Here is a 461,373-nt window from a genome sequence, read left to right as displayed (position 1 = left end):
GCGGGCACCCGGGTGCCGTCGGAGAACTGCACCTGGATGGCGGCGCGATCGGACTTGTCGGTCGCGGCCATCGAGATCACGTGGTTGTTGGTGACGACATAGCCCGCCCCGTCGATGACGACGCCCGAGCCGGTCGCGCCGTTGTCGCCCACGGTGACCCGGATGGAGACCACCGAGGGCAGCACGGCGTCGGCCACCGCGGCGATCCGGCTGTGCGGCTCTTCGATGCCCGCGGTCTGGTCCAGGGTGACCTTGCGGGAGGTCAGGGTCGACGCGGTCTCGGCGGTGATCCGCCCGACCAGTCCGCCGAGCACGGCGATGCCGAGCGCGAGCACGGCCAGCAGGGCCAGCGCCTTGGGGGCGACCCGGGAGCCGAACAGCACCTCGCGGGCGGTGAGCTTGGGGGCGACGGGCAGGCGCTCGGGTTCGGGCGTCTCGACCGCGGGCGCGCCGAGGCGCGCGGTGGCGGCGGGATCACGCCAGGGATCGACCGGACCGGCGACGACGGTGCGCGGCTCGTCGGATCCCGGTTCGCGCTGTAGCAGCTCGTCGGAGCCCTCGGGGCGGGAGAACGCCTCGGCCAGCACACCGTCCGGCGGGCGCTGGCTGACCAGCTGATCGGCATCGGCGGCCGGACCCGACCGCTGCGGGTCGTGCGGTGCGAACGAGCCGCTCTGGCCGTTCGGGCGACGGAACGCGCGCGCGGTATGACTGTCGATGTGCGGCCGGTACACCGGGCGCGGGCCGAGGTTCGGCGCGCCCGACGGCCGCAGGTTCCCCCGGTCGGCCGCCGAATCCGCGTGTTCGGTCGATCCGGAATTCGTCGATTCGCCTGTCACGCCCGTGACTCTACTTGCGCCGCCAGGTTGTCCACCGGGTCGCGGTGAAGGAATCGGTGATGAATCCGAGAAATGCCTCGTTACGGCGCGGCGGCTCGGCCGTGGTGCCGGGCAGTTCGGCCAGCGGGATCCGGGTCAGGCTGTCGTGCAGGCTGCGCGGCACGGCCACCTCGGCGGCCCGGCGCAGCGCGATGCGCGCCTGCTGCTGGGCGTCGACCTCGGCCGCGCATTCCGGGCACACCGAAAGATGCTGGGCGGCGCGCAGATACGCGTTCATGCGCAGCTCGCCGTCGACGTAGGCTGCGATCGCCTCGCTGGCCAGGTGCTCGGTGGGCTGAAAGCGCGGGGTACGACCTGTACGACCTGAGGCACTGGGGTCCACGCTCATACGGCGTTCATCCTTCCGACCGACATCAACCGAGAAGCCCGGTGACGCCGACAACTGCGTCACCCTGCGTAGGCGTCAGCGGAGTACCGCTGCTCAGTTCCATTATGCGCAAGGTATTCGCGCAGTGCCTGCCGCCCGCGATGGATCCGGCTGCGCACGGTACCCAGCTTCACGCCGAGCGTCGCGCCGATCTCCTCGTAGGACAGGCCCTCGATATCACACAGGACCACGGCGGCACGGAACTCCGGCGCCAGCGAATCCAGTGCTTTCTGCAGGTCGGGATCCAGGCGGGCGTCGTGGTAGGACTGCTCCGGGGTCGGGCCCTCGGCGGGCACCCGGTCGTAGTCCTCGGGCAGCGCCTCCATCCGGATGCGGTTGCGGCGGCGGACCATGTCCAGGAACAGGTTCGTGGTGATGCGGTGCAGCCAGCCCTCGAAGGTGCCCGGCTGGTAGTTCTGCAGCGAGCGGAACACCCGGATGAAGGTCTCCTGGGTGAGGTCCTCGGCGTCCTGCGCGTCGCCGGAGAGGCGATAGGCCAGGCGATACACCCGGTCGGCGTGTTCGCGGACGAGTTCGTCCCAGGAGGGCATGACCGTGCGATCACCGGTCGCGTCGAAGGCGGCGGTGCCGGTGAGTTCGGCGTCGAGCTGCTCGCCCTCGGCGGCGAGGAAATCGGCGGGGAGAGTCTGATCGGTCGGTGTGGCGTGACGCGCCGTGTCTACCATCGGGATGGGACACCTCCTACTCGGGACCGCTGGCACGAAACCACGCCGGTCCGGGTCAGCGAACCTTGCTATCGGAATCAACCAGCAACTGTGTGAGGTTGTTCCCGCGTCTCGTACCCGCCGCGATCGGCTGGCCTTGCGTAGGGCAACTATTTCCTGCCCCGATATGGGTCAGATGTGGAGATCCTGAGGGGGACCTGAGAATCCATACCGATGCCGACCCTAGCCGCGCCGGCCAGGGAAAAACAGCAGTTCCAGCCCCTTCGTGACCTTTCCGCAAACTTGCGGCAATTGTTCGATCGGTACGCGACACTTATGGCGATCGGCGCATTCGCTGAATACACAGACCGGGTCGGTGCCCTAGCCTCATAGCTGTGGCATCGAACGTGGAGCGGAACCTGGCCTATGTGGAGGAGTCCGTCGTCGAGGACGAAGTCCTCCTCGACGCGCGTGAGCGGGCCACCGAGCTGGGCGCCGTTCCGGTGCCCGCCTCCGTCGGCGCCCTGCTGAGCATGTACGCCCAGATGCTGGGTGCCCGCGCGGTCGTCGAGGTGGGCACCGGCGCCGGGATCAGCGGATTGTGGCTGCTCGACGGCATGCGCGAGGACGGCACGCTCACCACGATCGACTCCGAGCCCGAGCATCAGCGCGCGGCCAAGGAGGCCTTCCGCACCGCGGAGATCCCGCCCGCGCGCACCCGGCTGATCAACGGCCGCGCCCTCGACGTCCTACCCCGGCTCGCCGACGGCGCCTACGACCTCGTCTTCGTCGACGCCGCCCCCATGGAACACCCGCACTACGTCGAGCAGGGCGTCCGATTGCTGCGGGAAGGCGGCGCGATCATCCTCCACAACGCGTTGCTCGGCGGTCGCGTGCCCGACCAGTCCCAGCGCGACCCGGCCACCCTGGCGGTCCGCGCGGCGACCAGAGCCATCGCGGAGAACCCCGAGCTCACCAGCGTGCTCATCCCGATCGGTGACGGGCTGCTCTGCGCCTCGCGCTGCTAACCGACCCAGATTCCCTTACCGACGGTGACCACCCCGCCGTTGCTGACCGCGAACCGCTCCCGGTCGCGCTCCAGGTCGACGCCGATGATCTCGCCCTCGCCGACCACCACGTTCTTGTCCAGGATCGCGTGCCGCACGACCGCGCCCTTCCCGATCCGCACCCCCGGCATCAGCACACTGCCCTCGACGGTGGCGCCGTCGTCGATCATCACGTTGGAACTGAGCACCGAATTGCGGACGGTGGCCGCCGACAGGATCGAGCCCGCGCCCACGATCGACTCCTGCGCCAGCCCGCCCCTGGCGAACTTGGCGGGCGGCAGGTTCTCGGCGGCGCCGCGGATCGGCCAGTGCTTGTTGTAGAGGTTGAACACCGGGTGCACCGAGACCAGGTCCATGTGCGCGTCGTAGAAGGCGTCGATGGTGCCGACGTCGCGCCAGTAGCCGCGGTCGCGCTCGGTGGCACCGGGCACCTCGTTGTCGGCGAAGTCGTAGACGGCGGCCTTGCCCGCGGCGACCAGCGCCGGGATGATGTCGCCGCCCATGTCGTGGTCGGAGTCGGAGTTCTCGGCGTCGGCGCGGATCGCGTCGACCAGCACCCGGGTGGTGAACACGTAGTTGCCCATCGACGCGAACGTCACGTTCGGGTCGTCGGGTGTGCCGGGCGGGTGCGCGGGCTTCTCCAGGAACTGGGTGATCCGGCCGGACTCGTCGGAGTCGATGCAGCCGAACGCGCTCGCCTCGCTGCGCGGCACGCGGATGCCCGCGACGGTCACACCGGCGCCGGAGGCGATGTGGCTGGCGACCATCTGCTCCGGGTCCATCCGGTACACGTGGTCGGCGCCGAAGACGACGATGTAATCGGGGTCCTCGTCGTAGATCAGGTTGAGCGACTGCATGATCGCGTCGGCGCTGCCGGTGTACCAGCGCGGCCCGAGCCGCTGCTGGGCGGGCACCGGGGTGATGTACTCGCCGGTGAAACCGGACAGCCGCCAGGTCTGCGAGATATGGCGGTCCAGCGAGTGCGACTTGTACTGGGTGAGCACGCACAGGCGCAGGTAGCCCGCGTTCACGAGGTTGCTCAGGACGAAATCGATCAGCCGGTACGCGCCGCCGAACGGAACCGCCGGCTTGGCCCTGTCTGCGGTGAGCGGAAACAGTCGTTTGCCCTCGCCACCGGCGAGCACGATCCCGAGTACGTGCGGCTGGCTCCTCACCCTGCTCAAAGTACAGGCTGGGCGCCGCAACGGTGGCTCATGTCGACCCGAGGGTCTAATTTGGACCAGTGAGTTATGGCACCGACAGCGACCAGGAGCCGGCGGAACAGCTGCGGGTCGCCATGCTGACCCGGGAATACCCGCCCGAGGTGTACGGCGGTGCGGGAGTTCATGTCACCGAACTCACCGCTCGGCTGCGCGCACTGGCCGAGGTGACCGTGCACTGTATGGGCGCGCCGCGCACCGGCGCCGTCGTGCACCGGCCCGACCCCGAGCTCTACGCCGCCAATGCCGCGCTGCAGATGATGTCGGCGCAGTTGCGGATGGCCGACGCGGTCGGCGCCGTCGACGTGGTCCACTCGCACACCTGGTACGCGGGTCTCGCGGGGCATCTCGCCGGCGCGCTCTACGGCATCCCGCACATCCTCACCGCGCATTCGCTGGAGCCGCGCAGGCCGTGGAAGGCCGAGCAGCTGGGCGGCGGGTACCGGCTCTCGTCGTGGTCGGAACGCAATGCGATGGAGTACGCCGACGCCGTGATCGCGGTGAGTGAGGGCATGCGCCACGACGTGCTCGACGCCTATTCGGCGATCGACCCCGGCCGGGTCCACGTGGTGCACAACGGTATCGACGCGACGGTCTGGCATCCGGGCCCGCCCACCGGGGACGAGACGCCGGTGCTGGAACGGCTCGGGGTGCGTGCCGACCTGCCGATCGTGTCCTTCGTCGGGCGGATCACCCGGCAGAAGGGCGTCGGCCACCTGCTCGCCGCCGCCGCCGACTTCGACCCCGACATCCAGCTGGTCCTGTGCGCGGGCGCGGCCGACACCAGGGAACTCGAACTCGAGATCGCCGCCGCCGTCGACGGATTGCAGCGCGAGCGCGGCACGGTGTTCTGGGTCAAGGAGATGCTGCCGACCGAGCAGGTCCGCCAGATCCTCACGGCCTCCGCGGTGTTCGTCTGTCCTTCGGTCTACGAGCCGCTCGGCATCGTCAACCTGGAGGCCATGGCCTGTGCCACCGCGGTCGTCGCCTCCGATGTGGGTGGCATCCCGGAGGTCGTCGACGACGGGGTCACCGGTCGGCTCGTGCACTACGACGCGGGGGCGACGACGGAGTACGAACACGGCCTCGCCGCCGCCGTCAACGCGGTGGCGGGTGATGCGGCCCTCGCGCGGCGCTACGGGGACGCCGGGCGGGCGCGCGCCATCGCGCAATTCGACTGGGCCCGGATCGCCGAACAGACCGTCGAGGTCTATCGGAGTGTCCTGAAGTAGCCGGCGGTCAGCTTGCCGGGACGTAGGTCGACACCGTGACCGAGGCGGTGACCTCGGTGATGTCGGGCAGCGCCGCGATGCGTGGATCGTCGGCGGGGGCGCCGTGGAAGGCCGACGGGCCCATCCCGATGACATCGGTGACGTCGCGGTGGGTCAGTTTCATCGGGAACTCGACGCGGGTGTGGGCCGTGCGGGTGAACAATCCCGCGAGCGAATCGGCGAGCCGCCGCTCCTTGTCGGGGTCGACGCGGACCATGCCGAGCGGGCCGACGAGCTCGCTCAGATGGTCGGCGGTGGGGGCGACCACCACGAAGCGGCCGCCGGGTGCGAGCACCCGGGCGACCTCGGCGGGGTTGCGCGGCGCGAACACCGACAGCACGCCGGTGAGGGAGTGATCGCGGATCGGGAGACCACGCCAGGCGTCGGCGAGCACCGAGGCCATGCGCGGGTGCGCCCTGGCCGCCCGGCGCGCGGCGGGCTTGGCGACATCGAGCGCGATGCCGAAGAACCTGGGTTCGGCGGTCAGGATCGCGGCGAGGTAGTAGCCGGTGCCCGCGCCCACCTCGAGGATCACCTCGGGTATGGCGTCGCCGGGCTGTGCGGCGGGCGTCGCGAACGCGTGTGTCGCGGCCGCCGCGATGGGGGCGAAGTGCCCCGCGCCCTGGAACGCGGCGCGGGCGTCGAGCATCTCGGCGGTGTCGCCGGTCATCTTCGTCGATGCGCCGGTCAGCAGCCCGACATAGCCCTGCCGGGCGATGTCGAAGCTGTGTCCGGTACCGCAGCGCAGCGCGCGATCGCGCGCGTGCAGTTCGTCGCCGCACTCCGGGCAGGCCAGGAGTGCGGCCACCTCGGTGAGTGCCGTCAGCTGGTGACGCTCTTCAGTTCGTCACCGAGCGCCGCAGCCTCATCCGGTGTGAGTTCGACGACCAGACGCCCGCCACCCTCGAGTGGAACCCGCATGACGATTCCACGACCTTCCTTGGTTGCCTCGAGGGGACCGTCCCCGGTACGGGGCTTCATGGCCGCCATCCTCTGCTCCCTCCAGATCTGCGCGGTCTGTCTGCGCACTGATTCTCGTCTGCCGGTTGTCGCCAACCAGCGGGCTCGCCGGGTGTTCGGCGGGCCACACCGGTCCTATTCTTCCCTATTGCCGTCGCGGGCGGACACCTGAGTACGAAATGTGACTCGCGAGTCGGTTCCGTTCGCGGCCGGGCGCACCCAGCAAACCTCCAGGTGATCGTCCACCATCCCGGTCGCCTGCATGAGGGCATACGCCGTCGTCGGGCCGACGAAACTGAAGCCGCGACGCTTCAATTCCTTTGCCAGAGCAATGGATTCGGGTGTGGTGGCGGGCACCTCCGCGATCGTCGCCGGGCGCGGGCGTGGCGCGGGGGCGAAGGACCACAGCAGCTCGTCCAGACCCACCGGAAGGTCCCGAGCAACCCGCGCGTTGGCGATCACCGCGTCGATCTTGGCGCGATTGCGGACGATGCCGGCGTCGGCCAGCAGCCGCTCGCGGTCCGCGTCGCCGAACTCGGCGACCTTCGCGATCTCGAAGCCGGCGAACGCGGCGCGGAACGCGGGCCGCTTGCGCAGGACGGTGATCCAGGCCAGGCCGGACTGGAACGCCTCGAGGCACAGCCGTTCGAACAGGGCGTCGTCACCGTGCAGGGGCCGGCCCCACTCGGTGTCGTGGTAGTCGCGATACAGCGCGGATCCGGTCGACCAGGGGCAGCGCTCCTGCCCGTCATCGGCGAGCTCGGTCACGAACGATCCTGACTCGCCGTCACCTGCGCCTGCCATTGACGCAGGTGCGCCAGTTCGAGTTCGAGCTCGTCGATCCGCTCGGCCAGCCTGCCCAGCGCCCAGTCGACCTCGCCGGCCTTGTAGCCACGCACCACCTGCTGGAACCGCAAGGCGCGCACATCGGCGCCGGTGACGCCGTGCGCGGGCAGCACGGTGGCCGTCGTGCCCTCGGGCAGCGGCCCGAGTTCCTCGGACCGCCCGAACACCGCGCTCGCCACGAGGAACAACATGGCCGCGACCAGTCCGACGATCAGCACATAGAGCAGCAGCGTCATTTCCGCCTCTACAGGTGGCGAGTTGTATCGATGCCCAAGGACATGCCGGCCAGGCCGCGCTTGCGGACGGCGAGCTTGTCGGCGACCTCGCGCAGGGCCTTGGCGGCCGGGTTGTCCGGGTCGCCGAGGACGATCGGGGTGCCCGCGTCGCCGCCCTCGCGCAGGGCCTGCTCGATCGGGATCTGGCCGAGCAGCGGCACCGTCGAGCCGACCGCGCGCGTCAGCCGATCCGCCACGACCTGGCCACCGCCGGAGCCGTAGAGCTCCATCCGGGAGCCGTCGGGCAGGTCCAGCCAGGACATGTTCTCCACCACGCCGGCGATCCGCTGGCGGGTCTGCAGGGCGATCGCGCCCGCGCGCTCGGCCACCTCGGCGGCGGCGATCTGCGGGGTGGTGACGACCAGGATCTCGGCGCTGGGGATCAGCTGCGCGATGGAGATCGCGACGTCGCCGGTGCCGGGCGGCAGGTCGAGCAGCAGCACGTCCAGGTCGCCCCAGAACACGTCGGCGAGGAACTGCTGCAGCGCGCGGTGCAGCATCGGACCGCGCCACACCACGGGCGTGTTGCCCTGGGTGAACTGCGCGATCGAGATCATCTTCACGTCGTGCGCCATCGGCGGCATGATCATCCGCTCGACCTGGGTCGGGCGGGCGTCGGTGCCGAGCATGCGCGGGATCGAGTGGCCGTAGATATCGGCGTCGAGTACGCCGACCGACAGGCCGCGCTGGGCCAGCGCGACGGCCAGGTTGGCGGTGACACTGGACTTGCCGACTCCGCCCTTGCCGGAGGCGACGGCGTAGACGCGGGTCAGCGAGCCGGGCTGGGCGAACGGGATCACCGGCTCGGCCGAGTCGCCGCGCAGCGACTTGCGCAGCTCGGTGCGCTGCTCGTCGCTCATCACGTCGAGATCCACGGTCACCGCACCGGCGCCGGGCACATCGGCGACGGCCTTGGTCACCCGCTGGACGATCTCGGTCCGCAGCGGGCAGCCCGACGTCGTCAGATACACCTCGACGTGCACGTCACCGCTCTCGGCGATGGCGATGCTCTTGACCATGCCCAACTCGGTGATCGGCTTGCGGATCTCCGGGTCGTCGACCTTCGCGAGCGCGGCCCGCACATCCGCTTCCGTAATCACTGGCATATGCCCGATTTTATGCTCCTGGTAATTCGAGCGCGGTCGGCGGGGCTGATCCCGCTCACAGCCATGTCCTGCGTGGCTTCAGATGCGGGGGAGGTCCGAGGGCTTGGGGGCGAGGCCGCTGGAGTAGGAGGTGGACCAGGCCATGACGTTGGCTACGTAGGCCATGGAGTTGTTGTAGCGCAGGATCGCCTTGGACTGCTGGGAGAGGTCGCGCATGTTGAGGCCGCCGTCGCAGAGGTAGCGGCCCGCGGTGAGGGCCGCGTCGAACAGGTTCTGCGGGTCGGCGACGCCGTCGGCATTGCCGTCGGCGGCGTAGCGGTGCCAGGTCTCGGGGAGGAACTGCATCGGGCCGATGGCGCGGTCGTAGCCGCCGAGGCCGTCGAGTTCGCCGCCGTCGCTGTCGTGGATGACGTTGTTGCCGTACAGGCTGCCGTCCAGGACCGGACCGTAGACGGCCTTGATCGGGTTGCCGTCCGCGTCGGCCTTGCCGTACGCGTGGGTGGACTCGACGCGGCCGATGCCGGCCAGCAGCGACCAGGACATCCCGCAGGTCGGGTTCTCCACGGCCAGCTGCTGTTCGGCGCTCTGGTAGGCGGCGACCGCGATGCCCGGGATGCCGAGCGGGCCCGCGGGGAGGTCGGCGGCCGCGCGATCATCCGGCAGTGCAACGGTTTTCACGACCGGCGCGGCTGAAGGCGACTGGCGCGCCTCCGCGTGGGCGATCTCGGCGATGTCGGCCTGCGGTGCGGCGGCGAGCTCCGGCGCGGCCTCGGCGTCGGAGCCGGGCAGGTCGTGCTCGACAGCTGCGTTGCTGGCGATGGTCGCGTCGGTCGCGGCGGCGGTGACGGCCACGAGTCCGGCGGGGACCAATCCGGTCAGTGCGATGAGCGAGCTACGTCGAACCGTCGTAGCAGGCTGTTTCCGATGACGACCCACTGTGTGGTGCCCTCCTCAACCGTGTTGGATGAGAAGAGATTACCGCACCCGAGACCTTTTTGTTACCCCTCCGTGACCTGTATTTCGGTTTGATCTCTAGGGGGCCGGCGCGGACCGGGCGGCAGCGGGATGACGATGTTGAACGGCAACGTGATCCCCGGCTGCTGGGTCGGCGCCACCGGCGCGGGCTCGACGGGCGCGGGCTCCTCGGTCGGCTCGATGCCCGGCTCCGGCGTCTTCTCCGGCGCGGCGGGCGCCTTCGACTCGGCGGGCGCGGGCTCGACCGTCGTGGCCGGAGTGCACACCGGCGCCTTTGCCTGCTGCTCGGCCGCCTGCTGCTCGGGGCTCACCTGCTCGGGCTGCGCCGGATCCTTCGGCGCCGCAGCGCCGTAGGTCTGCTCGACGGGCTGCGCGGGCTCGAGCGGGTTCGGCATCTGGGCCGGCGCCGGGTCGCTCACGCACACCTCGGGCGCCGGCGCGACCGGGGCGGGGCAGAAGATGCCGCAGGGGATCGGTGGCAGGCCGGGCAGGGTGATCATCACCTGGGTCGGCGTGGTCACCCGCGGCGTGTTCGGCGGCAGCTGGTTGGTCGTCGACGGCGGCGCCGCGGTGACGGGCGCGTCGGTCGAGGCGGCCAGCACATTGGGCGAGACCATCGGCGCGCTGCCCGGCGGCACGATGTCGGGGGAGATGGCGACCGAGCTCGGCGCGCCGCCGGTGCGATAGGCCGCTGACCAGCTGAGCACATTGGCCGCGTAGGACATCGAGTTGTTGTAGCGCAGCACCGCGCGCAGTTCCTGCGACGCGTCGCGCAGGTTCAGCCCGCCCGAGCACAGGTACTTGCCCGCAGCCAGCGCGGCGTCGAAGACGTTGTGCGGGTCGGCGGTGCCGTCGCCGTTGCCGTCGGCGGCGTAGAGCGCCCAGGTGCTCGGCAGGAACTGCATCGGGCCCACGGCCCGCACGAACCCGCCGTCGGCCTCCTTGATGATCTCGTTGCCCGGCAGTGTGCCGTCGAGCGCGGGGCCGAAGATCGGGGTGGTCGAGGTGCCGGCGGCGTCGGTGCGGCCGCTGCTGGCGTGCCCGGATTCGATGCGCCCGATGCCGGCCAGCAGGTTCCAGGTGAGCCCGCAGCCGGACTGGGCGGTCTCGAGCGCCAGCTCCGCGTTGCGGTAGGCGGCGAGCACGATCTCGGGGATGCCGAGCGCGCCGCTGCCGGTGGGCAGCGAGATGCTCTGCAACGGAACCGTTCCGGCGAAGGGCGCCAGGCTGTTCGCGGACGGGCTGAGCGCGCGCAACTTGCGCGGCGCCTCCTGGGCGATCGGCAGCAGCCCCACGATCTCGGACGGATCGGTCTCCGGGGTGTCCTCGGCGGTGCTCGCGGTCGCGGCGAGTAGCGCTTCCGGTGCGGTGGGGGCCGTGCTCGGAGTCGCGGTCTGCACGGCCGACCCGGAGGCGACGAGTCCAGCGACGACGAGGGCCGACATCGTTATCGGAGCAGAGATTCGCACGGCCACACCAACCCTTTACGTCGAAGCAGCGGCACCGCAGAGTCCCCCTCCGGCCCGCCCGGAACAACGTGATCCAGGTTACCTACCGGTCAGGAAGTTGTAGAGCATTTCCGGTTACTCGTCTGAACCACCTGGCGAAACCGGGGCAGGAGAGGGCGTTTGACCGGAGGTTTTCTTGCGTACGGCTTTTCGCTTCTTTTCCGGCTTCGGCGCGCCGCCGGGCACGGTGACCGCGTCGATCCGGTCGAGCACGTCCTTGATCTCCTCGAGCTCGCGGCGCAGGTAGTCGCGGGTGGCGACATCGCCGACGGCCAGCCGCAGCGCGGCCAGCTCGCGGGCCAGGAACTCGGTGTCGGCCTTGGTCTGCGCGGCCCGGCTGCGGTCCTCCTCGAGCGAGACCTTGTCCCGGTTGTCCTGGCGGTTCTGGGCCAGCAGGATCAGCGGCGCCGCGTAGGCGGCCTGGGTGGAGAAGGCCAGATTGAGCAGGATGAACGGGTACGGGTCCCAGCGCAGCGCGACCACGAACACATTGAGCACGATCCAGACGATGACGATGATCGTCTGGATCGCCAGGTACCGCCCGGTCCCGAGGAACCGCGCCACGCGCTCACTGCTGCGCGCGAACGCATCGGAGTCCCAGTCGAGGGTGAACCGCGAGCCGACCGGGGTTTCCAGCCGCTGACGGGCGGGGTTCTTCTCACTCACGCGGTGCCCTTTCGGCATGGGCGAACGGCTGCTCTTCTTCTTCGCGCCAGTCCTCGGGCAGCAGATGATCGAGGACGTCGTCGACGGTCACCGCGCCGAGCAGATGGTTCTCCGCGTCGACCACCGGGCCGCTGACCAGGTTGTAGGTGGCGAAGTACCGGGTCACCGCCGAGAGCGGCAGCTCCGGTGCCAGCGGCATCAGATCGGTGTCGACGATTCCGCCGACCAGGTGCGCCGGTGGCTCCCGCAGCAACTGCTGGATGTGCACGCAGCCGAGGTAGCGGCCGGTGGGCGTGGCCGTCGGCGGGCGCACGACGAAGACCATCGAGGCCAGCGCCGGGGTGAGGTCGGGGTCGCGGACCCGGGCAAGTGCCTCGGCGACGGTGGTCGACGGGCTGAGCACGACCGGTTTGGAGGTCATCAGACCGCCCGCGGTGTCGGGGGAGTGCGCGAGCAACCGGCGGACCGGCTCGGATTCCTCCGGGTCCATCAGGGCCAGCAGGGATTCGGCTTCGCTCTCGGGTAGTTCGCCGAGCAGGTCGGCGGCGTCGTCGGGGTCCATCGCCTCGAGCACGTCGGCCGCGCGGCGCACCTCGAGGTGGCCGAGCAGGTCGACCTGGTCGTCGTCGGGCAGCTCCTGGACGACGTCGGCGAGCCGCTCGTCGTCGAGCGCGATCGCCACCTCGACCCGGCGTTTCTCCGGCAGCTCACGCAACCGGTGCGCGACATCGGCCGCGCGCAGCCCCTCGAACTGTTCGAGCAGGGTCGTGACGTCCTGGCCGGGCCTGCCGACCTCGGCCGGGGTCAGCCCCTCGACCTGGGACCAGTCCACCACGTGCACCGTGCGCCTGCGCCCGATCCGCCGGTGCCCGCGCACCGCGACCCGGCCGATCACCCAATCCCTGGTCCTGGTCTGCTCGATGCCCAGGTCGGCCACGTACACGTCGACACCGTCCAGAGCCGGCAGACCGGGATCGTCGACGCGCACCTGCGAGTCCACGATCTGGGCCAGCGCCAGCATCTCGCCGGGTCGCTGGGCGAAACGCCGCAGGCTGACGGTGCCGGTATTGAGGGTGACGATGCCCGGCTCGATCGCGGTGACGCGCAGCATCGGCACGAAAATCCGCCGCCGGGTGACCAATTCGACGACCAGGCCGTGCACCCGCGGTTGTTGCCGCCCGTGCCGGACGGCCACGACGACGTCGCGGACCCGGCCGATAGACTCCCCGTCCGGACCCAGCACCGTCAGGCCGGCGAGCCGGGCGACGTACACCCTGGTGGTTGCCATGACCCTCAGGCTAGGCGGTCCACAACGGCCGGTCACCACACGCCACGGCCGGTGTGACGAACAAAGGAGGAGGGCCCATGAAGCCCCGCCGATCAGTGCTGGCCGTACCCGGCAGCAATCCGAAGATGATCGCCAAGGCCAAGGGCCTGCCGGTGGACGAGGTCTTCCTCGATCTCGAGGACGCCGTCGCGCCGGGCGCCAAGACCGCGGCCAGGGCGAATATCGTCGCCGCGCTGAACGAACCGGGCTGGGGCGCGCAGCTGCGGGTGATCCGGGTCAACGACTGGTCGACCGAGTGGACCTACGCCGACGTGATCACCGTCGTCGAGGGCGCGGGCGCCGCGATCGACGCGATCCTGCTGCCCAAGGTGACCGACGCGGGCCAGGTGCAGGCACTGGATCTGCTGCTCACCCAGCTGGAGAAGGCGAGCGGGCTCGAGGTCGGCCGGATCGGGATCGAGCCGCAGCTCGAGAACGCCCTCGGCCTGCGCAATATCGACGCGATCGCCACCGCGAGCCCCCGGGTGCAGGCGCTGGTGTTCGGCCCGGCCGATTTCATGGCCAGTATCAATATGCGCACGCTGGTGGTCGGCGAGCAGCCGGTGGGCTACGACGTCGGCGACGCCTACCACCACATCCTGATGACCATCCTGCTCGCGGCTCGCGCACACGGCCTGCAGGCGATCGACGGTCCCTACCTGCAGGTCCGCGATGTCGACGGGTTCCGCCGGGCCGCCGGACGCACCGCCGCGCTCGGTTTCGACGGCAAGTGGGTGCTGCACCCCGATCAGATCGACGCCTGCAACGAGATCTTCAGCCCGCGCCAGGGCGACTACGACCGCGCCGAGCTGATCCTGGAGGCCTACGCCTTCCACACCTCTGCCGCGGGCGGCGCTCGCGGCGCCGTCATGCTGGGTGATGAGATGATCGACGAAGCCAGCGCGAAGATGGCACAGGTCATAGCGGAGAAGGGGCGAGCTGCGGGAATGACGCGCACAACGCGTTTCACTCCGCCACACGCGGTCCAGAACTAGCAGAATGGGACTATGACGAATCCCTTGGGCAACCCGAATCGCGGACGGCAGGCGTTGCCGACGCCGCCGTCGGGCTGGCCGGTCGGCTCGTATCCGACCTACGCCGAGGCACAGCGCGCGGTCGATTACCTGGCCGACGGGCAGTTCCCGGTGCAGGACGTGACCATCGTCGGCGTCGACCTCATGCAGGTCGAGCGGGTGCTGTACCGGCTGACCTGGGGCAAGGTCATCGGCGGCGGCGTGGTCTCGGGCGCGTGGCTCGGCCTGTTCCTCGGTCTGCTGCTGAGCCTGTTCACCACGACCGGCGGTGCCCTCGGCCCGCTGGTCGTCGGCCTGCTCGGCGGCATCGTGTTCGGCGTGATCACCACCTCGATCCCGTACGCGGCCACCAAGGGCCAGCGCGATTTCGCCTCGACCATGCAGCTGGTCGCCGGCCGCTACGACGTCCTGTGCGACCCGAAGACCGCCGAGCGCGCCCGCGACATGCTGGCCCGATTGGCCCTGTGACGCAATGGATGTGGTGGACACGGTCCGCACCGCGGTGCTGGACCACTACGGCGTGGAACGGGACCGGGTCGACTCGGCCTCGGTGACCTTCCTCGGCCTGGAACCGATCGAGATCCTGCGCATCCCCGGCGACGGCGCGGTGCACTACGCGACGCTGGGCGGATCCCGCCATCCGATGGGCGATCCCGCCGATCTGCTGGCCGATCCGGTCCGCGGCCCGCGCGCCGAACTGGTGCTGACCCTGCTGCTGGGCGCGGGTCCGCAGGCCGGCGTCGTCCGCACGCTCGGCGTGCTCGTCGCGACACCCTCGGTGGAAGGCGTTGTCCTCCAGGCGGACGCGCTGCTCGACCTGGGAGAACCGCTGTGGCACAACGCCACCTTCACCGCGGTCCTGCTCGGCGAGAGCGACGTCGCCGAGATCGCCCTGCCCGAACCCGCCGAGCCGGTGCGGTATCTCAGCGTCACCCCGATCACCGCGACCGAGGCCGCCTGGGTCCGCGTCCGCGGCGCTCGAGCCCTGCGCGACGCCTGGGCCGAGGCGGGCATCGACATCCGCGACCCCGCGCGCGGTGCGGTGAACCTCTAGATCCACTTGCTGCGGCGGAAGCTGCGGAACAGCACCGCGCAGACGACGGCCATGATGATCAGCACCACCGGATACGCCCACGGTTGGCGCAGCTCCCACATGTGGTCGAAGTTCATGCCGTAGACACCGGCGATCATGGTGGGCACGGCGGCCATGGCGGCGTAGGCGGCGATCTTGCGCATGTCGGTGTTCTGCTGGACGCTGATCTTGGCCAGCGCCGCATTGACCAGGCCGCTCAGCGATTCGTCGAAGTAGGTGATGTGCTCGGTGACGCTGGTGTGGTGGTCGGCGACGTCGCGCAGGTACCGGCGGATCTCCTTGGGCACCGGAAAATCCTGGCTGTGCACGAGCGCCTGCAGCGGTGGTCCCAACGGCGAAACGGCCCTGCGCAATTCGACCACTTCGCGCTTGAGCTGATAGATCGCCCCGATGCCGATCTTGGAGGCGGGGGTGAACACCGCCTCCTCCATCTCGTCGATATCGGACTCGACCGATTCCGAGACCTCGACATAGGAATCGACGACGTGGTCGGCGACGGCGTGCAGTACCGAATACGGTCCCAGCCGCAGCTGGTGGGGCTTGCCCTCCAGTTCGTGGCGTAATCCGGCCAGCGCGGTGTGCTCGCCGTGGCGCACGGTGATCGCGAAATGCGGTCCGGTGAAGACCATGATGTTGCCGGTCTCGACGATCTCGCTGATCGCGTCGATGTCGTGCTCGACGTAGCTGACGGTGCGCATCACCAGGAACAGCGTGTCGTCGTAGCGCTCCAGCTTGGGACGCTGCCTGCCCTGCACCGCGTCCTCCGCGGCCAGCAGGTGCAGGCCGAAGATCCGGGCGATCTCGGTCATCTGTCCCTCGTCGGGATCGTGCAGCCCGAGCCAGACGAAACCGGTGCCGGACTCGCTCGCCGCCGTCAGTGCCCGCTCCGGGGTGAAGTGGCCGGGCAACCGTTTCCCGTCGACGTAGACGCCGCAGTCGACAATGGCGCGCGCCGTCGGCACGGGAATCCGCGGCCGCGTCGGACCGGACCGGCCCGGCCCACGGAACGACGGCATCTGCGGTAGCGAAGGCACGAGATGGATGCTACGGCCCGCGCTGTCTCGGCGGCGGACCGCGCGCCGGTCGAGACGGCACTGTAAGACTGAGGGTGTGCGCATAGATCTGCATACCCATTCGACGGCCTCCGACGGCACCGACAGCCCGGCCGAGCTGGTGCGGAACGCCGCCGCGGCCGGTCTCGACGTCGTCGCGATCACCGATCACGACACCACCGCCGGCTGGGCCGAGGCCGAGGCGGCCTGCCCGCCGGGGCTGACGCTGGTGCGCGGCATGGAGATGTCGTGCCAGGGGATGGGCGAGAACGGCTGGCCAGTCCCGGTGCATCTGCTGGCGTACCTGTTCGATCCCACCGACGCCGGTTTCGCCGAGGAACGCGAACGCCTGCGCGCCGAGCGGGTGGCCAGGGTCCGCGCGATGGCCGACAAGATGGTCGCCGACGGGCTGCCCATCGATCCCGACGCGGTGCTCGCCGGTGCGGGCCCGGCGGCCGGGCGTCCGCATCTGGCGCGGGCGCTGGTCGAGGCCGGGGTGGTCGAGAGCGTCGACGCCGCGTTCCATGAATTGCTCGCCCCGCACGGCCCGTACTACGCCGAGAAGGCCGATACCCCGCTGACCCGCGCGGTCCAGCTGATCGCGGCCGCTGGCGGGGTCAGCGTGCTTGCCCACGTGCGGGCGCGCAAGCGCGGCCGACTGCTCGCCCTCGACGAGATCAGGGACCTGGCCGCACTCGGCCTCGGTGGCCTCGAGATCGACCACCCGGATCACAGCGACGCCGATCGCGCGGTGCTGACCGATCTCTCGGCCGAACTCGGCCTGCTGCGCACCGGGTCGTCGGACTACCACGGCAGCAACAAGACCATCGAGATCGGCGCCTGCCGGACCGATCCCGAACAGTTCGAGGCGCTGATCGGCAAGGCGAGCGGAGTGCCGGTGATCGCCCCGTGACAGTGGTGCGCGGGTTCAGCAGCCTCGTCGCGGGCGGGGTGGTCGTGCTGCTCTGCGTGGTGATCGGGGCCGCGGTGATGGGCTCGCGCCGGGATTTCCCCGGGCCGGGGGCCGAATCGCTGACCTGGCATGTGCTCGCGGCGCTGGTCGTGGTGGCCGCCCAGCTCTACGCCGATCGGAACCGCGGCCTCGCCGCGTTCACCGCCTCGGCGATCGTGATGATCACGACCGGTGCACTGCTTTGGACACAATGGTGGAGTTGACGAGCGCGTAATGGTTGCGCCCGGGTGAACTGTGCCCGAATATTTCTCATTGTGAGCAACATCGAGACGGATGTTCTGATCCTCGGCGGCGGACCCGCCGGGCTCTGGGCCGCCGTCTCGGCCGCGGCCACGGGTGCCAGGGTCGTTCTGGTCGACAAGAGCCGGTGCGGGTCCAGCGGTCCGACGGTCTACGGCAGCACCATGATCTGGGATGTCGCGCCTGGTCACAGCCGCGCCGACGTCGTCGACACGGCACTGGCCCGCGGCGGCGGCCTCGCTGACGCGGGCTGGCTGCACCGGGTCGTCGACGAGACCCACCGCCGTCTGCAGGTCTGGTCCGGTACCCGGCATCGGGTACCCGACACCGCGGGCGGCGATCCGCCGGTGGTGCACCTGGACGGCGCGAGTTACCTGCGCAGGCTGCGCCGGGGCGCGCTGGAGGCAGGCGTGCGCATTCTCGATCATCATCCGGCGCTGCAACTGCTCGTCGACCCGGCGGGCACGGTGGTCGGCGCCGCTGGCATCCAGCGGCACAACCGGTTCCGGCCGTGGACCGTCCGGGCGGGCGCGGTCGTCGTGGCCACCGGTGGCTGCGCGTTCCTGTCCGGGGGCGCTGGCACCGAGGTGAACACCGGCGAGGGCCTGCTGATGGCGGCCGAAGCGGGCGCCGAGCTGTCCGGGATGGAATTCTCCAGCGCCTACGGCCTGGCACCGGTGCTCGCCAGGGTGCATCCGAATCCGGCCGTCGCCCCCGGCCTCTCGGTGCGCTTCGCCGCGCTGTACGACGAGGCGGGCGCCGAGCTCCCCGGCCGGTACCCGGCGGCGCTGGCCGCGCTCGCCGACGGCGGGCGGGTCTTCGCGGCGCTGCACGAGGTGCCCGACACCGTCCGGCACTGGCTGAGCAGGCACGGCGCGGTCGACGCCGCGGGCCGGGTGCCGGTGCGCGCGGTCCTCGAGGGCACGGTTCTCGGCGCGGGCGGGGTGGCGCTGACCGGACCCGACTGCGCGACCACCGTGCGCGGGCTCTACGTCGCGGGCGCGGTGGCCGGGCGCGAGGTCGTCACGGGCGCGGCGGGCGCGACCGGGGGCCTGAGCGGCGCGTGGGCGCTGGCCTCGGGGACCTGGGCGGGGGAGGGCGCCGCCGCCTTCGCGGTGGCCACCGAACGAGCGACCAGCGCGCGACCGGTCGCGGGCGCCGGTCTCGGACCGCACGCCCACATCGATCCGCGCTCGGTGATCGGGCTGGTGCAGGAGCACACCCTGCCGCTGCGGCGCAGCTACCGGCGCAGCGCGGGTAGCCTGGCCGACAGCATCGCCGAGCTGGACATCATGTGGCCGGGCGCGCAGTTCGAACTGGGCGGCATCGGCGCCGCGCAGATCCGGGCCAGGCAGGCGGCGGCGCTGCTGGCCGTCGCGCGCTGGGCGGGCTACAGCGCGCTGGTGCGCACCGAGAGCCGCGGGATCCACCGCCGCATCGACCACCCGCTGGCGGTGCCGGAGTGGCAGGTGCGCCAGCGCTGTGGTGGGCTGGACGAGGTGTGGGTGCGCCGGGCCGTGGCCGACGATCCACTGGATGGTCAGCTCACCGCGGGTCGACCGGCCGCGGTGTGATTGTTCACCGGATGTTCCCCCTCGACCGCGAGTTTTCTCTAACGCCACGGCAATTCGGCGCGGATACCCTCGATCCATGACGCGCGGCCGGGTGACACACGGATCCGGTTTGGCAACTGGTCGGCCGAGCTGGCAGAATGTTGCGGATTCCCTTCCCTTGCCACCGCCGGGTTCGGGGACCATGGCGACCTTCCGCCCCGCGACGCACCGTCGCGGCCGAGGGTCGACCCGTTTGTCCGACCGGACCACCCGTCCGGCTCCGCTCGGCGGATCAGTGCCGCGCCACGCGACCGGTTTTCTCCGGTGTTCGCCCTGGCTGCGCACCCTATGAGCGTCATGCAATTCCGTAATCCCGATATACCCGGCGGTAACCGTCCCCCGGTTGAGTCCGACTCGAGCAGGAGTGAAATCGTGTCACCTGTGACTGACGCACCGAATGCCACCGCGGCGCCCAAGGCCGATGACGCAGCGAGCCTTGCTGCCATCACCCAAGACGAGATCTTCGCGGGTCACCTCGGTGGCAAGCTGTCGGTCGAGCTCAGCGCCCCGCTCGAGACCCAGCGCGACCTGTCGATCGCCTACACCCCCGGTGTCGCCCAGGTCAGCCGGGCGATCGCGGAGGACGCGGCGCTCACCAAGACCTACACCTGGACCGACCGCCTCGTGGTCGTGGTCAGCGACGGCACCGCCGTGCTCGGCCTCGGCGACATCGGCCCGCGCGCCTCGCTGCCCGTCATGGAGGGCAAGGCCGCGCTGTTCAAGAAGTTCGCCGGCCTGAACTCGATCCCGCTGGTGCTCGACACCACCGATCCGGACGAGATCGTCCAGACCCTGATCCACCTGCGCCCGAGCTTCGGCGCGGTCAACCTCGAGGACATCTCGGCGCCGCGCTGCTTCGAGATCGAGCGTCGGGTCATCGAGGCTCTGGACTGCCCCGTCATGCACGACGACCAGCATGGCACCGCCATCGTGGTGCTGGCCGCCCTCAAGGGCGCGGCCGCGCAGCAGGGCCGCGACATGTCGGCGCTCAAGGTCGTGGTGTCCGGTGCCGGTGCGGCCGGTGTGGCCTGTGCGAACATCCTGCTCGCCGCCGGTATCCCCGACGTGGTCGTGCTCGACTCCAAGGGCATCGTGAGCACCGGTCGTGACGGACTCAACGGGGTGAAGGCCGACCTGGCCGCCCGCAGCAACCCGCGTGGCCTGACCGGCAGCGCCGCCGAGGCCCTCGCCGGTGCCGACGTGTTCCTCGGCCTGTCCGCGGGCACCATCGCCGAGGAGCTCATCGCCTCGATGGCGCCGGAGTCGATCGTGTTCGCCATGTCGAACCCGGACCCGGAGATCCACCCCGAGGTGGCCGCCAAGTACGCCGCCATCGTGGCGACGGGCCGCAGCGACTACCCGAACCAGATCAACAACGTGCTCGCCTTCCCCGGTGTGTTCAAGGGTGCGCTCGATGCCGGTGCCCGCCGGATCACCGAGGGAATGAAGGTCGCTGCGGCCAACGCGATCTTCGGCGTGGTCGCCGACGAGCTGGCCGTCGACCGGATCATCCCCAGCCCGCTGGACCCGCGCGTGGCTCCGGCCGTCGCCGAGGCCGTGGCCGAGGCCGCCCGCGCCGAGGGCGTCGCTTAGTCACCCGGTGATCAGCCGAGAGCGCCCCGTTCCCCGGAACGGGGCGCTCTCGCGTTGTCTGGGATCATCGGGTGATGACCACCCTCTCCGTGCAGCTCCCTGACGAGGTGCACAAACAGCTCGCCGCGGCCGCCGATGCCGATGGACTGTCGATGAACGCGGCCGTCGTGACGGCTGTTCAGGAGTGGCTCCAGTCGCGGGCCCACCGGGTGCAGGAACGCGCACGGATGCAGCAGGTGCTGGCGGCCGACCCGCACTTGCGGGCGCTGCTCGGCGACGACTGAGTCAGCGGTCCCACGGATACGCGGCCTCCGGGAGCCGGCGGTGACCCGCGCTGCTCGGCCGGAACTACTCCGTGACCAACGTCGCGTCGGTGCCGACAACGGTCCCGCGCGCCAGCCGCCCGGTGCCCGGCGCGCTGACCCAGACCGCCGCGGCCAGAATCGCGTCCAGCACCAGCGCCAGCACCGCCACCAGCAGCGCGCCGACCAGGACCAGGTCGTAGCGGTAGAGGCCGATGCCGTCGAAGATGTAGCGGCCGAGCCCGCCCAGGTTGACGTAGGCGGCGATGGTCGCGGTGGCCACCACCTGCAGAGTGGCGGCGCGCAACCCGCCCAGCATCACCGGCAGCGCGTTCGGGATCTCCACCCGGAACAGGATCTGCGGCTCGGTCATCCCCATCGCGCGCGAGGCGTCGACGACATCGGCGGGAACATTCGCGATGCCCGCGTAGGCGCCCGCCAGCAGCGGCGGGATCCCGACGGTGATCAGCGCCAGCAGCGGCGGGATCAGCCCGAGCCCGAGCAGCAGCACCAGGAAGGTGAGCAGACCCAGCGTCGGCAACGCGCGCATGGCATTGGCGAAGCCGACCAGCAGTGCGCTGCCCCGCCGGGTGTGCCCGATGACCAGACCCAGCGGCACCGCGATCACCGCCGACAGCGCGACGGCCAGGAAGCTGTACCAGAGATGTTGCAGCAGACGGGTTTCGATCCCGGCCGGGCCGCCCCAGTTCGCGCCGTCGCTCAGGTAGTGCCAGGCGTCGATGAAGAGATTCACGAGCGCACCCCTTTCCGGTCGACGCGCACGTCGGCGCGGGTCCACGGGGTGGCGATCCGGCCGAGCAGGAACACCAGCCGGTCGAAGATCAGCGCGAGCACGAGCGTGACGATGATGCCCGCCACGATCTGATCCGGATAGTCGCGCTGATAGCCCTGGGTGAACAGCTTGCCGAGCCCGCCCACCCCGATCAGCGCGCCCACCGACACCATCGCGATATTGGTGACCACCACGACGCGCAGCGTCGAGACGAACACCGGCAGCGCCAGCGGCATGTCGACGGTGAGAGTGCGGCGCAGCCGGCCGAACCCGATCGCGTCGGCGGCGTCGATCACCGCGGCGGGCACCGTGTCCAGCGCGGTCGGCACCGCGATCAGCAGCAGCGCCGTGGAGTACACGGTGAGCGCGATGATCACGTTGAGCGGGTCGATGGCCGAGATCCCGACCAGCGGCGGAATGATCACGAACAGCGCCAGCGAGGGGATCGTGTAGGCCAGGCTCGACACCGTCGTGGTGATCTTCCTGGCCCACCCGGCGCCCCGGATCATCGCGCCGACCGGGATCGCGATGACCAGCCCGAGCAGCAGCGGTACCAGCGCGAGCACGAGGTGGGTGCGGGTGATCGCCATGATCTCGGCGAAGTTGTCGATCAGGTATCGCACGTGAGGTCCTGGTCGAAGAACTCCCGGTTCCGTTCCGCGTCCTCGATGCCGCGCTGCTCGGCGAGCTGGGTGAGCACGTCGGTGGCCAGCAGTCCGCCGCGGACGGCGCCGGTGTCGTCGACGGCCACCCCGATGCCCGACGGCGAGGAGATCGCGGCGTCCAGGGCCTGGCGCAGGTCACCATCCGGCGTGAACAGCGAGCCGCCCGCGGACACGCTGTCGGCCAGCGGTCTTCCGGCGCGGACGGCTTCCACCCCGGTGACGTCCACCCAGCCGCCGGGCTTGCCGTCGGCGTCGACCACCAGCGCCCACTCGCCCTGCGCCAGCCGGAGCCCGGCGACCCCGTCGGCCTCGACGGTCCGGATCGGCGTCGGCGCAAGGGCATCGGCGGTGCGGAACGACAGCGCGCGATAGCCGCGATCTCGTCCGACGAACCCGGCGACGAAGTCGGTGGCGGGCCGGGCGAGGACCCGCTCGGGCGCGTCGAACTGCTGCAGCACCCCGCCGCGCCCGAACACCGCGATCTTGTCGCCGAGGGTGATCGCCTCGTCGATGTCGTGGGTGACGAACACGATCGTCTTGTGCAGTTCGGCCTGCAGCCGCTGCATCTCGACCTGCAACTCCGCCCGCACCACCGGGTCGACGGCGCTGAACGGCTCGTCCATCAGCAGCACCGGCGGGTCGGCCGCCAGCGCCCGCGCCACCCCGACCCGCTGCTGCTGACCGCCGGAGAGCTGCGCCGGATACCGGTCGGCCAGACCGCGATCCAGGCCGACCCGGTCGAGGACGTCCAGCGCCGCGGCCCGCGCGGACTTGCGGGAGGCACCGAGCAGCATCGGCACGGTCGCCACATTGTCGATCACCTTGCGATTGGGCAGCAGGCCACCGCTTTGGATCACGTAGCCGATGCCGAGGCGCAGTTTCACCGGATCGACCGTCGCGATATCGCGGCCGTCGATGGTGATACTGCCCGCGCTCGGCGTCACCATCCGGTTGATCATCCGCATCGAGGTCGTCTTGCCGCAGCCGGACGGACCGACGAAAACGGTGAACGAGCCCGATTCGATCCGCAGATTCAGGTCGCGAACCGCCTGTGTTCCGTCCGGATAGGTTTTGTCGATGCCGCGAAATTCGATGTCGGACACGGATTCTCCTAGTGGGCGCCTGCCTAGCCGATCGGGGAGTCGAGTCCCTGCGCGGTGATCCAGGCGAGCGCGGCGGCCTTCGGTTCGATCTTGGCATCGCCGGAAACCGCGGTGTTGAGCGAGATCAGTTCGGTGGTGGTGAGTTTGGCCGACACGGCATCGAGCACGGCCACCGCCTTGTCGGTCTTCTTGGCGGCATTGAACAGCGGCACCACGTTCTGGGCCGCGAAATTGTTCTTCGGATCGGTCAGTACGACCAGGTTGTTCTGCGCGATGGCCGGCGAGGTGGTGAAGATATCGGCCGCGGTGACCTGGCCCTCGACCAGCGCGCGCACCGTCGCCGGACCACCGCCGTCGGCGATCGGCACGAAATTCGCGTCGCTGATGTCGAGTCCGTAGTTCTTTTCCAGACCGGGCAGCCCGCCGGGCCGCTGCGCGAATTCCGCGGGCGCGCCGAATGTCACCTCGGCCGAATGCGGTGCGAGGTCGGCGATGCTCTGCAGGTTCCACCGGTCGGCGGTCGCGCGGGTGACGACCACGGCGTCGGAATCCTGCCCGGGGGCGGGCGTCGCGATGGCCAGGTCGGTGCCCAGCGCCGCGGTCAGTGCCGCGTTCACGTCGGCCTCGGAGGTGGCGGTGGCGTCGGAGTCCAGATACTGCAGCAGGTTGCCGGTGTATTCCGGGATCAGCGAGATCGCGCACTGGCGTAAGGCGGGGATATAGGCCTCGCGGCTGCCGATGTTGAACTTCGTGTCGACTTTGAAACCGTTGATCCGCAGGACCTCGGTGTAGATGTTGGCCACGGTCTCGGACTCGGGGAAATTGGCCGAACCGATGATCAGCGCGTCGCTGGCGCAATCGCCCTTGGCGGCCAGTGGGTCGGAGTTGCCGCAGGCGGCGACGATCATGGCGGCGGCCAGCGCGACTGCGGCTGCCAGCACCCGGCCCGCCCGAACCGCGAGGCGGCGTGCCGGTCGACGTTGTCCGTGCGAAGAGGAGGCGAACGCGGTTTTCACTGGTGTCCTTCCGGCAAAGGCGGGCAGTGCGCTGTGCATGCGACCCGGGGGCCGCAGGTACATTCTGGTAGTTCATACTGCCCGCGTCGCGCCGAATTGCGTGGGTTGACCGCAAATACAGGAAGTTGGTGTCGCCGGATGGTGTCGCGAGCGGTGCGCCGGAAGCTGGCTGCGCTACTGGTCACCACCTGGGCTTTCGCCACTGTTTCGTGTGCGGGCGACGAGCCGCGTGCGGTGGTCGGGGTGGGTGCGGATTCCTCGGCGGAATCAATTGTGCTCGCCGAGATCTATGCCCAGGCGCTGGCCCGCACCGGCACCGCGACCGCCGTCGTACGTGACTCGGCGAACCCGTCGGCCGACCTCGACGCGGGCCGCATCGCGGTCCTGCCCGCCCGCGACGGCGCGCTGCTCGACCGCTGGAACCCGGCCGCCCCGGCCCGCACCCCCGAGGACGTGGTGGCTGCGGTCAACGCGTCGCTCCCGCAGGGCCTGTCGGCCGCCGACGCCGCCGACGGCACCGACCTGCGTTCGCGCCTCCTGGTCACCGAGGAGTTCGCCGCCCGCGACGGCATCCGCGCGCTCGCCGCCCTGACCCCGCGCTGCGCCGACCTCACCGCCGGCTACACCGAACTGCCCGGCTTCACCCGCACCACCCCGTCCCCGGCCACGATCTCCGGCTGCGCCTTCGCCGCGACCACCCACTACCCGGACCCGCAAGCACTCCGAAAAGCCCTGCGGGACGGCGAAATCCAGGTGGGCATCGTCAACGGCCCGCCCGATGATGCGACGTCGGCGGGCCTGATCGTCCTCGACGACCCGAAATACGCCCTGCGCGCCCAGAACATCCTGGCCCTCTACCGCTCCGGCCACTTCGACCGCATCCAGCTGAAGAAACTCAACTACGTAGCGGGCGAACTCACCACCGAGGGCCTGGCCGACCTCGTCCACCAGGTGGAGGCAGGCACCGACCCGGCCGCCGCCGCCCGCACCTGGCTGGACGCCCACGGTCTCTAGATGTCGGCCACGCAGAAGACGCGGGGGATCGGGATGCCGCCGGGGGTGTAGGTGAACGACGAGGTCGCGCCCGCGACGTTCGCGCACTGGGTGGAGCTGGCGGCGACCCTCAGGATGCGGTACTTCGCGTCGCCGCTGCCGCAGTCGGCGATCTCGAGGTTCGGGGTGATCGTGGTCGGGCGCAGGCAGTCACCGGCCTTCGCGTTCTCCAGCGAGCGCGTGGTGTCGACATCCTTGTGCGCCAGGCAGAAGATCAGGTCGGGGCCGAGCTTGGGCATCTTGCTGGTGCCGACCGTTTTCAGCTCCCAGGTGTAGGTCACCTCGGTGCCGGTCACGCTGTCACAGGCGAAGTTCGCCAGCCCGCCTTCCTGGCGATCGAGCACCTTGTACACCGCCGCCGGGTCGGTGCACGGCAGCTTGCGCGCACTGTCCGAGGAGTCGGTGACGCAATCGCCCTGCTGCGCGGCATTGACCGCCTGCGCGGGATCAGCGCCCTTGTCGCCGAGACAGATCTGCGTCGAGTCCTCGTAGTAGGTGTAAGTCACCCCCGCGACGTTCTTGCACGAGTACTCACCGCTCCCGAGCTTCTTCAGCACCACGAAACCCGCCTCGGGCGTGGCGCATCGCTGACGACGAAACCCGTCCCGGAGATTCCGGGACGGGTTTCGATGTGTCCGAGTGGGATCAGGGCACCAGCTGCGGGTTCAGCGTGACCGCGGCCGCGCCGATTCCGGCACCGACGAGGCCGCCGATGCCGGCCGCGGGCAACCCGGCGATGCCCGCTCCGATGGCAGCGCCGACGGCGACACCGAGAGCCGCGCCGACGGCGATGGACGGAGCCGCGATCACGGCCTCCGCGGCCAGGCCCGCGAGGAAGATCGGCACATCGATCACGCAGCCCGTGGTGACACAGCCGACCATCGAGCTGATCAGCACGCCCGCCGCGACGGTGCCGATGCCGATCAGGAATCCCGCGCCCGCACCGATCACACCGCCGACCACGGCACCGGGGACGGCACCGACGATGGCGGCGGGAATACCGGCCGCCGCGGCACCGACGCCGGCGCCGACCAGCGCGCCGGTTCCCACCTTGTCGGGATCGGCGAGCGGCGCGTCGATGGACATGAGCGCCTCGGCCGGCGTCGCGACGGTGCGGAACGACACCGGACGGTCATCGACCCTGATGACATGCTGGTCGTCGACGGTGACGGTGTGACCGTCGATCGTCATCGTCCGATCGTCGACGAACGTGATCGCGTGCCCGTCATAGCTCGTGGTGCGCTCGATGCTCGAGACCACCGGCGCGACCGGAGCCGCCGAAGCGATATCCGCACCGGTCACCGCGATCGCCACCGGCAGTGTCCGTTCCCTCGACAGACCTGGACACACACCTGACCCGCATCCAGCACTGGTCCGTCTCGGCGTTCGGTGGCGATGCGGTCGCCCCGGCCGCCGACATCGATCCGATTGTGGTGCACGGGGAATGGTCGAATCGCCTGCCCGCCGACCTGGTCGCGGTGTTCACCCGGCTCGGTGAGCCGCAGTTGATCCACCTTCCCGCGCACGACCTGTTGACGGCAGGCCGTGCGCGGGAGGTCTGGGCCATGTGGCTCGACATCATCGCCGACCAACGAGCCCGAATTCCGGAGTATGCAGCCGAATACGACCCGGTGGTCTTCTCCGCCGACCCAGCGGGCACGCCGTGCGAACTGTTTCTCCCGTCCTATCTGCCCATTGCCGACCGCGATGGATCGACGTTGTTCGTCGATACTCGCGTCGGCGAACTTTCGGGGTGCGTCGGCGAATACAGCGCCACGGGTGCCGCTGAGCGGGTGCTGTGGAACTCCCTGTCCGAGATGTTCGAAGCTCTCGCTGAAAGTCTCGACAACGGCACGCCGTTCTTGGGCGCGACTCCGCTGCTGCGTGGCGGCGCACTCGTCTGGGAACGCGATCGGAGGGGTGGCTGAATCACCCGGCCAGTGGGTTGCGACGGCGGGTCGGTTCACAGAAGCGGCCGCGCCTCGACCTTGCGATGGCAGGCCTTCGGCCCTTCGGTGACGATCGGCTCGTCACCCCGACAGGCCAGGCTATACGGTGGCGCGGGTGATCAGGGAGCGTACGACGTGCCAGTGGTGGTCGCGGATATGTCCTGCCACGACCCCGAGGTGTTCCGCACGGCTGTAAGGGCGTGATCCGCGTCGGTACGGGATCAGGCCGATGTCCTCGTTGCCGATATGGCGCTCAATCGTGGATTGAGCTGCCCGAAGTCTGCGCAAGAGGGCAGCCTTGGACACTGAGCGGTTTTCCTCGACACTGATCTGATTGGTCTCCCGTAACGACCACTTCGGGGGACTCGGCTTATGCCCCAGCGCCAATGCCTCGATGTTCCTCGCGAAGCTCTCATGCCAGTACACGATGTGGGCCAGCACATCCTTAGCAGACCACTGCGGGTAGACACGCGCCGCATAGTCCACGTGCGGCAGCGAGAACAGCGTGATGAAATCCTCGACCCGCCGACGCTCATCGGCCAGCGGCACGGAGATCTCAACACCCTTGGCGGTGGCATCCTCCACCGGTCGACCGTAGCAGCTGACCAGGTCTGACCGTCCAACGGCGAGGACGACGCAGCAATCCCCACAGTGTGCCGAAGAGGACTCTTGTCAGTTTCTGTTCCGCTCCGTATATTCCTACTGGAATATTTGGTGCGGAACATGGACCTGCGCTCCGGCGCGGGGTGGAGGTGAGGGTTGTGGGGCAGCCTGGTCGGAACGCGATGACACCGTTGGCCATCGCCGTTCTCGCGTTGCTGGATGAGCGGCCCATGCATCCGTACGAGATGTATCAAGTGCTCATCGCCCGGCGGGAAGATCTGCTGGTCAAGGTGCGGCCGGGCTCGCTGTATCACGTGGTGGCCCGGCTGGCGGCCGACGAGCTGGTGCGCGCCGAAGGCACCGAGCGGGAGGGTAATCGGCCCGAACGGACGACCTACCGGATCACCGACACCGGCCGCGACGCGCTGCGTGGGCGGATCACCGATCTCCTGCGCACCCCGGTGCCGGAGTTCCCGATCTTCCGGGTCGCCCTCGCCGAGGCGCACACCCTGCCGAGCGAGCAGGTCGTCGCCCTGCTCGGCGAGCGGGCCGTTCGGCTGGGCGAGGCGCTGGCCGATGTCGACGCCATGATCGGGTGGGCCCGCGCCCACGAGATCCCGCGCCGGTACTGGCTCGTCCTCGAATACATCCAGGCGACGAGCCAGGCGGAACTGACCTGGATCGAGCGGTTCGCCGCCGACCTCGACGGCGGCGCCATCGAGTGGGAGAAATTCGATCCCGACACCGGCGAACGCATCACCCACGACAACGTGACCACCCACGAATGGCCGCCGGGGGATCACCTCGATGCCGCGCCACGACCCAGGTGGGCGGCCGGCGCCGCCCGCGACTGAGATCCCGAGCTCATCTTTCGATAGGAACGAATTCGATGACCACCCAACGTAATCCGTGGCTGGCGCTGTTCGCGCTGGTGGTCGGGTTCTTCATGATCCTGCTGGACATGACGATCGTCGCGGTCGCCAACCCGGCGATCATGAAGGAACTGAGCACCGACATCTCCAATGTCATCTGGGTGACCAGCGCCTACCTGCTCACCTACGCGGTGCCGCTGCTGGTCACCGGCCGCCTCGGGGACAAGTACGGCCCGAAGAACATCTATCTGATCGGCCTGGCGATCTTCACCGGCGCGTCGCTGTGGTGTGGTCTGTCCGGTTCCATCGGCATGCTGATCGCCGCGCGCGCCGCGCAGGGCATCGGCGCCGCGCTGATGACCCCGCAGACGATGGCCGTCATCACCCGAACCTTCCCGCCGGACAAGCGCGGTGCCGCGATGGGTCTGTGGGGCGGCGTCGCCGGGCTCGCGACGCTGGTCGGCCCGATCCTGGGCGGCGTGCTCGTCGACAACCTGGGCTGGGAATGGATCTTCATCGTCAACGTCCCGGTCGGCATCATCGCGTTCGGTCTGGCCGTGTGGCTGGTGCCCGCGCTGCCGACCAGCGACCACCGGTTCGACGTCGTCGGCGTGGTGCTCAGCGGTATCGGCATGACGGCGCTGGTCTTCGGCATCCAGGAGGGCAACACGCAGGACTGGTCGCTGCGGATCTGGCTGCTGATCGGGTTCGGTGTGCTCATGCTGATCGCGTTCGTGATCAACCAGGCCCGCAACCGGGGCGAACCGCTGGTGCCGATGAGCCTGTTCCGCGACCGCAACTTCTCGCTGTCGAACCTGGCCATCGCCGCGATGGGCGCCGCGGTCACCTCGATGATGGTGCCCTCGTACTTCTATCTGCAGGCGGTGCGCGAGATGTCGCCGACCGTCTCGGCGCTGGTGTTCGCGCCGATGGCGATCGTCACCGGATTCGCGGCGCCGTTCGTCGGCAAGTTCTCCGACCGGCTGCCGCCGCGGCTGGTACCGACCATCGGTTTCGTCCTGTTCGCCGGTTCGACGTTCGCCTTCGCCGCGCTGATGACGCCGGACTCGCAGATCATCTGGTTCCTGCTCGCCGCGGCCGTCGCCGGTCTGGCCAACGCCTGCATCTGGGCGCCGCTGGCCTCCACGGCCACGCACAACCTGCCGGTCACCCAGGCCGGTGCGGGCGCCGGTGTCTACAACACCACCCGCCAGGTCGGCTCGGTACTCGGTAGCGCCGCGATCAGCGCGTTGATCGCGGCCCGCCTGACCGCCAACGGACTCGGCGGTGGCGGCCCGGTCGGCGAGGGTACGGCCACCGGCCCGCTCCCGCCGCAGATCCTCGACGAATTCAGCACCTCGCTGGCCCAGTCGATGCTGCTGCCCGCCGCGATACTGATCGTCGGCGTGATCGCCTCGGCCCTGTTCGTCGCCCACGGCGAATCGGGCGCCGCCCCGAAGCCCGAACTGGCGAAGGCCGACGCCGGATCCTGAACCGTTCGGCCGCTGCCCGCCTCGCCCCGCGCGAGACGGGCAGCGCTCGTTTCCCGGCAGGTTCAGCTGCCTCCCGTCGAGTCGGCGGCGAACCGGGGCCGGTCAGCGCACGGTCGGTGGTCATGACCGACTTCTGCGGGCGGCGCGCCGGTGACCAGGGGTGTTGGTGCGCCGCCGCGGTCGGTAGTCTGCCCGGAATGACAGCACGTTCTCTTTCGCGATTCGTGTCTGCAGCACTCATGGCAGCCGCGATTCCGCTGGTATCGCCCATCCACTCCGCGACCGCGGCGTCGTGTTCCGACATCGAGGTGGTGTTCGCCCGCGGCACGGCCGAGCCCGGCGGCGAGCTCGGTCTCACCGGGACGTCCTTCGTCGAAGCGGTGCGCCTGAACTCCGGTGGCCGTTCGGTCGGTGCCTACGGGGTCGACTACCCCGCGAGCAGCGACTTCGCCGACCGGCTCGCCTTCGCGCGCACCGTGGTGCGGGGCATCAACGACGCCCAGCGGCGGGTCGAGTACATCGCCGCCAACTGCCCGGCCACCCGGATCGTCCTCGGCGGATACTCCCAGGGTGCGGCGGTGGCGGGGTTCGCCACCGGCACCGGGGTGCCCGAAGGTGTGCCGGTGGAATACCAGTCGCACCTGCCCGCGCCGCTGGCGCCCGAGGTGGCCGAGCACGTCGCCGCGGTCGCGCTGTTCGGTAAACCGTCGCAGCGGTTCCTGTCCGATGCGGGCGCGCCCGCCGTCGTCGTCGGCGCGCCCTACACCGGCAAGACCATCGACCTGTGTATCGATGCGGACAATATCTGCGACGGTTCCCCACTCGGCCAGCCCAATGCCCTGCACACCCTCTACAGCGTCAATGGAATGACCCTCACCGCAGCACAATTCGCGGCGCAGCGGTTCTGAACGACAGGTAGCGCAGGGCCGGTCGCGAATGCGCGACCGGCCTTGCCGCTGTCGGGCCGGGAAGTGCCGGCCACCGAAGTTCGAGCCGGTCGATCAGGCGACCTGGAGGGTGACAGTCGGGTACCCGGTCGCGCCGTCCGGGACGACGTCCTGCTCGACCGCGGTCTGCGGTGTCCCGGTGTTGTCGATGGCGCGGGCGCGAATGGTGTGCTGACCGGCGGTGGCGTCCCAGTCGTAGACCCACTGACGCCAGGTGTCGATCGAGACCTCGGTCGAGAGCCGGGCGGGCCGCCAGTCGCCGTTGTCGATCTGCACCTCGACGCCGGTGATCCCGCGCTGCTGGGCCCAGGCGACGCCGGCGATCGTGGTGCGGCCCTGCGGAATCCGGCCGCGGCCGCGCGGGGTGTCGATCCGGGTGCCGGTCTTGATCGGGCCCTGCGCCGACCAGCCGCGCCGGGTCCAGTAGGCGGTGGCCTTGTCGAAGCGGGTCACCTCGAGTTCGGTGACCCACTTGGTGGCCGAGACGTAGCCGTAGAGACCGGGCACCACCAGTCGCGCCGGATACCCGTGCTGGGTCGGCAGCGGCGCGCCGTTCATTCCGATCGCCAGCAGCGCGTCGCGGCCGTCGGTGAGCGCGGCCAGCGGACTGCCCGCCGTCCAGCCGTCCTTGCTGTGGGAGAGCACCATGTCGGCGTCGGGGTGGGGGCCCGCCTCGGCGAGCAGTTCGTCGAGGCGGTAGCCGAGCCAGCGGGCGTTGCCGATCAGGTCGCCGTTGACCGGGTTGGACACGCAGGCCAGCGTCACCAGGTGTTCCACCGGGGTCCGGCGCGCGAGATCGTCCCAGGTGAGCAGGATTTCGCGATCCACCATGCCGTGGATGCGCAGCGACCAGTCGGCGGTGGACAACTGGGGAACGATCAGCGCGGTATCGATCCGGTAGAACTCGTCGGCGGGGGTGAGGTACGGCGTGATCCCGGGAACCCGCAGGTCGGCCTCGGCGGGAAGCTCCGGCAGCGGTGTTGCGGGACCGGGCAATTCGACCGTGGCTCGCTCCGCCGACACATCACCGCGCGCCCCACCGAGCAGCCGGCCCGCGAGCCCGGCTCCGAGCGCCATCACCCCGGTCGCGGCGATGCCACCCAGCACCCGCCGCCGCCCGGCGGTCACCGCCGCGCGCGACTCCTCGGCCGCGATCGCGTCCCGACCCGCTGTCGCGCCGCCGCCGACCGCCTTCTCGCCCGCGGTGTCGCCTGGCATCGCGTCGTCGGCGACGGTCGGCTTGCCCGGCGATTCGCCGCCGTGGAGCGTTGTCTCGCCCACGGTGTCGTCTTCGGGCGCCCCGCCGTGGCCACGTCCCGCGGCTGCCGTCGATGTGAGTGGCTCCGGCACGTCATCGATTCGCCGGGTCAGCCCCCGCAACGCGAGAATGCCTGCCGCAGTGCCGATCAGCGCGGGAAGGGCGCCGCCGAACCCGCCGACTCGGCCGGCCCCGATGACCGCCGCGATCAGGCCGAAGACGGCGAACGTGACCGATCCGACCGGCCGGGTGACCCGCCGAGCCAGCCGGCCAGACCGGCGACCACCACCGCCACGATGCCCATGCACACGAACAGCACGGCCTTGTCGTTGCGACCGAAACTCTGGATCGCCCACTCACGGAGGCCGTCCGGCGTGTGGTCGACGACGGTCGCTCCGAGCGCGTACGCGGGCGCGCTGCCCGTGCCGGTGAACACCGCGACCAGCTCGGCCACGCCGAGGACCAGCGCGGCCGCCGCGATTCCGGCCGCTACCCGCAAGAACGCCATATCGGTGAGCCTACGTCGCGTGCGACGAGACCGATCTGTGACGGCGGAACGGCGGCCACCGGCGAGCGAGATCGGCGGCGATCTCGAACAGTGGTCGTCGGTCTGGCCGGGCTGCGCGTCCTGCGGGAAAGGTCGGCGGTCCTCGCCTGAAACGCCGACAGGCCGGCTGCGCGAACGCAACCGGCCTGCCGGACGAGACGGGGACTACGAGTAGATCTTGTCGACCTCGCCCGCGTACTGCTTCATGACGACGGCGCGCTTGAGCGACATCTTCGGGGTGAGCTCGCCACCCTCCTGGGTCCAGTCGACCGGGAGGATGCGGATCTTCTTGATCGCCTCGGCCTTGGAGACCTTCTTGTTGGTCTCGTCGACCGCGGCCTGCACCTCGGCGACCAGCGTCGGGTCCTCGATCAGGCTCTCGATCGCGGTGTCGGCGGCGACGCCGTTGCGCTCCTTCCAGCCCGGCAGTGCCTCCGGGTCGAGGGTGATGAGCGCGCCGATGAAGGGCTGGCCGTCACCGACGACCATGACCTGGCTGATCAGCGGGTGCGCGCGCAGGGAGTCCTCGAGCAGGGCGGGGGAGACGTTCTTGCCGCCCGCGGTGACCAGGATCTCCTTCTTGCGGCCGGTGATGGTGATGAAGCCGTCGGCGTCGATGGCACCCAGGTCGCCGGTCTTGAACCAGCCGTCCTCGAACGCTTCGTCGGTGGCCTCGGCGTTGCCCCAGTAGCCGTTGAACACGACCGAGCCCTTGAGCAGCAGCTCGCCGTCCTCGGCGATCTTGGCCGCGTGGCCCTGGATCGGGCGGCCCACCGAACCGACCCGGATGTGCTGCGGGGTGTTCACGCTGAACGCGGCGGTGGACTCGGTCAGACCGTAGCCCTCGTAGATGGTGACGCCGACGCCACGGAAGAAGTGACCGAGGCGCGCGCCCAGCGGGCCGCCACCGGACACCGCGGCCAGGCACTGGCCACCGAGCGCGGCACGCAGCTTGCCGTAGACCAGCTTGTCGAAGACGAAGTGCTTCAGCTTCAGCACCAGGTCGGGGCTGCCCTTTTCGAGCGCCTCGCTGTAGGCGATGGCGGTCTCGGCGGCGGCGTCGAAGATCTTGCCCTTGCCGCCGTCGTGCGCCTTCTGCTTGGCCGAGTTGTAGACCTTCTCGAACACGCGCGGCACCGAGAGGATGAAGTCCGGCTTGAACTCGCCGAACTGCTCGACCAGCGTCGACCAGTCCGAGCTGTGGCGGATGGTCACCTTGGAATCGAAGGCGATCAGCGCGACCGCGCGGGCGAACACGTGCGCCAGCGGCAGGAACAGCAGGGTCTTCTGGCCCTCGGAGACGAAGGCAGACAGCTCGATGCCACCCGAACGCGACTCCGCGTACAGGTTCGCGTGGGTGAGCTGGACGCCCTTGGGGCGGCCGGTGGTGCCCGAGGTGTAGATCAGGGTGGCCGGGGAGGCCGCGCCGACCTGCTTGCGACGCTCGTGCACGACGGAGTCGTCGAGCTCGGCGCCGCGCTCGGTCAGCGTGTCGACCGCGCCCTTGTCGATCTGCAGGGTCTCGGCGAGGGCGGGCAGCGAGCCGGCCTCGATCTCGTCGATCGTGGCGCGGTGCTTGTCGTTCTCGACGACCAGGATCTTGGTCTCGGAGTCCTGCAGGATCCACTTGGCCTGCTCGGCGGCCGAGCTGTCGTAGATCGCGACGGTGACGCCACCGGCGGCCCAGATCGCGAAGTCCAGCAGCGTCCACTCATAGCGAGTGGCTGCCATGATGGCGACACGGTCGCCCAGCTCGATGCCCGAGGCGATGAGGCCCTTGGCGACGCCGATGACGGCCTGCTCGAACTGCTTCGCCGTGACGTCGTTCCAGCCGCCGCTGCCGTTCGGGACGTTGAACAACACCGTGTTCGGCGCCTCCGCGGCGAAGCGGAAGACGTTGTCGGAATTGTTCGCATCGTCCGGGATGGTGTAGGAAGCCGGAACTTCGAACTCTCGCATCAGTGCCCTTCCAGTGGGTTCTACTCGCCAGTAATCTACGACACGTTCGGTCGGGCCGCGATATCGCCGTCCGAAAATCCTGTCACCAGGACTTATCGTAAATCGTCGATCGAAACTGGCTGAATTGCTTCTCGCAGGAATTCTGCGAGTTCGCTGAGCGCCAGCGCTGCCTCGGTGACCAGCGCGGCCTGCAGTTGCGCGACATGCCAGAGGCCGCGGGTTTCGGTGAAGCGGACGTGCACACCCGCGCCACGCAGGGCTGAGACGAGCTGAGCGCACTGATCGTGCAGGAGTTCGCTCACATCGACCTGCACGTAGGTGGGTGGCAGGCCGATCAGGTTTCCGGTGAGCGGAGCGTAACCCGCGTCGGTCGCGGCGCCGTCGCCGAGGTAGAAGGCGGCGCACGCTTGCGACCACGCCCGGTTGATGACCAGGTCGCGGTCGCGGCTGGGCACCTGGGTCGGGTCGACCCAGGGCGCGATGAGGCCGAGCGCGGCGGGCGTCATCGCGTGCCGTTCGATCAGTCGCTGGGCCAGCGCCAGCGACAGGCCGCCGCCCGCCGAATCACCGGCCAGGCAGATCTGATCGGGCCGGTAGCCGACGTTGGCCACCAGATCGAGGAACGCCGCCTCGGCGTCGTCGAGGCCGGCAGGCAGCGGATGCTCCGGGGCCAGGCGGTAGTCCAGCGAGTAGACCGCGCAGGAGGTCTCCCTGGCCAGCCGCGCGACCAGCGAACGGTGCGTGGCCGGCGAACCGACGACGTACCCGCCGCCGTGCAGGTACAGGATCGCGCCCGCGGCGCGCTCCGGCGGGACCGCCCGGGTACGCGAACCCGGGATGGCGGTCTCGGCGATGACCCGCTCGGCCGGGCGGCCGCCCAGCTGCAGCTGCTGCACGACGGAACCGTCGGGCATCAGCTGCAGCCGGGAGACCACGTCGAGCAGGGTGCGCTGCACGGTGATCGGCAGCCGCGCGTTGAGCGTGACCCGGAAGATCGGGTCGAGCACCGCACGGGCGATCGGCAGCGGAATGGTGAACTCGCGCATGTCAGTGCGGCATGAAGCGGCCGTTGACGACGGCCGAGATCCGGTTGTACCCCGAGGCGAGGAAGCGCACGCTCACGTCGAGCACCTTGGCCTCCCAGCCGATCAGCACGCGCGCGTGGCCCTTGCGCACACCCTCGGTGATGGTCTGCGCGGCCATCTCCGGGCTGTGGATCGCCAGGTACTTGTCGAACAGCGAGGCGGTGTTGGCGCCGTCGATGCCCTCGGCGTAGGTGGCGTTGCGGGCCACCGCGGTCTTGATGCCGCCGGGGTGCACGCAGGTGACCTTGACCGGCGCCTTGGAAATCTTCATCTCCTGGAACAGCGCCTCGGTGAAGCCGCGCACCGCGAACTTGGCCGAGTTGTAGGCCGCCTGGCCGGGCACGGTGACCAGGCCGAACAGCGAGGAGACGTTGATGACGTGGCCGTCGCCGGACTCGATCAGCATCGGCAGGAAGGCCTTGGTGCCGTTGACGACGCCCCAGAAATCGACGTCCATGATGCGTTCGATGTCTTTGAAGTCGGTCTTGACGACGTCACCGTGGTAGGCGATGCCCGCGTTGTTGTAGATCTGGTGCACGACGCCGAAGTGCGCCTTCACCGAGTCGGCGTAGAGCAGGAACGCCTCGCGCTCGGCGACGTTGAGCCGGTCGGCCTTGACCTGCGCGCCCAGTCCCTCGACGATGCGCATGGTCTCGGCCAGGCCCTCGGCGTCGATGTCGGACAGCGCCAGCTTGGCGCCACGGCGAGCCAGGTTCTCGGCGAGCGCGCGGCCGATGCCGGACCCGGCGCCCGTGATCACACAGACCTTGTTCGTGAAGTAAGCATCTTTGCTCACTGTGCTGCCACCACTTTCAGTTCGGTGTCGGAGTCGGTCGAAGAAGTCGTGTCGTAGGCAGCGACATCGAAGTTCTTGGTCAGCCTACGGAACTGGAAGGTGAAATCGGGCCATAGTGTGGTGTTGTTGCCGTGCTTGTCCAGGTACCAGCTGGCGCAGCCGCCGTTCATCCAGACGCTGTCGGCCATCTTCGCCTGCAGTTCGGTGTTGTAGGCGCGCACGGCCTCCGGGCGGACCTCGACGGTGCGCAGGTGCTGGGAGTCGATGGTGGCCAGCGCGTCGGCGACGTAGTTGATCTGCGACTCGATCATGAACACCATCGAGGTGTGGCCGAGGCCGACGTTCGGGCCGAGCAGGAAGAACATGTTCGGGAAGTTCTCGATGGTCGAGCCCTTGTAGCCGCGCTGGCCGACCTCGTCGAACTGCTCGGACAGGGTCTGCCCGGTGCGGCCGGTGATGGTCTCGAAAGCGGGGGAGTCGGTGACGTGGAAGCCGGTGGCCACGATCAGCGCGTCGATCTCGCGCTCGGTGCCGTCCTTGGTGACGATCGAGCCCGCCTTGACCTCGGCGATGCCCTCGGTGATCACCTCGACATTGTCGCGGTCGATCGCCGGATAGTACTCGTTGGAGATCAGCATGCGCTTGCAGCCGATGCGGTAGTTCGGGGTCACCTTGGCCCGCTTGACCGGGTCGCGGACCTCGGCCAGCAGCTTGCCGCGGGAGATCGTCTCGAAGATCTTCATCAGCGCGGGGTACTTGGCCAGGCCGACGACCTGGGTCTCGCGGGCGGCGTAGATGGCCGCGCGGGACAGTCGCTGCACGCCGGGGATGTACTTGAACGCCAGGCGCTCCGGCAGGAAGTACGGGCGGTCCATGCGCGGCAGCAGCCACGGCGCGGTGCGCTGGTAGAGGTCGAGGTGGGCGACCTTGCCCGCGATGGCCGGCACGATCTGGATGGCCGAGGCGCCGGTGCCGATCACCGCGACGCGCTTGCCCGCGAGCTCGACGTCGTGGTCCCAACGGGCCGAGTGGAAGATCTCGCCCTCGAACTCGTTGATGCCCTTGATGTCGGGCAGCGACGGCTCGCACAGGGCGCCGACCGCGGAGACGACGGTGTCGGCGGTGAAGTCGCCCTTGCTGGTGGTGATGTCCCAGCGCGCGGTCTCGGCGTTCCAGCGCATGCCGAGCACGTCGCAGTCGAACAGGTGCTTGTCCAGCACGTTGTTCTGCTCGGCGACCTTACGGATGTAGGCCTGGATCTCGCCCTGCTTGGAGAACGAGCGCGACCAGTCGGGGTTCAGCGCGAACGAGTAGGAGTACAGGTGCGACGGCACGTCGCACGCGGCGCCGGGATAGGTGTTGTCCCGCCAGGTGCCACCGACATCGCTGCCGCGCTCCAGGACGAGGAAATCCTCACGCCCCTGCTGGCGCAGCCGGATGGCCATTCCGAGGCCCGCGAACCCACTGCCGACGATGATCGTCTTGACGTGGCGGGCGGCACGGTCGGCGACAACTTTGTCTGTAACCTTGCGACTCATGTAATGCAGACTACGTTCTTATTGAGCCGGAGTCAACAGCTATTGAACCCGGTTCAGTAGTGGCTAGGATGGTTGACGTGAGTATCAGGACTTCCGGCGAGACCAAGCGTGTCCGGCTCAGCCCCGAGGAGCGGCGGCTGCAGCTGATCACCCTCGGCGCCGAGATGCTGGCCGATCGATCGCTCGAGGACATCTCGGTCGACGACATCGCCAAGCAGGCCGGCATCTCGCGGGGGTTGCTGTTCCACTACTTCGCCTCCAAGCAGGAGTTCCACGAGGCGATCGCCCGGCACGTGAGCGCGGAGTTCTTCGCCGCCGTCACGCCCAACCGCGACCTCTCGCTGTTCGACATGCTGCGCGACTCGATCGAGCGCTTCGTCGACTACGCCACCGAGCACTCCGCGTCCTACCGCTCCGTGCTGCGCGGGCCCGCCAGCGTCGCTCCCGATCTCGTCGACTACGTCAACGAAACCCGCGGCGCCATCGCCGATCTCATCGTCGGCGAGCTCCCGCTGCCACCCGAGGACCCCGATCTCGCGCGCCTGACCCTCGCGATCCGCGGCTGGATCGCCTTCGTCGAGGAAACGATCCTCACCTGGATGACCGAAAAGCCCATCACCCGTGAGCAATTGGTGGATCTGCTGGTCGAATCGCTACCCGCACTTGCCTTGAGCCCCGCCCTCATCGCAGCCCTCCAGAACTGAGTCCGGACTCCCTCGGTGGATCAGTCGGAGTTCTTGGGGCGGGCGCGGAAGTGGGCTCGTTCGCCCTGTTTGCCGAAGAGGCTGAGGAATTCGACGGGGTGGTTGTCGGCGGCGCCGAACCAGTGGGGGATGTGGGTGTCGAATTCGGCGGCTTCGCCGGGGGTGAGGACGATGTCGTTGTCGCCGAGGATCAGGCGCAGGCGGCCGTTGAGGACATAGAGCCATTCGTAGCCCTCGTGGACCTGGGGTTCGTCGGGGCGATTGCGGGCGTTGGGGGCGATGATCATCTTGAAGGCCTGGATGCCGCCCGCGCGTTTGGTGAGCGGGAGCATGGTCATGCCGTGCCGGGTGACCGGGCGCAGGTGGATGCGTGGGTCGCCGGTGGGTGGGGCGTCGACGAGTTCGTCGAGGGTGACGCCGTGGGCCTTGGCCAGGGGGAGCAGGAGTTCGAGGGTGGGTTTGCGGTCGCCCGATTCCAGGCGCGACAGGGTGCTTACCGAGATGCCGGTTTCGGTCGAGAGGTCGGCGAGGGTGGTCCGGCGCTGTTTGCGCAGGTCGCGCAGGCGGGGGCCGACCGAGCCGAGGGTCTGTTCGAGGTCGTCCATGTCTTCCAGTTTGCCACGGCGGCAAATTACTTTGCCAGGTTGCGGGCGCGGACGGCACTGTGGTCGGCGAAGGAGGTCGAGATGACAGAGTTGAACGACACCTACGACGTGGTGGTGATCGGTGGTGGCGCCGCGGGACTGAACGGGGCGCTGATGCTGGCCCGTTCGCGGCGATCCGTCGTCGTGATCGATGCGGGGTCGCCCCGCAACGCACCGGCCGAGGGGGTGCACGGATTGCTGGCGCGGGACGGGATGCCGCCGGCCGAGCTGCTCGAACTCGGGCGTGCCGAGGTGCGGGGGTACGGCGGGCAGGTGGTGTCGGGCGCGGTCGCTTCGGTCGTGCGGGCCGACGGCGCGGATGACGGTGCCGCGCCGGAAGGGTTCCGGGTGATCCTCGACGACGGGCGCACGGTGCTCGCGCGCCGCATCCTCGTCGCCACCGGCCTCGCCGACGAACTCCCCGACGTGCCCGGCCTGCGGGAACAGTGGGGCCACGGCGTTCTGCACTGCCCCTACTGCCACGGCTGGGAGGTGCGGGACCAGCGCATCGCCATCCTCGCGGGCGGACCGATGTCGGTGCACCAGGCGTTGCTGTTCAGCCAGCTGAGCGACGACATCGTCTTCCTGACCCACACCGCCGCCCCGCTGAGCGACGAGGACGCGGAAAAGCTGGCCGCGCGCGACATCCGGATCGTCGACGGCGAGGTCGCCGAAGTGCTGTCCGCCGCGGGCACGCTCACCGGCGTCCGCCTGGCCGACGGCACCGTGCTCGACCGCGACGCCGTCGTCGTCGGCCCGCGCATGAACACCTGCGCCACCTTCCTCGCCGACCTGGGCCTGGTCCCACAACCGCACCCGTCCGGCGCGGGCGACCACATCCCCGCCGACCCCCTCGGCCGCACCGAAGTCCCCGGCCTCTGGATCGCCGGCAATGCCACCGACCCGTCCGCCCAGGTCGGCGCGGCCGCGGCGGCGGGAGCCATGGCCGGTGCGCAGATCAACGCCGAGCTGGTGATGGCGGAAACGGCCACCGCCGTCGCCGAACTCCGCACTCGCACAGCGGGCGCGGCCGTCTGAGGGAATGCCCTCGGCGGGCCGGCGCCGAGGGCACCCGCGCGCCTGTCCGCGCAGGTGGGCGGCCGGAGTATGTCGTGCCATACTGGCCAGGTCAGACGATCGCCGTGCGACGAGCGAGGAACCGATGACCGCGGATCCGATGCCACCGGGGGACAGGGCCCCGTTGGGCTGGCCGGTGCCGCCACCGGGGGGATATTTCGCCGAAGACCTGGATCATCTGAGAGATCTGCCGCCGCATACTCAGCTGATCGACGGGAGTCTGGTCTTTGTGAGTCCGCAGATGCTGTTCCACCTGCTCCTCATCAGATTTCTGGATACCCAGCTCCTTCGGCAGGCACCGGCGGGCTTGGTGGTCATTCGCGAGATGACAGTGACGCTGGGCGATCGACAGCGTCCCGAGCCCGATGTGATGGTCGTGTCCGCGGACGGCATCACGGGTCTCGATCAGACCACCTTCCGTCCGGCCGATGTGGTGCTGGCGATCGAGGTCGTCTCGCCCGACTCGGTGGAGCGGGATCGCCAACGCAAACCACAGCTCTACGCCGAGGCAGGTATCCCGCACTTCTGGCGTGTGGAGAATGTCGACGGCAGGGCGGTCGTCTACACCTACGAACTGGACCCGGCTGCCAGGCGGTACTCGACCGCCGGAATCCACCACGACCGCCTGCGTCTGTCCACGCCGTTCGAGATCGATCTGGATCTCACGCGCGCGACCGACCCGAAGGGCTCCGTCTGAGGTTCTCCGCGCGAAAAGCTGTGGTGGTCAGCGCGCGAGGGCGGCGTCGATCGCCGAGTGCAGCACGGTGCGCGCTCGCTCGGCCGTGATCTGGCCGAGGGTGGCGTGCAGGGCCAGGCCGTCGAGGAGGGCCAGCAGGGTGTCGGCGGCGGTCGTCGGGTCGGGGTTGCCGGGGAGCAGGGTCGCGATGTGGTCGCGGAAGGCGCGGCCGTTGGTGGCCAGGGTTTCGGCGACTTGGGGCCGGACCGAGGCGAAGGCGAGATAGCCGATCAGGGTGCGGGTCTCGGCGGCGGTGCCGGGGTCGGTGGGGAGCAGGGCGGTCAGGATTTGGTGCAGGTCGGGGTCGGGTCCCGCGGTGGCGACGCGGGCGGCGATCCGATCGGCGATGGTGCTTGCGGCGAACTCCATCATGGCGTCCTTGCTGGGGAAATAGTGCTGCACCTGGCCCGGTGAGACGCCTGCTTCGGTGGCGACGTGGCGCAGGCTGATCGCCTCCAGGCCATCACGCGCGAGCAGCCGCATAACGGCGTCACTGATCGTCGCCCGGCGAGAGCTGTGGTCGACCCGTTTCGGCATGAGCCCATCTTTTCACGATGCAGTCGTATTGCTATCAAGGCGTCCCTCTCTTTACAATGCAGTTGTATTGCGAAAGGGGCATCATGGGTTCCGTCATCCGGCTCGGACGCCGATTCGTCCAGCTCGAAGTCGACATCTGGGTGAGCCTCGCGCGGGCTGTCGCGCGCAGGCCCGACCTCGCGGGCGGCACGCCGATTCGCTACGCGGGGGCGATGTCGGCCGTGTTGTGGGCGTTCATCGTGGTGAGCGCGGTGGAGGTCCCGGCCGTGCATCTGATCATCCCGTGGGTGCCGGTGCGGATCGCGGCGTTGGCGCTCGGCGTCTGGGGACTGTTCTGGATGCTCGGCATGCTGGCCGCGCATCACATGTATCCGCACGTCCTCGACGCGGACCGCCTGCGCGTGCGCTACCTGCGCCGCACCGCAATCGATATCCCGCTGCGACTCGTCGGCGCGGTCCGCCGCGATCTCCGCGCCTATGACGGGGCGAAAACCGTGCAGCTCATCGGTTCCGATCTGCTCGCACTCCCGGTCGGCAGCTCGACGAATGTCCGCGTGGAACTCGTGGCGCCACACAGCTTCTCGACTCCGCAGGGTGCGGTCACGGTGCGCGCCATCGGCTTCTGGGCCGACGATCCGGCGGCTGCGGTCGCGGCTATCCGGGCGGCGGCTCCGAGCGAGCGCGCCGGAGCCGCCTGAGCCTGTTCAACCGGGGAGGGGCGCGTCGTCCGGGAAGCGGCGCACCACCTCGATGGGGCCGACGATATTGCGGTTGAACTCGGCGAGATCCTCCGCCGGGATCCAGTATTCGAGGATGTCGCGGCCACCGGCCTGCTGCACCTCGTCGTGCGCATCGTTCCTCCTTGTCGAGGAACGCACGGTAGCCGGGCGGCGGTGTCGCGGCCACCGGTTATTCGGTGGGCGGGGTCGCGAAGGTTTCCAGGCCGGTGACGCGGAGCAGATCCAGGGCGGTCGCGGTCGGGGTGTGTGGGGGAGCCGAGTAGATGATGACGGTCTGGTCGGCGTCGGGGACGTGCATGGCGTCGCAGTCCAGGGTGAGCGTGCCCAGTTGCGGGTGGGCGATGGTCTTGGTGAGGCTGTGCATGACGCTGGATCGGCCCGCCTGCCAGTGCGCCTCGAATTCCGCGCTGCCGGTGCGGAGTTCGGTGAGTAGCCGGGTCAGCTCCGGGTCGTCGGGGTAGGCGGCCTTGACCGCGCGTAGACAGCCAACGCAGGCGGCGGCGTTGCTGTCGGCCTCTTCCGGTGTCATCACCACGCGGCCCATCCCGGTGCCGAGGAAGCGCTGCCACATGATGTTGCGCCGGGCGGGCGGGATCGCGGAGAAGTCGCCGAGCAGGGCCGCCGCCAGGGGATTCCAGGCGAGGACATCGGATTTGGCCGAGAGCACCAGCACCGGCAGGTCCGACAGGCGATCGAGCAACCGCAGCACACTGGGCCGGATGACCATCGGAACCCGGCCCGCCTGCGGCGGTTCGGACCCGGCGAGCCGGTAGACCAGATCGCGGTCGACATCGGCGAGCCGCAGTGCCCTGGTGAGCGCGCCGAGCACCTGATCGGACGGTGTGGGCCCGCGCCCCTGCTCCAGCCGCACGACGTAGTCGACGCTGACGCCGGCCAGGCTCGCCACTTCCTCGCGCCGCAGCCCCGGCACCTGCCTGCGCGATCCGCTCGGCAGGCCCGCGTCGGCGGGGCTCAGCCGGGACCGCGCCATGCGCAGCACCGTCGCCAATTCCGCTCTGTCCACGCCTTCCATGGTGCCGCAGGTCCCGGCGGCCGGGGTGGTACCGCGAGTCCTATGCCCGGCCGGCCCTGGAGAGCGCGCTGCGACGGCGCGAATCTGGAGCCCATGACGACAACGATCGCCCTGGTCACCGGGGCCAACAAGGGACTGGGCCGGGAAACGGTCCGCAGGCTGGCCGACGGCTCGGGCTGGCAGGTATTTCTCGCCGCTCGCGACACCGTGCGGGGCGAGGCGGCAGCGGCCGAACTGACCGCGGCCGGGCTCGACGTCCGGTTCGTCGCGCTGGATGTGACCGCCGACGACTCCGTCGCCGCGGCCGCGGACGCGGTGCGGGCCGCCGCGGGCCGCCTCGACGTGCTGATCAACAACGCGGCGATCGGCGGCCCGCGCACCGCGCCGGGCGAGACGAAGCCCGAGGACCTGCGCGAGGTGTTCGAGACCAATGTCTTCGGCCCGATCCGGGTGACCAACGCGTTCCTGCCGCTGCTGCGCCGGTCCGCCCATCCGCGGATCGTGATGGTCTCCAGCGGCATCGGCTCGATCGCCACCATCACCGACCCGAAATGGGCGGGGCTGCTGCCACCCGCCCTCGGCTATCCGAGTACCAAAGCGGCGCTGAACATGCTCACCGTCATGTACGCGAGCGAACTCGCCGACATGAAGGTCAACGCGGTCGATCCCGGATACACCGCGACGGACCTCAACGGGCACAGTGGTTTCCAGACCGTCACCGAGGGCACCGATGCCATCGTGGCCATGGCGACCCTCGACCGGGACGGCCCGAGCGGCGGTTTCTTCGACCGGACGGGCACCACGTCGTGGTGAGAGCGGGCGCCCTGCTCGCGGCGCTGGTCGCGAGCGTGGGGGTCATCGTGTACCTGAAGACAACGGAGGACGCAGTGGCAGAACGGAATTCACGCACCGGCACGGTGCTGTCGATCGGCCTGCACCCGAGCGCGGTCGACTACTCCCGCTATCCGCGGCTGGACGAAGCCACCCTGACCGCCCGCATCGCGGCGGGCGAGAACGCGTTGCGGGAGGCCGGTTTCGACATCGTCAGCTGTCAGTTGCCCGCCGATCCCGACGCCGCCGAGGCGAAGCTGCGCGAGTGCGCGGCGGGTGGCGAATTCCGGGTGGCGATGATCGGCGCCGGGGTGCGGATGGCGCCCGAACACACCCTGCTGTTCGAGCGCCTGATCAATGTCGCGTCCGAGCTGGCGCCGGGAATCCGGTTCTGCTTCAACACGTCTCCGGAAACGACGATCGACGCGCTGCGGCGCTGGGTGCAGCCGAGCTGAGCCAGTCTACTTGTGGCCCCCGCCGTGGTCGTGGCCGCCGCAGGTGTCGGTCCGGCGGCCGTCCGTGGCGCTCGCCTGACCCGCACCGTGGCCTTCGAGCGCGGCGAACGGACCGCACTGGTGCGGGGCGATCCACACGTGCACCATCGGGTTGCCCGAGCCGGGGTTGATCGAGTTGGGCGGGCAGTTGCCCGCCGCGTCGGTGACACCGGCGACGACGGGGCCGTTGTCGCCGGCCTTCCAGCACAGGTTGTCGTGCACGTGCCACTGCATCAGCGAACCGCCGAAATCGGTCAGCGCCGGGTCGTCGATCTTCTTGCCGTTGGCGATGTACATGGCCGAGACCAGGGTGCGGTTCTGGCCGTCGACCCGGTAGACCAGCGATTCCGGGTGGCCGGCGTCGAGGAAGTTGCCGTCGCGGATGTAGGCGGTGTTGATGTAGTGCTCGTAGCCGGTCGCGGAGTCACCGATCGAGCGGTAGCCCAGCGCGCCGACGGTCGCGACGTCGGCGAAGGCGGGCAGGCCGTCGAGGGTGCTGCGGATCAGGTTGGTGGCGCGCTGCTGCTGGTCGGCGGTCACGCCGGGCACGCCGGACAGGTCGATCGGCTGGGTGGGGTCGAACGGGCGCGGCCAGGCGGTGCCGGTGTCGTGGTCGCCGTGCTCCTCGCCCGCGGCGTGCGGGTGCTCGCCGCCCGTGTCGCCATGACTGTGCACGTGTCCGACGCCGTTGAGCATCGCCACCAGCGCGAGCACGCCCACGGCGCTCGCCGCGATCCCGGATCGCAGTGGCGGCAACGTCGCGGTCGGCCGGAGCAGGCCGACGGCACCGGCGAGCACGGCCAGCGCGCCCAGTGCGGCGCACACGGTGTCGGCCACCTGCGGCGCCTCTGCGGTCAACCCGGTGATCCACGGAATATCGGCGAACCGGGTGAACGCCCACACCGCCGCCGCGAACCCGTTCACCGCCAGCATCGCCGCCACGACCGGCTTGCGCGCACTCAGCAGCACCGCCACGCCGGTCGCGCACTGGATCGCGGCGAGCACCACCATCAGCCGCGCCAAGGTGGCGTGCTCGGTGTGCAGCCCCGCGGCCAGGAAGTGCACCGCACCCGCCCCCACCGACGCGATCCCGCCGAGTAGCAGGTACCCGTTTCGTCCGCTCGCCATCCCAGCTCCTGTCCCTGTCCTTCGCGGCGGACACTACCCGGCCCCCGTGATGCCGCAGTGGCGTACCGATGAGAGAACTCTGTGGGCTGTGTCCGGCTATTCCCAGGGCGGGACTCTCCCGATTGGCCATCGGCGGTGGTTCCGTGCTTAGCTGCACGGTTCCGAACTCCGGAACCGCTTCCACGAGGGGATCTTTCGAATGAGTTTCATGGGTAAGGCCGGCGTTGCCGTAGCGGCGTTGGGTCTTGCGGCCGGGTCGGTGCTCGGCGCGGGTTCGGCCAACGCGGCGGGCGACCTGTTCGGTGCGATCGGGTTCAGCGAGCAGATGTGGGAGAGCTGGAGCTCGTCGAACTGGGACAGTGCGGAGGGCGCCCGCGCCGCGGTGATCGACGGGTGTGTCGCCGCGGGCGGGGAGGACTGCGGTGTCATGACCACCTGGGCCAACGGGTGCGGCGCGCTGGTCTGGAACCAGGAGGGCTGGGTCGCCGCCGCCTCGGGGCCCAACCGCAGCGAGGCCATTCGCAAGGCCATCGACCGGCTGTCCGACGGTGTCCCGATCGCTCGACTGGCCAACTTCGGGTCGGCGGACTTCAGCGGCACCAAGGTCATCGACGTGGTCTGCACGCGTAACGCGGGCTGATCACCGGCCGGCCCCACCCGGCGGCGTTGTCGAATCGAGACCATTACGGTGGGTAACGAACGATGGGCGTGTCGCGAAATCCGTTGCATGAGTCTGAAAAGCACACAAGGTCAACGGGTTTCGGTTCGGGTCGGGGTGGCCGCCGCAGCGGCCGTTGCCGCGCTCGTCGGGTTCAGTGGTCCGGCGGCGGCCCTGCCGTCGGATCAGGTCGTCCAGTTCAACCCGACCCTCGCCAGGATCCCGGGGAACGGCTGCGCGGCCATCATCAATGCCGAGACGGTCCCGCAGCCGCAGGCCGGGCAGCTCGGTGTCCGCGTGAAAATCGTCCAGACCGGGCAGAACTGCGAGGTGTATCGCGTCTCGGTGCGGTGGAAGAACCTCGATACCGGCGTCGCCAACGCCCAGTCCCACAAGGTCGACAGCAACGGCGTCATCGAACACGCTCCTGATGGCGTGATCACCGGCATGGGCATGAGCCCCGGTGTCGGCCGCGTCGAAGCGACCATCGTGGCGACCACCGACACCTATCCCAATCACCATGATCTGGAACAGCTCTCGGGCCAGGCCTGGATCACTCTCAACAGCTAGCCGAAAACGCCGACAGGGGCGGATCCGTACGGATCCGCCCCTGTCGGCGGTGCCGACCTGGTGCGCGGACGCGCCAACGGGCTCGGGCAAGGATTGCGGCCATCGGCAGGTTTCGTCAGGGGATCACGCGCAGGTGGCGGAATTCGGGGATCGCGCGGCTGATGGTGACGAAGTCGGTGTCGTTGTGGACGACGGTCGCGTCGTGGCGCAGCGCGACTGCGGCGATCTGGACGTCGGTGGTTTGGGCGCCGTGGCCCGCCCCGATCTTCCACAAGCCTGTCCTGATCCGTCGCACATTCGCCTCGACGAGGTCGTCGGCGGGCAGAAAGTGGAAGACCGACCCGTAGAGCTCGGTGAGGAAGCCGAGATCGGCTGCGTTGCGGGCGCTGAACCGTGCTTCGTCCATGGTCACTGTCGACGAACACAAGGCACCGATGACCGCGAGCTCGTCGACGGCCTGTTCGATGCCGGCATTCGTTCGGTAGTGCGACATGACCGACTGATCGAGAAGGTATCGCGGGCGAACGGTCGTCGCGCTCACCGCATCGTGCCTCCATATTTCGGTTCCCGCATATTCATAATATCAATGATTCGTAATATTCGAGGTTGCGGATCGGTACGGAGACACACAACGGCCGACGCCGGGTGGATCGTTGCGATCCACCCGGCGTCGGCCGTTGTGCGCGAAGAACTTACGCGGTCGGCTCGAAGGCCTCGGCGATGATCTCGGCCTGTTCCACGGCGTGCACCTTCGACGAACCCGAGGACGGGGCCGACATGGCGCGACGCGAGATGCGGCGCAGCTTGCCCAGGCGCTCGGGGAGCACCTCGGGGAGGTTGAGGCCGAAGAACGGCCACGCGCCCTGGTTGGCGGGCTCCTCCTGGACCCAGGCGATGTCGGTCGCGTTGGGGTACTTGGCCAGTGCCTCGTTGAGGCGGTACGTCGGGATCGGGTACAGCTGCTCGACCCGGACGATGGCCACGTCCTCGCGCTTCTGCTTGGCCTTCTCCGCGGCCAGCTCGTAGTAGAGCTTGCCCGAGGTCAGCAGGATGCGCTTGACCTTGGCGGTGTCGCCGATGCCCTGCTCGTAGGTGGGCTCGTCGAACACCGAGCGGAACTTCGACTCGGTGAAGTCCTTGATGTCGGACACCACGGCCTTGTTGCGCAGCATCGACTTCGGGGTGAAGACGATCAGCGGACGACGGATGCCGTCGAGCGCGTGGCGGCGCAGCAGGTGGAAGTAGTTCGCCGGGGTGGACGGCACCGCGACGGTCATCGAGCCCTCGGCGCACAGCTGCAGGAAGCGCTCGATCCGGCCCGAGGTGTGGTCGGGTCCCTGGCCCTCGTGGCCGTGCGGCAGCAGCAGCACCACGTCGGAGAGCTGGCCCCACTTGGCCTCACCGGAGGAGATGAACTCGTCGATGATCGACTGCGCGCCGTTGACGAAGTCACCGAACTGGGCTTCCCACAGCACCAGGGCGTTCGGGTTGCCCAGCGAGTAGCCGTATTCGAAGCCGACCGCCGCGTACTCGCTCAGCGCCGAGTCGTGCACCGCGAACCAGCCCGGCTTCTCCGAGCCGATGTTGTGCAGCGGGGTGTACTCGTCGGCGGTGATCCGGTCGATGATGACTGAATGGCGCTGGGTGAACGTGCCGCGGCGCGAGTCCTGACCGGTCAGGCGCACGTCGTGGCCCTGGTCGATCAGCGTGCCAAAGGCCAGCAGCTCGGCGAAGGCCCAGTCGACCTTGCCCTCGTAGGCCATCTCGCGACGCTTCTCCAGCACCGGCTTGACGCGCGGGTGCACGTTGAAGCCGTCCGGCGGGGTGTTGAAGGCGTCACCGATGCGCTGCAGGACCGACTTGTCGACCGCGGTCTGCACGGTGGCAGGCACCTTCTGGTCGTCCTCGACGGACTCCGACGGCTCCGGAACGTACTTCTCCAGCTCGCGGACCTCGTTGAACACGCGCTCCAGCTGACCCTGGTAGTCGCGCAGCGCGTCCTCGGCCTCCTTCATGGAGATGTCGCCACGGCCGATCAGCGATTCGGTGTAGGCCTTGCGGACCGAACGCTTGGTGTCGATGACGTCGTACATCTCCGGCTGGGTCATCGAGGGGTCGTCGCCCTCGTTGTGCCCGCGGCGGCGGTAGCAGACGAGGTCGATGACGACGTCCTTGCGGAACTTCTGCCGGAAGTCGACCGCCAGGCGCGCGACCCAGTCGCAAGCCTCCGGGTCGTCACCGTTGACGTGGAAGATCGGCGCGCCGATGAACTTCGCGATGTCGGTGGAGTACTCGGTGGAGCGGCTGTTCTCCGGCGCGGTGGTGAAGCCGATCTGGTTGTTCACCACGATGTGGATGGTGCCGCCGACGCGGTAACCCCGCAGGCCACCCAGGTTCAGCGTCTCGGCGACCACGCCCTGACCGGCGAACGCGGCGTCACCGTGGAGCATCAGCGGCATGACCGAGAAGCCCTCGGGGCCGTCGCCCTTGTTCAGCAGGTCCTGCTTGGCGCGCACCAGACCCTCGAGGACCGGGTCGACCGCCTCCAGGTGCGAGGGGTTGGCGGTGAGCGAGACATCGATCTCGTTGTCGCCGAACATCTGCAGGTACTGGCCCCGCGCGCCGAGGTGGTACTTCACGTCGCCGGAGCCGTGGGTGGCCGCCGGGTTCATGTTGCCCTCGAACTCGGTGAAGATCTTCGAGTACGGCTTGCCGACGATGTTGGCCAGCACGTTGAGGCGGCCACGGTGCGGCATGCCGATGACGACCTCGTCGAGCGCGTGCTCGGCGCACTGGTCGATGGTGGCGTCCATCATCGGGATGACGGCCTCGGCGCCCTCGAGCGAGAAGCGCTTCTGCCCGACGTACTTGGTCTGCAGGAAGGTCTCGAACGCCTCGGCGGCGTTGAGCCGGTTCAGGATGTACTTCTGCTGGGCGACCGTCGGCTTGACGTGCTTCTGCTCGACCCGGTCCTGGATCCACTTGAGCTGCTCGACATCGAGGATGTGGGTGTACTCCACACCGACGTGGCGGCAGTAGGCGTCGCGCAGGATCGACAGCACGTCGCGCAGCTTCATCCGCTCCTGGCCGTGGAAGCCGGCGACGTTGAAGGTGCGGTCGAGATCCCACAGGGTCAGCCCGTGCTCGGTGACATCGAGATCGGGGTGGCTGCGGAACTTGTCCTTGACCAGGCGCAGCGGGTCGGTGTCGGCCATCAGGTGACCGCGGTTGCGGTAGGCCGCGATCATCTCGAGCACGCGGGCGCTCTTGTCGACGCCGCGCTCGCTCATGTCCTTGCGCCAGCGGACCGGCTCGTACGGCACGCCGAGGCCGTGGAAGATCTCGTCGTAGAACTCGTCGGAGATCAGCAGGTTGTGGATGGTGCGCAGGAAGTCGCCGGACTCGGCGCCCTGGATGATGCGGTGGTCGTAGGTCGAGGTCAGCGTCATCAGCTTGCCGACGCCGATATCGGCGATCCGCTCGTCGCTCATGCCCTGGAACTCGGCCGGGTACTCCATCGCGCCCGCACCGATGATCGCGCCCTGGCCCGGCATCAGGCGCGGCACGGAGTGCACGGTACCGATGGTGCCCGGGTTGGTCAGCGAGATGGTGACACCGGCGAAATCGTCGGTGGTGAGCTTGCCTTCGCGAGCGCGGCGGACGACGTCCTCGTAGGCGGTGTGGAACTGGCCGAAGCTCATGTCCTCGGTGCCCTTGATGGCGGCGACGGCCAGCGAGCGGTTGCCGTCCTTGCCGACGAGGTCGATCGCCAGGCCCAGGTTGGTGTGCGCCGGGGTGACCGAGTTCGGCTTGCCGTCGATCTCGGCGAAGTGCCGGTTCAGGTTCGGGAACGACTTGACCGCCTGCACGATCGCGTAGCCGAGCAGGTGGGTGAACGAGATCTTGCCGCCGCGGGTGCGGGCCAGGTGGTTGTTGATCACCAGGCGGTTGTCGATCATCAGCTTGGCCGGGATCGCGCGCACCGAGGTCGCGGTGGGGATCGTCAGCGAGGCCGACATGTTCTTCGCGATCGCCGCGGCCGGGCCGCGCAGCACCTTGGTCTCGTCGGCGACGGCGACAGCCTTGGGCGCGGCGGTGGCCGGTGCGTTCGACACCGGTGCAGGCGTGGTCTGCGGCGCGCGCACGGTCGCGGGAGCGGGCTTGGGGGCGGGTGCCGGAGCCGGCGGGGCAGGCGCCACGGCGGGCTTGGCGGCGGCGGGCGCGGGAGCGGCGGCCGGTGTGGGGGCCGCAGCGGCGGCGGGAGCCGGAGGCTGGCTGTTACCGGATTCGGCGCCGACCTCCGGGGTGTAATCCGCGAGGAACTCGTGCCAACTGGCGTCGACCGAGGAAGGGTCCTGTTTGAACTTCTGATACATCTCGTCGACTAGCCACTGGTTCTGTCCGAACTGGGAAGTTGAGCTGCTCACAGCTGGTGTTCGCCTCATTTCGTTCTTCGCGCTGCGACGTTTGTGACGTGCCCGGCAGGGGTATCAGCGGATGGCTGCCGATGCGCCCTCACCGAGCATATGCCCAGCGGCATACCCGTGTTGCGACTGACCCGATCTCCCCGGCTGCTACCGGTCACGCGCCGACAGTATTCCCTCGGCTTCGGCACCCGCCGCCCAGAGTCGCGCGTAACGTCCGCCCTGGGCCAGCAGTTCCTGCGGCGTGCCGAATTCCACCACCCGGCCCTGCTCGACCACGCCGACGAGGTCGGCCCGCGCCGCGGTGGCCAGCCGGTGCGCGACCACGACGGTGGTCCGGCCGCGGGCCAGCGATCGGCTCGCTACCAGGACCGATTGCTCGGTCTCCGGGTCCAGGGTGGAGGTGGCCTCGTCGAGCAGGAGCAGGTCGGGATCGACCAGTTCGGCCCGCGCGAGCGCGATCAGCTGACGCTGTCCGGCGGATAATCCACGCCCTCTTTCACCGACCGGTTGGTTCATTTTCTGCGGTAATCCGTCGATCATCTTCGCCGCGCCGACGGTGGCCGCCGCGGTGCCGATGTCCACTGCCGTGGCGAAAGGTTGCCCGAATGCAATGTTGCTGGCGACGTCACCGGTGAACAGGTGAGCTTCCTGGGGCACAATTCCCAACCGGCCGCGGTAGTCGGTGAGCACAAATTTACGTAAATCGACGCCGTCGACGCGGATCGAGCCCGCCGCCGGGTCGTCCGGGAGGTCGTAGAGACGGGCCAGCAGCTTCACGATCGTCGATTTGCCCGCGCCGGTCGCGCCGACGAGAGCGAGCGTCGAGCCCGCGGGGACGGTGAAGGAGACGCCGTCGAGGGCGGGGGTGTTGGCGCCGGGATAGCGGAAGCGTACGTCGTCGAAGACGATCTCGCCGTCGAGCCGGTCGACGGTCGCCGCGTCCGGCGGATCGGCCGCGATCGAGGACTCGGTGCGCAGCAGGTCGCCGATCCGGCGCAGGCCGACCCTGGCCTGCTGGTAGCCGTCGAACACCTGCGAAAGCTCCTGGATCGGGCCGAACAGCAGGCCCAGATACAGCACGAAGGCGACGAGCGTGCCGGTCGTGGTCCGGCCCTGCGCGACCGCGGTCGCGCCCAGGTACACCACCGCGGCCAGGGCGAGATCGGCCCAGGCCAGCCCGAACGAGAAGTAGGCGGCGATGGCGCGCTGGGCGCGGATGCGGGCGTCGCGGTAGCGGTGCGAGTACTCGGCGAAGCGGCGCGCGGCACTCGGCTCGTTGCGCGCGGCCTGCACCGCGCGCAGGCCCGCGATGTTCTCCTGGAAATCGGCGTTGACCACGGAGACCCGCTCGCGGGAGACGGTGTAGGCCGAGGAGGACACCCGGCGGAACGCCAGCGTCGCCAGCAGCATCGGCGGCACGGTGGCCAGCACGATCAGGGCCAAGCCCGCGTCGATGAAGACCAGGCCGATGGCCACGCCGACCAGGGTGATCAGCCCGACCAGGCCGGTGGCGACGCCGGTCTGCAGGAACGTCGAGAGCGCGTCGACGTCGGTGGTCATCCTGGTCATGATCCGGCCGGACAGTTCGCGCTCGTAGAAGTCGAGGCCGAGACGCTGCAAGTGCGCGTAGCTGCGCACCCGCAGCCCGAACAGCACGCGTTCGCCGGTGCGCGCGGTGAGCACGGTGACGGCCGCGCCGACGACCAGCCCGGCCAGCACCAGCCCGATCCCGACGACGCCCGCGATCGCGAGCGCGGTGCCGTCGCCCGCGGTGACACCGGTGTCGATGGCGTAGCGGACCAGCGGCGGGAAGGCGACCCCGATCAGCGCGTCGACGGTCAGCAGCAACATCACCGCGCAGACCAGACCGCGCACGGGGCGAAGCAGCGCGCGCAGGCCGAACCCGGGCTGCGGTGCGCGCAGGTCGCCGGGCAGGCCGGGTCGCTCGGTGGCCGGGGGCAGCGCGTCCACCGCGGCGCGTAGTTCGGGCGTCTCGCGCAGGTCGGTCGCCGCCGAGGCCATCGATCGTGGGCGGCCGCCGTCGGGGCGGTTCGTGGTGAACGAGGGTGCGGCGGGCACCGCGGAGCCGGTGGGCGCGGGCAGCCGGATGATCCGGTCGGCCTGGGCCAGGGTGGACTCGCGATGGGCCAGGATCAGCGTCGTCCGGCCACCGGGGTCGGGCAGCCTGCGGAAGATCTCCGCCTCGGTGACCGCGTCGACCGCGGAGGTGGCGTCGTCGAGGACGAGCACGCGCGGCCGGGTGAGCAGGGCCCTGGCCAGGGCGATGCGCTGGCGCTGCCCGCCGGACAGGGTGAGGCCGCGCTCGCCGATGACGGTGTCGTAGCCGTCGGGGAGCTCGGCGACGAACTCGTCAGCGGCGGCGGCCGTCGCCGCGGCCCTGATCTCGGCGTCGGTGGCCCCGGGGCGGCCCAGGGCGATATTGGCGGCGATGGTGTCGGAGAACAGGAACGGATCGTCGAAGACCACGCCGAGGGCGCCGCGTAGTTCGTCGGCGCGCAGGTCGGCCAGGTCGACCCGGGTGCCGTCGGTGCCGACCAGGCTGATCCGGCCCGCGTCGGGCGCGTAGAAGCGGGGCAGCAGCAGCGACAGGGTCGACTTGCCCGATCCGGCCGGACCGATGACGGCGACCGTCTCGCCCGGCCGCACGCTCAGATCGAGGTCCTGGAGCACCGGCTGACCGGCCTCGAATCCGAAACTCACCGCGTCGAATTCGATGCCGAGCGGGCCGGTCGGCAGGGTGATCGGCGTGTCGGGGTCGACCAGCACCGGCGCGGCGTCGATGACCTGGAAGACCCGGTCGACGGCGGCCTTGGTGAGCTGGCCCATGATCACCACCGAGGTGATCGTGCGCGCCGAGGACGTCATGGTGGCCAGGTAGGCGGTGAACGCCAGGAAGGTGCCGACGCCGATCGCGCCGTGCCGGGCCAGCACGCCACCGACGATGATCACCGCGACCAGCCCGGCTTGCGGCAGTGCCGAGACCACGGGCGCGAACCTGGCGTTGATCCTGGCGGCGCGGAGCCGCTCGGCGAACAGGCGGCGGCTGTGGTCCTCGAGCACGTCGACCATCCGGGCTTCCTGCCCGAACCCCTTCACCACCCGCACCCCGGTGACGGTCTGCTCGACGTGTTCGGCGAGGTCGGCGGCGCGCTGCTGGGCCGACCAGGTCGCCGCGTAGAGCCGCGGCCGCAGCCGCAACACGATCACCGCCATGGCGGGCGCGACCAGCAGCGCGGCCAGTGCCAGCGGCGGGCTCAGCCACACCATCACCACCGCCGAGAGCACGAACTGCAGCACCGCCAGGCCCGACCACGGGACCATCGCCAGCAGTCCCTGCACCAGTTGCAGATCGGTGATCGAGCGCGAGACGACCTGGCCGGTGCGGATCGCGTCCTGGCCCGCGCCGTCGAGCCGTTGCAGCGCGGCGAGCAGCGACACCCGCAGGCTGTGCTGCACCTCCAGCGACAGCTTGCCCGCCCACAGTCTGCGCGCGAAGGTGACGACGAACCGGCCGACCGCGAGCAGGGCGAGCAGGGCCGCGGCACTGCCGATGGCCTTCGTGTCGCCCGCGACCGCCGCGTCGACGGCGCGCTTGGTCGCCAGCGGCGCCGCGATCGAGACCACCGCACCGGCCAGTACGGCGGCGGTGATGCCCGCGAGCAGCCGGGGATGGCCCAGGCTCAGGCGCCAGAGTCTGCGGATCCAGCCCGGTTCGGTGGCTGCCACCGGGCCTACAGGTCGCGGGTGCGCAGGTCCCACCAGCCCGCGGCGCCGATCGCGGCGGTCCACAGCAACAGGACGACCAGGGCGGCCGGGGTCGGCGCGAAGACCTCGGTTTCGGCGAACGAGCCCGCGCTGACCCCGGCCACCGTGGCCGAGACCGGCAGCAGGGTGGCGAAGCCACCGGCGCCGAAGCCCTTGACCACCACCCAGATCAGCGGTTCCAGGATGAAGGCCCAGCCCAGCAGCAGCCAGACCGTGCCGCTGACCGTGCGCAGCAGCAGGCCGAGGCCCGCGCCGATCACCGCCCAGCACATGGCGACCAGCAGACCGGCCCCGAGTACCTCGAACAACTGCCAACCGAACGCGAACTTGCCCCGGCCCGCCACCAGCAACGCCAGCAGACTCGCCACTTCGGCGGCCAGCGCCACGGCGAAGGCGAACGCGGCGGTGGTGGCGAACTTCGCGGTGGCCAGGTGGTCGCGGTCGGGTGCGAACAGCGCGGTCAGCGCCATGGTCTGGCGCCGGTACTCACCACCGGTGGCGGCGATGCCGAGCAGGGCCGCCACCACGAACACCGCGCCCAGCCCGAGATACAGGCCGATGGTCGCGGCACCGGTGGCGGGCTGCCCCTTCGGATCGGCGGGCCCGGACATCAGCGCGGTGATCAGCGTGCCGACCAGCGCGAGGGCCACGGGCGCGCCGAGCAGCAGCCGGGTCGGGCGCACGGCGACGACCTTGCGCGCCTCGGATTCGATGCCGGGCAGGAGATCGGCGGGCAGCACTGCGGTCATCGTGGCATCCCATACGAGGTCGGCGCCGGGGCGAACGCGGCGGGATTCGCCTGCGGCGCGGGCACGGTGTGCCGGTGGCCGCGGGGCTTGGTCAGCGAGGCGAGGACCCGGTCGGGGTGGATCGGATCGGCGACGATGCTGCCGATCCGCACCTGCGCGGCCTCGGCGACGGCGCGGATGGTGGCCTCGCTCGCCTCGGCGACGGCCAGCCTGCCGTCGGGCCGCATCACCGCGTCGGTGTAGCCCCGCGCGGCCAGCGCGGTGGCCAGCGCGATCGACGGCGAGGCGGCCACGACCAGCCGGTCGGGATGGCCGCGGCGCAGCTTGGCCGGTGTGCCCTGCCAGACGACCGCGCCCTCGCTCAGCACGACGAGCTGATCGGCCGTCGCCACCACATCGGCCAGCTTGTCGGCGCTGACCAGCACGGTCCCGCCGCGGGCGATGTGGCCGCGCAGCAGCTCGTGCAGCCAGCCGCACTCCCTCGGGTCGGCGCCGGTGAACGGGTCGTCGAGGACCAGCAGCGGGGGATCGGCCAGCAGCGCGGTACCCAGCGCCAGGCGGGTCTGCTGACCCGGCTGCAACTGGGCGACAACGGTATCGGCGACCGTGGCGAGCCCGGTCTCGGCGAGCACCGCGTCGACGCGCCGCCGCGACGCCTTCGCGACCGGCGCGTAGCAGCGCAGATGGTCGTGGACCGTGCGGGCCGGATGCAGTCCGCGCGGGCTCAGCACCGCCCCGACCGCGCCCGGACCGCTGCCGGGCACGTCGATCTCGACGGTGCCCGTGGTCGGCTTCTGCAGTCCGAGCACCATCCGCAGCACCGTCGACTTGCCCGCCCCGGTGGGGCCGACGAGCGCGGTGACCGTACCGGTGGGCACCGCGAAGCCGACGTCGTGCACGGCGCTGACCAGCTCGAACTGCTTGCCGACACCGCGCAGTCGCACAGCGTCGCCGCGGCGCCCGCTCACTGCTTCTTCGCCGTGGCGGCGTCGATGGCAGGCAGCGGATCGGCGTCGATGACCGGGTGCAACGGGGACGGCCAGAACGCGGGCGCCAGCCCGAAAGCCTTGTGCGCGTTGTCGATCGTCATCTTGCCCAGCGCCCGGTTGCCCACGCCACCGATGGCGGCGCCGATGCCGGCGGGCAGGATCTTGCCCGCCATCAGCGCGGCGCGCTTGGTGATGAAGCGCTTGATGAACTGCTGCAGCAGCTTGTTGTTGATCGCGGAGAGGCCGGGGACCTTGGTGGCCAGCGTGCCCGCCCAGTTCTTGGACGACGTGCCGAGCCCCTTCTGCACGATGGCCATGCCCGCGTCGCCGAGGACGACCGCGAGCACCATCGCGCGCCGGGCTTCCTTGTCCTGGGGCTCGATGCCGTGCACATAGGCCTCGGCGAGGGTGAACAGGGCCGAGGCCTCCATGAAGAACGCGGTCTCCGCGCTGATCGCGCCGAGCGCGGCCAGCGTGCCGATCCCGGGGACGGCGGCGGTCGCGCCGACCGCGGCGCCGCTGCCGGTGACGGCGAGCAGGTACTGCTTCTCCAGCCGCTCCACGATCTGGGCGGGGTTCTCGGCCGGATGGCGTTCACGTAGGAATTCGACGTAGCGACGCACGGCGGGCGCCTGCAGTTTCGAACCGGTGTCGAGCACATCGACCACGGCCTTCTCGATCGCTTTGTTGAACACGGCGTCGTCCTCCTCATCGCCTGAGACGAAACGAACTGTAGGGCACCGCGGTCCCCGACAGCTCATCATGCCAACGAGCGCCGACACCCCGCTGGTTCCACGATGTGGGCGCGATCTCCACCCTGGTCCTCGCCCCGGAGCTGGTTCTAGTCTGACCGGATGAGCGCAACGCAGCCGACCCGTCTGATCCGCGACTTCACCGCAGCCGGTGCCGAGATCGCGACGATCACCATCGCCCACCCGCCGCTGAACCTGTTCGACCGCCGGCTCATCGACTCGCTGATCGCCGATATCGCGGCGGTGGGCAAACAGCCGCCGCGCGCGGTGCTGATCCGGGCCGAGGGCAAGGTCGTCTCGGGTGGCGTCGACGTGAACATCTTCGACGGGCTCACCGTCGAGGAGGGCGCCCGGCTGTGGAACGACCTGTTCGCCCAGATCATCCACCCGATCGAGGCCCTGCCGTGCCCGGTGGTCTTCGCCGCGCACGGACTCACCCTCACCGCGGCCTTCGAGATCGCCCTGGCCTGCGACTTCATCCTGGCCGCGCCGAAGGCCAAGTTCGGGCTGGTCGAGACCGTCGTCGGGCTGACGCCGTCGATGGGCGGCCCGCAGCGGCTGGCCGAACGCGCCGGTTCGGGCCGCGCTCGCGAGTTCGTGATGACCGGTGACCTCTACGACGCCGCCACGATGGCCGACTGGGGCGTGGTCAACGCGGTGCACGACGATGTCGAGACCGCCGCGCTGGAGCTCGTCGCCCGCCTGGCCGCTGGCCCGACCCGCGCGCACGCGGCCACCAAGCAGATCATCGAGGCGTGGCGTTCCGGCGGTGTGGCACACGCGGATTCGGTGACGCCGGATATCTCGGGCGAGCTGTTCGCGACCGCCGACCTGCGCGGCGCGGTGCGCAGTTTCCTCGAGATCGGTCCGGGTAAAGCGACCTATCGCGGCGAATGAGCGCGCCGAGTGCCTGACAGCTGTGTGATCCACGTCATATAGTCACAGGTGCGGTGCTGCATCGACGTACGTGGAGGTCCGGATGGGTCAGAGCGAGCACGAACCGGGCGCGACCATCATCGAGTTCCCTGCCAAGGGTGCGGCCGGGCGGCTGACCAGGGGATCGGACGGCATCCTGCGCTACGGCGACCTCAGCCCGGCCCTCACCGAACTGCTCGACCTGCGGGTGCACGCATTCACCGGCCGGGAGGCGGTCGTCGAGGTGGGCGGGCCGCGCCTGACCTACCGCGAGCTGTGGCACAGCGCCTCCAGGATCGCCGGTGGACTACAGGACCGGGGCATCGGCTACGGCGACCGTGTCGCGGTGCACATGCCGACGAGCGCCCGCTGGGTGCAGGCGTTCCTCGGCGCGCTGCTCTCCGGCGCCGTCCCGGTGCTGGTCCCCGATTCGCTGCCCGCCGCGGTGGCCGAACGGGTGATCACCGACAGCAGCGCTGACTTCGTGCTCGGCCCCGACGGCCCGCTGCCCGACAGCGCCGCCTACATCGATGACGGTGCGGCACTGGATGATCCGGCGCTGCTCTGCTACACCGGCACCGCCGCCCGGCGTCCGGTGCCGACCGGCGTCGAGCTGACCAATGAGAACCTGCTCTCGGCGGTGTCCTCGGTGATCGGCGCGCTCGATCTGCCCGCCGAGGGCCTGCGCAACCTGGTGCTGCTGCCGCTGGCGCATGCCAGCGGCTGTGTCGACCAGTTGCTGCCGACCTTCGCCGTCGGCGGCACCGTGGTGCTCGCGCCGGGTGCGCGCAGCCTCGCCGACGTGCTCGACACCGAACGGATCGACACCGTCTCGGGTACCCCGCGCATCTTCGCCGGCTTGCTTCCCGAACTCGCCGCGCGCAAGGCGGGGGCGGGTGTGCGGCGGATCAGCAAGGCCTGTCACCGGTCCGAACGCGCCGCCGCGGCCGCCCCGGCCACGCTGACGGCGGCCCTGCGCGACCTGTTCCCGGCGGCCAGGCAGTGGTCGGTCTGGGGCGCCACGGAGACCAGCGGCATCGGCCTGATGGTCGACGACACCGAACTCGCCGGATCCCAATCCACCCTCGGATTCGCTTTCGGCGGGACGGAATTGGCACTATCCGGTCCGCAGGCGAGCGCGGGCCGCGGCGAATTGCTGTGCCGCGGCCCGAATGTCAGCAGGCGCTACTGGAACGATCCGGATGCCTCGGTCGCCCGGTTCAGCGGAAGCTGGTTCCACACCGGCAATCTGGTGAGCATCGAGGACGACGGTCTGGTCCGCGCGGTGCTGCCGGTGCGGCAGCGCCGGGTCAGTGGCCTGTAGCTCAGCGTCGGCGGCCGGGTAGCTCAGCGCAGCCGGGTGTGCAGCGCCTCGCGCAGCGTGCCGGTCAGTCCGATGGCGCTCAGGTAGCTCTCGGTGTCGCCGTAGGTCTCGTGCACGGTGCGGTCGGCGGTGCGCAGGTATTCCTCGTGGACGCCGAGCAGGTCGACCGACAGAGCCTCGCCGCGGGAGATCTTCGGCTCGAGCAGCCGCCGCAGCGGTTCGACGGCGGCATTGCTGGCCAGGTAGTCGGTGTAGACGTCGTCCTCGGTGACGCCCACCGCACGCAGCAGCGTGGCCACCGCCCAGCCGGTGCGGTCCTTGCCCGCCGCGCAGTGCACCAGCGCCGCGCCGACGCCCTCGGCGACGGAGGTGGCCAGCCGGGTGATCGCGCTGTGCGCTTCCGGCATCACCGGGAACTGCCGGTAGACCTCGATCATGTGCGCGCGCGCCGAGACCGTCGTGGCCTCGTGCGGCGGCGCCTCGCCCATCCGCGAGTCGAATGGGGTGACGTGCAGCCGGACGCCCTCGGGGAGGAGATCGTGGCCGATGTGGTCGATCTCGACCAGGCCGCGCAGATCGTGCACGTCGGTGACGCGCAGTCCGCGCAGGGTGTCGTGCCCTTTCTCGTCGAGACCGCTCAACTGGGCCGAGCGCAGCAGCACGCCGGGCCGGATCGTCGAGCCGTCAGTGGTGCGCAGCCCGCCCACATCGCGGAAATTGAAGGTGCCACTGAGCGCGAACTGATCGGCAGGAGGGGAAAGAGTCACTCGTCCAGGTTATCGACGGTTCCGGCGCGGCCGCGCCGGAGTTCGCGGAACGGACACGCACTGTGTGGTGTCCGTTTCGCCGGGTGCCACTGTGCCGTCGCCCACAGGCGACGGGGACGACCTGCGACGACTGTAGACTCGGGCAGTGCGCGGATGATGGCGTAGGGGCGCCGGATGCGGCGAATGTGAACTATTCAAGCCGTATGGTCGGTTTTACAATAGGTCGCATTCGGATAACAAAACAATCTTTCAGTCTGAAAAGGGTGGCTGAATCAGTTCGTGAATCCAGAAAACCTTCTAAGATCGAGCTCGCTGGATAGATTGATCGGCACCTGGTCGGTCTCTCCACTCGCTCGCATCGCCGCGGGCAGCGAAATTTGTTGCCGAGGAGTTGTCGTTGAGCGCCAGTCGTGAACTAACCGAGACATCGCTCCGGCCCGCCGTCTGTGAGGCCGTGGAGCAAGCCGCCGCGAACTCGGACGCCACCGGCGTTCGGGGCCTGCGCGTGCTGCTGCATGCGGGCATGAGTGCCTACTGGCCGCTGGTGAAGGCCGAGCCCGACCGTCAGATCGCCGCCTACGACGCCGCGCTGCAGACCCTGCGGCAACGATGGTCGTCCACTGGCGAGTCCGTCGGTGATCCCACCGCGACCGCGCTGTTCCGGCAGATGGACGACGAGGCCATCTCCTTCCTCGGTCTGTGCGCCCGGCTCTCGGGTACCCAGTGGCTGGAGCCGCTCGACTCGGTCGCCACCTACATCGTCTCGGTGCTCTACGGCGCGGTGCTGCGCTGGCTCGCCGACGGTAACGACGAGACCACCCTGGTGGTCATCGACGACCTGGTCGGCTGCCTGACGCTCAAGGCCGTCGAAGTCTGATCCCCGCGATACTGGACGACTGACCAAATAGGTGGTTCAGTAGTCGAGTGACCCAGACGACATCGGTGCACCATCTGCACGCGTCGACCGCCGAGCTCGACCCGCCGCTGGCCGCGGTCGACCTCGCCGCACTCGACGCCAACGCCGCCGACCTGGTCCGCCGCGCGAACGGTGTCGCGGTCCGGGTCGCCAGCAAATCGGTGCGCTGCCGCGCCGTGCTCGAACGCGTGCTCGGCGACGGACTCACCGCCCAGGGCGGCTTCGCGGGCATCATGGCCTATTCGCTGCGCGAGGCCGGCTGGCTGGTCCGCCTCGGCGCCCGCGACGTCCTGCTCGGCTACCCGACCGCCGACCGGGCCGCGCTGGCCGAACTCGCCGCGTCCCCCGATCTGCTGGCCGCGATCACCCTGATGATCGACGACGTCGCCCAGCTCGAACTCACCCGCGCCGCGCTCGGCACCGACCTGGTCCATCCCCGGGTCTGCCTCGACGTCGACGCCGCCCTGCGGATCGGCCCGCTGCACCTGGGCACCCGCCGCTCGCCCGTGCGCAGCCCCGATCAGGCCGCCGAGCTGGCCGCCGAGGCGCGCAGGCGCGGGTTCGACGTGGTCGGCGTGATGACCTACGAGGCCCAGATCGCCGGCCTGCCCGACAGCAACCCCGCCGTGCGGGTGGTCAAGCGGTTGTCCGCCGCCGAGATCGGCCGCAGGCGCGCCAGGGTGCTCGACGCGGTGCGCATGGTCACCGGTCCGCTGGAGATCGTGAACAGCGGCGGCACCGGCTCGATCGAGGTCTCGATCAGCGATCCGGAGGTCACCGAGGTGACCGCGGGTTCCGGGCTGTACGTGCCGACCCTGTTCGACCACTACCGCTCGTTCACCCCGCGCCCCGCGCTGTTCTTCGCGACTCCGGTGCTGCGCAAGCCCACCCCGCGCATCGCCACCGTCTTCGCCGGCGGCTACATCGCCTCCGGCCCGGCGGGTCCGAGCCGGGTGCCGCTGCCGGTGTGGCCGGCGGGCCTGAAGCTGCTCGGCGCCGAGGGCGCGGGGGAGGTGCAGACCCCGCTGGCCGGTGGCGCCGAACTCGAGATCGGCGATCGGGTCTGGTTCCGGCACGCCAAGGCGGGCGAACTGTGCGAGCGCTTCGACCGGATCCATCTGGTCGACGAAGCGGGCGCGCGCACCACCGTGCCGACCTATCGCGGCGAAGGTCAGTGCTTCGGCTGATCGGTCAGTAACTCGCGCACCTCGTCGTCGGCGAGCTGGTGGAAATCGCGATAGGCCATCCCGACCCCGCCGAGATCGGCCGGGGTCCACAGGCAGATCAGCTCGTCGCACTCGCGGCGCACCCGCCGCGCGGCCTCGGGCGAGGACACCGGCATCGCGACCACGACCCGATCCGGATGCCCGGCCCTGGCCACCCGGCACGCGGCCACCACGGTCGCACCGGTCGCCATGCCGTCGTCGACGATCACCACCACCCGCCCGGCGAGCGGGACCGGGTCACCGGTGCGCAACTCGCGCTGCCTGCGCGCCAGCTCGATCCGCTCGGCCCGCTCGACCTCGTCGAACGCCTCCTGCGTCACCCCGCTGCGCTCGACGACATCGCGATTGACCACCAGCACGCCGCCCTCGCCGAGCGCGCCCATCGCCAGTTCCGGCTGCCAGGGCAGACCCAGCTTGCGGACCAGCAGGATGTCGAGCTCGCCGCCGATGACCGCGCACACCCCGGCCGCCACCGGGACACCGCCGCGGGGCAGCCCGAGCACCAGTGGGCGCGGGGCCCGCAGGTGCTCCAGGGCTTTGCCGAGGACGCGGCCCGCCGCTGCCCGATCGGGGTAGACCACGTCTTGAACGCTACTCCGCGGCGAGCTCCGGCGATACGCGCTCGGTGATGGCGAACCGGCGCAGCGACAGGCTCGGGTTGGCGGTGCGGACCCGGGCCAGATGCGCCGGATCGATCGAGGCGGTGAGCACGCCGGGCTCATCACCCAGCTCGGCCAGCACCACACCCGCCGGGTCGACGATCATCGACGCGCCCGCCCCGCGCGGCAGGCACTGATCGGCGGCCGCCACGTAGATGGTGTTCTCGATCGCGCGGGCCCGCAGCAACGTGGTCCACTGGTCGACCTTCGCCGGGCCGGGAATCCACTGCGCGGGCAGCAGCAGCACCTGCGCGCCCGCCGCCGCGACACGCCGACAACCCTCCGGGAAACGGAGATCGAAACAGGTCTGCATGCCGAATATCACACCGTCGACGGTGAAGGTGGCGGGCGCGACGAGCGGACCGGCCTCGACGACATCCGATTCCAGATGCCCGAACGCGTCGTAGAGATGGACTTTCCGGTACACCGCGACGCGCGCACCGTCGGGCCCGTGGACGACGAGCGTATTGCTGATCGTGGTCGCCGCCGGCGCCGTCCGCTCGACCACACCGGCGATCAGATACACCCCGAATTCGGCTGCGAGCGCGCTCAGTCCGGTGGTGAACGGGCCGTCGAGCGGCTCGGCGACCGCCACCACCCGCTCGTCCAGCCGGGTCACCGCAAACATCGAGTATTCGGGGGCGAGGACCACCTTCGCGCCCGCCTCGGCGGCCGTGCGGAGGTGCTCGCGCAGGGCCGCGAGATTGGCGGTCGGGTCGGTCTGGGGAGCGAATTGGACGACCGCGATCGGCACCGCGTCCGGTGCCGGTTCCTGATGCGCTGACCCGTTCTGCAGTTGCATAGGTCTCACCGTATTCACCCGGTGGCCGGGACAGCTACCGTCAGGCAGTAAACTGCTGGTCAATGAGTACCAATGAGGTCGACAGCGTTCCTGCCGACGACGACAGGCACGAAGAAGGCCCGACATTCGCCGATCTCGGGATCGATGACCGCGTCCTCGCGGCCATCGCCGACGTGGGCTACGAGTCGCCGTCCCCGATCCAGGCGGCGACGATTCCCCCGCTGCTGTCCGGCGCGGATGTGGTCGGCCTCGCCCAGACCGGCACCGGCAAGACCGCTGCCTTCGCGATCCCGATCCTGATGGGTCTGGACACCGCCCAGAAGAAGCCGAGCGCGCTGGTGCTGGCCCCTACCCGTGAGCTTGCCATTCAGGTCGCCGAGGCCTTCGGCAAGTACTCCGCGCACATTCCCGGTCTGCACGTGCTGCCGATCTACGGTGGGCAGAGCTACGGCGTGCAGCTGTCGGGTCTGCGCCGCGGCGCGCACGTGGTCGTCGGTACGCCCGGCCGCGTGATCGATCACCTGGAGAAGGGCACGCTGGATCTGACCCAGCTGCGCTACCTGGTGCTCGACGAGGCCGACGAGATGCTCAAGATGGGCTTCCAGGAGGACGTGGAGCGCATCCTGCGCGATACGCCCAACGACAAGCAGGTCGCGCTGTTCTCGGCGACCATGCCGGGCGCGATCCGCAAGATCTCCAAGCAGTACCTGAACGAGCCGGTCGAGATCACGGTCAAGTCCAAGACCCAGACCAACACCAACATCACCCAGCGCTACGTGCAGGTGTCGCATCAGCGCAAGCTCGATGCCCTCACCCGCGTTCTCGAGGTCGAGGACTTCGAGGCGATGATCATCTTCGTCCGCACCAAGCAGGCCACCGAGGAGCTGGCCGAGAAGCTGCGCTCGCGTGGTTTCTCCGCCGCGGCGATCAACGGTGACATCGCGCAGAACCAGCGTGAGCGCACCATCGGCCAGCTGAAGTCGGGCGCGCTCGACATCCTGGTCGCCACCGACGTGGCCGCCCGCGGTCTCGACGTGGACCGCATCTCGCACGTCGTGAACTACGACATCCCGCACGACACCGAGTCCTACGTGCACCGCATCGGCCGCACCGGCCGCGCGGGCCGCTCGGGTCAGGCGCTGCTGTTCGTGGCGCCGCGCGAGCGGCATCTGCTCAAGTCGATCGAGCGCGCCACCCGGCATCCGCTGATCGAGATGCAGCTGCCCAGCGTCGACGACGTCAACGCGACCCGCGTCTCCAAGTTCGGCGACATGATCACCGAGAACCTGTCCTCGGACAACGTGGCGCTGTTCCGCAAGCTGATCGAGGACTACGAGGCCGAGCACAACACGCCGCTGGTCGACATCGCGGCCGCGCTGGCCGTCGGCGGCTTCGACGGCGACAACTTCTTCATGGAGCCCGAGCCGGAGCCCGCGCCGCGTCGTGAGCGCGATCGGGACCGGGATCGGGATCGGGAGCGCGCCCCGCGCCGCTTCGACGACGAGGACCGCGCCCCCCGCGGCCCGTCGTTCTCCCGCGAGAGCGGCCAGGAGCTGGCGACCTACCGGATCAGCGTCGGCAAGCGGCACCGCGTGGTGCCGGGCGCGATCGTCGGCGCCATCGCCAACGAGGGTGGGCTGCGCCGCAGCGACTTCGGGCACATCAGCATCCGGCCCGATTACAGCCTCGTCGAGCTGCCCGCCGACCTGCCGCACGAGACGCTGGAAGCCTTGCGCCGCACCAGGATCAGCGGCGTGCTGATCCAGCTGCAGCCCGATCAGGGCCCGCCCGCGCAGCGGCTGGCCTCGCGGGGCCCGCGCCGCGATCGTGACGCGCGTCCGCGGACCGAACGGCGCAAGCCGCGGTTCTGACGCCGGGGGCGCTCGCCGGACCCGGCGAGGTCACACCCGTGGCAACTGCTCGACATGTCCGCGGGTAGCGCCCTGGTCGCCCGCGGCGCTGGTTAAGGTGTTTGCCGTCGGGTGTGCGTGAACACAGGAGGGCCGCGTTTGTTCGTGTCCGGTGATCGGGTGATCGGTGCCGTCGGCGATCTCGTGCGCGCGGCGGGCTGTGAGTTCGCGCTGCTTCGCGCCCTGGACGCGGCCATCGGCAACCTCCCCGGCGTGCCGGACGCCGCTGTCCCCGTCGTGCGCGCCGCCGAGGTGGCGCCGGAGTTGCTGCGGCACTTCGGCGACACCCTGATCCGCATCCCGTCGCCCGAGATCCCCGGCGCCACCCCCGCCGCCCGGATCGCCGCCCTCACCACCGCCGCCGACCACACCGCGGCGGCCCTGCGCGACGGCGCGCCCGCCATCCTCGGCGCGGTCTTCTTCGACGGCCGATTCGCCTGCGGCGCCGAGGTACTGATCCGCGATCCGGACACCGGGCACTACACGCAACACAGCGCCGTCGGGTCCGCATCGGTCGGCGTGCCCGCCGCGCTGCGCTCGGGCCCGGTGCCAGGGGTTGTCGGCGGGACCGGTGATCGAGGTGCCGCCCCGGCGCCGGGGACCGACGACCGTGGTGTGCCGACGGATGCGGGTGAGTTCGAGACCGTGGATTCCGGTGCACCCGAGGTTCTCGAGGCGCCGGTTTCCTTGCCCGCGGCGGACTTCCGGGCGTTGCGGCGTGAGTTGGCCGCCGGGCGTACGCCCTTCGAGCGGGCCACTGCCGCGGTCGGGGCGTCCGAAGCCGAGGGGGTGCGAGAGGCACTGCGGGCGCGGCTCGCGTTCGCGGCCTGCGCCGCCGCACTCGCCGAGGCGGGCGTGCGGGTCGACCCGTCGGCGTATCTGTGGACGGCGGCGGGTGTCCAGCGGACCCGGACCGAGGAGCTCGCGCGCGTGTATCCGGCCCGCCGGGCGCGGGTGGAGCGGATCGTCGAGGAGAAGCTGACCGAACTGCTGCCGGTCCAGTGGGGCGACCCCCGCTACCTCGCGTGCGGACGGTGCGCGACCTGCCGGGTCGCCGCGTCCACCGCCCGGGACCTGTTGCTGGTGGCGGGAATCCGCCCCACCCAGCGCGCCCGGCTCCGCGAGGCGGGCGTCCTGACGATCGACCGCCTCGCCACCACGACGACCCCGGTCACCGGCCTCGCCCCGCGCACCGTGACCGCCCTGCGCCGCCAGGCCGAGATCCAGCTGGAGCGCGAGCACACCGGCGAACCCGCCTTCGCCCTGCGCGACGCCGCCGCCCTCGGCGCCCTACCCGCCCCCAGCCAGGGCGATCTCGCGCTGATCGTCGACGTGGACCAGCACGGCGCCGTCACCACCGTCGAACTGTCCGATGCGATGTCCGTTGTCTACCGCGGCGCGGTGCCTGCCACCGACCTGTCCGAGGCGCGTCGCCGGCCCGGCGAGCGCGCCGACGTGACAGCCGCAGCGCACGACCTCACCGCCACCAACGCGACGCCCGCCGCGGCGGGCGTCGCGCTCGACGAGCTGCTCGACATCATCGGTGAGCACCGTGCGATCGACCCGGATGTGCGCGTGTACCACTACGGTTCGGCCGTGCGGACCGCGCTGCTCGACTGGGCGGGCCGCCACGGTACCGGGGCCGACCTGCTCGACGAGTTACTGGCCGACGGCGCGCTGTTCGATCTCGCGCCCATCGTGCGCACGGCGCTGCTGATCGGCGAACAGTCCTATGACATCGCGGGTCTGGCCGGGTTGTTCCCGGCCGTGGAGGGTCGGGCCACCACCGTGCTTGCCCTGCGGGACTGGCTGCTGGCACGTGCCGACGACGCGGGTATCGAGGTGCCGGGGACCAGGTTCGCCGTCGCGGAGGCCGACATGCCGCCGTCGTTGCGGCCCGGTTCGCTGGAGGCCGCGCTGACCGAGTTCGCCGCCGTGGCCGCGGGCGACGCCGCGCGCGCCGCGGCGCTGACCGCCGCGATTCTCGGCTATCACCGTCGGGAACGTCAGCCGCGCTGGTGGGCCCACATCGACCGGCTCGGCCACCCCGTCGGCGAATGGGCCGACGCGCCCGGCGTGCTCGTGGCGGAGTGGGGCACCGTCGACACCAAATGGCACCGCACACCGCAACTTCCGACGATGCGCCGCTACCTGACGCTCACCGGCAGGCTCGGCACCGGCGCGACCCTCACCCCGGGCACCCAGATGGTCACCATCTACGACGGCGCCGCCGCGGCGGGCATGACCCAGACCCTCGGCCGCCGCGCCACGGCGACGGCCACCGTGCTCGGTTGCGCGGTCGACCCCAACTTCGACGACACCGTCCGGCTCGAGGAGCTGCTGCCCGAAGGCTGCCCGCCCTACGACGACCTGCCCGCCGCGATCGCCCCCGGCCCGCCCGACGGCGAGGCCGAAATCGAAGCGGCACTGGAGCTCACCGCGCAGGACCTGCTCGTCACCCTGCCCGAGGTGCCCGAGAACGCCGTCTACGACCTGCTGCTGCGCCGCGCGCCCCGCCTGCGCGACGGGTTGGATCTGCCGCAGGTGCACGGCGATATCGCCGCCGCCCTGGCGAGCGCGGTGGGCGCGCTGGACGCCTCCTATCTGGCCGTGCACGGCCCGCCCGGCACCGGCAAGACCGGCATTACGGGCCGCGCGATCGAACGGCTCGTCACCCGGCACAAGTGGCGGATCGGCGTGGTCGCGCAGTCGCACGCGGTGATCGAGCGGATCTTCGACGCGGTCGTGGAGGCCGGGCTGCTGCCCGAGCTGGTGGCCAAGAAGGACGTCGCCTCGGTCGGTCCGGAGTGGTCGGCGATCGACGCCGCGCGGTATCCGCGGTTCCTCGACAACGCGGTCAACGGGTGCGTGATCGGTGGCTCCACGGCTGATTTCGTCGACGAGACGCTGATCGCGCCCGGCGCGCTGGACCTGCTGGTGATCGCCGACGCGGGCGCGAGCTCGCTGGCCGATACCGTCGCCGTCGCGGTGAGCGCGCGCAATCTGCTGCTGATCGGTGATCCGGTGCCCGCGCGGGCGCAAGCCGCGCACCCGGAACCGGTGCAGGTCTCGGCGCTGGACTGGCTGTGCGAGGGCGCGGCCACCCTGCCCGCCGAGCGCGGCTACTTCCTCGACCGCACCTGGCGAATGCATCCCGCGGTCTGCGAGCCGGTGTCGGCGAGCTGCTACGACGGCAGGCTGCGGGCCAGCGAGACCATCACCCTGGCCCGGGATCTGGCCGGGATCGCGCCGGGCGTGAGCACCGTGCTCGTCGAACATCGCGGCAGTGCCACCGAATCCGACGCCGAGGCGCGCGAGGTGGTGCGCCGCGTGCGTGCCCTGCTCGGCGAGACCTGGACCTCCGGCGGGCGCGCCCGCAAGCTGCACCCGCACGACGTGTTCGTCGTCGCGCCCTACGCGGCGCAGGTCGCGCGCATCCGAACCCTGTTGGCGCGTGCCAAGATCGAGGATGTGCTCGTCGGCACCCCGGACCGGTTCCGCGGTCGGGAAGCCGCCGTCGTCCTGCTCTCGATGACCACCTCCACGCCCGCCGACGCACCGTTCGGCATGCGAGCGCTGCTGTCGCGCACCGTGATCCACGCGACGCTGTGCCGCGCGATGTGGAAGGCGATCGTCATCCGCTCGCCACTGCTCACGGAATACCTCCCGGACACACCGGAGGAACTGGCCGCCCTCGCCGAATTCCTCCGCCTGGACTGAACCGCCGCACGGCCGGGTCGGCGTCAACCTTCGGCGCGTACCTCGCCGACGCCGTTGATCGCCGACGCCGTCGCTCATCGGCGAGTCCTGAGACGGCCGACCGGCGCGGTCCTAGGCGCTGCGCAGGAGCCGACGCAGCCAGTCGGCGGCGAGTTCCGGTGTGGCGGGGGCGATGTCGACGCGATGGGCGGTGTGCACCAGATAGCGGCCGTCGCCGGTGACATCGATCCAGGACAGCACGCCCGCCGGGGTGAGGTCGTCGCCCGCGGCCACCAGGATCTGCCCGATGCCGTCGCGGGGCCGTTGCAGCAGCCTGCGGACGCGGGCAGCGTCGGACGGTCCGGCGACGGGCGCGGTGACCAGGTCGCGGCTGTCCTCGACGACGCGGGCGGTGAGCGCCGACAGCGCCGGGCCGGTGGCGGTCTTGCCGACGGGCATCCGCGCGAACACCTGGGCGGCGAACCGCCGCGTGCTGCCCACCTGGACGTGGACCGAGCCGCCCCGGTCCTCGGTGCGGCCCGGTTCCTGCACGGCCAGCACGGCCACGTCGTTGGTGACGGCGCCGAGCATGCGGACCGGCGCGCCTGCTCGGCCGCACACCTCGACGCGGATCTCCGGCTCGGCCAGCACCCGCAGCGCCGCCGACAGATCGGCGTCGAGGGTCGTGGCGCACCAGGCGTCGAGGGCGGGCTGGGCGGCGGCGCGTTCGGCGGTGTCGCGGGCCGAGGCGCGCACGGCGAGCGGATACGGGATCCGGTCGCCGTCGGTGCGCGCCCAGGCCAGCGCGAACTGATCCGGCGTGAGGTGCCAGTTCACCCCCGCTCGGTCCACTCACCGAGCACGGCGGGACTGGTCGGCTCCATCTTGCCGATCAGCGCATTCACTTCGTCGGCGGGCTCCAGGTAGGTCGGCTCCTCGTCGAGGAACCGCAGGAACTCGTCGTCGTCCTCCTCGTCGTCCTCCGGTGTCACCGGCGGTCGCGGCCCGCTCGGCGGCCGGGTCGTGTCGGAAGCCACCATGGCGCCGCCCATCAGGCCGCCGATGGCGCCCGCGGTCATGCCCGCCGTCGCGTCGCCGCCCGCCGCGACGGCGTCCTGGCGGCCCTCGGTCGACGCCGAGGAGGTATCGGTGCTCGCGGTGCGGGTGGCCTCGTCGTCCGGGGTGGGGCCGTCCTGCGTTGCCGCGGTGGACGTCTCGTCGTCGGACCGGCCTGCGGTGGCCCTGCGGCGGGTGCGCGGGTCGATCGAGGGCAGGTAGCCGGCCTGTGTCACCGGGACCGCGGAGGCCGGGCCGCCCGCCACGGTGCTCGCGGCACCGACGGTCGCCGGTGCGAGCGGCACGCCCTGGGCACCCGCCGCGGTCGTTGTCGTCGTGGACGACCCGGCGGCGACGGTCTGTGTACCACTGCCCCCGCCTGTGTGCACGAAGGCCGCTGTCGTGCCGTTCCCGGCGCCGGCCGCACCCGCGGAGGTGCCGTCGGCCGAAGCCGGATCGATCGTGGCAGCGGCGGCCGACACGACGGGCACGGCGGCCGACGGCTCACCGGCGGCACCGTTCGGCGCGGCAGCGGGAGCGGAAGCCCCCGGCTCCGTGGTGATCTCGGGGAAGGACGGCACCCCCGACCCGGTCGGCACAAAGGCACCGGCGTAGATCGTCTCCATCGCCCGCACCGCGTCGAGCCGGGCGTTCTCCGCCTGCCGCACGATCGCGGCGTTGTCGGTGGCCTGCTGCGAGTCCAGCAGCGCGGCCGCCGGATCCGGCTGGGCGCCATCGGGTTCGGTGACGGCGGCGCGCACCGACTCGGCGGCATCGCCCGCCTGGCCGAGCCGGACTCCCACCGCGGTCAGCACATCGGCGATCCGCCTGCCCGCCTGCTCGAAGTCGCGCACCGCGTCGATCGCCCGCTGGGCGGCGCTGCCGCGCCAGCCGTCCGCGATGGCGGCGCTGATCTCGCTGTGCGCGTTCTCGACCTCGTCACCGAGCCCGGTCGAGGTGGTCAGGAACAGCTCGCCAGCGGCGGAAAGCGCCGCCGGGTCCAGCTGCCGGACGGCCTGGTGGATCTCGGCGTGCGAGAGGTTGTCGAACACCTCGACGACGACGGCGTAGTCGGGATCGGTGCCGGGCGCGCGGCCGGAGATGCTACGCATGGTCGACCTCCTGCTGCGCGATCGAGGCGGCCAGCGCCTGATCGCTGTCCTGATAGGCCGTACCCGCGGCGCGGAAGACGGCGGCCAGCGCCCGCGCGGTGCTCGCGTAGGCGCGCAACTGGGTGAGCGCGTCGGCCGCTTTGCTCTCGAATCCGGTGCGCAGCGCGGTGCCCGAGGGCAGCCCGCCGAAACCGGGGATCACCTCGGCCCCGCCGAGGACGAGCAGCTGGGCGTCGACCGCGTCGGCCAGGCGCTCGTAGCGCTGGGCGCAGCGTTCCGGCGCACCGTCGGCGACCAGCAGGCCGTCGATCCACAGCCCACCCTCGTCCACGGCCTGGCCGAGTGCCGCCGTATCCGGCAGCCCTGTTCGATTCGGTTGCACCGTTCCCCCTTCGTCGTTCATCGCGCCGTGGTGAGTACCCACTGCGCGATATCGGCCGCCACGCGCTGCTGCACCGGTTCGTGCAACAGGTCGTGTCCCGCGTCGGCGTACTCGCGCAAATCTACCGATCCGTGTCGCGCTGTCCATAGCCGGATTGCATCGATCGGCGCCCGCCGGTCGTCGGCGCCGTGCACGGCCAGCACCGCCAGACGCGGGTCCGGCGCGATCTCGGTGGCCCGGCGCGGGGTGCCGCAGACGACCAGTCCGGCCAGGTCGGCGGGGTGCGCGGCGGCGACGGTGAGCGCCGTGACCGCGCCCAGCGAATGGCCCATCAGCACCGGTGCCGCCACGCCCGCCGCGGTGACCTCGGCGAGCAGCCCACCGGCATCGGCGGCCAGTTCGGCGACGGTGCCCGGCGCGGCCGGATCGCCTTCGCTCAGGCCCTGGCCTGCGGTGTCCAGCGTCCACAGCTCGATCCCGCTGGGGCGCAGCAGATCGGCGAAGCGGTGGTAGTGCCCGCTGTGCTGGCCGGTGCCGGGCAGCAGCACCAGCGTCGCGGCGGCCTGCTGCACCGGCCACCGCCGATAATGCAGTCGGCCGCGGGCGCTGTCGAAGTAGGGCACCGACCGATTATGACGGCTGGACGAATTGTCGTGCGCGACAGGAGCAGCGCGCACCGTTAGACTTTCGCGCGTCGAGCTGGGTCAACAGAGTCGAGGTCTGCCATGTCGTTCCGCCGTTGCGTCGCCCACGTTGTCGTCGGCGCGGCCGTCGTGACCACCGCCTCGCTCGGCGCGGGCACCGCGGGCGCGGCGCCGGTCGCCGAGTGCGGCCGGGCGAGCCAGGACGTCGCGATCCGCTCGAGCGTGCCGCTGCTGGACTGGTCGGAGAACTTCGGACTCGACAGTGCGGGGAACCTGTGGGTCGCCCGGATCTTGCGCGGTGAGGTGCAGCGCTACGACCGCGAGGGCAGACTGACCGCCACTGTCGCGGTGCCGTCGCCCGGCGCGGTGCGGCTCGGCCCCGACGGCTTGCTCTACGTCGTCACCGGGAACTCGCCGCTGTCCGGCGCGGGCGGGATCGTCCGCTTCGATCCCGCGGCCACCGCGCCGGTGCCGACCCCGTTCGCCACCGGCTTCACCCAGCCCAACGGCGCCGCCTTCGACGCCGACGGCAACCTCTACGTCACCGCGGGCAACGGCGTGCACCGGCTGCGCCGCGACGGCAGCGAGGACATGGAGTGGTGGGCCGCGGTGAAGGTCGACGGGCCCAACGGCGTTGTCGTCGCCGGTGATTCGGTCTACGTCACCGCCAACTTCGTCGCCGCGGGCGCTGCGCCGGTCGGCCGGGTCCTGCGGCTGTCGCGCTCGAATCCCGCCGACAGCGTCACGGTCGCCGACCTGACCTCCTTCGGCACCCTGCCCGATTTCGTCGACGACCTGGTCGTCCGTGACGGCGCGCTCTACGTCACCACGCTGGCCGGGCACCTCGTCCGCGTCGACCCCGAGACGGGCGCCACGTGCACCGTCCTCGCGACGCAGCCGCTCACCGCGGTCGTCGCCGACCCCGCCGATGCCACCGCACTGCTGGCCGGTTCCGAGGAAGGGACCGTGCTGCGCATCCGTCCGATCGGCTAGACCGCACCTACACCCGGTAATGCCAAGGCTGACCAGGGTTCGTCGCGCGGAATCAGCCGCCGACGGTGAGCGCGGACGGCGGGTTCTGTGGCGCGGGTGCCGGTGTGGTCCGCGGTGCTTCGGCGGGTGCGGGAGCCGGTGCGGGGGTCTCCGGGGCGGGAGCCTGCGATCGCGGCGCACCCGAGGACGACTCACCCGAGCCGGGACTGGTGGCCTGCGGTTCGGGAGCGGGCGGCGCGGCGGGCGCCTCGGGAGCCTGCACCGGCAGATCCGGGACGACGAACGTGCCGACGGTCGGCGTCATCACGCAGCGCGCGCCCGGGTAGTCGATGGTGCCCCACATCGACGCGATCACGGTGCCCGCGCCGCTGTGCACCGTCTTCGACAGCGACGGCAGCTGGAACTCGGTCAGGTCGTCGAGCGGGACGATGCCGCTCTGGCCGGTGTTCACGTTCACCCAGGCCACGCTGAGACCCGACGCCAGCGCGAAACCGGTGTGCCGCGGGCTGGCGCTGAACCGGATGTCGCCGGGCGCCATGCTGGTCTCGGTGCGCGGGCCGGGGCCCTCGAAGGTGGCGGCGGCGATGATCGTGGTGATCGGGCCGTTGCTGCCGCAGCCGAAGGTCGGCGCCGCGTAGGTGAAGGGGATGAACTGCGCGGAGATGTCGCGCAGCCGGTCCGCGCCGACGATCTCGGTGAAGCTGTCGAGCGCGCCGACGCCGGCCTTCGCGGCGGAGTCCTCGCCGGCGATCTCGGTCAGGTGGCTGATGCCCTCGTCGAGCGGGGTGGGGGTCGCGCTCGCGGTCGATGCCAGCAGGGCCAGCGCGCCGATGCTCGCCGCGGTGACCGCCGCTGCTCTGCCTGCGATGGATCTGCCGTTCACCCGTGACTCCTCGTGGATGCTCGAGGCCGGTTCCCCGGCTCGTCTGGCAACGTACCAGGTCGGCGGCGGGGTCGCCGAGCCACCGGCGGGTGCGGCGCCACGGGGGCTGAGCACGGGCAGGTGTGATGTAGTCGACACTGGCGTTTACTCGGGGGTAGGTTTTTCTCGACGGCTACCAACCACGCTGGGAGACCCGGATGAAGTTAGCCCTTTCCTCTGCAGAGGTCGCCTTCCGCGACGAGCTCCGGCATTTCTACAAGACCGAGATTCCGGTCGAGATCCGAGACCGCGTCAAGTACGGCCACGAGCTGTCCCGCGACGACATCGTCACCGCGAACAAAATCCTCAACGACCACGGCCTCGCCGTGCCCAACTGGCCGGTGGCCTGGGGCGGCAAGGACTGGACGCCGATGCAGCGCCACCTGTGGCTCGACGAGATGCAGCTGGCCTCGGTGCCCGAGCCGCTGACCTTCAACGCCTCGATGGTCGGCCCGGTGATCGCCCACTTCGGGTCCGAGGAACTCAAGCAGCGCTTCCTGCCGCCGACCGCCGCGCTCGACATCTGGTGGTGCCAGGGCTTCTCCGAGCCCGACGCCGGATCCGACCTGGCCTCGCTGCGCACCACCGCGGTCCGCGACGGCGATTCCTACATCGTCAACGGCCAGAAGATCTGGACCACGCTCGGCCAGTACGCCGACTGGATCTTCTGTCTGGTGCGCACCGACCCGAACGCGCCCAAGAAGCAGGCGGGCATCTCCTTCCTGCTCTTCGACGTGCGCTCGCCCGGTGTGACCATGCGCCCGATCAAGCTGATCGACGGCAGCTACGAGGTGAACGAGGTCTTCTTCGAGAACGTCCGGGTGCCCGCCGATCAGCTCGTCGGCGAGGAGAACCAGGGCTGGACCTACGCGAAGTTCCTGCTCGGCAACGAGCGCACCAGCATCACCGGCGTCGGCAAGACCAAGGTCAAGATCGGGCTCGCGAAAGACTACGCGCGCCAGACCAGGACCGGCCACGGCACGCTGCTCGAGGACCCGGTGTTCGCGGCCAGGGTGGCCGAGCTGGAGAACGAGCTGCTCGCCCTGGAACTCACCCAGTTGCGGGTGGTCTCCAATTCCGCCGACGGCAAGCCGAATCCGGCCTCCTCGGTGCTGAAGCTGCGTGGTTCCGAGCTCCAGCAGGCGGCCACCGAACTGCTGCTCGACATCGCCGGCGCCGACGCGCTCCCGGTCGACGCCGACGGCATCGCCTCGCCCGCCTGGGCCCAGCACACCGGCCCCGGCTATCTGAACTACCGCAAGGTCACCATCTACGGAGGCTCGAGCGAGGTCCAGCGCTCGATCGTGTCCTCCACGATCCTCGGATTGTGAGGCGCTGACATGGATCTCGAACTCACCGAAGAACAGACGATGCTGCGCGACACCGTGCGCGAACTGCTGCACCGGTTCTACGACGGCGAAGCGCTGGCCAAGGCGGGCGAGACCGACCCCGGCTGGAACCGCACGGTGTGGAAGCAACTCGCCGACCTGGGCGTGCTCGGCCTGACCATCGACGAGGACGACGGCGGCGTCGGTGCGAGCCCGGTCGAGGCGATGCTGGTGCAGGAGGAGCTCGGTCGCGCGCTCGCCCCGGAACCGGTGCTCGACGCGGTGGTGATCCCGGCCGAGCTGCTGAAGCTGACGGGCAGCGCCGAGCAGCGCGGCCGGCTGCTGCCCGCGCTGGCCGCGGGCGAGAAGCTGCTGGCCTTCGCCCATGCCGAGCCGGGGCAGCGCTGGCCGTCGACCGAGATCACCACGGCCGCCACCGCGCAGGGCGACGGATACACGCTGTCCGGTGTCAAGAACCCGGTGCTGCGCGGCGATGTCGCCGACGAGCTGATCGTCAGCGCCGTGCTGCCCGGCGGCGGCACCGGCCTGTTCCTGGTCGACCCGGCCGGGTCCGGGGTGACCAAGCGCGCTTACCGGACCTTCGACGGCAGGCGCGGCGCCCAGTTCGAGTTCGACGGCGCCGCCGGTGAACTGCTGGGCGACACCGTCGACGCGGCCGAGCAGATCGCGCTGGTGCAGGGGTACGCGCAGGCGGCGCTGTGCGCGGAATCGGTCGGTGCGATGGAGATCGCGCTGACCCTGACCACGGACTACCTCAAGACCCGCAAGCAGTTCGGCGTGACGCTGTCGAAGTTCCAGACGCTGACCCAGCGGGCGGCGGACTGCTACGTCTCCCTCGAACTGGCCCGCAGCATGAGCCTGTTCGCGACGGCGGCGCTGGCCGACGGCGGCAACGATCCGGTGGTGGCCTCACGCGCGCGGCTGCAGGTCGGCAAGTCGGCCGAGCACATCGGGCAGGAGGCGATCCAGATGCACGGCGGCATCGGCGTCACCGCGGAGTATCCGGTGAGCCACTACGTCGCCCGGCTCACCGCGATCGGGCAGACGCTCGGCGGGGCACTGGAACATCGGCGGATTCTGGCCGACCGGGTCGGCAGTTACGACCTGCCGGAGCTGTAGCGCGGCACCGTCGACGGTGCGTGCCCCGGTGGGGTGCGCACCGTCGCTGTGTCAGCTCTCGTCGTCGGTCGTGGTCGGGGCGACCGTGGTCGTCGGCGCTTCGGTGGTGGCCGCCGGCGTCGGGGTGGCGGGGGTGCCGGGCGCGGTGGTGGTGTTGTCGTGGGAGTGCGTCGTCGGGTCGTCCGTCTCGGCGGCTTCCTCGTCGTCGACCGTCGGGCGGATCCTCGGCGGGGTGGTGAGTGTCGGGATCGGCCGGGTGGTGGTGGTGCTGCTCGGCGTGGTCGTGTGATCCTCGGAGGTGGTCGCGGGCGGGCGCGATTCGGTGGTCGCCTCCGACGGCCTGGACTCGGTGGTGGACTCGCCCTCGGCCGGCGGCTCCGACGGCGAGGTCTCGGTGGAGCTGAGGCTGAACGGTTTCCGCGGCGACATGTACGGCGCGATCCGCCAGGTGGGGGAGGGCGGGATCGAGATCCGGGTGGTCGTGGACGTGGTCTCGTCGGCGATCCGGGCGGGCGCGGCGGCCAGATCGGCGTTCAGCGGCGGCGGCGGAACGTAGACATCCTGCTGCCCGACACCGCAGGCGCCGATGATGATCAGTCCGAGCGATACCGCGCCGGCAGCGATCGCCGGACCTACGAGCTTGGTCCTGCTGTCATCCATCGCGTGCACTCCTCGTCGGCTTCGAGTCGCCTCACAGTAGTGCAGGTCCAGGCAAACAGCCTATTTTAAACATTGTTAATTCAGATATCGGATTGATTTCTTCAGCGTGTCGCGGGGACGTGTCGCGCGCGATCGGCGTCGCCGAGTCGTAGCGTGTGTGAGCAAAGTTACGCATGAGACGCCCGGAACGAACTCCGACGCGCGAAGGCTGCGCGAAGCAAGAATCTGATCGGCGTCATCGAGGAGAATCTGATGGGAGCTTACTCGACACCCCGGCTGGAAACCGCGGCGGCGAACAGTGATTCGGCCGCAGTGGCAAACGTTCAGCACGCACTGTCGAACCCGCCCGGCAACCGCGCTCTCGCGGTCGTCGCACGGATCATGGGCTGGTTGTTCTTCGTCGGCGGTCTCGTCGGCGCCGGGCTCGGCATCGCCGGCCTGCATGTGGAGATCACCGTCGCGGGCCTGATCCTGGCCTGCACCGCCAGCCTCATCCTGCTGAAGCTGCGCACCGATCGTGATGCGCGCGAAAAGGACTGAGTAGCAGAAAAATTCAGCTGCGATCCGGCCATCCACGTCCTAACGTCGATGGCGTGCGTATCGACATCACCGGCGACGCCGCCCACTTCCTGGCCGACGCGGAGGCTTTTCTCCGTCTAGACCCCTTGCGGCATACGGTGATCGCCACCGCTGTCGCCAACCACCTCGGCGGCCGGGCCGGTGGTGCGGACACCCGATTCCTGACGGTGCGCGATGACGTGGATCAGGTCGTCGGCGTCGCCACGAGCGCCTTCGGTGGCAGCGTCTACCTGGGCGAGCTACCGCCGCACAGCCTCTCGGCGGTAGCGGATGCCTTCATCGCCGAAGGGCCGGCGCCGACCGGCGTCGAAGGGGTGGCCGCCGAGGCGGAGACCTTCGCCCGGCACTGGTCGACGATCACCGGGGGCGCCTTCGCCGCGCTGTACTCGGCGCGGTTGTTCCGGCTCGGAACCCTGTCCGTGCCCGATGCTCCGGGCAAACCCCGTCTGGCCACCGCGGCCGATCTGCCCGTGTGCCGGGCCTTCCTCGAGGCCTTCTATGCCGAGATCGGTGATCCACCGCGCCTCGACGAGGCGGGCATGCGGCGCCGGGTCGAGTCCGGGCTGTGGTGGTTGTGGGAGTACGACGGTGAACCGGCGGCGTTCGTCGCCAGGCAGACCGAGATCCTCGGCTGGGCCAGGGTCGGGCCCGTCTACACGCCACCGCAACTGCGTGGCAACGGCTTCGCCAGCGCGCTCACCGCGGTCGTCTCCGGCGTCCTCCGGGCCGAGGGCGCCGACGCCTGCCTGTTCACCGATCTCGCCAATCCCACCTCGAACAAGATCTACCAGGCGATCGGCTACGAACCGGTGCGCGACTTCGTCCACTACACGCTGACCGCCGCCTAGGGCTTGCACCGGCCGGGCCATGATCGGGGCGACCGGACAATCCGGTACCCGCCGCCCACCGGCGTCCGGATCGGCTGCGGCTCAGGTCAGCGGCGCGGTCCGCCACCAGTCGAGCATCTGCGCCTCGTCGGCGATGAAGCCACGGCTGTACATGAGCATCGCGGCGCGGGCCGGATCGGCGTCGAAGCGGGTGACCATGCGCGGCGATTTCGGCTGGCTGCCGTGCAGGACGAAGTTCGTGTAGGTGTGCCCGGTGTGCGTCGTGGGGCGGGCGTCGTTGGCGGGCAGCCCCGCGATCGCCTGCTTCGCCTGATCGGCGGAGGGGTAGAGGAAGAACTCGTAGGTCGCCTTGTTGCCCCCGCCGAAGCAGTGCCACATGACCATCCAGTCGCCCATGTCGGCGTCGTCGTTGTCGCGGCTGGCGGTGGACCGGTCGTAGGCGAAACAGCCGGCATTGCCCAGCCCGGAACCCGCGTGCACCAGATTGCTCGCGCTCGTCTGCGGGAGCATGCGCGGGAACTGATTGCTGAGCTGCGCGGCGTTCGCGCCGATGACCTTGCGGTCGCTGGTCGTCGGCGCGGTGCTCGACGGGCGCTGGGTGACGGATGTGGTGGTGTGCGCCAGGGTTTCGGTGGACTCGCTGGGCGGCGCGCTCGACGTGGTGTCGTCCGGACCGCTCAGGGCGTTCACGATCATCCAGATCACCAGCCCGAGCAGGATGATCAGCGCGGCCCAGCCCACCGGAGACGCCTGCCAGCGGGAATCCCGCCGACGGCCGAGATAGTCGTCGGCGACCTTCGATCGAGCGCCCTCGGCACGCGGTGACGCACCGTCACGCGGGCGCTCGGCCGACCCGTTCGATGAGCCGCCGTGTGCGGCTCCGCCCTGCCACGACGACTGCGGCATCCCCGGTGCGGGCGATTGTCGCCCGCTCGCCCACAACGGCTGTTGCGCCCCGGCCCACGACGGCTGGTGGATGCCGGGCGAAGACTGATGCGCGCCAGGCCACGACGGCTGTTGGATGCCGGGTGGCGAAGACTGTTGCGCGCCAGGCCACGACGGCTGCTGAATGCCCGGCGCGGACGGCTGCTGGATGCCCGGCGACGATTGCTGCGTACCCGACCACGACGGATTGCCCACGCCGGGAGCCGAATTCGGCCCGGCCGCACCATTTCCGGCGATCGGAAACCCCGGCGCCGGGGTGAACGGTGAGTTCGGCGGATACATCCTGGTCTGCGCCGAGGTCGGGAACGGTTGTCCCGTCCCCGGATCGCTCAGCGCCCGCCCGGCGGCCGCGGCGAACTCGGCGCACGTGGCGAAGCGCTCGTCCGGCCGTTTGGCCATGCCGCGGGCGATCACCGCGTCCAGCGCCGCGGGCAGTTCGGCGCGCAGCGCGCTCGCCCGGGGCGGCGGCTGTTGCAGGTGGCCCTGGATCACCGTGACCGGGTTGCTCGCCTCGAACGGCGTGGTCCCGGTGAGCAGCCGGAACAGGGTGCAGGCCAGCGAGTACTGGTCGGCGCGGCCGTCGAGGGCGATGCCGGAGAGCTGTTCGGGCGAGGCGAAAGCGAGGGTGGCGGTGAAGGTTCCGGTCTGGGTGAGCTTGGCGGCGTTGTCGTCGTGCAGGCGCGCGATGCCGAAATCGGTGAGATAGACGCGTTCCGTGCCGTCGACCGGTTCGATCAAGATGTTCGCCGGTTTCACGTCACGGTGCAGCACGCTGCGGCTGTGCGCGAAGTCCAGCGCCGCCGCGGTCTCGGCGACGATGCGCACCGCCCGCGCCGGTGCGACCGGGGCGGGCAACGAGGCAGCGTCGGCGCCGTCGATGTAGCGCATCGAGATCCACAGCTGATTGTTCTCGACGCCGCGGTCGTAGACGGTGACGATATTCGGATGCTCGAGCTGCGCGACCAGGTCGGCCTCGCGCTCGAACCTGGCCCGGATCTCGGTGTCGTCGAACAGTTCCCGGTTCAGCAGCTTCATCGCGGTGCGCCGGGGCAGGCGCGGATGCCGCGCCAGATACACCGAGCCCATGCCGCCACGGCCGAGCAGCCGCTCGATGGTGTATCCGGCGAAGACGTCGTTCCCGTCGAGCATCGACATCAGTTGAGCGGGGCCGACCGCCACCAGCGCAGCACCTCGTCGGCCTTGCCGTAGCCGTCGGTGAACATCAGGAACTGCGCACGATCGGGGTCACCGGTGAACTGGGTGATGATCTTGTTCCCGTTGTCGGTGTACTTGTAGTTGGTGTACTGCTTGCCGCCGTTGGTATCCACCGACTTGGTGTTGGTCGGCAGGCCGTCGATCACCGACTGCACCTCGGCGGCCGAGTTGTAGACATAGATCCGGTAGAACGGATCGTCGCCCCCGCTGCCACCGCCGTCGTAGCAACGCCACTGCCAGGCCCAGGAGCCGAAATCCGGGTCACCGTCGTTGGGCGAGGGCGTGTAGCTGGAATCGGTCTCCCAGCAGGAGGCGCCGTTGTAGCCGGTGTCGCCGTCGACACTCGCGGGCACCATCCGGCCGAACTCGGCGCTGATGGCATCGGCGTTCGGGGTGACGTGCTTGCCCGCCGACGCGCTGGTCGTCGTGGTGGAGCCGCCACCCGAATCGTCGCCGCTGACCGCGATACCGATGCCGATCAGCAACGCGAGCACCACGACCACGGCGACCACGATGCCGACGATCAGGCCGGTGTTCGACTTCGACGGCGGTCGCGGCCCCTGCGGGTACTGGGCGAAGTTGTTCGTCGGCGGGCGCGGGGGTGCGGGCGGCGCCGGGTACTGCGGACGGGACTGCTGGGTGTAGGGGCCCGGGTTCTGCGGCGCGGCGCCACCGGTCAGCGGCCCCGGCGACTGGTTGGCCATCGGACCGGCCGTCATGGGACCGGCGGTCATCGGACCGGCCGTCATGGGGCCGCCGGTCATCGGGCCCTGCGTGGCGGTGCCCATCGGTCCGCCGGTCATCCCGCCTTGCCCGGCAAGCGGATACGGCGATCCGGTCTGCGGGATCGCGCCGCCGGTCGTCGGGCGCGGACCACCGGTCACCGGGATCGCGCCGCCCGTGGTCGGGCGCTGGCCGACGATCGGCAGCGCGGGCGCGCTCGGGTTGTTGAGCGCGGTGATCGCGGCGTTCGCGAAATCCGAACAGGAGTCGAAACGGTCGTCGGGCCGCTTGGCCATGGCCTTGGCCAGCACGCTGTCGAGCCCGTAGGGCAGCCCCGGCCGCACACTGCTCAGCGGCGGCGGCGGTTGCTGCAGATGCCCCTGGATGACGGCGGCCGGATTGGTGGCCGCGAACGGACCCGACCCGGTGAACAGCCAGAACAGCGTGCAGGCCAGCGAATACTGGTCGGAGCGATGGTCCAGCGAGGCGCCGGTGAGCTGCTCGGGGGAGGCGTAGGCCAGGGTGGCGGTGAAGGTGCCGGTCTGGGTGAGATGACCGGTGTCGTCGCGCAGCCGGGCGATGCCGAAGTCGGTGAGGTAGACCCGTTCGCCGCGGCCGGCGCCGGAGCGGGCGAGCAGGATGTTGGCCGGTTTCACGTCACGGTGCAGCACACCCATGCCGTGCGCGTAGTCCAGGGCATCGGCGGTCTCCTTGACGATCTGCAGCGCGCGGGCGGGCGGCAGCGTCTGCGGATCCACCGAGGCGGCGTCGATGCCGTCGATGAACTGCATCGAGATCCACAGCTGCTCGTCGTCGAGACCGCGGTCGTAGACGGTGACGATGTTCGGATGATCCAGGCGCGAGACCAGATCCGCCTCCCGTTCGAACCGCGCCCGCACCTCCTGATCGAAGAACATCTCGCGATTGAGCAACTTCAGCGCCGTCATCCGCGGTAGCCGCGGGTGCTTGGCCAGATAGACCGAACCCATGCCACCACGGCCGAGCTGCCGTTCGATGACGTAGCCGGCGAAGACATCTCCGTTGGCCAGCATGTCTGCTCCACTTCCCGCCGTGCGCCGGGACCCACCAGCGCACGCGCGTACAGCAAGAAAGCCGCGGCCGGGTGGCCCGCCACGGGAAAATTCAACGAAACCTTAGCAGTCGGCGACCGCGCGGACGGTGGCCAGCGAAGCGACCGACCAGGATGTGCCCATCACGGTGGTCGCCGTGGTTGTGGCGGCACGATGTAGCCGGGATGGTGACGGCCGCCGGGGAAATCGATGGTGCCCGGCCGCTGGGTGCCGCGCCGCGGCGGAATGGCGGTGCCACCGGTCGTCGGGCGCGTCGCGTGCGGATACGGCTGGGCGGGCGTCGTCGGTGGCGGCGCCTGGGGATACGGCTGGGCGGGCGTCGTCGGCTGCGGTGCCTGCGGATACGGCTGTGGCGGCGTGGCCGGGCGCGAATACGGCTGCGGCGGATACGGTTCGCGAGCCCGCAGCACCACCCCGGTGGCCGGCTGCTGGTGCCGCTGGTGCTGCCACGGGCCGGGGACCGCGAACAGCGCGGCCTTGGCGGCCTGGGCGAACTCCGCGCAGCTGTCGTAGCGCGCCCCCGGCTGCTTCGCGGTGGCCCTGGCCAGCACGGTGTCCAGGGTCGACGGCAGGTCGGGGCGCAGGCTGCGCAGCGGCGGCACGGGCTTGCTCATGTGCGCCTGGATCACCGCGGCCGGGTTGGGGCCGGGGAACGGCACCGATCCGGTCAGCATCCAGAACAGCGTGCAGGCCAGCGAGTATTGGTCGGCGCGATGATCCAGTGGTGCGCCGGCGAGATGCTCCGGCGCCGCGTAGGCCAGCGTGGCGGTGATACTGCCCGACGAGGACAGCGTCGTCTCGCTGTCGCGCACGGCCGCGATCCCGAAGTCGGTGAGCACCACCCGTTCCGGGCGCCCGATGGGCGGCTTGGCGAGCAGGATGTTCGCCGGTTTCACGTCCCGGTGCAGGACGCCGCTCGCGTGCGCGAAATCAAGCGCCGTCGCGGTCTCGGCGGCGATCTGCACCGCGCGACCGGGCGTCAGCACGTTGACGTCGGCGGTCGCCACATCGGTGCCCGCCACGAACTGCATGGAGATCCACAGCTGGTCGTCGTCGTTGCCGCGGTCGTAGACGTTGACGATGTTCGGGTGCTCGAGCTGGGCGACCAGGTCGGCCTCGCGCTCGAAGCGATGACGGATCTCGTCGTCGGCGGACAGGTCGCGGCTGAGCAGCTTGAGCGCGGTGAGCCGGGGCAACCGGGGGTGCCGGGCCAGGTAGACCACGCCCATGCCGCCGTGGCCGAGCACGCGCCGGATCGTGTACCCGGCGAACACGTCGCCTTTGCGCAACACCGCGAAGTCACCCCCTCCAGGGCAGAGCACCCGTCGAAATTCTACCGATGTATCTCCCGACGCCCCCGCTTCGCAACATCCGCCGATGCTGTCGGTGCCGCGGATTAGGGTGGCATCATGCGCATTGGAGCACACGTTCGCGACGAGAGCGATCCGATCGGCTTCGGTGAGAAGCTCGGCGCCGAGGTCATCCAGCTGTTCGTGGTCGATCCGCAGAGCTGGGACAAACCGCAGCCGCATCCCCAGGCCGCCGAGATCCTGGCCAGCCCGATCGACGTCGTCGTGCACTCGTCCTATCAGATCAATGTGGCCAGCCTGAACAACCGGCTGCGGATGCCCTCACGCAACGCGGTGGCCCAGCAGGCGAAGGCCGCCGCCGAGCTGGGCGCGTTCGGCCTGGTCGTGCACGGCGGGCACGTACGCTCCGACGCCGAACTCGACACCGGAATCGACAACTGGCGCAAGCTGTTCGAACGTCAGCAGGACAAGGGCGGCTTCGCGGTGCCCATCCTGATCGAGAACACCGCGGGTGGCAATCACGCGATGGCCAGGCACTTCGACTCGATCGCCCGGCTCTGGGACGCGGTCGGCGACTACGGCGCGGGCTTCTGCCTCGACACCTGTCACGCCTGGGCGGGCGGTGAGGAACTGGTCGGCGTCGTCGAGCGGATCAAGGCCATCACCGGCCGCATCGACCTGGTGCACCTGAACTCCTCGCGCGACGAGTTCGACTCCGGCGCCGACCGCCACGCCAATTTCGCCGACGGCACCATCGACCCGCAGTTGCTGGCCGAGGTCTGCCGGACGGCGGGCGCCCCGGTCATCCTGGAGACCCCGGCCGAAGGCGTCGCCGAGGACCTCGCCTACCTGCGGGAGAACCTGGGCTGACGGTCAACCACCTCCCGCCTGTCGGACACCCGAGGAGAGACCGACTGTCAACAGGCGAGCTCCGACGTCCCGCCAGCGTCGCGGAGAGGTGGGGGAGCTAGAGTCTCGGGGTGGCGGAAAAGTCTATTCGGCCGTTGGACGGAGTGCGCGTCCTGGAACTCGGCAACTATGTGGCCGCTCCCACCGCCGGACGTATTCTGGGCGACTTCGGCGCCGAGGTGATCAAAGTGGAGCGCCCCGGCACGGGCGACGAGTTACGCAATTGGCGGCTCTACGGCGGGGATACCTCCATGCTGTATCGCACGGTCAACCGCAACAAGAAGTCGATCGTGCTCGACCTGCGCACCGAGGCCGGCCGGGCGATCGTGCTCGATCTGCTGCGGCACTGCGACGTGCTGCTGGAGAACTTCCGGCCCGGGATGCTGGAGAAATGGGGCCTCGGGCCCGAGGTGCTCGAGGAGGTGAATCCGAAGCTGGTCATCACCCGCATCTCCGCCTACGGCCAGACCGGCCCGATGGCCGCGCGCCCCGGGTTCGCCGCCGTGGCCGAGGCCGTGGGTGGCCTGCGTGAGCTCGTCGGCGATCCGGATCGCCCGCCGGTGCGGGTGGGGGTGTCGATCGGTGACTCGATCGCGGGCATCTACGCCGCGTTCGGCACTGTGATGGCGCTGTTCCAGCGGGAGCGGGTCACCGGCCCGGTGCCGCAGCGGGAGCGGATCATCGATGTCGCGCTCAACGAGTCGATCCTGTCGGTGATGGAATCGCTGGTTCCCGACCACCTCGCCTACGGCATCAACCGGGAGCGGGTCGGTGGCCGGATGGAGGGCATCGCGCCCAGCAACGCCTACCCGACCAGCGACGGCTACAGCATCATCATCGGCGGCAACGGCGACGCCATCTTCCAGCGCTACATGCAGGTCATCGGGCGCCCCGACCTGGCGGCCGATCCCGAGCTGGCCGACAACGCCGGTCGCTGGCGCAACCGGGAGCGCCTAGACGCCTCGATCGCGGAATGGTCGATCGGGCACACCCGCGACGAGGCACTGAAGATTCTCGACGACGCGGCCATCCCGTGTGGCCCGATCTACACCGCCGCCGACATCGTGGCCGACGAGCAGTACCGCGCACGCAATATGATCCAGTCGTTCCCCGTCGACGTGGGCGAGCCCGAACCCAAGGAAGTGGGGTTCCCCGGCATCGTCCCGGTGATCGGGGGACAGTCGCTGCCGATTCGTAATGTCGGCCCCGACCTCGGTGAACACACCGCCCAGGTGCTCGGCGAGCTGCTCGGGATGACGCAAGACCAGATCGACGCGCTGGAGGCATCGTGAGCAGGCGAGTACACGGCAGACGCCGCCCACCGGTGCGCAGCAAGTGGGAACAGCGCGGCCCCGGCCACGTGCGCCCGACCGTGCACCCGACGCCGGCCAGCGTCGGCGACAAACCGTGCGGCGGGGTCATGTGCGTGCCCGCTCAGGAACCGGAACAGCGGCGATGACCGCGCCGCTGCTGCGTGACGTCACCCTGCGCGACGGATTGCAGCTCACCGGCAAGGTGCTGCCGACCGACCAGAAGATCGACGTCGTCCGGCGGCTGCTGGCCGCGGGCGTGCCCGCGCTGGAGATCGGCTCGATGGCCCGGCCGGACCTGGTGCCGCCGATGGCCAACTCGCTCGAGCTGATCGCCGCGCTCACCCCCGACGAACTGGCGAAATGCTGGGTCTGGGTGGCCACGCCGCGGCACATCGAGAAGGCGGCGGCGGCAGGCGCCCGCAATTTCCAGTACTGCTTCTCGGCGTCGGACGCCCACAACAAGGCCAATATCGGCCGCGACACCGAGGCGTCGGTGGCCGCGATGCCCGAGGCGATCCGGCTGGCGCGCGAGGCGAGCGGCGAGATCCAGCTGTGCCTGGCCACCAGCTTCACCTGCCCGTTCGACGGCCCGGTCGACCCCGAACGGGTGCTCGGCATCGCCCGTGACCCGCGCACCGAGGGTGCCGCCGACATCGTCCTGGCCGACACTCTCGGCCAGGCGCACCCCGGCCAGGTGAGCGCGCTGGTCGCGGCCGTCCGCGACACCACCCCGGCGCGCCGCATCGTCTTCCACGGCCACGACACCTGGGGGATGGGCGTGGCCAACACCCTCGCCGCCGTCGCGGCGGGCGCCACCATGGTCGACGGCGCGCTCGGCGGCCTCGGTGGCTGCCCGTTCGCGCCCGGCGCGAGCGGTAACACCGCCTCCGAGGACATCTTGTTCGCCACCCGTCCCGACTGGTTCACCCCGGACTCGCTGGCGAGCCTGGTCGGCCTCACCGAGGAGCTGCTCGCCGACCTCGGCGAACCCAACCGCTCCCGCACCGCCGAAGGCGCGCGTTCGGCGGCCGCCGCATTCGAGTGGGTCATCCGGTAGGTCTCGGGGGGATCCCGGATGGCGCGGTTCCCGGCGGACAGACAGACTGGACACCATGACTTCGCACGCCATGGGCACCGAGGCCGTCGACGCGGCGGCCGACACCGAGATCGCGGCCGCCGCACAAGACCTGGTCAAGCTGTACGGATCGGGAGACACCCAGGTCAAGGCCCTGGATGGAGTGTCGGCGAACTTCGCCAAAGGTGAGTTCACCGCGATCATGGGCCCCTCCGGCTCGGGCAAGTCCACGCTGATGCACTGCCTGGCCGGGCTCGACAGCGCCAGCGCGGGCGAGGTCCGCATCGGTGACACCGCGCTGACCGGGCTGTCGGACAAGCAGATGACCGCCCTGCGTCGCGACCGCATCGGCTTCGTGTTCCAAGCATTCAACCTGGTGCCCACGCTGACGGCGCTGGAGAACATCACCCTGCCGCTCGATATCGCGGGCCGCAAGGCCGACCAGGAATGGCTCGACACCGTCGTCAAGCGCCTCGGCCTCGGCGACCGTCTCGACCACCGGCCCTCGGAGCTGTCCGGCGGCCAGCAGCAGCGCGTCGCGTGCGCCCGCGCCCTGGTCGGCAAGCCGGAGATCATCTTCGGTGACGAGCCGACCGGCAACCTGGACTCGCACTCCTCCGGTGAGGTGCTGTCGATCCTGCGCGCTTCGGTCGACGAGTTCGGCCAGACCGTCGTCATCGTCACCCACGATCCGCGCGCGGCCGCCTACGCCGATCGCGTCGTGTTCCTCGCCGACGGCCGGATCGTCGACGAACTGCGCGATCCGACGCAGGATTCCATCCTCGACCGGATGAAGGCGCTGGAGTCCAAGTGAGCAATGATCCGATGCGCAAGGTCGCCTTGCGCAATCTCGCCGCGCACAAGGTGCGCCTGGCCCTGACCCTGCTGTCGGTGGTGCTCGGCACCGCCTTCATCTCGGGGTCGTTCGTCTTCACCGACACCCTGCAGCGCACCTTCGACGGCATCTTCGAGGGCCAGGCCCAGGGCGTCGACGTCCGTGTCGGCCCCAAGGACCAGCAGTCGCTCGGCCTGCCGACCAATATCGTGGACGCGCTGGCCAAGACCGAGGGAGTCGCCCGGGTCGCGCCCGCCGTCAACGGCCCGGTGGTGCTGCTCGAACCCGACGGCAAGAAGGCCGTGCAGACCGGTGGCGCACCGAGTTTCGGCCTGTCCTACCTGCCGCCGGACCAGTCGGTCGAGGAACCCAACACCTTCGTCGCCGGCGGACCGCCCACGCAGTCGGGCGAGATCGCGCTCAACACCGGCGGCGCCGAGAAGGCGGGGCTGACGGTCGGCGACAAGACCAAGGTGCTCATCCCGTCCAAGGGCGACCCGTTCGAGGTGACGCTGAGCGGCATCTACGAGATGCCCGGCACCGAGGGCGGCGGTGTGGTCGCGGTGATGTTCACCGAGCCGCAGGGCCGCAAGCTGTTCACCGACGGCTCGCACGTCGCCTACGCCGATATCGCGGCGGCGCCGGGTGTCTCGGCCGATGACCTGCGCGACCAGCTCGCCGCCGGGCTGCCCAACTACAAGGTGCAGAACGCCGACGAGGTCCGCGAGGACATGAAGAAGCAGATCTCCGAGGCGCTCACCTTCATCAACTACTTCCTGCTCGCTTTCGGCGCGATCGCGCTGATCGTCGGCACGTTCATCATCTACAACACCTTCTCGATGATCGTCGCCCAGCGCCTGCGCGAGCTGGCGCTGCTGCGGGCGATCGGCGCGAGTCGTCAGCAGGTGGGTCGCTCGGTGGTCGGTGAGGCCGTCGTGATCGGCCTGATCGGCAGCGTGCTCGGCCTGCTCGCGGGCATCGGGTTGGCCTTCGGCTTGTCGGCGCTGCTCAACGCCTTCGACCTGGGTCTGCCCACCGGGTCGCTGACGGTGCTGCCGCGCACCGCGATCGTGGCGCTGCTGGTCGGCCTCATCGTCACCGTCGCCAGTGCCTACGCCCCGGCCCGGCGGGCCGCGAAGGTGCCGCCGGTGGAGGCGATGCGGTCCGAATTCGCCAGTGCGGGCGACTCGTTGCGGGTCCGCACGGTGGTCGGCGCGGTCATGGCGGTCGTCGGCGGGGTGCTCGTGTACGTCGGCGCCCAGGGCACCGGCAAGGGCTCGGCGGTGACCGTCGGCATCGGCGCGCTCGGCCTGATCCTGGCCGTGCTGCTCGCCGCGCCCGCGCTGTCGCGGCCGATGGTGCTCGTGCTCGGCGTGCTCACCCGCCCGTTCGGCGCGATCGGCCAGATGGCCCGCAACAACGCCGTGCGCAACCCGCGCCGCACCGCCGCCACCGCGTTCGCGCTGACCCTGGGCCTGATGCTGGTCTCGGCGATCGGCATTCTCGGCGCCTCGGCCAAGACCAGTGTCGGCGTGCTGATCGACAAGGGCGTCAAGGCCGAATACGTGCTCGCCGGGCCGCAGATGATCGGTGCGCCGATCGGCGCGGTCGACGCTGTGCGCACCGAGGTGCCCGATATCAGCGATGTCACCGGTATCCGGGTGGTCGCGTTCAAGGTCGGCAAGGAACAGATCGGCGCCACCTCGCCGGACGGCCCGATCGACCCGGTGATGGACATCGACGTGCTCAGCGGCTCCACCACGATCGCCCCGAACGGGCTGCTCGTCGATGAGACCGAAGCCACCGATCGCGGCTGGAAGGTCGGCGACAAGGTCGGCATCACCAGTCTGGACAACAAGCAGATCGAGCTCACCGTCGGCGGAATCTACGCCAACTCGCCGCTGCTCGGCCCGATGGTCGTCGACCCCGGCGTCTACGAACAGCTGATGCCACAGAGCCTGCGCACCAACATCTTCGTGCTGGTGAAGGCGGCGCCCGGCGCCGATCTCGCCGCCATGCGGACGAATCTGGAGAAGGCCACCGAACCGTTCGTCGTGGTGCAGGTGCAGGACCACGAGCAGTTCAAGGGCGCCCAGGGCAAGCAGATCGACACCCTGCTCGCCATCCTCTACGGCCTGCTCGCCCTGGCCGTGGTGATCGCGGTGCTCGGCATCATCAACACCCTGGCCCTGTCGGTGGTGGAACGCCGCCGCGAGATCGGCATGCTCCGCGCCGTCGGCACCCAGCGTGCCCAGGTCCGTCGCACGATCTACCTGGAATCCATGCTGATCGCCATCTTCGGCGCCATCGTCGGCCTCGTCCTCGGCATCGCCCTGGGCGTCGGCTTCCTGCGCACCCTGCGTGACCTGGGCATCGACCAGATCACCATCCCGTGGTCCCAGCTGGTCATCGTCCTGATCGCCTCGGGCATCGTGGGCGTCCTGGCCGCCGTCTGGCCCGGCGTCCGCGCGGCCCGCACACCCCCACTGGCCGCGATCGCGGACCTGTAGATCCCATCGAACGGGCTCGCCGGTGACACTGTCTCCGGCGAGTCCGTTCGCGATCGGTCCGGCGCATGTTCGACGAGGCTCAGCGGTTGCGAGATGCAGTCGCGCCCGGGGACCGAATCATGCTGGGGCCGAAGTTCTCTGACGATACCTCGGGGACCGAATTCGAACAGCGTTGATCTGGTCCGATCGGCGCGATCCGCCTACGCCGGGTATCGGTCGTACCAGTCGTCGGTGGGCTGGCCGTGGGCGTCGCGGGGTGGGGTGAGGCCGAATTCGGTGCAGTAGTCGGTGGCGAGGCGGTCCAGGGCGGCGCGGGCATCGACGGTGTCGGACCAGCGGCGGGGGAGGGCGGCGCGGCCGTAGCGGGCGCCGAGGAGGCTGCCCGCGATCGAGCCGGTGGCGTCGCTGTCACCGGAGTGGTTGACCGACAACAGGAGTCCGGTGCGGACGATCTCGTGGGCGGCACCGCCCCGGAATTCCGCAGCCAGCACGGCGAACACGGCGATGGCCAGAGCCTCGGGACCGATCCAGCCCTGGCCGAGGGATTCGACCTCCTCGGGGGCCGGTCCGCGACCGGCGCGCGCGGTCGCCTCGGCCAGTGCGACAGCGGCATCGACAGCGGCCGAGGTCTCCTCGTGATCGGGGTAGGTCGCCAGTTCGGCTCGGGCGCGCGCGAGCGCTGTCGTGGTGTCGTTTCCCCGGGCGAGCTGGTAGATCAGCGCCGACAGCGTGCCCGCGGGCAGCCAGCCGCTGGGATGGCCGTGCGTCAGTGCGGCCGCGTCACAACCCAATTCGAAGATCGCCCCGGTGGCCGCGCCGGAACGGTCTGCGGCGTAACCGAATCCGCACGGCGCCGCACGCATCACCGCGCCGCTGCCCTTGGAATGGTTGATCGGCTGCTGACGGGTCCCCAGCGGGGCGGTCGGCGCGCGGCGCGCGGCCGCCTGGCGCAGGGCCGTGTACACCGAATTCGCCACGCCGCGTTGCTCGATCAGTTCAGGGTAGGCGCCGAGTGAACTGTGCAGCGTGAAGGGCTGGTCGGGCAGTTCGACGACCTGACCACGCAACCAGACGAGCATGCCCTGCTGCAACAGGCCCATGGTCGCTCCGCCGATGCCCTTGGCCCGGGCCCGCACCGAACCGCGAATCAGCGCCTCCACCGTGAACGCGGTCAGCTGCGTCTCCTCCGAGATGCGCAGGATGTCGGCGTCGGTGAGTCCCGCCTGCCCGTACTGATCCCGGATCTGCCGCAGCGACCTGGTTTCGATCGGCGCGCCGAGCGCGTCACCGATCGCGCCCCCGATCAGACATCCGTGCACCGCGTTCAGCCACCCCGAGCCGGCACTGGCTACAGCGTCGCTGCTCCGGCGCGGGTGTTCGAGCCTGGGCGCCGCCGGGGAAGCCTGGCCGTCACCTCGCTGCCCAGGGGCGCGCTGACCGGACACCGGGGAGCCGGCCGCCGTGTCGGAGTGCCGGTGTGGATGCCGGGTGTCGATCCGTGGCCCGCTGCCCGCGGACGTCAGGCCACGCGCGGTCGGGTCGAGCCGGCGGGACAGGTCCGGTTCCGGGGCTCGACGTGGCTGCTGGGATTCGGTGCGGGCCGGACTCGCGGTGCTGGTCGAGTGCCCGGCGCCGCTGCCACGGAGGTCGTGGCCGGGCCGGGTTTCCGGTGCGCTACCCGTGGTCGGCAGCCCGCCGGTCCGGGGCTGGGCCGGGGTGCTGAGCGGGAGGACTCCGCTCGGCGCGGACGGCGCTCGGCGGCGGATGGCCTCGGCGAAGGCAGCCGCGAACTCGGTGCAGGTGGGGAACCGTCGGGCGGGTTCCTTGGCCATGGCCTTGGCGAGGACGGCGTCGACGGCGGCAGGCAGGGGAGCCGATCGACGAGTGCTGGCCCGCGGGGGAACGGCGGTGAGATGGCCGAGCATGACGGTCGCCGGATTGGGCGCGTCGTACGGGCCGGTGCCGGTGAGCAGCCGGAAGATGGTGCACGCCAAGGAGTACTGGTCGCCGCGGCCGTCCAGCGGTGCGCTGCTGAGTTGTTCGGGGGAGGCGTAGGCGATGGTGGCGGTGAACTGGCCGGTGCGGGTGAGACCGCCGGTGTCGTCGAGGAGTTTCGCGATGCCGAAGTCGGTGAGCAGCACGCGTTCGTCGAAGCCGGCGCCGACGCCCGCGGTCCGGGAGAGCAGGATGTTGGCCGGTTTCACGTCGCGGTGCAGTACGCCCTGGCGGTGCGCGTAGTCCAGCGCGCTCGCGGTCTGGGTGACCACCTGGGCGATCCGCTCGATCCCGAACTGCGGCACCGGGACCGCCGCCGCGTCGACACCGTCGACGAACTGCATGGCGATCCACAGCTGGTCCTCGTCGACGCCGCGGTCGTAGACGGTGATGATGTTCGGGTGATCAAGCTGCGCGACCAGGTCCGCTTCCCGTTCGAACCTGGTCCGGATCTCGAAGTCGGTGAACAGGTCACGGTGCATGAGCTTGAGCGCGGTCAGCCGCGGCAGCCGCCGATCACGGGCCGCGTACACCGCGCCCATCCCACCGCGTCCCAGCTCCCGCTCGATGACGAACCCGGCGAACACCTCTCCGCGCCGCAACATCGCCTCACCCCGTTCACCGAACCCGATCGCTTCGCAGCCTAGCGAAACTCACGGTCCTACACGGCGGGAGCGTGGGTGTCGGCCCAGTGCGTGATGTCGCCCCGGTCGAGGGCGGTCGCCAGCAGATCGGGGAATTTGTCCGGGGTGCAGGCGAAGGCGGGGATGCCGAGCGCGGCCAGCGCGGCGGCATTGTCGTGGTCGTAGGCGGGCGCGCCCTCGTCCGACAGCGCCAGCAGGACCACCACCTGGACGCCCGCCTCCTTCATCGCGTTGCACCGGCGCAGCATCTCCTCGCGCACGCCGCCCTCGTAGAGATCGGAGATGAGCACGAACAGGCTGTCGGTGGGCCGGGTGATCAGCGACTGCGAGTAGGCGATGGCGCGGTTGATATCGGTGCCGCCGCCGAGCTGGGTGCCGAACAGCACGTCGACCGGGTCGCTGAGCTGATCGGTGAGGTCGACGACCTCGGTGTCGAACACCACCAGCGAGGTCTTCAGCGACCGCATCGACGCCAGTACCGCGCCGAAGACCGACGCGTAGACGACACTGGCCGCCATCGAGCCGGATTGGTCGATGGCCAGCACCACGTCGCGCTGGATCGACTGCGCCTTGCGCCCATAGCCGACCAGCCGTTCCGGCACGACGGTGCGATGCTCGGGCAGGTAGTTGGCCAGGTTCTTGCGGATGGTCCGGTCGAAGTCGATGTCGCGCAGTTTCGGGCGGTGGGTGCGGGCCGAGCGATTGATCGCGCCGGTGACCGCGGCGACGGTCTTGGCGGCGATGCGCCGCTCGATCTCGCGCACCACCTTCTCGACCACCATCCGGGCGGTGGCCTTGGTGGTTTCCGGCATCACCCGGTTCAAGCCGAGCAGCGTCCCCACCAGGTGTACATCGGGTTCCACCGATTCCAGCAGTTCCGGTTCGAGCAGCAGCTGGGTGAGATTCAGCCGCTGCACGGCATCGCGCTGCATCACCTCGACCACGGTCGCCGGGAAGTAGGTGCGGATGTCGCCGAGCCAGCGCGCCACGCGCGGCGCCGAACCGCCCAGTCCGCCCGACCTTTTCGTCGATCCACCGGCCTCGCCGGTGTTGTAGAGGGCGCCGAGGGCCTGGTCCATGGCTTGGTCGGGTCCCGAGGACAGGCCGCCGAGCTGTTCCTCCGCGGCCTGCCCGAGGACGAGTCGCCAACGGCGCGAATGGTTGTCGTCGATATCGGTCATGCGGGCTGCTCCTGGTGATCGAGCGGGCAGTGCTGCGGCGACGGGGGCACGGTCATCCGGCGGCCCCGAGGATCGCGGTGGCGGCACGCAGGGCCAGCTGCCCGCGAGCCGGGTCGATCGGGGTCGCGCCGGTGACGGCGGCCGGTGCGGAACCGGTGTCGCGCAGGGCCTGGCCGATGGCGCGGCGCTCGCCGGACTCGAAGGATCCGAAGGTGCGGCGCAGCAGGGGCAGGGTGGCGACGAACTGGTCCTCGGTGAGCTCGCGGAGCCAATCGTCGATGCGGCGCAACAACTCCCGATCGTGGACCAGGAGCAGGCCGCGCCCGCCGAGGAAGCCGTCGATCCAGGCGGCCTTGGCGGCGGGGGTATTGCCGACCGACAGGGCGGCGGCCAGGCGGCGGGCCGAGTCGGCGTCGTCGATGCGTTCGGCGTCGCACAGCAGGCGCACCGCGCGGCCGCTGATCGCGCCGTGCACATCGTCGCGGTCGGCGATGCGCTGCAACGTGGCCAGCCATTCGGCGGTGGTGTGGTCGTCGTCGCGGGTCCTGATCGCGGTGTGCGCGGCATCGATCTGGGCACGCAACGCCGCGGCCGCGTCGGTGTCGAGGCCGGTGACCGCGCCGGGCAGACCGGCGCAGATCCGCACCAGCAGACCGTCGGCGACATGGGCCAGCGCCTTGGTGTCGGTGCCGCGCACATCGCCGTAGCGCAGGGTCCTGGTCAGTCCGGGAAGCGCGCCGAGCAGGTGGGTGACGTCGTGGTCGAGGGCCGCGGCCGCTTCCAGCCGGGTGATCAGGCCGTCGGTGGCGCCGCCCAGATCGGCGAGCAGCGCCATCTCCAGCGCGTCGGCGAGGTCGGCGACGGAGACGCCGTCCCGGCTCGCGGTGTCGAGGATCTTCGCCTCGGCGGCGGTGCGCAGCGTGGTGCCCCAGACCGCGGCCTCGACGATGCGGACCTCGAATTCCGGTTCCCAGCGCAGGGTCCAGGTCTCCCGGAAGGTGCCGGTGTTGCGGACCTCGCCGACCGTCGGGGTGCCCCAGTCGACGCCGAGCAGCCGCAGCCGGTGCAGCAGATGCGAGCGCTCGACATCGCGCTCCTTGCGCAGGTCCAGATCGACCGTGCGGGCCAGGGCTTCCTGCTTGAGCCGCAGGGTCTTGCTCCGCGCTCGCAGATCCGCCGCCAGCGGCACGGTCGGGGTGTCCTCGGGGACGCCGCCGAGGGTTTCGCCGACGACGAGTTCGTCGATCACCAGCCGCAGCATGGTCTCGTCGCCACCGCACATCACCGCGCGCACGGCCTCGGTGACCTCGGACAATCCGGCCAGCGGACGCCCGCGCAGGGCGGCCAGCGTGTCGGCCAGCCGCACCGACTCGATGATGTGCGCGCTCGACACCGGCAGATCGTGCGCCCGCAGCACGCCCGCGACCTTCGTCAGCCATCGCGCCACCGGACGCTCGGTCTCGGTGAACAGGTGGTGGTACCAGCCCGGCGAGGTGACCCCGGCCCCGTACCCAGAGCCCGCCGCCAGCCGCGAATGCGTCCACGGCACCCAGGTCAGCGCGGTCTTGGTCTTCGGCAATCCTCTCAGCAGCCGGGCATCCGGCGCCGCCGGTCCGAGCGGCCCGGTCAACGCGGGTGCGTGCCAGGCGCCGCACACCACCGCCAGTCGCTTCGACCCGTCCTTGAGCGTCTGCCGCATCACCTGCCGCATGTACGCCTCACGCCGCAGGGTGTGCTGATCGACGACCAGCGGTGCGAGCGCGGGATTCTCGGGATCTGCTGCGAGGGGAGCGCCCGATCCAGGTGTGGGCGAGACGCTGTCCGGTGGTTCCGATGCGGCCGAGGGCGCGCCCGCAGGGGACCGCGCGTCATCGGGCTGCGTCGACGGAGTGCGATCGGTTGCGTTTCCCGGCGCATCCGGCAGCCTCGCCTCGCTCGGGTGTTCGCCGTCGCGTGGAAGCGCTGTCTCGGCCGGGAGCGCGGTGTCTCCCGGGCGCGTGGCGGGGTCGGACGCCGGCGTCGCCTGGTCGGAGTCCCTGGCCGGCGCGTGGTGGATCGCGTCTTCGCGCAGAGTGGCCATCGCTTCGGTGATCGCGTCGAAAGCCGCACTGTCCGGCACGGATTCGACGACGGCGTCCCACCAGCGCTCGGCGTCGTCGTAGCCCGCCGCCGTCGCCAGGGCGGCCAGCGGGTCGGTGCGGTCACCGCGGGAGTCGTCCTCGGCGGCCAGGACATTCGCGGCGGGCAGGTCGCAGAAGCGCACCGGTACGGCGTGGTCGACGCCGTAGCGCATGGCCTGCCACTCCGGGGAGAACACCGCGAACGGCCAGAAGGCCGCGCGCGCAGGGGAGTCCGGGACGTAGGCCAGCAGGGCGACCGGCGGATTCATGGTGTCGGCGGCGACGAATCCGACGAGGGGGTCGGCGTCGGCGGGGCCTTCGATGAGGATGGCGTCGGGGCGGAACTCCGCCAGCGCCTGCCGCAGCGATCGGGCTGAGCCCGGGCCGTGGTGGCGGATCCCGAAGACTCGCGTGTGGGCGGCCTCTCCCGCATCGGCCACGTGGCCCGGGCCGGCCGCGGCGAGCACCGGGCCGTGCGTGGCCGGCGCCGCGGTGACTTGCGCGCCCGGCTCGGCTGCCTGGCCGGTCGCATGGTCCGCGGCGCTCGTCGGATCGTGATCCGCGATCGCGCCGTCGGTCTGTCGATTCATCGAAAACCCCATGTGTGCGGTCTGTTCCGTCCTCCCCGTCGGCCCGGCGTCAGTTCGAGATCTCGCGGCAGGCGCGGTAGAAGTCGGCCCAGTCCGGGCGCTCGCGCACCACGGCCTCGAGGTATTCGGTCCAGATCACCGAGTCGGCGACGGGATCCTTGATCACCGAACCGAGGACGGCGCCCGCGATGTCGGAGGCCCGCAGCACGCCGTCACCGAAATGAGCCGACAGGGCGAGCCCGTTGGTGATCACCGAGATGGCCTCGGCCGTGGACAGGGTGCCCGAGGGCGACTTGAGCTTGGTGCGGCCGTCGGCGGTGATCCCGGAGCGCAGTTCCCGGAACACCCGTACCACCCGGCGGACCTCCTCGGCCGCGGCGGGCACGGTCGGCAATTCCAGTGCGGCGCCGAGCTGTTCGACCCGCCTGCTGACGATGGCGACCTCGGAATCCTCGTCGGCGGGCAGCGGCAGCACCACGGTGTTGAAGCGGCGGCGCAGCGCCGAGGACAGATCGTTCACGCCGCGGTCGCGGTCGTTGGCGGTGGCGATCACATTGAAACCCTTGGCCGCCTGCACTTCCGCGCCCAGCTCGGGCACCGGCAGGGTTTTCTCGGACAGGATGGTGATCAGCGCGTCCTGCACATCGGACGGGATGCGGGTGAGCTCTTCGATGCGCGCGATCGCCCCGGTCCGCATGGCCGTCATCACCGGCGAGGCGACCAGCGCGGCGTCGCTGGGCCCCTCGGCCAGCAGCCTGGCGTAGTTCCAGCCGTAGCGGATGGCCTCCTCGGCGGTCCCCGAGGTGCCCTGCACCAGCAGCGTCGACTCGCCGCTGATCGCGGCCGAGAGATGCTCCGACACCCAGGTTTTCGCGGTGCCGGGCACCCCGAGCAGCAGCAGGGCGCGATCGGTGGCCAGGGTCGCGACGGCCACCTCCATCAGCCGCCGCGGCCCGACGTACTTCGGCGTGATGACCGTGCCGTCGTCGAGCGTGCCACCGAGGACATAGGTGACCACCGCCCACGGCGAGAGCCGCCAGGACGGCGGGCGCGGCCGGTCATCGACGCGCGCCAGTGCGGCCATCTCGTCGGCGAAGGCCTGTTCGGCGTGCGGACGCAGCAGGGTGGTTGCCGGTTCGGTGGTGGTCATCGCAGCTCCTCGAGCATGGTCGCGCGGTCGGTGAGATCGTGGGCGAGTCGGTGGAAGGCCTGTTGCCAGGCGGGGTCGTCGGTGCTGTCGGCGAGCGCGGTGACGCGCTCGGCCAGGTCGACGGGCAGATGTATGCCCGCCGCGGTGATCAGGGCGCGGTCGGCGTAGACGCCGGCGTTCGCGTGGGCCTGGCGGGAGGTCGTGCGGGCGCGTTCGCCGAGCAGCCGCACCACGTGGTCGGCGACCGGTCGTGGCCACGGATGGTCGAGGCCGGGCAGGATCGCGTGCAGTTCGGTGAGCTGGTGCGCGTCCAGGTCGAGCACGTGCTCGATCCGGTCGGCGGCGTCGAGCAGGGTGAACAGTTCGCGGCGGCGCAGCACGGCCTGCTCGGTCGGGGAGGCGTGCGCGAACAGCGCACGGGCCCAGGTGGTGTCGCGCTGGGCGAGGGCGGCGTCGACCCAGCCGTCGACGATCGCCTTGGCGTAGCGCGGCGGCAGGGTCAGGGTCAGGGCGGCGGTCGCGGTGGCCGATCCGGTGGCGCCGACGAGCTGATCCCACGCGGTCAGCGGGGTCGCCGCGATCGCCTGGTGCAGGGTCTTGAGCGTCGAGTCCGGGGTGTCCCAGCGCAGGGTGGCCTGGTCGGTGCCGTCGGTGATGCCGTCGCGCCTGGCCTGCGCGTCGACGGCGGCGGGCACCGCGACCTCGACCGTGCCGTCGGCGCCGACGCGCAGCCACGACGACACCAGCGCCGCCATCCGCTGCCCGAGCGCCGAACCGGGCAACCGGGCCAGCAGGCCCGCCGCGGTGCGCCGAACATCGCCGCGTCGATCGTCGAGGGCCCGCTCGAGTAGTGCCTCGTCGTCGAGACTCAGCCCGTCGACGAGGAGCGCGAGCAGCTCGGCTTTGATCGGACCCGACTCCTTGGCCCACGCGGTGCTCAGCACCTCGAGCGCGGCGGCGGGATCGGTGCGGCGCAGCCGCGCCAGCCAGTCTTTGCGCTCGCCGGCCGCGCCGAACAGCCAGACATCTTGTGCGCCAGGTGCTCCGGTGACTTCTTCGGGTGCGGTCGTCTCGATCGCGGCCCGATCCACCGGGAACGAGTCGAGCAGGGCGGACCAGGCCGGGTTCCGCGCCGCCAGCCACCGGCCACGACGACCGGCCAGCCGCAGCAGCGGTCCGCGCAGCTGGCCGTCGGAGGCGGCGGTGAGCGCTTGTACGCACAGCACGTCCGGCAGCCGGAAGTCGAACGGTGCCGCGGCGGTGAACCACTCGGGCAGGAACGCCGACTTGTCGGTCAGCAGGCGGCCGAGGCGGTCGGCGGCCTGCCGGGGCAGCAATAGACGCGGGTCGTCCGGCGCGGGTTCCGGCTTCGGCGCGGCGCCCGGCATCCGGCCGCCGCGCAGGTACAGATCCTGCAGGGCCGCCGCGTCGAGCAACCGGACCGCGGGTTCGCCGGAGCGCTGCGGCACCGCCGCGGTGACGGCCGCATCGAGCCGGACGCCGTCCGCGCTGCGCCGCGCGGTGCCGAGCAGCGCGACCGAAACCAGTTCGGCGAGTTCGGGAGTCGGTGCCGAGTGGGTGGAGAACTCGGTCTCCAGATCGGTGACCTCGCCCGCGCTGAACACCGAGATCGGATCGAACCCGTCGGCGCGCCACTCGCCGGTGACCGTCACCGGATGACCGCCGGCTACCGCGAACAGCCGCCACGGCCGCACCCCGGCGGGCAGCGGCAGCGCGGCGCCCTCGGCGTCGACGAGCTGCCAGCCGTGCTCGTCGAGCACCGGCACCACGTCGGCCAGCACGGCGGGCCAGGCGCGCAGCCACGGATCGTCGCCGAGTGCCGACGCGTAGGCGTCGAGCGCGTCGCCGATGGTGACGCCGCCGATCACTGGCACGGTGGTGAACGGCTCGGGGACGCCGTGGCGGGCGCCCCACTGCACGCGCAGCGGCGCGGCGCCGGGGTAGTAGTGCAGATCGGCGTCGACCTGGTGGCCGGGCGCGGGCACCTCACCGGTGAAATTCGGTGTGCCGAAAGAATGTTCGATCAGGACCGCCCAGCGTCCGCTGCTCCGGCCGCGCAACCAGGTGCGCCGGGTGTGCAGCCGCTCCTCCTCGCTGACCCGCATGCCGAGCACCAGCCAGCGATCACGCACCGCGGGCTCGGCGAGCACCGTCTCGGCCTGCGTCGGATAGCCGACGTGGGTACGGATACCCGCCCGCAGCGGCTCCGGGACGGCGTCGATGGTGCGATGGGCCAGAACCAGCAGATGCAGCCGGGCGTACTCGCGCAGCAGCAGCTCGGGCCAGTGTTCGGTGGTCACCACGGCGGCGGGCAGCCGGCGCAGTGTCGCGGCGATGCCGGGCGCCTGGGCGTCGACCATGCGGGCCGCGATGGCCTCGTAGGCGGCGAACGAACGGTCGGTCTGGGCCAGGCCGGTCCGGATCTGGTCGGTGAGCCACACCTCCAGCTCGGTCAGCCCCGCCGACACCCTGGCCCGGCGTTGCTCGACGGTCGCCTGCGACGGCGTCGAGGCGGCCTTGGCCTTGGGCGGTGCCGCCGCCTTGGCCGCCCGGCCCGCCAGCCACTCCGCCGCGAAATCGGCGGGCGCGTCCTGCGCCGCCACCGCGCCGCCGGACCAGCTCAGCAGCAGCGACAGCGCGTGCTTGCACGGGAACTTGCGGCTCGGGCACGAGCACTTGTACGCGGGCCCGGCCAGATCGACGACCGTCTGATAGGGCTTGGACCCGCTGCCCTGGCACAATCCCCACACCGCGCTCCCCGTGGCGCCGGTCTCGCGCCAGCGACCGGCCAGCTTGCGTGCGGCAGCCAGTGAGCTCGCGTCCGGCGCGAGTGCGCGGACCTGGTCCTCGGTCCACGGCGCCTGTCGGTCGGTCATCGCCTTCCCCCGTTCTCTGTCGCCGAAATATCTACCCCAGGGGACCGACAACTGCCGTTCACGTCGGCGAATCTCCTGGAAAACGCTGCCGCTGTAGCAGATTCACGCTGTTGGACTTGCTGCCTGCGGCAAAGTCTGGCATTCTGACATGTTCGGCTCGCCCGGACCGCCCACGTCGCTCACCGCAGCGTAGCGCGGGTGTGAACACCTCATCGAGCTGCCCGCCGGGGTGGGCGAGGGGTGGACATCGAGCGGCCCGCCGTGGCCGCACGATGGCCATTCCACTCCCGCGGGCAGATTCGCTGGGGCACTGCGCATCCCCTGGGCGAACGCTCCGCGATCAGGTAGCGTTTGCCGAGGAGGATCTCGTGGGCCGGGCAGATCGGCCGCCGCGGTGCGTGCGGCCGCGAAGGGGGATGTCGCAGAAGTGTGCTCGGATCGGATCGCCGAGGTGGTCGCGCGTGAGCTCGCCGCCGACCCCGCCGTGGAGGGGCGGGTCGCCGAGTGCGTGCTGGCAGCCCTCGCCGAGGCCGACGGTGATCGAGCCGCACCCGATTCCGGTGACACCGGGGTATTCCTGCGCTCGATCACCGTGCACGGCTTCCGCGGCATCGGGCCGACGGCCATGCTTCGCTTGAACCCAGGGCCAGGGCTGACGTTGGTCGTCGGGCGCAACGGCAGCGGCAAGTCCAGCTTCGCCGAGGCCGCCGAGTTCGCGTTGACCGGGGGCAACCGGCGCTGGGACGGCCGCTCGACCGCGTGGCGCGAAGGCTGGCGCAACCTGCACGAACCCGACCTCGCCCGGATCGAGGTCGACCTGCTCACGGCGGGCGAGCAGGCCGAGCTCACGGTCGCCACCCACTGGGCGCCCGGCAGCGAGCTCGGCGAGGCGCAGTGGACGGAGCGCCGCGGCACGGACCGCACCGTCGCGATCGACCCGCGCGCCAGGCGCGGCCGGCTCGATCTGTACCGCCCGTTCCTGTCCTACAGCGAACTCGGCGCACTCGTCGACGGCAAGCCGAGCGACCTGTTCGACGCGCTGCACCGCCTGCTCGGCCTCGACGAACTGGCCGCCGCCGCCGAACACATCCGCCTGCGCAAGCTGGAACTCGAACGCGCCGTGAAGGATTCCCGGCAATCGCGCACCGACCTGCTCGCCGAACTCGCCGACGTCGACGACGATCGTGCCCGCCACGTCGCCGACCTGCTGCGCGTCCCCGAGCCCGACCTCGACGCGGTGGCCGCAGCGGTAGCCGGTTCGGTGCTCGGCCCCGAGGGACCCGATGGTCTCCGGGCGATCTTGCGCCTTTCCTTGCCGGACGCGACACAGGTCGCCGCGGCGGTCGATCGCCTCGCCGAGGCCGCTGCCACGCTGTCGCGCTACGCCACCACCGACGCCGAGTCGGACCTACGCGTCCTCGAACTACTCACCCGTGCCCGCGAACACGTCACCGCCGGCGGCACCTGTCCCTGCCCGGTCTGCGGACGCGGCGACCTCGACACCGCTTGGCTCGCCGCCGCCGATGCCGAGATCGACCAGCGCGCCGGACAACTCGCCGCACTGCGCGCGGCCCGCGCGGAGTTCGAGACGGCGGTGGCGGGCGCCCGCTCGCTCACTTCGCGCATGCCCGCCGAGCTCGGCGCCGCGCAACCGACACCGGTGGTCCGTGCGCCCGCGGTCGGCGGTGAGGTCGTCTCGGGCGACGGTGCCGTGCGAGGCGACAGGGCCACGTCTGGCGACCGAGCTGTCGGCGACCGCGCCGTGCCGGGTGGCAGGGCCGAGTCCGGTGACGGCGCGCCGGGTGGGACCGCCGTAGCCGGTAGTGGGGCTGCGCTGGTCGGTGGTGGGACGGCGTCGGGTGACGGGCCGGCGATCGGTGGCGCCAGTCCCCTCAGGCGGCAGTCGTCGGTGGTGCGCGATCTCTGGTCGGTGTGGGCCGAGCTCGGCGAGGCAGACCACGATGACGAGTTCCCGCAGCGTCTGCGGGACACCTATGCCGAGCTCGCCGCCGAACTAGCTGCCCTGCAACGTGATACCCGCGGCGAGCTCGATCGCCTCGATTCCGTGTGGTCCCCACTCGTCCCGCGCATCCTCGCCTGGCTCGACCCCGCCCGCGCGGTCTCCGCCGACGCGGGTGAACTGCGGGTGGTGAAGAAGGCGGCGGACTGGCTCAAGTCGGCGACCGCGACGATTCGCGGCGAACGGATGCGCCCGCTGGAGAGTACCGCGCGCTGGGTGTGGAGCACGCTGCGGCAGCAGAGCAATGTGGAACTCGGCGCGATCCGGTTGCAGGGCAGCACGGGCACGGCCCGGCGGGTCCTGCTGGATGTGACCGTCGACGAGGTGGACGGTGCCGCGCTCGGCGTGATGAGTCAGGGTGAGCTGCACGCGCTCGGGCTGTCGCTGTTCCTGCCGCGAGCGACGATGTCGCACAGCCCGTTCCGCTTCGTGATGATCGACGACCCGGTGCAGGCGATGGACCCGGCGAAGGTCGACGGCCTGGCCAGGGTGCTGGCCGAGGTGGCGACCACCCGGCAGGTGGTGGTGTTCACCCACGACGAGCGCCTCGCCGAGGCGGTGCGCCGCATGCAGCTCGACGCCACCGTGCTCGAGGTGCAGCGCCGGGAACGTTCCGTGGTCGAGGTCAGGGTGACCGGTGACCCGGTGCGCCGCTACCTCGACGACGCCCGCTCGCTGCTGCGCACCCCGCAGCTGCCGCCCGCCATCGCCGACGAGCTCGTCGCCACCTGCTGCCGCTCCGCGATCGAGGCGGCGGGTCTGGCCAAGGCCCGCCAGGAACTGCTCGCCACCGGCCTCGATCACGCCGAAGTGGAACGGCGAGTGCGCAATGCCCACACCACCCGCGCCATGATCACCCTGGCGATCATGGGCCCGCGCGCCCGCGTCGACGACCTCAACAAGCATCTGAGCGCGGTCGGCGGTCGCTGGCTGGTCGGTGTCCTGCGCGACGCCACCGCGGGCGCGCACGTGCCGATCGACCGCCCGATGCGTGAATTGATCAGTGACACCGAACGATTCATCTCCTGGCTGCGCGCGCACGAGCCCGCCGCGGTGCGCTCGTGACCAGCGACATCGGCACTCGGCCGGTCGGCCGTCCCCGCGCTCGGCGTCATGGCGCGTCGGTGGTGCGTCGATGAACCGCCGGAGCAGGCCGCGGCGCCCGAAGTTCACCCCGCGCCCCTCGGTGGCCGAACGGCTGGAGGCCGCCGAGAACCTGCTGTCCGGCGATGTCTCCGATGCCGGCGGGGTGTGGTCGCGGGCGGTCGCGTGGATCCTGCGGCTCGCGCTCGAGCAGGCCGTCGACGAGCTGTGGGCGCAGATCGCGCCCGAACTCATGCGCTGTCCGATGCGGGCCCAGCTGCTGGCCTTGCGGGTGTACGCGGGACCCGAGACGGCCGGGCAGGTCGGCGCAGTGTGGGCGGCGCTGTCCCGGGCGGCCCACCACCTCGACTACGAGATGGCTCCCAGCGTGACCGATCTGCGGCGCTGGCGCGATCAGACCGGCGACCTCGCGCGGACGCTGGAACTGGTCCCGCTCGCGCACCAGCCGTTCGGCTGATCCCGCGTGGCCGCCGCCGGTCGCGACCCGGCAGGATGACCGGCATGGGTGAAGCGAAACCGTGTCCGTGCCGCCGCGGCGAACCGTTCGACGACTGCTGCGGACCGATCCTGGCAGGCACCCGGCCCGCGCCTACCGCCGAGACCCTCATGCGCTCGCGCTACACGGCCTATGTCGTCGGCGACGTCGACTACCTGCTGCGTTCCTGGCATCCGAACACCCGGCCCGCCGAGCTCGAGCTCGACCCGGCCCAGCGGTGGCTGTTCCTGGAGATCGTCGGCACGCAGCGCGGCGGGCCGTTCGACGACAACGGCACCGTCGAGTTCATCGCCCACTACAAGGTGGACGGCGTGCGCGACGCGATGCACGAGAACAGCACCTTCGTCCGGGTCGACGGCGCGTGGGTCTACCTCGACGGCACGTTCCACGCCTGAAATACCACTGGTGGATACTGGCCCCGTGCCCAGGATCGCGATCGAGTACTGCACCCAATGCCGCTGGCTGCTGCGCGCGAGCTGGATGGCCCAGGAGCTGCTGACCACCTTCGCCACCGACCTCGGCGAGGTCGCCCTGGTCCCCGGTCAGGGCGGCATCTTCCGGATCACTCTCGACGGCGAACAGCTGTGGGAACGCAAGGCCGACGGCGGTTTCCCCGACATCGCCGTCCTCAAGCAGCGCGTGCGCGACCGCATCGCCCCCGACCGCGACCTCGGCCACGTCGACCGCCGCGACTGAGCGCTACCTCAGCAGCAGCCCCCGCCACCACAGCATCCGCCACCGGTAGGCCGCGGCGCCGCGACCGGCGCGGGCGCGCTCCCACGGCCGACGGTCCCGAAGGTGGTCAGGAGTTTGACTGTGTCGTCGTGGCCCGCCGGGCACGCGGCCGGATCCGACGCTTGCGCCATCGGCCGGTTCACCTCGAACGTGTCGCCGCAGGAGCGGCACCGGAAGCTGTAGTTCGGCATCGGCACAGTGTAGGCGGGCGATCGCGATCAGCAGGCGCCGAAGGTCAGCGTACTTATAGCTAACCGGCTGGCTGTGCCGGCCGATGCCCGCGCTCGGGTCTCGGGGTAGCGACCGGCATCGGCGGGTAGGGGGTGGGGACGCTGTTGCCGTGGCCGAATCCACATCGTGACCGCCGGGCAGTGCGCTGAAAAGCGGATTCGGTGTGTTTCGCGGAGTAACTGTTACCTGTGGGAATGGTGCGTTGGGACGCTGACCGGGGCGGGCGGACGTACTCTCGTAAGGAGTCACCAGTGCTGCGGCCTGCGGGAGCAAATGCACAGGCACCCGCGGGGTCGCGCCGGCTAGGAGGTGTGCGATGAGCATTCAGTCCGATCTCGACGCCGACGTGCGGACTCACGAGGCCGAACCGCTGGCTCACACGGAGTACGGAACCGTCAGCGGGACCTGGGACGGGCCGATCGCGGTATGGCGCAGCGTCCCGTACGCCGCCGCACCCGCCGGACCGGCCCGCTTCTCGCCGCCGCGGCCGCCGCAATCCTGGGACGGCGTGCGCGATTGCGTCGTGTTCGGTGACATCGCCCCGCAGGCGATGGGGGCGATGGTGCCGGTCGACTCCGATCTGGCCATGGGCGAGGACTGCCTGTGGGTCAATGTCTGGTCACCGCGACCCGAGCCGAGCGACGACGACCCGCGACCGGTGATGGTGTGGCTGCACGGCGGCGCCTACTGCCTCGGCACCGCGGCGCAGACCATCTACGACGGGCGCAAGCTGGCCGAGGCGGGCGACGTGGTCGTCGTGTCGGTGAACTACCGGCTCGGCGTGCTCGGCTTCCTCGATCTGTCCTCGTTTGGCGAGCCGTTCACCCCGAATCTCGGCTTGCACGATCAGCTGGCGGCGCTGGCCTGGGTGCGCGACAACATCGCCGCGTTCGGCGGCGACCCGGGCAATGTCACCGTGTTCGGTGAGTCCTCGGGCGCGGGCTGTGTCACGGCGCTGCTCACCTCGCCGGCGGCGGCGGGGCTGTTCCACAAGGCGATCACCCAGAGTCCGCCCGCCACCACGGTATTCGGGCAGGAGCGCGCGGCCGTCGTCGCGCAGCGCTACCTGGAACTGCTCGAACTCGGTTCCGGCGAGGCGGGTCGGCTGCTGGAGCTGCCGATCGAGCGGCTCGTCGAGATCGGCGCGGTGCTGCTCGACGAGGTGCCGATCAAGGAACCGGGCAGGCTCGCGGCGGCGCCGGTCGTCGACGGTGAGCTGCTGCCCGGCTATCCGATCGACCGTTTTCAGCAGGGGCGTTCACATCGGATACCGCTGCTGATCGGGACCAATCGGGACGAGGCCTCGCTGTTCCGGGTGCTGCGCTCGCCGATCATGCCGGTGACGCCCGACGCGGTGAACGCGATGCTGCGCGATGTCGCGGCCTCGCATCCGGAGATGTCACCCGAGCGGATCGCCGAGATCACCTCGGCCTACCCCGATCTGGCGAAAACCCGTGGGGCGCTGGCCATGTCGACCGACGCGGCGTTCCGGATGCCCGCCGCCTGGGTCGCCGAAGGGCACGCCCGGCACTCGCCGACCTGGATGTACCGCTTCGACTACGCGACCCCGATGCTGAAGGCCGCGCGCGTGGGCGCCGGGCACGCCACCGAGTTGCCGTATGTCTTCGGGAATTTCGGCACGCTCAACCACGATCCGACCTTCTGGCTCGGCGGCCGCAAGGCCTCGGTCGCGGTCTCGGGCCGCATGCAGCGTCGCTGGCTCGCCTTCGTCGAACACGGTGTGCCCGCGGCGCTGGACGGCTCCAAGCACTGGCCCCACTACCGGCCCTCGGCTCGGACCACCCTGCTCATCGACACCATCGACCGCGTCGTCGACAACCCCGACGCCGACCTGCACACCGCCTGGGGCGACCAGGCGGTCGGCTTCAGCTAGCCGCGCTCAGCCGCAGAACCTGCATCACCCCGCGCAACCGGGCGCCACCGGCAGAAAGGCCGCCACCGGACATCCGGCAGCGGCCTCCCAACGATCTGTCAGACGTCGGTGGAGAAGCGGATGCCGCCGTCGGGGATCTCCACGCCCGGCCACACCCTGGCCCCGCGCAGGAGTTCGCAGCGGGCGCCGATGTTGGCGCCGTCGCCGATCACGCCGTCCCGGACCAGGGCGCGCGGACCGATCCGGGCGCCGAAGCCGATGATGGAGCGTTCGACGGTCGCGCCCGCTTCGACGACCGCGCCGTCGAAGATGACCGCGCCGTCCAGACGGGCACCGGCACCGATCTCGGCGCCACGGCCGACCACGGTGCCGCCGATGAGCAGCGCGCCAGGGGCGACACCCGCACCGGGATGCACCAGCGACTCGCCTCGCTGACCCGGCAGCGCGGGCGAGGGGGCGATGCCGCGGACCAGGTCGGCCGAGCCGCGCACGAAGTCCTCCGGGGTGCCCATATCGCGCCAGTAGGAGGCGTCGACGTGGCCCTGCACCCGCGCGCCCTCGGCCAGCAGCGCGGGGAAGACCTCGCGCTCGACCGAGACCGGACGACCGGTCGGGATCTTCTCGATGTACTCGCGGCGGAACACGTAGCAACCCGCGTTGATCTGGTCGGTCGGCGGATCCTGGGTCTTCTCCAGGAACGCGGTGACCCGGCCGTCGGCGTCGGTCGGCACGCAGCCGAAGGCCCGCGGGTCGCTGACCCGGACCAGGTGCAGGGTGACGTCGGCGTTGGTCGACTCGTGGGTGTCGAGGATCGCGCCCAGATCGGTGCCGCCCAGGACGTCGCCGTTGAACACCATCACGTTGTCCGCGCGCAGCTTGGGCAGCACGTTGCGGATACCGCCGCCGGTGCCCAGCGGCTCGGTCTCGGTGACGTACTCGAGCTCGAGCCCCAGGTCGGAGCCGTCACCGAAGTGCTCTTCGAACACCTCGGCCTTGAACGAGGTGCCCAGCACCACGTGGGTGATCCCGGCCTCGGCGATGCGGGCCAGCAGGTGGGTCAGGAACGGCAGCCCGGCCGTCGGCAGCATCGGCTTGGGCGCCGAGAGGGTGAGCGGACGCAGCCGCGTGCCCTGTCCGCCGACGAGGATGACCGCGTCGGTGCCTGAGTTGCCTGCCATCGAGTTTCCCCTGTTCACAGTGGACCGCCGCCTACTCAGGCGCCGGTTCGCGCTTTCTCGCGCAGCGCCGATCGAACCGCAATCCGGCAGCGAACCGCAAGTCCGGCGCGCAGCGCGCCTCGCAACGGCGCCTGCCACCAGTGCGGATGCCGGTCGGCCTGGAAGCGGTAGGCACTCGCGTGGTGGGCGGGCAGCATGAGTTCGGGGTGCTTGCCCGCGGCGTGGCCCTTGGCGTGGGTCACCTCGGCGTCGGGGACGAATACATTGTGCCAGCCCGCCCTGCCCATGCGGTCACCGAAATCCACGTCCTCCATGTACATGAAGTAGCGCGAGTCGAAGCCGTCGATGGTGTCGAACGCGGCCCGGCGCACCAGCAGGCAGGAGCCGGACAGCCAGCCGACCACCCGCTCGGAGATCTCCTCGTTCTCCTGCCGGTACCGCACCGACCAAGGGTTCTTCGGCCAGATCGTGCCCAGGATGGCGTGGCCCGCGCCGTCGGCGAGGCCGGGGACGCGGCGCGCGGACGGGTAGACGCTGCCGTCGGGCTCACGGACCATCGGACCGATGGCGCCGGCGCGCGGCCAGCGCTGGGCGGCCGCGAGCATCTTGTCGATGGAATCGACGCCCCACCGGATGTCCGGGTTGGCCAGGATCACGAACTCGATCGACGGGTCGATCTCGGCGACGGCCCGGTTGATGGCACCGCCGTAGCCGATGTTGCCGCCGGTCCGCAGCAGCCGTACGTGCGAGTTGGCCTCGGCGACGAGCTCGGGCACGCCGTCGGTCGAGCCGTTGTCGGCCAGGATCACCTGCGGCTTCTCGCTGGTGGCGTCGGCCAGGGTGGTGATGAAGTGCTCGAGGTGCTCGCCCGGTGAATAAGTCACCGTGACGACGGCAAGGCCCGCGGGGGCCACGGAATCGGCTGCGTTCACGACTGGGCAGCCTAGTCGGACACGCGCCGGAGTGCGTCGGCTAGTGCGGAACGCCAAGGCCGCAACGGGGTGAGACCCGCCGCGTCCCACGCCGCGGGGGACAGCACCGAATAGGCCGGTCGCGGTGCGGGTCTGGGGAACGCGCTCGAATCACACGGCAGCACCCGCGCCGGATCCGCCCCGACCTCGGTGAAGACGGCGACGGCGAGATCGAACCAGGTGGCGGTGCCGGAGTTGGTGGCGTGCAGCACCCGCGGTGCGTCGGGCCGGGTACTCAACTCGAGCAGCGCGGCCGCGAGATCGGCGGCGCTGGTGGGGGAACCGAGCTGGTCGTCGACCACGGTGACGGTGTCGCGTTCGCGCTCCAGCCTGCGCATGGTCGCGACGAAATCCCCCTCGACACCGGAGTACACCCAGGCGGTGCGCACGACCTGCGCGTCCGGGCTCAGTTCCCGCACGGCCTGCTCGCCCGCCAGCTTCGACCGGCCGTAGACCGTCGCGGGCCCGGTGGGGTCGCCGGGTTCGTAGGGCGTGCGCGCGGTGCCGGGGAAGACGTAGTCGGTGGAGACGTGGATCAGCCGCGCGCCCGCCGCGGCGCAGGCGGCGGCCAGGACGGCGGGTCCGGTGGCATTGGCGGCGAAGGCGGCGTCGCGGTCGGTCTCGGCGGCGTCGACCGCGGTGTAGGCGGCGCAGTTGAGCAACACCGCGCCCGGGCTGAGGACGGCGTCGACGGCCGCGCGATCGGTGATGTCGAGCTCGGCTCTGCCGTAGCCCGAGGACGCGGGCGCGAGCCGCAGGATCTCTCGCCCCAGCAGGCCGCGCGCTCCGGTTACGATCAGCCGGGAGGGGACGGGGAAATCGGGGTTCACGCGGCCAGTCTGGCACGCCGGAACACCTGCGGTTCGGCGCGACTGTGGTAACTGTTGGTTAGCCTGTGATGGCCGGTGTCGGTGGACGAGCCCAGGCATAGGAGATGGCGGGGTTTGCCGGGGGGCGATTCGGAGCCGGGCGCGGAGTTCGTCGAGAGGATCACGAGTGCGAGAGTCGACACGACCACCCACGGTCGCCACGCAGACCGGTGCCGTCGGCCCGGTGAAGGTGATGGTGGCGATCTCGGCGGTGCTGGTGCTCGCCCTCACCGGATTCGCGTGGCGCAGCGTCGACAATCTGATCGCCAATATCGATCGGATCGGCGGCCTCGGACTCGGCGGCGGCCGCGACGGCGCGGTCGACATCCTGCTCGTCGGCGTCGACAGCCGCACCGACGCGCATGGCAACCCGCTGACCTCCGCCGAGCGCGCGATGCTGCACGCCGGCGACGAGGTGGGCACCAACACCGACACCATCGTGCTGGTCCGGGTGCCCAACGACGGCCGCTCCGCCACCGCGATCTCGATCCCGCGCGACTCCTACGTCGACATTCCCGGCCAGGGCAAGGGCAAGATCAACTCCGCCTACGGCTCCACCAAGGAGACCGAACGCGCCGAGCTGCTGGCCGAGGGCCGTTCCGAAGCCGACGCCGAACGCGACTCGACCAAGTCGGGCAGGCAGGCGCTGATCAAGTCGGTGGCCTCGCTCACCGGCATCACCGTCGACCACTACGCCGAGGTCAGCCTGCTCGGCTTCGTGCTGCTCACCGATGCCGTGGGTGGGGTCGAGGTGTGCCTGAACAACGCGGTGGACGAATGGATGTCGGGCGCGGACTTCCCGGCCGGGCAGCAGCGCCTGGACGGTCAGCAGGCGCTGAGCTTCGTGCGCCAGCGGCACGGACTGCCGCGCGGTGACATCGATCGCATCGTGCGTCAGCAGGTGTTCATGGCCCAGCTGGTCGGCCAGCTGCTCAATGCCAAGATCCTGGCGAATCCGGGCAAGCTCGGCGAGATCAGCGAGGCGGTCGGGCGCACGGTGGTCCTCGACGAGGACTGGGACGTGCTGGCCTTCCTGCAGCAGCTCAAGGATCTCTCCGGCGGCAAGGTGGAATTCGAGACCATCCCGGTCGCCGACCTCAACAGCATGACCTCGGCGGGCGAATCGGTGGTCCGGGTCGAGCCGAAGGCGGTGCAGGATTACGTCGCGGGGCTCGTGGGCGAGGAGAAGAAGGGCGGCGAGGACAAGCCGAAGCTCGACCCGTCGACGGTGACCGTCAGCGTGTTCAACGCGGGCGGTAAGGCCGGGCTGGCCGCCAAGGTGTCGTCGGCGTTGACCGGCAAGGGTTTCCGCGAGGGCCTGGTGGGCAATTACTCCGGTGGCAGCGTGAGTTCGAGCCGGGTGCTCGCCGTGGACGCCGAGGATCCGAAGGCCGCGGCGGTGGCCGAGGCACTGGGCGGTCTCACCGTGATCGCGGATCCGTCACTGTCGGCGGATACCGTGAGCGTGGTGCTGGCGAGCGACTACTCTGGTCCGGGCTCGGCCGCGGCAGGCATGTTCGATTTCGACGGAACATCCTCGGCGACCGCGACGCCAGTACCGCCAGCCCCGCCGATCGACGCAGGCCAGAACGGACCGAAATGCGTGAACTGACCCATGCGTGAGCCGAACTCGACCCTCACCGATGCCCTGCTCGACCCGATTCTCGAACGCGACCCGGCCGGTCCGCGCGTCACCTGGTACGACGACGCCACCGGCGCCCGCATCGAGCTGTCGGGCCTGACGCTGGCCAACTGGGCCGCCAAGACCGCCAATCTGCTGCGCGACGAGTTCGCGCTCAGCCCCGGCGCCAGGGTCGCGGTGCTGCTGCCGGCGCACTGGCAGACAGCGGCGGTGCTGCTGGGCTGCTGGTGGGCAGGCACCGAGGTGGTGCTCACCCCCGATCCCGACGCCGACCTCGCGCTGGTCACCCCCGACCGGCTCGACGACGCCGACGGGGTCGACGAGGTGGCGGTGCTGTCACTGGACGCGATGGGCACCCCGGTGCGTGACGTGCCGGTCGGCGTCACCGATTTCGCGTCCGCGGTGCGCGTGCACGGCGACCAGTTCCTGCCGGGCGGATTCCGGGCCGCACTCGACGGACTCTCGGTCGGCGAGGTGCTCGCCGAGGCCAAGAAGTCGGCGGCGCTGCAGGGTATCTCCGCAGGCGACCGGGTGCTGTCGAGCGCGCCGTGGGAGACCGTGACCGAGCTGGTCGACGGCTACCTCGCGGTGCTGTACGCCGGTGCCTCGCTGGTGCAGGTCGTCAACCCCGATCCGGCCGCCGTGGAGCACAAGGCCACCACCGAGCGGGTGACGGTCCGGCGCTGACCCGCGCCGCGTCTCCTACCCAGGTATAGGTCGATCTCCGACTGGAACACGTTCCGCTCGCTGCCCGAAGTCCGTACGGTGGAGTCATCCATTCGGCAGAGCGGCAGGGGTGGCGATGAACGCGCAGTACTGGTTGCGGTGGTCAGCCGAGCACGGAGCGCCACGGGCGGTCCTGCGCTGGCAGGTGCGCAAGGGCGACCCGTTCGCCATCCTGCTCAGCGGACAGCGCGGCCTGCACGACCCCTACCCGCTGATCGACGAACTGCGCGCGCCCGGCGGACTGCTCCGGACCCCGCTGTCCTACGCGGCCTTCGATCACGCCCAGGTCCGGGCCATCCTGCGCGACACCCGATTCGGCGTCCGGCAGGCGCTCGGCGGCGACCTGCCGGGACCGTGGCGCAAGCTGGCCGCGCTGGTCACCGTGCCGCCCAACCCGGTCGAGCCGCCGTCGATGCTGGTCCTCGATCCGCCCGAGCACACCAGGATGCGCAAGCCGGTGGCCTCGGCGTTCACCCCGCGCGCCATCGCCCGGCTGCGGGATCGGGTGGAGGTGGTCACCGCCGAACTGCTCGACGCGATGCCCGCGCACGGGTCGGTCGACCTGATCACCGATTTCGCCGCCAGGGTGCCGATCGCGATCATCGCCGACATGCTCGGCTTCCCCGCCGCCGACCGCGACCTGTTCCTGCGCTGGGGCGACCGGGTGACGCCGCTGCTCGACATCGGTATCTCGTGGCGCACCTACCGGGGCGCGATGGCCGCGATCGAATCGATGGACGACTACCTGGCCGCCCACATCGCCCAGCTGCGCCGCGACCCCGGCGAGGACATCCTCTCGACCCTGGTCCGCTCCGGCGACCTGGACCTGCGCGAACTGCAGGCGGGCGCGAGCCTGCTGATGGGCGCCGGTTTCGAGACCACGGTGAATCTGATCGGCAACGCGATCGCGGCGCTGTCGGCCGATCCCGACCAGCTGGCGCTGGCCCAAGCCGATCCCGACCGCTGGTCCGATGTGGTGGAGGAGACGCTGCGCTTCGACCCGCCGGTGCAGACCACCGCGCGGCAAGCGCTCGAGGACGTCGAGATCGACGGCGTCACGGTGCGAGAGGGGAGCACCGTCATCCTGTCGCTGGCGGGCGCCAACCGTGACCCCGCCGTCTTCGCCGACCCGCACCGCTTCGACATCGACCGACCGAACCTGCGCGAACACGTCGCCTTCAGCAGCGGCATCCACGCCTGCCTCGGCGCCAGCCTGGCCCGGATGGAAGCCGTGCACGCGCTGCGCGCCCTCTACGCCCGCTACCCGAACCTGCGGCTGCGCGGTACGCCGGTGCGGCGAAACCTGTTCACCCTGCACGGTTTCGAGCACATGCCGGTCGACCTGGGTCCGGTCGCGCGTACCCCGGCACCCGACGGTTTGGCCGGCGCCGCACGTCTGTCCTGATTCCGGCGCGGGCCGGGTGACCGCAATGGCAGGTGTTCGGGCCCGCGCCGGCTGTCGACCGCACGAGCGCGGCGGCTCCGCGTGCCGGGGCCCGACCTACGCGCCCGCGCGCCAGCGATAGCGGGTCTTCGGACGGCCCGCGCGGCCGTAATCGGCGCGGCGCTCGGCCAATCCGTCGTCGGCGAGCTTCTCCAGGTAGCGCCAGGCGGTGATGCGCGAAACCCCCACGGCCGCCGCGGCGTCGGTCGCGGTGATGCCCGACTCGGCCGAGCGCACCGCGCGGGAGACCTCCTCGAGGGTGTGCTGCACAACGCCTTTCGGCGCACCGGCGCGCTGGTCGGCGGTGCGCAGGGCGCCGAGAGCACGGTCGATGTCGTACTGCGACAGGGCGGCCTCGCCTGCGGGTAGCGCGGTGTCGAAATCGCGGTAGCGCTCCAGCTTCTCGCGGAACGCGGCGAAGGTGAACGGCTTGAGCAGATACAGCACCACGCCGTGCGCGACGGCATTGCGCACCATGGTCAGCTCGCGGGCCGAGGTGATCGCGATGACGTCCGGGCGCGGTTCGAGACCGTTGAGCGCGGCGGCCACCTCGAGTCCGCTGATGTCGGGCAGGCCGATGTCCATCAGGACCAGATGGAACGGATTGCCGTCGGCGATCGCCTCGGCGGCCAGCGTGAGCGCGTCGCGACCGGAGTGCGCGAGGCCGCCGGTGACGAACCCGTCCAGCCGCTCGAGATAGGCCCGGTGTGCCTGGGCGATCAACGGCTCGTCCTCGACGATCAGGACCCGGATCATTTCTTCTCCCTCAGCGGAATGCGAACGATGACCGCGCTGTGTGGTGCGGCCGTGGTGGTGATGGCACCGCCGTGCCGATCGACGAGGCGGTGCACGAGTGCCAAGCCGAGTCCGGCGTGGTCGGTTTTGGTGGTGTAGCCGCGTTCGGCGGCGCGCGAGAACATCTGCGCCGACATGCCGGGTCCGCTGTCGGCGACCCGGACCACCAGCGCGCCGTCACGGTGACACACCGACACCTCGACCCGCTTGTCGACGGTGCCCGCCGCGGCGTCGATCGCGTTGTCGACCAGGTTGCCGACCAGCGTGACCGCCTCCTGCGCCGAGAGCGGATCGGTGGAGTCCAGCGCGGTGTCCTCGCTGATGGCCAGGCTCACCCCGCGCTCGGCGGCCTGGTCGACCTTGCCGAGCAGCAGCGCGGCCAGCGCCGGGTCGCCGACGGCGGACAGCAGCCGGTCGATCAGGACCTGCGAGAGCTGTAGTTCCGCGGTGGCGAAGGCGACCGCCTCCTCCGGGCGGCCCAGTTCGACCATGGTGACGACGGTGTGCAGCCGGTTGGCCGCCTCGTGCGCCTGCGCCCGCAGCGACTCGGCGAACCCGCGCACCGAGTCGAGCTCGCCGAGCACCGCGCGCAGCTCGGTCTGATCGCGGATGGTCAGCACGGTGCCGATGGGGCGGCCCTCCCAGCTGACCACGTCCTGGTTGACCAGCAGCACCCGATCGGTGGTCACATGCGTCTCGTCGCGCACGACGCCCCAGCGCATCTGCTGCAGCGAGGTCGGCAGGTCGGTGCGGTGCACCGGGCCGTCGGGCAGATCGAGCAGCGTGCGGGCCTGATCATTGACCACCTCGGCGGGCCCCGGCGCGGTCCCGAACACCACCAGGCCCTCGTGGACCGAGTGCAGGACCGCGTCGTGGTGCTCGTAGAGCGCGCGCAACTCGTCGGGGGCCAGGCCGTGGGTCTGGCGGCGCAGCCTGCGGCTGATCAGGAACGACGAGCACGCGGCCAGCAGCAATCCCCCCGCGGACACCCCGAGAATGACCGGGACCTGGGAGGCGACCTGGGTACCGATCTTGGACCGGGTCACCCCGGCCGAGACCAGCGCGACCACCCGGCCGTTGTCGTAGACCGGGGTCACCGCGCGGATCGATGGACCGAGTGAGCCGGTGAAGGTCTCGGTGAGCGTCTGCCCGGCGAGTGCGGCGTCGATCGAGCCGATGAACGGTTTGCCGATCATTTCCGGATTGGTGTGGGTGTAGCGGGTGCGGTCCGGCGCCATCACCACGATGAAGTCCATGCCGGTGTCGGCGCGGATGCGCTCGGTGGTGGGTTGCAGCAGTCCGCTGGGATAGGGCGAGTTCACCGCGGCCAGCGTCGACGGTGCGCGCGCCACGGTCACCGCCACATCGCGGACCTGCAGTTCGGTGGCCACATCGTGGTCGTGGCGGGCGTCGAACACCGCCAGGATTGTCCCGGTCCCGATCATCAGGGCCAGCACCACCAGCTGCCAGACGAAGGCCTGCCCGGCGAGCGACAGCCGCACTCGTCGCATCTTGCCCTCCGACCTCGTCTTGAACGTTATGCACCAAATGTGATGGGGGTCACAGTGGTTCCGGATGATTGTGCGCCATGAGCACAACCGCCGCACCATCGCGGAAACGCGACCATACCCATTGGCTGTACATCGCGGTGATCTTCGCGGTCCTTGCGGGCATCCTGGTCGGCCGGCTGGCGCCGGAATTCGGTCAGTCGCTGGCGCCGCTGGGCACCCTGTTCGTGAACCTGATCAAGATGATGATCGCACCCGTCATCTTCTGCACGATCGTCCTGGGCATCGGATCGGTGCGCGCGGCCGCCACCGTCGGCAAGGTCGGTGGCCTGGCCATCGCCTATTTCCTGGCGATGTCGACGGTCGCGCTGGGGATCGGGCTCGTCGTCGGGAATCTGATCGAGCCGGGCACCGGACTGGGCGCCGGCACCGCGGGCGCGGGCGCCGAGTATGCCGAGCAGGCGCACGGCGCGGGTGGCACCTGGGACTTCATCCAGGCCATCGTGCCGACGACCCTGGTGTCCTCGCTGACCGCGGGCAGCGTGCTGCAGGCGCTGTTCGTCGCGCTGCTGGTCGGGTTCGCGGTGCAGGCGATGGGGGAGGCGGGCGCACCGATCCTGCGCGCGGTCTCGCTCGGCCAGAAGCTCGTGTTCCGGATCCTGTCGATGATCCTGTGGCTGGCCCCGATCGGCGCGTTCGGCGCGATCGCCAATGTGGTGGGGCGGACCGGCTGGTCGGCGGTGGTGCAGCTGGCGACGCTGATGATCGCGTTCTACCTGACCTGCCTGGTGTTCGTCTTCGGCGTGCTCGGGGTGGTGCTGCGGCTGGTCTCGGGGGTATCGATCCTCAAGCTGTGCCGGTACCTGGCGCGCGAGTACCTGCTGATCGTGGCGACCTCGTCCTCGGAGTCGGCGCTGCCGCGACTGGTGGCGAAGATGGAGCACGCGGGCGTGGCGCGCACCACGGTGGGTGTCGTTGTGCCGACCGGATATTCGTTCAACCTCGACGGCACCGCGATCTACCTGACCATGGCCTCGATCTTCATCGCCGACGCGATGGGCGAGCCGCTGAGTCTGGGCGAGCAGATCGGCCTGCTGCTGTTCATGATCATCGCGTCCAAGGGCGCGGCTGGCGTGACCGGCGCGGGCCTGGCTACCCTCGCCGGTGGCCTGCAGAGTCATCGTCCCGAACTGCTCGACGGTGTCGGCCTGATCGTCGGCATCGACCGGTTCATGTCCGAAGCCCGTGCGCTGACGAACTTCTCGGGCAACGCGGTCGCCACCCTGCTGATCGGCACCTGGACCAAGACCGTCGACGCCGACCGCACCCGCCGCGTCCTCGATCGCGAACTGCCCTTCGACGAGGAGACGATGGTCGACGACCACCCGGTCGACGTCCCGGAGCGCGAGCCGAAACCCGTTCCGGTGCGCTGACATACACGAGAGGCCCCGCAGTGTTGCGGGGCCTCTCGACGTGCGCGGGATCAGGCGCGCGCCCACTTCTCCGGGTTCAGGTGGTACTGCACCAGGGCGGTGGCGTGCCCGTGGCCGAGGCCGTGTTCGGTCTTGAGCCAGGTAACCAGGGCGGCGTGCTTGGTCTGTTCGGTCGCGCCGAGGAGGGTGAGCCACTCGTCCACGGTGTGGCCGTACTTGGCCTCGATGGTGGGGAAGTAGGACGCGGGGCCGTGCGGTGCGTTCGCCATGGTGGTTCCTCCTCGGTCGTTGCTCGTTATGGGTGAAGACGAGAGGGCCGCGCGGAATTCATCGCCGGGTGACCGGCGTCACGCCGCGAGCGCGGCGTCGCCATCTTGTCTAGCGTTGCTAGAATTTCGAGCATGAGCACGCAAACTCGCAAGGAACGTGAACGCGCCCAACGTCAGCAGCAGATCATCGACACCGCGCGGGAGCTGGCCGAGGCGGAGGGCTGGGACGCGGTCACCATCCGCAAACTGGCCGAGCGCATCGAGTACAGCCAGCCGGTGCTCTACAGCCACTTCGCGAACAAGGCGGCCATCGTCGGCGCCGTCGCCCTGCAAGGCTGCGTCGAGCTGGCCGAGGAAGTGCGTCTGGCGCGGGAGAGCGCGACGACCCGCACCGAGATGTTCGACAAGGTCGCCCGCGCGTACCTCGACTTCGCCGCCGCCAACCCGGCCCGCTACGACGCGATCTTCGTGCTCACCACCGATCTGAACTTCGGTCTGGACGCGCCGCAGCCGCTGCGTGACGCCTTCGCCGGTCTGGAAGCGATGTTCAGTTCGGGCGCCGAGGGGGACGAACTCGGCGCGCGTACCGAGGTGGCCTGGGCCTGCCTGCACGGCATCGCGACGCTGGAACGCAGCGGCAGGCTGCGTCCGGAACTCCGCGAAAGGCGGATCGCGCTGCTGGTCGAGAGCTGGTCCGCGTTCGCGTAACCGCTGGTCGCGCGCCGGCGGACCGCGGCGGCGGCCCGTCACGGTGACCGACGACTCGTCGGCGGTGGTCGCCGTGCCGCGTAGGTTGGAGAAGACGACGCAGGTCGCCCGCGGCGGCCGAGGGCGAAGGGACGGCGGATGGCTGAGGTCGTAGTAGTCGGGTCGGGGCCGAACGGCTTGGCCGCGGCGGTGATCGCGGCGCGCGCCGGCCTCTCGGTGCGGGTGCTCGAGGCACAGGAGCAGCCGGGCGGCGGGTCACGCACCGCCGAGCTCACCCTGCCGGGATTCCACCACGACGTGTGCGCGGGCGCGCATCCGATGGCGTTGGCCTCGCCCTTCTTTCGCGCGTTCGATCTCCCGGCACACGGCGTCGACCTGCTGACCCCGACCATCTCCTACGCGCATCCGCTCGACGGCGGCATCGCCGGATTGGCCTGGCGCAACCTCGAATCCACGGTCGCCGACCTGGGCCGCGACGGCCCGGCCTGGCGCGAGCTGTTCGGTCCGCTGGTCGAGCACTGGCCCGACGTGGTCGACCTGGCCATGTCGGATCTGCGGCATCCGCCGACCCGGATTCCCACCGCCGTCCGGTTCGGCCTGCGACTGCTCGAGCAGGGATCACCCCTGTGGAACACCCGTTTCCACGCCGAGGTCGCGCCCGCGCTGCTGACCGGCGTCGCGACCCACGCGATCACCCAGCCGCGCGCGCTGCCCGCGGTCGGCGCCGGCCTGCTGCTCGGCACCCTGGCCCACGCGGGCGGCTGGGTGATTCCGCGCGGCGGGAGTCAGGCGATCCCGAACGCGCTGATCGCCGAACTGGAACGGCTCGGCGGCGAGATCGTCACCGGGCATCGGGTCGACGACTTCGCCGAACTGTCGCGGGCGCGCGCCGTCCTGTTCGACACCTCGCCCGCCGAACTCCTGCGCATCGCCGGTGCTCGCCTGCCCGCGCGCTACCGCGACCGCCTCGGCCGATTCCGCTACGGCGGTGCCGCCTGCAAGGTCGACTTCGCGCTGTCGGGCCCGGTGCCGTGGACCGCGCCCGGCTGCGAGCTGGCCACGGCACCCTGCACCTGGTCGGCACCCGCGCCGAGGCGATGCGCGCCGAACGCCGGATCGCCGCGGGCGAATACGCGCAGCGACCGTATGTGCTGGCGATCCAGCCCGGCGTCGTCGACGCGACCCGGGCCCCCGAGGGCAAGCACACCTTCTACACCTACGCCCATGTGCCCAACGGTTCCGACCGCGACATCAGCGAGACGGTGATCGCCCAGGTCGAGCGTTTCGCCCCGGGCTTCCGCGACCTGATCCTCGCGAAACACGTGACGCCGGCGGCCTTCATGCCCGCCCACAACGCCAACTACGTCGGCGGCGACATCTCCGCGGGCGCAATGACCCTGCGCCAGACCGCGTTCCGCCCGCTGGCCCGCTGGAATCCCTACGCCACCCCGATCCCCGGCACCTACCTGTGCTCGTCGTCGACCCCGCCGGGCCCCGGCGTGCACGGCATGCCCGGCCTGCACGCCGCCCGCCATCTGCTGCGCACCCGCTTCGGCATCGTCACCGAACCGCTGGATCTGCTGCGCGGCGCCGCACCCGCGTACCACTGAATCAGGGTGTCGCGCGGACCGATTCGGGCTTGAAGACGTCGGGTTCCAGGTAGACGGTGCAGGCGTTGGGCACGGCGACGCGGATGCGGTGGTCGGCCTCGTCGATGGCCTCGCCGATCTGGCTGATGTCGAGACCGGGTCAGACGGACTGGGTCCGGTACAGATCGGGCTCCAGGTAGATCAGCCGGGCGGTGGGCACTGCGGCCCGCACCCGCATCTCGGCGGCGTCGATGGCCTCGGCGATGCCGGCGATGTCGAGGTCCGGCGCGATCGCGACCTTGGCGGCGACCAGCATCTCCTCCGGACCCAGGTACTCGGACTTGAGGTGGATCACCGAGGTGATCTTCGCGCCGTCGACCAGGTTGGCGCGGATGGCGTCGTCCTGCTCGGGGGTCGCGCCCTCACCGATCAGCAGGCTCTTCATCTCCACGATCAGCACGATGGCGATGATGCCGAGCAGCACGCCGATGGCCAGGGTGCCCATGCCGTCGAAGATCGGGTCGTCGGTGACCATGGTCAGGCCGACCGCGCAGAACGCGATCACCAGACCGATGAGCGCGCCGGTGTCCTCGAGCAGCACCACCGGCAGCTCGGGGCTGCGCGAGTTGCGGATGAACCGCCACCAGCTGGCATCGCCCTTGAGCGGCCTGGACTCGCGGACGGCGGTGAGGAAACTGAAGGTCTCCAAGCCGATCGCGATACCGAGGATGACGATCGCGACGATCGGCTGGCTCAGCTCCTCGGGATGCTGGATCTTGTGGATACCCTCGTAGATCGCGTACACCGAGCCGAGGGTGAACAGCACCAGGGCGACGACGAAGGAATAGAAATAGCGGTTGCGCCCGTATCCGAACTGGTGCAACTCGTCGGCGTCCTTGGCGGCCGCGCGCTGACCGAACAGCAGCAGACCCTGGTTGGCCGTGTCGGCGACCGAGTGCACCGCCTCGGCCATCATCGACGCCGATCCGGTGATCAGCGCGCCGACGAACTTCGACACCGCGATTCCCGCGTTGGCCGTCAACGCGGCGACGATCGCCTTCTTGCCACCACCAGCCGACATACCGGCCCGCCCTTCTCTCCGCTGTACACGCTCGTGCCCGCAACAGCCTAAGGGGAGGGACGTGAAATGTGCGCTTCGGCGTCAGTTCCCGGCGCCGACGCAGGCGCTGAACAACTGCGCGGGCCCGCCGATCGCGCGGGCCTTGATCTCGGTGTCGGCCGCGGAGATCCACGCCGCGCTGCCGCAGGCGACGCTGAGCGTGTGCCCGTCCTGGGCGAGCTCGACGGTGCCCTCGGTGCACAGCACGATGCCGGGACCGGCGTCGGCGAGCACCACCGGTTCGGCGTCGGCGGACAGCTCGAACCGGCACAGCGCGAACTCCGGTGCGGGCGTGCGGTACCGCACGCCGCCGTCGGCACCGAGCTCCGGTTCGATCACCGGCAGGTCGATCGGCTCGAAGTCGAGCACCCGCAACAGTTCCGGCACGTCGACGTGCTTGGGGGTGAGGCCGCCGCGCAACACGTTGTCGGAGTTGGCCATGATCTCCACGCCGACACCACGCAGATAGGCGTGCAGGTTGCCCGCGTCGAGGTAGAGGGCCTGGCCGGGCTCCAGCGTCAACCGGTTCAGCAGCAGCGCGGCCAGCACGCCCGCGTCACCGGGGTAGACCTCGGCCAGTTCCAGCGCGGTGCGCACCTCGGCGGCGAACGCGCGATCACCCTTCGCGGACAGGTAGCGCACGCAGCCCTCGAGCACCGCGGGCAGCAGTGCCGACAGCGCGGCGGCGGGCAGCGTGATCCAGGTGGTGAACAGCGTGCGCAGCCCGGCCGAATCGGGCTGGGCGGCAAGCAGTTCGGCGTAGACGTTGAGACCTGGCACGTTCAGGGCGCGCAGCAGGTCGACGGTGCGGTGCGGATCACGGAAACCGGCCAGTGCCTCGAACCGGCCGAGCGCGACAACGAGTTCCGGCTTGTGGCTGTCGTCGCGATAGTTGCGCAGGGGCGAGTCCAGCGGCACCCCGGTGCGGTTCTCCCGCTCGAAGCCGGTCCGCGCCTGCGCCGAACTCGGGTGGGCCTGCAGCGACAGCGGTTCCTCGGCGGCCAGGATCTTCAGCAGGAACGGCAGCCGGGAACCGAAAGTGTCGGCGACGGCGCCCAGTTCCCGCACCGGGTCGGCGGAGACGACCTCGAGCAACGAGCGGCTGCCACCGGCGGCCTTCACATGGGCCGGGTCGGCGGGATGGGCACCGAACCACAGTTCGGCTTCCGGATGCGCCGACGGCACCGGCCGACCGCACAGCTGAGCGAGCGCGGTGCGCGAGCCCCAGGCGTAGGAACGCAGCGCACCAACGAGTTCCTGCACTAGTAGCGTCCCCCGTCGTGGTATGGGTCCGGGTCGGGCGCGGCCGGGCCGCGCGCACCCGTCAGCCGGAGATAGGCAGCGGCCATGTCCAGACGCAAGGCCAGCACCGCCAGCTGCTCGATCTCGCTGCCGTGTCCGCCCCCTGCGGCGGAAGTGGCGGCGCCGCTGTCCGTGGCCGGGGCCGACCCCGGCTCGGCCAGCTGGGTCTGCAGCACGTCGACGTCGGCGTGTACCAGCTCGGCGTCGACGAGCCCGCCGCCAACGCCGTCGAACACCGCGAGCTTGCGCCGCGCGGCGGCCTGATCGGGATGCACGCTCAGTGCGAGCACCCGCACCCGGTCGACCGGAGCCGGACCGTCGAGTTCCTCGTCGTGGAACAGCGGATCGAATCCCGGTGCGGCACCGCCCACCGCCTCGGCCAGCCGCCCGACGGCGGCGACCGTATCGGCCAGGTCGGCGGCCGCGGCGAGCCTGCCCGCCGACTGCAACAGCACCTCGGCGCCGTGTCCGGCCAGCTCGACCGCCGCGGGGGAGTCGCCCGCCAGGACGACGCCGACCCCGAGCATCCGCGCGGCCAGCGTCTTGGCCGGATTGTGGAAGACCTCGTTGTGTGGGCCGTCGCGCAGCGCCTCGGCGTCGAGCATGTCGGCCAGCTCGGTCAGGTCGGGCGTGGCGGGCACGCTGCGCTGGGCGTCGACCCCGCGCAGCACCGCGATGCCGACGGCGAGGAACCGCAGCAGCCGGTTGTGGTCGAGGACGGGCACCCGCGGTTCGAGCACGGTCGCGCGCCCGGCGGCGACCGCGCGCAGCGGACCCTCGTTGGGCGCGGCGACGATGACCTCGGCGCTGCGGCGCAGCGCACGATCGACGGCATCGATCAGGCGCGGATCGCCCGCGTCGTCACCGGCCACCAGCACCACGTCGAGCGGACCGACCCACGGCGGCAGCGCGGTGACGGGCACGATCGGCAGCCCGGCCCGGTCACCGAGGCCGGCGACCAGCAGGCCAGCGGCGCGGGCCGCCCGGCCCGAACCGGAGACGAGGACCAGGCTGCGCGGACGCAGTCCGGCGAGGCGTTCGGTGAGCGAGGTCTCGGCGACCGCCGCGGCCGTGGCGCGCACCTGCGCGCCGCCCGAAGCCGCCGAACGCAAGGCGCCGCCGGTGTCGGCCGCCTCCAGCGACGCGGCATCATCGAGGTCGAATACGGGGGTTCCAGCGATCATCGCCGATCCCACCTCCCCTCATCGCGCTGTGTCGTCTGCCGGCGAGCCGTCGGCGAATACCAGGTCTGTGATTCCACTATTCCAGTCAGCACCGGTACTGGTTTCATTTTCCCAGTCAGGCGTGAACGATGCTCAGGATCTCGGTGTCGAACAGAGCCGTTTGCCTCGTCCGCCGCCGTGCTCCCAACGTGTGTTCCCACCGGTACTGGTTTCATTTTCCCAGTCAGGCGCGAACGATGCTCAGGATCTCGGTGTCGAACAGAGCCGTTTGCCTCGTCCGCCGCCGTGCTCCCAACGTGTGTTCCCACCGGTACTGGTTTCATTTTCCCAGTCAGGCGCGAACGATGCTCAGGATCTCGGTCACGAGTGCGTTTACTTCGGCCTGCGATCCGGCCTCGACGTTGAGTCGAAGCAGCGGTTCGGTATTCGAGGCGCGCAGATTGAACCAGGCGTGATCGCCCAGGTCCACGGTGACGCCGTCGAGGCGGTCCACCGAGACGGTCCGATCGGCGAACGCGGCGAGCACCGCGGCGGTGCGTTCGGCGGCGTCGGCCACGGTCGAGTTGATCTCGCCGGAGGCCGCGTAGACGTCGTAGGCGGCCATCAGCTCCGAGACCGGACGCTGACCCTCACCCAGCGCGGCCAGCACGTGCAGCGCGGCCAGCATGCCCGAATCGGCACCCCAGAAATCGCGGAAGTAGTAGTGCGCGGAGTGCTCGCCGCCGAAGACCGCGCCCTCCGACGCCATCTGCTGCTTGATGAACGAGTGACCCACCCGGGTGCGCACCGGCTTGCCGCCCAGCTCCTCGACCAGTTCGGGCACCGCGCGCGAGGTGATCAGGTTGTGGATGATCGTCGCGCCCGGCTCCTTGGCGAGCTCGCGCTGGGCCACCAGCGCGGTGATCGCGGACGGGGAGACCGGCTCACCGCGCTCGTCGACGACGAAGCAGCGGTCGGCGTCGCCGTCGAAGGCCAGGCCGATGTCGGCGCCGCTGCGGCGCACCAGCTCCTGCAGGTCGACCAGGTTTTTCGGGTCGAGCGGGTTGGCCTCGTGGTTGGGGAACGAGCCGTCGAGTTCGAAGTACAGCGGCACGATGGTGACCGGGCCGAGCGTGCCGAGCACGGCGGGCACGGTGTGGCCGCCCATGCCGTTGCCCGCGTCGACCGCGATGGTGAGCGGGCGGATGTCGTCGAGGCGCACCAGCTGGCGCAGGAAGCTCGCGTAGTCGGTGAGTAGATCGGTATCGGTGGCGGTGCCGGGCGTGCCGTCGTAGGCGGGCACTCCCGCCACGATCTCGGCCGAGATCGTGGCCAGTCCGGTGTCCTGGCCGACCGGCAGCGCGTTCGCGCGGCACAGCTTGATGCCGTTGTAGCGGGCCGGATTGTGGCTGGCGGTGAACATGGCGCCGGGGCAGCCCAGCGTGCCGGAGGCGAAGTACAGCTGATCGGTCGAGGCCAGGCCGATGTGCACCACATCGAGGCCCTGGGCCCGCACGCCCTCGGCGAAGGCCGCCGACAGTGCGGGGGAGGACTCGCGCATGTCGTGGCCGATCACGACCCGGGTCGCGCCCTCGGCGCGCATCAGCCGGGCGAAGGAAGCGCCCACATCCCCGACGAATCCCGCATCGATCTGTTCGCCCACCACCCCGCGGACGTCATAAGCCTTGATCACGGCGTTCACGAGTTCGCCAGAGCGCGCGACAGTCGTCATGCCCACCACCCTATCCGGCGCGCCGGGGATTCCGGCGCCACGGGTCAGCGGTTACGGATCGGGGAGGACGCGGAGGTGGCCGCGGCGGCCGGTGCGGGTGGTGCGCGGCGGCGGGGGCGTGCTGTCGCGGTAGCCGGGCTGGTCGGCGTCGGCGGGGCGACGGCGCAGGCCCGCTTCGCGCACGGCCTCGGCCAGTGCGGTCAGGTCGTCGTCGTCGGGTGTGCTCGAGGAGAAGCCGCCTTCGTGGCGCACCAGTTCCCAGCCCTTGGGGGCGGTGATGCGGCAGGCGTGGGTTTCGCACAGATCCCAGGAATGCGGTTCGGCGACGGTGGCCAGCGGTCCGACGACGGCGGTCGAGTCGGAGTACACATACGTCAGCGTCGCTACAGCCGGGTTCTTGCAGCCGGGTCGGCAGCAACGACGCATGGGGATCACGACGTCGAGATTAGCCCGCCGGCCCGCAAAAGTGGATACGGACACGCGGTGATACGTCCCGTTATCGGCGGGTCGTTATTCGGGCTCGGGATCGATCAGGTCCGGGTCGACACCGAGATAGGTCGCGATCTGCTGGACGAGGACCTCGCGCAGCAGTTCCACGAGATCGTCGGGATCGGCGGCGCGCAGTTCCAGGGGCTTGCGGAACAGCACCACCCTGGCGCGGGTGGCCGCGCCGTGCCGGTCGACGCCCGCGGGGATCAACCGTGACAGCGGCACCGGCCCGTCGGCGACCACCTCGTCCGGCCAGGTGACCGAATCAGGGTGCAGCGGACGGATTTTCGGTACGTCGTCGACGGCGATGTCGAGCTTGGTGAGCCGGTCGTGCCAGCGGGTGTCCAGCGGGGCGAAGGCCTCGAGCACCAGCCGGTCGAATTTCTGGCCCCTCGTGCGCCACGCGGGAACGGTGGGCGGGAGCATGGGTCCACGAACACCGCGGCCGCGGCGGGTCACCGAGCGGGCGGTGGGCGCCGGGATATGACGCCGGGAACGTGCCATGGGAGTCGTCCACCTTTCTCGCGTGCACTGGGTCGTGCCCGTCGAGCCTGGGGACGGCGCGACTACTGGGCGTTCGCCCGAAGCACCGACGTACTGCGCCTGCGTGCTCCGGGCTGGAGCCTCAGAGTCTACTTTCGAACATTCTCTTAACCGATTCCGCGCTTCAGCCTGCGACGCTCTCGTTCCGAGAGACCGCCCCAGATACCGAAACGTTCGTCGTGCGCCAGTGCGTATTCCAGGCACTGATCGCGTACTTCACAGCCCAAGCAGATGCGCTTGGCCTCACGGGTCGAGCCGCCCTTCTCGGGGAAGAACGCCTCGGGGTCGGTCTGAGCGCACAGCGCGCGCTCCTGCCACTGCTCTTCGATGGACTCGAACATCTCGTCGAAGCCCGTTACGACCAGACTCAGCCGGGGGGCCGCGACTTCGCTTACCACGTCCGGTTCCGGCCAGCTCGTGTCGGCGCAGACAGCGTGAGCTGCGCCTGCTGTGGAATCGGTCGGCGAGACCATGTTTTCGGTCATCGTTCCGCCTCCTCACTATGTGTTAGCGCAGAAAGATTCTTTCCGCCGGGCCAACACGAACCCCGGCGGCCGAACACCGCGACGTAGTCTCGCGGGCTTCCCCGAACCTGTCTTCCGGCGAGCCAACACCCTCTCGCAAACGCCCCCGCGCTATGCCCTCTCGCGGTGACCGGAATGACATGTCTGTGATTAGACACGCCGCACTCGCCGGTGGTCAACCCGCCGTCACCCTTCCGTTACACTCCGCACCCGCCTTTCGTTTTGATCTTGTTATGTGCTGTGGCAAATGACCAGCAACTTTGTCGAAATTGGCCGCGAAATCAATCGGCGACCGCGACGGCACAGGAGTACGCCGCCTTCGCTCCGGCAGTGCGCGAAAGACTGCGGATCGCTGCCGCGACTGCGCTCACTAGGCTGTGACCCTGTGACTGCACAACACGCGGTGCGCGAGCCCAAGATCGCCGTTCTCGTCGGCGGCGTCGGCGGTGCACGGTTCCTGCAAGGCGTCAGGCAACTGCTGCCCGACGCCGACATCTCCGCCATCGTCAACGTCGGCGACGACGTCTGGATGCACGGGCTTCGCATCTGTCCCGACCTCGACACCTGCATGTACACCCTCGGTGGCGGCATCGACACCGAGCGCGGGTGGGGCCATGCGAACGAGACCTGGCACGCGAAAGAGGAGCTGGCCGCCTACAACGCCCAGCCCGATTGGTTCGGCCTCGGCGATCGCGATATCGCCACCCATCTGATCCGCACCGAGATGCTGCGCGCCGGATATCCGCTGTCCGCGGTCACCGAGGCGCTGTGCAATCGGTGGCAGCCGGGTGTGCGCCTGATTCCGGCAACCGACGATCGCTGTGAAACCCACGTCGTCGTCAGCGATCCCGACAACGCCGGCGAACGTCGCGCGATCCACTTCCAGGAATGGTGGGTGCGGTACCGCGCGGCGCTCCCGACCCACTCGTTCGCCTCGATCGGCGCCGAACAAGCCTCCCCGGCCCCCGATGTGACCGAAATCATAGCGTCCGCCGACGCCGTGTTGCTGGCCCCCTCGAACCCCGTCGTGAGCATCGGCGCGATCCTCGCCGTGCCCGGGATCAGGGGGGCGCTGCGCACCACCGCGGCCAAGGTCATCGGCCTGTCGCCGGTGATCGACGGAAAGCCGTTGCGCGGCATGGCCGATGAGTGCCTGTCGGTGATCGGCGTGGAGTCCACCGCCGAGGCGATCGGGCGGCACTACGGCGCCCGCTCGGCCACCGGCATCCTCGACGGCTGGCTGCTGCACTCCACCGACACCGCCGACGTCCCCGGCGTCGAGGTGCGCAGCGTGCCGCTGCTGATGACCGACCCGGAGGCGACGGCCGAAATGGCCCGTGCCGCACTGGAATTGGCAGGAGTCAAGCCGTGAGCCTACTGCCCGACCACGCGGCCGACGAGCTGCGGATCCTCCCGGTCACCGGCCTGCCGGAGTTCCGGCCCGGCGACGACATCGCCGAACACCTTGCCGCACAGGCGCCGTGGCTGGCCGACGGCGACGTCGTCGTGGTCACCAGCAAGATCGTCTCCAAGGCCGAGGGCCGCATCGTCGCCGCGCCGACCGACCCGGAGGAGCGCGACACCGCCCGCCGCAAGCTGGTCGACGACGAGGCCGTGCGGGTGCTCGCCCGCAAGGGCCGCACCCTCATCACCGAGAACCGGCTCGGCATCGTGCAGGCCGCTTCCGGCGTCGACGGCTCGAACGTGGCCGAGGGCGAACTGGTGCTGCTGCCCACCGATCCCGACGCCAGCGCCAAGGCGCTGCGGGCCGCGCTGGCCCAGCGGCTCGGGGTGGACGTGGCCGTGGTCATCACCGACACCATGGGCCGGGCCTGGCGCAACGGCCAGATCGACGCCGCGATCGGCGCGGCCGGGCTGCGCGTGCTGCACGACTACGCCGGCGCGGTCGACGGGCAGGGCAACGAACTGCACGTCACTCAGGTGGCCGTCGCCGACGAGCTCGCCGCCGCCGCCGATCTGGTCAAGGGCAAACTCGGCGGCGTCCCGGTCGCGGTGGTGCGCGGCCTGGCGACCGACGACGACGGGTCGAGTGCGGCGGTGCTGCTGCGCGGCGGTGTCGACGACCTGTTCTGGCTCGGCACCGCCGAGGCGATCGAGATGGGCCGCAAAGAGGCTGTGCCGCTGCGGCGTTCGGTCCGGGCCTTCGCCGATGAGCCGGTCGACCCGGAACGGATCAGGGCCGCCGTCGCGGTCGGGCTCACCGCACCCGCGCCGCACCACACCCGCCCGGTGCGTTTCGTCTGGCTGCGCAAGCCGAAGCTGCGCGCCCAGCTGCTCGAGGCGATGGCCGAGCAGTGGCGGGCCGATCTCACTGCCGACGGACTCGACGCCGAACGGGTCGAGCGCCGGGTCGCGCGCGGGCGCATCCTGTTCGACGCCCCCGAGATGATCATCCCGTTCTGCGTGCCCGACGGCGCGCACGACTATCCCGACGCCCGGCGCCAGGCCGCCGAGCAGACGATGTTCACGGTCGCGGTCGGCGCCGCGGTGCAGGGGCTGCTGGTGGCGCTGGCCGCCGACGGCCTCGGCAGCTGCTGGATCGGGTCGACGATCTTCGCGCCCGAGCTGGTCCGCGAGGTCCTGGGGCTGGACGAGGACTGGATGCCGTTGGGCGCCATCGCGATCGGGGTGCCGCTCGACGAGCCCGCGCCGCGCACGGTCGGCTCGCCGGGTGCCGGCCTGGTCGAACTGTGAGCGCGGAGTCGCTGCACGCCTCGGCCACCGAGCTGCTGACCGATTGGCAGCCCGAGTCCGGTCCGGATCGGTCGCTGCGCGAGGCGATGCTGGCGTTTCTGGGCTCGGCGCCGCGCGGGTGCCTGCGCGAGCACGCGCCGGGCCACATCACCGCCTCGGCGATCGTGCTCTCGCACGACCGCAGCGAGATCCTGCTGACGCTGCATCCACGGGTGGGCCGCTGGATCCAGCTCGGCGGGCACTGTGAGCCCGGTGACGAGACGGTCGCCGACGCCGCGCTGCGCGAGGCGGTGGAGGAGTCGGGCATCGCGGACCTGCGCCTGACGCCGGGTCTGTACGGCGCGCAGGCGCACCCGATCACCTGCTCGCTCGGGGTGCCGACGCGGCATCTGGACCTGCTGTTCGAGATCGTCGCGCCGCCGGGCGCGGTGCCGGTCCGCAGTGCCGAATCGACGGATCTGCGCTGGTGGCCGGTGTCCGGGCTACCGGCCGGCGCCGATGTCCTGCTGGTTGGCGTATAGAACCCTGAATAGGTCTCTGACCTGCGATGACAGCGATCGTGCCCAGGTGGGCGCGGTCGCTGTTCCGTTATCCGACTGTTGCAGCTTTACAAATCTGCAAATTTGTCTAGACACCGGACAGGTCGGGACCTATCGTCTGTGACAGAGAGTTACGCACATCACAGGTGTGAGCTGTGTCGCAGGATGGAGACGACGATGTCGACAGATGCCAACGCGTCCGAACAGCGGGTGGCGCCCCCGCAGTGGCGCGATTCCAAGCGCTATCTCTGGTTGTGGGGGCTGTTCGCCCCCACCGGGTTGTTCACGATCGCGATCCCCCTGATCTGGGGCCTCAATCAGCTCGGCTGGCATCGCCTGGCCGAAGTGCCGTTCTGGCTCGGACCGGTGCTGGTGTACATCGTGATCCCGATCGCGGACCTGTTCTTCGGTCCCGACGGCGACAATCCGCCGGACGAGGTGATGGAGTACCTGGAGAACGACAAGTACTACCGCTACCTGACCTACCTCTACCTGCCGTTCCAGTACGCCTCGCTGATCTTCGCCTGCTACATCATCACCGCGCCGAACCTGCACTGGCTCGGCTTCCCCGGCGGTGCGAACGTGGTGGACAAGATCGGCATCGCGATCAGCGTCGGCATGATCGGTGGCATCGGCATCAACACCGCGCACGAACTCGGCCACAAGAAGGTCGAGCTGGAGCGCTGGCTCGCGCGGATCGCGCTGGCGCAGTCGTTCTACGGCCACTTCTACATCGAGCACAACCGCGGCCACCACGTCCGCGTCGCGACTCCGGAGGATCCGGCCAGCGCCCGCATCGGCGAGACGTTCTGGTCGTTCTGGCCGCGCACGGTGTGGGGCAGCTTCCGCTCGGCCTGGCACCTGGAGAAGGAGCGCCTGCACCGGCAGGGCAAGAGCCCGTGGACGTTGCGCAACGATGTGCTCAACGCCTGGGCGATGTCGGTGGTGCTGTGGCTGGGCCTGATCGCAGTCTTCGGCATCGAGGTGCTGCCCTACCTGATCCTGCAGGCCGTCGTGGGCTTCAGCCTGCTCGAGTCGGTGAACTACCTCGAGCACTACGGCCTGGTCCGGCAGAAGACGGCCACCGGGCGCTACGAGCGGCCCGCGCCCGAGCACAGCTGGAACAGCGACCACATCGTCACCAATATCTTCCTGTACCACCTGCAGCGCCACAGCGACCACCACGCGTACCCCACCCGTCGCTATCAGACGCTGCGCAGCTGGGACGGTGCGCCGAATCTGCCCAGCGGCTACGCGAGCATGATCCTGATCGCCTACTTCCCGCCGATCTGGCGCAAGGTGATGGACAAGCGCGTGCTCGCGCACTACGCGGGTGACGTCACCCGCGCCAACATCGAACCCAAGCACCGTGCGAAGGTGCTGGCCCGGTACGGACAGGAGGGCCAGGCGTGAGTGCGTACCGCTGCCCGGTCTGTGATTATGTCTACGACGAAACGAAAGGAGCCCCGCGAGAGGGTTTTCCGGCCGGCACGCCGTGGGCGTCGGTTCCCGACGACTGGTGCTGCCCGGATTGCGGGGTGCGGGAGAAGATCGACTTCGAGGCGGTAGGAGTATCGCGGTGACCGAATACAAGCTCTACCAGTGTGTGCAGTGCGGATTCGAGTACGACGAGGCGCAGGGCTGGCCCGATGACAACATCGCCCCCGGCACCAAGTGGGAGGACATCCCGGACAACTGGACCTGCCCCGACTGCGGCGCGGCCAAGTCCGACTTCTTCATGGTCGAGATCGAACGTTCGTGAGCGTCGCGGGCACGCCGCGCACCGGATCGCGCATCCCGTATCAGGAGGCCGCGCGGGAACTGTTGCGTACCTCCGTCCTGGACGGGATGCGGGAACTGCTCACCGAGCGTGATTGGTCCAAGATCACGCTCGGTGACGTCGCGGCGCGCGCCGGGGTCAGCAGGCAGACGCTCTACAACGAGTTCGGGTCGCGCGCGGGTCTGTCGCAGGCCTACGCGCTCCGGCTGGCCGACGAGCTCGTCGACCATGTGCGCGAGGCGCTCGACGACAATGTCGGCGACGCCCGCGCCGCCATCCGGGTCGGCATGACCGGGTTCTTCCTCGCCGCCGCGGCCGACCCGCTGGTGCGCTCGCTGCTGGCCGGGGAGATGAAGCCGGACCTGCTGCGCCTGATCACCCTCGACGCGGGACCCTTGCTCGAGCACGCCACCGCGCGGCTGGCCGGGGTCTTCCAGCGCAGCTGGGTCGACGCCTCCGGCGAGGAGGCTGACGTGATCGCGCACGCCCTGGTGCGGATCGCGTTGAGCTACATCCCCAATCCGCCGGTGCCAGAGCGGGACGCGCCCGCCGAGATGAGCGCGCTGCTGAGTCCGTACGTCGAGGCGATCGTGCAGGTACGCGGCGTCCAGGCACCGCTCGGTGACGGCGATCACTCCGGCGCCTGATCGGCTCTGATTCGCCACCGTGTAACCGTCACCACGTTTGCCGCCGTGACTCTGTGTAACGCGCCTACGGTCTGTCAGTATTCACATCGGTCGGCGATTAGTTTTTTTACAGCGGAGCGTGCGTGCAAACGGTTGGCAAACCGGGGGGATTTCGTGATCCCAAACGGTATCTCTGGGCCTTGGGCTTGATCGCCCCCGCGTCGGCGCTGTTACCTTCCCAACTCGTGTACCACACCAAGGCCGAAGTGCTCTGGTGGATCGGGCCCGTGATCGTGCTCATCGCCATTCCCGTGCTGGACTGGATCGTCGGCGAGGACGGCAACAATCCGCGCGACGAGGACTACGAAGCGCTCTCCGCCGACCGGTACTACCGGTGGTGCACGTATCTGTTCCTGCCGGTCCAGCTGATCGGCCTGGTGATTGCCTGCGCGATGTGGGCGGGCAACGATCTCGACGTCGTCGACAAGCTCGGGCTGGCCGCCACCGTCGGCTTCGTGAGCGGCATCGGCATCAACGCCGCCCACGAATTGGGACACCGGGTCGAGAGTGCTGAAAGATTGCTGTCGAAGATCGCGCTCGCCCAGTCCGGGTACGGGCACTTCTTCGTCGAGCACAATCGCGGCCACCACGCCCGGGTCGCGACCCCCGAGGATCCGGCCAGTGCCCGGCTGGGGGAGTCGCTGTGGGAGTTCTTGCCGCGCAGCGTGATCGGCGGCTTCCGCTCCGCGATCCAGCTCGAGCGCGCCCGGCTGTCCAGGCAGGGCCGCGGCTGGTGGAGCACCGAGAACAACATCCTGCAGGCGTGGTCGATGAGCGCGGTGCTGTTCGGTTCGCTGCTGCTGGCGTTCGGGCCCGCGATCGCGCCGTGGCTGGTCCTGCAGGCCGTCATCGGCTTCGGGCTGCTGGAAGCCGTCAACTACGTCGAGCACTACGGACTGCTGCGCGCCCGCAAGCCCAACGGCCGCTGGGAGCGCTGCTCCCCGCGTGACAGCTGGAACAGCGATCGCCTGGTCACCAACATCTTCCTGTTCCATCTGCAGCGCCACAGCGACCACCACGCCAACCCCGGCCGCCGCTACCAGACCCTGCGTTCAACCGAGGAATCTCCGCAGCTGCCCGCCGACGGCTACGCCACGATGCTGCTGCTGGCGGCCGTCCCGCCGCTGTGGCGTGCGGTGATGGACCCCAAGGTGGCCGCCCACTACGGCGGCGATCTGTCGCTGGCCAATGTCGCGCCGCCCAAGGAGCGGCGTTTGCTGGCCCGATACCGCGCCGCGGCCTGACCGCCGCCCGCCGAGGACCGGGAAACGAGCGGGCCCGCACGCGGTAGCCTTGCCTCGGTACTGACTACCAGGAGAGGCTGATGACGACCTCAGAACTTCCCGCGCGCACCGAGCTGACCGCTGACGTTCGCAACGGCATCGATTACAAGGTGGCAGATCTCTCGCTGGCCGAATTCGGCCGCAAGGAGATCCGCCTCGCCGAGCACGAAATGCCCGGCCTGATGGCTCTGCGCCGCGAATACCACGATGTGCAGCCGCTGCAGGGCGCGCGCATCTCCGGATCGCTGCATATGACGGTGCAGACCGCCGTCCTGATCGAAACGCTCGTCGCTCTGGGTGCGCAGGTGCGCTGGGCGTCCTGCAACATCTTCTCCACCCAGGACCACGCGGCCGCGGCCATCGTCGTCGGGCCCAACGGCACCGTCGACGAGCCCAAGGGCACCCCGGTCTTCGCCTGGAAGGGCGAGACGCTGGAGGAGTACTGGTGGGCCGCCGAGCAGATGCTCACCTGGCCGGACGAGCCGGCCAACATGATCCTCGACGACGGTGGCGACGCGACCATGCTCGTGCTGCGCGGCGCGCAGTTCGAGAAGGCAGGCGTGGTGCCGCCCGAGGACGCCGACCACTCGGCCGAGTACAAGGTGTTCCTCAACCTGCTGCGCGAGAGCCTCGAGGCCGACAAGACCAAGTGGAGTGTCATCGCCGACTCGGTCTCCGGTGTCACCGAGGAGACCACCACCGGCGTGCTGCGGCTGTACCAGTTCGCCGCCGCGGGTGAGCTGGTGTTCCCGGCGATCAACGTCAACGACTCGGTCACCAAGTCGAAGTTCGACAACAAGTACGGCACCCGCCACTCGCTGATCGACGGCATCAACCGTGGCACCGATGTGCTCATCGGTGGCAAGAAGGTGCTGATCTGCGGTTACGGCGACGTCGGCAAGGGCTGCGCGGAGTCGCTGGCCGGCCAGGGCGCGCGCGTGCAGGTCACCGAGATCGATCCGATCAACGCGCTGCAGGCGCTGATGGACGGTTACGACGTGGTCACCGTGGAGCAGGCGATCGGCAACGCCGACATCGTCATCACCTCGACGGGTAACAAGGACATCATCACCCTCGAGCACATGAAGGCGATGAAGGACCAGGCCATCCTGGGCAACATCGGTCACTTCGACAACGAGATCGATATGGCCGCGCTGGAGCGTTCGGGCGCGACCCGCCTCGAGATCAAGCCGCAGGTCGACCTGTGGACCTTCGATTCGGGCAAGGCGATCATCGTGCTGTCGGAGGGCCGCCTGCTGAACCTGGGCAACGCCACCGGGCACCCGTCGTTCGTCATGTCGAACAGCTTCTCCAACCAGGTCATCGCGCAGATCGAACTGTGGACCAAGCCGGAGGAGTACGACAACGAGGTCTACCGGCTGCCCAAGCACCTGGACGAGAAGGTCGCGCGCATCCACGTCGAGGCACTCGGCGGCACGCTGACCAAGCTCACCAAGGACCAGGCCGAGTACATCGGCGTGGACGTGGAGGGCCCGTACAAGCCGGACCACTACCGCTACTGACGCTGTGACGACAGTGGCCCGTCGACCGACCGGTCGACGGGCCACTGTCGCGTTCCGGGCGGGTCAGCCGATGATCACGCCCGTGCAGAAGATGTTGTGCTCGCTGCTGATGCCGAGCAGCGCGCACATCACCGAATTGAAGGCGGCCGACGACCCGGCGTCGGGGCCTGCGGTCGGGGTGCCGGTCTCGGCGGACGCGGTGCCGCAGGCGACAGCGGCGGTGATGGCGAGCGTGGCGGCGGCGGTGCGGGCAATGGTTCTCATGGCGAAATCCTCGTAGGTGGTGGGAGCGCGGGCCAGCCCGCAATTCTTGGGTCCGTCGTGTGGTCGGTCAGCCCACTGATCCGGTGGCTGGCCTCACCCGACGCGTCGCTCATGGTGATCACTCCTGGAAGGCGATCGGGCCGGTCGGCGACGGTTCACCCACCGTGCCCGGTCCGGTCGGCGCTCACCAGACCGGAGAAATCGGGGCATGTGAAACATAATCGAGTCATATGGAGTGTGCCGGCGACGGCGACGGCCCGCCGATCGGGGGATCGACGGGCCGCGCGGAATGGATCAGACCAGCAGCAGGCAGACCGGCAGCGGGATGACGGCTTCCAGGAGGGCGCAGGCGGCGAGTTCGGCCGCGGAGCCCGCGGCGGCGGAACCGGCTTCGGCCGAGCCACTGAGCAGGGCGGCCGAGCCACTGCGTGCGTGGTCGCCCCGGCCGACGGGGTCGGCGGTGGGCGCGGCGGTCGCGACGCCGGAGCCGGCGAGGGCGATGCCGAGCGCGGCGGCGGCCACGGCGGCACGGAGAACGGTTCGGTTGAGCATGGTGACTCCTGGATCGAGCGGCCCGGCGCGGGCGCGGGGTGGACGTGCGCCCCGGTAGCCCGGACGGAGCCGATCCGCCGAGGACTTTGGAATGAGACCACTTCACACTCTGGTCGCGAGGTGAAACGGGCAATCCGGTCCCCGTCGTCCCGGCGCGTCGGACGACACGGCGGTCCGGCGCCCGGCTCGCCGCCGCGCCCGGTGGTCGCCGGTGATTCCGGGGTGGGGCCTGCGGTGCTCGCCGTATCCGGGCGGGTAATCTCACCGCTCATGGGCGTGCTGATTGCGGTGGAAGGCCTCGACGGCGCCGGTAAACGGACGCTGACCGACGGGCTGATCGACGAATTGTCCGGAAAGGGGCTGCGCGCGGGCAGCCTGGCCTTTCCGCAGTACGGCCGATCGATCCACGCCGATCTGGCCGCGGAGGCCCTGCGCGGCGGGCATGGCGACCTCGCCGGCTCGATCAACGCGATGGCGATCATGTTCGCCCTCGATCGTGCCGACGCGAGCGCGGAACTGTCGAACCTGCTGGACGCCAACGACATCGTGATCCTGGACCGCTGGGTGGCTTCCAACGCCGCGTACTCCGCGGCCCGCGCCGAGCAGGACGCCGACGGCGAAATCGTGTCCTGGGTGGGCGATCTGGAGTTCGGCAGGCTGGCCCTGCCGGTGCCCGACCTCACCGTCCTGATCGACATCCCCACCGAGGTCGCGGCCGAACGTGCCCGGCGCCGTGGTGAACTCGACACCGCCCGGGCCCTGGACGCCTACGAGCGGGACGGCGGTCTGCAGCACCGCACCGGGGAGGTCTATCGTGAGCTGGCCGACCGTGACTGGTTCGGTCGCTGGTGGACATACCGATCCGATGACGATAGGCCCGCCCTACTCACCCTCTGCACGGAAATCTTTGCCGGATAAGGTTGGATACGCGACGGGTTCACACCATTAATGGCGTGGCGGCCCGATCCTGGCCTGGGAGATGACAACATAGGACTATGAAGCCCAAGATTCTGGTCGTCGACGACGATATGGCACTCGCTGAGATGCTGACCATCGTCTTGCGCGGGGAAGGGTTCGACCCGCACGTGGTCGGCGACGGCACGCAGGCCCTGTCGGCGGTGCGGGAGATCCGCCCCGACCTGGTATTGCTGGACCTGATGCTGCCCGGGATGAACGGCATCGACGTATGCCGGGTGCTCCGGGCCGATTCCGGCGTTCCGATCGTGATGCTCACCGCCAAGACCGACACGGTCGATGTGGTGCTCGGTCTGGAGTCCGGTGCCGACGATTACATCGTCAAGCCGTTCAAGCCGAAGGAACTCGTCGCCCGCGTGCGCGCGCGTCTGCGCCGCACCGAGGACGAGCCCGCCGAGCTGCTCTCGATCGCCGACATCGTCATCGATGTGCCCGCGCACAAGGTGACCCGCGGCGGCGCGCAGATCTCGCTCACCCCGCTGGAGTTCGACCTGCTGGTCGCGCTCGCGCGCAAGCCGCGTCAGGTGTTCACCCGTGAGGTGCTGCTCGAACAGGTGTGGGGCTACCGGCACGCCGCCGATACCCGCCTGGTCAACGTGCACGTGCAGCGACTGCGCGCCAAGGTCGAGAAGGATCCGGAGAACCCGGAGATCGTGCTGACCGTCCGCGGTGTCGGCTACAAGGCCGGACCGCCGTGATCGGTACCTGTGAGGCGCCGCTGTGACCGACGGTCGACCTGCCGGTACAGCGTCAGCGCCTCCAGCGCACGATGGACGTGCGCACACCTTCGTCACGCAGTTGCGGCGATGGGCGGCCCCGGTCATGGCCTGGTTCCAGGCTGTCGGGACCGCGCTGGGCCATCTCTGGCGCCGGTCGCTGCAGCTGCGTGTCATCGTGTCCACGCTGACCCTCTCGCTCATCGTGATCACGATCCTCGGTGTCGTGCTGACCGGTCAGATCACCGACCGGCTGCTCGAGGCCAAGATCAATGCCGCCGTCGAGGAGATGGATCGTGCCCGCAGCACGATCGAGGGCAAGCTCTCCGGCGTGCACGACGCGAACAGTCAGCAGCAACAGCTCGCCGACGCCCGCGCTGCGCTGTCCAGCCGTGGCGGCACCGGCCAGTCCAGTGGTGCCGCGGGTAGCTTCGACTCGGCGCTGGCGATGGTCGGCGGCACGCCGCCGCAGGAACTCACCACCGGTCCCATCTCGGAGGTGCCGCAGGAGCTGCGCCGTTTCGTCCAGCGCAACCAGGTCTCCTACCAGTTCACCACCGTCGCCGACCCGGACGGCTATCGCGGGCGCGCGCTGATCATCGGCAGCCCGAGCGCCGAGGTCGCGACCCTGGAGATCTACCTGATCTTCCCGCTGGCCAGCGAGGAATCGAGCCTGTCGTTGATGCGCGGCACGATGCTGATCGGCGGCGTCGTGCTGCTGGTGCTGCTCGCCGCGATCACCGCGCTGGTCACCCGGCAGGTGGTGCTGCCGATCCGGTCGGCGGCACGGATCGCCGGTCGCTTCGCCGACGGCAGGCTCAAGGAACGCATGCTGGTGCGCGGCGAGGACGACATGGCCCGCCTCGCCCAGGCGTTCAACGAGATGGCCGAGAGCCTGTCGAACCAGATCACCCAGCTCGAGGAATTCGGCAATCTGCAACGCCGGTTCACCTCCGATGTCAGCCACGAGCTGCGCACCCCGCTCACCACGGTGCGCATGGCCGCCGACCTCATCCACGGCTCCAGCGACGATCTCGATCCGGCGCTGGCCCGCAGTTCCGAACTGCTGGTCAACGAACTGGACCGGTTCGAGGGCCTGCTCAACGACCTGCTCGAGATCTCCCGGCACGACGCGGGTGTGGCCGAGCTGCAGGTGGAATCGCTCGACGTGCGGATGTGCGCGCGGGCCGCGATCTCCACGGTGCGGCACCTGGCCAAGGAGGCCGGCGTGGAGGTCGTCATCGATCTGCCCGAGGAGCCGGTCGTCGCCGAGGTCGATCCGCGCCGCGTCGAGCGCGTGCTGCGCAACCTGCTCGCCAACGCGATCGACCACAGCGAGGGCAAGCCGGTGCTGATCCGGATGCGCGGCGACGCCGAGGCCAACGCGGTCGCGACCGTCGTGCGCGACCAGGGCGTCGGCCTGCGGCCGGGCGAGGAGAAACTCGTCTTCAACCGGTTCTGGCGCTCGGACCCGTCGCGGGTGCGGCGCTCCGGCGGCACCGGTCTCGGCCTGTCGATCAGTGTCGAGGACGCCAACCTGCACGAAGGCAGGCTCGAGGCGTGGGGCGATCCCGGCGTCGGCGCCAGCTTCCGGCTGCTGCTACCGATGGTGCGCGGCCGTAAACTGGGTGCGAGTCCGCTGGCCTTGGAGCCGATGCTGCGTAAGGTCCCCGCCCTCCCCGAGGCCGAGCCCGATCCGGCCGAACCGGAATCCGGCGGCGGCGAGCCGGGCGCGATTCAGACCGAGCCCGCGGGCCCAGCCGTCATTCGGACCGAGCCCGCGAGTGCGATCCGGACCGGGCCCGCAGGCACCGGGCCCATCCCGGCGGTCCCCGCGGACGCCGAGACCGACGCGCAGCCGCAGCCGCCCGACGCGCACCCGGCGTCGAACGGGCGTGCCGAGACCACCGGCGCCGACGACCAGCCGATGTCCACCGAGACCGGAGACCGACAGTCATGACGAACGTGCGGGGTGATCGCTGGGGGCGGCGGGCCGCCGCGCTGGTCGCGGCCGCGCTGGTCGGCGTGCTGGTGCTGAGCGGGTGCGCCAGCCTGCCCGAGTCCTCGGCGCCGCAGGCGCTCGGCACGATCAACCGCGCGCCGACTTCGGAGGGTCCGCCGCCGCCGACCTCGGGCCGCGACCCCGACCTGCTGGTCGGCGACTTCCTCGCGGCCAGCGCCGACCCGGCCAACCGGCACGCCGCGGCCCGCCAGTACATGGCCCCCGAGACCGCGGCCGAATGGAACGACGAGGCGAGCATCACCATCGTCGATCGCCCCGACACCCTGCGCGAATCGCGGTCCGGCGACAAGGCCAGCTACGTGATCCGCGCCCGCAAGGTCGGCGAGCTGGCCGGTGACGGCGGCTACCGGGCCGTCGAGGGCACGCTCGAGAACAAGATCGAGATGAGCAAGATCGACGGCGAGTGGCGGATCACCGAGCTGCCCGACGGCGTGGTCATGGAGTCCACCGCATTCGACAAGTCCTACCGCCGCTACGTCCTGCAGTACGTCGATCCGGGCAGTTCCGTGCTGGTCCCCGACCCGCGCTGGATCTCGGTGCCGCGCGCCCAGCTGACCGAGCGGCTGATCGGCATGCTCGGCGCCGGGCCGCAGTCCACGATCGCACCCGTGGTGCGCAACCAGCTCGCGCCGCCGGTGGCCGTGCGCGGCCCGATCACCAAGGCCGACAACGAGCCCGGTGAGGTCGGCATCGGCATCGGTGGGGTGCGCATCGACTTCGCCGGGGTCGGCCAGCTCGGGCAGAAGGAACGCGAACTGCTCGCCGCGCAGGTGGTGATGACGCTGGCCGGCGCCGATATCCTCGGACCGTACGTGCTGCTCGCCGACGGCAAACCGCTCGACGAGCGGTATGCGGCCAACGGGTGGTCGGTCGCCGACCTCGACCAGTACAGCGCGTCGGCCCCCGGCCGGAACCGGATCGGCCTGCACGCCCTGCGCGACGGCACGCTGGTGCAGGTGACCCCCGACGGCATCGTCACCCCGAGCGGTTCCTTCGGCGAGGCGACCAATCTGCAGTCGGTCGGCATCTCCGCCGACGGCCAGTTCGTCGCCGCCGTCGCCGACACCGGACGACCCGCGCCCGAACCCGGCCGCACTCTGCTGATCGGCAACTACGGCGCCAAGGCGTTCGCCGTCGCCGAGGGCACCAGCATCGCCCGTCCGTCGTGGACTTCCGACGGCGGCGCCGCGTGGACGGTGCTCGACGGCGACCACGTCATCCGGGCGGTCACCGATCGTGCGACCGGCAATGTCTCGGTCTCCGACGTCGACACCACCGCCCTGTTCGAGGGCTCGGGGTCGCCGCGTCCGCCGATCAGCGAGGTGGTGGTCTCGCGCACCGGTGCGCGGGCCGCGCTGATCGCCGACGGCAAGGTCTACGTCGCGGTGATCGAACGCCGTCCCGACGGCAAGTACGCGCTCACCTCGCCGCTGCCGCTCGCGCTCGGGCTCAGCAGTCGCGCGGTCTCGCTGAGCTGGGTCACCGGCGACACGATCATGGTGGCCCGCGAGGGCAATGTCGACCCCGTCTTCACGGTCTCCATCGACGGGTCCCAGTTCTCCCCGGTGACCTCGCAGAACCTGACACCACCGGTGCGGGTGGTGACGGCGGCGCCCGTCACCCAGTACGTCGCAGACTCCCGCGCGGTCCTGCAGCTACAGACCGCCGATCCGGCGCGCAACGACCGCTTCTGGCGCGAGGTGCCCGGCCTGACCGGCGAACACGTCGTCCCGGTGCTGCCCAGCTGATCTGTCGGTGGGTGCTGTGATACTCACCCGCTATGAGAGCCCTGCTCGATCTGGTGCTGCCCGTCCACTGCGGTGGCTGCGCGACGGTGGGCGTCGCGTGGTGCCCCGGCTGCGCGGCCGAGCTGAGCCGCGTCCCGGTGCGCGTCCGTCCGCGCACCGATCCCGGCGTCCCCTGCTGGGCGCTCGGGCCCTACCGTGGTCCTGGCCGCCGCGCCGTGCTGGCCGCCAAGGAGCACGGACGGCGGGACCTGGCCGCGCCCTTGGGCCTGGCGCTCGCGCTGGCGCTCGACCGGCTACGGGCGCCTGATCGCCCGCTGGTACTCGTCCCGGCGCCGACCCGATCGGCGGCCGCGCGGCGCCGCGGCGGCGATCCGGTGGCGCGCTCGGCGGCCCTCGCCACGCGGTGGCTGATCGATAGCCGGAGCGTGCCGCTGCTGCGGATGCGGCGTGGCGTGCGTGACTCGGTGGGCCTGACGACACGCGAGCGTGCCCACAATCTGCGCGACCGGATCATGACGGTGACCGAGCTCTCCGGTCCGGCCCTCATCGCGGCGAATGCCGAGGTAGTCGTGGTCGACGACGTCCTCACGACAGGGGCGACTGTCACCGAATCGGTACGGGTTCTTAGTCGAATCGGCGTACTTCCGTGCGCGGTTTTGGTGACCTGCGCGGCTTGACTCCGCGAAATTTGCGTGAACAGTGGCGCACTTGCTCGTGGCGGACTAGCGTCGCGGACACACACCGAACGACAAGTTTGGAGGTGGCGCCGCGGACATCTGGTGCCGAGCGATTCCCGATCGGCACAGCTCAATCCCGCCGTACTCGCTTCATCGTGTGCGGCCATATCCGGGAGGTACGCGTGACGACTTCTAGGGCATCAGTGCGAGATGCTGACCCCACGGCACTGGCCGACAGTGCCGCCGACTCGACCGAGAACCCGCACGCCGAAGTGGTGGTCTCCGGTCGGAATGTCGAAGTCCCCGACCACTATCGAATCCACGTCGCGGAGAAGCTGGCTCGGCTGGAGCGCTTCGACCCGTCGATATTCCTCTTCGATGTGGAACTTTTCCACGAACGTAACCGTCGTCAACGCAAGGCCTGCCAGCGTGTGGAGATCACCGCGCGTGGCCGTGGTCCGATCGTGCGCGCGGAAGCCAGCGCAGACAGCTTCTACGCCGCGCTGGAGTCGGCCACCCAGAAGATCGAGAGCAGACTGCGCCGCACCAAGGACAAGCGGCGCGTCGTGCACTACGGCGACAAGACGCCGGTCTCGGTCGCGCAGGCCACCGCGACGCTGGTGGACGAATCCCTGTTCACCGCGCCGAACGGCGCCGCCGCCCACGTCCATGCCGAGGAACCCGAGCATGAGGACGGTCCCGGCCACATCGTGCGCACCAAGGTGCACACCGCGACACCGATGTCGGTGGACGACGCGCTCTACCAGATGGAACTGGTCGGACACGACTTCTTCCTGTTCCACGATCGCGAGACGGACCGGCCTTCGGTCGTCTATCGCAGACACGCCTTCGATTACGGCCTGATCCGACTGGCCTGACACCAACGCCGATCCGGGCACCCGCGTCGCAGCGGGTGCCCGGATCGCGTTCAGCCGCCGAAGGTTTCGTGGTGCACGGCCTCGGTGAGCGAGCGACCCGACCGCCAGCCGAACCGTTCCAGGTCCGGCACCTGCTGGAACTCGCGCACCGGCCCGACGCACAGCCAGGCCACCGGCTTGATCCCCGCGGGCAGCTCGATCAGCGCGCGCAGGAACTCCGGATCGTAGAACGACACCCATCCGACGCCGACCTGCTCCGCGGTCGCCGCGAGCCACAGGTTCTGGATCGCCAGCACCGTCGAGTACACGCCGGTCTCCGGCACCGTCGCCCGGCCCAGGATCTGTGGGCCCCCGCGCCGGTCGTCGTGGGTGACCACGACGCCGGTGCCGCTCTCCAGGATCCCGTCGATCTTGATCGGCTCGAACGTCTCGGCGCGCTCGGCCGGCAGCGCGTCGCGGAACTCGACCCGCTTGTCCGCGACATGGTCGGCGAAGCGGCGCAGGGTGTCGGGCTTACGGACCACGACGAAGTCCCACGGCTGGGAGTTGCCGACGCTGGGCGCGCGATGGGCCGCGTCCAGAATTCGCCACAGGGTGTCGTCGTCGACGAGCTCGCCGGTGAACTCGGCGCGCACATCACGGCGCAGGCGGATCGCGTCGTAGACGCTCAACTGGTCGGCACACACGCCGACCAGTCAACCGCAGCCGGTCAGGCCACCGAGCGGCGGGCCAGCTTGCGCCCGGCGGCCAGCGCGGTGCGCAGGCCATGGCGACGGCCGGTCACCGGGTCGACGGTGGTGACGGCGTTGCCGCCGAACAGCTTCTCCGACTTGGTCTCCGGCGCGTCATCGGTGGTGTGGCGCAGGTACTTGTTGGGCAGCGACAGCTTGAGGATCGTGCGCCACGACTTGAAGTACTGCACCGGCATCGACCCGGTGGTGTAGGGCAGGTCGTACTTGTCGGCCAGCTCGCGCACCCGCACGGCGATGGCGGCGTAGCGGTTGCTCGGCAGATCGGGGAACAGGTGGTGCTCGATCTGGTGGCTGAGGTTGCCGGTCATGAAGTGCATGACCTTGCCGCCGGATATGTTGGCGCTGCCCAGCATCTGGCGCAGGTACCACTCGCCCTGCGTCTCGTTCTCGATGTCGGCTTTGGTGAACTTTTCCGCGCCGTCGGGGAAGTGGCCGCAGAAGATCACCGCGTTGGTCCACACATTGCGCACCACGTTGGCGGCCATGTTGGCGGTGAGGGTGGTGAAGAACGACGGGCCGGTGAGCAGCGGGAAGATCAGGTAGTCCTTGGCGGCCTGCTTGCCGATCTTCTTGAGCACCAGCTTGCGGTCGGCGTCGAACTGCTGCCACTCGGGCGAGTCCTTGGTCCACTTCTTCTTGGCGACCTTGCCCAGTTCCAGGTGCTGGATGGCGACGCCGTACTCGAACAGCATCTGCAGCAGCAGGTTGTAGACCGGGTTGCCCAGGTAGAACGGCATCCAGCGCTGGTCGCGGGTGACGCGCAGCAGGCCGTAGCCGATGTCGTCGTCCATGCCCAGCACATTGGTGTACTTGTGGTGCAGGAAGTTGTGGGTGATCTTCCAGTGCGCCGACGGGCCCGCGTTGTCCCATTCCCACGAGGTGGAGTGGACTTCCGGATCGTTCATCCAGTCCCACTGCCCGTGCATGACGTTGTGCCCGATCTCCATGTTCTCGATGATCTTGGCAGTGCCGAGCAGGGCGACGCCGGCCAGCCAGGCCGGGGGCAGAAAACTGGCGAACAGCACGGTACGCCCGCTGATCTCCAGCGCTCGCTGTAGGCGAATGACGTTGCGGATGTAGCGCGCGTCGGCAGCTCCCCGCGAAGATTCGATTTCGCGGCGGATCGCGTCGAACTCAGCACCGAGAGCTTCGACATCCGCGGCGGTGAGGTGCGCGTATTCCTTGACATCCGAGATCGCCATGCCGGTTACACTACCGTAGGTTACGAGAGCGTAGGTTGGCGATTTCGGGCCCGGATTGTGTGAAAAGTCCTATTGCATAATCGAAATCGAGATGTTATCTCACCCGTGGCGCGCCATCCGCTTGGCCGCGCGGTCGCGCAGGGCGCCCCGCTCGTGCTTGGCCCGCTCACCCAGCGCGCGCTTGGCCTCGCGCAATGCCAGCTTCTCCTGGCGCGCCCGCGCCTTCAGCGTCGCCTTCGCCTCGCGCAGCACTTCCTTCTCGTGCCTGGCCTTGATCTCCAGCGACACCTTCGCATCGTGCAGCGCCGAGCGCAGGCCGAAGCGCTTGCCCGTCTCCTGATCCACCCGCAGCGCCTCCGGCAGCGAGATGCCGGCGAATTTGCGCTCCGAGGACGTCTCGGGCGCGTCGTCGGCGGTCCGCTTCAGGAAGCGGTCCGGCAGCGCCAGCTTGTGGATGGTCCGGAACGCCAGCAGGTACTGCTTGCCCAGCGAACCGGTGGTGTAGGGCAGGTCGTACTTGTCGCACAGTTCGCGCACCCGCACCGCGACCTCGGGGTACCGGTTGCTCGGCAGGTCGGGGAACAGGTGGTGCTCGATCTGGTAGCACAGGTTGCCGCTCATGAAGGCCATCACCGGACCGGCCTTGAAGTTGGCGCTGCCCAGCATCTGGCGCAGGTACCACTCGCCCTGCGTCTCGCCGTCGAGCTGCTCGATCGTGAACTTCTCCGCGCCGTCGGGGAAGTGCCCGCAGAAGATCACCGCGTAGGCCCACAGATTGCGGACCAGGTTGGCGGTGGTGTTCGCCTTCAGCGTCGACTTCCAGGCGGGCCCGGTCAGCGCGGGGTACAGCACGAAGTCCTTGACCACCTGGCGGCCCGCCTTGCGGGCGAACTCCTTGTTCGGCTCGGAGAGCAGCTGCTTGGTCGGAACGCCTGCCAGCTCCTTCTCGATACCGAGGTCGTGCAGCGCGATGCCCCACTCGAAGGTGGCGGCCAGCAACAGGTTCGCGGCGGGCTGCACCAGATGCTTGGGGTGCCAGGCCTCGTCGCGGGTCATCCGCAGGATGCCGAAGCCGAGGTCCTCGTCCTTGCCCAGGACGTTGGTGTAGGTGTGGTGGGAGTAGTTGTGCGCCCGGCGCCACTGCGCCGAGGTCCCGGTCATGTCCCACTCCCAGCTGGTGGAGTGGATCTCCGGATCGTTCATCCAGTCCCACTGCCCGTGGCTGACGTTGTGCCCGAGCTCCATGTTCTCGATGATCTTGGCCACCGACAGCAGCGCCGTGCCACCGAGCCAGGCCCAGCGGTTGCGGCTGCCGAACAGCACCGCGCGGCCCGCTACCTCGAGTGCGCGCTGGGCGGCGATGGTGCGACGGATGTACTTCGCGTCGCGCTCGCCGCGGGAGGTCTCCACCGATCGGCGGATCGAGTCGAGTTCTTTCCCGAGGGTCTCGATGTCGGCCGACGTGAGATGGGCGAAGGCCTGGATATCGGTGATGGCCACCGGGGTCCTCTCTGTTGGTGTGGCGGCTGGTCGGGTCGGAATGGAGACGGGCCGAGAACGGCTGGCTGCGCCGCGTTCTCGGCCCTGGTGCGCCGGTCGGCGCGTGGTAGGCCGGGACCAGCCGCTGTCGGCCATTCATATGGCCGACGCATTACTCCGAGGGTACCTGGTGTCCGAAGCGCGTGGGATGCTCAGATATCGAGCGTGCAGTCACCCGCCGCGGCGGAGATGCAGGTCTGCACCTTGTCGCCCGGCTGACGTTCGTCACCGTTGCGCAGGTCGCGGGCGTGTCCGGCGGAGAGCGTGACCACGCAGGTCTGGCAGATGCCCATCCGGCAGCCGAACGGCAGCTGGACGCCGACCGATTCGCCCGCCTCGAGCAGGCTGGTCGCGCCGTCGGCGGAGACGGTGCGGCCGGTGGTGCCGAAGGTCACGGTGCCGCCCTCACCGATCGCCGAACGCTCGACCTCGAAGCGCTCGATGTGCAGCTTCTCCGGGATTCCCGCTGTCTTCCAATGCTGTTCGATCGCGTCGAGCATCGGCGCCGGGCCGCAGGCCCAGGTCTCGCGCGCACGCCAATCGGGGTAGAGCTCGTCCAGGCTCGCCAGCGAGAACAGGCCCTGCGCGTCGGTCAGCTGCAGGTGCGAGACGAAGCTCGGGTGCTTGTCGTGCAGTGCCCGCAGCTCGGCGCCGAACATGACGTCGGCGTCGGTCGGGGCCGAGTGCACGTGCACCACATCGGAGACGCCGTTGCGCCGGTCCATCGTCCGCAGCATCGACATCACCGGGGTGATGCCGCTGCCCGCGGTGAGGAACAGCACCTTCGCCGGCGGCGGCTCCGGCAGCACGAACCCGCCCTGCGGCGCGGCCAGGCGCACGATCGTGCCCGCGGCCACCCCGTTGACGAGATGACTGGACAGCTTGCCCTCCGGCATCGCCTTCACCGCGATGGAGATGAGCCGCTTGCCGCCCTCGCCGGTCCAGTCCGGCGGACAGGTCAGGGAGTAGGAACGCCAGTTCCAGCGGCCGTCGATCAGGATGCCGATGCCGATGTACTGACCCGGCTGGTACTTGAAGTCGAAGCCCCAACCCGGCTTGATCACCAGGGTCGCCGAGTCGGCGGTCTCCTTCTGCACCTCGACGATCCGCCCGCGCAGCTCCCGGGCCGACCACAGCGGGTTGGCCAGGTGCAGGTAGTCGTCGGGCAGTAGGGGAGTGGTCACCCGGGCTACCGCGCCACGCAGCACGTTGAGCTTGCCGCCGCGGTCGCCGACCTGCGCGGCCGGTGCTTCGAGCCATTCCCGGAACTTGTTCATGACCATGCTTGCCGTTGTCTCCCTGTGCTGCCGTCGAGCCGCGGTGGGGCAGCTCGCTCGCAGCCAGGTTACGGCATCGTAGGTTCGGTGGCAGTGGCAGCGGCAGTCAGCGCGGTGATCTCGGGAGATGTCACAGCAGATCGAGCAGGAACGGCAGTTCCTGGGTGGCGTACCAGGCGAGCTGGTGGTCCTCGGCGTCACCGAGGACGAACTCGGCGTCGGTATCGCCCAGGTCCGCGGCGTCGATGACGTCGACGGCCTTGGCGACCTGCGGTTCGGCCTCGGCCAGGTCGACGTGCACCGACGCCACCTGGTCATAGGTGATCGGCCCGGCCAGCTTCACCACCGCGTCGTCGAGATCGGGCCGCAGCTTCGCGCCGGTGACGTCGGCGGCGATCACCGCGCGCCGGTAGACCGGGCTGCCCGGGGCGGCCGCCTCGCCCGCGGCGGTGGCGTCGTCACTCGCGTCGTCGAGGCCGTCGCGTTCGGCGGCGAGCAGCCGCAGCGACGCCCTGGCCGCCTCCTGCATCGCGACCTCGGCCAGCTCGTCGTCGTCGCCTGCGGCGTAGGCCTCGCGCAGCGCGGGCGTCACCGCGAACGCGGTCGCGCCGAGCGGGAACACCTCCCGCTCGTCGACGAGCCTGCGCAGCATCGGGATCGTCGCCGGGATGTAGACGCGCAGCTTGCCGTTCTCAGATACAGGCACCGAGCAACTCCTCCATCGATTCGTGCACCGACGCGGCCAGGACGTCGATGTCGGCCATGGCGTCGCGGTCGGCGTTGAGACCGTAGAAGACCTGACCGTCGTACGAGGTGAGCCCGAAACTCAACGTCTGATTGCGCAGCAGCGGCGATACCGGATACATCTCCAGCATGCGCGCACCGCCGATGTACATCGCGGTCTGTGGTCCCGGCGCGTTGGTGATCACCAGGTTGAACGTGTTGTCGGCGAAGGTACTCGCCGCGCGCACACTCATCGCGTGCAGGCTGGCCGGGGCGAACCCGGCCAGGTGCACCAGCGTGCGGGCCCGCACGCCACGACGCTGCCGACCTGCGGCTTCGGTGGCGTGCGAGATGTGCGACAGGCGCATCACCGGATTCGGCTCACCCACCGGCAGGTCGATCAGGAACGAGGAGACCTCGCTGGCCGGGGTCGGCTGGTCGCCGCCGTCGACGTAGACCGACATCGGCACCACGGCCCGCAGATTGTCCGATTCGACCAGCGCCTCGTTGCGCGAGAGCAGCCAGTTGCGCAGTGCGCCGGTGACCACGGCGAGCACCGCGTCGTTGATCGAGCAGTCGAAATGGCGCCGGATGGTCCGGTAGTCCTCGAGATCGGTGCGCACCACGTCGAACCGCCTGCTGCGCGAGGTGTGGGCGTTGAGCGGACTGTCGGACACGCCCGATGTCGCCGCGCGCACGGCGTTCGCCGCCGCCTTCACCGCCATTCTGGTGCCCCGGACCAAGCTGAACGCGTTCGACCCGGCGTCACGGGCGACCTCGTAGGCCTCGCGCGGCTGCGCGGCCAGCTGCGATAGTGCGCCTGCCAGCAGCTCCACGTCGGTGGGTTCGCGCGGCGCCCGCCACGCGTCGTCGGCCAGTTCGCGCGGCAGCGGGCTGTTGTCGAGGATCACGTGCCCGATCTCGAGCGCGGTGTCCCCGTCGACGAGCGCGGAGTGCGATTTGGTGAACACCGCGCTGCGTCCGTCGGCGAGACCCTCGATCAGATACATCTCCCACAGCGGCCTGCCCTGATCCAGCGGGCGCGAGGCGAGCCGGGCGACCAGGTCGTAGAGCTGTTCGTCGCTGCCCGGACCCGGCAGCGCGGAGCGGCGGATGTGATAGCTGATGTCGAAGCGGCTGTCCTCCACCCACACCGGCCTGCCCAGGGTGAGTGGGATCTCGCGCACCTTGCGGCGGTACCGGGGGACCAGTGGCAGCCGGGATTCGACCAGGTCGATGAGGCCGTCGTAGTCGAGGACCTGGCCGGTGGCGCCGGGTTCGGTGTTCTGGAGGATCGCGAGAGAGCCGATGTGGATCGGGTTGTTGCTCGACTCGAGTCGGTAGAACGACGCGTCCTGCGGCGTCAGTCTCGTGATCACGCGCTCCGATACTCCTTCCGGTGCCGCATCGCGCAGATCGGGCACGTGCCTCATCCTACGTCACCGTAGGTGAATCGCGGTGCCCGGCAACAAGCCTCATCGGCCAGTGTGACCTGGGCCGATGCCATCGCACGGTACACCGGGCACGGGTACTCCCGGCCGGGTACGGTGGTCTGCGGACTACGATGGCCCATAACACCGTGGCTCACTAGCCGAACACACTCCGACCAGAGGACTGACGAGACCCGTGCCTGCGCTGACACTGACGAGGTTGCTACGGATTGGTGAAGGTCGCATGGTCAAGCGCCTGTCGAACCTCGCCGACGAGGTCATCGCGTACGGCGAGGAGATCGAGCAGCTGACCGACGACGAGCTGCGCGCCAAGACCGGCGAGTTCAAGCAGCGCTTCGCCGAGGGCGAGACCCTCGACGACCTGCTGCTCGAGGCGTTCGCGGTGGCTCGTGAGGCGTCCTGGCGGGTGCTGAACCAGAAGCACTACAAGGTCCAGATCATGGGCGGCGCCTCGCTGCACCTGGGCAACATCTCGGAGATGAAGACCGGTGAGGGCAAGACCCTGACCTGTGTGCTCCCCGCGTACCTGAACGCGCTCTCCGGCGAAGGCGTGCACGTCGTCACCGTCAACGACTACCTCGCCAAGCGTGACGCCGAGTGGATGGGCCGCGTGCACCGCTTCCTCGGTCTCGAGGTCGGCGTGATCCTCGGCGGCATGACCCCGGCCGAGCGCCGCGTGGCCTACAACGCCGACGTCACCTACGGCACCAACAACGAGTTCGGCTTCGACTACCTGCGCGACAACATGACCCACTCGCTGGACGATCTCGTCCAGCGCGGCCACAACTTCGCCGTGGTCGACGAGGTCGACTCCATCCTCATCGATGAGGCCCGTACCCCGCTGATCATCTCGGGCCCGGCCGACGCCTCGTCCAAGTGGTACGCCGAGTTCGCGCGCATCGCGCCGCTGCTGAAGAAGGACGTCCACTACGAGGTGGACATCAAGAAGCGCACCATCGGTGTGCACGAGGCGGGCGTGGAGTTCGTCGAGGACCAGCTCGGCATCGACAACCTCTACGAGGCCGCGAACTCCCCGCTGGTGAGCTACCTGAACAACGCCATCAAGGCCAAGGAGCTCTACCAGCGCGACAAGGACTACATCGTCCGCGACGGCGAAGTGATCATCGTCGACGAGTTCACCGGCCGCATCCTGGTCGGGCGCCGCTACAACGAGGGCATGCACCAGGCGATCGAGGCCAAGGAAAAGGTCGAGATCCAGCCGGAGAACCAGACGCTGGCCACGATCACCCTGCAGAACTACTTCCGCCTCTACGACAAGCTGTCCGGCATGACCGGTACCGCCGAGACCGAGGCCGCCGAGCTGCACTCGATCTACAGCCTCGGCGTGGTCCCGATCCCGACGAACAAGCCGATGGTCCGCAAGGACCAGGCCGACCTGATCTACAAGTCGGAAGAGGCCAAGTTCGCCGCCGTCGTCGACGACGTGGTGGAGCGGCACGAGAAGGGCCAGCCGGTCCTGATCGGTACCACCAGCGTCGAGCGCTCGGAGTACCTGTCCAAGCAGTTCACCAAGCGCGGTGTGGCCCACTCGGTGCTGAACGCGAAGTTCCACGAGCAGGAAGCCCAGATCATCGCCGAGGCCGGTCGGCCCGGCGCGGTCACCGTCGCCACCAACATGGCCGGTCGTGGTACCGACATCGTGCTCGGCGGCAACGCCGACATCATCGCCGACATCCTGCTGCGCAAGCAGGGCCTGGACCCGGTGCACACCCCCGACGAGTACGAGGCCGCCTGGCATTCCGCGCTCGAGCAGGTCAAGGAGCAGACCGCGGCCGACGCCGAGGCCGTGCGCGAGGCCGGTGGCCTGTACGTGCTCGGCACCGAGCGGCACGAGTCGCGTCGTATCGACAACCAGCTGCGTGGTCGTTCCGGCCGTCAGGGCGACCCGGGCGAGTCCCGCTTCTACCTGTCGCTGGGTGACGAGCTGATGCGCCGCTTCAACGGCGCCGCGCTCGAGGCGATCATGACCCGCCTGAACCTGCCCGACGACGTGCCGATCGAGGCGAAGATGGTCTCCAAGGCCATCAAGAGCGCGCAGACCCAGGTCGAGCAGCAGAACTTCGAGATCCGCAAGAACGTCTTGAAGTACGACGAGGTGATGAACCAGCAGCGCACCGTCATCTACGGCGAGCGCAACCGGATCCTGCGTGGCGAGGACATGGAGGGTCAGGTGCAGAACATGATCACCGACGTGACCACCGCCTATGTCGACGGCGCCACCGCCGAGGGCTATGTCGAGGACTGGGACCTGGACAAGCTGTGGACCGCGCTCAAGACGCTGTACCCGGTGAGCCTGGACCAGAAGGAACTGGTGGGCGAGACCCACACCGGCGACGCCGGCGAGCTCACCCGCGACGAACTCCGCGAGGCGCTGCTCGACGACGCGCACACCGCGTACGAGAAGCGCGAGCAGGAGATCGACGGCCTGGCCGGCGAGGGTGCGATGCGCAACCTCGAACGCCAGGTGCTGCTCTCGGTGCTGGACCGCAAGTGGCGCGAGCACCTCTACGAGATGGACTACCTCAAGGAGGGCATCGGCCTGCGCGCGATGGCCCAGCGTGACCCGCTGGTCGAGTACCAGCGCGAGGGCTTCGACATGTTCGCCGCGATGCTGGACGGTCTGAAGGAGGAGTCGGTCGGCTTCCTGTTCAACCTCCAGGTCGAGGTCCAGCAGCCTCAGCCCGAAGGCGTCTCCGTCGGCACCGGCCTGCGCTCCCCGGTCGGCGCCCGTCCCCAGGACACCGCCCCCGCCGAGACCCAGGCCCCGCCCGCCCTGCGCGCCAAGGGCATCTCCGATCAGTCCCCCCGCGGCCTGAACTACTCGGGCCCCGCCGAGGACGGCCGCGCCGAATCCCATTCCGACGCCCAGGAATACGGCGGCCAGCAGCCCGGCACCCGCCGCGAGCGCCGCGAGGCCGCCCGCGCCGAAACCAAGGGTAAGCGCCGCCGCTGAGGCACCGCCGATAGATCCCACCGAGGCCCCCGCACCCCGCGGGGGCCTCGGTCGTTTCCGCGACCTCGATCGTGCATGTGGCGCTGGATGCCGAACGCGCCGAAAGGGATTCGTCCTTCGACGATGCGGAGTTCGGCGGGTGATCGTGGTCGATGCCTCGGTCTTCGTCCACGCGCTGCTGAGCCCCGACCCGCTGGGAGAGGTCTGCCGTGCCGCGCTGGAGGCCGACAATCGCTGGATCGCGCCGCAGCACTGGACCGTCGAGGTCTTGTCGGTGATCCGCCGATTCGCCCGTGCGGGCACCATCACCGCGGACCAGGCCGCCCGTGTGGTCGCCGCCGTCGGCAAGCTGGATCCCGAGGTTCCCCTCACCCGTGTTTTCGTGTCCCGGATCTGGGGCCTCCGCGACAACCTGAGCGCCTATGACGCCGCCTACGTCGCGGCCGCGGAGGCCTACGGGTGCGATCTGCTCACCACGGAATCGCGATGGGCGAACGCGCCGGGAATCACCTGCACGGTCCGCGTTCTGCGAGCCTGAGCCGCTTCCCGCCGAAGGGTGAAACCTGCCCGGTCGCAACCCGGTTCGCCGAGATCGCCGTGGATTCAGTTCGTGGGGGTCGATGATCCGGCGGTGCCTGCTCGGGTGGTTGTCGTGGTGGCCGACCCGGACGACTTCGGGGTGCTCGGGGTACTTGGGGTTGTCGGGGTGGCGGTGGAGGTGGGGATCGGGCCGACGGTGAGGGAGCGGGCCTTGGCGCGCCAGTCGGTGGGGAGGTCGCCCTTGGCGGATGTCGCGACGGGGTAGGTGTCGCCCTTGTTGGCGCGGGCGGCGAAGAGGGTGGCGGTCTTGCCGGTGCGGTTGAAGACGGACAGGGCGGCGCTGTCGATGTGCTGGCCGGCGAGGTCGGGGGAGCCGATCTTGAACAGCGACATCTTGCCGGTGCCCTCGCTGCCGGTGAACAGGCACAGGTAGTTGGTGGGGCAGCGGTCGTAGCCGGTGCAGCCGCCGGTCTTGTCGCACCAGTTCTGGGTGACGCTGGTGAAGGTGTTCGCGCTGACTTTCGTTGTCTCGGTGCCCTTTCCGTTGTCCAGGATCACCGGGAGCTCCTCGTCGGGTGCCGCGCCGAGCCGGTCGAGCAGATACGTGCACGCCTGGGAGAGCGCGATGCCGGTGGCCGCGACGACGAGCGCGGCCGTCACCGTCACGCCTGCCTTCAGCTTCAGCGCGACGACCTCGACGACCGGAACCACCATCTCGCACACGACTTCTCGCGCCTGCTCGGGCGCTTCGTCTTCTTTGCATCCGGCGATGCCGAACCCGACCACGAACGCGAGAACCACCGCAACCAGCTTCTGCACGGCGTCAGAATGCGCGTGGATTATCCACTCGTGCAAGGAAATTCACGGTTGCCTGCCCCGCGCCCGGGCGTGGCTGTCCTTGCTCGGCCGAACGAAAGATCGGCCGGTCAGTGGCACACGGCCACGCTGACCGCCGTCGCGCCGTGCCGGGCGAACCACTCCGCGAGTTCCTCGCCCTGAACCAGACGCGGCGACTCGGCGCCGATATCGATCGCGCCGTCGACCGACCCGCTCGCACCGGTGAGATCGCAGCCGGCCAGCCGGGCGCGGTCGAAGTTCGCGCGATCGAGCCGGCAGCCCCGCAAGCTCGCGCCACGGAAGTCGCTGTCGCCGAAGCTCGCCCGGCGCAGGTCGGCGCCGGTGAGATCGGCATCGCGGAAATCGGAGGCGGCGAAGTCGGCCTTCATCAGCCGCGCGCCGGCGAGCCGGGCCGTGCGCAGCACGCAGTCGCGGGCTTGCGCGGTGCCGAGGTCGGCGCCGGTGAGGTCGGCCCCCGACAGGTCGGTGGCGAGCATCCAGGCGCCGTAGAGGTCGGTGTCGACCAACCGGGCACCGGCCAGCCGGGCTTCACCGAGTTCGGCGCCACCGAGATCGAGCCCCGACAGATCACTGCCGGTGAGGTCGAGTCCCCATCCGTTGAACAGCATCTCGGTGGTGCGCGGCACCGTCGGGTCGGCGGGGAGGTGGTCGAGATAGTGGGCGAGGACCTTCCTCGCGTCCGGGTCGGTGGGCCACCTGGGCACCGCGTGCAGATCGCCTTTCGGCCGACGCCGCCAGAACATCATGAGAAGTATTTACACCCTGTGGTTCTCGCGCGGGAACTGTCGGGTCACGAACACGAATCAGCTGGCGCGGTGGATGGGATGGACCCGGGACAGGGCCCGTTTGGCCTCGGCGAGCGAGATCAGCTGATCCTCGTCGTCGATCTCGGCGACGGCGGCCTCCGCCCATTCCCGCAGCAGGGTGGACACGCCCACCCGACGTTCGTCGGCCAGGGCTTTCAACCGGGAGTGCAGGCCCAGTGGCAACCGGATGGAGGTGGTCACCATGATGTCCTCGTTGGCGGGCAGGCGAGGTGGCGCTTCGGCGGCCGCATCGGAGAAACTCAGCCGATCCATGAAGTCGGCGAGCTCTTCTTTGCTCGATGGATAGTCCTGATCGCTCATGCTGTGTCCTTTCGGCATGCTCGGGCGCCCTCCGTGGTTACGCGAGCTGCCTCCTCCGGGCGCTGACCGATCATGCCGGGCGCCCACTTTCCCACTGCTCGAATTGCGCCAGTTCCTCGGCGCGCATCGACCGCGCGCCGATGATCACCCACGTCCAGTCGTCGCGCTGACGTGTGACCACGATCAGCGGACGTCCGGCCGTGGTGCGCCCCCACACCGTCAAAACGGACACCTGGCCGTCGAAGGCCGGGCGCGGCCACCGTCGTGACGCTGCGAGGACCTGCCGAACCTCGCTGGGTTCGACGCCGATCAGGTGAGCGATCGCCCAATCAGGCCACTCGAAACCCATAGGTCCATAATACGCACGTAGTAACAGCCTGTGAAAGCACTGAGCATCCCGGCCGGATCGGTGGGTAGATTCGCTGGGTGTTGACCATCAGCCGACTGGTCGCCGATCCCGCGCTCGGCCTGCGGATCGTGACGCCGGAACTCACCGATCGCCTGGCCGCCGAGATCCGCTGGCTGCACACCACCGAGCTGCCCGATCCGTCGCCCTATGTCCGTCCCGGCGAGCTGGTGCTGACCAACGGGTTGTGGCAGCCGCACGTGGCGGCGGCGCGGTTCGTCGACGCGCTGAGCCAGGCGGGTGCGGCCGGCCTGGTCTTCGGGCTGACCGCGCAGACTCCCGTGCTGCCCGAGGAACTCGTCGTCCTGTGCCGCGAGCGTGATCTGCCGCTGGTCGAGCTGTGTATCGGGGTGCCGTTCGCCGCGCTCACCCGCGCCGCCGCCCGGATCCAGAACGAGGTACTCCAGGCCGAGCTGACCGCGACGGTACGCCGGGGCGACGCGCTGGCCACCGCCCTGTCGCGGGGCAGCGGCGCGGCGGGCGTGCTCGAGATCCTGCGTGGCGACACGGAACTGCCGCTGCTGGTGGTCGATCGGCGGGGCCGCTGCCTGGCCGCCATCGGCTGTGAGCCGACCGCCGAGCAGATCAGGACGGCCGCCGCCGCGCTCAGCCGCACGCCGCCGCCGCTCGAGGTGAACCTGCTCGGGTCGGGACCGTCGGCGCTGTATCTCGTCGAGGGCGCGATGGGGGAGGTCGACGCCGGGCTCTACTGCCTGGAACCGGCCGCGACGCTGACCGCCGCCGACCGGGAGGCCCTCGATCAGGCGGCCCGGTTCCTGAGCCTCGAGGTCACCAAACAGCAAGCGGTACAAGCCATCGAGGCCCGCTTCGCCGCCGAGCTGCTCGAGATGATCCTGTCCGGACCCGGCCGGGACGACGAGGTGAGCCGTCGGTTGCGGGCTTACGGTGTGCCGTCGGACGGGCCGCTCGCGGTCTTCGCGCTCGCGGCCGCGGACGTGTCCCTCGACGACATCGCCGACGCGGCGGGCACCCTGTTCGCCACGCACGGCATCCCGGTGTTCACCGCCGCGGGCAGTCGCGACGCGGTGGCGGTGTGCCCGTGGCCGGGCACCGCCGACGAGCTGGCCCGCTTCGCCGCCGAACTCTCCGGCGACATCGCCCGCCGCACGGCGGCACCGCGCATCGTCATCGGCGTCGGGGATATCGCCCCCGCCGCGTCGGGTCTGCGTGAGCCGCTGGTCCGGGCGCGCGAGGTCTGCCAGGTGCTGCGCGCGCAGACCGGCCCCGACACCGCGACCTTCGCCGACATCGCCACCCACCGGATGCTGCTGGGCCTGCTCGACACCCGGGTTCTGGAGCGGTTCACCGACCAGGTCCTCGGCGCCCTGCGCGCGCACGACGCCCGCGCCCACACCGAACTCGAGCACACGCTGCGCGTCTTTCTCGCCAACGACGGCCAGTGGGGCGTGACGGCGGCGGCGCTGCACGTCCATGTCAACACCCTGCGCAACCGGATGGCCAGGATCACGGAGCTGACCGGCCGCGATGTGCACCGGCTCGCCGACACCGTCGACCTGTTCCTCGCGCTCGCGGCCGGCCCTCAGCCGGGGTAGACCGCCGGATCCACGTCATAGCCGGGCAGCGGTCGCACCGGTGTCGCGGCGTCGGCGCGGGCCCAGGCCGCCACGTCCCGGCAGCGCGCGAACGTCACGTCCCCGCACTCCTGGGCGTAGCGGATCAGGGTGCGCAGCGCCAGCATCCGGCTCGGCCGCCCGGTGAGGAACGGGTGCATACACACGTTGAACAGGCACCGGTAGTGCCGCATCCCGTCGAGTTCGGCCCGCCACATCCGTTCGACCTTGTCCGGCGACTCGATGACCGACCCGATCCGCGGTTCCGGCAGGTACGCGTACTGCTCCCAGTCGTCGAGCGACCAGTGCACCGGCAGTTCCACCACCGGCGCGTGCGTGCCCGGCACCAGATACGGCCGGTCGTCCCCCATCAGCGAGGAGTCGTAGGCCAGCCCGTATTCGGCGACCAGACCGAGGGTTTCGCGGCTCGCGCTCCACATCGCCGCCCGGTGCCCGGCGATCTCGATGCCCTGTGCCGCGAAAACCTCCAGTGCCCGAACGAAATCCGCGCGCTCGGCGCCCGGCGGCAGCGAGGTGGGCGCCCGATGACTGTAGGAGTGATGGGCGACCTCGTGCCCGCGCTCGACGATCGCCGCGGCCAGTCCCGGACGCTGCTCCGCCACCCAGCCGGGCACGAAGAACGTCGCGGGCACGGCCATCTCGTCGAGCAGGTCCAGGATCCGTGGCACGCCGACATCGGGTCCGTAGGACTGGTGCGACATCACCATCGGGTGCTCGGCGTAGCGCCCGCCCTCGGCGAGGATCGGCGTTTCGGCGTCGACGTCGAAGGTCAGCGTCGCCACGGCGGCAGCGCCACGGGTCCACGAGGTCATCGGCGTGCGCGCCAGGCCGCGGCAGTGTCCAGGTTCGCCATGGGGTGCAGCATCTCATGGTCGAACGCGTCGAGCGGTCGCCCGGTCGCCACCCGGCGGGGCAGGTCGGGGTTGGCGAGCGCGCCCGTGCCGAGCGAGAGTAGATCCGCGTGCCCGCCGGTGAGAACATCGGCGGCCTGGGGCAGCGCGTGCATTCCGCCGTTGGCGATGACCGGCTTGCCGGTCACCTCGCGGGCGAGCTGGGTGATCGTCGAGCCGTCGGCCAGGCGCGCGGTCTCCAGGAAATCGCGGCCCTCGCTGGCGATGTGCAGATAGGTCGCGTCGGTCAGCGCGCCGAAGATCACGCGCGCGTCGTCCGCGCCGCCGGGCCAGCGGTAGGTGAAGTCGTTGACCTTCGTCTGCGACAGCCGCATCCCGACCGGGAGGTCGCCCACGGCCTCGCGCACCGCGTGCAGCACGCGCACGTGCAGCCGGACCCGATTGCGTACCGGGCCGCCGTACTCGTCGGTGCGCAGATTGGTGTAGCCGGTGAGGAATTGGTCGAGCAGGTAGCCGTTGGCCCCGTGGATCTCGACGCCGTCGAACCCGGCGGCCCGCGCATTCGCGGCCGCGGCGGCGAAACCGGCGATCACCTCGTCGATATCGCGAGCGGTCATCTCCCTCGGCGCGTCCCACGGACCGCCGACGCCGCCGTAGTCGGCCATCATCCGTCCCGGCGGCGCCACCGCCGACGGGCCGATCGTTCCGATGCCGTAGGAGTTGCCCTGGGAGATGGCGCCCGCGTGCATCAACTGGGCGACGATCGGCACGCCCTCGGCGTGCACCGCGTCCACCACCGACCGCCACCCGGCGACGTGCGCCTCGGTGACCAGACCGGGCTGGCCGAAGTAGCCCTGACTGTGCGCGGCGTCGGGGTAGACGCCCTCGGTGGTGATCAGGCCGAAGCCGCCCGCCGCGAATTCGCGGTAGTACCCGGCCATCTGAGCGGTCGGCGTGCCGTCGGGTGCGGCCGAGATCCGGCTCATCGGGGCGACGGTGAAACGGTTGCGCAGACGCAGGGTGCCGAGATCGAACGGCGCGAGGGCGGGGTGGGCGAGGTCGGTGGTGGTCATCGGTTCTTCTCCTCGGTGGTCAGGACGGTCAGGGACAGCGGGCTCGGGCCCGCCCCGTTGATGACGTTGTGGTCCTGCGGGCAGGACGAGACGACGACGAGACACGGCATCTCGGCGCGGAAGGTGATCGCGTCGCCGGGCCGGGTCGCGGCGGCCAGCCAGGACAGATCGCCGTCGGCGCCGACGGGGATGCGCATGAACACGTTGATCGGCTGCGGGATGGGGGACGGCGCCGGATATCCCCGCTCGGCCAGCGCGCGGGTCAGGTTCTCCGCGCAGCTGGCGTGGTCCGGATCCCCGTACGCGGCATAGCGTTGCGGGTCGCAGGCGGCGATCAGCATGTCGTGGACGCCGGGGGAGGTGTCGGCGAGGTAGGTGAGGATCGGGCGTCGCCGGTTGGTCACGAACGCCTCACCCAGGGCCGGGAACAGGCGGCTGGTGTGGGTGCGGGTGTGCGCGGCGCTGTGGTGCTCGGTGAGGTCGTCGGCGTTGTAGGCGAAGACGTCGCCGACCTGACCACCGGCGACATCGGTGATCCGCACACGGTCACCGGTGCGCAGAAGCACCGATCTGGCCTGCCTGGCCGGCACGAGCACCGGCTCGGGGTAGCTCAACGTTGTCATGCCGTTCAGTCAACCGGTGGGCGGGCAGCACGCGCCATGGATGAATCGACACTCCTCGGCATTCTGGGTGGATGTTTCACCATGCCGTGGGTGGTCGCGGGCGCGATAGCGTGCGAACGTCCGTTCCGTCTACGCACAGGGAGTGCCGCGCCCATGATCACCGCTCTCGCCACGGCACATGCCATCACCGCCGGTGAAACCACCGCGACAGCCGTGAGTGCTTCCGCGATAGATCTTGTGCGGCAGCCTGATTCGGCCTCGGTCCTGGTGACCGTCACCGGTGAACGCGCGGGCCTCCAGGCCGCGGCCAGCGATCGCCGGACCGCTCGTGACCGCCGGCGCAGTGCCCTCGACGGTGTGCCGATCGTGTGGAAGGACCTGTTCGACCTCCAGGGCACCGTCACGACGTGCGGTTCGGCCAGCCACCAGCACGACGAACCCGCCGCCGTCGACAGCCTGCTCGTGCGCCGGGCTCACGATCGGGGCCTGGTCACCGTCGGCAAAACCACCCTCAGCGAGTTCGCCTTCTCCGGTCTCGGCATCAACACCCGCTTCGGCACCCCCACCAACCCCCTGGCTCCCGACCTGATCCCCGGCGGGTCATCGTCCGGATCAGCCGTCGCGGTCGCCCGCGGCCTGGTTCCCCTGGCGGTCGGTACCGATACCTCCGGTTCCGTGCGCATCCCCGCCGCCCTGTGCGGCATCGTCGGATTCCGCGCCAGCCCAGGACGATACGGCCCGCACGACTTCGCACCGCTGTCGCCGACCCTGGACAGCATCGGCCTCTTCGCCACGACCGTCACCGACATCGCCGCCCTCGACGAACTGCTGCTGCCGCGTGGTTTCGCGCCCTCCGCCGGATTCGCGCCAGCGCCGTTGTTCGGGCCCGCGCCGCACGCCGGGTCTGCGTCGCACGCCGGCGCCGGGTCTGCGTCGTCCGGCGGGTCTGCGTCGTCCGGCGGGTCCGCGTTGTCCGGCGGGCAACGGCTCGGGGGCCGGGCGCCGGACCTGGCGCGACGCGCCGGACCGCGGTTCGACCGGCTCGGCACGACCGGTGGGTTCAACGCCGCGCGCCCGCTGCCACCGCGGTTCGTCGTCCCGACCGGCGAATGGACCGAGGACGTCGCGTCACCGATCGCCGACGACTTCGCCCACACCGTCGCGCAGTTGCGTGCCGCGGGCGCGACCATCGAGGCACGCGGACTCCCGTCACTCGCCACCGCCCAGCGACTGCTGGACGACCACGGAACGATCGTCGGTGCCGAGGCCTATCGCCTGCACAACCACCGGCTGTGCTCGACGATGCCGATCGAACCGGCCACCCGCCGCCGCCTCGCGGCCAACGCCCACACGGCGACCACCATCGCCCCGGTGTACGCCGCACTGCCCGGCCTGCGTGCCGACTTCGCCGCGGAACTCGGCGACGCGACCCTGCTGTGCCCGACGATCCGCCACCTGCCACCCCGCGTCACCGACCTGCTCGCCGACCCGGACACCTACGACACCACCAACGCGGCCCTCCTGCGCACCACGATGGTCCTCAGCTACCTCGGCAGCTGCGGAATCAGCCTGCCCACACCGCTCGGGCACCCCGGACACTCCGTACTGCTCTCCAGACCCGGCGGCGCGGACAGTGCCCTGCTGGCGGACGCCATGTGGACCGAACGAGCCGTGCACCGGGAGCGCTAGCCAGCCAACTCGCCTGTGGCGCAGTGGGAACCGCTGGGTCGGCAGCTCGCCCAGCGCAGGGGTGTAGGACGGCACCGGTCCGACGGAGGTCCGGCACACCGGGAACGTGGGGATTCGAGCCGGGGCGCGGGTGCGGCCGTACTCTCGAACGGGTGCGTGTAGGCGGTCCGCGTGTGGGTCCGGGTGAGCGGAGGAGGACGGGCGTGATGGTGCGCGACGGCGAGATCGATCGCCCGCTGTCGCCGTCGGAGCGCTGGTTCTGGCTGATTGACCAGCTGTCCCCGGCCAATTGCGTGGTCCGGCTACGGGTGCGCGGGCCGATCGGCGCGTATCGCCTGGAGGAGGCCGCGGCGGCGGTGGTCGCCGAGTTCCCGTTGCTGCGGGTGGTTGTCGCGGCGGGGCCCCGGTTCGTGCCCGCCGCCGATCCGCATCTGCCGGTCCTGCATCGCATCGTCGGCGATCCGGACGAGTGGCGCGCTGTGTTCGACGAGCAGCTCGCCACCCCGGTCGACCTCGCGACCGCGCCGGGCAGGCTCATCGATCTGGCCTGGCGCCCAGGCACTTCCGACGAGCTGCACGACCTGATCCTGGTCTTCTCGCACGTGCTGATCGACGGCCGCTCGATGGCCTCGCTCGGCTCGCGCATCCTCGCCGTCGCCTTCGGCGCGCCCGTCGGCGACACCCTCCGGCCCTCGATCCCGGCCGCCGACGACTTGATCCCACCCGTGCACACCGGCCTGCTCCGCTGCCTGCGCACGAACCTCTCCGGCCAGCTCACCGCGACCTTCCGGCGCGCCGTCGGTCTCCCCGGCACCCCGCCGCCATTATCGATCCGGCGCACCCGCACCGTGCTCCGCGCCGTCGAGGGCGACGAGCTCGCCGCGCTGCGGGCCCGCTGTCATCGCGCGGGAGTCACCGTCAATGCCGCGCTGACCGCCGCCCTCGCCCAAGCGCTGGGCGAGCTGAACCGCCCCCGCGGATCCGGCGTCGCCGCGATCGGCATCCCGGTCGACCTACGGTCGCGCCTGCGCCCACCGCCCGCCGACGACGAGCCGGGCATGTTCACCGCCGTGGTCCCCACCTTCGTCCCCTTCGGCCCGGCCGACTCCCTCTGGGACGCGGCCCGCACCGCCAAATCCCAACTGGCCCAACGTCTCAGCCGCCACGCCGACCTCACCGCACTGGCCGCCATCCGCTACGGCTGCCCACAGTCCCTCGAATCCGGCAGACGCGCGGTCGAACTCGTCGACCGCCGCGCCCCCTGGAACGTCACGCTGAGCAACCTCGGCCACCTCACCACCCCCGAAACCCCGGAGCCCCTCCCCATCACGGCCCTCACCGTCGCGGGCACCAACTCCTGCGCCAGCGCCCTCACCGTCGCCGTCGCCACCCTGCACACCACGATGTCGATCACCTTCTGCTACGTCGACACCATGCTCCCGCGCCCCACCATCGAATCCCTGGCCGACCACACCCTCGCCGCCTTGACGCGCTGACGCGGCGAACGCGGCTCACACGGGGTTGGCGTTGAGCTCGGCGGACCGGATCGTGGAGCGGCGGACTCACTCACGACCGGGGATCTCCTGGTCGATCATCGCGTCGAGGTCGGCTCGCCACTGGTTGTAGTCGATGTGCGGGAGCCGAGCGCTGGTGCGGGCGAGTGCGGCGACAGGCACGAATGTCCGTCGGACCAGCGGTTCGAGCTTGGCGACCGGATTGCGGGTGATGATGAAGCTCTCATCTGCTACGGCGTGTACGGAATGCTACAAGGTGCCGCCGAGGTGGGCGCGTAGCTGTTCGCGGAGGGCGGCGCGGTCTGGTTTGTTGGTGCGGCCGCTGACCGGGATCTTGTCGACGATCACGATGTCGTCGGGGACTGCCGTGGTGTCGATGATCTGGGGTAGGCGTTTGCGGAGCAGGGTCGCGATATCGCCCGCGTCCGGGGCGGAGACGACGGCGAGCACGATGCGTTCGTCGCCGACTTCGTCGGGCAGGCCGACCATGATCGCCTCGCGGACCCCGGCGATCGCGGTGATCACCGGCTCGTACAGGCCGGGGTAGATATTGGTCTTGCCGCGGATCATCATGTCCTTCTTGCGGCCGGTGAGCACGAGCTGCTCGCCGTCCCAGCGAGCCAGGTCCCCGGTGGGCACCTCGGTCAGCGGCTCGGCGCCGAGGTAGCCGCGGCACAGGTTCGGTCCGGCGAGGATCAGTTCGCCGTCCGCGGCGATCCGCGCCCGCACCCCGGGCACGGGGGCGCCGAGCAGGTCGCCCTCGTGGGCGAGCTTGGCGACATCGTTGGTGACGGCGACCGGCAGGATCTCCGTCATTCCGTAGATCGCGAGAAACTCGGTGCTGGGCAACGACTTCCGCGCCCGCCGCAGCAGCGCCGACGTGACGGGCGCCCCGCCGAGGGCGACCTGGCGCAGATTCGTCGGCGCGGTGATCTCGCCGGCTTCGAGCGCGTCGAGCGCGACAGCCAGATCGGCGGGGGTGTAGAAGGCGTGGGTGGCGCTGCGCAGCTGATGGGTGAACCGCACCGGGTCGATGTGGGTGCCGAACCGCGGATACGGCGGCATCGCCCAGCGCGCGCCCGCCATCAGCGCGGGCAGCCCCATCATCAGCTGTTCGGTATGCAGGAACGCGCCGGGGGCCAGGCTGGTCCGCCCACCCATCGCGGCCAGCCCGGCGCCGAGCGAAGCACGGCTATGCACAACGGCTTTCGGGTCGTCGGTGGTACCGGAGGTGAACACGATCAAAGCCGCCGCCTCGGGGTCGGCGGGCACCGTCGCCCGCCCGGCCGCCTTACCGGTGAAGCGGCGCAAGGGAATCGAGCCAGCAGGCACTCCGGGCAGCCATGCGCCGCTGTGAATGTGCCGCACGTCCAGCGCGCCGAATCGCGGCAGGCTAAGTCCCCGCTTGCGGCCGAAGCCCGCGAGCGGCCCGCTCACCGCGTACAGCAGTGATTCGGTGGCCGCCCAGGTGGGTTCGACCAGTGCCACCCGCTGGGCGAACAGCTCGGGCCCGATGCCCGGGTCGACGAACACGATGGTGCCGCCCGCCGCGATCGCCCCGAAGATCAAGGTCACCGAGGCCACGCTCGGGCGGATCGAGAACAGCATCCGATCGCCGGGCTCGAACCCGGTCGCACCCAGATTGGTCGCGACGCGATCGATGGTGTCGACGAGTTCGCGATAGGTCAGCGCGCGCTGTCCGACCGTGCCGAGGGCCGAGGCATCGGGAATGCGATCGGCCTGCATGGCCAGGTGGGCGAGGAAATCGGCGGTCATCGGATATCGACGATGTCGGGCCGGTAGCGGTGATCGGCGTACCAGGCCAGCGTCTTGCGGATGCCCCACGCGCGCACCCGCCGGTTCGAGCCGTACACCCGCACGTCACGGCGCAGTCCGTACTCGGTGGTGATGGTGCGCACCGCGTTGACCAGCGCCCGGTCCTCGTGCAGGTCCTCGATGGCGGTGCGCGGGAATCCGCCTGCGGCCGTGTACAACTCGGCCGTGATCGCCATATTGCATCCGGGCGTCATCACATACGGGCCGAGATACTTCGGATCGCGATTGCCCGAGCGCACCTTCCCGAAGGCCGACGCCACCTCCAGCGCGACCCGGATGATCGTGCGGTCCCGCCACGACACCCCTTCGTCGGTCCGGGGAATCAGCTGCCCGCTGATCAGCCGCAACCCGGCGTCGAACCCGGCGTCGATCCGCTGGGTCCAGTCGGGCGCGGGCAGGCAGTCGGCATCGGTGCGGGCGAGCCGGGTCGCGCCCTGGGCGATCGCGTACCGCATTCCGGTGTCGGCGGCGGCGCCGGTGCCCTTCTGTGTCTCGCTGATCACCTCGATCGCGGGTACCGGATGCGTGGCGGCGAAGGCCCGCACGATGTCGGCGGTGCCGTCGCTCGAATTGTTGTCGACCACGACCACGCGGAAGTCGGTATCACGTTGCGCGGCAATGGCGGTCAGGGTCGCGCCGATCCCACGCGCTTCGTCGAAGGCGGGAATCACCACCCACAGTCCGCCGCTCACAGCTGCGCCACCAGCCGGTCGAGACCACCGATCTCGGTGACCCACGCGTGGAAGCGATCCAGCCCTTCGTCGAACGGCACGGTCGGCCGGAAGCCGAGCTCGCGTTCGGCGCGGGTGAGGTCATAGGTCGCTGACCGGGTCACCAGCGCGACCGCGTAGCGCGACAGCGGGGGAGTCCACCGCTGCGCGACCGCCGGAATCCGCCACACCGTCTCGATCGCCGCCAGCGCGCCACCGAGTACCGGCGCGGGCACGACGACGCTCGGCGCCGCCAACCCGAACCGCCGCGCCACCGCGGCCATCGTCGGCCACACCGGCACCGGCTCGGCATCGGCGACGAAATAGGCACGCCCACCGATATTCTCGGCTTCCAGCGCCAGCTCCACCGCCCGCACCAGATGGTCGATGTAGCACAGCGACGCGCGCACATCCCGGCCGCCGGACAGGTCGGGCAGGCGTCCCGCCCGCAACTTCGCCAGGATCTGCACGATCGGCCCACGTCGATCGCCCGGGCCCCACACGGCCCGTGGCCGCAGCGAGCACGTCGTGAAGGTCGGCGTATCGGCCGCCAGCACCAGCTGTTCGGCCACCGCCTTGGTCTCGCAGTAGCTGTTGAGGAATCGCGCTGGATACGGCACCGTCTCGTCGATTCCCAGCTGATCACCGCCGTCGGGCGCCATCAGCGAGCTGGGACTGCCGAGGAACACGAAGCGCTCGACTCCGGCCGCGGCGGCCTCCTGCATCAGCCGGTCCGTCCCGGCGACATTCACCGCGAAGAATTCCGCGGGCCGCCCGAACTCCCCGAGCAGCGCCGCGGCGTGCACGACGGCCTTCGCCCCGGTGACGGCACGGGCCAGCGCCGCCGCGTCCGCGAGATCGGCCACCGCCACCTCGGCGCCTGCCGGGGCGCTCGCGGGGTCGCGCACCATCGCCCTGACCGGCACGCCCCGCGCCAGCAGGCCGCGCACGATCGCCCCGCCGACGAACCCGCTCGCTCCCGTCACCAGCACAGTCATCGCGTCACCCTACGGCGCGGACGCGGCGTGGCCGCCGGGGCGTACCGGTTCCGGCGGTCGCTCGCCGCTGCCAACGGCGGCTCACCGATCGGCCTCACCCAGCGTCTTCCACCAGGTCGCGCCGAGCAGCATCGTCATCGCGGCGGCCCGGCCCGGCCCGATCCCGTGCTCGGCGGCCGCCCGCCGCGCGGCCGGGATCTGGGCGAGGTGCGCGCCGACGCTGAGCGCCAGGTCGATCCAGAACGCCAGCTTCGCCAGGCGGGACCGGAACGGCCGCACGATCCCGAGGACCAGGTAGGCCCACCCGAGCACCGGGACCGCCCGCAAGGCGAACACGGTCCCTCTGCTCGGGGCGCTCGCCGTCGCCGCGCGATGGCGCGCCTGAGTCTGCTGCGGTGCCGTCACCGTCCACCTCTCCGTGTTCCTGTTCGCTGTCGACGCGGCGTGCGTGGTCATCACCGCACCCCCGGCCCTCGGTAGGTCACCGCTGCGGCGGTGGGCCCGCCGTCGGCGGCCACGAACAGCAGCGGCCGATCGGTGAGCCCGGCCGCGCGCGCCGCCACGTAGGCGGCCGTGAGCGCGGAAGTGTGCGCGTCACCGGCGAAGTCGTCGGTCACCACGGCGCCGACGCCCAGTTCGGCGGCCAGCTCCGCGGCGAATTCGGGGGTCGGCCTGCCGCACACGAGGACCGCCCGCGCGGTGTCGATGTCGTCGGCCGCCAGCGCTTCCCGAGCCGCGGCAGCCGCGTGCTCGACGAGTTCGGCTGTGCCGGTACCGAGTTCGACGGTCAGGGCCGAGCGCCCGGTGGCACCCATGGCCGACAGCGTCACGTAGCCCTGCGGATCGGGCAGCGCGTCACCGGCGCTCACGTGCACGCCGCCGAAACCGGTGGCGGCGGGGGAATTCTCGAGCACCAGCGCCGCTCCGACCGGCTCGAACGGGAAGTCCGCGTCGGCCCGCATCGACGGATGCGCGTCACCGGAGACGACGACCACGTGCCCGGCGGGCAGATCGGCCAGCAGTGACGCGGCCACGCCGACCGCGTTGACCAGGCCGCAGGCGCCGTTCATCAGATCGAACGACAGGCAGGGCACATCACCCGGCCGGTACTCCAGGCCGATGCCCGCCGCCTGCTGGATGAGTGCGGCCACCGCGGGCTCGACGAGGTTCGCGTCGCGGTAGACCCCGACGTTGATGAGCGCGTCGACCTGTTCCGGCGGACAACCCGCTCCGGTCAGCGCGGCTCGCGCGGCGGCGGCCGCCTGACCCACCGAGCTGACGCCACCGGTCTGTGTGACGGCCGAAGAAATGATGATTCCCATACTGTCCTATACCCGCAGATCGCCGATTGTCACCGACAAGAACCCGGCGACCACCCCGGAAGCGGCAGGCACCAGCAGCACTTTGGACCCCGGTGCGATCAGGCCCTGCCGCAGCGCGTCGTGCAGCACCACGAAATGCGAGGTCGACGCGGTGTTGCCGTAGCGGTCCAGCACCGCCAGCTTCGGCGGCATCGGGGAGTCGAACTCGCGCTCGGCGATCTTGTCGATCAATTCCACGGCGGGACCGCTGAATTGATGATGGATCAGATAGTCGTAGCCCTCGGCCGCGAAGTCGGAATCGCGGGCGGCGAGGAATTCGCGCTGCCGCGAGGTCCACAGCAGATACCGGGACTCGTTGTGCATCGCGCGATTGTCGGTGTAGAGCGCGACGCCGGGGCCCTGATCGCTCGGCATGCCGAGGCACAGTTTCGCGAAGGCGGCGCTGGTGTTGAGCTCCACGTAGTCCAGGCCGGGGCCGTCGGTGGCGTCGAGGACCACGGCCGCGCCCGCGTCACCGACGGTCAGCGAGGCGAACTGCGGGTCGTACTTCTGCGATATCTCGCGCACCGCGGTGTCGGCGATCGGGGTGATGCACTCGCCGGAGACCACCAGACCCCTGCGGACGGCGCCGGAGCGAATCATCCTGTCCAGCAACAGGACTCCGGTCATCATCCCCGCGCACGCGTTGGACACGTCGAAGTGGATCGCCCGATTCGCGCCGAGAGCGGTGCGCAGCATCAGCGCGAACGACGGCTCGAGGCAGAAATCCTCGCCGCGGGTGCGGGTGATCGAGCAGGAGATGATCACATCCAGCTCGGCCGCCGCGTAGCGGGAGTTCGCGAGCGCGCCGCGCGCGGCGGCGAGGGCGATGCTGAACGAATCCTCCGGCCTGCCCTCGGCATCGACGCCGCGCACCCGCCGCGCCGCCACCCCGCTGACCTTCTCCAGATCCAGCGGCGCGTCGATGGACAGCCGGCTCATCAGCTCCGCCGTGGTCACCTCGCGGGTGGGCAGATACGCGCCGACGGCCTCGATTGTGGATTTCACCATGTGTTTGTTCACTTCCGAATATCGCGCGATGCGCAGTCCTCCATCAGCGCATCTCGCCGATCCTAGTCACAGACCTTCACTATTCGGTCACGCTCAACTAGATTGTGCCGGGGTGTGGAGTGCTGCCCGACGTCATGAACTCACCCTACTCGCCGCAGGTCAGCCCTGGTTGCCTGGCGTGCTGCTGCTGGGCCGGGTCGCGCGCCCGATGCGCAAGGTCCCCAAACTCGGCTGGTTCGTTGCCGATCCGCTGGTCGCGCGCCAGATCTACAACGACAGCACCCACTTCAGCATCGTCTCCGAGGGCGCCGCCGGGCACTGGTGGGCACAGGTCATCGGTGACTGGGTCGAGGACCTGTTCGAAGGCCCCGGCCACACCGAGCTGCGGACCAAGGTCCGAGACCTGTTCACCCTCACCCACACCGATGCGCTCGTGCACCGCGTCATCGGCCCTGACCTGCGGGAACTGCGGGATCTGCTGGCGGAGGGCGAGACCGTCGACATCGCAGCGCGCGCCCAGATCCTGGTCGGGCGCAGCGTGTCCGACCTGGTCGGCATGCGTCCCGAGGACATCGCCGCGGCCATCGGCGGCGACCCCACCGACGACCTGGACGCGCTGTTCCTGCGGCTGTTCCACCATGTGGAGGAGCTGGTCAACCTCGGTTTCGGCACCATGGCCTCGACGACGCTCGACCCGGTCGCGGTGGCCCGCGCGAAGGAGCTGGCCGGGCGGCTGGCTGTCAATGTCCCTACCGCCTACGAGCGCGCCGATCCCGACACCACCCTGGGGCGCTGCCGCGAACTCGGCCTCGACGTCGAGCACGCGGCCGGGCTGGCCATCCTGATGGCGGTGGCGGGCACCGACACCCTGGCCAGCGCGATGACCAGGATGGTCGCGATCATGCACGACACCGGCGAGCACCGGGCGCTGCTCGCCGCGCCCGAGCGGCTGCCCGACGCGGTGCGCGAGACGCTGCGGGTGACCAGCCCGGCGTATCTGGTCGGGCGCTCGGTCACCGCCGACGTGCGCGTCGCGGACCGCGACCTGCGGGCGGGCGAGCACGTCAAGATCCTCACCTGGACCATCAACAACGCGGTCGGCGAGTTCAGCGTGCACCGCGACTACGTGCCCGAGACCCGGCAGCTCTGGTTCGGCGGCGGCCGTCATCTGTGCCTGGGCGCCCAGCTCGTCCACTCCGAGCTGACCGCGCTGCTCGAGGCGCTGACCGCGGCGGGCAGGCCGTGGGAGATCGTCGAACGCCGCTACCGGCGCAAGGTCTTCATTCCCACCTACGAGACCCTGCGCATCCGGCTCACGGACTGAGGACACGACGATGGCCCCGTCCGGTCGGACGGGGCCATCGTCGTGTCGACTACTGGTTTTCCGGGGCGTTGATCCGGTTGTTGAAGCCGATGCCGATCGCGATCGCGGCGGGCACGCCGGTGATCACCAGACCGGCCGCGGCGCCCAGCGGGATGCCGACCGCGCCACCGGCGAGGCAACCGGCGACGCCGGTCGCGCCGCCGAGAGCGAGCACCGGGATGCCGAGGAGCAGGCCACCGGCGGCGCCGATCGCGCAGCCCGCGACGCCGCCGACGAGCGTGCCGACCAGGGTGCCGATGGCGGTGATGATGCCGAACTGCGTGGCGGCGGCGCTCACCGCGTCATCGAAGGCGTCCTGGCGGACGACGTCCTCGAGCAGCGTGGACGGGCGGGCCGAGGCCGCCTCGGTGCGCGGGGTGAGCACGGCGCGAGTGCCATCGATGGCGGCGTCGATCGGGTACTCGAGATCGTTGAGCGTGTAGGCGAGCGGGAACCCGACCACGACATTGCCCTGCTCGTCGCGGACCTGGAACTGGCCGTTCTCGCTGGCGAGCGAGCCGGCGTCGGTCTCGACGACGACCGAGTCGCCCTCGATGCCGGTCTTCCAGTTGATGCCGGGCAGCACCTGGTTCACGCCCTGGCTCACACCGTCGAGGAAGGCGGGAATCGGCGCCGGAGCCGGAGCGGCGTGCGAGGTGCCGGTGGCGATACCGAGCGCGGCGATGACAAGTGCGGAGGTTGCGGCAACCTTGCTGAGCTTCATGAATGCAGTCTTTCCCTCAATGGCAATGCTCCCGGGGGAGCGCAGGCCCTCGATCGAGCACCCATGATCAAGTGTCCAACTCAATGTTGCTGAGATGTAACTTAAAATGTCATAAGAACTCAAAACGGACAGTGATCTGCGCCATTTCGTTCGAATGTCATTTGCCGCGTGGAGCTTTCATCCCGGAATTCGCCGTCGTGATCTGAAACACGTCAATGTCGTACGTGGTCCGCCGCCGGGACGAGCCGGAGCCGCCGCGAGAGATCCGACGCGAAGACCTGCCCAGGATCGACCTGGTCTCGCACCCGCCGCCATTCGTCCAGCCGGGGATACATCGCCGCGATCGTCTCCGGCGCGGTCCGCGAGTCCTTGGCGAAGTACAGCCGCCCACCCGCCACCAGCACCCGTTCGTCGAGCTCACGGCAGAAGCGGTCGAGACCGCCGGTGATGGGGAAGTCCAAGCTCAGCATGTATCCGGGGTGCGGCCAGGACAGCGGCGCCGGGTTGCTCGGGCCCATCCGCTTGAACACGTTGAGGAACGAGTGGTGCCCCGACTCGGCGATGGCCTGTACCGCGCGGGCGAGGTGCTGCTCGGCGCCGAACGGCATCGAGAACTGGTACTGCAGGAACCCGCGCCTGCCATAGGCGCGATTCCACTCACCCAGCAGGTCCAGCGGGTGATAGAACTGCGTCAGATTCTGGATCCGGCCGCGCGCCCGCCGCGGGAACATACGATGCGCCGCCTCGGCCGCGATACGCGTCGTCACGCTGTTCACCATCCCGTTCGGAAAGATATCGGGCACGGTGAACAATTGCGGCGCATCGAAGGTCAGCGGTTTGCTGCGAAGTTTCACCGGCAACTGGTCCACCGTCGCGAGCGAACCTCGGCTGAACCCGGCCCGGCCGAGTTTCGCGCCGGTGGAAATGGTGTCCGGCACCGACATCGAATAGTCGTAGCCGTCGTCGGAACCACCGGTCAGCAGCGTCATCGTCGCGTCGAGATCGCGGGTGCGGTCGTTGTCCACGAAGAAGTACGCGGTCTCGGTGTGCTTCAACCGGATTCGGGCGCCGGTCACGATGCCGGTCAGCCCCATGCCGCCGACGGTCGCCCAGAACAGCTCGGACTCCGCGCCCTCGGGCGTGAGTGTCCGCACCGATCCGTCGGCCGTGAGCAGGTCCAGCGACACCACGTGATTGCCGAAGCTGCCCTGCGAATGATGGTTCTTGCCATGGATATCCGACCCGATGGCCCCGCCGACGGTCACCTGCCGGGTGCCGGGCAGCACCGGAACCCACAGCCCGTAGGGCAGCGCGCGCCGCATCAGGGCATCGAGGCTGACCCCGGCGTCGACGTCGGCGATCCCACTGTCGGGATCGATGCTGTGGATGCGGTCGAGCGCGGTCATGTCGACGACCAGTCCGCCGCCGTTCTGCGCCGGATCGCCGTAGCTACGGCCCAGCCCGCGCGCGATCACCCCGCGCGGGCCCGCCGTACGCACCCGTTCGGCGATCACGCCGATATCGGGTGTGCGCAATACCTCGGCGACGGTCGGCGCGGTGCGTCCCCATCCGCTCAGGCTGCGCCGTTCGGTCTCGGGAATCCCCTGTGTGAAAGTCACGGGAGCACACGGTAAGCCGCGTTGCTGAGGACAGCCTGAGGTGTCAGGGGTGGTCTGGGTGCCGTTTTCTACGGTATGCCGCAGCTGATCGGAATCGGCGGCGTCCGAAGTCATATTTGAATATTCGTGATACGCGCCCACGCATCTCGAACTGACGACAGTGCGGTCTCGGCGCTGATCTGCAGCCGAGTCTGTCCGGCCAACTGCGCGTTCCAGTCGCGCTCGTCCGGTGCTCGATCGAACAACTGCCGGGCAGGGAGGCGGTTGGTCGGACCATACCTTCGGCCGCCAGTGCCGCACGGTTGTCGAGCGCGACCAGGTCGATGTCTTCGCTGAGCCTTCCGCTCGTCAGATGTGTACGAGCAAGCGCAGTTCCACCGATGAAGTGCAACCGTTCGCCGAACCTGCTGCCGATTGCCGCAAGCAGATAGGAGATCAGGTGGTCACGCTCGACCTGCTCCGGCGCGACTCCGAATTGGTCGGCGACACTGTCACGCTCATTGCTTTTCACTCCCCACCCAACCTTCCACCTCTCGGAGCGTCGCGATCCGATGCTGCTCCCTGGCTAGCTGCTCGAGCCTGGCCGGATCGCTTCTGCGGTAGAGCGTCTTGATCGCCGGAAGAACCTCCCTCTCGGCGTTGCCCAGCTCCGGCCGCCGGGCAAGATCGAGTACTGTCTGCTCCGGCGTCGTAACCAGCACCGGGCCCAGCGGGGTTTCAGCACGCTCCGCGTCGAGTGCGTCGGTATCGCGGCGGACGAAACGGACCTGTGCCGCTCGATCGGTCAGTGCGATCGGCCGGTGCTGGCGCGGCACCGCGACAACCGCGGTCGCCAGCGCACGCGGCAGGGCTCCGAGCATGCGAGCCGCGCTGACTCCCATCAGTATGGCGCGACTCGGCCCGTAAATCGACGATGCGATACCCGCGGCTGCTGCCTCCAGGCCAGGCAGCCAGGTTCCGCCGATATGGTCAGGTGGGACGATGACGTAGTAGCCGTGAGCAACGCGGTGCAGCACACCCCGATCGACGAGCCGTGCGATCTCAGGCCGCGGTTGGGCGTAGATGTCGGCCAGATCCTGCGGGCGCAGGGTTCGCAGCGGTGCCCGCCAGAGCTCACTGGGCAGCAGGATGCTGCGATGTTCCGTCATCAGTGCCACCTTTGGGTATGCATCTAGTTGGCCCTTACCCAACGAAATGCATACTACCCGGTGAGTCGATGGCATTGAGGCCTGAGGTAGCCACGGTAAGCCGCGTTGCTGAGGACAGCCTGAGGCGTCAGAGGGCGGTCAGGGTGGTGGCGAGCGCGGAGCCCACCCATCGTCCCAGCGCATGTTTACCTGAACAGATGGGCAGATGATAGCGATGTGATCCAGTCGAGGATTAAGCTGAACGCCGTCATGGGAGAGCCACGCACGCTGGAAGGAACGCCGGTCGAACTCGGCCGGCGCGCGATCGGTGACGTCGAGATCGCCGCCTGGGCTCAGCGATTCGACCTGCTCTCCGACCCGAACCGCCTGGAAATCCTGCTGTGCCTGCACCGCACTCCGGGCATCAGCGTCGGCGAACTGGCCGCCGCCATCGGCCGCACCGAGAACGCGATCTCCCAGGCCCTGCGTGTCCTGCGCCACGAAGGCTGCGTCACCTCCAGCCGCGAAGGCCGCACGGTCACCAACCGCCTGACCGACCCGATCATCCACGAAATCCTGCACACCATCGGCGCCAAACACGCCTGACGGGGACTCACCTTCAGCTCGCGGAGCCGGGGCGGACGATCATGAGGACGACGACCGCCGTCCAGAGCAGGTTGTAGATGCCGGCGAGCATGGACAGCATGCGCAGGCGTTTGCCGTCGTCGGGGGTGTCGAGGGCTTGGCGCTGTAGGGGGTGGATCTGCACGGCGAGCAGGCCGCCCGCGATGGCGGTGGTGATCATGGCGGTGGTGATCCAGATTTCGTTCATCCGGCCCTGGAGGGTGGCCAAGGCGATGCCGATCACCGGCACGATGATCGCGAGTTTGGCGTAGTTGCCGGTGATCCGGTGCAGGGCGACCGCCACCGACCGGCTGCGCACCGAGTCGGGATCGGGCCCGCTCGCCGCGAACGGGGCGTAGCGGGGGAACAGGCTGGTCGCGACCGCCGAGCCCCCGACGAAGACGATGCCCGCGACAACGTGCACGGACAGCAAGAGATGTTCCACCTGTCGACTCCCTCCGACCTTCAATGTGCCTGAAGCTTAGCTCGAGTTTCAACGACATTGAAGGTTGGTGGTGTCACGTCCTGAGAAAGGCTGGTCAGGCGGGCGACGCGCCGGTGAACGCGGCGACGATGGCCGCGCCGACCCGCCGTTGAATCGGGTCGGCATCGGGCCCGAAGAGCTGAGTGTCGACCTGTGTCACCACTTTTCGCGCCTCGCCGAGCAGCCGGGAGCCCGCCTCGGTGAGTTCGATCGCCGAGGCCGATCCGGCGCGTGCGGTGCGGTCCTGCACCAGCCCGGCCGCGACCAGCGACTTCACCGCGGTGTGCACACTCTGCACGCTCGTCCCCGACATCCGCGCCAGCTCGCTGAACGACGCGCCCGGCACGCCGTTGATGTGCCCGAGCAGCCCGAGCCTGGCCACCGTGAGGTCCAGTGGCGCCAGCCCCGCGCTCAGTTCGGCCTCGACCCGGCGCGACAGCGTGATCACCAGGATGGTCGGGCTCGTCGCCGGTGGTCGGGGGTGCGGGTTCTCGGTGGTCACCCGGCCATTTTCCCGCATGCGCCCACGCCCGGCGGTGTCCGGCCGGGCGCGGGCGCGGCGGATCAGATGCCGGAGCGGATCATGCCCTTGCAGCGCATGAGGAATTCGGCCAGGTAGCCGTCGTGCGGGACTCCGGGCCGCAGCCAGGTGGTGGGATTGTCGCCGAGGTAGAGATTGGTGATGGTCGGCTCGTTCAGCAGGGCGTCGACCAGTTCGGCGCGGGTGGTCATCGCCGTCAGGACCAGCGTATCCCGCAGGGGCGCAATGCCGTCCGTGGGTCGCCACGGCCCGACCCAGACGCAGGGGAAGGCCAGCTCGACGCCGAGCTGTGGCGCGGTCGCGGTGTCGACCAGGTGCACGGCCGGGCGCAGCACCGCACCGCCGGAGGGGAGTTCGTCGACGATGGTGCCGCCACCGAGCAGCGGTATCGCGGTGCCCGCGACCTCGTGCAGGTACTCGTCGATCGCGGTCACCGTCGGCACCGGCTGCACGGTGAGGATGGCGTCGGGGTGATCGGCGGGCAGGCTCGGGATGCGGTCGAGGCGCTCGGCCAGCGCGCGGGCCACCGGTTCCGGATCGCCTTCGACCAGTACCGCGGTGGTGCAGGTGCAGGCGGTGCCGCCCAGATGACTCACCGAATCGGCGATCACATCGATCCGCTCCCGCCAGTCCACGTCGGCGGTGATCAGGATCTTCGACCGGCCGGGGCCCTGGGTGAGCACCCGTGAGCTCGCGCCGTACTTGTCGACGACGTCCTGACCGCCGTAGACGATCGCGTAGTCGGCCTCGGCGATGATCACATCGGCGGCCGCGTAGTCGGTGGGCAGCAGGGTGATCGTCTCGGGCGGGAATCCCGCCATGCGCAGCGCGCTCACCAACCGGAACGCGGTGAACGGCTCGCGCGCGGACGGCCGGACGACGACCTTGTAGCCCAGCGCCAGCGCCTCCGGCCAGAGTCCGTGCACCGCGGGGGTATTGCCCGCCGCGTGCACCGCGAAGACATCGCCCTTGCGGACCCACACGCCCGCGCCCTCGCGAGTGCGGTCGTCGGACCATTCGGCGACGGCACCCTGCGGCATCGCCGAAGTCAGTGTGTCGCTCTGTGATCGCAGCACCTCGGCGACCCACTCGACCGACTGGCGCACCACCTGCTGGGGCACGCCCGACACGGTCGAGACGATCCGGAGGTACTCCTCGGGATCGAGCCCGCCGATGGTGGCGGTGGTGAACAGCTCGGCGGCTTTCGCCATCAGCGCGAAGCGTTCGGCGGCCGGGACGGTGGGCGCCGCGCGCATCGCCGCGAGCGCGCGGCGGACGAACAGGGCCGGAACCTGGCCCAGCTCACCGACTTCGGTGCCGTCGAGAGCGGTGATCGGAATGCGCTGCCTGGCGTGATAGGAGCCGGCGGGGCCGAGGGCGTCGATCTCGATCATCAGTACACCCCCTCGATGACGGACTTGTCCGCGAAGGTCCGCACCGGCCGCACATCGGCGACCGCGCAGCCGAGGGTGCCCGGCGCCGGCTCGGCGCGCAGTGCGGTGTCGCGCTCCAGATTGTTCGGCAGCAGCGCGTATTTGGTGAGGTGGTTCATCACGACCTGGCCGCGCTCACCATCTGCGACATCGTCACCGGTGGCCGGATCGACCACCCGGAACGCGATGTAGGGGCTCGGCGTATCGAACACGGCGAGCCCGTCCGCGCGTTCGACATCGCGCTCGCGCGACATGCCGAGGATGGTGGTGCTGCCGTAGAGGCCCTTGAGCGGGATGCCGGGAAAGACCTCCTGGCGCAGGATGTCCCGGGTGTCGGCGTCCATGTGCGCGCCGCTCCAGCACAGGAACTTCACCTGCTTGCGCACCGCGTCGACCAGCTCCTCGCGCCGGGCCAGCCGCTCGAGCAGCGGCGGGGTCGCGATGAGGATGCCGACCGACTGGGTCGTCAGGATGGCGGCGGCCTGGTCGATCAGGTGCTCGGCGTAGCGGTCGGCGCCCTCGGTGTCACCGGAGCCGATCAAGTGTTTGATCCAGCGCGGGTCCAGGTCGACGGTGAACTTCACGCCGTGGTGCCTGCGGGCGCGCCGGGACGCGAACTCCCCGAACATGTGTGGGCCGCTCGGGGCGATGGCGAGGGTATTCGTCGTCCCCAGGCCGGCGTAGTGGTGCTCGTCCCAGGACAGCGCGAACTCCATCCAGCGCTCGAACATGACGAACCGCTTGGGCGCCCCGGTCGTCCCGCCGCTCTCGTAGATCCCCGCGATCTCCCGATCCGCGCCACGCAACCCGCGCGGGATCAGGTCCTCCACCGCGACGTCGCGGAACTCGTCGATCACGTTGGGGAACAGGCGCAGATCGTCGAAGGTCCGCACGTCGGTCAGCGGATCGAAGTCGAGCCCCGCGGCCCGCCGTAACCAGTACGGACTCCCTGTGTCGGCACCGAAATGCCAGCTCATCAAGGCCCGGACGTAGTCGTCGGGATCGACGTCGACAGCGTCCAGATCGAGTATGTCGGAACACATGGCACGGCCTCCGAGGCTCGCAAAAAATGGGCGTTTTGCGAGGTTCATCGTTCCGCCCCGGAAGCCGCGCGAGCCCACGGCGCTGCCCACGTCGATCAGACGATAGGAACGTCCATGGTCCGCCGGTGGGCTAGGCCGGGAGGGCGGGGATCGTGCGGGCGTGGGTGACCTCGGGGGAGACCGTGATGATGTCGCACGCGGCGAGCAGCGGGTGGGGGAGGTCGGAGCCGAGGTGGGTGAGGTCGGGGATGACCACGGCGGCGGCCTCGGTGGTGGTCACCACGTCGAGGAGGCGGCCGAGCGGATCGACGGTGCGGTCGCTGAAGACGACGGTCTTGGTGAAGCGGTAGCCGAGTCGCTCGGCTAGGGAACGGATCTGCGTTTCGTCCCAGGTTTGGGCGACACCCGAGATGTCGCGGCGCAGATAACCGATCGCCGGTGGCTTCATGGGGGAGACGCTACCGGCGCCAGGTGTCGGTTGCCGGGAACGCGAACCAACGTGAGTCGAATTCGCAATCTGAATGAGACTCATTTCGGAATTCGATCCCCGGGGGTACCGCTGCGTGATCTACTGCTCGCCACCCGGGCGATTCATCGCCTCGACGAAGATGTCGAGGGCGCCCGGTGTACGTGGGAGACAACGATGGTGGACAGAAGAGTGCAGCGGGTGGCCGGTTCGATGGCCGCGTTCGCGGTGGCGGCCGGTTTCGCCGTGGCGGCGATGCCCGCGACGGCCTCGGCCGCGCCGGGAACGATCACCTGGAACGACGGGAACAGCAAGTTCACCCGGACGGTGTCCAACACCAACCCGGTCGTCGGCGACACCGTGACCGTGACGACGAAGTTCGAGCGCACCGGCATCCCGGTGGAGTACATCTACAACATCAAGGACCTGCACCCGGCCTGCCTGACCCCGGTCGCGGGCTCGGCGAAGATGGGCGGTGACCAGATCCAGCTCGACACCTCGTCCTCGGACTGGGTGCGCGCCGAATTCGGCATCACCAAGTACCCGGTGTACCCGAACATCGAGCCGAAGTCGCAGACCTTCGAGGTGCAGTACCAGGTGGGCGTGAACTGTGCCCGCGACACCCCGCTGCCGACCTCCATGCACTACGGCGGCTCGCTCGGCGACGGCATCTACCAGGGCAAGGGCCCCACCATCACGGTGTCCAGCGACGCCGTGTCGAGCACCGTGCTCACCGATGTGACCGGCGCGCAGGTCGGCAAGGCCGTCACCCTGGAGGCCACCGTGTCGCCCGCGGCGGCGGGCGGCACCGTCCAGTTCAAGGCGGGCGACAACGTCCTCGGTGACATCCCCGTCGCCGCCAACGGCAAGGCCACGATCGTGTGGACGCCGGGCGCCGCGGGTGCCTACACCATCGGCGCGACATTCTCCGGCCGCAGCGGCGTGGCCAGCTCGTCGACCACCAAGGTGGTCACCGTGGCCGACGTGCCGACCGATCCCGGCCCGGGTGACGGCGGCGGCACCGGCACCGGATCCTTCGGGTTCTGAGCACCCTCCCCGGCACGGAATCGGTTGCTACCAGGTCTCGTTCGAGATCAGCGCGGTCAGCAGCTGACGAATCGCGGCGACCCGCCGCTCCGTGCCGGGGAGCTGGTCCAGCGCGCACTCCGGGTCGGCGGGCGGACCCAGGTGGGTGCAGCCGCGGGGACAGTCCTCGATGGCGTCGGCCAGGTCGGTGAACGAGGCGATGACGTCGTCGGGCGTGATGTGGGCCAGCCCGAACGACCGCACGCCTGGCGTGTCGATCACCCAGCCGCCCTCGGGCAGCGGTAACGCCACCGACTGGGTGGAGGTGTGCTTGCCCTTGCCCACCCCGGACACCTCGCCCACGGCCCGATAGGCATCGGGCACAAGACGATTCACCATCGTCGACTTGCCGACGCCGGAATGCCCGATCAGGGCGGTGAGCCGGTCGTCGAGCAGTTCCAGCACCGGCTCCATCGGATCGTCGATCCCCGCGTAGAGGATCTTCAGGTCCAATCCCTCGAAGGCGGCGGCGAATTCGGACTCCGCGACCAGATCGCGCTTGGTGAGTACCAGGATCGGTTCCAGCCCACCGGCGTACGCGGCCACCATGGCCCGCTCGACGAATCCGGTGCGCGGCGGCGGATCGGCCAGCGCCACCACGATGAACAACTGCTCGGCATTGGCGACGACGATCCGCTCGAACGGATCGGTGTCGTCGGCGGTGCGGCGCAGCACCGTGCTGCGTTCGGCGACCCGCACGATCCTGGCAAGGGTGTCCGGCTTGCCGGTGAGATCGCCGACGACGTCGACCTGGTCGCCGACCACGATCGGCGTGCGGCCCAGTTCCCTGGCCCGCATGGCGACGATGCGCCGGTCGGCGTCACCGTCGAGCACACATCCCCAGCGGCCGCGGTCCACCGCGACCACCATGGCCGCCTCGGCGTCGTTGTGCTCCGGGCGCGTCTTGGTACGCGGACGCGAGGCCTTGCCCGGGCGGACCCGGACATCGGATTCGTCGTAGCTGGCGGCGGAGCGGCCTTGCCGGCTCAGCGCGACGCTCCCTCACCCGATAGGGCGGGGTCGAGCATCCGCTCCCACAGGGTGACGAAGGTCGGCAGCGTCTTGGCCGTGGTCCCGATGTCCTCGATCTCCACGCCGGGCACCCGCAGGCCGAGAATCGCACCGGCGGTGGCCATCCGGTGATCGGCGTAGGAGTGCCACTGCCCGCCGTGCAGCGGGGCGGGCACGATCTCGAGGCCGTCCTCGGTCTCGGTGACATTGCCGCCGAGCCGGTTGATCTCGGTGGACAGCGCCGCGAGCCGGTCGGTTTCGTGGCCGCGCAGGTGCGCGATGCCGCGCAGGTACGAGGGCGAGTCGGCCAGGGCCGCCAGCGCCGCGACGGTCGGGGTGAGTTCGCCGACGTCGTGCAGGTCGATGTCGATGCCTGCCAGGCGGCCGGGGCCGCGCACGGTGAGCACGCCGTCGAAGGTGCGCGCCTCGGCGCCCATCCGGACCAGGATCTCGCGGATCACGTCACCGGGCTGGGTGGTGCCGCGCGGCCACATCGGGATGCTCACCTCGCCGCCGGTGACGGCGGCCGCGGCCAGGAACGGAGTGGCGTTGGACAGATCGGGCTCGATCTCCCAGTCGACCGCGCGGATCGGGCCCGGCTCCACGGTCCAGATCTGCGCGCTGCGCGAATCGGCGGGGGTGTGCACGGTCACGTCGGCGCGGCGCAGCATCTCCACCGTCATCTCGATGTGCGGCATGGACGGCAGCTGCTTGCCGTCGTGGTGGACGGTGATGCCCTCGTCGAACCGGGCCGCCGAGAGCAGCAGGCCGGAGACGAACTGCGAGGAACCCGACGCGTCGATGGTGACCGCGCCACCGCGCAGGCCGCCGGTGCCGTGCACGACGAACGGCAGCGCGTCGCCGTCGACGTCGAGGCCGAGCTTGCGCAGCGCGTCGAGGATGGTGGTCAGCGGGCGGGACTTGGCCTGCTCGTCACCGAAGAAGGCCACGTCGCCGGTCGCCAGCGCGGCGGCGGGCGGCAGGAAGCGCATGATGGTGCCGGCCAGGCCGCAGTCGACGGCGGCGCTGCGCAGCGGTGCCGGGGTGACCTGGAGCGTCTCGGCCTCGCCGAGGATCTCGGTGCCCAGGCCCTGCAGCGCCGTGATCATCAGGTCGGTGTCGCGGCTGCGCAGCGCACCGGTGAGGGTGGACGGCCCATCGGCCAGTGCGGCCAGGATGAGCGCGCGATTGGTGATGGATTTCGAACCGGGCAGGGTCACGGTCGCGTGGACGGGGACCTCGATATGGGGCGCTGGCCAGAAACTCACCCGCCCATCTTCGCGCATATGCGGTCCGGACACACGGGTGGTGTGGAATTCGGCGTGGGGTTCTCGGTTACAGGGCCGAGAACAGCGCCCCCGGGCGCGTATGTTCTAGCCGTATGTGCGGACGATATGCGACGACCACGAATCCGGGTCGGCTGGCGGCCGAACTCGACGCGATCGACGAGACCGATCTCGACGCGGACCAGCAGGAATCCACGGTCAGCTACAACGTGGCCCCGACCAGTCAGGTGCTGACCGTGGTGGAACGCCACGAGCACGGCGCCCCCGACGACGACCCGGCACTGCGGGTGCGGCGCATGCGCTGGGGCCTGATCCCGTCCTGGACCAAGGCGGGCGAGCCCGGCAAGCCCGCCAAGGGCAAGCCACTGTTCAACGCCCGCGCCGACCGGGCGGTCACCGCGCCGTCGTTCCGGGACGCCGCCAAGCACAAGCGCTGTCTGGTGCCGATGGACGGCTGGTACGAGTGGCTGGTCGAATCGGCCCCGACGGAGCAGGGCAAGGCCGTCAAGCAGCCGTACTACATGGCGCACGCGGACGGGTCGCGGCTGTACATGGCCGGGCTGTGGTCGGTGTGGCGCGATCGGGACGTGCCCGACGCCGCACCGCTGCTGTCGTGCACGATCCTCACCACCGACGCCATCGGTGACCTGGCGAAGATCCACGACCGGATGCCGCTGCCGATGCCGCGCGAGCACTGGGACGCCTGGCTCGACCCCGACCATCCGGCGCCCGCCGAGCTGCTCGCCGGCGCCTCGCCCGCCGAGGTGTCGGCGATCGTGGCGCGTCCGGTGTCGACCCTGGTCAACAGCGTGCGCAACAACGGGCCGGAGCTGCTCGCTCCCGCCGACGCGGTCGCCGGCGAAGCCGGTTTGTTCTAGGCCGTCATCCGCAACGGCCGGGCCGGATCAGTGTGCGCTGATCCGGCCCGGCCGGGTGGGACTCACAGCTTGCAGGGCACCGCATCGGTGGCGATGTTCAAGCCGCACTTGAGGATTCCGGTGGCCAGATCGATCAGCTCGCTGGCGACCCCGCCGCCGAGCTTCTCCGCCTTCTCGGCCTTTTCGTCCTTCTCGGGGGCGGCCTGCGGGGAGTTCTTGGGCGTGCCGGGACCGTTGAGCGGGAAGTCGCTCGGGTCGGTCGGCGCGGACGGGGCCACCGGCGGTATCGCGGTGACGGGCGGGGCGAAGGCGACAGCGCCGAAGGTCAGGACAAGAGCACCGGACAGGGTGGCGATCGTCGAACGAGCGGACATTTCTCGCATCACATCCTCGGGTCGAATCGGTCGTACCGGGCGCGGACTGCGTCGCAGTGAATTCGGAACGAGACCCGGATCGGATGGTTCTACGCGGTGATCGGGGCCGTGACGGCGGCCGCCGCGCGCACCAGGTCGGCCGGTGCCAGCTCGATCTCCAGACCCCGTTTGCCCGCGCTGCACAGCATCCGGTCCCAATCCAGGGCCGAGGCGTCGACGACGGTCGGCAGCTTCTTGCGCTGGCCCAGCGGGGAGACCCCGCCGAGGACGTACCCGGTGGTGCGCTCGGCCTTGGTCTTGTCGGCCATGCTCGCCTTCGGCGCGCCCAGCGCCGCGGCGGCCGCCTTCAGCGACAGCTTGGCCGGTACCGGCAGCACCGCGACGGCCAGCGCCCCGGTGGACAACTCGATCACCAGCGTCTTGAAGATCTGCGCGGCCGCGACGCCCAGTTCCGCGCCGAGCGCGTCGACCGCCTCGTCCCCGAAGGACTCCGCCCGCGGATCGTGGGCGTAGGCGTGGACCCGGTGGGCGATGCCCGCACCGGTGAGGACCTTGATCGCGGGAGTCGACGCGGCTGCCATGGGCGTCACCCTAACCACGCGGGTGCCCCGCTCGGCAAACACATTTCCGGCGGCAGGGAACACGGATCCAGGGGTGCATGTTGCACACAAGTGACAAGCCCACCCGCCCGGACGACGCGAAGGAGAGATAGTGACACTGCTGCTCGAGGAGCGTCCCATCTCGCCGCAGGGTGCGCGATTGCCCTTCGAATCCGTGGTGCCGGTAGATTCGGCTACTACGGCGATCGAAGGGATTGGTGTGACGAGCGACGACGACGTGGTGCCTGCCGAGGCGTCCGGCGCAGAAGTCGACGAAGCCGAGCTGGCTGCGCGGTTCGAGCGCGATGCGCTCCCGATGCTGGACCAGCTCTACGGCGCCGCCCTGCGCATGACCAGGAACCCGGCCGACGCCGAGGACCTGGTGCAGGAGACGTATGTGAAGGCGTTCCAGGGGTTCAAGTCCTTCACGGAGGGCACGAACCTGCGGGCCTGGCTGTACCGCATCCTGACCAACACCTACATCAACTCCTACCGCAAGAAGCAGCGCCAGCCCGCGCAGTACCCGACCGACGAGATCACCGACTGGCAGCTCGCGGCCACCGCCGAGCACTCCTCGACGGGCCTGCGCTCGGCCGAGGTGGAGGCGCTGGACGCCCTGCCCGACGACGAGATCAAGGCCGCGCTGCAGCAGCTGCCGGAGGAGTTCCGGATGGCGGTGTACTACGCCGACGTCGAGGGCTTCCCGTACAAGGAAATCGCCGACATCATGGGCACCCCGATCGGTACCGTGATGTCCCGGCTGCACCGCGGCCGCAAGCAACTCAAGGGTTTGCTCGCCGATGTGGCGCGCGAACGTGGATTCGACCGTGGGGAACGCCAGGAGGTAACGAAGTGAGCGACCCCGACATGGAGATGGACTGCACGGCGGTTCTCGCGGACGTGTGGCTCATGCTCGACGGCGAATGCGATCAGGCCACCCGGGACCGGCTCCAGGAGCACATGGACCACTGCAGTCCGTGCATCGAGGCCTACGGCATCGAGGAGAAGATCAAGGGCCTGCTCAGCCGCAAATGCGGGGGTGAGCACGCTCCGCAGGGTCTGCGCGACCGGCTGAAGCTGGAGATCCACCGCTCGATCTCGGTCACCAGGATCGAGACCACCGAGGGCTGAGCGAACTGGTCAGGACACAGAAAAGGGGCACCCGACGGGTGCCCCTTTTCTGTACTCCGAGCGCAGCTCAGGAGTTGGGCCGCTTGCCGTGGTTGGCTGCGTTGCCCTTGCGGCTGCGCTTCTTACGTCCACGCTTACCCATAGGTAGCTCCCTTCTCTGGGTCCTCCCCGCCGGAGCGCGGAGCACGATCTGATCGAGGGCCATTGTTTCATGTGTGGTTGGCTGTAGCTTCGGCGGATACGGCCATCGCGCATCGCGGTGGCCGAACGACTAGTGAACGGGGTGCCATGCCTGAAGAAGTGCGCGCGGAGATGGTCTCGACCGTACTCGCTGTCGAGGTCACGGTGGGCGAGCATGTGCGGGTCGATCAGACCCTGGTGCTGCTCGAGTCCATGAAGATGGAGATTCCGGTGCTGACCGAGATCGAGGGTGACGTCACCTCGATCGATGTGGCGCCCGGACAGGTCCTCCAGGCGGGCGACCTGATCGCCACCATCGCCTGACCCGCACCCGGAAGCGAAGCGTAGATCCACCGTGGCAACTCTGAGCGAGCTCTTGGCCGAACACACCGACCTGCCCGGCACCGCCGTGGACCATCTGCAGCGGGTGGTGGGTGACTGGCAGTTGCTCGCGGACCTCTCGTTCTCGGATCTGCTGCTGTGGGTCGGCGCCGGGCCGGTGGCCGAGGGCGCCGACGTCGTGTGCGTCGCCCAGATCCGCCCGACGACGGCGCCGACGGTCCACCTGGACGACAAGGTGAGCACCACGGCCTCGCGCACCGACTTCCCGCAGGTCTTCGACGCCCTGCTGACGGGTGCGACAGCGCGGACCGACAGCGAGGTCGAGGTCAGCGAGGTCTATCACCCCAGCCCGGTGCACGCCGTCCGCGAGGCGATCCCGGTGCGCTGCGGTGAGGACGTGATCGCGGTGCTCAGCCGCGACTCCGATCTGGCGCGCTCCCGGGTGCGCAGCACCCTGGAGACGGCCTACGTCTCCTGCGCCGACGACCTGTGCCAGATGATCGCCGACGGCAGTTTCCCGACGCCGGAGGATCGCGCTGCTACCCACTCCAGCCCGCGGGCCGGCGACGGCTTCATCCGGCTCGACACCGAGGGCATCGTCGTCTACGCCAGTCCCAACGCGCTCTCGGCGTATCACCGGATGGGCATGCAGGCCGATCTGGTCGGCCAGGATCTGGCGGTGACCACGCGCTCGCTGATCACCGACCCGTTCGACGCGCAGGAAGTGGTGGCCGACATCCAGGCTGCGCTGGCCGGGCGCACCGGCCGCCGGATGGAGGTCGAGGCGCGCGGGGCGACGGTGCTGCTGCGCACCCTGGTGCTGCGGCCGGGCGGCGAGTTGGCCGGGCCCGCGGTGCTCGTGCGTGACGTCACCGAGGTGAAGCGGCGCGACCGCGCGCTGCTGAGCAAGGACGCGACGATCCGCGAGATCCACCACCGGGTGAAGAACAATCTGCAGACCGTCGCGGCGCTGCTGCGCCTGCAGGCGCGCCGCACCGAGAACCCGGAAGCCCAAGTGGCGCTGACGGAATCGGTGCGCCGGGTGACCAGCATCGCCTCGGTGCACGAGATGCTGTCGATGTCGGTGGACGAAGAGGTCGACCTCGACGAGGTCGTGGACCGGCTGCTGCCGATCATGGCGGACGTGGCCACGGTGCACACCGCGCGGATCAAGGTCCGCCGGGCGGGCTCGCTCGGGGTGTTCTCCGCCGAGCGTGCGACGCCGCTGGTGATGGTGCTGACCGAGCTGGTGCAGAACGCGATCGAGCACGCCTTCGACGCGGGGCAGAACGGTACCGTGACGATTCGGTCGGAACGGTCGGCGCGCTGGCTCGACGTGATCATCAGCGACGACGGCCGTGGCCTGCCCGCGGGGTTCAGTCTGGAGGGGTCCGACCGCCTCGGCCTGCAGATCGTGCGGACGCTGGTGACCTCGGAACTCGGTGGTTCGATCGGTCTGCATCCCGGTGCCGACGTGGGCACCGACGCGGTGTTGCGGGTCCCGCTGGGCCGCCGCTCCGGCCGCTGAGGAATTCCGGAAACCGCTGTAGGGCAACAATAAACCCGGCACCGCGAGGTGCCGGGCTCTCACCTGCGTTACCGGACCGGGCTGAATGGTCCGGTAACGCCTCCTTCGTCGACTAGACGGAGGTACGCGTACGGGTGCGCGCGTTGCGCCGCTTGAGCGCGCGACGCTCGTCTTCGCTCATTCCACCCCACACGCCGGCATCCTGTCCGGACTTCAGGGCCCACGACAGGCAATCGGCAGTGACGGGGCAGCGGGCGCAGACCAGCTTGGCATCGGCAATCTGCGCGAGCGCGGGACCACTGTTACCCACCGGGAAGAACAGCTCGGGGTCCTCGTCGCGACAGATGGCCTTGTGGCGCCAGTCCATTCCTCTGCTCCTTTGCGCGGGCGCCACAAAGGGCACCTCTGGTTAGTGGATCGTTCACTTGTGCGACTCGAATGTTTCCGCACGGTTGCTTGTGAATGCTTTCACGAACACCGTAGATGTCAATAGGTGTCCGGCGCACCGTGGGGGAGATCACGCTCTAAGGTCCCCGCAGGGGGGAACCCGCCCGGTCCTTTGTACTCGCGTCTCCCGGTTTTCGCAGCGCAACCGGGAGATTTTTCCGCGTGTCCGGAGCTCAGGACGGCTTGGGAGCTACCACATCGAGGATGCCGGGCACCGATGTGAAATGCACCATCTTGCGTTTTCCGATGAAGTCGCCATCGATTTGCAGGCCGATCTCCTCGGGCGTCTCGATGTGCACGGACGGCGCGTCGTCGACCCGAAATAGCACGTCCGACTTGGGGTTTCCGTTCTCGGCCAGCAACTGCCTGGCAAGCAGCAGGGTGCGGGTCACACTCATCGAACGGACCGCGAACACTCCGAGTCCCGATTCGAAGGTCGTGCCCGGATTCGTGCGAATCGGGCGATCCTCGAGATAGGTCCACGGGCTCGAATTCGTGACAAAGGCGTAATGAACCTCGTCCACCGGATCGTGTCCCGGGACCTCGACGGTGACCGCCGGTTCCCGCCGTCGCGCGCGGAAGAACTGACCGACGGTGGTCCGCAGATACCGCGCCGGAGTGGCCTTGCGACCTTTGGCGCGCGCGGCGTCGATCGCCTCGCACACATCGGCGTCCAGACCGACGCCGGCGCTGAAGGTGAACCACCGATCGTCGGCCAGCCCGAGCCCGATCCGGCGGTCGGCGTCGCGGGCGAGCAGATCGATGAGCTGATTGGTTGCTGTGACCGGATCGGGGGAGATGCCGAGGGCGCGCGCGAAGACGTTGGCCGAGCCGCCGGGGATGATGCCCAGCCGTGGTCGCCAGACCTGATCGTCGCCCACCTGGGGCACCGGCAGGAAGCCGTTGATGGTCTCGTTGACCGTCCCATCGCCACCGTGCACGACGATCAGGTCCATTTCCTGCGTGGATGCCCACTGGGCGAGTTCGGCCGCGTGGCCGCGATGCTGGGTGTGCGCAACGGTCAGTTGCGTCCGGCTCTCCAGCGCGTGGGCGAGCAGATCCCGGGTCGCCGGGGTGGTCGAGGTGGCATTCGGGTTGACGATGAGCAGGGTCCGCACGATGTCGAGGGTAATGGGAGGCCGGGAACACCCGGCGCGCGCCGGGCCACCACGACAGCTCGTCGTAGGCTGGGGCACGTGGCGGAGCACGACGTGACAGACGGTGGCGAACAGCGCGACGACGAACCGGTGCCGACCGGCATCCCGACGTCGATCCGGGTGGCGGGCGCGGTGGTGACGCTGGAGGGTCTGGCCGGCGTCGGTACCGCGGTCGTGCTGGTGGTGCGCGCGCTGACCGGCCACGACCAGTCGGTGGCCAGCGGCATCGGCACCGCGATGTGGTTCGGGGTGCTGTTCGGTGGCGTGCTCGCCGCGGGCATCGCCCTGCTGCGCGGCAAGCGCTGGGGGCGCGCGATCGCCGTCATCGCCCAGGTGCTGCTGCTGCCGGTGGCGTGGTCGCTGCTGACCGACTCGCACCAGCCGCTGTGGGGCAGCCTGCTGGCGATCGTCGCGCTCGGCGGACTGGCCGCGCTGTTCGCGCCGGCGTCGAGCCGGTTCATGGCGCAGGATTACGGCGAACTGCCCGACACCGAGCGCAAGAGCGCGTAGTCAGCCCGTCGCCGCGCGCAGCGCCGCCCGGCACAGGTGGTCGGCCCGGCGGGTGGTCTCGGGTTGCCGGAAGCCACGGGTGAGGGCGAGCACCTGCGCGCAGGCGGTGTCGAGGTCGATGAGGTGGCCGACCGAGACGAACAGCGGCTTCACCTCGTCGCGGGTACGCAGCGCCCGGCCGACGACCTCACCGTCGATGGTGACGTCACTGTCGTCCCCGCGCCGCGTCCCCGGCTGCTGATATTCACCCCACACCGATTTGGCGACACCGATGGTGGGAATTCCGGTCAGCAATCCGACATGACAGGCCAGCCCGAATCGGCGCGGATGCGCGATGCCCTGGGCGTCACACACGAGCAGATCCGGTGTGCGGGTGAGCATTTCCAATGCCGCGACCGTGGCGGGCAGTTCCCGGAACGCGAGCAGTCCCGGCACATAAGGGAACGTCGAAACTCCCTGTGCCACTGTCGATTCCACGGTTTCGAGCGTGGCGATGTCGAGAATCACCGCCGCTGCCGCGACGGTGCCGTCCTCGGCATAGGCCGAATCAATTCCCGCCGCTGTCGAAAATTGCGGCGGCCCAGGGTTTTCCGTGCGCACCAGGGGGCGTAGTTCGTCCTGCAGGGCGATCGCCTCGTCGGGCGTGCGCGGCCACTCGTGCGGTAACTCGATGTGCATAGGCTCAGCGCGCGTTCTCGGCCAGCGCGGCCAGTGCGGCGCCTGCCAGCCGATACCCGACCCACTCGTCCTGCGGTGCGGCGCCGAGGGATTCGTAGAACGCGATCGACGGCGTGTTCCAGGTGAGCACCGACCACGACACCCGGCTGTACCCGTGCTCGACCGCCTCGGCCGCCAACGCGGCGACCAGGGCACGACCGAGGCCGCTGCTGCGGGTCTCCGGGCGCACGTAGAGGTCTTCCAAGTAGATGCCGTGGACGCCGTCCCATGTCGAATAGTTCAAGAACCAAATCGCGCATCCGGACACGACACCGTCGAGCTCGGCGACATGGGCGAACAGGGCCGGTGCTGCCCCGAACAGTGCATCGTGAAGCTGCTCCGCGGTGAGGGTGCACTGCTCCGGTGCCTTTTCGTACTCAGCCAGCTCATGCACCAGTCCAACCATCGTTGCGACATCGGCAGGGGTCGCGCGGCGAACGCTCATCGGGTAGCTCCTTCACGAGGCGCGGTTCGGATGGTCAGCGTATCGCCCCCGAACGGAAGCACATCATGTCGTGTCCGTGGATTCGGGCTGGCCCGCGACGAGGCGGCTAGCGCGGCTGGATTCGCCGACGCAGCTCCGATGCGATGGTATCGACCCCGGCGGGCAAAATTACTGTGTCTGTTCCGGTTTCGTTGACCGCGATCAGATATCTGCCCGACGCGCGGTTGCCAGGAGCGACGTCGACCCAGCTGAGGTAGGTCGGTTGCGTCGATCCCGGATGATCGATACGGATGGCTCCTTCAGCCGAACGTGGGAGGCGCAGGAACGCGCGTATCCGGTCCTCGACCGCAGGCCGTCCATCCGCGGCGACACGCCACGAGGAAGGTGGTGATTCCCCGCGAATACGTGGGGTGTAGCCGACCATCTGTTCGGCCTGGCCTGCGGGAGTTGTGGGCAACGTGAGCGAGAAGTAGTGCAGCAGATCTCGGCGAGGAACCGAACCCACCCGGACCTGCGCGCCGAAATCTGGATCAGCTGAGGATGTTTGGGTCACGATGATGTTGTGCTGGGAGGTCGCGGCGGCGATCGAGCGGACGCGGTCGGCCGTCCCGTGTATCCGCCCGCTCGCGGTGATCCGAATGCCTGCCTCACCGATGGCTCGCAGCGCCGGGCGTGGATCATTGTGGCCATCGCGGGGAAAGCGGACGCTGAACTCCCGCACCAACTGGTGGTATTCGTCGGCGGTGGCAGCGGTTTCGAGGATCGCGATCGGATCCGGATACCGGTCGAGACCGGCGTCGGACCACAACCAGGCGAACTCGTCAGGACTGAGGGTCCAAGACTCGAGGATGGTCACTGGCGCGGCGCCGACGCTTGGTCGTCGTCCATGACCGGACCGGTGCCGGAGTGCTGGAAGAACTCCTCGGCGGACGGTGCCGCCGCCACTGTCTCCGGTGCGACCTCCTCGTCCATCACCGGACCGGTGCCGGAGTGCTCGAAGGATTGCTCGGCGGACTGCTGGTCCGTGCGAGGTTCGTCGGTCGCCGTGGTCGGCGTGGCAATCGAGGCGAGGGGCGTGGCGGGTGCTGGTCCTTCCTGGTGCCTCTGCTGAGAGGTTGGCGTCGGTACCGGTGCCACGGGAGCCGTAGAACTCGGCTCCCGTGTTGGTTCGTGCGGGGCTCCAATCGGCGCCGGTGGTGAAACTGTTTGTTGGCGTTGACCTTCCACGGAGGAGGCGGGCGTGGTCGCTATAAGCGATTCACGATTCGGCATCGCCTGTGCGGACGGCTGCGGATCGGGCATCAACTCGACCTCACCACCCAGAACACCGTTGTAGGCGATGATCCCCTCGGCCCAGTCCGGCTGAACGCCTCGGAGATAGTCCGGCGCGTAGTGCTCACCGGAATCCTCACGGTTTCCACCACGACCAGCCCCCGGTGCTCCCATCCCGGGCATCATGCCGTTGCGCGCGCCGGTACCCGAGCCAGTACCCGACCCAGCGGCGATGCCTGGCCCCGCCGTTGGAGCGCCAACCCCAGGAACACTGCGACCAGGCACCGGGCCGGAGACGCCACCGCCTGATCCGCCCGCACCTGGCGACCCGGATCCCGGGATTCCGCTGCCCGGCGAACCGGCGCCAGGTCCACTACCGCCGGGCACACCCGTGCTCGGGCTGGCCGCCTGGGCAGGGTTCGTGCTGGCCGGCGCCGTCGATGCCGGATCTGTGGCGGCATCGTCGGTGTCCTGCCCGCCGTTCGTGTCGTCGCCCGTGTCGTCGCCTGGCGATTGCCCGGTGTCCTGCGGCGCGTTCGCGTCTTCGGAAGGCTGTGATGTGTCCGCCGCCGGGTCGCCGGTCAAGGGAGAGTCCTGGTTCGCACCGAGACCACCGTTCTGACCGTTCGATCCGCCCGCTCCGGGGTCCGCGACACCGGAGCCGTCGCCGATCACCGGCAGATCACCGTAGGCGGGCACGCCCGCCCCTGACGGCGGGACCACCGGGGTGTAAGTCGTCTCCAATGCCTGAATGGCCGCGTCACGAGCCGCAGCCTCTGCGACCCGCGTCTGCTCGTCGGTCGCCGGATTGCTGAGGCCGGGCAGGATCGACTGCACCGGATCATCCGGGTCGAGAGTTCCCGACGAGACCGCTTTCGGCTGCACGGCCAACTTCACGGCTTCGGCCGCATAACCGACCGCCTCGATTCGCGCTCCTACCGAACCGAGAACTTGCCCAACCTCGTTGAGCGCCTTCGTGAAACTCTCTGTGGCGGCCTGACCGGCATCGGCCGTCGCGCCCTGCCATTGACCTTCGTTGAACAACCGGGTCATACCCACCAGGTTGAAGGTGGACAGGTTGAGCACATCCGACGAAGCCTGCCGCCAAGTACCAGCCTGCCCCTGCAGGCCCGCCGCGTCGAGCCCACCTTCGCCGTGGACGGCCTTATACAGCTGGTCGAAGGTCATGCTCTGGAACCGGTCGTCGGTCGTGACGTAGTCCGGGTCCGTGCCTTGACCGGCGCCTTGCAACTTGCTGTCTGCCGTAGCCGCCCGAGCCTGCGCACCCTCCGCCCGCTGTGCGGCCGCGGCAAGATCGACCAAACTCATCGGAGTGAGCGGACGTGGCGTCATGCTGGATATCCCCCCGGAATATGCGACTGGGCCGGGCAGCAGATTAGCACGCGCCCCGAGGGTAGCCCGCTGGTAGAGTGCCTGGTCGGCAGCCGACGAACGGGGGAGCCTTGGCGGGATCAGAGAACGTTTTCGGGCAGGTGGGGGTCGCGGCCTTCAACGAGTCGGCTCGGGCTGGGACGCTTCGGTACGAGCGTGGGGCGGCGGAGCAGGCTGCTCGAATGTATGAGGAGCTGGCTGACAGCCTAATGCCGATCCGAAACCGACTGGAACAGTTGGCCTACCAAGACGGCTTCGGCGGCTTTGACTCTGGACGTGCGCTTCAGAAAGGGTTCTCCACGAAGGCCATGGATGGCGCAGCCGTGATTGACCAAGCAATCGAGACCGCACTACGTATGAAAGAGGCATATCTGCGCGCAGGTGGTCTCACCGAAGCCGCCGATGAGGCCAACCGGGCTATCATCGCCCGAGCGGCGGAAGCGCTCGAAAACGGAGGCAGCAGCCAGTGATTCGTCCCTACTTGTACCTCGCCACGGGCACTGCCGCGATGGCGCTGCTCGGTGCTTGTGGCACCAGTACCGGGCCAGCTGATTTGGTTCCGTCTGTGACACCTAGTACGACCAAGCAAATTGCGGTTCCCGCTCAGCCTCCGATATCCCAGGTCAACAACGGCAGCCGAGGTAGGGTCGAATTCGATCCATGCACCGAATTCGACGATCCCACGATCGAACGCGCTGGCTACGACGCCGATACCCGTGAACGGACTGACGGAATTCACGAGTGGTATGCCTTTGTTGGGTGCACCTTCGTAAACAAGGAGCCGGTCGGGACGTTAGGAGCGCCGGTCTCAATTCGATTCATTGATATTGCGGCAACAAATATTACCCTCAACGAGTTCCGTCAGCGTTACGCGGGAAATTACACCGAGGAATCAATCGGAGGACGCTCCGCTATCAAGTACGGCCGGCCCCGGCAGTGTGGTATGGTTATCGAGTTCCCCGAGTTTGCTCTGGATCTTACTGCTACCGCAGGCATCACTGGAGAAAAACCTTGTGACAATCTCCTGAATGCCGCCACGGTCCTCGAGGCTGCGGCAACAAAGGGGATCTGAGGGGCGCTGGCAGTCGAAAATTTATCGAGTCTGCTCGAGTCTGCTCGGCCGATCGGGTACCAGACCTCTTGGCATTCTCGTAGGCGTTGCGAAATTTGCCAGATTGTAATCAAAGATTTCAGAACCGAAGACCGAGGACGCGCTATCCGGCGGGCGGCGGTAGGTAGCCGACCAATTCGGTCGCCACATGAATGGCGATAGGGCAGGGGTCTTCGGCTCCATAGTTTTGGTTGATCACACTGAATTCAACATTCGAGTTCATGGTTTTGAGGCGTACGCTGCACACGAAATTTGGGTCGACGCCTTTTGAGCGATAGTGGTAACCGGAATATGGCCCGATGGCTATTTCGCTGAGGGATACTACCTCCGACTTCCAGGCGTCATCGAGCGCGGATTTCGTGAGGTACCGTATGTCGGGACCGTATCCTGTTTTTGTATTTAGCCAGCCGCACTCTCTCCCGGGTGCTTGCGCACTGGATTTGTAGTCGAACCCAAGTTGTCCCATAGCTGACTCTGGGAAGGCTGCACACGGATCCCAGTGCGGAGCCTCACCGCTCGAATCCGCGGTCAAGCCACACCCCGTCGATAAAACCGACAGCAGGGTCGCGAGTGCCAGTGCAGCCACGTTCGATAGCTTCATCCTAGGGGGCGGCTGCGTAGGGGCAGCGTGCGGCGGAGCGTCAGACTGGGGTATCGGTATGTCGCTTGATGTCCCGGTTGTCGTGAAGTTAATTGCCACTGCCCCCCTTGCTTTCTTGTACCCCAACGCTGAGCGCGTATGACTGACGGTAATCTGTAATAAACTGATTCAATCCGTGCTCGGTCAGAAAATCATCGAGCTGGCTCGCTTTACCTTGATCAATAATTTCTTCGACAGTCGCCGGTCGCCCATCAACCTTCAGATATTCCGGCAGCTGCCCAGCCGCGTCGGCCGCGTTTAGGACTGCCTGCTGCGCACTCTGGTTGGCCTCTGCCTTGAGTTCCTGCGAGTTCGGTCGATCCTTGAAATCGTATTCAGGCTTTCCGATCCATTCCTGGATCAGCCCGGAAGTGGTGTTGCCCGCCTCGAGGCCGGTTACATCCTGTACAACCTGTGAGCCGGGAATCTTGGCGACCCCTTCGTCCACAAGCATCCCCGCCATATCAGCACCCATCATCTTGGCTCGGCGGAGCAAGTTCTCCTCCTCCGCCGAGATAGCGTCCTCGCCCTTCTTCTTGTCCTCGCCGATGATGGCGTCCCACATTGCATCGTCCAGGCGGCCGGACAGGGTTCCCGCGTTGCTCCCAGCAAGAATCGATGCCGGATTCTCGGGGTTTTTCTGCATCGCCTCGGTCAGTTCGGACAACCGATGCTGTTCGACAGCTGTGGTCAGGCCGACGCGACCTTCCTCGGTGTAGGAGCCGAGTTCCATCAACCGATTTCCTTCTTCCCCGTTCCATCTGGCGACACCGTCGAGCACTTTGCTGTCGCCGGGATACCCTTCGGGATAGGCCCTGCTACTCACCGAATCCAGATTGGAACTAACCATTTGACTGACCTTGTTGGCGAGTTCAGGATTCCCCGCGAATTCTTGGCGGGTGTTTTCCCACGCGGCGGCGTCGTCGGTTGAGCTGAACATGCTACCCAGCGCAGCGAGGTCCGCACGGCCGCGGTCACCTCTCTCGGTGTTGACCGGCAGCTGCGCTTCCTCTGAGACTCGGTCGAGTAGCACCGTCGGGGACCCTTGCGCCGATTCCGGCCAGTCGTAATACAGCAAGCCCTGCACGGTTTCGCGGGGCTTGTACCCTTCCGGCATGCCATCGCCCGACCAGATCTGATGGCTCGAATCGTCGTTGCGGGTACCGATGTCGAGGAACTGTGCCGCTGCCTCGTCGCGACCCTGCGGGTGGAACTGGTCCTGGATCATGTCCGAGGACTTCACGATGAGGTTGGTGCCCAATTCCTGGCCCGGCTCATACCCAGGATTGGCCTGTCCCATGAGGTCGGCCAGATCGTTCGTGTCCTGCCACTGTTCTTGAAGGGCCACGGCCGGACCACCGGGGACGTTCGGATTGATCGGGTTCGGGTCGGTGCGCTTCGCTTCGATCAGGTCGCGGATACCGGACGGCAGGTTCTGGTAGCTGCCGGGGTTCGTGAGGGTGCCATCGGGGTTGCGGCCGGTGCCGATGTTCTCGTTGCTGATCACCATCATTCCGTTGGCCAACGCGTCGCGTTGTGCGGCAGCCACGGTGTTTCCGGAGTCTTCTGCGGTCGCGAGATGCTCGCTCAGCGCGAGAATGCCATCGCTTCCGGCAGTTTGGTAGAGATTGCGGTAGTACTCCTGAACCTCTGTCGGCAGCGAATCGACCGTGCCACCCTGGGAAAGGATCCGCAGCTGTTCCTCGGTCAGCGTCTGCGTTGGCAGCTGACTCGCGATCCGATCCAATACCGCAGGGTCGCGGGCACTTTCGGGATGGGTGTTGAGGTAGTCGGTGAGGGCTTTGCCGTCTTCGGTACCGAGGTCGGCCGCCTTGCTGTCCTCGGTAGGGGCGTCGATGCCGTCGCCGAGCAGGTCACCGCGAACCCGGATTGCTTGGTTGGCTGTGGTGATCGCGACGCCGACTTCGCTGACCGCGCCGGTCAATGAGTAATAGGCGGCATTGATCGTGGCTTGGTGCGCGTTCACCTTGTCGATCACGGTCTGGCGTTGCTCGCCCGTGAGGGTGTCGCCGCTCGTCCGTGCCGAGGACACCACCCAGTTGTCTGCGACCTTCAATGGAACTGGGCACGACGCGTCGTTCTCCGCCTCGCTCACCTTCCCGAGCAAAACCCGCCGCTCGTTGGCCAGCCGTCCATCGGCTGCACGCAATGCGGTCGCGGCGTCGCGGACTTCCTGCGAGAGTCTGCGGCCTTGGTCGTGCTCCTCGACGAACCGGTCCGCGGCCGCGTCATAGGCCGCCCCGGCCCAGGTTGTGCCCTGGAAGTGGATCAACATTCGCGCGAGCTGGGTTTCGTAGAGCTGGGTATCGGTTTCGAGCTCGGTCGCCCACTCCGAGAGCTTCTCCGGCTTCCAATTGGTGATGTCTGTCCGAGTCGGCATCGTCGGCTACCCCTGCGCCTTGAAGTCCATCGTATCGAGCATCTTCTTGAAGTCTTGGTCGGTCGAGACGTAGGTGGCCGTGGACACCTGCACGATGCTCGACAACTTCTGTAGTCGCTGGGCAACTCGAAGCCAAGCGCCCTCGGTGAACTCGCCGGTCTGCGCGCATACCTGACCGAGCGAACAGCCTGGTAGCGCCGCAGCGATCTGGTTGCCCGCCGCGCGTACGTCGATCTTGTCGATCTCCTGGCTCACGCTGTCGAGCGTCGTCGCCAGCGTCTTCAACTGATCGATATCAGCCTGGAGCACGTGGTATCCCCCCGAGTACAAAGTTCCGCACCGCATCGGCGATCTGCGACGCATTGATGGTCGCAGATTATCCCGCCGCGTCGCTGGCGACAAACGTCGTCGCCTCGCGCCTGTGAGGTCAGCGGCTGGGAGTCACTGGTGTCAGGGGTTCTGGTCTGGCCGTGCTCAGGGTCCGAGCAGCGCGAGTGGTATGACCGCGATTCCGTCCGCCCGGCGGTAGGCGTGCTCTCCCGCGTACACAACTGCCGAGTCGATGACATCGTCACCGATGCGGTTCCGGAGCCAGTGCAGGTGCTTCACATCGATATCGTTGACCCTGTCTGCCAGCTTCACCTCGATCGGCAGCACTCGTCCGTCCGGCCGTTGCACGATGAGGTCGATTTCGTGGTCTCCGTTACGTGTACGCAGATGGCTGACCGTAGCCTCGGCGACTTGGGCGTATGTTTGCACACTCAATGTGACGAGGTGTTCGAAAAGCGCACCGAGAACGGTGCCTTCACGCAGGCGTCTGCTTCCCTGCTCGGCACAGAGCAAAGCCTTGGCGTCGAGTCCGAGGAGTCGGGTCGCCAGGGCGGGGTCGGCCAGTTGATGCTTGGGGGCCTGTCCGAGTCGCTCGAGGTGGTTCCGGCTCGGAATCCAGGCAGGCACGGCATCGAGCAGCCAGAGCGAGGACAGGGCATCGCGATACGCGAGTGTGGTTTCCTGCGCCGGTTTGCTCGGCAGGCCGGGTGTCGCGGCGTCGAGAATCTTCGAGTATGCCGTTGTCGAGGACGTGGCCGCCGCATACGCCGCCAGCCAGGCACGAAGAACTTCCGGTTTTCGCACTGTGTAACCCTGTTCCGGAAACTCACGCTGCACCACATTGTCGAGGTAGGCGTCGAGCTCGACCCGGCGAACTCGGTGGGGCAGTGGGCGGATCGCGGGAAACCCCGATGCCGTGATCTCTTCGACGTAGTCGATGAGCCGCAACCTGGTGGATCCTTCGACAGCGCTGTCCTCGTCGAGAAGCGCTGACAGCTGGACCGTGGGAGATTCGACGTCACGTTCGGCGATGCTCAGTGGCCGCATCCGCATCGGTACGATTCGGCCGGCGCCGGAATGCACCACCGCGCCCCGTGGGGCCGAGCTACCGGCGATGATGAAATGCCCCGGCGGTGATCCGGCGTCGACGGCGTGTCGGATGTGATCCCAGACCTCGGGCAGGCGCTGCCACTCATCGATCAGCACGGGCCCTTCGGCGCGCGTCAGGATCGCTGGTTCGGCCATGATCAACTCACGTTGCGCAGGCAGGCTCAGGTCGATCACGGTGGCGGCGCGTTGTGTAGCGGTCGCCGTCTTTCCGACCGGACACTTACTCTGGCAATCGCACCGAATCTACTCTTGCATTCGCAGTCCGGTAAGCAGGGCTGAAGAGGGGTCGCGCGCCTGCATCAGCGGGCGGCTCCTTCGATCGGTTCGGTGCGGGTGGTGAGGTTGTGGCCCCAGACGGTGTGGGCGTCGTGGTCGTAGCCGAGTTCGGTGATCGCGCCGGTCGACATGGCGAAGCGGCGGCCCTCGGTGACGGCGAACTCGGCCCAGCGGGCGATCAGGACGCGGGACAAGTGGCCGTGGCCGACCAGCACGACGTCGCGCTCGGCGAGGACCGGTTCGACCCGCGCCAGGACCCGGTCGGCCCGTGCGCCCACCTGCTCGGCGTTCTCGCCGCCGGGGACGGGGGCGGTCCATACCGTCCAGCCGGGCACGGTCTCGCGGATCTGGGCGGTGGTCAGGCCCTCGTAGTCGCCGTAGTCCCATTCGGCGAGGTCGTCGTCGATCTCGGCGTGCGTCAGCCCGGCCAGTTCGGCGGTCTGCCGGGCGCGCAGGCGGGGGCTGGTGCAGACCAGCGGGTCGCGCAGATCGAGCGATTTCAGCATCAGCCCGGCCGAGCGCGCCTGGGCCTCGCCGAGCGGGGTCAGCGGCAGATCGGTGTGGCTGGTGTGCCGCCGCTGACTGGACCAGGTGGTTTCGCCGTGGCGCAGCAGGACCAGCCGGGCGTCGGGAGTGGACATGGGTCCATCATGGCAGGCGCGGTCGCGGCGGCAGCGTCAGCCGAGGGCGTAGAGCTGGCCGCCGCGGCGCTCGAAGACCGTCGGGCCCAGGACCGCGGTGGAGATGGTGTCGCCCCGGTAGTCGGTGCGTTGCAGCGGGATCCGGGCGACGGTCTCGCCGTTGGCGGTGTCCACCGCGATCAGCCCGTCGGCGACCGGCACGAGCAGCCTGCCCGCCATCAGCGCGGGCGTGCCGAGCGCGTCGCGGACCGTCCAGACCGGCTGTAAGGTGTTGGCGCTCAAGGCGATCAGGCTGTCGCCGGTGAAGACGTAGATCGCCGAACCGAGCCGGGTCACCGTGGCCGTGCGCGGGTTCCACGGCGCGGCCAGCTGGTGCACCGCGATCTCGTTGCCGGTGCCGTCGTGCACGGCGATCCGGGCGGGCAGGCCCGGACCGGTCGCGGTCGCCGGGGTGGCCGGGTAGTAGACGGCGGTCTTGTTGTCCGACACCGCGATCACGCGCAGCTCGGGGGAGTCCGCGCCGGGCGCGGTGAGCACCCGCGAGCCGTACTCCTCGGGGTTGGTCGATTCCTTCGGCGCCGGATTGAGCACGGTCAGCCGGGCGGTCATGTCGGCGGGGCAGCGCTCGAGCACCGACAGGCGCGAGGAACTCGACGCGGCCGAGGTCAGCGCGCAGCCGCTGCGCGGCTGGGTGTTCGGGTTCACCGGGGCGTCGACGTAGCCGTACTCGAGCGTGCGCACCAGGTCCGAGCGCCACATCTCCAGCCGGTCGGGGCCGAGGGCGAGCAGATAGGTGCCGTCGCCGGTGACCCGGATGTCGTCGTCCATGTAGCTGCTGCGCGCGACCTCGCGCGCGCCGGTATCGGACTCGAGCATCGTGGTTTGGCTGCACCCGCGCTGATCGCGGTAGGTGGCGATGACGGTGCCGAACTGGGATTCCACCGCGCACAGCGGCATGTCGCGGCGATACCACCACAGCTGCTCACCGGTGACCGGGTCCCGGCCGCTGACGGTGCCCTCGTCGCCGGTCACCACGACATTGCCGGAGGTCAGGGCCCGGCTGCTCGCGGCGTCGGCCGCGTGCCACACCTCGCTGAGCGTGGCGGGTAGTTGCGTCGCCGCGGTCACCGTCGGCGCGGGGGAGGCCGCGGTGACCGAATCGGTCCCGGTGGCGTCGGCCCGCGCCCACACCACGATCGCCGCCACCACGAGGGTGACGGCGATCGCTGCTGCGGCAAAGATATCGGCGCGCGTCCGCCGCTCGGGTGCGAGCACCAGAGCAGTGTATTTGGAGCGCTGGTGCGCTCGAGGTCGCGGCCCCTTGGGTCCCGCCGTTCAGGCGCCGTTGCTTGCTCCTTCGTCGCTTGCGCAACGGCGCCTGAACGGCGGGACGGCCGCGACGGCCGACTGCGTCGGCCTGCCCCTCCTCGGGGTCGGGGCGGGTGGGCTGAGCTGGGTGATCAGCCCACCCAGGGGTGCTGTCAGGCGTCGACGGGGACCTGGGTGTCGGCTGCGGGGGCCTCGGTGGGCTTGCGGCGACGGCGGCGGCGGGCCGGCTTGGCCTCGCCGGGCGTGTCGTCCGCGGTGGCCGGTGTGGAATCGGCCGTGGTCGACTCGGCGCCCGACTCGGTCGCGTCGCCCTCGCCCGACTCGGTGGGCTTGCGGCGACGGCGCCGGCGGCGGGCGGGCTTGTCGCCCTCGGTGGTGTCCTCGGCCGGGGTGGTCGCGTCGTCGGTGGCGGCTTCGGTCGTGCCGCCCTCGGTGGTGGCGGCCGCATCGGCCTTGCCACCGCGGGTGCGGCGACGGCTCCTGGTCGACTTGGGCCGCTCGGCGCGCTCCTCGACGACGTCGCCCTCCTCGCGGACCGGCTTCGGCTTGCGGACGACGCCGGTGACGCCCTCCGGGATGCCGAGATCGGTGTAGAGGTGCGGCGAGCGCGAGTAGGTCTCGGCCGGATCGGCGATGCCGAGACCCAGCGCTTTGTTGATCGACTCCCAGCGGTGCAGCTCGTCCCAGTCGATCAGGGTGATCGCGACACCGGTGCGGCCGGCGCGGCCGGTGCGGCCGATCCGGTGGACGTAGGTCTTCTCGTCCTCGGGGCACTGGTAGTTGATGACGTGGGTGACGTCGTCGATGTCGATGCCGCGGGCGGCGACATCGGTGGCGACGAGCACGTCGATGCTGCCCTTGCGGAACTTGGTCAGCGCCTTCTCGCGGGCGATCTGGCCCAGGTCGCCGTGCACGGCGCCGACCGCGAAGCCGCGCTCGGCCAGATCGTCGGCCACCTTCTGCGCGGTGCGCTTGGTGCGGGTGAAGATCATCGTGGCGCCGCGGCTCGCGGCCTGCAGCACACGCGCGACCAGCTCGCTCTTGTCCAGCGCGTGCGCGCGGTAGACGAACTGCGCTGTGCGGTCGTGCACCGCGGAATCGTTGGCCAGCTCGGCGCGGATGTGCGTCGGCCTGGTCAGGAACGTGCGGGCCAGGGTGATGATCGGGCCCGGCATGGTGGCCGAGAACAGCATCGTCTGACGCTTGTCGGGAACCATCGACAGGATGCGCTCGATATCGGGCAGGAAGCCCAGGTCGAGCATCTCGTCGGCCTCGTCCAGGACCAGCACGCCGATCTTGCCGAGGATCAGGTGGCTCTGGTTGGCCAGGTCAAGCAGGCGGCCGGGGGTGCCGACGACCACGTCGACGCCGTCGCGCAGCGCGGCGATCTGGGTGTCGTACGGGCGGCCACCGTAGATGGCGGCGACCTTCAGCGGGCCCTGGTGGTTGGTCAGGTACTTGCTCGCGTTCTCCAGGTCCTTGGTGACCTGGATGCACAGCTCGCGCGTCGGCACGATGACCAGGGCGCGCGGGGTGCCGTCGAGCGGGGTGGTGCCGGTGTCGGCGGTGGCGATGCGGTGCAGCAGCGGCACACCGAAGCCGAAGGTCTTGCCCATGCCGGTACGGGCCTGACCGATGAGATCCTCGCCGGCCAGCGCCAGCGGCAGGGTCAGTTCCTGAATCGCGAAGGTGCGTTCGATCCCGATCTCACCGAGCGCGCGCACGATTTCCTCGCGCACGCCCAATTCGGCGAAACTCGGCGGTACGTGGGTGTTGTCCAGTTCGGCCGTCAGGAGGGTGTCGGTCAAACCGGGTTCCTGTTCGACAGTGATCTTGCTCAGGGTTCGTGCCTTCCTCGTCATTGCATCTCGCACGCACGAGGTGGGGCGGGCCGGTCGGCCCGCGACGACCACATATCCGCCTGTGATATTCACCGGGCCTGCACCGATCGCTAGCGCGTCGTCGGTGCGGCACATCGGTGATGCGGATTCGGTGCGCGCACATTTTCCGTGGACATCGCCGCCGTCCGCCCGCGCTGAACGCCGGTGGAGCGCAGCGCCCGCGAGAGCGGGAGTGTCGCGCCCGCAGGGTCTGCCGGGGCGAGGAAACTAGCGTTGTCCACGGTGATTGTAGCGTGATATTGTTCGCAACCCGAATTTCGGCTCCGCGCACGGTGCGCTGAATACCGGTGCGACGTCACATTCCCGTGGTCGGGCCGTGTGCCGCAGCACAATTCGGCGGCCGGGAATTCGCGCGTGTCCGTCGCGTGTAACAGAACTCACTTGGTACCGCCGGTACCGGGTGTGAGACATTCTTGTCGTGAGCATCACCGAGACCGTCACCACCGCCGCGCGCAACGCGTGGTCGCTGAGCTTCGGCGCGGGCATCGAAGCGCCGGACCCGGCCCCCTCGACCGTGCTGTGGGACGAGCCGCACCGTCTGCTGCGCCGCTACGATTCCGAATCGTCTTCGGCCACAACGGATTCCGCGGTGCTGCTGGTGCCGCCGCTGGCCGCGCCCGCGACCTGCTTCGACCTGCGCCCGGACCAGAGCCTGGCGCGGCACCTGGTCTCGACCGGCCGGTCCACCTACCTCGTCGACTACGGCGACATCTCCTTCGCCGATCGCCGGATGGGCTTCGAGGACTGGGTCACCGACATCCTGCCCGAGGCGATCCTGCGCACCAGCGCCGATCGCGGCGGCGCCCCCGTCGACCTGGTCGGCTGGTCGATCGGTGGTGTCTTCGCCCTGCTGACCGCGGCCGCGAACCCGGAACTGCCGATCCGCTCGGTGACCGGCGTCGGCTCGCCGCTGGACTACAACAAGATGCTCGGCATGCCGCAGCTGCGCGCGGTCGCGAGCCTCACCGGCGGCCAGGCCACCACCGCGCTGGTGCGCGCGGCGGGCGGCATTCCCGCGCCGCTGGTCAAGATCGGCTACCGGCTCGCCGCCTTCGAGCGGGAGCTGGCGCGGCCGATGTTCCTCGCGAGCAACATCGCCCGCACCGAGACGCTGGCCAAGATGGAATCCATCGACCGGTTCCAGGCCGCCATGCCCGGCTACCCGGGCCGCTTCTACGGCCAGATCTGGGGCCGGTTCATCCTGGCCAACGACATCGGCCAGGGCAAGCTCCAATTGCGCGACCGCACCATCGAACTCGCGAACGTGCGCGTGCCGGTGCTACTGGTCGGCGGCACCGCCGACGTGATCACCCCCAAGGCCGCCGTCGAGGCGGGTCTGCGCACCCTCACCGGAGCACCGTCGGTCACCTACGAGATCGCGCCGGGCAGCCATCTCGGCATCCTCGCCGGGCCGGACGCCCGCCACACCACCTGGACCTACCTCGACAAGTTCCTGGCGGAGCGCGATTGATCATCGGTCGGGACTAAGGTTGACAGTCATGGGAGCACAGACCTCTGCCGCGCCGGATGTTGTCTCGACCGAACCGCTCGCCGCGGATCACCCGGGGGTGACCGAGCTGTTCGCGGTCGTCGCCTACGGCGAGATCTCCGCGTTCTACCGGCTGGCCGAAGAGGCCAAGCTGGCGCCGTCGCTGCGCGGCCGGGTAGCCGTCGCCAAGATGGCCGCCGCCGAGCTGGCCCACTTCGAGACCCTCGAGGCGGCCCTGGCCGCACGGGGCGCCGATCCCGAGGCGTCGATGGAGCAGTACCAGGGCGCGCTGGACTCCTACCACGCCTCCACCGACCCCTCGACCTGGCTCGAGTCGATGGTGAAGTTCTACGTCGGTGACGGCCTGGCCGCCGACTTCTACACCGAGATCGTCGGCGTGCTCCCCGGCGAGGTCGCCGACGTGGTGCGCGAGGTGCTCGCCGAGACCGGGCACTCCCAGTTCGTTGTCGACGAGGTGCGCAGCGCGGTGGCGGCCAGCCGCTCCGAGCGCGACCGCCTCACGCTGTGGGGCCGCAGGCTGCTCGGCGAGGCGATCACCCAGGCGCAGTACGTGATTGCCCAGCGCGACGAGCTGGCCGAATTGGTGCTGGCCGCGACCGGCGACCTCAACGGCATCGCCACCCTGTTCGACCGCATGCAGGAGCGCCACGCCGCCCGCATGGCCGAACTCGGCTTGTAGGAGTTACTCGCCGACCGCGTGCCCCGGGACGAGGCGCAGTTCCGGTGCGCGGGCCGCGGCCTCGCGCGGTAGCCAGATGACGACCTGTTGATCGCGGTCGGCGGCGAGGGTCTGCACCGTGAAGGTGAGGGTGCCGCGGACCGGGTGTTCGAAGCCGAGCAGGGTGGGGACGTCCTCGGCCAGGCGGTGTGGCCGCCAGCGGCGGGCGAATTCCGGCTCGGCGCACAGGTGGGTGATGATCCCGGCGATCCGTTCGTCCTCGGGGCGGCGCAGCCGGGTCCGGGCGAGCTGGTCGGCCAGGTGATCGGCGAGCTGGGCCCAGTCGGTCACCGTGACGCGGGCCTGCGCGTGCCGGAAAGCCCAGACGGCCAGATTCACCTGGTCGGGATCGTCGAGCAGCCCGATCGGGCCGACCAGGTCCGCCCACGCGCTGTTCCAGGCCAGCACATTGGCGCGCGGACCGAGCACGAACGCGGGCGTCGGGGTCATCGCGTCGATGACCCCGCGCAGCGCGGCGGGCACCTGGTCGAGCTCCGGATCGAATGCCGTGCTCGGGCAGCGGGCTTCGGCGCTGCTGGTCAGGGCCAGCCAGCCGAAGTGCGCGCGCTCGGTGTCGTTGAAGCGCAGCGCGGTGGCCAGCGCGTCGACGACGGCCATCGACGGATTGCTGTCGCGCCCCTGCTCGAGCCGGGCCAGATAGTCGGCGCTGACGCCGGCCAGCACCGCCACCTCCTCGCGGCGCAGGCCGGGGGTGCGCCGTCTGCCGCCGCCGGGCAGGCCGACGTCCTCGGGTCGCAGCTCGGCGCGGCGCGCGACGAGAAGCTCCGCGAACGCCGACCGGGCGCCCTGCCGGTCTGTCATGTCTTCGCCTGCCATGTCTCGATGGTGCCCGGTCCCCGCTCTCGCAGCCACGCCCTGCGGGGTCCAGGATAAGCGCGGTCTGGTTAGCGGACCGTGGTCCGGTCAGGGTGGAAGCATGACTTCCTCGACACAGACCCAGCAGCTGAAGACCGGATCGTGGGCGTTGGACACCCACCACTCCTCGGTCTCGTTCACCGTGCGCCACCTCGGGATCGCCAAGGTGCGCGGCGGCTTCACCAGTTTCGAGACCGAGTTCGTGGTCGACGAGGCGGGCGCGGCCACCATCGGCGCCACCATCGCCCTCGATTCCTTCGACACCGGCAACGCCGACCGCGACGCCCACATCCGCGCCGCCGACTTCCTCGACGTCGCCAACCGCCCGACCCTCACCTTCCGCGCCACCGGACCGGTGCGGGTCGCCGAGTCCTTCACCGTCGCAGGCGAGGCCACCCTCGGCACCGTCACCCAGCCGGTCACCCTCGACGTCGAATGGGGCGGCGTCGCGGACTTCCCCGACGGCACCCGCCACGCCGGCTTCTCCGCCACCGGCGCGATCAAGCGCACCGACTTCGGCGTCGGCGTCCCCATGCCGGGCATGCTCTCCGACACCGTGAAGATCGAACTCGAGATCGAACTGGTCGAGCCCGCCTGACCCCGTTCGCTCAGAGCGCAGGCGGGCGTGACACCGCCATCGGCCGACTGCATTAGCCTGGAGTCGACAACACAGGACTCTTACGTTCGGAGGTTTGGCCGTGGAGGTCAAGATCGGTATTTCGGATAGCCCGCGCGAGCTCGTCATCAACAGCGCGCAGAGCCCTGAAGAGATCGAGGCGCTGGTCTCCGAGGCGCTGAGCGGCGCGAGCGGTGTGGTGTCGCTGACCGACGAGAAGGGCCGCAAGTTCCTGATCCAGTCGGCGAAGGTCGCCTACGTGGAGATCGGCTCGCCCGCGACCGGCCGCGTAGGCTTCGCCACGGTCTGAGGTACTGACACAGAAACACCCCGCCATCCGACGATGGCGGGGTGTTTCGTGTTCGCGGCGAGACGCGTAGCGCTCAGCCGATCGGGTGCAGGGGCACGTGCTTGAGGCCGCCCCAGGCCAGCGCGACGGTGGTGTCGACCGCTTCGTCCTTGGGAATCGGGCGGTCGGCCTCGAGCCAGTAGCGGGCGGTGAACTGGCTGGCGCCGACCAGGCCGACGGCCAGGATGCGGGCCCGGTACGGATCCAGGCCGGAGTCGTGGGCGACGAGGTCGAAGACCGCGTCCACGCACGCCTCGGTGGCCTGCTCGACCCGGCGCTGCACCTGCGGCTCGCTGGTCAGATCGGATTCGAAGACGAGGCGGAAGCCCTGCATCTCGTTGTCGACGAAATCGAAGTACGCGGCGACCGCGGCCCGCACGCGCTGCTTGTTGTCGGTGGTGGAGCGCAGCGCCTGGCGCACGCTCGACACCAGGATGTCGACATAGTTCTGCAGCACCGCCAGATACAGCTCCAGCTTGCTCGCGAAGTGCTGGTAGAGCACCGGCTTGCTGACGCCTGCTACCTGCGAGATCTCGTCCATGCCCGCGGCGTGGTAGCCACGCTGGACGAACACTTCGCTGGCCGCGAGCAGCAGTTGCTGGCGTCGCTCGTCACGGGGCAGCCGGGTGCCGCGCTTTGCCGGGACCGTTTCCGGCACCGATCGGCGCGAGGTCATGCGGTCCACGAGGTCTGTCATCTCGGCTCTCTTTGTCGTTTACCCCGGCCCAGGGGGGTGCGGTCCGGTGTCCCACGAACGATACCCGCACGGTGTTCCCATCAAGTTTCGCCCTGGAAATGTAGTACCAGTCCCCAGGGTTCGCCGGGCCGTAACCGCGTGATCTCCTGCGGCCGCCGCGAGGTAGCGGTTGCGTACTGTGAGAATCTGGTGGGGTGACCGACCGACCGGAACGACCATCCGGCGGCGGGCGCGATGTCGCTCGCCCCACGCAACCCACCGAGTCCGGTTCTGTGACGTCGGCGCCAGAAGGGCGAGAACTGCAGGTCTACGACCCGCTCGGGCTGTATCAGCCCGCCGACAAGTCGCGGCAGCCGCTGCGCGCCCGCTGGAACCCCGCCGACGCCGACAACGGCCGACCGCGCAGCCCGCAGCGGGAGGCGAAGAAGCAGAGCGCGATCGGCCGATTCGTGCGCCGCTACGGCTGGCGCGCCTACGCGCTGCCGGTGTTGCTGGTCGTCACCGTTTTCGTCGTCGTCGACGCGATGCGCGCGGGCCCGATGTCCGCCCCGGTCGAACCCGGCTTCGGCGCGCTCAGCCCGAAGGCCGCCCAGTCCGGCATCATCGGCGCCCCGCCCGGCGACGGGAAGTTCCCGGCCGATCTGCCGCTGGGCGCGCTGCCCGAGGGCGGCGAGTACGCCGACCGCGCGGCAGGCACGTGGCACGTGGTGCCCGGTACCGGCGCGCAGGTCGGCGCAGGCACCGAGCGCGTGTTCCGCTACACCGTCGAGGTCGAGGACGGCATCGACACCGCGCCGTTCGGTGGCGACGCCGCGGTGGCCAAGATGGTCGAGACCACCCTGGCGAACCCGAAGAGCTGGACCCACGACCCGCGCTTCGGTTTCCAGCGGGTGGACGCCGGCGAACCCGACTTCCGGCTCTCGCTGACCTCCCGCGAGAGCACCCGCGCCGCGTGCGGATTCGAGATCCCGATCGACTCCTCCTGCTACAACGCCGACCTCGACCGCGTGGTGCTCTCGGAGGTGCGCTGGGTGCGCGGCGCGCTCGCCTTCGACGGCGACATCGGCTCCTACCGGCAGTACCTGGTCAACCACGAGGTCGGCCACGCCATCGGCTACCACGGGCACCAGCCCTGCGAGACCGACGGCGGCCTCGCGCCGATCATGATGCAGCAGACCTTCGGCACCAAGAACAACGACATCGCCCTGCTCGACCCGCACGGCGTGGTCCCCGCCGACGGCAAGACCTGCCGCTTCAACCCCTGGCCGTACCCGAGGGGGTGACGGTCGCGGTGATGCGCGACCATGGACGGGAAGAACCCCGCGGCAGGCGACGTTGTCACCATTGCCAACCCGTACGGTTTTCGGCCGCCTCGCTGCCGAGGGGCGCGGCGTAACGGCGAAGCCGGAGCCTCGCCCCTCGGCAGCGAGGTCACGAGGCCGAAAACCCGCGGCGCCAGCCGCCAACAAGCACAGGAGCTCTGACGTGTCATTCACCGGGTCTCTGCCGCCGCTCGTCGAGCCGGCCGCGGAACTGACCAAGGACGAGGTCGCTCGCTACAGCAGGCACCTGATCATTCCCGATCTGGGCGTCGACGGTCAGAAGCGCCTGAAGAACGCCAAGGTGCTCGTGATCGGCGCGGGTGGCCTGGGTTCGCCCGCCCTGCTGTACCTGGCCGCGGCCGGTGTCGGCACCCTCGGCATCGTCGAGTTCGACGAGGTCGACATGTCGAACCTGCAGCGCCAGGTCATCCACGGCGAGTCCGATATCGGCCGGTCGAAGGCCGACAGCGCCCGCGATTCCATCCTGGAGATCAACTCCGGGATCGACGTGCGGCTGCACAAGATCCGCCTGGAGCCCGACAACGCGGTCGAACTGTTCGCCGGGTACGACCTGATCGTCGACGGCACCGACAACTTCGCCACCCGCTATCTGGTCAACGACGCCGCTGTCCTCGCGGGCAAGCCCTACGTGTGGGGCTCGATCTACCGCTTCGAGGGTCAGGTCTCGGTGTTCTGGGAGGACGCCCCCGACGGCCGCGGCATCAACTATCGCGATCTGTACCCGGAGGCCCCGCCGCCGGGCATGGTCCCCTCCTGCGCCGAGGGCGGCGTGCTCGGCGTGCTGTGCGCGTCGATCGGTTCGGTCATGGTGACCGAGGCGATCAAGCTGATCACCGGCATCGGTGAGACGCTGCTGGGCCGCCTCATGGTCTACGACGCACTGGACATGAACTACCGCACCATCAAGCTGCGCCGCGATCCGGAGCGTGCGCCGATCACCGAGCTGATCGACTACGAGGCGTTCTGCGGGGTGGTCTCGGAGGATGGCGTGGCCGCCGCGGTCGGCTCCACGATCACCGCCGCTGAGCTGAAGGATCTGCTCGACGCCGACAAGATCGAGCTGATCGACGTCCGTGAACCGGTCGAGTGGGACATCGTCCATATCGACGGCGCGACGCTGATCCCCAAGGACCGCATCCTGTCCGGCGAGGTGCTCGCGGAGCTGCCGCAGAACAAGCCGATCGTGTTGCACTGCAAGACCGGAATCCGTTCGGCCGAGGCACTGGCCGCGCTCAAGCGGGCCGGTTTCGCCGACGCCACGCACCTGCAGGGCGGCGTCGTCGCCTGGGCCAAGCAGGTCGATCCCTCGCTGCCGGTCTACTGATCGAGTAGCTGCGCTGTTGCCGACCTCGCCGAAGATTGCGGCGAGGTCGCAAAGTGGAGTGTGCCAGCGTGCCTTCGGGCTCGGGCGGTTGCCGCGGGGTTACGGTACGGCCGTGACCTCAGTCGAACCTCCCGAGCATGTGCGGGCCACATTCGGGCTTCGCGAAGTGACACCGGTCTCCCTCGGCGACTGGGATGGCGGCTGGCGGCTGGGTGACGTGGTGCTGAGTCCGGTGGCCGATCACGCGCGGGCCGCGTGGTCGGCGAAGGTGCGCGAGACGCTCGCGGTCGACGGTCTGCGGGTGGCGCGCCCGGTGCGCGCCACCGACGGCCGGTATGTGGTGTCGGGCTGGCGTGCCGACACGTTCGTCGACGGCGCGCCGGAGCCGCGGTACGACGAGGTGGTGTCGGTGTCGCTGCGGTTGCACAAGGCGACAGCGCAATTGGAACGCCCCCGTTTCCTGGTGCAGCCCCCCGTCGCGCCCTGGGTGGACGTCGACGTGTTCGTCGCCGCCGACCGGGCCGCCTGGGAATCGGTGCCCTTGCGCAGCTTGCGCGCGGGCGGCGTCCCGATCGCCGCGACCCCTGACGGGCAGCGCAGCCTGGAATTGATCGGCCAGCTCGCCACCCTGCGCAAGCCGGTCCGCGGTCCCGATCAGCTGGTGCACGGCGACCTCTTCGGCACTGTCCTGTTCGCCGGCGCGCACACGCCCGGCCTCACCGACATCACCCCGTACTGGCGCCCGGCCGCCTGGGCCGCCGGCGTGGTCGTCGTCGACGCGCTGGCCTGGGGCGGTGGCGACGACGGACTGCTCGACCGCTGGTCCAGTCTGCCGGAATGGCCGCAGATGTTGTTGCGCGCCTTGATCTTCCGGCTCGCCGTGCACGCCCTGCACCCGCGTTCCACGCCGGAGGCCTTTCCCGGTCTGGCCCGCACGGCGGACATGGTCCGTTTGGCACTGTAAGGGCGAATTGCGCCGATAGTGACCGATGGGTCTGATGTGGTTTCAAATCCGTTGAGACCCAACGTTTCCTGGGATATCCCGTGCTATCTTCATCGGGCATCGCCGCCATGTGTCCTGCGCCGGACCTGGGGACCCGTGCGGCCCGTCACGAGCGGTGAGGATTGCTGCGGGTGAGAATCCAGCCCAGACAACAGATTCTGGATATTTGGAGCGCCATGCTCTCGGCCTGCTACCGGGACGAGAAATGGCATTGGGACGGCGTCCTCGGCGCGAATTCGATCAGCGATTCCGAACAGCTGCTGTGCCTGCTGTATCCGGCCACCGAGATCGAGAGCTTCGCGCTGGACCGTCCCGAGGCGATGTCCGACGACGTCAGGGTCGTCCTCGAGGTGTTCGGTGGGCAGGCCAGGATCGGGATCACGGTGCTCGGCCTGGTCGAGGAGTACCTGGCGCGCAACACCGCTCCCGACGGCCTGCCCCGGTTCGACGCGGGCAGCTACCTGCGCGCCACCGGCGACACCGAGCCCACACCCGCCCAGCACGCGCTCGAGGTGGTCGACGGCTACTCCATGTCGGTGACGCTGTGTATCGCGGCGCTCGGCTTCGCGCGCGTCTTCGATCGCTGGGCGCGCACCGAGCGGCGCAAGGACATCAGCGCCAGGATCGCCGAGCTCAGTGCCGGATTGAGCACCCGGCTGACCGCCGCGATGACGGGCCTGGTGCGCAGTTTCGTGGTCAACACGGCCTCGCCGCGGTCGCCGTCGGGCAAGGCGATGCTCGGCATGCTCAACCAGTCGGGTCAGCCGGAGAAGGTGGTCGTCGACGCCGTCGCCCGCAGCCTCGATCGCGTGCGCGCCCGGCTGCGCAACGACGTCACGCTGGGCCGGGCGCCGGAATCCGAACTCGACGACGAGGATCTGCTGTTCGAGTGCGGCTGGAGCTGGGGTGTGGTGCAGGGCGCCGACCCGGTCGACTTCGTCCCGGACGCGATCGGTTCCAGCATCGGCTACGCCGACCCGAGGCCCTACCTCTACTTCACCATCACAGCGCTCGACGGCATCAACGACGTGCTCTCCCAGCGCACCAGAGAGCTCGACCTGCTCGACGACACCCAGTACCGCCTGGCCGAGGCGTTGCGCATCCGCTGGGACATCACCCAGCGCTACTGGGCGACGGTCGCCCGCTTCGGCAGCGGCACCTGGCCACTGGAGGACATCCCGTGGCGGACCTCCGACGGCGAGGAGTCGGACTACTTCTCCCTCATCGTGTCCGCGGTGCTGATCCAGGAACTGGTGGCCCGCACCGCCTCCGACGACGACCTGACCCGCGCGATCGGCATCTTCGACGAGCTGGCCCGCCGGGGCCGCATCATCCGCAGGCCCACCCAGGACGACCCGTCGCTGTCCCTGCACCACCCCGGCGTGCGGATGACGCTGCGCGGCAGCGAACTCGTCGACGGCGGCGGCTCCCGGCTGGAGTGGATCGCCTCGGACTTCGCGCCGGTGCTGCTCAAGCGCAGTCTGCAGGCGGCCCGGCTGTCGGGCAACATCACCGCCCGCGACCGGCTGATGGAACTCGCCAAGAAGGTGATGGACCACCTGGACCTGCGGATGATCACCGACGGTGACGCCGCGGGCCTGTGGGACGACCCCGGCGCGGCCTTCGGCGCCGCGGCCCAACCGGGCCAGACGCTTCCGTCCTGGTATATGACCGAGCGCGTGATCGAATGCCTGGTCACCGCCGACCGCACCTACCGGGAAGCGCCGTTGCGCTCGCCGGCGATGGTGGTGCGCGCCGTCGAACTGCTCAACGAGGCCGAGCATCTGCTCAACCAGGAGATGCTCAATGTCAGCGTCGAGGACACCTCGGCCAACCGCATCGCGCTCGACGGCGTCGAGCAGCAACTGGCCAGGGCCAGAGACGTGGTGAATCTGCAACCGGGAACGGCGTTCACGCTCGCCTCGGCGGCCCTGATCGAACTCGACCGGCTCGCCTACGCTCGTCTCGACGCGATGAGGAGCACGTGACCCCATGATCGTTTTCGCCACCTCGGACAAGGGCGGCACCGGACGGTCGGTGACCAGCTGCAACCTGGCCTACCGGCTGGGATTGCGCGGGATCAGCACGGCCTATCTCGACTTCGACTTCGGCTCACCCACCGCGGGCGCGCTGTTCGAGATCAGCGCGGTGGAGCGGGGCACCGCGTCGGGCAGCGGCCTGCACTCCTACCTGCGTGGGCACAACAGCCTGCCGCAGCGCATCGACGTGCGGGCCAACACCAATCGGGATGCCTTGCGCAGTCAGCGATCTCGCGGCGGCAAGCTGGTCCTACTGCCCGGTGACGAGGGCGGCGGCGAAGCCATGTCGGCCAACGACGCGCACGTGGTGCGCCGCTGCCGCGAGCTGCTGCTCGACCTGGACAGCACCTACAAGGTGGTGATCGTCGACCTGAGCGCGGGCCGGTCGGTGGCCATGCAGATCGCGCTGGAAGCGACCCGCCCCCAGGACATGCCGGACAAGGAGGTGTGCTGGCTGGTCTACCACCGCTGGACCCGCCAGCACCTGATGGCCGCCCAGGGGCTGGTGCACGGGCCCAAGGGCCTGCTGAAGACCGGCGTCGAACTCGGCTACGCCCCCGACGACCTGCTGGCCCGGATCCGCTTCGTCCGCACCGCCGTTCCGCGCGTCACCGATGAGCACGCGGCCAGCGGTGGACCGCAGGCCGCGTGGCTGCTCAAGCAGAACGACGCGCTGCGCTCGCTCGCGGCCGAGTACCGGCTCGGTGCCGGCGCGCTGCTGGGGGAGACCCCGGTCGAACCCGTGCTGCAGTGGCGGGAGCAGATCGTGCTCGACGCGGATGTGAACGCGGGTATCGCCAATCGCGCCACCGTCGACGCGTTCGAGGAACTGGCGCGGCGGCTGTGGGATCGCGCGACGTGGGTACGGGTGTAAAGTCCGATCGGGTGTCTAGAATCGCCACGATTCTATCCGGACGGGTTGACGAGGGGCTTGGTTGTGGGTGGCGCCGTCTACGCCGAGTCGACGGCGTCAGTGCGTGTCGAGGATGTACCGCTGTCGCACGTGTCCATCGAGGTCGGGCACTTCTACATGTCGGACCTGCTCAACGGCGAAGCGACGATCGCCGCCCAATTCCGGCGGGTGGCACCGCTACTCGAGGCGTTCACCGAGATCGCCCGGCAGGACTTCGCCGAGGCCGCCGGTGGCGCTTCGCGGGTGCGGGTGAGTACCTGCTTCCTGCTCGACGACTACTTCCAGACCGACGCCGATCCGCGCCGGATCGTGCCGAAACTGCTGCGCATCGCGCAGGAATGCGGCGTCCGCATCGACTACCTCGCCAGCGAGGCCGGGTGCAGCCGGTATCTGCGCCGTCAGCACGACGAACCGCGGATTCCGCTGGCGCAGATGGTCGCCGACTCGATCGTGGCCGAACCCGCGCCGGGCAGCACCGGGCGCAGGCCGCCGACGGCGGAATCCGGCTGGCTGTGCAACGGCGAGCGGTCCAGCGATCACGAGCCGGGCCAGGCCATGGAGGTCAACTACCGGCCGCCGGTGGAGTTCGCCGCGCGCAACCACAACATCTTCCTCGACGTCGAGATGTGGCGGGACCGGGGCGCGGGCCAGGACGTGCTCTGGTCGTGCCCGTTCCTGGCCTCGGTCTGGCAGTTGCTGCGCCTGGGCATGCTCCGCTACGAGGGCAAGGCCATCGTGGACGCCGAGTACTGGCAGCCGGAGCACGAATGGCCCGCGCGCTGGGCGGATTTCCCGAGCGTGATCCGGCTACAGGAGCGGGCGGCGCCGTTCGCCGCGTTCCGCTCGCTGTCGCTGCTGCCACAGCGGTACGTGGGCATCGAGCACGCGGTGCGGATGATTCTCGACCATGTGCAGCCCGATCCCGCCGTCGTCGGGCTGATCACCCGGCGCGCGAGCGAACAGGGGATCGCGATGACCGACGACGTCACCGACCGGCTCTCGCATTTCTTCCTCAGCAGCCTCTGATCCGATGCCGTCACCAGCGCATACGGGCTATTCTGCAGCAATGCAACTCAGCGGTGGACCGCTGGCGCTACTGGGCGAAGTGCGCACCGGCCTGCTCCCGGAGTCGGCGGCACTGAGCCGTGGGTCGGCGGCGGAATTGCTGACCCTGGTGCGGGGCAGGCGCGTGCAATCGCGGGAACGGCCCGTCAGCTGGGCGCGGTCCCCGGTGATCTCCGAAGGCGTCGATTGCAGGCTCGCCACCCCGACCCGCGGCCGGGTGCGGGGAGTCGGGACCGTCGCGGCCCACGCGGTCGTCCTGGGCGGGCGGATCCTGCAGAGCTCGGCGACGGCCACCGTGACCGCCGGGGAGGGTACGCATCGGCGCAGCTGGGGACACTACCTCGGCCGGATCGGCATCGTCGAGATCCTCACCCGGATACCGCCGGACATCAGCGCTCAGCTGGTCGACGGCTTCCTCGGCCCCGCGGACGCGGCGACGGCCACGCTGGACCCGGGCGCGATCGCGGCCCGGCTGCACATGCGGGTGCGCACCGATCCGATGCTGAATCAGAAGCCCCCGATCCAGACCAGCGCGTCGCGGCTGCGCTGGGCCGCGCGAGTGGACCGCGGGCAGCCGCCGAGCATGTCGTTCGTCCTGCTCGACGAGGAGACGCGGCTGGCCTCGGTCGTGGTCGGCGACGAGGCGGAACTGGCGGCGGTGCAGGGCTTCTGCGAGGACCTGGCCATGCACGACTGGCTGTTGACGGTGCTCACCGAGGTCATCGACGAGGCCGAGATGGCCGAGCTGTCGCGCAGTTCGCCCGCCCAGGTACTCACTCCGCTGCTGGAACACCTCGTGCACCTGTGGTTGCCGGGTGCCTTCACCCCGGCCCCGTTGCGTGGCCTGTGGACGGGCCTGGAGGCCGATCCCGGTTTCACCGTGCAGTGGAATTCCCGGATCGGGCAGCTGCGCGACCGGGTCGCGGTGGCGACGCTGGGCGCGCTGACCCGCAGCCAGTCGCGCTGGTGATCACAGCCGGAACAGCTGCCGCACCAGCAGTGCGAAGAACACCGAGGTCGACACGATGCCCGCGTACGACTCCACGATCAGGGTGGCCTGCGCGAACGAGCCCAGCTCGGGCAGATCGTCGGTGCCCACCGGATTCAGGAAGTTCAGCAGCCCCACCCGCACGGCGGTGTCGACACCGATCCCGGTGCTCGACAGGTAGAAGACCCCGACGAACACCGCGATCTCCACCGCGATCCAGGCCAGCAGCAGGAACGGCCGATAGCCGTAGCCGCACAGCAGATCCGAGGTCATCCCGGGTAACCGCCGCCAGTGCGGGCTACGCGCTCTGGTCTTGGCGCGCGCCATGTTCAGGCCACACCGGTCCTGGCCGCGCGGGTTCTCGGTGGTGGTGTGCAAGCGGTAGGCCTGCCGGTAGGCGAGCGCGGCGTGCGCGGGCAGCGTGTGCGCCGAGAGCTGTTCGCCGAGTTCCTCGTACACCTCGGCGAGCAGGATGGACTGGGTGCGGCTCAGCCGCAGCGGGCCGCGGAATTCGACCTCGGCGGCGAACAGCGCGGTGAGCACGGTCTCGCAGGACAGCTCGCGCCCGGCGTTGTCGAGCACGTCCGGGTCGGCGTCGCGGTAGAGGTGGGCGAAGACCAGGCTGTCGCCGACCCGCCGGGTCGAGGGTGGAACGTAGTCGGCGAGGAACTGCTCGACCCGGTGATTGAGTTCGTCGAGCAGACCGTATTCGCCCGCCGGTCCCGGCATGCGCAGGAAATCGGCGACCACATCGGCGAAAGCGCCCGCGTGCCTGCGGATCAGGGTCGTCTTGGAGGCGACGAAATCGCCGAGCCGATCGTGTTCGGCGTAGTCGGTCATCCCTCGTCTACCGGCCCACGGTCCTTGTACCACCGGCGATCGGTGGGATCGGCGCTCGGCCACTCGGGAACGATCCGATGCACCAGCAGATCTCGCGGTTCCCCCACCCCGAAGTACTGGTCCTCGTAGCCGGCCCAGACGAAGCCGGAATTCTTGTACAGCGTGGCCGCGGGCACGTTCGACGGACGCACCGTGATGAAGACGGCGTCGACGTGCGATGAACGGCACTGCGCGACAGCGAGTTCGAGCAGCGAGCGACCGAGCCCCCGACCCTGATAGCGCGCCGAGACGGCCAGGCCGATCAGCCAGGCGGTGCTGCGGCCGACCGCCACCATGGCGTACCCGCAGATCGAGCCCGCCAGATCGGCGACCAGCCAATGTGATCCGTGGATATCGAACAATTGCCGAATGGCGAAATAGGGGTAGGCCAGGGGCATGAATTCATGCGATTCGAGCTCGGCGATGGCGGCCAGATCGTCGACGGTGGCGGATCGGAATCGTAGCTCTACCTGCTCGTTCGAGATGTTCAAGACCGCTCACCTCTCGCCGCCCCGGTGCAAGTCTGGACTCCAGGGTAAGCGCAGATCGGTGATCGCGGCCACAACCAGGGCCGAAAAGTGTTGGCACACAGCCGAAAGCCACGTTCGGTGAGGGGAGCCGAACGTGGCTTTCGGGTCGGGGTGAGTCGAAGGGAACGACTACACGTTGGCGTAGGCCAGGGAGGGAACCTTCTCGACCGCGAACGAGGAGCGCAGGTAGCACCACCAGGTGACGGCGGCCATCACGACGAATGCGACCGCGTATCCCCAGAAAGCGGGGGCCATCGATCCGAAGTTGATGTTGGACAGACGCAGCGCCTGCTGCAGGACGAATCCACCGAACGCTCCGACCGCACCGATCACGCCGATCGCCGCGCCGGCCTGGCGGCGAGCCGTCGCCTGCGTCTCGAGGATGTCGAGGCCGTGCTCCGAGGCGTACTTCTTGGCCGTGGCGCCGAAGATCGAGGGAATCATCCGGTAGGTGGAGCCGTTACCGATGCCGGTCAGCACGAACAGCAGCAGGAAGGCGATGAGGTACAGCGGGAAGCTCTTCATCGACAGCGCGGCCATGATCAGGCAGACCGCGACCGACATGCCGGTGAAGACGAAGACGGTGATGCGAGCGCCACCGACCTTGTCGGCGATCCAGCCGCCCACCGGCCGGCTGAACGATCCGACGAACGCGCCGAGGAAGGCCAGGTTGCCGACCATGGTGATCCAGCTGATCTGGGTCAGGTGCGGGAAGTTGGCCTTGATCAGCGTGGGGAAGGCGAACGAGAACCCGATGAACGAACCGAAGGTGCCGATGTAGAGAAACGACATGATCCAGGTATGCGGGTTGGTCAGCGCGAGCTTGTAGGACTTCCCGTCGGCCTTGGCGGAGACGATCGAGTCCATGTACCGCAGCGCGCCGAACGCGGCGACGAGGATGAACGGCACCCACACCAGTACCGCGAGCGTGATGCCGAAGCGGTAGCCCGCGGCGTCCTTGGCCAGCAGATGCGTACCGAGCGTGATCAGCAGCGGCGCGGCGAGCTGCGTCTGGGCGACGCCCAGGTTGCCGCCCGCGGCGTTGATGCCCAGCGCGGCGCCCTTCTTGCCTTCGGGGAAGAAGAACGAGATGTTCGCCATCGAGGACGAGAAGTTGCCGCCGCCGACGCCCGCCATGGCGGCCAGCAGGACGAAGACCCACATGGGCGTTCCAGGCTGGTTCACGAAGAAGGCCAGGCCCAGTGTCGGGGCCAGCAGCATCAGTGCGCTGAACACGGTGAAGGCGCGGCCGCCGAAGCGGGGAACCGCGAAGGTATACGGGATACGGAGGGTCGCGCCGACCAGCGTGGGGACCGAGGTCAGCAGCAGCGCGTTGGCCACCGCGGTCGGGTTACCCTTCCCGAGGCCCTCGAGGAAGGTGAAGCCGGCATCGGCGCCCATGGCGGTGACGATGGAGCCCCACAGGACCCAGACGCTGAAGCCGAGGTTCTCGGCGAATACGGAGAACCACAGGTTCTTCTTGGCGGTCTTCTCACCGCCCGATTCCCAGAACTTCGGGTTGTCGGGCTCCCACTGGGTCAGCCAGCGGCCCTTCTGCTGATATTCGAAGGACGGGGATTCCGTCTCCTGGCCGGTGGCGGCGATTGCGGTCATCGGCTTCCTCTCGATCGGGCTCGATAGAAGCGCATCGGATTTCGTGGCGTTCGATGCTCTTCTTGCGGGGTCGAGATAAAGGTAGAAGCCGGTTGTTGCGTGACAATGGCCTCAGGTGACGTTCCCGGCAACTCACGCTCACTGTCGAAAACGCGCACCGGTGACCGGCTGGAAACCTGGATGTAGAAAGAGCTGCCGGTTCGCTTTCTCAGCGATCCGGGTACTCGGCGATGAGCGAGCCGAGGAAACAGCGGGTCGCCTGCATCGCCTTGTCGGCGTCGCCGTCGATCACGGCCTGCACGAGTTCGGCGTGCTCGGTGTCGTAGGCGTCGTCGGAGCGGGCGGTTCGCGCGTGGATCACCTGTTCGATGACCGGCAGCAGCGAATCGTAGAACTCCAGGTATACCGCGTTGTGGCTGGCGACGACGATCGCACGGTGCAGTTCCACGTCGGCGGCGATGGCGACCGGGTCGGGTTCGGTCCAGTTGCGGTTGCTGCGCTCGGCGAGCAGCCTGCGCAGCGTGGCGATGTCGGCGTCGTCGCGGCGGCGGGCGGCCAGGCCCGCGGCGGTGGTGTCGAGCGCCTGCCGGAGTTCGAGGATGTCGCGCTCCTCGGCGTCGGCGAAGAACTTGCCCAGGGTGCCGCCGACCTCGGAGGTGGCGATCACATAGGTGCCCGAGCCCTGTCTGCGTTCGAGCATGCCCGCGTGCACGAGGGCTTGGACGCCTTCGCGGACGGTGTTGCGCCCGGTCCCGGTGAGCTCGGTGAGTTCCGGTTCCGTGGGGATCCGCTGGCCCACGGGCCAACGGCCGGAACGGATCTCGGCCCGAAGCTGTTCGGTGACCTGAGCGATGAGGCTGGTTCGCCGGACGGGTTGCACGTCAGCCAGGGTACTCACCCGCCTGCCCGCGAATATTGGCCAGACTCAGGTGCGTGCAGATCTGGGGCCGCGGCAAGCCTTGGGTGCAGGGGCGGGTGAGCCCGTCCCCGGTGAGTTACCCATGTTCTCTCGCGTTGGAGATCGCTCACAGTCGCTTGGCGTTAGTCATCGGGTCATCCTATGATTCATCGGTGACCGCGACCCTCCCCGATTCCCGAACTCTGCCCGATTCCGGTACGCGCAGTCGTACCCGCGCATTGATCGAAGGCCGCCTGCTCGTGCTGGCGGCCATTGTCATGTCCGCGCTGACGTTGCGCGCCGCGGTCACCGCGTTCAGCCCGCTGGCGGAGGAGATCGGCGCCGATATCGGGTACGGGACCGCGATCGTCGGCGTGTTCGGCATGCTGCCGACCGGGATGTTCGCCATCGCCGGGCTGGTGACGCCGCTGCTGGTACGCCGGTTCGGGCTGGAGCGCACGGTGCTCATCGCGATGCTGCTGGCCGGGACGGGGTCGCTCACGCGCGTGTTCTCCGCGGGCACGGGCGAGCTGCTGGCCTTCTCCGGTGTGGTGCTGCTCGGGATGGGTATCGGCAATGTGGTGATCCCGCCGCTGGTGAAGCGGTATTTCGCCGATCAGCTGGCCGCGATCAGCTCCTTGTACATCGTGATGGTGCAGTTGAGCACCGTCGTCCCCGCGTTCGTCGCGGTGCCGCTGGCGGAAGACCACGGGTGGCGGATCTCGATGGGTGTGTGGGCGCTGGTCGGCTTCGCCGCCGCGGTGCCGTGGCTGTTCGTCCTGCGTGATCGCAAGGGTCGCGACCGGGTCGACGTCACCGCGCTGCCCGCCGAATCATCAACGGCCGCAGGCAAAGTCTGGCGTTCGCCGGTGGCCTGGGGGATGGCCGCGATGTTCGGCATGACCTCGCTGACCACCTACGCCATGTTCGCCTGGCTGCCCAAGATCCTGTCCGACGCGGGCGCGAGCGCCGGCTTCGGCGGCAGCATGGTCGGCCTGTTCGCGCTGATGGGCCTGATCCCCGCGCTCGGCGCGCCCACCGTGGTCTCGCGGATGCGCAATCCGTTCCCGGTGGTCGTGGCCTGCATGGTGCTGTTCGTCATCGCCTTCGCCGGTCTGCTGATCGCGCCCATGGGCGCCCCGGTGCTATGGGTGGTGCTGCTGGGTCTGGGCCCGAGCACCTTCCCGATGGCGCTGACGCTGATCAACCTGCGCACCCGCACCCCGCACGGCTCGGCGGCGCTGTCCGGGTTCACCCAGGGCGTCGGGTACGCCGTGGCCTGTGTCGGTCCGTTGCTGTTCGGCATGCTGCACACCTGGACCGGCGGCTGGGCTGCTCCGTTCGCCATGTTGCTCGTCGCGCTCGGCGTGCTGCTGGCCGGCGCCTGGCAGGCGTGCAAGCCGCGCCTGCTCGAGGACACCTGGTAACCCGCCGGGCACGGGCTCGCGCACCTGATTCCTCACAGGCGGCCGCCCGCCGAAGTGCGGTGCGCGTGAATCTGGCTTAAAATCGCCGAGAGGAGGCGCAGCTCACACCCTCACGGGTGCAACTCGCGATTTCTGGCCGCTTCCTTACCTGCGGAAATCGGTGTGTCACACGCCGGAAACAAAAGGGCCGATCTCACCTGCCGGAAGCGCGGTAGGTGAGAAACCGTTGATTCGCGCGACATTTCCCGCAGCATTCCGGCAATACCCATTTCCTACCGTTGGGCCATCGCACTTTTTGGGAGGCCCAACTTGAGCACGCTGAAGCGTAACCACGACATCGAGCACTGGGATGCCGAAGATGTCGCGGCCTGGGAGGCCGGCGGCAAGGACATTGCCAAGCGCAACCTGGTCTGGTCGGTCATCGCCGAGCACATCGGGTTCTCGGTGTGGTCGATCTGGTCGGTGATGGTGCTGTTCATGCCCACCGATCAGTTCCACATCGACGCCGCGGGCAAGTTCTTCCTGGTCGCGGTACCGACCCTGGTGGGCGCGATCATGCGCGTGCCCTACACCGTGGCCACCGCCCGTTTCGGCGGCCGCAACTGGACGATCTTCAGCGCGTTCCTGCTGCTCATCCCGCTGGTGCTGACGCTGTACTTCGTCAACCAGCCGGGCACCTCCTACACGACCTTCCTGATCGTGGCCGCGTTCGCCGGCGTCGGCGGTGGCAACTTCGCCTCCTCGATGACCAACATCAACGCGTTCTACCCGCAGCGACTCAAGGGCTGGGCGCTGGGTATGAACGCCGGTGGCGGCAATATCGGCGTCCCGGTCATCCAGCTGCTCGGGCTGCTGGTGCTGGTCACCCTCGGTGGCGACTACGCCTACCTGATCTGCGCGATCTACCTGGTCCTGGTCGGTATCACCGCGGTCGGTGCCGCGCTGTACATGGACAACCTGACCAATCAGAAGGCCGACCTGTCCTACATGGGCAAGGCCCTGCGGGTACCGCAGTCCTGGGCGATCGCCTTCCTCTACATCGGCACCTTCGGTTCGTTCATCGGCTACAGCTTCGCCTTCGGCCAGATCCTGCAGATCAGCTTCAAGGCCGGTGGCGACACCGCCGCCCAGGCCGCCGTGCACGCCGCCTCGATCGCCTTCATCGGCCCGCTGCTCGGCTCGCTGTCGCGCCCCTACGGCGGCAAGATGGCCGACCGGCTCGGTGGCAGCAAGGTCGCGCTCGGCACCTTCGGCGCCATGATGGCCGCCGCCCTGATCGTGATCGCGGCCTCGAGCATGGCCGATCGCAACAACGGCGTCGCCTCCGGCGCCACCATGACCTTCCTGGTCATCGGCTTCATCGCGCTGTTCGTGCTCTCCGGTTTCGGCAACGGCGCCGTCACCAAGATCATCCCGTCGGTGTTCGAGGCCAAGTCCAAGAGCCTGCCGGTCTCGCGCGTCGAGCAGGCCGCCTGGTCGCAGAACACCGCCGGCGCCCTGATCGGCTTCGTCGGCGCGATCGGCGCGCTGGGCGGTGTCGGCATCAACATGGTGCTGCGCTCGTCCTACGCCTCCACCGCCTCGGCTACCACCGCGTTCTGGGTGTTCCTCGCCTTCTACGTGGTGTGCGCGGCCGTCACCTGGACGGTGTTCCTGCGCCGTCCCCGCCTGTCCACCGTGCCTGCCGACTCCGATGTCGTGGTCGAGGCCGAGTCTCTGGTCCTCGAGGCCGAAAACAACGCTTCGTCGGCCAATTCGTCGGCTCGCTGACTACCGACCACTACCAAGGAGGTCACTCTCATGAACAGCATTCGCAAGACAGTGGTCGTGGTCGGCCACGGCATGGTCGGTCACCGCTTCGTCGAGGCCCTGCGTTCTCGCGACGAGGCCGGTGAATGGCAGATCGTCATCCTCTCCGAGGAGAAGCTGCCCGCCTACGACCGTGTCGGTCTGTCCTACTACGTCGGCAGCTGGAAGGCCGAGGAGCTGGCGCTGCCCGGTAATACCTACGACGGCGACGACCTGGTCGACCTGCGGCTGGGCCAGCGCGGCGAGTCCATCGACATCGCGGCCAAGACCGTCACCAGCTCCACCGGCGACGTCATCGCCTACGACGCGCTGGTCATGGCCACCGGCTCCTACCCGTTCGTCCCGCCGGTGCCCGGCCACGATCTGCCCGAGTGCTTCGTCTACCGCACCATCGACGACCTCGACGGCATCCGCGCCGCCGCCGAAGCCGCCGGTCCCGGCGCGCACGGCGTCGTCGTCGGTGGCGGTCTGCTCGGCCTGGAAGCCGCCAACGCGCTGCGGCTGATGGGCATGACCCCGCACGTCATCGAGTACAACGACCGCCTGATGCCCGCCCAGGTCGACGCCGGTGGTGGCGCCATCCTGGAGAAGCTGGTCTCCGACATCGGCCTCAACGTGCACACCGGGGTGGGCACCGCCAAGATCGTCTCGATCGAGGAGGAGGGGGCGGACAACGTCACCCTGCACCTGTCGGACGAGTCCGAGATCCACGCCTCGCTGGTGGTGTTCTCGGCCGGTATCCGCCCGCACGACGCCCTGGCCAAGGCCGCGGGCCTCGAGATCGGCGCCCGCGGCGGCATCCTGACCGACGTCACCCTGCAGACCTCGGACCCGAGCGTCTACGCGATCGGTGAGTGCGCCGCGATCGAGGGTGTCTGCTACGGCCTGGTCGCCCCCGGTTACACCACCGCCGAGATCGTCGCCGACCGCCTGCTCGGCGGCGCGGGCGAGTTCCCCGGGGCCGACATGTCGACCAAGCTGAAGCTGATGGGTGTCGACGTCGCCTCCTTCGGTGACGCGCACGGCACCACCGAGGGCGCCCTCGAGGTCGTGCTGCACGACGCGGCCAAGGGCACCTACGCCAAGCTGGTCGTCTCCGACGACGCGCAGACCCTGCTCGGCGGCATCCTCGTCGGTGACGCCAGCCAGTACGCGGCCCTGCGCCCGCTGGTCGGCCGCCCGCTGCCCGCCGACGCCGCCGCGCTCATCTCGCCCGCCGGTGCCGAACTGGGCGCCGACGCGCTGCCCGACGACGCCCAGATCTGCTCGTGCAACAACGTCAGCAAGGGCGCGATCTGCGGCGCCATCGCCGACGGCGCCTGCGACATCCCGGGCATCAAGAGCTGCACCAACGCCGGTACCTCCTGCGGTGGCTGTGTGCCGATGATCAAGAAGCTGCTCGAGCAGTCCGGCGTGGAGATGTCCAAGGCGCTGTGCGAGCACTTCACCCAGTCGCGCGCCGAGCTGTTCCAGGTCGTGCAGGTCACCGGCATCCGCACCTTCTCCGAGCTGATCGCCAAGCACGGCAAGGGCACCGGCTGCGACATCTGCAAGCCGACCGTGGCCTCGATCCTGGCCTCGACCTCGAGCGACCACATCCTCGACGGCGAGCAGGCGGCGCTGCAGGACACCAACGACCACTTCCTGGCCAACATGCAGAAGAACGGCACCTACTCGGTGGTGCCGCGGATGCCCGGTGGTGAGGTCACCGCCGAGCAGCTGATCGTCATCGGTGAGGTCGCCAAGGAGTTCGACCTCTACGTCAAGGTCACCGGTGGTCAGCGCATCGACCTGTTCGGCGCGACCGTGGAGCAGCTGCCGCTGATCTGGAAGCGCCTGGTCGACGCGGGCATGGAGTCGGGTCACGCGTACGGCAAGTCGCTGCGCACCGTCAAGAGCTGCGTCGGTTCCACCTGGTGCCGCTACGGCCAGCAGGACTCGGTCGGCATGGCCGTGCTGCTGGAGAAGCGCTACCGCGGCCTGCGCTCGCCGCACAAGCTGAAGCTGGCCGTGTCGGGCTGCGCGCGTGAGTGCGCCGAGGCCCGCGGCAAGGACGTCGGCGTGATCGCCACCGAGCACGGCTGGAACCTCTACGTCGGCGGCAACGGCGGTCTGACCCCCAAGCACGCGGTGCTGCTGGCCGGCGACCTCGACGACGAGACGCTGATCTCCTACATCGACCGCTACCTGATGTTCTACATCCGCACCGCCGACCGCCTGCAGCGCACCGCGCCCTGGCAGGAGGCCCTCGAGGGCGGTATCGAGTACCTCAAGGCCGTCGTGTGCGAGGACAGCCTCGGCATCGCCGACGACCTGGAGGCCGCGATGGCCAAGCACGTCGACGGCTACAAGGACGAGTGGGCCGCCGTGCTCGAGGACGAGAACAAGCTCTCGCGCTTCGTCTCCTTCGTCAACGCCCCTGACGAAGCCGACCCGACCATCTCGTTCGACGACAGCGGCGAACGCAAGGTGCCCGTGCTTCTCGGCCTGCCCGGCATGCCCGCCGGTGTCGGCTCCGACACAGCAGCGGCCGGGAAATAAGCGCTTAACCCTGCGGAAACAGGGCGCCTGTACCAATAGATAAGGCGTTCGGAGGAGGAACCGATGACCGTTATCGACACACCCACCATCACCACGGAGACGGCGACCTGGACCCAGGCGTGCCGGCTCGACTTCCTGATCCCGGGCCGCGGCGTTGCTGTCCTGCTCAGGGGCGGCAAGCAGGCCGCCCTGTTCCTACTCACCGACGGCACGCTCGCCGCCGTCGGCAACATCGATCCGTTCGGCCGGGCCGCGGTGATGTCGCGCGGCATCATCGGTGATCGCGGTGGCATTCCCGTCGTCGCGTCGCCGCTGCTCAAGCAGGCTTTCTCGCTGATCGACGGTCGTTGTCTCGACGACCCGACGAAGTCTCTCCCGGTCTATGCCGTGCAACTCGACGGTGGCGTCGTCGCGGTATCCAACGAGCCGGTGCAGGTCGCGGGCCTCGAATCCTCGGACGGCTGATTACATGACTGCTCCCACCGACAGTGGCCCCGGCCTGGCCGGCTTCACCATCGGCGTCACCGCCGCGCGCCGTGCCGAGGAATTCGGCACTCTGCTCACCCGCAAGGGCGCGACCGTGGTGTCCGCCCCCGCCATCCGCATCATCCCGCTGGCCGACGACACCGAGCTCGAACGCGTCACCGAGCTGCTGATCGCCGATCCGCCGCAGATCACCGTCGCCACCACCGGCATCGGTTTCCGCGGCTGGATGGAAGCGGCCGAGGGCTGGGGTCTGGCCGAGACGCTGCGTGACACGCTCGCCTCGACCCGGATGCTGGCCCGCGGTCCCAAGGCCAAGGGCGCCATCCGCGCCGCCGAACTGCGCGAGGAATGGTCGCCTGCCTCGGAGTCCTCGGCCGAGGTGCTCGACCACCTGCTCGCCGAGGGCGTCGAAGGGGTCCGCATCGCGGTGCAGCTGCACGGCGCGACCACCGAATGGGAGCCGGTTCCCGACTTCTGTGAGGTGCTGCGCTGCGCGGGCGCCGACGTGGTCCCGGTCCCGGTGTACCGGTGGGAGCCGCCGGCCGATCGCTGCCCGATGGACGCCATGATCGAGTCGATCATCTCCGGCAGCCTCGACTGCGTCACCTTCACCAGTGCCCCCGCGGTGGCCTCGCTGCTGATGCGGGCCAAGGAGACCGGCCTGCTCGAGTCCGTGCTGCACGCGCTGCGCGGTCGGGTTCTCGCGGCCTGCGTCGGCCCGATCACCGCCGCTCCGCTGGAGGAACTCGGTGTGCCGACCACCATGCCGGGCCGCGCGCGGCTCGGTGCGCTGGCTCGCCACGTCGCCGAGGAACTGCCGCGCCGGGCGAGCCGGATCTACGCGGCCGGTCACCTGATCAGCGTGCGTGGTGGCTGCGTCGTCGTCGACGGTGAGGTGCGTCAGCTGGCGCCCGCGCCGATGGCGTTGATGCGGTCGCTGGCCCGTCAGCCCGGCCGGGTCGTGTCCCGCGAGGACCTGCTCTCGGCCCTGCCCGGCGGTGGCGACGACACCCACGCGGTGGAGACCGCGATCGCCCGGCTGCGCGCCGGTCTCGGCACGCCGAAGGCGATCCAGACCGTGGTCAAGCGTGGCTACCGGCTCGCGCTCGACGCCGCCGACTGCTCGGACACTCCGGCGAGCCGCCCGCCGGTACAGCCGCCGCACCAGGCCGGAATCGGCACGCCCGCCCGGTCGCCGCGCCCGGCGCAGCCGATCGGAGTCTGGTGAGTACCGCGCGGCCGGGTGAGCCGGCCCTGGTGCTCGTCGCGCACGGCACCCGCAGCGCGCGGGGCGTGGAGATGATCGCTGCGCTCGCCGACGCGGTGGCCACCGAGCTCGGCGCCGCGGTTTCGGGGCGCGGCGCCGACGGCACGGAATCCGACGGCGCGGCGCCCAACGCCGCGCTGCGCACCGCCTTCGTCGACGTGCTCGGCCCGTCGCCGTCGGAGGTGCTGCGCGACCTCGACGGTCCGGCCGTCGTGGTGCCCGCGTTCCTCGCCTCGGGCTACCACGTCTACCAGGACGTGCCGCGCGAAGTCGCCGAGAGCGGGCACACCGAGGTCGCGGTCACCGCGGCCATGGGTCCCGATCCGGCGCTGACCAGGATCATGGCGGTGCGCTTGCGGGCCGCGGGCTGGCGTCCCGGTGACGCGGTGGTCTTCGCCGCCGCCGGGTCGTCGGACGCGCGGGCCCGTCAGGATGTCCGCCGGGCGGCGGGCATGCTCGCCGAACAGCTCGGCGTGCCGGTGCGGATCGCCTACGTCGCGACCGGTACGCCGCGCGTGCCCGAGGTCGTCGCCGAACTGCGGGAAGCGGGTGCGGGGCGCGTCTTCATCGCCTCCTATCTGCTGGCCCACGGCCTGTTCCACCAGCGCCTGCACGACGCGGGCGCCGACGGTGTGGCCGAACCGATCGGGGTCCATCCCGCGGTGGTCCGCCTGATCGCCGACCGATACCGCACGGCCGCAAGGGAACTCGTTCGCGCCCGGGTGCGCTGACCGGTCCGTTCGTGCCTGCGCCGAGGTGCGCCACCGCGGTGCGCGACGGCCTCGCGCGGGTGGGCGGACCTCGTCGGACGCGTTGCCACAGCCCGGTGAGTGCGGGCTCCGGCGACTAGAGTTGGGCCCGACTTCACACCGAGGGGGCACCGTGGCAGATTCGCCGGCGGATCACGAGGATCCGCGACCACAGCAGGACGAGCTGACGTCGTATCCCGACGCGGTTCCGCAGGCATCGGCCAACCCGAGCGCGGCGGTGCCACCGTCTCCGAGCGGCGCCGGGGGGTCCGCGCCGTATCCGAATCCGGCGGTGTCGCCGAGCGCCGGGGCGGCGTACCCGCCGCCCCCTCCGCATGCGGCGGGTGCGCCCTACCCGAATCCGGCTGCGCCCCAGCCGTATCCGAACACAGCGGGGCACCCGGGAGCGCCCTATCCGCAGGCCGGGCCTGGTGGCCTTGCGCCCTACCCGCAGGCCGGGCCTGGCGGCCCTGCGCCCTATCCACCGGCTGTGCCCGGCGGGCCGGCGTATCGCCCGGCGACTCCCTATCCGGCGGCAGCGCCGGTCGACGTGGGTCCGAAAGTCGTTCCGCAGAATGTGCAGATCGCGTTCTACGTGATGCTCGCCGGCGCGATCGTGACCGTGCTCAGCGCCGCCTACATGCTGACCACCATCGACAAGATCCGCTCGGACGCGCTCGACGCCTCGGGTGGGGTGTTCCGCGGCGACGACCTCGACATCCTCGTCTACGCGGGCCTCGCAGGCGGAATCCTGACCGCGCTGGTCACGGCGGGCCTGTGGGTGTGGATGGCCTTCGCCTGCCGCGCGGGCAAGAACTGGGCCCGCATCACCGGCACCGTCTTCTTCGGCATCAATGTGCTGTTCTCCGTCATCGCCGTGATCAGCACGGTCACCGCGCCCGACGCCGACCTGCAGTCCCTGGCCTTCACCGTGGTGACCGTGATCATCGGCCTGGCCGCGGTGATCCTGCTCTGGAACCCCCGATCCGCCGCCTTCTTCGCCCCGGCCCCGCCGCCGGGATACCAGCCCTACCCGCCTACCGGGCCGTGGTGAAGTTCGCCCGGTAGGTACTCGGCGGGACACCGAGCTGGCGGATCATGTGCTGCCGCAACGATTCCGCCGACCCGATCCCGCTGTGCCTGGCCACCTGCTCGATCGGCAGCGACGTCGATTCCAGTAGTTCCCTGGCCCGGTGCAGCCGCTGGTGCAGCAGCCATTTCTGTGGGCTGAGCCCGGTCTCCTCGTGGAAGCGTCGGGTCAGCGTGCGCACACTCGTCGTGGCGTGCTCGGCGAGCTCGCGCAGCGACAGGGGAGTGTCGAGCCGGGACAGCGCCCAGGCGCGGGTGGCCGAGAGCGAGAGATCGTCGTCCGGGGGGAGCGGGGTGTCGACGAACTGGGCTTGGCCGCCGGGACGCACCGGGGTCACCACGGCGGCGCGGGCCGCCTCGTTGGCCACGGTGGCGCCGTAGTCCTGGCGAATCAGATGCAGGCACAGGTCGATTCCGGCGGCGGCGCCCGCCGAGGTGGTGACCGGGCCGTCCTCGACGAACAGCGCGTCGGTGCGCACCCGGACCGCCGGATGCGCGCCCGCCAGTTCGTCGGCCAGCCCCCAGTGCGTGGTGGCGGTCCGCCCGTCCAGCAGCCCGGCCTGGGCCAGGACGAAGGCGCCGCTGCAGATCGAGGTGACCAGGGTGCCCCGGTCGACGGCGGCGCGCAGCGCGGCCAGGATGCCCGGATCGGCGCCGGTCCGGGCGCCGGTGCTGGGCACGATCACCGTGTCGGCCGATTCCAGCACGTCGAGCCCGTGCGGGATCACCACATCGAACCCGCCCGAGTTCGCGAGCACCACACCGGGTTCGGCGGTGCACACCAGCACGCGATAGCCGGGCGCGCCGCCGACCACCACCGATTCCATCAGCGATCCCGGCATGGCCAGATCGAACGACTTCACCGGGGGCACGGCGACAACGGCGACGGTCTTCATGGCCTGATCCTTGGGATAGCTGGCATTCCAGCCACTAGTTTAGCCCGCCCGCGCCCGGCATCGTTGGTGGTGCGTCCGGCGAACGGCGTCGGAGCGCTACGAAATCTGTTGCTGGGAAAGGGAATTCATATGCCCAAGCATGTCGTGATCGGTCGTGGGGCCACCGCGTCCGCCGCCGCGCTGTTGCTCGCCGAGTCCGGCGACCGCGTGACGATGATCAGCCGCGGCGGCCTCGGCCCCGATCACCCCGGAATCGACCGCGTCGCCCTCGACGCCACCGACACCACCGTGCTGATCGAGCACGTCACCGGCGCCGCGACCGTGTTCAACCTGGCCATGCCCGCCTATCACACGTGGCCGGAAACCGTTCCGCCCCTGTTCGGTTCGATCAGGGCCGCCGCCGAGACCGCCGGTGCGAACCTGGTGATGATGGGCAACCTCTACGGCTACGGTCCCGTCGACGGCATCGTCGACGAGGCGACCCCGCTGGCCGCCACCGGCAACAAGGGCGAGGTCAGGGCCAGGATGTGGACCGAGGCGCTGGCCGCGCACGAGACGGGTGGGCTGCGCGTCACCGAGGTGCGCGCCGGCCAGTTCCTCGGCGCGGGCGCGGTCTCGATCTTCTCCCTGCTGGTGCAGCCCGCCGTGCTGGCGGGCGAGCAGGCGCGGGTGCCGCAGGCGCTGGACCTGGCGCATTCGTTCACCGCGATCGACGACGCCGCGGCCGCGCTGGTCGCCGTCGCCCGCGACGACCGCGCGTGGGGCCGAGCCTGGCACGCGCCGATGATCACCACCACCGTGCGCGCGGTCGCGAACAGGCTGGCGGCGCTGGCCGGTGCGCCCGAGCCCGACCTGGCCGTGCTCGCCGACGCCGAGATCGCCGAGCTCGCGCAGGGTGATCCGTTCTGGGGCGAGCTGTTCGAGACCGCGCACATGTCGCACCGGGAATTCGTTGCCGACGATTCCGCACTGCGCGCCACCTTCGGCGTCACCGCGTCCGCGCTCGACGACGTGTTGCGCGCGGTACTGCCGGCGGCTGCCTCGAACGTCGCGAAAGCGGGGATGCCCTAGGTTTGCCAGTACCTCGCTTTCAGGCGGACACGAGCCGGTCAATGCCGGATATCGGCTGTTTCGTAGGGCATGCTCGGAGTATGCGTCGGCTCCTGTGCTGTGTGCTCGTACTGCTCGGCTGTGGGTTCGTGATCGCACCGCGCGCGTCGGCGGAAGCGGGCGTTCTCGATGTCCGGCCGCTCGGCGGCAGGCAATACGAAGTGGTCGTGTATTCGGCGGCGATGAACCGCCCGATCACGCTGTGGCTCTCGCATCCCGGCGCGGGCGCGCCCGCGCTGTACCTGCTGAACGCGGTCGACGGCGGGGAGAGCGGCGGGCCGTGGATGCGCCGCACCGACGTGGTGGACTTCTTCGCCGACAAGCCGGTCAACGTGGTCGTCCCGATCGGCGGCCGGGCCAGCATGTACACCGACTGGCAGCGCGACGACGCGGTCCTGGGCCGCAACAAGTGGACCACTTTCCTCACCAGCGAGCTCCCGCCGCTGCTGAACCAGCGATTCGGCATGACCGGCGCCAACGCCGTCGCCGGTCTGTCGATGTCGGCCACCTCCGCGCTGAACCTGGCCATCGCCGCCCCCGGCCTGTATCGCGCGGTCGGCGCGTTCAGTGGGTGCACCCAGACCGCGAACCCGTTGGCGCAGGCGCTGGTTCGGGCCCAGCTGGCGACGTTCGCCGCGGACGCCACCAACATGTGGGGCGGTCCGATCGACCCGGCCTGGACCGTCAACGACCCGGTCGTGCAGGCCGAACGCCTGCGCGGCACCGCCATCTACCTGTCCGCGGGCAACGGCATCCCCGGTCGGCACGAGGCGATCAACGATCCGAGTATCGCGGGCAATCTCGGCATCCTGGTCGACCGCCTGCTGGTCGGCGGCACGATGGAGGCCGTCGCCGGCAGCTGCACCGGTCCGATGGCGGCCCGGCTGGCCCAGCTCGGCATCCCCGCCGACGTGCGCTTCCGGGCTGCGGGCACCCATGCCTGGCCGTACTGGCAGGACGACGTGCACGACTCGTGGCCGATGTTCGCCGCCGCCCTCGGTCTCTGAAACCTGTCGGTGCCCCGGCGCACACTGGGGCCATGGCCTATGACGAGGAACTCGCCGAGCGCATCCGGGAGATCGTCTACCCCGGGCAGGATCTCGTCGAGCAACGGATGTTCGGTGGACTCGCGTTCCTGGTCGGCGGCAATATGGCCGTCGCCGCCAGCGGCAAGGGCGGGCTGCTGGTCCGGGTCGACCGGGCCGAGGGGGAGTCGCTCATCGACGGGCAGTCGGTGGCGCCGATGGTGATGGGTGGCCGCGAGATGGTGGGCTGGCTGCGCGTCGCCACCGCCACCGTCGAGGACGACGTGGTGTTGCGCGAGTGGGTCGAGCGGGGCGTGAACTACGCCAGATCCCTGCCGCGAAAAAAGTAGGAAGAACTTCGGCGGATGTGTCGAGCCGGCGCGATCGGCTCCGACCAGTGGGTGACAGCAAGCCAGCGCACACTCCCGAAGGAGCACGTCATGTCCGTCAACACCTTCCTCTGGTTCGACACCGACGCCGAAGCGGCTGGTGAGCTCTACGCCGCGACGGTGCCGAATTCGCGCGTCGTCGAGGTCACCCGGCAGGCCGACGGCTCGGCCTTCATCGTCACCCTCGAGCTCGACGGTCAGGCCGTCACGCTGATGAACGGCGGACCGGCGCATCCGCACACCGACGCCGCCTCGCTACAGGTCGTCGTGGACACCCAGGACGAGGTCGACCGGCTCTGGGACACCCTGTCCGAGGGCGGCGAGCCCGGCCCCTGCGGCTGGCTGAAGGACCGTTTCGGCCTGTCCTGGCAGATCGTCCCGTCGGTGCTGCCGAAGCTGATGAGCGGCGACGCGGACCGGGTCATCGCGGTCGGCACCGCGCTGCGATCGATGTCCAAGCTCGACATCGCTGCCCTGCAGCAGGCCTACGACCAGGCCTGACCCGGAGACGTCGACGGCCGCCGCGGATCGGTAGTTCGCGGCGGCCGTTCGGGGCGTGCCGGGTCAGCCGGCCGGTGCCGGTGTAGGCGGTGCCGACGTAGTGGGTGCTGCCGCCGACCGTGACGCCCTGGACGAGCGCCGAGGCCTGCGGCGCCACCAGGACGCCGGCCGTTTCGGCGCAGGTGACGCCGGAATCATCCCGTGCGGATGAGGCGAACGGTGCGGCGGTCGTCGAGACTGGGCACATGCCGACGTCGGATGCGGTTCGCTACCAGTTCGTCATCGAGGGCGAACTCACGGAACGTGCTGTCGCCGCGTTCCCGGAGCTCCGGCGCAGCGCCCATTCGCCCACCGGAACCACCACTCTCTACGGCGAGCTGGCCGACAGCACCGCCATGCGGGGCGTGCTCGCTCGCATCGATGTCCTCGGGCTCACCCTGCTCGGCATGTCCCGCCTCCCCGACTGATCGTGAGGTTGCCAAACAATAGCCGGTCGCGGCAAACCGTCGCGATGACGACGATCTGATAACGAGCATCCCGACTCCGCATCACCGCTGAACGCGCAGCTCGCGTATCGCCTACCGTCGAACCTGCTGGTGGATCGGCCCGCAGGGGAGACGACGAGCTCAGGAGTGTGCTGGTGGCGACTTCGTACCGCGCGATTGCTGAAAGTCCTTCGGTCGTCGATGCCCGCGTCCCCGAGCTGTCGTTCGCCGCCGTCCGATCCGCCGATCTCAGTGCCCGTCTCGACCGCGCACACGCCGGCGCCGGGCACACGGTGCTGGTGTCGGGGCCCGCGGGCAGCGGCAAGACCGTCGCCCTGGTCGACTGGGTGACCCGCTCGCGGCGCGTCCGCTCGGCCACCATCGGCTGGCTGACCGTCACCGAGTCGCTGGCGGCGGGCGGTGAGCTGATGCCGGCGCTCGCGCAGCTCCTCGACCGGTCGGCCGACCTGGCCCCCGACGGCGCCCTGCGCACCCCCGTCGACCAGGCGGCCGAACTGATCGATGCCATGGCGGGCGCGGTCGATCGAGCGGTCCTGGTGATCGATGACGCCCACCTGATCACCGACCCGCTGCAACTGGCCGGGCTCGAGTACCTGCTCGCCCACCTGCCCGGCGCGGTCACCGTGCTGATCGCGGGCCGGTTCGATCCGCCGCTGCGCTGGCACGCGATGGAGCTGGCGGGCAAGCTCACCCGGATCGGCGTCGCCGAGCTCACGCTGTCCCCGGAGCGGATCGCGCAGCTGTTCGCCCAGCACGGCTGCCTGCTCGACGAGGACGAGTTGGCCATGGTGCACAGCCTGACCCGGGGGTGGGCCGCGCTGGTGCGGATCGCCGCGATCTATCTGGCCGCCCATGCCGAGGACCGCGACACCGCGCTGACCACCCTGGCCAGGCCCTCGCACGCGGTCGCGGATTTCCTGGTCGCCGAGCTGATGCAGTCGCTGCCGCCGGAGACCCTCGAATTCCTGCTCGTCACCGCGGTGCCGGCGCGGTTCTGCCTGCCGATGGCCGAGGAACTGGCTGGCGCGCACGCGGCCCGGATCCTCGACGAACTGCTACGCGCGAACTTCCCCGTGCACACCGTCGCCGACGCGGGGGAGCTCTGGCACAGTTACCACCCGCTGCTGCGGGCCTACCTGCAGGCCGAGGCCGCGCACACCAGGTCCGACCGGTTGCCCGCCCTGCATCGCCGGGTCGCGGGCTGGTTCTGCGCCGCCGCGTTGCCCGCGCCCGCGCTCGAGCACGTCATGGCCGAACCAGGTACGCCCGGCCTGGTGCCGTTCCTGCGGGACTGGGGGCTGCGGATGGTGCTCGACGGCACCGGCCACCTGCTGCTCACCGCCGTCGACCACGTGCCCGAGGTGGCCGAGGACAGCTACCTGCGGCTGCTGCGGGCCGCGGTCGCCGTGGAGGCGGGCGAGATCTCCGCCGCGGAGGTCTATCTCGAAGCCGCGCACGTCGGACCGGGCGAGGAGTCGCGGATCGTGCCCGCCGCGTGGATGGTGGCGCTCGACCACGCGGTCAGCGCGGGCGTCGCGGTGCTGGTGGGTGACGCGGGGTCGACGCGCTGGCCGCTGCCGCCGGTGACCGGTCACCCCGACCTGGATTGCTACGCCGCCCTGCATTGCGGCTGCGCCGAGGTCGCCGGTGGCGAATTCGACGGCGGCGTCGCCGCGCTGCGGCACGCGATCGTGCACGCCGAAGAGGCCGGGCTCGGCCGGACCGCGGTGCGCGCCAGAACGGCGGTGGCCGTCGCGGCCGGGCATTCGGGACGGGTCGGGGAGCAGCGCGCACTCGCCGCCGCGGCACTGGACTGCGCCGCGCGTCACGATCTCGGCGGCTCGGCCGAGGCGGCCTTCGCCGCGATCGTCGCGGCCTACGCCGCCTATCAGCAGGGCGAGCCGGTCGACCGGCCGCTCGCGGCGCTACCGGTGGAGGCCGCCTTCGACACCGCCACTCCCGCGCCGCTGCGCCAGGCCGCGATCCTCATCGGTGTGCTGAGTTTCGGCGCGGCGGCCGATCGCGCCGCCGCCGCGACCACCCTGTGCAAGCAGACGCATCGGCTGATCGACGAGTCACCGACGCTGGCCGGGACGGCCGCGCTGGTCACCGACGTGCTGTGGGCCCTGTTGCGGCTGCAATCACGAACGGACGCACAACAACTGGTCGACCACGCCGCCCGGGTCCTCGGCCCGGCACCGGAGGTCGTCGTCGCCGAGGCGGCGCTGGCCGTGTACACCCACCGCCCGACCGCGGCGCTCGCACTGCTCGAACCGTTGCTCGCCGGCGTGCCGCCGGCGAACTCGGGTCTGTCGGTGACGGCCTGGCTGCTGGTCGGGGTGGCCGCCGACCGGCTCGATCGCCCACGCAAGGTCGACGAGGCGTTCGAGCAGGCGCTCGCGCTGGCCAGCGGCGAACAGCTGATCCGTCCCTTCCTCGACGTGCCGGGAGCCGCCGAGATGCTCGACCGGCTGGGCGGGAGTTTCGGTCGCTTCGACGCCTTCGTCGACCTGGTCCGTGGCTGCCGTGGTCCGGCCGCGGGCGCGCCGCAGCTCACCGACACCGAACTCGCTGTGCTGCGCCAGCTTCCGTCGGGTATGACCGCGGTGAACATCGCCGCGAACATGGGCGTCTCGGTGAACACCGTGAAGACCCACCTGCGCGGCATCTATCAGAAGCTCGGCGTCAACGCGCGCGCCGACGCGATCGCCGACGCCCGTCGGATCGGGCTGATCTGAACCGTCCTGACCCGCCGCGGCCGAAGTTCACCCCGTTCGGATGAGGTCGCGGCGGCGCCCCGGTGTGATGCTGCGGGTGCGGTCGATTCGGGGTTCGACGGTCCCGCACGCGCGAGGGTCAGGCGTCGAGTTCGGTCCGATCGGCGCGAGTCGCTCATCTGTCGTGGGAAGGGAACCGATGACCAGTCAGCAGCAAGCCTCGGCCAGCATCGAAGCGGGCAACGACCAAGCGTCGCGCACGCTTCCGTTCGACGACACCCAGGATTTCGCTGATGCCGAACGCGGATTCGTCGCCGCGCTGTCGCCGGGCGTGGTCCGCGACGCCGACGGCAGGGTGGTGTGGGACAGCGGCGCCTTCTCCTTCCTCGACGGCGAGTGCCCGCCCACGGTCCATCCGAGCCTGTGGCGGCAGTCGAAACTGGTGGCGATGCAGGGCCTCTACGAGGTCACCGACGGCATCTACCAGATCCGTGGTCTCGATCTGTCCAATATGACGCTGGTGGAGGGCGATACCGGCGTGCTCGTGATCGATCCGCTGATCTCGAAGGAGACGGCCGCCGCCGGTCTCGCCCTGTATCGCGAGCATCGCGGTGACCGTCCGGTGACCGGGGTGATCTTCTCGCACTCCCACATCGACCACTTCGGCGGTGTCAAGGGCGTGACCACCGAGGCGGACGTCGAGGCGGGCCGGTGCCCGATCATCGCGCCGGTCGGGTTCATCGAGCACGCGGTCGAGGAGAACGTCTACGCCGGAACGGCGATGGCCCGGCGCGCGGCCTACATGTACGGCGCGGCGCTGCCTGCCGGACCGCTGGGCGCGGTCGGCGCCGGGCTGGGACCGACGACCTCCACGGGCACGCCGACCCTGATCCTGCCGACCGTCTCCATCGAGCACACCGGCCAGGCCGTGACCGTCGACGGCGTCGCCATCGAATTCCAGATGACGCCCGGGACCGAGGCTCCCTCGGAGATGAATTTCTACTTCCCCGACCGGCGCGCACTGTGCATGGCCGAGAACGCCACCCACACCCTGCACAATCTGCTGACGCTGCGCGGCGCGCTGGTGCGTGATCCGCACGTGTGGTCGAAGTACCTGACCGAGGCGATCAATCGCTACGCGGGCCGCTCCGACGTCGTATTCGCCTCACACCACTGGCCGACCTGGGGCACCGAACGGCTCACCGAATACCTGTCGATCCAGCGCGATCTCTACGGTTACCTGCACGACCAGACGCTGCGGGCCCTGAACAAGGGCGCCACCGGCATCGAGATCGCCGAGGACATCCAGCTGCCACCCGCCGTCGCGAACGCGTGGTCCACCCACGGCTACTACGGCTCGGTCAGCCACAACGTCAAGGCCATCTACCAGCGGTACATGGGCTGGTTCGACGGCAATCCGGCCACCCTGTGGCAGCACACCCCGGTCGAGTCGGCGGTGCGCCACGTCGATTTCATGGGCGGTGCGGACGAGGTCGTCGCCAAGGCCCGCACGGCCTACGACGACGGCGATTTCCGCTGGGTCGCCCAGGTGCTGAACTACGTGATCTTCGCCGACCCGGACAACGCCGAGGCCACGGCGTTGCAGGCCGATACGCTCGAACAGCTCGGCTACGGTTCCGAGAACGGCACCTGGCGCAACTTCTTCCTGATGGGCGCCTACGAGTTGCGTAACGGCAAGATCGGTACGCCGACGGCGACCAACGCCCCCGATATCCAGTCGACGCTGTCGGTGGAGCAACTGTTCGACGCCCTGGCCCTGCGCGTCGACGGCCCGCGGGCCTGGTCGGCGACGATCGTCATCGACTGGCGGGTCGGCGACGGCCCGGTGCACCGCACCCACCTCCGCAACGGACTGCTCGTCCACTTCGACGTCGACGGCGATCTCCCGCCCGCGGACGCGACGTTCACCCTCACCGCACCGGACTTCCAGGCGGCCCTGCTCGGTGGCGCGTCGCTGCCGGACATGATCGCGGCCGGCCGCGTCACGGTCGACGGTGACGCGGGCAAGCTGGCCGAACTCGTCGGCTACCTGGACGCTCCCGATCCGGATTTCTCGATCGTGACGCCCTGATGTCCACCCTGGGATTCCTGGTCCCCGCCGATCAGCGCCGATCGCTGGACGAGCTCACCGACAAGCTGGATCTGTCGGTCGGCGCGGTCACCGCCAAGCGGTCGGCGTTCTGGATCATGCTGGTGCTCTCGGCGGTGATCGCGATCTCGGGCGTCATCGGTGACTCCACCGCCACGGTGATCGGCGCGATGATCGTGGCGCCGCTGTCGGTGCCCATCCTCGGGGTCGCGCTGGGGGTGGTCACCGGCCGCGCCGCGCTGGTCGGGCGCAGCCTGCTGCTGGTGCTGGCGGGGATCGTGGTGGTGGTCGCCCTCGGCTACCTGTTCGCGCAGGTGCTGCCGAATCCGGTCAATGTGCTCTCGAACGCCCAGGTGGTCGGGCGCACCTCGCCGAAGCTGATGGATCTGACCGCCGCGCTCGCCACCGGGCTGGTGGCGGCGGTGGCCGTCACCCGGCGCGATGTCGGCGATGTGCTGCCCGGGGTGGCGATCGCGATCTCGCTGGTGCCGCCGCTGGGTGTGGTCGGGGTGTGTCTGGGCTCGAGCGCGCCCTCGCTCGCGCTCGGCGCGTTCGTGCTGTTCGCGTCGAATGTCGTCGCCATGATCATCACGGTGACGGCGGTGCTGCTCATCGCGGGCTACGCCGGGGAGGCGGAGGCGTCGTCGGCCCGGCGCGGTCGCGCGTATCTGGTGCTCGGCGCCGCGCTGGTGCTGGTCGCGATCCCGATGGTGATCAACTCGCTGTCGACCCTGTGGGCCGGGCAGATCGCCGACGCGACCAGTGAATGGCTGGGCGACGCGCCGGGGGCGCAGGTCATCGATGTCTCGCTGCACAGCGACACCGCGACGATCTCGGTGCTCGGTCCCCAGCAGCTGCCACCGGTGGCCGAGCTACAGGAGGCGGTGGACGATCTGGTGCCGTTCGACCCGAAGGTGGTCGTCGTCCACACGGTCGGCGCCAGACTCCAGGAGTGACCGCTCGAACGCACCGTGCCCCCGGACCTGTCCGGGGGCACGGTGCGTCGGAGGGCGTGTTCAGCCGAGCAGTTGCGCCTTGGCGGTGGCGAATTCCGCGTCGGACAGCGCACCCGCGGAGTGCAGCTCGCTCAACTGCTTCAGCTTGTCGACCAGGTCCACCGGTGGTGCCGGTGGCGGTGCAGCGGCGGCGGCCTGCTGTGCGGCCGCCTGCTGCGCGTAGGCCTGTTGCTGGGCGGCCTGTTCGGCGGCCTGCTGGTCGCTGACGGCCTGCTGTTCGGCCGAGCGTTTGGCGGCCCGGTTGTGCATCGCGTTGGACGTCGCGGTGGCAGTGCCCGCGACGACCGCGGTCCGTGCCACGGTGCCGAGCAGTCCCGGCCGGCCACCGCGGCCTCGTCGTAGCGGCATGTCGTCTCCTCCCTAGGCCGTCGCCGCGGCGGACACCGCGGACTCGACGACATCACGGGGAACCGGCACCTGCAGCGCGACCTCGCCGTCGACGCCACGCACCGCGGCGGCCAGCCGCACGGCCCAGGTCTGCTCGAAGACCAGGATCAGGGCCGTACTGCCCGGCTCCAGCGATGCGCGCACGACGGCGACATCGGACTCGCTGACCAGATCGATGTCAGCGGCGGTGAGCCCGGTGCGGCCGATCTCGGTGATGTTGTCGTCGATCTCGGATTCGGTGACCGTGCCGTCCTCATCCATCGTCAGCACCACCAGATCCAGCAACGTCACCAGCCCGTTCCCGACGACCTCGGCGAGCGCGTCGGTGACGGTCGAGTCGATGGTGGTGCCGGGAAAGGCGAGGACGACGAATTCGACCGGGCCCAGAACAGGTGTTGTTCCCATTCCGCGATGCTGCGCCGATCGGGCTCCGCCCGCCTCACCCGATTCGGGTGAATCCCGAGCCGCATGGAATTCACCCGGAAAGTGTGACGCGGGGTCGCCGCGTGCGCCTTAGCGTCGAGGTATCAGCGGTCCCCTCGAAAGGAGTGCCCATGAACGGCATCGTCGTCGTGGTGGTCGGTGCTCTTCTGTGCTTCTACGGCATCCGCTCGGTCCACCTGGGGATCCTCGCGATCGGTTTCGGTCTCGGCTGGATGATCGCCGACCTGTTCAACGCCACATTCTGGTGGCTGTTGCTGATCGCGCTGATCGGCGCGATCTCGTCGTGGGTGATCACCTCGCTGGTGTTCCGCTTCGCGTCGTATTTCATCGGCGGCCTGACCGGCGCGATGATCGGCGCCAAGCTGGCCACCGTGCTCCAGCCCGGCGACAAGAATGTCCCGCTGAGCATGATCGTCGCGCTCGCGATGTGCGTGGCCGGTGCGTTCCTGGCGCAGAAGTTCCGGGCGCGGGCGCTGCTGTGGCTGACCTCGATCGGCGGCGCGAGCATGGTGCTCAGCGGTGCCGCCCTGATGAGTGATTCGCTGGAATTCCTGCGTCACCCCGAGGCCGGTTGGGAGCAGGTCACCGCGACGCTGGCCTGGATCGGGCTGTCGGTGCTCGGCTGGATCGTCCAGCGGCACCTGTTCGCCGAGAAGCTCGGGATCGAGCACCTCGCCGGCGGCGACGATCAGATCGACCAGAGCAAACGCAACGGCGGCTGGCCCACCCGCTAGCGCCTACTCGGTCGGCGACTGCAGCGCGGGGAACCAGACATCGGTCAGCACCGTGGCGGCCTTCTCGGCCGTGACATCGATGACGCCCTGCATGGCCCACCGGGTGAAGAACCGCTCGAGCTGGGCGACGAGCAGTTCGATCCGCAGCCTGGCCTCGTCGCGGCGGTGTTCGGGCCAGCGGGCGAGGTAGGCGGGCATGCTGTCGGCCAGGGTCATGATCCCCTCGCGCGCCACCGCGCGGAATTCCGGTTCGAGCGCGGTGGCCTCGTCCCAGGCCGGGAGCATGTCCTTGTTGGTGAGGAACCAGTAGATCGCCCGGGTCATCCACTCCTCGAACGCCGCCCTGGAGCCGGTGGTGAGCACCCGGTCGAGGTCGGCGTAGAACTCCCGGACACTGGTCAGCGTGCCCTCGTTGGCGATCGCTCGCAGCACTTCGCCCTTGCTCGTGAAGTGCAGGTAGAACGTCGCCCGGCTGCAGCCGACGGCGGCCACGATGTCGTCGACCCGGACCGCGGAGTAGCCCTGGGTCTCGAACAGCGAGCGCGCGGTCTCCACGATCTTGTTCCTGGTGAGACGCTTCTGTTCCTCGCGCAGGGAGCCGCGGCGGGCAGCGGGTTCGGTCGCCATGAGTCCATCCTAGACGATCCGCCCATTCACTAGACACCATGTCCAGCGAGGCGCTACGCTGTGGTTCACGTCACTCGGCCCGGTCATCGACGACCGCGCTGTTCAGGAGTTGTGCATGGATACACGCGAATTGCCCAGGGTCTGCGTCATCGGCGCCGGACCTTCGGGTATCACCGTTGCCAAAAGGCTGGCCGAGAACGGGATCCCGTTCGACTGTTACGAGGCCTCCGACGAAGTCGGCGGCAATTGGTACTACAAGAACCCCAACGGGATGTCGGCCTGTTATCAGAGCCTGCACATCGACACCTCGAAGTACCGCCTGCAGTTCGAGGATTTCCCGGCGCCCGAGGAATGGCCGCACTTCCCGCACCATTCGCAGCTGCTGCAGTACTTCAAGGACTACGTCGACCATTTCGACCTGCGCGACCGCATCCGGTTCAACACCCTGGTCACCGCCGCCGACCGCGACGACGCCGGGCTCTGGCGGGTGACCACCGCGGCGGGCGACACCGAGGTCTACGACGCGCTGATCGTCTGCAACGGCCACCACTGGAATCCCCGATTCCCCGACTACCCGGGCGAATTCGACGGCGTGCTGATGCACAGTCACGCCTACAACGACCCGTTCGATCCGGTCGACATGCGCGGCAAGCGGGTCGTGGTGGTCGGCATGGGCAATTCCGGGCTCGATATCGCCTCGGAGCTGTCCCAGCGGTTCATCGCCTCGAAGCTGTTCGTCTCGGCCCGCCGGGGCGTCTGGGTGCTGCCCAAGTACGTCAATGGTGAAGTGGGCGACCGGCGTTCGATGCCGTCGTGGATTCCGGCCAAGATCGCGCTGAAACTCAAGCAGCGATTCGTCCGCAAGAATCGCGGCGACATGGCCAACTACGGCCTGCCCGCGCCCGACCACGAGCCGTTCGAGGCGCATCCCTCGGCCAGTGAGGAGTTCCTGCACCGGGCCGGCTGCGGTGACGTGGAGTGCAAGCCCGCGATCACCCGCTTGGACGGCGACACCGTGCATTTCGCCGACGGCAGCAGCGAACAGATCGACGTGATCGTGTGCGCCACCGGCTATCACATCAGCTTCCCGTTCCTCACCGACACCGCGCTGGTGCCCGACGCCGCCAACCGGTTCCCGCTGTTCCAGATGATGCACAAGCCCGGGGTGGACAATCTGTTCTATCTCGGCCTGGCCCAGCCCATGCCGACGCTGGTGAACTTCGCCGAGCAGCAGAGCAAGCTGGTCGCCGCCTATCTGACCGGCCGCTACCACCTGCCCCCGCGTGCGGAGATCGACACGGTGCTGCGCGAGCAGGAATCCCGGCGCACCGGCCGCTATTACGACTCGCCTCGGCACACCATCCAGACCGAATTCGAACCGTATGTGCGCTCGATGACCAAGGAGATGGCCCGCGGTGCGAAACGCGCCGCCGCGGCGGGCAATACGCTGCCGGTTCCCGCTCGCGCGACCGCGGGGGTGCCGCGATGAGCGCCGCCGGTTTCTGTCGCGACGAATTCGCCGGTGTGCGCGCGGCGTTCGACGACGAGCTCGACACGGGCTCCGAAGTCGGTGCGGCGCTGTGTGTCACCGTGGACGGTGATCCGGTCCTGGACCTGTGGGGCGGCTACGCCGATCCGGGCAGGACCCGGCCGTGGGGTGCCGACACCCTGGTCAACGTCTTCTCGGTGACCAAGACGATGACCGCGCTGTGCGCGCTGCTGCTGGTCGACCGCGGCGAGCTCGACCTCGACGCGCGGGTGGCCGCCTACTGGCCCGAGTTCGCGGCCAACGGCAAGGACGCCATCCTGGTCCGGCACCTGCTCTCGCACACCTCGGGCGTCTCCGGCTGGGAGAAGCCGATCGAGCTGTCCGACATCTACGACACCGAGGCCGCCGCGGCCCGGCTGGCGACCCAGGCGCCCTGGTGGGAGCCGGGCACCGCGTCGGGCTATCACGCCATCAACTACGGCCATCTCGTCGGTGAACTGGTTCGCCGTATCACCGGTCGCTCGCTGGGCCGCTTCTTCGCCGAGGAACTCGCGGGCCCATTGGGCGCCGATTTCCACATCGGCACCGGTCCCGAGCACGCCGACCGGATCGCCACCCTGATCCCGCCGGAGCTGCCCGAATTCGACCTGTCGACGCTCGACCAGGACAGCGTGCTGATCAAGACGCTCACCAGTCCCTGGCTCGAGGTCAGCGAGACCGCTACGCCGCAATGGCGGGCGGCCGAGATCGGTGGGACGAACGGACACGGCAACGCGCGCTCGGTGGCCCGGATCCAGTCGCTGATCGTCAACGGCGGTGAACTCGGTGGCAGGCGGTTCCTCTCGCCGGCCACCATCGAGCTGATCTTCCGCGAACAGGCCGACGGTATCGACCTGGCACTGCTGACCCCGCTGCGCTTCGGCATCGGCTACGGGCTGCCCCGGCCGCAGACCTTCCCGCACATCCCCGACGGCCGGGTCTGCTGGTGGGCGGGCTACGGCGGGTCGATGGTCGTCAACGACCTGGATCGCCGGATCACCTTCGCCTACACCATGAACCGGATGGCGACGGGCCTGATCGGCTCCGATCGCTGCGACCGATATCTCAAGGCTACCTTCGACGCGGTGGGGGAGCTCCGATGACGATGCGCGCGATGCAGCTGACGGCGCCTGGCACCCTCGAACTGCGGACGGTGCCGGTCCCCGACCTCGGACCCGACGATCTGCTCCTGCGGGTCGGCGCGGCCGGGATCTGCCATTCGGATTCTTTCGTGCTGAGCCTGCCGTTCCCGATGAGTGAGAAACCCCTGACGCTCGGCCACGAGATCGCGGGCACCATCGAGGCGGTCGGGTCGCGGGTCGCGGGCCGCCGGGCCGGCGAGCGTGGGCTGGTGTATCTGTGCTGGTCCTGTGGTGAATGCCGGGAGTGCTTGCACGGCAACGAGAACGTCTGCCTGGCGGCGGGCCGCACCGCCATGCCACCGTGCCCTGGCCTCGGCCCCGACGGCGGCATGGCCGAGTACGTGCGGATCCCGGTGCGCTCGTTCGTCCCCATCGGCGACATGGATTTCGCGCAGGCCGCACCGCTGGCCGACGCGGCGCTCACCCCGATGCACGCCATCCGCGGCGCGATGGATCAGCTTTGGCCGGGCGCCACCGCGGTCGCGATCGGCATCGGCGGCTTGGGCCACGTCGCGGTCCAACTGCTGAAGGCGCTCACCGAGACCAGGGTGATCGCGGTCGACGTCGATCCCGACAAACTCGCCCTGGCCACCGCCTGTGGCGCCGACGTCGTGCTGACCGCCGGTGACGACACCGCGGCCGCCATCCTCGACCTCACCGGCGGCCGCGGCGCCGAGGCGGTGTTCGACTTCGTCGGCGCCGACGCCACGGCCAAGCTGGCCGTCGAAACCGTCGCGCCCAACGGCGCCTACCGGATGGTGGGTCTGGCGGGTGGCATCCCTGGCATCGACTCCGGCCCGGCCGGTGGCCCCGGCCTGCCGTGGGGTGCCACGGTGCGCAAGTCCTACGGCGGCACCAGAAGCGACCTCGTGGACGTGATCACGCTGGCCGCCGCGGGCAAGGTTCGCGCCGAGGTCGAACGCTTCGACCTCGCCGACGCCCGCACCGCCTTCGACCGACTCGACGCAGGCGCGATCCGCGGACGCGCCGTCCTCATTCCCTGATGGAGAACAAGACCATGACCGATGTAGTGGACCCGCAGGAATTCGTGGCCAAGGTCGCCGCGGGCCTGACCGCGCCCGGCGCGCCCTTCGAGATGACCGTCGAACCCGTACTCGGCGTGCCGATTCCGGTGCTGGCACACCGCCGCCGCAGCCTGCGTGAGCTGCTCGAACACTCGCTGGGCTGGGGTGAGCGCGACTACCTGATCACCGAGGACCGCCGCCTGTCCTTCACCGAGCACGCCGCGGCCGCGGGCGCGCTGGCCACCGCGCTGGCGACCCGCTACGGCGTCGGCAAGGGCGACCGGGTCGGCATTCTGGCGGCCAACGGCCCGGACTGGGTGATCACGTTCTGGGCCGCGCAGTGCCTGGGCGCGATTCCGGTCGGCTATAACGCCTGGTGGGCGCCGCCGGAGATCGCCTACGGTCTCGAGCACACCGCGCCCACCGTGGTGATCGCCGACGCGAAGCGGGCCGCGGTGCTGGCCGAGACCGGCACCGATATCCCGGTCCTCACCATGGACAACGACCTGCCCGCCCTGATCGCCGAGTTCGGCGGCGGCGAGATCCCGAACACGCCGGTCGGCGAAGACGATCCGGCGGTGATCCTCTACACCAGCGGCACCAGCGGCAGGCCCAAGGGCGTGGTGCATTCGCAGCGGAACATGGTGGCCATCAGCGACTATCACCGTTTCACCGACGCGATGCTCGCCGCCTTCAGCGGCCAGCCGCCCAGCGACGCGCCGAGCGATCGCCGCTACCTGGTCACCGCGCCGCTGTTCCACATCGCCAGCCTGCACAATCTCGTCATCCCCCGGCTGGTGACCGGCGCGGCAGCGGTGTTTCCGCACGGCGCGTTCGAGGTCGGCCGGGTGCTGAGCCTGGTCGAGCGCGAGCGGGTCACCAACTGGGCCGCCGTGCCGACCATGGCTTCGCGCCTGCTGGATCACGATGTGGCCCAGCATGATCTGTCCTCGCTGAGCGCGCTGTCGCTCAATTCGGCGCCGTCCTCGCCCGCGCTGCTGGCCAGCCTGCGCGAGAAGATCCCGTCCCTGCAGTTCGCGCTGACCACCAGCTACGGACTCACCGAGAGCGGCACCGCCGCGACGGTGGCCACCCCGCTGGATCTGGTCGCCGACGACGCTTCGGTCGGCAGGCCGATCTTCGGTGTGGCGGTGGAGATCCGCGACGCCGACGGCGCGGCCGTGCCCGATGGCGAAGAGGGCGAGATCTGCATCCGCAGCCCGTACGTGATGCTCGGCTACTGGAACGACGACGCCGCGACCGCCAAGGTCATCGACGGCGAACGCTGGTTGCGCTCCGGCGATTTCGGCACCCTCACCGACGGCAGGCTCACCGTCTCGGGCCGGCGGACCGACCTGATCCTGCGCGGCGGCGAGAACGTCTACCCCACCGAGATCGAGAACGTGCTGTGCGAGCATCCCGCGGTCGCCGAGTGTGCTGTCTTCGGTGTCGCCCATCCCGATCTCGGGCAGGAAGTGGCGGCCGTCGTGGTCGCCGAGCCCGGCGCGGTCGACCCGGAGGAACTGCGCGCCTTCGTCGCCGCGCGGCTCGCCTATTTCAAGGTGCCCGCCCGCTGGCGGCTCACCGCGGAAGCCCTGCCGCGCAACGCGACAGGCAAAGTCACCCGGCGCGAGCTCGCGCTGTAAGAGGGGTCGGTTATGTTCGACAGCATCATCAAGGGCGGCCGCTGGTTCGACGGCACCGGCGCCGCGTCGGCGATCCGGCACCTCGGAATCAAGGACGGCAAGGTCGCCGAGATCTCGGCCACGCCACTCGACGAGACCGGCTGCGACCGGGTCGTCGACGCCACCGGCAAGTGGGTCGTGCCGGGCATGATCGATATCCACACCCACTACGACGTCGAGGTGCTGCTCGATCCGTCGCTGTCGGAATCGGTGCGTCACGGCGTGACCACCGTGCTGCTCGGTTCGTGCTCGCTGTCGACGGTGCACGTCGACGGCGAGATCGCCGGCGACCTGTTCGGCCGGGTCGAGGCGATTCCGCGCGCCCATGTGGTGCGCGCGGTGGAGGAGACCAAGAGCTGGCACTGCGCCGCCGAGTACGCCGCCGCGCTGGACGCGCTGCCGCTCGGCCCCAATGTGGCGAGCTTCATCGGGCACTCCGACATCAGGTCCGCGGTGATGGGCCTGGACCGGGCGACCCGCAAGGACGTCAAGCCCAGCGACACCGAACTCGCCGCGATGGCCACGAAGCTGACCGAGGCGCTCGACGCCGGCTTCGTCGGGATGTCCTCGCAGCGGCTGCTGTTCGACAAGCTCGACGGCGAGCTGTGCCGCTCCCGCACCCTGCCCTCGACGTATTCGACTCGGGCCGAACGCAAGACGCTCAACACCATCCTGCGGACCCGCGGTCGCGCGCTGCAGGGTGGGCCCGACGTCAACCGGTCCGACACGATGATCGCGATGGCGGCGAGCAGCATCGGCCTGTGGCGCAAGCCGCTCAAGGTGAGCCTGCTCTCGGCCGCCGACATCAAGGCGATTCCCGGTGTGGCCAAGGTGTTTCCGCTGCTGGCGCGGGCGATCAACGCGCTGAAGGGTGATTTCCGCTGGCAGCATCTGCCGGTGCCGTTCGAGGTCTACTCCGACGGCATCGACTTGCCGATCTTCGAGGAATTCGGTTCCGGCGCAGCGGCTCTGCACCTGTCGAACCACATCGACGAGCAGCGCCACCTCATGCAGGACGAGCAGTACCGGCGCAAGTTCCGCAAGGACTACGACCAGAAGTACGGCCCCCGCGTCTGGCACCGCGACTTCTTCGACGCCGACATCGTCGAGTGCCCCGACCCCACCGTGATCGGCAAGACCTTCGGTCAGGTCGGCGTCGATCGCGGCGGCGTGCACCCGGTCGACGCCTTCCTCGACCTGGTCGTCGAGCACGGATCGAAGCTGCGCTGGCGCACCACCATCTCCAACCATCGGCCCGAGGTGCTGAACATCCTCGCCGCCGACCCCGGTATCCAGCTCGGCTTCTCCGACGCGGGCGCGCACCTGCGCAATATGGCCTTCTACAACTTCGGCCTGCGCCTGCTGCGGCGGGTCGCCGACGCCGAGCGGGCGGGCACCCCGTTCATGACCGTCGAACACGCGGTGCACCGGATCACCGGCGAGCTCGCCGACTGGTACGGCCTGGACGCGGGTCACCTGCGCGTCGGTGACCGCGCCGACGCCGTCGTCATCGACCCGGCGCACCTCGACGACACTCTCGACGCCTACGCGGAGAACCCGATACCGGAGTTCGACAACCTGCCGCGCATGGTCAATCGCAACGACGAGACCGTGACCGCGGTGTTCGTCGGCGGGCGGTACGTGTTCGGCGCGGGCAGTAAGGATCCCGCGCTCGGCACCGAGCGCACCGGCCGGTTCCTGCGCGCCGGGTAGTCGCCGCGACCGCCCACCGAATCGCCCCTGGGGCGGCCCGGTGGGCGGTCCGCGTTCCTCGATCTGGGACAGTCGAGGCAAGACCGGGGTTGTCGATCCCGGGACGCCCCAGCGAGAGGATCGCCCATGTCGGACGCGAAGCGGATCACCTGGGGCAAGCCACGTCGGCCCAGCGACGCCGACCGCGACGCGCTACGCGAGGACCTGCTGGCCAAGGCCCGAGCCGTACGCTCCGACGGCTGGTCCGCCCACCGCGAGACCTGGCCCGCGGGCCAGGTAGCCGTCGTCGCCTACCTGCTCGGCGACACCGAGGTCCTCACCGAACTCGACGAGACCGACAAGACCGTCCTGAGCCGCTTCGCCGCCGACCTCTTCGGCTTCACCGGCGGCCGCAAGGACAACGAGAAGGGCCTCGTCGACACCCAGGCCTGGTTCGACGCCGTCCGTAAGGCCCTGGGCTGAGCGTCAGATCGGTTCGAACTCGTTGAGTTTCCAGGTCTGGTCGAACCACGGTTCGAGCGGGCCGTAGAGCCGGAACACCGGGAACCACGACTTGCCCGGCACGGTCTGCACCCAGTTCGACTCCGTGCCCGCCGGCGCCGCCGGGCCGAAATACAGGTCCCAGGAGCCGTCGTCGTTGGCCACCAGCTCGCCGGTGTTGGAGGCCACCGCGGGCCACAGCGTGTCGGGCACCTGGAGCAGTGAGCGGGTCTGGGTGTCGTAGACGTCGACGGCCCAGAAGTTTCTCACCGGCGGTTCGGGGTCGACGTGCAGCCGGTAGGTGCGGGCGCCGTCGAGGATATCGCCGTTGGCGTCGTGCACCGTGTAGGTGTACGCCGATCCGGCGCCCGCGACGGCGTGGGCCATCGCGGGCGTGATCACGGTGGCGATGTAGTGGAACCGGGTCCGCGCGTCGAGCAGGCGGGCGCCGTCGCGCAGGAATTCGTGACTGCCGCCGACGAACACGTTGCGCCAGCTGCCGTAGAGGATGGTCCCGTCGTCGCGTGGCGCGAACGCGATCGCGCGGGACAGTCCGGCGCCGACGCGGGCCGCGTTGTCGAGGATGGCGCGCAGGCGATCGTCGGGGGCGAAGGGCTTGCCGTGCACGATGCCGATCGCGGCCAGCTGCCCGGCGCGTTCCGGGTCCAGCGCGGTGACCGGTTCCTCCTGGACGAGTTGGTCGATCTCGTAGTAGAACGACAGGTCGTTGGCGTGCACGGTGTTGAACGCGGTCTGTGCGAAGTCGATCCACGTGTTCACCGGCGGATCTCCGGCTTCGGCCAGCGGGTAGATCCGGGTGCGCTGCAACTCCGGCACGCCGCCGAGAGCGCGCAGGACCACCCAGTCGGTATAGGTCGGGGACCGGTAGATGAAATAGCCGTCCGGGAGATCGCCGGTGTGGCCGGGCGGTACGAACAGGTACTTGCCGCCCGCGCCCTTGTCCGGACCCGGAATGCCCATGTCGGCGACGTAGCGGAACCAGAAGTCGTCGACCACGCACATCGACCCGGGCGGTGCTTCGATCACCGTCGGTCCCCAGGCCCTCAGGTCGATAAAGGTAGTGCCGTACGTGGTTTCGGTATTGGGGGTCAGCGCGATGCCAGTCGAGTCAGCGCGCGGGTCGGAGAATCCGATGGCGTAGCCGCCGATGCCCAGCGACCGCAGACCTGTGCGGAAGGCGACCAGGGAGGCGCCCGGAACACAGTTGAGGAACACATCGATACCGCGCAGCAGGTCGAGGCCGTCGTAGAGCGTGTTCACCGACTCCGGCAACGGCACTCCGTCGAAGAACTTCAGCACGCCGAACGGGCTGTCGATCTCATCGGAAGTGGAGATGGCGTCGATCGCCGCGCGCATCTGTTCCGGTGTGAAGCCGCGTGCCTCGGACATGTCAGATCCTCCCTGCGGAATCGACTACGGTCCCATCCGACGCTAGGCGTGGCGACGTGGCATCGGCCTCACACGGAATGGGTGAATTCATCCCGCCGGAACGGACGCCCTCACCAGCGGTCGGGGGTGACCGGGGCGTCCCAGGCCTTGGCGAAGCGGGTCTTGTCCTTGGTGTCGACTTCCTTGCGGCGGTAGACGATGTAGGGCCGGGTCAGGTAGCCGATGGGGGCGCTGAACATGTGCACGAGGCGGGTGTACGGCCAGGCGGCGACCAGGGCCAGCACGACCAGGCCGTGCAGCTGGAACGTCCACGGGACACCGACCATCAGACCTGGTTCCGGGCTGATGGTGAACAGGCTGCGGAACCAGGGGGAGACGGTCTCGCGGTAGTTGTAGGTGCCCCACAGCAGGTTGGAGCCCCAGGTGTTGAGCAGACCGGTGACCAGGGCCAGCGTCAGCAGGGTGTACATCATCACGTCATTGCGGCTGGTCACCTTGCGCACGGCGGGGACCACGATGCGGCGGTAGCACAGGATCGCGACGCCGACCACCACCATCAGCCCGGCGACCGAACCCGCGCCCACCGCGACGAGGTGGTAGGCGTGCTCGGAGATGCCGAGCGCGGTGGTCCACGACTCGGGGATCAGCAGACCCATCACGTGCCCGCCGAACACCCCCAGCATGCCGAAGTGGAACAGCGGGCTGCCCAGCTGCAGCAGCTTGGACTCGTAGATCTGGGAGGACCGGGTGGTCCAGCCGAACTGGTCGAACCGGTAGCGCCAGACGTGGCCGAGTACGAAGGACGTGGCGGCGATGTAGGGCAGGATCAGCCACAGGCCTTCGGGGAGTGGGATGGTGGCGTTCATCGGCGGCCTTCCGTGGCGTCGAACAACGAGGGGTCCATGGCGAAGGGTTCCAGCCCGACTTCCTCCTCGGGTGGCCCCTGCGCGGCGAGCTCGGCGATGCGGCGCCGGTCGGCGGTGGTGACCGGCGGCAGTGTGGTCAGCACCGCGGCGAGCACGCCACTGTAGGGAGAGTTGTTGTCGCCCAGCGACAGTCGCAGCAGCTCCAGGACCGGAACGTGCTCGCCGAGCAGGCGCTCGCCGCCGATCGGGTCGACCGTGGCGGCGAACTCCAGCAGCACCGGCAGGTGGTCGGGCAGTTCCTCGTCACCGAGTTCCACCCCCGCCTGCCGGTAGGCGTGCTTGAACCGCAGCAGCGCCATGCCGCGCTTGCGGGTGTCGCCGTAGGCGTAGAAGGTCAGATGCAGGCTGGCCCGGCGGCGCATGTCGAAGGTCTCGACATAGCTCTGCGCCACCTCGATCGACGGCGTCTCGCGCAGATAGGTCAGCACCGCGTCGAAGTGCGCCCGCACCTCGGCGGGCAATTCGGCCGCGGCCGAGGACATCTGGTCCAGCAGCGCCAGCGTCGACTCACCGGGGTAGTCCAGCAGCAGCGCGGCCAGCCGCCAGACGACCCGCCGATCGTGCTCGGGCATGGCGGTGACCGGCTGCGGACGTTTGCGGATCGAGAGCAGACTCATTGCGCCGCACCGGTGACCGTGGAGTCGGCGACGGCAGCGCCGTTGCTGCCGTTGCCGTTGCTCCCTGCGTCGGCGCCGTTGCCGTTCGCGGTGGGCGCAAGCTTGTCGCCGCTCGGGACGAGCCCGCTGGTGCTGCGGCCGTCCCAGTTGAGCAGGTTGATCCGGCCCGACTTCTCCTCGGGCGCGGCCTGATTGGTGTCGGCCAGCGAGAACTTCTCCACCACCTGGTCGAACGCGGTCATGCCGGGCCCGCCGTCGGTGTCGAGACTGCACCCGGTGGCCAGCGAATCCAGTTCGTGCGCACGGGAGGTCGCGCCGGAGGGGATCACGTAGCGGTGCTCGTACTTGGCGATCGCGAGCAGCCGGTACATGGCCTCGATCTCCTCGGGCTCGAGCCCGATCGAGGGCGCGATCCCGGGTTCGGGTTCCTCGCCGAGGTTGACCGAGCGCATGAACGCGCGCATGCCGGCCAGGCGTTGCAGCGAGGCGCGCACCGGCCCGATCTCCCCGGCGGTGAACAGCTCGGCCAGGTATTCGATCGGGATGCGCAGCGCGTCGATGGCGCCGAACAGGTTGCCGGCGTCCTCACCGTCGTGCCCGGTCTCGCTGAGCACATCGACCACCGGCGACAGCGGCGGCACGTACCAGACCATCGGCATGGTGCGGTATTCCGGATGCAGCGGCAGGGCCAGCTGGTAGTCCACGATCAGCTTGTAGACCGGCGAATCCTGCGCGGCGGCGATCCATTCCGGCGAGATACCGGCCGCTTCGGCCTCGGCGATCACGCGCGGGTCGTGCGGATTGAGGAAGACACCGAGCTGCGAGGTGTACAGATCCTGCGGATCGGTGACCTGGGCCGCGTCGAGCACCGCGTCGGCGTCGTAGAGCATCACGCCGATGTAGCGCAGCCGCCCGACACAGGTTTCCGAGCACACGGTCGGGATGCCGACCTCCACGCGCGGGTAGCAGAAGGTGCACTTCTCCGCCTTGCCCGTCTTGTGGTTGAAGTAGATCTTCTTGTACGGGCAGCCGGTGATGCACTGGCGCCAGCCCCGGCACTTGTCCTGGTCGACCAGGACGATGCCGTCCTCCTCGCGCTTGTAGATCGCGCCCGACGGGCACGAGGCGGCGCACGACGGGTTGAGGCAGTGCTCGCAGATGCGCGGCAGATAGAACATGAAGGTCTCTTCGAACTCCAGTTTCACCTTGTCCTCGAGCTTGCCGAGCAAGGGGTCCTTGCCGACCGCCTCGGGCCCGGAACCGAGGTCGTCGTCCCAGTTCGCGCCCCAGGTGACCTTGGTGTCCTCACCGGTGATCAGCGACTTCGGCCGCGCGACCGGCGTGGTGTCGGTGGGCGGGGAGGCCAGCAGATTGTCGTAGTCGTAGCTCCATGGCTCGTAGTAGTCCTCGACCGTGGGCAGGTCCGGGTTGGCGAAGATGTTCATCAGGCGCTTGAACCGCGAGCCCGACTTCAGCGACAGCTTGCCACGCTTGTTCAGCGTCCAGCCGCCCTTCCACTTCTCCTGATCCTGGTACTGACGCGGATAGCCCTGTCCAGGACGGGTTTCCACATTGTTGAACCAGACGTACTCGGTGCCGCCGCGGTTGGTCCACGCCTGCTTGCAGGTGACGCTGCAGGTGTGGCAGCCGATGCACTTGTCCAGGTTCATGACCATGGCGAGCTGAGCCATTACGCGCATGTCAGTACTCCACGTTCTGGTTGCGGCGGCGAATGGTGGTGACTTCGTCGCGCTGGTTTCCGGTGGGGCCGTGGTAGTTCAGCGCGAAGGACTGCTGGGCGTAGCCACCGATCAGGTGCGACGGCTTGATCAGCACCCGGGTGAGCGCGTTGTGGATACCACCGCGCTTGCCCTTGGATTCCTTGGTCGTGGTCTCGGTGCCCTCGATGCGCGGCACGTCCACCGCGCGGTCCTGCGCGTGGTACATGAAGACCGTGCCCTCGGGCATGCGGTGCGAGACGATGGCGCGGGCGACGACGATGCCGTTGCGGTTGATCGCCTCGATCCAATCGTTGTCCGCGACACCGATCTTGGCGGCGTCGCGGTCCGACATCCAGATCGTCTGACCGCCGCGCGAGAGCGTCAGCATGTGCAGGTTGTCCTGGTAGGCCGAGTGGATGGACCACTTGGAGTGCGGCGTCAGGTACCGCACGGTCACGCCACCACCGGCGACATTGCCGATCGACGGTTCGGCGAACAGCGCGGTCATGTCCAGCGGCGGCCGGAAGATCGGCAGCTGCTCGCCGAGTTCGATCATCCAGTCGTGGTCGAGGTAGAAGTGCTGGCGACCGGTGAGGGTGTGCCACGGCTTGAGCCGCTCGACATTGATGGTGAACGGCGAGTACCGGCGGCCACCGCTCTCGCTGCCCGACCATTCCGGCGAGGTGATCACCGGGACCGGCCTGGCCTGGGTGTCGGCGAAGGTGATCTGTTTGCCCTCGGCCTCGGCCGCGAGATCGGCCAGCTTGGTGCCGGTGCGCCGCTCGAGCTGGTGGAAGCCCTCGACCGCGAGGCGGCCGTTGGTGGTGCCCGACAGCGCCAGGATGGTTTCGGCGGCGAAGGTGTCCTTGGCCAGCGAGGGCCGCCCGGCCGCGATGCCGGAGACGACGGTGCCGTTCTTGCCCGCGAGGTATTCCACCTCTTTGTCCGGGTAGGTGGTGACGCCCTTGGTGGTCACGCCCAGGGTGTCGACCAGCGGGCCCAGCGCCGCGAGCTTCTCCGCGATCTTGGTGTAGTCGCGTTCGACCTCGACGATCTTGGGCATGGTCTTGCCCGGAATCGGCTCGCACTCACCGGCTTTCCAGTCCAGCACCTTGCCGCCGGCCTGCGCGAGCGCGTCGGGGGAGTCGTGCTGCAACGGCACCGCGACGATGTCCTTGCGGGTGCCCAGATGCTTCTCGGCCAGCCAGGAGAAGCCGCGCGCGATCCGGTGGAACGCCTCGAAGTCGGTCTTGGCCTCCCACGGCGGGGAGATGGCGGGGGAGAACGCGTGCACGAACGGGTGCATGTCGGTGGAGGACAGGTCGTGCTTCTCGTACCAGGTGGCGGCGGGCAGCACGATGTCGGCGAACAGGGTGGTGCTGGTCATGCGGAAGTCCAGGGCCAGCAGCAGATCCAGCTTGCCCTCGGCGCCTTCGTCCCGCCATTCCAGCTCCTGCGGCCGCACGCCGGTGGCGTCGGTGGTCTGCAGGTTGGAGCCGCAGCCGAGCAGGTGCTTCTGGAAGTACTCGTTGCCCTTGCCCGAGGAGCCGAGCAGGTTGGCCCGCCACACGGTGAGCACGCGCGGGAAGTTCTCGGGCGCGTCGGGGTCTTCGCAGGCGAACCGCAGATCTCCGGACTTCAGCTGGGAGACAACGTGTTCGGCGGCGGTGTTGCCCGCGGCGGCGGCCTCGTCGCTGAGGTCGAGCGGGTTGCGGTTGAACGTGGGATAGCTCGGCATCCAGCCGAGCCTGCTGGCCAGGGCGATGTTGTCCGCGGCCGTGCGACCGGCGAACTTGCCCTTGCCCAGCGGCGAGGCGAACGCGTCGGAGGTGAACGGGTCGTAGCGCCACTGGTCGTTGGTGAGATACCAGAACACGGTGCCCTGCATCTGGCGCGGCGGCCGCTGCCAGTCCGACGCCGAAGCCAGGGTGGCCCAACCGGTCACGGGACGGCACTTCTCCTGGCCGACGTAGTGGGCCCAGCCGCCGCCGTTCTTGCCCTGGCAGCCGGTGAGCAGCGTCAGCGTGAAGAAGGCGCGGTAGATCTGATCGGAGTGGAACCAGTGGTTGGTGCCCGCGCCCATCAGGATCATCGAGCGACCGCCGGAACGCTCGGCGTTGTCGGCGAATTCGCGGCCGATGCGCGCGGCCTGCACGGCGGGGACGCCGGTGATGGTCTCCTGCCAGGCCGGGGTGTACGGCGACTCGGCGTCGTCGTAGCCCTTCGCCCATTCGCCGGGCAGTCCCTCGCGGCCGAGGCCGTACTGCGCCAGCAGCAGGTCGAACACGGTCGTGACCCGCTTGCCCGCGACGATTTTCGTCGGGACACCACGGATGATCGATTCGGCGGAGTCGGTGTCGAAGCGCGGCAGCGCGATCTCGGCGGGCGCGTCGCCCGAATGGCCGAGCAGTGTCAGCAGCGGGTCGACGCCCTCGAGGTCGAGGTTCCACTTGCCCGCGTCGCCCTCGCCGAAGCGATGGCCGAGCGAACCGTTGGGCACGACCGGGTTCCCGGCCTGGTCCAGCAGTACGGGCTTGTGCTCGACACCTTCGCCGGTCTGGCCGAGGTCGGCGGCGGTGAGGAACTTGCCGGGCAGCGCGCCGCCCTGCTCCGCCTCGTCGAGGCAGATCAGGAACGGCAGGTCGGTGTAGGACTTGATGTAGTTCAGGAAGCTCGGCGTCTGCTTCTCGAGGAAGAACTCCTTGAGCACCACGTGGCCCATGGCCATCGCCAGCGCCGCGTCGGTGCCCGGTCGCGCCGCGACCCACTCGTCGGCGAACTTGGTGTTGTCGGCGTAGTCGGGGGACACGACCACGACCTTCTGGCCGCGGTAGCGCGCCTCGGTCATGTAGTGCGCGTCGGGCGTGCGGGTCACCGGGACGTTGGAGCCCCACATGATCAGATAGCCCGCGTCGAACCAGTCGGCCGACTCCGGCACGTCGGTCTGGTCGCCGAAGACCTGCGGCGAGGCCACCGGCAGGTCGGCGTACCAGTCGTAGAAGGAGAGCATGTAGCCGCCGATCAGCGACACGAACCGGGCGCCGGTGGCGTGGCTGACCATCGACATCGCGGGAATCGGCGAGAAGCCGGCCACGCGGTCGGGCCCGTACTGTTTGATCGTGTAGACGTGCGCGGCCGCGGCGATCTCGGCGGCCTCCCACCACTCCGCGCGGACGAAGCCGCCCTTGCCGCGCGCGGTCTTGTACGCCTTGGCCTTGGCCGAGTCCTCGACGATCGACTCCCAGGCCAGCACCGGGTCCTTGAGCTCGGCCTTGGCCTTGCGGTACAGGTCGAGCAGGGTGCCGCGCACATACGGGTAGCGCACCCGGGCGGGGGAGTAGGTGTACCAGGAGAACGACGCGCCACGCGGGCACCCGCGCGGTTCGTACTCCGGCTTGTCCGAGCCCACCGAGGGGTAGTCGGTCTGCTGCGACTCCCAGGTGATCACGCCGTCCTTGACGTAGATCTTCCAGGAGCACGAACCGGTGCAGTTCACGCCATGGGTGGAGCGCACCACCTTGTCGTGCGACCAGCGGTCGCGGTAGAACGCGTCGGCGTCGCGACCGCCGACTTTGTACACCGACCGGTTGTCCGGCGAGACCTCACCGCGCTGAAAGTATTTACCGAGGTTCAGCAACGTGTCGCCGATATCGGTGGGCGACGGACCATGAGTGCGCGAATTAACCACGACGCCCCCTTCGAGCTGTGCTTTCGGGCTGATAGGGGCAACTGTAAGGAGACCGGATGCTCCGGCAAAACGAACTCTTCACATCCTCGTCGACCCCCCGGTGAGCTGTGAGGTCGACGAAATCTCGTGGTCACGGACGTGGCGCGAGAGCCGGCGCTCGATTCGGGGCCGACCTGGGTGAACGACTCGCGAGCTGGCCGAACGGGAGGATCGGGGAGTCTGTCACCGGGTGTGCGGTGATGCTTCCGAAACCGCGGGTTCTCGGGCGGTTTACATTTGTTTACACATCTGGCGGGCTCACTGAACAGGGGTGATGTGACGGTCCGCACACTGTGGCGGGGTGGTCACGGTGCCGTGAGCCCCCTGTGGGAGCGGTGGATCACGGCCTCGCTCGGGCCGGTGCCCGTGTGGCGGCGAAGTCTATAGCACTGCTGTACGGAAAGATTTCGAATCCTTTTAATTCGTCACAGCTCTTGGTGTTTCGTGACCGCACCCACAGTTGCCAGGCGGTAACCATCCAATAGGCGAAGCGCCAATATAAAGAAACGGCAACTTTTCCGTTCGGCGATTGGTTCGAGGTTGAAACGTCATCCAGGATGGGGCGGTGCAGACAGGGAGGGTTGGGGTGCTACCGAAGTCATCGTCCGACGGGCCGGCTGGTCCGCCGAGGCCGCCGACACTCGGCGGATTGCTGCGGCGACTGCGCGACGATCGGCGGATTTCCCGGGAAAAACTGGCTTTCGCGGCCGGTGTCAGCTCGAGTTACATCACCCATCTGGAGAGCGGCGACCGGGACCGGCCGACCCAGGCCGTCGTCGAGGCGCTGGTGCGCTACCTCGACCGGATCGCCCCCGTGACCGATATCGAGCGCAGGCATCTGTTCGATCTGGCCGGGCTCGCGCCCGTGGACAATCCGTCGGTCGAGGACCTGCGTGCCGAGATCAACGACGAGATGCGCCGGACCCTGACCCTGCAGGAGCCCAACCTGGCGGCCTACGTCGATACCCGCTGGAATGTGCTGGCGGGCAACGACTCCTACCACCGTGCCTTCCCCGGCTTGGTGGAGGACGTGAACATCCTGCGCTGGTTCTTCGGCAACCCGCTCTCGCGCAAGGTGATGGTGGAGTGGGAGAAGGAATCGACGCTGACCGTGCACTGGCTGCGCGGCCTGATCGGCCAGCAGGGCGGCGGTGACTGGGCGGCGGAGCTGCTCGACGAGCTCGCGCAGTACCAGGACTTCCGGCGGATCTGGGACGACGGCGACACCGTGTACGGCCGCGAGCACACCGCCATGCGGCTGTGCGACCTGAACACCGGCGAGTACTACACCGTCGACGTCCAGCTGTTCCGCCTCGACTCGGTGGCCTATCCCGGCCGCATCCAGTACTACCTGGCCGTGCACGAACCCGACGGCGGCTAGACGCCGGCGACGGCGACCGGCGCCGCGGTATGTGGTGTGCATGTGGTGACCAGCTCGATCAAGGCGGTGGCGATCTCGTCGGGGTGGGTCACGGGTGCTCCGTGACCCGCGCCGGGCACCGTGTGCACCCCGCGTGCCCCGGGTAGTCCCGCGGCCAGTCGCGCGCACTTGTCGGCGGTGCTGCTGTGGTCGTGTTCGCCGCGCAGGACGAGCGCGGGCGCGGTGATCTCCCCGAGTCGTTCCAGGACGGAATCCCGGTCGATCAGGCAGCGGGCCGCCGGATACAGGGTGGTGCGATCGTGGGTCAGCCAGCGGGTGATCCACCAGCGCCAGATATCCGGGCGGTCGCCCCCGATCAATTGGGGGGCCAGTTTTTCGGCCAGCGGCACCAATTCTCCGGTACCGCACCATTCGTCGAAAAGTTCCTCGTAGTATGTTTCGTCGGCCCGGGTGCACGCCCCCGCCTCGGTGTCGAGCAGGGCGAGTCCGTCGACGCGTTCCGGCGCGAGCAGAGCCATCCGCAGGGCGGCATATCCGCCCTGGCTCATTCCGCCGACAACCGCCGATTCCACGCCGACCGCGTCGAGCACGCGCAGGCCGTCTTCGGCCAGATCCCAACAGTCGAAGCGCGGGTCGGCACCGTAGCCGGTACGGCCGTGACCTCGGGCATCCCAGGCGACGACGTTGATTCCGTTGTGCGCCAATATCATTCGAATCGGATCGAACATGGATTCGTCCATCAGGAACCCGTGGGCGAGCAGTACGGTGGGCCCGCGAACCGCGCCGGTACGGAAATGGATGTTCACCGAGTCGGAGTGCACATAGGGCATGTTCGAAACATACAAGTGTTACCAGCCATTTCGTGCCGCCCGGCGGTAATATCGATGCCGCCGGTCCTGTGAATTCACTGGCGAGTGTATGTACCTTAGGGGGGCGTGCCTATTCTCCCCGGGATATGGACACAGGTGTTCGTGACCGATTGGATCTAGGGCAGAACGACGTACGGCTCGATCAGAGAATTTCGGGGAGTGAACTGATGAGGGTGACAGAGTACGGAAATCACGCACACATATGGCTCGCCGCCGCGGGCGACGGGTTATCGGACACCTTCGCGGTGTGTGGCGCGGAAGGCAGGGCCATCTGGTACGGCCCCTATCTCGACGCCGATGTCGACCATCCACGCGGCGACCGGCAGGCCGCGGCGATGGGCGCGGCGGGCCGCGCGATCTGGCTGGCGGGCCGGGCCCGCGAAGACACGGGCGTCGACAAGGCGACCCTGCACCTGTCGGTCAGCGACGACGAGCTCGACGCCGTCACGCTGGCCTGCACCGCATCGATGGCTGGTCTGGCCCTCGAACTCATTGTCACCGACGACAATCCGGCCCAGGACTGGTGCCAGGCCTTCGGCAGGCTCGACTGGAACTCGGGCCCACTGACCAGCCTGATCGACCCCGCCGAGCCGCCGAGCGCGCCGGCTCTCCGGTCGATCACCGGCGGCCTCGAACAGCAGTCCGAACCACAGGAAGGGCCTGTCATGCACGAAAACGCCACGGATCACTGGTCGGAACTGCGCTCGGCATTGGAAGGGCTGCTGCTGCACGACGCGATCGGCATGGACGCCAAGATGCGCCACGCCGTCTCCGCCGTCGTCCATCTCACCGTCGACACCCCGCACGGCCCGCCCGAGGATGCCGAGGAATTCCTCGGCCGCTTCGACGCCTCCTGGCTGGTGGCGTCCTGGCTCGGCCACGACACCGAACTCTCCCTGATCGCCACCCTCGCCGCGGGTGAGATCCCGGCCCTGTCCTGGTGTGAACTGATGTTCACCACCACCCTGGCCCCGTGGTCGACCAGCCCCGTCGCCGTCCACGCCCGCCGGGTGTTCACCACGGTCCAGCGCGGAAAACTCGGTGCGGTCCGGGCGCACGTCAGCTGAGACTGCCTGGGCGGCAGTGCTTTTCGGCCGTCAGCGGGTGACGACGGTGACGCCGTGCTCGCGCAGACCGGTCACGAGGTGCGCCGGGAACAATCCGCTCGGCAGGACGATTGGCACCTGACCGTAGACGAGCGCGGCGATGTCGGAGCGCACGGTGATCTTGCCGATCATGGCGTACGGCACCCGGATCACCCAGACCGGTGTCGCGAGCAGCACAGCGTCGGTGCCGAACCAGGCCGACAGGGTAGCGCCGGCGAAGGCGGCGCACTGGTGGTGGCGCAGCACCTTGGCGGGCGGGTGCTGTATGCGGTACCACCACCCGACCCCGATCAGGGTGCCGATGACCAGCGGGAACATCACGCCGAGCGCCCCATACAGCTGCCCGCCGAGGAAGGCGGATTCGATCGCGATCACCGCGAGGCCGACAGCGGCGATCAGTGCGCCGGCGGTGCGCCATGGCTCGATGCGCTGGGCCACGGCGAGCCGAACCGCGGTTTCCGGTCCGGCGACGACAGTCGCGTCCGGGTGCGGCGGGATCGGCAGGGGAGGCTGGGGTGGCGGATCGTCGGGGCTGGGCGCCCGCTTCGGATCGATGAGGTCACGCAGGCGCGCGACCATGGGATCGGGCCACAGATCACGGGGCATCGCGAGTCCGAGCCCGTCGAATCGCACCACCACGACCTCACGATCGGTGGTGACCGACGTGATCCGGTCGTTGGCGATCCGCGAGTGGCTGGTGCGGTCGGCGATATCGAGTGCGTCGGAGCCGAGGCGCAGCGCCTGGGTCGGCGCGGGCATCGCGTTGTCGATCATGCTGCGCAGCATCTTGCGCAGTTTGAAATACGTGCCGAAGTAGATCCAGGCGGTGAGCGCGATCGCGACTATCAGGATGACCACCACGGGCAGGCGGACCAGCGTCAGCGGAATCACATACACCGGCAAGAGGATGGCCAGCCAGGACAGCGCAGGCCGCACCGCCGACCGGAGCACGCTGTGGTGCACCAACTGAGCATTGGTACCCGGCATCGTCGTGTAGCTGCTGTCCGGATTCGCGATCGCGGTCAGCGCGGGCGCCGGTTGCGTGAACGGTGCCGCCGTCGAGCCGTCGGCGTCGAGGCGCTCCCCCTGAGTGGTCATCCCCGGAAGGCTAGTCAGGCGATGGGTGTCGCGCCGACTTCGACCTCGGCGAACGACCCGACCCAGCGATGCGGCGCGCGCGGCGGATGGGGTTCGCCTTCGCGGTGCACGCCGACGACCTGCCACCCGGCCGCCACGGCGGCATCGAGTTCGTCCGGATGATCGGACAGGAACAGGATCTCCGCGGCCGGGATGCCGATGCGCTCGGCGATGACGTCGTAGGACGCGGCCTCGCGCTTGGGCCCGGCGCTGACCAGGTCGAAGTGATCGGCGATCAACCCGGACAGGTCGCCTGACTCGGCGAAGGCGAACCAATCCCGTTGGTTGCGTTCGGAACCCGAGGAGTACACGTACAGCGGGAGACCGGCCGCGTGCCAGGCCGACAGCGCGGGCACCACATCGGCGAAGAACCGCCCGTGCAGTGCGCCCGCGCGGAAGCCTTGCGCGCAGATCGCGCCCTGCGCGGCCTTGAGCGGCTCGGCCTTGACGTCGGAATGCAACCAGCCGATGAGGATCTCGGCGATCCGAGCGGTGTCGGCGTCGGGTTCACCGGCCAGTTCCCTGGTCTGGGCGCGCACGGATTCGGCGGCGCCGGAAGCGTTCTCGGCCAGCCAGCCGGGCAGGCGCTGCTCGGTGTAACCGTAGAGATCGTTGCGCACCGAGTCGGTGGGGCTGGTGGTCCCCTCGATATCGAGGACGACGGCGCGGGTCACGACGCGGCGAGCAGTTCGTCCAGCGTCGGGAAGCCCGCGCTGATCTTGTCGCCGGTGAAGTCGCCGACCCAGCCGTCGGCCTCCTCGAAGAAGCGGATCGCGATGAAGTCGGGCCGGGTGCCCATGTCGAACCAGTGCAGGGTGCCCGCGGGGACCGAGAGCAGATCGCCGGCCTCGCAGACCGTCGCCAGCACGGCGTCGCCGAGATGCAGGTAGAAGCAGCCGCGCCCGGCGGCGAAGAAGCGCACCTCGTCCTCGGCATGCCGGTGCTCGTCGAGGAACTTGGCGCGCGCGCCCGCGGCGGTGGCAGGCCACTCCGGGTTGTCGTCGTCGGGGTGGATCCGGGCCACGTCGATGTGCTGGTAGCGGCCCGCGGCATCGAGTTCGCCGATCTGCGGGGCGTAGTGGGCGAGCAAGGTGTCGGAGTCGGTGCTCGCGGCGTCGGCCAGGACGTCCCAGCGCGAGAAGGCGATGCCGTGCTTGTCCAGCTCGGCGGCGATCTCGGCGGTGTCGGTGGTGCGCACGCGCACGTCGGCGGCGTTGTCGGCGGCCATCACTTGCAGCAGAGTCATTGTCTATCCGATCTCGAGTGGCGTGGCGTCGGTGCGTCCGGTGCGGGTGATCAACTCGCACAGGGCTTCCAGACATTCGGCGCGATCGCGCGCCTGGGCAAGAGTGTCACCCCAAGTGGTGATGCCGTGCCCGGTGATGAACAGAATCGGTGGGGCGCCGGGGTTCTCACGCAGATAGGTCTCGATGTCGGTGCCGATGCGCGCGACCTCCGGCCAGTTCGGGAACACCGGGACCGCCACCGTGGCCGGGTCGGCCAGGCCGAAGCCCTTGAGCAGCTCGTACCCGGTGATCCGCAGTGTGCGCACCGCGTCACCGGGCCGTGCGGCGGTGGTCGCCAGCGCGGTCGCGAACGGCGAGTGCACGTGCACCACGGCTCCGGCCCGCCTGGTGCGATACACCGCAGTGTGAATGCTGGTCTCCGCGGACGGTTTCCGGCTCTGCCCCGGTCGCGGTGTCGTATCGGAGACCTCGACCAGCACCGTATCGTGTTCGGTCAGTTCGCCTTTGGACAGTCCGCTGGCGGTGATCAGCGCGTCCTCGTCGATCCGCACCGAGATATTGCCCGCGGTCCCCGGCATCCAGCCGCGCTCGTAGAGCTGGCGCGCGGTAGCCGCGATCGCGGCGCCGTGCCCGGTGGGCGCCGCGGCGCTGTCGGTGCCGGGCGTGGTGGTCGCGCGACCCTGCGCGTCGAACCGATCCGAATTCCGGTAGACCACACCGTTTTCGGTGACCACGGCGGTCACCAGATCGGCGGGTGTCACGTCGAAGGCGGGGTTGAACACCGCGGTGCCCGCGGGCGCCGTCGCCACCCCGCCGAACCCGGTGACCTCCGCGGCGGCACGCTGCTCGACCACGATCTGCGCGCCGGTCGCCATCGCGGTATCGCGGGTGGACTCGGGCGCGACCACGATGAACGGGATGCCGTGGTGGCGGGCGGCCAGCGCCAGGGTGAAGGTGCCGATCTTGTTGGCGACGTCGCCGTTGGCCGTGATCCGGTCGGCGCCGACGAGCACGGCATCGACCTGGCCGGTGGCCATCGCCCAGGCGGCGGCGGAATCGATGGTCAGCCGGTGCGGGATGCCCGCCTCGGCCAGCTCCCAGGCGGTGAGCCGGGCGCCCTGCAGCAGCGGCCGGGTCTCGTCGACGATCACGTCCGCGACCGCGCCGCGTTCGTGCAGCACCCGCAGCGCGCCGATCGCGGTGCCGACCGCGCTGGTGGCCAGGCGACCGGTGTTGCAGTGCGTGAGCAGTCGCAGCTGCCCGTCGCCACACAGGCGTTGCACCAGGTCGGCGGCGTGGGTGGCGGCGGCCAGATTGACCCGGCCGTCCTCGGCGAGCAGGTCGAGGGTCGCGGCCAGCACCGCGTCGGCGCCGTCGGCGATCCGCCCGCGCACCCGCTCCACCGCCCAGGCCAGGTTCACCGCGGTCGGCCGGGCCGCCGCGATCCGATCGGCCTCGGCCTGCGCGGCCGCCTCGTCCACCACACCGTCGGCGGTGTGCGCCCTGGTCGCGATGACCACGCCGAACGCCCCCGCGATCCCGATCGCCGGCGCGCCACGAATGGCCAGCGTGGTGATCGCGTCGATGACCTGGTCGACGGTGTCCAGGCGCATCTCCCGCGCCTCATGAGGCAGCCCTCGCTGGTCGATGGTGAGGAGCGCACCGTCGTCCCAAATCAGGGAACTGTCGTCCATCGGGCTGTCCTCACTGCGAGACTGTTCTTTCCGCCGATAGACGATATCCGACCTGGTCGACACCAGGAACGGGGCCCGACGACGAGCTATTGGCAGCGAGCTTCAGAGTTGCTGACTTTCGCGCGGTCCACCGGCACGCCGTGTGGTGCCCGCGATCTGCTCATCGCCTCTACGGCCAGGGCGACCGGGCGCGAGCTCATCACTACAGATCGCCGGGCTCGGTTCGATGAGCTTCCCGGGGTAGAGGCGCGCATAGTCGGCTGACTGCGATCAGGCGCGATCTAGCCGTTGCGCACGAGGGCGGCGGCCGGGTTGTGGTGTTGCCGCGGGGCCGGATCGCCGGAACCGGCGAGGCCGGTGCCGTGTTCGCCGCGTCGGTTCGGGAGTGCATCCGCCGCCTGTTCGATGCGGTGACCGTTCCCGCGACGGCTCGCCGTGCGCCGGACGGATCCGCGGCGACCGCGCTCCAGCGCATCGGGGCCTGACGTGGACGAGCCGCCGGAAGGGGAACCGGCGGCTCGTCGACACACGTGGATCAGCGATGGTCGGGGCGGCGCGGTTCACGCCGATCGTCCTGACCTGCTCGCGTCATGCCTTGCGAGTTCTCGCCCATCTGCTCCTGCCGCTGTTGCTGCTGCTGCCGCGGCATCTGCTTGGGCATTTTCTTAGGCGTTTTCTTGGACTTGTCAGCCATCTCCACACGGTCCTTTCCGAGGGATAGTGTTTCGCCTAACGCGCCAACGATAGCCAGCGCGAATGCGGTTCGGTAGAGGTGTGTGGAAAATGATGTCCCGACCAGGAGAGTTCCTGGCGTGTCGATTATTCGAGACGAATTCTCGAACATTATTTGCCGATGCATGAATTGAGGCAATTCGCCGCCTGTACGGCGGGTTTTCCGTCAATATTCTTCGGTACGGTAACGACGTTGCGAGCGCAGCAGCATCTGACGAATTCCCGCGATCATCCGCGCGCGATCCAGTGGCTCGGCGATGATCGGATCGCCGGTCCTGGCGTAGTAGCGCCCGTCCGGGAAGTCCATCCACCAGAAGGTGCGCTCCGGTGCCGACGGGCGGGCGTCCACCGCGCCACCGGCGTACGCGGCGATCTCACCGTGCCCCGAACGCGGCCGCCGGAACACCCGGGAGATCTGATCCGCCGCGCTGACCGCGCCCCGGCGGAACTCGAAATGGTCGTCCTCGTCGGCGATCCGTGCGCGCGGGATCTCGATCGGCGGCAGCGTGCCCGGTCCGCGTTCCGGCAGGGCGGCCACCGCGGCCTCGGCGACCTCGTCGGTGCCGCACCAGGTGAGGACCACGTCGCCGCCGGTGTCGTCGGCGCCATCCGGCTCCTGCGTCAACGTTGCGCCGCACTCGCCCCGGATCGCGCCGTGGAATCGAATGATCTGCGGATTATCCTGCCCGGCATACCCTTTCGACTCCAGCCGGGCATCGGGATGCAGCAGTGTATCGATGGCGCGCTCGACCATCGGGTCGTATTTCGCGAGCAGGGAGTGCACCGCCAGCTCGCGGTCGCGCTTCAACTCGTCGAAATCACTGATGCGCGTACGGAATCGCAGCGGATAGGGCAGTCGGTCCCGGCCGTACGCGGCCCACAGGATCTCGAACTCCTGGCCGGTGAACCTACTGCTGTGCACTGTCGTCGTCCGCTCCGATCACCGGCGGCACCGCCCTGATGTCGCCGAGCCCGGTGAGGATCTCCCCGTTCTCCTGGCTGACGAGATAGTCGGGAGCGCTGTGGGTTTCGTCGTCGTTCTGCCCACCGCGTCCCGCGCCGGCGCCCATGCCACCCATCCCGGGCATGCCCGCGCGCCCCGCCGCGCCGGCCGCCGCGCGCCCGGCACCGGCCGCGGTGGTGGCGCCCACCGGGGCCGCGGTGACCGATCGTCCCGCCCCCGGTGCGGTCGCGCCGCCGCTCCCGCCCGGCGACCCCGCGCTCCCGCCGCGCCCGCCGCCGGGTGTCGTGCCGATCGGCGTGGTGGTCCCCGGTGTCGACGGATTCGTGCCAGTCGGCGATCCCGACGGCGTGGTGGTCGTGGGGGAGGTCGTGGTCGGCGACGTGGTCGAGGCGGCCGTGGTGTCGTCGGTCGACGACGATGTGGTCGAATCGTCCGTCGTGCTGCCGTCGTCCGTGGTCGTCGCGTCCTCGGTCCCGGTGTCCTCCGGCGCCTGCCCGTCCTCGGTCCCCGCCGTGGTCTGCCCGTCCGTGCCCGCCTGATCCCCGGTGGTTCCCCCGGACTGCGTCCCCTGGTTACCGCCACCGCCGCCCAGAACTGACGGGTCACCACCACCGTCGCCGCTGACGACCTTCGGCGCGGTCGGCATGAACGGGACGCCGGTATCGGATTGTGCCGCGACCTGGCCGTACACGCTGCGCAGAATCCGCCTGGCCTCGTCCTCGGCCTCGGTGCCGACGTACTCGCCGAGCTTGGTCTCGCCGTCGGTCGGCAGCGTCTTGTCCGTCAGCGTCGGGCGCTGAGTGAGTCCGGGCATGAGCGCCTGGGTCTGCTCGAGACCGGTCTTCATCTCCGCGAGCTTGAGGCTGACCGCCAGCGCCGCCGCGGGCAGCGCGGCCGACTGCTTCACATAGTTGCCGACAGCGGTGACCGCCGCTGTCGCCGCTTCGCCTGCCCACCCGTCCGGGCCCGTGGTGACCGCTTCGAATGCCTTGTTGAACGTCTGCAGTGTTGTCGACAGATCGGTGCTGATGTTCGACCACACCTCCGACGCGCTGTGTACCGTGGACGGCTTCATCGTCGAGACGGCGGCCTGCATCTCCGCCAGGTTCATGTGGTCGTAGCTGTCTTCGTTCCCGGTGAGGTGGTTCGGCTGGGTCTCACCCGCGAAAATCGTCGCGAACTGCGCCAGGTTCTGCGTCAGATAGATTCCGCTGCGCTCCTGGTTCCACAACTCCTGTGCAGCGATCACCTTGGCCTTGTAGTCCTCGTAGGTCATCAGTTCCCCCCGAGACCCTCGTATTGCCCAGCGCTGTAGTCGTCTTGGGCTTGGAAGTTGGCGACCGCTTTGAGGACAACCTCTTTGGCGGTAGTGACGGCTTCGATGTGCTTGCGGATCGTTTCGTCGAGGGAGCGATCACCGCCGACAGCGGTGAGCGAGAATTTGTTCTCGAGGATCCTGCTGGAGTTGAAAGATCCGAATCCGGTGATGCGCTCCACGGTGCGGATACTGTTGAAGACCTTTTCGAGAGCATCGAGGTGGTCATCGCAGACACGCGCGAGGTTGTTGCCGACATCGGGGTGCAGGCTCAATTGGCCCGTGGCCGCCTGACCTTCGAGGTTCTTCCACTCGGCCGGGTCGATGTTGAACGACATGACTCCCCCCGGAGACTCAGGTGCGCGGCAGGTAGGAGACGAACGCCTCGCTGAGGCGCCGGACCTCGGCACACGGATCGCCCGGATTTTTCGCGCTCACGCGGTTTCCGACGCTGAAATCGACCATGCCGCCCGACACTTCGATGCTGAGGTAGCACGCCAGGTCGTTCGACGCGCCGACCGGGCGCGACTGGAGTGCCTTGAACGATCCGACGGTCGTGTCGACGTAGCCGGTGTAGTCCGTTCGGCTACGTGCCTCGTCTAGCGTGTGCTTCCCTGAAGCGGCCGTGAAGGTGTACGTCTTCTTCCCGTCCTGCCAGGCGCACACTTTCCACCCCTCGAAGGCGACACCGGCGACGTCCTTCTCCTTGGTCGAGGTGTTCAAGCCGGCAGCGGACAGCGCCGAATCGGGCAGGGTGCAGGGGTCCCAGAGTCCAGCACTCGGATCGACACTCGTCGAAGTCGCCGCTGTCGTAGTGGCGGGCGGTGCCGTCTGCACCGGCTCGGCATCATTACACCCGCTGACCAGCGCCCCGACCACGACCGCCACAGCCGGGACGGCCATTCGCCACCTCTGCATGATTCCCCCGAAAATTGGTTCGATTCTCCCCGCCGGGTTTCCGGCGCCAGTTCTCGCGTCGACTCTACCGGACCGTACTCCCAGCTCCAGGGCGGACAAGGCGCTGGGCATCCTGTGCGACGGCGGGGCGCGTGACAGGCGCGCACCGGCCGGCATTCACCCGCTGAATGCCTTGCGCAACAGCTCTTTTCACCTCGGATGCCGCCATCGGGTGAACACTGTTCGAACTCCGTGCGTGGGCCCTGTCCGCGAGGATTTCACGCTGCTAGCGTCACCGCCGAGCGCCGGGGTGGTCTACTCGGCGGGTTTTCCGGGGACGGGGGGATCATGCAGGTATCGGCAGAAGAATTGCGGACGGCCGCGGTCGAGATGGATCGGATCGCTGACGAGGGGATCGGCCGGATGCCGGTGATCGACACACCGGGGTTCTTGGGCACGATCAGCAGCTTCCTCGCCGGATCGGACGTCGGGCCCCAGCTGGACAAGATCGAGCCCGCCCGGACCCGGAGCCTGAAGGTGGCGGGCGGGCGGTACCGCGAACTGGGTGCCCTGTTGCGCACCTCCGCCGACGCCTACACCGATTCCGATCTCGCCGCCGCGGCGCGGATCGCGGCACTGGGCGATCTGAACAGCGGGGAGATGCCGCAGTGAAGCGGCCGGGCCCAGATCTGGTGCGGTACTGGAACATCGACCTCGCATCGACGGCGACCAAGGCGACCACCATCGCCGAAGGCATCCGGACCTCGGCGGATCAGATGTACCGCGCCATCGACGCGCTGAACTGGTCAGGGGAGGCGCGGCAGTCGGTGGACGACCGCTGCGTGCGCGAGGTCGCGCAGATGCGGGTGCTCGCCGCGGCCTACGACGATCTGGCGACCGCGCTCAACACCGGGGATTCGGCGATGGGGACATCGGTGTCGCAGTTGCGGACCGACTACGACACGCTGGTGCGCGACCGCTACACGGTCCACGCCGACTGGTCGGTGGTCGACGACTCCAGCGACGACGAGACCCGAGCGCAGGAGGCGGCCAACCAGACCGTTCGCCTGCAGCGGCTCGCCGACGACCTCGGCTGGGCCGACCACAACTGCGCCGAGGCGGTGAGCAAGGCGGTCGACGCGATCAATCAGCTCACGCCGGAAACCGCGGGATTGAATCCCCGCCTCGCCCGCGAGGACGTCGACGCGTTCCGCAACGGGACCGCGACGACCGAGCAGATCCAGCGCCTGCGGTGGGCGACGACCTTGACGCCCGAGCAGCTCGACGCACTGTCGAGCGGCGAGCAGGTGACGATCCCGCAGCAGCAACTCGACTACCTGACCTCGGTGATGCGCGATCTCGACGGACTGTCGGTCACCCAGATCTCCCAGATCGGTGCCGGTCTCCCGGCCGATCAGGCCAAGATGGTGCAGGCCGGGCTGGCCGACGCCATGCAGCTGGCATCCAACCCGCAGGTCACCTCGAGTGGGCTGACGGCCGCGCAGGGCGGAAAAGTGGGTGTGGATTTCGGCGGTTTGGGCGCGTTGCCTTCGCAGCTGCGGACCACGCTGACCGAGGAGCCGAAGGTCGCCATCGGGCCCAAACAGGACCTGCTCACGATCTCGAACATGCTCGGAAAGGGGTCACCGTCCCTCGCCCAGGGCACCGACGCCGATCGGGCGCTGCTCAACCAGGCGACCAATATCGCGGCGCACAAGTATCACCCCGTCGTGGCGGCACCCTACGACGTCAGCGACACTTTCGACCCGCTGGACGACAAGATCGCCAGCCAGATCCTCGATCAGGCGGGGCGCGACAGCGGCGCGGTGCACGACTTCTTCACCGGTGACGGCATGGACGCGGTGATGCCGCCGGGGACGAAGTTCGACAACCAGGCCGCCATCGGAACCTTGCTCGACCACAACTGGCACGGCGATGACAGCGGCGTGACCACGATGTTGAAGACCGTCGACACCGATGCGACGTCGGTGAATCCACACATCAATTCCGAAGCCGGCCAATCGGCTCGCCAGATCGCCAACTATGTCGCCGAGCACCGGGACTCCCTGTTCCGGCTGACCGGTGAGACCGACGGCCCTGACGGTCTCTACAAGGAGCCGGTGAGCATCGGCGAGGCCAACCCGAAAATGGTTGCGCAGCTCGGTGACACGCTGGCCAACTACATTCCCGCGATGGCCGGTGTGCGCGACAGCGACCTGGTCGCGCACGGGTTCTACGACAACAACGCAGGCGATTTCACGCAGTCGTCGATGAAGAACGTGTTCGCGGTGATCGACACCGACCAGGACGCGGGCAAGAGATTCACCGCCAACGCCTATCAGTCGGTCGCTGACCTCAACCAGCTGTTCGGGGCGACCGGAATGAAGGACTATTCGCTGGCCGAGTGGGCGGGCCACATCGACCAAGCGGCTCAGGACGGCGCCGCGCTCGAGATCGGCGCTCGCACCACGGACGCGCTGACCGCGCAGAAGGAGAAGATGGCGCTGTTCGATGGTGCGCGTGAGGTGGCGGCGTTCGGGCTGAAGCGGGTTCCGGGTGCGGGCGACCTGCTGGAACTCGGCTGGAAATCGGTGTCGTCGGACGTCCGGCTCAGCACCTTGGGTGCGGTGCCCGACGTGGCGGAGCATGTCGACACGTCACCGTACGGCAGCATTCCGGCGCAGACGTACAACATTCTGCAGGGTATCGCGAGCGCACCCGGGAATGTCGATCTGCGTTCGGATCCGAACATCGGCAGGTACTTCGACCAGACAACCGGTGCGCTTCGGTCATTCGAAGACATCCGCTCCGACGGGGGCCAATCATCGAAAACCAATCTCGCGGAATTGAACACACACGTGGGGAACTACTCCGGCGGACTCTCCGAATACCGTGTTCGATGGGACCTCGGTCATGGGCGGGAACCCGGAGCTGCCCCTAAATGAGGCGATACGCGGTGGCGCTGCTGGTGGTAGCGCAGGTTGCCATCCTGCTCACCTGTGCAAGTGACGGCAGGTGGCGACCGTCCCTGTGGGAGGACCGATACCAGTACAACTTTCGCTGGGCATCCCCGGCGGGGATCGATCTGAGTTCCGAGGTCGCGATCCAGGCCAGATCGTATGTCGAAACCGCGTTTTTGATCGGGGCCGGGCTGGAAGATGTGGTTCTGGCCGGAGATCGCATGGGGGTAGTGCCCTACTATTCATCGCACTATGGGACATCCTCCCTGTCGAGGTCGCTGTCGCTGCGGTTCGACGATCGGGCAGCTGATCCGCACTGGACGATTCGCGGCACGGTCTACGCCTCCCTGGAACGCGTCGAGTTCTTCGCGGCTCCGCCCCCGGTCGGGGCGATTCCCTGGTTGTTGAACGTGCGGATATGCGTGTGGGGCACCGGCCTTGCCTACGGGAACAAGGCAGGAGAGTTCTATACCGGCAGGTACGCCGCACTGCGGTCGGGCGGACTCTGGCTGAGCTTCGGTCTGCCGGCGGGAGGGTCGGCCGAGCCCGATTCCCGAGTCTCGGGACCCGCGCGTTACCCCACTCACAGCTATTTCGGGGATTGGATCAGCGTGGGATCGAGTCGGGACACCCCGGATGTGCAACGCGGGTCCGGGCCCGAACATTGCCGCCTGCCGACTGAGTTCCCCGCCGCCGTCGACCCGGGCGAATATGTCGAGAAGCCGTCCGTTCAGGTCCCCCCGCCCGAGATTCGGCCACCCTATCCGGGCTGGCCTGCAGGCGCGCAGCGTTGACGATCGGTCGAACCGGTCACCTGGATGCTGTCCAGGCCGCGACCAGTTCGTCAGGGCCCCACCAGGTGCTGACCGGGGTGTCGGTCGTGACTCCGGAGCGTGACACCGCGACCAAGGGGGTGCCGGCGTCGGTGCCGGGGACCGCGAGTAGTGCGCGGGTGAGGGCGTCGTAGTCGTGGCGGTCGAAGGGCTGGTTCTCGAGCCACTTGATGGAGCCGACGAAGTGGACGGCCTTTGCGACGGGTGCGCGATCGGCGCCGATGAGGTCGATTTCGGGGTTGTTGGCGCGGTTCCACCAGCCGCCGACCTCTTCGGTGTCCGGCCAGTCCTGGTCGGGAAGCAGGCGCAGCAGGGATGCGCGAATGAGGGGTTCGACCGCTCGGCCGCGCCACGACGTCCAGGACCGTTCGATGCGGGACAGCGCGAGGTCGCCGCGGCCGCGTTCGACGAGGGGAATGCCGCGTTCCAGGAAGGCCAGCCAGAAGCGCAGGTAGGAGTCGGTGATTCGGTAGCGCTTGTTCTTGGTGTCGGCGGTGGTCGACAGTGGGAGATCGGCGGCGACTATTCGCTTGTCCTGCAAGGTTTTCAACAGGGGATTGAGGGTGCCCGCGGGCAGGGCGCCGGTGGAGCCCGCGTGGGCGGCGATCGTGCTGAAGGTGCGTTCGCCGGTGCCGATCGCCTGCAGGACAGCGCGGGAGCGTGTGCCCTCCGGGAATTCTCCGAGTAGGGAAAGTTCGCCGGCGACCAGGAGCGGCGACAGCGGATCAGTTGTGGCTTCGCGGAGAAAATCGAGCCGATCCATGCCAGGACGCCACGAGGTCAGGATCTGTGGGAACCCGCCGGTGATGAGGCGGGCATCGATCGCGGCGGCCGCGTCCAGGCCGGTCATTGTTTGCACGTCGGCGACATCGAGCGGGTCGACGATCATTTTGGTGGCGCGGCCGAAGAACGGTCGATCGCGGGCGCCCAGCGCCTCCATGACCGAGATGTCGCTGCCGACGAGGACAAGCAGCACGTGTTTGCGGGACAAATCGCGGTCCCACACGGTCTGCAGCGCGCCTTCGAACTCACGGTCTTGTTCGACGAGCCACGGCACTTCGTCGATCACGGCGATCGACGGGCGGTCGTCCGGTGCCGCGATCGCGAGGGTACGCAAAGCCTGGTTCCAGTCGGCGGCGGGCAATCCGCGGACTATCGCCGCGCCCGGGGAATCGATCCGGCCTGCGGTCTCCACAAAGTCGGCGCGCTCGGCAACGGGATTTCGACCACGTGTCGCCTGGAAGACGGTGTAAGCCGCACCTGATCGGTCGCAGAATTCCTGTACAAGGCGTGACTTGCCGACTCGCCGACGCCCGGTGACTATCACGGCGCGACCGGGTGTGCCTGCCTCGCCACGGGCGACCGAGGCGAGTAGGCCGGTCAGCAAGCCGAGGTCATGGGCTCGACCGACGAAGTCCATGGCTACACCTAACTAAGATGTCATCTTACTAAGAGTGAATCTTAGTTTACTGGGCTCAGTGGGGGAGGGGGAGGAACTCGACGATGGTGCCGTCGGGGGCTTCCGGGGGGACGATGACGAGGCCGTCGCGGTCGATGAGGCCTTACCAGGTGGGCGGTGCGGACGGTGGTGTCGGCGGTCCAGCCGCCTTCGGGGGCGTAGCGGGCCGGGGTGATGCGCTGGATGGGGGCCGCGGTTTCGGCGGCGTTGTGCAGGGGGCCGTAGACCGGGCGGGGTGGGGGTGCGGCGGTGCGGGCGGCGACGATGGCTGGGGTCAGGGCCAGGAGTACGGCGATCGCGGCGAAGGGGTTGCCCGGGAGGCCGAGAACGGTGGGGCCGGTGGGGAGTTCGGCGACGATGGTGGAGCCGCCGGGGCGCAGGGCCAGTCTCGGGACGACGACGCGGGCCTCGGCGCGGGCGATGGCGGCGCGGAGCTGGTCCGCGGCGCCGCCGCCGGTGGCACCGACCACCACCAGGAGGTCGAAACCGGCAGTGGCGGTGAGCATGTCGTCGAAGCCGTGGTCGGTGTCGCGGAGGTGGACCCGGTCGAGCACGGTGACGCCGAGGCCGGCGAGGAGGTCGGGCAGGACGGGGCCGATCGAGTCGCGGGTCTGACCGGCTTGCAGCGGGCCGCTGCTGCGGATCTCGTCGCCGGTCATGACGATGCGGGCGCGGACGGGGCCGCGGACCAGGCCCGCGGTGACTTCGACCGAGGCGGCCGCCGAGCGCAGGGCGGTGGTGACGCGGGTGCCCGCGGGGGCGAGGAGGTCGCCGACCATCTGGTCCTCGCCGCGGGTGCGGACATCGCTGCGGATCGGGGTGCCGGGGCGGCGGGTGAGTTCGTCGCCGGTGACGTCGGCGAACTCGTCGCGCAGGACGGAGGTGGTGCCGTCGGGGACATGGGCGCCGGTGGCGATGCGCACCGCTTCACCGGGCAGCAGGCCGACCGGGCGGGCGCCGCCCGCGAAACCGATATCGCGGCGCAGCCGCCAGGGGCCGTCGCCGCACACGGCGTAGCCGTCCATCGCGGAGACGTCGAAGCGGGGCAGCGCGCCCGCGGCGACGATCGGGGCGGCGAGGGCGGCGCCGCTCACCTCGCCCAGCTCGGCCTCGTAGGCGACCAGCGGGGTCAGCTCGGCGGCGATGCGGGCCCTGGCCGCGGTGAGGTCGAGGCGGGTCGAGGCGCGGTCGGCGATCGTCTCGCGGGCGCGGCGGACCTGCTCCTCGGTGTCGCAGTCGCCGGTGCCGGGCAGCTCGATCAGGGTGGTCTCGGTGGGGACGATCGCCTTCATCGGCTGGTTCACCAGCGCGTCCAGCCCGGCCAGCGCCGCGGTGAGGGCGGTGCGCCGCCAGACGCCGACGAGATACTGGGGCCGACCGGAAGCGTCGATCGCGAAGACGGCGTCGGTGGTCGATTCGGCTGCGCGGCGCAGCAATTCGTGCACGGTGTCAGGAGTGACGAACGGCATGTCCGCGGCGAGGACGACGATCCACGGCGCCGGCTCGGGGCCGAGCGCGCTCAGCCCGGTACCGATCGCCGCGACCGGGCCGGAACCGGGCGGGACCTCCCTGACCTGCTGAACGCGGGGATCCAGCTCCGGTCGATGCGGACCGACGACCACGATCTGACCGCAGCCGGCCACCGCGGTCAGCGCGGCGTCGAGCATCGATCGGCCGCCGATCACGATCGCGGGTTTGTCGACCCCGCCCATCCGGCTCGCGCGTCCGCCCGCGAGCACGATCGCATCGGCGGCGGTCATCGGCTGATCCGGCGTAGGGTAATCGGCACGAAAGTCATGCTAGCGGGGTGTGACGTCGATGCTCGAGCGCCCGGACGGCGGCGTCGCGTCGCGGTTCGGCAAGGGGGTGGAGATGTCCGGTGCAGGTGGGCCGGGGCAGCCGACGATGCTCGGTGACGTGATCCGCGGATTCCTGTTCGTGGTCATCACGCTCGGCGGAGTGTTCGGCGCGCTCGGGGTGGTGGTCGGGCTCGTCGAACGCGATATGGGGATCCTGGTCGTCTATCTCGTGTGGTCGGTGGTGTTCGCGATCCTCGGTGCGCTGGTGTTCTGGTGGATCAAGTCCTCGCGGTCGCCGACGAAACGTGGTGTCGTTGCGGGTCGGCGATTGTCGGCGTATCCGCCGGGGCGCCCGCAGCCGGGAGTACCGCGACCACAGGCGACGTCCAGCGGACCGGCCTCGCGACTTGGCGAGCTGGGCTCACCGCCCGGTGGTCCGGAGGCGCGGACCAGCCGTTCTGACGCGCGGCGTGGCGGTCCAGATATATCGAAACCTTCTGTCGACGAACGACACTCGGCGCCGACCAGAACGGCGGGGCCGGTGCGGCGCTCCGATGTCGGCGCGCCGCTGACGCCGCCGCCGGTGCGGCCGGTGCGGCCGGTGTCTCGACCCCCGCTGCACTCGCCCTCGGCGGACACCCACGCGGACAACCCGGTTCGCCGCTCGTCGCCCATCACACCGCCGACGAGACCGGTAGCGCCCTCGGATCCGACTATCCAGCAGTCATTTCCGGACGAGCGCTGAGACACGTGCCAGGCTAGTGCCCCTGGTCCAGCGATCAGCCGCGGTCGTCAGCGGCGCCGACGCGCAGCCTTGTCCGGTGTCCGGTGACCTTCACCGGTCAGCCCGGCGCCGACCGAGCGCCATGGCCTGGTCTTGCCGTTGCCGCACTGTGTGACCGATCGCGAATCGGTGGTGGGTAACGGCTCAGAGCCGGGCTGTGCGGAGGTCGACGCGACCGTCGATGATCGGCACCCCTTCTTCGGCGAGCAGACGCAACTGCCGGGCGGCCAGGTGCGCGGCGGGTCGGCCGGAGGCGCCGATCACCCGATGCCACGGGAGGTCGGCGGAATCGGTGCGCATGATCCAGCCGACGGTCCGCGCCGACGACAGGCCGGCGCCCTGGGCGATATCGCCGTAGGTCGACACCCGGCCGGGCGGGATGGCCGCGACCAGCGCGCGGACCCGTTCGACCTGCTCCTCCGTCGTCGCCGCCATCGCCGCTACAGCGCCGCGGCGATCAGGGCGGCCGCCTCGGCGGGGCGGGCCTGGGCGACCATGTGATCGCAGTCCCACACCTCGACGGTGAGCCGGTCACCGAGGTGGGCCGACAGCGCGGCCAGGAACTCGGCGGTGACATACGGCGGCTGCACCTTGGCCGCCCGGACCAGCACGGTCGGCAGGTCGGCGGGCGGCAGCACGAACGGGCGCGCCAGCTGACCCCAGTACGCGGTGATCGCCGGCTGGAAGATCCGCCAGCCCACCCGGCCGCCCTCGGTGGGCACCAGATGCTCGGCCAGTTCGCGTTCGAGCAGCGTCGGATCGACCTCGTCGGGGCTCCACGCGCTGTGCTGCTTGTCGGACCTGGCCTCGGCGAGGTCGGTGTAGTCGGGGGAGGCCAGGTTGGCGAGCGCCACCTGCTCGATGAGTTTCGGGTCGATGCCGATCGCAGGGTCGAGCAGGATCAGCGACCGCACCAGATCGGGGTGCCTGCGGGCCAGATGGATGCCGGCGGCGCCGCCGAAGGAGTGGCCGGCGACGACGACCGGGCCGTCGGTCTCGGCGCGGACGAGCGCGGCCAGATCGTCGACGATCGTCTCGAAGTCCCACGGCGGCAGCGAGGTCGAACGGCCGTGTCCGCGCAGGTCGGGGGCGATGACCCGGGCCTGGGGCAGGTGCTCGGTGGCCAGGGTTTCCCAACGGTTGCCGTGGCCGGTGAGGCCGTGCAGGGCGAGGACGACGTGGCCGTCGGCGGGACCGAAACGGTGCACATGAAGCGAGGACACGACAGCCATTCTGGCCGGTCGCGCACGGTCGCGCAGCGTGTCCCCCCGGCGGGGGAGTGCTGGCGTGTCGTACTGGTCTGTTGCAATAGCCGACGTGGTGCGATCGGATAGCTCGGTGCGACTCGTGCGCCGGACGACGCGGGCGCCCCGGCCGCGAGCCTGGGGCGCCGCTGTTCGCGTGCTGTTCGCCGAGCAGGCCCAGCCCGCGCCGTCTCGCCCTGGCTGGCTGCCGTGGCAGGTCCTCGGCGGGCCGGGCACCGGCAAGACCGCGCTGCTGGTCGACCTGGTGACCGCGCGGATCACCGACGGCGCCGACCCCGCGTCGGTGCTGGTCCTCACCCACACCAAACAGGCCGCCGCCGCGCTACGCGACGCGATCACCGTCCAGCTCGGGCCGCACGCGGGCGGCATCCCCGGCGCCAGCCGGGAACCGATGGTGCGGACCCTGCACTCCTACGCGTTCTCGGTCCTGCGCCGCCACGCCGACCTGCACGGCAATCCGCCGCCGAGACTGCTCACCGGCGCCGAACAGGACGCCGTGCTGCGTGAGATGCTGCGCGGCGACCTCGCCGATATCGAGGCCGGCGCGCGCGGTCTGTGGCCGCCGCGGCTGCACCCCGCGCTGGCGCTGGGCGGATTCGCCGAACAACTGCGCGACCTGATGCTGCGGGCCACCGAACGCGGGCTCGGCCCCGAGGACCTGATGGCCCTGGGCCGCGACCACGACAACGATGCCTGGGTGGCGGCGGGACGGTTCTTCCAGCGCTACGAAGAGGCGTCGATGCTGCGCTGGTCGGTCGGCGTCGCGGCACCGGAGGCGACAGCGCCCGCGCTCGACGCCGCCGAACTCGTCGGCACGGCCCTCGACGCACTGGCCGGTGACCGGAACCTGCTCGCCGCCGAACGCGATCGGATCCGCTACCTGCTCGTCGACGACGCCCAGCACCTCGACCCGCAGGCCGCGACCCTGGTGCGCGCCATCGGCAGCGGCAGCGCGAGCACGGTCATCACGGGCGACCCGGATCAGAGCGTGTTCACCTTCCGCGGCGCGGACTCCCGGTTCCTGATCGACATCGACACCGCGCCGCAGCGACGAATCATCCTGCGGCACAACTACCGCAGCGGTGCGCCGATTCGTCTCGCCACGGCACGTATCGCGGCGCGGTTGCCGGGCAGCGCGCGTCATCGGGTGATGCCGGGGCGAGCGACCATTCCCTCGGAATCCGCCGATCACGTTGGTGGAAAAAGCGCTTCGGCTGCCCTGGACGGCCTGGTCCCGCTGTCCGGGCCGAGCGGCGAACGGGACACCCCTGGCGGCTCCGGCCCGGCGAAGTCCGATGGGTCGGCATCGGACCGCTTGGGACGGTCCGGTAGATCTCCGGCCGGCGAGCCCGGCGACTCGGTATCCGGTGGATCCGGTACCTCGACCGATGCGGCGCCCGGCCGATCGGCGGTGTCGGATGAGCCGGACTCGCCGGCGGGTGACCTGCCCCCATCCGAGGCCGAGTCGAGCGTGCGCGTGCGCGTGCTGTCGACCGCGGCCAAGGAGGCGGCGCTCATCGCCGACCACCTGCGCAGGGCCCACCTGACCGATGGCGTCCCGTGGTCGTCCATGGCGGTGATCGTGCGCTCGATCCCGCTGTCGCTCGCGCCGCTGCGGCGGGCATTGCTGGCGGCGGGGGTGCCGGTGCGCAGACCGGCGGTGGCCGAACCGCTCGCCCGCAGGCGCGGAGCGGCGTGGATGGTGCTGGCCCTGCGCGTACTGCTGGCCGGCGACTCGTCGCGGCCGGGCTCGCGGCGCGCGATCGACGCCATGTTCTCGCCCGAGGACGCCATGGACCTGCTGTCCGGCCCACTCGGCGGCGCCGACCAGATCGCCCTGCGGCGGCTGCGCCGTGGTGTCCGCCGCACGGTCCTCGACCTGGAACGCACCGGCGCGCTGGCCGCCGCCGACCCGTACGCCGACGCGGGCCAGTTCCTGCTGTGGGACGACACTCCGCCGCTCCCACCGGAAGTGCCCGAGCCCGAACCGGATCCGATCGACGGCGAATGGCTGCCACCGGAGCCCGATCCGGCGGACCCACTACGCCCGGAACCCGAACCGGACTGGGACGTCGCCGAACGCCTTCCCGACGACATCGACCTGCTCGACGCCGAAACCCCGCCCGCCGCACCGCCGGTCGTCGTCGGCCCGCCCCGGCCGGAACCCGAACCCCCGGCGGTGCCGCTGATCGACCAGTCCTCGGCCGAGGTCCTGCGCGACCTGATCGTCGGCATCGGCGAGGACCGGCTGCTCGACGGCCTCACCGAGGTGGAGGCCGCGCCGCTGCAGCGGGTGCTGCGCGCGGTGCGCAAGGCCAGGGAGACACAGGTCAGGGGCCAGGGTGTCGAGGACGTGCTGTGGACCCTGTGGACCAGCTCCCGGTTGGAACGGCGCTGGTTCCGGCAGTCCCGGCGCGGCGGCGCCGCGGGTATGCAGGCCGACCGCGATCTCGACGCCGCCGTCGAATTGTTCGACGCCGCAGCGGGTTACGTCGACCGGCTGCCCAAGGCGAGCATCGACGGTTTCGTCGAATACCTGCTGCACCAGCAGATTCCGCAGCAGGGCAGGCCGCTGACCGCCGAGGGCGACGCGGTGTCGCTGCTCAGCGCGCACGCGGCGGCGGGCCGGGAATGGGATGTGGTGGCGGTGGCCGCCGTGCAGGAGGGCATCTGGCCCAACCCGCGGGCCAGGGGAACACTGCTGCACACCGAGGATCTCGTCGACCTGATCGCCGGCGTCGACCTCGGCGCGACGACGAGCCGGGCCGCGCCGATCCTGGCCGAGGAACGCAGGCTGCTGCTCGTCGCGTGCAGCAGGGCGCGGCGATCGCTGCTGGTGACCGCCGTCGAATCCGCTGCGGGCGACCAGGATCTGGTGCCCTCGCGCTTCCTCACCGAACTGCTCGGCGACGAGGACACCGGCGAACCCGGCGCCCTGCCCGTCGCCGATCCCGGTCGCGCCCTGGTGATGCACGCCCTGGTCGCCGAATTGCGCGGCGTGGTCTGCGATCCCACCACCGCACCCGACCGGCGCGACCGGGCGGCTCACCAGCTGGCCCGGCTCGCCGACGCCGGTGTCCCCGGCACCGATCCCGGTGACTGGTACGGCACCGCCGAGCTCAGCTCGGACAAGGAACTGTGGGACGACGACGATTCCCCGATCGGCCTGTCCCCGTCGACGGTCGAACTGCTGCGCACCTGCCCGCTGCGCTGGGCCTTGGAGCGCCACGGCGGCACCGACGGCGACAATCCGCACGCCGTCAAGGGCAACCTCGTGCACACCCTGGTGCAGGCGCTGGCCGGCGACGTGCCGGAGGCGCAGGTCCGCGCGGCGCTGGACCAGGCGTGGCAGTCGGTCGACCCGGCCACCGGCTGGCACTCCCGGCAGGAACTGCGCCGCACCGAGGCGATGCTGGAGACCTTCCTGTCCTGGGTCAGGACCACCCGCGGCGAACTGACCCAGGCGGGTGTCGAGGTGCCGGTGGACTGCGTGCTGCCCGCGCGAGCGGAGGACGAACGCGCGGTGCGGATCCGCGGGCGGATCGACCGCCTGGAGCGGGACGCGCAGGGGCGCTTCGTGATCGTCGATGTGAAGACCGGCAAGACGCCGGTCAGCGCGAAGGCCGTCGCCGAGCACGCCCAGCTGGCGACCTACCAGGTGGCGGCCGCCCACGGCGCGCTCGACGCGGAGGAATCCGCCGTGCCCGCCGATCCCGGTGGGGCCCGGCTGGTCTACGTCGCCAAGCCGCACCACAAGACCGGCGCCACCGAACGCGCCCAGACCGCCCTGGACGCCGAGGGACTCGACACCTGGCGCGACACGATCCATGACGCGGCCGCGGCCACCCGCGGGCCCGGGTATCTGGCCGTGCGCAACGACGGGTGCAGGCACTGCCCGGTCGCGGGCAGTTGCCCGGTACAGGACACCGGACGGCAGGTGACCGACGAGTGAGCGGCGTGCGCGTCACCCCGCAGCGGTTGGCCGACGCGCTCGGGCTGCCGCCACCGACCGCCGAGCAGGCGGCGGTCATCGCCGCGCCGCCGGGGCCGACGCTGGTGGTGGCGGGCGCGGGTGCGGGCAAGACCGAGACGATGGCCGCGCGCGTGGTGTGGATGGTGGCCAACCGGCTGGTCGCCCCGGACGAGGTGCTCGGCCTCACCTTCACCCGCAAGGCCGCCCAGCAGCTGACCTCGCGCATCCGCACCCGTCTGGCCCGGCTGGCCGGCGCCCCGCTGGTCCGGGAGATCGACCCGACCGGTGCGCTGCGCACGCTGATCTCCGGCGCCGAACCGGAGATCAGCACCTATCACTCGTACGCGGGCAGGCTGCTCACCGCGCACGGCCTGCTGTTGCCCGTCGAGCCGTCGGCCGCGCTGCTCACCCAGACCCAGCTGTGGCAGCTCGCCCACGAGGTGGTGCGGTCCTGGGACGGCGACCTCGACACCGACCGCACGCCGGTGTCGGTGACCGAGGCGGTGCTCGCGCTGTCCGGGCAGCTCGCCGAGCACCTGGTGGAACCGGAGCAGCTCGCCGAGGCGCACGCCGAGCTGGAGAAGCTGGTGTACACGCTGCCCGCCGGTCCGCGTCAGCGGGGCGGGCCGAGCAAGACGCTGACCGCTGTCGTCGACGCGCAACGGGAGCGAGTCGCCCTGCTACCCCTGGTCCGTCAGCTCGCCGACGCGCTGAACCGCCGTGGCGCACTCGATTTCGGCTCCCAGATGTCGCTGGCCGCGCAGCTGGCCGTCGACCATCCCGAAGTGGCCGCCGCCGAACGGGCCCGGTTCAAGCTGGTCCTGCTCGACGAGTATCAGGACACCGGCCACGCGCAGCGGGTACTGCTGTCGGCGCTGTTCGGCGATGCCGAAGCGGTCCGCCAGGATCGGCCGCGACCGGTGCGCGTGCGGGGTGGTGCGCCGACGGCACCGTCGCCGGGTCCCGAGATGCTCTGGGGCCCGGATCATCTCGATCCATCAGAGCTCGATCTCGTCGGCCACGTTCTTGGCGGCACGGCGGGTCACGCGCGCGGAACCGATAGTCGAGGTGTCGCCGATCGCACCGGTACCGATCGGCCGGAAAGCGGGTCAGCCGACACTCAGGGGCCGAGCGAAACCGGCTCGGGGGGTAGAGCTCTCGCCGTCACCGCGGTCGGTGACCCGATGCAGTCGATCTACGGCTGGCGCGGCGCATCGGCTGCCAATCTCCCCCGTTTCGCGACCGACTTCCCCGAAGCGCCCGGCGTCCCCGCGCCGATCCTGCCGCTGCTGACCAGCTGGCGGAACCCGCCGGAAGCCCTCGCCCTGGCGAACCTGGTCGCCGATCCGCTGCGGCTGCGGGCCAAGGCCGCGGGTGGAGCGACGGTCGACGCGCTGCGGGCCAAGCCCGAGGCGCAGGCGGGGGCGGTGGAGCTGGCCCTCACCGAAACCGTGGCCCAGGAACGGGACTGGATCGCCGAGCGCATCGCCCGGGAATGGGCGACGGCCAGGGACGCCGAGCAGCCGCCACCGACCTCGGCGGTACTGATCCGGCGCAATGCCGACGCGGCCCCGCTGGCCGAGGCCCTGCGCGAGCGGGGTCTTCCGGTCGAAATCGTCGGTCTCGGTGGGCTGCTCGCGACACCGGAGGTCGCCGATATCGTCGCCACCCTGCGGCTGATCGCCGAGCCGGGCACCGGCAGCGCCGCCGTCCGCATTCTCACCGGTGCCCGCTGGCGGCTCGGCGTCGCCGATCTCGCCGCCCTGGCCCGGCGCGCGCGGATGCTGTCGATCGGCAGCCTGTCCGGCGACGCGTCCGCCGCCATCACCGACGCGGCCGGACTGGCGACCGCCCTGCGTGCGGTCGCGCCGGAACCCACCGAACAGGCGGGCCTGGCCGACGCCATCGCCGATCCCGGGGCGCCCGACCAGTATTCGGAGGCCGGGTTCACCCGCATCGTCGCCCTCGGCGAGGAACTGGCCGCGCTGCGCGAACGCAGTGGGCAGCCGCTGGTCGAGCTCGTCGCCGATGTCGAACGCACCATCGGTGTCGGCGTGGAGACCCAGGCCAGACGGGCCATCGCGGGCGGCGGCGCGGGCCGCGAGCACCTCGACGCGTTCGCCGAGGTGGTGGCCGGGTACGCGGCCGACTCGCGCGCCTCACTGAGCGGTCTGCTGGCCTTCTTCACCGCGGCCGAATCGGTCGAGAACGGCTTGGAACCGGGCGACGTGGAGGTTGCGCGCGATCGCGTGCAGGTGCTCACCGTGCACGCGGCCAAAGGGCTGGAATGGGAAGTCGTCGCGGTGCCGCACGTGAGCGCGTCGGTCTTCCCCTCGACGACCGCGCTGAGCACCTGGCTCGGCGCGCTCACCGAACTGCCGACCACCCTGCGCGGCGATCGCGCCCAACCCGACGCGTCCGAGGGCGTACCGGTCCTCGACCTGAGCCGGGTCGGCGACCGCGCCGAACTCGAGCGCGCCATCGCCGAGCACAAGGACGCGCTCAAGAGCCGCCGCCTCGACGAGGAACGGCGCCTGTTCTACGTGGCGCTCACCAGAACCGAACGGGTGCTGCTGGTTTCGTCCTACTACTGGCCCGAGACCGGCACCGCGCAGAAGGGCCCGTCGGAGTTCCTGCTCGAACTGAAACAGGCGAACGAGGACCCCGACAGCGCGGCCTTCGGCGTCGCGACCATCGCCCGCTGGGACGACCAGCCCGCGCCCGACGCCGTCAACCCGTTCGCCGACAACCCGCCCACCGCCGCGTGGCCGCGCGACCCGCTCGGCAGCCGCCGCGACCCGATCGAACAGGGCGCGGAGCTGGTCCGCGCTGCGCTCGAGCGATTGCGTTCCCGACCGGCCGATCCCGAGCCCGCCGACGACGCGGACGACCCGGAGGGCTGGGCCACCGACGTCGACGCCCTGCTCGCCGAGTTCACCGCGGCCGAACTCGCCGACCAGCAGGTGGAGCTGCCCGGCCAGCTGCCCGCCACCGCACTCGTGGAACTGAGCGCCGACCCGACCCGCCTGGCGGCCCGGCTGCGCCGTCCCCTGCCGTACCCGCCGAATCCGATGGCCCGGCGCGGCACCGCGTTCCACGCCTGGGTGCAGTCCTGGTTCGGCACCGAACAGCTGCTCGGCCTCGACGAACTGCCCGGCGCCGCCGACAGCGGCACCGAGCTGGGCCGGGCCGACCGCGAACTCGCCGCCATGCAGGCCGCGTTCCGCCGCTCACCGTGGGCGCATCGCAACCCGATCGACGTCGAGGTGCCGTTCGAGACCACCATCGCGGGCACCGTCATCCGCGGGCGGATGGACGCCGTGTTCGCCGAACCCGGTGGCCGCTGGGTGGTGGTCGACTGGAAGACCGGCGCCGAGCCGGGCCCCGCCGACGAAGCCGCCGTCGCCGTGCAGCTGGCCGTCTACCGGCTCGCCTGGGCGCGGCTGATGGCCGCGCGCACCGGCGCCGACGAGGCCCGCATGCTCGAACGGGTCGGCGCGGCATTCCATTACGTCCGGTCCGGGCGCACCATCGCGCCCACCGAACTGGCCGGTCCGCGGGAACTGGAACAGCTCATCCGTGACGCGGCGCCGGTCCCGGATGTCGAATGAGCCCGAGCCGCCCCGAACCAGTAGGCTGCCGATTTGTGCCGGATCCTGACGAAACCTTGACGGGCCGAGCGAGAGGAGGGGGCGATGCTAGGGGACAAGCGCGGCCCGATCGGGCTCAGTAGCAGCCCGGACTATGCGCTGGTCGGTCTCTTGCGGATCCCCGCGGTGCAGACCAGTCCGTGGGTATCGCTCACCCGCCGGGTCCTGTTCGCGATCGCGTTGCTGTTCACGGCGGCGACCGTGGTGTACATCGGCCGCGACGGCTATCACGACAACACCGGCGACGAGCTGTCGTTCCTCGACGCGATGTACTACGCCACCGTCTCGCTCTCGACCACCGGGTACGGCGACATCGCCCCGATCACTCCCACGGCGCGACTGATCAACACGATCGTCATCACGCCACTGCGTGTCCTGTTCCTGATCGTGCTGGTCGGCACCACCCTCAGCGTGCTCACCGAACGGTCACGGCAGGCGTTCAAGATTCAGCGATGGAGGCACACCGTGCGCAATCACACCGTCGTCGTCGGCTACGGCACCAAAGGACGCACCGCGATCGACGCCATGCTCGCCGACGGGGTGCAGCAGGCCGACATCGTCGTCGTCGACACCGACGCGGTGGCGCTGGAAGCGGCGGCGACCGCGGGACTGGTCACCGTGCACGGCTCGGCGACCAAGTCCGATGTGCTGCGCCTGACCGGCGTGCAGCGGGCTGCCTCGGTCATCGTCGCCACCAACCGTGACGACACCGCCACCCTGGTGACGCTCACCGCCCGCGAACTGAACAAGACCGCCAAGATCGTGGTCGCCATCCGCGAAGCGGAGAACACCCACCTGGTGCGCCAGTCCGGCGCCGACTCGGTCGTGGTGTCCTCGGAGACCGCGGGCCGGTTGCTCGGCATCGCCACCACCACGCCCACCGTCGTGGAGATGATGGAGGATCTGCTCACACCCGAGCAGGGCTTCGCCGTCGCCGAACGTGAGGTCGAACCGGGCGAGATCGGCGGCTCGCCGCGGCATCTCAGCGACATCGTGCTCGGTGTGGTGCGCGACGGCAATCTGATCCGGGTGGGCGAACCCGAGGTCGACGCGCTCGAGGCGCGCGACAAGCTGCTCTACATCCGGCACACCGGCAAGTGATCCAGGACTCAGCGACCGGCTAGGCTCGGACATGTGTCGTTCCGGTTGAAAGACGTTCCGCTGCTGTCGCGTTCCACGATCGATCGAGCCGAGCACGTCCGGCTCGATCCCGACGCGCTGCGGGAGGGTTGGGGCAAGGCCAAGGTCCTGCGCGTCGACGCGCGCGGACGGGTGCGGGTGGAGAGCGCGGGCGTCGTCCTGGACGCGGCCGTCACGATCGCCGAAGAGCCCGGCGCCGGCGCGGTGTTCCTCGGCGTCGCCGAGGACAGTCATCTGTGGGCCGTGCGCGAGCCCGAGCTGGACGGCACGCTGAAGGATCTGCGGGCTCTCGGCGCCGTCGACGACTTCACCGCCGACCTGCTCGCCACCGCCTACGCGCTGCTCAACTGGCACGACCGGGCCGGCTACCACGGCGGCGACGGCACCTCGACGACCTCGTCACGGGCGGGCTGGTCCCGGCTGACCGCCACCGGTGAGGAGGAGTTCCCACGGATCGACCCCGCCATCATCTGCCTGGTGCACGACGGCGCCGACCGGGTGCTGCTGGCCCGCCAGCACAGCTGGCCCGAGACCATGTTCTCGCTGCTGGCCGGCTTCGTGGAGGCCGGCGAATCGCTCGAGCACTGCGTCGAGCGGGAGATCCGCGAGGAAGTGGGCGTCGACGTGCGCGAGGTCACCTACCTCGGCAGTCAGCCGTGGCCGTTCCCGCGCTCGCTGATGGTCGGCTTCGCCGCCGTCGGGGATCCGGAGCAGGAGCTGGTGTTCTCCGACGGTGAGATCGCCGAGGCGCACTGGTTCACCCGTGACGAGGTCCGCGCGGCGCTGCGGGCGGGGGATTGGGCCGCGGCGCGCGAGCAGGGCGCGCGGCTACTGGTGCCCGGTTCCATCTCGATCGCTCGCACGATCATCGAATCCTGGGCCGAGTAGCCGGCGCGCGGCGCTCAGGCCAGGGCGGAGAGAGCCTGCTTGACCTGCGACAACGACGGGTTGGTCGCCGTCGACCCGTCGCGGTACTTGATGGTCGGGACGACGTGGTTGCCGTTGTTCACGCTGCCGACGAATTCGGCCGAAGCGGGGTCGTCCTCGATGTCGATCACGGTGTAGGTGATGCCCGCCTCGTCGAGCTGGGTCTTGAGGCGACGGCAGTAGCCGCACCAGGTGGTCGAGTACATCGTCAGATCAGTGGTTGCTTCAGTCACGGGATGTGCAACGTCGGAGGTCGGCGTGATGTTCCGGCGGGTTGTCGGCGGCCGTCGGGCCCGGTTGTCGTCGGGCGCTGTCATGATGGTGCCCGTGCCAGCACTCGATCTCACCGCCCTCGACCCGGAACAGGCCGCCGCGGTGCGGGCGCCACGAGGCCCGGTGTGCGTGCTAGCCGGCGCGGGGACCGGCAAGACCAGGACGATCACCCACCGGATCGCGCATCTGATCGCGGGCGGGCATGTGAAGGCCGACCAGGTACTGGCCGTGACCTTCACCGCCAGGGCGGCGGGGGAGATGCGCAACCGGCTGCGCTCGATGGGACTCGGCGGCGAGGCAGGCCAGGTCCAGGCCCGTACCTTCCACGCCGCGGCGCTGCGGCAGCTGCGGTACTTCTGGCCGCAGGTCGTCGGTGATGTGCCGTGGCGACTGCTCGACAGCAAGTTCCCGGTGGTGTCGCAGGCCGCGCACCGGGCGGGGCTGGGGACCTCGACCGAACTGATCCGCGACCTGCTCAGCGAGATCGAATGGGCCAAGGCGTCGCTGATCGCGCCGGAGGACTATCCCGCCGCCGCGGCCAGGCACCATCGGGACGCGCCGGTCGAGGTGACCAGGGTGGCCCAGGTCTACGCGGGCTACGAGTCGATGAAGACCTCCGCCGACGGCCTGCTGCTGGACTTCGACGATCTGCTGCTGCACACCGCCGCCGCGCTCGAGGACTATCCGTCCGTCGCCGACGAGTTCCGTGGCCGCTACCGCAGCTTCGTGGTCGACGAATACCAGGACGTCACCCCGCTGCAGCAGCGGGTGCTCGACGCCTGGCTCGGCGAGCGCGACGACCTCACCGTCGTCGGCGACGCCAACCAGACCATCTACTCCTTCACCGGCGCCACCCCGAACTACCTGCTCGACTTCTCCCGCCGCTTCCCCGACGCCACCGTCGTCCGGCTCGAACGCGACTACCGCTCCACCCCGCAGGTGGTGTCGCTGGCCAACCGGGTGATCGGCGCCGCGCGCGGCCGCATCGCCGGAACCAGGCTCGCCCTGATCGGCCAGCGGCCCGACGGTCCCGAGCCCGAGTTCGCCGAATACCCCGACGTGCCCGCCGAAGCCGCCGCCGTCGCCGTCCGGATCAAGAAGCTGATCGCGGCGGGCACACCCGCCGCCGAGATCGCCGTGCTCTACCGGATCAACGCTCAGTCCGAGCCGTTCGAGCAGGCACTCGGGGCCCGCGACATCCCCTTCCAGGTGCGCGGCGGTGAAGGCTTCTTCCAGCGTCAGGAGGTGCGCCAGGCGGTGCAGGCGCTGCGGCAGGCCGACGCGCGCGACGACCTGCCCGACGAGTCGCGCAGCGGCGCCGAACTGATCACGCTGGTCCGCGCCGTGCTCGCCCCGGTCGGGCTCACCGCCGAGGAACCGGCCGGTGCGCAGGCCAAGGAACGCTGGTCGTCGCTGCTGGCGCTGGTGCAGCTCACCGAGGAACTGGTCGGCCACGACGCGGAGATCGACCTCACCGGGCTGCTGCGCGAGCTCGCGACCAGGGCCGAGGCCAAGCATCCGCCGACCGTCGACGGCGTCACCCTGGCCTCGCTGCACGCGGCCAAGGGCCTGGAATGGGACGCCGTGTTCCTGGTCGGCGTCGCCGACGGCACCCTGCCGATCCAGCACGTCCTCGGTGACGACGGCAGCCCGTCCGATCAGGCGGGGCTCGAAGAGGAACGCAGGCTGCTCTACGTCGGCGTCACCAGGGCGCGCGAACACCTCGCCGTGTCCTGGGCGCTGGCGCGCACCGAGGGCGGCAGGCGGGTGCGCAGGCGCTCGCGGTTCCTCAACGGCCTGGTCCCGGACGACTCGCCCGCCTCCCGCATCGCCGCCACCGCAACCGGCCCGAAGGACGCCGACGGCAAGCGCCCGCTGTGCCGGGTCTGCGCGAAACCGCTGATCGGCACCTACGCCACCATGCTGGGCCGGTGCCGTCGCTGTCCGGCCGAACTCGACCCGCAGCTACTGGACGCGCTCAAGGAGTGGCGGGCGGAGAAGGCCGAGGTCCTGCGGGTGCGCGACTTCGTCGTCTTCACCGACACGACGCTCACCGCGATCGCCGAGCAGCTGCCCGCCGACGACGCGGCACTGGCCGCGATCGCCGGCATCGGCGCGAAGAAGATCGAGCAGTATGGCGCGGACGTGCTCGCCATCGTCGCGTCCCGAATGCGGGCCACGACACAAAACCGCAGGTAGAAAATAGGTTGTTCGGTTCTCGATCATTGCCTATGGTGGAGAACACGCACCGAGAGTGATCTCGGCGCGGGTTTCTATCAGCACACGAATTCAGGAGGGAGGCAGTCAGATGAACAGCAACACCACGTTCGACGCGATGGGCAATCGCGTCCTGGTGAACGCATCCATGGTGTCCGCCTCCCGGGGGGTCCTCCTCGCTCTGCAGGGGACCGGTCTGTCCGGCGTCGATACCACCGCTGTGCCGATGACTGTCGTCCATCAGCACACCCCGATTCGTCTCCAGGACAAGCCCAGCGTGGGTTGGCAGCCGGCGGCCTTCCAGGCACCGGCAGCACCGGCCGTTGAACTCGGATACGCACCCGAGTTCGCCGGCGCAATCCGCCTCCGTGTCCACCCAGCGACCGTGATCAGGTCTCGGCAGAGATGTCGAACTAGGTAGGGAACTCCTCCCAGACCTCCTGGCCACGGATCGCGAGAAGCGAAATCCGTGGCCTTTTTCATTCGGCTCTTCAGCCGTTGGCACCGGGTTCGCACACCGAACGAACAACCGCTGCAAACGAGCTGAAGGAGAACGACGTGTTCACCGCCCAGGAATGGCCGACGGCCACTGCTGACGTGACATGCCGAAACGTGGCGTCCCTGCCCTGCCGGGCCGGAAACCTGATCTGTGGTTCGCCGAGAGCCCGAACGACCTCGAGCAGGCCAAGCAACTGTGCGCTTCCTGCCCGATCCGTAAGGGCTGCCTGACCGCGGCCATCGACCGCGCCGAGCCGTGGGGTGTCTGGGGCGGCGAGATCTTCGACCAGGGTGTCGTGATCGCCCGCAAGCGCCCGCGTGGCCGTCCGCGCAAGGTCGCGATCCCGGCATGAACCCCGGAAAAGGCCTGTACCGCAAACGAACCGCTCACCGAGTCCTGGTGAGCGGTTCGTTTGTTTTCGGCGGCCGGTGCCGCGCTGAGGGCTAGGAGGCGCGCTCGGCGCGGAAACCGGGGACCCAGGTGCGGACCAGGTTCATGAAGCCGAGTTCCGCGTCGAGCTGGGCCAGGATGCCGACCGAGCCGCCGAGTACCCGGAAGATCGTCAGGTATTCGGCCGGAAGTTGCAGGGCGCGTGCGGTTTTCATCTCGGGGCTGGTGAACTCCGAGGCCTTGCCCGCGACCCGCTGCATCCAGGCGCGGGTGAAGTGGAAGGTGTCGGTGCGGATCGGGTCGCTGAACGGGCGCAGGTACGCCTCGATCTCCTCGTGGGTGACCGTGCGGCCCGGGATCACCCAGCCGTGCTCGTAGAGCAGTTCGGTGAGCGCGACGTGCTCCTCCGCGACGGCCAGGGCGAGCATCCGGCCCAGGACCTCGGGGAAGCCGTCCGGCATCGGCGCGCAGGCGCCGAAATCGAGGACGGCCAGCCTGCCGTCGGTGAGCACGAGGAAGTTGCCCGGGTGCGGGTCGCCGTGCAACAGGTGGACCCGCTCCGGGGAGGAGAAGTGGAAGGTGCCCATCAGCTCGGCGATCCGGTTGCGCTGCGCCCGGGTGCCTTCCGGGTCGGCCGCGCCGGCGGCGATGAGCGCGGAGACCGGGGTGCCGTCGAGCCATTCGGTGACGATCACCTTCGGGGCGCCCGCGACCACGCGCGGCACCACGATCTGCGGGTGGCCGTCGAAGGCAGCGGCGAACCGGCGCTGGTTGGCGGCCTCGATGCGGTAGTCGAGCTCTTCCTCGGTGCGCTCGGTGATCTCGGCCAGCAGCGGTTTCACATCGGCGCCGGGGATCACCGAGGACAGCAGCCCGGTCATTCGCGACAGGGTCTTCAGATCGGCGCGCAGTGCTTCGTCGGCGCCGGGGTACTGCACCTTGACCGCGACCGCGCGTCCGTCCGACCACACCGCCCGGTGCACCTGGCCGATGCTGGCCGAGGCGGCGGGGGTGTCGTCGAAGGACTGGAACCGCTCACGCCACTTGGTGCCCAGCTGCTGGTCCAGCACCCGGTGCACCGTCTCGGCCGGCATCGGCGGCGCGGCGGCCTGCAGCTTGGTAAGCGCCTCGCGATAGTGCTCGCCGAACTCCTCCGGGACCGCGGCCTCCATCACGCTCAGCGCCTGGCCGAACTTCATCGCCCCGCCCTTGAGCTCGCCGAGCACGGTGAACAACTGTTCGGCGGCCTTCTGGTTCAGCGTGGCGTTGATCTGCTGCTTGTCACCGCCCACCAGCTTCTTGCCGAACCCCACAGCGGCTCGACCGGCAATACCGAGCGGAATCTTGGCCAACTTGGCATTGCGGCTGGAACTGCGGCGCACGATCTCGGACACGCTACCCATCATGGCCGAACTTGCCGGTGGTGTGCCATAAGAATGCTCACACCGCACTGTGTGAGCGCTCATAGGCCTGTGCCCGGTTCCGGCGTGGCCAAGGTCCGGCAGCCGCAGTCGGGATGCGGTGGCCAGGGACGTCGCTGCACCTCGTGGGTGTCGAGATTCAGTTCCATCGTGGCGTCGAGAGTGCCCGGATCCTGGCGGGGCGAGCAGGCGACGATCGTCTCCAGTTCGCCCAGCGCGAGCGCGGTGGTCGCGGCGATCCCGGCCGGTGAGGCGTGCCCGGTGCGCCCGAGCAGCTGTGCGGCCAGGTGCGGCCAGTCGGCGTCGAACCCCGTGCGGGTGAGGTCGGCGCAGCGCAGGCAGCTGGTCTCACCCGGCAGCACGAGTGGACCGACCACGCCGATGCCGTCGCGGATCCGGACCTGCAGGTGCGGTATTCGGCGCAGTACCAGGTCCACCGACAATCGTGGGTCGACCATCAGCGCGTCGGTGAGTACCACCAGGTTGCCGCCCGCCCCGACCGCCGTGCCAGGGCGGTACTCCCGGGATCGGGACGGCCGGATGCCCATGCGCCGCAAGCCGATCGTCACCGCGTCCGACAGCGGCCCGAGCCCGTGCACGGCGACACCGCGCACCGTGCCCTGTTTGCGTTCCGGTTGCACCAGCAGCCCGGCCTCGTCGATCGCGCTCAGCAGTGCGACGGTGCGCGCGGGCTCGATGCCGAATTCACCGGCGCGCCAGACGATCTGGGGCAGCGATTGCAGACCGTCGAGCAAGCGCAGGAACGCGAGGACGGTGCCGGTATCGAGTTCGGTGGTCTCGAGCAGCAGCGCTCGCTCCGGGTCCCACCCCAGCTGCACGGTCCCGGAGGGCCGAACCAGGGTGATCACCCGCGGGTGCAACATCGGTCCGCGCAGTGGCGTCGTGGTCGTCATGGGGCAAGTATCGGCACGTGCCGGTGGCCGCCCGCGCGCGGAAAGCGTAGTTATCCACAGGCTTTCGGCGTGTCGCGGTCGTGGAATCGACCTGTGGACAACTCGGATCCCGCAGGTCGTGACGGGTTTTCCCGGTGTATGACACCTCGGAAACCGTGTCGCGCCACCACGATCCGCAGATTTTCCGCGGTCGGGGTGGCGCGACGGGTCAGCTCAGGACTGGTCGGCGTCGGGATCGGTCTTTCCACGCTCGGCCTCGTCCCGTTCGCGCGCCTCGGTCTCGGCCAGCTGGGCCAGCGGATCGTCGAAAGCGCCGGTGCCGCCGCCGAGTACGGAGTCGATGAACCCGGCGGGGGAGTCAAGGTCGCTGGAGTCGGGGAGCAGGTCGGGGTGCGCCCACACGCCGTCGCGACGCTCCATGCCCACGTCGGTGGTGAGGCGACGCCACAGCCCCGCGGCCTCGCGGACCTTGCGCGGGCGCAGTTCCAGGCCGACCAGGGTGGCGAAGGTCTGCTCGGCGGGTCCGCCGGTCGCGCGGCGGCGGCGCAGCGTCTCCGACAGCGCGCTCGCGCCGGGCAGCCGCTCGCCGACGGCGTCGGTGACCACCACGTCGACCCAGCCCTCGATCAGCGCGAGCAGGGTCTCGAGGCGCTCGAGCGCCTGCTTCTGCTCGGGCGTGGTCTGCGGCTCGAAGGTGCCCTGCGAGAGCAGCTCCTCGAGCTTGGACGGATCGCTCAGCGACATCGGGTCGATGTTCTGCGCGGCCTCCTCCAGCGCCGAGAAGTCCATCTTGATGCCGCGCGCGTAGTCCTCCACCGCGCCGAGCACCTGCTGACGCAGCCACGGCACGTGCGCGAACAGTCGCTGGTGGGCGGCCTCCCTGGCCGCCAGGAAGACCATGATCTCGCTCTCGGGCTGCTCGAGCCCCGCGCTGAACGCCGAGATCGCGGTCGGCAGCAGCGCGGCGGTGCCGGCCGGGCCCAGCGGCAGGCCGATATCGGTGGAGGTCAGCACCTCCTTGGCCAGCTGGCCCAGGGCCTGACCGAGCTGGGAACCGAACGCCAGCCCGCCCATCTGACCGAGCATGCCGACCATCGGCCCGGCGAACTGCTTGGCCTCCTCCGGCAGCTGCGCGGTCCACATGCCCGAGATCTGCTCGGCCACCGGATCGCACAGGCGCTTCCAGGTGGGCAGGGTCTCTTCGATCCAGTCGTTGGCCGTCCAGGCGACGGTCTTGGTCGCGCCCGCGGGCAGCACGGTGGCGCCGTCGAGCCACAGCTCGGCCAGGTGCGCCGCGTCGGTGACCGCGGAGGTCGTCTTCACCGCGATCGGCGCGACGGTGGCGCCGAGCTGCTGGCGGGCCAGCCGCTTGGCCACGTCGTAGTTGACCGGACCGGCCTGCGCGCCGCCGGGGCCGCCCGCCTGGCCCATGCCGCTGATCATCTGCCCGAGCTGGGTCAGCATCTGTCCCAGCTGCGACGGGTCGAAGCCGCCCGCGCCCGCAGCTCCGAACCCGAACGGATCGTTTCCGCCGGGGCCGTTCGCCTCGTCGCGACGCTTGCCCGACTCGTCGTCGTCGCGGTTCGAGAAGCCGAAGGGGAGATCGCTCATACCTCATACGTTACGCGGACACCAGGGGGCCACGGTGTTCGCGCATCGCGAAATCGATGGCACCGCGCACCCGGCAAAAGCGTGCCACTCCCGTCGGTCACGGCCGGTGATCACTACTGTGGTCCGGGTGAATCGTCGGATCCTCACCCTGATCGTGGCCCTGGTACCCGTGCTCGTGCTCGGTGTGGTCGGCAGCGTGGTCACCGTGCCGTTCGTCGCGCTCGGTCCCGGCCCGACCTTCGACACCCTCGGCGAGGTCGAGGGCAAGCAGGTGGTGGACGTCACGGGCGCACCGCTGGATCCGACGAGCGGGCAGCTCAATATGACGACGGTCTCGGTCCGCGACGGGCTGAACCTGTTCGAGGCGTTCGGCTTCTGGGTCAGCGGCGAGCACGGTCTGGTCCCGCGCGCCGAGGTCTACCCGCCCGGTGTGTCGCGCGAGGAGGTCGACAAGTCCAATCAGCAGGACTTCAAGGACTCCGAGAGCAACGCCGAGGTCGCCGCGCTGCACTACCTGAAGATGCCGACGGTCGTGCTGGTGCGCGGACTCGGTGACGAAGGCCCGGCCAAGGACGTGTTGCAGGTCGGCGACGAGCTGATCAGCATCGACGGCACGCCGATCACCGCGCCCAAGGACGTCGTCGACCTGGTCTCCACCAAGGGCCCCGGCACCACCATCACCGTCGTCTACCGCCGCGGCGACGCCCAGCAGACCACGCCGATCACCCTCGCGCCCCGCCCCGACGACTCGACCAAGGGCTACCTCGGCATCACGCCGGGCGAGGGCGGCCGGCCACCGTTGCAGGTCGAGTTCAACCTCGCCGATATCGGCGGACCCTCGGCCGGGCTGATGTTCAGCCTGGCGCTGATCGACAAGCTCTCGCCCGGTGAGCTCAACGGCGGCCGGTTCGTCGCCGGTACCGGCACCATCGACCAGGAGGGCAAGGTCGGTCCGATCGGCGGCATCCAGTACAAGATGATCGCCGCCCGGGAGGCGGGCGCCGAGACCTTCCTGGTCCCGGCCGACAACTGCAACGAGGCCAGGCAGCGCGCCCCGGAGGGCCTGCGCCTGGTGAAGGTCGACACGCTCGACAGCGCGGTGACCTCGCTGGCCGACATCGACGCCGGCCGCGAGGCTGTCAGCTGCGGCTGATCACTCCAGCGTGTGGTGCAGGGCCTCGACCAGGCCCGGCGCCAGATTCGGGTAGGTGCGCAGGTCGAGATCGCCGAAACCGTCGTCGTCCTCGGGGCGGATCTGCAGCAGGCACAGTGCGGTGCCCTGGCGCAGCACGCCGGCGATGAGCCGCGCGTCCCGGCGACCGGGGTGGGCGTGCGCCGCGGCGCGCCCGGCCGCGTCCGCGGCGTCGTCGTCGGCCAGCAGCGGAACGAGCGCCTCGTCGAGATCGCTCTCGGCGTCGGGCGGGAGCACCACGATCTCCTGGACCAGCACGCACCCCTCGACGGCGGGCGGCCACGTGGTGGTCGCGAGGAATTCGTCGAGCGCCATCGACCCGCCGGTGATGTCGTCGGGGAAGGCTTCCTGCGCGATCGGGGTGAGTTCGCTGCCGTCGTCGAGCTGATCCTGGAGATCGGGTTCGGCCGCGGCGAGGTCGGCGGTCGGCACCAGGGCGAACATCTGCGGCGGGTTACCCCAGCCCTCGGCGTCGGCGAACTCGACGACCTCGCGCACACAACGGGCGAGGACGACTTCGGCGTGCTGGTCATCGGTCACCCGCCCATCCAATCATTTTCGGCCCAGACGCTTGCACGGTGTCCGATTTCCGTAGAGTGGGCGCCAACGGTCCGGCAACGGACCATCCGCAACATCGGACTGCGGTGCTGCGCCGATCAGCGGCGCGGTCGCCGCCGGACCCTTGGAGAGTGGCACCGTGGGCATGCGGCCCCCCACCGGTTTACCTTCGTTGTCCCGACGCAGCCGAGTGCTGCTGGTGACAGCAGTCGTCCTCGCGGCATTGCTGCTGCTCGGGCCCCGGCTCACCGACGCCTACACCAACTGGTTGTGGTTCGGTGAGGTCGGCTACCGCAGCGTGTATCTGGGTGTGCTGCGCACGCGGCTGCTCCTGTTCGTCGTGGTCGCGCTGTTCGTCGGCCTCGTGGTGTGGGCCGCGCTGCTGCTGGCCTACCGGTCGCGGCCGGTGTTCGTGCCCGTCGCCGGGCCCAACGATCCGATCGCGCGCTACCGCACCACCGTGATGGGCAGGCTGCGGCTGTTCGGCATCGGCATCCCGGTGCTGCTCGGCCTGCTGTCGGGACTGGTCGCGCAGTCGAATTGGGCGACCGTGCAGCTGTTCCTGCACGGCGGTGAGTTCGGCCAGCAGGACCCGCAGTTCCACCTCGACATCGGCTTCTACACCTTCGATCTGCCGTTCTACCGGATGGTGCTGAACTGGCTGTTCGTCGCCGTGGTGATCGCCTTCTTCGCGAACCTGGTGACCCACTACGTGTTCGGCGGCCTGCGCCTGGCCGGGCGCGAGGGCACGCTGACCAGGGCCGCGCGCGTGCAGCTGGCCGTCATCGCCGGCATCTTCGTGCTGCTCAAGGCGGTCGCGTACTGGTTCGACCGCTACGACCTGTTGTCGAGCACCCGCAAGGAGCCGACCTTCGGCGGCCCGTCGTTCACCGATATCAACGCGGTGCTGCCCGCCAAACTGATCCTGCTCTCGATCGCGGTGATCTGCGCGATCGCGTTCTTCGCCGGCATCGTGCTGCGCGATCTGCGGGTGCCCGCGATGGCGGCCGCCCTGCTGGTGCTCTCGTCGATCCTGGTCGGCGCGGTGTGGCCGATGGTGGTCGAGCAGTTCTCGGTGCGCCCGAACGCCGCCGACAAGGAGAGCCCGTACATCGAGCGCAACATCATGGCGACGCGCCAGGCGTACGGCATCACCGACGACAAGGTCGAGTATCAGGCCTATCAGGGCGAGAGCAAGCGGAGCCCGCTCGAGATCCCCGCGGACGCGGCGACCATCGGCAATGCCCGTCTGCTCGACCCGAACATCCTCTCGCCCACGTTCACTCAGCTCCAGCAGCGGAAGAACTTCTACGGCTTCCCCGAGTCGCTCGACATCGACCGCTACTCCCTCAACGGCGACACCCAGGACTACATCGTCGCCGCGCGAGAGTTGCATCCGGCCGCGCTCTCGGGCAACCAGAAGGACTGGATCAACCAGCACACCGTCTACACCCACGGCAACGGCTTCGTCGCCGCGCCCGCCAACCGGGTGAACAAGCCGCAGTCCGAAGCGCAGAGCGCGGTGGGCGGCAGCGATTCCGGCTATCCGCTGTTCATGGTGAGCGATCTGTTCACCAAGATGGAGGATCAGCAGATCAAGGTCGATCAGCCGCGGATCTACTACGGCGAGCTGATCGCCCAGACCGATCCCGACTACGCCATCGTCGGCACCGCCGAGGGCCAGGCCCCGCGCGAATACGACTCCGACCAGGCCTCCTACACCTATGAGGGCAGCGGCGGCGTGCCGATCGGCAACTGGTTCAACCGGCTGGCCTTCGCCGCCAAGTACGCCGAGCGCAACATCCTGTTCTCCTCGGCGATCAGCGAGGATTCCAAGATCCTGTACAACCGTGGCCCGCGCGATCGGGTGCAGAAGGTCGCCCCGTGGCTGACCACCGACGGCAACGCCTACCCGGCGGTCGTCGACAAGCGCATCGTCTGGATCGTCGACGCCTACACCACGCTGGACAAGTACCCCTACGCTCAGTCGACCTCGCTCGACGGCGCGGTCGAGGACAGCATCGACAAGAAGACCGGGCGCGTCATCCCGCGCAAGGAAGTCAGCTACATCCGCAACTCGGTGAAGGCTACCGTCGACGCCTACGACGGCACCGTCACCCTGTACGAGACCGACTCCACCGACCCGGTGCTCAAGGCCTGGCGCGGGGTGTTCCCGAACGCGGTGAAGCCGCAGAGCGAGATCTCGCCCGAGCTGCGGGCGCACTTCCGCTACCCGGAGGACCTGTTCAAGGTCCAGCGCGACATGCTCACCAAGTACCACGTGGACAACCCGCGTGAGTTCTTCACCAACAACGCGTTCTGGTCGGTCCCCAGCGATCCCACGATCGAGGGCGGCACGTTCAACCAGCCGCCGTACTACGTGCTGCTGGGTGATCCGAAGACGAACAAGCCGGTGTTCAACCTGACCTCGGCGATGGTCGGCTACAACCGGCAGTTCCTCTCCGCCTACATCTCGGTGCGCTCCGACCCCGACGGGTACGGCAAGTTCACCGTGTTGCAGTTGCCGGTCGAGACGCAGACCCAGGGTCCGCAGCAGACCCAGAACTCGATGACCACCGCCGACGCGGTGTCCAGGGAGAAGACCCTGCTGTCGAACTCCAACAAGATCCGCTACGGCAATCTGCTCACGCTGCCGGTGGCCGACGGCGGCATCCTCTACGTGGAGCCGTTCTACAACGAACGCAACACCGGCTCCTCGACGTTCCCGCAGCTGCTGCGCGTGCTGGTGAGCTACCGCGACGCGGCGGGCAGTGTGAAGGTGGGCTACGCGGCGACGCTGGCCGACGCGCTGAACCAGGTCATGCCGGGCGCGGGCGCGCTGGCGACACCGTTCGGCGGCGATCCGGCCGTGAAGCCGAAACCGGGCGTCATACCGCCGGTGGACCAGGGCACCACCACCCCGCCGAACGGGGGCACCACCCCGCCGCCCGGGACGACGACCCCGCCGGGGTCGACCGTCCAGGAGGCCGCGGCCGCCGAGCTCAGCCGCAAGATCGAGGCGGTGCGCACGGCGATGCGGACGGGCAACTTCACCGATTTCGGTAGGGCGCTCGAGGAACTGGATGCCGCGGTGAAGGCGTACCAGGACGCCGGCGGCCGGTAGCCGTCAGCACGACAGGAAAGGCCCCGCCGGATGGCGGGGCCTTTCTCGTGCAGGGGGAATGGTTGGATCAGCCGCCGATCGAGGCGATCAGCGGGGCACTGGCGTTGAGCAGGTCCTGGTACTGGCCTGCGACGCCGTACTGGTCGGCCAGGGCCTGGCCCGCGGCCTTGGCCTGGTCGACGGCGGTCTGGACCTCGGTCTTGGTCTGGGCGGGCAGCTCGACCGGCAGCTCCACGGCGGGCTCCTCGACCACGGCGGGCTCGGGCTCGGAGGCGCCTGCCTGCAGGTAGCGGCCGCAGTGCGGCCACGCGCCGACGCCCTGGCTGGCGAGCACGTTCTCCGCGACGCGGATCTGCTCTTCCTTGCTGGCGTTGTGTGCCGAACCCTGACCGCCGTTGGCAGCCCAGGTGCTCTGCGAGAACTGCAGGCCACCGTAGTAGCCGTTACCGGTGTTGATACCCCAGTTGCCACCGCTCTCGCACTGCGCGACACCGTCCCAGTTGTGGGTCGCGGCGGAGGCGGTGCCGGTGGCCAGGCTGAACGGAACGGCAACCAGGGCGCCGGTGATGGCGGCGACGCCAAGGGCACGGGTGCGGAATTTCCGGGTCTCAGTCATGGGGGAGACGCTAACGAAGAAATCCATGACGATCACATCTTGATAACGGGGCAATTGTATGAATGAAATAGCCGTCTTACCAATGTTTACGCTGCATAGCGCGGGGGAATGCCTGAATTTCGGTCGGTCTGTTATTGGTCCGTTATGTGCGTGAGATCACGTCGAAATAGTGACCCCCGTCACGGAAATTCGACTCGCCACACTCGGGGCGGGCTGGTTCGCGTCGCGATATGACGCCGGTCACATCTGCCGGGTTCGGCGCCGCTCGCCATCTCGTCGAAGATCGCGGGCAACTGCCCGAAAACCGCCTCTGACCTGACGATTTGGCATCCTGGCTAACCTGTGTGTAATGTTGTATTCACCGACGCGGGGTGGAGCAGCTCGGTAGCTCGCTGGGCTCATAACCCAGAGGTCGCAGGTTCAAATCCTGTCCCCGCTACAAGTGCCCCAGGCCAGAGGATCGAAAGATCTTCTGGCCTGGGGCTTTTTTTGTCGGCTGACTCCTCAGTCGCTGGATGTGCTGCTGGGCGGTCGAACTGGGGAACGGTCGGCGCCGGCGGAGCGGCCGTCATCCCGCGGCTCGTCTCGAGGCGATCGCGGGTCGGGGTCGAGGTAATGGCCGGCGAGGATCTCGCCGAAGTGGGTTGTTTGAGCGACTATCCCGGCGGCGTCGATGGCGATGTCGCCTGCGCGCCATGCGGTGGTCAGCTCGACGAAACCGCCGACGGCCATGAGCACGGTGCGGTGGAACTCGTCGTGGTTCAGGCCGTGTCGCAGATACGGCTGCATGCCCGTCGCGAGCACATCGGTGGCGAGGAATGTCAGGTCGCGGCGACGGCGCTCGAGGAGTGCACTGCCCGCGTGGTCGCCGAACAGGACCTGTGTGCGGCGTGGATCGGCGGCGAAGCTGGTGACCACGGCTTCGACCGCGCGGCGCAGCACCTCGAGTGGCGGTGAATCCCGCCGATCACTGATCGCCGCGGCCAGCGTGGCCGTCGTTTCGTCGCGCACCTGGTCCCACACTGCGGCGAGCAGCTCGTCTCGATCGGTGAAACTCTCACGGAAGTACCGGTCGTTCAGTCCTGCCCGGGCGCACACGCTGCGCAGGCTCACCGCCGCCCAGCCGCTGTCGGCCCAGACGTCGATGGCGGCGTCGATCAGCTGCTGGCGGCGCGCGGCGCGGCGCGCCTGGGCAGTGCGGCCGCCCCAGGTCTGGGAGGTGGTCATGACTCCATCTTGACAAGACCCGGCCATGAGAGGGTTAATTGGTGACAGAACGTCACCAATGTGTGTGACGTCACAGGAGCTACTTCGAGCCTTCGCAGCGTCGCGAAAGGACACCACATGCACCAGGACATCCGCCGCCGGATTCAACAGCACGCCGCCGACTTGGCGGACCTGTATCCGTCGAGAACCTTGCCGCTCGCCGAGCCGCCGGCGGGGAGCGATCTGCTTCCCGTACTGGGAGACCCGGGGATGCCGCTGGTCGGACGGTCGTTGCGGGTCTACACCGACCCGCTCGGATGGGCGCGCAGCACCTTCGACAAGTACGGCGAAGTCTCCTGGACGCAGGTGTTCGGTCATCGGGCCGTCTGCGTGCTGGGTCCGGCCGCGCTCGAGACCGTCTGGGCCAATAAGGACAAAGCCTTCTCCAGCGAGAAGGGCTGGGAATTCTGGATCGGGCCGTTCTTTCGCCGCGGCATCATGCTGCTCGACTTCGATGAGCACCTGCATCACCGGCGCATCATGCAGCAGGCGTTCACGCGGCCTCGACTGATCAGCTACCTCGAGCTGATGGGGCCGGGCATCGACCGGGACCTCGCATCGTGGCAGCCCGGGACCGGATTCCTGTTGTACGACAACGTCAAGCAGATGCTGCTGAATCTGGCAACCGAGGTTTTCGTCGGCGCGGAACTGGGTTCGCAAGCCGAACAGCTGGAGCACGCGTTCGAGGACACCGTGGTCGGCGGACAGGCCTTTATCCGTACGAATATGCCGGGTGGCACCTGGTCGCGGGGGTTGCGCGGTCGCCGGGTCCTCGAGGAGTACTTTCGTGCGCAACTGCCCGCCAAACGAGCTGGGGCAGGGACCGATCTGTTCAGCGTGCTGTGCCGCGCGACGAGCGAGGACGGGCAAGCCTTCTCCGACACCGACGTCGTCAACCACATGATCTTCGTCCTGATGGCGGCGCACGACACGACCGCCGTCACAGTCTCCATGCTCACCTATCTGCTCGGCAAGAATCCGCACTGGCAGGAGCGGCTGCGCGCGGAATCGCTTGCACTGGGGAAAGACTCGCTCGACTACGACGACCTCGAGAACCTGCCGTCGCTGGATCTCGCGTTCAAGGAAACACTGCGCATGTACGCCCCGGCGGGAATGCTGATGCGCCAGGCGCTCGAGGACACCGAGATCCTCGGTCACTACATCCCGGCGGGTACCGACATCATCATCGGCGCCTACCCGTCGATGCGGCTGGAGCGCTGGTGGCCGCGGCCGGACGAGTTCGACCCGGAACGTTTCGCCGCGGATCGGCGCGAGGACAAAGTGCACCGCTACGCCTGGTCCCCCTTCGGCGGCGGGGCACACAAGTGCATCGGCCTGTACTTCGGCGGGATGACCGTGAAATCGATCATGCACCGACTGCTGCTGCGCTTCGAGTGGAGTGTTCCCGCCGACTATCAGGCACCGTTGACCTGGGGCACCGGGCCCACACCCGACGACGGACTGCCGATCGACCTCCGGCCACGCCACGCCCGCACCGCTGCCCCGTCCTCGGCCGCATGACGCCCAGGATCAACATCGATCGGAACCGATGCGAGGGCCACGCGCTCTGCGTCGCGCTGGTGCCCGACATCTTCGAGACCGACGACGAAGGCAAGGCGACCGTGCCCGGTCCGGTGAGCGACGACCAACTCGACAACATCCGACTCGCAGTCGACACCTGCCCGGCCGCGGCCCTTCGCAGCGAAGCGCCGCAACCGACCGAGGCCGCCGGCTGGACCACAACAAGGAAGCAGAACGATGACCAAGACCGACCTCACGGGTAGGAAGATCGCCATCACCGGTGGCGCGCGCGGCATCGGCGCGGCCACCGCGCGGCTGCTGGCCGAGCGCGGCGCGGCCGTCGCGATCGGCGACATCGACGCGGAGCTGGCGACCGAGACCGCCGCACATCTCGCGACCGCGACCCGCACGGAGGTTGTCGGGCTGAAGGTCGATGTGACCGACCGGGTTTCGTTCGCGAGGTACCTCGACGAGGTCGAATCGGCGCTCGGCGGGCTGGACGTCCTGGTGAACAACGCGGGCATCATGCCGACCGGTGAATTCCTCGACGAGTCCGACGCCGTCACCGACCGGCAACTCGACATCAATGTGCGGGGCGTGATCACCGGCTCCAAGCTCGCGGGCCGCCGGTTCGCGCTGCGCGGCCGCGGGCATATCGTCAATATCGCCTCGGTCGCAGGCGTTTCCGCCGCGCCCGGTGTCGCGGTGTACTGCGCGAGCAAGTACGCGGTGGTGGGGCTGGGGGCGGCGCTGCACCAGGAACTGGCCCCTCGGGGGGGGTCACCGTCACCACCATCGCGCCCAGCTTCGTCAACACCGAGCTGATCGCGGGTCTGTCGCCGAGCTGGTTCGTGCGCCGAATCGGTCTCATCGAGCCCGAGGCGGTGGCGGCCGCCGTCGCGGCGGCGATCGCCGGTAACCGAGGCGGGTTCCGCGTGGTCCCGAAGGTCGGCGGTGTGTTCTTGAAGGTATTGATGCCGTTGCCGGAGAACCTCCGCAACTCGCTCTATGGCGCGCTCGGCTTGCAGCACGTCACCCTGAATTCGAACGAGCAGGTGCGCGCCGCCTACCGCGAACGCACCGAAAAGTAGGCACTGGCAGTCGAACCCGCATGTCGACGTCGGTCACATCGCAGGTCGCTGAGCGGGTGGCTGGCGCGGGCGAGAGGCAAGTACGACACTTCCTCGCCGGCAGCGGTCATGGTGGCCGGCTCCGCGCTCACTCCGGGAGCCGGCCACCCGCCTCCAGGACACCTTCGGCGACGTGCTGCACAACCTGTACCGCTGCACCGACGTAGCCGTCGCCGCGGTCGCCCGCGTGACATCCGTCCACCCGGTACCAGCGCGACCAACCGGCTGCGATCGACCGAGACCGCCGAGATCTGCTCGCCCAGGGAGTGCGGCGCGAACGCCCGCTTCGTTGAAACCGTGCTGTGGCGTCCGCAATTCGATGCGCGCCGGTAGCCGGTAGATCACATCGGCGGTCGCGAACGGCATCGTCAGCAAACTGATCCCGAGTTCGGGAAGTGCGTCGGCAGCGGCCAGGCGCCCGCGCGGCCGGGCAGGATCAGCGCCGCGCGGCTGAGCCCCTCGAGCGGAGCGCCGAACGTCCACCACTCGCCGGCCACGGTGGACCGCTCGCAGCGACAGTCGTCGTGGCCGGTGCTGTCGCCACCAGTCCGGACCAGTCGCGACGCATCAGCGATCGTACCTTCCATCCATCGTCTCGAAGCTCGGAATACACCGGCCGATGCGACAACGATGGGGCCGTGGTGTCCCGATGGAGCACGAGCGCGATCGGCGGGGCCGATGCGGAAGGTGACGCGCGATCGGCGCGGAACGATCGAACGGTGCAGGCACCCGGCAACATCCCAGCCACCGAACGCTGCGAAGCGGCCCGGATCGTGGGAAGCTTTGTGAGTAATCAGCACGATGAACGGGAAGAAACCGGACGGTTGACAAGCTCGAGATACCCCAAATACTGTGCAGTTCAATGAGTCCTGTTCTGCCGTTCGAACCTTTCGAGAGGGAACGCCGCGCCGGTTCGCCCGGACGAGACACCCTCAGACCCGCGCCTCGGGCCGCCGGATCGGCGACGTAGCGCGTCAGCTTCCGGCCGAACGGCCGACTCCAGCCGGACCCGCACCCACCGCGTGGCTACGGCACTTCGCGGACCGCGTTCCGCATCCCTTCTGCTCGACCGCATCGAGATTCGTTGTGTCGACGCACGAATCGTCTGAGTCGTCGAACTCAACAGTTAGTACTACGAATCGATGGTGACATGACCCGCTCCGCGATCTGGTAGCCCAACACTCACTCAGCAGGGGGCTACGGGGGGAAATAACGTGCTTCGCGGAAGGATGTTCAGAGGTGACCGGTTCGACGTTCGACGTCGCGATTGTCGGTATGTCCTGCAGATTGCCGGGCGCCGCCGATCTCGAAGGGTTCTGGCAGCTGCTCCGTCAGGGGCGCGCCGCGATCGGTGCCGCGCCCGCCGGGCGAGACGGGATCACCGAGCGGGCCGGATTCCTCGACACCGTAGGTGATTTCGACGCAGACTTCTTCGGCGTCTCGCCCAACGAGGCGCGCGCGGTCGATCCGCAGCAGCTGCTGGCGCTGGAGCTGAGCTGGGAAGCACTCGAGGACGCCGGTCTGGTGGCGACCGGATTCGAGGCGCGGCGATACGGCGTCTTCCTCGGGAGCACCGGCAGCGATTTCGCCGAGGTCATGGCCTCGCGCGGTGGTCGGGGCGTCAGCAGGCACTCGCTGTGGGGTGCCGGGCGCGGCATCATCGCCAACCGGATCTCCAACCACTTCGGTTTCGGCGGACCGAGTCTCGTCGTCGACAGTGCCCAGGCGTCTTCGCTGGTCGCGGTCCATCTTGCTTGCGAGAGCCTGCGCAGTGGCGAGAGCGAGGTGGCGCTGGCCGGCGGCCTGAACCTGATCCTGTCGCCGTCGAGCGGAGCGCGGATCGAGCAGTTCGGCGCGCAGTCGAAACTGGGCGCCTGCTACACCTTCGACGCCAGGGCCGACGGGTTCGTGCGCGGCGAGGGCGGCGGCATGGTGGTGCTCAAACCGCTGGACCGGGCCATCGCCGACGGCGACCGGATCCACGCCGTGATCCGCGGCAGCGCGGTCACCACCGGCAACGAACGGCGGGTGCTGAGCGCACCGAGCCGGGCGGCGCAGGCGGCGGCGATCAGCTCCGCCTTGCGCGCGGCGGGGGTCGAGGCGTCGTCGGTGCAGTACGTCGAATTGCACGGCACCGGAACACCGGCGGGCGATCCGGTGGAGGCCGCGGCACTGGGTGACATCTACGGCGCCGACCGCGCGCCGGACGCGCCACTGGCCGTCGGCTCGGTGAAGACGAACATCGGGCATCTGGAAGGCGCCGCCGGCATCGCGGGCCTGATCAAGACCGCCCTCTGCCTGAGCCGCCGGGATCTGGTGCCCAGCCTGAACTTCACCTCGCCGAACCCACGAATTCCGCTCGACGAATTGGGCTTACGCGTTGTCACCGGTAACGAGAGCTGGTCGGTGGACACCGTGCGCCGGGCCGGTGTGTCCGCGTTCGGCATGGGCGGTTCGAACGCCCACGTGATCCTGGAGGAGGCGCCCACCGTCACCGGGCGCACCGCTGACAGCGGGCAGGTTCTCGCGGCGCCCACCGCTGACGGCGGGACGGTCGGTACGGCTTCCACCGCTCACAGTGGGCCTGCTGTCACGGCGCTCGCTGCTGACGGGCCGGTTGTCGCGTCGTCTAGCGCTGATGGTGGGCCGGTCGTTGCCGGGGCCAGCGCTGACAGTGGGCCGATCGTCGCGGCGTCGGCTGCTGATGGTGGGCGGCCGGTTGTCGCCGCGGCCTGCGCTCGCGGTGGGCCGGCTGTCACCAGGCAGACCGTGAGCGGTGTCGGTGGTGTGGTGCCGTGGGTGCTGGCGGCACGCAGCGAGGCAGGGGTGCGCGCGCAGGCGGTGCGGCTGCGGGAGTGGCTGGTCGGGCGTCCCGAGCTGGATGTGGTCGATGTCGCGCATTCGCTGCTGACTACCCGCGCTCCGATGGAGTGGCGTGGCTGTGCCGCCGGACGGGATCGAGCGGAGTTGCTGGCCGCGTTGGCGGCTGTGGCTACTCCCGGGTCGACGATCGGCCAGGCGGCGACGCGACGGGTCGCGTTCGTCTTCCCTGGGCAGGGCAGTCGATGGGCCGGTCTGGCATTGGGGCTGCTGGCGTCGGATCCGGCGTTCGCCGAGTCGATCGCGGACTGTGCGGCGGCGCTGACGCCGTATGTGGACTGGTCGTTGCGCGCGGTGCTGCGCGGCGACGAGGGTGCGCCGTCGGCGGATCGCCAGGACGTTGCGCAGCCGGTGCTGTTCGCGGTCATGGTGGCGATGGCCCGGCGGTGGCAGGCGTCGGGTGTGGAACCGGCCATGGTGATCGGTGATGGGTTGGGCGAGATCGCCGCCGCGCACATCGCCGGTGGACTGTCGCTGGACGACGCGGCGCGGGTGGTCGTCGTTCGGTCGCGGGGTGCGGCCGACAACGCCGCCCGCCGATCGTGGGATGCGGCCGAGGACGCCGCGCGGCGGGAGCTGGCCGGGATCAGACCGCGTTCGGGGGCCGTCGCGTTCCTCTCCACGGCCTCCGCCGACCTCGTGGACACCGCGAATCTGGATGCCGGGTACTGGTGCCGTTCGCGGCCCGAATCGGGTCGGTTCGCCGAGGTGGTGACCGCGCTGATCGACGACGGCATCACCGGATTCGTCGAGATGAGCCCACATCCGGTGCTCACCCCGGACCTCGCCGACACGGCCTCCGACAACGTGGCGGTCATCGGATCGCGCCGCCTGGGCGAGGACGGCCCCGACTGGTTCGTCGCCTCGCTCGCCCAGGCCTACTGCGCCGGCCTGCCGGTCCGGCCGGACGCGCTCGTCACCGGCGGTACCCGGGTCGACTTGCCGCCGTACGCGTTCCAGCGCCGCAACTTCTGGTCCGGCACGTCGGCGACCCTCGATGTGTATGCCGTCCCATCCACCACGGAGCCCGGTGCCACCGGACGTGGCCCCGCCGATAGCAAAGCCACGGAGTCCGGCGCCGCGGAGTCCGGCGGAACAGAGCTCGGCGCCGCGGAGTTCGGCGCAGGGCACGAAGGCGCCTCGCTCACTCCCGTGGAGCGGGGTGCTGAGGATCGGGGTGATCAGGGGCAGGACGGTGTCTGGGATGACAGCGCCCTGGCCGGAACCCTCGCGGCTGCTCCCGAATTCCAGCGCGACGCGATAGTTCTCGACCTCGTCCGGCGGCACGCCGCCGCTGTCCTCGGCCACGAATCGGCGACGGCGATTCTTCCCGACCTGCCGTTCACCGAGAGCGGGTTCGACTCGATCAGCGGTGTGGCGCTGCGGAATCGGCTGACCGAAGCCACCGGTGTGTCGCTGCCCGACACCCTCGTCTTCGACTACCCGACCGCGACGGCGGTGGCGGCCCTGCTGCGGGCTCGCGTCACCGGCCGCGGGCGGGATCAGCGCCGGGTGTCGCGGCGCGCGACCACCGACGAACCGATCGCGATCGTCGGTATCGGTGCCCGGTTCCCCGGTGGCGTGGAGTCCGCCGAGGACCTGTGGGACCTGATGATCGCGGGGCGGGACGCGATCGGCGAATTCCCCACCGATCGCGGCTGGGATCTCGACCGGCTGTACGACCCGGATCCGGGCACTCCGGGCACGGTCTACACCCGGCACGGCGGATTCCTCGACGGCGCGGGCGATTTCGATCCCGGCTTCTTCGGCATCAGCCCGCGTGAAGCACTGGCGATGGACCCACAGCAGCGCGTGCTGCTGGAAACCGCGTGGGAAGCGCTGGAGGACGCGGGCATCGATCCGACCTCGCTGCGGGGTGGCGACACCGGCGTCTTCGTCGGCGCCTGCTCCTCGGGGTACTCCCGCCGCGTGACCGGTGATCTGGAGGGTTTCCGGCTCACCGGCACCTCGCACAGCGTCATCTCGGGCCGGATCGCCTATGTGTTCGGCCTGGAAGGGCCTGCGGTCACGGTGGATACGGCATGCTCGTCCTCGCTGGTGGCGCTGCATCTGGCGTGCCAGGCGCTGCGCCAAGGGGACAGCTCTCTGGTCCTGGCCGGTGGTGTCACCGTCGCGGCCAGTCCGTACCTGCACGTCGACTTCGCCCGCCAGCGCGGCCTGGCGCCCGACGGCCGGTGCAAGCCCTTCTCGGCCGCCGCCGACGGCGTGTCCTGGTCCGAAGGCTCCGGTGTCCTTGTCCTGGAACGCCTTACGGACGCACAGCGGCTCGGCCACCAGGTGCTGGCGGTGGTCCGTGGCAGTGCAGTGAACCAGGACGGCGCGAGCAACGGGCTGACCGCGCCGAACGGTCCCTCGCAGGAGCGGGTGATCGCCCAAGCGCTGGCCAACGCGGGAATCGCGGCGGCCGATGTGGATGTCGTCGAGGCACACGGCACCGGCACGGCCCTGGGCGATCCGATCGAGGCGCAGGCCCTGATCGCCGCCTACGGCCAGGGCCGCGCGGACGGGGAGCCGCTGCGGATCGGTTCGCTGAAATCGAATATCGGCCATACCGTGGCCGCCGCCGGTGTGGCCGGAGTGATCAAGATGGTGCAGTCGATGCGGCACGAGCGGTTGCCGCGCACACTGCATCTCGATTCGCCGTCGCCGCATGTGGATTGGGCCGCGGGCGCGGTGCGGCTGCTGACCGAGCCGGAAGCGTGGACCGCCGGGGAGCGGATCCGGCGGGCCGGTGTGTCGTCGTTCGGGATCAGCGGCACCAACGCGCACGTCATTCTCGAGGAAGCACCTGCGGCACCGATCGTCGACAGTTCGCACACGCGGTCGTCGGCGATCACCCCGGTGCTGGTGTCGGGGAAGGGCGAGGCGGGCTTGCGCGCGCAGGCCGCGCGATTGCACGCCTGGCTGTCGGAACACCCTGAGCTGGACGTCGCGGACGCCGCCCACTCGCTGATTGCCACACGTGCGCAGCTGGATTCACGCGGTGTCGTGCTCGGCTGCGATCGCGACGAGGTACTCGCGCGGCTGGCCGGCCTCGCCGGATCGGGAACCGGCGCCGGTGTGGTCGAGGGGGTGGTGGGTGCGGGACGGACCGCCTTCCTCTTCACCGGTCAGGGCGCTCAGCGGACCGGCATGGGAGCCGGCCTGTACGAGGCCTTCCCGGTCTTCGCGAACGAGATCGATGCGGTGTGCGAGCACTTCGATCCCGTGCTGGGCCAGTCGCTCCGCGACGCGATGTTCCCTGGCGACGCCGAGGTGCTCGACCGGACCGAATTCACCCAACCCGCCTTGTTCGCCTTCGAGGTGGCCCTGTTCCGGCTCCTCGAATCCTTCGGTGTGACACCGGATGTGGTGATCGGGCACTCGATCGGTGAGCTGGCCGCCGCCCATGTGGCGGGGGTGTGGTCGCTGCCGGACGCCTGTGCGCTGGTGGCGGTACGCGGTCGATTGATGGGCGCCCTGCCCACGGGCGGCGCGATGCTCGCCGTGGCAATCGGCGAATCGCGCGCGATCGCGATCGCCGCGGAATTCGGCGATCGCGTTGCGGTCGCGGCGGTGAACAGCCCGTCGTCGACGGTGCTGTCCGGCGATGTGGACGTGATCGAGGAGATCGAGCGACGGCTCGCCGTGGCCGAGGTCAAGACCAGCCGGTTGCGCGTCAGTCACGCCTTCCATTCGGCGCGCATGGAACCCATGCTGGCCGAATTCCGTGCGGTGGCAACAGGTATCGATTACGCCTCGCCGCGCGTGCCGATCGTGTCGAACCTGACCGGTGCGCTCGCCGGAAGCGAGGTCACCGACCCGGAGTACTGGGTGCGCCAGGTGCGGGGCGGTGTGCGGTTCGCGCCGGGCGTGGACGCGCTCGCCGCAGGTGGCGTGCGCCGTTTCATCGAGGTGGGGCCGGATGCGGTGCTGTCCGCGCTGACCCGGAGCTGCCTGGCCGAGAACCCGGACGTCGAGCCGGAGTCGACGGTGATCGCCACGTCCCGGCGGTCCGCCGACGAGGTGACACAGTTCGTCACCGGTCTCGCGCAGGCACATGTCGCCGGTGTGCGGGTGGACTGGTCTCCGCTGTTCGCGGATCGCGCGGCGCGGCGGATTCCTTTGCCTACCTATGCCTTCCAGCATCGCCGGTTCTGGTTGCAGCCCGCAGCGGAAGCGCCGCGCTCCGCATCGGGTCACCCGATCCTCACGGAGGTGGTGGGCCTGGCTGGTGCCGACGAGTGGCTGGTCACCGGTCGTTTGTCACTGCGGGCGCAGCCGTGGATCGCCGATCACACCTCGTACGGCGTGGTGGTCGTGCCCAGCGCGACCTTGGCCGAGTTCCTGCTCGCCGCCGGCGACCGGATCGGTTGCGGTGTGCTGGAAGAACTCACGCTGCAGGCGCCGATCCTGCCGTCCGGTTCGGACGAGGTCGAGCTGCAGGTGCTGGTGCAGGCTCCCGACGCAGCGGGCTCGCGCCAGTTCGAGTTCTACTTCCGGACCTCGCCCGAGGCGGAATGGGCGCACAACGCCACCGGCACGCTGTCGCCCCGATCCAATGACTCGGCCTTGCTCGCACGGTTGCGCGGCGAGCAGTGGCCGCCGGTCGACGCGGAAGCAATTGCCGCCGAAGATATTCCGGCGCGAATGTCGATCGGCTCCGGCCTCGAGTACGGCCCGGCGTTCACCGGCGTGCGCACCGCGTGGCTCCGTGACGACGCGGTGTTCGCCGACATCACCCTCACGACCGACATCGCGGCGGAATCGGGCGGGTACGGTCTGCATCCCACGCTGCTGGATATGACCCTGCACGCCGGACTCGCCCAGCTGGTGTGGCGTGACGCCGCCGCCGACCCGGCCACCGGCAAACTGCTCTTCCGCTGGGGCGGCGTCCAGTTCCACGCGCCGACGACCGAGGTCACCTCGCTGCGCGTCATCGCCGTCGCGACCGGACCGGAGACCGTGTCCGTCGCCGCCGTCGATCCGGACGGCACACCGATCGTGTCGGTCGACGCGGTGGCGATGCGTCCCTACGACGTCAAGGCGTTCCGGGGCTCCCTGTCCGACGACGACGCGCGACTGTACGAGGTGTGCTGGGAGCCCACCGTGGTCGACGGCGCATCCACGCCGTCGATGGTGGTACTCGCCGACACGGCGGTGCGGGGCATCGACGAGTCCGCCACCGTGGCCGAACTGGTTGCTGCTGAACAGGTTCCGGAGATCGTGGTGTGGCGGGCGCCCACCGGCGATACGCCTGGGGCAGTGCGCGGCGGCGTCCTCGATACCCTCGCGATGCTGAAGTCCTGGCTCGCGCACGAGCGGCCGTCCCGGCTCGTGGTGGTCACGACCGGCGGTGCCGCGCTGCCCGGCGAAGCACCCGATCTGGCCGCGGCCGCCGTGTGGGGCCTGGTGCGCAGCGCGCAGTCGGAGAACCCGGGGCGATTCGTCCTCGTCGACGAGGATCCCGCCGCGCCACTGGACGCGGACCGGATCGCGGCCGTCTCGCGGTCGGCGGAGCAGCAGGTCGCGGTGCGCGGCACTCAGCTCCTGGTGCCCCGGCTGACGCGCGCGTCCGCGTCGGCGGACACCGCCGCCCCGTCGTTCGGCGACGGCACGGTGCTGATCACCGGCGGCACCGGTGGCCTGGGCGCCCTGTTCGCCCGCCACCTCGTGACCGCGCACGCCGTGCGCAGCCTGGTACTGACGTCGCGCCGGGGACCCGCGGCGCCCGGCGCCGCCGACCTGGTCGACGAGCTGACGCGCGCGGGCGCCGACGTCCGCGTCGTGGCCTGCGATGTCGCCGACCGTGACGACGTCCGGTCCCTGCTCGACACCATCGAGGCCGACGGCCGGCTGACCGCCGTCGTGCACACGGCGGGCATCCTCGACGACGGCGTCGTCGAGTCGATGACCGACGACCAGGTCGACCGCGTCCTGGCGCCCAAGGTCGACGGCGCGTGGCATCTGCACGAGCAGACCCGCGAGCTGTCGGCGTTCATCGTCTTCTCCTCGGTCTCCGGGCTGCTCGGCTCGGCCGGACAGGGCAACTACGCCGCGGCGAACGGCTTCCTGGACGCGTTGGCCGCGCGGCGGCGCGCGGCGGGTCTGCCCTCGACCGCGCTGGCCTGGGGACCGTGGAACCAGGCGGGCGGGATGACCGGCGCGCTGGATCGCGTCGCCGTCGCGCGCTGGGACCGGCTGGGGCTGGGTCAGCTCGGTGACAGCGAGGGCCTGCGCCTGTTCGACGCCGCGCTCGCCCGCCCGGACGCGTGCCTGGCCCCGATCCGGTTCGACGCGACCGTTCTGCGTCGCGAATCCGACCCCGACACCGTCCCCGCCGTGCTCCGCGGCTTCGTCCGCCGCCCGGCGGTCGCCACCGCGTCGACGGCGCTCCCGGCGGGTTCGCTGGGCGCGCGACTGGCGGGTGTGCCCGAAGCGCAACGCTCCGCCGTGGTGCTGGCGGCGGTCCGCGACCAGGTGGCCGCGGTGCTCGGCCACGATTCGGGCGATTCGGTCGACGCGGGTAAACCGTTCCGGGAGTTGGGTTTCGACTCGCTCGGTGCGGTGGAGTTCCGCAACCGGCTGGGCAAGGCGACCGGCCTGACGCTCCCGTCGACCCTGGTCTTCGACCACCCGACCCCGGCGGCGGTGGCGAGGCTGGTGCAGTCGCGGGTCGAGCCGACGGCAGCGAGCGAACCGGCCGCGCAGCCGGTCCGGCGGGCGCGGGCGGACGAGCCGATCGCCATCGTCGGCATGGCGTGCCGCTACCCCGGTGGGGTCGGCTCCGCGGACGAGCTGTGGGAGCTGGTGTCCTCGGGCACCGACGCCATCGGCGATTTCCCGTCGGATCGTGGGTGGGCGCTGGATCGTTTGATCGATCCCGACCCCGAACACGTGGGCACGACCTACTCCGGGAAGGGCGGCTTCCTGACCCGGGCCGCCGACTTCGACGCCGGGTTCTTCGGGATCGCGCCGCGCGAGGCGATGGCGATGGACCCGCAGCAGCGATTGCTGCTGGAGGTGTCGTGGGAAGCACTCGAGCACGCGGGCATCGATCCGATGTCGTTGCGTGGCACCGATACCGGTGTGTACTCGGGGGTGATGTACCAGGACTACGAGACGCTGACCCGGCAGACACCCGAGGTCGAGGGCTATGTCGTGACCGGGGCCGTGGGCAGTGTGGCGTCGGGGCGGGTGTCCTACGCGCTGGGGCTGGAAGGCCCGGCGATGACGGTGGACACCGCGTGCTCGTCCTCGCTGGTGGCCCTGCACGTGGCGTGCCGGGCGCTGCGCCAGGGGGAGAGTTCCCTGGCGCTGGTCGGCGGCGCGACCGTGATGGCGACGCCGATGGTGTTCCTGGAGTTCTCCCGCAATCGTGGGCTGGCCTCGGACGGGCGGTGCAAGTCGTTCTCGGCAGCGGCCGATGGCGTGTCGTGGTCCGAGGGTGCGGCCGTGCTGGTCGTGGAGCGGCTCTCGGACGCGCAGCGACTCGGCCACGATGTCCTCGCCGTGGTGCGGGGCACCGGCGTCAATCAGGACGGCGCGAGCAATGGCCTGACCGCGCCCAACGGTCCGTCGCAGGAGCGGGTGATCGCGGCGGCGCTGGCCGACGCGGGCCTGACACCGTCGGACGTGGATGTGGTCGAGGCGCACGGCACCGGCACCACCCTCGGCGATCCGATCGAGGCGCAGGCCCTGATCGCGGCCTACGGTCAGGATCGGGACGAGCCGCTGCGGATCGGCTCGCTCAAATCGAATATCGGACACTCGCAGGCCGCGTCCGGCGTGGGCGGCGTGATCAAGATGGTGCAGGCCATGCGCCACGACACCCTGCCGAAGACCCTGCACGTGGACGCGTTGTCGCCGCACGTGGACTGGTCGGCGGGGTCGGTGCGGGTGCTCTCGGAGGCGGAACGGTGGCCTGCCGGTGCGCGGCCGCGGCGCGCGGGTGTGTCCTCGTTCGGGATCAGCGGCACGAACGCGCACGTGATCCTCGAGGAACCGCCGGTGGCCCCGGCCGCCGCGCGAGAGCTGGTCTCGCCCTCGGGGACAGTCCCGCTGCTGGTGTCCGCGAAGTCCGAGCAGGCGCTGCGGTCGCAGGCGGATCGACTGCGGCAGTGGCTGATCGAGCATCCCGAGACGGATCTGCGGGATGTGGCCTCGGCCCTGCTCGACACCAGGGCGCTGCTGGAGTGGCGCGGCGGCGCGCTGGGCGGTGACCGGCAGGAGCTGCTGGCCGGGCTCGCCGCCCTCGCCGCCGGGACCGGCTCGGCCGCGGTGGTCGAAGGTGTTGTGGGACAGGGGAAGACCGCCTTCCTGTTCACCGGGCAGGGTGCGCAGCGCCCCGGTATGGGTGCGGAGTTGTCCCGGGACTTCCCGGTGTTCGCGGCCGCGCTGGACGAGGTGTGCGCCGAGCTGGATCGACACCTCGGTGGATCGTTGCGCGCGGTGATGTTCGACGCTCCCGAAGCGGGGCTGAGCCGGACGGAGTTCACCCAGCCCGCGTTGTTCGCGTTCGAGGTGGCGATGTTCCGGCTGCTCGAGTCGTGCGGTGTCGTCCCGGATGTCGTCGCCGGTCATTCGATCGGCGAGCTGGCGGCCGCCTATGTGGCGGGTGTCTGGTCGCTCGCCGACGCGTGCGCGCTGGTGGCGGCGCGCGGCCGGCTGATGGGCGCGCTGCCCGAGGGCGGCGCGATGTCGGCGGTAGCGGTGTCCGAGGACGCGGCCATGGAGCTGGTGGCCGGCTACGGCGACCGGCTGGCGGTGGCCGCGGTGAACGGCCCCGAGGCGGTGGTGTTCTCGGGCGACGAGGATGCCGTCGACGACGTGGAGCGGCTGGTCGCGGAGCGTGGCGGCCGGACGCACCGGTTGCGGGTCAGCCATGCGTTCCATTCGGCTCGGATGGATCCGATGCTGGCCGAATTCCGCACGGTCGCCCAGAGTTTGACCTATCGCGCGCCGCTGCTGCCGATCGTGTCCGATGTGACCGGCGCACCGGCCGGTGACGCGGTGCTCGACCCGGAGTACTGGGTGGCGCAGGTGCGCGGGTGCGTGCGATTCGCGCCCGGGGTGACCGCGCTCGTCGAGTCCGGCGTGCGCAGGTTCGTGGAGGTGGGCCCGGATGCGGTGCTCACCGCGATGACCCGGTCGTGCCTGGCCGAACTCCCTGAGCTCGAGGCGAAGTCGACGGTGCTGGCGTCGTCGCGGCGTTCCGTCGCGGAGACGGCCGGGTTCGTCACGGCCCTCGCCCAGGCCCACACGGTGGGTCTGCCGGTGGACTGGACGCCGGTGTTCGCCGGTCACACCGCGCGACGAGTGACCCTGCCTACCTATGCCTTCCAGCATCAGCGGTACTGGGTGCGGCCGGTCGAAGCGTCGGATGTCCGGCAGTCGGGCCTCGACGACGCGGCCCACCCGCTGCTGAGCGCGATGGTGCGGCTGCCGGATGCCCCGGACGTGGTGTTCACCGGCAGGCTCTCGCGGGCCGGTCAGCCCTGGCTGGCCGATCACGCGGTCGCCGGCGTGGTGCTGCTGCCCGGCGCCGCGCTCGTGGAGCTGGCCCTGCACGTGGGAACCGTGGTGGAGTGCCCGCTGCTGACGGAGTTGGTGATCGAGGCGCCGCTGCCGATCTCGGCCGAGTCCGCCGCCGAACTCCGCGTCGTGGCTGGTGGACCGGAAGACGCGGGCGCCAGAACGGTGTCGGTGTATTCGCGGGCGGCAGGCGATGACTCGGACCGGTGGGTCCGGCACGCGGTCGCGACGATGACCGCCGAGACGACCTCGACTGCCGGATCCGACCTGGTGACCTGGCCGCCCGCGAACACGACTCCGATCGCGATCGAGGACGCGTACGCGGGCTTGGCCGAGCGCGGCTACGAGTACGGTCCGGCCTTCCAGGGACTGACCGCCCTGTGGAGTGGTGCGGGCGAGGTATTCGCCGAGGTCACGCTGCCGGAGTCCGTCCGCGCGGAGGCCGCGGCCTTCGGCCTGCATCCGGCACTGCTCGATGCCGCACTGCACGCGATCCTGCTCGGTGGCCTGGTGCCCGACCAGCCCGTCGGTACCGTTGCCGTTCCGTTCGCCTGGGAGAACGTCGTCCTGCGTGCCGCCGGTGCGACCGCACTGCGCGTGCGCGCGAGGTCGACCGGTACCGGCTCGGGAGGCGAGCAGATCGCGTTGACCCTCGCCGACCAGGCGGGCACAGCCGTCGCCGAAATCGGCGTCCTGACCCTGCGTTCCCTGTCGACCGACGCGCTCGGCGCGGCACAGCGCCGGGCCGGCAGCCTAGGCTACGAGCTGGACTGGGTCGCCGCACCCGAGCCCACCGACGACCTCACCGTGGACGACTGGCGCGCCACCGACGACGGCGAGACCGTCACGATCGACGGTCGAACCGCCACGGTGGTGCGCCTCGACGACGCGGCTACCGGCGCCGATCTTCCGGTAACAGTGCGTGATTCGTTGACCGAGCTGGCCACGCGGGTCCAGCGCCTGGTGTCCCTCGACGGAAGCATCGTCGTCGTGACCAGCCAGGCCGTCGCCGCGCATCCCGGCGAGCAGGTGGACTTGTCCGCCGCGGCCGCCTGGGGACTCCTGCGCACCGCGCAGAGCGAGAACCCGGACCGGATTCTGCTCGTCGATGTGGATTCCTGGGCCGACTACCGCGCCGCCGTGGTCCTGGCGGTGGCGACGGAAGGCGAATCCCAGCTGGCCGTCCGTCGGGGGACCGCGTACCTGCCGCGGCTGAACCCCAGCGCGGGCTCGCTCGAGGTACCGGCCGATGCCGGCGAGTGGGCGCTGACCCCGCTCGACCAGGGCACATTGTCCAGCGACAACTTCGCGCTGGTCGAGCGCCCGGGCACCGCGCTCGCTCCGGGACAGGTGCGGGTGAGTATGCGGGCCGCCGGGCTCAACTTCCGTGACGTGCTCATGGCCTTGGGCACCTACCCCGATCCGAACGGCCGCATCGGCGGCGAAGGCGCGGGCATCGTGCTCGAGGTCGCGCCCGATGTCACCGAATTCGCTCCGGGCGATCGGGTTTTCGGCTTCACGCCCGGTATCGCCTCGATCGCGGTGACCGATCACCGGCTGCTCGCGCCGATGCCGCGCGACTGGTCGTTCACCCAGGCCGCGGCCGTGCCGATCGTCTACGCGACGGCCTACTACGGCCTCGTCGACCTGGCCGCCGCGCAACCCGGCGAAACCCTGCTGCTGCACGCGGCCACCGGCGGCGTCGGCATGGCGGCCGTCCAGCTGGCGCGGCACTGGGATCTGCGGCTGCTGGTCACCGCCAGCAAGCCCAAGTGGAACGTGCTGCGCGACCTGGGCTTCGACGACGACCAGATCGGTGATTCGCGGACCCTGGATTTCGAGCGGAAGTTCCACGCCGCCACCGGCGGTCGCGGCGCCGATATCGTGCTCGATTCGCTGGCAGGCGATTTCGTGGACGCGTCGCTGCGGCTGCTCCCGCGCGGTGGCCGGTTCGTCGAGATGGGCATGATCGATCGCCGCGATCCCGCCGCCGTGGCGGCCGCCCATCCGGGCGTGCGGTACGCGAGCTTCATGCTGATGGAAGCGGGTCCGGACCGGCTCCAGGAGATCCTGGCCGCGCTTGTCGAACTGTTCGAGCGCGGCGCGCTGACACCGACGGCGACCACCGCGTGGGACCTGCGCCGGGCGCCCGAGGCGTTCCGGTACCTCAGCCAGGCCAGGGGCATCGGCAAGAACGTCCTCACCGTGCCGACACCGTTGCGGCCCGGGGGCACCGTGCTGATCACCGGCGGCACCGGTGGACTCGGCGCGGTGGCCGCCCGCCACCTGATCACCGCGCACGGTGCGCGCAGGCTCGTCCTCGCGGGCCGGCGTGGCCCGGACGCCCCCGGCGCGGCCGAACTCGTCGCCGAGCTCACCGAACTCGGCGCGCACGTCGACGTGGTCGCCTGCGACGCGGCCGACCGCGCCGCTCTGGACGCGGTGCTGGCGGCGATCCCGGCGGCGCATCCGCTGACCGCCGTCGTCCATTCCGCGGGCGTCCTGGCCGACGGCCTGCTCGCCGGTATGACCGCCGACCAGATCGCGCGGGTGTTGCGGCCGAAGGTGGACGCGGCGTGGAACCTGCACGAGGCGACCGCGCACCTGGACCTGTCGGCGTTCGTGCTCTACTCCTCCATCTCCGGCGTGATCGGCAACCCGGGGCAGGCCAACTACGCCGCCGCCAACGTCTTCCTCGACGCGCTGGCTCAGCACCGGCAGGTGCGTGGCCTGCCCGCGACCTCGGTCGCGTGGGGGCCGTGGCAGCAGAGCAGCGGCATGACCAGCGGTCTCGGCGAGGTCGACCTCGTCCGGTTGCGGCGCGAAGGTCTGCGTCCGCTGGGCGCGGACGACGGCATGGCGCTGTTCGACGCGGCTCTGGCGGCCGGCAGACCCGCGTTCGTCGCGATCGGGGTCGACTCGGCCGCGCTCGGCGCGCTCGCGCCCGCCGAGGTCCGGCCGGTGATGCGGGCCCTGGCCCGGCCGGCCCGGCGCCGGGCCGGCGACGCGGGCGGGCCGCGGGCGGCGACGAACGACGCCGCGTCCTTGGCGGCGCGTCTGCTCGGCCGCACCATCGCCGAGCAGGACCGGCTCGTCCTCGACGTGATCCGGGCCCAGGCCGCGGCCGTCCTCGGCCACGCGAGCGCGGACGCCACGGCACCGGACAAGCCGTTCAGCGATCTCGGTTTCGACTCGCTCGGCGTCATGGAATTCCGCAACCGGCTGAAATCCGCTGTCGGTCTGCCATTGCCCGCGACCGCCATGTTCGACTACCCGACCCCGGCGGCGCTGGCCGGCTTCGTCCGCCAGGAGATCGCCCCCGTCGACGACCCCGCGCAGCGGATCACCGACGAGGTCGACGCGCTGGCCCGCAGCTTCGACACGGCCGACCTGTCCGCCGCGGACCGGTCCGGGATCGCCGACAAGCTGGCCGCGCTGGTGCGCAAGCTCGAGGGCAGAGACCCCGGCGAGGTCGACATCGGCGGTCTCGACGCCGCGGACGACCGCGAGCTATTCGACTTCATCGACAACCTCAGCTGAGCTGAACGAGCAGGAGTTCCACCGATGGCCGACAACGACGAGCTTCGCCGGTATCTCAAGAAGACCGCGAAAGAGCTGTACGAGACCAAACAGCAGCTCCGTGAGCTCACCGACCGGTCGCAGGAGCCCATCGCCATCGTCGGCATGGCCTGCCGGTATCCCGGCGGCGTGCGGTCACCCGAGGATCTGTGGCGGGTGACCGCGGACGGGGTGGACGCCGTCGGGGGCTACCCGGCCGATCGTGGCTGGGACCTGGAACGGCTCTTCGACACCGACCCGGACGCACCGGGCACGGTCTACACCCGTGACGGCGGATTCCTCGACGCCATCGGCGATTTCGACGCGGCCTTCTTCGGGATCGGCCCGCGCGAGGCCGCCGCGATGGACCCGCAGCAGCGGTTGATGCTCGAGGCGTCCTGGGAAGCGCTCGAGGACGCCGGGATCGATCCGGTGTCGTTGCGCGGCACCGATACCGGAGTGTTCGCCGGTGTCATCCATCAGCACTACGGCCCGCGCATCGGCTCGGCGACGATCAGCGCCGAGACGGAAGGCCATGCCTACCTGGGTGTGTCGAACAGCGTGCTGTCCGGGCGGATCGCCTACTCCTTCGGGTTCAAGGGCCCGGCCCTCTCGGTCGACACCGCGTGCTCGTCTTCGCTGGTCGCGGTGCATCTGGCCTGTCAGGCTCTGCGTCAGGGTGATGCCACCCTCGCGCTGGCCGGTGGCGTCACCGTGATGTCGGATCCCTCCCTGCTGATCGCGTTCGCGCGTCAGCGTGCGCTGTCCCCGGATGCCCGGTGCAAGGCGTTCGCGGCCGCCGCGGACGGGACCGGCTTCTCCGAAGGCCTGGGCGTGCTGGTGCTGGAGCGGCTGTCGGACGCGCGGCGGCTCGGGCACCCGGTGCTGGCGGTGGTGCGCGGCAGCGCGGTCAACCAGGACGGCGCGAGCAACGGCCTGACCGCGCCGAACGGTCCGTCGCAGGAGCGGGTCATCGCGCAGGCGCTGGCGAACTCGGGTCTCGAGCCCGCCGACATCGACGCCGTCGAGGCGCACGGTACCGGCACGATGCTCGGGGATCCGATCGAGGCGCGGGCGCTGATCAACGTCTACGGCGCGCGGCGCGCGGGTGCGCCGCTGCGGCTGGGGTCGCTCAAGTCGAATGTCGGGCACACCTCGGCGGCGGCGGGCGTCGGCGGCGTGATCAAGATGGTGCAGGCGTTGCGCCACGGCCTGCTGCCGAAGACCCTGCACGTGGATGCGCCGACGCCCCACGTGGATTGGTCGGCGGGCACCGTGGAGCTGTTGCGGGACAACGCGCAGTGGCCGGCGGGGGAGCGGACCCGGCGGGCGGGAGTGTCCTCGTTCGGAGCCAGCGGCACCAACGCGCACCTGATCCTCGAGGAGGCGCCCGCCGAGCCGGTCGACGACGCCGAGCCGATCGCGACCCCCGTCGTGCCGGAGGTCGTTCCGCTGGTGCTGTCGGCCAAGTCCGGCGAGGCCCTGCGTGCCCAGGCGGACCGCCTGCGGCAGTGGCTGATCAGCGACCCCGAACGCGATGTCCGCGACGTGGCGCACGCGTTGACGACCTCGCGGGCGCTGCTGGACTGGCGCGGCGCGGTCGTCGGCCGGGATCGGGACGAGCTGCTGGCCGGGCTGGCCGAGCTGGCGGCGGGCGCGCCCGGCGTGCTCGAGGCGAAGGCGGCCGCAGAGCGCACGGCGTTCCTGTGCACCGGTCAGGGTGCGCAGCGGGTAGGCATGGGTGCGGACCTGTATCGCGCGTTCCCGGTGTTCGCGGCGGCTCTGGACGAGCTGTGCGCGGAATTCGATCCGCTGCTCGGACGGTCGCTGCGTGAGGTGATGTTCACCGACGCCGACGGAGTGCTCGATCGGACCGAGTTCACCCAGCCCGCCCTGTTCGCCTTCGAGGTAGCGATGTTCCGGCTGGTCGAGTCCTTCGGCGTGACACCGGATTTCCTGATCGGGCACTCGATCGGCGAGCTGGCGGCCGCGTCTGTGGCCGGGGTGTGGTCGTTGCCGGACGCGTGTGCGCTGGTGGCGGCGCGGGGCAGGCTGATGGGCGCGCTGCCGGTCGGTGGCGCGATGCTCGCGGTGGCGGTCACCGCCGCGCGGGCGGGCGAGATCGTCGCCGGACTCGGTGATCGGGTGTCGATCGCGGCGGTGAACGGTCCGTGGTCGGCGGTGCTGTCCGGGGAGGCCGACGCGATCGAGGAGATCGAGCGGCAGCTGACCGCCGAGGGGGTACGGACGAGCCGGTTGCGGGTCAGCCATGCCTTCCATTCCGCGCGGATGGAGCCCATGCTGGCCGAATTCCGCACGGTGGCGACCGGTATCGCGTACACGGCGCCGCGCGTGCCGATCGTGTCGAACGAGTCCGGTGCGCTCGCGGACGCCGCGGTGACCGAGCCCGAGTACTGGGTGCGCCAGGTGCGCGGCTGCGTGCGGTTCGCGCCGGGCGTGGACGCCCTGGTCGCGGCGGGTGCGCGGCGATTCGTGGAGCTGGGCCCGGACGCGGTGCTCACGGCCATGACTCGCGAGTGCCTGGCCGAGCAGCCCGAGGCCGAGTCGGTGTCGACGGCGGCGGCGACCTCCCGGCGGTCGGTCGACGAGGTGACACAGTTCGTCACGGCGCTGGCGCAATTCCAGGTCGCGGGTGTGCCGGTGCGGTGGGCTCCGCTGTTCGCGGGTCGGCCCGTGCGCCGGATTCCCCTGCCTACCTACGCCTTCCAACGTCGGCGCTACTGGTTGCAGCCCGAGCACGCCGGCTCGGCCGGTGCCTCGGATCATCCGATCCTGACGGGTGTGGTCGGGGTGGCCGGCACCGACGAGTGGCTGCTCACCGGCAGGCTCGCGCTCCGCACCCAGCCGTGGATCGCCGATCACCTGACCTACGGCGTGGTGGTCGTGCCGAGCGCGACCTTGATCGAGTTCCTGCTCGCGGCCGGTGCGCGGATCGGCTGCGCGGTCGTCGACGAGCTGACCTTGCAGGCGCCGATCCTGCCGACCGACGATGCCGAGATCGAGCTCCAGGTCCTGGTGCAGGCCGCCGACGACTCGGGGCGTCGCCCGTTCGAGTTCTACTTCCGGACCTCGCCGGAGTCGGTATGGGTGCACAACGCCACCGGCGCGTTGGCCGCCCGCTGGGACGGTGACTCGGCCCTGTCGGAGCGGCTGCGGGACGAGGACTGGCCGCCCGCCGACGCCGAACCCGTGGACTGCGCAGGACTTCCGGCGCGGATCTCCCGCGACGCCGGGCTCGAGTACGGTCCGGCCTTCCTCGGCGTACGCGCCGCGTGGCAGCGGGACGACACCGTCTTCTCCGAGATCGCCCTGAATCTCGACGCGGCGCCCGAAGCGGGCCGCCACCACCTGCACCCCGCGCTGCTGGACATGGTCATGCACGCGGGGTTCTCCCGGTTGCTCTGGGGCGACGCGAATCCTGATCCCGACACCGGCCGACTGCTGTTCCGGTGGGGCGGTGCGCGATTCCACGCCTCGGGGCAGTGGCCCGCGGAGGTGACATCGCTGCGCGTCATCGCGGTCGCGTCCGGCCCGGAGACCATCTCCGTCGCGGCGATCGATCCCGAAGGCACGCCGATCATCTCGGTCGACGCGGTCGTGATGCGCCCGTACGACGTGAAGGAATTCCGGAGCGCGGTCGCCGGTGCGGAGGCCGGTCTTCATCAGGTGCAATGGGAGCCGGCCGACATCGCCGGGTCGGCGAGCGTTCCGGCGACGGCCACCCTTGCGAACACGACGGTGCCCGGAATCGACGTGACATTCGCGTCCGTGGCGGATCTCGCTGTGGCTGAGTCCGTTCCGGCTGTCGTGGTGTGGCGGGCCGTCGGTGCGCAGACCGTCGACAGTCCGGAAGCGGTGCGGTCGGGTGTCCGCGATATCTTGGCGACGCTGAAACTCTGGCTCGCCGAGGAGCGGCTGTCGGCTACCCGGCTGCTCGTCGTGACGACGGGCGGCACCGGAATGCCCGGTGAGACACCCGATCTCGCCGCGGCCGCGATCTGGGGTCTGCTGCGCAGCGCGCAGTCGGAGCACCCGGACCGGTTCGTCTTGGTCGACGAGGACCCGGCCACGCCACTCGATGCGGATCGGATCGCCGACGTCCTGCGATCCGGCGAACCGCAGGTCGCGGTGCGCGACGGCCGGCTGCTGACGCCGCGACTGGTGCGCGCGGCCACCCCGGACGCGACACCCGTGTCCTTCGGCGACGGCACCGTGCTGATCACCGGCGGTACCGGTGGCCTCGGTGCGCTGTTCGCCCGCCACCTCGTCACCGCGCACGGTGTGCGTGATCTGGTGCTGACCTCCCGTCACGGTCCCGCGGCGGCGGGCGCCACCGAACTGGTGGCCGAGCTGGCGCGACTGGGCGCCCAGGCACGGGTCGTGGCCTGCGATGTGGCCGAGCGGGAGGCGGTGCGCGACCTGCTCGACGGCATCGGCGCCGGACTGACCGGCATCGTGCACACCGCCGGAGTGCTCGCGGACGGCACGGTCGCGACGCTGACCGATGATCAGGTGGACCGCGTGCTGGCACCGAAAGTCGACGGCGCCTGGCACCTGCACGAGCTGACCCTGGACCGGACGCTGTCGGCGTTCGTGCTGTTCTCGTCGATCGCGACGGTGCTCGGCTCCGCGGGGCAGGGCAACTACGCCGCCGCGAACGGCGTCCTCGACGCCCTGGCACAGCGGCGCCGGACCGATGGCCTCGCCGCCACGTCGCTGGCGTGGGGACCGTGGAACCAGGGCAGCGGGATGACCGGTGGCCTCGATGGTGCCGCGCTCGCGCGGTGGGATCGGCTGGGCCTGAGCCCGCTCGCGGAGCTCGACGGCCTGCGCCTGTTCGACGAGGCACTCGCGCACACCGGCGCGCGCCTGGCGCCGATCCGATTCGATGCCGCCGCGCTGCGCCGGGAGACCGATCCCGCGGCTGTTCCCGCCGTCCTTCGCGGCTACGTGCGACGCTCGGCCCGCCCGGCGCAGGCGGCGACCGTGTCGCCGGTGGGCTCGCTGGCCGCGCAGCTGGCCGAGGTCCCCGAGGCGCGTCGCGGCGAGCTGATCCTCGACGTCGTGCTGACCCAGGCCGCCGCGGTGCTCGGCCACGAGTCGGGCAGCGATATCCGGCCGGACCAGCGTTTCGACGAGATCGGCTTCGATTCCCTGGGCGGCGTGGAGTTCCGCAACCGGCTCGGCAAGGCCACCGGCCTGCCACTGCCGTCGACCCTGGTGTTCGACCACCCGACCCCGGCGGCGGTGGCCGAGCTCGTGCGGTCCCGCGTCACGCCGACGGCCGCCGGGCCCGCCACCAAAACCGTGCGCCGGGTACGGGCCGACGAACCGATCGCGATCGTCGGCATGGCCTGCCGCTTCCCGGGCGGCGTCGAATCACCCCAGCAGCTCTGGGAGCTCGTCGCTGCCGGTATCGACGCCACCGGCGAATTCCCCGCGGATCGCAGCTGGGATCTGCCGCGACTGCTCGACGCCGACCCCGACAAGCCGGGGACCGTGTACACCAACCGTGGCGGATTCCTCTACGACGCGGGCGATTTCGATCCCGGCTTCTTCGGGATCAGCCCGCGTGAGGCGTCCGCGATGGACCCGCAGCAGCGGTTGCTGCTCGAGGTGTCGTGGGAGGCACTGGAAGACGCGGGTATCGACCCGAGCACGCTGCGCGGCAGCGACACCGGCGTCTTCGCCGGCGCGGGGGCGTCGGGCTATGTCGATCGCGTGGTGGGCGATCTGGAGGGCTACCGGCTCACCGGCACCACCAGCAGTGTGATCTCCGGGCGCGTGGCCTATGTCCTCGGACTCGAGGGTCCCGCGGTCACCGTGGACACCGCGTGCTCGTCGTCGCTGGTCTCCCTGCACCTGGCCTGCCAGGCGCTGCGCCAGGGCGAGAGTTCGCTGGCGCTGGCCAGTGGCGTGACCGTCGCGGCGACCCCCTACCTCTACGTCGATTTCGCGCGGCAGCGTGGCCTGTCGCCGGACGGGCGCTGCAAGGCGTTCTCCGACGCGGCCGACGGCGTCGCGTTCGCCGAGGGTGTCGGCGTGCTGGTGCTGGAACGGCTCTCCGACGCCCGGCGCCTTGGACACGATGTCCTCGCCCTGGTCCGGGGCACGGCCGTCAACCAGGACGGCGCGAGCAACGGGCTGACCGCGCCGAACGGCCCGTCCCAGGAACGGGTGATCGCCCAGGCGCTGGCCAGCGCCGGACTCACCCCCGCCGACGTGGACGCGGTGGAAGCGCACGGCACCGGCACCCCGCTGGGTGACCCGATCGAGGCCAACGCGCTGATCGCCGCCTACGGCCAGGACCGTGGCGACCGCGAGCCGCTGCGGATCGGCTCGATCAAATCGAATATCGGCCACACGGTCGCGGCGGCCGGTGTCGGTGGCGTGATCAAGATGGTGCAGGCGCTGCGCAACGAAACCCTGCCCGCGACCCTGCACGCGGAAGTGCCGTCCCCGCATGTGGATTGGTCGGCGGGATCGGTGCGCTTGCTGACCGAGCCGGAACCGTGGCGCGCGGGCGGGCCGGTGCGCCGGGCCGGTGTGTCGTCGTTCGGTGTCAGCGGGACCAACGCTCACGCGATCCTCGAAGAAGCCCCCGCCACCCGATCGGCAGTCGCCCAGCGGGCCGCCGATGGTCCGCGCACGGTGCCGCTGCTGGTGTCGGCCAGGAGCCGGACCGCGCTCGCGGCCCAGGCGGCGAGACTGCGGACCTGGCTGCTCGACCATCCCGACGCCGATCCGGCCGACGTGGCGTATTCGCTCGCGACCAGCCGTGCGCAGCACGAGTACCGCGCGGCGGTTCTCGGCGGCGACCGCGATCATCTGCTGGACCGGCTGGGCACACTGGCCGCCGGTACCGTCTCGACCGGTGTGGTGTCCGGCACGGTGTTTTCCGGGAAGACCGCGTTCCTGTTCACCGGTCAGGGCGCGCAGCGGATCGGGATGGGCGCGGGTCTGGCCGCGACGTTCCCGGTCTTCGCCGCCGCACTCGACGAGGTGTGCGCCCGGTTCGACCCGCTGCTGGGTTGTTCCCTGCAGCAGGCCATGTTCACCGGACACCTGCTCGACGACCAGGGCGTTGCCGCGGCGAGCGGGATCCTGGACCGGACCCGGCTGACCCAGCCCGCGCTCTTCGCCTTCGAAGTGGCGCTGTACCGGCTGGTGGAGTCGTTCGGGCTCGTCCCGGACCTGGTGATCGGGCACTCCATCGGTGAACTGGCCGCGGCGCACGTCGCGGGTGTGTGGTCCCTGGACGACGCCTGCGCGCTGGTCGCGGCTCGCGGCTCGCTGATGGACGCGCTGCCCGAGGGCGGTGCGATGCTGGCCGTCGCCGCGACCGAGGACGAAGTCGCCACGGCCATCGCGGAATTCGGTGATCGGGTGTCGGTGGCCGCCGTGAACGCGCCTGCCGCCGTGGTGATCTCCGGTGACGACGACGCGGTCGACGCGGTCGATCAGCGGTTCACCGAGCAGGGCCGCAAGACCAGCAGGCTGCGGGTCTCGCACGCGTTCCACTCGCATCGGATGGAGCCGATGCTGGCCGAGTTCGAGGCGGTGGCGGCGGGCGTCACCTACCATGCCCCGCGAATTCCGCTGGTGTCCAACGTCTCCGGTGCGCTCGCCGGGGACGAGATGCTGGCCCCGGCGTACTGGGTCGCGCAGGTGCGCGGTGCGGTGCGGTTCGCGCCGGGCATCGAGACCCTGGTGAGCTCGGGAGTGCGGCGATTCCTCGAGATCGGCCCCGACGCGGTTCTCGCGGCGATGACCCGCCAGACCCTGCCCGCCGAGATCGAGGAGCGGTCGGTGGTCGCCGCGGCGGCCCGCCGCGAGCACGACGAGGTCGAACAGTTCCTGACCATGCTCGCCCAGGCACACGTCGCCGGGGCGACGCTGGACTGGACCGGGCTGTTCAGCGCGGGCCGGGTCTCGCGAGTCCCCTTGCCCACCTATGCCTTCGAGCATCGGCGGTTCTGGCTCGAACCCGCGCCCGGTGACGCCGGGGCGGCCACGGCGGAACATCCGCTGCTCACCGACGTGGTGCGGGTGGCCGACCGGGACGAGTGGCTGTTCACCGGCCGCTTGTCGCTGCGCACCCACCCCTGGATCGCCGACCACATGACGTACGGCGTCGTGCTGGTGCCGAGCGCCGCGCTCATGGAGATGCTGCTGGTCGCCGGTGCCCGCATCGGTTGCGGCGCGGTCGAGGAGCTCACCCTCGAGGCGCCGATCCTCCCGCCCGCCGAGGGGGCCGTGGAGCTCCAGGTCCTGGTGCGGGAGCCGGATTCCGCGGGACGCCGGTCGTTCACCTTCCACTACCGGCTCGCCGACGCGGCCGACACCGAGTGGACGCGCAATGCCAGCGGCGTGCTGAGCGGTCACCAGCTGTCCGACATCGGGCTGATGGCGATGCTGCGCGCCGAGCCGTGGCCGCCGGTCGGCGCCGCACCGGTCGACCCCGCCTGGATTCCGGCCCAGGTGGGCCGGGTGGCCGGACTGGAGTATGGCCCGTCGTTCTACGGCATCGAGGGTGCGTGGCGCACCGGGGACACCATCTTCTCCGAGGTGACCCTGAGCCAGGAGGTCCCGGCCGACCGGTTCCAGCTGCATCCGGCGCTGTTCGACATGGTGATGCACGCCGGACTGGTCTGCCTGATCTGGTCGGCGGAAGCGAACAATCCCGCCGAGGGCAAACTGCTGTTCCGCTGGGGCGCGACCCGCTTCCACACCACCAGCAAGGTGACCTCCCTGCGGGTGATGGCCATCCAGCGCGACAGCGAGACCATCACCGTCGTCGCCGTCGACCAGGACGGCAACCCGGTCGTCTCCATCGACGAAGTGGTCATGCGCTCCTACGACGTCCAGCAGTTCCGCGCCAACCTGGCCGGTGGCCGGGCGGGCCGGTACGGGGTGCGCTGGACAGCGGTCGGGACACCGGAGGGCCTCGCGCCACCCGGCAGCGCCGCCGTGCTCGGTGCCGCGCCGGTGCTCGGGATCGACGATCGTTACCCGGATCTGGCGGCGCTCGCCGCGGCGGCACCGGTTCCCGACCTTGTCGTCTGGTCCGAAATGACGGGAGCGCAGCAGGATTCGGCGGCCGGAGATCGGGTGAAGACCGCGCTGGAAACGGTCCGGGGCTGGCTGGCCGACGACCGGTTCGCCCGGTCGCGGCTGGTGGTGGTCACCCGGCGGGCGGCCGGACTGCCCGAGGAATCACCGGAGGTCGCGGCGGCCGCGGTCACCGGCCTGATCCGCAGCGCGCAGACCGAGTACCCGGGGCGGATCGTCCTGGTCGACGCCGACGCGGCACCCGTGTCGGCCGACGCGATCCGGGCCGCGATCGCGACCGGTGAACCGCAGGTCGCGGTCCGTGGCGACCGGGTCCTGTCACCGCGTCTGGAGCCCGTGACCGCACCGGCCACGGAACCTCTCTCGTTCGGCCATGGCACGGTGCTGATCACCGGCGGCACCGGCGGATTGGGTGCGTTGCTGGCCCAGCATCTGGTCACCACCCATGGTGTGCGACGGCTCCTGCTGGCGTCGCGCCGTGGTGACAGTGCCGACGGCGCCGCGGAACTCGTGGCGAAGCTGTCCGGCCTCGGTGCCGAGGTGCGGATCGCGGCGTGCGATGTCACCGACCGCGACGCGCTCCGGGACCTGCTCACCAGCGTGCCCGCCGAGCAGCCGCTCACCGGCGTCGTCCATACCGCGGGCCTGCTGGAAGACAGCACGTTCCACGCCCTCACCGCCGACCAGGTCGATCGGGTGTTCGCGCCGAAGGCCGACGCGGCCTGGCACCTGCACGAGCTCACCCGCGACCTGGACCTGTCCGCGTTCGTCCTGTTCTCCTCCATCGCCGGCGTGCTCGGCTCGGCGGGACAGGCGAATTACGCCGCCGCCAACAGCTTCCTGGACGCCCTCGCGATCCGGCGCCGGGCCGAAGGTCTGCCCGCGCTGTCCCTCGCATGGGGACCGTGGCAGCAGGACATCGGCATGACCGGCACCCTGGACCGGCTCGCCCTGAGCCGGATGGAGCGGCTCGGCCTGGCCCCGCTGGACCGCGCCGACGGCCTGCGCTTGTTCGACGACGCGCTGACCGGTGCCGAACCCGTGCAGGCGCTGGTCCACCTGGACACCGACAAGCTCCGCATCGAAGCGCACAGCGGCCCGGTGCCCGGCGCCCTGCGCGGCTTCGTCCGCACCAGGGACCGGGCGGTCGCGAGCACGAGCACCGAACCCTCGCTCGGCGAGCGCCTGCACGGGGTGGCCGAGACGAAGCGTCGTGGCCTCGTGCTCGACCTGGTGCGCGACACCGTCGCCGCGGTGCTCGGCTACGCCTCGGCCGACGAGATCGCCCCCGATCGCGGCTTCGACGAACTCGGCTTCGACTCGCTCGGCGCCGTCGAGTTCCGCAACCGGCTGTCGAACCTGACGAGCCTGTCGCTGCCGTCGACCCTGGCGTTCGACTACCCGACCGCCGGTGACCTCGCCGACTACCTGCTGGCGCGGACCACGGTGATCGCACCGTCCACCCCGGCGGCGACACCCGACGACATCGCCCGGCTCGAGTCGCTGCTCGACCGGATCATCGCCACCGCGGGCGACGACGACGAGACCGTCGCCGGCCTGCGTGGCGTCAACAACCGTCTGCGCACCTACCTGTCCGGCCGCTGGTCGGACAGTGAGTACGACGATCTCGACCTGCCTTCCGGCAGTGAGCTCTTGGATCTGATCGACGAGGAGTTTGGCCCAGCATGAGCAACCCCGGCACCAGCAACGAGGAACGACTCAGCCGGTATCTGCGCAAGCTCACCGGAGAACTCCGCGCGGCCAACAAGCACATCGACCAGCTCGCGGAGCGGGCCGCCGAGCCGATCGCGATCGTCGGCATGAGCTGCCGGTATCCCGGCGGCGTCGAGACTCCGGCCCAGCTGTGGGACCTGGTCGCGACCGGCACCGACGCGGTCGGCCCGTTCCCGGCCGACCGTGGCTGGGACCTCGAGCGCCTGTTCGATCCCGACCCCGACGCGGCGGGCTCGATCTACACCCGCGAGGGCGGGTTCCTGGACGCGGCAGGCGATTTCGACGCCGCGTTCTTCGGGATCGGCCCGCGCGCGGCGGAGGCGATGGACCCGCAGCAGCGGCTGTTCCTCGAGGCCGCCTGGGAGGCGCTGGAGGACGCGGGGATCGACCCGGTGTCGTTGCGCGGCAGCGACACCGGCGTGTTCGCGGGCGTGATCCACCAGGACTACGGCCCGCGCGTGGGCACGCCCGGCCTGACCGCCGAGGCGGAAGGCCATGCCTACCCGGGTGTTTCGGCCAGTGTGCTGTCCGGGCGGGTGTCGTTCACCTTCGGTCTCAAGGGTCCGGCGCTGTCGGTGGACACCGCGTGCTCGTCGTCGCTGGTCGCCCTGCATCTCGCGTGCCAGGCACTGCGCCAGGGTGATACCTCGCTCGCGCTGGTCGGTGGCGTGACCGTGATGTCGGATCCCACGCTGCTGATCGCCTTCGGCCGCCAGCGCGCGCTGTCGCCGGATGCCCGCTGCAAGGCGTTCGCGGCCGGGGCGAACGGCACCGGCTTCTCCGAGGGACTCGGCATGCTCGTGGTCGAGCGGCTCTCGGACGCCCGCCGCCACGGCCACCAGATCCTCGCGGTGGTGCGCGGTACGGCGGTCAACCAGGACGGCGCGAGCAGCAGACTGACGGCGCCGAACGGTCCCTCGCAGGAGATGGTGATCGCGCAGGCCCTGGCCAATGCCGGTCTGACGCCCGCCGATATCGACGCCGTCGAGGCGCACGGCACCGGCACCACCCTCGGCGACCCGATCGAGGCGCAGGCCCTGATCGCCGTCTACGGCCGCGATCGCACCGGCGACCCGCTGCGCATCGGCTCGCTCAAGTCGAATATCGGCCACACCTCCGCCGCGGCCGGTGTCGGTGGCGTGATCAAGATGGTGCAGGCGATGCGGCACGAAATGCTGCCCGCGACACTGCATGTCGACGCCCCAACGCCGCACGTGGACTGGTCGGCGGGAACGGTGCGGCTGCTCACCGCGGCCGAGCCGTGGCCCGCGGGCGAACGGGTGCGCCGTGCGGGCGTGTCCTCGTTCGGCGCCAGTGGCACCAATACCCACGTCATCCTGGAGGAAGCTCCCGCCGCGGTCGAGGCGGCCGACGACGCGCCGCCGGTTGTCGCGCTGGGGGTCACACCGCTGTCGGTCTCCGCGAAATCCGAAGCAGCCCTGCGGGAACAAGCGGCCAAGCTGCTGCGCTGGGCGATCGAACATCCCGAGCTGACGGTCGACGACATCGGCTACTCCCTGTCGACCACGCGTGCCCGGCTGGAATGGCGCGGCGCGTTCGTGGCCGCCGACCGGGACGAGATGCTCGCCGGACTGACCGCCCTCGCGGAGGCGTCACCCGCCGGTGGGGTGACCACGGGCCAGGCGGTGCTGCGCAAGACCGCGTTCCTGTGCACCGGCCAGGGCGCGCAGCGCGACGGCATGGGACGCGCGCTGTACGAGGCGTTCCCGGTGTTCGCTGCCGCGCTCGACGAGGTCTGCGCGCAGTTCGATCCGCTGCTGGGAGTCTCGCTCCGGCAGCTGATGTTCGACGGTGACGGCGGCTCGCTCCATCGCACCGAGTACACCCAACCCGCCCTGTTCGCCTACGAGGTCGCGCAGTACCGGCTGTGGGAATCGTTCGGTGTGACACCGGATGTCCTGCTCGGTCATTCGATCGGTGAGCTGGCCGCCGCCTACCTCGCCGGCGTGTGGTCGCTGCCGGACGCGTGCCGGTTGGTGGCGGCCCGTGGCCGCCTCATGGGTCAGCTGCCGGAGGGCGGCGCGATGCTGGCCGTCGCAGCCGGTGCGGCCGAGATCGCCGACGCCCTCACCGCCCATGCGGACGCCCTGTCCATCGCGGCGGTGAATTCGCCGACCTCCGTGGTTGTTTCCGGGGACGAGGACGCGGTGACGGCGGTCGAGCGGCTGTTCGCCGAGCGCGGCCGCAAGACCTCGCGCCTGACGGTGTCGCACGCGTTCCACTCGCACCGCATGGACGCGATGCTGGCCGAATTCGAGGCCGTCGCACGGGGTGTGACCTATCAGCGCCCACAGCTGGCCCTGGTCTCGAATCTGTCCGGTGAGCTCGCGGGCGACGAGGTGCTCGAACCCGGCTACTGGGTCCGGCAGGTGCGCGAAGCCGTCCGGTTCGCCCGTGGTGTGGAGACTCTCGTGTCCTCGGGTGTGCGGCGGTTCGTGGAGATAGGGCCGGACGCGGTGCTGTCCGCGATGACCCGGCAGTGCCTGCCCGACGATATCGAGGCGCAGTCGCTGGTGATCGCGGGTGCGCGGCGCGGACAGGCCGAGGTCGAGCAGTTCGTGCGGTGCGCGGCGAGTGCCGACGCGGTCGGTGTCGATGTCGACTGGGCGGCGTTCTTCGCCGCGCGACCGGTCGCGCGAGTCGCGTTGCCCACCTATGCCTTCCAGCGCCGCCGCTACTGGCTCGAGACCTCCGTCGGCGCCGCCGATGTCGAGTGGGCCGGGCTGGGTGCGGTCCGTCATCCGCTGCTGGGCGCGGTGGTGTCGGAGCCGGAGTCCGGTGGTGTCCTGCTGACCGGTCGGCTGTCGGTCGCGACCCAGCCATGGCTGGCCGACCATGTGGTCGCGGGTGCGGTCTTGCTGCCCGGCACCGGGTTCGTGGAGCTGGCACTGCGCGCGGGCGCCGAGGCCGGGTATCCGGTGATCGAGGAACTGACCTTGCAGGCACCGCTGCTGCTGCCCGCGGCGGGTGGGGTGCAGGTCCAGGTGGTGGTCGGCGGGGCCGACGACGATGCGCCGCACCGATCGGTCTCGATCTATTCGCGCGGCGAACACGACCGTGACGGACAGTGGTCGCTGCACGCGCGCGGCCTGCTGGCCGGTGAGTCCGCGGCGATCGACACCGCCTCGGAGACCTGGCCGCCCGCCTCGACCGGCATCGATATCGAAGCCGCGTACGCGGCTCTGCTGGCGCGTGGATACGACTACGGTCCGGCATTCCAGGGTGTTCGGGCGCTGTGGCGGCGCGGTGCCGAGGTATTCGCCGAGGTCGCCCTCGATGCCGAAACCGGCGTCAGGGCCGAAGGATTCGGTATCCATCCGGCACTGCTGGACGCGGCCATGCAAGCCGGTCTGCTCGCAGGCGTGCTGGAAACCGATGCGGAGCAAGCGCACTCGCCGTTCGCCATCCCGACCGGTCAGGTGGTGCTGCCCTTCTCGTGGGAGTCGGTCTCGCTGCGTGCGGCCGGCGCCTCCGTGCTGCGGGTGCGGCTGGCCTCGACGGGATCGTCGGTGTCCTTCACAGCCACCGACGACCAGGGCCGCCCGGTCCTGTCCGGCACGCTGACCACCCGTCGGACGCCACTCGACCAGCTCACGGCAGGCGTGGGCAAGCCCGCCGCGCCCCTCCTCGAACTGACCTGGTCGCCGGTCACGGCCGAACCCGTCACCATGCCCGCGACCATCGGCCGGTGGGACCAGCTCGACGCGGAATCACCGGTGCCGCCGGTTGTCGTGGTCGAAGCCGGATCCGGCTGGACCGCACCCACCGGCGCGGACGTGGTGACGACCACCCACACCGAGGTCACCCGGATCCTCGCGGTGATCCAGCCGTGGCTGGCCCAGGACCGCTTCGCCACGAGCACCCTCGTGATCGCCACGCGCGGCGCGGCCGCGCTCCCCGGCGATGACCTCACCGACCTCCCCGGTGCGGCGGTCTGGGGCCTGGTGCGCTCCGCCCAGACCGAGGACCCCGGCCGAATCGTCCTCGTCGACGCCGACACGGTCGTCGACGAGAACCTCGCGGCCACCGTCCTGGCTGTGGGCGAACCTCAGGTCGTCATCCGCGACGGCGTCACCCACACCGCCCGGCTCACCAGGCCCACCGGCCCCAGCGCCGCGAGCACCGGGACCCGCGCGGGCGTTGTCGCTGCCGGCATGGACGTGGCCGCTACCGGCGCGGGTGCTTTCGGTGCGGGGACGGTTCTGATCACCGGTGGAACCGGTGGTCTGGGTGGGGTGATCGCTCGGCACATCGTGGCCGAGCACGGGGTGCGCTCGCTGCTGCTGGTGAGCCGTCGGGGTCCGCAGGCCGAGGGCGTGGATGCGCTGACTGCCGAGCTGGCGGAGTCCGGGGCGCAGGTGCGGGTGGTGGCGGGTGATGTCACCGATGCCGCAGCGGTGGCCGCGCTGCTGGGTGAGGTGCCCGAGCAGTGGCCGTTGACCGGGGTGATCCATGCCGCCGGTGTACTCGACGACGGAGTCATCGCCTCGTTGACCGCCGAGCGGGTCGACACCGTCCTGGCGCCGAAGGCCGACGCCGCCTGGTATCTGCACGAGGCGACCGCGGATCTGAATCTGTCCGCGTTCGTGGTGTTCTCCTCGGCCTCGGGCACCGTCGGTGGCCCAGGTCAGGGCAACTACGCCGCCGCCAACACCTTCCTCGACGCGCTGGTGGCGCATCGCCGGGCCACCGGGCTGGCGGGGCAGTCGCTGGCGTGGGGTCTGTGGGCCCGCTCGAGCGGGATGTCCGGGCAGCTCGGTGACACCGACGTGGCCAGGATGAGCCGCAGCGGATTCACCGCCATGCCGGATGCGCAGGCGCTGGCCGGATGGGACGCGGCTATCGCCCACGGCGCACCGCACGCGGTGATCGCCGTCCTCGACACCGCCGCGATCCGGGCCGAGGCCGAAGCCGGACTGCTGCCACCGCTCCTGCGGGACCTGGCCCCGGCGACCCGCCGCGCCGCCACCTCGACAGTGGTGTCGGACTTGCGGATTCGGCTCGCCGGTGCGGATGCCGAGCGCCGGCGGCAGCTGGTCCTCGACACCGTGCGCACCCACATCGCGGCCGTGCTCGGTCACGACAGCGGGTCCGCGATCGATCCCGCTCGCGCCTTCCAGGATCTCGGCTTCGATTCACTGAGCGCGGTCGAGCTGCGCAACCGGCTCAAGACCGGCACCGGTCTCGCGCTACCCGCCACGGTCGTCTTCGACTACCCGACACCGCAGGCGCTGGCCGAGCACCTGGCCGACGAGTTCCTCGGCACGGCAACCGATATCGAGGTCGTCGCGGGCCGGGCCGTCGACGACGATCCGATCGCGATCGTCGGTATGGCCTGCCGGTACCCGGGCGGCGTCAGCACGCCCGAGGACCTGTGGCGGCTGGTCGCGAACGGCGTCGACGCGACCTCGGAGTTCCCGGTGAACCGTGGCTGGGACACCGCGCGGATCTACGATCCCACCGGCGAGCAGCCGAACACCACCTACACCAACGAGGGCGGATTCCTGCACGGCGCGGGCGAATTCGACCCCGCGTTCTTCGGCATCAGCCCCAACGAAGCCGCGGCGATGGACCCGCAGCAGTTCCTGCTGCTGGAGAGCTCGTGGGAGGCCTTCGAGCGGGCCGGGGTGGATCCGGCGGTCCTGCGCGGCAGCGCGACCGGCGTCTTCACCGGCATGATGTATCACGACTATCCGGTCAACGCGAACTCCGGTTCCATCGCCTCGGGCCGGGTGTCGTATGTCTTCGGCCTGGAAGGGCCGTCGGTCACCATCGACACCGCGTGCTCGTCGTCGCTGGTCGCCATGCACCTGGCCGCGCAGTCGCTGCGCTCGGGGGAGTGCGATCTGGCGCTGGCCGGTGGTGTCGCCGTGATGGCGACCCCGGAGACCTTCGTGGAGTTCAGCCGTCAGCGCGGGCTGGCGCCGGACGGGCGGAGCAAGTCCTTCGCCGACGCCGCCGACGGTGTCGCCTGGTCCGAGGGTGTCGGCGTCCTGGTGCTGGAACGACTGTCCGACGCACGCCGCAACGGACATCAGGTGCTGGCGGTCGTCGCCGGATCGGCGGTGAACCAGGACGGCGCGTCGAACGGTCTGACCGCGCCGAACGGTCCGTCGCAGCGGCGGGTGATCCGGCAGGCGCTGGCCAATGCTGGGGTGTCGCCGGTCGACGTCGATGCCGTCGAAGCGCACGGCACCGGAACGACTTTGGGTGATCCCATCGAGGCGCAGGCTTTGCTGGCGACCTATGGCCAGGATCGCCCCGAGGATCGGCCCCTGTGGCTGGGCTCGTTGAAGTCCAATATCGGCCACGCGCAAGCGGCGGCTGGTGTGGGTGGCGTGATCAAGATGGTCATGGCCATGCGCCACGGTGTGCTGCCGCGGACCTTGCACGTGGATCAGCCCAGTACCAAGGTGGATTGGTCCGCGGGGCATCTCCGATTGCTGACCGAGGCCGTCGAGTGGCCGCAGGTCGATCGGCCGCGTCGCGCGGGCGTGTCCTCGTTCGGCATCAGTGGCACGAACGCGCATGTCATCGTGGAACAGGCTCCGCCGGTGGCGGATTCGGTGACTACGGGCGGCAGCGCGGGCCTGCTGCCGTGGGTGCTGTCGGCGCGCGGTGACGACGCCCTCACCGACCAGGCCGCCCGGCTGGGCGCGCACGTGGATGAATTCGGCGCCGATCCCGCGGATGTCGGGTTCTCGCTGGTCGCCACTCGCGGTGTCTTCGAGCATCGCGCCGTCGTCCTGGCCGAGGACACGCCTCGTCTGCGTGCGGGAATCGCGGCGCTGGCCGCCGGTTCGGCCGGGTCCGGGGTGGTGACCGGCCGGGCGGTGGCGGGTGCGACGGGACTGGTGTTCTCCGGTCAGGGCGCGCAGTGGGCGGGCATGGCGGCCGAGCTGCATGCCGCGTATCCGGTGTTCGCCGACGCCTTCGACGAAATCGTCACCGGGCTGGATCCGCTGTTGGGACAGCCGGTTTCGCTGCGCGAAGCACTGTCGGACGACGACTCGGTCGACCGGACGGTGTTCGCGCAGGCGGGCTTGTTCGCCTTCGAGGTGGCGCTGTTCCGGCTGCTGGAATCGTGGGGCGTGCGCCCGGACGTGGTGGCCGGTCATTCGATCGGTGAGGTCGCCGCCGCGCATGTGGCGGGTGTGCTGTCGCTCGGCGACGCGTGCACGCTGGTGGCGGCGCGCGGTCGGTTGATGCAGGCGCTGCCCTCGGGTGGGGCGATGGTCGCGGTGGGTGCGCCGGAAGCCGAGGTGCTGCCGCTGCTGGGCGACGCGGTGTCGATCGCCGCGGTCAACTCCCCCGGCGCGGTGGTGCTGTCCGGTCCCGAAGATGCTGTCGCGGCCGTGGCCGAGGTGTGTGCCGAGCGTGGGTGGCGGACCCATCGGCTGCGCGTCTCGCACGCCTTCCATTCGGCGCTGATGGAGCCGATGCTGGCCGAATTCGCCACGGTGATCGGGCAATTGCGGTTCGACCGGCCGAGCGTCGATCTCGTGTCGACTGTGACCGGCCGCCGCGTCGAGGACGAACTGTCGGACCCGGCGTACTGGGTCGATCAGGTCAGGGCGACGGTGCGCTTCGCCGACGCCGTCGCCACCATGGCCGAGCTGGGCGTCACCAGGTTCGCCGAGGTGGGACCCGATGCCGTGCTCACCCCGATGATCACGCAGATCATCGACGACGCCGCCGCGACGGTGGTGGCTTTGGCGCGTCGCGACCGGGCCGACGCGTCGTCGGTGCTGAGCGGCGTCGCGGGCCTGTTCGTATCCGGCGCGGCCGTGGACTGGACCGGGGTGTTCGCCGGCACCGGCGCGCGGCGCGTCGACCTGCCCACCTACGCCTTCCAGCACGACCGGTTCTGGCTCGACGCCAAGCAGGCGCTGGCGAAGTCGTGGCTCGGCGCCGAGCTGGGCGGCGTCACCGCGGTCGGGCTCGACGCGGTGGACCATCCGCTGCTCGGAGCCGTTGTGCCGCACCCGGAGTCGGGCGGAGTGAGCTTCACCGGCCGCTGGTCCGTGGACGCCGTGCCGTGGCTGGCCGACCACAGTGTGCTCGGTGTCGTGCTGCTGCCAGGTACCGGATTCGTGGAACTGGCAGGCTACGTCGGCGGACTGGTCGACTGCGCGGTGGTGGACGAACTCGTCCTGCACACGCCGCTGACGGTGCCGTCCGAGGGCAGCATCGCGGTGCAGGTCGTGGTGGCCGGCCCCGATGACGCCGGTCGCCGACGGCTCGGCGTGCACTCACGCCAGACCGCCGACGGCCCCTGGGCCCTGCACGCCGAAGGTGTGCTGGCACCGGGCGAGACGGCCGCCGACTTCGAGCTGACCGCCTGGCCACCGGCCGGTGCGGAGCCGATCGACGTCGACAGCGCCTATGACGAATTGCTAGATGTCGGTTACGGATACGGCCCGTTCTTCCAGGGCCTGCAGGCGGCCTGGCAGCGTGGCGACGAGCTGTTCGCCGAAGTGGCGCTGCCCGATCCGCGCGATGCCGAGGGCTTCGGCATCCATCCCGCACTCTTCGATTCGGCCCTGCACGCGGGGATCATCCACGGGCTGCGCGGCGGCGTCGCGGGCTTCCCGGCACTGCCGTTCACCTGGAACCAGGTCGTCGTGCACGCGGCGGGCGCCGCCGCCGTGCGCGTCCGCATCGTGCTGGACGGCACCAGGTATGCACTGCAGATCGCCGATGACGAAGGTCAGCCGGTGATGTCGGTGGGCGCCTTGATCTCCCGGCCGGTGTCGGCCGAACGACTCGGTGCGGACCGGATCTCGGAGTCGCTGTTCGGCATCGACTGGGTCGCCGCCTCGGCGTCGACGGCGGCGGTCGAGCCGGATCGCCTCGCGCTGATCGGTGCCGGAGGTTCGGGCGATGTCCGCGGATACGCGGATCTCGCGGCGTTGACCGCCGACCTCGACGCGTCCCCGGATCCGGTGATTCCCGAGGTCGTCCTGCTCGTCACCCCGAACAATGCCGCGGCGGCGCCGGAGGCGGCCCGCGAAGTCCTCGCCGGAGTCCTCGACACCGTGCAACGGTGGCTGGCCGATCCTCGATGGGACGGTGCGCGGTTGGTCGTGCTGACCGCGCACGCGGTGCATGCCGACCAGGTGAACCTGGCGCAGGCACCGGTGTGGGGGTTGCTGCGCGCCGCACAGGCCGAACACCCGGGCCGCTTCCAGCTCCTCGACCTGGATGCCGCCCCCGACCCGCTTCGGATCGCGTCCGCCGTGGCTACCGGGGAACCCGAGGCGGCGCTGCGCGGAACGACACTGCTCGTCCCGCGCCTGACCCGCCACACACCCGGCACGATCGCGCGGTCGATCGATGCCGGGACGGTCCTGATCACCGGCGGCACCGGCGGTTTGGGTGCCGTGCTCGCGCGGCATCTGGTGACGGCCCACGGTGTCCGCCACCTGCTGCTGACCTCCCGGCGCGGCCGGGCCGCGACCGGTGCGGACGAATTGCGTGCCGAGCTGGTCGAACTCGGTGCCGAGGTCACCATCGCCGCCTGCGATGTGTCCGACCGCGCCGCCCTCGCGGCGCTGCTCGCCACCGTGCCCGCCGAGCATCCGCTGGTCGGTGTGGTGCACGCGGCAGGCGCCGCCGACAACGGGCTGATCGAGGCGCTCACCCCGGAGCGGATCGATCAGGTGTTGCGGCCCAAGGCCGACGCCGCCTGGCATCTGCACGAACTCACCGCCGAGCACGCGCTGTCGCTGTTCGTCCTGGTGTCCTCGGCCGGTGGTCTGGTCCTGCCCGCCGGGCAGGCGAACTACGCGGCGGCCAATGTCTTCCTCGACGCCCTCGCCGCGCACCGGCACCGCCTCGGTCTGCCCGCGATCGCGCTCGACTACGGCATGTGGGCCAGGGCCACCGGACTCGGCGCCGACCTGTCCGAAGCCGACTTCGACCGGCTGCGCAGGCAGGGTTTCCCGCCGCTGACCGAGGCGGAGGGGCTGGCGCTGTTCGACGCGGCCATCGCCACCGACACGGCCCAGCTGGTCCCGTTGCGCGTCGACCCGGCCGTGCTGCGGACCCGCGGCGAGCAGATCCCGGCGTTGCTGCGCGCGATCGCACCGGCCCCTGTGCGTCGTGCGACTCGCACGGCGGCGGGCCAGGCGTTCCTGCGCAAGCTGGCCGGGCTGTCCGACGCCGATCGGGGCGGCGCGCTGCTCGACCTGGTCCGGTCCGTGGCCGCCGATATCCTCGGCCACGCCTCGGCCGACGCCGTCGTCGCCGATCGGCCGTTCCAGCAGCTCGGCTTCGACTCGCTCGGCGCCGTGGAGTTCCGCAACAAGCTCAACACGGCGACCGGTCTGCACCTGCCCGCCACGCTCATCTTCGACTACCCCACCCCGGGGGTCGTCGCGGAGTTCCTCGACGCCCAGCTCACCGGTGCGGTGACGGCCGAGGAACGCGTGGTCGGCCGGGTCCGCGCCGACGACGAGCCGATCGCGGTGGTGGCCATGAGCTGCCGCTACCCGGGTGGTGTCGCCTCACCGGAGGACCTGTGGCAGCTGGTGACCTCCGGCGGTGACACCGCGGGAGACATGCCGCTCGATCGCGGCTGGGACATCGACGGCATCTACGATCCCGAGCCCGGCAAGGCGGGCAAGACCTATACCCGCCGCGGTGGCTTCCTCTACGAGGCAGCGGAATTCGACGCCGACTTCTTCGGGATCAGCCCGAACGAGGCCACCGTCATGGACCCGCAGCAGCGGGTGCTGCTCGAGGTCTCGTGGGAGGCGCTCGAGCGTGCCGGGCTGGACCCGGCCGTGCTGCGTGGCAGTTCGACCGGTGTGTTCACCGGCGTGATGTACCACGACTACGCGCAGGGCTCCGGTACCGGCAGCAGCGCGGCGGGCAGCCTGGTCTCGGGCCGGGTGTCGTATGTGTTCGGGCTCGAGGGGCCGTCGGTCACCGTGGATACGGCGTGCTCGTCGTCGCTGGTGGCGCTGCATCTGGCCGCGCAGTCACTGCGGTCGGGGGAGTGTGAACTCGCCTTGGCCGGTGGTGTGGCCGTCATGGCAACCCCGGATATGTTCCTCGAATTCGGACGTCAGCGCGGACTGTCGCCGGACGGCCGGTGTAAGTCGTTCGCCGACGACGCCGATGGGGTCGGCTGGTCCGAAGGCGCGGGCGTGCTCGTGCTGGAGCGGCTCTCCGATGCTCGCCGCAAGGGGCATCAGGTGCTGGCGGTGCTGGCGGGTTCGGCGGTGAATCAGGATGGTGCGTCCAACGGGTTCACGGCTCCGAACGGTCCGTCGCAGCAGCGGGTGATCCGCCAGGCGCTCGCCAATGCGGGTGTCTCCCCGGCCGAGGTGGATGTGGTCGAAGCGCACGGCACCGGAACGACGTTGGGTGATCCGATCGAGGCGCAGGCTTTGCTGGCGACCTATGGTCAGGATCGCGCCGAGGATCATCCGCTGTGGCTGGGTTCGTTGAAGTCGAATATCGGTCACGCTCAGGCTGCTGCTGGTGTGGGTGGCGTGATCAAGATGATCATGGCGATGCGGCACGGGGTGCTGCCACGGACGCTGCACGCGGATCAGCCGAGTACGAAGGTCGATTGGTCCGAGGGGCACGTCCGCCTGCTGACCGAATCGGTCGAGTGGCCGGCACTGGATCGCCCGCGTCGTGCGGGTGTGTCCTCGTTCGGCATCAGTGGCACGAACGCCCACGTCATCGTGGAACAGGCGCCGACAGTGGCGGATTCGGCCACTCCGACCGACCCGCCCGGCGCGATGACGCCGTGGGTGCTGTCCGCGCGTAGCGGCGAGGCGCTGGCCGATCAGGCCGCTCGGCTCGCCGCCCGAGTGGGCGATCTCGACCCGATCGACGTCGGCTTCTCGCTGGCCTCGACGCGCGGCGTCTTCGAACATCGTGCCGTCGTCTTGGCTGGGGACCCCGCTGACCGGTCGGCGGAGTTGCGGGCTTTGGCCGACGGCACGGAGGTCGCGGATTCGGTGCGCGGCCGGGTGGTGCCGGGTTCGACAGGGTTCGTGTTCTCCGGACAAGGCGCGCAGTGGGCGGGCATGGCTACCGGCTTGCGCACCTATCCGGTCTTCGCCGAGCATTTCGACGGCATCGTCGCGCGACTGGAACCACTACTCGGACAGCCTGATTCGTTGACCTCGGCACTGGACGACGAGGAGCTGATCACCCGGACGGTGTTCGCGCAGGCGGGCTTGTTCGCCTTCGAGGTGGCGCTGTTCCGGCTGCTGGAATCGTGGGGCGTGCGCCCGGACGTGGTGGCCGGTCATTCGATCGGTGAGGTCGCCGCCGCGCATGTGGCGGGTGTGCTGTCGCTCGGCGACGCGTGCACGCTGGTGGCGGCGCGCGGTCGGTTGATGCAGGCGCTGCCCGCGGGTGGGGCGATGGTCGCGGTGGGTGCGCCAGAAGTCGCAGTGCTGCCCTTGCTGACCGGGGAAGTATCGATCGCGGCGGTCAACGGTCCGTCCTCGGTCGTGCTCTCCGGCGTCGACGCCGAGGTGTCCGCGGTGGTCGAGCGCTGTGCCGAGCACGGTTGGCGGACGCATCGGCTGCGGGTGTCGCACGCGTTCCACTCGGCGTTGATGGAGCCGATGCTGGCCGAATTCGGTGCGGTGGTGAGTGGATTGACGTTCGGCCGACCGAGCCTGCCGGTGGTCTCCACCGTGACCGGCGCCCGGATCGGCGACGAGATGTCCGACCCGGCCTACTGGGTCGGCCAGGTCCGCGACACCGTGCGTTTCGCCGATGCGGTCGCCACGATGGCCGAGCTGGGAGTCACCCGGTTCGCCGAGATCGGTCCCGACGCGGTGCTGACGCCGATGGTCGCGCACACCCTCGACACCGCGACGACGGTCGCGCTGTCCGCCCGCGAGCATGCCGATCCGTCGACGCTGCTGACCGGGCTCGCCCGGCTGCACGTCGCCGGAACACCGGTGGACTGGTCGGCCCTGTACGCCGGTTCCGGTGCGCGGCGAATCGACCTGCCCACCTACGCCTTCCAGCGCCGCCGCTACTGGATGACCGAAGGCGCCGCCGCGGGCGACGCACGGTCGATGGGTCTGCTGGCGACCGGTCACCCCCTGGTGTCGGCGGTCATCACCCACCCCGACTCCGACGCGGTCACCCTCACGGGCCGCCTGTCGGCGCAGGCACAACCGTGGCTGGCCGACCACCGGGTCCTGGACACCGTCCTGTTCCCCGGCACCGGTCTGGTCGAACTCGCGCTGCACGCCGCGGAACAGGTCGGCTGCGCGACCGTGGCCGAGCTGGTCCTCCAGGCGCCGTTGGTGCTCACCGAGACCGGCGGCCTCGCACTGCGCATCGTGGCAGGCGACCAGGACCCCGCCGGGCAGCGTCCGGTGCGGATCTTCTCCCGCCCGGACGACAGTGACGCGGCGTGGACCCTGAACGCCGAGGGCATCCTCGCGACCGACGCGGAGGTCCCCACCACCGCGCTCACCGCGTGGCCACCGGCCGACGCCCAGCCCGTGGAGCTCGGCACGGTGTACGACGACCTGCTGGCCGCGGGCTACGGTTACGGCCCGTTCTTCCAGGGTCTGCGCGCGGTCTGGCAGCGCGGCGACGAGGTGTTCGCCGAGGTCGCGCTGCCCGAGTCGATCGGTGCCGAGGGCTTCGGCATCCACCCCGCGCTCTTCGACTCGGCCCTGCACGCGCTCCTCGCCGGCGGTGACCTGCCCGCGGACGGGATCGCGCTGCCGTTCGAATGGTCCGGTGTCACCGTGCACGCGGCCGGAGCGACCGCGCTGCGGGTCCGGCTCACCCGGGTCGGCGCGCACGGTGCCGCGCTCGAGCTGGCCGACCAGTGGGGCGCACCGGTGGCCACGGTGCGGCACCTGGCGTCGCGGCCGATGGATCCGGCGCAGCTCACGGCGGGCGCGTCCACCGTGAGCAACGCGCTGTTCCAGGTCGAGTGGACACCGATCCCGGTGTCGCGGCACGAGATCGACGCGGTCGCGTGGACCGACCTCGGTGCCGGGGTGCCGGCGGTGGCGGTGCTCGACTGCCCGCCGGGCAACGAACCGGCCGACATCCGTACCGCAACCCATCTCGTCCTGTCGGCGGTGCAATCCTGGCTCGGCGACGAGCGGTTCGCGAATGCGGTGCTCGTCGTCCGGACCCGGGGCGCGGTCTCGGTCGCCGGGGAGGACATCACGAACCTCGCCGGTGCGGCGGTCGGCGGTTTGGTGCGGTCGGCGCAGTCCGAGAGTCCCGGCCGGATCGTCTCGGTCGACGCGGACGCCGACATCGACGGGCTGCTGGGCGGGATCCTGGCCACGGGCGAACCACAGGTCGCGGTGCGTGCCGGACAGGTCCATGCCGCACGGCTGGCCCGCATCGGTGCCGCCGCGGTCGGTGCGGTCGCGAGTCCGGTCTTCGAGCCGGACGAGACCGTGCTGATCACCGGTGCCGGTGGCCTGCTGGGCCGGATGTTCGCCCGGCATCTGGTCGGTGCCCACGGTGTCCGTCGGCTCCGGTTGCTCAGCCGCAGCGGCGAATCCGCGCCGGGCACCGCCGCATTGCGTGCGGAGCTGGAGAGTTCGGGCGCGCACGTCGAGATCGATGCGTGCGATGTCGCCGATCGCGACGCGCTCGCCCGCGTCCTGGCCGATATCCCCGCCGCGCACCCCCTCACCGCGGTGTTCCACCTGGCGGGCGTCCTCGACGACGGCGCCATCGCTTCGCTCACCGCGGCGCGGATGGACACCGTCCTCGCCCCCAAGGTCGACGCCGCGCTGCACCTGCACGCGCTGACCAGCGACCTGCCGTTGAAGGCCTTCGTGCTGTTCAGTTCGGCGGCAGGCGCCTTCGGCAACACCGGCCAGGGCAACTACGGCGCGGCCAACGCCGCGCTGGATGCGCTCGCGGCGCACCGCAGGGCCACCGGCCGGCCTGGCCAGTCGCTGGCCTGGGGTCTGTGGGACGGCGGCATGGCCGGCGAACTCGGCGAGGTCGACAAGCTGCGCATGACCCGCACCGGCATGCTCCCGCTGTCACAGGCGCAGGGCCTGGCCCTGTTCGACGCCGCGACCCGCCTCGACACGGCGGCACCGGTCCTGGCCCGGCTCGACCTGGCCACCATGCGGGCCGCTGGCTTCGCCCCGGCCCTGCTGGCCGGGCTGACCGCGCCGCGCCGGGCAGCGGCCGTGGACGCGAGTGCCGGGTTGCGCGCCCGGCTGGCCGAAACCCCGGACGGGGAGCGGCACGGCGTGCTGGTCGAGATCGTCCGTGGTCAGGTCGCCGCGACACTGGGACACCGCGACGCCCATGCCGTCGACGCGGATCGGGCCTTCAGCGAACTCGGCTTCGACTCGATCACCGCGATCGAGTTCCGCAACGCCCTCAAGACCGCCACCGGTCTGGCGCTGCCCGCGACGCTGGTGTTCGACTACCCGACTCCCGCCGCGCTCGCCGACTATCTCCACGACGAACTCACCGACCGGCAACCGCAACCCGATCACCCCGATGCCGAGATCCGGCGGGCCCTGCAGACCATCCCCCTCGCGCGCCTGCGCGACGCGGGGCTGCTGGACGCGCTCCTGCAACTCGCCCAGGGTCAGCACAGCCACGACGAGCCCGACCAGCCCATCACCGAGGAGTCGATCGACGACCTCGACATCGATGACCTGATCGATCTGGCTTACCACAACTCCGCAGAGGACTGACGGCGATGACGAAGCCCGACACCAACATTCAGAAACTCGCCGACGCACTCCGGGTCTCGCTCAAGGAGACCGAGCGGCTGCGCGCCCGCAACCGCAAGCTCGACGCCGCCCTGCGTGAGCCGATCGCGATCGTGGGCATGGCCTGCCGGTACCCCGGTGGCGTCGGCTCGCCCGAAGACCTCTGGCGGCTGGTCGCCGACGGAGTGGACGCCGCCTCGGAGTTCCCGGTGAATCGTGGCTGGGACGCCGAGCGCCTCTACGACCACACCGGCGAGACGCCGAACAGCGTCTACACCCGCGAGGGCGGCTTCCTGCATTCCGCGGGCGAGTTCGATCCGGCGTTCTTCGGCATCAGCCCGAAGGAGGCCGCGACGATGGACCCGCAGCAGTTCCTGCTGCTGGAGACATCCTGGGAAGCCTTCGAACGGGCCGGGCTCGATCCCGGTGCGCTGCGCGGCAGCAGCACCGGCGTCTACGTCGGCATGATGTATCACGACTATCCGGCCAACGCGAACTCCGGCGCCGTCGCGTCCGGGCGGATCTCCTATGTCCTCGGCCTGGAGGGGCCGTCGGTCACGGTGGACACCGCGTGCTCGTCGTCGCTGGTGGCGATGCACTCGGCCGCCCAGGCCCTGCGGTCGGGCGAGTGCGATCTGGCGCTGGCCGGTGGCGTGGCGGTGATGGCGACCCCCGAGACACTGATCGAGTTCAGCAGGCAGCGCGGCATCTCGCCGGACGGGCGCTGCAAGGCGTTCGCCGAGTCCGCCGACGGTGTCGGCTGGGCCGAGGGCGCGGGCATGCTGGTGCTGGAACGGCTGTCCGACGCCCAGCGCAACGGTCATCAGGTGCTCGCGGTGATCGCCGGATCGGCGGTGAACCAGGACGGCGCGTCGAACGGCTTGACCGCCCCGAACGGTCCCGCGCAGCGGCGGGTCATCCGCCAGGCGCTGACCAACGCGGGCATCACGGCGCGCGAGGTCGACGTCGTCGAAGCCCACGGCACCGGAACGACATTGGGCGACCCGATCGAGGCCCAGGCCCTGCTGGCCACCTACGGCCAGGACCACGACGCGGACCGGCCGCTGTGGCTGGGCTCGCTGAAATCCAATATCGGGCACTCGCAGGCCGCGGCCGGTGTGGGTGGCGTGATCAAGATGGTCATGGCGATGCGCCACGGCGTGCTACCCAAGACCCTGCACGTGGATCAGCCCAGCACCAAGGTCGATTGGTCCACCGGGCACGTGCGGTTGCTGACCGAAGCGATGCCGTGGCCTGCGGTGGACCGGCCGCGCCGGGCCGGTGTGTCCTCGTTCGGCGTCGCGGGCACCAATGTGCACCTCGTCCTGGAACAGGCACCGCCGGTGCCGGACCAGGACGAGCCCGCTCCGGTCGACGGTGTGCTGCCGTGGGTGCTGTCGGCCCGCAGCGGTGCGGCACTGGCCGATCAGGCCGCGCGCCTGGCGACCGTGGCGCCCGCATGGGATCCGTGCGACGTCGCCTTCTCACTGACCTCGACCCGCGGCGTTTTCGAGCATCGGGCCGTGGTGCTCGGCGAAGACCGCGCCGCACTGCTGGCCGGCGTGCGGGCGCTGGCCGCGGACACGCGGGTGCCCGGCGTGGTGACCGGCCGGGCCGTGCCAGGTACGACCGGCGTGTTGTTCACCGGGCAGGGCTCGCAGTGGACGGGCATGGCCGACGGACTCCGCGCCTACCCGGTGTTCGCCGAGCACTTCGACGCGATCGTCGCCCAGCTGGATCCGCTGCTGGCACAACCGGAGTCGCTGCGCACCGCGCTGTACGACGAGACCCTGCTCGACCAGACGGTGTTCACGCAGGCCGGTGTCTTCGCGTTCGAGGTGGCGCTGTTCCGGCTGCTCGAATCCTGGGGTCTGCGCGCCGATGTGGTGGCCGGTCACTCGATCGGCGAGGTAGCGGCCGCGCATGTGGCCGGGGTGATGTCGCTCGACGACGCGTGCGTGCTCGTGGCCGCGCGCGCCCGGATGATGCAGGCGGTGCCCCCGGGCGGGGCGATGGTCGCGGTGGGCGCGGCCGAAGCCGAGGTGCTGCCGTTGCTGACCGACGGGGTATCCATCGCGGCGGTCAACGGCCCGTCGTCGGTGGTGCTCTCCGGTGTCGAGGACGCGGTTCTCGCCGCCACGGCCGCCTGCGCCGAGCGCGGGTGGCGCACGCACCGGCTGCGGATCTCGATCGCGTCGCATTCGGCGCTGATGGATCCCATGCTGGCCGAATTCGATTCGGTGGTGCGCGGTCTGACGTTCTCGCGGCCCAGCATCGCGCTGGTGTCGTCGGTGACCGGCGCGCGCGTTACCGACGAGATGACGGACCCGGCGTACTGGCCCGGCCAGGTGCGGGGCACGGTGCGCTTCGCGGACGCGGTCGCCACCATGTCGGCGCTCGGGGTGGTCCGGTTCGCCGAGGTCGGGCCCGATGCGGTGCTGACCCCGATGGTGACGCAGGTCGTCGACGATCCGGCGGCGGAATCCGATGTCACGGTGGTGGTGCCGATGGCACGCAAAGGCCAGGCCGACGCGTCGTCGGTGCTGGCCGGAGTCGCCGGGCTGTTCGTGTCCGGCGCCGAGATGGCGTGGACCGGGCCGGTCGTCGGCGCGCGGCGAGTCGACTTGCCCACCTACGCTTTTCAGCACGAACGGTTCTGGCTCGACGCCAAGCAGGTGATCGCCGAGTCGTGGCTGGGCGCCGACCTCAGCGGTGCCACCTCTGTCGGCCTCGAGATCGCCGATCACCCCCTGCTCGGTGCCGTGGTGGCCCATCCGGACTCGGGCGCCGTGAGTTTCACCGGCCGGTGGTCGGTGGACTCGGTGCGATGGCTGGCCGACCACAGCGTGTTCGGCGTGATGCTGCTGCCGGGCACCGGCTATGTCGAATTGGCCTGCTACGTAGGCGGTCTGGTCGGCTGCCCCGTGGTCGACGAGCTCGTCCTGCACACCCCGCTCACCCTGCCCGCGCAGGGCAGCGTCTCCGTACAGGTGGTGGTGGCCGACGCCGACGCGGCCGGTCGCCGCCGGCTCAGTGTGCACTCGCGCCAGATCGCGGGTGGGCCGTGGTCGATCCACGCCGAAGGCGTCCTCGCCCCGGACGAGTCCGAAGCCGGCTTCGACCTCATCGCGTGGCCGCCCGCGGGTGCCCAGCCGCTGGCCATCGAGGGCGCCTACGACGAACTGCTGGAAGCGGGTTACGAGTACGGGCCGTTCTTCCAGGGTCTGCAGGCCGCGTGGCAGCGCGGTGACGAATTGTTCGCCGAGGTCGCGCTGCCCGATCGCCGCGACGCCGACGGCTTCCTGATCCATCCGGCGCTGTTCGACTCGGCGTTGCACGTCGGCATCGTCGAGGCCCGGCGGCGCGGCGAAGTCGCCGCGCCGGAACTGCCTTTCACCTGGAACCGGGTGGTATCGCACGCGAGTGGCGCGGCGTCGGTCCGCGTGCGCATCGTGCGGGGGGCCGGTAGTCATTCCATGCAGGTCGCCGACGAGCAGGGGCTGCCCGTGCTGTCGGTGGGCGCGCTGGTCTCGCGGCCGGTGTCCGCGGAACGCCTCGGCGCCGACCAGATCTCGGAAGCCCTGTTCGGCATCGACTGGGTCGGTGTGCCGCTGCCCGCCACCGAGCCGGGCCGGGTGACGGTGCTCGGCGCCGGAAGCGCCGACGGCGTACGGCGTTTCGACGATCTCGCGGCGTTGCTCGCCGACCTGGACACCGCCGAGGACCCGGCGGTTCCCGAGGTCGTGCTGTACGAATGCGCCCACTACGACGACGCACCGCCGGTGGCCGTGCGCGCGGCGATCACCGCCGCCCTCGACACCGTGCAGCGCTGGCTGGCCGACCCGCGCCTGGCCGCCGCGCGGCTGGTGGTGCTCACCAGGAACGCCGTCACGATCGGTGCGACCGATCACGTCGACCTGGCCCACGCGCCGGTCTGGGGCCTGCTGCGCGCGGCGCAGGCCGAACACCCCGGCCGATTCCAGCTGCTCGACCTGGACGGCGACTACGACCCGGCGGCCGTCGCGGCGGCGAGTGTCGCCGGGGAACCGGAAGCGGCCCTGCGCGGCACGACCCTGCTCGTGCCCCGGATGACCCGCCACGCGCCCGGTGCGATCGCGCGCCCGATCGAGTCGGGCACGGTGCTGGTCACCGGTGGCACCAGCGGCATCGGCGCGGTGATCGCCCGGCATCTGGTGGCCGTGCACGGCGTCCGTCACCTGCTGCTGACCTCCCGCCGCGGCCAGGACGCGCCCGGAGTCGCCGAGTTGCGCGCCGAACTCCTCGAGCTCGGCGCTCAGGTCACCGTCGCCGCGTGCGATGTGTCCGACCGGGCCGCGCTGACCGCGCTGCTCGAGTCGGTCCCCGCCGAGCAGCCCCTGGTGGGCGTGGTGCATTCCGCCGCGACCGCCGACCACGGCGTGATCGAGGCGATGACGCCGGACCGGTTCGACCGGGTGTTCCGGCCCAAGGTCGACGCGGCCTGGCACCTGCACGAACTCACCCGCGATCAGCCGCTGTCGCTGTTCGTGCTGCTCGGCTCCGTCGGCGGGCTGGTCCTGACCGCGGGCCAGGCCAACTACGCCGCGGCGAACGTCTTCCTCGACGCGCTGGCGGCCCATCGCCGCACCGCCGGACTGCCCGCGACCTCGGTCGACTACGGCCTGTGGGTGCGCACCAGCGGGCTGGGCGCCGATCTGTCCGAGGACGACTTCGACCGGATGCGCAGGCAGGGCTTCCCGCCGCTGTCCGAGACCGACGGTCTCGCCCTGTTCGACGCGGCCATCGCGACCGAGGCGGCCCAGCTGGTGGCGCTGCGCGTCGACCCGGCCGTGCTGCGGTCCCGGGGCGAGCAGCTCCCGGCCCTGCTCCGCGGCATCGCGCCGATCCCGGTGCGCCGCGCCAATACCCGCAGTACCGCGGGCCGGGCCTTCGCCCAGAAGCTGGCCGGTCTCGCCGAAGCCGACCGGCACGCCACCCTGCTCACCCTCGTCCAGACCGTGGCGGCCGAGGTCCTCGGCCATGCCACGGCCGAGGCGGTGGAATCCCATCAGGCCTTCCAACAACTCGGTTTCGACTCGCTCGGCGCGGTCGAGTTCCGCAACAAACTCAACGCGGCGACCGGTCTGCGGCTGCCCGCCACCCTCATCTTCGATCACCCCACGCCGCAGGCGGTCGCCGAGTTCGTCGACGCCCAGCTCACCGGCGTTGTGGCGGAGGTCGCGGTCACCGCGGCCCGGACGGTCGACGCCGAGCCGATTGCGGTGGTCGCGATGGGCTGCCGCTACCCGGGCGAGGTCACCTCGCCCGAAGATCTGTGGCGACTGGTCGTTTCGGGCGGTCACGCCACCGGCGGGCTGCCCGCCGATCGCGGCTGGGACCTGGACGGCATCTACGATCCCGAGCCGGGCAAGGCGGGCAAGACCTACACCCGGCAGGGCGGATTCCTCTATTCCGCGGGTGAATTCGATGCCGACTTCTTCGGGATCAGCCCGAACGAGGCCTTGACGATGGACCCGCAGCAGCGCGTGCTGCTCGAGGTGTCCTGGGAGGCGCTCGAACGCGCCGGTCTGGACCCGGCGGGCCTGCGTGGCAGCGCCACCGGCGTGTTCACCGGGGTGATGTACCACGACTACGCGCAGGGCGCGGGCACCGGCAACAGCGCGGGCGGCAGCCTGGTCTCCGGCCGGGTGTCGTATGTGTTCGGGCTGGAAGGGCCCGCAGTCACGGTCGATACGGCGTGCTCGTCGTCGCTGGTGGCCGTGCATCTGGCCGCGCAGTCGCTGCGGTCGGGGGAGTGTGACCTGGCCCTGGCCGGTGGTGTGGCGGTGATGTCGACACCGGACATGTTCCTCGAGTTCAGCCGTCAGCGTGGCTTGTCGCCGGACGGGCGGTGCCGGTCGTTCGCCGATTCCGCCGACGGTGTCGCCTGGGCCGAAGGCGCCGGTGTGCTGGTGCTGGAGCGGCTGTCCGACGCGCAGCGCAACGGTCACCAGGTGCTCGGGGTGATCACCGGATCGGCGGTCAATCAGGACGGCGCCTCGAACGGCTGGACGGCGCCGAACGGCCCGTCGCAGCGGCGGGTCATCCGCCAAGCCCTCGCCAATGCCGGGGTCTCGCCCGTCGAGGTCGATGCCGTCGAAGCGCATGGCACCGGAACGACGTTGGGCGATCCGATCGAAGCCCAGGCCCTGCTGGCGACCTATGGCCAGGATCGTGCCGAGGATCGTCCGCTGTGGCTGGGCTCGCTGAAGTCCAATATCGGTCACGCCCAGGCCGCCGCCGGTGTGGGTGGCGTGATCAAGATGATCATGGCGATGCGGCACGGGGTACTGCCCCAGACGCTGCATGTGGACCGGCCGAGTACGAAGGTCGATTGGTCCGAGGGCCACATTCGGCTGCTGACCGAACCGACGCCGTGGCCCGCGCTGGATCGGCCGCGTCGCGCCGGTGTGTCCTCCTTCGGGCTCAGCGGCACCAACGCGCACCTCATCATCGAGCAGGCCCCGGCCGCGGCACCTGCCGCGGCGGTGGAGACGTCCGTTCCGGCCGGTGGCGTGCTGCCGTGGGTGCTGTCCGCGCGGACCGGTGCGGCGCTCGGCGAGCAGGCGGTGAACCTGGCTTCCCATGTGACAGAACATGACTCGGAGGCGGTCGACGTCGGCCTGTCGCTGGTGACGGCGCGGGTCGCGTTCGACCATCGGGCAGTGGTGCTGGCGGCCGATCGGGCAGGTCTGCTCGCCGGTGTCCAGGCCCTGGCGAATGCCGAAACCGTGCCGGGTGTCGTGACCGGCCGCGTGATGGCCGGTCGGACGGGTGTGGTGTTCTCCGGTCAGGGTGCGCAGTGGGCCGGAATGGCCGCCGGGCTGCGCGCGTTCCCGGTGTTTGCCGAGCACTTCGACCGGATTGTCGCCCAGCTGGAACCGATGCTCGGACAGTCTGTTTCGCTGGCGGAGGCGCTGACCGACGAGGCGCGGATCGATGCGACGGTGTTCGCGCAGGCGGGGTTGTTCGCCTTCGAGGTGGCGCTGTTCCGGTTGCTCGAGTCCTGGGGTGTGCGGGTCGATGTGGTGGCCGGTCATTCGATCGGCGAGATCGCGGCCGCCCAGGTGGCGGGCGTGCTGTCACTCGATGACGCGTGTGTGCTGGTCGCCGCACGTGGCCGGTTGATGCAGGCGTTGCCCGCCGGCGGCGCGATGGTCGCCGTGGGTGCGCCGGAAGCCGACGTACTGCCGTTGCTGGTCGAGGGCGTGTCGATCGCGGCGGTGAACGGTCCGTCGTCGGTGGTGCTCTCGGGTGTCGGGGAGGCCGTCGAGGCCGTGGCCGAGGTATGCGCCGAGCGTGGTTGGCGCACACACCGATTGCGGGTCTCGCACGCCTTCCACTCGGCCCTGATGGAGCCGATGCTGGCCGAATTCGCCTCGGTCGTCGAGGGTTTGACCTTCGGTACCCCGAGCATCGCGCTGGTGTCGACGGTGACCGGCAACCGGGTCGACGACGAGATGATCGATCCGGCCTACTGGGTCGGCCAGGTCCGCGACACCGTGCGCTTCGCGGACGCCGTCGCCACCATGGCCGCCTCGGGGGTGACGCGGTTCGCCGAGGTCGGACCCGACGCCGTGCTCGTGCCGATGATCACGCAGATCGTCGAGGACGGTGCCGTCGTAGCCACGGCCCGCCGGAACGACGCCGACGCCGACGCGGTGCTGCGCGCGGTCGCCGGGTTGTACGTCACCGGCGCCGAGGTCGACTGGGCCGCCCTGTACGCGGGAACCGGTGCCCGTCGAATCGATCTGCCCACCTACGCTTTCCAGCGACGCCGCTACTGGCTGACCGAAGGCACGACCGGAACCGGCGCCAGGGCTCTGGGGCTCGTCGCCACCGGACATCCGCTCGCGTCGGTGGTCGTCTCGCAGCCGGACTCCGACGCGGTGACCCTCACCGGCCGCCTCTCGACCGAGTCGCAGCCGTGGATCGCCGATCACCGGGTCATGGACACCGTGTTGTTCCCCGGCACCGGATTCGTCGAACTCGCCCTGCACGCGGGCGACCAGGTCGGCTGCTCGACCCTGGATGAACTGGCACTGCGGGCGCCACTGGCACTGACGGAGTCCGGCGGACTCGCGGTACGGGTCGTCGTCGACGCGCAGGACACGGCGGGCCGACGTGCGGTGCGGATCTTCTCCCGCCCCGATGACGACGCGGACTCGGCGGCCTGGACCCTCAATGCCGAAGGCGTCCTCGCGGCGGACAGCGACAGCGCCCCGGCGGCAATCGCCCAGTGGCCGCCCGCCGACGCGACCCCGCTCGCGGTCGAGGGTGTCTACGACGACCTGGACGAGCAGGGCTACCACTACGGTCCGATGTTCCAGGCCCTGCGCTCGGCCTGGCGCGGCACCGACGGTCTGCTCTACGCCGAGGTCGAACTGCCCGAGGAGGCCAGGACCGAGGCCCAGCGATTCGGCCTGCACCCGGCCCTGCTGGACGCGGCCCTGCACGCCCTGCGGCTGGCCGGCGACGCCACCGTGTCGGGCAGCGCGCTGGCCCTGCCGTTCGAGTGGTCCGGGGTGAGCGTGCACGCGAGCGGCGCGGACGCGCTGCGCGTGCGGCTCACCCGGATCGGCGACCACGGAGTCGCGCTGGACCTGACCGACCCGACCGGTGCCCCCGTCGCGACGGTGCGGCACCTGGCATCACGGCCGATCGATCCCGCGCAGCTCACGACCGGGACATCCGTCGTCCCGAATGCGCTCTTCCAGGTCGAGTGGTCCCCGATCCCGGTGTCCGACACCGAGATCGATGCGGTGTCGTTGGCCGAACTCGGCGAGCAGGTACCCGCCGCGGTGATTCTGGACAGCCCGAGTGGCACTGATCCCGACGCGGTACGCGCCGCCACGCATGCCGTGCTCGACGTACTGCGAGTCTGGGGCGCCGATGCGCGCTACGCCGATTCGGTGCTGGTCGTCCGGACCAGCGGTGCGGTCGCGGTGGCGGGCGAGGGCATCACGAACCTCGCGGGTGCCGCGGTCGGTGGCCTGGTGCGCGCCGCCCAAGCCGAGAGCCCGGGCCGGATCGTCCTGATCGACACCGATTCGGCGGACGTCGACGCTGCCGTCGGTGGGATTCTGGCTACGGCCGAACCACAGGTGGCGGTCCGTGGTGGGGTAGTGCACGCGGCACGTCTCACGCGAATCTCCGCTCCGGCACACACTTCGGCGGAATCGGAATCGTTCGGTGCCGAGGAGACCGTGCTGCTCACCGGTGCGAGCGGTGCATTGGGCGGGTTGTTCGCCCGGCATCTGGTCGAACGGCATGGTGTCCGTCGACTGCTGTTGCTGAGCAGGCGGGGCGAGTCCGGTCCGGGTGCCGCCGAATTGCGGGCGTCGCTGGAGGATTCGGGTGCCGAGGTCGTGTTCGTCGCGTGCGATGTCGCCGATCGTGTGGCGCTGGCCGCCGTGCTCGCCGATATTCCGGCGGCGCGACCGCTGTCCGGTGTGTTCCACCTCGCCGGTGTTCTCGATGACGGTGCGATCGGCTCGTTGACTCCGGACCGCATGGATACCGTGCTGCGGCCGAAGGTCGACGCGGCCGTGCACCTGCACGAGCTGACCGCCGAGCTGCCGGTGAAGGCGTTCGTGCTGTTCAGCTCGGTGGCCGGTGCCTTCGGCCATGCCGGGCAGGGCAACTACGGCGCGGCCAACGCCTTCCTGGACGCGCTCGCCACCCACCGTCGGTCCGCCGGTCTGGCCGGAATCTCGGTGGCGTGGGGTATGTGGGAAGCAGGTATGGCGGGCGAGCTCGGCGAGGTCGAGCGGCAGCGGATGGTGCGCTCGGGCCTGCTGCCGATGTCGGACGAACAGGGCGTCGCGCTGTTCGACGCCGTGACCGGAATCGATGTCGCCGCACCGCTGGTCGCCCGCCTGGACCTCGACGTGCTGCGCGGCCACGGCATGGCCCTGCCCGCGCTGTTCAGCGGTCTGATCTCGCAGCGCCGCAAGGCCGTCACCGGTACGGCGACGGCGCTGCGTACCCGGCTGGCGAGTACCCCGGACAGCGAACGGCCGGCCGTGCTGGTCGAGATCGTGCGCGGACAGGTCGCCGCGATCCTCGGGCATCAGAACCTGAACGCGATCGCGGCCGACAAGGCGTTCAGTGAACTGGGCTTCGACTCGCTCACGGCCATCGAATTCCGCAACGGCCTCAAAGCCGTGACGGGACTGCCGCTACCCGCCACCCTCGTCTTCGACTACCCGACACCGCAGGCCCTCGCCCAGTACCTGGCCGAGGAGTTCACCGGGACGGGCCGCGACATCGTGGTCACCGCGAGCCGGTCCGTCGGCGACGACCCGATCGCCGTGGTCGCGATGAGCTGCCGCTACCCCGGCGGCGTCGCCTCGCCCGAGGACCTGTGGGACCTGGTCACCTCGGGCACCGACACCAGCGGCGACCTGCCGGACGATCGCGGCTGGGACATCGACGGCATCTACGACCCCGTCCCCGGCACGCCGGGCAAGACCTACACCCGTCGCGGCGGTTTCCTCTACTCGGCGGCCGAGTTCGACGCCGAGTTCTTCGGGATCAGCCCGAACGAGGCCACCGCCATGGATCCGCAGCAGCGCTTGCTGCTGGAGGTGTCGTGGGAAGCGCTGGAACGCGCCGGGGTGAATCCGCCGGTGCTGCGCGGGAGCTCGACCGGTGTGTTCACCGGCGTGATGTACCACGACTACGCGCAGGGCAACGGCGGCAATGTCACCGGCAGTCTGGTGTCGGGCCGGATCGCCTACACCCTGGGACTGGAAGGTCCTGCGGTGTCGGTGGATACGGCGTGCTCGTCGTCGCTGGTGGCCATGCATCTCGCGGCGCAGTCGCTGCGCTCGGGCGAGTGCGATCTGGCCCTGGCCGGTGGTGTCGCGGTGATGGCGACGCCGGAGACGCTGATCGAGTTCAGTCGGCAGCGCGGGTTGTCGCCGGATGGACGGTGCAAGTCGTTCGCGGAGTCGGCCGACGGTGTGGCCTGGTCCGAAGGCGCGGGCGTGCTCGTGCTGGAGCGGCTGTCCGATGCCCGCCGCAACGGTCACCAGGTTCTCGCGGTGCTCGCGGGTTCGGCGGTGAACCAGGACGGCGCGTCCAACGGTCTGATGGCGCCCAATGGTCCCTCGCAGCGGCGGGTGATCCGGCAGGCCCTCGCCAATGCGGGCGTGTCCCCGGCCGAGGTCGACGCGGTCGAGGCCCACGGCACCGGAACGACATTGGGTGATCCGATCGAGGCGCAGGCCTTGCTGGCCACCTATGGCCAGGATCGTGCCGAGGATCGTCCGCTGTGGCTGGGCTCGTTGAAGTCCAATATCGGTCACGCTCAGGCCGCTGCCGGTGTGGGTGGCGTGATCAAGATGATCATGGCGATGCGGCACGGGGTACTGCCCCGCACCCTGCACGTGGATCAGCCCTCCACGAAGGTGGATTGGTCCGAGGGCGAGGTGCGGTTGCTGACCGAGCCGGTCGCGTGGCCGGAGGTGGATCGCCCGCGTCGGGCGGGTGTGTCCTCGTTCGGTATCAGCGGGACCAACGCCCACGTCATCGTCGAGGCGGCGCCGGTGGTGCCCGCGACCGCGGAGCCGGTGGCTCCCGTCGGCGGTGTGCTGCCGTGGGTGCTGTCGGCACGGAGCGAAGCGGCGCTCGCGGAGCAGGCGAGCCGCCTGGTGTCGCAGGTGACGGTGCGTGATTCGGCGGCGGTCGACGTCGGCTTCTCGCTGGTGACCTCGCGCGTCGGATTCGACCAGCGCGCCGTACTGCTGGCCGCCGACCGCGAAGGCCTGCTGGCCGGTGCCGCCTCGCTGGGTAGTGGCGAAGCACGCGCGGACGTGGTGACCGGGCGTGTACTGGCCGGTTCGACGGGTGTGGTGTTCTCCGGTCAGGGCGCGCAGTGGGCGGGAATGGCCACCGGGCTGCACGCGTATCCGGTGTTCGCCGAGCACTTCGATGCGATTGTCGCGCAGCTGGATCCGCTGCTCGAGCAGCCGGTGTCGCTGCGGGACGCGCTCGCCGATCCCGATCGGGTCGACGACACGGTGTACGCGCAGGCGGGGTTGTTCGCCTTCGAGGTGGCGCTGTTCCGGTTGCTCGAGTCCTGGGGTGTGCGGGTCGATGTGGTGGCCGGTCATTCGATCGGCGAGATCGCGGCCGCCCAGGTGGCGGGCGTGCTGTCACTCGATGACGCGTGCGTGCTGGTCGCCGCGCGTGGCCGGTTGATGCAGGCGCTCCCCGCGGGTGGGGCGATGGTGGCCGTCGGTGCCGCGGAATCAGAGGTGCTGCCGTTGCTGGTCGACGGGGTATCGATCGCGGCGGTGAACGGTCCGGCGTCGGTGGTGCTCTCCGGCATCGGCAATGCCGTCGAGACGGTGGTCGCGGCGTGCGCCGAGAAGGGCTGGCGCACACACCGATTGCGGGTCTCGCACGCCTTCCACTCGGCCCTGATGGAGCCGATGCTGGCCGAATTCGCCTCGGTCGTCGAGGGTTTGACCTTCGGTACCCCGAGCATCGCGCTGGTGTCGACGGTGACCGGTGACCGGGTCGGGGACGAGATGTCCGATCCGTCGTACTGGGTCGGCCAGGTTCGTGGCACCGTGCGCTTCGCCGACGCGGTAGCCACGATGACCGAGGCCGGCGTCACCCGGTTCGCCGAGGTCGGGCCGGATGCCGTGCTCGTCCCGATGATCAGCCAGATCGTCGAGACGTCCACGGACGCGACCACCACGATGGTGGCCCTGGCCCGCCGGGATCATGCCGACGCGCTCACCCTGTCGGCCGGACTGGCCGGGCTGTACGTGTCCGGTGCCGAGGTGGACTGGGCCGCGCTGTTCGCCGGAACCGGCGCGCGCCGCGTCGACCTGCCCACCTACGCCTTCCAGCGGCAGCGCTACTGGCTGAACGACGGCGCGGCCGGTGGTGACGCCCGTGCGCTCGGCTTCGTCGCCAGTGACCATCCGCTCGTGTCGGCGGTGGTCGCGCAGCCCGAGTCCGATGCCGTCGCGTTGAGCGGCAGGCTGTCGACGCGGACACAGCCCTGGTTGTGCGACCACGCTGTGCTGGACACGGTGCTGTTCCCCGGCACCGGGTTCGTCGAGCTCGCCTTGCGGGCGGGCGAGGAGGTCGGCTGCCCGACCCTGACGGAGCTGATCCTCCGCGCCCCGCTGACGCTGCCGGACTCGGCGGGCGTCGCGGTGCGGGTCGTCGTCGGTGCCGAGGACGAGCCGGGCCGACGCGCCGTGCGGATCTTCTCCCGTCCCGATAGCGACTCCCCCTCGTCGTGGACCTTGAATGCCGAAGGCGCGCTCGCGGCGGACAGTGACGCCGTGCCGGTGGACCTCACGCAGTGGCCCCCGACGGGTGCCACCGTGGTCGATCTCGACGGCGTCTACGACGCCCTCGACGAGCAGGGCTACCACTACGGACCGGTGTTCCGTGGGCTGACCGCCGTCTGGCGGGACAGCGATGCCCTCTACGCCGAACTCGCGCTGCCCGACCAGGCCCGCGCCGACGCGCAGCGGTTCGGCCTGCACCCGGCCCTGCTCGATGCCGCCCTGCACGCCTTGCGGGTCGCCGGTGATCTGCCGTCGGCGGGCACGGGTATCGCGCTGCCGTTCGAATGGTCGGGCGTCACCGTCCACGCGAACGGGGCCGACGCCCTGCGGGTTCGGCTCGTCCGGGTCGGTGCGCACGGGGTCGCCCTCGACCTCGCGGACGCGACCGGTGCGCCGGTCGCGACCGTGCGGCACCTGGCCTCCCGGCCGATCGACCCCGCACAGCTCACCACCGGCACCGACATCACCCGCTCGGCCCTGTTCCGGATCGCCTGGACGCCGATCTCGCTGCCGGACAACGAGATCGCCACGGCCTCGTGGCCGGACCTGGGTGCGCAGGTGCCTCCGGCGGTGCTCCTGGACTGCCCGGCGGGCACCGAACCCGCCGCCATCCACGGCGCGACCCGGGAAGTCCTCGGGGTACTCCAGTCCTGGATCGCCGAGCCCGCCTACGCGGAATCGGTGCTGATCGTCCGGACCAGCGGCGCGGTATCGGTCGCCGGAGAGGACATCACGAACCTGGCCGGTGCCGCGATCGGCGGTCTGGTGCGGTCCGCGCAGTCGGAGAATCCGGGCCGGATCATCCTGGTCGACACCGAGTCCGCACCCGATGCATTGCCGGACAGCGTGATCGGCGGGCTGTTGGTCGCGGGTGAACCGCAGGTGGCTGTGCGCGACGGTGCCGTGTACACCGCGCGCCTCGCCCGAACCTCCGCTCCGGCAGGCGCATCCGAAGGGGAAGCGCTGTTCGGTCCGGACGAGACCGTGCTGATCACCGGTGCGAGCGGTGCACTGGGTGGCCTGTTCGCCCGGCATCTGGTCGAAAGACATGATGCCCGTCGACTGCTGTTGCTGAGCAGAAGAGGAGAATCCGGTCTCGCCGAATTGCGGGCGGCGCTGGAGGATTCGGGTGCCGAGGTCTCGTTCGTCGCGTGCGATGTCGCCGATCGTGCGGCGCTGGCCACCGTGCTCGCCGATATCCCGGCGGCGCAGCCGTTGTCCGGTGTGTTCCACCTCGCCGGTGTCCTCGATGACGGTGCGATCGGTTCGCTGACCCCGGACCGGCTGGACACCGTCCTGCGGCCGAAGGTCGACGCGGCCGTGCACCTGCACGAGCTGACCGCCGAGCTACCGGTGAAGGCGTTCGTGCTGTTCAGCTCGGTCGCAGGCGCGTTCGGCAACCCCGGCCAGGGCAACTACGCCGCCGCCAACGCCGCTCTCGACGCGCTGGCCGCGCGCCGCCGCGCCGCAGGGCTGCCCGGGACGTCGCTGGCGTGGGGCATGTGGGACGGCGGCATGGCCGGTGCACTCGGCGAGGTCGACCGGCAGCGGATCGCCCGCTCGGGCATGCTGCCGCTGTCGCAGGAGCAGGGTCTGGCCCTCTTCGACGCCGCCACCCGCATCGACGCGGCCACGCTGGTGCTCGCGCGGGTGGACCTCGATGCCCTGCGCGGTGCCGGATTCGCCGCGCCCGCCCTGTTCACCGGCCTGATCCCGCAGCGCCGCAAGGCGGCCTCCGGTGCCGCCACGGCCTTGCGTACCCGGTTGGCGGGTACGCCCGACGGCGAACGTCCGGGTGTGCTCGTGGAGATCGTGCGCGGTCAGGTCGCGACGGTGCTCGGGCATCAGGACAGGAACGCGGTCGCGGCCGACCGGGCGTTCAGCGAACTGGGTTTCGACTCGATCACCGCGATCGAGTTCCGCAACTCCCTGAAAGCGGTGACGGGTCTGCCGTTGCCCGCCACGCTGGTGTTCGACTACCCGACGCCGCAGGCACTGGCCGACTATCTGGCCGCCGAGTTCGCCGGGACCGGTCGCGAGGTCGCGGTCACCGCGAGCAGGTCCGCCGACGGTGATCCGATCGCCGTCGTCGGTATGGCGTGCCGCTACCCCGGTGGCGTCACCTCGCCCGAGGACCTCTGGGACCTGGTCCGGCTCTGCGGGGACGCGGTCACGCCGCTGCCCACCGACCGCGGCTGGGACATCAGCGGCCTCTACGATCCGGAACCCGGTCGGGCGGGCAAGTCCTACACCCGCGAGGGCGGCTTCCTGCACACCGCCGCCGACTTCGACGCCGACTTCTTCGGCATCGGTCCCAACGAGGCGACGATGATGGACCCGCAGCAGCGACAGCTCCTGGAAACGACCTGGGAGGCACTCGAACGCGCCGGCGTCGATCCCGCTGTGCTGCGCGGCAGTTCGACCGGTGTGTTCACCGGCGTGATGTACCACGACTACGCGCAGGGCAACGGCGGCAATGCCACCGGCAGCCTCGTCTCGGGCCGGATCTCCTACACGCTCGGACTGGAAGGTCCTGCGGTGTCGGTGGATACGGCGTGCTCGTCGTCGCTGGTGGCCATGCATCTCGCGGCGCAGTCGCTGCGCTCGGGGGAATGCGATCTGGCGCTGGCCGGTGGTGTGGCCGTCATGGCGACTCCGGAGACCTTCGTGGAGTTCAGCCGTCAGCGTGGATTGTCTCCGGACGGGCGCTGTAAGTCGTTCGCGGACAATGCCGATGGGGTCGGCTGGTCCGAGGGCGCGGGTGTGCTCGTGCTGGAGCGGCTGTCCGATGCCCGCCGCAAGGGGCATCAGGTGCTGGCGGTGCTGGCGGGTTCGGCGGTGAATCAGGACGGTGCGTCCAACGGCTTCACCGCACCCAACGGACCCTCTCAGCGCCGGGTGATCAGGCAGGCCCTTGCCAATGCCGGCGTCTCCCCGGCCGAGGTGGATGTGGTCGAAGCGCATGGCACCGGAACGACGTTGGGTGATCCGATCGAGGCGCAGGCTTTGCTGGCGACCTATGGTCAGGATCGGGCCGAGGATCGTCCGCTGTGGTTGGGTTCGTTGAAGTCGAATATCGGTCACGCCCAGGCTGCTGCTGGTGTGGGTGGCGTGATCAAGATGATCATGGCGATGCGGCACGGGGTGCTGCCGCGCACGCTGCACGCGGATCAGCCCAGCACCAAGGTGGATTGGTCGCAGGGGAATGTGCGGTTGCTGACCGAGCAGGTCGAGTGGCCGGAGACGGATCGGCCGCGTCGCGCGGGTGTGTCGTCGTTCGGTATCAGTGGTACGAACGCGCATGTCATCGTGGAACAGGCACCGCAGGTGGCGGATTCGGCACCGGTGGAGCGGAGCGTCCCGGCGGGTGGACTCGTGCCGTGGGTGCTGTCGGCCCGCAGCGGTGCGGCGCTCACCGGCCAGGCCACCCGGCTGGCGGATCATGTGGCCGAGCACGGCCAGGACCCGCTCGACGTCGCGTTCTCGCTGGTCGCCACGCGCGGTTCGTTCGAGCATCGCGCGGTGGTCCTCGGTGACGGCCGGGACGGGCTGCTCGCGGGCACACGGGCATTGTCCGAGGGCGCTCCGGGCGTGGTGAGCGGCCGGGTGGTCGCGGGATCGACCGGTCTGGTGTTCTCCGGTCAGGGTGCGCAATGGGCGGGCATGGCCGCTGGACTCCGGGTGTATCCGGTGTTCGCCGAGCATTTCGACGACATCGTGGCTCGGCTGGAACCGCTGCTCGGACAGCCGGTGTCACTGTTCGATGCGCTGGCCGACGAGACTCTGGTCGATCGGACGGTGTTCGCGCAGGCGGGGTTGTTCGCCTTCGAGGTAGCGCTGTTCCGGTTGCTCGAGTCGTGGGGCGTGACGGCCGAGGTGGTGGCCGGTCACTCGATCGGCGAGATCGCGGCCGCCCAGGTGGCGGGCGTGCTGTCACTCGATGATGCCTGTGTGCTGGTCGCCGCGCGTGGCCGGTTGATGCAGGCGCTGCCCGCCGGTGGGGCGATGGTCGCGGTGGGCGCTTCGGAAGCGGACGTGGCGCCGTTGCTGACCGAGGGTGTGTCGATCGCGGCCGTCAACGGTCCATCGTCGGTGGTCCTCTCCGGTGCAGCGGAAGCGGTCCTGGCGGTGGTAGAGGTGTGCGCCGGGAACGGTTGGCGGACACACCGTCTGCGGGTCTCCCACGCGTTCCACTCGGCCCTGATGGAGCCGATGCTGGACGAATTCGCCGCGGTCGTAGCGGGTTTGACGTTCGAACGGCCGAGCATCGCGCTGGTGTCGACCGTGACCGGTGCCCGGGTCGGGGACGAGCTGTCCGATCCGTCGTACTGGGTGCGGCAGGTCGCGGCCACGGTGCGCTTCGCCGAGGCCGTCGGCACGATGTCGGAGCTGGGGGTGACCCGGTTCGCCGAAGTCGGGCCCGACGCCGTCCTGACGCCGATGGTCGCGCAGACCCTGGACACCGCGACCACCCTCGCGCTGACCAGGCGCGACAAGGCCGACCCCACGACCCTGGTGACCGGCCTGGCCCGGCTCCACGTCGCGGGTGGGACCGTCGACTGGGTGCGCTACCTGCGCGGCACCGGCGCGGCGCGAACGGAGTTGCCGACCTACGACTTCCAGCATCGGCGGTTCTGGGCCACCAGCCCGCTGGGGACCGGCGAGGCCGATACGCTGGGCCTGCGCTCCACCGAGCACGCCATGGTGGGTGCGCTGGTGGCGCAGCCGGAGAGCGGTGGCCTGCGGCTCACCGGCCGCCTGTCCACGGCGACCCATCCGTGGCTGGCCGACCACGATGTGCTCGGTGTGGTGCTGCTGCCCGGTACCGGGTTCGTCGAATTGGCCACGTACGCTGCCGATCTCGTCGACTGCCCGGAGCTGGCGGAACTCACGCTGCTGGCCCCGCTCGTCTTCGACGGGCACGCGGGCGCGCACATCCAGGTCATCGTCGGTGACGGCGACGAGCACGGTCACCGCAGGCTCGACGTCTACTCGCGTGGCGCCGACGACGATCCGTCGGTCCCGTGGACCCATCATGCGGAAGGCACGGTGCGGCCCGCCGCGGAGTCCGGCGAGCAGCCGGCCTGGACCGACTTCGCGCACTGGCCGCCCGCCGATGCCACCGAGGTCCGGCTGGACGGCGCCTACGCCGAACTCGCCGACCACGGCTACAACTACGGCCCCGCTTTCCAGGGACTGGAGTCGCTGTGGCGGCGCGGCGCGGATCTCTTCGCTGATGTCGTCCTGCCCGAACAGACCTCGGCGCAGGGCTACGGCGTGCACCCGGCACTGCTCGACGCGGCCATGCACGCGCTGTCGTTCGGGCTGCCGGAAGGCGTGGACGAGACCGCCGAGCGACCCACGCTCGTGCCCTTCGCGTGGTCGTCGGTGCGGGTGCACGCCGAAGGTGCTCGGCGGGTACGGGTTCGGCTGAGCTGGCTGAACCAGGGCACCGTCACGCTGACGATGGCCGATGCCGGTGGCGCGCCGTTGCTGTCGGTGGGGTCGCTGGCGCTGCGGCCGATGTCGGCCGAACTGCTGTCGGCACCGACCCGGTCCGCACGGGACGCCCGGTACGAGCTGAGCTGGCGACCCGGTCCGGCGCTCGGCGCGGCGGATTCGTCCTGGGCCGAATGGGATTCGCAGGAGGTGGCCCCCGTCGTCGTCCACCGGGTCCCGGTCGACGGTGTCGAGGTCCCGGACCGGCTGCGTGCCGCGCTGCACGGGACGCTCGGCGTCCTCCAGGAGTTCCTGGCCGACGAGAGTTACGCGGCAAGCACTCTGGCGCTGGTGACCGACAGTGCCGACGATCCCGCCGCGGCCGCGGTCTGGGGTCTGGTGCGCGCGGCGCAGGCCGAGAACCCCGGGCGGATCGTGCTGCTCGAGGCCGCCGCGGACCAGCCGACGCAACAGCTGGTCGCCGCCGCGCTGACCGGCGAAGCCGAACTGGCCGTGCGCGGGGACGGGACGTGGGTGCCGCGGCTCGTCCGCGCGGTCGCGCCGACGGCCGACCGGACGACACCGTGGGACCGCGAGCGGACCGTCCTGATCACCGGTGGCACCGGCGGGATCGGCCGCCTCGTCGCCGAGCACCTGGTGCTGGAACACGGTGTGCGGCACCTGCTGCTGGTCAGCAGGCGCGGGCCGGACGCCGCGGCGGGGGTCGTCGACGAACTGGCGGCGCTCGGTGCCGAAGTCCGCGTCGCCGCCTGCGATGTCACCGACCGGGACGCGGTCGGTGAGCTGCTCGCCTCGATCCCCGCGGCGCATCCGCTCGGCGCGATCGTGCACGCGGCAGGCGCCGCCTACAACGGCCTCGTCGACACCATGACACCGGAGCGGATCGACGTCTCCCTCGGTGCCAAGGCCGACGCCGCGTGGCATCTGCACGAGCTCACCCGCGACACCGAGCTGTCGGCCTTCGTGCTGATCTCCTCGGTGGCCGGGTCGATCCTGCCCGCCGGGCAGGGCGGTTACGCAGCGGCCAATGTGTTCCTCGACGCGCTCGCCGCGTACCGGCGCGGCGCCGGGCTGCCCGCCACCTCACTCGCCTACGGGCTGTGGGGCATCGATTCGGGCATGGGGCAGTGGCTCGGCGAGGCCGACCGGCAGCGGATGCGCCGCCAGGGCCTGCCGCCGCTGGCCGCGGACAAGGCGCTGGCCCTGTTCGATGCCGCGGTGGCGGCCGACCGCCCGGCGCAGGTCCTGGCCGAGATCGACCTGGCCGTCCTGCGGACCAGGGCGGCGGTGCCGCCGGTGCTCGGTGACCTGGTCCGGCGCGCCGGGCGCAGGCAGAGCAGCGGCGCACCCGACGCGGGCGCGGTGCGCAGGCAGTTGGCGCAGCTGTCCGAGGCCGAGCAGGAGCAGTGGCTCCAGACGCACATCCTCGAGACCGCCGCCCGGCTGCTCGGGCACGAGAGCGTCGACGCGCTCGACGCCGAGCGGGACTTCCTCGAATCCGGCTTCGACTCGCTGGCCGCCATGGAGCTGCGCACCACGCTCAACGCCTCCACCGGACTGACGCTGCCGACCGCCGCGATCTTCGACCAGAAGACCCCGGCGGGGCTGGCCCGGTACCTGCGCGCGGAACTCGCCGCGGTTACGCAGCCGGGGCAGCGATCGGGCACCGACGAGTCGCTGTACGGGATGTTCCGTGGCGCGGTGCAGAGTGGTCAGGCCCGCACCGGCTTCGCGCTGTTGCGGGTCGCGGCGCAGCTGCGGGAGCGGTTCGCCTCGGCGGCGGACCTGGACGAGCTGCCGGTGCCGACCCGGCTCGCGTCGGGTTCGGACCTGCCGCGGATCATCTGCATCAACCCGCCGCTGGCCACCGGTGGCGCGCACCAGTACGCCAGGGTCACCGCGCACCTGCGCACCGGCCGCGAGGTCGTGGTGCTGCCACCGATCGGCTTCGCGGCGGACGAGCCACTGCCCGCGACACCGGAGGCGGCACTGGAGACGCTGGCGTGCGGTGTGCTCGACGCCGCGCAGGGCGAGCCGTTCGTGCTGCTCGGGTACTCCTCGGGCGGCCTGCTGGCCTACCTCGTCACCGAGTATCTGGAGGCGGCGCAGGGTCCGGTGCCCGAGGGCGTCGCCATGATCGACACCTACCGGGTGCACGACGGTGGCGAATGGTTGCTGCGGGAGATGGCCGAGCACATGGTGTCGCGGGAAGCCGAGTTCGGCCGATTCGACGGCGCCCGGTTGTCCGGCATGGGCTGGTACGTCCAGCTGATGCAGGAGATGGTGCCCGGGTCCGTCACCACCCCGGCCCTGCTCGTCCAGTGCGCGCAGTCGTTCCTGGCGAGCCCGGCCGAGCGGCCGGACTGGCAGGCCGGGGCCTGGGATCCGGCACACACGGTGGTGCCGGTCGAGGCCGACCACTTCACCATCCTGGAGGGCGGCTCGGCCGACGCCGCCGCCGCGATCGAGGACTGGCTGGAGTCCTGAACCGCGCGGCCGGGTGAGCAGCCCGCTCACCCGGCCGCGCGGCTAGCGCGACAACGCTCGCGCGCTGTGCTCGCGGATCAGGCGGCCGATGCCGTCGAGGTTCGCGTCGAGGTAGAAGTGGCCGCCGGGGAAGGTCGTCGCGACGAAGCCGCCCGTGGTGTGCGCACCCCACGCCTCGATGTCGGCGAGCTGCGCGTCGGCGTCACTCGCGCCCGCCAGCGCGACGATCGGGCTGGCGACCGTCGTCTCGGGGGCGCACGTGTAGGTCTCGATGGCGCGGTAGTCGTTGCGCGTGATCGCGAGGATGAGCTGCCGGAACTCGGGATCGGCGAGCAGCGCCGGTGGGGTGCCGCCGAACTCGAGCAGCTGCGCGGCCAGTTCCCGATCGCCCAGCAGGTGCACGGTGCCGGGCTGCGGCGCCGACGGGGCGCGCCGACCGGAGGCGAACAGGACCCGCGCGGTCGCGCCCGCTTCCCGCTCCAGCCGTCGGCAGGTCTCGAACGCGACCACCGAGCCCATGCTGTGGCCGAAGGCGAAGAAGTTCTCGTCGCCGTCGAGCGCCTCGATCAGCTCGGGCAGCAGCCCGTCGACCAGACCGGAAATGCTGTCGACGAGCGGTTCCTGCCGCCGATCCTGGCGCCCGGGGTACTGCACGGCGTGCACGTCGTAGTCCGCGCCGATCGACTTGGCCAGCGGCCCGAACGCGAGAGCGGAACCGCCGGCGTGCGGAAAGCAGACCAGCTTGCGGGATTCCGCGCCCGGGGCGGGGGACAGGCGACGCAGCCAGCGAGTACCCATAGGGCAGAGGGCCTTTCGAGAGAACTGAAGTACGAGCTCCTCGAATGTACCCGGGGGTAACGCCATCACGCCTGTCGGCGGCGGCGGGCGAACGCCGCGCGGCCACCCGGTGGACGGATGGCCGCGGGCGGTCGGACGGTCAGGCGTCGAGGTCGCTGGCGACCATCTCGGTGATCTTGTCCAGGGTCGGCTGGTCGTCGCAAGTGATCACCACTTCGGCGCCTTGGCCCGCGCCGAGGGTCATGATCATCAGCGCCGATCCCGCGTCGACCGGGTCGCTGCCGACCAGCGCGATGGTGACCGGAACCCCGGCCGCGCCGACGGCTTCGGCGATCAGGGCGGCGGGACGGGCGTGCAGGCCGATCGAGGAACCGACGGTGACGGTGGTGCTGGCCATGGGATATCTCCTTGTGTGTGAACGGGTTACGCGGTGGTGAGGACGGGGGACACGGACTGCTTGCGGGTGAACTCCTTGGCGAGGGTCACGCACAGCGCGGCGACCACGGTGCCCGCCAGCAGTGCCAGCACGAACCAGGCCAGGTGCCCGATCGCGAAGAACACGAAGATGCCGCCGTGCGGTGCGCTCAGCGTCACGCCGGTCGCCATCACCAGCCCGCCGGTGACCGCGCCGCCGATCATCATCGAGGGCAGCACCCGCAGCGGGTCGGCCGCGGCGAACGGGATCGCGCCCTCGGAGATGAACGAGGCGCCCAGCAGCCAGGCGGCCTTGCCGTTCTCCCGCTCGGCCTCGGTGTAGAGGCGCGGGCGCACGGTGGTCGACAGCGCCATCGCCAGCGGCGGCACCATGCCGGCGGCCATCACTGCGGCCATGATCCGCAGCGTCGCGGTGTCGGTCACCGACAGGCCCGCGACGGCGAAGGCATAGGCGGCCTTGTTGACGGGCCCGCCGAGGTCGAAGCACATCATCACGCCCAGGATCACACCGAGCGCGATCGCCGAGGTGCCGGACAGGCCGCTGAGCCAATCGGTGAGTCCGTTGGTGACGGCCGCGAGCGGCTTGCCGAGCAGGACGAACATCGCGACGCCGACGATCAGCGAGGCGAGCAGCGGAATCACCACCACGGGCATCAGGCCGCGCGCCCACGTCGGCACCGGCAGCCTGCCGACCCACAGTGCCGCGAAACCCGCCACCAGACCGCCGACCAGACCGCCGAGGAACCCGGCCCCGACGAACACCGCGATGGCGCCCGCGGTGAAACCCGGTGCGAGACCGGGCCGGTCGGCGATCGCGAAGGCGATGTAGCCGGCCAGCGCGGGCACCAGGAAGCCGAACGCGAGCGCGCCGATCTGGAACAGGACCGCGCCGAAGTAGGTGGCCAGGCCGCCGTCGGGCAGGTCGGTGAGCGAGTTGTTCAGCACGATGTCTTTCGCGCTGTCGGAGATCTCGTACCCGCCGAGCAGGAAACTCAGCGCGATCAGCAGGCCGCCCGCCGCGACGAACGGGATCATGTAGCTGACGCCGGTGAGCAGGATCTGCCGCAGCCGGGTGCCCCAGCCGATGCTCTTGGCCGCCGCTGCCGCCGGGGCCGGAGCCGCACCGCCGACCGTCGCCGCGCCCGGGGTGGTGCTCGCCGCGACCGCCTCGGCGAGCATCGTGTCCGGTTCGTTGATGGCCCGTTTGACGCCGGACTCGACGACCGGCTTGCCCGCGAACCTGCCCCGATCCTTCACCCCCACATCGGTGGCGAAGATGACCGCGTCGGCCGCGGCGATGGTGGCCGGGTCCAGCGTGTCGCCGCCGCTGGAACCCTGGGTCTCCACGGCCACATCGACTCCGGCGCGCTCGCCTGCGGCGACGAGGGAATCGGCTGCCATGTAGGTATGGGCGATGCCGGTCGGACAGGCGGTGACCGCGACAATCTTTGTCCGTGCGGCCGCGCTTCCGCCGGAAGTCCTTGCGGCGCTGCCTGTTCCGGAATGCGGATCACCGGCCGTGGCTGTGGCCGCACTATCGCCGGAAGCCTCCGTGGCGCTGCCTGTTCCGGAGGACAGCTCGGCGTTGGTGGATGTGGCTGCGGCCGAAGGTATTTCGGCGGCGGGCCTGACCTGCGCCCCCGTGCTGTCGGTGGCTGCGGCAGCGGTGCCTGCACCGGGGGCGGTGCTCGCGGCTGCGGAGCTACCCGTGGTGTCACGGTCATCGGCCGGCGATTCGGGCGCGGTGGTTGCCCGTGGCGTAGTTCCGCTCGTCGGAGTGGCGGCGCCAGGTGCGGTGGCGGGCGGTGGGTTGATGACACCGTCGACCAGGGCGACGATGTCGGCGGGCGTCGCGGCCGACCGCAGCTCGGCGACGAAGGCCGGTCGGACGAGCGCGCGGGCCAGTGACGACAGCAGCTTCATGTGCTCGGCGCCCGCTCCTTCCGGCGCGGCGATCAGGAACACCAGGTCGGCGGGGCCGTCCGGGGCGCCGAAGTCGACGCCGGGGGAGAGGCGGGCGAAGGCCAGGGACGCGCTGGTGACGGCCGCCGCTCGGCAGTGCGGGATGGCGATGCCGCCGGGGAGTCCGGTGGCCGACTGCGCTTCCCGGTCCAGGGTTGCCCGGCTTACCGCGTCGGCGTCGCTCGCGCGGCCCGCTGCGGCGAGCCTGCCGGCGAGCGCGTTGATCACCGTGTCCTTGTCGGCGCCGAGATCGGCGTCGAGAGTGATCAGGTCGGTGGTGATGATCGAATCGGCCATCGTGGTGTCTTTCGGGAGTGGGGTGGAGCGGAAGGGCGAGTCAGCTGATCGGCAGTGGCGGTCGGGTAGGCGAGTCCAGCGGCTGACGCGGCGGAAGCCGGTCGTCCGGACGTCGGCGCGCGGTGCTCATGCCGACGCCGGTGGGAGCTGGGAGGTCGCCCGGAGCGGGTGCGCGGTGACCGCGTCGAGCTGGACATCCGCCGGGCCGGGCAGTTCGGTCCCCGGCAGCGCGGCGGCCGCGCTGCCGTAGGCGACGGCGGCGCGCAGCCGGTCGGCGGGGCCCGCGCCGGCCGAGTCGGCGAGCAAGTAGCCCGCGAGGGCGGAGTCACCCGCGCCGACGGCGCTGCGCGGCACGATCGGCGGGGCCGGGGCGAACCAGGCGTCCTCGGCGGTGACCAGCACCGCGCCCGCGGCGCCGAGGGTCGCCAGCACCGCGCCGACACCGCGCTCGATCAGGCCGGTGGCGGCGGCAGCGGCGGCCCCGGGGTCCTCGAGGTCGACGGGGTCGAGCCCGGTCAGCTGGGCGAGCTCATCGGAGTTCGGCTTGATGAGATCGGGTGCGACGCGGCTTGCTTCGGCGAACAGTGCGAGCAGGGGCGCGTCGGAGGTATCGACCGCGATCCGGGTGCGGCTCGCCCCGTTCGCGGACGCGCCGACCGGCGACAGGGTGGCGACCAGCTCGGCGTACCAGTCGACCGGCACCGCGGGCGGCAGCGAACCCGACAGCACGATCCACTCGGCGTCGGCGGCCAGCTCGACCAGCACCGCGGTCAGCTCGGCTAGATCGCGGCCGGTCAGCGGGCGGCCCGGGGCGTTGATCTTGGTGGTGGTGCCGTCGGTTTCGGCGATCGTCAGATTGATCCGCGGTTCGCCCGGCACCGGCACCGTGCGGAATCCGATACCCGCCGTGCGCAATCCGTGCACCACGGGATCGTCCTCGGCCCCGGGCAGCACGGCCACGACCGGCACGCCGGCGGCCGCGACGACTCGCGCGACGTTGACGCCCTTGCCGCCGGGCTGCGCGGTGACACCGGCGGCGCGGTGCACCTGTCCGCGCCGCAGCGGTTCGGTGAGGGTGACCGTCCGGTCCACGCTCGGATTCGCGGTCAGCGTGACGATCATGCGAGTACCACCTCGATGCCGGCCGCGACCAGGTCCGCGTGCGCGGTGGCCGGGATATCGGAATCGGTGACCAGGACATCGATGTCGTCGGTGCTGCCGAACCGGACGAAGTCCTCGCGCCCGACCTTGCCCCCGTCGGCGACCACCACGACCCGGTCGGCGGCGGCGATCATCGCGCGTTTCACCGCGGCCTCCTCCGGGTCGGGCGTCGACAAGCCGTGCCGGACCGTGAGCGCATTGGTGCCGACGAAAGCGACGTCGACGCGCAGCTCGCCGAGCACCCGCAGCGTCTCGGCGCCGACGGCCGCCTGGGTGACCCCGCGCACCCGCCCGCCGAGCAGGTGCACCCGCACCCCGGCGAAGCCGGTGAGCCGGGTGGCGATCGGCAGCGAGTTGGTGACGGCGACGAGCTCGAGATCGGTCGGCAGCTCGGCGGCCACCCTGGCCGTCGTCGTGCCCGCGTCGAACAGCACGCTGCCGCCGGCAGCGGGCAGGAACCGCTGGGCCAGCACGGCGATGCGGTCCTTCTCGGCGGCGCGGGTGCTGTCGCGTTCGGCGGTGCCCAGCTCGATGGTGGTCAGCGCACCGGCGCCGACCGCGCCGCCGTGTACCCGCCGGATCAGGCCGAGCCGGTCCAGGATGGCGAGGTCGCGGCGCACGGTCTCGGTGGTGACCCCGTACTGATCGGCCAGTTCGGCGACGGAGACCCGCCCGCGATGCCCGATCAGGGTCGTGATCGCCTGCTGCCGTTCCTCGGCGTACATGGGTTCCTCCGATTCGGTGAATGTGTACTCATGTTGTTTTATGCCCGATTGTGTGGCTTTGTCAATGGTTTGCGGTGAGCCGAGTCACAATCGTTGCCCGTGTCTATCGCCGGTCACTGTCCGGCCGAAGGTGTCCGCTGTCACATACGCGCGCTGTGCGTGGTGGGTATCACTACGGAAGACGTTGCAGGTCAAGCGGTTTCGGAGCGGCTGTCACGCCCCGTTTACGTGTCTCGTCGATGATCGACACGTGCGTGGGTGACGCTGACCCGCATGTGGCGAATCGCAGTGCGACCCCGTGTCACGGCCCTGGCCTGCGAGGTGTGCGGGCGCTTGCCGCACCCGCGCCGCACCCGGCTGGCGCTGGCCAAACTGGCGGCGGTGTTCCCGGTGGAGCTGGCGCTGCACGCGCTGGTGATCCACCTGCACCCGCCCTACCTGCTCACCGTCGCCCTGCTGACGATCACCACCACGATCCTGGTGATCTGGGTGGTCGAACCGGGCGCGATGCGCATGCTGGGCGGCTGGCTGCACGGTCCGGAACTACGGCACCGCGACCGGATCGACGAGGCGCAGGCGCTGTGGCGGATCCGGGTCAGGCTGGCGGATCGGCCGGGCGCGCTGGAGACGCTGGCCAAACACCTGGCGCAGCGCGGGGCCAACATCCTGACGGTGCACGTGCATCAACTCGAGGACGCGGTACTCGACGAACTCGTCGTCGCCGCGCCCGAAGGGGTCACCGTGCACAGTCTCACCGCGGCGGTGGCGCAGGCGGGGGGATCGGGAGTGCGGGTCTGGCCCGCGACGGTGCTGTCGTTGATCGACGGCCAGACCAAGGCGCTGGCCATCGCGGCCCGGATCGTGGGCGATCCGGACGAATTGCCCTTGGCTGTGGCCGAATTGCTCGGCGCGCGCTATCTCGCGCCCGGCACGCCCGCGGCGGGCGATGTGGGGGAGGGCACCGTGCTCGAACTCGAACGCGACGACGATCGCTGGGGATTCGTGCGCCCCGACGAACCGTTCACGCCCGCCGAGATCGCGCGTGCGCACCGGCTCGCCGACCTGGCCGCGCTCACCGCGCGCCGACGGTGATCAGTCGAAGCCGAGATCGGCGGTGAGCGGATCGCGTAAAGCGCCCTCGGCAGCGCGTAGTCGGTCGGTGACCGAGGTGAGCAGGTCCATCGAATCCTGGGAGAGGCCACAGGCGAGGAGGGTGAGGTAGCGGATGGCATCGTTGGTGATGCGCTGAGCGAGGAGAACGTCCGGGTCGGCGGGTGCGGCCGAGTGTTCGACGAGGGTCACGACAGGGGCACTCACAATCTCGGAACGTGCTGCTGGGTACGCTGCTGTCTACTTACGAGTATGACGCACCTTACATCCCCCCTGGGGTCTGTGAACCACGGCTCGCATGCGAAAGTTCTGCGATGAGTCAGTTCGCCGACTATCAGAACGAGATCTATCTGGCCGCGCTCGGTGGGAACCTGCCCGAATTTCCCATGGACTACGCGACGCTCGAGCGCAAGGCGACCGCCGCGCTGCCCGACACGCTGCTGAACTACATCGCCGGTGGCGCGGGCGACGAGCTCACCCAGCGCCGCAACGCCGAGGCCTTCGCCGACTGGGGCCTGGTGCCCCGGATGCTGGTCGGCGCGACCGAGCGCGACCTCACGGTCACCGCCTTCGGGCACACCTTCGCCAGTCCACTGTTCCTCGCGCCGGTCGGGGTGATCGGCCTGGTCGGCGAGAACGGCCACGGTGACATCGCGGTGGCTCAGGCGTCGGCGAAAACCGGTGTGCCCGCGATGTTCTCGACCCTGATGGAAGACCCGCTCGAGGACGTCCGCCCGCACGCGGGCGACACGCCGTCGTTCTTCCAGCTGTACACGCCGAAGAACCGGGAGCTGGCCGAGAGCCTGGTCCGCCGCGCCGAGGCCGCCGGTTACGCGGGCATCACCGTCACCCTCGACACCTGGGTGCCCGGCTGGCGTCCGCGCGACCTGTCCAGCGGCAACTTCCCGCAGCTGCGCGGGCACGTGCTGAAGAACTACACCAGCGACCCGGTGTTCCAGGCGATGGTCGGCTCCGATGATCCCAAGCTGATTGTCCTGCACTGGATCGCGACCTTCGGCAACTCGCTGACCTGGGACGACCTGACCTGGCTGCGCTCGCTGACCGAGCTGCCGATCATCCTCAAGGGCATCTCGCACCCCGAGGACGCGCGCAAGGCGATCGACTTCGGCGCCGACGGCATCTACTGCTCCAATCACGGTGGGCGCCAGGCCAACGGCGGGCTCAGCGCGATCGAGACGCTGCCCGCCGTCGTCGCCGCGTGCGACGACCGGGTGCCGGTGCTGTTCGACTCCGGCGTCCGCTCCGGCGCCGACGTCGTCAAGGCGCTGGGCCTGGGCGCGACCATGGTCGGGCTCGGCAGGCCGTACGTGTACGGGCTGGCGCTGGGCGGAGTCCGCGGGCTGGTGCACCTGCTGCGCAGCTACGCGGCCGAAGCCGATCTGCTGATGGCGGTCAACGGGTACCCCGATGTCGCCGCGGTGCGCGCGAACATCCGTCCGACGACCGCGGGCAACGCCGCCCGGAGCTGATCGCGGGCACGGCCGGGAAGCCCGTCATCGGACGGGTTTTCGGGCCGTGCCGGTGGGCTCGCCAGGAACATGTCGGTGGCGTGCGGCATCATCTCCAGCACACCACGCTGTAGAACGCACCAACCTTCCGGAGTCCACGATGTCCTCGCCGAGCACCAAGTCCGCATCCCGCCGATCCGCCCCGCAGGTACTGTCCGAGGCCGAGCTCGCGCGCATCGCGGGTGAGCTGGCCGACGGTAAACCGCCGATGGTGTGGTTCACCGCCGCCGCTGTCGGGGTCGCGGAGGGCAAGTCGGGCAAGGTCGTCGCCCTCGGCGACCCGGCCGACGGCGACTTCCTGCAGGTGAAGCCGACCGGTTCCAAAGATGTGCTGTCGTTCGGACCGAGCGAGGTGACGCTGACCAAGCCGGCCCGCGCGACTACCGTAGCGCCGGGCGGATCCTCGCGGACCCGCCCGGAGAGTGTCCCCGAGCCGAGCAATCGAAAGGACCACACTGTGACCCAGCCGTCGACCCTGCCGAGCGCCGCACCGACGCCGCCCGCTCCTCGGTCGCTCGCGCCCGTCCCCGACGAGGCCGCCCCCGCGCCCAAGCCGGCCACGCCGCGTCCGGCCAAGACCCCGGTGGCGCGCAAGCCCAAGGCGCCCGAGGTGACCGTCACCCTCACCGGCACCGCCGACGGCGAGTGGACCGTCGACGTGGTCAACGGCAAGAAGCGCAGCGTGAAGGGACTGACGGTGAGCAGTGGCGCCGTCGCCCAGGCCGCCAAGATCCTGCACCCGGAGGTCGAGGAAGTCGTGGCCGGCATCCTGGAGGCCGCCCGCGGCGCGCAGGAGGCCAAGGTCGCCCAGCTGCAGGCCGAACTGGAGGCGGCCAAAAGGCTTCTTGCTGAGTTGAATTGAGCGCTGGCGCGCTCGAGTTCGCGGCCCCTTGGTCCCGCCGGTCAGGCACCGTTGCTTGCTCCTTCGTCGCGGTCGCAACGGCGCCTGACCGGCGGGACGGCCGCGAACCGCCGCTGCGCGGCGGCCCCTCCTCGAGGTCGGGGCGTGCGTGGCCTGGACGGCGGTGCTGCTTCGTTTGCGCAACGGTGCCTGACCGGCGGGATGGCTGCGAACCGCCGCTGCGCCGCGGCGGACCCTTCTCGAGGTCGGGGCGTCGTCGGCTAGACAGCGGTGCTGCTTCGTTTGCTCGCGTGTAGTACCGGGCGGTGGGTGGGTGCTTGGCGGGAGGTGTCGTGGAAGGCTAGGCCGAGGCGGTATTCCTTGGCGTGGTACATCGCCGCGTCGGCGGCGCGGATCAGGTCGTAGACCGTCGAGTCGGTCGGCCGGGTGGCCACGCAGGCGACGCCGATGCTGGCGGTGATGGGGATCTCGCCGCAGCTCAGATCGAACGGGCGCACGAACGCGCCGAGCAGTTGCTGGGCGAGTACGGCCGCTTCGGCGCGGCCGCGGGCGCCGAGCACGACGAACTCGTCGCCGCCGTAGCGGGCGGTGACGTCGCTGCGGCGGGCGGTGCGGCGGATGCGGGCGGCGGCCTCGGCGATCAGTTCGTCGCCGACGGCGTGCCCGTAACTGTCGTTGACCATCTTGAAGCCGTCGAGGTCGATGAACAACAGGCACAACGGTTTTCCGGCCCACTCCCGGCGGTGCCGGTGCGGCGCCCGCAGCAGCGCGCCCCGGTTGAACAGGCCGGTGAGCAGATCGTGGTCGGCCTGGTACTGGGCGCGACGTTCGCTGCGCAGGCTCCGGGCGATCGCGCGCTCGCTGCGCACCAGCACCCCGACCAGCAGCAGCGTGAGCAGCAGGCAGATCACCACCCGGTCGCCCGGCCCGAGGTCGGCGCCGACGACGCTCACCAGCGAGGCGGCGACCAGGGCCACCGCGATCACCCCGGCACGCCTGCGCGACCGGTGCGGGTGCGCGTCGTCGGCCACGTGCGTCACGCCCATGGTGGGGTGCAGCGCGGCCAGCCCCGCCAGCAGATACGCCCACTGCTGCGGCACCAGCGCGAACCCGCTGTCGACCAGGACGGTGCCCGCGGCGGTGAGACTCTCGAGCAGGCCACCGACGAGCACCGCGATCAGCGCAGCCTGGAGCAGCCGCAACGCGGTCTCGCTCCGGACCACGGTGGCCAGCGAATGCGCGAGCACGGTCAGCAGCAGCGCGTCGATCACCGGGTAGCTCGCGGCCAGCGCGGCGTCGAAACCGGTGTGGTGGCGCAGGATCGGCGAGATCAGAAAGGTCCATGAGGCCAGCAGGGCACTGATCCCGATCAGCATCGAATCGAGCCACAGATCCCGGGCGCCGGCCACGCGCCGCGGTTGCAGCCAGCCCACCGCCGCCAGGCCGAGGCACAGGTAGGCGGCCACGGTGCACAGATCGTCGACCGGATGCCACGCACCGTACAGACCGAGTTCGCGTATCGCGGTGCCCGAGGCGAACAGCGGGACCGAGGCGGCCAGCAGATACCAGGGCAGCCGATGGGCGGGCCGGTGGCTGTACAGGCCGAAGCCGATCATCGCCAGGCTGCCCGCGACGATCACGATCAGCAGCAGAAACGACAGTGACCGCGTGCCGAGCAGCGGCGCGAGCAGTGCAGCCCCCGCCGCGCCGAGGACGACCGCGTACCAGCGCGGGCTCCTGTGGCGTGTCTCGCTGATGGTCATCAGCCCCCCTCGATCCTGCTGCGCACGCGACGAGCGCCGATCGAACGTAAGAGACGCTCAAAACCTTTACAGCTCAGTCGATCATGACACGTCCGGCACCCGGTTGTCGTGCCCTTGACGGCATTGCCGGATACCGATTCGGTACCCGGTATCCGCCGCCCGACCGGCGGGGTGTGTGGTGGGATCGCGGCAGCGTCGACGACAGCGGAGGAGCCGAGGGAATGGGCAGGTGGATCGCGCCGGGCCGGGTCAACATCATCGGTGAGCACACCGACTACAACGACGGGTTCGTGCTGCCCATCGCGCTGCCGCTCGGCGTCGTCTGCTCGGCCGGACCCACCGGCGACGGCCGGGTCCGGCTCACCTCGGCGCAGCGTTCGGGCGAGGTCGTCGTGGTCACCGTGGAAGAGCTTGCCGCGCAGCGTGATCGGGTGCCCGGGTGGGCGCGCTATCCGCTCGGCGTCGTGGTGGAATTCGTGCGCCGCGGGTATCCGATCGCGGGGGTGCGCCTCGACGTCGACGGCGCGGTGCCGATCGGGGCGGGGCTGTCGTCCTCGGCGGCACTGTGCTGCGCGGTGACGGTGGCGCTGCGCGATCTGTACGCGCCCGGACTCACCGATCGCGCCGTCGTCGAGATCGCCCGCGCCGCGGAGAACGGTTTCGCCGGGGTGCCGACCGGCGTGCTCGACCAGTCCGCGTCGATCCTGTGCGCGGCGGGTCACGCGCTGTTCCTCGACGTGCGCGCCTTCACCGCGCCCGATGGGCCGGAACCCGTTGCGGTGGAACAGATTCCGTTCGATCTCGCGGCAGCGGGGCTGGCGCTGGTCGTCGCCGACACCGGTCATCCGCACGACCTGGCCGACGGCGCCTACGCCGAACGCCGGGCGCAGTGCGAGGCGGCCGCCGCCGCACTGGGTGTGCGCGCCCTGCGCGATGCCACCGTGGCCGATCTGCCCCGGCTCGCCGACCCGCTGCTGCGGCGACGGGCGACCCATGTGGTCACCGAGAACGCGCGGGTCCTCGCCGTCGTGGACCAGCTGCGCTCGGGCGCCGATCCGAGGGCCGTCGGCGCTGCGCTCACCGCGTCGCACCGGTCGCTGCGCGACGAATTCGAGGTGTCGGCGCCCGCGCTCGACCTCGCGGTCGACGCGGCACTGGCGGCGGGCGCGCACGGCGCGCGCCTGGTCGGCGGCGGGTTCGGCGGCAGCGTGCTGGCGCTGGCCGACCGCTCGGGCGCCGACCGGGTGGCCGCGCGGATCGAGGAGCGATTCGCGGCAGCGGGTCTCCCGGCGCCCCGGGTCTTCACCGTCGAACCGGCCGCCGGGGCGCGCCGGCTGGACTGAACACGAGGTGGCGTAGCTCGCTGAATCCGCCACATATTGGACAGGTGACCAGTAAAGTCCGGGCTGCTGACCGCTCGAACACCTGGGGAGATCCTGCCGATATGAGACGCACGCGCATCCTGTGCACGATTCTGTCGACGATCGCCCTCGTCTTCGGCGGGGGTGCCACGGTGGGCGCGGCGCCCAGCGGGTCCGGCACGGGCAGCGCCGCGGCCGCGCCGACGAGTGTGCCCGCGCTCGGCGCCGACTTCCTCTGGGGTGTCTCCATGTCCGGGTTCCAATCCGAGGGCCATGCGCCGGACAGCAATTGGAGCCGATACGCCAACTCGGGAAAGGCGCGCGACCGGTACGGCGATTCGGTCGACTTCTACACCCGGTACGCCGAGGACATCGATCTGGCGGCCGGTTTGGGGGTGCGGGTCTTCCGGCTGAGTATCGAGTGGGCACGGGTGCAGCCGCGCGCGGATGTCTGGGACGACAACGACTTCCGGTTCTACGACGCGGTCGTCCAGAAGATCCGGGCGGCGGGGATGCGGCCCATGCTCACCCTCGACCACTGGGTCGTCCCGGGCTGGGCGGCGGACCGGGGTGGCTGGAAGAGCCAGGGCATGGTCGCCGACTGGCTGGCCAATATGCGCCGGGTGGTCGACCGGTACGCGGGGTTCGATCCGCTGTGGGTGACCATCAACGAACCGATGGGATACGTGGCGCAGTCGATCAAGATCGGTGACATCGGGCCGCTGGATGCCGTGCCGATGTTCGATCGGCTGGTGCAGGCGCACGGGGCGATCTACGACTACATCCACCAGCGGCAGCCGGGCGCGTGGGTGACCAGCAATGTGGCGCAGTATCCGATCGTGCAGAACCTGACGGACCTGCTGTTCGTCGATCGGGTCCGGGACAAGCTCGACTACCTCGGGATCGACTTCTATTACGGTGTCTCGCTGGAGCATCCGCCGACCACCGCGCTGGTGGGCGATGAGCTGTGGAAGAACGCCATCGAGCCCGAGGGCATCTACTACGACCTGCGCACCTACGCCGAGAAATTCCCCGGCCTGCCGATCTATGTGGTGGAGAACGGACTGCCGACCGAGAACGGCGCGCCGCGCCACGACGGCTACACCCGCGCCGACCATCTGCGCGACACGGTGTACTGGATCCAGCGTGCCGAGCTCGACGGCATCGACGTCATCGGCTACAACTACTGGAGCCTCACCGACAACTACGAATGGGGCAGCTACGCACCGCGTTTCGGCCTGTACACCGTCGACGCGACCACCGACCCGAGCCTGACCCGCCGCCCCACCGACGCGGTGGCCGCCCTGCGCGCCATCACCGCCTCGCACGGCGTCCCGGCGGACTACCGCCCGACCCGCGCACCCGCGCTCTGCTCCATCGTCACTCCGCTGCAGAGCTGCCTGCGTCCGGTCTCGGTGCCGTGAGTGCCCTGTGCCGAACGCGCCTCGATCAGTGGGTCGTTACGCGGGACTTGCCCCCGCGACACCATCTTGCACAACGAAACTCGCGCGGGTGGTGATCGGCGCCCCCGGGCGGGTGACATACGGCAGCACCCGGAAATCGGTGCGCCACACCTGATGATCGAGGTCGACCCGGGCGTAGCCGCGCTGCCGGTTGTAGAACTTCATGTCCGGATTGGCCGACAGGAGGGCCCGTCCGGCGTCGGTGAGGTCCGCGCCGTCGCCGCCGGTGGTGATCGAGGTGCCGGTGAATTCGGTGGCCACGACCGGTGATTCGGGGTCGGCGTAGTCCCCGCGCAGGTCGGCGACGTAGTTCTCGTGGCGGTCGCCGGTGATCACCACGAGATTGCCCGCCGTGCGGGCGGCGGCCGCACCGAGCACCGTGTTGCGGTCGGCGATGTAGCCGTCCCAGGCGTCGGTGCCGAGCAGCAGTTCCGGGCCCGGGTCGTAGTCGGACTGCGCCATCGCGACCTGATTGCCGAGCACCTGCCAGCGCGTGGGCGAGGTGGTCAAGCCGTCGACGAGCCAGTCCCGTTGCGCCGCACCGAGGATCGTGCGGTCGGTGGCGAAACGATCGTCGCAGCCGGTGACCGCGGTGCCGTCGCCGCAGGCCTGCGGGGAGCGGTACTGCCTGGTGTCGATCATGGTGAACTCGGCCAGATCGCCGAATCGGTAGCGCCGGTGCAGGTGCACGCTCGGTCCGGTGGGCAGCTGGGCCAGCCGCATCGGCTGGTGCTCGTACATGGCCTGGAAGGCGGCGGCCTTGCGGTTCCGATATGGCAGGGGCAGCCGGTACACGTCGAGACCGAGTCCCGGCTGCGACCCGGCCCAGTTGTTGTCGAGCTCGTGGTCGTCGAAGGTGACCAGCCAGGGAAACGCCGCGTGCGCGCCCTGCAACGGCAGCTCGGCCTTGGCCTGCGCGTACCTGAGCCGGTAGCCCGCCAGGTTCACCGCCTCGCCTTCCAGCTGCGGCGGCAGGCTCGCGCCGCGGCGCGCGAGCACCCAGGACGACTCGTAGATGTAATCGCCCAGATGTACGACCAGGTCCAGATCCTCGGCGCCGAGATGCTCGTAGGCGGTGTAGTACCCGGAGCTCCAGGATTGGCACGACGCGAAGGCGAAGCGCAGCCGGTTGGTCGGGCTGCCCGCCACGGGCGCGGTGCGGGTGCGGCCGACGGGGGAGATCGCCGAGCCCGCCCGGAATCGGTAGAAGTACCACCGGTCCGGTGCCAGCCCGGCGACCTCGGGATGCACGCTGTGGCCGAGCGCGCGGGTCGCCACCGCCGCACCCCTGGCCACGACCCTGGTGAACCGTTCGTCCTCGGCGACCTCGTAGTCGACGGTCACCGGGTCGATCGGCATCCCGCCGTAGCCGTCGGGTGCCAGCGGGTCGGGCGCGAGCCGCGTCCACAGCACCACACCGTCGGCGGTCGGCTCCCCGGAGGCGACGCCGAGCGAGAACGGTTCGCCGAGTGTGCGCGGCGCGGGGAAGCGGGCGCTGCTCACCGCCGACACACCGACCGCGGCCGCGACCGAACCGGTCACGCCGAAGCGCAGGAGCTGCCGACGGGACAATGTCATCGCCCAGTCGTCCTTTCGCCGTCACCGAATGTGGGGTTCACCTCCGATTCTGTCCGGCCCGGCCCCGGCGCGCGAACGAAACGGTGACGCGGTGCGATCGCTGGCCGAATACGCCGACCGCGACGGGTCTGTACCCCGAGGCCGCGGCCCGAGCCCGCCGCCGACCGCCGGACGCTCGAATGGTACGGCCGGTCAGGCGACGAAAGCGAGCCAGTAGAAGACCCAGCAGGACACCGCGGTCAGTGTCATATCGATCGCCGCGACCGTGGCCCACCGCCGGTGCCACGCAGCGTGCGCGCCCGGGTGCGGCGGATTGCCGAAATTGCGCACCGCCCGCACGATCACCACCGGCCACAGCAGGACCGAGGTGACCGCGAACACCAGGTGGATCGCCAGCGATGTCGACACCGCGGTGGACACCGTGCCGCCCACGACTCCCGCGGAGCGCTCCTGCCAGCCATTGAAGCGCACATCCAGCTCGAACAGCACGACGGCGACCAGCAGCGCGACACCCAGTCCGAGCTGAACCCCGCGGTGTAGCCGGAACCGCCGGCCGACCTTGACCTGGTACACACTCCACCCGAGGGCGAGCACCACCAGCACCATCAACGTCACCATCATGTCCATCGCGATCGACGCCCTCGTGCCGAGGAAGCCGTCGATCCCACTAAAGTCGTTCACCGCAGTAGCTCCGTGTCGTCGGGTGCGCGGCGCAGACCCTGACCAGGTTCGGGGCGCACAGGGATCCCTCTTGGAGACACGGTGTCTCCAAGAGCTCGACGGCACGTTAGCACGTACCCGAACTGGAACCAGACACGGGGAAAAGAAAGCAGCCGAGGTCCATGCCCAAGATCAATGCGGACAGCGTCCGCGCGCATCGCGCCCAAGTACTCGCGGCGCTGATCGACAGCGCCGAGTTCCTCCTGACCCAGGACAGCGACACCACCCTGACCGCCGGGGCGGTGGCGGCCCGCGCCGGCATCGCCCGCAACAGCATCTACCGCTACGTCGACTCGATCGACGATCTGATCGAGATGGTGGTCACCCGCGGCTTCCCGCGCTGGACGAGCGCGGTCCGCGACGCGGTCGAGGCCGCACCGACACCAGCCGCAGGCGTGGTGGCGTACGTGCGCGTCAACATCGAGCAGGCCGTCGACGGGGATCACGCCTGGCGCACCGCGCTCTCGCGGATGAACCTCTCGGCCACCGCGAGAGCGCGGGTGATCGCGCTGCACACCGAACTGGCCGACCTCCTGCGCGGGGAACTGTCCGCAGCGGCGGTGACGAATCCCGCCCTGGTGACGGAGTCACTACAGGCGCTGGTCGACGCGTGCGTGCGCCGGGTCGACGCGGGAGACGACCCGGCCACCGTCATCGACTACGCCGGCCGCGTCGCCGCCGTCCTCGTCAGCGAGGCAACGGCCGCCCCGTAGCCGACTGCGCACGCAGCCGGCTGCGGGTCGAGCTCGGCAATGTGGTCAGCAGCGTCGGATCATTTCCCCGGGAACGGCTGGTTGATGGTGGTGAAGTACTGGATCGCCGCGCCGAGGGCGACCGGTGCGGTCACCAAGATCTGTCCCGCCACGGTGCCCAGCGCACCGATGGCGAGGATGCCACCGAGGCAGCCGACCGCGGCGGCGGGCAGGAACGGGCCGAACAGTCCGACGATGGTGGCCGAGGCGACGGTCGCGCCGATGATCCCGCCGAGTACGCAGCCGACGGCGGCACCGCCGAGCCCGCCGACGAGGGTGCCGATCGAAGCGCCGAGGGAGATGGTGCTGGTCATCCGTGACCAGGCGGCCTGTTCGCGGTCGTATTCGGACTTCCACGGTGCCTTGTCCTCGAAGGGCAGGGCGACGGGCTTGTAGACGGCCTTGTCCATGCTCAGCTGGGGCGTGAGGGTGGCGGTGCGGCCGGTGATCTCGGCGGCGATCGGGAACTCGAAATCATCGAGCTGGAACCGCAGGGGAGTGGCGGCGACGGTGGTGCCGTCGGCGGCCTTGACCTCGAACATGCCGTTCTCGACGACCAGCGAACCCGCGTCGGTGGTGATCCGCGAGGTGCTGTCGACCGCTTCGGCGGTGAAGCCGATCGGTGCCTGCGCGGTCGGTGCCGCGTGCACGGTGCTCGCGGCGACGGTGCCCGCGGTCAGCAGGGCGGCAGCGGCGAGGGCGATCTTGGTGGTCTTCATGGAGTGGTTCAATCCTTCATCGAATGGGGTGGCTGCGGGCGTGCGTCATCGTGACGGCCCGGAGCACGGGAAATGGTGTGTGGGCGAAGCGGTTTCGCCTCGTGGCGGGAGCCTGCGGTCAGGCCGTCGGGTGGGCGCGCGCGGCGAGACCGAGCGCGAGGTCCACGATCAGGAAGCCGAGCAGGCTCAGCCCGATCAGCGGGATGAACCAGCCGATCAGGACCGCCGCGGCGACCAGCGGGACGGTGATCCACAGCGAGGTCTTGCGCAGCACGCCCCGGCGCGGGGGCGCACCGACCGCGAACCGGCTCGTCGCCCTGGTGGGGCGGCGCTGCCACCACATCAGGTAGCCGAGCACGATCAGCGCGCACAGGCCGAGCGCCACCGCGAGCAGCAGCAGCTGGTTGGCGATGCCGAACAGCAGGCCCATATGGAAGGCGATGCCCCAGTTGGTGAGCTTGGCCATCAGCGGCCAGTCGGCGAAGGCGAGCTGGTCGGTGACCGTGCCGGTCGCGCCGTCGATCGCGACGGAGTCGATGGTGTAGGTGCCGGGCTTGCGCAGCTCCTTGACGCCGAACGCCTTCTCCGGTGTCGCCGGGATCGCGATCTCGGCGGCCTGGGTGATGCCGTTGGCCTGGGCGATCGCCCACACGGTGTCGAGCTGGGCGATCCGCGCGGCCGGGTCGGCCGGGGCGGGCGCGGTGTGGCCTGCGCTGTGGTGGTCGCCGCCCGTGGACTGGGCCGGCCCGGCGGTGCCGGGCAGCTTCACGTTCACCGCGGGGGTGGTCCAGCTCAGTTCCTCGCGCAGCGCGGTGACATTGTCACCGGCATAGGTCGACCAGGTCATGCCGGTCGCCGCGAGCAACAGCACCACCGGCAGGATCCAGAACCCGATCGCGCCGTGCCAGTTCAGCGTGCGCCGCTTGGGCTCGGACAAATCCGGTGCCAGCAGCCACTGCGCCGAGCGCTTGGATCGGCGCTTGCGCACCCGGTGCACCCACAGCACGAGGCCGAACAGGGCGATCACCCACAGCCACGACGCCGCCAGCTCGCTGTAGAGCCTGCCGGGCTCGCCCAGGTGCAGGCTGCGATGGAACTCGCTGAGCCAGGTCCGCAAGGGCAGCGCGCCTCCGCTGCCGTAGACCACGGCCTCGCCGACCGGCTGCGCGGTGTGCGGGTCGACGAACACCGAGAGTCGCTCGGAATCGCCGAGCGCCGGGTCGTTGAACAGCACCCGGGTGGTCTCGCCGTCGCCCGGCGCGGGCGCGACGGCGACGAGGGTCAGGTCCGGCCGGGCCGCGACCGCCGCGCCGACCTGCGCCGAGAGCGCCTGGTCGGGGCCGGCGGTGTCGACCTGGAGCAGGTCGCGGGAGACGATCCCTTCGATGGTCGGAGCGATCGCGTACAACGCGCCGGTGAGCGCGGCGATCAGGATGAACGGGGCCACGAAGATCCCCGCGTAGAAGTGCAGGCGCATGGCCAGGGGATACAGGCGCAGGCCCCGCCGGTGTCCGGAGCGTGGCCGGTCCGCGGAGACGGGGATCGCCGAGGTCGGTTCCTCGACCGGACGAGTGTCCGTGATGCTCATGGTGATTCATTTCTGGAGTCTGGAAACCCGGTGCGCACGCGCGAACACCGCACGGCGAATCGCTCGCTCGTGCACCGGGTGAAGGAAGGATCAGAAAGGAATCGCGAGCGGCGGACCGCGGGTGCGCAGTGACTGCGCGGCGAAGATCCGCAGGATGACGCGGTCACGGTGGACCAGGCGCAGCGGCGCCGGGTCGGGAATGCGGGGGGCGCGATAACGCAGCGGCAGGATCCGCGCCAGAACGGCGCTGCCGATCCGGTAGGCGGCCTCGGCGCCGAGGATGATCGCGGCGGCGAGGACGGCGGCGACGGCGTGCGCGGTGAGCATGCCGAGTCCGAGCGAATCGTCACCGTAATGGGCATGCCCGGACCAGCTCATGGTCGTGTGGCCGAGCAGCTGACCGCCCAGCAACACGGCGGCCAGCCCGATCGCACCGTCACGCAGCGGGCCGATGCCGGCGACCACCGCGCCGACCACGGCCGAGACCGCGGCCAGCAGCACGACCGTGGTGCTGCCCGGCAGTGCGCCGCCGGAGGCGAGCCCGTGAGCAGCCAGGGAGAGCGCTCCCGACATCGAGCCCGCGCAGGCGCCGCGCAGCCGCGCGCCGACGGCACGCGACGGCGCGGAGGACCGCGCGAACTCGATGATCACGCGCTGATGATAGTCGACCGGTATGGGCCGCCCGACCGTGATCGAACGGCCGGCCTCACGCCTGCTCGGCGTCCATCTCGATCAGCGGCTTGCGCAGCAGCTTGCCGGTGGCGTTGCGAGGCAGTTCGTCGACGAAGATCACCTCGCGCGGGACCTTGTAGCGGGCCAGGTTGTCGCGGACGTAGTCCTTGATCTCCTGCGCGTCGCGCGCCGACTCCGGACCGGGGACGACGATCGCCCGCAGCCGCTTGCCGTAGTCGCGATCGTCGACGCCGACCACGGCCGCCTCGAACACGTCCGCCCGGCCCGCGATGAGGTTCTCCACCTCGAGCGGGAAGACGTTCTCGCCGCCGGAGACGATCATGTCGTCGTCGCGCCCGTCGATGTAGAGCAGCCCGTCGTCGTCGAAATGGCCGACGTCACCGCTGGACATCATCCCGTCGACGATCTCCTTGGTGCGGCCGTCGGTGTAGCCGGTGAACGCGAAACCGTTGTCCACGAAGATGGTTCCGGTGACATTCGGCGCGGTGATCGGCTTGCGGTTCTCGTCGAGCAGCACGATCCGGATGCCGACCGGTGCCTTGCCCGCGGTGGTCGGCGCCTTGCGCAGGTCCTCCGGGGTCGCCACGGTCATCACGGCGCACTCGGTGGAGCCGTACAGGTTGTAGAGACTGTCGTTGAAGTAGTCCAGGGTGCGGGTCACCACGTCGGGCGCGATGGCCGAGCCGGCCGCGAAGATGACCTTGATCGTCTTCGGGTCGTAGTTCGCCAGGATCTGCTCGTCCAGATCGAGGATGCGCTGCAGCATGGTCGGCACCACGATCAGCGAATCCGCCTGGTACTTCACGATATTGGCCAGGGTCTTCTCCGGATCGAACCGGCGCTGCTGGAAGATCACCCGATTGCCCAGTGCCAGGCCCAGAGTGAACTGCGACAGGCCGGTGCCGTGGAAGATCGGCGCCGCCATGATCATGGTGCCGTTGTTCGGCAGCGGCACCCGGTCGATGAACTGCGCGGAGGCGAACGGGCTCACCTTGTCGCGCGGGGCGCCCTTCGGCGTTCCGGTGGTGCCGCTGGTCAGGATGACCATGCCGCCCGGCTTGGTGGGCGGGGTCAGCGGCGTCACCGAACGACCGGCCGAGACCGACTCGATGGTCGGGATGGCCGGATCGACGCCGTGCGCCTCGTCGACCCAGGTGAGCACGCGCGGGATATCGGCCGGGATGGCGCTCATCAGGTCGACGAACTCGCTGTCGTGCAGCACCGCCTTGACCTTCTCGCGCGCGGCCACGTCGGCGAACTGCGGCTTGGCGAAGCCGGTGTTCATCAGCACCGCGCGCACGCCGAGCTTGCCCGCGGCGAGCAGGCTCAGCACCATGCCACGATGGTCGCGGGCCAGCACGGCGATCACGTCGCCCTCGGTGATCCCGCTCGCCCGCAGGCCGCGGGCCAGCGCGTTGGACTGCTCGTCGAGCATCCCGAAGGTGAGTTCACCGCGCTCGTCAACGATGGCGCCCGCGTCCGGCCGCGTCTGCGCGGCGTGCATGACCACACCGGCGAACGGGCCGAACTTGGAGACATTGAAGAACGAACGGGCGGCGTGATCCAGGCGCAGCGGATTGAACAGCTTGCGATCCATCATCACTTTGACGCCGAGCGCGAAATCACCGGCGCGCCGGGCGGTACCACCGAGCGCGGGCAGAGACAGAGACATCGAACAGCCTTCCGGCAGACCGATCCCACGACGAACCCCCGTGGGGCCGGACCGCGTCATCGAGATCCAGTGCTGGTGCTAACAATAGCAAGCATCTGGGGCCGATTGTGCTCTGTCTCTCAGTCCTCCGACCTCACTGTGACACCTCATAATCGATGAGGACACGCCGCAGGATCTTGCCGGTCGCGTTACGGGGGAGTTCGTCGACGAAGACCACTTCACGCGGCACCTTGTACCGGGCCAGATTCTCCTTGACGTGCGCCTGGATCTCGGCGGCGCCGGTGCTGTGCCCCTCCTCGAGCACCACGAAGGCGCGCAGGCGCTTGCCGAATTCCACGTCGTCCACGCCCACCACCGCGACGTCGAACACGTCGATGCGCTCCACCAGCAGGTTCTCCACCTCCTGTGGGAAGACGTTCTCGCCGCCGGAGACGATCATGTCGTCGTCGCGGCCGTCGACCATGAGCAGGCCGCTCGCGGTGAAGTGCCCGAGGTCGCCGCTGGACATGAAGCCGTCGATGATCTGCTTGTTGCGGCCGTCGGTGTAGCCCTCGAAGGGCGCGCCGCTGCGCACGAAGATCCGGCCCGGGGTCTCGGGCGTCTCGACCCGCTGGTCGTTCTCGTCGTAGAGGCGGACCTCGCAGGTGATCGGCGACCGGCCGCAGGTGCCCGGCGCCTCGGCGAGCTCGGCCGGGGTGGCGATGGTCGCGATGGCCACCTCGGTCGAGCCGTAGAGGTTGTAGAGCACCGGTCCGAACGCCTCGGTGGCCTTGATGCACAGTTCGGGCGAGAGCGCCGACCCGGCGAACAGAATCACCTTCAGCGAGGACAGGTCGTACTTCGCCCGCACTTCGGCGGGCAGCTCGGTCATCCGGTGCAGCATGGTCGGCACCGCGACCAGCATCTCCACCTTGTGCTCGGCGATCGCGGCCAAGGTGGCCTCGGCGTCGAAGCGGCGGCGCATCACGATCTTGTTCGACAGGATCGTGCCGACCAGCCAGGTGCCCAGACCCGTGCTGTGGAAGATCGGCGAGACGATCATCATCGTGCCGCGCTTGGGGAAGGGCACCCGGTCGACGAACTGCGCGGTCGCCATCGGGGTCACCTTGGTGCGCGGCGCGCCCTTGGGCAGGCCGGTCGTGCCGCTGGTGAGGATGATGAACCCGCCCGGCTTGCTCGGCGGGGGCAGCGGCTCGGTGGAGTTGCCCGCGATGAGATCGTCGAAAGTCCTTGCGCCCTCCGGTAGTTCGGTGCCCTCGTCGACCCAGGTGAGGAAGCGCGGCAGCTCGGGCGGCAGCGCGTCGAGCAGTCCGATGAACTCGCTGTCGTGCAGCACGGCGCGGACGTGCTCGCGCTCGCACACCTCGGCGAACTGCGGCTTGGCGAAGCCGGTGTTCATCAGCGCGATCCGGGCGCCCAGCTTGCCCGCGGCGATCATCGACATGATCAGCCCGCGGTGGTCGCGCGCCAGCACCGCGATCACCATGCCCTGGCTGATGCCCGCGTCGTGCAGGCCGCGGGCGACGGCGGTCGACTGTTCGTCGAGCTCGCGGTAGGTGAGCTCGCCCCGTTCGTCGGCCAGCGCGACCTGCTCGGGCGCGACGCGGGCGGAGTGCCGGACCAAGGTGGCCTGGGGGCCGTAGATCTTGGATTCCTTCATCGTCCGCAGGGTCTCCAGCGGCTTGGTCGGGTCCGACACGCCGCGCGAACGCAGCACCCCGAGCGCCTTCACGCTTTCGAGCAGATGGGTCACGTTCACTCGACTACCTCCACAGCAGCATCGATCCCTGGATGCTTACGGTAGCAGTCGATGTGCCCTGCGTCACAGCGTTCTAAACGGACAATTGGGACAATTCCCAATCAGCGTTGCGCGCTGGCCAACGCCGCGAGCAACGGGACGAGCCTGCCCTCCGGCACTTCGAACCGGCCGAGCCCGGCGGTTTGCAGCCAGCCGACCGCGGCCAGCTGGCGCAGGTGCTGGTAGATCTCGGCCGAGGTGCCCAGTTCCTCGATGGCGGCCAGATCGGCGGCGGTGCGGCGACCGTAGACGATCTCGCGCAGCAGCCGCAGTCGTACCGGATTCGCCAGGACCGCAAGGCAATTGGCGGCCTCGATGGTCCACACGTCACCCACGATGGCATCGGTGGCGAACTGCGCCTGCCAGTCCAGCCGCTCGCCGGTCGGCAGTTGCAGCGCCCCCGCCAGCAGCACGCCGCCGTTGCGCACGCCCGCGGCGTCGAACTCCTGTCGCAGGCGCGCGACCGCCCATGGCAGTTGCGCGTCACCGCTTCCGGACTGCTCCAGGGCGGCTACCCGCCGTTCCAGTTCTTCGAGTCGGTCGACCAGATCCACGCGGCAAACCTACGCCACACCGGACCTGTCGCGCGGCAATGCTGCCCGCCGAACGCGGACGCACCCCGGAATCATGGCGATTCCGGGGTGCGCGACGCGGGTGGACTACCGGGTGACGGCGCCGAAGGACGGCTGCTGGATGGTGCCGAGCTGGTAGGCGTACCCGTCCGGGTGCGCCTCGTCGACCGGCACCGACCAGCGGTGCCACAGGTTGCCGTACACCGCGGCCACGACCAGGCCGCCGCCGATGTTCAGCGGGGCGGTGCGGATTGTGGTGTCGACCGGCACGTCCTGGTGCTCGGTCAGCACGGCGGTGCCGCTCTGGCCGTTGGTCAGGTTCAGCCACATGACCTCGAGCTTGGCGCCGCCCTGGTTGGGGGAGATGGTGCCTGGACCGCCGAAGAAGCCCATCCGGAAGCCGTCGATGTCGAGCGCGATGCCCGAGCCGTACACGCCCGCGCCCCCGCCGTTCTGGCCGATATCGGAGGTCGCGGGGATCTGGAATGGCTGCGCGGGCAGCGCGACGTCGACCGTGCCCTGGTCGACCAGCTTGTCGAGGGCGGCGAGCGCGCCCGGGTTGCCCGCCACCGTGGTGCGCAACTGCGCGACGGCCGCGGCCACGTCGACCGTGGTCTGTGGCGCGGGGTCGGCGGCCGCGGGGGCTGCGAAGACGACGGCGACGGCGGCCGAGGTGGCGGCGACCGCGGTGGTGAAGCGACGCATGAAACTCAGTTGATGCATAACCAGCTCTCCTCGAGTGTTCCTGGTACTGCTTTCCCTGGTGAATCGTTCGCTCGTGCACCGTAACCGACCCGCACTGTGGCCGCTGTCACTGGCCCGGCCTCACGGCATCGGGGCGACCTGCACCTTGTAGCCGCGATACAGCTCCGGTTTGGTGGTCAGCACCGGCATGTCGAGGTTCTGCGCGATGAAGACGACGGGCGCGACGAGCGGCCATTCGGTGTGGTCGTCGGCCATCGGGACGGTGGTGCCGGTGCGGATCGCGGTGGCCGCGTCCAGTTCGGCCCAGCGCACGGCGACACGATTGTCGAGCAGGCGGCCGAGTTCGTCGATGTTGTCCACGGCTCGCATCGCGGCCATCAGGCTCACCGTCGGCACCACCATGATCCGGCGCTGCTGGGTGAACTGCCGCATGATCACCTGTCCGAACAGTGGGGACAGCGCGAGCGAGGTCAGGGCGGTGTGGTCGGCGACGCTCACTGGCGGCCCGCGCCGGTGCCGTCCAGTGCGCTCATGAGTTTGTCGAGTTTCGCTTCCGCGTCGGCGATGTCGGCGGGGGAGTGCTGCCGGATGCGATCGTCGAGACCGCCCAGGATCTGCTCGCGCAGGTCGTCGTTGAAGTAGGCGGGGGGCAGAGCCCCGTGGCGCAACACCTCGGCTGGAACCACCGCGACCAATTCTTTCCCCTCCCGCGTCACGATCACCGGTCGTCCGCTGGCGGACACCCCGTCGAGGACATTACCGAGTTGCCCCCGCAGTTCGGTCAAAGGCACAGTTTCGTAATCGGCCATAGTCAACTGTACATCGCTGTGTACAGTCCCGTCGCCCGATCAGTGGGAGGAACTTCTCCGGAGTTCCTCCGCAGGTCAGCGTATAAAAGCTGGCTTCGATGCTACCCGCCGATTCGAGTGCTGAATCGGCATTCGGGGTGCTTCAGTGTGCGCGTATCAAACAAGCACTCGCTTGGTATCGAAGGAGTATCAATGTCGCTGTCCCCTCGCCGTCTCGCCGCGGTCCTCGCCCTGTGCGGTGGTTTGGTGATCAGTCCGCCGGCCGGTTTCGCCACGGCCGCGCCCAGCCCCGTACTCACCAGTCCCGCCCAGGTCGCCGACGCGCCGCGCCTGGCAAGCGCCGACAATTTCCGCGATATCGCCGGTACCGGTGCCGGCTATGCCGCGCAGGGGAGTCATCGCCTGCACAAGGGCGCGATCTACCGGTCGAACGCCCTGACGTTCAGCGACGCCGACCTGGCCACCGTCGAAGGTCTGGGCTTGGCGGAGGTGATCGATATGCGCAACGACGACGAGATCGCCTCCGCGCCGGATCGCGTCCCGGCCGGTGCCTCCTACGTCAACATCCAAATCTTGGCGGGCAACCTGGCCGAGCAGGCGGGCAAGCTCCGCAGCCCCGAGGAGGCGAAGGAGCTGCTGCGCTCGTTCAACCGTCAGTTCGTGTCCTCGCCGGAAGCTCGGGAGGGCATGGCGCAGACGCTGACCCGGATCGCCGAGCAGCCGGGACCCGTCGTCTTCCACTGCACCGCGGGCAAGGACCGCACCGGCTGGGCGACCTATCTGCTGCAGAGCCTGGTCGGCGTGGACGCGGACACGATCATGCGCGACTACCTGCTCACCAACGAGTACTCGGCGGCCTCGATCGGGGCCACGGTCGCGCACATCGCCGAGACCAGGGGGCCGGAGGCGGCCGCCGTCATCCGTCCGCTGCTCGGCGTGGACCGCAGCTACCTCGAGGCCGGCATCGCCCAGCTGACCTCGGAGTACGGCACTGTCGACAAGTATCTGCGCGACGGCCTCGGCCTGCGTCCGCAGGTGATCACCGCGCTGCGGGCCAAGCTCATCGAGTAGCGGACGTCGAACTCCCCGCCGGAACGCGACTCCGGCGGGGCGTTGTCGTCCGGCTGTATCCCACCGTGTCCGGTGTGTACAGCGTGTTCCCGCTCAGTGGGCGGGCTGTCTCTGCTGGTGGGGCTGGGAATCGTTCGGTCTCCGACACCGGCGGTGGCGCGTGCTCCACTGACCTTTCTCGAGCAAGCGATCGCCTGCTATCTGTACAGCCAGGAGTGCCCATGTCCGTATCCCCCCGCCGCGCTGCCGCCGCGTTCGCGCTGTGCGCCGGTCTGACGATCAGTCCGATGACAGGAATCGCCGTGGCAGCGCCGGGTCCGGTACTCGCCAGCCCGGTTGCGCCCGCCGCCGACGCGCCGCGGCTGGCCAGTGTCGACAACTTCCGTGATGTCGCGGGCACCGGTGCGGGTTACGGCGCGCAGGGCAGTCATCGCCTGAACAAGGGTGCGATCTACCGGTCCAACGCGCTGACCCTCAACGACGCCGACCTCGCCACGGTGCAGGGTCTCGGCATCGCCGACGTGATCGATATGCGCAACGAATCGGAGATCGCCCAGGCGCCCGATCGGGTGCCCGCCGGCGCGTCCTACGTCAACATCCCGATTCTCGCCGGTGACCTCAATCAGGTCCCCGGTGGCATCAATACCCCCGAGCAGGCCGCCGAACTGCTGCGCACGGCCAATCGGATGTTCGTGACCGATGCCGCGGCCAAGCAGGGTATGGCGCAGACGCTGACCCGGATCGCCGAGCAGCCCGGCCCCGTCGTCATCCACTGCACCGCGGGCAAGGACCGCACCGGCTGGGCGGTGTACCTGTTGCAGAGCCTGGTCGGCGTGGACGCGGACACGATCATGAGCGACTACCTGCTCACCAACGAGTACTCGGCGGCCTCGATCGAAGCCACGATCGCCCACATCACGGCGACCCGCGGACCCGCCGCGGCGGCCATCTACCGGCCGTTCCTCGTCGTCGACCGCAGTTACCTCGAGTCCGGCATCACCCAGCTGACCTCGGATTACGGCACCGTCGACAAGTACCTGCGCGACGGCCTCGGCCTGCGTCCGCAGGTGATCACCGCGCTGCGGGCCAAGCTCATCAAGTGAGCCCGCCGTCGGCCCGCCGGATACCGGCGGGTCGACACCAGCTCAGGCGACCTTGCGGGTCGGCTCGCTGCGGTACCGGGTGACCGGACCGTCGATGCCGAGCAGGCGCCAGGCGAGCTTGGCGACCGGGTTCATCAGGCCGCTGTTGGTGGCCAGCGCGCGGACGTCACCGAAGATGTTGCGCATCGTGACCTGCGATTCCTCGCCGCCCCAGTACGCGTCGCGCATGACCTCGGCGGGGATGTCGAACTTGTCGACGAACTCCTTCGGCGGCGTCATGATCATGTCGAGCATGATCCGCATCGCGATCGGAAACAGCACCGACAGCGCGGTTTTCGTGATCGGATTCATCCCGGGCACATTGCGGCGCAGGTATTCGTGCGCGAACGAGATGTGCCGCGCCTCCTCGGCCACGTGGATCTGCATGACCCGCTGCACCATCGGATGCAGGTCGACCCCGGCGCGCAGCAGCGATTTCTGCAGGTGATCGATCGGCTCCTCGCCGCCCAGGATCATCGTGAAGAACAGTTCGGGGAAGTACTTCACCGCGGGCCAGATGATCATGGTCAGCTTGCGGTCGATGCTGCCCATACCGACCACATCGCGATAGCCGATCCGGTTGATCATCTCCTGGAACATCATCGTGTGGTTGCACTCTTCGGCCGCCTCGTGGGTGACGTAGCGGAACTCCGGATCACCGTTGGGTACCGAGATCAGGTACTGCATCAGCCCGCGGATCAGCAGCTGCTCGAAATCCAGGCCGACCTTGGCGATCCCGGCCTGACGCCACATCCCCATCGCGATCTGCTTGTCGACGGGCTGGGCTTTGTACCAGGGATGGCGGCCCAGCGGGTCCTCGTCGGGCATGATCCAGCGCGGATCGTCGGAATGGACGGCGAACTCCGGTGAGTCCCAGTCGATGTCGACATACGGGTCGAAGTGCCGGTTCACCGAACCGTCGGACAGGTTGCGCAGGATCTCGTGGTACTCGGGATCGGTCGCGGTGTTCTTTGGGGTGGTGGACAGCATCGGCGGTGTCTCCTTCGGGGTGGCCCAGCTCTCACTTTATATGGGACTCGAAGTCTCAGGCAACTGTGCGGGTCCGTGATTCGCTCTTTCCGCGGCCGTTACCTGCGCCGACGTACGATGGGGCATCGCAGAACATGTCGGACGGTTGACCAGTCAGCCAGCTCCCTGGCTGCCAGTGAACGGTGCGCCCGCGCCGGTCGTGCACCGAGAGAGCGAGGACCGACGATGACCCTGACCCCCGCCGCAGCCGTGTGGCCGACCCTGCGGGTCGACTCCTGGAGCGACACCCGCGACACCCTGCACATGTGGACCCAGATCATCGGCAAGCTGAAGATGGCGGGCACGCCGCTGGTGAACCACTGGTGGAACGTCACCTTCGCGGTCTCCGCGCGCGGGCTCGCGACCGGCGCGATTCCCGTCGACGGCCGCCTGCTCGACATCGAATTCGACTTCGTCGACCACGAACTCGTCCTGCGCACCAGCGACGGCCGCCGCGCCATGATCGCGCTGCGCCCGCGCACCGTCGCCGACTTCTATGCCGAACTGGGCCACGTCCTCGGCCGTCTCGACGTCGTCGTCGACATCGAAGCCTCACCCAACGAGGTCGACCCGGCGATCCCGTTCGCCGAGGACACCACCCACCACTCCTACGACGGTGACGCCGTGAACCTCTTCTGGCAGCAGCTGGTCCAGGCCGAGCGGGTCTTCCAGCTCTGGCGTGCCGGCTTCGCCGGGAAAACCAGTCCGGTGCACGTGTTCTGGGGTTCCCTCGACCTGGCTTGCACCCGCTTCTCCGGCCGCACCGCGCCCCGGCATCCCGGCGGCGCGCCCAACTGCGCCGACTGGGTCATGGAAGAGGCCTACTCCCGGGAGTGCGCCAGCGCCGGCTTCTGGCCGGGCGGCACCGAAGGCACCTTCTACGCCTACGCCTACCCCGCCCCCGAGGGCTACGCCACCCGTCCCGCGGGCCCCGACGGCGCCGAATGGGATTCCACGCTGGGCGAATTCGTCCTCCCGTACGACGTCGTCCGCAAGTCCGCCGACCCCGACGCCACCCTCCTGCACTTCCTCGACACCACCTACGCGGCCGCCGCCGACCTCGCCCACTGGGACCGCGCACTCCTCGACGTCGACCCCCACCGCCTCGACCGCCGCCTGCACCTCGACGACACCGCGAGCCGCTGAGGTCAGGCTCCCAGTTCGCGCTCGATGGCGTGGGTGAGGACGGCGCGGGCGAGCAGGGTTTCGACGTCGTCGTTCCACGCGCGGGTCGTCGCGGTGAGCGGGGCGCGCAGGTCGGGGGTCCTCCAGTCGCCGAGGTCGCGCTAGCGACGCGTGCCGGTGCGGACCCGGTAGGCGGCCTCGGCGATCGGTCCCCAGTCGAGTCCGGTCAGTCCGGCGATGATGTCGAAGACAAAATCCTCGTCGATGCCCGGCTCGAGGCGGGCCTCTTCGGGGAGGACACCACCCGTCTCGTCGGCGATCTCGCCCGCGGAGTAGATGACGCGACGCAGCGGTTGTCCGCCGGAATACCAGGTGAAGCCGTAGGTATCGGACACGCTGTGGGCCGCGTAGGCGAGGGCGCGGCGGTCGCCCGCGAGCGCGAGCACGGCGTCGTCGTCGAAGGTCAGCAGCAGGTGGGGATCGAGGATCGAGGTCCATCCGTCGATGACGGCGACCGCGTAGTCGACCGGGCGCGAGAACGCCTGGCCCAGATCGACATTCTCGCCGCTGTCCTCGGTGTGCCCCGGCAATCGCGCGAGGTCGACGGTTCCCTCGACGAGCAGTCCGTTCACTGTCCAACCCATGCCACCCTCGCTTCCGCCTGCCCCACGGCACGCGACGGTGTCACCCTAGCGAGCCGTACCGACATCACCGGGAAACGAGAAAACCGGTGCGAGTTGTCGCGACTCGCACCGGTTCTTCCGTTGTCTACCAGCTCACTTGAGTTCGGCGCTGGTCTTTCCGAGGACGCGGCGAGCCACGATCAGCTGCTGGATCTGCTGGGTGCCTTCGAAGATGTCGAGGATCTTCGAGTCGCGGCCCCATTTCTCCAGGAGCAGACGCTGGGAGTAGCCCAGGGTGCCGGCCAGTTCGACGGCCTTGAGGGTGACGTCGGTGCCGGTGCGGCCCGCCTTGGCCTTGGACATGGAAGCCTCGAGCGAGTTCGGCTTCTTGTTGTCGGCCATCCACGCCGCGCGCAGCGAGAGCAGGTAGGCCGATTCGTAATCGGCCTCCAGGCGCAGGAATTCGGCGGCGGCGGCGTGCTGGTTGATCGCGGGGGTGTCGTAGGAGATCTCGACACCGGCCTCGGTGAGGATGGTGCGCAGTTCCTCCAGCGCGGCGCGGGCGACACCGACGGCCATCGCGGCCACCAGCGGGCGGGTGTTGTCGAAGGTCTGCATGACCCCGGCAAAGCCCTTCTCCACGTTGACTTCCGGCGAGCCGAGGATGTTGTCGGCCGGGATGCGGCAGTCCTGCAGCAGCAGCACCGCGGTGTCGGAGGCCTTGATGCCGAGCTTGTGCTCGAGCCGCGCCACCGACAGACCCGGAGCGTCGCGCGGGACGACGAACGACTTGATCGCCGCGCGACCCAGGCTCTTGTCGACCGAGGCCCACACCACGATGTGGGTGGCGCGCTGACCACAGGTGACGAAGATCTTCTCGCCGTTGAGCACCCACTCGTCACCGTCGAGCACGGCGGTGGTGGTGACGGCGGCGGAGTCGGAACCGAAGGACGGCTCGGTGATGGCCATCGCGGCCCACACCTTGCCGAAGCGCTCCAGCTGCTCGTCGGTGGCGACCGCGGCGATCGCGGCGTTGCCCAGGCCCTGGTAGGGGATGGTCAGCATCAGACCGACGTCGCCCCACGAGGTCTCCAGCGCGTTGAGCAGCGCGGACATGTTGCCGCCGTTGGCATTGGCGACCAGGTCGGCGTCCGCCTCGTCACCGCGACCACCCGCGGCGCCGCCGATCTTCTGGGTGCCGGAGTCCGACAGGCCCTCGATCATGGCGGCCATGGTGTCGAGCTCGACCGGGTAATCGTGCTCGGCGAGGTCGTACTTGCGGGAGATGGGACGGAAGATCTGGGAGGCGACCTGGTGGGCCTGGTTGGCGCTCGCCTTCAGCTTCTTGGGGAGTTCGAGATTGATCATGGAATTCTCCTGGGTATCGAAGACGGACCGACTAGACCAGCACCACGCCCTCGGCAACGCCGACGGCTCGCAGGTCGCGGTACCACCGCTCGACCGGGTGTTCCTTGGTGAAGCCGTGACCGCCGAGCAGCTGCACGCCGTCCAGGCCGATCTGCATGCCCTTGTCGGTGGCCAGCTTGCGCGCCAGCGCCGCCTCGCGGGCGAACGACAGACCCTGCTCCGCGCGGGACGCACCCCGCAGGGTCACGAGCCGGAGACCGTCGAGCTCGATCGCCATGTTGGCGACCATGAACGCGACCGCCTGACGGTGCGAGATCGGCTCGCCGAACGCTTCCCGCTCGTTCACGTAGGGGATCACGTAGTCCAGCACGGCCTGACCGGTGCCGATCGCCAGCGACGACCAGCCGAGGCGAGCCAGCTGCACCGCGTCGGCGTACTCCTCGGCGCGCGTCTTGGCATCGCCGTCACCGAGCACGGCGTCGGCGCCCACGGCCACGTTGTCCAGCACCAGGCGACCCAGGCCCGCGGCGCGCAGACCCATGCTCGGATCGGCCTCGACGGACAGGCCCGCGGTGTCGGACTCGACGATGAACAGCGCGGGGCGCCCGTCGAGTTCGGCGGCCACGATGAACAGCTCGGCATCGGCGGCGGCCGGGACCAGGCTCTTCACGCCGGTGAGGCGGAAGCCGCTGGGGGAGCGGGTGGCCTTGGTCTGCAGGGCGAACGGGTCGAACAGCGCGCGCGGCTCGTTGATCACCACGGACGCCTGCGGCACGTTCTCGCCGGTGAAGGCGGGCAGGTAGGTCTGCTGCTGCGCGTCGGTGCCCCACTGGGACAGCGCGACGGCCACGCCGCTGGGTGCCAGGATCGGCAGCGCCAGGCCCATGTCGCCGTGCGCGAGGGCCTCGGCCACCAGGGCGTTGGTGACGGCGCCACGCTCGCTGGCCGCGCCTTCCAGTTCCTCGGGCACGTTGATCAAGGTGATGCCGAGTTCGGCGGCGCGCTCGAGCAGATCGCGCGGCGCCTCGGCCGCGTTGTCGGCGTCGTAGGCGGCCGGGCGCAGGATCTCGCCGGCGAAGTCCTTCACCGTCTCGACGATCATCTGCTGCTCGTCGGAGGGGGTGAGGTCGAAGTAGTCCTTCGTCTTGGCCTCGTTGTCGGGCAGCCGCTTGGGCTGGCCGCCGCCGGTGACCTTGGCGAAGGTACGGGTCGCCGCGCCCAGGGTGCGGAACCCGGTCTTGGTGCCCTCGTAGGTGACGCGTTCGATGGGCTTGCGCAGGTTGTACTTCTCGGCGAGCTCCGACCCGGTAATGGTCGTCAAAGCGCGCATGGCGGCGCCCATCCAGTCCCGCTTGGGCTGGCTGAGGCCGACCGCGGACGTGTCGTTCGGACGTCGCTTCGTCGCGCTGTCTCGAGTGCTCATCATCACCTGATTTCCTCGGCTGTCGGGGCGCTGTGGACCCCAGCTATCTTACTCCTCGGTAAGACTATCTTACTCTGGAGTAAGAAGCTCGTCGATGTCCGCGAAATCGGGGATTTCATGTCAGTCTGGACGAGTGACCGTGATCGCGTCGGTTTTCACCCTGGTTCTGTTGATCACCACGACGCGCTACGGCTACCACCGTGACGAGATGTACTTCCTGGCGGCGGGCCGCCGGCTGGACTGGGGATATCCCGACCAGCCCCCGCTGACCCCCGCGCTGGCCCGGCTCATGGCCGCGATCGACCCCGATGCGCTGTGGGTATTACGGCTGCCCACGATCGCCGCCGCGACCTTCGTCGTGGTGTGCGCCGGGCTGATGGCGAAAGAGCTGGGCGGTGGGCGTGGCGCGCGGGCGCTGGCCGCCGCCGCAGTGGCGAGCGCGGCCATGGTGCAGGCGGCGGGGCACCTGTTCGGGACCACGGTGTTCGACCTGGCGGCCTGGTCGCTGATCTGCCTGCTGGTGCTGAAGCTGATAGGCGGCGCCGATCCGCGGTGGTGGCTCGCGGTCGGCGCGGTGGTCGGGCTCGGCGTGCAGAACAAGGTGCTGATCGTCGTGCCCGTCGGTGCGCTCGTCGTCGCATCGCTGCTGACCGAACCGCGAAAAGTGTTCGCCACCAGATATTTCGCGGCCGCGATCGGGATCTCGGCAGTGCTCGCGGCGCCGTATCTGTGGTGGCAGGCCGGCAACGGCTGGCCGCAGTGGACGTTGAGCCGGGCGATCGCGGGCGGGTCGTCGGGGACCTCGGATTCGCCGATCATGTTCGCGCTCCTGCAATTCGGGCTGTTCGGTCCGCTGCTGGTGCCGCTGTGGGGATACGGCCTGTGGCGGTTGTGGCACTCGCGGTATCGGGCGTTCCCGCTCGCCTATGGTCTGTTGTTCGTGCTGTTCCTGGTGGCGGGCGGCAAGGCGTACTACCTCGGCGGGATGTATCCGGTGTTGCTCGCCGCCGGTGCGGTCGGGCTCGCCTCGGCGCTCGGTGACCGGCGAAAGCGCTGGGCGGCAGTGGGTTCGGTGGTCGTGGTGAACGCCGCGATGTCGGCCGCGCTGTTCCTGCCGGTGCTGCCGGTGTCGCAGCTGCCCGGCTCGCCGGTGCTCGCGGTGAACTACGACGCGGGGGAGACGATCGGCTGGCCCCGCTACGTCGCGCAGATCGCGGCCGCCCGGCCACCGGGCGCCGCCGTGCTCACCGCGAACTATGGCGAAGCGGGCGCCATCGAGCGCTACGGCCCCGAATACGGTCTGCCCGCACCGTATTCGGGCCACAACGCCTACTGGTGGTGGGGTCCGCCGCCGGACACCGCGACCACGGTGCTCACCGTCGGCATCGACCGCGACCAGCTGACCGGTCTGTGCGGGGTCGTCGAACCGGCGGGCGTCCTCGACAACGGACTCGGCATCGACAACGACGAGCAGGGCGAACCACTCTTCGTCTGCCGGGAGCCGGTCCGGCCGTGGTCGCAGCTGTGGCCACAGCTACGAGCCCTCGGCTGACCTACGGGGGTCCAGCCCGTCACGCGGAGCGCAGACGCCGATGGGCGGGGACCCGTCAGCAGGTCCCCGCCCATCGCGGTGCGCATGGTGCCGGGACTACTCCCTGACGTAGAACCGCAGGGTGAGATACGCGGTGACCGCGGCGAACACGATGCCGATCGGCGCGATGGTCAGCGCGACCACCGCGATGTCGTCGCCGGTGATGCGCGGGAAGACATTGCTGTCGAACAGCGGGCCCAGCGCCCGGTCGATGACCAACGGCCGGGCGATGACCAGCCCGAGGATCGCCAGCACCGAGCCGACGAACGCCGCCGCGACCGCTTCCAGCAGGAACGGCAGCTGGGTGTACCAGCGGGTCGCGCCGACCAGGCGCATGATGCCGACTTCCGTACGCCGCGTGAACGCGGCGATCTGCACCATGTTCAGCACCAGCAGCATCGCCGCCAGCGCCATCACCAGCGCCAGCCCGAACGCGGCATTGCGCAACCCGTCGAACAGGCTGACCAGCCGGTCGACGAACTCCTTGTCGTTGGCGACGATCCGCACGCCCGGTCTGGTCGCGAAGCTGTCGTAGATGTGCTGGTACTGATCGGCGTCGGTCATCTTCACCCGCAGCGAGGCGGGCAGCGGCGAGTCGGCGATGTACTGCACCATCTCGGGCTGATCGGCGAACAGCTTCTTGGCCTCCTCGAGCGCGTCGGCGCGATTGAGGAACTGCACGCTCTCCACGCCCGAGGTGCCCTTCAGATCCGCCAGCAGCGACTTGCACGGATCGGCGGCGCAGTCGGGATCGGTGTCGGAGACGGCGTCGTCGAGGTAGAACCGCACCTCGAGCCTGCCGATGAAGAAGTTCTCGGTCTTGTCCGCCATCCGCACCGACAGCATGCCGCCGCCGAGCATCATCAGCGAGACCGCGGTGGTCAGGATCATCGCGATGGTCATCGTCAGGTTGCGGCGCAGACCGTCGGCGACCTCGGTGAACAGGAAACTCAGTCGCATTATCGCCCCACCCCGTAGACACCGGTCGCTTCGTCACGCACGAGTCTGCCGTGGTCGAGCTCCACCACCCGCCTGCGCATCGCGTCGACGATGTGGTTGTCGTGGGTGGCCATCAGCACGGTCGTGCCGGTGCGGTTGATTCGTTCCAGCAGCGCCATGATGTCGGCGCTGGTGTCGGGGTCGAGGTTGCCGGTCGGCTCGTCGGCGAGCAGGACCAGCGGCCGGTTGACGAACGCGCGCGCGATCGCCACGCGCTGCTGCTCACCACCGGACAGCTCCGAGGGCAAGCGGTTGCCCTTGCCGCCGAGCCCGACCATGTCGAGCACCTCGGGCACGGTGCGTTCGATGAACTGGCGCCGCTTGCCGATCACCTCGAGCGCGAAGGCCACGTTCTGCTCCACGGTCTTCTGCTGGAGCAGCCGGAAATCCTGGAAGACGCATCCGATCCGCTGCCGCAACTTCGGCACCTTCCGGCCCGGCAATCGGTCGACCCGGAAATCGGCCACCCGTATCTCGCCCGCGGTCGGCGACTCCTCCTTGAGCAGCAGCCGCATGAAGGTCGACTTCCCCGAACCGGACGGGCCGATGATGAAGACGAATTCGCCCTTGTCCACCTCGACGGAGACGTTGTCCAGCGCCGGCCGCGTCGAGGTCTTGTACGACTTGGTGACGTTGCGCATGGTGATCACGGGGAGCCAGTGTAGCCAGCGACCCCGCGCCCGACCCGGCCCCGACGACGTCGGCGAGGCGGCGAGCAACCTTATGGCGTCTGATCCACCCAGGTGGGGACGGCGTTGAGCAGCGAGACCGGGCCGGTGTTGGTGGTGTCGGCGGGCTTGACGAACAGATAGAGGACGAAGGTGGACACCCAGGTGGCCATCAGGATCGCCGTCGACTTACGTGGTTTCACTGATTCCTTCCTTACGCAGGGCGGCCGCGACGCGCACGCGCAGCTCGCGCCCCACTTCGAATTGTTTGCCCGGCAATGTGCGGGCAACCATCCGGATGTTCATCTCGTCGAGCGAGAGATCTTCCACACCCATCACGGACGGTTCGTCGAGCAGCAGTGGCTCGAGGCGGCGGTCCTGGTAGGCCTTGGTGCACACCTCGTGCAGGATTTCGTTGATCCTGGTGATGTCGGCCTGCGCCGACACCGGCACGTCGATCGCGGCACGTGCCCAGTCCTTGGACAGGTTGGTCACCTTCACGATCTGCCCGTTCGGGACGGTGATGACCTCGCCGTCGGAGTTGCGCAGCGTGGTGATGCGCAACGTCACGTCCTCCACGGTGCCCTCGGCCGGGTCGGCCGATCCGGTGACCGCGATCCGCACCACGTCACCGAAGCCGTACTGGCGCTCGGTGATCAGGAAGAACCCGGCCAGGATGTCCTGGACGATCCGCTGAGCGCCGAAACCGAGCGCCGCGCCGAGCACGGCCGCCGGCGCGACCAGACCGGTCACCGCGAAGCCCAGCCTGCGCAGCACCTCCATGCCGACCAGCACGTAGACGATGGTCAGCACCACCCAGGTGATGACCTGGGCCAGGGCGTGCCGGTGCTTGGCGGCCTCGGTGCGGACCAGCGCGTCGCTCGAGTGGAAGCCCGCGTCGATCTTGGTGGTCACCCGGTCGCGCACGAAGGCGGCGAACCGGCCGAACAGCATCGCGCCGACCACCAGCAGGACGATCTCGAGCCCGCTGGACCGCAGCCACGCGGTGATCTCCGGCGCCGTGTTGATCGCCAGGACGCCGCTCATCGCCTCGCCCCGGCCGAGAATCGACGGGGCTTGCGCTGGCACAGTTCCGGTTCGCTCGAACACACACCCGAAAGGTTACAGCGGGGTCACGGTGCCCGGTCAAACGCGAACCGCGTCACACCGGCCGAGCGAACAGGTGGCTACGCGTCGGCCTGTTCCCGCATGCGCCAACGGATTCCGGATTCGATGAAGCCGTCGATGTCACCGTCGAGCACCGCCGACGGGTTGTTCACCTCATAGTTGGTGCGCAGATCCTTGACCATCTGGTACGGGTGCAGCACGTAGGACCGCATCTGGTTGCCCCACGAGGCGCCCTCGTTGGTCTTGAGTGCGTCCATCTGCGCGCGCTCCTCCTGGCGCTTGCGCTCGAGCAGTTTGGCCTGCAGCACGCGCATGGCCGAGATCTTGTTCTGCAGCTGCGACTTCTCGTTCTGACAGGTCACCACGATGCCGGTGGGGATGTGGGTCAGGCGCACCGCGGAGTCGGTGGTGTTGACGCTCTGACCACCCGGGCCCGAGGAGCGGTACACATCGACGCGGACCTCGCCCTCGGGGATCTCGATGTGGTCGGTGGTCTCGACCACCGGCAGCACCTCGACCTCGGCGAAGGAGGTCTGGCGACGGCCCTGGTTGTCGAACGGGCTGATCCGGACGAGCCGGTGCGTGCCCATCTCCACCGAGAGCGTGCCGTAGGCGTAAGGCGACTTCACTGCGAAGGTGGCGCTCTTGATGCCGGCCTCTTCGGCGTAGGAGGTGTCGTAGACCTCGACGACGTACTTGTGCCGCTCGGCCCAGCGGATGTACATGCGCATCAGCATCTGCGCCCAGTCCGCGGCGTCGACGCCACCGGCGCCGGAGCGGATGTTGACCAGCGCGTCACGCTTGTCGTACTCGCCCGAGAGCAGGGTGCGCACTTCCATCGCCTCGATGTCGACCCGCAGCGCGGCGCGCTCGTTGTCGGCGTCGGCGGTGGCTTCCTCGGCGGCGGAGCCCTCCTCGGACTCGGCCAATTCGTAGAGCACCGGCAGGTCTTCGAGGCGCTGACGCAGTTCCTCCACGCGGCGCAGCTCGCTCTGGGCGTGCGACAGCTCGCTGGTCACCTGCTGGGCGTGGTCCTGGTTGTTCCACAGCTCGGGATCGGCCGCCTGGTGCTCGAGCTCGTCGATACGACGGCGTAGCTCCTCGACATCGAGGACCGACTCGACCGTCTTGAGCGTGGTGTCGAGTTCGGCGAGGTCGGCGATAACGTCAGGATGCACGATTCCCAAGGTTACCGGTCGGCCCCGACACGGTGAAACACGCGCACCCGCGACGGCGCGCGCGGGTCAGCTCGCGATGGCGCGCAGCCCGCCGGGGCGTCGCCCGAGCAGCCGGTCCAGCGCCGTCGCGCTGGCCTCGTCGGCGGGCAGCAGGACATACAGCGACTGGTCGTCGTCGATGGACAGATCCAGCGATTCGTAGGCCAGCCGCAGCGTGCCCGCCTCGGGATGGCTGATTCGGTCGATCCCGCCCGAGGGCGGCAGCCCCGGCAGCGCGGCCAGCCGGTCGGTGAACGGCGCGCCCGCGGTGACGGTCAGCTCGTCGACCAGGGCGGCCACCATCGGGTCGGCGCGGAACGGGCCCTGCTTGACCGAGGCGACCAGCTTGTCGGCGGCGGCGTCCCAGTCCGGGTACAGCTCGCGCGCGCCGGGATGGGTGAAGACGAACCGCGCGACATTGGCCGGTTCGCCCTGCTCGAACAGGCCGCTGGGCGCCATCAGTGTGCGGTAGCCCGCGGTGCAGGCGAGCACCTCGGTGAACCGGTTGGTGACCGCGGCGGGCGCGGGCTCGAGCTGGTCGAGGATCGCGCGGATCGTCGGCCGGACGGTGCGGTTCGGGCCGTTCTCCGCGGCACCGCAGCTGAAACCGGACATGCCCTTGGTGAGCTGGTGCAGGTGCACCCGTTCGCGCGGGCTCAGCCGCAGCGTCTCGGCCAGCGCGGACAGCACCGGCGGCGAGGGGTGCCGGTCGCGGCCCTGCTCGAGCCGGATCAGGTACTCCACACTGACCCCAGCGACATGTTCGTTATGCATTCCTTCCGTACCGTGGTGGTATGACGAAAACAGTTGGTAGGGAACCTGGTTGGCTCACTGAGATAAACGCCGCGTTGGCTGCTGGTGTGGCCGGTGTGAACCCTGCGGAGTGGGTGTATGGGTATGTGCGTATCTCTCGGGATGAGAAGGACCGGGCTGAGGGGGTGCAGCTGCAAGCCAAGAACGAAGTCGCGCACGCAGCCCGGAAGGGGTTGGCGTTGGCGCGGATCTTCTGTGACAACGATCTGTCGGGTGCGGATGCCGACCGGCCTGCGTTACGGGAGGTGTTGCGGCTGGTGGCCGCTGGACCGGCGAAGACGGTGCTTGCCCGTGATGTGGCGCGGTTGACCCGGGACTATGACCTGGGCAACGAGTTGATGAAACTCGGGCGGGATGAGGGGGTGCGGTATGTGTTCGTCAAGGACACCGAATACGACCTGACCTCTGGTGCCGGGCGCAAGAACTTCATGGTCAAGGTGGCCGAGGCGGCCGAGTATCGGGAAACCAACACCGAAAACCTTCTGGATCGGATGAGTGAGGAAGCGGCGAAGGGGGTGATGCAGGGCGGTTCGCGCCGGTTCGGGTACGGCAAAGTCGTCGGTATCCACCCGGTCACCGGCGCGGAGATTCTGGACCGGTGTGCGCTGCGTGACGATGAGGTGGCGGTGTTGCGGGAGGGCCGGGACCGGATCATCAACGGTGAGTCGCAGACCACGATCGTCACCGACTGGAATGCCCGGGGCATCACCACGTCGGAGGGCGGGGTGTGGCGGGTGGGCAAATTGTCGCATCTGCTGTTGTTGGAGGCGTATGTGGCCTATGACCTGGGTGAGCACACCGACGCCACCGGGGCGCGGTGTGGGTGCCTGAACAACCCCGAGGGCAACGGTATCCGGGTCCATACCCGTACCGGCACCCGGCATCGGGCGCAGTGGCCCGCTGTGTTCACTCGTGCCGAGCATGACGCGATGCGGGCGGCGATCAAGGCCCACAGCCGGGCGAAGGACCCGGACCGGCCCCGGCAGCGCAACGGCGAGTATTTGCTGACCGGTTTGGCCGAATGCGGTGGGACCTGGCCCGAGGACACCGCGCAGGCGGGGCAGCCGTGCCGACGGTGGCTGGTCGGGTCCTCGCTCGAGCGGAAACGCAAGCACGGCACGGTGTTGCAGCGTCGGTATGTGTGCCAGGCCAAGGACGCCGCGCGGGTGCGGTGTGGGTGTGGACGGGTGTTCCGGGATGCGGGCGCGTTGGAGATGTGGGTGGCCCAGCAGGTGATCGCGGCGTATGAGGACCCGGAGATCTTGTCGCGGCTGGACCGGGGCAACGACAACGCCGGACGGATCGCGGAGTTGCAGCGGCGGATCGAGATCACGGCGGGGAATCTGGATGCCGAGACCGACCAGCGCAGCGAGATCCTGACCGGCGCGGGGGACCCCGACGATCTGCGGGTGATCGAACGCACCATCGCCAGCCTGAAACAGTCGCTGAAAACCTTGCGCGCCGAGCAGGATTCACTACGCGGCGCGCAAGCCCTCGCCGTGCTTGCCGACATCGGATCCACCCCGGGCGAGTTGCGCAAGGCGTGGCACACGAAGGGAGCCCGGTGGCGGCACGAGGCGACCGAACGCCTGGTGGAGAAGGTGATCGTGAAGCCCGCCCGGATCTACGCGGCGAGGTGGGTGGACCAGAACGGGAAGGCGTGGCGGTTCGACACCTCGTCGGTGGATATCGTGTGGCGGGAACTGTAGGCGGGGCCGACCTCACGCCGCGCGCTTACCCCGGTCGTGGTCGTGGTCGATGGTGTCGATGGTGTTGCGCAGGAACAGTGCCAGGGATTCGATCGCGTCCGGGTTCTCGATCGTCGGCGGGAGTCCTTGCCGCATCCGGCTCTCGGCGACCAGGCGGCGGGTCTGCTCGCTGGTCGGTCCCACCCACATGCCCCCGGCGCGGGGTGTGGCCGTTTCACGGCCGGATTCGCCCGCAGCGCCGTCAACGGCCCCCGGTGCGGGTTCGGGGGTGCGGCGGCGGTGTGCGCGGCGGACACGGGCGGCGTCGAGGCTGGAAACGTTGTGCGGATCAGTGGGCATGAACGAGGGTCCTCCCTGACGGCGTTCCCGGCGGCGCGGGCGCCGGAAACAGAGATACGTGTACACCCTCTACTGCCGCGAAAACATCCGTTTCAGGACACAATAATGCGTGACGATTCGGTAACGATCAAAAACATGCAGGTAAACCATGTTCGGGAGCAGAGACGCTGATCGGCACACAATTCAGCATGAAATGTAGGACCATCAACGCGGACGCGGCCGCCCACGGATGTCTATACATAAGAAATGTATAGACAATCCCTGTTGATATCCGCGCGGATATTCCACCAGTGACCAGCGGAAACGCCGGGCGCGGGTGCGTCGTTCCAATCCGGGCAGCGAGTATCGCAGGTGATCTCGCCATCGAACATGCCACGGAAAAATTTTCATCGCCGCACTCACCGATCTACTCACCCCACGGCAGACGCGCGGCGGGCCGGGCGCGTTCGGTGTCCACGCCTCGACACCGGCCGGGCTCGCCGGGTCGGCCGTGTCGATCTCGTGACGGGGCGCAGTCCGTTTCCAGCATCGCCGAGGTGGCCGATCGCCTCCGCCCCGAAGATGACCCTCGCCGCACACAGGAAACGGCCGGTGGTGCCGAACGGGAGTTGTTCGGCACCACCGGCCGTCTCAGCGGGTAGGTGGGGTCAGCAGGTGCGCGGTCGGTTGGTGGGTGGGGTGAACGCGCCCGGGGTGCCGGTGGAGCGGAACCGCCACAGCGGCAACACCTTCGCCGTGCCGGTCTCCTCGCCGGTGTGGCTGGTGACCGGAGCGGGGGTGGCGGCCACGACCGCGCTCGCGGCGGCCTCCGGGTTGGGGTAAGTGGTCCCGGTCAGCGGCCCGGTGATGATCCGTACCGAACCGGTGTAGGGGAAGAACTCGCCTTCGGTCCGGTACAGCCGGTAGCGCAGCATCACCGGCACCCACGGCACCATCACCGGCAACACCGGCACGCTGAGCTCCCGCGCGGCCACGGTCGCGATCTCGAGCCACAACGCCACACTGTCCGGGGCCAGGGTCGCGTTGGCGAACGCCCGGTGCAGGGCTGGGGCCAGGATCGCCGGGGAAGCAGTGGAATACATAGTCGAAACACCATTCTGTTCTCAGGGATAGGTTGAGAGGCGCGGTGTCGGACTCCCCGAAGGTAGGAACTTCGGGGATTCCGGCATCGCCCCGGTTCGTCAGGACGCGAGAGTGAATTTCTTGGGGGACGTGCAGGTTTGGCGGGCTGTCCCGTCTCCGGTGAGCTTGACCAGGGCGTTGTGGACCGCGCCGCTGGAGCGGTCGAGTTCGTTCCCGATCCGATGTGGGGTGAACTCTTGCCCGGGGTGGTCGTGGAGGAAATCCTCGACGTGGCCGCGCAACGCGCCAGCTGGCAGGCGTCGCACCGTCGACTCCGCGTCCACCGTGGCCGCGGCGGCGGGTGCGGACGGGACCGCCGGGACCGGATCGGTGGCTTCGCCGCCAGTCGGGGCGACTGCGGGGCTTTCCGGCGCAGTGTCGAGCGCATCGATGCCCCGGTCGGCATCCTCGGCGGGAGTGACCGGTTTGGTGGTGGTTGATTCCGATTCGGGTGCGGCCGATCCGGTAGTCCAGGCTTTCGCCGCCCGCGGCGAGGCAAGGTCGGTGAGCGAGGCGGCGGCCCCGACCACTTCCCAGTTCGTCAGCAGACGGCGGGCCGTGGACAACCCAACCCCGGACACATCAGCCAGCGCGGCGGCCGTGACGCCCGGACGAGCTGCCAGCGCATCCCACAACGCGCGGGCGGCGTCGCTGCCCAGCACCGGCACCACCGTCGGCGAATCCGGCCGATCGGCCGGGCCGGGCGGCGCCGGGGACGTGTTGGCGGCACTATATTTCTTGGACATTGGCAATTCCCTTCAACATGGGGGCGGGGTGAATACGGCTGTCCCGGTCGGGGACAGCGACATCGGCACCGATCGGGGACAGGTCCCCCCGGGGGGTTCGGTACGGTTGTCGGCTCCATGGACGCTCCGTAGCGGGCCGGTGTCAAGCAGAACGTGAAAACAACAACTCCCGACCGCCACATCCCAACTCGACCTGCATGAAATGTGCCTCGCGAGCGAAAGATTCGACTCCCGCCGCCGCGAGTCGCCGGCCTCGCCCCGATCGAAACGATCCCCCAGTGCGGCGGCGGCGTGCGCGAGTCGGCGCCTCGGACAGGTCAGGAAGAAGATCCCAGCCTCAGACCGCCGAACGGAGAACGATCTTCAACGCCTGGAGAGCAAGAGCGTGAAAACCGAACCGCTCGCGGACACGGGCCGCGCACGGATGGCTATACAGTGGACATGTATAGACAATCCACGACGATATCCGCGCGGATATCCCGCCGGTGACCAGCGGAAACACTGAGTGCGGGTGCGTCGTTTTGATCCGCGCACCGAACAGTTCAGGTGATCTCGCCATCTAATGTGCCCCGGAAAAAATCTCATCGACGCACTCACCGATCTACCCGCACGGCGGCCCAGGCCGGGCTCGCCACCCCTCCGTTACCGGCTCGGACGGAGGCCACCAGGCCGGCCGGATCTGATGACGGGCCGGAACGGCGGGGCAAGTCCCCGGAATCGGCCCCGCGTGAACTCCAGCAGTCAACAGCAGGCGCAGGGCCCGGATGTCTATTATCAATAGAATAATAGACAATCCTGGATAACACCCACGCGCGGATGTAGCCCCTACGCTGCGGGGATGCGATATCCGGGTGTGGCTATTTGATCGCCCCACGCATTTCCCTGCACATTTCGCCCCACAAAGCGCCACGCATTGACCACCGCAAAAATCCATTTCCCGCGCAAGCAGTAACTATTAACCAAACTCGATCGCGCGTACCCGGCGCTCGCGGATCGGGACGAGGTAGCGGACTCGGCAATAGGGTCCTTCCCACGTCGGCGTTCTCAGCAGCCTCCGCCGCGCTCGGGACATCGACCGTGACCGATTCTCGCCGACAGAGCTCACCCGGCGCCACGCGCCACGGCCGCCACCATCTACCTCGCGAGGATGTATGCCCCCAGCGTTTCGCGCATGCCGGTGGCGGGGACGCTGTCCGGGAAGTGTTCGCCCAGCAGGCGATCGAGCTGGCGCAACCGTTTCCGAACCCAGGAAAAGTGCGCGCTGATCGGGTTTTCGAGGACCGGGGTGACCGCTGCGATGCTCCCGTCCAGGTCCCCGAGCCGGGCGTTGGCGGTCGCGAGATAGATGTGCGAGAGCATCTCGTCGCCGGGTGAACGCTGAACTTGCCATGCTGCTATCGCATCCTGGGACGCTTTCGCCGACCGATTCAGCGTTTTTGGGTCCTCCGCCCACATCAGCGAGAATCCCCGGTAGTAGATCTGCTTCGCTGGTGTGAACGTGAACAGGCCCGGAAACTCGTCCGTGCTCGCGCGGTCGCGTGCACGCTCAGCGTCATCGAGCAGTTCCAGCGCCCGGCCGGAGTCACCCAAGTTCGCTACCGAGGCAGCGAGCCCGCACAGCAGCCGCGCTTCCGCTGTGCCTGTCGAATTGTTGGTGTAGCGGAGTCCGTCCGACGCAGCCCGAGCTGCTTGCTCGAAGTTCTTGTCGAATCGGAAAGCCAGTGCCTGGGTGCCTCGGGACCATGCCCGCAATTGGTCGTGGTCGGCGCGATCGCCGAGCTTGAACGCGGCTTGTGCGTGCATGCGGGCCGTTTCCGCCTGCCCCAGGTCCAACGTGAGATATGCCAGCACGCCACACACACGCCCCAGCGCCGCGTAAAGCGTTCGCAGTTCATCCGGTGAATGCGCACCGACCCTGACGCGACGCATCAGCTCAACGCGGAGGTCCGACGCCCGCGTCAGAGTGATCTCGTAGGGCTCGAACCTGGCGCCGGTCGCGATCTCGTGCACTCCGGCTTGGATCTCGTCGAGGTCGGCCGCGTCCGGTAACGCCAGAAAGGACTCCGAATCGATTCTGGCCTGTTCCAGCATCCGCATCGTGTCCGCATGACGAGCGTGTTCGCGCTGGTCAGCATCCCACGCCGCGACCAGCCTTCCGGCGGCGCCGAGCGCGATGTCGGCCGACTCGACCCACGCGCGGTCTTTCGGCCACCGACGACCGGACTCGATGTGCGCGATCTTCGTGTGATCGCAGAACAGCAGCGCGCCGAGCTCGCGGAAGCTCAGGCCGCGGGCCTCGCGGGATCGCTTCAGCTCCGTGCCCGTTCGGTCGGTCTCCATACTGAGCAATTTCGTCGCTTCGGTGTCCACACGTACCCGCCTGCCTGTTGACAGTTCCCCACACCCGGTTTGTCAACAGCGTAGCGCGCCCACAGGCAGCCCCGCCGTGGTGAGCTCCTTCTACCGAAGCCGCCAAAGTCAGGGACGCACGAGATGAGCAACGACACCAGCCGAGGTGAATCGCTATGCCCGGGAACGTAACCGACCACAGTGCACCGAGGTGAAGCCGATGACGAACGCTCTCGAAGCCGAGATTCTCGCGTTGCTCAGACCAGGCGGGATGTTGACCGCAGACACGATCGCCCGCAACCTGAACGCGCCGAAGTGGCGGGTGGTGCGAGTCCTGCGCGCATTGCGTGAAACCGGTGACGCCTTCCAGAATCGCCGCGAAGCGTGGCAGATATCGGCGCCGCAACGCCGCCCGCAACGACAGGCGACCCGATGAACCACCTCACCACACCGAACCCAGCGCCCGGCCCGTCGCTGGTGGACCTGCTGGCCACACTGGACGCGATGTGTGAAGCCGGTTGGGTCGCCACCAGGTCCGATCCGACACCGCCAATGCCGACCGACCAGACGGCCCACGGTCGTGCCGATGCCGACAATCTCCGGCGATACGTACAGCTGAACCGAAACAACCCAGGAGAGAATCAGTGAGCGATGCGACCGAAACCCGGGTTGCTGAGCTGACCGACCGAGCCGCGCACCGGTCCTTGGGCATCCGCCGGGCACCGGAACCACCCTACGGATGGGAGCTGTACAGCCCGTTCCGGGTGATCTGCCACGGATCGCTCGACAACATCGCCGATTGGCTCAGCGCGGCGGAAGGCACCGGCCGATGAAACGACCCGCACCCGCTGAGATCACACCGTCCTGGGCTCGATCACGACTCGACATCCGGCCCGGCCGCAACACCCACGCCGCACTTGCGCCAGCCACTCGGCGCGGATCCGCGTCAGCGGGAAGCGTCGGCGTGCAGGCGTTGTGCGCGACGCAGCATCGTACCGATACCGGCGGTCATCCGATCGCGGTCGAGCGGCTCGGCGATGATCGGGTCACCGGTGCGGACGTAGTAGCGGCCATCGGGGTAGTCCATCCACCAGAACGTGCGAACCGAGGCCGACGGGCGGGCGTCGATCGCGCCGCCGGTGAAAGCGGCGACCTCGCCGTAGGCCGAGCGTGGACGCTCGAACATCAGGTTCAGTTGCTCGGTCGCGGTGAGCGCACCGGCCCGGAATTCGAAGTGCTCATCTTCCTCGGCGATGCGGGCGCGCGAGATTTCCAGCGGTGCCCGCCTGCCTGGCTCACGAGCGGGCAGAGCCGCGACGGCGGCTTGCGCGACCTGATCCGCGCCGCACACGGTGAGGATGACGTCACCACCGGCGTTCTCAGCCGGACCGGGTTCCTGAATGAGCGTCGCGCCCGCCTCACTGCGAATCGCACCGAAGAACCGGATGATGCGCGGATCATGCTGCCCGACATATCCTTTCGACTCAACGCGCGCATCCGGACTCAGCAGCGTGTTCAGGGCAGCTTCGATCTCGGGATTGTAGGTGGCGAGCAGTCTTTCCACCGCCTGCTCGCGGTGTCGCCTCAGCTCGTCGACATCGCTGATCTCCGTGCGGAATTGCAGCGGGTAGGGCAGCCGGTCACGCCCATACGCCGACCAGAGGATGGCGAACTCTTGGGCGGTGAATCTACTGCTGTGCACTGTCGAAATCCCCGCCGATCACCGGGGGTACCGTTCTGATGTCGCTGATACCGGTCAGGATTTCACCGTTGTCCTGTGTGATGAGGTACTCCGCGACGCCCCGGCGCTCCTCGTCGTTTTGTCCGCCGCCTCGCGCTCCGGGGGCGCCCGCACCCATCCCGCCCATACCGGTTCGCCCGGCGGCACCGCCAGCAGCGGTGTTCGTCGCTGCCGCTACAGGCTGCCCCGTACCGGGCATTCCAGCCACTGCGCGACCTGGGCTCAGCGTTGAACCTGGCGAACCGCCACGACTTCCACCTCCCGCGCCGACTCCAACGCCGCTACCGCCGGGCGCAGATCCCACCGGTGCCGACGACGGCGATGGTGTGGTGGGCGTTGTGGAGCCTGGCTGCGTGGCACCGGGAGTTGTCGCCGCTGGTGAAGTCGTCGAAGCTGCCGAGGTGTCGTCGTCCGACGACGCCGGGGAGTCTTCGGACGTGTCGCCCTCCTCTTGGGGCGCCGCCGGGTTCTGTGGTTCGGTGGCCTGGGGGTCCTCGGTCTGCGGCGTCTCGGCAGTCGGCTGCTGTGTCGTTGCCCGATCGCCGGTGCTCCCACCGCCGGGCACGCCCGGTGAGCCACCGCCGGGAGTTGCGGTGTCACCGCCGCCGCTGTCGACGATCTTCGGTGCGGTCGGCATGAACGGCACACCGGTATCGGATTGGACCGCGACTTGACCGTATATGGTCCGCAGGATCCGCCGGCCTTCTTCCTCGGCCTCGTCCTCGGTATACTGGTCCAGCTTCATCTCACCATCGACCGGCAGCGTCTTCCCCGTCAGTGTCGGGCGGTTGGTGACACCAGGCATCAACGCTTGCGTCTGCTCGATACCGGTCCGCATCTCATCCAGTTTGAGACTGATGGCAAGAGCTGCCGCCGGAAGCGTGCTCGACTGTGCCGCATAGTTGTTCACGGCGGTCACCGCCGCCGAGGCCGCGGCACCGACCCACCCGCTATCGGCATTGGTCGTCGCCTCGAACGCCGTGGTGAAGGTTTGCAGCGACGTCGAAACATCGGTGCTGATCGCCGACCACACATCCGACGCGCTCTGCACCGCACCGGGCTTCATCGCCGAGACGGCCGCCTGCATCTGTGCCAACGACATGTGGTCATATCCGTCATCGGTCCCCGTGAGGTGAGTGGGTTGGAACTGCTCCGCGAAAATGCTCGACAGCTGGGCCGCGTGCTGGACGAGGTAGATACCGCTGCGCTCCTGGTTCCACTGCTCCTGCGCGGCGATCACCTTGTCCCGGTACTCCTCGTAGGTCATCAGCCTTCCCCCGGACCGTTGAATTGCCCAGCGTTGTACTCATCCTGGGCTTGGAAGTTCGCGATCGCTTTGAGGACAACCTCTTTGGCCGTGGTCACTGCCTCAATGTGTTCACGGATCGTCTGGTCGAGAGACCGCTCCCCACCCGCAGCGGTCAGCGAGAACTTCCGCTCGAGGATCTGACTGGAGTTGAAGGTACCGAAACCGGTCACCTGCTCGACGTAGCCGATCTTGCTGAGAACGCCCTCCAGGACGGTGATGTGGTCATCACACACTCGCGTGAGTCCAGCGCCGACCTCGGGGTTCAGTGCGAGCTCCCCCGCAGCAGCTTGTCCTTCGAGCCGTTTCCACTCACCGGGATCGATATTCACCAATGCCTTGCCCCCAAATGCTCGCCCGGAGATATGTCACGAACGTGTGCGTTGTGCCCGCACGACTTCGCCTCAGCTAATCGGAATCTCATCGATCAACTCGTCCGCCAAGCGTCGAACCTCGACGCAAGGATCGGCGGCCGTGTCACGAGAACTGTGCCGAACGAGAATGTCGAAATCGATCGTCCCGGACGGCGCTTCGACGGCAATCTTGCAGGAGAAGTCGCGTCGCGACCCCGCCCAGCGGTACTGCAAAGCGGTCTTTCCATCGACTTGGGTGTCAGTGAAGTCACCATAGTCGGTGCGTTGCCTGATCTCGCCGAGCGTGTGGGCGCTCGTCAGGATGCCGAACGTGTAGGTCTTGTTCACGTCAGTCCAGCTGCAGATCTTCCAACCCTCGAACTTGACCCCGCCGATGTCTGTCTGCTGAGTGGCGGTGTTGAGCCCGGCATCAGTCAGCGCGGCATCTGGGAGACTGCACGGATCCCAGAGCACGGCATCCGAGTCCGCGCTCGTCGTCAGCGCAGCTGTCGTGCTGGGCTGCGTTGTCGTGGTCGGGTCAGCGTTGTTGCATCCGCTGATCGCGCCCACCACAACAGCGAGAGCTGGAATGGCCTTGTGCCACATCCGCATGAACGTCCCCCTGAACACAGCTCTTGTCGCGGGTACGCCCCACGATGCTTTTCTGGCCGACGACTCTACCCGATCAAACCAACCATGACTTCCGCTGGTAGTAGGGGTCGATGTCGTCGTCATCGTCCTCGTACGAAGGTCGGTACGGTCGCTCGGGCGCTTTCGCAGCCGGAACAGTCGGCGCGGTGTAGTAGTCCTGATAGCCGGGGTAGGGAGCTGGGTCCGGGCTGCGGGTCGAGGACGTGCCGTATTCGCGCGGGCGGTCGCCGGGTACGGCAGTGGACCAGCCCTGCTGGGATGGTGCCTGCGATGTCTGCCACGGGTCCGTTTGGGTTGGCTGCGCTGGTGCAGGCCGGGCGGGCGGCGTGGCGGTTTCAATGACGGTGGCGTCGGCGATTCGGGCTACGGCGGGGTCGTCGCGGAGTTCGGCCATGATCGCCGAGGTTCGGGCGGCGACCTCGGCGGCGGTGTCGCGGTACACGCGAACGATCAGCTCGGCGAGCTCCTGGGGGCCACGAGCATACGCGCTGTGGCCGATATGCAGCTCTGACAGGCGGCCGTTGGCATCAGTACGGATCGTGATGCCATCCATGCTGGTCTGGCCGTGTACGTCAGCGACCGTTTGCTGGAGTCGGCGGACTTTTGCGCCGAGTTCTTCGTGCTGGGGGCTCATCGCGGTTCAATTCTGTCAGAGGTGTCGTCAGCGGGCCGGGTCAGGCCAACCGGGATACACCGGCTGCACCGGAGGGCGGACATCCCGGGCGTAGTCGTTGGGTGGGTGGTCCAATGCAACGTCAGGATCGATGGTTCGAGCCCAGGCAACACACGGATCGATCGCCACGGTTTGTCGATAATATTCACTCAGCCGCATCCCGCCGCGATAGTAGGCCCTCCACCCATCGAAGACGTTTTCACTAGGCGCTTGCCAGTGGGCTCGGTCAGCTCCTGTTAGCAGGGGGTAGGATTTTGACTCATATTCACCAGGTTTGCCCGTCATGTCGATAAACCGGTATTCAAGAAGGGCCGTGCCGATCCAGGTAGGAACCCATTTACCGTCGACGAGGCGGGAAATTCCCGTATCCAACGTGCATGTTTTTGCGTTGAACCCATCGGAAGCAGTTACGAGCGGGGAGAATTCCAGAATATGCTGGTAAAGGGTTCCTGCGATCTTTCCGCGATCGGAGATTGATTCGAATCCTGAATGCTGTCTACTGTCCAAGGCTTCCTGGAATCCCGGGTAAGTCGCATCGAGACCTGCGGCGTTGCCGATGATCCCCGACTCGCTCATAGCGCGGACCAGTCTCGCTTCGGTGGAGGATAGGTCGACTCCTGGTGCGGCGGACCACACCACGGTCGCGTTGCGGACTTCCTCGGGCGGGCGGTAGGGGCCTGGGACCGGTTCGGGTTCGCTGGCAGGTGTGCAGGCACTTACCAGAGTGAGTAGCGCGGCGAGTGCGTAGGTAGCACCGGCGCGGCGGGTTCTGGTGGTCACCATGTGTTTTTACCCGAGTTCGCCGATTGCTCTCCGGCGAGCCATTCGAGCCATTCTTTGCGTGGCATTTTGTCGCCGCCTTGGATCATCGAGTCCAGGGTTTGGTACTCGGACCCGCCCGGCGATGCTTGGGCGGTGTAGTCCTGGAGCGAGTCGGGATTGAGACCCGCCTGTTCGAGGAGGCCTTTTCGGCCGTTCGGCCCGACCTCGGCACTGTTTTGCTCGACGGTGGATGCGTTGTGGTAGTCCTGGCGATATTGGGAGTAGGGTTTGAATTCGCCGTTTTCGTTTTTGTAGATGTCGGGGACTTGGTTCATGTCGATTTTCCCGGCTTCGGCGAGTGTTTGCAGCATCGTGTATTCGCGGTGCTCGCTGCCGCCCCAACTGGTGGGCCGGTAGGTCGTGTCCTTGTCGCCGCGGTCGAAGTCGAAGTCGAATTGGGTGGTGTCCAGTTTCAGCGGGGACTGTTCAGGAGTGCTCGGCGAATCGGCCGACAGCACGAACGGTTTGAGGAACTCCGAGCCCGAAGCGACTGCGATTCCCTGCGGTCCCATGCCGCCCGCGACGATCTGCGATGCTGTCCATGCGGTGTTCCACTTGGCGTTGCGGCTGGCCTCGGCAGCGCTGGCATCGACGCCGTTCTGGGTCTCCTGGGCGGATTGGACATCGAGTCCTTGGTTGACCAGCCATTGCAGGCGGCTGCTGTACTTGCCGTTGTTCGGGTTGCCGTCACCGTTGGCTTCCTCTATGGCGAAGAGCCGGTCCATGCGCTGCGATTCAGCCAAAGCGGTGCCGTTGATGATCGTGCTCGCGCCCTCGTCGGAGTCGAGGATACTGAACACCCGCAACGGCTCGATCGGGCCACCGATCCCGGAGTTGTCCTTACCGCCGAAGTCTGGCCCGAAGCCCATTGTGTTGGTGAGGTCGCCAGGATTACCGCTGGGCATGCCGACCATGTTGCCGACGTAGGGCGCGAGTGCTTCGGCGACCTGGTCGGCGGTACCGTCACCGATCTTGCCGTCCCCGGAGAGCAGGGTCGTGTAGTTGTTCGTGCCGTCGGCGGACTTCTCGGTGGACATGATCTCAGCGAGCCCACGAGCCGCTTCACCCGCCTGGGTAGCGGCCTCCTTTTGGCCCGGGTAGTCCGGGCTATCCGGTGCTGCGGTGACATGCGCGTCACGCGAAATCCAGTCGGTAAGCGACCCCATCGCGGTCCCGTCGTCGCGTTGCAGCAACGGCAGCACTGCAGTGTCGGGATTGTAGCCAGCGCCGAGGATCTCAGCATCGCCCTCGCCGGTAAGGATCGCGTGGACGCCGTCTGTGTTGCGCGAACCGAGCGCGATCGCCTGCTCCAGCGGCTCGACATGCTTGGGGTCGTCCGAGGGTGAGTCGCTGAAGGGGAGACCGCCTCCGTGATCCTCGACCCACGCGGTGTGCATTCCCTGTCGAATCAGCTCAGTGGACATCTTGGTCCCCGGCTCATTTCCGGGCTCTGCCTGCGAAAGCGCCTGGAGGAAGTCTTTCTGATCGGTGACAAACTCCTTGTGGTTCCCCACGATCGTGCCGTCGCCGGGATACATCGTTGTGTTGGCATCGGGTGCCATCCCGTTGGGTGCGACACGGGTGGAGATGAGATCACGCATGTCTTGCGGCAAGTTCTCATAGCTCCCCCCACCAGTGAGCTTTCCGTCGCTGCCACGCCCGGTCCCGACCTTCTCGTTCGATATCACCAGCACACCGTTCGCCAGCGACGACGCCGCCTGCTGACCCGCCGGACCCTGAGCCTGCAACTGCTGGCTGGCGGCGGTGAAACCATCAGCACCTGCAGCGCTGTACAGCTCTTTCAGATACTGCTGGGTCCCAGCGGGAATGGTGGTGGGCTCGCCATTCAGGTAGGCCTGAAGCTGCGACGGCGGAATACCGGTGGCTTTCAGATCCTCGGTGAGCTGGTCGAGGACCTCCGCCGGAATCGGTTCGCCCTTGTCCACAGCCTCCTGGATCTGCGTACCGAGCGCCTTGCCGCCCGCACCCGACAACGTGGGGGTACCGACGGTCGCGCCACCAGGCCCGCCGTGTTGGTCGAGATCGGTCAAGCCGAGCGCGGCCGTAAACCGCAACGCGGTCAACGCGGTGCCCAGGTTCGCCAGGTTCTCCTTCAAGCTGGTCTGGAAACCTGCGGCCTCACGGTCGAGGCGCCCTTGCAAAATCGCCCGCATCGCGTCGGTGTCGTCACCGGGAACTGTCGGCGCGGTGACGGTTCCGTCCGGGGCGACGGTCATTCCGTGGACATTGACAGCGGCATCACGGGTATTGAGCACCGCCGACCGGTAGCCATCGATCGTCCCACCTTGCGCCACCATCGCGTCCCCGATGGTGGCGGTGGCGCGTTTCGATTGGGAGGCCGTGAGCAATTCCGATACAGCGCGCATCGAGGCAGCCGCGCTGGCATCGCCCTGCCAGTTCACCGCGCTCTTGTCCACCGCGAGATCGACTTCGGCCATCCGGTCGGTAAGGTCTGTTCCGGCCTTGATGATCGCCTGGCCCGCCGCGATGAGTGTTTGCGGCTTCCAGGACTCGACCTGAGGAATCGTCGGCGTCGTCACTGCGAGAGTCCTTCCGTCAGCGAGGTCAGCTGCGCGCGGAAGACATCCTCGACATCCTCGTAGGTCGTCGCGGCGGTTGCGGCGCCGTCGGCCATCGCCTGTACGGCGGTGCTGTGCTTGGACAGGGTGGTTTCCAGCTTCGCGGTAATTCTGCCCAACAGGTCCTCGATCCCGGCGTCGGGCATCACGACCGCTTCGATGCTGGTCTTTGCTGGCGCGGCGATCTGGGTGATCGCACTCGCCTTCACACCCAACTGTGTCCCGAGCGACCTGATCTCATCGAGATCAGCCTTCAGCATGTCCCCCATAGACGTACTCACCCCCATCGAAATTCACCACGACGTCGCCGCAGCCGTTCGGCTGACATGCTATCGAGACGCCGGATGCATCTGCAACGAGCTCAGGTCCGCTCCTGTCCATCGGTCAGTCCAACGACGGCAGCCGACCAGGATCAAGGCATCGACCGGTACAGAATGGCCGTGGAACGTGCAGTGCGTACCGTCACGGGCAAGGAATGCGTAACCGAAATGTCACCCCGGCCAGCATCGCGACCTCGGCGCGGCGCAGACCCGGCGTGCGCCTGCGTGGCCCCGCGGGCAGGCCGACCTCGGCGGGCGTGACCGCCTCGCGGCGGGTTCGCAGGAACAAGCCGAGTTCGTTGTCGCTCACCCGATCGACGGTACCCACTCGCGCGGGCCGGAGAGTGGCCGTGGCACTACCACTCTCAGCGTGGTCTCCCTGACTGCTTCGCGAGCGGCGACGGTGGAGATACCGGCCGATCGGGCCGGGCACACGACAGAGGAGGACACGGTGTCCGCACAGCCACTGAAGCTCGCGATCATCATCGGCAGCGTCCGTGAGGGCCGGTTCGGTCCGGTGGTCGCGAACTGGTTCGCACAGCAGGTCGACGACCGCTTCGACCTCGACATCATCGATCTGGCCGAGGTCGAGTTGCCCGCCGCGCTTCCGCCGGTGCCGCCCGCGATGGACCCCGACATGCCGCGCCCGGCGGGAATGGACGAGCTCACCGAGCGACTGGCCGCCGCCGACGCCTATGTCGTCGTCACGCCCGACTACAACCGCAGCTACCCGGCCGTCCTGAAGTCGGCCATCGACTGGCACTACACCCAGTGGGACGCCAGGACGATCGGGTTCGTCGGCTACAGCGGTGGCTCCGGCGGGCTGCTGGCCATCGAGCACCTGCGTCAGGTGTTCAACGAGCTCAACGCCCACACCGTGCGCAACTACGTGTCCTTCCCGCGCTACTACCTGCTCTTCGACGAGAACGGGCAGCTGCGTGAGCCGCAGGAGTTCGAGGCCGCGGCACAGGCGCTGCTCGACCAGTTGCACTGGTGGGCAAGGGCTCTGGTCGCGGCCCGGGCGGCGCAGGTCGCGGCCTGACGACGGGCCGAGCGTGTGCTCGGCCCAGCGACAAGGCCGCGGTTCGCGCCCAGCGGCCGCCGTGAGCACACGCGCCGCCGGGCCGAGCGGCACGCCCGCGGACCGCGACGTCGGGGGCGGCCGCGCACCCAAATAGACTGGCCTGCGTGGCTGCCTACTCCGCTGACCTGGACCTTGCTCTCCGACTGGCCGACGAGGCCGACGCGATCTCGCGGGTGCGATTCGGCGCCGTCGATCTGAAGGTCGACTCCAAGCCGGACCTGACGCCGGTCTCGGACGCCGATCTGGCGGTCGAGCAGGTCATCCGGCGCGTGCTCGCCGCGGAACGCCCCGAGGACGCCGTCCTCGGCGAGGAGTTCGGTGGCGACGCCGAGTTCACCGGCAGGCAGTGGGTGGTCGACCCGATCGACGGCACCAAGAACTTCGTCCGTGGCGTGCCGGTCTGGGCGAGCCTGATCGCGCTGCTCGTCGACGGTGTGCCGGTGGTCGGTGTGGTCAGCGCGCCCGCGCTGGGCAGGCGCTGGTGGGCGGCCGCCGGCTCCGGGGCGTGGGCGCAGGTGCACCCCGGAGCGCCGAAGCCGATCACGGTGTCGGCGGTGGGCGATCTCGGCTCGGCCAGCCTGGCCTTCTCCAGCCTGTCGGGCTGGCGGGAGCGCGGGCTGCGGGAGAATTTCATCGATCTCACCGACGAGGTCTGGCGGGTCCGCGGCTACGGCGATTTCTTCAACTACTGCCTGGTCGCGGAGGGTGCGGTCGACATCGCCGCCGAGCCGGAGGTGTCGCTGTGGGACCTGGCCGCGCTCGACATCCTGGTCCGTGAGGCCGGCGGCGCGTTCACCTCCCTGGACGGTCGGTCCGGCCCGCACGGCGGCGACGCGGTGGCGAGCAACGGCCTGCTCCAGGACGAGGTCCTCGCCCGTTTGCGCGCCTGATCCGGGTTATCCACATGTGCGCGCAGGCCGGTGAACGCCGTCGTCGGGTCCGGTGGACGGGCTGCGCGTCCGGCCCGCGCTCGTAGGATGGCCCGGTGAGCAATTCCGGCGCCACAGCCCCCGATGTCGACGACTTCCCGCCTGAAGACTTCCCGCCCGACGACGCGTACCCGTCCGACGGTGGCTATGTCTCCGAGCACGATTTCGACGACACCGGCGGCTTCCACTTCGACGACCTCGCTCCAGCCACGCCCGGGCGCGCGGCGGCACCCGCCCGCCCGGAGACCGCCGAGGAGGTGCTGCGCCGGGTCTTCGGCTACGACGCCTTCCGCGGCGACCAGGCCGCCATCGTCGAGCAGGTCGTCGGCGGCGGCGACGCGCTGGTCCTGATGCCGACCGGCGGCGGCAAGTCGCTGTGCTACCAGGTGCCCTCGCTGGTGCGGCCCGGCGTCGGCGTGGTCGTCTCACCGCTGATCGCGCTCATGCAGGACCAGGTCGACGCGCTCAGCGCGCTCGGCGTGCGGGCGGGGTTCCTGAACTCCACCCAGTCGCCGGATCAGCGGCGCACGGTGGAAGCGCAGTTCGTCGCCGGTGACCTCGACCTGCTCTACCTCGCGCCGGAGCGCCTGCGTCTGGAGTCCACGCTGCGGCTGCTCGACCGCGGCACGGTGGCACTGTTCGCGATCGACGAGGCGCACTGCGTGTCGCAGTGGGGCCACGACTTCCGGCCCGACTACCTCGCGCTGTCGCTGTTGCACGAGCGCTGGCCCGATGTCCCGCGCATCGCGCTCACCGCGACCGCCACCGAGAAGACCCGCGCCGAGATCGTCGAGCGGCTCGACCTGGGCGCGGCGAAGCAGTTCGTCTCCAGCTTCGACCGGCCCAATATCCAGTACCGGATCGAGCCGAAGAATCGCGCCGACCGGCAGCTGCTCGATTTCATCCGCGCCGAGCACGCCGGCGACGCGGGTATCGTCTACTGCCTGTCGCGCAACTCGGTGGAGAAGACCGCCGCGATGCTCAACGAGAACGGCGTGCGCGCGGTCCCGTACCACGCGGGCCTGGACAATCGGACCCGTGCCGAGAACCAGGCCAGGTTCCTGCGCGAGGACGGCCTGATCGTGGTGGCCACCATCGCTTTCGGCATGGGTATCGACAAACCCGACGTGCGGTTCGTCGCCCACCTGGACCTGCCCAAATCGGTGGAGGGTTACTACCAGGAGACCGGTCGCGCCGGCCGCGACGGGCAGCCGTCGACGGCGTGGATGGTCTACGGCCTCGCCGATGTCGTGCAGCAGCGCAAGATGATCGACTCCAGCGAGGGCGACGCCGCGCACCGCAGGCAGTTGCAGCTGCACCTGGACGCCATGCTCGCGCTGTGCGAGACGGTGGGGTGCCGCCGCGTCCAGCTGCTGAACTATTTCGGTCAGCCCGGCCAGGCCTGCGGCAACTGCGATGTGTGCCTGAATCCGCCGGAGACCTGGGACGGCACCGTCCCGGCGCAGAAGCTGCTCTCGACGGTGCTGCGGCTCAAACGCGAACGGGGACAAGCCTTCGGCGCGGGCCACCTGGTCGACATCCTGCTCGGCAAATCGAACCCGAAGATCACCCAGCACCGGCACAACGAGCTGTCGGTGTTCGGGATCGGTACCGATCTGCGCGACACCGAATGGCGGGGCGTGACGCGTCAGCTGCTCGCCGGCGGACTGCTCGCGGTGCAGGGGGAGTACGGCGTGCTCGCGCTCACCGATGCCAGCAACGAGGTGCTGTTCGCGGGCAAGAAGGTGCTGATGCGCCGCGAGCCCGAACGCGCCGCCCGGCCCGCGCGCGGTGCCAAGTCGGCCAAGGCCACCGTCGATCTGCCCGCCACCGAGCTGCCGGTGTTCGAACGTCTGCGCGCCTGGCGCGCGGCGACCGCCAAGGAACAGGGCGTGCCCGCCTACGTGGTGTTCCACGACGCGACGCTGCGCGAAATCGTCGCGCGCAAACCGGGTTCGCTCGCCGAACTCGGCACCGTCGGCGGCGTCGGCGAGAACAAACTGGCCCGCTACGGCGAGGGGGTGCTGGCCGCGCTCGCCGAGGAGTAGGCACCGCGCGGGGAACGCGCGACGAACCGGGCCGTGGCGCGATACATTCGAGCCATGGCGAACGGTGAAGGCTCCGAGGGCGACTCGTCGGGCGGCACGAGTTCCGGCGGCGCCGACACCCCGCTGCCGCCGATACCGCACCGGCACAGCGACCCGGTGGTTGCGCCGAGCCTGCTCGGCGGCCACCATCCGGTGGTCCACCGGGGCAGGCCGCGCTGGTCGACAGTCGCCCTGATCCTCCTGTTCGCCTCGGCCCTGGCGCTCTACCTGGCCCTGCGTCCGGGCGGCTGACCCGCCACCCACACTCGCCCATGGCATTCCGGTACCCGCGCGGTTCCGGAATGTTTGCGATGTTGCGGACCAGCGGAGGACGCCGAGCGCTGTGACCTGTGGTAGCCGCAGGTCATAGCCCTTCCGACACTCCGATACCCGGCGCACTGTAGGCCTCCTCGACCGATCGAGCCGATCGGTCCCGGCCCGAGGAGGCGACGGGAATGGTATGGGTGACCTGGGTGACGCGAGGGGCGTGCGCTGCCCTGATCGCGACCGGATTCGTCTGGGCGACAGCACCGGTGGGCTCCGCCGAGCCCGCGACGCCGATCGGCGGGCAGGGCCTGCATCGGATACTGACGCCGTCGCTACCCGGCACCTACGGCGTCGACACCGCCGTGGTGATCCTGGGCTACGGTCTGACGCCCGAGGGCACCCTGCGCGCGGAACTGGTCCGGCGGTTACGGGCCGGCCTCGTGCAGGCGGTGTTCGCGCCGTGGTCGCCGATCATCGTCACCGGTGGCAATCCGCGGGCCGGACTCAGCGAGGCGGACGCGATGGCCGACTGGCTGGTTGCGGCGGGCATCGACCCGGCGCGGATCCTGCGTGAGCCGCAGGCCGATTCGACCGTGGCCAATGCCCGCTTCACCGCGGCGCTGATGGTCGAGCACCACCTGCGCGCCGCGGTCCTGGTGACCTCGGGCGACCACCTCGATCGGGCCAGGGCCGCCTTCGACGCCGTGGGTGTGCTGGTCGTCGGCGAGCTGACCCCCGACCGCACACCGTGGCCGGCCCTGCCACTGCGCGTCGACCAGTTCGGTCCGGCCCTCCCGCCTGCTTGACAGGCACAGTCGCGCAGCGTTCCTCAGTCATTCGCGCATGGCCGGAGCGAAGGCCGAGGTACGCCTAGCCCGGACCGCCACTTCCTGTGAGCGGACACAGTGTTTCGTCATGTGACCGCCGTCGGCGAGTCCGCACAGCATCGTTGGGCGCAGGGGGTCCGCCGTTTCCCGCCCGCCAACTCCGAGGTGACATCTTGACGCTCCAGCTCTCCGACCGCGACATCCTGGCCGAGCTCGAACCGACCGCCGAAGCGAACCTGAACGACCACCTGGCCAAGGCCAAGGACTGGCACCCGCACGACTACGTGCCGTGGGACGAGGGCCGCAACTTCGCCGCGATGGGCGGGATCGACTGGGACCCGGACCAGTCGCGGCTCAGCGAGGTGGCCAAGGCGGCGATGATCACCAATCTGCTCACCGAGGACAACCTGCCGTCGTATCACCGCGAACTGGCCGACACCTTCGGCTTCGACAACGCCTGGGGCACCTGGGTCGGGCGCTGGACCGCCGAGGAGAACCGCCACGGCATCGTCCTGCGCGACTACCTGGTGGTGACCCGCGCGGTCGACCCGGTCGCGCTCGAAGAGGCCAGGATGGCGCACATGACCGCGGGCATCGCCAAGCCGGAGAAGGGCTCGCAATTCCTCAAGGGCGTCGCCTACGTCACCTTCCAGGAGCTGGCGACCAGGATCAGCCATCGCAACACCGGCAGGCTCTGCGACGACCCGATCGCCGATCGCATGCTCGCGCGCATCGCGACCGACGAGAACCTGCACATGATCTTCTACCGCAAGCTCTGCGCGGCCGCCCTCGACCTCACTCCCGACGCGGCCATGCGCGCCATCACCGATGTCGTCGTGCGCTTCCAGATGCCCGGCCTGAACCAGCCCAACTTCCGGCGCAACGCGGTCCTGCTGGCCAAGCACGGCGTCTACGACCTGCGCCAGCACCTCGACATCGTGCTCGAGCCGGTGCTGCGCACCTGGAAGGTCTTCGACCGCACCGATCTCGGCGACGAGGGCGAACGCGCCCGCGACGAACTGCACGCCTACCTGCTCGACCTCGAGGCCAAGGCGACCCGATTCGAGGAACAGCGCGACCGGGCACTGGCCCGCGCCCTCGAGCGCGCGGCGAGCTGAGGGTGGGACGGACCTTGGAATAAACGGCTGGCGCGGTCACTTAGAGTTGACCGTTATGAAGGAAAAGGGCAGGAAGGTCATCGCGACCAACCGCCGCGCGCGGCACAACTACACGATCCTCGACACCTATGAGGCGGGGATCGCGCTGGTCGGCACCGAAGTGAAGAGCCTGCGGGAAGGCAAGGCGTCGCTCGTCGACGCCTTCGCGACCGTCGACAACGGCGAGGTCTGGCTGCGCGGCCTGCACATTCCCGAGTTCAGCCACGGCACCTGGACCAACCATTCGCCGCGGCGTACCCGCAAGCTGCTGCTGCACAAGCGCGAGATCGAGCACCTGGTCGGCAAGTCCAGGGAGGGCAACCAGACGCTGGTGCCGCTGTCGATGTACTTCTCCGACGGAAAGGTGAAGGTCGAGCTCGCGCTCGCCAAGGGCAAGCAGGATTACGACAAGCGCCAGGACCTCGCCCGCAGGCAGGCCGAGCGTGAGGTCACGCGCGAGATCGGTCGGCGGGTCAAAGGCATGCGTTGATCTCCGTCCTGCTCGCCCTCGTGGCGGCGACGGGGTACGGAGTCAGTGATTTCTTCGGCGGGATCGCCGCCCGGCGGGTCACCGCGTTGCGGGTGGTCGTCGTCTCGTACCCGTGGTCGGTGCTGCTGGTCTTGCTGATCGCGCCGCTGGTCGGCGGGCACGCGGACGCGGCATCGATGCTGTGGGGCCTGGCCGCGGGCGTGGCCAGCGGCCTGGCGGTGTGGTGGTTCTACGCCGCGCTCGCCGACGGGCCGATGTCGGTGGTGTCGCCGGTGACGGCGGTGCTGGTCGCCGGGATCCCGGTGATCGCCGGGCTCTTCCTCGGTGAGCGACCGGGTCCGGCGGCGATCGCGGGTATCGCCCTCGCTCTGGTCGCGGTAGTGCTGGTCAGCCGGGAAGCGCCCGACGAGACGACCGAGGAGATCATCGGCGGCCGCGAACTGCGGTTCACCCGGCGGGTCGCGCTCCTCACCGTCGGTTCGGGTGCCGCGTTCGGGTTCGCCTTCTTCTTCCTGCACGAGACCAGCGCGAGCGCCGGACTGTGGCCGCTGCTCGGCCAGCGCGCCGCCGCGACGGCCGTCGTGTGGACCTCCGCGCTGGCCGCGGGCCAGTTCCGCGGCCTGCACGGGGAACCCCTGCGGCTGGCGCTGGCGGTCGGCGTCCTCGATGTGATCGCCAACGCGGCGCTGCTGTACGCCTTCCACGGGTCGCTGCTGTCGGTGGTCAGCGTGATCGGTTCGCTGTATCCGGTCGCGACCGTGCTGCTGGCGATGGTGCTGCTCGGCGAGCGGGTCAGCACCACCCAGAAGGTGGGCATGGTGCTCGCGCTCGCGGCGGTCGCCATGATCGCCGCGAACTGAGCCACTACAGCCGGGTGCAGGGCTCGTGCAGGTCCAGCTTGCCCAGCGTGCTGCCCTGATAGCCGACCTCGATCGCCCGCGCGCCCATCGGCGCCGCCTTGTCCGGCTCGAACACCGAGGTCCATTCGCCGCTCAGGTCGGGTTGGATCGCGCCTGCCGGATGGATGACGACCATGCCCTCGCCGTCGGGTCGCAGATCCTCGATCGCGCGGCGCAACCCGGCTCTGGTGAGCTCGCCCTCCTCGGCCGCCGCGATGAGCAGGGCCTCGAGCGGATAGGAGATCGCCCAGCCGAGCGAGTAGCCGAAGTTGGCCGGTTCGCGATCGATGGCGGCGCGCGCGTGCCGGGCGCCGACGCTGTCGCCGTTCCAGCTGTCGACCGGGGTCGTGTAGTTGTAGAGCGCCGTCAGCGCGGGGGCCGCGGCGGTCTGCAGCAGCGCGGCGTTCCAGGTCGGCAGCGAGCCGAGGAAGCGGCCGGTGTAGCCCGACTTCACCAGCTTGCCCACGATCTCGGCGGTCTCGGCGGGACCGGTGGCCAGCATGACCAGGTCGGGGTCGGCGGCCAGGATCTCCTCGACCGGCCCGTCCTGGTTGCCGACCTCGCCGTTGGGGCCGGTGTCGACCCGGTCGGCGATGGTGGCGCCATTGGCGATCGCCCACTTCAGCGCGCCGCTGGCGTAGTCGCCGCCGTAGTTGCCGCGGTAGGCGACGATGGCGATATTGCGCGGGGCATAGTGGGTGCGGGTGAACCAGTCCAGGCCGGTCACCGCTTCGGTGCAGTAGGAGTAGCCCGCGCTGAGCACCAGGTTGCGGTCGGCGCTGCGGTAGTTCCAGCCCGACCACTGGGTGGCCGCCACGCTGACCATGTCGTCGGCGTCCATCTGATTGAGCATCGCGATGGTTTGCGCGGTGCCGAAGCTCATCGCCAGCGCCAGCACCTGCGGCTCGATCTCGGCGTAGGCGGTGCGATGCGTGCGCGGATCGAAGGCGGTGTTGCGGGTGTTGGTGGTGATGTCGATGTCGTAGCCGCCGATGCCGCCCGCCTGGTTCACCTGCTTCCAGAACGCCAGCTGGCCCTCGTTCATCGACGCGCCCAGCGCGGTGAACGGGCCGTTCGCCAGATCCGACAGGACACCGAGATAGATGCACCCGCGGTCCTTGTGCACCGATCCGGGGCACGGTGCGCTGGTGACTCCCGGACTCGCGGTTGTTTCGCCGGCGGAGCACGCCGCGGCGAGGACGAGGCCGGCCACGACGGGCACGGCCGCCGATCGGCGCAGCCGACTGGTGAATGCCATGAGGTAACTCCTTGTTCCAGCCGCACCCGGGATCTCGCGCGTCCCGGCCCGGCCGATCGAGAACAGTACCCCGGCCGACCGGCGCGTCTACCCGGATCGGCGGTGCGAATCAGTGTGGTTCGCTGATGAGTCACATCGGCGACACCGCGCGCTGGCAGAAATATCGGGAAGAATCGCGGCGACGGCAGTGTTAACATGACTAGCCCGCAAGGTGCGGGCACGTACGGGGCTGAACGGTTTCGACTGCGTACGTTGATTCAGGGGAAGCGTGTCGGTGCAGGCAAGAGACCACCGTAAGCGTCGCTGCAACCAATTAAGCGCCGATTCCAATCAGCGCGAGTACGCCCTCGCTGCCTAAGTAGCAGGTCGTCTCTGTCAGTCCGGGTTCGTCCCTCGACCCGGGTACTGGCATCAGCTAGAGGGAATTACCGTTCGGCTCGGTCGCGGAGTCGGACGGGACATCAAACAGTGACTGGGATCGTCATCCGGGCTTGTTCGCGAGACCCGGAGGTCCGAGCAGAGGCCTAGCGAACTGCACACGGAGAAGCCCTGAAGACGCGGCGGAGGACCCGGGTTCGATTCCCGGCAGCTCCACGAAGCCCCCGACCTGTTAGGCGCAGGTCGGGGGCTTTTTTCATGCTACGACGACCCGGAGTTCAGGTGCGGTGACCACATTTTGACCACGCCGCGAAGCGGCGCCGCGGAATCCGGCCCCCATCCGATCCGCCACGCCGTCGAGATCGTCGTCGAAGAGATGTCCGTAATTGTCGAGCGTCATCGTCGCCGACTTGTGGCCGAGCTGACGTTGGACCGTCTTCACGTGCGCGCCGCTGGAGATCATGAGCGACGCCGCGGTGTGCCGCAGTTGATGGGCCGTCACGCGTGGAAACGTTGCCGGGCCCCGCGTGCCATCCTCGCCGACAGGCACCGACGCCGTGATGCACCGGCCTACTGCCTTTCTGAACCAGTGGGTTGTGGTCGGTGGCCGGATCGGCGTTCCATCGGGACGGGACCAGAGGAGGCCCACCGGGTCGCGTTGCGCACCGACGACCGGCGCTAACAGCTCGGCGACTTCGGCGGGCACCGCGACTGATCGCAGCTCCCATGTCTTCGGTGTGGTGATCACCGTCCGCGAGTTCACCTTGGAGGCTGAGCGGGCGATGTGGATGCGACGCCGCCGGAGGTCTACGTCGCGCGGACGCAGCGCGGCCATCTCACCCCAGCGCAGACCCGAGTAAGCGAGCAGCATCACGATTTCCTCGCCCTTGCTGCACTCCGCAGCGAGGCTGGCCACTTGGTCGTGGGTGAGGTAGACGTGATCGACCGGCACGCGGCGGGGGAGGTCGATCTTGGCCGCGGGGTTCGCAGCGATGCGCTTTTCTTCGACGGCCTCATCAAGGATCATCGAGAGCACTCCGTGAATGTCTGCCACGGTAGACGCCGCCCGGTCGATTCCGGCGATCCAGTCCTTGATTTCGTGCCGTTCGATAGACGCGAGTTTCCTTGGCCCCCATTGTGGTTCGATATGGACGCGCCAGATGGACTCCACACGCTCGGACCATGATTCCTTGGTGTGTATCTGACGCTTGATCCACGCCGCGCCCATCTCGGCGACGGTGAGCCGACCCATCGACGGCGCGATGTACTCCCCGGTCATCTTCTTGACTTCGACCGTCGCCGCGAACTGCTCGGCGTCGATCTTGCGACGAAACCCGCGCTTGGTCGTCTGCGAGCCGCTGGGGGTGCGGTAACGCACGCGAAGCTTGGTGTGGCCGGCCTTCTTGCATGGGTCGTCAGCGCCGGTGCCATCCGGTCGCCCCTGAGTGGTGTAGAACCTCTGGCCGCATGCTTTCAGGCACGAGGTCGTCTGGTATGGCTCAATCGTTGCCACGTGAAATGACCTCTCTCAGTTCGGCTTTCAGATCGCGAGCCACCCTCCCGCGCTTTTGGTTGTTGGCTCCTTCGCCAGCACGGGCGTCGCGCTCGGCGCTGAACCCGCGGCCCCAGCGGTCGACGGCCTTCTGCTGCAGCTCGGCGACCCTCAGTCCGAGGTCTGCCGCCGCGCGCTCGTCGGCGTCGGTTGCGCCGAATATGGCCGCCTGCCATCGATTGAACCTGTCCAGCTGATCGGGACTCGTCCAGTCGTCGCGGTCCATGAACTCACGTTTGAGGACCCTGCCTGTCGCGGCCGATCTCTCTCGAAATGCTGGGATCTCCGAGGCCAGCAAGCGGACCGCATCGCCATTGACGAAGCTAACCAGGCGCTCCCCGGGGACCGTCAGAACCTCGTTGAGCTCGACCCGCCCCTCATAGGTGAGCAGATCTGCCAGTGTCACGTCCTGGCCGGTGAGGCTGCGCAGTGCGCCCGCGACTGCAACCAGGTTTGGAATGGTCGGGCTGATGTCGCCCTTCTCGAGCGCCGAAACTCGTCCGGCGTTCCACTTCAGGCCGAACTCGCGCGCGTGTCGGCTCATCTGGTCGGTGGTGTGTGCGCCTCGATAGCGCTTGGCATTCATGCCGACCACCTCCGCCAAGGTGGGCGGGCGTGTCGGCTCATTCTCGCTGGCAGGCATAGCCGATCACGTTATCTAACTTTTCCGATCATTGACAGACCTAGGTGCCTGTGGTCCCCTGTTACTCGTTAACACGAATTTAGATCGACGAGAAGAGGCCTGGATGACCCTCAAGTTCGCCGAGTCCGCGCAAGCCTTGCTTGACGTTGCCGACAGGCCGCGACCGCTCGCGACTCCTGCCGAGGTCGCCGAGTACCTAGGGACCACGGTCGCCGCGCTGGCTCAGCAGCGCTATCGGGGTGAAGGAGCGCCGTACAAGCGCCTGGGCAGGGGGATTCGCTACGACTGGGCCGAGGTAATGGCCTGGGTCGAGGCGAATACCGTCCGCGCCGGCGCCGCCTGATGTTGCTCACCTCTGACCCCCACGAAAAAGCCCTGGCCGCGGGTGGAGCCGCGAACCAGGGCAACAAACCTACCCGCCACCAAGCAGGAGATTCGATGTCTGATCGTACCGCCCCCGACCTGGCTGCGCAGCTGCTCACTGTCCTCACGGCCGTCATCCTCGCTGCGGTCACCGCCTCGGGCCGCACGGTCGCTGCCCTTGCCGCTGCGATCGGCGTAGAGCCCGACGAGCTGAGTTGCACGCTCAACGGCCGTCGAGAACTGTTCGCGAGCGAGATGATCGCGCTGGCCGAGGTGCTGGGTGTTCGCGCCTCGGCCTGGCTGACCGAGGCCGAGCGCCTGGCTTCGCCCCTGCATCATCTCGCACCCGGCGACCGGGTGCGGTTTCGAGTCCCGGCCGGTATCGACGGCAGCGCTCCACGCGAGACGGTAGGCACGGTGCTGCTGTTCGACGTGCGCGACGGTTCGGCGATGGTTGCCGAAGACGGCGGCGACACGGGGTGTGTACAGCCGTTCGATCTGCTCGACCTGCTGCCAGCCGACAGCGGCGAACTCGACGAGCTCGCGGTGCATCGCATCTACAAGCAGGTCGCCGGGGTCGCCACGTCCGAGGAGGAGCGCGAGCGCGACGCTGCCCTCGACGCGGCGATCTACGACGGCCGCGCGTGCGTCAACTGCGGTCGCATCTGGGCAGTGGGTGAGTCCTCTCGCCCCGCTGGCATCGGCTCGCACGGCCAGTTGTTCCGGTGCGGCGTCGGGTCCGGCTGCTCGGCGGAACCTCGGTGACTGAACAGCGGCCCACCGAAGTGCCGGGGCGGTCTACCGCCCCGGCACCCGGGCCACGTATCCAGTGCCCCGCCGACGTCCGCGAGACCTGGCGCAGACACATGGGTGACCGGCCGGTGTCCCAGGTGAGTCCGCGGGAATGGCTCGAGAACGCATTTCGACTGCGGGCCGAGCAGGCCGCCCACAGCCTCGCCGACATGGCGGCATCCCGGCTCTACACCCCCGATGAGATTGTCGCCGCCTGGCGAACCGCTGGCGCAGCTCTGGTGCGCGCGCTGGCCGAGCATCACCAGGTCGTCGGTGACGAGCGAGAGGACTGATTTGTGACCGCGACGCCCGCGCCCCCGGCGCACTGCTACGACCACGCACACTACGAGCGGACGTGCTTCACGTGCCAGCAGTTCTACCGCGAGCAGATGGCCGAGTTGCGGCAGGCGGACCGGCCGGTGCTCGAGGTGGTTTCCGAGCCGGTCGACGAGAGTGGTTCCCGGTTCCCACCCCCAGGGGTCGGGAACCGGGAACCACGGCAACGGAACCGGCGAGCACCGGAACCAAACCGACGCGTAGACCCTGGTCAAGCCGGTTCCGATCGGTTCGGAACCGGTTCCGAACCAGTGGATTACGGGCGGTACTTCGACGTGGCCGCGCTGCTGGCCGGAGAGCTGCCGGAACCACCCGCCCCGGCCTACGGGATGCGCGACGACCAACGCGCGCTGTTCTACGCCGGAGAGGTCAATCTGGTGTTCGGCGATCCCGAGTCCGGCAAGACCTGGCTTGCTCTGGTCGCCGCACGGGAACTGCTCGGCGAGTTCGGCGACGGCCGCGTCCTGGTGATCGACCTCGACCACAACGGGCCGGGGCCGACCGTCGTCCGATTGCTGGCGCTCGGCGCGGACCGTTCCGCGCTGGCCGATCCCGAGCGGTTCCTCTATGTCGAGCCCGAGGACCGCCTACACCTCGCCGCTGTCGTCGCAGATATGCAAACGTGGGGGCCGAACGTGGTGGTGCTCGACTCGCTCGGCGAGCTGCTGCCGCTATTCGGTTCGTCGTCGAACTCCGCGGACGAGTACACCAACGCGCACCGGTCGGTGCTCAAACCACTTGCGAAGTCCGGCGCCGCGGTGCTGGTCATCGACCATCTCGCCAAGGGCACCGAATCGCGCACGCTCGGGCCGGGCGGCACAGCGGCCAAGCGGCGCACCATCGGCGGTGTCTCGCTGCGGGTCACGGTCAACGAAGCGTTCACGCCAGGCAAGGGCGGATCGGCCTGGCTGACCGTGAACAAGGATCGGCACGGCGGCCTGCGCCAGCACTGCCCAGCCGGAGGCAAGGAACCGTCAGCGGGGCTGTTCCGACTCGACCAGCACGCCACGATGGACGGCGTTCTGGAGCCGATCATTCGAGCGCCTGCCGAAGACGACCGAGTGCCGGTCAGTTTCGGCATTGGCACTGCCGACCCGGCGCGCGTGGAAGACGACGTGGCGGCCCTCGACGACCTCGACCCGCCGCCGGAGTCCAGGCGAGACGTACAGGCGCGGATGAAGTGGGGCGCCCCTCGCGCCAACGCCGCGCTCAAGGCGTGGCGCGAGCGCGCGGACGGTGCGGCATGACCGCCTGGCCCACAATCCGCGAGCTCGCCGCCGAGCTGGCCGACGACCGTCTCGACGGTGCCGCCTGTACAGCGCGGGCGCCGCTGTTCGACGCGGTGGTCGACGGTGAAGACGACGACGATCGTCTCTATCGACTCATTGCGGCCGCGCGTATCTGCCACGACTGCCCGGTGCTGGTGGCCTGCAACAGAATCGCTCGCGAGCTCGGCGCCGACGCCATCGGCGTGTGGGCAGGGCGGGCCCGCGGTATGCCCCGTGCGCCTGGTCGGCCTCGACGGGGTGTGGCATGACCCGATCAGGAGTGGATCTCGCATTGGCGTACTGGCTGGCCCAGCGTGAAGCCACCGCGCACCGTCGTGCCGGGCGGGCAATACCGGAGCGACTGCGCACTCACCTACGCGCCCTCGAGGCGCTGCTCGAGTCCGAGGACGGACCGCCCGCACCGCCCATCCGAGGATCGTGGGAACCGTCAGGACTGACGTTGCTGACAGCCGAGCAGGCCTCGGCCGCACTGGATGTGACACCGCGGCAGGCTCGGCGACTCGGCCACCGAATCGGTGGCCGGCGAATCGGTGGCCGGTGGCTGTTCGACCGCGACGCCGTGACAGAACACCGCGATGGAAGGACGACCAACCCGTGAGATACGCACCCAGGCACAACGGGCCATCGGCGCGACTGCTCGACCCCGCCGCCCGCCCGCCAGCCGAACTGATCCCCGAGAAGCTGGCTGGCCTACTCGTCGAGCGTGACGCCATCGCCGAACGGGTGAGTACCGCCAACAGCGCCCTTGCCTACCTGGCCGACGATGCCCGCGACCGTGAAGCCGCCCAGGCCGACGCCGAGGTCGCTGCCACGGCCGCGCGAGCAGGCAAGGCAATCCCGGCGCCCAAGGCCGAGCCCAAGCTGTCGGCCGACCGGGCCAAGGCGGTACGGGAGTACGAAGCCCACCGCGCCGCACTGGCCGCGATCACCACCGAGTGCGAAGACGTGAAGTCGCGCGCCTACTTCGACGGCGACGACCCCCGGCCCGACCTGCTCGCCGCGATCCTGCCCAAGGCCGAGGCACTGGCCGCCGAGCTGGAGGCTGCCGTCGCAGCATTCGCCGCACGGGACTGGCTGGGCGGTACCGCCTACTTCACCGACGCACGGGTGTGGTCGGTTGCCATTGACCCCGACATCGCACGGTTCGGACTCGGCGTCGACAACACCAACCCCGTGGCCGCACGCGAGCTGATCATCGGCGCCGTCGTGCAAGCCCTGACCACCGAGGAGGCGTGAACATGTCCGATCGCAAGCACGAAGAGGTTCGTACCCAGCGTGACGTTCTCGCGTCCATCGACGCGATCCGACGTGCCCACAACGTCGTCACCGACAAGGACGGCCGTGTCACCAGCGCAACCCCGCAGCGCTACGACGGACACGGCAGGGTCGACGGACCGGCCACGCAGGACCAGGCCTAAGTCCGATGTATCTGTTCGGCGGGCAGGAGCAACAGGGCTGGATACTGCGCGACCACCCCGGCCACCGCGTCAAGATCGGGACGCACTGGCAGCCCAAGACCCGCGGCTATCAGTACCTCGTGACATGCGAATGCGGTTGGAGTACGTGGGCGATCGCACCGAACCTGGCGCAGCTGCTCGGCGGCCAGCACGCACAGCGCGCCGCGGCGTCGGATGCCGACTGACCCCCAGGGGCCTATGCCCTCCCCCTGGGGGTCGAGTCGCACCTCTCGGCATAGGCGGCTCCTCCCCCCGACGCGTTTCCACTTGGGGGTGTCACCAGTGGCGCCGCACCACCGATACCCCCCTCCCCCCTACCGGAGGTGATCCGCACCATGGCCCGCAAGCCCTTCCGAGTCGTCACTCGTGACGCTCCACCAGCCCTCGAGGTCCCGCCCCCTTCGATCCTTGAGGCGGCTGAGTCCGGCGACCGCCTGGAGGAGCTCCGCGCGATGCGCCGCCGCCTAGCCCATGCGATGGACAACCCGAACACCGCCGCTCGCGACTTGGCCGCACTCTCGCGCCGACAGATCGAGATCGGCAAGGAGATCCAAGATCTCGAGGCCGCCGAGGACGATCTGTCCGTCGTAGCGCCGCTCGAGGTCGAAGCCTGGGACGGAACGGGGTACTGAATCCCGGATCCTCAGCAGAGGAGCGCGAGTGCCATCCCGGCGATAGTTAGTCCGGCACCCGCCAGGGCGGCACGCCGCTCCCACTTGGTGGCGGCGGCGAGGTCGCGCCGTAGCTCCGCGAGTTGCGCGCCGAAATCGACCGCAGGAGCGGCGTCTGCCGCTGCAAGCCGACGGGACAGCTCGTTGATCTGGCTGCTGAGGTAGCTGAACCGCTCCACATCCGTCTTCAAGACGATCGCGTGGTCCTCAGCCTTGGCCTCATCGGTGCCTCGCGCAACGACCGGTCCCGACGCAGATGGGTACTCGGGTCGACGAAAACGACGGGTCCACTCGGAGAGCGTGGACCAGCTCTTCCAGGCCCCGCGAGTTAGCCCAATGGTCGCGATCGTCGCACCGGCCAGCTGGAGAACATCGCCCGCGGTGTCGGCGTCCATCGGCGAACTGTATCCCGCCAGCGACCCCAGATCGACGCGCTACACGCACAATCCAACGTTTGGCACGGCTACGCATCGCGCCCGCACCGAAGGAGTCCCATGCCCACCATGTCCGAACTCCGCGAGCAGTACCCCAACAGCTTCGGCTGGCGGATCTGGCAAGAGGCCGAGTCGGGTCTACTTCGTCCGCCCTGCCGTGGCATTGAGCACGCTGCCACGTCGTCGACTTACCGCGCACTCTGTCGGCACGGCAACCACGCGCCCGCCGTCGAGTGCCCGTGCGGCGTCCACTACGTCACCCGTACCGAGAACTTCTGTCCGACCATCGAGTGGCTGAATTCCTCTGCGAAGTCGTGGGGGGTGCCGATGTCGAACCAGGCGCTGACTTTCGGTGTCGGGTTCGGCCAGATCCTGCCAGATCTCAACGGTGACGAGAGTTGGCTGGAGAACCCTCGACGATGCGCCGAGTACCGCATACTCGGAATCTTGCTACCGGCGCCAGCTCGACCAATGTGGCAGCAGCTCGCCGAGCCCCAATCCGACGCCGCCAGGAACCGCCTGGGCCAGCGCTACGGCGTGCCCGTGATGGCCGGCCGAGTTGAGATCGACGCCTACGGCTACCTGATCGCCTCTGCTCGGCGGCTCGAGCGCCTACTCGACGAGCGGGCGACAGACGTTCAGGTCGACCGGCTTACCGGTGTCGGGCCGCCATCGTCGGTGCACTCCTTCGCCGCCGAACTGTGCGAGGGGTGATCTTGCCCCTCTACCGGCTCGGTCCCGACGACCGCGAGCGCCGCCACCACATCGGAGTGGAGCTCTGCCAGTTCCCGCGCGGCCTGCTCGCCGGTCACATCGAACCGTTCGCTGGGGTCGGGGCCACGCCGCCGAGGTCGACGAGCAGTGTCCACGCCGCGGCCTTGCGTGCGCACCGCACCCGATCGCACGGGCGGTGCAGCTGCAACACTCGGTGCGCCATCTCGCGCGTGAGCGGCTGCCTCGGTGCGGAGTGGTCCAGCACCGGCGACGGCTGCCCGTCCTGCTCGGCCTCCTGGGCCAATCGCGCCATGATGTCCCACACGCTCGGCTGTTCCGACTTCTGCCCCCACATGGCAACCTCTCTCCGTGAGTTGGGTGCTCGACCCGGCGCCGGAGGTTTCGCGGCGCCCGACGCCGGGGAGCAGGACCAACGTTGCCCGTCGCCGATGTGGGTGCGCGATGACAGCGGAGGCGTCAATCGGTACCTATTCGGGGCGACATTAAGGCGTCATTCGGGTTACCGTTGCAACCATGCGGAACACCCCGAACACGGCACTCCGCGCCGCTCGCACGGCCCGGATCATGAGTCAGGATGACCTCGCCCGCGCGATGCGTGAGGCGGGATGCCACAGCGCGACAAAGCGATTGGTGCAGCGGTGGGAGTCCGGCGAGACCTCCCAGCCCCGACCGAGCCACGCCCGAGCTCTGGAAAAGGTGATGGGCCTACCGATCGAAACGCTCGGGTTCGGCGCCGTGCGCGCCGGCCGCGGCATCGGGGGAGTGTTCGACAACAGCCACGATGTCGAGTCGCCGGTCGGCGCGGTGGCTGCTCCAGGCGCGACCACTCCCGCGCGGGCAGTCGGCGACTTCTCCGGGGTCTGGCTGTCGCGGTACGAGTACTACTCGAGCGGGCGCGACTCCTCGTTCACCGTCTCGCACTACGCGGTGCTGCTCCAGCACGGCAGCCAAGTCACCGTGCGCAGCCTGCCCGGCTCGTCGCCCTCGACGATTGAGCTCGACCTCACCCTCGACGGCAACGTCGCCACGGGCACGTGGGCAGAGCGCACCGCGGTGGAGGGCTACTACCACGGTGCCCGGTACCACGGCGCGCTCCAACTGCTCGCCGACCCGACCGGCAACCGGCTGGCCGGAAAGTGGCTCGGGTTCGGCAAGGACTTCGAGATCAACTCCGGCCCGTGGGAACTGGTGCTGCAGAACCCGAGCACCAGCAAGGCCGTCATCGACACCTACCAGCGGCCCCCGGCGTAGCGAAGACCGTACTGCCAGCCCGGTCCGTTGCTGACCACATATTGACCACAATCACGTGTGTTCACCAGTGATTTGGGGTGAGCAACAGTGATGTATTTTCGCAGGTAAAGCGTACTTTGACGCTCCTGCCAGAGGTGCAATCCGGGTTCGATTCCCGGCAGCTCCACTCGAGGCCCCTCACCTGGAATCCAGGTGAGGGGCTTTATCGTGTCGGCTAGCCGCCCGCGCGGCGGCGGAAGGTGCGCTTGCCGCCTGCGGCGGACTGGGTGCCGCGCACCTTGGCGGCGTTCTGCGCGGCCCCGCCGACACCGGCCTTCCCGTTCTTTCGCTCGAGTGCTTCGCGGAACTTTCGCTTGGTCGCTTCTTCCTGCGACTCGGTTGCTTCGCCACCGGAGTGTTCGGTGGTGGGTTCTAGTTCGTCGGCCATCACCACAGCCTGCCACCTCCGGACGAACTCCGAATCCCCGGCCGCGCAACGCCTGCCGTTCCTCGGCCGCACTTCGTTCATTCCTCGATGTAGCCCGTCGCTGGGTCGACCTGGTCGAGGAAATTGCTGATGGACCGGCGGTGGTCCTCGATCGTCAGCAGCGGGAACTCCATTGGCTCGGTAACCGGGCGATCGGCATCGGGCGATCGGGTGGACCGCGGCGCAAAGCCGTCGAATCCGTAGCCGGGGTTCGGGCCGGATTCCCAGGCGTAGCTGGAGCGGCGGTCCGGCGAGATCGTCACAGTGAAAACTTGGTCGTCCACGATCAGGGTGAATGGCCCGTCCTCGGGTGCGGGCCGATGATCGCCCGGAAGGTCCGCCGGATCGGTGGGCGAGGGCGAGGTCATCCGGGAACCGCCGGTGGGCGGTCGGGGACGAGGTGGGTCGCCAGCGCGGTGCCGATGGGGATGGCGTTGTTGGTGGCGGGGGAGGTGGGGCCGTGGGTGGTGTAGACGATGATCGTGGTCTGGGTCTTGGTGTCGTGCAGGGCGACGCCGTCGTAGCCGCCGTAGGCGGGGTTCATGTAGAGCCAGTCGGCGAGGTGGACTACGCCGAAGGCGAAGTACTTCTCGGGGGTGAACGGGCCCAGGCCGGCGGTGGAGGGGCCCATCATCTGCTGGAACTGGTCGGGGGTGAGGCGTTCGCCGGTGGCGAGGGCGCGGACCCAGCGGCCGATGTCGGCGACGGGGGCGTTCATGTTCCCGCTGTGCAGGAAGGCGGTGGGGTTCCAAAAGGTGGAGTCCTCGAAGCCGTTGCGTTCGTTGGTGTAGCCGTGCAGATACGGCTCGTCGATCGCGGGATTCAGGACGACCTTGCTGTCGTGCATGCCGAGCGGTACGAGGATGTGCTCGGCGATCAGCTCGCCCAGGGGCTTGCCGGTCGCGTTCTGCAGCACCTCGCCGAGGGCGACGAGATCGCTGTGCGCGTAGCCGAAGTCGGTGCCGGGTTCGAACAGCGGCGGGCGGGCGTTGGCGCGTTCGAACAGCTGGGACGCGGTCCACTCGCGGATCGGGTTCTCGCCGAAGATCTTCAGGAACTCCGGGTCGGTCACGTAGTCGGCGATGCCGGAGGTGCTGTCGGCGAGCATGCGCGGGGTGATCTTGTCCGCGCGCGGGAAATCGGGCAGCCAGCGGGCGATGGGTTCGTCCATTTTCAGCACGCCGTCGCCGTCGAGCCGCCACAGCACGGTCGACAGCATGGGCTCCATCGGCTGCCCGACGCGCACCTTCATGTCGGGGGTCGCGGGAACGCCCAGCGGGGAGCCGCCGAACGCGCCGAGCGCGAGCTGCTCCTCGCCCCGCCAGACGCCGTAGACGGCCGAACTGACGCCGAGTTCGGTCACCTTGCCGCGCACGATGTCGGTGATCGCCGTGGCCTCGGGACTGTCCGGCGGCGCGGTCGACGACCCGGAATCGCTGTCGGACCCGCACGCCGCGGTGCCGAGGACGAGCAGGAACGCGAGCACCGCGGACGCTCTACGGTGCCCCCGGTACCGGGGTGACACGCTCATGACGGCGATCCCTTCGTGGAAGAAAACTCACCCGAGCAGCGCAGTCGAATCTACGCCGCCCGCTTCCGCCGGAACAGCCCATCGGTAGGATCCTGCGAGGCGGGGCGGGCCAGGAGGGATGTGGCGGTGATCGAGGTGTGGGGTGCGCGCGTCGCTGTGCGGTACGCGGACGGCCGGCTGGTGACGACACCGCTGCGGGCCGACAACGAGGCCGCGCTCGATGTCGCGGTGGCCGAGCTGGCCAGGATCGCGCTCGCGAGCACCGAGGACGATCAGCTGGCGATGCTGCTGTTCTTCCGGTCGTCGGAGTTCCGCGTGAACGGTTCGGCGACCGACCGGCATCCGGTGCCGGTGTTCCTCGAGACCGGGCTGCGCGAGCAGGTGCAGGTGCTGGTCCGGGCGGTCGAACGCGATCTCATCAGCCTGCGCCGGGTGTTCCCGCCGCGCCCGAATCTCGTACCGCCGCGCCCGGTTCCCGGCCCGAACGGTCCGCGGCGCCCGGACGTCTCGGCCGCGGCGGGCCGGATGCGCTTCGCGGGCAACTCGGTCCGCGAGATCGACATCCTGCACGGCTGCGCCCGCCCGGACGAATACGTGCTCGAGCTGGCCCAGGCGGGACACGAGGGCGCGCCGGGGCTGGTCGCGATCACCACGCTGCGGTTGCTGTTCGTCTCGGCGTGGGCGATCTACGAGTTCCCGGTCGCCGTGCTCACCGGCGCCGAGGTGCGCACCGCGCCGGGACAGGTGGTGACGCTGCGCGTGTCGGGCGCCGGCAGCGACCTGGACTTCCTCGACTGGGAGCCCGCGGACTTCGGCCGGGTCGCCGAGGCGCTGCGGCTGGCCTGCGAGATCGAGCACGTCGACGGGTCGATCTCGCCGTCGCTGCCGTCCTCGGCCGATCTGTTCGGCGAATGGCAGTTGCTGGTGGAGCGGCGCAAGCTGGGGATGGTCGCCGACGATCCGTTCCGGCGTCAGGCCGTGGGCATCATGCTGGCGATGCCGGGCTGAACACCGGCGCGCCCCGATGCAGGGCCACCCGCCGCCACGGGCTCGACGGGCGCAGGTGCAGCCCGGCGATCATCCGCCTGCGTTCGGCGATCTGGGTCCTGGCGGCCGAGAGGTCCTGCGCGGCGGCCCAGAAGATGGCGCCGGTGAGGAAGCCGTCGCCGAACTGCCGCCAGTTGCGGTAGTGCTGGCGGGCGCGGTCAAGGCCGGTCAGCATGTGTTCCCAGGCCTCGTCCTCGGTGAGGTACCCGGCGGTGCTGGCGGCGCGGGCGATGAAGACCAGCCGGGCCAGGTCCCAGGCGGTGGCGTCGGTCTGCAGCGGCGTCGGCAGGCTCTCGGTGATGCCGAGTTTGATGGCCTGCAGCCAGGCGTCGTAGTCGCGGTCGATGCCGGCGGGGCCGCGGTAGCCGCGGAAACCGGAGAGTGTGTGCAGGAATTCGCGATGCTCGTCGGCCAGGCCCGAGCGGTCGACCCGGCCGGTCTCGGTGGCCGCGGCCACGGCCAGCGGGTGGACGAGCTCGAACAGCGGCGCGTGCATACCGGCGAGCAGTCTGCGGATGGTGTCGCGCGCGTCGTCGGCGTTGTCGACGCCCCATGATTCGTGCAGGCCCTCGATCGCGGTCTCGCGCCGGGTCGAGGTGCTGTCGTCCTCCTCGGGCAGGAAGGCGACCTCGTCGCAGTACGCGCCCCAGCTGCGGCCGTAGTAGGCGCCGACGGCGAGCGCTCTGATCCGGTCGTCGTCGATCGCCGCGCCCGACCAGACGTCGGGTTCGTCGTCGATGTCGGGGCCGGGAAAGCCCGCGACGCGCGGCCGCTGCACTGATCCTGCCGGTTGCATGGAGCCACCCCTCCGCCGAGCCGAAACGTTGTGCCGCCAGATCTTACGACTGATCTTGCGCCGGGGGTCGGTCAGCCCTCGTCGGATCCGCGCGCGGGGACACACTCAGCTCACCGCGCGCGGCACGTACATGATGATGCCGACCCCGACCAGGCAGACCAGCGCGCCGATGACATCCCAGCGGTCCGGCCGGAAGCCGTCCAGCGCCATCGCCCACAGCAGCGAACCCGCGACGAACACTCCGCCGTAGGCCGCGAGGATGCGGCCGAAGTGGGCGTCTGGTTGCAGGGTCGCGACGAAGCCGTACAGGCCGAGGGCCACCACGCCCGCGCCGATCCACGCCATGCCCCGGTGCTCGCGCACGCCCTGCCAGATCAGCCAGGCGCCGCCGATCTCGGCGACAGCGGCCAGCACGAACAGCAGGACGGAACGCAGCACGGTCATGCCGCGACCCTACGAGTCAGCGACCGAAGGCCCGCAGCTGGTAGAGCCCGCGCGAGGTGGCGACCGTGGTGCCCGCGGCATCGGTGACGACCGCCTCGAGGACGAAATCGGCCTTGCCGTTGGCCGCAGCCTCGGCGCTGACCCGCGCGATCTCGTCCTCGCTCAGGGTGGCTTCCGCGCGCAGGTCGCTGCGGGCCATCGCCCGGAACGAGATGTCGAAGGACTTCACCAGCGGATAGAACGCCGTGGTGTCGAAACTGCCCGCGGTGATCGCTCCGCCGAGCACCTCGGCGACGGTGAACTGCACGCCCGCGTAGATGGCGCCGAAGTGATTGCCGTTGCCCTCGCTCGGCACGGTGGTGACGGCGTAGCCGCGCCGCACCTCGAGCGCACGGACCCCCATGTTCGCCGCCACGGGCACGGCCACCTCGATGGCGCTGTTGACGGTGTCGAGCAAGTCGTCTGCTGGCATGGGCCGCGTCCTTTCGCGAAACGGGACCTCACTGTCCCGACGCCGTCAGGGTATCGACGGCGGGCCGGTGGCGGAGCGGTTCGTCGGTGGTCGGGGTTACCGTCGAAGGCGTGGCGGAATACCGGGAACGCGCGGCGCGGCTGGATCGTGCCGTCGTCTGGACGCGCGCGGTGACCGCGCCGACCGGACCGGTCACGGTGTTCCCCGACGGCTGCATGGACCTGATCTGGACCGCGGGCACGCTGATGGTGGCCGGTCCGGACAGCCGCGCCGTCCACGTGCCCACCGCCAGGGCCGCGGAGTTCGTCGGCATCCGGTTCGCGCCGGGCACCGCGCCCGCGCTGCTGGGCATTCCCGCCGTCGAACTGCTCGATCAGCGGGTCGACCTGGCCGACCTCTTCCCCGACCGCCGGGTCCGCCCGCTGGTCGATCGGGTGGACAACGCGCCCGACCGCGTCGCGGCCTTGGAATCGATCGCATTGCGATTCGCCGCCGACGCGGCGCCGCCCGATCCGGCGCTCACCGGGATCGTCGACACCATCGCCGCGGGTGCGACGGTAGCGCAGACGGCGGCCTCGGCGGGGATGTCCGCACGTTTGCTGCACCGGCGCTCACTGGCCGCGTTCGGCTACGGACCCAAGATGCTGGCCCGTATTCTGCGGTTCCAGCGGGCGCTCGCGGCGGTGCGCGCGGGTATTCCGGCGGCGGAAACCGCCGCGGTCACGGGCTTCGCCGACCAGGCGCATCTGTCCAGGGAAGTCCGTGACCTGGCCGGATGTTCAGTACGTGCGCTGCGGGCGGGTTGATCCCTCCGCCCCCGCCCGGAAAGTCTCATTCGGCAAGGTCGTACCGGCGAGTTACGCTCAGAGGGCACGCCCCGTCGTATGTGCCAGGCAAGTCCGAACCACCGACGAGAGGATGTGAACCCGATGATCGACGTATCCGTGTACTCCACGCTCCGTATCGAGGCCGAAAGAGACGAAGCCCGTCGACTTGTCGTCGGAGCGGTCGTCGTCCGCCACCACCGGGTGCTCATCCTCCGCCGCCGACGATCGGATTCGCTGAGTGGTCGCTGGGAACTGCCGAGTGGGGTCGTGGAACCAGGGGAGTCGCTCGACGACGCGGTGGCGCGTGAGGTCTTGGAAGAGACCGGCCTGCGGGTCACCGGGATCAGTGACTACCTGGGCGAATTCGACTACCTGTCCGGCGGCGGCGCCCGGACGCGACAGTTCACCTTCGTCGTCGAGGTCGCCGCGACCGGACCGGTGACGCTCACCGAGCACGACACCCACCTGTGGACCAGGCTGACCGGCGAGCCTCCGGTCAGCGACGAGGTCCGCGAGATCCTGGGCCGCTATCAGCAGCGTCAGCGCGATCCCGGCGGCTGGTCGGCCTATTCGCTGGGCAGCGGGGCGTAGAGGTCGATGCCCTGGCCGTCGGGGTCGGCGAGCGTGGCGTAGCGCTGGCCCCAGACGGCGTCCCACGGCGCGAGTTCACCGTGGTAGCCGGCGTCGACGAGCTCGGCCCAGAGCTTGTCGACCTCGGCTGGGTCGGCGCAGCGGAACGCGATCGCGCTGCGGCCGGGGCCGGTCGGCGGCTGCCAGCCGGGGGTGAACGAGGCGATCACCTGTTCGGTGTCCAGCGCCAGGCGCAGGCCGCCGCCGACTTGCGCCTCGGCGTGGCCCTCGGACTCGGCGCCCTCGGGGAACACGAGCCCTAGTGTGCGGTAGAAGGCCACCGAGGCGGCCATATCGGAGACGACGATCGAGACGACATCGAGCTGAGGAGTCATATCCGCAGCCTAGGCACGGGCGTGTGGTGTCGTCTTGAACGAATCGGACGTCGCTGTCAGCGGGCGGGCACCGGCACCAGTTCGGCGATGAGATTGCCGATCAGGATCTGCAGGTGGTCGCGAATGCTGCGGACCACCTCGATCGGCTGCCCGGCCGGATCGGCGAGCACCCAGTCCCGGTAGCTGATCCCCGGGAAGTACGGGCACACCTCGCCGCAGCCCATAGTGACCACCACATCGGACAGGCCGACGGCGTCGTCGGTGAGCGGTTTGGGCCGTTCACCGGCGATGTCGATGCCGATCTCGGCCATCACCGCGACGGCGGCGGGGTTCAGCTCCGCCGCCGGGTCGCTGCCCGCGGTCCGCACGTCGATCCGATCGCCTGCCATCGCCCGTAGGAAACCCGCAGCCATCTGCGATCTACCCGCATTGTGGACGCAGACGAACAACACGCTGGGAGTGTGGGCCATGGTCGCCCTTTCGGCGCAGGGGCGAAGTGCTTGTGGCGCTTCGGGTATCACCGACCATCATTCCATCCGCACCGGCGGGTGTGGGGGCGACCGGCGACACTGTTGTCCGGCGGATGTCCGCAGCTGCCGCCGTCAGCCCAGCGGACCGAGCACCCGGTGCACGTAGTCGTTGGCGAACACGCCGGTGGGATCGAACCGGCGGCGCACCTCGGCGAAGCGGTCCCATTCGGGGTAGCGGGTGCGCAGTGTCTCGGCGGTCTGGAAGTGGCGCTTACCCCAGTGCGGCCTGCCCTGGTACCGGTCGAACACCGCTTCGCACGCGCGGAAGTAGGGTTCCCACACCATGCCCTCGTACTGGTGGACGGCGATGTAGCAGGTCTCGCGCCCGCCCGCGGGGGACAGCAGCGCGTCGTCGGCAGCAACCCAGCGCACCTCGATCGGCATCGGGGTGCCGAATTGTTTTGTCACGTCGAGGATCTCGCCGATCGCGGCGCGCGCGTGCTCGCGCGGGACGGCGTATTCCATCTCGTTGAACTTCACCAGGCGTGGGGTCGCGAAGACCCGGTAGGACCGGTCGATCTTGCGGTTGTTGCTGCCCGCCTTGGTCGCGAGCCGGTGGATCGCGGGGACCGTGGCGGGGACCCGCCTGCCCAGCTTGCACAGGGTGTCGTACAGATGATTCGAGAGCAGGACGTCGTTGAGCCAGGCGCCCGCCTTGCCGCGCGGCTGCTCGGGCTCGGTGCTGCGGTTGCTCGACTTGGTCATCGCCACGTCGGCGTGGGCGAACGCGAAGAACTCGAAATGGTCGCTGCCGTCGGCGAGTTCGTCGAGATTCGCGAGCACGTCGGCGATCGGGACCGGTCGCTCGACGAGGTCGAGCACGAACGACGGCTCCAGCTGCAGGGTCACCGCGGTGACGATGCCGAGCGCGCCGATGCTGACCCGTGCCGCGCGCCAGGCGTCGGGATCGGTCTCCTCGTTGAGCTCGACCGTCGTGCCGTCGGCGCGCAGGATCTCCACCGAGTGCAGCGCGTCGGAGATATTCCGCAGCTTGGCGCCGGTGCCGTGGGTGCCGGTGGCGGTCGCACCCGCGATGGTCTGGGTGTCGATATCGCCCAGGTTGGGGAAGGCCAGGCCGTGCGAGTGCAGCAGCGGGCTCGCCGCATGCAGGGTCAGGCCCGCTTCGACGCGGACCCGGCCGGTCGCGGTGTCGACGTCGAGCACGCGGTCCAGGCCGCCGAGGTCGATCAGGGTGCCGTTGGTGAGCACGGCGTCGGTGAACGAATGGCCCGATCCCGCGACACGCACGGTCCGGCCCGCGGCGGCGGACGCGGTGACGATCTCGGCCAGTTCCTCGACGCCACGCGGTGCGGCGACGACGGCGGGTGAGCAGCGCTGCTCGCCCGCCCAGTTCACCCAGGTGCTCTTGGTCATGTGTCCAACTGTAAAGGATGGACTGTGACGCGCGCTACTGCTCGCGGGGGAGAAGTACAGCTCAGCGGCGTCGGCCGAGGCAGCCTGCCGCCTTGGCGCGCTCGACCTCGTCATCGGTCAGCGGGGCGACGAGCAGTGGCCTGCGCGGCACGGCGTCGGTGCGCACGCCGTTGAGGGTGATGGCCATATAGCGCTGCCACACTTCGGAATTCACCGGTCCGGCGAACTCGGCGAACGCGTTCACCATGTGGATAAGGGCGAAGAAATCGGTGGTGGTGACGTCGGGGTGCACGGCCCCCGCGTCGCGCGCGCGTTCGATGATCGCGGTGACCGAGGGGCGGATCCGGTCGCGCAGTTCCGCGAAGCGGGCCGGGTCCTCCTCCAGTTCGAGCATCACCTCGCCGAAGCCGCGGTTGGTCGCCAGGTGCCGGCAGGCGTCCTCGAAGAACTCCACCAGCCCCAGCCATGGATCGGGGTTCTTCATGGCCGCGTCGGCGGCGTCGGCGAAGTCGACCATGTGCTGGTCGAAGACTTCGGAGATCAATTCCTTTTTGTTCGCGAAGCGCCGGTAGACGGTGCCGACACCGACGCCGGCGCGCTCGGCGACGTCGTCGAGGGTGATCTCCAGGCCGTGATCGGCGAATAGTTCACGCGCGGCCGCGACGATGCGCGCCTGATTGCGCGCGGCGTCGGCGCGCAGTCGGCGGGGCGGTGTGGCAGTCGTGGTGGCGTGATTCACAGGTACATCCTACCAATCGACGGGATTAAGCGGAGGTGGTTTCTCCGTTACTCTGGTAGCTTCGAATGAAGCGGAGGCGATATCTCCGATTATGCCACTCACGCCGAACCCAGCCGACCTACAAGGGGAGTTATGACCACCACACTCGACATCGGGACGAAGAGTCCCGCGGCCGCGGATACCGGCCGCCGCGGGTCGCACGCCCTGCGCTGGTGGGTGCTTGCCGTCCTCGGCATCGCCCAGTTGATGGTCGTGCTGGACGCGACGATCGTGAACATCGCCCTGCCCGCGGCCCAGGCCGACCTCGGCTTCGGCGACGGTGACCGGCAGTGGGTCATCACCGGCTACGCGCTGGCCTTCGGCAGCCTGCTGTTGCTCGGCGGCAGGCTCAGCGACCTGTTCGGCCGCCGCAACACCTTCATCATCGGCCTGATCGGCTTCGCGCTGGCCTCGGCGGTCGGTGGCGCGGCCACCAGCTTCGAGATGCTCGTCGCGGCCCGTGTCGGCCAGGGTGTCTTCGGCGCGCTGCTCGCGCCCGCCGCGCTCTCGCTGCTGACGGTCACCTTCACCGAACCCGGTGAGCGGGCCAAGGCCTTCGGCATCTTCGGCGCGGTCGCCGGTGCCGGCGGCGCCATCGGCCTGCTGCTCGGTGGCGCGCTCACCGAGTGGGCGTCGTGGCGCTGGGCGATGTACGTCAACCTGATCTTCGCCGCCGTCGCCCTGGTCGGCGCGGTGCTGCTGCTGGCCAAGCACACCTCGACCACCCGGCCCAAGCTGGACTGGCCGGGCACGATCGCCGTCACCGCCGCGCTGTTCGGCATCGTCTACGGCTTCTCGCAGGCCGAGTCCGAGGGCTGGACCGCGCCGTCCACACTGGCCTTCCTGATCGGCGGCACGGTGCTGCTCGCCGCGTTCGCCTGGATCGAGACCAGGGTCGCGCACCCGCTGCTGCCGCTGCGCATCGTGGCCGACCGCACCCGTGGCGGGTCCTACCTGACCGTGTTCGTCATGGGCATCGGGATGTTCGCGATCTTCCTGTTCCTCACCTACTACATGCAGCTGACCCTGGGCTACTCGCCGATCATGACCGGCGTCGCGTTCCTGCCGATGGTCGCCGGCATGGTGGCCTCTTCGACCACCGCGCCCTCGCTGCTGCTGCCGAAGGTCGGGCCGAAGGTCGTCATCAGCGGTGGCTTCCTGGTCGCCGCGGCGGGCATGCTGTGGCTGACCCGGATCGGCCTCGACACCGGTTACGCCACCCACATCCTGCCTGCGCTGATCCTGCTCGGCCTCGGCCTCGGTGGCGCGATGTCGGTGGCGTTCCAGGGCGCGACCGCCGGCGTGCACCACGACGACGCCGGCGTGGCCTCGGCGATGGTCAACACCAGCCAGCAGGTCGGCGGTTCCATCGGTACCGCGCTGCTGAGCACGATCGCGGCCTCGGCGATGACCGACTACGTGTCCTCGCACCAGCCCGGCCCGCTCACCATGGCGCAGGGCGCGATCGAGAGCTACACCATCAGCTTCTGGTGGGCGACCGCGACATTCGTGCTCGGCGCGATCGTGATCGGCGTGCTCATGCCGAACACGGTGCCCGCACCGGCCGAAGGTGAGCCGGTGCTCGCGCACTGACCTGCCGCGGTGAGCATCGATGGCCCGGACCGGGATCGGTCCGGGCCATCGATGTGCGTCCATGAGGCGAGGTGCTGAACGTTTGCCTGCGTCGGCTCGCGGCGGTCACCGTCGCGGTCTGTCGCCGAGTGCGCAGGCGCCGTCATCGCTGTCGTACCTGTGGGGTCGTGGTCGGGGCGGTGCCGCGGCGGCACCGCCCGCACGGGTGCACGCGGTGTTCGCTGGGATGCCAACGTGCGCCACGGCGTTGCGGGCCACCGCCCGTCCGGTTGTCGGTGCGTCTCGATACCATGAGCAACGACCACTATCGGATCGGCAGGGGAGGGCAGTGCATGGCATCGCGGCCCCCGGCGCTCGATCCGGCCGTCCTGGCGGCGATCTCGGTGGGTGGTGGCCTGGGTGCGACGGCGCGTTTCGGCATGGCGCAGTGGTGGCCGGTCCGGCCGGGGGAGTTCCCGTGGTCGACGCTGGCGGTCAATGCGGTCGGCTGCTTCGCGATCGGGGTGCTGATGGTGACGATCACCGAACTGTGGGCGGCGCCGAAACTGGTGCGCCCGTTCCTGGGAATCGGTGTGCTGGGCGGGTTCACGACTTTCTCCACCTTCGCCCTCGAGCTTCGTAGACTGATCGACACCGGTGCGGTGGCCACGGCGGTGGCCTATCTCGGACTGTCGATGATCGCCGGGCTCGGTGCTGTCGTCGTGGCCATGGCCGCGACCAGGTGGGTGGCGGGGCGGACCACATGAATCCGACGACGGAAGGTGCCATCCGATGATCGAGATCTGGGCGCGGGGACGGGGAGGTCGGGCATGACGACGGCACTGGTCCTGGCAGGCGGAATGCTCGGCGCACCGGCGCGTTACCTGGTCGATCGGTCGGTGTCCGCGCGCTTTCCCGCTGGGCTGCCGTGGGGCACGCTTGCCGTTAACATTGTCGGTTCGGCGTTGCTCGGTGGTCTGATCGGCGCGAGTGCGGGCAGTACGCTGCTGGCCTTCGCGGGAACCGGCTTCTGTGGCGCGCTGACCACGTTCAGCACGTTCGGTTACGAGACGGTCCGTCTGGTGACCGAGGGCGCCTACGTGTATGCCGTGGGCAACGTCGTGATCAGTGTCGCGGCGAGCCTGGCCGCGGTGTACGCCGCCGCGTCCCTTACCCAGTGGTTGTGCGCATGATCCTCATGACCAGCCGCGCGCAGCCGACACGGAAGGGAACACCCACCATGGCCCACGATCGCGCCGGACGGCCCGCCCGCCCGACCGACCTGGTGGACATCGCCCACCTGGTCACCGCGTACTACAGCCGTGTCCCCGATCCGGCCGAACCGAGTCAGCAGGTCGTCTTCGGAACCTCGGGCCACCGCGGCTCGAGCGAGGATTGCGCCTTCAACGAGGCGCACATCATGGCGATCACCCAGGCGATCGTCGAATACCGCGCGACCCGCGGGATCACCGGCCCGGTCTACCTCGCGCGCGACACCCACGCGCTGTCCGAGCCGGCCTGGACCACCGCGCTCGAGGTGCTCGCGGGCAACGATGTCACCGCGGTGGTCGACGCGCGCGACCGCTACACCCCGACCCCGGCGCTGAGTCACGCTGTGCTGCGGCACAACCGGGGCGGCACCAAGCATCAGGCCGACGGCATCGTGGTCACCCCGTCGCACAATCCGCCGCGCGACGGCGGCTTCAAATACAACCCGCCGCACGGCGGCCCGGCCGACACCAAGGCCACCGACGCCATCGCCGCGCGCGCCAACGAGCTGCTGCGCGGCGGCCTGGCCGAGGTCAAGCGGGTGCCGCTGGTGCAGGCGCTGAGCACCCATGTCGAGCGCTACGACTATCTCGACCACTACGTCGCCGACCTGCCGAACGCGTTGAACCTGGACGCGATCCGCGGCGCGGGCATCCGGATGGGCGCCGACCCGATGGGCGGCGCGAGCGTCGACTACTGGGAGGAGATCGGGCAGCGCTTCGATCTCGAACTCGAGGTGGTCAACCCGTTCGTCGACCCGACCTGGCGTTTCATGACCCTCGACAGCGACGGCCAGATCCGGATGGACCCGTCGTCGCGGCACGCCATGGCGGCGCTGGTCGGCATCAAGGACGACTACGACATCTCCACCGGCAACGACGCCGACGCCGACCGGCACGGCATCGTCACCCCCGACGGTGGCCTGATGAACCCCAACCACTTCCTGGCGGTGGCGATCGAATACCTGGTCGCCAACCGGATGTGGTGGGACGCGCTGACCAAGATCGGCAAGACGGTGGTGAGCTCGTCGATGATCGACCGGGTCGTCAACGTGCTCGGTCGCGACGTCTACGAGGTCCCGGTGGGCTTCAAGTGGTTCGTGCCCGGATTGTTCAGCGGCAGCCTGGCATTCGGCGGTGAGGAGAGCGCGGGCGCGTCGTTCCTGCGGATGGACGGCACCGTGTGGACCACTGACAAGGACGGCATCCTGCTGGCGCTGCTGGCCGCCGAGATCGCCGCCGTCACCGGGCAGACGCCGTCGGCCCGCTACGGCGAGCTGGAACGCCAGTACGGCAGCCCCGCCTACGCGCGCATCGACGCCGCGGCCACCGGCCCGCAGAAGGCCAAGCTCGCCGCGCTGACCCCGGACGCCATCACCGGCACCGAGATCGCGGGCGAGGAGATCACCGGCATCCTCACCACCGCGCGCGGAAACGGCGCGTCGCTGGGCGGGCTGAAGGTGACCACCGAGAACGCCTGGTTCGCGGCCCGCCCGTCGGGCACCGAGGACAAATACAAGATCTACGCCGAATCGTTCCTCGGCGCCGACCATCTGGCCCAGGTGCAAGCCGCCGCCGAGGAGATGGTGACCCAGGCGCTGAGCGAGTGAGCGCACCCGCCAAGGTCCGGCTACCCGCCGAGATCTGGGTCCTGATCGCGGCGGCGTTCGTCATCGCGCTCGGTTTCGGGCTGGTCGCCCCGGTGCTGCCGCAGTACGCGCGCGAGTTCGGCGTCGGCATCGCGGCGGCGTCGGCGATCGTCAGCGCGTTCGCTTTGATGCGGCTGCTGTTCGCGCCGGCCAGCGGTCGGCTGGTGCAGAAGCTGGGCGAGCGAAGGGTGTATCTGGCGGGCATCCTGATCGTCGCGCTGTCGACCGGTGCGTGCGCGCTGGCGCAGACGTATTGGCAACTGCTGCTGCTGCGTTCGCTCGGTGGCATCGGGTCGACGATGTTCACGGTGTCGTCGATGGCGCTGATCATCCGGGTGTCGCCGCCCTCCGCGCGCGGCCGGGTCTCCGGGGTCTACTCCACCAGTTTCCTGATCGGCTCGCTGCTCGGTCCGCTGGTCGGCGGCGCGCTGGCCGGGCTCGGACTGCGCGCGCCCTTCCTGATCTACGCCGCCGCGCTGCTGATCGTGTGCCTCATCGTGTTCCTCGGCCTGCGGGAATCGCCGGTGCTGGCGGCCGAGGAGAGCGCGGCGGGGCCGGCGTTCACCTTCCGGCACGCGTGGTCCGAACCCGCCTACCGCGCGATCCTGCTGTCGAGTTTCGCCGGTGGTGCCGCGGTGTTCGGTGTGCGGATGGCCTTCGTGCCGCTGTTGGTCGTGGAGATCCTGCATCAGGAATCGGGCATGGCCGGCGTGGCGCTGACGGTGTTCGCGGCGGGCAACGCCGCCGTGCTGTTCGTCTCGGGCCGATTGTCGGACCGGTTCGGCCGCAAACCGTTCCTGATCGCCGGGTCGGCCATCTGCGCCCTGGGCACCGGCGTGCTCGGGTTCGCGCCCTCGCTGCCCTGGTTCCTGGCGGCGTCGTTCGTGGCCGGCGTCGGGTCCGGCATGTTCAGCCCGGCCCAGCAGGCGGCGCTGGCCGATGTGATCGGGACCCGCTCCCGCGGCGGGCCGGTGCTGGCGGCGTTCCAGATGGCGGCGGATCTGGGCACGGTGCTCGGGCCGATCGGGATCGGCTGGGTCGCCGAGCACACCTCGTTCGGGGTGGGCATGGCGGTCACCGGTGGTGTGCTCGCGGTGTCGGCGACGGTCTGGGTGCTGACGCCCGAGCCGTCGCGCATCCGGCACCCCGAGGACCCGGAGCACCTCGACCACGCCGGGGACGGCATCGATCCGCAGTGCACCTGCGACGGCTGTCCCGACGGCGTGCCGGTCGTGCGCGCGGGCCTGGTCCCGCTGAGCAAGCCGCTCGACTCCGACACGCCGACCCGATAGCTCCCCAGGTCAGCGGTGCTATCGACCGCCCCGGCGGCACGCCGTCGGACACTCGAGGCATTGTGGACGGGTGAGCAGCGCCGGTTCCCAGCACAATCCCCGTCCCGTTTCCAGCAACACCACCTACGCCTTGGCCGCGGTGGCTGTCGTCGTGATCGGGCTCCTCGTGTTCGCCGCGTTCAAGTGGACCAAGCAGACACCCACCGAGGTGCGCAACGACGGTTACGGCGCAGTGCGCGACGCCGCCGTGCAGGTCACGGCCACGCCGGAGGGCGTCATCCGCCTGGGCAAGCCCGACGCGACGAAGACGATCGACATCTTCGAGGACCCGATCTGCCCCGCCTGCGGCGTGCTGGAGACCACCTACGGCCAGGAGCTCGCCCAGAAGATCGACGAGGGCAAGCTGGCGGTGAACTACCACCTCGTGACCTTCCTCGACGCCCAGTCCAAGAGCGAGGACTACTCCACCCGCGCGTTCGCCGCGAATCTCTGTGTCGCCCAAACCGGTTCGGGCCCCACCTACAGCAAGTTCCACGAGGCCCTGTTCACCACCGAGCAGCCCGACGAGGGTAGCGACGACCTGAGCAACCCCGCCCTGGCCACTCTGGCCATCGAATCCGGCGCCCCCGAGTCGGTCGGCCCGTGCATCACCAACGGCACCCAGCTCGACGCCGCCCGCACCGCCGCCAAGCGGAACCTCGACGACCTCGACGCCCGCACCGGCAACAAGGCCGCCACCCCCGCCATCTACGACGGCACCACCAAGATCGACTGGACCGACGCGAACTGGGTCGTGAACCTCGCCCCCTGACACCCCACGTGAGGTTCGGCACATTCTACTCCGCCCCCACCCTCCCCGCCGCCCACGCACGCCCCACCCGCCCCGGCCAGAACGCCACTTTTCCGCCGTCTACCAGCCGATTTGTTGTCGCCGAGAAGCATGGTGTAACTTCATTCAGGCAGCAGCGAGAGCGGCTGAAACAAAAGAACACGGGGCTATGGCGCAGCTGGTAGCGCACCACACTGGCAGTGTGGGGGTCAGGGGTTCGAGTCCCCTTAGCTCCACAGAAATAGCAGGTCAGGCCCGGTCTTTGGACCGGGCCTGACCTATTTTTGTGTCTGGCCCCGCGTTTACCCCCCGTTTTGGTCCTGGATTCTGTTTGGTCGGCGCGGCCGTGCACCTGCTGTGGTCGCTGGCTCGTGCCCCCGGCGGGGCACATCGAAGACCTCCGATGCTTCTAAGTGTCAGGATGCGACAGGTTCCGGAGCGTGTGTGGCCGGTTGGCCGAAGGCCTTGAGGGGATCGAATTCCTGCTGGTTTTGGAGGCAGTAGTAGAGCTGGCCGAGCATCTTGTTCACGAGGCGCCGCAGCGCGGCGGAATGGCGGTCGCCGTGGGCGCGACGGCATAGGTAGTGGTCACGGGTGGGACCGGCGTGACTGCCTGCTGAAAATCCCCAGACCCAGCCCGCAGCGGCGAGACGATCGTTCTTGATCCGGCGGAAAGTGATCGAGATGCTGCGCCCGGACGCGCGGGTGACCGGCGCGGTTCCGGCGTAGGCCTTCAACGCGCGGGCATCTGCGAACCTGGTTCGGTCGTCGCCGATCTCGGCGAGGACGCGGGCTCCGCTGAGGTCAGCCAAGCCGGGGAAACTGATGATCGCGTGATCGGGGTGTTTGCGGAATTCCTCGGCAGTGGCGTGCTCGAGGTCGTCGGCGCCGACGCAGGCGGCATCGAGGGTCGCGAGCAGGGCGAGGGCGATGAGAACCTTTCAAATCCTGACAGCGCCTGCCGAGACCGGGTTTCCCTACGCCCGCCAAGCGATCCGCGTGGTGCGCGAACGCGTGATCGTGAAGACCGGGGAAACCTTGCGCGAGGTCGTCTACGCGATCTGCTCGGCACCGTTCGAGATCGCCAAACCCCGACAGATAGTCAAATGGTTGCGGATGCATTGGGGGATCGAGAACGCGGTCCATCATGTCCGTGACGTGGCCTATGACGAGGATCGGGTCCGCGGTCAGGACCGGGACCACACCGCAGGTCATGGCGACGCTGCGGAACGCGGCGATGAATCTTCACCGGCTCGACGGAGCGACGAACATCGCCCAGGCGTGCCGGAAGACCGCGTTCGACCCGCGTCGCG

385 protein-coding genes, 2 tRNA genes, 1 other RNA gene and 4 pseudogenes (2 of these 392 running past the window's edge) are annotated in these 461,373 nt (G+C 69.7%); 182 read left to right on the top strand and 210 right to left on the bottom strand.

The window, feature by feature from the left end:
• The 3 genes in view from NV348_RS08760 to sigE are tightly spaced (at most 59 nt apart) and all read right to left on the bottom strand, a layout consistent with a single transcriptional unit that may run on beyond the window.
• Window positions 1–839: the 5' portion of a S1C family serine protease gene (locus NV348_RS08760; protein WP_447146578.1), read on the bottom strand. It extends 697 nt beyond the left edge of the window; 839 of the gene's 1,536 nt are visible here — the first part of the coding sequence; the start codon lies at window positions 837–839; the stop codon falls past the left edge of the window.
• A gap of 10 nt (window positions 840–849) precedes the next feature.
• Window positions 850–1,227 carry a zf-HC2 domain-containing protein gene (locus NV348_RS08755; RefSeq protein ID WP_447146577.1) on the bottom strand — a complete coding sequence of 126 codons (378 nt, stop codon included), beginning with the start codon at window positions 1,225–1,227 and terminating at the stop codon, window positions 850–852.
• Window positions 1,228–1,286: 59 nt separating this feature from the next.
• Window positions 1,287–1,952, bottom strand: a complete 666-nt coding sequence (sigE, locus tag NV348_RS08750) for an RNA polymerase sigma factor SigE (RefSeq protein WP_447146576.1) — start codon at window positions 1,950–1,952, stop codon at window positions 1,287–1,289.
• Window positions 1,953–2,326: 374 nt separating this feature from the next.
• Between sigE and NV348_RS08745 the strand changes: the two genes are divergently transcribed.
• Window positions 2,327–2,959: an O-methyltransferase gene (locus tag NV348_RS08745; protein ID WP_447146575.1), complete on the top strand. Its 633-nt coding sequence runs from the start codon at window positions 2,327–2,329 to the stop codon at window positions 2,957–2,959.
• Here NV348_RS08745 and glgC read toward each other — a convergent pair.
• Window positions 2,956–4,173 carry a glucose-1-phosphate adenylyltransferase gene (gene glgC / locus NV348_RS08740; RefSeq protein WP_447146574.1) on the bottom strand — a complete coding sequence of 406 codons (1,218 nt, stop codon included), beginning with the start codon at window positions 4,171–4,173 and terminating at the stop codon, window positions 2,956–2,958. The two genes, NV348_RS08745 and glgC, sit on opposite strands and share 4 nt — an antisense overlap.
• A 110-nt stretch (window positions 4,174–4,283) precedes the next feature.
• Between glgC and glgA the strand changes: the two genes are divergently transcribed.
• Complete coding sequence (gene glgA / locus NV348_RS08735; protein ID WP_447150984.1) at window positions 4,284–5,450, top strand: glycogen synthase; 1,167 nt, start codon at window positions 4,284–4,286, stop codon at window positions 5,448–5,450.
• A gap of 7 nt (window positions 5,451–5,457) precedes the next feature.
• Here glgA and NV348_RS08730 read toward each other — a convergent pair whose 3' ends face one another.
• The 9 genes from NV348_RS08730 to NV348_RS08690 form a co-directional block, all read right to left on the bottom strand.
• Window positions 5,458–6,297 (bottom strand): putative RNA methyltransferase, encoded by an 840-nt coding sequence (locus NV348_RS08730; RefSeq protein WP_447146573.1) that lies wholly within the window; start codon window positions 6,295–6,297, stop codon window positions 5,458–5,460.
• A gap of 14 nt (window positions 6,298–6,311) precedes the next feature.
• A complete protein-coding gene (locus NV348_RS08725) occupies window positions 6,312–6,479 on the bottom strand; it encodes a DUF3117 domain-containing protein (protein WP_011211259.1) in 168 nt (55 codons plus the stop codon).
• Between the two features lie 105 nt (window positions 6,480–6,584).
• Complete coding sequence (locus NV348_RS08720) at window positions 6,585–7,253, bottom strand: DNA-3-methyladenine glycosylase I (protein ID WP_447146572.1); 669 nt, start codon at window positions 7,251–7,253, stop codon at window positions 6,585–6,587.
• Window positions 7,214–7,531, bottom strand: a complete 318-nt coding sequence (locus NV348_RS08715) for a DivIVA domain-containing protein (protein ID WP_447146571.1) — start codon at window positions 7,529–7,531, stop codon at window positions 7,214–7,216. The genes NV348_RS08720 and NV348_RS08715 overlap by 40 nt, the downstream gene beginning before the upstream one ends.
• Before the next feature lie 8 nt (window positions 7,532–7,539).
• Complete coding sequence (locus NV348_RS08710) at window positions 7,540–8,676, bottom strand: Mrp/NBP35 family ATP-binding protein (RefSeq protein WP_447146570.1); 1,137 nt, start codon at window positions 8,674–8,676, stop codon at window positions 7,540–7,542.
• Between the two features lie 78 nt (window positions 8,677–8,754).
• Window positions 8,755–9,612 (bottom strand): lytic transglycosylase domain-containing protein, encoded by an 858-nt coding sequence (locus tag NV348_RS08705; protein WP_447146569.1) that lies wholly within the window; start codon window positions 9,610–9,612, stop codon window positions 8,755–8,757.
• Between the two features lie 62 nt (window positions 9,613–9,674).
• Window positions 9,675–11,096, bottom strand: coding sequence for a lytic transglycosylase domain-containing protein (locus tag NV348_RS08700; RefSeq protein WP_447146568.1), 1,422 nt, complete (start codon window positions 11,094–11,096; stop codon window positions 9,675–9,677).
• A 138-nt stretch (window positions 11,097–11,234) separates the two neighbouring features.
• Window positions 11,235–11,843: a DUF1003 domain-containing protein gene (locus tag NV348_RS08695; RefSeq protein ID WP_447146567.1), complete on the bottom strand. Its 609-nt coding sequence runs from the start codon at window positions 11,841–11,843 to the stop codon at window positions 11,235–11,237.
• A complete protein-coding gene (locus NV348_RS08690; RefSeq protein WP_447146566.1) occupies window positions 11,818–13,113 on the bottom strand; it encodes a magnesium transporter MgtE N-terminal domain-containing protein in 1,296 nt (431 codons plus the stop codon). The genes NV348_RS08695 and NV348_RS08690 overlap by 26 nt, the downstream gene beginning before the upstream one ends.
• 77 nt (window positions 13,114–13,190) lie before the next feature.
• On the opposite strand from NV348_RS08690, the gene NV348_RS08685 reads away from it, so the two are divergent.
• From NV348_RS08685 to NV348_RS08675, 3 genes are read left to right on the top strand one after another with little or no spacing between them, the layout of a single operon-like run.
• Window positions 13,191–14,147 carry an HpcH/HpaI aldolase/citrate lyase family protein gene (locus NV348_RS08685; RefSeq protein WP_447146565.1) on the top strand — a complete coding sequence of 319 codons (957 nt, stop codon included), beginning with the start codon at window positions 13,191–13,193 and terminating at the stop codon, window positions 14,145–14,147.
• Between the two features lie 12 nt (window positions 14,148–14,159).
• Window positions 14,160–14,654 carry a YflT domain-containing protein gene (locus tag NV348_RS08680; RefSeq protein ID WP_019048869.1) on the top strand — a complete coding sequence of 165 codons (495 nt, stop codon included), beginning with the start codon at window positions 14,160–14,162 and terminating at the stop codon, window positions 14,652–14,654.
• A gap of 4 nt (window positions 14,655–14,658) precedes the next feature.
• Entirely contained in the window at window positions 14,659–15,240 is a 582-nt protein-coding gene (locus tag NV348_RS08675) for a suppressor of fused domain protein (protein ID WP_447146564.1), read from the top strand.
• On the opposite strand, the gene NV348_RS08670 is transcribed toward NV348_RS08675, so the two are convergent.
• Window positions 15,237–16,313 (bottom strand): magnesium and cobalt transport protein CorA, encoded by a 1,077-nt coding sequence (locus tag NV348_RS08670; RefSeq protein ID WP_447146563.1) that lies wholly within the window; start codon window positions 16,311–16,313, stop codon window positions 15,237–15,239. The genes NV348_RS08675 and NV348_RS08670 overlap by 4 nt on opposite strands.
• Window positions 16,314–16,389: 76 nt before the next feature.
• On the opposite strand from NV348_RS08670, the gene NV348_RS08665 reads away from it, so the two are divergent.
• From NV348_RS08665 to NV348_RS08645, 5 genes are all read left to right on the top strand, one after another.
• A complete protein-coding gene (locus tag NV348_RS08665; RefSeq protein WP_447146562.1) occupies window positions 16,390–17,244 on the top strand; it encodes a PHP domain-containing protein in 855 nt (284 codons plus the stop codon).
• Window positions 17,241–17,507: a hypothetical protein gene (locus NV348_RS08660; protein ID WP_447146561.1), complete on the top strand. Its 267-nt coding sequence runs from the start codon at window positions 17,241–17,243 to the stop codon at window positions 17,505–17,507. The genes NV348_RS08665 and NV348_RS08660 overlap by 4 nt, the downstream gene beginning before the upstream one ends.
• Window positions 17,508–17,558: 51 nt before the next feature.
• Window positions 17,559–19,118 carry an FAD-binding protein gene (locus tag NV348_RS08655; RefSeq protein WP_447146560.1) on the top strand — a complete coding sequence of 520 codons (1,560 nt, stop codon included), beginning with the start codon at window positions 17,559–17,561 and terminating at the stop codon, window positions 19,116–19,118.
• 411 nt (window positions 19,119–19,529) lie between these two features.
• On the top strand, window positions 19,530–20,750 hold the full coding sequence (locus NV348_RS08650) for an NAD(P)-dependent malic enzyme (RefSeq protein WP_447146559.1): 1,221 nt from the start codon (window positions 19,530–19,532) through the stop codon (window positions 20,748–20,750).
• Window positions 20,751–20,824: 74 nt separating this feature from the next.
• Window positions 20,825–21,034, top strand: a complete 210-nt coding sequence (locus NV348_RS08645; RefSeq protein ID WP_447146558.1) for a toxin-antitoxin system HicB family antitoxin — start codon at window positions 20,825–20,827, stop codon at window positions 21,032–21,034.
• Window positions 21,035–21,098: 64 nt separating this feature from the next.
• Here NV348_RS08645 and NV348_RS08640 read toward each other — a convergent pair whose 3' ends face one another.
• From NV348_RS08640 to NV348_RS08625, 4 genes are read right to left on the bottom strand one after another with little or no spacing between them, the layout of a single operon-like run.
• Window positions 21,099–21,806, bottom strand: coding sequence for an ABC transporter permease (locus tag NV348_RS08640; protein ID WP_447146557.1), 708 nt, complete (start codon window positions 21,804–21,806; stop codon window positions 21,099–21,101).
• Window positions 21,803–22,468 (bottom strand): ABC transporter permease, encoded by a 666-nt coding sequence (locus tag NV348_RS08635; protein ID WP_447146556.1) that lies wholly within the window; start codon window positions 22,466–22,468, stop codon window positions 21,803–21,805. The genes NV348_RS08640 and NV348_RS08635 overlap by 4 nt, the downstream gene beginning before the upstream one ends.
• Entirely contained in the window at window positions 22,456–23,613 is a 1,158-nt protein-coding gene (locus NV348_RS08630; protein ID WP_447146555.1) for an ABC transporter ATP-binding protein, read from the bottom strand. Before NV348_RS08630 ends, NV348_RS08635 begins: the two co-directional genes overlap by 13 nt.
• Before the next feature lie 23 nt (window positions 23,614–23,636).
• Window positions 23,637–24,521: an ABC transporter substrate-binding protein gene (locus NV348_RS08625; RefSeq protein ID WP_447150983.1), complete on the bottom strand. Its 885-nt coding sequence runs from the start codon at window positions 24,519–24,521 to the stop codon at window positions 23,637–23,639.
• 246 nt (window positions 24,522–24,767) lie between these two features.
• Here NV348_RS08625 and NV348_RS08620 point away from each other — a divergent pair, with 246 nt between their 5' ends.
• Window positions 24,768–25,643: a glycine betaine ABC transporter substrate-binding protein gene (locus tag NV348_RS08620; RefSeq protein ID WP_447146554.1), complete on the top strand. Its 876-nt coding sequence runs from the start codon at window positions 24,768–24,770 to the stop codon at window positions 25,641–25,643.
• Here NV348_RS08620 and NV348_RS08615 read toward each other — a convergent pair.
• Together NV348_RS08615 and NV348_RS08610 are read right to left on the bottom strand one after the other, a co-directional pair.
• A complete protein-coding gene (locus NV348_RS08615; protein ID WP_447146553.1) occupies window positions 25,640–26,242 on the bottom strand; it encodes an LppU/SCO3897 family protein in 603 nt (200 codons plus the stop codon). The two genes, NV348_RS08620 and NV348_RS08615, sit on opposite strands and share 4 nt — an antisense overlap.
• A gap of 85 nt (window positions 26,243–26,327) precedes the next feature.
• On the bottom strand, window positions 26,328–26,996 hold the full coding sequence (locus NV348_RS08610; protein ID WP_447146552.1) for a hypothetical protein: 669 nt from the start codon (window positions 26,994–26,996) through the stop codon (window positions 26,328–26,330).
• 5 nt (window positions 26,997–27,001) lie between these two features.
• Between NV348_RS08610 and NV348_RS08605 the strand changes: the two genes are divergently transcribed.
• Window positions 27,002–27,610, top strand: a complete 609-nt coding sequence (locus tag NV348_RS08605; protein ID WP_447146551.1) for an SMI1/KNR4 family protein — start codon at window positions 27,002–27,004, stop codon at window positions 27,608–27,610.
• Window positions 27,611–27,730: 120 nt separating this feature from the next.
• Here the strand turns inward: NV348_RS08605 and NV348_RS08600 are convergent, their stop codons facing one another.
• Entirely contained in the window at window positions 27,731–28,216 is a 486-nt protein-coding gene (locus tag NV348_RS08600) for a maleylpyruvate isomerase N-terminal domain-containing protein (protein WP_447146550.1), read from the bottom strand.
• Window positions 28,217–28,416: 200 nt separating this feature from the next.
• Between NV348_RS08600 and NV348_RS08595 the strand changes: the two genes are divergently transcribed.
• The 3 genes from NV348_RS08595 (at window position 28,417) to NV348_RS08585 (ending at window position 31,507) form a co-directional block, all read left to right on the top strand.
• Window positions 28,417–29,088 carry a PadR family transcriptional regulator gene (locus tag NV348_RS08595; RefSeq protein ID WP_447146549.1) on the top strand — a complete coding sequence of 224 codons (672 nt, stop codon included), beginning with the start codon at window positions 28,417–28,419 and terminating at the stop codon, window positions 29,086–29,088.
• 35 nt (window positions 29,089–29,123) lie between these two features.
• Window positions 29,124–30,599, top strand: coding sequence for a DHA2 family efflux MFS transporter permease subunit (locus NV348_RS08590; RefSeq protein WP_447146548.1), 1,476 nt, complete (start codon window positions 29,124–29,126; stop codon window positions 30,597–30,599).
• Window positions 30,600–30,823: 224 nt separating this feature from the next.
• A complete protein-coding gene (locus NV348_RS08585; RefSeq protein WP_447146547.1) occupies window positions 30,824–31,507 on the top strand; it encodes a cutinase family protein in 684 nt (227 codons plus the stop codon).
• A 93-nt stretch (window positions 31,508–31,600) separates the two neighbouring features.
• Here the strand turns inward: NV348_RS08585 and NV348_RS08580 are convergent, their stop codons facing one another.
• The 6 genes from NV348_RS08580 to NV348_RS08555 all read right to left on the bottom strand — a co-directional run bounded on the left by NV348_RS08580 (window position 31,601) and on the right by NV348_RS08555 (window position 38,729).
• The gene (locus NV348_RS08580) at window positions 31,601–32,827 is read right to left on the bottom strand and encodes a molybdopterin-dependent oxidoreductase (RefSeq protein WP_447146546.1); all 1,227 of its coding nucleotides are present in this window, start codon (window positions 32,825–32,827) and stop codon (window positions 31,601–31,603) included.
• A gap of 185 nt (window positions 32,828–33,012) precedes the next feature.
• Window positions 33,013–33,312: a hypothetical protein gene (locus tag NV348_RS08575; protein WP_447146545.1), complete on the bottom strand. Its 300-nt coding sequence runs from the start codon at window positions 33,310–33,312 to the stop codon at window positions 33,013–33,015.
• A gap of 204 nt (window positions 33,313–33,516) precedes the next feature.
• On the bottom strand, window positions 33,517–35,310 hold the full coding sequence (locus NV348_RS08570; RefSeq protein ID WP_447146544.1) for an AMP-dependent synthetase/ligase: 1,794 nt from the start codon (window positions 35,308–35,310) through the stop codon (window positions 33,517–33,519).
• A 92-nt stretch (window positions 35,311–35,402) separates the two neighbouring features.
• Window positions 35,403–36,356 (bottom strand): alpha/beta hydrolase, encoded by a 954-nt coding sequence (locus NV348_RS08565; protein ID WP_447146543.1) that lies wholly within the window; start codon window positions 36,354–36,356, stop codon window positions 35,403–35,405.
• 1 nt (window position 36,357) lies between these two features.
• A complete protein-coding gene (locus NV348_RS08560; RefSeq protein WP_447146542.1) occupies window positions 36,358–37,191 on the bottom strand; it encodes an SDR family NAD(P)-dependent oxidoreductase in 834 nt (277 codons plus the stop codon).
• Window positions 37,188–38,729: a flavin-containing monooxygenase gene (locus NV348_RS08555; protein ID WP_447146541.1), complete on the bottom strand. Its 1,542-nt coding sequence runs from the start codon at window positions 38,727–38,729 to the stop codon at window positions 37,188–37,190. The genes NV348_RS08560 and NV348_RS08555 overlap by 4 nt, the downstream gene beginning before the upstream one ends.
• A 68-nt stretch (window positions 38,730–38,797) precedes the next feature.
• Between NV348_RS08555 and NV348_RS08550 the strand changes: the two genes are divergently transcribed.
• Window positions 38,798–39,433, top strand: coding sequence for a TetR/AcrR family transcriptional regulator (locus tag NV348_RS08550; protein WP_447146540.1), 636 nt, complete (start codon window positions 38,798–38,800; stop codon window positions 39,431–39,433).
• Window positions 39,434–39,453: 20 nt separating this feature from the next.
• On the opposite strand, the gene NV348_RS08545 is transcribed toward NV348_RS08550, so the two are convergent.
• Entirely contained in the window at window positions 39,454–40,038 is a 585-nt protein-coding gene (locus NV348_RS08545; RefSeq protein ID WP_447146539.1) for a helix-turn-helix domain-containing protein, read from the bottom strand.
• Between the two features lie 81 nt (window positions 40,039–40,119).
• Here NV348_RS08545 and NV348_RS08540 point away from each other — a divergent pair, with 81 nt between their 5' ends.
• A complete protein-coding gene (locus NV348_RS08540) occupies window positions 40,120–41,115 on the top strand; it encodes an NAD(P)/FAD-dependent oxidoreductase (RefSeq protein ID WP_447146538.1) in 996 nt (331 codons plus the stop codon).
• A gap of 124 nt (window positions 41,116–41,239) precedes the next feature.
• Entirely contained in the window at window positions 41,240–41,851 is a 612-nt protein-coding gene (locus NV348_RS08535; protein ID WP_447146537.1) for a Uma2 family endonuclease, read from the top strand.
• Between the two features lie 27 nt (window positions 41,852–41,878).
• On the opposite strand, the gene NV348_RS08530 is transcribed toward NV348_RS08535, so the two are convergent.
• Window positions 41,879–42,427, bottom strand: a complete 549-nt coding sequence (locus NV348_RS08530) for a TetR/AcrR family transcriptional regulator (protein WP_447146536.1) — start codon at window positions 42,425–42,427, stop codon at window positions 41,879–41,881.
• 83 nt (window positions 42,428–42,510) lie between these two features.
• Between NV348_RS08530 and NV348_RS08525 the strand changes: the two genes are divergently transcribed.
• Window positions 42,511–43,125: a hypothetical protein gene (locus NV348_RS08525; protein WP_447146535.1), complete on the top strand. Its 615-nt coding sequence runs from the start codon at window positions 42,511–42,513 to the stop codon at window positions 43,123–43,125.
• A 6-nt stretch (window positions 43,126–43,131) separates the two neighbouring features.
• Here NV348_RS08525 and NV348_RS08520 read toward each other — a convergent pair whose 3' ends face one another.
• Together NV348_RS08520 and NV348_RS08515 are read right to left on the bottom strand one after the other, a co-directional pair.
• Window positions 43,132–43,266, bottom strand: coding sequence for a hypothetical protein (locus tag NV348_RS08520; protein ID WP_447146534.1), 135 nt, complete (start codon window positions 43,264–43,266; stop codon window positions 43,132–43,134).
• A gap of 70 nt (window positions 43,267–43,336) precedes the next feature.
• A complete protein-coding gene (locus tag NV348_RS08515) occupies window positions 43,337–44,191 on the bottom strand; it encodes a helix-turn-helix transcriptional regulator (RefSeq protein ID WP_447146533.1) in 855 nt (284 codons plus the stop codon).
• A 102-nt stretch (window positions 44,192–44,293) separates the two neighbouring features.
• On the opposite strand from NV348_RS08515, the gene NV348_RS08510 reads away from it, so the two are divergent.
• Together NV348_RS08510 and NV348_RS08505 are read left to right on the top strand one after the other, a co-directional pair.
• Window positions 44,294–45,013, top strand: a complete 720-nt coding sequence (locus NV348_RS08510; protein ID WP_447146532.1) for an SDR family NAD(P)-dependent oxidoreductase — start codon at window positions 44,294–44,296, stop codon at window positions 45,011–45,013.
• A complete protein-coding gene (locus tag NV348_RS08505; protein WP_447146531.1) occupies window positions 45,010–45,486 on the top strand; it encodes a hypothetical protein in 477 nt (158 codons plus the stop codon). Before NV348_RS08510 ends, NV348_RS08505 begins: the two co-directional genes overlap by 4 nt.
• 6 nt (window positions 45,487–45,492) lie before the next feature.
• Here the strand turns inward: NV348_RS08505 and NV348_RS08500 are convergent, their stop codons facing one another.
• Entirely contained in the window at window positions 45,493–46,653 is a 1,161-nt protein-coding gene (locus tag NV348_RS08500) for a hypothetical protein (RefSeq protein ID WP_447146530.1), read from the bottom strand.
• Between the two features lie 199 nt (window positions 46,654–46,852).
• Between NV348_RS08500 and NV348_RS08495 the strand changes: the two genes are divergently transcribed.
• Together NV348_RS08495 and NV348_RS08490 are read left to right on the top strand one after the other, a co-directional pair.
• A complete protein-coding gene (locus NV348_RS08495; RefSeq protein WP_447146529.1) occupies window positions 46,853–47,293 on the top strand; it encodes a DUF4189 domain-containing protein in 441 nt (146 codons plus the stop codon).
• A 135-nt stretch (window positions 47,294–47,428) separates the two neighbouring features.
• Window positions 47,429–47,881 (top strand): hypothetical protein, encoded by a 453-nt coding sequence (locus NV348_RS08490; protein ID WP_447146528.1) that lies wholly within the window; start codon window positions 47,429–47,431, stop codon window positions 47,879–47,881.
• 115 nt (window positions 47,882–47,996) lie between these two features.
• Here NV348_RS08490 and NV348_RS08485 read toward each other — a convergent pair whose 3' ends face one another.
• The 6 genes from NV348_RS08485 to NV348_RS08460 all read right to left on the bottom strand — a co-directional run bounded on the left by NV348_RS08485 (window position 47,997) and on the right by NV348_RS08460 (window position 58,527).
• Window positions 47,997–48,422, bottom strand: a complete 426-nt coding sequence (locus NV348_RS08485) for a type II toxin-antitoxin system VapC family toxin (RefSeq protein WP_447146527.1) — start codon at window positions 48,420–48,422, stop codon at window positions 47,997–47,999.
• A gap of 151 nt (window positions 48,423–48,573) precedes the next feature.
• Window positions 48,574–52,326, bottom strand: coding sequence for a multifunctional oxoglutarate decarboxylase/oxoglutarate dehydrogenase thiamine pyrophosphate-binding subunit/dihydrolipoyllysine-residue succinyltransferase subunit (locus tag NV348_RS08480; RefSeq protein ID WP_447146526.1), 3,753 nt, complete (start codon window positions 52,324–52,326; stop codon window positions 48,574–48,576).
• Window positions 52,327–52,455: 129 nt separating this feature from the next.
• On the bottom strand, window positions 52,456–56,055 hold the full coding sequence (locus NV348_RS08475; RefSeq protein ID WP_447146525.1) for an ABC transporter ATP-binding protein: 3,600 nt from the start codon (window positions 56,053–56,055) through the stop codon (window positions 52,456–52,458).
• Between the two features lie 5 nt (window positions 56,056–56,060).
• Entirely contained in the window at window positions 56,061–56,843 is a 783-nt protein-coding gene (locus NV348_RS08470) for an ABC transporter permease (protein WP_447146524.1), read from the bottom strand.
• On the bottom strand, window positions 56,840–57,811 hold the full coding sequence (locus NV348_RS08465) for an ATP-binding cassette domain-containing protein (protein WP_447146523.1): 972 nt from the start codon (window positions 57,809–57,811) through the stop codon (window positions 56,840–56,842). Before NV348_RS08465 ends, NV348_RS08470 begins: the two co-directional genes overlap by 4 nt.
• On the bottom strand, window positions 57,808–58,527 hold the full coding sequence (locus tag NV348_RS08460) for a hypothetical protein (protein ID WP_447146522.1): 720 nt from the start codon (window positions 58,525–58,527) through the stop codon (window positions 57,808–57,810). The genes NV348_RS08465 and NV348_RS08460 overlap by 4 nt, the downstream gene beginning before the upstream one ends.
• A gap of 159 nt (window positions 58,528–58,686) precedes the next feature.
• Between NV348_RS08460 and NV348_RS08455 the strand changes: the two genes are divergently transcribed.
• Window positions 58,687–59,481: an enoyl-CoA hydratase/isomerase family protein gene (locus NV348_RS08455; protein ID WP_447146521.1), complete on the top strand. Its 795-nt coding sequence runs from the start codon at window positions 58,687–58,689 to the stop codon at window positions 59,479–59,481.
• A gap of 82 nt (window positions 59,482–59,563) precedes the next feature.
• Window positions 59,564–60,823: a class I adenylate-forming enzyme family protein gene (locus tag NV348_RS08450; RefSeq protein ID WP_447146520.1), complete on the top strand. Its 1,260-nt coding sequence runs from the start codon at window positions 59,564–59,566 to the stop codon at window positions 60,821–60,823.
• A 23-nt stretch (window positions 60,824–60,846) separates the two neighbouring features.
• Here the strand turns inward: NV348_RS08450 and NV348_RS08445 are convergent, their stop codons facing one another.
• Window positions 60,847–61,590: a tyrosine-protein phosphatase gene (locus NV348_RS08445; RefSeq protein WP_447146519.1), complete on the bottom strand. Its 744-nt coding sequence runs from the start codon at window positions 61,588–61,590 to the stop codon at window positions 60,847–60,849.
• Between the two features lie 397 nt (window positions 61,591–61,987).
• On the opposite strand from NV348_RS08445, the gene NV348_RS08440 reads away from it, so the two are divergent.
• Both NV348_RS08440 and NV348_RS08435 read left to right on the top strand, forming a co-directional pair.
• Window positions 61,988–62,467, top strand: a complete 480-nt coding sequence (locus NV348_RS08440) for a TetR family transcriptional regulator (protein ID WP_447146518.1) — start codon at window positions 61,988–61,990, stop codon at window positions 62,465–62,467.
• 47 nt (window positions 62,468–62,514) lie between these two features.
• A complete protein-coding gene (locus NV348_RS08435) occupies window positions 62,515–63,693 on the top strand; it encodes an alanine racemase (RefSeq protein WP_447146517.1) in 1,179 nt (392 codons plus the stop codon).
• Here the strand turns inward: NV348_RS08435 and NV348_RS08430 are convergent.
• Complete coding sequence (locus NV348_RS08430) at window positions 63,678–64,313, bottom strand: phosphoribosyltransferase (RefSeq protein ID WP_447146516.1); 636 nt, start codon at window positions 64,311–64,313, stop codon at window positions 63,678–63,680. The two genes, NV348_RS08435 and NV348_RS08430, sit on opposite strands and share 16 nt — an antisense overlap.
• 10 nt (window positions 64,314–64,323) lie before the next feature.
• Entirely contained in the window at window positions 64,324–65,193 is an 870-nt protein-coding gene (locus NV348_RS08425; protein WP_447146515.1) for a carbon-nitrogen hydrolase family protein, read from the bottom strand.
• A 62-nt stretch (window positions 65,194–65,255) separates the two neighbouring features.
• On the opposite strand from NV348_RS08425, the gene NV348_RS08420 reads away from it, so the two are divergent.
• Together NV348_RS08420 and NV348_RS08415 are read left to right on the top strand one after the other, a co-directional pair.
• On the top strand, window positions 65,256–67,064 hold the full coding sequence (locus NV348_RS08420) for a DEAD/DEAH box helicase (RefSeq protein WP_447146514.1): 1,809 nt from the start codon (window positions 65,256–65,258) through the stop codon (window positions 67,062–67,064).
• Window positions 67,065–67,208: 144 nt separating this feature from the next.
• Complete coding sequence (locus NV348_RS08415; RefSeq protein ID WP_447146513.1) at window positions 67,209–70,823, top strand: bifunctional RecB family nuclease/DEAD/DEAH box helicase; 3,615 nt, start codon at window positions 67,209–67,211, stop codon at window positions 70,821–70,823.
• A 111-nt stretch (window positions 70,824–70,934) separates the two neighbouring features.
• Here NV348_RS08415 and NV348_RS08410 read toward each other — a convergent pair whose 3' ends face one another.
• The 4 genes from NV348_RS08410 to NV348_RS08395 are packed head-to-tail and all read right to left on the bottom strand — an operon-like array spanning window position 70,935 to window position 73,975.
• Complete coding sequence (locus tag NV348_RS08410) at window positions 70,935–71,639, bottom strand: ESX secretion-associated protein EspG (RefSeq protein WP_447146512.1); 705 nt, start codon at window positions 71,637–71,639, stop codon at window positions 70,935–70,937.
• Entirely contained in the window at window positions 71,636–72,970 is a 1,335-nt protein-coding gene (locus NV348_RS08405; protein WP_447146511.1) for a WXG100 family type VII secretion target, read from the bottom strand. The genes NV348_RS08410 and NV348_RS08405 overlap by 4 nt, the downstream gene beginning before the upstream one ends.
• Window positions 72,963–73,352, bottom strand: a complete 390-nt coding sequence (locus NV348_RS08400; protein ID WP_447146510.1) for a hypothetical protein — start codon at window positions 73,350–73,352, stop codon at window positions 72,963–72,965. Before NV348_RS08400 ends, NV348_RS08405 begins: the two co-directional genes overlap by 8 nt.
• Window positions 73,353–73,369: 17 nt before the next feature.
• Window positions 73,370–73,975, bottom strand: a complete 606-nt coding sequence (locus NV348_RS08395) for an alpha/beta hydrolase (protein WP_447146509.1) — start codon at window positions 73,973–73,975, stop codon at window positions 73,370–73,372.
• A gap of 102 nt (window positions 73,976–74,077) precedes the next feature.
• Between NV348_RS08395 and NV348_RS08390 the strand changes: the two genes are divergently transcribed.
• Complete coding sequence (locus NV348_RS08390) at window positions 74,078–74,989, top strand: NHL repeat-containing protein (protein WP_447146508.1); 912 nt, start codon at window positions 74,078–74,080, stop codon at window positions 74,987–74,989.
• A 52-nt stretch (window positions 74,990–75,041) separates the two neighbouring features.
• On the opposite strand, the gene NV348_RS08385 is transcribed toward NV348_RS08390, so the two are convergent.
• A complete protein-coding gene (locus NV348_RS08385; RefSeq protein ID WP_447146507.1) occupies window positions 75,042–75,872 on the bottom strand; it encodes a hypothetical protein in 831 nt (276 codons plus the stop codon).
• A gap of 197 nt (window positions 75,873–76,069) precedes the next feature.
• On the opposite strand from NV348_RS08385, the gene NV348_RS08380 reads away from it, so the two are divergent.
• Together NV348_RS08380 and NV348_RS08375 are read left to right on the top strand one after the other, a co-directional pair.
• Window positions 76,070–77,242, top strand: a complete 1,173-nt coding sequence (locus NV348_RS08380; protein ID WP_447146506.1) for an acyl-CoA dehydrogenase family protein — start codon at window positions 76,070–76,072, stop codon at window positions 77,240–77,242.
• A gap of 9 nt (window positions 77,243–77,251) precedes the next feature.
• Entirely contained in the window at window positions 77,252–78,379 is a 1,128-nt protein-coding gene (locus NV348_RS08375; RefSeq protein WP_447146505.1) for an acyl-CoA dehydrogenase family protein, read from the top strand.
• A 51-nt stretch (window positions 78,380–78,430) separates the two neighbouring features.
• On the opposite strand, the gene NV348_RS08370 is transcribed toward NV348_RS08375, so the two are convergent.
• On the bottom strand, window positions 78,431–79,039 hold the full coding sequence (locus tag NV348_RS08370; protein ID WP_447146504.1) for a hypothetical protein: 609 nt from the start codon (window positions 79,037–79,039) through the stop codon (window positions 78,431–78,433).
• A 252-nt stretch (window positions 79,040–79,291) separates the two neighbouring features.
• On the opposite strand from NV348_RS08370, the gene NV348_RS08365 reads away from it, so the two are divergent.
• Together NV348_RS08365 and NV348_RS08360 are read left to right on the top strand one after the other, a co-directional pair.
• Window positions 79,292–79,579, top strand: a complete 288-nt coding sequence (locus NV348_RS08365; RefSeq protein ID WP_447146503.1) for a hypothetical protein — start codon at window positions 79,292–79,294, stop codon at window positions 79,577–79,579.
• 53 nt (window positions 79,580–79,632) lie between these two features.
• Window positions 79,633–80,466: a GNAT family N-acetyltransferase gene (locus NV348_RS08360; RefSeq protein ID WP_447146502.1), complete on the top strand. Its 834-nt coding sequence runs from the start codon at window positions 79,633–79,635 to the stop codon at window positions 80,464–80,466.
• An 81-nt stretch (window positions 80,467–80,547) separates the two neighbouring features.
• Here NV348_RS08360 and NV348_RS08355 read toward each other — a convergent pair whose 3' ends face one another.
• From NV348_RS08355 to NV348_RS08345, 3 genes are all read right to left on the bottom strand, one after another.
• On the bottom strand, window positions 80,548–82,590 hold the full coding sequence (locus NV348_RS08355; protein WP_447146501.1) for a serine/threonine-protein kinase: 2,043 nt from the start codon (window positions 82,588–82,590) through the stop codon (window positions 80,548–80,550).
• Entirely contained in the window at window positions 82,566–84,401 is a 1,836-nt protein-coding gene (locus tag NV348_RS08350) for a serine/threonine protein kinase (RefSeq protein ID WP_447146500.1), read from the bottom strand. Before NV348_RS08350 ends, NV348_RS08355 begins: the two co-directional genes overlap by 25 nt.
• A gap of 161 nt (window positions 84,402–84,562) precedes the next feature.
• Entirely contained in the window at window positions 84,563–85,762 is a 1,200-nt protein-coding gene (locus tag NV348_RS08345; RefSeq protein ID WP_447146499.1) for a serine/threonine-protein kinase, read from the bottom strand.
• Between the two features lie 87 nt (window positions 85,763–85,849).
• On the opposite strand from NV348_RS08345, the gene NV348_RS08340 reads away from it, so the two are divergent.
• The 5 genes from NV348_RS08340 to NV348_RS08320 all read left to right on the top strand — a co-directional run bounded on the left by NV348_RS08340 (window position 85,850) and on the right by NV348_RS08320 (window position 92,392).
• Window positions 85,850–86,620, top strand: coding sequence for a deoxyribonuclease IV (locus tag NV348_RS08340; RefSeq protein WP_447146498.1), 771 nt, complete (start codon window positions 85,850–85,852; stop codon window positions 86,618–86,620).
• A 110-nt stretch (window positions 86,621–86,730) separates the two neighbouring features.
• Complete coding sequence (locus NV348_RS08335) at window positions 86,731–87,951, top strand: CaiB/BaiF CoA transferase family protein (RefSeq protein ID WP_447146497.1); 1,221 nt, start codon at window positions 86,731–86,733, stop codon at window positions 87,949–87,951.
• 163 nt (window positions 87,952–88,114) lie between these two features.
• The gene (locus tag NV348_RS08330) at window positions 88,115–89,029 is read left to right on the top strand and encodes a hydroxymethylglutaryl-CoA lyase (RefSeq protein WP_447146496.1); all 915 of its coding nucleotides are present in this window, start codon (window positions 88,115–88,117) and stop codon (window positions 89,027–89,029) included.
• Window positions 89,030–89,084: 55 nt separating this feature from the next.
• On the top strand, window positions 89,085–89,861 hold the full coding sequence (locus tag NV348_RS08325) for an ABC transporter ATP-binding protein (protein ID WP_447146495.1): 777 nt from the start codon (window positions 89,085–89,087) through the stop codon (window positions 89,859–89,861).
• A gap of 11 nt (window positions 89,862–89,872) precedes the next feature.
• The gene (locus NV348_RS08320; RefSeq protein ID WP_447150982.1) at window positions 89,873–92,392 is read left to right on the top strand and encodes an ABC transporter permease; all 2,520 of its coding nucleotides are present in this window, start codon (window positions 89,873–89,875) and stop codon (window positions 92,390–92,392) included.
• Window positions 92,393–92,592: 200 nt separating this feature from the next.
• Here NV348_RS08320 and NV348_RS08315 read toward each other — a convergent pair whose 3' ends face one another.
• From NV348_RS08315 to NV348_RS08295, 5 genes are read right to left on the bottom strand one after another with little or no spacing between them, the layout of a single operon-like run.
• Window positions 92,593–94,992 (bottom strand): ADP-ribosylglycohydrolase family protein, encoded by a 2,400-nt coding sequence (locus tag NV348_RS08315; protein ID WP_447146494.1) that lies wholly within the window; start codon window positions 94,990–94,992, stop codon window positions 92,593–92,595.
• Window positions 94,993–95,048: 56 nt separating this feature from the next.
• Window positions 95,049–96,212 carry a VWA domain-containing protein gene (locus tag NV348_RS08310; RefSeq protein WP_447146493.1) on the bottom strand — a complete coding sequence of 388 codons (1,164 nt, stop codon included), beginning with the start codon at window positions 96,210–96,212 and terminating at the stop codon, window positions 95,049–95,051.
• 52 nt (window positions 96,213–96,264) lie between these two features.
• A complete protein-coding gene (locus NV348_RS08305; protein ID WP_447146492.1) occupies window positions 96,265–98,922 on the bottom strand; it encodes a DUF5682 family protein in 2,658 nt (885 codons plus the stop codon).
• Window positions 98,923–98,971: 49 nt separating this feature from the next.
• Window positions 98,972–100,072, bottom strand: coding sequence for an ATP-binding protein (locus tag NV348_RS08300; protein WP_447146491.1), 1,101 nt, complete (start codon window positions 100,070–100,072; stop codon window positions 98,972–98,974).
• Complete coding sequence (locus NV348_RS08295) at window positions 100,069–102,969, bottom strand: SWIM zinc finger family protein (protein ID WP_447146490.1); 2,901 nt, start codon at window positions 102,967–102,969, stop codon at window positions 100,069–100,071. Before NV348_RS08295 ends, NV348_RS08300 begins: the two co-directional genes overlap by 4 nt.
• A 427-nt stretch (window positions 102,970–103,396) precedes the next feature.
• Here NV348_RS08295 and NV348_RS08290 point away from each other — a divergent pair, with 427 nt between their 5' ends.
• The 4 genes from NV348_RS08290 (at window position 103,397) to NV348_RS08275 (ending at window position 107,285) form a co-directional block, all read left to right on the top strand.
• Window positions 103,397–106,054 carry an AAA family ATPase gene (locus tag NV348_RS08290; protein ID WP_447146489.1) on the top strand — a complete coding sequence of 886 codons (2,658 nt, stop codon included), beginning with the start codon at window positions 103,397–103,399 and terminating at the stop codon, window positions 106,052–106,054.
• Window positions 106,055–106,124: 70 nt separating this feature from the next.
• Window positions 106,125–106,550 carry a hypothetical protein gene (locus NV348_RS08285; protein ID WP_447146488.1) on the top strand — a complete coding sequence of 142 codons (426 nt, stop codon included), beginning with the start codon at window positions 106,125–106,127 and terminating at the stop codon, window positions 106,548–106,550.
• Between the two features lie 35 nt (window positions 106,551–106,585).
• Window positions 106,586–106,984 carry a YchJ family protein gene (locus NV348_RS08280; protein WP_447146487.1) on the top strand — a complete coding sequence of 133 codons (399 nt, stop codon included), beginning with the start codon at window positions 106,586–106,588 and terminating at the stop codon, window positions 106,982–106,984.
• Window positions 106,985–107,009: 25 nt separating this feature from the next.
• Window positions 107,010–107,285 carry an Rdx family protein gene (locus NV348_RS08275; RefSeq protein WP_189026555.1) on the top strand — a complete coding sequence of 92 codons (276 nt, stop codon included), beginning with the start codon at window positions 107,010–107,012 and terminating at the stop codon, window positions 107,283–107,285.
• Window positions 107,286–107,293: 8 nt separating this feature from the next.
• On the opposite strand, the gene NV348_RS08270 is transcribed toward NV348_RS08275, so the two are convergent.
• On the bottom strand, window positions 107,294–107,515 hold the full coding sequence (locus tag NV348_RS08270; protein WP_447146486.1) for an FmdB family zinc ribbon protein: 222 nt from the start codon (window positions 107,513–107,515) through the stop codon (window positions 107,294–107,296).
• A gap of 356 nt (window positions 107,516–107,871) precedes the next feature.
• Between NV348_RS08270 and NV348_RS08265 the strand changes: the two genes are divergently transcribed.
• Entirely contained in the window at window positions 107,872–109,449 is a 1,578-nt protein-coding gene (locus tag NV348_RS08265; protein WP_447146485.1) for a carboxylesterase/lipase family protein, read from the top strand.
• Between the two features lie 98 nt (window positions 109,450–109,547).
• On the opposite strand, the gene manB is transcribed toward NV348_RS08265, so the two are convergent.
• Genes manB through rfbD form a run of 3 tightly spaced genes read right to left on the bottom strand, consistent with a single transcriptional unit; the run spans window position 109,548 to window position 112,428 of the window.
• Complete coding sequence (manB, locus tag NV348_RS08260) at window positions 109,548–110,627, bottom strand: mannose-1-phosphate guanylyltransferase (RefSeq protein WP_447146484.1); 1,080 nt, start codon at window positions 110,625–110,627, stop codon at window positions 109,548–109,550.
• Between the two features lie 35 nt (window positions 110,628–110,662).
• Window positions 110,663–111,541: a glycosyltransferase family 2 protein gene (locus NV348_RS08255; RefSeq protein WP_447150981.1), complete on the bottom strand. Its 879-nt coding sequence runs from the start codon at window positions 111,539–111,541 to the stop codon at window positions 110,663–110,665.
• Between the two features lie 29 nt (window positions 111,542–111,570).
• Window positions 111,571–112,428 carry a dTDP-4-dehydrorhamnose reductase gene (rfbD, locus tag NV348_RS08250; RefSeq protein ID WP_447146483.1) on the bottom strand — a complete coding sequence of 286 codons (858 nt, stop codon included), beginning with the start codon at window positions 112,426–112,428 and terminating at the stop codon, window positions 111,571–111,573.
• Between the two features lie 232 nt (window positions 112,429–112,660).
• Between rfbD and NV348_RS08245 the strand changes: the two genes are divergently transcribed.
• The 3 genes from NV348_RS08245 (at window position 112,661) to NV348_RS08235 (ending at window position 116,240) form a co-directional block, all read left to right on the top strand.
• Window positions 112,661–114,079 (top strand): LCP family protein, encoded by a 1,419-nt coding sequence (locus NV348_RS08245; RefSeq protein ID WP_447150980.1) that lies wholly within the window; start codon window positions 112,661–112,663, stop codon window positions 114,077–114,079.
• Between the two features lie 3 nt (window positions 114,080–114,082).
• Window positions 114,083–114,796: a TIGR03089 family protein gene (locus NV348_RS08240; protein WP_447146482.1), complete on the top strand. Its 714-nt coding sequence runs from the start codon at window positions 114,083–114,085 to the stop codon at window positions 114,794–114,796.
• Window positions 114,797–114,911: 115 nt separating this feature from the next.
• Entirely contained in the window at window positions 114,912–116,240 is a 1,329-nt protein-coding gene (locus tag NV348_RS08235) for a cytochrome P450 (protein ID WP_447146481.1), read from the top strand.
• 96 nt (window positions 116,241–116,336) lie between these two features.
• Here NV348_RS08235 and NV348_RS08230 read toward each other — a convergent pair whose 3' ends face one another.
• On the bottom strand, window positions 116,337–117,035 hold the full coding sequence (locus tag NV348_RS08230; protein WP_447146480.1) for a response regulator: 699 nt from the start codon (window positions 117,033–117,035) through the stop codon (window positions 116,337–116,339).
• Window positions 117,032–118,585 carry a sensor histidine kinase gene (locus NV348_RS08225; protein WP_447146479.1) on the bottom strand — a complete coding sequence of 518 codons (1,554 nt, stop codon included), beginning with the start codon at window positions 118,583–118,585 and terminating at the stop codon, window positions 117,032–117,034. The genes NV348_RS08230 and NV348_RS08225 overlap by 4 nt, the downstream gene beginning before the upstream one ends.
• A gap of 77 nt (window positions 118,586–118,662) precedes the next feature.
• Between NV348_RS08225 and NV348_RS08220 the strand changes: the two genes are divergently transcribed.
• Window positions 118,663–120,015: a cation:dicarboxylate symporter family transporter gene (locus NV348_RS08220; RefSeq protein ID WP_447146478.1), complete on the top strand. Its 1,353-nt coding sequence runs from the start codon at window positions 118,663–118,665 to the stop codon at window positions 120,013–120,015.
• 50 nt (window positions 120,016–120,065) lie between these two features.
• Here NV348_RS08220 and NV348_RS08215 read toward each other — a convergent pair whose 3' ends face one another.
• Window positions 120,066–120,284: a DUF4287 domain-containing protein gene (locus NV348_RS08215; RefSeq protein WP_447146477.1), complete on the bottom strand. Its 219-nt coding sequence runs from the start codon at window positions 120,282–120,284 to the stop codon at window positions 120,066–120,068.
• 132 nt (window positions 120,285–120,416) lie between these two features.
• Between NV348_RS08215 and NV348_RS08210 the strand changes: the two genes are divergently transcribed.
• Both NV348_RS08210 and NV348_RS08205 read left to right on the top strand, forming a co-directional pair.
• On the top strand, window positions 120,417–120,992 hold the full coding sequence (locus NV348_RS08210; RefSeq protein ID WP_447146476.1) for a TetR/AcrR family transcriptional regulator: 576 nt from the start codon (window positions 120,417–120,419) through the stop codon (window positions 120,990–120,992).
• A gap of 138 nt (window positions 120,993–121,130) precedes the next feature.
• Window positions 121,131–122,602 (top strand): annotated as a pseudogene (locus NV348_RS08205) (phytoene desaturase family protein).
• A 139-nt stretch (window positions 122,603–122,741) separates the two neighbouring features.
• Here NV348_RS08205 and NV348_RS08200 read toward each other — a convergent pair.
• The 7 genes from NV348_RS08200 to NV348_RS08170 all read right to left on the bottom strand — a co-directional run bounded on the left by NV348_RS08200 (window position 122,742) and on the right by NV348_RS08170 (window position 129,271).
• The gene (locus tag NV348_RS08200) at window positions 122,742–123,662 is read right to left on the bottom strand and encodes a cation diffusion facilitator family transporter (protein WP_447146475.1); all 921 of its coding nucleotides are present in this window, start codon (window positions 123,660–123,662) and stop codon (window positions 122,742–122,744) included.
• 81 nt (window positions 123,663–123,743) lie between these two features.
• Window positions 123,744–124,964: a mannose-6-phosphate isomerase, class I gene (gene manA, locus NV348_RS08195; protein WP_447146474.1), complete on the bottom strand. Its 1,221-nt coding sequence runs from the start codon at window positions 124,962–124,964 to the stop codon at window positions 123,744–123,746.
• Window positions 124,964–126,187, bottom strand: coding sequence for a tobH protein (locus NV348_RS08190; protein WP_447146473.1), 1,224 nt, complete (start codon window positions 126,185–126,187; stop codon window positions 124,964–124,966). Before NV348_RS08190 ends, manA begins: the two co-directional genes overlap by 1 nt.
• Window positions 126,188–126,518: 331 nt before the next feature.
• Complete coding sequence (locus tag NV348_RS08185) at window positions 126,519–127,898, bottom strand: phosphomannomutase/phosphoglucomutase (RefSeq protein ID WP_447146472.1); 1,380 nt, start codon at window positions 127,896–127,898, stop codon at window positions 126,519–126,521.
• 51 nt (window positions 127,899–127,949) lie between these two features.
• Window positions 127,950–128,324, bottom strand: a complete 375-nt coding sequence (locus tag NV348_RS08180) for a DUF3499 domain-containing protein (protein ID WP_447150979.1) — start codon at window positions 128,322–128,324, stop codon at window positions 127,950–127,952.
• A gap of 84 nt (window positions 128,325–128,408) precedes the next feature.
• Window positions 128,409–128,891 carry a metallopeptidase family protein gene (locus NV348_RS08175; protein WP_447146471.1) on the bottom strand — a complete coding sequence of 161 codons (483 nt, stop codon included), beginning with the start codon at window positions 128,889–128,891 and terminating at the stop codon, window positions 128,409–128,411.
• 146 nt (window positions 128,892–129,037) lie between these two features.
• Window positions 129,038–129,271 (bottom strand): WhiB family transcriptional regulator, encoded by a 234-nt coding sequence (locus NV348_RS08170; protein ID WP_133733920.1) that lies wholly within the window; start codon window positions 129,269–129,271, stop codon window positions 129,038–129,040.
• A 568-nt stretch (window positions 129,272–129,839) separates the two neighbouring features.
• On the opposite strand from NV348_RS08170, the gene cofD reads away from it, so the two are divergent.
• The 9 genes from cofD to ahcY all read left to right on the top strand — a co-directional run bounded on the left by cofD (window position 129,840) and on the right by ahcY (window position 137,980).
• Window positions 129,840–130,826 carry a 2-phospho-L-lactate transferase gene (gene cofD, locus NV348_RS08165; RefSeq protein ID WP_447146470.1) on the top strand — a complete coding sequence of 329 codons (987 nt, stop codon included), beginning with the start codon at window positions 129,840–129,842 and terminating at the stop codon, window positions 130,824–130,826.
• Window positions 130,823–132,169 (top strand): coenzyme F420-0:L-glutamate ligase, encoded by a 1,347-nt coding sequence (locus NV348_RS08160; protein WP_447146469.1) that lies wholly within the window; start codon window positions 130,823–130,825, stop codon window positions 132,167–132,169. The genes cofD and NV348_RS08160 overlap by 4 nt, the downstream gene beginning before the upstream one ends.
• A complete protein-coding gene (locus NV348_RS08155) occupies window positions 132,166–132,690 on the top strand; it encodes an NUDIX hydrolase (protein ID WP_447146468.1) in 525 nt (174 codons plus the stop codon). Before NV348_RS08160 ends, NV348_RS08155 begins: the two co-directional genes overlap by 4 nt.
• Window positions 132,691–132,885: 195 nt before the next feature.
• Window positions 132,886–134,121, top strand: a complete 1,236-nt coding sequence (locus NV348_RS08150) for an alkane 1-monooxygenase (RefSeq protein WP_447146467.1) — start codon at window positions 132,886–132,888, stop codon at window positions 134,119–134,121.
• Window positions 134,118–134,291 carry a rubredoxin gene (locus NV348_RS08145; protein ID WP_218718627.1) on the top strand — a complete coding sequence of 58 codons (174 nt, stop codon included), beginning with the start codon at window positions 134,118–134,120 and terminating at the stop codon, window positions 134,289–134,291. The genes NV348_RS08150 and NV348_RS08145 overlap by 4 nt, the downstream gene beginning before the upstream one ends.
• Entirely contained in the window at window positions 134,288–134,470 is a 183-nt protein-coding gene (locus NV348_RS08140; RefSeq protein ID WP_189026616.1) for a rubredoxin, read from the top strand. The genes NV348_RS08145 and NV348_RS08140 overlap by 4 nt, the downstream gene beginning before the upstream one ends.
• Window positions 134,467–135,135, top strand: a complete 669-nt coding sequence (locus tag NV348_RS08135; RefSeq protein ID WP_447146466.1) for a TetR/AcrR family transcriptional regulator — start codon at window positions 134,467–134,469, stop codon at window positions 135,133–135,135. The genes NV348_RS08140 and NV348_RS08135 overlap by 4 nt, the downstream gene beginning before the upstream one ends.
• A gap of 122 nt (window positions 135,136–135,257) precedes the next feature.
• Window positions 135,258–136,418 (top strand): alkane 1-monooxygenase, encoded by a 1,161-nt coding sequence (locus NV348_RS08130; RefSeq protein WP_447146465.1) that lies wholly within the window; start codon window positions 135,258–135,260, stop codon window positions 136,416–136,418.
• Between the two features lie 80 nt (window positions 136,419–136,498).
• The gene (ahcY, locus tag NV348_RS08125) at window positions 136,499–137,980 is read left to right on the top strand and encodes an adenosylhomocysteinase (RefSeq protein ID WP_447146464.1); all 1,482 of its coding nucleotides are present in this window, start codon (window positions 136,499–136,501) and stop codon (window positions 137,978–137,980) included.
• A 63-nt stretch (window positions 137,981–138,043) separates the two neighbouring features.
• On the opposite strand, the gene NV348_RS08120 is transcribed toward ahcY, so the two are convergent.
• A complete protein-coding gene (locus NV348_RS08120) occupies window positions 138,044–138,244 on the bottom strand; it encodes a hypothetical protein (protein WP_447146463.1) in 201 nt (66 codons plus the stop codon).
• A gap of 294 nt (window positions 138,245–138,538) precedes the next feature.
• Entirely contained in the window at window positions 138,539–138,796 is a 258-nt protein-coding gene (locus NV348_RS08115; RefSeq protein WP_447146462.1) for a hypothetical protein, read from the bottom strand.
• 270 nt (window positions 138,797–139,066) lie between these two features.
• Here NV348_RS08115 and NV348_RS08110 point away from each other — a divergent pair, with 270 nt between their 5' ends.
• The 6 genes from NV348_RS08110 to hpf all read left to right on the top strand — a co-directional run bounded on the left by NV348_RS08110 (window position 139,067) and on the right by hpf (window position 145,813).
• On the top strand, window positions 139,067–139,714 hold the full coding sequence (locus tag NV348_RS08110) for a dTMP kinase (RefSeq protein ID WP_447146461.1): 648 nt from the start codon (window positions 139,067–139,069) through the stop codon (window positions 139,712–139,714).
• A 77-nt stretch (window positions 139,715–139,791) separates the two neighbouring features.
• Window positions 139,792–140,469, top strand: a complete 678-nt coding sequence (mtrA, locus tag NV348_RS08105) for an MtrAB system response regulator MtrA (protein ID WP_019048752.1) — start codon at window positions 139,792–139,794, stop codon at window positions 140,467–140,469.
• A 124-nt stretch (window positions 140,470–140,593) separates the two neighbouring features.
• The gene (mtrB, locus tag NV348_RS08100) at window positions 140,594–142,447 is read left to right on the top strand and encodes an MtrAB system histidine kinase MtrB (protein WP_447146460.1); all 1,854 of its coding nucleotides are present in this window, start codon (window positions 140,594–140,596) and stop codon (window positions 142,445–142,447) included.
• Complete coding sequence (lpqB, locus tag NV348_RS08095) at window positions 142,444–144,258, top strand: MtrAB system accessory lipoprotein LpqB (RefSeq protein WP_447146459.1); 1,815 nt, start codon at window positions 142,444–142,446, stop codon at window positions 144,256–144,258. The genes mtrB and lpqB overlap by 4 nt, the downstream gene beginning before the upstream one ends.
• Before the next feature lie 32 nt (window positions 144,259–144,290).
• Window positions 144,291–144,935, top strand: a complete 645-nt coding sequence (locus NV348_RS08090; RefSeq protein WP_447146458.1) for a ComF family protein — start codon at window positions 144,291–144,293, stop codon at window positions 144,933–144,935.
• A 203-nt stretch (window positions 144,936–145,138) separates the two neighbouring features.
• Window positions 145,139–145,813 (top strand): ribosome hibernation-promoting factor, HPF/YfiA family, encoded by a 675-nt coding sequence (gene hpf / locus NV348_RS08085; RefSeq protein ID WP_447150978.1) that lies wholly within the window; start codon window positions 145,139–145,141, stop codon window positions 145,811–145,813.
• Between the two features lie 50 nt (window positions 145,814–145,863).
• On the opposite strand, the gene bluB is transcribed toward hpf, so the two are convergent.
• The 6 genes from bluB to NV348_RS08055 all read right to left on the bottom strand — a co-directional run bounded on the left by bluB (window position 145,864) and on the right by NV348_RS08055 (window position 152,685).
• On the bottom strand, window positions 145,864–146,499 hold the full coding sequence (gene bluB, locus NV348_RS08080; RefSeq protein WP_447146457.1) for a 5,6-dimethylbenzimidazole synthase: 636 nt from the start codon (window positions 146,497–146,499) through the stop codon (window positions 145,864–145,866).
• Between the two features lie 23 nt (window positions 146,500–146,522).
• Window positions 146,523–147,767: a fatty acid desaturase family protein gene (locus tag NV348_RS08075; RefSeq protein WP_447146456.1), complete on the bottom strand. Its 1,245-nt coding sequence runs from the start codon at window positions 147,765–147,767 to the stop codon at window positions 146,523–146,525.
• Between the two features lie 99 nt (window positions 147,768–147,866).
• Entirely contained in the window at window positions 147,867–149,267 is a 1,401-nt protein-coding gene (locus NV348_RS08070; protein WP_447146455.1) for a fatty acid desaturase family protein, read from the bottom strand.
• A 191-nt stretch (window positions 149,268–149,458) separates the two neighbouring features.
• The gene (locus NV348_RS08065; protein ID WP_447146454.1) at window positions 149,459–150,589 is read right to left on the bottom strand and encodes a ferredoxin reductase; all 1,131 of its coding nucleotides are present in this window, start codon (window positions 150,587–150,589) and stop codon (window positions 149,459–149,461) included.
• Window positions 150,590–150,713: 124 nt separating this feature from the next.
• Window positions 150,714–151,235 carry a DUF6912 family protein gene (locus NV348_RS08060; protein ID WP_447150977.1) on the bottom strand — a complete coding sequence of 174 codons (522 nt, stop codon included), beginning with the start codon at window positions 151,233–151,235 and terminating at the stop codon, window positions 150,714–150,716.
• A 40-nt stretch (window positions 151,236–151,275) separates the two neighbouring features.
• Entirely contained in the window at window positions 151,276–152,685 is a 1,410-nt protein-coding gene (locus NV348_RS08055; RefSeq protein ID WP_447146453.1) for a WS/DGAT/MGAT family O-acyltransferase, read from the bottom strand.
• Between the two features lie 247 nt (window positions 152,686–152,932).
• On the opposite strand from NV348_RS08055, the gene secA reads away from it, so the two are divergent.
• Window positions 152,933–155,731, top strand: coding sequence for a preprotein translocase subunit SecA (gene secA, locus NV348_RS08050; protein WP_447146452.1), 2,799 nt, complete (start codon window positions 152,933–152,935; stop codon window positions 155,729–155,731).
• Between the two features lie 139 nt (window positions 155,732–155,870).
• The gene (locus NV348_RS08045) at window positions 155,871–156,269 is read left to right on the top strand and encodes a type II toxin-antitoxin system VapC family toxin (RefSeq protein WP_447146451.1); all 399 of its coding nucleotides are present in this window, start codon (window positions 155,871–155,873) and stop codon (window positions 156,267–156,269) included.
• A 65-nt stretch (window positions 156,270–156,334) separates the two neighbouring features.
• Here the strand turns inward: NV348_RS08045 and NV348_RS08040 are convergent, their stop codons facing one another.
• The 4 genes from NV348_RS08040 to NV348_RS08025 form a co-directional block, all read right to left on the bottom strand.
• On the bottom strand, window positions 156,335–157,090 hold the full coding sequence (locus NV348_RS08040) for a peptidase inhibitor family I36 protein (RefSeq protein WP_447146450.1): 756 nt from the start codon (window positions 157,088–157,090) through the stop codon (window positions 156,335–156,337).
• 107 nt (window positions 157,091–157,197) lie between these two features.
• Window positions 157,198–157,833, bottom strand: coding sequence for a pentapeptide repeat-containing protein (locus NV348_RS08035; protein ID WP_447146449.1), 636 nt, complete (start codon window positions 157,831–157,833; stop codon window positions 157,198–157,200).
• Between the two features lie 99 nt (window positions 157,834–157,932).
• The gene (locus NV348_RS08030; protein WP_447146448.1) at window positions 157,933–158,256 is read right to left on the bottom strand and encodes a hypothetical protein; all 324 of its coding nucleotides are present in this window, start codon (window positions 158,254–158,256) and stop codon (window positions 157,933–157,935) included.
• A 70-nt stretch (window positions 158,257–158,326) separates the two neighbouring features.
• Entirely contained in the window at window positions 158,327–158,605 is a 279-nt protein-coding gene (locus NV348_RS08025) for a hypothetical protein (protein WP_447146447.1), read from the bottom strand.
• Window positions 158,606–158,682: 77 nt separating this feature from the next.
• On the opposite strand from NV348_RS08025, the gene NV348_RS08020 reads away from it, so the two are divergent.
• A complete protein-coding gene (locus NV348_RS08020) occupies window positions 158,683–160,236 on the top strand; it encodes a PucR family transcriptional regulator (protein ID WP_447146446.1) in 1,554 nt (517 codons plus the stop codon).
• Here the strand turns inward: NV348_RS08020 and NV348_RS08015 are convergent.
• Genes NV348_RS08015 through NV348_RS08005 form a run of 3 tightly spaced genes read right to left on the bottom strand, consistent with a single transcriptional unit; the run spans window position 160,224 to window position 162,822 of the window.
• On the bottom strand, window positions 160,224–161,087 hold the full coding sequence (locus tag NV348_RS08015; RefSeq protein ID WP_447146445.1) for a polysaccharide deacetylase family protein: 864 nt from the start codon (window positions 161,085–161,087) through the stop codon (window positions 160,224–160,226). The genes NV348_RS08020 and NV348_RS08015 overlap by 13 nt on opposite strands.
• On the bottom strand, window positions 161,084–162,199 hold the full coding sequence (locus tag NV348_RS08010; RefSeq protein WP_447146444.1) for an NADH:flavin oxidoreductase: 1,116 nt from the start codon (window positions 162,197–162,199) through the stop codon (window positions 161,084–161,086). Before NV348_RS08010 ends, NV348_RS08015 begins: the two co-directional genes overlap by 4 nt.
• Window positions 162,196–162,822: a DUF1989 domain-containing protein gene (locus NV348_RS08005; RefSeq protein WP_447146443.1), complete on the bottom strand. Its 627-nt coding sequence runs from the start codon at window positions 162,820–162,822 to the stop codon at window positions 162,196–162,198. The genes NV348_RS08010 and NV348_RS08005 overlap by 4 nt, the downstream gene beginning before the upstream one ends.
• Window positions 162,823–162,975: 153 nt before the next feature.
• Here NV348_RS08005 and NV348_RS08000 point away from each other — a divergent pair, with 153 nt between their 5' ends.
• Window positions 162,976–164,511 carry an amidase family protein gene (locus NV348_RS08000; protein WP_447146442.1) on the top strand — a complete coding sequence of 512 codons (1,536 nt, stop codon included), beginning with the start codon at window positions 162,976–162,978 and terminating at the stop codon, window positions 164,509–164,511.
• Window positions 164,512–164,717: 206 nt separating this feature from the next.
• Window positions 164,718–166,007: a phthiocerol/phthiodiolone dimycocerosyl transferase family protein gene (locus NV348_RS07995; RefSeq protein WP_447150976.1), complete on the top strand. Its 1,290-nt coding sequence runs from the start codon at window positions 164,718–164,720 to the stop codon at window positions 166,005–166,007.
• A gap of 267 nt (window positions 166,008–166,274) precedes the next feature.
• On the opposite strand, the gene NV348_RS07990 is transcribed toward NV348_RS07995, so the two are convergent.
• The 6 genes from NV348_RS07990 to NV348_RS07965 all read right to left on the bottom strand — a co-directional run bounded on the left by NV348_RS07990 (window position 166,275) and on the right by NV348_RS07965 (window position 171,941).
• Entirely contained in the window at window positions 166,275–167,801 is a 1,527-nt protein-coding gene (locus tag NV348_RS07990; RefSeq protein WP_447146441.1) for a class I adenylate-forming enzyme family protein, read from the bottom strand.
• Window positions 167,798–168,553, bottom strand: a complete 756-nt coding sequence (locus NV348_RS07985; RefSeq protein WP_447146440.1) for a glycosyltransferase — start codon at window positions 168,551–168,553, stop codon at window positions 167,798–167,800. The genes NV348_RS07990 and NV348_RS07985 overlap by 4 nt, the downstream gene beginning before the upstream one ends.
• Entirely contained in the window at window positions 168,550–169,569 is a 1,020-nt protein-coding gene (locus NV348_RS07980; RefSeq protein WP_447146439.1) for an NAD-dependent epimerase/dehydratase family protein, read from the bottom strand. The genes NV348_RS07985 and NV348_RS07980 overlap by 4 nt, the downstream gene beginning before the upstream one ends.
• An 81-nt stretch (window positions 169,570–169,650) precedes the next feature.
• A complete protein-coding gene (locus NV348_RS07975; RefSeq protein ID WP_447146438.1) occupies window positions 169,651–169,974 on the bottom strand; it encodes a hypothetical protein in 324 nt (107 codons plus the stop codon).
• A gap of 50 nt (window positions 169,975–170,024) precedes the next feature.
• The gene (locus NV348_RS07970) at window positions 170,025–170,891 is read right to left on the bottom strand and encodes a hypothetical protein (RefSeq protein WP_447146437.1); all 867 of its coding nucleotides are present in this window, start codon (window positions 170,889–170,891) and stop codon (window positions 170,025–170,027) included.
• A 6-nt stretch (window positions 170,892–170,897) separates the two neighbouring features.
• Window positions 170,898–171,941, bottom strand: coding sequence for a 3-oxoacyl-ACP synthase III family protein (locus tag NV348_RS07965; protein ID WP_447146436.1), 1,044 nt, complete (start codon window positions 171,939–171,941; stop codon window positions 170,898–170,900).
• Window positions 171,942–172,053: 112 nt separating this feature from the next.
• On the opposite strand from NV348_RS07965, the gene NV348_RS07960 reads away from it, so the two are divergent.
• Window positions 172,054–173,265 (top strand): cytochrome P450, encoded by a 1,212-nt coding sequence (locus tag NV348_RS07960; RefSeq protein ID WP_447146435.1) that lies wholly within the window; start codon window positions 172,054–172,056, stop codon window positions 173,263–173,265.
• A gap of 49 nt (window positions 173,266–173,314) precedes the next feature.
• On the opposite strand, the gene NV348_RS07955 is transcribed toward NV348_RS07960, so the two are convergent.
• The 4 genes from NV348_RS07955 to NV348_RS07940 form a co-directional block, all read right to left on the bottom strand.
• On the bottom strand, window positions 173,315–174,028 hold the full coding sequence (locus NV348_RS07955) for a DUF8020 domain-containing protein (protein ID WP_447146434.1): 714 nt from the start codon (window positions 174,026–174,028) through the stop codon (window positions 173,315–173,317).
• 212 nt (window positions 174,029–174,240) lie between these two features.
• Window positions 174,241–175,761 (bottom strand): decaprenylphosphoryl-beta-D-ribose oxidase, encoded by a 1,521-nt coding sequence (gene dprE1 / locus NV348_RS07950; RefSeq protein ID WP_447150975.1) that lies wholly within the window; start codon window positions 175,759–175,761, stop codon window positions 174,241–174,243.
• A complete protein-coding gene (locus NV348_RS07945; protein ID WP_447146433.1) occupies window positions 175,691–176,158 on the bottom strand; it encodes a nucleotidyl transferase AbiEii/AbiGii toxin family protein in 468 nt (155 codons plus the stop codon). Before NV348_RS07945 ends, dprE1 begins: the two co-directional genes overlap by 71 nt.
• On the bottom strand, window positions 176,145–176,795 hold the full coding sequence (locus NV348_RS07940; protein ID WP_447146432.1) for a type IV toxin-antitoxin system AbiEi family antitoxin domain-containing protein: 651 nt from the start codon (window positions 176,793–176,795) through the stop codon (window positions 176,145–176,147). Before NV348_RS07940 ends, NV348_RS07945 begins: the two co-directional genes overlap by 14 nt.
• Window positions 176,796–177,044: 249 nt before the next feature.
• Here NV348_RS07940 and NV348_RS07935 point away from each other — a divergent pair, with 249 nt between their 5' ends.
• Window positions 177,045–177,380, top strand: a complete 336-nt coding sequence (locus NV348_RS07935) for an ArsR/SmtB family transcription factor (protein ID WP_447150974.1) — start codon at window positions 177,045–177,047, stop codon at window positions 177,378–177,380.
• Between the two features lie 13 nt (window positions 177,381–177,393).
• Here NV348_RS07935 and NV348_RS07930 read toward each other — a convergent pair whose 3' ends face one another.
• From NV348_RS07930 to NV348_RS07910, 5 genes are all read right to left on the bottom strand, one after another.
• Complete coding sequence (locus NV348_RS07930; RefSeq protein ID WP_447146431.1) at window positions 177,394–177,843, bottom strand: hypothetical protein; 450 nt, start codon at window positions 177,841–177,843, stop codon at window positions 177,394–177,396.
• A gap of 94 nt (window positions 177,844–177,937) precedes the next feature.
• Window positions 177,938–178,384, bottom strand: coding sequence for a MarR family winged helix-turn-helix transcriptional regulator (locus NV348_RS07925; RefSeq protein ID WP_447146430.1), 447 nt, complete (start codon window positions 178,382–178,384; stop codon window positions 177,938–177,940).
• A 62-nt stretch (window positions 178,385–178,446) separates the two neighbouring features.
• Entirely contained in the window at window positions 178,447–179,817 is a 1,371-nt protein-coding gene (locus NV348_RS07920; protein ID WP_447146429.1) for an aldehyde dehydrogenase family protein, read from the bottom strand.
• On the bottom strand, window positions 179,817–180,899 hold the full coding sequence (locus tag NV348_RS07915) for an AMP-binding protein (RefSeq protein ID WP_447146428.1): 1,083 nt from the start codon (window positions 180,897–180,899) through the stop codon (window positions 179,817–179,819). Before NV348_RS07915 ends, NV348_RS07920 begins: the two co-directional genes overlap by 1 nt.
• Before the next feature lie 130 nt (window positions 180,900–181,029).
• Window positions 181,030–181,347: a hypothetical protein gene (locus tag NV348_RS07910; protein WP_447146427.1), complete on the bottom strand. Its 318-nt coding sequence runs from the start codon at window positions 181,345–181,347 to the stop codon at window positions 181,030–181,032.
• A gap of 195 nt (window positions 181,348–181,542) precedes the next feature.
• Between NV348_RS07910 and NV348_RS07905 the strand changes: the two genes are divergently transcribed.
• On the top strand, window positions 181,543–182,412 hold the full coding sequence (locus NV348_RS07905) for an Ig-like domain-containing protein (protein ID WP_447146426.1): 870 nt from the start codon (window positions 181,543–181,545) through the stop codon (window positions 182,410–182,412).
• A 27-nt stretch (window positions 182,413–182,439) separates the two neighbouring features.
• On the opposite strand, the gene rsgA is transcribed toward NV348_RS07905, so the two are convergent.
• Together rsgA and aroA are read right to left on the bottom strand one after the other, a co-directional pair.
• On the bottom strand, window positions 182,440–183,441 hold the full coding sequence (gene rsgA, locus NV348_RS07900) for a ribosome small subunit-dependent GTPase A (protein WP_447150973.1): 1,002 nt from the start codon (window positions 183,439–183,441) through the stop codon (window positions 182,440–182,442).
• Window positions 183,438–184,748, bottom strand: a complete 1,311-nt coding sequence (gene aroA / locus NV348_RS07895; RefSeq protein WP_447146425.1) for a 3-phosphoshikimate 1-carboxyvinyltransferase — start codon at window positions 184,746–184,748, stop codon at window positions 183,438–183,440. Before aroA ends, rsgA begins: the two co-directional genes overlap by 4 nt.
• Before the next feature lie 95 nt (window positions 184,749–184,843).
• On the opposite strand from aroA, the gene NV348_RS07890 reads away from it, so the two are divergent.
• Complete coding sequence (locus NV348_RS07890) at window positions 184,844–185,626, top strand: SOS response-associated peptidase (RefSeq protein ID WP_447146424.1); 783 nt, start codon at window positions 184,844–184,846, stop codon at window positions 185,624–185,626.
• Between the two features lie 62 nt (window positions 185,627–185,688).
• Here the strand turns inward: NV348_RS07890 and NV348_RS07885 are convergent, their stop codons facing one another.
• Together NV348_RS07885 and ybaK are read right to left on the bottom strand one after the other, a co-directional pair.
• Complete coding sequence (locus NV348_RS07885; RefSeq protein WP_447146423.1) at window positions 185,689–186,000, bottom strand: hypothetical protein; 312 nt, start codon at window positions 185,998–186,000, stop codon at window positions 185,689–185,691.
• 89 nt (window positions 186,001–186,089) lie between these two features.
• Window positions 186,090–186,581, bottom strand: coding sequence for a Cys-tRNA(Pro) deacylase (ybaK, locus tag NV348_RS07880; RefSeq protein WP_447146422.1), 492 nt, complete (start codon window positions 186,579–186,581; stop codon window positions 186,090–186,092).
• 232 nt (window positions 186,582–186,813) lie between these two features.
• On the opposite strand from ybaK, the gene NV348_RS07875 reads away from it, so the two are divergent.
• Both NV348_RS07875 and rsrA read left to right on the top strand, forming a co-directional pair.
• Window positions 186,814–187,455, top strand: coding sequence for a sigma-70 family RNA polymerase sigma factor (locus NV348_RS07875; RefSeq protein ID WP_447150972.1), 642 nt, complete (start codon window positions 186,814–186,816; stop codon window positions 187,453–187,455).
• A gap of 11 nt (window positions 187,456–187,466) precedes the next feature.
• Window positions 187,467–187,730: a mycothiol system anti-sigma-R factor gene (gene rsrA / locus NV348_RS07870; RefSeq protein ID WP_447150971.1), complete on the top strand. Its 264-nt coding sequence runs from the start codon at window positions 187,467–187,469 to the stop codon at window positions 187,728–187,730.
• A 67-nt stretch (window positions 187,731–187,797) separates the two neighbouring features.
• On the opposite strand, the gene NV348_RS07865 is transcribed toward rsrA, so the two are convergent.
• Window positions 187,798–187,872, bottom strand: a complete 75-nt coding sequence (locus NV348_RS07865) for a 50S ribosomal protein bL37 (protein ID WP_110293457.1) — start codon at window positions 187,870–187,872, stop codon at window positions 187,798–187,800.
• 146 nt (window positions 187,873–188,018) lie between these two features.
• Here NV348_RS07865 and NV348_RS07860 point away from each other — a divergent pair, with 146 nt between their 5' ends.
• The gene (locus NV348_RS07860) at window positions 188,019–188,234 is read left to right on the top strand and encodes a biotin/lipoyl-binding carrier protein (protein WP_447146421.1); all 216 of its coding nucleotides are present in this window, start codon (window positions 188,019–188,021) and stop codon (window positions 188,232–188,234) included.
• 31 nt (window positions 188,235–188,265) lie between these two features.
• Complete coding sequence (locus tag NV348_RS07855) at window positions 188,266–189,780, top strand: sensor histidine kinase (protein ID WP_447146420.1); 1,515 nt, start codon at window positions 188,266–188,268, stop codon at window positions 189,778–189,780.
• Between the two features lie 112 nt (window positions 189,781–189,892).
• Here NV348_RS07855 and NV348_RS07850 read toward each other — a convergent pair whose 3' ends face one another.
• The gene (locus NV348_RS07850; RefSeq protein ID WP_022567051.1) at window positions 189,893–190,147 is read right to left on the bottom strand and encodes a WhiB family transcriptional regulator; all 255 of its coding nucleotides are present in this window, start codon (window positions 190,145–190,147) and stop codon (window positions 189,893–189,895) included.
• Window positions 190,148–190,400: 253 nt separating this feature from the next.
• Window positions 190,401–191,345 (bottom strand): diacylglycerol/lipid kinase family protein, encoded by a 945-nt coding sequence (locus NV348_RS07845; protein ID WP_447146419.1) that lies wholly within the window; start codon window positions 191,343–191,345, stop codon window positions 190,401–190,403.
• A gap of 141 nt (window positions 191,346–191,486) precedes the next feature.
• Here NV348_RS07845 and NV348_RS07840 point away from each other — a divergent pair, with 141 nt between their 5' ends.
• Window positions 191,487–191,894: a hypothetical protein gene (locus tag NV348_RS07840; RefSeq protein ID WP_447150970.1), complete on the top strand. Its 408-nt coding sequence runs from the start codon at window positions 191,487–191,489 to the stop codon at window positions 191,892–191,894.
• Here the strand turns inward: NV348_RS07840 and NV348_RS07835 are convergent, their stop codons facing one another.
• The 4 genes from NV348_RS07835 to NV348_RS07820 all read right to left on the bottom strand — a co-directional run bounded on the left by NV348_RS07835 (window position 191,895) and on the right by NV348_RS07820 (window position 195,651).
• Window positions 191,895–192,572: an endonuclease V gene (locus NV348_RS07835; protein WP_447146418.1), complete on the bottom strand. Its 678-nt coding sequence runs from the start codon at window positions 192,570–192,572 to the stop codon at window positions 191,895–191,897.
• Window positions 192,573–192,576: 4 nt separating this feature from the next.
• A complete protein-coding gene (locus NV348_RS07830) occupies window positions 192,577–193,056 on the bottom strand; it encodes a GNAT family N-acetyltransferase (protein WP_447146417.1) in 480 nt (159 codons plus the stop codon).
• A gap of 106 nt (window positions 193,057–193,162) precedes the next feature.
• A complete protein-coding gene (locus NV348_RS07825) occupies window positions 193,163–193,912 on the bottom strand; it encodes an ESX secretion-associated protein EspG (RefSeq protein ID WP_447146416.1) in 750 nt (249 codons plus the stop codon).
• A complete protein-coding gene (locus NV348_RS07820; protein WP_447146415.1) occupies window positions 193,909–195,651 on the bottom strand; it encodes a hypothetical protein in 1,743 nt (580 codons plus the stop codon). The genes NV348_RS07825 and NV348_RS07820 overlap by 4 nt, the downstream gene beginning before the upstream one ends.
• Before the next feature lie 251 nt (window positions 195,652–195,902).
• On the opposite strand from NV348_RS07820, the gene NV348_RS07815 reads away from it, so the two are divergent.
• On the top strand, window positions 195,903–196,190 hold the full coding sequence (locus NV348_RS07815; protein WP_447146414.1) for a hypothetical protein: 288 nt from the start codon (window positions 195,903–195,905) through the stop codon (window positions 196,188–196,190).
• Entirely contained in the window at window positions 196,187–196,792 is a 606-nt protein-coding gene (locus tag NV348_RS07810; protein WP_447146413.1) for a DUF3558 family protein, read from the top strand. Before NV348_RS07815 ends, NV348_RS07810 begins: the two co-directional genes overlap by 4 nt.
• A 142-nt stretch (window positions 196,793–196,934) precedes the next feature.
• Here the strand turns inward: NV348_RS07810 and NV348_RS07805 are convergent, their stop codons facing one another.
• From NV348_RS07805 to NV348_RS07775, 7 genes are all read right to left on the bottom strand, one after another.
• Entirely contained in the window at window positions 196,935–197,531 is a 597-nt protein-coding gene (locus tag NV348_RS07805) for a DUF3558 family protein (RefSeq protein ID WP_447146412.1), read from the bottom strand.
• A complete protein-coding gene (locus NV348_RS07800) occupies window positions 197,521–199,872 on the bottom strand; it encodes a TPR repeat domain-containing protein (protein WP_447146411.1) in 2,352 nt (783 codons plus the stop codon). The genes NV348_RS07805 and NV348_RS07800 overlap by 11 nt, the downstream gene beginning before the upstream one ends.
• A 6-nt stretch (window positions 199,873–199,878) precedes the next feature.
• A complete protein-coding gene (locus NV348_RS07795; RefSeq protein WP_447146410.1) occupies window positions 199,879–200,181 on the bottom strand; it encodes a hypothetical protein in 303 nt (100 codons plus the stop codon).
• A 165-nt stretch (window positions 200,182–200,346) separates the two neighbouring features.
• Window positions 200,347–201,555 (bottom strand): ATP-binding protein, encoded by a 1,209-nt coding sequence (locus NV348_RS07790; RefSeq protein WP_447150969.1) that lies wholly within the window; start codon window positions 201,553–201,555, stop codon window positions 200,347–200,349.
• A 56-nt stretch (window positions 201,556–201,611) separates the two neighbouring features.
• Complete coding sequence (locus NV348_RS07785) at window positions 201,612–202,229, bottom strand: acid phosphatase (RefSeq protein WP_447146409.1); 618 nt, start codon at window positions 202,227–202,229, stop codon at window positions 201,612–201,614.
• Window positions 202,230–202,265: 36 nt separating this feature from the next.
• Window positions 202,266–203,504 (bottom strand): Rv3212 family protein, encoded by a 1,239-nt coding sequence (locus NV348_RS07780; protein WP_447146408.1) that lies wholly within the window; start codon window positions 203,502–203,504, stop codon window positions 202,266–202,268.
• Window positions 203,505–203,710: 206 nt separating this feature from the next.
• On the bottom strand, window positions 203,711–205,420 hold the full coding sequence (locus tag NV348_RS07775; RefSeq protein WP_447146407.1) for a DEAD/DEAH box helicase: 1,710 nt from the start codon (window positions 205,418–205,420) through the stop codon (window positions 203,711–203,713).
• Between the two features lie 457 nt (window positions 205,421–205,877).
• On the opposite strand from NV348_RS07775, the gene NV348_RS07770 reads away from it, so the two are divergent.
• Both NV348_RS07770 and NV348_RS07765 read left to right on the top strand, forming a co-directional pair.
• Window positions 205,878–206,930 carry an alpha/beta fold hydrolase gene (locus NV348_RS07770; protein WP_447146406.1) on the top strand — a complete coding sequence of 351 codons (1,053 nt, stop codon included), beginning with the start codon at window positions 205,878–205,880 and terminating at the stop codon, window positions 206,928–206,930.
• 28 nt (window positions 206,931–206,958) lie between these two features.
• Window positions 206,959–207,648, top strand: a complete 690-nt coding sequence (locus NV348_RS07765; RefSeq protein ID WP_447146405.1) for a ferritin-like fold-containing protein — start codon at window positions 206,959–206,961, stop codon at window positions 207,646–207,648.
• 3 nt (window positions 207,649–207,651) lie between these two features.
• Here the strand turns inward: NV348_RS07765 and NV348_RS07760 are convergent, their stop codons facing one another.
• A complete protein-coding gene (locus NV348_RS07760) occupies window positions 207,652–208,524 on the bottom strand; it encodes a helix-turn-helix transcriptional regulator (protein WP_447146404.1) in 873 nt (290 codons plus the stop codon).
• A gap of 100 nt (window positions 208,525–208,624) precedes the next feature.
• Between NV348_RS07760 and NV348_RS07755 the strand changes: the two genes are divergently transcribed.
• On the top strand, window positions 208,625–209,161 hold the full coding sequence (locus NV348_RS07755; RefSeq protein ID WP_447146403.1) for a YceI family protein: 537 nt from the start codon (window positions 208,625–208,627) through the stop codon (window positions 209,159–209,161).
• 100 nt (window positions 209,162–209,261) lie between these two features.
• Complete coding sequence (locus NV348_RS07750) at window positions 209,262–209,489, top strand: DUF3107 domain-containing protein (protein WP_447146402.1); 228 nt, start codon at window positions 209,262–209,264, stop codon at window positions 209,487–209,489.
• A gap of 73 nt (window positions 209,490–209,562) precedes the next feature.
• On the opposite strand, the gene fasR is transcribed toward NV348_RS07750, so the two are convergent.
• Window positions 209,563–210,225, bottom strand: coding sequence for an HTH-type transcriptional activator FasR (fasR, locus tag NV348_RS07745; protein ID WP_019048689.1), 663 nt, complete (start codon window positions 210,223–210,225; stop codon window positions 209,563–209,565).
• Window positions 210,226–210,524: 299 nt separating this feature from the next.
• Between fasR and NV348_RS07740 the strand changes: the two genes are divergently transcribed.
• The 7 genes from NV348_RS07740 (at window position 210,525) to NV348_RS07710 (ending at window position 218,882) form a co-directional block, all read left to right on the top strand.
• The gene (locus NV348_RS07740) at window positions 210,525–211,508 is read left to right on the top strand and encodes a DUF3152 domain-containing protein (RefSeq protein ID WP_447150968.1); all 984 of its coding nucleotides are present in this window, start codon (window positions 210,525–210,527) and stop codon (window positions 211,506–211,508) included.
• Between the two features lie 202 nt (window positions 211,509–211,710).
• Window positions 211,711–212,892, top strand: coding sequence for an adenylyltransferase/sulfurtransferase MoeZ (moeZ, locus tag NV348_RS07735; protein ID WP_447146401.1), 1,182 nt, complete (start codon window positions 211,711–211,713; stop codon window positions 212,890–212,892).
• 112 nt (window positions 212,893–213,004) lie between these two features.
• Window positions 213,005–213,856 (top strand): TIGR02569 family protein, encoded by an 852-nt coding sequence (locus tag NV348_RS07730; protein WP_447146400.1) that lies wholly within the window; start codon window positions 213,005–213,007, stop codon window positions 213,854–213,856.
• A gap of 170 nt (window positions 213,857–214,026) precedes the next feature.
• On the top strand, window positions 214,027–215,883 hold the full coding sequence (locus NV348_RS07725; protein ID WP_447146399.1) for an SCO2524 family protein: 1,857 nt from the start codon (window positions 214,027–214,029) through the stop codon (window positions 215,881–215,883).
• A 4-nt stretch (window positions 215,884–215,887) separates the two neighbouring features.
• Complete coding sequence (locus NV348_RS07720) at window positions 215,888–216,808, top strand: SCO2523 family variant P-loop protein (RefSeq protein ID WP_355276050.1); 921 nt, start codon at window positions 215,888–215,890, stop codon at window positions 216,806–216,808.
• Window positions 216,809–216,871: 63 nt separating this feature from the next.
• Window positions 216,872–217,873, top strand: coding sequence for an SCO2522 family protein (locus NV348_RS07715; protein WP_447146398.1), 1,002 nt, complete (start codon window positions 216,872–216,874; stop codon window positions 217,871–217,873).
• A 40-nt stretch (window positions 217,874–217,913) separates the two neighbouring features.
• Window positions 217,914–218,882, top strand: coding sequence for an SCO2521 family protein (locus NV348_RS07710; RefSeq protein ID WP_447146397.1), 969 nt, complete (start codon window positions 217,914–217,916; stop codon window positions 218,880–218,882).
• On the opposite strand, the gene NV348_RS07705 is transcribed toward NV348_RS07710, so the two are convergent.
• From NV348_RS07705 to NV348_RS07690, 4 genes are all read right to left on the bottom strand, one after another.
• A complete protein-coding gene (locus tag NV348_RS07705) occupies window positions 218,883–219,740 on the bottom strand; it encodes a hypothetical protein (RefSeq protein WP_447146396.1) in 858 nt (285 codons plus the stop codon). It abuts the gene before it with no gap.
• Window positions 219,737–220,270, bottom strand: a complete 534-nt coding sequence (locus tag NV348_RS07700) for a GNAT family N-acetyltransferase (RefSeq protein WP_447146395.1) — start codon at window positions 220,268–220,270, stop codon at window positions 219,737–219,739. The genes NV348_RS07705 and NV348_RS07700 overlap by 4 nt, the downstream gene beginning before the upstream one ends.
• A 168-nt stretch (window positions 220,271–220,438) precedes the next feature.
• A complete protein-coding gene (locus NV348_RS07695; protein ID WP_447146394.1) occupies window positions 220,439–221,923 on the bottom strand; it encodes an MFS transporter in 1,485 nt (494 codons plus the stop codon).
• Window positions 221,924–222,131: 208 nt separating this feature from the next.
• Window positions 222,132–222,803: a FadR/GntR family transcriptional regulator gene (locus NV348_RS07690; RefSeq protein ID WP_189026746.1), complete on the bottom strand. Its 672-nt coding sequence runs from the start codon at window positions 222,801–222,803 to the stop codon at window positions 222,132–222,134.
• Window positions 222,804–222,994: 191 nt separating this feature from the next.
• Between NV348_RS07690 and NV348_RS07685 the strand changes: the two genes are divergently transcribed.
• From NV348_RS07685 to NV348_RS07655, 7 genes are all read left to right on the top strand, one after another.
• Window positions 222,995–224,248, top strand: coding sequence for a CynX/NimT family MFS transporter (locus NV348_RS07685; RefSeq protein ID WP_447146393.1), 1,254 nt, complete (start codon window positions 222,995–222,997; stop codon window positions 224,246–224,248).
• Window positions 224,249–224,557: 309 nt separating this feature from the next.
• Window positions 224,558–226,018, top strand: a complete 1,461-nt coding sequence (locus tag NV348_RS07680; RefSeq protein ID WP_447146392.1) for a nitrate/nitrite transporter — start codon at window positions 224,558–224,560, stop codon at window positions 226,016–226,018.
• A 30-nt stretch (window positions 226,019–226,048) separates the two neighbouring features.
• Entirely contained in the window at window positions 226,049–228,598 is a 2,550-nt protein-coding gene (nirB, locus tag NV348_RS07675; RefSeq protein WP_447146391.1) for a nitrite reductase large subunit NirB, read from the top strand.
• Between the two features lie 63 nt (window positions 228,599–228,661).
• Window positions 228,662–229,063 carry a nitrite reductase small subunit NirD gene (nirD, locus tag NV348_RS07670; RefSeq protein ID WP_447146390.1) on the top strand — a complete coding sequence of 134 codons (402 nt, stop codon included), beginning with the start codon at window positions 228,662–228,664 and terminating at the stop codon, window positions 229,061–229,063.
• 4 nt (window positions 229,064–229,067) lie between these two features.
• The gene (locus NV348_RS07665; protein WP_447146389.1) at window positions 229,068–230,312 is read left to right on the top strand and encodes a uroporphyrinogen-III synthase; all 1,245 of its coding nucleotides are present in this window, start codon (window positions 229,068–229,070) and stop codon (window positions 230,310–230,312) included.
• 71 nt (window positions 230,313–230,383) lie between these two features.
• Complete coding sequence (locus NV348_RS07660; RefSeq protein ID WP_447150967.1) at window positions 230,384–231,082, top strand: sirohydrochlorin chelatase; 699 nt, start codon at window positions 230,384–230,386, stop codon at window positions 231,080–231,082.
• Window positions 231,083–231,590: 508 nt separating this feature from the next.
• A complete protein-coding gene (locus NV348_RS07655; RefSeq protein WP_447146388.1) occupies window positions 231,591–232,154 on the top strand; it encodes a hypothetical protein in 564 nt (187 codons plus the stop codon).
• On the opposite strand, the gene NV348_RS07650 is transcribed toward NV348_RS07655, so the two are convergent.
• Window positions 232,138–233,085, bottom strand: a complete 948-nt coding sequence (locus NV348_RS07650) for a GlxA family transcriptional regulator (RefSeq protein ID WP_447146387.1) — start codon at window positions 233,083–233,085, stop codon at window positions 232,138–232,140. The genes NV348_RS07655 and NV348_RS07650 overlap by 17 nt on opposite strands.
• Window positions 233,086–233,214: 129 nt before the next feature.
• On the opposite strand from NV348_RS07650, the gene NV348_RS07645 reads away from it, so the two are divergent.
• The 8 genes from NV348_RS07645 to NV348_RS07610 all read left to right on the top strand — a co-directional run bounded on the left by NV348_RS07645 (window position 233,215) and on the right by NV348_RS07610 (window position 242,399).
• Entirely contained in the window at window positions 233,215–234,156 is a 942-nt protein-coding gene (locus NV348_RS07645) for a Rossmann-fold NAD(P)-binding domain-containing protein (protein ID WP_447146386.1), read from the top strand.
• 80 nt (window positions 234,157–234,236) lie between these two features.
• A complete protein-coding gene (locus NV348_RS07640; protein ID WP_447146385.1) occupies window positions 234,237–235,202 on the top strand; it encodes an alpha/beta hydrolase in 966 nt (321 codons plus the stop codon).
• A gap of 32 nt (window positions 235,203–235,234) precedes the next feature.
• A complete protein-coding gene (locus NV348_RS07635) occupies window positions 235,235–235,570 on the top strand; it encodes a TfoX/Sxy family protein (RefSeq protein WP_447146384.1) in 336 nt (111 codons plus the stop codon).
• Window positions 235,571–235,660: 90 nt separating this feature from the next.
• On the top strand, window positions 235,661–236,110 hold the full coding sequence (locus tag NV348_RS07630) for a VOC family protein (RefSeq protein WP_447146383.1): 450 nt from the start codon (window positions 235,661–235,663) through the stop codon (window positions 236,108–236,110).
• A gap of 245 nt (window positions 236,111–236,355) precedes the next feature.
• Window positions 236,356–236,577 carry a DUF8691 family protein gene (locus tag NV348_RS07625; protein WP_447146382.1) on the top strand — a complete coding sequence of 74 codons (222 nt, stop codon included), beginning with the start codon at window positions 236,356–236,358 and terminating at the stop codon, window positions 236,575–236,577.
• 173 nt (window positions 236,578–236,750) lie between these two features.
• Complete coding sequence (locus NV348_RS07620; protein ID WP_447146381.1) at window positions 236,751–239,354, top strand: winged helix-turn-helix domain-containing protein; 2,604 nt, start codon at window positions 236,751–236,753, stop codon at window positions 239,352–239,354.
• Window positions 239,355–239,532: 178 nt separating this feature from the next.
• Window positions 239,533–241,425 (top strand): alkyl/aryl-sulfatase, encoded by a 1,893-nt coding sequence (locus NV348_RS07615; protein ID WP_447146380.1) that lies wholly within the window; start codon window positions 239,533–239,535, stop codon window positions 241,423–241,425.
• Complete coding sequence (locus NV348_RS07610) at window positions 241,425–242,399, top strand: DUF389 domain-containing protein (RefSeq protein ID WP_447146379.1); 975 nt, start codon at window positions 241,425–241,427, stop codon at window positions 242,397–242,399. Before NV348_RS07615 ends, NV348_RS07610 begins: the two co-directional genes overlap by 1 nt.
• 60 nt (window positions 242,400–242,459) lie before the next feature.
• Here NV348_RS07610 and NV348_RS07605 read toward each other — a convergent pair whose 3' ends face one another.
• Together NV348_RS07605 and NV348_RS07600 are read right to left on the bottom strand one after the other, a co-directional pair.
• Window positions 242,460–242,807, bottom strand: a complete 348-nt coding sequence (locus tag NV348_RS07605) for an SHOCT domain-containing protein (protein WP_447146378.1) — start codon at window positions 242,805–242,807, stop codon at window positions 242,460–242,462.
• 12 nt (window positions 242,808–242,819) lie between these two features.
• Window positions 242,820–243,251, bottom strand: coding sequence for a DUF6325 family protein (locus NV348_RS07600; RefSeq protein ID WP_447146377.1), 432 nt, complete (start codon window positions 243,249–243,251; stop codon window positions 242,820–242,822).
• A 149-nt stretch (window positions 243,252–243,400) separates the two neighbouring features.
• Between NV348_RS07600 and NV348_RS07595 the strand changes: the two genes are divergently transcribed.
• Window positions 243,401–244,024, top strand: coding sequence for a DUF4203 domain-containing protein (locus NV348_RS07595; RefSeq protein WP_447146376.1), 624 nt, complete (start codon window positions 243,401–243,403; stop codon window positions 244,022–244,024).
• A 3-nt stretch (window positions 244,025–244,027) separates the two neighbouring features.
• Here the strand turns inward: NV348_RS07595 and NV348_RS07590 are convergent, their stop codons facing one another.
• Window positions 244,028–244,651, bottom strand: a complete 624-nt coding sequence (locus tag NV348_RS07590; protein ID WP_447146375.1) for a TetR/AcrR family transcriptional regulator — start codon at window positions 244,649–244,651, stop codon at window positions 244,028–244,030.
• A gap of 115 nt (window positions 244,652–244,766) precedes the next feature.
• Between NV348_RS07590 and NV348_RS07585 the strand changes: the two genes are divergently transcribed.
• The 6 genes from NV348_RS07585 (at window position 244,767) to NV348_RS07560 (ending at window position 252,206) form a co-directional block, all read left to right on the top strand.
• Window positions 244,767–246,140, top strand: a complete 1,374-nt coding sequence (locus tag NV348_RS07585) for a flavin-containing monooxygenase (protein WP_447146374.1) — start codon at window positions 244,767–244,769, stop codon at window positions 246,138–246,140.
• Complete coding sequence (locus NV348_RS07580; RefSeq protein WP_447146373.1) at window positions 246,137–247,282, top strand: serine hydrolase domain-containing protein; 1,146 nt, start codon at window positions 246,137–246,139, stop codon at window positions 247,280–247,282. Before NV348_RS07585 ends, NV348_RS07580 begins: the two co-directional genes overlap by 4 nt.
• 2 nt (window positions 247,283–247,284) lie before the next feature.
• The gene (locus NV348_RS07575; RefSeq protein WP_447150966.1) at window positions 247,285–248,325 is read left to right on the top strand and encodes an NAD(P)-dependent alcohol dehydrogenase; all 1,041 of its coding nucleotides are present in this window, start codon (window positions 247,285–247,287) and stop codon (window positions 248,323–248,325) included.
• A gap of 14 nt (window positions 248,326–248,339) precedes the next feature.
• Window positions 248,340–249,992 carry a steroid-24-oyl-CoA synthetase gene (casG, locus tag NV348_RS07570; RefSeq protein WP_447146372.1) on the top strand — a complete coding sequence of 551 codons (1,653 nt, stop codon included), beginning with the start codon at window positions 248,340–248,342 and terminating at the stop codon, window positions 249,990–249,992.
• Between the two features lie 12 nt (window positions 249,993–250,004).
• Window positions 250,005–251,744, top strand: coding sequence for an N-acyl-D-amino-acid deacylase family protein (locus NV348_RS07565; RefSeq protein ID WP_447146371.1), 1,740 nt, complete (start codon window positions 250,005–250,007; stop codon window positions 251,742–251,744).
• Window positions 251,745–251,870: 126 nt separating this feature from the next.
• The gene (locus NV348_RS07560; RefSeq protein WP_447146370.1) at window positions 251,871–252,206 is read left to right on the top strand and encodes a hypothetical protein; all 336 of its coding nucleotides are present in this window, start codon (window positions 251,871–251,873) and stop codon (window positions 252,204–252,206) included.
• Between the two features lie 3 nt (window positions 252,207–252,209).
• Here the strand turns inward: NV348_RS07560 and NV348_RS07555 are convergent, their stop codons facing one another.
• The 5 genes from NV348_RS07555 to NV348_RS07535 form a co-directional block, all read right to left on the bottom strand.
• Complete coding sequence (locus tag NV348_RS07555) at window positions 252,210–253,634, bottom strand: DUF1254 domain-containing protein (protein ID WP_447146369.1); 1,425 nt, start codon at window positions 253,632–253,634, stop codon at window positions 252,210–252,212.
• A 110-nt stretch (window positions 253,635–253,744) separates the two neighbouring features.
• Window positions 253,745–254,500 carry a respiratory nitrate reductase subunit gamma gene (gene narI / locus NV348_RS07550; RefSeq protein WP_447146368.1) on the bottom strand — a complete coding sequence of 252 codons (756 nt, stop codon included), beginning with the start codon at window positions 254,498–254,500 and terminating at the stop codon, window positions 253,745–253,747.
• Entirely contained in the window at window positions 254,497–255,177 is a 681-nt protein-coding gene (narJ, locus tag NV348_RS07545; RefSeq protein ID WP_447146367.1) for a nitrate reductase molybdenum cofactor assembly chaperone, read from the bottom strand. The genes narI and narJ overlap by 4 nt, the downstream gene beginning before the upstream one ends.
• Window positions 255,174–256,868 carry a nitrate reductase subunit beta gene (narH, locus tag NV348_RS07540; protein ID WP_447150965.1) on the bottom strand — a complete coding sequence of 565 codons (1,695 nt, stop codon included), beginning with the start codon at window positions 256,866–256,868 and terminating at the stop codon, window positions 255,174–255,176. The genes narJ and narH overlap by 4 nt, the downstream gene beginning before the upstream one ends.
• 10 nt (window positions 256,869–256,878) lie before the next feature.
• Window positions 256,879–260,586 (bottom strand): nitrate reductase subunit alpha, encoded by a 3,708-nt coding sequence (locus tag NV348_RS07535; RefSeq protein WP_447146366.1) that lies wholly within the window; start codon window positions 260,584–260,586, stop codon window positions 256,879–256,881.
• A gap of 688 nt (window positions 260,587–261,274) precedes the next feature.
• On the opposite strand from NV348_RS07535, the gene NV348_RS07530 reads away from it, so the two are divergent.
• Window positions 261,275–262,006, top strand: coding sequence for a helix-turn-helix transcriptional regulator (locus NV348_RS07530; RefSeq protein ID WP_447146365.1), 732 nt, complete (start codon window positions 261,275–261,277; stop codon window positions 262,004–262,006).
• Here the strand turns inward: NV348_RS07530 and NV348_RS07525 are convergent.
• Window positions 262,003–262,836 (bottom strand): alpha/beta fold hydrolase, encoded by an 834-nt coding sequence (locus tag NV348_RS07525; RefSeq protein ID WP_447146364.1) that lies wholly within the window; start codon window positions 262,834–262,836, stop codon window positions 262,003–262,005. The genes NV348_RS07530 and NV348_RS07525 overlap by 4 nt on opposite strands.
• A gap of 206 nt (window positions 262,837–263,042) precedes the next feature.
• On the opposite strand from NV348_RS07525, the gene NV348_RS07520 reads away from it, so the two are divergent.
• Complete coding sequence (locus NV348_RS07520; protein WP_447146363.1) at window positions 263,043–263,942, top strand: hypothetical protein; 900 nt, start codon at window positions 263,043–263,045, stop codon at window positions 263,940–263,942.
• A 30-nt stretch (window positions 263,943–263,972) separates the two neighbouring features.
• Here NV348_RS07520 and NV348_RS07515 read toward each other — a convergent pair whose 3' ends face one another.
• From NV348_RS07515 to NV348_RS07475, 9 genes are all read right to left on the bottom strand, one after another.
• The gene (locus NV348_RS07515) at window positions 263,973–265,079 is read right to left on the bottom strand and encodes a hypothetical protein (protein ID WP_447146362.1); all 1,107 of its coding nucleotides are present in this window, start codon (window positions 265,077–265,079) and stop codon (window positions 263,973–263,975) included.
• 14 nt (window positions 265,080–265,093) lie between these two features.
• Window positions 265,094–265,792 carry an acireductone synthase gene (gene mtnC, locus NV348_RS07510; RefSeq protein ID WP_447146361.1) on the bottom strand — a complete coding sequence of 233 codons (699 nt, stop codon included), beginning with the start codon at window positions 265,790–265,792 and terminating at the stop codon, window positions 265,094–265,096.
• A complete protein-coding gene (locus NV348_RS07505; protein WP_447146360.1) occupies window positions 265,789–266,364 on the bottom strand; it encodes a 1,2-dihydroxy-3-keto-5-methylthiopentene dioxygenase in 576 nt (191 codons plus the stop codon). Before NV348_RS07505 ends, mtnC begins: the two co-directional genes overlap by 4 nt.
• Before the next feature lie 3 nt (window positions 266,365–266,367).
• Complete coding sequence (gene mtnA, locus NV348_RS07500) at window positions 266,368–268,059, bottom strand: S-methyl-5-thioribose-1-phosphate isomerase (RefSeq protein ID WP_447146359.1); 1,692 nt, start codon at window positions 268,057–268,059, stop codon at window positions 266,368–266,370.
• A gap of 535 nt (window positions 268,060–268,594) precedes the next feature.
• A complete protein-coding gene (locus NV348_RS07495; protein WP_218717989.1) occupies window positions 268,595–268,753 on the bottom strand; it encodes a hypothetical protein in 159 nt (52 codons plus the stop codon).
• A 204-nt stretch (window positions 268,754–268,957) separates the two neighbouring features.
• Complete coding sequence (locus NV348_RS07490; RefSeq protein ID WP_447146358.1) at window positions 268,958–269,713, bottom strand: ESX secretion-associated protein EspG; 756 nt, start codon at window positions 269,711–269,713, stop codon at window positions 268,958–268,960.
• Window positions 269,700–271,031 (bottom strand): hypothetical protein, encoded by a 1,332-nt coding sequence (locus tag NV348_RS07485; RefSeq protein ID WP_447146357.1) that lies wholly within the window; start codon window positions 271,029–271,031, stop codon window positions 269,700–269,702. Before NV348_RS07485 ends, NV348_RS07490 begins: the two co-directional genes overlap by 14 nt.
• Window positions 271,031–271,408 (bottom strand): hypothetical protein, encoded by a 378-nt coding sequence (locus tag NV348_RS07480; protein WP_447146356.1) that lies wholly within the window; start codon window positions 271,406–271,408, stop codon window positions 271,031–271,033. Before NV348_RS07480 ends, NV348_RS07485 begins: the two co-directional genes overlap by 1 nt.
• 16 nt (window positions 271,409–271,424) lie before the next feature.
• On the bottom strand, window positions 271,425–271,958 hold the full coding sequence (locus NV348_RS07475; protein ID WP_447146355.1) for a DUF3558 domain-containing protein: 534 nt from the start codon (window positions 271,956–271,958) through the stop codon (window positions 271,425–271,427).
• Window positions 271,959–272,315: 357 nt separating this feature from the next.
• Here NV348_RS07475 and NV348_RS07470 point away from each other — a divergent pair, with 357 nt between their 5' ends.
• Genes NV348_RS07470 through NV348_RS07460 form a run of 3 tightly spaced genes read left to right on the top strand, consistent with a single transcriptional unit; the run spans window position 272,316 to window position 275,721 of the window.
• Entirely contained in the window at window positions 272,316–272,639 is a 324-nt protein-coding gene (locus NV348_RS07470) for a hypothetical protein (RefSeq protein ID WP_447146354.1), read from the top strand.
• A complete protein-coding gene (locus NV348_RS07465; RefSeq protein ID WP_447146353.1) occupies window positions 272,636–274,912 on the top strand; it encodes a TPR repeat domain-containing protein in 2,277 nt (758 codons plus the stop codon). Before NV348_RS07470 ends, NV348_RS07465 begins: the two co-directional genes overlap by 4 nt.
• Before the next feature lie 11 nt (window positions 274,913–274,923).
• Window positions 274,924–275,721 (top strand): hypothetical protein, encoded by a 798-nt coding sequence (locus tag NV348_RS07460; protein ID WP_447146352.1) that lies wholly within the window; start codon window positions 274,924–274,926, stop codon window positions 275,719–275,721.
• A gap of 16 nt (window positions 275,722–275,737) precedes the next feature.
• Here the strand turns inward: NV348_RS07460 and NV348_RS07455 are convergent, their stop codons facing one another.
• Both NV348_RS07455 and NV348_RS07450 read right to left on the bottom strand, forming a co-directional pair.
• A complete protein-coding gene (locus tag NV348_RS07455; RefSeq protein WP_447146351.1) occupies window positions 275,738–277,180 on the bottom strand; it encodes an ATP-binding protein in 1,443 nt (480 codons plus the stop codon).
• 55 nt (window positions 277,181–277,235) lie between these two features.
• Window positions 277,236–278,979: pseudogene (locus NV348_RS07450) on the bottom strand (NTP transferase domain-containing protein).
• A gap of 49 nt (window positions 278,980–279,028) precedes the next feature.
• Between NV348_RS07450 and NV348_RS07445 the strand changes: the two are divergent.
• On the top strand, window positions 279,029–279,763 hold the full coding sequence (locus NV348_RS07445; protein WP_447146350.1) for a hypothetical protein: 735 nt from the start codon (window positions 279,029–279,031) through the stop codon (window positions 279,761–279,763).
• 183 nt (window positions 279,764–279,946) lie between these two features.
• Here NV348_RS07445 and NV348_RS07440 read toward each other — a convergent pair whose 3' ends face one another.
• The gene (locus NV348_RS07440; RefSeq protein WP_447146349.1) at window positions 279,947–280,237 is read right to left on the bottom strand and encodes an MGMT family protein; all 291 of its coding nucleotides are present in this window, start codon (window positions 280,235–280,237) and stop codon (window positions 279,947–279,949) included.
• Window positions 280,238–280,242: 5 nt separating this feature from the next.
• A complete protein-coding gene (locus NV348_RS07435) occupies window positions 280,243–281,034 on the bottom strand; it encodes an alpha/beta fold hydrolase (RefSeq protein ID WP_447146348.1) in 792 nt (263 codons plus the stop codon).
• A gap of 88 nt (window positions 281,035–281,122) precedes the next feature.
• On the opposite strand from NV348_RS07435, the gene NV348_RS07430 reads away from it, so the two are divergent.
• The 4 genes from NV348_RS07430 to nudC all read left to right on the top strand — a co-directional run bounded on the left by NV348_RS07430 (window position 281,123) and on the right by nudC (window position 290,718).
• Entirely contained in the window at window positions 281,123–285,019 is a 3,897-nt protein-coding gene (locus NV348_RS07430; protein ID WP_447150964.1) for an ATP-dependent helicase, read from the top strand.
• A complete protein-coding gene (locus tag NV348_RS07425) occupies window positions 285,016–288,651 on the top strand; it encodes an ATP-dependent helicase (RefSeq protein ID WP_447146347.1) in 3,636 nt (1,211 codons plus the stop codon). The genes NV348_RS07430 and NV348_RS07425 overlap by 4 nt, the downstream gene beginning before the upstream one ends.
• An 84-nt stretch (window positions 288,652–288,735) precedes the next feature.
• On the top strand, window positions 288,736–289,791 hold the full coding sequence (locus NV348_RS07420) for a potassium channel family protein (protein WP_447146346.1): 1,056 nt from the start codon (window positions 288,736–288,738) through the stop codon (window positions 289,789–289,791).
• 33 nt (window positions 289,792–289,824) lie between these two features.
• A complete protein-coding gene (gene nudC, locus NV348_RS07415; protein WP_447146345.1) occupies window positions 289,825–290,718 on the top strand; it encodes an NAD(+) diphosphatase in 894 nt (297 codons plus the stop codon).
• Between the two features lie 14 nt (window positions 290,719–290,732).
• Here the strand turns inward: nudC and NV348_RS07410 are convergent, their stop codons facing one another.
• Entirely contained in the window at window positions 290,733–290,963 is a 231-nt protein-coding gene (locus tag NV348_RS07410) for a mycoredoxin (protein ID WP_447150963.1), read from the bottom strand.
• A gap of 109 nt (window positions 290,964–291,072) precedes the next feature.
• Here NV348_RS07410 and NV348_RS07405 point away from each other — a divergent pair, with 109 nt between their 5' ends.
• Together NV348_RS07405 and NV348_RS07400 are read left to right on the top strand one after the other, a co-directional pair.
• Window positions 291,073–293,229 (top strand): ATP-dependent DNA helicase UvrD2, encoded by a 2,157-nt coding sequence (locus tag NV348_RS07405; RefSeq protein ID WP_447146344.1) that lies wholly within the window; start codon window positions 291,073–291,075, stop codon window positions 293,227–293,229.
• 615 nt (window positions 293,230–293,844) lie between these two features.
• Window positions 293,845–294,098 (top strand): annotated as a pseudogene (locus NV348_RS07400) (WhiB family transcriptional regulator).
• A 91-nt stretch (window positions 294,099–294,189) separates the two neighbouring features.
• On the opposite strand, the gene NV348_RS07395 reads toward NV348_RS07400, so the two are convergent.
• The 3 genes from NV348_RS07395 to NV348_RS07385 form a co-directional block, all read right to left on the bottom strand.
• The gene (locus tag NV348_RS07395) at window positions 294,190–295,539 is read right to left on the bottom strand and encodes an ABC1 kinase family protein (protein WP_447146343.1); all 1,350 of its coding nucleotides are present in this window, start codon (window positions 295,537–295,539) and stop codon (window positions 294,190–294,192) included.
• A gap of 59 nt (window positions 295,540–295,598) precedes the next feature.
• Window positions 295,599–296,471, bottom strand: a complete 873-nt coding sequence (locus NV348_RS07390) for a TOMM precursor leader peptide-binding protein (RefSeq protein WP_447146342.1) — start codon at window positions 296,469–296,471, stop codon at window positions 295,599–295,601.
• A gap of 213 nt (window positions 296,472–296,684) precedes the next feature.
• A complete protein-coding gene (locus NV348_RS07385; RefSeq protein ID WP_447146341.1) occupies window positions 296,685–298,082 on the bottom strand; it encodes a zinc-dependent metalloprotease in 1,398 nt (465 codons plus the stop codon).
• A gap of 127 nt (window positions 298,083–298,209) precedes the next feature.
• On the opposite strand from NV348_RS07385, the gene NV348_RS07380 reads away from it, so the two are divergent.
• The gene (locus tag NV348_RS07380) at window positions 298,210–299,235 is read left to right on the top strand and encodes a YlbL family protein (protein WP_447146340.1); all 1,026 of its coding nucleotides are present in this window, start codon (window positions 298,210–298,212) and stop codon (window positions 299,233–299,235) included.
• Here NV348_RS07380 and NV348_RS07375 read toward each other — a convergent pair whose 3' ends face one another.
• Complete coding sequence (locus NV348_RS07375) at window positions 299,236–299,814, bottom strand: PPA1309 family protein (protein WP_447146339.1); 579 nt, start codon at window positions 299,812–299,814, stop codon at window positions 299,236–299,238.
• Window positions 299,815–299,971: 157 nt separating this feature from the next.
• Between NV348_RS07375 and NV348_RS07370 the strand changes: the two genes are divergently transcribed.
• A complete protein-coding gene (locus NV348_RS07370; protein ID WP_447146338.1) occupies window positions 299,972–302,956 on the top strand; it encodes a UPF0182 family protein in 2,985 nt (994 codons plus the stop codon).
• Window positions 302,957–303,023: 67 nt separating this feature from the next.
• On the opposite strand, the gene NV348_RS07365 is transcribed toward NV348_RS07370, so the two are convergent.
• Window positions 303,024–303,572 (bottom strand): transglycosylase family protein, encoded by a 549-nt coding sequence (locus NV348_RS07365; protein ID WP_447146337.1) that lies wholly within the window; start codon window positions 303,570–303,572, stop codon window positions 303,024–303,026.
• Between the two features lie 365 nt (window positions 303,573–303,937).
• Here NV348_RS07365 and NV348_RS07360 point away from each other — a divergent pair.
• Window positions 303,938–304,011: transfer RNA gene (locus NV348_RS07360), tRNA-Met, on the top strand.
• A 65-nt stretch (window positions 304,012–304,076) separates the two neighbouring features.
• Here NV348_RS07360 and NV348_RS07355 read toward each other — a convergent pair.
• Window positions 304,077–304,799: a TetR/AcrR family transcriptional regulator gene (locus tag NV348_RS07355; protein WP_447146336.1), complete on the bottom strand. Its 723-nt coding sequence runs from the start codon at window positions 304,797–304,799 to the stop codon at window positions 304,077–304,079.
• Window positions 304,800–304,916: 117 nt separating this feature from the next.
• On the opposite strand from NV348_RS07355, the gene NV348_RS07350 reads away from it, so the two are divergent.
• The 8 genes from NV348_RS07350 to NV348_RS07315 all read left to right on the top strand — a co-directional run bounded on the left by NV348_RS07350 (window position 304,917) and on the right by NV348_RS07315 (window position 371,321).
• Window positions 304,917–306,359: a cytochrome P450 gene (locus NV348_RS07350; RefSeq protein WP_447146335.1), complete on the top strand. Its 1,443-nt coding sequence runs from the start codon at window positions 304,917–304,919 to the stop codon at window positions 306,357–306,359.
• Window positions 306,356–306,622 (top strand): ferredoxin, encoded by a 267-nt coding sequence (locus NV348_RS07345; RefSeq protein ID WP_447146334.1) that lies wholly within the window; start codon window positions 306,356–306,358, stop codon window positions 306,620–306,622. Before NV348_RS07350 ends, NV348_RS07345 begins: the two co-directional genes overlap by 4 nt.
• A complete protein-coding gene (locus tag NV348_RS07340; protein WP_447146333.1) occupies window positions 306,597–307,184 on the top strand; it encodes an SDR family NAD(P)-dependent oxidoreductase in 588 nt (195 codons plus the stop codon). The genes NV348_RS07345 and NV348_RS07340 overlap by 26 nt, the downstream gene beginning before the upstream one ends.
• A 26-nt stretch (window positions 307,185–307,210) precedes the next feature.
• Window positions 307,211–307,450 (top strand): hypothetical protein, encoded by a 240-nt coding sequence (locus NV348_RS07335; protein ID WP_447146332.1) that lies wholly within the window; start codon window positions 307,211–307,213, stop codon window positions 307,448–307,450.
• A 1,278-nt stretch (window positions 307,451–308,728) separates the two neighbouring features.
• A complete protein-coding gene (locus tag NV348_RS07330; protein WP_447146331.1) occupies window positions 308,729–323,443 on the top strand; it encodes an SDR family NAD(P)-dependent oxidoreductase in 14,715 nt (4,904 codons plus the stop codon).
• A 24-nt stretch (window positions 323,444–323,467) separates the two neighbouring features.
• Window positions 323,468–334,243, top strand: coding sequence for a type I polyketide synthase (locus tag NV348_RS07325; RefSeq protein WP_447146330.1), 10,776 nt, complete (start codon window positions 323,468–323,470; stop codon window positions 334,241–334,243).
• Entirely contained in the window at window positions 334,240–349,998 is a 15,759-nt protein-coding gene (locus tag NV348_RS07320; RefSeq protein ID WP_447146329.1) for an SDR family NAD(P)-dependent oxidoreductase, read from the top strand. The genes NV348_RS07325 and NV348_RS07320 overlap by 4 nt, the downstream gene beginning before the upstream one ends.
• 5 nt (window positions 349,999–350,003) lie before the next feature.
• Entirely contained in the window at window positions 350,004–371,321 is a 21,318-nt protein-coding gene (locus NV348_RS07315) for an SDR family NAD(P)-dependent oxidoreductase (RefSeq protein ID WP_447146328.1), read from the top strand.
• Window positions 371,322–371,363: 42 nt separating this feature from the next.
• On the opposite strand, the gene NV348_RS07310 is transcribed toward NV348_RS07315, so the two are convergent.
• From NV348_RS07310 to NV348_RS07290, 5 genes are all read right to left on the bottom strand, one after another.
• Complete coding sequence (locus tag NV348_RS07310; RefSeq protein ID WP_447146327.1) at window positions 371,364–372,119, bottom strand: thioesterase II family protein; 756 nt, start codon at window positions 372,117–372,119, stop codon at window positions 371,364–371,366.
• Window positions 372,120–372,258: 139 nt separating this feature from the next.
• Window positions 372,259–372,516, bottom strand: a complete 258-nt coding sequence (locus NV348_RS07305; protein WP_447146326.1) for an HPr family phosphocarrier protein — start codon at window positions 372,514–372,516, stop codon at window positions 372,259–372,261.
• Window positions 372,517–372,542: 26 nt separating this feature from the next.
• Window positions 372,543–374,813: a PTS fructose transporter subunit IIABC gene (locus NV348_RS07300; protein WP_447146325.1), complete on the bottom strand. Its 2,271-nt coding sequence runs from the start codon at window positions 374,811–374,813 to the stop codon at window positions 372,543–372,545.
• A 126-nt stretch (window positions 374,814–374,939) separates the two neighbouring features.
• Window positions 374,940–375,935: a 1-phosphofructokinase family hexose kinase gene (locus NV348_RS07295; RefSeq protein WP_447146324.1), complete on the bottom strand. Its 996-nt coding sequence runs from the start codon at window positions 375,933–375,935 to the stop codon at window positions 374,940–374,942.
• On the bottom strand, window positions 375,932–376,699 hold the full coding sequence (locus NV348_RS07290) for a DeoR/GlpR family DNA-binding transcription regulator (protein WP_447146323.1): 768 nt from the start codon (window positions 376,697–376,699) through the stop codon (window positions 375,932–375,934). The genes NV348_RS07295 and NV348_RS07290 overlap by 4 nt, the downstream gene beginning before the upstream one ends.
• 273 nt (window positions 376,700–376,972) lie before the next feature.
• Between NV348_RS07290 and NV348_RS07285 the strand changes: the two genes are divergently transcribed.
• A complete protein-coding gene (locus NV348_RS07285; protein ID WP_447146322.1) occupies window positions 376,973–377,791 on the top strand; it encodes an amino acid-binding protein in 819 nt (272 codons plus the stop codon).
• Here NV348_RS07285 and NV348_RS07280 read toward each other — a convergent pair whose 3' ends face one another.
• Complete coding sequence (locus tag NV348_RS07280) at window positions 377,792–378,016, bottom strand: hypothetical protein (protein ID WP_447146321.1); 225 nt, start codon at window positions 378,014–378,016, stop codon at window positions 377,792–377,794.
• 107 nt (window positions 378,017–378,123) lie between these two features.
• Here NV348_RS07280 and NV348_RS07275 point away from each other — a divergent pair, with 107 nt between their 5' ends.
• Both NV348_RS07275 and NV348_RS07270 read left to right on the top strand, forming a co-directional pair.
• Entirely contained in the window at window positions 378,124–379,299 is a 1,176-nt protein-coding gene (locus tag NV348_RS07275) for an alpha-hydroxy-acid oxidizing protein (RefSeq protein ID WP_447146320.1), read from the top strand.
• A 139-nt stretch (window positions 379,300–379,438) separates the two neighbouring features.
• Window positions 379,439–380,200, top strand: a complete 762-nt coding sequence (locus tag NV348_RS07270; RefSeq protein ID WP_447146319.1) for a DUF6319 family protein — start codon at window positions 379,439–379,441, stop codon at window positions 380,198–380,200.
• 260 nt (window positions 380,201–380,460) lie between these two features.
• Here NV348_RS07270 and NV348_RS07265 read toward each other — a convergent pair whose 3' ends face one another.
• Complete coding sequence (locus NV348_RS07265) at window positions 380,461–381,963, bottom strand: diguanylate cyclase (RefSeq protein ID WP_447146318.1); 1,503 nt, start codon at window positions 381,961–381,963, stop codon at window positions 380,461–380,463.
• Window positions 381,964–382,184: 221 nt separating this feature from the next.
• Here NV348_RS07265 and galK point away from each other — a divergent pair, with 221 nt between their 5' ends.
• The gene (gene galK, locus NV348_RS07260) at window positions 382,185–383,306 is read left to right on the top strand and encodes a galactokinase (protein WP_447146317.1); all 1,122 of its coding nucleotides are present in this window, start codon (window positions 382,185–382,187) and stop codon (window positions 383,304–383,306) included.
• A gap of 101 nt (window positions 383,307–383,407) precedes the next feature.
• Window positions 383,408–384,748 (top strand): family 1 glycosylhydrolase, encoded by a 1,341-nt coding sequence (locus NV348_RS07255; RefSeq protein ID WP_447146316.1) that lies wholly within the window; start codon window positions 383,408–383,410, stop codon window positions 384,746–384,748.
• A gap of 36 nt (window positions 384,749–384,784) precedes the next feature.
• Here NV348_RS07255 and NV348_RS07250 read toward each other — a convergent pair whose 3' ends face one another.
• Entirely contained in the window at window positions 384,785–386,365 is a 1,581-nt protein-coding gene (locus tag NV348_RS07250) for an alkaline phosphatase D family protein (protein WP_447146315.1), read from the bottom strand.
• Window positions 386,366–386,557: 192 nt separating this feature from the next.
• Window positions 386,558–387,046 carry a DUF420 domain-containing protein gene (locus NV348_RS07245; RefSeq protein WP_447146314.1) on the bottom strand — a complete coding sequence of 163 codons (489 nt, stop codon included), beginning with the start codon at window positions 387,044–387,046 and terminating at the stop codon, window positions 386,558–386,560.
• 161 nt (window positions 387,047–387,207) lie between these two features.
• Here NV348_RS07245 and NV348_RS07240 point away from each other — a divergent pair, with 161 nt between their 5' ends.
• The gene (locus NV348_RS07240) at window positions 387,208–387,798 is read left to right on the top strand and encodes a TetR/AcrR family transcriptional regulator (protein WP_447146313.1); all 591 of its coding nucleotides are present in this window, start codon (window positions 387,208–387,210) and stop codon (window positions 387,796–387,798) included.
• A gap of 59 nt (window positions 387,799–387,857) precedes the next feature.
• Here NV348_RS07240 and NV348_RS07235 read toward each other — a convergent pair whose 3' ends face one another.
• The 9 genes from NV348_RS07235 to NV348_RS07195 all read right to left on the bottom strand — a co-directional run bounded on the left by NV348_RS07235 (window position 387,858) and on the right by NV348_RS07195 (window position 396,369).
• Window positions 387,858–388,556 (bottom strand): DUF8020 domain-containing protein, encoded by a 699-nt coding sequence (locus tag NV348_RS07235; protein ID WP_447146312.1) that lies wholly within the window; start codon window positions 388,554–388,556, stop codon window positions 387,858–387,860.
• Window positions 388,557–388,674: 118 nt separating this feature from the next.
• Window positions 388,675–390,144, bottom strand: a complete 1,470-nt coding sequence (locus tag NV348_RS07230) for a PepSY-associated TM helix domain-containing protein (RefSeq protein WP_447146311.1) — start codon at window positions 390,142–390,144, stop codon at window positions 388,675–388,677.
• 90 nt (window positions 390,145–390,234) lie between these two features.
• Entirely contained in the window at window positions 390,235–390,795 is a 561-nt protein-coding gene (locus tag NV348_RS07225) for a hypothetical protein (RefSeq protein ID WP_447146310.1), read from the bottom strand.
• 55 nt (window positions 390,796–390,850) lie between these two features.
• Entirely contained in the window at window positions 390,851–392,509 is a 1,659-nt protein-coding gene (locus NV348_RS07220) for an acyl-CoA synthetase (protein WP_447146309.1), read from the bottom strand.
• A 133-nt stretch (window positions 392,510–392,642) separates the two neighbouring features.
• The gene (locus NV348_RS07215) at window positions 392,643–394,268 is read right to left on the bottom strand and encodes an acyl-CoA synthetase (protein WP_447146308.1); all 1,626 of its coding nucleotides are present in this window, start codon (window positions 394,266–394,268) and stop codon (window positions 392,643–392,645) included.
• Window positions 394,269–394,369: 101 nt separating this feature from the next.
• Window positions 394,370–394,861, bottom strand: a complete 492-nt coding sequence (locus NV348_RS07210) for an ArsR/SmtB family transcription factor (protein ID WP_447146307.1) — start codon at window positions 394,859–394,861, stop codon at window positions 394,370–394,372.
• A gap of 105 nt (window positions 394,862–394,966) precedes the next feature.
• Window positions 394,967–395,602 carry a hypothetical protein gene (locus tag NV348_RS07205; protein ID WP_447146306.1) on the bottom strand — a complete coding sequence of 212 codons (636 nt, stop codon included), beginning with the start codon at window positions 395,600–395,602 and terminating at the stop codon, window positions 394,967–394,969.
• Window positions 395,603–395,704: 102 nt separating this feature from the next.
• A complete protein-coding gene (locus NV348_RS07200) occupies window positions 395,705–396,082 on the bottom strand; it encodes a PIN domain-containing protein (protein ID WP_447146305.1) in 378 nt (125 codons plus the stop codon).
• Window positions 396,079–396,369 carry a type II toxin-antitoxin system prevent-host-death family antitoxin gene (locus NV348_RS07195; protein WP_447146304.1) on the bottom strand — a complete coding sequence of 97 codons (291 nt, stop codon included), beginning with the start codon at window positions 396,367–396,369 and terminating at the stop codon, window positions 396,079–396,081. The genes NV348_RS07200 and NV348_RS07195 overlap by 4 nt, the downstream gene beginning before the upstream one ends.
• Before the next feature lie 216 nt (window positions 396,370–396,585).
• Here NV348_RS07195 and NV348_RS07190 point away from each other — a divergent pair, with 216 nt between their 5' ends.
• On the top strand, window positions 396,586–397,464 hold the full coding sequence (locus NV348_RS07190; protein ID WP_447146303.1) for a tyrosine-protein phosphatase: 879 nt from the start codon (window positions 396,586–396,588) through the stop codon (window positions 397,462–397,464).
• A gap of 221 nt (window positions 397,465–397,685) precedes the next feature.
• On the top strand, window positions 397,686–398,567 hold the full coding sequence (locus NV348_RS07185; RefSeq protein ID WP_447146302.1) for a tyrosine-protein phosphatase: 882 nt from the start codon (window positions 397,686–397,688) through the stop codon (window positions 398,565–398,567).
• A 42-nt stretch (window positions 398,568–398,609) separates the two neighbouring features.
• Here NV348_RS07185 and NV348_RS07180 read toward each other — a convergent pair whose 3' ends face one another.
• Entirely contained in the window at window positions 398,610–399,596 is a 987-nt protein-coding gene (locus NV348_RS07180) for an AurF N-oxygenase family protein (RefSeq protein WP_447146301.1), read from the bottom strand.
• 225 nt (window positions 399,597–399,821) lie between these two features.
• Here NV348_RS07180 and NV348_RS07175 point away from each other — a divergent pair, with 225 nt between their 5' ends.
• Window positions 399,822–400,781, top strand: coding sequence for a DUF5996 family protein (locus NV348_RS07175; RefSeq protein WP_447146300.1), 960 nt, complete (start codon window positions 399,822–399,824; stop codon window positions 400,779–400,781).
• A gap of 140 nt (window positions 400,782–400,921) precedes the next feature.
• Here NV348_RS07175 and NV348_RS07170 read toward each other — a convergent pair whose 3' ends face one another.
• From NV348_RS07170 to NV348_RS07160, 3 genes are all read right to left on the bottom strand, one after another.
• Window positions 400,922–401,404 carry a hypothetical protein gene (locus NV348_RS07170; protein ID WP_447146299.1) on the bottom strand — a complete coding sequence of 161 codons (483 nt, stop codon included), beginning with the start codon at window positions 401,402–401,404 and terminating at the stop codon, window positions 400,922–400,924.
• Between the two features lie 132 nt (window positions 401,405–401,536).
• Window positions 401,537–402,751 (bottom strand): acyl-CoA dehydrogenase family protein, encoded by a 1,215-nt coding sequence (locus tag NV348_RS07165; RefSeq protein ID WP_447146298.1) that lies wholly within the window; start codon window positions 402,749–402,751, stop codon window positions 401,537–401,539.
• A gap of 31 nt (window positions 402,752–402,782) precedes the next feature.
• On the bottom strand, window positions 402,783–404,177 hold the full coding sequence (locus tag NV348_RS07160; RefSeq protein ID WP_447146297.1) for an acyl-CoA dehydrogenase family protein: 1,395 nt from the start codon (window positions 404,175–404,177) through the stop codon (window positions 402,783–402,785).
• A 166-nt stretch (window positions 404,178–404,343) separates the two neighbouring features.
• Between NV348_RS07160 and NV348_RS07155 the strand changes: the two genes are divergently transcribed.
• A complete protein-coding gene (locus NV348_RS07155; RefSeq protein WP_447146296.1) occupies window positions 404,344–405,726 on the top strand; it encodes a glycosyltransferase family 39 protein in 1,383 nt (460 codons plus the stop codon).
• Window positions 405,727–405,822: 96 nt separating this feature from the next.
• Here the strand turns inward: NV348_RS07155 and ftsX are convergent, their stop codons facing one another.
• The 6 genes from ftsX to NV348_RS07125 form a co-directional block, all read right to left on the bottom strand.
• Window positions 405,823–406,725 carry a permease-like cell division protein FtsX gene (ftsX, locus tag NV348_RS07150; RefSeq protein WP_447146295.1) on the bottom strand — a complete coding sequence of 301 codons (903 nt, stop codon included), beginning with the start codon at window positions 406,723–406,725 and terminating at the stop codon, window positions 405,823–405,825.
• The gene (ftsE, locus tag NV348_RS07145) at window positions 406,725–407,414 is read right to left on the bottom strand and encodes a cell division ATP-binding protein FtsE (protein WP_218717630.1); all 690 of its coding nucleotides are present in this window, start codon (window positions 407,412–407,414) and stop codon (window positions 406,725–406,727) included. The genes ftsX and ftsE overlap by 1 nt, the downstream gene beginning before the upstream one ends.
• A 71-nt stretch (window positions 407,415–407,485) precedes the next feature.
• Window positions 407,486–407,635 (bottom strand): Rv3103c transmembrane domain-containing protein, encoded by a 150-nt coding sequence (locus NV348_RS07140; RefSeq protein ID WP_447146294.1) that lies wholly within the window; start codon window positions 407,633–407,635, stop codon window positions 407,486–407,488.
• Window positions 407,622–408,479, bottom strand: coding sequence for a mechanosensitive ion channel family protein (locus NV348_RS07135; protein ID WP_447146293.1), 858 nt, complete (start codon window positions 408,477–408,479; stop codon window positions 407,622–407,624). The genes NV348_RS07140 and NV348_RS07135 overlap by 14 nt, the downstream gene beginning before the upstream one ends.
• A gap of 140 nt (window positions 408,480–408,619) precedes the next feature.
• Window positions 408,620–409,738 (bottom strand): peptide chain release factor 2, encoded by a 1,119-nt coding sequence (gene prfB, locus NV348_RS07130; RefSeq protein WP_316575808.1) that lies wholly within the window; start codon window positions 409,736–409,738, stop codon window positions 408,620–408,622.
• Between the two features lie 66 nt (window positions 409,739–409,804).
• Complete coding sequence (locus NV348_RS07125; protein ID WP_447146292.1) at window positions 409,805–410,551, bottom strand: helix-turn-helix transcriptional regulator; 747 nt, start codon at window positions 410,549–410,551, stop codon at window positions 409,805–409,807.
• 20 nt (window positions 410,552–410,571) lie between these two features.
• Here NV348_RS07125 and NV348_RS07120 point away from each other — a divergent pair, with 20 nt between their 5' ends.
• Window positions 410,572–412,299 carry a recombinase family protein gene (locus tag NV348_RS07120; protein ID WP_447146291.1) on the top strand — a complete coding sequence of 576 codons (1,728 nt, stop codon included), beginning with the start codon at window positions 410,572–410,574 and terminating at the stop codon, window positions 412,297–412,299.
• Between the two features lie 12 nt (window positions 412,300–412,311).
• On the opposite strand, the gene NV348_RS07115 is transcribed toward NV348_RS07120, so the two are convergent.
• From NV348_RS07115 to NV348_RS07100, 4 genes are all read right to left on the bottom strand, one after another.
• On the bottom strand, window positions 412,312–412,638 hold the full coding sequence (locus NV348_RS07115; protein ID WP_447146290.1) for a hypothetical protein: 327 nt from the start codon (window positions 412,636–412,638) through the stop codon (window positions 412,312–412,314).
• Window positions 412,639–413,285: 647 nt separating this feature from the next.
• Window positions 413,286–413,720, bottom strand: a complete 435-nt coding sequence (locus tag NV348_RS07110; RefSeq protein ID WP_447146289.1) for a hypothetical protein — start codon at window positions 413,718–413,720, stop codon at window positions 413,286–413,288.
• A 99-nt stretch (window positions 413,721–413,819) separates the two neighbouring features.
• Window positions 413,820–414,506: a hypothetical protein gene (locus NV348_RS07105; protein ID WP_447146288.1), complete on the bottom strand. Its 687-nt coding sequence runs from the start codon at window positions 414,504–414,506 to the stop codon at window positions 413,820–413,822.
• Between the two features lie 1,134 nt (window positions 414,507–415,640).
• Complete coding sequence (locus tag NV348_RS07100; RefSeq protein ID WP_447146287.1) at window positions 415,641–416,876, bottom strand: helix-turn-helix domain-containing protein; 1,236 nt, start codon at window positions 416,874–416,876, stop codon at window positions 415,641–415,643.
• Between the two features lie 199 nt (window positions 416,877–417,075).
• Here NV348_RS07100 and NV348_RS07095 point away from each other — a divergent pair, with 199 nt between their 5' ends.
• Window positions 417,076–417,291 carry a hypothetical protein gene (locus tag NV348_RS07095; RefSeq protein WP_447146286.1) on the top strand — a complete coding sequence of 72 codons (216 nt, stop codon included), beginning with the start codon at window positions 417,076–417,078 and terminating at the stop codon, window positions 417,289–417,291.
• A 208-nt stretch (window positions 417,292–417,499) separates the two neighbouring features.
• Entirely contained in the window at window positions 417,500–417,688 is a 189-nt protein-coding gene (locus tag NV348_RS07090; RefSeq protein ID WP_447146285.1) for a hypothetical protein, read from the top strand.
• A 113-nt stretch (window positions 417,689–417,801) separates the two neighbouring features.
• On the opposite strand, the gene NV348_RS07085 is transcribed toward NV348_RS07090, so the two are convergent.
• The 9 genes and pseudogenes from NV348_RS07085 to NV348_RS07045 form a co-directional block, all read right to left on the bottom strand.
• Window positions 417,802–418,557: an ESX secretion-associated protein EspG gene (locus NV348_RS07085; RefSeq protein WP_447146284.1), complete on the bottom strand. Its 756-nt coding sequence runs from the start codon at window positions 418,555–418,557 to the stop codon at window positions 417,802–417,804.
• Window positions 418,544–419,863, bottom strand: a complete 1,320-nt coding sequence (locus tag NV348_RS07080; protein ID WP_447146283.1) for a hypothetical protein — start codon at window positions 419,861–419,863, stop codon at window positions 418,544–418,546. The genes NV348_RS07085 and NV348_RS07080 overlap by 14 nt, the downstream gene beginning before the upstream one ends.
• Window positions 419,863–420,234, bottom strand: coding sequence for a hypothetical protein (locus tag NV348_RS07075; protein ID WP_447146282.1), 372 nt, complete (start codon window positions 420,232–420,234; stop codon window positions 419,863–419,865). Before NV348_RS07075 ends, NV348_RS07080 begins: the two co-directional genes overlap by 1 nt.
• Before the next feature lie 72 nt (window positions 420,235–420,306).
• Window positions 420,307–420,861: a DUF3558 domain-containing protein gene (locus NV348_RS07070; RefSeq protein ID WP_447146281.1), complete on the bottom strand. Its 555-nt coding sequence runs from the start codon at window positions 420,859–420,861 to the stop codon at window positions 420,307–420,309.
• A 79-nt stretch (window positions 420,862–420,940) separates the two neighbouring features.
• Window positions 420,941–421,540: a YbaB/EbfC family nucleoid-associated protein gene (locus tag NV348_RS07065; RefSeq protein WP_447146280.1), complete on the bottom strand. Its 600-nt coding sequence runs from the start codon at window positions 421,538–421,540 to the stop codon at window positions 420,941–420,943.
• A gap of 27 nt (window positions 421,541–421,567) precedes the next feature.
• Window positions 421,568–422,155, bottom strand: a complete 588-nt coding sequence (locus tag NV348_RS07060; RefSeq protein WP_447146279.1) for a hypothetical protein — start codon at window positions 422,153–422,155, stop codon at window positions 421,568–421,570.
• A 200-nt stretch (window positions 422,156–422,355) separates the two neighbouring features.
• Complete coding sequence (locus NV348_RS07055) at window positions 422,356–424,962, bottom strand: TPR repeat domain-containing protein (protein WP_447146278.1); 2,607 nt, start codon at window positions 424,960–424,962, stop codon at window positions 422,356–422,358.
• Window positions 424,959–425,270 carry a hypothetical protein gene (locus tag NV348_RS07050; RefSeq protein ID WP_447146277.1) on the bottom strand — a complete coding sequence of 104 codons (312 nt, stop codon included), beginning with the start codon at window positions 425,268–425,270 and terminating at the stop codon, window positions 424,959–424,961. The genes NV348_RS07055 and NV348_RS07050 overlap by 4 nt, the downstream gene beginning before the upstream one ends.
• 220 nt (window positions 425,271–425,490) lie before the next feature.
• Window positions 425,491–425,631 (bottom strand): annotated as a pseudogene (locus NV348_RS07045) (transcriptional regulator); the annotation flags it as partial.
• Between the two features lie 141 nt (window positions 425,632–425,772).
• On the opposite strand from NV348_RS07045, the gene NV348_RS07040 reads away from it, so the two are divergent.
• The 8 genes from NV348_RS07040 to NV348_RS07005 all read left to right on the top strand — a co-directional run bounded on the left by NV348_RS07040 (window position 425,773) and on the right by NV348_RS07005 (window position 433,022).
• On the top strand, window positions 425,773–426,363 hold the full coding sequence (locus NV348_RS07040; protein ID WP_447146276.1) for an NADPH-dependent FMN reductase: 591 nt from the start codon (window positions 425,773–425,775) through the stop codon (window positions 426,361–426,363).
• Window positions 426,364–426,509: 146 nt separating this feature from the next.
• Complete coding sequence (hisN, locus tag NV348_RS07035; protein ID WP_447146275.1) at window positions 426,510–427,295, top strand: histidinol-phosphatase; 786 nt, start codon at window positions 426,510–426,512, stop codon at window positions 427,293–427,295.
• Window positions 427,296–427,390: 95 nt separating this feature from the next.
• Window positions 427,391–429,382 carry a DNA helicase RecQ gene (gene recQ, locus NV348_RS07030; RefSeq protein ID WP_447146274.1) on the top strand — a complete coding sequence of 664 codons (1,992 nt, stop codon included), beginning with the start codon at window positions 427,391–427,393 and terminating at the stop codon, window positions 429,380–429,382.
• A gap of 54 nt (window positions 429,383–429,436) precedes the next feature.
• Entirely contained in the window at window positions 429,437–429,673 is a 237-nt protein-coding gene (locus NV348_RS07025; protein WP_447146273.1) for a WLR motif membrane protein, read from the top strand.
• A 203-nt stretch (window positions 429,674–429,876) separates the two neighbouring features.
• The gene (locus NV348_RS07020) at window positions 429,877–430,494 is read left to right on the top strand and encodes a YdcF family protein (RefSeq protein WP_447146272.1); all 618 of its coding nucleotides are present in this window, start codon (window positions 429,877–429,879) and stop codon (window positions 430,492–430,494) included.
• 194 nt (window positions 430,495–430,688) lie between these two features.
• A complete protein-coding gene (locus tag NV348_RS07015) occupies window positions 430,689–431,633 on the top strand; it encodes an acyl-ACP desaturase (protein ID WP_447146271.1) in 945 nt (314 codons plus the stop codon).
• A gap of 55 nt (window positions 431,634–431,688) precedes the next feature.
• Entirely contained in the window at window positions 431,689–432,162 is a 474-nt protein-coding gene (gene smpB / locus NV348_RS07010; RefSeq protein ID WP_110036321.1) for an SsrA-binding protein SmpB, read from the top strand.
• Window positions 432,159–433,022, top strand: coding sequence for an EamA family transporter (locus NV348_RS07005; RefSeq protein WP_447146270.1), 864 nt, complete (start codon window positions 432,159–432,161; stop codon window positions 433,020–433,022). The genes smpB and NV348_RS07005 overlap by 4 nt, the downstream gene beginning before the upstream one ends.
• Window positions 433,023–433,026: 4 nt before the next feature.
• On the opposite strand, the gene NV348_RS07000 is transcribed toward NV348_RS07005, so the two are convergent.
• Window positions 433,027–434,319 (bottom strand): ABC transporter substrate-binding protein, encoded by a 1,293-nt coding sequence (locus NV348_RS07000; protein WP_447146269.1) that lies wholly within the window; start codon window positions 434,317–434,319, stop codon window positions 433,027–433,029.
• Window positions 434,320–434,544: 225 nt separating this feature from the next.
• Between NV348_RS07000 and ssrA the strand changes: the two genes are divergently transcribed.
• Window positions 434,545–434,916: a transfer-messenger RNA gene (gene ssrA / locus NV348_RS06995) on the top strand.
• 37 nt (window positions 434,917–434,953) lie between these two features.
• Here ssrA and NV348_RS06990 read toward each other — a convergent pair.
• Together NV348_RS06990 and NV348_RS06985 are read right to left on the bottom strand one after the other, a co-directional pair.
• Window positions 434,954–436,210 carry a tyrosine-type recombinase/integrase gene (locus tag NV348_RS06990; RefSeq protein WP_447146268.1) on the bottom strand — a complete coding sequence of 419 codons (1,257 nt, stop codon included), beginning with the start codon at window positions 436,208–436,210 and terminating at the stop codon, window positions 434,954–434,956.
• On the bottom strand, window positions 436,197–436,835 hold the full coding sequence (locus tag NV348_RS06985; protein WP_447146267.1) for a hypothetical protein: 639 nt from the start codon (window positions 436,833–436,835) through the stop codon (window positions 436,197–436,199). The genes NV348_RS06990 and NV348_RS06985 overlap by 14 nt, the downstream gene beginning before the upstream one ends.
• 160 nt (window positions 436,836–436,995) lie before the next feature.
• Here NV348_RS06985 and NV348_RS06980 point away from each other — a divergent pair, with 160 nt between their 5' ends.
• The 10 genes from NV348_RS06980 (at window position 436,996) to NV348_RS06935 (ending at window position 441,761) form a co-directional block, all read left to right on the top strand.
• The gene (locus NV348_RS06980) at window positions 436,996–437,235 is read left to right on the top strand and encodes a helix-turn-helix transcriptional regulator (RefSeq protein WP_447146266.1); all 240 of its coding nucleotides are present in this window, start codon (window positions 436,996–436,998) and stop codon (window positions 437,233–437,235) included.
• Window positions 437,236–437,330: 95 nt separating this feature from the next.
• Window positions 437,331–438,020, top strand: coding sequence for a hypothetical protein (locus NV348_RS06975; RefSeq protein ID WP_447146265.1), 690 nt, complete (start codon window positions 437,331–437,333; stop codon window positions 438,018–438,020).
• Window positions 438,017–438,340, top strand: coding sequence for a hypothetical protein (locus tag NV348_RS06970; protein WP_447146264.1), 324 nt, complete (start codon window positions 438,017–438,019; stop codon window positions 438,338–438,340). The genes NV348_RS06975 and NV348_RS06970 overlap by 4 nt, the downstream gene beginning before the upstream one ends.
• A 294-nt stretch (window positions 438,341–438,634) precedes the next feature.
• Window positions 438,635–439,630 (top strand): AAA family ATPase, encoded by a 996-nt coding sequence (locus NV348_RS06965; RefSeq protein ID WP_447146263.1) that lies wholly within the window; start codon window positions 438,635–438,637, stop codon window positions 439,628–439,630.
• On the top strand, window positions 439,627–439,920 hold the full coding sequence (locus tag NV348_RS06960; RefSeq protein ID WP_447146262.1) for a WhiB family transcriptional regulator: 294 nt from the start codon (window positions 439,627–439,629) through the stop codon (window positions 439,918–439,920). Before NV348_RS06965 ends, NV348_RS06960 begins: the two co-directional genes overlap by 4 nt.
• Window positions 439,917–440,270 carry a hypothetical protein gene (locus NV348_RS06955; protein ID WP_447146261.1) on the top strand — a complete coding sequence of 118 codons (354 nt, stop codon included), beginning with the start codon at window positions 439,917–439,919 and terminating at the stop codon, window positions 440,268–440,270. The genes NV348_RS06960 and NV348_RS06955 overlap by 4 nt, the downstream gene beginning before the upstream one ends.
• Window positions 440,267–440,908, top strand: a complete 642-nt coding sequence (locus NV348_RS06950) for a hypothetical protein (RefSeq protein WP_447146260.1) — start codon at window positions 440,267–440,269, stop codon at window positions 440,906–440,908. The genes NV348_RS06955 and NV348_RS06950 overlap by 4 nt, the downstream gene beginning before the upstream one ends.
• 2 nt (window positions 440,909–440,910) lie before the next feature.
• Window positions 440,911–441,090: a hypothetical protein gene (locus NV348_RS06945; protein WP_447146259.1), complete on the top strand. Its 180-nt coding sequence runs from the start codon at window positions 440,911–440,913 to the stop codon at window positions 441,088–441,090.
• A gap of 5 nt (window positions 441,091–441,095) precedes the next feature.
• Window positions 441,096–441,314, top strand: coding sequence for a hypothetical protein (locus NV348_RS06940; RefSeq protein WP_447146258.1), 219 nt, complete (start codon window positions 441,096–441,098; stop codon window positions 441,312–441,314).
• A 150-nt stretch (window positions 441,315–441,464) separates the two neighbouring features.
• Complete coding sequence (locus NV348_RS06935; RefSeq protein ID WP_447146257.1) at window positions 441,465–441,761, top strand: hypothetical protein; 297 nt, start codon at window positions 441,465–441,467, stop codon at window positions 441,759–441,761.
• 11 nt (window positions 441,762–441,772) lie between these two features.
• On the opposite strand, the gene NV348_RS06930 is transcribed toward NV348_RS06935, so the two are convergent.
• Complete coding sequence (locus tag NV348_RS06930; RefSeq protein ID WP_447146256.1) at window positions 441,773–442,195, bottom strand: hypothetical protein; 423 nt, start codon at window positions 442,193–442,195, stop codon at window positions 441,773–441,775.
• Between the two features lie 99 nt (window positions 442,196–442,294).
• On the opposite strand from NV348_RS06930, the gene NV348_RS06925 reads away from it, so the two are divergent.
• Window positions 442,295–442,948 (top strand): hypothetical protein, encoded by a 654-nt coding sequence (locus NV348_RS06925; protein ID WP_447146255.1) that lies wholly within the window; start codon window positions 442,295–442,297, stop codon window positions 442,946–442,948.
• A 94-nt stretch (window positions 442,949–443,042) separates the two neighbouring features.
• Here the strand turns inward: NV348_RS06925 and NV348_RS06920 are convergent, their stop codons facing one another.
• Window positions 443,043–443,303: a hypothetical protein gene (locus NV348_RS06920; RefSeq protein ID WP_447146254.1), complete on the bottom strand. Its 261-nt coding sequence runs from the start codon at window positions 443,301–443,303 to the stop codon at window positions 443,043–443,045.
• Window positions 443,304–443,482: 179 nt separating this feature from the next.
• Here NV348_RS06920 and NV348_RS06915 point away from each other — a divergent pair, with 179 nt between their 5' ends.
• Window positions 443,483–444,220, top strand: a complete 738-nt coding sequence (locus NV348_RS06915) for a helix-turn-helix domain-containing protein (protein ID WP_447146253.1) — start codon at window positions 443,483–443,485, stop codon at window positions 444,218–444,220.
• Window positions 444,221–444,434: 214 nt separating this feature from the next.
• Here NV348_RS06915 and NV348_RS06910 read toward each other — a convergent pair whose 3' ends face one another.
• The 3 genes from NV348_RS06910 to NV348_RS06900 all read right to left on the bottom strand — a co-directional run bounded on the left by NV348_RS06910 (window position 444,435) and on the right by NV348_RS06900 (window position 446,217).
• On the bottom strand, window positions 444,435–444,647 hold the full coding sequence (locus NV348_RS06910) for a DUF5302 domain-containing protein (protein ID WP_447146252.1): 213 nt from the start codon (window positions 444,645–444,647) through the stop codon (window positions 444,435–444,437).
• A 77-nt stretch (window positions 444,648–444,724) separates the two neighbouring features.
• Window positions 444,725–445,054, bottom strand: coding sequence for a hypothetical protein (locus NV348_RS06905; protein ID WP_447146251.1), 330 nt, complete (start codon window positions 445,052–445,054; stop codon window positions 444,725–444,727).
• Window positions 445,051–446,217 carry a serine hydrolase domain-containing protein gene (locus tag NV348_RS06900; protein ID WP_447146250.1) on the bottom strand — a complete coding sequence of 389 codons (1,167 nt, stop codon included), beginning with the start codon at window positions 446,215–446,217 and terminating at the stop codon, window positions 445,051–445,053. Before NV348_RS06900 ends, NV348_RS06905 begins: the two co-directional genes overlap by 4 nt.
• 120 nt (window positions 446,218–446,337) lie before the next feature.
• On the opposite strand from NV348_RS06900, the gene NV348_RS06895 reads away from it, so the two are divergent.
• Complete coding sequence (locus NV348_RS06895) at window positions 446,338–447,225, top strand: hypothetical protein (protein WP_447146249.1); 888 nt, start codon at window positions 446,338–446,340, stop codon at window positions 447,223–447,225.
• Here NV348_RS06895 and NV348_RS06890 read toward each other — a convergent pair.
• The 3 genes from NV348_RS06890 to NV348_RS06880 form a co-directional block, all read right to left on the bottom strand.
• Window positions 447,203–448,060, bottom strand: a complete 858-nt coding sequence (locus tag NV348_RS06890; protein WP_447146248.1) for a DUF1266 domain-containing protein — start codon at window positions 448,058–448,060, stop codon at window positions 447,203–447,205. The two genes, NV348_RS06895 and NV348_RS06890, sit on opposite strands and share 23 nt — an antisense overlap.
• A 105-nt stretch (window positions 448,061–448,165) precedes the next feature.
• Window positions 448,166–448,504: a YnfA family protein gene (locus NV348_RS06885; protein ID WP_447146247.1), complete on the bottom strand. Its 339-nt coding sequence runs from the start codon at window positions 448,502–448,504 to the stop codon at window positions 448,166–448,168.
• A 16-nt stretch (window positions 448,505–448,520) separates the two neighbouring features.
• Window positions 448,521–448,976 carry a DUF4442 domain-containing protein gene (locus tag NV348_RS06880; protein WP_447146246.1) on the bottom strand — a complete coding sequence of 152 codons (456 nt, stop codon included), beginning with the start codon at window positions 448,974–448,976 and terminating at the stop codon, window positions 448,521–448,523.
• Between the two features lie 110 nt (window positions 448,977–449,086).
• Between NV348_RS06880 and NV348_RS06875 the strand changes: the two genes are divergently transcribed.
• Together NV348_RS06875 and NV348_RS06870 are read left to right on the top strand one after the other, a co-directional pair.
• The gene (locus NV348_RS06875; protein ID WP_447146245.1) at window positions 449,087–449,782 is read left to right on the top strand and encodes a DUF6597 domain-containing transcriptional factor; all 696 of its coding nucleotides are present in this window, start codon (window positions 449,087–449,089) and stop codon (window positions 449,780–449,782) included.
• A 123-nt stretch (window positions 449,783–449,905) separates the two neighbouring features.
• Window positions 449,906–450,394, top strand: coding sequence for an NUDIX hydrolase (locus NV348_RS06870; RefSeq protein WP_447146244.1), 489 nt, complete (start codon window positions 449,906–449,908; stop codon window positions 450,392–450,394).
• Here the strand turns inward: NV348_RS06870 and NV348_RS06865 are convergent.
• The 4 genes from NV348_RS06865 to NV348_RS06850 form a co-directional block, all read right to left on the bottom strand.
• A complete protein-coding gene (locus tag NV348_RS06865) occupies window positions 450,370–450,768 on the bottom strand; it encodes a VOC family protein (protein ID WP_447146243.1) in 399 nt (132 codons plus the stop codon). The genes NV348_RS06870 and NV348_RS06865 overlap by 25 nt on opposite strands.
• 56 nt (window positions 450,769–450,824) lie before the next feature.
• A complete protein-coding gene (locus NV348_RS06860) occupies window positions 450,825–451,238 on the bottom strand; it encodes an arsenate reductase ArsC (protein ID WP_447146242.1) in 414 nt (137 codons plus the stop codon).
• Window positions 451,239–451,370: 132 nt separating this feature from the next.
• Entirely contained in the window at window positions 451,371–452,672 is a 1,302-nt protein-coding gene (locus tag NV348_RS06855) for a D-arabinono-1,4-lactone oxidase (protein WP_447146241.1), read from the bottom strand.
• Window positions 452,673–452,733: 61 nt separating this feature from the next.
• Complete coding sequence (locus tag NV348_RS06850) at window positions 452,734–453,411, bottom strand: TetR/AcrR family transcriptional regulator (RefSeq protein WP_447146240.1); 678 nt, start codon at window positions 453,409–453,411, stop codon at window positions 452,734–452,736.
• Window positions 453,412–453,543: 132 nt separating this feature from the next.
• Here NV348_RS06850 and NV348_RS06845 point away from each other — a divergent pair, with 132 nt between their 5' ends.
• From NV348_RS06845 to NV348_RS06815, 7 genes are all read left to right on the top strand, one after another.
• Window positions 453,544–455,043, top strand: coding sequence for an MFS transporter (locus tag NV348_RS06845; protein ID WP_447146239.1), 1,500 nt, complete (start codon window positions 453,544–453,546; stop codon window positions 455,041–455,043).
• A 332-nt stretch (window positions 455,044–455,375) separates the two neighbouring features.
• The gene (gene crcB, locus NV348_RS06840) at window positions 455,376–455,789 is read left to right on the top strand and encodes a fluoride efflux transporter CrcB (RefSeq protein ID WP_447146238.1); all 414 of its coding nucleotides are present in this window, start codon (window positions 455,376–455,378) and stop codon (window positions 455,787–455,789) included.
• Between the two features lie 63 nt (window positions 455,790–455,852).
• Window positions 455,853–456,215 (top strand): fluoride efflux transporter CrcB, encoded by a 363-nt coding sequence (gene crcB / locus NV348_RS06835; RefSeq protein WP_447146237.1) that lies wholly within the window; start codon window positions 455,853–455,855, stop codon window positions 456,213–456,215.
• 47 nt (window positions 456,216–456,262) lie between these two features.
• Window positions 456,263–457,900: a phosphoglucomutase (alpha-D-glucose-1,6-bisphosphate-dependent) gene (pgm, locus tag NV348_RS06830; protein WP_447146236.1), complete on the top strand. Its 1,638-nt coding sequence runs from the start codon at window positions 456,263–456,265 to the stop codon at window positions 457,898–457,900.
• Window positions 457,897–459,231, top strand: a complete 1,335-nt coding sequence (locus NV348_RS06825; protein ID WP_447146235.1) for an MFS transporter — start codon at window positions 457,897–457,899, stop codon at window positions 459,229–459,231. The genes pgm and NV348_RS06825 overlap by 4 nt, the downstream gene beginning before the upstream one ends.
• Window positions 459,232–459,301: 70 nt before the next feature.
• Window positions 459,302–460,042, top strand: a complete 741-nt coding sequence (locus NV348_RS06820) for a DsbA family protein (RefSeq protein ID WP_447146234.1) — start codon at window positions 459,302–459,304, stop codon at window positions 460,040–460,042.
• Between the two features lie 181 nt (window positions 460,043–460,223).
• Window positions 460,224–460,296, top strand: a tRNA-Ala gene (locus NV348_RS06815).
• Window positions 460,297–460,476: 180 nt separating this feature from the next.
• Here the strand turns inward: NV348_RS06815 and NV348_RS06810 are convergent.
• The gene (locus NV348_RS06810; RefSeq protein WP_447150962.1) at window positions 460,477–460,887 is read right to left on the bottom strand and encodes a transposase; all 411 of its coding nucleotides are present in this window, start codon (window positions 460,885–460,887) and stop codon (window positions 460,477–460,479) included.
• A gap of 103 nt (window positions 460,888–460,990) precedes the next feature.
• On the opposite strand from NV348_RS06810, the gene NV348_RS06805 reads away from it, so the two are divergent.
• Window positions 460,991–461,373 carry the 5' portion of a hypothetical protein gene (locus NV348_RS06805; RefSeq protein ID WP_447146233.1) on the top strand. The gene runs 67 nt beyond the window's last position, so only the first 383 of its 450 coding nucleotides appear in the window; the start codon lies at window positions 460,991–460,993; its stop codon lies off the right edge, out of view.

The organism is Nocardia fodinahabitans, assembly GCF_052983615.1.
The sequence above is the reverse complement of the archived record's forward strand: the minus strand, read 5'-3'. Positions and strand labels throughout refer to the sequence as shown.

Bases quoted from the DNA above. Each gene is read 5' to 3' on its own strand.
- NV348_RS08755 (WP_447146577.1), bottom strand. From the start codon at position 1,227: ATGAGCGTGGACCCCAGTGCCTCAGGTCGTACAGGTCGTACCCCGCGC.
- sigE (WP_447146576.1), bottom strand. From the start codon at position 1,952: ATGGTAGACACGGCGCGTCACGCCACACCGACCGATCAGACTCTCCCC.
- NV348_RS08725 (WP_011211259.1), bottom strand. From the start codon at position 6,479: ATGGCGGCCATGAAGCCCCGTACCGGGGACGGTCCCCTCGAGGCAACC.
- NV348_RS08720 (WP_447146572.1), bottom strand. From the start codon at position 7,253: ATGGCAGGCGCAGGTGACGGCGAGTCAGGATCGTTCGTGACCGAGCTC.
- NV348_RS08715 (WP_447146571.1), bottom strand. From the start codon at position 7,531: ATGACGCTGCTGCTCTATGTGCTGATCGTCGGACTGGTCGCGGCCATG.
- NV348_RS08710 (WP_447146570.1), bottom strand. From the start codon at position 8,676: ATGCCAGTGATTACGGAAGCGGATGTGCGGGCCGCGCTCGCGAAGGTC.
- NV348_RS08700 (WP_447146568.1), bottom strand. From the start codon at position 11,096: ATGTCGGCCCTCGTCGTCGCTGGACTCGTCGCCTCCGGGTCGGCCGTG.
- NV348_RS08695 (WP_447146567.1), bottom strand. From the start codon at position 11,843: ATGCCGAAAGGGCACCGCGTGAGTGAGAAGAACCCCGCCCGTCAGCGG.
- NV348_RS08690 (WP_447146566.1), bottom strand. From the start codon at position 13,113: ATGGCAACCACCAGGGTGTACGTCGCCCGGCTCGCCGGCCTGACGGTG.
- NV348_RS08685 (WP_447146565.1), top strand. From the start codon at position 13,191: ATGAAGCCCCGCCGATCAGTGCTGGCCGTACCCGGCAGCAATCCGAAG.
- NV348_RS08680 (WP_019048869.1), top strand. From the start codon at position 14,160: ATGACGAATCCCTTGGGCAACCCGAATCGCGGACGGCAGGCGTTGCCG.
- NV348_RS08675 (WP_447146564.1), top strand. From the start codon at position 14,659: ATGGATGTGGTGGACACGGTCCGCACCGCGGTGCTGGACCACTACGGC.
- NV348_RS08645 (WP_447146558.1), top strand. From the start codon at position 20,825: ATGACCACCCTCTCCGTGCAGCTCCCTGACGAGGTGCACAAACAGCTC.
- NV348_RS08625 (WP_447150983.1), bottom strand. From the start codon at position 24,521: ATGATCGTCGCCGCCTGCGGCAACTCCGACCCACTGGCCGCCAAGGGC.
- NV348_RS08620 (WP_447146554.1), top strand. From the start codon at position 24,768: ATGGTGTCGCGAGCGGTGCGCCGGAAGCTGGCTGCGCTACTGGTCACC.
- NV348_RS08595 (WP_447146549.1), top strand. From the start codon at position 28,417: ATGACACCGTTGGCCATCGCCGTTCTCGCGTTGCTGGATGAGCGGCCC.
- NV348_RS08590 (WP_447146548.1), top strand. From the start codon at position 29,124: ATGACCACCCAACGTAATCCGTGGCTGGCGCTGTTCGCGCTGGTGGTC.
- NV348_RS08575 (WP_447146545.1), bottom strand. From the start codon at position 33,312: ATGGCGTTCTTGCGGGTAGCGGCCGGAATCGCGGCGGCCGCGCTGGTC.
- NV348_RS08570 (WP_447146544.1), bottom strand. From the start codon at position 35,310: ATGCGAGAGTTCGAAGTTCCGGCTTCCTACACCATCCCGGACGATGCG.
- NV348_RS08565 (WP_447146543.1), bottom strand. From the start codon at position 36,356: ATGCGCGAGTTCACCATTCCGCTGCCGATCGCCCGTGCGGTGCTCGAC.
- NV348_RS08555 (WP_447146541.1), bottom strand. From the start codon at position 38,729: ATGAGTCGCAAGGTTACAGACAAAGTTGTCGCCGACCGTGCCGCCCGC.
- NV348_RS08550 (WP_447146540.1), top strand. From the start codon at position 38,798: ATGGTTGACGTGAGTATCAGGACTTCCGGCGAGACCAAGCGTGTCCGG.
- NV348_RS08545 (WP_447146539.1), bottom strand. From the start codon at position 40,038: ATGGACGACCTCGAACAGACCCTCGGCTCGGTCGGCCCCCGCCTGCGC.
- NV348_RS08540 (WP_447146538.1), top strand. From the start codon at position 40,120: ATGACAGAGTTGAACGACACCTACGACGTGGTGGTGATCGGTGGTGGC.
- NV348_RS08535 (WP_447146537.1), top strand. From the start codon at position 41,240: ATGACCGCGGATCCGATGCCACCGGGGGACAGGGCCCCGTTGGGCTGG.
- NV348_RS08530 (WP_447146536.1), bottom strand. From the start codon at position 42,427: ATGCCGAAACGGGTCGACCACAGCTCTCGCCGGGCGACGATCAGTGAC.
- NV348_RS08525 (WP_447146535.1), top strand. From the start codon at position 42,511: ATGGGTTCCGTCATCCGGCTCGGACGCCGATTCGTCCAGCTCGAAGTC.
- NV348_RS08510 (WP_447146532.1), top strand. From the start codon at position 44,294: ATGACGACAACGATCGCCCTGGTCACCGGGGCCAACAAGGGACTGGGC.
- NV348_RS08500 (WP_447146530.1), bottom strand. From the start codon at position 46,653: ATGGCGAGCGGACGAAACGGGTACCTGCTACTCGGCGGGATCGCGTCG.
- NV348_RS08495 (WP_447146529.1), top strand. From the start codon at position 46,853: ATGAGTTTCATGGGTAAGGCCGGCGTTGCCGTAGCGGCGTTGGGTCTT.
- NV348_RS08480 (WP_447146526.1), bottom strand. From the start codon at position 52,326: ATGAGGCGAACACCAGCTGTGAGCAGCTCAACTTCCCAGTTCGGACAG.
- NV348_RS08470 (WP_447146524.1), bottom strand. From the start codon at position 56,843: ATGACCGCAGTGCTGCCCGCCGATCTCCTGCCCGGCATCGAATCCGAG.
- NV348_RS08455 (WP_447146521.1), top strand. From the start codon at position 58,687: ATGAGCGCAACGCAGCCGACCCGTCTGATCCGCGACTTCACCGCAGCC.
- NV348_RS08450 (WP_447146520.1), top strand. From the start codon at position 59,564: ATGGGTCAGAGCGAGCACGAACCGGGCGCGACCATCATCGAGTTCCCT.
- NV348_RS08425 (WP_447146515.1), bottom strand. From the start codon at position 65,193: ATGCAACTGCAGAACGGGTCAGCGCATCAGGAACCGGCACCGGACGCG.
- NV348_RS08420 (WP_447146514.1), top strand. From the start codon at position 65,256: ATGAGTACCAATGAGGTCGACAGCGTTCCTGCCGACGACGACAGGCAC.
- NV348_RS08405 (WP_447146511.1), bottom strand. From the start codon at position 72,970: ATGCGTAGCATCTCCGGCCGCGCGCCCGGCACCGATCCCGACTACGCC.
- NV348_RS08390 (WP_447146508.1), top strand. From the start codon at position 74,078: ATGTCGTTCCGCCGTTGCGTCGCCCACGTTGTCGTCGGCGCGGCCGTC.
- NV348_RS08380 (WP_447146506.1), top strand. From the start codon at position 76,070: ATGAAGTTAGCCCTTTCCTCTGCAGAGGTCGCCTTCCGCGACGAGCTC.
- NV348_RS08375 (WP_447146505.1), top strand. From the start codon at position 77,252: ATGGATCTCGAACTCACCGAAGAACAGACGATGCTGCGCGACACCGTG.
- NV348_RS08370 (WP_447146504.1), bottom strand. From the start codon at position 79,039: ATGGATGACAGCAGGACCAAGCTCGTAGGTCCGGCGATCGCTGCCGGC.
- NV348_RS08365 (WP_447146503.1), top strand. From the start codon at position 79,292: ATGGGAGCTTACTCGACACCCCGGCTGGAAACCGCGGCGGCGAACAGT.
- NV348_RS08350 (WP_447146500.1), bottom strand. From the start codon at position 84,401: ATGCTGGCCAACGGAGATGTCTTCGCCGGCTACGTCATCGAACGGCAG.
- NV348_RS08340 (WP_447146498.1), top strand. From the start codon at position 85,850: ATGCGCATTGGAGCACACGTTCGCGACGAGAGCGATCCGATCGGCTTC.
- NV348_RS08330 (WP_447146496.1), top strand. From the start codon at position 88,115: ATGACCGCGCCGCTGCTGCGTGACGTCACCCTGCGCGACGGATTGCAG.
- NV348_RS08325 (WP_447146495.1), top strand. From the start codon at position 89,085: ATGACTTCGCACGCCATGGGCACCGAGGCCGTCGACGCGGCGGCCGAC.
- NV348_RS08320 (WP_447150982.1), top strand. From the start codon at position 89,873: ATGCGCAAGGTCGCCTTGCGCAATCTCGCCGCGCACAAGGTGCGCCTG.
- NV348_RS08315 (WP_447146494.1), bottom strand. From the start codon at position 94,992: ATGTTGCGGCGCGGAGAGGTGTTCGCCGGGTTCGTCATCGAGCGGGAG.
- NV348_RS08310 (WP_447146493.1), bottom strand. From the start codon at position 96,212: ATGACCGATATCGACGACAACCATTCGCGCCGTTGGCGACTCGTCCTC.
- NV348_RS08305 (WP_447146492.1), bottom strand. From the start codon at position 98,922: ATGAATCGACAGACCGACGGCGCGATCGCGGATCACGATCCGACGAGC.
- NV348_RS08300 (WP_447146491.1), bottom strand. From the start codon at position 100,072: ATGACCACCACCGAACCGGCAACCACCCTGCTGCGTCCGCACGCCGAA.
- NV348_RS08295 (WP_447146490.1), bottom strand. From the start codon at position 102,969: ATGACCGACCGACAGGCGCCGTGGACCGAGGACCAGGTCCGCGCACTC.
- NV348_RS08285 (WP_447146488.1), top strand. From the start codon at position 106,125: ATGAACCGCCGGAGCAGGCCGCGGCGCCCGAAGTTCACCCCGCGCCCC.
- NV348_RS08280 (WP_447146487.1), top strand. From the start codon at position 106,586: ATGACCGGCATGGGTGAAGCGAAACCGTGTCCGTGCCGCCGCGGCGAA.
- NV348_RS08270 (WP_447146486.1), bottom strand. From the start codon at position 107,515: ATGCCGAACTACAGCTTCCGGTGCCGCTCCTGCGGCGACACGTTCGAG.
- NV348_RS08265 (WP_447146485.1), top strand. From the start codon at position 107,872: ATGAGCATTCAGTCCGATCTCGACGCCGACGTGCGGACTCACGAGGCC.
- manB (WP_447146484.1), bottom strand. From the start codon at position 110,627: ATGGCAGGCAACTCAGGCACCGACGCGGTCATCCTCGTCGGCGGACAG.
- NV348_RS08245 (WP_447150980.1), top strand. From the start codon at position 112,661: ATGGTGGCGATCTCGGCGGTGCTGGTGCTCGCCCTCACCGGATTCGCG.
- NV348_RS08240 (WP_447146482.1), top strand. From the start codon at position 114,083: ATGCGTGAGCCGAACTCGACCCTCACCGATGCCCTGCTCGACCCGATT.
- NV348_RS08235 (WP_447146481.1), top strand. From the start codon at position 114,912: ATGAACGCGCAGTACTGGTTGCGGTGGTCAGCCGAGCACGGAGCGCCA.
- NV348_RS08230 (WP_447146480.1), bottom strand. From the start codon at position 117,035: ATGATCCGGGTCCTGATCGTCGAGGACGAGCCGTTGATCGCCCAGGCA.
- NV348_RS08225 (WP_447146479.1), bottom strand. From the start codon at position 118,585: ATGCGACGAGTGCGGCTGTCGCTCGCCGGGCAGGCCTTCGTCTGGCAG.
- NV348_RS08220 (WP_447146478.1), top strand. From the start codon at position 118,663: ATGAGCACAACCGCCGCACCATCGCGGAAACGCGACCATACCCATTGG.
- NV348_RS08215 (WP_447146477.1), bottom strand. From the start codon at position 120,284: ATGGCGAACGCACCGCACGGCCCCGCGTCCTACTTCCCCACCATCGAG.
- NV348_RS08210 (WP_447146476.1), top strand. From the start codon at position 120,417: ATGAGCACGCAAACTCGCAAGGAACGTGAACGCGCCCAACGTCAGCAG.
- NV348_RS08200 (WP_447146475.1), bottom strand. From the start codon at position 123,662: ATGTCGGCTGGTGGTGGCAAGAAGGCGATCGTCGCCGCGTTGACGGCC.
- NV348_RS08190 (WP_447146473.1), bottom strand. From the start codon at position 126,187: ATGATCGCTGGAACCCCCGTATTCGACCTCGATGATGCCGCGTCGCTG.
- NV348_RS08185 (WP_447146472.1), bottom strand. From the start codon at position 127,898: ATGACGACTGTCGCGCGCTCTGGCGAACTCGTGAACGCCGTGATCAAG.
- NV348_RS08180 (WP_447150979.1), bottom strand. From the start codon at position 128,324: ATGCGTCGTTGCTGCCGACCCGGCTGCAAGAACCCGGCTGTAGCGACG.
- NV348_RS08175 (WP_447146471.1), bottom strand. From the start codon at position 128,891: ATGGCACGTTCCCGGCGTCATATCCCGGCGCCCACCGCCCGCTCGGTG.
- NV348_RS08170 (WP_133733920.1), bottom strand. From the start codon at position 129,271: ATGTTCGAGTCCATCGAAGAGCAGTGGCAGGAGCGCGCGCTGTGCGCT.
- NV348_RS08150 (WP_447146467.1), top strand. From the start codon at position 132,886: ATGTCGACAGATGCCAACGCGTCCGAACAGCGGGTGGCGCCCCCGCAG.
- ahcY (WP_447146464.1), top strand. From the start codon at position 136,499: ATGACGACCTCAGAACTTCCCGCGCGCACCGAGCTGACCGCTGACGTT.
- NV348_RS08120 (WP_447146463.1), bottom strand. From the start codon at position 138,244: ATGAGAACCATTGCCCGCACCGCCGCCGCCACGCTCGCCATCACCGCC.
- NV348_RS08115 (WP_447146462.1), bottom strand. From the start codon at position 138,796: ATGCTCAACCGAACCGTTCTCCGTGCCGCCGTGGCCGCCGCCGCGCTC.
- NV348_RS08110 (WP_447146461.1), top strand. From the start codon at position 139,067: ATGGGCGTGCTGATTGCGGTGGAAGGCCTCGACGGCGCCGGTAAACGG.
- mtrA (WP_019048752.1), top strand. From the start codon at position 139,792: ATGAAGCCCAAGATTCTGGTCGTCGACGACGATATGGCACTCGCTGAG.
- mtrB (WP_447146460.1), top strand. From the start codon at position 140,594: ATGGCCTGGTTCCAGGCTGTCGGGACCGCGCTGGGCCATCTCTGGCGC.
- lpqB (WP_447146459.1), top strand. From the start codon at position 142,444: ATGACGAACGTGCGGGGTGATCGCTGGGGGCGGCGGGCCGCCGCGCTG.
- NV348_RS08090 (WP_447146458.1), top strand. From the start codon at position 144,291: ATGAGAGCCCTGCTCGATCTGGTGCTGCCCGTCCACTGCGGTGGCTGC.
- NV348_RS08075 (WP_447146456.1), bottom strand. From the start codon at position 147,767: ATGGCGATCTCGGATGTCAAGGAATACGCGCACCTCACCGCCGCGGAT.
- NV348_RS08065 (WP_447146454.1), bottom strand. From the start codon at position 150,589: ATGGTCATGAACAAGTTCCGGGAATGGCTCGAAGCACCGGCCGCGCAG.
- NV348_RS08060 (WP_447150977.1), bottom strand. From the start codon at position 151,235: ATGCTGCGCAGGCTCGTCGACGAGCGGGAGGTGTTCCCGCTCGGCGCG.
- NV348_RS08030 (WP_447146448.1), bottom strand. From the start codon at position 158,256: ATGAGCGATCAGGACTATCCATCGAGCAAAGAAGAGCTCGCCGACTTC.
- NV348_RS08025 (WP_447146447.1), bottom strand. From the start codon at position 158,605: ATGGGTTTCGAGTGGCCTGATTGGGCGATCGCTCACCTGATCGGCGTC.
- NV348_RS08015 (WP_447146445.1), bottom strand. From the start codon at position 161,087: ATGACCTCGTGGACCCGTGGCGCTGCCGCCGTGGCGACGCTGACCTTC.
- NV348_RS08010 (WP_447146444.1), bottom strand. From the start codon at position 162,199: ATGACCACCACCGACCTCGCCCACCCCGCCCTCGCGCCGTTCGATCTC.
- NV348_RS08005 (WP_447146443.1), bottom strand. From the start codon at position 162,822: ATGACAACGTTGAGCTACCCCGAGCCGGTGCTCGTGCCGGCCAGGCAG.
- NV348_RS08000 (WP_447146442.1), top strand. From the start codon at position 162,976: ATGATCACCGCTCTCGCCACGGCACATGCCATCACCGCCGGTGAAACC.
- NV348_RS07995 (WP_447150976.1), top strand. From the start codon at position 164,718: ATGGTGCGCGACGGCGAGATCGATCGCCCGCTGTCGCCGTCGGAGCGC.
- NV348_RS07990 (WP_447146441.1), bottom strand. From the start codon at position 167,801: ATGACCGCCGATTTCCTCGCCCACCTGGCCATGCAGGCCGATCGCATT.
- NV348_RS07980 (WP_447146439.1), bottom strand. From the start codon at position 169,569: ATGACTGTGCTGGTGACGGGAGCGAGCGGGTTCGTCGGCGGGGCGATC.
- NV348_RS07970 (WP_447146437.1), bottom strand. From the start codon at position 170,891: ATGGGAATCATCATTTCTTCGGCCGTCACACAGACCGGTGGCGTCAGC.
- NV348_RS07965 (WP_447146436.1), bottom strand. From the start codon at position 171,941: ATGGTGAAATCCACAATCGAGGCCGTCGGCGCGTATCTGCCCACCCGC.
- NV348_RS07955 (WP_447146434.1), bottom strand. From the start codon at position 174,028: ATGAAGCTCAGCAAGGTTGCCGCAACCTCCGCACTTGTCATCGCCGCG.
- dprE1 (WP_447150975.1), bottom strand. From the start codon at position 175,761: ATGACTTCGGACGCCGCCGATTCCGATCAGCTGCGGCATACCGTAGAA.
- NV348_RS07940 (WP_447146432.1), bottom strand. From the start codon at position 176,795: ATGACGGAACATCGCAGCATCCTGCTGCCCAGTGAGCTCTGGCGGGCA.
- NV348_RS07935 (WP_447150974.1), top strand. From the start codon at position 177,045: ATGGGAGAGCCACGCACGCTGGAAGGAACGCCGGTCGAACTCGGCCGG.
- NV348_RS07920 (WP_447146429.1), bottom strand. From the start codon at position 179,817: ATGATCGAGATCGACGCCCTCGGCCCCGCCGGCTCCTATCACGCCAGG.
- NV348_RS07915 (WP_447146428.1), bottom strand. From the start codon at position 180,899: ATGTGTTCCGACATACTCGATCTGGACGCTGTCGACGTCGATCCCGAC.
- NV348_RS07910 (WP_447146427.1), bottom strand. From the start codon at position 181,347: ATGAAGCCACCGGCGATCGGTTATCTGCGCCGCGACATCTCGGGTGTC.
- NV348_RS07905 (WP_447146426.1), top strand. From the start codon at position 181,543: ATGGTGGACAGAAGAGTGCAGCGGGTGGCCGGTTCGATGGCCGCGTTC.
- aroA (WP_447146425.1), bottom strand. From the start codon at position 184,748: ATGCGCGAAGATGGGCGGGTGAGTTTCTGGCCAGCGCCCCATATCGAG.
- NV348_RS07890 (WP_447146424.1), top strand. From the start codon at position 184,844: ATGTGCGGACGATATGCGACGACCACGAATCCGGGTCGGCTGGCGGCC.
- NV348_RS07885 (WP_447146423.1), bottom strand. From the start codon at position 186,000: ATGTCCGCTCGTTCGACGATCGCCACCCTGTCCGGTGCTCTTGTCCTG.
- ybaK (WP_447146422.1), bottom strand. From the start codon at position 186,581: ATGGCAGCCGCGTCGACTCCCGCGATCAAGGTCCTCACCGGTGCGGGC.
- rsrA (WP_447150971.1), top strand. From the start codon at position 187,467: ATGGAGATGGACTGCACGGCGGTTCTCGCGGACGTGTGGCTCATGCTC.
- NV348_RS07860 (WP_447146421.1), top strand. From the start codon at position 188,019: ATGCCTGAAGAAGTGCGCGCGGAGATGGTCTCGACCGTACTCGCTGTC.
- NV348_RS07850 (WP_022567051.1), bottom strand. From the start codon at position 190,147: ATGGACTGGCGCCACAAGGCCATCTGTCGCGACGAGGACCCCGAGCTG.
- NV348_RS07835 (WP_447146418.1), bottom strand. From the start codon at position 192,572: ATGCACATCGAGTTACCGCACGAGTGGCCGCGCACGCCCGACGAGGCG.
- NV348_RS07830 (WP_447146417.1), bottom strand. From the start codon at position 193,056: ATGAGCGTTCGCCGCGCGACCCCTGCCGATGTCGCAACGATGGTTGGA.
- NV348_RS07815 (WP_447146414.1), top strand. From the start codon at position 195,903: ATGTATGAGGAGCTGGCTGACAGCCTAATGCCGATCCGAAACCGACTG.
- NV348_RS07800 (WP_447146411.1), bottom strand. From the start codon at position 199,872: ATGCCGACTCGGACAGACATCACCAATTGGAAGCCGGAGAAGCTCTCG.
- NV348_RS07785 (WP_447146409.1), bottom strand. From the start codon at position 202,229: ATGTCCACTCCCGACGCCCGGCTGGTCCTGCTGCGCCACGGCGAAACC.
- NV348_RS07775 (WP_447146407.1), bottom strand. From the start codon at position 205,420: ATGACGAGGAAGGCACGAACCCTGAGCAAGATCACTGTCGAACAGGAA.
- NV348_RS07765 (WP_447146405.1), top strand. From the start codon at position 206,959: ATGGGAGCACAGACCTCTGCCGCGCCGGATGTTGTCTCGACCGAACCG.
- NV348_RS07760 (WP_447146404.1), bottom strand. From the start codon at position 208,524: ATGGCAGGCGAAGACATGACAGACCGGCAGGGCGCCCGGTCGGCGTTC.
- NV348_RS07755 (WP_447146403.1), top strand. From the start codon at position 208,625: ATGACTTCCTCGACACAGACCCAGCAGCTGAAGACCGGATCGTGGGCG.
- fasR (WP_019048689.1), bottom strand. From the start codon at position 210,225: ATGACAGACCTCGTGGACCGCATGACCTCGCGCCGATCGGTGCCGGAA.
- NV348_RS07720 (WP_355276050.1), top strand. From the start codon at position 215,888: ATGATCGTTTTCGCCACCTCGGACAAGGGCGGCACCGGACGGTCGGTG.
- NV348_RS07710 (WP_447146397.1), top strand. From the start codon at position 217,914: ATGCAACTCAGCGGTGGACCGCTGGCGCTACTGGGCGAAGTGCGCACC.
- NV348_RS07705 (WP_447146396.1), bottom strand. From the start codon at position 219,740: ATGACCGACTACGCCGAACACGATCGGCTCGGCGATTTCGTCGCCTCC.
- NV348_RS07695 (WP_447146394.1), bottom strand. From the start codon at position 221,923: ATGACCGCAATCGCCGCCACCGGCCAGGAGACGGAATCCCCGTCCTTC.
- nirB (WP_447146391.1), top strand. From the start codon at position 226,049: ATGAACAGCATTCGCAAGACAGTGGTCGTGGTCGGCCACGGCATGGTC.
- nirD (WP_447146390.1), top strand. From the start codon at position 228,662: ATGACCGTTATCGACACACCCACCATCACCACGGAGACGGCGACCTGG.
- NV348_RS07665 (WP_447146389.1), top strand. From the start codon at position 229,068: ATGACTGCTCCCACCGACAGTGGCCCCGGCCTGGCCGGCTTCACCATC.
- NV348_RS07660 (WP_447150967.1), top strand. From the start codon at position 230,384: ATGATCGCTGCGCTCGCCGACGCGGTGGCCACCGAGCTCGGCGCCGCG.
- NV348_RS07650 (WP_447146387.1), bottom strand. From the start codon at position 233,085: ATGAAGACCGTCGCCGTTGTCGCCGTGCCCCCGGTGAAGTCGTTCGAT.
- NV348_RS07645 (WP_447146386.1), top strand. From the start codon at position 233,215: ATGCCCAAGCATGTCGTGATCGGTCGTGGGGCCACCGCGTCCGCCGCC.
- NV348_RS07640 (WP_447146385.1), top strand. From the start codon at position 234,237: ATGCGTCGGCTCCTGTGCTGTGTGCTCGTACTGCTCGGCTGTGGGTTC.
- NV348_RS07635 (WP_447146384.1), top strand. From the start codon at position 235,235: ATGGCCTATGACGAGGAACTCGCCGAGCGCATCCGGGAGATCGTCTAC.
- NV348_RS07630 (WP_447146383.1), top strand. From the start codon at position 235,661: ATGTCCGTCAACACCTTCCTCTGGTTCGACACCGACGCCGAAGCGGCT.
- NV348_RS07625 (WP_447146382.1), top strand. From the start codon at position 236,356: ATGCCGACGTCGGATGCGGTTCGCTACCAGTTCGTCATCGAGGGCGAA.
- NV348_RS07615 (WP_447146380.1), top strand. From the start codon at position 239,533: ATGACCAGTCAGCAGCAAGCCTCGGCCAGCATCGAAGCGGGCAACGAC.
- NV348_RS07610 (WP_447146379.1), top strand. From the start codon at position 241,425: ATGTCCACCCTGGGATTCCTGGTCCCCGCCGATCAGCGCCGATCGCTG.
- NV348_RS07605 (WP_447146378.1), bottom strand. From the start codon at position 242,807: ATGCCGCTACGACGAGGCCGCGGTGGCCGGCCGGGACTGCTCGGCACC.
- NV348_RS07600 (WP_447146377.1), bottom strand. From the start codon at position 243,251: ATGGGAACAACACCTGTTCTGGGCCCGGTCGAATTCGTCGTCCTCGCC.
- NV348_RS07595 (WP_447146376.1), top strand. From the start codon at position 243,401: ATGAACGGCATCGTCGTCGTGGTGGTCGGTGCTCTTCTGTGCTTCTAC.
- NV348_RS07590 (WP_447146375.1), bottom strand. From the start codon at position 244,651: ATGGCGACCGAACCCGCTGCCCGCCGCGGCTCCCTGCGCGAGGAACAG.
- NV348_RS07585 (WP_447146374.1), top strand. From the start codon at position 244,767: ATGGATACACGCGAATTGCCCAGGGTCTGCGTCATCGGCGCCGGACCT.
- NV348_RS07580 (WP_447146373.1), top strand. From the start codon at position 246,137: ATGAGCGCCGCCGGTTTCTGTCGCGACGAATTCGCCGGTGTGCGCGCG.
- NV348_RS07575 (WP_447150966.1), top strand. From the start codon at position 247,285: ATGCGCGCGATGCAGCTGACGGCGCCTGGCACCCTCGAACTGCGGACG.
- casG (WP_447146372.1), top strand. From the start codon at position 248,340: ATGACCGATGTAGTGGACCCGCAGGAATTCGTGGCCAAGGTCGCCGCG.
- NV348_RS07565 (WP_447146371.1), top strand. From the start codon at position 250,005: ATGTTCGACAGCATCATCAAGGGCGGCCGCTGGTTCGACGGCACCGGC.
- NV348_RS07560 (WP_447146370.1), top strand. From the start codon at position 251,871: ATGTCGGACGCGAAGCGGATCACCTGGGGCAAGCCACGTCGGCCCAGC.
- NV348_RS07555 (WP_447146369.1), bottom strand. From the start codon at position 253,634: ATGTCCGAGGCACGCGGCTTCACACCGGAACAGATGCGCGCGGCGATC.
- narI (WP_447146368.1), bottom strand. From the start codon at position 254,500: ATGAACGCCACCATCCCACTCCCCGAAGGCCTGTGGCTGATCCTGCCC.
- narJ (WP_447146367.1), bottom strand. From the start codon at position 255,177: ATGAGTCTGCTCTCGATCCGCAAACGTCCGCAGCCGGTCACCGCCATG.
- narH (WP_447150965.1), bottom strand. From the start codon at position 256,868: ATGGCTCAGCTCGCCATGGTCATGAACCTGGACAAGTGCATCGGCTGC.
- NV348_RS07525 (WP_447146364.1), bottom strand. From the start codon at position 262,836: ATGCCCTATGTGCACTCCGACTCGGTGAACATCCATTTCCGTACCGGC.
- NV348_RS07520 (WP_447146363.1), top strand. From the start codon at position 263,043: ATGAGGGTGACAGAGTACGGAAATCACGCACACATATGGCTCGCCGCC.
- NV348_RS07515 (WP_447146362.1), bottom strand. From the start codon at position 265,079: ATGACCACTCAGGGGGAGCGCCTCGACGCCGACGGCTCGACGGCGGCA.
- NV348_RS07505 (WP_447146360.1), bottom strand. From the start codon at position 266,364: ATGACTCTGCTGCAAGTGATGGCCGCCGACAACGCCGCCGACGTGCGC.
- mtnA (WP_447146359.1), bottom strand. From the start codon at position 268,059: ATGGACGACAGTTCCCTGATTTGGGACGACGGTGCGCTCCTCACCATC.
- NV348_RS07495 (WP_218717989.1), bottom strand. From the start codon at position 268,753: ATGGCTGACAAGTCCAAGAAAACGCCTAAGAAAATGCCCAAGCAGATG.
- NV348_RS07485 (WP_447146357.1), bottom strand. From the start codon at position 271,031: ATGACCTACGAGGACTACAAGGCCAAGGTGATCGCTGCACAGGAGTTG.
- NV348_RS07480 (WP_447146356.1), bottom strand. From the start codon at position 271,408: ATGTCGTTCAACATCGACCCGGCCGAGTGGAAGAACCTCGAAGGTCAG.
- NV348_RS07470 (WP_447146354.1), top strand. From the start codon at position 272,316: ATGCAGGTATCGGCAGAAGAATTGCGGACGGCCGCGGTCGAGATGGAT.
- NV348_RS07455 (WP_447146351.1), bottom strand. From the start codon at position 277,180: ATGGACTTCGTCGGTCGAGCCCATGACCTCGGCTTGCTGACCGGCCTA.
- NV348_RS07440 (WP_447146349.1), bottom strand. From the start codon at position 280,237: ATGGCGGCGACGACGGAGGAGCAGGTCGAACGGGTCCGCGCGCTGGTC.
- NV348_RS07435 (WP_447146348.1), bottom strand. From the start codon at position 281,034: ATGGCTGTCGTGTCCTCGCTTCATGTGCACCGTTTCGGTCCCGCCGAC.
- NV348_RS07420 (WP_447146346.1), top strand. From the start codon at position 288,736: ATGCTAGGGGACAAGCGCGGCCCGATCGGGCTCAGTAGCAGCCCGGAC.
- NV348_RS07410 (WP_447150963.1), bottom strand. From the start codon at position 290,963: ATGTACTCGACCACCTGGTGCGGCTACTGCCGTCGCCTCAAGACCCAG.
- NV348_RS07405 (WP_447146344.1), top strand. From the start codon at position 291,073: ATGATGGTGCCCGTGCCAGCACTCGATCTCACCGCCCTCGACCCGGAA.
- NV348_RS07395 (WP_447146343.1), bottom strand. From the start codon at position 295,539: ATGGGTAGCGTGTCCGAGATCGTGCGCCGCAGTTCCAGCCGCAATGCC.
- NV348_RS07390 (WP_447146342.1), bottom strand. From the start codon at position 296,471: ATGACGACCACGACGCCACTGCGCGGACCGATGTTGCACCCGCGGGTG.
- NV348_RS07385 (WP_447146341.1), bottom strand. From the start codon at position 298,082: ATGAGCGATCTCCCCTTCGGCTTCTCGAACCGCGACGACGACGAGTCG.
- NV348_RS07365 (WP_447146337.1), bottom strand. From the start codon at position 303,572: ATGACTGAGACCCGGAAATTCCGCACCCGTGCCCTTGGCGTCGCCGCC.
- NV348_RS07355 (WP_447146336.1), bottom strand. From the start codon at position 304,799: ATGACCACCTCCCAGACCTGGGGCGGCCGCACTGCCCAGGCGCGCCGC.
- NV348_RS07350 (WP_447146335.1), top strand. From the start codon at position 304,917: ATGCACCAGGACATCCGCCGCCGGATTCAACAGCACGCCGCCGACTTG.
- NV348_RS07345 (WP_447146334.1), top strand. From the start codon at position 306,356: ATGACGCCCAGGATCAACATCGATCGGAACCGATGCGAGGGCCACGCG.
- NV348_RS07340 (WP_447146333.1), top strand. From the start codon at position 306,597: ATGACCAAGACCGACCTCACGGGTAGGAAGATCGCCATCACCGGTGGC.
- NV348_RS07325 (WP_447146330.1), top strand. From the start codon at position 323,468: ATGGCCGACAACGACGAGCTTCGCCGGTATCTCAAGAAGACCGCGAAA.
- NV348_RS07320 (WP_447146329.1), top strand. From the start codon at position 334,240: ATGAGCAACCCCGGCACCAGCAACGAGGAACGACTCAGCCGGTATCTG.
- NV348_RS07315 (WP_447146328.1), top strand. From the start codon at position 350,004: ATGACGAAGCCCGACACCAACATTCAGAAACTCGCCGACGCACTCCGG.
- NV348_RS07310 (WP_447146327.1), bottom strand. From the start codon at position 372,119: ATGGGTACTCGCTGGCTGCGTCGCCTGTCCCCCGCCCCGGGCGCGGAA.
- NV348_RS07305 (WP_447146326.1), bottom strand. From the start codon at position 372,516: ATGGCCAGCACCACCGTCACCGTCGGTTCCTCGATCGGCCTGCACGCC.
- NV348_RS07300 (WP_447146325.1), bottom strand. From the start codon at position 374,813: ATGGCCGATTCGATCATCACCACCGACCTGATCACTCTCGACGCCGAT.
- NV348_RS07295 (WP_447146324.1), bottom strand. From the start codon at position 375,935: ATGATCGTCACGCTGACCGCGAATCCGAGCGTGGACCGGACGGTCACC.
- NV348_RS07290 (WP_447146323.1), bottom strand. From the start codon at position 376,699: ATGTACGCCGAGGAACGGCAGCAGGCGATCACGACCCTGATCGGGCAT.
- NV348_RS07285 (WP_447146322.1), top strand. From the start codon at position 376,973: ATGTGGCGAATCGCAGTGCGACCCCGTGTCACGGCCCTGGCCTGCGAG.
- NV348_RS07275 (WP_447146320.1), top strand. From the start codon at position 378,124: ATGAGTCAGTTCGCCGACTATCAGAACGAGATCTATCTGGCCGCGCTC.
- NV348_RS07270 (WP_447146319.1), top strand. From the start codon at position 379,439: ATGTCCTCGCCGAGCACCAAGTCCGCATCCCGCCGATCCGCCCCGCAG.
- NV348_RS07265 (WP_447146318.1), bottom strand. From the start codon at position 381,963: ATGACCATCAGCGAGACACGCCACAGGAGCCCGCGCTGGTACGCGGTC.
- galK (WP_447146317.1), top strand. From the start codon at position 382,185: ATGGGCAGGTGGATCGCGCCGGGCCGGGTCAACATCATCGGTGAGCAC.
- NV348_RS07255 (WP_447146316.1), top strand. From the start codon at position 383,408: ATGAGACGCACGCGCATCCTGTGCACGATTCTGTCGACGATCGCCCTC.
- NV348_RS07250 (WP_447146315.1), bottom strand. From the start codon at position 386,365: ATGACATTGTCCCGTCGGCAGCTCCTGCGCTTCGGCGTGACCGGTTCG.
- NV348_RS07240 (WP_447146313.1), top strand. From the start codon at position 387,208: ATGCCCAAGATCAATGCGGACAGCGTCCGCGCGCATCGCGCCCAAGTA.
- NV348_RS07235 (WP_447146312.1), bottom strand. From the start codon at position 388,556: ATGAAGACCACCAAGATCGCCCTCGCCGCTGCCGCCCTGCTGACCGCG.
- NV348_RS07230 (WP_447146311.1), bottom strand. From the start codon at position 390,144: ATGAGCATCACGGACACTCGTCCGGTCGAGGAACCGACCTCGGCGATC.
- NV348_RS07220 (WP_447146309.1), bottom strand. From the start codon at position 392,509: ATGTCTCTGTCTCTGCCCGCGCTCGGTGGTACCGCCCGGCGCGCCGGT.
- NV348_RS07205 (WP_447146306.1), bottom strand. From the start codon at position 395,602: ATGCATCAACTGAGTTTCATGCGTCGCTTCACCACCGCGGTCGCCGCC.
- NV348_RS07190 (WP_447146303.1), top strand. From the start codon at position 396,586: ATGTCGCTGTCCCCTCGCCGTCTCGCCGCGGTCCTCGCCCTGTGCGGT.
- NV348_RS07185 (WP_447146302.1), top strand. From the start codon at position 397,686: ATGTCCGTATCCCCCCGCCGCGCTGCCGCCGCGTTCGCGCTGTGCGCC.
- NV348_RS07180 (WP_447146301.1), bottom strand. From the start codon at position 399,596: ATGCTGTCCACCACCCCAAAGAACACCGCGACCGATCCCGAGTACCAC.
- NV348_RS07175 (WP_447146300.1), top strand. From the start codon at position 399,822: ATGACCCTGACCCCCGCCGCAGCCGTGTGGCCGACCCTGCGGGTCGAC.
- NV348_RS07170 (WP_447146299.1), bottom strand. From the start codon at position 401,404: ATGGGTTGGACAGTGAACGGACTGCTCGTCGAGGGAACCGTCGACCTC.
- NV348_RS07165 (WP_447146298.1), bottom strand. From the start codon at position 402,751: ATGATCAATCTCGAACTCCCCAAGAAGCTGAAGGCGAGCGCCAACCAG.
- NV348_RS07160 (WP_447146297.1), bottom strand. From the start codon at position 404,177: ATGATGAGCACTCGAGACAGCGCGACGAAGCGACGTCCGAACGACACG.
- ftsX (WP_447146295.1), bottom strand. From the start codon at position 406,725: ATGCGACTGAGTTTCCTGTTCACCGAGGTCGCCGACGGTCTGCGCCGC.
- NV348_RS07135 (WP_447146293.1), bottom strand. From the start codon at position 408,479: ATGAGCGGCGTCCTGGCGATCAACACGGCGCCGGAGATCACCGCGTGG.
- NV348_RS07125 (WP_447146292.1), bottom strand. From the start codon at position 410,551: ATGCATAACGAACATGTCGCTGGGGTCAGTGTGGAGTACCTGATCCGG.
- NV348_RS07120 (WP_447146291.1), top strand. From the start codon at position 410,572: ATGACGAAAACAGTTGGTAGGGAACCTGGTTGGCTCACTGAGATAAAC.
- NV348_RS07115 (WP_447146290.1), bottom strand. From the start codon at position 412,638: ATGCCCACTGATCCGCACAACGTTTCCAGCCTCGACGCCGCCCGTGTC.
- NV348_RS07110 (WP_447146289.1), bottom strand. From the start codon at position 413,720: ATGTATTCCACTGCTTCCCCGGCGATCCTGGCCCCAGCCCTGCACCGG.
- NV348_RS07105 (WP_447146288.1), bottom strand. From the start codon at position 414,506: ATGTCCAAGAAATATAGTGCCGCCAACACGTCCCCGGCGCCGCCCGGC.
- NV348_RS07095 (WP_447146286.1), top strand. From the start codon at position 417,076: ATGACGAACGCTCTCGAAGCCGAGATTCTCGCGTTGCTCAGACCAGGC.
- NV348_RS07080 (WP_447146283.1), bottom strand. From the start codon at position 419,863: ATGACCTACGAGGAGTACCGGGACAAGGTGATCGCCGCGCAGGAGCAG.
- NV348_RS07070 (WP_447146281.1), bottom strand. From the start codon at position 420,861: ATGTGGCACAAGGCCATTCCAGCTCTCGCTGTTGTGGTGGGCGCGATC.
- NV348_RS07065 (WP_447146280.1), bottom strand. From the start codon at position 421,540: ATGAGCCCCCAGCACGAAGAACTCGGCGCAAAAGTCCGCCGACTCCAG.
- NV348_RS07060 (WP_447146279.1), bottom strand. From the start codon at position 422,155: ATGAGCGAGTCGGGGATCATCGGCAACGCCGCAGGTCTCGATGCGACT.
- NV348_RS07050 (WP_447146277.1), bottom strand. From the start codon at position 425,270: ATGGGGGACATGCTGAAGGCTGATCTCGATGAGATCAGGTCGCTCGGG.
- NV348_RS07025 (WP_447146273.1), top strand. From the start codon at position 429,437: ATGGCGAACGGTGAAGGCTCCGAGGGCGACTCGTCGGGCGGCACGAGT.
- NV348_RS07020 (WP_447146272.1), top strand. From the start codon at position 429,877: ATGGTATGGGTGACCTGGGTGACGCGAGGGGCGTGCGCTGCCCTGATC.
- smpB (WP_110036321.1), top strand. From the start codon at position 431,689: ATGAAGGAAAAGGGCAGGAAGGTCATCGCGACCAACCGCCGCGCGCGG.
- NV348_RS07000 (WP_447146269.1), bottom strand. From the start codon at position 434,319: ATGGCATTCACCAGTCGGCTGCGCCGATCGGCGGCCGTGCCCGTCGTG.
- NV348_RS06985 (WP_447146267.1), bottom strand. From the start codon at position 436,835: ATGAATGCCAAGCGCTATCGAGGCGCACACACCACCGACCAGATGAGC.
- NV348_RS06980 (WP_447146266.1), top strand. From the start codon at position 436,996: ATGACCCTCAAGTTCGCCGAGTCCGCGCAAGCCTTGCTTGACGTTGCC.
- NV348_RS06975 (WP_447146265.1), top strand. From the start codon at position 437,331: ATGTCTGATCGTACCGCCCCCGACCTGGCTGCGCAGCTGCTCACTGTC.
- NV348_RS06960 (WP_447146262.1), top strand. From the start codon at position 439,627: ATGACCGCCTGGCCCACAATCCGCGAGCTCGCCGCCGAGCTGGCCGAC.
- NV348_RS06955 (WP_447146261.1), top strand. From the start codon at position 439,917: ATGACCCGATCAGGAGTGGATCTCGCATTGGCGTACTGGCTGGCCCAG.
- NV348_RS06945 (WP_447146259.1), top strand. From the start codon at position 440,911: ATGTCCGATCGCAAGCACGAAGAGGTTCGTACCCAGCGTGACGTTCTC.
- NV348_RS06940 (WP_447146258.1), top strand. From the start codon at position 441,096: ATGTATCTGTTCGGCGGGCAGGAGCAACAGGGCTGGATACTGCGCGAC.
- NV348_RS06935 (WP_447146257.1), top strand. From the start codon at position 441,465: ATGGCCCGCAAGCCCTTCCGAGTCGTCACTCGTGACGCTCCACCAGCC.
- NV348_RS06930 (WP_447146256.1), bottom strand. From the start codon at position 442,195: ATGGACGCCGACACCGCGGGCGATGTTCTCCAGCTGGCCGGTGCGACG.
- NV348_RS06925 (WP_447146255.1), top strand. From the start codon at position 442,295: ATGCCCACCATGTCCGAACTCCGCGAGCAGTACCCCAACAGCTTCGGC.
- NV348_RS06920 (WP_447146254.1), bottom strand. From the start codon at position 443,303: ATGTGGGGGCAGAAGTCGGAACAGCCGAGCGTGTGGGACATCATGGCG.
- NV348_RS06915 (WP_447146253.1), top strand. From the start codon at position 443,483: ATGCGGAACACCCCGAACACGGCACTCCGCGCCGCTCGCACGGCCCGG.
- NV348_RS06910 (WP_447146252.1), bottom strand. From the start codon at position 444,647: ATGGCCGACGAACTAGAACCCACCACCGAACACTCCGGTGGCGAAGCA.
- NV348_RS06905 (WP_447146251.1), bottom strand. From the start codon at position 445,054: ATGACCTCGCCCTCGCCCACCGATCCGGCGGACCTTCCGGGCGATCAT.
- NV348_RS06900 (WP_447146250.1), bottom strand. From the start codon at position 446,217: ATGAGCGTGTCACCCCGGTACCGGGGGCACCGTAGAGCGTCCGCGGTG.
- NV348_RS06890 (WP_447146248.1), bottom strand. From the start codon at position 448,060: ATGCAACCGGCAGGATCAGTGCAGCGGCCGCGCGTCGCGGGCTTTCCC.
- NV348_RS06885 (WP_447146247.1), bottom strand. From the start codon at position 448,504: ATGACCGTGCTGCGTTCCGTCCTGCTGTTCGTGCTGGCCGCTGTCGCC.
- NV348_RS06880 (WP_447146246.1), bottom strand. From the start codon at position 448,976: ATGCCAGCAGACGACTTGCTCGACACCGTCAACAGCGCCATCGAGGTG.
- NV348_RS06870 (WP_447146244.1), top strand. From the start codon at position 449,906: ATGATCGACGTATCCGTGTACTCCACGCTCCGTATCGAGGCCGAAAGA.
- NV348_RS06865 (WP_447146243.1), bottom strand. From the start codon at position 450,768: ATGACTCCTCAGCTCGATGTCGTCTCGATCGTCGTCTCCGATATGGCC.
- NV348_RS06860 (WP_447146242.1), bottom strand. From the start codon at position 451,238: ATGGCCCACACTCCCAGCGTGTTGTTCGTCTGCGTCCACAATGCGGGT.
- NV348_RS06855 (WP_447146241.1), bottom strand. From the start codon at position 452,672: ATGACCAAGAGCACCTGGGTGAACTGGGCGGGCGAGCAGCGCTGCTCA.
- NV348_RS06845 (WP_447146239.1), top strand. From the start codon at position 453,544: ATGACCACCACACTCGACATCGGGACGAAGAGTCCCGCGGCCGCGGAT.
- crcB (WP_447146238.1), top strand. From the start codon at position 455,376: ATGGCATCGCGGCCCCCGGCGCTCGATCCGGCCGTCCTGGCGGCGATC.
- crcB (WP_447146237.1), top strand. From the start codon at position 455,853: ATGACGACGGCACTGGTCCTGGCAGGCGGAATGCTCGGCGCACCGGCG.
- pgm (WP_447146236.1), top strand. From the start codon at position 456,263: ATGGCCCACGATCGCGCCGGACGGCCCGCCCGCCCGACCGACCTGGTG.